Annotated in this window: 387 protein-coding genes, 27 tRNA genes, 1 other RNA gene, 2 pseudogenes and 1 riboswitch (1 of these 418 running past the window's edge); of the genes and pseudogenes, 243 read left to right on the top strand and 174 right to left on the bottom strand. The window is 44.3% G+C overall.

Annotated features, from left to right (window positions below):
• The 33 genes from V7R42_RS04015 to ppnP form a co-directional block, all read left to right on the top strand.
• Positions 1–803: the 3' portion of a sigma-54-dependent transcriptional regulator gene (locus V7R42_RS04015; RefSeq protein ID WP_334018912.1), read on the top strand. The gene continues 535 nt to the left of window position 1, outside the view; the window shows 803 of its 1,338 coding nt (coding positions 536–1,338); the start codon falls outside the window, past its left edge; the stop codon is at positions 801–803.
• A gap of 240 nt (positions 804–1,043) precedes the next feature.
• Positions 1,044–1,379 carry a flagellar hook-basal body complex protein FliE gene (gene fliE, locus V7R42_RS04010; protein ID WP_334018911.1) on the top strand — a complete coding sequence of 112 codons (336 nt, stop codon included), beginning with the start codon at positions 1,044–1,046 and terminating at the stop codon, positions 1,377–1,379.
• A gap of 12 nt (positions 1,380–1,391) precedes the next feature.
• Positions 1,392–3,086, top strand: coding sequence for a flagellar basal-body MS-ring/collar protein FliF (gene fliF, locus V7R42_RS04005; RefSeq protein WP_334018910.1), 1,695 nt, complete (start codon positions 1,392–1,394; stop codon positions 3,084–3,086).
• Between the two features lie 12 nt (positions 3,087–3,098).
• Positions 3,099–4,139, top strand: coding sequence for a flagellar motor switch protein FliG (gene fliG, locus V7R42_RS04000; protein ID WP_014975903.1), 1,041 nt, complete (start codon positions 3,099–3,101; stop codon positions 4,137–4,139).
• Positions 4,140–4,178: 39 nt separating this feature from the next.
• Entirely contained in the window at positions 4,179–4,961 is a 783-nt protein-coding gene (gene fliH, locus V7R42_RS03995; protein ID WP_334018909.1) for a flagellar assembly protein FliH, read from the top strand.
• Complete coding sequence (gene fliI, locus V7R42_RS03990) at positions 4,954–6,288, top strand: flagellar protein export ATPase FliI (RefSeq protein WP_334018908.1); 1,335 nt, start codon at positions 4,954–4,956, stop codon at positions 6,286–6,288. The genes fliH and fliI overlap by 8 nt, the downstream gene beginning before the upstream one ends.
• 72 nt (positions 6,289–6,360) lie before the next feature.
• Entirely contained in the window at positions 6,361–6,807 is a 447-nt protein-coding gene (gene fliJ / locus V7R42_RS03985) for a flagellar export protein FliJ (RefSeq protein ID WP_334018907.1), read from the top strand.
• Between the two features lie 350 nt (positions 6,808–7,157).
• Positions 7,158–9,296, top strand: coding sequence for a flagellar hook-length control protein FliK (locus V7R42_RS03980; protein ID WP_334018906.1), 2,139 nt, complete (start codon positions 7,158–7,160; stop codon positions 9,294–9,296).
• A 229-nt stretch (positions 9,297–9,525) separates the two neighbouring features.
• Complete coding sequence (gene fliL, locus V7R42_RS03975; RefSeq protein ID WP_334018905.1) at positions 9,526–10,065, top strand: flagellar basal body-associated protein FliL; 540 nt, start codon at positions 9,526–9,528, stop codon at positions 10,063–10,065.
• A 27-nt stretch (positions 10,066–10,092) separates the two neighbouring features.
• Positions 10,093–11,151, top strand: coding sequence for a flagellar motor switch protein FliM (gene fliM / locus V7R42_RS03970; RefSeq protein ID WP_334018904.1), 1,059 nt, complete (start codon positions 10,093–10,095; stop codon positions 11,149–11,151).
• A gap of 17 nt (positions 11,152–11,168) precedes the next feature.
• Positions 11,169–11,576, top strand: coding sequence for a flagellar motor switch protein FliN (gene fliN / locus V7R42_RS03965; protein ID WP_334018903.1), 408 nt, complete (start codon positions 11,169–11,171; stop codon positions 11,574–11,576).
• Positions 11,577–11,604: 28 nt separating this feature from the next.
• The gene (gene fliO, locus V7R42_RS03960) at positions 11,605–12,057 is read left to right on the top strand and encodes a flagellar biosynthetic protein FliO (protein WP_334018902.1); all 453 of its coding nucleotides are present in this window, start codon (positions 11,605–11,607) and stop codon (positions 12,055–12,057) included.
• Positions 12,050–12,805 carry a flagellar type III secretion system pore protein FliP gene (gene fliP / locus V7R42_RS03955; RefSeq protein WP_334018901.1) on the top strand — a complete coding sequence of 252 codons (756 nt, stop codon included), beginning with the start codon at positions 12,050–12,052 and terminating at the stop codon, positions 12,803–12,805. Before fliO ends, fliP begins: the two co-directional genes overlap by 8 nt.
• An 8-nt stretch (positions 12,806–12,813) precedes the next feature.
• Positions 12,814–13,083 carry a flagellar biosynthesis protein FliQ gene (gene fliQ, locus V7R42_RS03950; RefSeq protein WP_105930194.1) on the top strand — a complete coding sequence of 90 codons (270 nt, stop codon included), beginning with the start codon at positions 12,814–12,816 and terminating at the stop codon, positions 13,081–13,083.
• Positions 13,084–13,095: 12 nt separating this feature from the next.
• Positions 13,096–13,875, top strand: a complete 780-nt coding sequence (gene fliR, locus V7R42_RS03945) for a flagellar biosynthetic protein FliR (protein WP_334018900.1) — start codon at positions 13,096–13,098, stop codon at positions 13,873–13,875.
• A gap of 6 nt (positions 13,876–13,881) precedes the next feature.
• Positions 13,882–15,006, top strand: coding sequence for a flagellar biosynthesis protein FlhB (flhB, locus tag V7R42_RS03940; protein ID WP_334018899.1), 1,125 nt, complete (start codon positions 13,882–13,884; stop codon positions 15,004–15,006).
• A 163-nt stretch (positions 15,007–15,169) separates the two neighbouring features.
• Entirely contained in the window at positions 15,170–17,269 is a 2,100-nt protein-coding gene (gene flhA, locus V7R42_RS03935; RefSeq protein ID WP_334018898.1) for a flagellar biosynthesis protein FlhA, read from the top strand.
• 29 nt (positions 17,270–17,298) lie between these two features.
• Positions 17,299–18,708: a flagellar biosynthesis protein FlhF gene (gene flhF, locus V7R42_RS03930; RefSeq protein WP_334018897.1), complete on the top strand. Its 1,410-nt coding sequence runs from the start codon at positions 17,299–17,301 to the stop codon at positions 18,706–18,708.
• Positions 18,709–18,713: 5 nt separating this feature from the next.
• Positions 18,714–19,580, top strand: coding sequence for a MinD/ParA family protein (locus V7R42_RS03925; RefSeq protein WP_334018896.1), 867 nt, complete (start codon positions 18,714–18,716; stop codon positions 19,578–19,580).
• Positions 19,577–20,308: an RNA polymerase sigma factor FliA gene (locus V7R42_RS03920; RefSeq protein ID WP_334018895.1), complete on the top strand. Its 732-nt coding sequence runs from the start codon at positions 19,577–19,579 to the stop codon at positions 20,306–20,308. Before V7R42_RS03925 ends, V7R42_RS03920 begins: the two co-directional genes overlap by 4 nt.
• Before the next feature lie 36 nt (positions 20,309–20,344).
• Complete coding sequence (cheY, locus tag V7R42_RS03915; protein WP_012517682.1) at positions 20,345–20,728, top strand: chemotaxis response regulator CheY; 384 nt, start codon at positions 20,345–20,347, stop codon at positions 20,726–20,728.
• Positions 20,729–20,762: 34 nt separating this feature from the next.
• Complete coding sequence (locus tag V7R42_RS03910) at positions 20,763–21,518, top strand: protein phosphatase CheZ (protein WP_334018894.1); 756 nt, start codon at positions 20,763–20,765, stop codon at positions 21,516–21,518.
• Between the two features lie 12 nt (positions 21,519–21,530).
• Positions 21,531–23,765: a chemotaxis protein CheA gene (locus tag V7R42_RS03905; protein ID WP_334018893.1), complete on the top strand. Its 2,235-nt coding sequence runs from the start codon at positions 21,531–21,533 to the stop codon at positions 23,763–23,765.
• A gap of 28 nt (positions 23,766–23,793) precedes the next feature.
• A complete protein-coding gene (locus V7R42_RS03900; RefSeq protein ID WP_334018892.1) occupies positions 23,794–24,924 on the top strand; it encodes a protein-glutamate methylesterase/protein-glutamine glutaminase in 1,131 nt (376 codons plus the stop codon).
• Positions 24,925–24,952: 28 nt separating this feature from the next.
• Positions 24,953–25,714, top strand: coding sequence for a ParA family protein (locus V7R42_RS03895; protein ID WP_334018891.1), 762 nt, complete (start codon positions 24,953–24,955; stop codon positions 25,712–25,714).
• Positions 25,715–25,724: 10 nt separating this feature from the next.
• Complete coding sequence (locus V7R42_RS03890; protein WP_334018890.1) at positions 25,725–26,531, top strand: chemotaxis protein CheW; 807 nt, start codon at positions 25,725–25,727, stop codon at positions 26,529–26,531.
• Positions 26,532–26,548: 17 nt separating this feature from the next.
• Positions 26,549–27,040, top strand: a complete 492-nt coding sequence (locus V7R42_RS03885) for a chemotaxis protein CheW (RefSeq protein ID WP_334018889.1) — start codon at positions 26,549–26,551, stop codon at positions 27,038–27,040.
• Positions 27,041–27,099: 59 nt separating this feature from the next.
• A complete protein-coding gene (locus tag V7R42_RS03880) occupies positions 27,100–27,534 on the top strand; it encodes a DUF2802 domain-containing protein (RefSeq protein ID WP_334018888.1) in 435 nt (144 codons plus the stop codon).
• Positions 27,535–27,641: 107 nt separating this feature from the next.
• Positions 27,642–28,580, top strand: a complete 939-nt coding sequence (gene metA, locus V7R42_RS03875; protein ID WP_334018887.1) for a homoserine O-acetyltransferase MetA — start codon at positions 27,642–27,644, stop codon at positions 28,578–28,580.
• A gap of 3 nt (positions 28,581–28,583) precedes the next feature.
• Positions 28,584–29,651, top strand: coding sequence for a homocysteine S-methyltransferase family protein (locus V7R42_RS03870; protein WP_334018886.1), 1,068 nt, complete (start codon positions 28,584–28,586; stop codon positions 29,649–29,651).
• A gap of 9 nt (positions 29,652–29,660) precedes the next feature.
• The gene (gene metH / locus V7R42_RS03865; protein ID WP_334018885.1) at positions 29,661–32,285 is read left to right on the top strand and encodes a methionine synthase; all 2,625 of its coding nucleotides are present in this window, start codon (positions 29,661–29,663) and stop codon (positions 32,283–32,285) included.
• A gap of 23 nt (positions 32,286–32,308) precedes the next feature.
• Positions 32,309–32,899, top strand: coding sequence for a DUF938 domain-containing protein (locus tag V7R42_RS03860; RefSeq protein ID WP_334018884.1), 591 nt, complete (start codon positions 32,309–32,311; stop codon positions 32,897–32,899).
• A gap of 34 nt (positions 32,900–32,933) precedes the next feature.
• On the top strand, positions 32,934–33,218 hold the full coding sequence (ppnP, locus tag V7R42_RS03855) for a pyrimidine/purine nucleoside phosphorylase (RefSeq protein ID WP_025254395.1): 285 nt from the start codon (positions 32,934–32,936) through the stop codon (positions 33,216–33,218).
• Between the two features lie 107 nt (positions 33,219–33,325).
• Here the strand turns inward: ppnP and V7R42_RS03850 are convergent, their stop codons facing one another.
• Both V7R42_RS03850 and V7R42_RS03845 read right to left on the bottom strand, forming a co-directional pair.
• A complete protein-coding gene (locus tag V7R42_RS03850; RefSeq protein WP_334018883.1) occupies positions 33,326–34,222 on the bottom strand; it encodes a LysR family transcriptional regulator in 897 nt (298 codons plus the stop codon).
• A 17-nt stretch (positions 34,223–34,239) separates the two neighbouring features.
• On the bottom strand, positions 34,240–35,208 hold the full coding sequence (locus tag V7R42_RS03845; protein WP_334018882.1) for a hydrogen peroxide-inducible genes activator: 969 nt from the start codon (positions 35,206–35,208) through the stop codon (positions 34,240–34,242).
• A gap of 157 nt (positions 35,209–35,365) precedes the next feature.
• Between V7R42_RS03845 and V7R42_RS03840 the strand changes: the two genes are divergently transcribed.
• From V7R42_RS03840 to betI, 4 genes are all read left to right on the top strand, one after another.
• Positions 35,366–36,019 carry a carbonic anhydrase gene (locus tag V7R42_RS03840; protein WP_334018881.1) on the top strand — a complete coding sequence of 218 codons (654 nt, stop codon included), beginning with the start codon at positions 35,366–35,368 and terminating at the stop codon, positions 36,017–36,019.
• Between the two features lie 11 nt (positions 36,020–36,030).
• The gene (locus V7R42_RS03835) at positions 36,031–37,668 is read left to right on the top strand and encodes a SulP family inorganic anion transporter (protein ID WP_334018880.1); all 1,638 of its coding nucleotides are present in this window, start codon (positions 36,031–36,033) and stop codon (positions 37,666–37,668) included.
• Between the two features lie 249 nt (positions 37,669–37,917).
• Positions 37,918–40,341: a TonB-dependent receptor domain-containing protein gene (locus tag V7R42_RS03830; RefSeq protein WP_334018879.1), complete on the top strand. Its 2,424-nt coding sequence runs from the start codon at positions 37,918–37,920 to the stop codon at positions 40,339–40,341.
• Between the two features lie 73 nt (positions 40,342–40,414).
• Positions 40,415–40,990, top strand: a complete 576-nt coding sequence (gene betI, locus V7R42_RS03825; protein ID WP_334018878.1) for a transcriptional regulator BetI — start codon at positions 40,415–40,417, stop codon at positions 40,988–40,990.
• A 155-nt stretch (positions 40,991–41,145) separates the two neighbouring features.
• Here betI and V7R42_RS03820 read toward each other — a convergent pair whose 3' ends face one another.
• Positions 41,146–43,221 carry a M13 family metallopeptidase gene (locus tag V7R42_RS03820; RefSeq protein WP_334018877.1) on the bottom strand — a complete coding sequence of 692 codons (2,076 nt, stop codon included), beginning with the start codon at positions 43,219–43,221 and terminating at the stop codon, positions 41,146–41,148.
• Positions 43,211–44,536 carry a GNAT family N-acetyltransferase gene (locus V7R42_RS03815; RefSeq protein ID WP_334018876.1) on the bottom strand — a complete coding sequence of 442 codons (1,326 nt, stop codon included), beginning with the start codon at positions 44,534–44,536 and terminating at the stop codon, positions 43,211–43,213. The genes V7R42_RS03820 and V7R42_RS03815 overlap by 11 nt, the downstream gene beginning before the upstream one ends.
• A gap of 118 nt (positions 44,537–44,654) precedes the next feature.
• On the opposite strand from V7R42_RS03815, the gene V7R42_RS03810 reads away from it, so the two are divergent.
• The 10 genes from V7R42_RS03810 to V7R42_RS03765 all read left to right on the top strand — a co-directional run bounded on the left by V7R42_RS03810 (position 44,655) and on the right by V7R42_RS03765 (position 53,236).
• Positions 44,655–45,113, top strand: a complete 459-nt coding sequence (locus V7R42_RS03810) for a regulatory protein RecX (RefSeq protein WP_334018875.1) — start codon at positions 44,655–44,657, stop codon at positions 45,111–45,113.
• Positions 45,114–45,426: 313 nt separating this feature from the next.
• Positions 45,427–48,024, top strand: coding sequence for an alanine--tRNA ligase (gene alaS / locus V7R42_RS03805; RefSeq protein WP_334018874.1), 2,598 nt, complete (start codon positions 45,427–45,429; stop codon positions 48,022–48,024).
• A 134-nt stretch (positions 48,025–48,158) separates the two neighbouring features.
• On the top strand, positions 48,159–48,350 hold the full coding sequence (csrA, locus tag V7R42_RS03800) for a carbon storage regulator CsrA (protein ID WP_012517705.1): 192 nt from the start codon (positions 48,159–48,161) through the stop codon (positions 48,348–48,350).
• Between the two features lie 474 nt (positions 48,351–48,824).
• A tRNA-Ser gene (locus V7R42_RS03795) sits at positions 48,825–48,915 on the top strand.
• 41 nt (positions 48,916–48,956) lie between these two features.
• A tRNA-Arg gene (locus tag V7R42_RS03790) sits at positions 48,957–49,033 on the top strand.
• 53 nt (positions 49,034–49,086) lie between these two features.
• Positions 49,087–49,163, top strand: a tRNA-Arg gene (locus tag V7R42_RS03785).
• 141 nt (positions 49,164–49,304) lie between these two features.
• Entirely contained in the window at positions 49,305–49,781 is a 477-nt protein-coding gene (locus V7R42_RS03780; protein WP_334018873.1) for an acyl-CoA thioesterase, read from the top strand.
• Positions 49,782–49,996: 215 nt separating this feature from the next.
• A complete protein-coding gene (locus tag V7R42_RS03775; protein ID WP_105930268.1) occupies positions 49,997–50,263 on the top strand; it encodes an OadG family protein in 267 nt (88 codons plus the stop codon).
• An 18-nt stretch (positions 50,264–50,281) separates the two neighbouring features.
• Complete coding sequence (gene oadA, locus V7R42_RS03770) at positions 50,282–52,102, top strand: sodium-extruding oxaloacetate decarboxylase subunit alpha (RefSeq protein ID WP_334018872.1); 1,821 nt, start codon at positions 50,282–50,284, stop codon at positions 52,100–52,102.
• Between the two features lie 3 nt (positions 52,103–52,105).
• The gene (locus tag V7R42_RS03765) at positions 52,106–53,236 is read left to right on the top strand and encodes a sodium ion-translocating decarboxylase subunit beta (protein WP_334018871.1); all 1,131 of its coding nucleotides are present in this window, start codon (positions 52,106–52,108) and stop codon (positions 53,234–53,236) included.
• Between the two features lie 163 nt (positions 53,237–53,399).
• Here the strand turns inward: V7R42_RS03765 and V7R42_RS03760 are convergent, their stop codons facing one another.
• Genes V7R42_RS03760 through pspF form a run of 6 tightly spaced genes read right to left on the bottom strand, consistent with a single transcriptional unit; the run spans position 53,400 to position 59,981 of the window.
• Positions 53,400–54,206 carry an ATP-binding cassette domain-containing protein gene (locus V7R42_RS03760; protein WP_334018870.1) on the bottom strand — a complete coding sequence of 269 codons (807 nt, stop codon included), beginning with the start codon at positions 54,204–54,206 and terminating at the stop codon, positions 53,400–53,402.
• Positions 54,206–55,201, bottom strand: coding sequence for a peptide ABC transporter ATP-binding protein (locus V7R42_RS03755; RefSeq protein ID WP_334018869.1), 996 nt, complete (start codon positions 55,199–55,201; stop codon positions 54,206–54,208). Before V7R42_RS03755 ends, V7R42_RS03760 begins: the two co-directional genes overlap by 1 nt.
• 1 nt (position 55,202) lies before the next feature.
• Entirely contained in the window at positions 55,203–56,096 is an 894-nt protein-coding gene (locus V7R42_RS03750) for an ABC transporter permease subunit (protein ID WP_334018868.1), read from the bottom strand.
• Complete coding sequence (locus tag V7R42_RS03745; protein WP_334018867.1) at positions 56,083–57,051, bottom strand: ABC transporter permease; 969 nt, start codon at positions 57,049–57,051, stop codon at positions 56,083–56,085. The genes V7R42_RS03750 and V7R42_RS03745 overlap by 14 nt, the downstream gene beginning before the upstream one ends.
• 59 nt (positions 57,052–57,110) lie before the next feature.
• Positions 57,111–58,856: an ABC transporter substrate-binding protein gene (locus tag V7R42_RS03740; RefSeq protein ID WP_334018866.1), complete on the bottom strand. Its 1,746-nt coding sequence runs from the start codon at positions 58,854–58,856 to the stop codon at positions 57,111–57,113.
• A gap of 3 nt (positions 58,857–58,859) precedes the next feature.
• On the bottom strand, positions 58,860–59,981 hold the full coding sequence (gene pspF / locus V7R42_RS03735; protein WP_334018865.1) for a phage shock protein operon transcriptional activator: 1,122 nt from the start codon (positions 59,979–59,981) through the stop codon (positions 58,860–58,862).
• Between the two features lie 222 nt (positions 59,982–60,203).
• Between pspF and pspA the strand changes: the two genes are divergently transcribed.
• The 7 genes from pspA to maiA all read left to right on the top strand — a co-directional run bounded on the left by pspA (position 60,204) and on the right by maiA (position 66,678).
• Positions 60,204–60,887, top strand: a complete 684-nt coding sequence (gene pspA, locus V7R42_RS03730; RefSeq protein WP_334018864.1) for a phage shock protein PspA — start codon at positions 60,204–60,206, stop codon at positions 60,885–60,887.
• 75 nt (positions 60,888–60,962) lie between these two features.
• Positions 60,963–61,202 (top strand): envelope stress response membrane protein PspB, encoded by a 240-nt coding sequence (gene pspB, locus V7R42_RS03725; protein ID WP_039222985.1) that lies wholly within the window; start codon positions 60,963–60,965, stop codon positions 61,200–61,202.
• Positions 61,199–61,645, top strand: coding sequence for an envelope stress response membrane protein PspC (gene pspC, locus V7R42_RS03720; RefSeq protein ID WP_334018863.1), 447 nt, complete (start codon positions 61,199–61,201; stop codon positions 61,643–61,645). The genes pspB and pspC overlap by 4 nt, the downstream gene beginning before the upstream one ends.
• Before the next feature lie 202 nt (positions 61,646–61,847).
• Positions 61,848–62,648 carry a phenylalanine 4-monooxygenase gene (phhA, locus tag V7R42_RS03715; protein ID WP_334018862.1) on the top strand — a complete coding sequence of 267 codons (801 nt, stop codon included), beginning with the start codon at positions 61,848–61,850 and terminating at the stop codon, positions 62,646–62,648.
• A gap of 213 nt (positions 62,649–62,861) precedes the next feature.
• Entirely contained in the window at positions 62,862–64,418 is a 1,557-nt protein-coding gene (tyrR, locus tag V7R42_RS03710) for a transcriptional regulator TyrR (protein ID WP_334018861.1), read from the top strand.
• A gap of 421 nt (positions 64,419–64,839) precedes the next feature.
• Complete coding sequence (locus V7R42_RS03705) at positions 64,840–65,850, top strand: fumarylacetoacetate hydrolase family protein (RefSeq protein ID WP_334018860.1); 1,011 nt, start codon at positions 64,840–64,842, stop codon at positions 65,848–65,850.
• Between the two features lie 174 nt (positions 65,851–66,024).
• The gene (gene maiA, locus V7R42_RS03700) at positions 66,025–66,678 is read left to right on the top strand and encodes a maleylacetoacetate isomerase (RefSeq protein WP_334018859.1); all 654 of its coding nucleotides are present in this window, start codon (positions 66,025–66,027) and stop codon (positions 66,676–66,678) included.
• A gap of 45 nt (positions 66,679–66,723) precedes the next feature.
• Here the strand turns inward: maiA and V7R42_RS03695 are convergent, their stop codons facing one another.
• On the bottom strand, positions 66,724–67,191 hold the full coding sequence (locus V7R42_RS03695) for an Lrp/AsnC family transcriptional regulator (protein ID WP_014948689.1): 468 nt from the start codon (positions 67,189–67,191) through the stop codon (positions 66,724–66,726).
• A 308-nt stretch (positions 67,192–67,499) separates the two neighbouring features.
• Here V7R42_RS03695 and V7R42_RS03690 point away from each other — a divergent pair, with 308 nt between their 5' ends.
• Both V7R42_RS03690 and ffs read left to right on the top strand, forming a co-directional pair.
• Complete coding sequence (locus V7R42_RS03690; protein WP_334018858.1) at positions 67,500–68,558, top strand: Glu/Leu/Phe/Val dehydrogenase dimerization domain-containing protein; 1,059 nt, start codon at positions 67,500–67,502, stop codon at positions 68,556–68,558.
• 86 nt (positions 68,559–68,644) lie between these two features.
• Positions 68,645–68,741: signal recognition particle sRNA small type (ffs, locus tag V7R42_RS03685), an RNA gene on the top strand.
• A gap of 15 nt (positions 68,742–68,756) precedes the next feature.
• Here ffs and V7R42_RS03680 read toward each other — a convergent pair.
• Complete coding sequence (locus V7R42_RS03680) at positions 68,757–69,062, bottom strand: late competence development ComFB family protein (protein WP_334018857.1); 306 nt, start codon at positions 69,060–69,062, stop codon at positions 68,757–68,759.
• Between the two features lie 346 nt (positions 69,063–69,408).
• On the opposite strand from V7R42_RS03680, the gene V7R42_RS03675 reads away from it, so the two are divergent.
• The 11 genes from V7R42_RS03675 (at position 69,409) to V7R42_RS03625 (ending at position 85,707) form a co-directional block, all read left to right on the top strand.
• The gene (locus tag V7R42_RS03675; RefSeq protein WP_334018856.1) at positions 69,409–70,494 is read left to right on the top strand and encodes a tryptophan 2,3-dioxygenase family protein; all 1,086 of its coding nucleotides are present in this window, start codon (positions 69,409–69,411) and stop codon (positions 70,492–70,494) included.
• A 432-nt stretch (positions 70,495–70,926) separates the two neighbouring features.
• Positions 70,927–74,334 carry a TonB-dependent receptor plug domain-containing protein gene (locus V7R42_RS03670; protein ID WP_334018855.1) on the top strand — a complete coding sequence of 1,136 codons (3,408 nt, stop codon included), beginning with the start codon at positions 70,927–70,929 and terminating at the stop codon, positions 74,332–74,334.
• 371 nt (positions 74,335–74,705) lie between these two features.
• Positions 74,706–77,552: a TonB-dependent receptor plug domain-containing protein gene (locus tag V7R42_RS03665; protein ID WP_334018854.1), complete on the top strand. Its 2,847-nt coding sequence runs from the start codon at positions 74,706–74,708 to the stop codon at positions 77,550–77,552.
• 615 nt (positions 77,553–78,167) lie between these two features.
• Positions 78,168–79,211 (top strand): PKD domain-containing protein, encoded by a 1,044-nt coding sequence (locus V7R42_RS03660; RefSeq protein ID WP_334018853.1) that lies wholly within the window; start codon positions 78,168–78,170, stop codon positions 79,209–79,211.
• 74 nt (positions 79,212–79,285) lie between these two features.
• A complete protein-coding gene (locus V7R42_RS03655) occupies positions 79,286–80,146 on the top strand; it encodes a hypothetical protein (RefSeq protein WP_334018852.1) in 861 nt (286 codons plus the stop codon).
• A gap of 617 nt (positions 80,147–80,763) precedes the next feature.
• The gene (locus V7R42_RS03650) at positions 80,764–81,525 is read left to right on the top strand and encodes a DUF3450 domain-containing protein (RefSeq protein ID WP_334018851.1); all 762 of its coding nucleotides are present in this window, start codon (positions 80,764–80,766) and stop codon (positions 81,523–81,525) included.
• A 6-nt stretch (positions 81,526–81,531) separates the two neighbouring features.
• On the top strand, positions 81,532–82,890 hold the full coding sequence (locus V7R42_RS03645) for a MotA/TolQ/ExbB proton channel family protein (protein ID WP_334018850.1): 1,359 nt from the start codon (positions 81,532–81,534) through the stop codon (positions 82,888–82,890).
• A gap of 1 nt (position 82,891) precedes the next feature.
• Positions 82,892–83,416, top strand: coding sequence for a MotA/TolQ/ExbB proton channel family protein (locus V7R42_RS03640; protein ID WP_012517736.1), 525 nt, complete (start codon positions 82,892–82,894; stop codon positions 83,414–83,416).
• 11 nt (positions 83,417–83,427) lie between these two features.
• Entirely contained in the window at positions 83,428–83,826 is a 399-nt protein-coding gene (locus V7R42_RS03635; protein WP_012517737.1) for an ExbD/TolR family protein, read from the top strand.
• A gap of 1 nt (position 83,827) precedes the next feature.
• Complete coding sequence (locus V7R42_RS03630) at positions 83,828–84,439, top strand: energy transducer TonB (RefSeq protein WP_334018849.1); 612 nt, start codon at positions 83,828–83,830, stop codon at positions 84,437–84,439.
• A 2-nt stretch (positions 84,440–84,441) separates the two neighbouring features.
• Positions 84,442–85,707 (top strand): tetratricopeptide repeat protein, encoded by a 1,266-nt coding sequence (locus tag V7R42_RS03625; protein WP_334018848.1) that lies wholly within the window; start codon positions 84,442–84,444, stop codon positions 85,705–85,707.
• Positions 85,708–85,860: 153 nt separating this feature from the next.
• Here the strand turns inward: V7R42_RS03625 and V7R42_RS03620 are convergent, their stop codons facing one another.
• Positions 85,861–88,104 carry a GNAT family N-acetyltransferase gene (locus V7R42_RS03620; RefSeq protein WP_334018847.1) on the bottom strand — a complete coding sequence of 748 codons (2,244 nt, stop codon included), beginning with the start codon at positions 88,102–88,104 and terminating at the stop codon, positions 85,861–85,863.
• A gap of 59 nt (positions 88,105–88,163) precedes the next feature.
• On the opposite strand from V7R42_RS03620, the gene V7R42_RS03615 reads away from it, so the two are divergent.
• From V7R42_RS03615 to V7R42_RS03560, 12 genes are all read left to right on the top strand, one after another.
• Positions 88,164–88,589 carry an acyl-CoA thioesterase gene (locus tag V7R42_RS03615; RefSeq protein ID WP_334018846.1) on the top strand — a complete coding sequence of 142 codons (426 nt, stop codon included), beginning with the start codon at positions 88,164–88,166 and terminating at the stop codon, positions 88,587–88,589.
• Between the two features lie 131 nt (positions 88,590–88,720).
• A riboswitch (TPP riboswitch) is annotated at positions 88,721–88,824 on the top strand.
• A 55-nt stretch (positions 88,825–88,879) separates the two neighbouring features.
• Positions 88,880–90,973, top strand: coding sequence for a TonB-dependent receptor (locus V7R42_RS03610; protein WP_334018845.1), 2,094 nt, complete (start codon positions 88,880–88,882; stop codon positions 90,971–90,973).
• 15 nt (positions 90,974–90,988) lie between these two features.
• The gene (locus V7R42_RS03605) at positions 90,989–91,252 is read left to right on the top strand and encodes a YkoF family thiamine/hydroxymethylpyrimidine-binding protein (RefSeq protein WP_334018844.1); all 264 of its coding nucleotides are present in this window, start codon (positions 90,989–90,991) and stop codon (positions 91,250–91,252) included.
• Positions 91,252–91,896, top strand: coding sequence for a nicotinamide riboside transporter PnuC (pnuC, locus tag V7R42_RS03600; protein WP_334018843.1), 645 nt, complete (start codon positions 91,252–91,254; stop codon positions 91,894–91,896). The genes V7R42_RS03605 and pnuC overlap by 1 nt, the downstream gene beginning before the upstream one ends.
• Complete coding sequence (locus V7R42_RS03595) at positions 91,862–92,707, top strand: phosphotransferase (protein WP_334018842.1); 846 nt, start codon at positions 91,862–91,864, stop codon at positions 92,705–92,707. The genes pnuC and V7R42_RS03595 overlap by 35 nt, the downstream gene beginning before the upstream one ends.
• Positions 92,708–93,087: 380 nt before the next feature.
• Positions 93,088–93,777, top strand: a complete 690-nt coding sequence (locus tag V7R42_RS03590; protein WP_334018841.1) for a TorF family putative porin — start codon at positions 93,088–93,090, stop codon at positions 93,775–93,777.
• 44 nt (positions 93,778–93,821) lie between these two features.
• Positions 93,822–95,951 carry a methyl-accepting chemotaxis protein gene (locus V7R42_RS03585; protein WP_334018840.1) on the top strand — a complete coding sequence of 710 codons (2,130 nt, stop codon included), beginning with the start codon at positions 93,822–93,824 and terminating at the stop codon, positions 95,949–95,951.
• Positions 95,952–96,146: 195 nt separating this feature from the next.
• Positions 96,147–96,223, top strand: a tRNA-Trp gene (locus tag V7R42_RS03580).
• 279 nt (positions 96,224–96,502) lie between these two features.
• Complete coding sequence (locus V7R42_RS03575; protein WP_334018839.1) at positions 96,503–97,222, top strand: alanine acetyltransferase; 720 nt, start codon at positions 96,503–96,505, stop codon at positions 97,220–97,222.
• Positions 97,223–97,230: 8 nt separating this feature from the next.
• Complete coding sequence (gene rimI / locus V7R42_RS03570; protein WP_334018838.1) at positions 97,231–97,731, top strand: ribosomal protein S18-alanine N-acetyltransferase; 501 nt, start codon at positions 97,231–97,233, stop codon at positions 97,729–97,731.
• Positions 97,732–97,859: 128 nt separating this feature from the next.
• Positions 97,860–98,156 carry a 2OG-Fe(II) oxygenase gene (locus V7R42_RS03565; protein ID WP_334018837.1) on the top strand — a complete coding sequence of 99 codons (297 nt, stop codon included), beginning with the start codon at positions 97,860–97,862 and terminating at the stop codon, positions 98,154–98,156.
• A 228-nt stretch (positions 98,157–98,384) separates the two neighbouring features.
• A complete protein-coding gene (locus V7R42_RS03560; RefSeq protein WP_334018836.1) occupies positions 98,385–99,314 on the top strand; it encodes a DMT family transporter in 930 nt (309 codons plus the stop codon).
• 7 nt (positions 99,315–99,321) lie between these two features.
• Here the strand turns inward: V7R42_RS03560 and V7R42_RS03555 are convergent, their stop codons facing one another.
• Entirely contained in the window at positions 99,322–100,218 is an 897-nt protein-coding gene (locus V7R42_RS03555; RefSeq protein ID WP_334018835.1) for a LysR family transcriptional regulator, read from the bottom strand.
• A gap of 188 nt (positions 100,219–100,406) precedes the next feature.
• On the opposite strand from V7R42_RS03555, the gene V7R42_RS03550 reads away from it, so the two are divergent.
• The 4 genes from V7R42_RS03550 to V7R42_RS03535 are packed head-to-tail and all read left to right on the top strand — an operon-like array spanning position 100,407 to position 104,349.
• A complete protein-coding gene (locus tag V7R42_RS03550; protein WP_156078058.1) occupies positions 100,407–101,606 on the top strand; it encodes an MFS transporter in 1,200 nt (399 codons plus the stop codon).
• Positions 101,607–101,616: 10 nt separating this feature from the next.
• A complete protein-coding gene (locus V7R42_RS03545; RefSeq protein ID WP_334018834.1) occupies positions 101,617–102,525 on the top strand; it encodes a TIGR03571 family LLM class oxidoreductase in 909 nt (302 codons plus the stop codon).
• 21 nt (positions 102,526–102,546) lie between these two features.
• Positions 102,547–103,383 carry a 2,5-didehydrogluconate reductase DkgB gene (dkgB, locus tag V7R42_RS03540; protein WP_334018833.1) on the top strand — a complete coding sequence of 279 codons (837 nt, stop codon included), beginning with the start codon at positions 102,547–102,549 and terminating at the stop codon, positions 103,381–103,383.
• 30 nt (positions 103,384–103,413) lie between these two features.
• Positions 103,414–104,349 carry an alcohol dehydrogenase catalytic domain-containing protein gene (locus V7R42_RS03535; RefSeq protein WP_334018832.1) on the top strand — a complete coding sequence of 312 codons (936 nt, stop codon included), beginning with the start codon at positions 103,414–103,416 and terminating at the stop codon, positions 104,347–104,349.
• On the opposite strand, the gene V7R42_RS03530 is transcribed toward V7R42_RS03535, so the two are convergent.
• The 4 genes from V7R42_RS03530 to V7R42_RS03515 form a co-directional block, all read right to left on the bottom strand.
• On the bottom strand, positions 104,344–106,101 hold the full coding sequence (locus V7R42_RS03530) for a diguanylate cyclase (protein WP_334018831.1): 1,758 nt from the start codon (positions 106,099–106,101) through the stop codon (positions 104,344–104,346). The genes V7R42_RS03535 and V7R42_RS03530 overlap by 6 nt on opposite strands.
• A gap of 162 nt (positions 106,102–106,263) precedes the next feature.
• A complete protein-coding gene (locus V7R42_RS03525) occupies positions 106,264–107,295 on the bottom strand; it encodes a DUF2955 domain-containing protein (protein WP_334018830.1) in 1,032 nt (343 codons plus the stop codon).
• 9 nt (positions 107,296–107,304) lie between these two features.
• Positions 107,305–108,378 carry an HlyD family secretion protein gene (locus V7R42_RS03520; protein WP_334018829.1) on the bottom strand — a complete coding sequence of 358 codons (1,074 nt, stop codon included), beginning with the start codon at positions 108,376–108,378 and terminating at the stop codon, positions 107,305–107,307.
• Positions 108,375–108,830, bottom strand: coding sequence for a MarR family winged helix-turn-helix transcriptional regulator (locus V7R42_RS03515; protein ID WP_334018828.1), 456 nt, complete (start codon positions 108,828–108,830; stop codon positions 108,375–108,377). Before V7R42_RS03515 ends, V7R42_RS03520 begins: the two co-directional genes overlap by 4 nt.
• A gap of 327 nt (positions 108,831–109,157) precedes the next feature.
• Between V7R42_RS03515 and prfC the strand changes: the two genes are divergently transcribed.
• The 3 genes from prfC to V7R42_RS03500 all read left to right on the top strand — a co-directional run bounded on the left by prfC (position 109,158) and on the right by V7R42_RS03500 (position 113,284).
• Positions 109,158–110,747 (top strand): peptide chain release factor 3, encoded by a 1,590-nt coding sequence (gene prfC, locus V7R42_RS03510; protein WP_334018827.1) that lies wholly within the window; start codon positions 109,158–109,160, stop codon positions 110,745–110,747.
• A 33-nt stretch (positions 110,748–110,780) separates the two neighbouring features.
• A complete protein-coding gene (gene argS, locus V7R42_RS03505; protein ID WP_334018826.1) occupies positions 110,781–112,511 on the top strand; it encodes an arginine--tRNA ligase in 1,731 nt (576 codons plus the stop codon).
• Positions 112,512–112,714: 203 nt separating this feature from the next.
• On the top strand, positions 112,715–113,284 hold the full coding sequence (locus V7R42_RS03500; protein WP_334018825.1) for an NADPH-dependent FMN reductase: 570 nt from the start codon (positions 112,715–112,717) through the stop codon (positions 113,282–113,284).
• Positions 113,285–113,359: 75 nt separating this feature from the next.
• Here V7R42_RS03500 and V7R42_RS03495 read toward each other — a convergent pair whose 3' ends face one another.
• Entirely contained in the window at positions 113,360–114,532 is a 1,173-nt protein-coding gene (locus V7R42_RS03495) for a DUF2891 domain-containing protein (protein ID WP_334018824.1), read from the bottom strand.
• Positions 114,533–114,655: 123 nt separating this feature from the next.
• Positions 114,656–115,705: a PLP-dependent cysteine synthase family protein gene (locus V7R42_RS03490; protein WP_334018823.1), complete on the bottom strand. Its 1,050-nt coding sequence runs from the start codon at positions 115,703–115,705 to the stop codon at positions 114,656–114,658.
• Between the two features lie 328 nt (positions 115,706–116,033).
• On the opposite strand from V7R42_RS03490, the gene V7R42_RS03485 reads away from it, so the two are divergent.
• Positions 116,034–117,248: an endonuclease/exonuclease/phosphatase family protein gene (locus tag V7R42_RS03485; protein WP_334018822.1), complete on the top strand. Its 1,215-nt coding sequence runs from the start codon at positions 116,034–116,036 to the stop codon at positions 117,246–117,248.
• A gap of 117 nt (positions 117,249–117,365) precedes the next feature.
• Complete coding sequence (locus V7R42_RS03480) at positions 117,366–120,209, top strand: diguanylate cyclase (protein WP_334018951.1); 2,844 nt, start codon at positions 117,366–117,368, stop codon at positions 120,207–120,209.
• A gap of 61 nt (positions 120,210–120,270) precedes the next feature.
• On the opposite strand, the pseudogene V7R42_RS03475 reads toward V7R42_RS03480, so the two are convergent.
• Positions 120,271–120,828: pseudogene (locus V7R42_RS03475) on the bottom strand (DUF417 family protein); the annotation flags it as partial.
• Between the two features lie 293 nt (positions 120,829–121,121).
• On the opposite strand from V7R42_RS03475, the gene V7R42_RS03470 reads away from it, so the two are divergent.
• Positions 121,122–121,580: a hypothetical protein gene (locus tag V7R42_RS03470; protein ID WP_334018821.1), complete on the top strand. Its 459-nt coding sequence runs from the start codon at positions 121,122–121,124 to the stop codon at positions 121,578–121,580.
• Between the two features lie 68 nt (positions 121,581–121,648).
• Here the strand turns inward: V7R42_RS03470 and V7R42_RS03465 are convergent, their stop codons facing one another.
• Both V7R42_RS03465 and V7R42_RS03460 read right to left on the bottom strand, forming a co-directional pair.
• Positions 121,649–122,020, bottom strand: a complete 372-nt coding sequence (locus tag V7R42_RS03465; RefSeq protein WP_334018820.1) for a hypothetical protein — start codon at positions 122,018–122,020, stop codon at positions 121,649–121,651.
• A gap of 230 nt (positions 122,021–122,250) precedes the next feature.
• Positions 122,251–123,162, bottom strand: a complete 912-nt coding sequence (locus V7R42_RS03460; RefSeq protein ID WP_334018819.1) for a LysR family transcriptional regulator — start codon at positions 123,160–123,162, stop codon at positions 122,251–122,253.
• Positions 123,163–123,269: 107 nt separating this feature from the next.
• Here V7R42_RS03460 and V7R42_RS03455 point away from each other — a divergent pair, with 107 nt between their 5' ends.
• On the top strand, positions 123,270–124,127 hold the full coding sequence (locus tag V7R42_RS03455; protein ID WP_334018818.1) for an SDR family oxidoreductase: 858 nt from the start codon (positions 123,270–123,272) through the stop codon (positions 124,125–124,127).
• Positions 124,128–124,270: 143 nt separating this feature from the next.
• Positions 124,271–124,708, top strand: a complete 438-nt coding sequence (locus V7R42_RS03450; protein ID WP_334018817.1) for a DUF2177 family protein — start codon at positions 124,271–124,273, stop codon at positions 124,706–124,708.
• Here the strand turns inward: V7R42_RS03450 and V7R42_RS03445 are convergent.
• Positions 124,686–125,849: a fatty acid desaturase family protein gene (locus V7R42_RS03445; protein WP_334018816.1), complete on the bottom strand. Its 1,164-nt coding sequence runs from the start codon at positions 125,847–125,849 to the stop codon at positions 124,686–124,688. The two genes, V7R42_RS03450 and V7R42_RS03445, sit on opposite strands and share 23 nt — an antisense overlap.
• A complete protein-coding gene (locus tag V7R42_RS03440; RefSeq protein WP_334018815.1) occupies positions 125,846–126,904 on the bottom strand; it encodes a flavin reductase family protein in 1,059 nt (352 codons plus the stop codon). The genes V7R42_RS03445 and V7R42_RS03440 overlap by 4 nt, the downstream gene beginning before the upstream one ends.
• 289 nt (positions 126,905–127,193) lie before the next feature.
• Between V7R42_RS03440 and V7R42_RS03435 the strand changes: the two genes are divergently transcribed.
• Positions 127,194–128,279 (top strand): alkene reductase, encoded by a 1,086-nt coding sequence (locus tag V7R42_RS03435; protein ID WP_334018814.1) that lies wholly within the window; start codon positions 127,194–127,196, stop codon positions 128,277–128,279.
• Positions 128,280–128,410: 131 nt separating this feature from the next.
• Here the strand turns inward: V7R42_RS03435 and V7R42_RS03430 are convergent, their stop codons facing one another.
• Positions 128,411–128,629, bottom strand: coding sequence for a hypothetical protein (locus V7R42_RS03430; RefSeq protein WP_334018813.1), 219 nt, complete (start codon positions 128,627–128,629; stop codon positions 128,411–128,413).
• 335 nt (positions 128,630–128,964) lie between these two features.
• On the opposite strand from V7R42_RS03430, the gene prfB reads away from it, so the two are divergent.
• Together prfB and lysS are read left to right on the top strand one after the other, a co-directional pair.
• Positions 128,965–130,063, top strand: a protein-coding gene (prfB, locus tag V7R42_RS03425) for a peptide chain release factor 2 (RefSeq protein WP_334018812.1) whose coding sequence is annotated in 2 segments (ribosomal slippage) — positions 128,965–129,039 and positions 129,041–130,063 — 1,098 coding nt in all. Because the reading frame shifts where the segments join, the coding sequence is not laid out codon by codon here.
• Between the two features lie 23 nt (positions 130,064–130,086).
• Positions 130,087–131,655: a lysine--tRNA ligase gene (gene lysS, locus V7R42_RS03420; RefSeq protein ID WP_334018811.1), complete on the top strand. Its 1,569-nt coding sequence runs from the start codon at positions 130,087–130,089 to the stop codon at positions 131,653–131,655.
• A 40-nt stretch (positions 131,656–131,695) separates the two neighbouring features.
• Here the strand turns inward: lysS and V7R42_RS03415 are convergent, their stop codons facing one another.
• From V7R42_RS03415 to V7R42_RS03405, 3 genes are all read right to left on the bottom strand, one after another.
• Entirely contained in the window at positions 131,696–132,637 is a 942-nt protein-coding gene (locus tag V7R42_RS03415) for a ketopantoate reductase family protein (RefSeq protein ID WP_334018810.1), read from the bottom strand.
• A 75-nt stretch (positions 132,638–132,712) separates the two neighbouring features.
• Positions 132,713–133,498 (bottom strand): pseudouridine synthase, encoded by a 786-nt coding sequence (locus tag V7R42_RS03410; protein ID WP_334018809.1) that lies wholly within the window; start codon positions 133,496–133,498, stop codon positions 132,713–132,715.
• The gene (locus tag V7R42_RS03405) at positions 133,498–134,058 is read right to left on the bottom strand and encodes an Hpt domain-containing protein (RefSeq protein WP_334018808.1); all 561 of its coding nucleotides are present in this window, start codon (positions 134,056–134,058) and stop codon (positions 133,498–133,500) included. Before V7R42_RS03405 ends, V7R42_RS03410 begins: the two co-directional genes overlap by 1 nt.
• Positions 134,059–134,371: 313 nt before the next feature.
• Between V7R42_RS03405 and V7R42_RS03400 the strand changes: the two genes are divergently transcribed.
• From V7R42_RS03400 to V7R42_RS03375, 6 genes are all read left to right on the top strand, one after another.
• Complete coding sequence (locus V7R42_RS03400) at positions 134,372–137,257, top strand: M16 family metallopeptidase (RefSeq protein ID WP_334018807.1); 2,886 nt, start codon at positions 134,372–134,374, stop codon at positions 137,255–137,257.
• Positions 137,258–137,331: 74 nt separating this feature from the next.
• Positions 137,332–138,930, top strand: coding sequence for a glutamate--cysteine ligase (gene gshA / locus V7R42_RS03395; RefSeq protein WP_334018806.1), 1,599 nt, complete (start codon positions 137,332–137,334; stop codon positions 138,928–138,930).
• Between the two features lie 67 nt (positions 138,931–138,997).
• Entirely contained in the window at positions 138,998–139,636 is a 639-nt protein-coding gene (locus V7R42_RS03390) for a transglycosylase SLT domain-containing protein (protein ID WP_334018805.1), read from the top strand.
• Positions 139,637–139,933: 297 nt separating this feature from the next.
• The gene (locus tag V7R42_RS03385; protein ID WP_334018804.1) at positions 139,934–140,392 is read left to right on the top strand and encodes a hypothetical protein; all 459 of its coding nucleotides are present in this window, start codon (positions 139,934–139,936) and stop codon (positions 140,390–140,392) included.
• Positions 140,393–140,490: 98 nt separating this feature from the next.
• Positions 140,491–140,904 carry a hypothetical protein gene (locus tag V7R42_RS03380; protein WP_334018803.1) on the top strand — a complete coding sequence of 138 codons (414 nt, stop codon included), beginning with the start codon at positions 140,491–140,493 and terminating at the stop codon, positions 140,902–140,904.
• Between the two features lie 178 nt (positions 140,905–141,082).
• Positions 141,083–141,208, top strand: coding sequence for a hypothetical protein (locus V7R42_RS03375; RefSeq protein WP_012517787.1), 126 nt, complete (start codon positions 141,083–141,085; stop codon positions 141,206–141,208).
• A gap of 29 nt (positions 141,209–141,237) precedes the next feature.
• Here the strand turns inward: V7R42_RS03375 and smrB are convergent, their stop codons facing one another.
• Complete coding sequence (gene smrB, locus V7R42_RS03370; protein WP_334018802.1) at positions 141,238–141,888, bottom strand: endonuclease SmrB; 651 nt, start codon at positions 141,886–141,888, stop codon at positions 141,238–141,240.
• A 152-nt stretch (positions 141,889–142,040) separates the two neighbouring features.
• Here smrB and prmB point away from each other — a divergent pair, with 152 nt between their 5' ends.
• From prmB to V7R42_RS03355, 3 genes are all read left to right on the top strand, one after another.
• Positions 142,041–142,976, top strand: coding sequence for a 50S ribosomal protein L3 N(5)-glutamine methyltransferase (gene prmB, locus V7R42_RS03365; protein WP_334018950.1), 936 nt, complete (start codon positions 142,041–142,043; stop codon positions 142,974–142,976).
• A gap of 9 nt (positions 142,977–142,985) precedes the next feature.
• Complete coding sequence (gene aroC / locus V7R42_RS03360) at positions 142,986–144,083, top strand: chorismate synthase (RefSeq protein ID WP_334018801.1); 1,098 nt, start codon at positions 142,986–142,988, stop codon at positions 144,081–144,083.
• Between the two features lie 151 nt (positions 144,084–144,234).
• Entirely contained in the window at positions 144,235–145,452 is a 1,218-nt protein-coding gene (locus V7R42_RS03355; protein ID WP_334018800.1) for an MFS transporter, read from the top strand.
• 28 nt (positions 145,453–145,480) lie between these two features.
• On the opposite strand, the gene V7R42_RS03350 is transcribed toward V7R42_RS03355, so the two are convergent.
• The 4 genes from V7R42_RS03350 to sodB all read right to left on the bottom strand — a co-directional run bounded on the left by V7R42_RS03350 (position 145,481) and on the right by sodB (position 151,145).
• Positions 145,481–147,028, bottom strand: a complete 1,548-nt coding sequence (locus tag V7R42_RS03350; protein WP_334018799.1) for a SpoVR family protein — start codon at positions 147,026–147,028, stop codon at positions 145,481–145,483.
• Between the two features lies 1 nt (position 147,029).
• Entirely contained in the window at positions 147,030–148,316 is a 1,287-nt protein-coding gene (locus tag V7R42_RS03345) for a YeaH/YhbH family protein (protein ID WP_334018798.1), read from the bottom strand.
• An 83-nt stretch (positions 148,317–148,399) separates the two neighbouring features.
• Positions 148,400–150,322 carry a PrkA family serine protein kinase gene (locus V7R42_RS03340; protein WP_334018797.1) on the bottom strand — a complete coding sequence of 641 codons (1,923 nt, stop codon included), beginning with the start codon at positions 150,320–150,322 and terminating at the stop codon, positions 148,400–148,402.
• A 241-nt stretch (positions 150,323–150,563) separates the two neighbouring features.
• Positions 150,564–151,145: a superoxide dismutase [Fe] gene (gene sodB, locus V7R42_RS03335; protein ID WP_014948764.1), complete on the bottom strand. Its 582-nt coding sequence runs from the start codon at positions 151,143–151,145 to the stop codon at positions 150,564–150,566.
• A 349-nt stretch (positions 151,146–151,494) separates the two neighbouring features.
• Between sodB and V7R42_RS03330 the strand changes: the two genes are divergently transcribed.
• The 5 genes from V7R42_RS03330 to V7R42_RS03310 all read left to right on the top strand — a co-directional run bounded on the left by V7R42_RS03330 (position 151,495) and on the right by V7R42_RS03310 (position 159,760).
• Entirely contained in the window at positions 151,495–151,845 is a 351-nt protein-coding gene (locus V7R42_RS03330; RefSeq protein WP_014948765.1) for a Grx4 family monothiol glutaredoxin, read from the top strand.
• Between the two features lie 333 nt (positions 151,846–152,178).
• Positions 152,179–154,836, top strand: coding sequence for a TonB-dependent receptor plug domain-containing protein (locus V7R42_RS03325; RefSeq protein ID WP_334018796.1), 2,658 nt, complete (start codon positions 152,179–152,181; stop codon positions 154,834–154,836).
• Positions 154,837–154,918: 82 nt separating this feature from the next.
• Positions 154,919–155,551, top strand: coding sequence for an RNA polymerase sigma factor (locus V7R42_RS03320; protein WP_334018795.1), 633 nt, complete (start codon positions 154,919–154,921; stop codon positions 155,549–155,551).
• 1 nt (position 155,552) lies between these two features.
• Positions 155,553–156,608, top strand: a complete 1,056-nt coding sequence (locus V7R42_RS03315) for a FecR family protein (RefSeq protein ID WP_334018794.1) — start codon at positions 155,553–155,555, stop codon at positions 156,606–156,608.
• A gap of 119 nt (positions 156,609–156,727) precedes the next feature.
• The gene (locus V7R42_RS03310; protein WP_334018793.1) at positions 156,728–159,760 is read left to right on the top strand and encodes a TonB-dependent receptor; all 3,033 of its coding nucleotides are present in this window, start codon (positions 156,728–156,730) and stop codon (positions 159,758–159,760) included.
• A 125-nt stretch (positions 159,761–159,885) separates the two neighbouring features.
• Here V7R42_RS03310 and V7R42_RS03305 read toward each other — a convergent pair whose 3' ends face one another.
• Complete coding sequence (locus V7R42_RS03305) at positions 159,886–160,080, bottom strand: bacterioferritin-associated ferredoxin (protein WP_334018792.1); 195 nt, start codon at positions 160,078–160,080, stop codon at positions 159,886–159,888.
• A 273-nt stretch (positions 160,081–160,353) separates the two neighbouring features.
• Here V7R42_RS03305 and V7R42_RS03300 point away from each other — a divergent pair, with 273 nt between their 5' ends.
• On the top strand, positions 160,354–160,959 hold the full coding sequence (locus V7R42_RS03300; RefSeq protein ID WP_334018791.1) for a peroxiredoxin: 606 nt from the start codon (positions 160,354–160,356) through the stop codon (positions 160,957–160,959).
• A gap of 74 nt (positions 160,960–161,033) precedes the next feature.
• On the opposite strand, the gene rnt is transcribed toward V7R42_RS03300, so the two are convergent.
• Positions 161,034–161,669, bottom strand: a complete 636-nt coding sequence (rnt, locus tag V7R42_RS03295) for a ribonuclease T (protein ID WP_334018790.1) — start codon at positions 161,667–161,669, stop codon at positions 161,034–161,036.
• A 341-nt stretch (positions 161,670–162,010) separates the two neighbouring features.
• Here rnt and V7R42_RS03290 point away from each other — a divergent pair, with 341 nt between their 5' ends.
• On the top strand, positions 162,011–162,883 hold the full coding sequence (locus V7R42_RS03290) for a flagellar protein MotY (protein ID WP_334018789.1): 873 nt from the start codon (positions 162,011–162,013) through the stop codon (positions 162,881–162,883).
• 29 nt (positions 162,884–162,912) lie between these two features.
• On the opposite strand, the gene glpQ is transcribed toward V7R42_RS03290, so the two are convergent.
• The 3 genes and pseudogenes from glpQ to V7R42_RS03275 all read right to left on the bottom strand — a co-directional run bounded on the left by glpQ (position 162,913) and on the right by V7R42_RS03275 (position 165,163).
• Positions 162,913–164,124, bottom strand: a complete 1,212-nt coding sequence (gene glpQ, locus V7R42_RS03285) for a glycerophosphodiester phosphodiesterase (RefSeq protein WP_334018788.1) — start codon at positions 164,122–164,124, stop codon at positions 162,913–162,915.
• Positions 164,125–164,263: 139 nt separating this feature from the next.
• Positions 164,264–164,353, bottom strand: a pseudogene (locus V7R42_RS03280) (lactoylglutathione lyase); the annotation flags it as partial.
• Between the two features lie 99 nt (positions 164,354–164,452).
• Positions 164,453–165,163 (bottom strand): SDR family oxidoreductase, encoded by a 711-nt coding sequence (locus V7R42_RS03275; protein WP_334018787.1) that lies wholly within the window; start codon positions 165,161–165,163, stop codon positions 164,453–164,455.
• A gap of 332 nt (positions 165,164–165,495) precedes the next feature.
• Here V7R42_RS03275 and cspE point away from each other — a divergent pair, with 332 nt between their 5' ends.
• Positions 165,496–165,708 (top strand): transcription antiterminator/RNA stability regulator CspE, encoded by a 213-nt coding sequence (gene cspE / locus V7R42_RS03270; protein WP_014978693.1) that lies wholly within the window; start codon positions 165,496–165,498, stop codon positions 165,706–165,708.
• Positions 165,709–165,877: 169 nt separating this feature from the next.
• Positions 165,878–166,057, top strand: a complete 180-nt coding sequence (locus V7R42_RS03265; RefSeq protein WP_334018786.1) for a hypothetical protein — start codon at positions 165,878–165,880, stop codon at positions 166,055–166,057.
• Positions 166,058–166,153: 96 nt separating this feature from the next.
• Here V7R42_RS03265 and V7R42_RS03260 read toward each other — a convergent pair whose 3' ends face one another.
• From V7R42_RS03260 to V7R42_RS03215, 10 genes are all read right to left on the bottom strand, one after another.
• Entirely contained in the window at positions 166,154–167,572 is a 1,419-nt protein-coding gene (locus tag V7R42_RS03260) for a M20/M25/M40 family metallo-hydrolase (protein WP_334018785.1), read from the bottom strand.
• Between the two features lie 198 nt (positions 167,573–167,770).
• Positions 167,771–168,493, bottom strand: coding sequence for an endonuclease III domain-containing protein (locus tag V7R42_RS03255; RefSeq protein ID WP_334018784.1), 723 nt, complete (start codon positions 168,491–168,493; stop codon positions 167,771–167,773).
• A 36-nt stretch (positions 168,494–168,529) separates the two neighbouring features.
• Entirely contained in the window at positions 168,530–169,222 is a 693-nt protein-coding gene (locus tag V7R42_RS03250; protein ID WP_334018783.1) for an electron transport complex subunit E, read from the bottom strand.
• A 1-nt stretch (position 169,223) separates the two neighbouring features.
• Complete coding sequence (locus V7R42_RS03245; protein WP_334018782.1) at positions 169,224–170,108, bottom strand: RnfABCDGE type electron transport complex subunit G; 885 nt, start codon at positions 170,106–170,108, stop codon at positions 169,224–169,226.
• Positions 170,108–171,193, bottom strand: coding sequence for an electron transport complex subunit RsxD (rsxD, locus tag V7R42_RS03240; RefSeq protein ID WP_334018781.1), 1,086 nt, complete (start codon positions 171,191–171,193; stop codon positions 170,108–170,110). The genes V7R42_RS03245 and rsxD overlap by 1 nt, the downstream gene beginning before the upstream one ends.
• Positions 171,190–173,835 (bottom strand): electron transport complex subunit RsxC, encoded by a 2,646-nt coding sequence (rsxC, locus tag V7R42_RS03235; RefSeq protein ID WP_334018949.1) that lies wholly within the window; start codon positions 173,833–173,835, stop codon positions 171,190–171,192. Before rsxC ends, rsxD begins: the two co-directional genes overlap by 4 nt.
• Before the next feature lie 5 nt (positions 173,836–173,840).
• On the bottom strand, positions 173,841–174,422 hold the full coding sequence (gene rsxB / locus V7R42_RS03230) for an electron transport complex subunit RsxB (RefSeq protein WP_334018780.1): 582 nt from the start codon (positions 174,420–174,422) through the stop codon (positions 173,841–173,843).
• Positions 174,422–175,003: an electron transport complex subunit RsxA gene (gene rsxA / locus V7R42_RS03225; protein ID WP_014997766.1), complete on the bottom strand. Its 582-nt coding sequence runs from the start codon at positions 175,001–175,003 to the stop codon at positions 174,422–174,424. Before rsxA ends, rsxB begins: the two co-directional genes overlap by 1 nt.
• Before the next feature lie 194 nt (positions 175,004–175,197).
• Positions 175,198–175,274: transfer RNA gene (locus V7R42_RS03220), tRNA-Asn, on the bottom strand.
• A 26-nt stretch (positions 175,275–175,300) separates the two neighbouring features.
• Positions 175,301–175,377 (bottom strand) — tRNA-Asn (locus V7R42_RS03215).
• A gap of 1,000 nt (positions 175,378–176,377) precedes the next feature.
• On the opposite strand from V7R42_RS03215, the gene V7R42_RS03210 reads away from it, so the two are divergent.
• From V7R42_RS03210 to V7R42_RS03200, 3 genes are all read left to right on the top strand, one after another.
• Positions 176,378–177,760: an MATE family efflux transporter gene (locus tag V7R42_RS03210; RefSeq protein ID WP_438823628.1), complete on the top strand. Its 1,383-nt coding sequence runs from the start codon at positions 176,378–176,380 to the stop codon at positions 177,758–177,760.
• A 96-nt stretch (positions 177,761–177,856) separates the two neighbouring features.
• Positions 177,857–179,872 carry an excinuclease ABC subunit UvrB gene (uvrB, locus tag V7R42_RS03205; protein ID WP_334018779.1) on the top strand — a complete coding sequence of 672 codons (2,016 nt, stop codon included), beginning with the start codon at positions 177,857–177,859 and terminating at the stop codon, positions 179,870–179,872.
• 267 nt (positions 179,873–180,139) lie between these two features.
• The gene (locus V7R42_RS03200) at positions 180,140–181,066 is read left to right on the top strand and encodes a LysR family transcriptional regulator (RefSeq protein WP_334018778.1); all 927 of its coding nucleotides are present in this window, start codon (positions 180,140–180,142) and stop codon (positions 181,064–181,066) included.
• Positions 181,067–181,156: 90 nt separating this feature from the next.
• On the opposite strand, the gene queC is transcribed toward V7R42_RS03200, so the two are convergent.
• Positions 181,157–181,918: a 7-cyano-7-deazaguanine synthase QueC gene (queC, locus tag V7R42_RS03195; RefSeq protein ID WP_334018777.1), complete on the bottom strand. Its 762-nt coding sequence runs from the start codon at positions 181,916–181,918 to the stop codon at positions 181,157–181,159.
• Here queC and queE point away from each other — a divergent pair.
• On the top strand, positions 181,909–182,583 hold the full coding sequence (gene queE / locus V7R42_RS03190; RefSeq protein ID WP_334018776.1) for a 7-carboxy-7-deazaguanine synthase QueE: 675 nt from the start codon (positions 181,909–181,911) through the stop codon (positions 182,581–182,583). The two genes, queC and queE, sit on opposite strands and share 10 nt — an antisense overlap.
• Before the next feature lie 77 nt (positions 182,584–182,660).
• Entirely contained in the window at positions 182,661–183,557 is an 897-nt protein-coding gene (locus V7R42_RS03185) for an amino acid ABC transporter substrate-binding protein (protein ID WP_334018775.1), read from the top strand.
• 64 nt (positions 183,558–183,621) lie between these two features.
• Here V7R42_RS03185 and asnB read toward each other — a convergent pair whose 3' ends face one another.
• Both asnB and V7R42_RS03175 read right to left on the bottom strand, forming a co-directional pair.
• Positions 183,622–185,292, bottom strand: a complete 1,671-nt coding sequence (gene asnB / locus V7R42_RS03180; protein WP_334018774.1) for an asparagine synthase B — start codon at positions 185,290–185,292, stop codon at positions 183,622–183,624.
• Positions 185,293–185,673: 381 nt separating this feature from the next.
• On the bottom strand, positions 185,674–187,341 hold the full coding sequence (locus V7R42_RS03175) for a M28 family metallopeptidase (protein WP_334018773.1): 1,668 nt from the start codon (positions 187,339–187,341) through the stop codon (positions 185,674–185,676).
• A gap of 70 nt (positions 187,342–187,411) precedes the next feature.
• Here V7R42_RS03175 and V7R42_RS03170 point away from each other — a divergent pair, with 70 nt between their 5' ends.
• A complete protein-coding gene (locus V7R42_RS03170; RefSeq protein WP_334018772.1) occupies positions 187,412–188,347 on the top strand; it encodes a DUF3025 domain-containing protein in 936 nt (311 codons plus the stop codon).
• A gap of 191 nt (positions 188,348–188,538) precedes the next feature.
• On the opposite strand, the gene V7R42_RS03165 is transcribed toward V7R42_RS03170, so the two are convergent.
• From V7R42_RS03165 to V7R42_RS03090, 16 genes are all read right to left on the bottom strand, one after another.
• The gene (locus V7R42_RS03165; protein ID WP_334018771.1) at positions 188,539–189,243 is read right to left on the bottom strand and encodes a YIP1 family protein; all 705 of its coding nucleotides are present in this window, start codon (positions 189,241–189,243) and stop codon (positions 188,539–188,541) included.
• A 298-nt stretch (positions 189,244–189,541) separates the two neighbouring features.
• Positions 189,542–191,266 (bottom strand): SLC13 family permease, encoded by a 1,725-nt coding sequence (locus V7R42_RS03160; protein WP_334018770.1) that lies wholly within the window; start codon positions 191,264–191,266, stop codon positions 189,542–189,544.
• Positions 191,267–191,282: 16 nt separating this feature from the next.
• Positions 191,283–192,698, bottom strand: a complete 1,416-nt coding sequence (gene cysN, locus V7R42_RS03155; RefSeq protein WP_334018769.1) for a sulfate adenylyltransferase subunit CysN — start codon at positions 192,696–192,698, stop codon at positions 191,283–191,285.
• A 1-nt stretch (position 192,699) separates the two neighbouring features.
• Positions 192,700–193,491: a 3'(2'),5'-bisphosphate nucleotidase CysQ gene (cysQ, locus tag V7R42_RS03150; RefSeq protein WP_334018768.1), complete on the bottom strand. Its 792-nt coding sequence runs from the start codon at positions 193,489–193,491 to the stop codon at positions 192,700–192,702.
• Positions 193,491–194,087, bottom strand: coding sequence for an adenylyl-sulfate kinase (cysC, locus tag V7R42_RS03145; protein WP_334018767.1), 597 nt, complete (start codon positions 194,085–194,087; stop codon positions 193,491–193,493). The genes cysQ and cysC overlap by 1 nt, the downstream gene beginning before the upstream one ends.
• On the bottom strand, positions 194,087–195,001 hold the full coding sequence (cysD, locus tag V7R42_RS03140) for a sulfate adenylyltransferase subunit CysD (protein WP_014976001.1): 915 nt from the start codon (positions 194,999–195,001) through the stop codon (positions 194,087–194,089). Before cysD ends, cysC begins: the two co-directional genes overlap by 1 nt.
• A 265-nt stretch (positions 195,002–195,266) precedes the next feature.
• On the bottom strand, positions 195,267–196,772 hold the full coding sequence (putP, locus tag V7R42_RS03135) for a sodium/proline symporter PutP (RefSeq protein ID WP_334018766.1): 1,506 nt from the start codon (positions 196,770–196,772) through the stop codon (positions 195,267–195,269).
• A gap of 314 nt (positions 196,773–197,086) precedes the next feature.
• Positions 197,087–197,791 (bottom strand): DUF3379 family protein, encoded by a 705-nt coding sequence (locus V7R42_RS03130; RefSeq protein ID WP_334018765.1) that lies wholly within the window; start codon positions 197,789–197,791, stop codon positions 197,087–197,089.
• Positions 197,784–198,341, bottom strand: coding sequence for a sigma-70 family RNA polymerase sigma factor (locus V7R42_RS03125; protein WP_334018764.1), 558 nt, complete (start codon positions 198,339–198,341; stop codon positions 197,784–197,786). The genes V7R42_RS03130 and V7R42_RS03125 overlap by 8 nt, the downstream gene beginning before the upstream one ends.
• Positions 198,342–198,456: 115 nt before the next feature.
• On the bottom strand, positions 198,457–200,310 hold the full coding sequence (locus tag V7R42_RS03120; RefSeq protein ID WP_334018763.1) for a DUF885 domain-containing protein: 1,854 nt from the start codon (positions 200,308–200,310) through the stop codon (positions 198,457–198,459).
• A 194-nt stretch (positions 200,311–200,504) separates the two neighbouring features.
• Complete coding sequence (locus tag V7R42_RS03115; RefSeq protein WP_334018762.1) at positions 200,505–202,295, bottom strand: BatD family protein; 1,791 nt, start codon at positions 202,293–202,295, stop codon at positions 200,505–200,507.
• A complete protein-coding gene (locus V7R42_RS03110; protein ID WP_334018761.1) occupies positions 202,296–204,326 on the bottom strand; it encodes a VWA domain-containing protein in 2,031 nt (676 codons plus the stop codon).
• Positions 204,326–205,411 (bottom strand): vWA domain-containing protein, encoded by a 1,086-nt coding sequence (locus V7R42_RS03105; protein WP_334018760.1) that lies wholly within the window; start codon positions 205,409–205,411, stop codon positions 204,326–204,328. The genes V7R42_RS03110 and V7R42_RS03105 overlap by 1 nt, the downstream gene beginning before the upstream one ends.
• Positions 205,404–206,051, bottom strand: a complete 648-nt coding sequence (locus tag V7R42_RS03100) for a DUF4381 domain-containing protein (RefSeq protein ID WP_334018759.1) — start codon at positions 206,049–206,051, stop codon at positions 205,404–205,406. Before V7R42_RS03100 ends, V7R42_RS03105 begins: the two co-directional genes overlap by 8 nt.
• Positions 206,051–207,025, bottom strand: a complete 975-nt coding sequence (locus V7R42_RS03095) for a DUF58 domain-containing protein (protein ID WP_334018758.1) — start codon at positions 207,023–207,025, stop codon at positions 206,051–206,053. The genes V7R42_RS03100 and V7R42_RS03095 overlap by 1 nt, the downstream gene beginning before the upstream one ends.
• Before the next feature lie 3 nt (positions 207,026–207,028).
• Positions 207,029–207,985 (bottom strand): AAA family ATPase, encoded by a 957-nt coding sequence (locus V7R42_RS03090; RefSeq protein ID WP_334018757.1) that lies wholly within the window; start codon positions 207,983–207,985, stop codon positions 207,029–207,031.
• A gap of 449 nt (positions 207,986–208,434) precedes the next feature.
• Between V7R42_RS03090 and fadI the strand changes: the two genes are divergently transcribed.
• From fadI to V7R42_RS03075, 3 genes are all read left to right on the top strand, one after another.
• Positions 208,435–209,745 (top strand): acetyl-CoA C-acyltransferase FadI, encoded by a 1,311-nt coding sequence (gene fadI, locus V7R42_RS03085; protein ID WP_334018756.1) that lies wholly within the window; start codon positions 208,435–208,437, stop codon positions 209,743–209,745.
• 19 nt (positions 209,746–209,764) lie between these two features.
• Positions 209,765–211,906, top strand: a complete 2,142-nt coding sequence (gene fadJ / locus V7R42_RS03080) for a fatty acid oxidation complex subunit alpha FadJ (RefSeq protein WP_334018947.1) — start codon at positions 209,765–209,767, stop codon at positions 211,904–211,906.
• A gap of 178 nt (positions 211,907–212,084) precedes the next feature.
• Entirely contained in the window at positions 212,085–212,312 is a 228-nt protein-coding gene (locus V7R42_RS03075) for a hypothetical protein (protein ID WP_334018755.1), read from the top strand.
• 102 nt (positions 212,313–212,414) lie between these two features.
• Here V7R42_RS03075 and V7R42_RS03070 read toward each other — a convergent pair whose 3' ends face one another.
• The 3 genes from V7R42_RS03070 to V7R42_RS03060 all read right to left on the bottom strand — a co-directional run bounded on the left by V7R42_RS03070 (position 212,415) and on the right by V7R42_RS03060 (position 220,412).
• Positions 212,415–212,579, bottom strand: coding sequence for a hypothetical protein (locus tag V7R42_RS03070; protein ID WP_334018754.1), 165 nt, complete (start codon positions 212,577–212,579; stop codon positions 212,415–212,417).
• A gap of 308 nt (positions 212,580–212,887) precedes the next feature.
• Entirely contained in the window at positions 212,888–217,441 is a 4,554-nt protein-coding gene (locus V7R42_RS03065) for an EAL domain-containing protein (RefSeq protein ID WP_334018753.1), read from the bottom strand.
• 223 nt (positions 217,442–217,664) lie between these two features.
• Positions 217,665–220,412, bottom strand: coding sequence for an insulinase family protein (locus V7R42_RS03060; RefSeq protein WP_334018752.1), 2,748 nt, complete (start codon positions 220,410–220,412; stop codon positions 217,665–217,667).
• A gap of 171 nt (positions 220,413–220,583) precedes the next feature.
• Between V7R42_RS03060 and sixA the strand changes: the two genes are divergently transcribed.
• Entirely contained in the window at positions 220,584–221,099 is a 516-nt protein-coding gene (gene sixA, locus V7R42_RS03055; RefSeq protein ID WP_334018751.1) for a phosphohistidine phosphatase SixA, read from the top strand.
• 122 nt (positions 221,100–221,221) lie between these two features.
• Positions 221,222–221,416: a hypothetical protein gene (locus tag V7R42_RS03050; protein ID WP_334018750.1), complete on the top strand. Its 195-nt coding sequence runs from the start codon at positions 221,222–221,224 to the stop codon at positions 221,414–221,416.
• An 11-nt stretch (positions 221,417–221,427) separates the two neighbouring features.
• Here V7R42_RS03050 and V7R42_RS03045 read toward each other — a convergent pair whose 3' ends face one another.
• Positions 221,428–222,723, bottom strand: a complete 1,296-nt coding sequence (locus V7R42_RS03045) for an HlyC/CorC family transporter (RefSeq protein ID WP_334018749.1) — start codon at positions 222,721–222,723, stop codon at positions 221,428–221,430.
• 164 nt (positions 222,724–222,887) lie between these two features.
• Positions 222,888–223,679 carry a cytochrome C assembly family protein gene (locus tag V7R42_RS03040; RefSeq protein WP_334018748.1) on the bottom strand — a complete coding sequence of 264 codons (792 nt, stop codon included), beginning with the start codon at positions 223,677–223,679 and terminating at the stop codon, positions 222,888–222,890.
• A 298-nt stretch (positions 223,680–223,977) separates the two neighbouring features.
• On the opposite strand from V7R42_RS03040, the gene ffh reads away from it, so the two are divergent.
• From ffh to V7R42_RS03015, 5 genes are all read left to right on the top strand, one after another.
• Positions 223,978–225,408: a signal recognition particle protein gene (gene ffh, locus V7R42_RS03035; RefSeq protein WP_334018747.1), complete on the top strand. Its 1,431-nt coding sequence runs from the start codon at positions 223,978–223,980 to the stop codon at positions 225,406–225,408.
• A 183-nt stretch (positions 225,409–225,591) separates the two neighbouring features.
• Complete coding sequence (locus V7R42_RS03030; protein WP_334018746.1) at positions 225,592–227,658, top strand: YncE family protein; 2,067 nt, start codon at positions 225,592–225,594, stop codon at positions 227,656–227,658.
• A gap of 351 nt (positions 227,659–228,009) precedes the next feature.
• Positions 228,010–231,732, top strand: a complete 3,723-nt coding sequence (locus V7R42_RS03025) for an ATP-binding protein (protein ID WP_334018745.1) — start codon at positions 228,010–228,012, stop codon at positions 231,730–231,732.
• Positions 231,729–232,364 (top strand): condensin complex protein MksE, encoded by a 636-nt coding sequence (locus V7R42_RS03020; RefSeq protein WP_014978725.1) that lies wholly within the window; start codon positions 231,729–231,731, stop codon positions 232,362–232,364. Before V7R42_RS03025 ends, V7R42_RS03020 begins: the two co-directional genes overlap by 4 nt.
• Positions 232,361–233,578 (top strand): phosphoenolpyruvate carboxylase, encoded by a 1,218-nt coding sequence (locus tag V7R42_RS03015; protein WP_334018744.1) that lies wholly within the window; start codon positions 232,361–232,363, stop codon positions 233,576–233,578. Before V7R42_RS03020 ends, V7R42_RS03015 begins: the two co-directional genes overlap by 4 nt.
• Before the next feature lie 176 nt (positions 233,579–233,754).
• On the opposite strand, the gene V7R42_RS03010 is transcribed toward V7R42_RS03015, so the two are convergent.
• The gene (locus V7R42_RS03010; protein ID WP_334018743.1) at positions 233,755–235,137 is read right to left on the bottom strand and encodes a hypothetical protein; all 1,383 of its coding nucleotides are present in this window, start codon (positions 235,135–235,137) and stop codon (positions 233,755–233,757) included.
• 271 nt (positions 235,138–235,408) lie between these two features.
• Between V7R42_RS03010 and V7R42_RS03005 the strand changes: the two genes are divergently transcribed.
• Both V7R42_RS03005 and V7R42_RS03000 read left to right on the top strand, forming a co-directional pair.
• Positions 235,409–235,801: a TerB family tellurite resistance protein gene (locus tag V7R42_RS03005; RefSeq protein WP_334018742.1), complete on the top strand. Its 393-nt coding sequence runs from the start codon at positions 235,409–235,411 to the stop codon at positions 235,799–235,801.
• 34 nt (positions 235,802–235,835) lie between these two features.
• Complete coding sequence (locus tag V7R42_RS03000; RefSeq protein WP_334018741.1) at positions 235,836–237,086, top strand: alpha/beta hydrolase; 1,251 nt, start codon at positions 235,836–235,838, stop codon at positions 237,084–237,086.
• Positions 237,087–237,300: 214 nt separating this feature from the next.
• Here V7R42_RS03000 and V7R42_RS02995 read toward each other — a convergent pair whose 3' ends face one another.
• The 3 genes from V7R42_RS02995 to V7R42_RS02985 all read right to left on the bottom strand — a co-directional run bounded on the left by V7R42_RS02995 (position 237,301) and on the right by V7R42_RS02985 (position 243,407).
• Entirely contained in the window at positions 237,301–240,417 is a 3,117-nt protein-coding gene (locus tag V7R42_RS02995; protein ID WP_334018740.1) for an efflux RND transporter permease subunit, read from the bottom strand.
• A complete protein-coding gene (locus V7R42_RS02990; RefSeq protein WP_334018739.1) occupies positions 240,410–241,468 on the bottom strand; it encodes an efflux RND transporter periplasmic adaptor subunit in 1,059 nt (352 codons plus the stop codon). Before V7R42_RS02990 ends, V7R42_RS02995 begins: the two co-directional genes overlap by 8 nt.
• Before the next feature lie 130 nt (positions 241,469–241,598).
• Positions 241,599–243,407, bottom strand: a complete 1,809-nt coding sequence (locus tag V7R42_RS02985; protein ID WP_334018738.1) for an ABC transporter transmembrane domain-containing protein — start codon at positions 243,405–243,407, stop codon at positions 241,599–241,601.
• A 428-nt stretch (positions 243,408–243,835) separates the two neighbouring features.
• Here V7R42_RS02985 and rpsP point away from each other — a divergent pair, with 428 nt between their 5' ends.
• The 5 genes from rpsP (at position 243,836) to V7R42_RS02960 (ending at position 246,537) form a co-directional block, all read left to right on the top strand.
• Positions 243,836–244,087: a 30S ribosomal protein S16 gene (gene rpsP, locus V7R42_RS02980; protein WP_105931878.1), complete on the top strand. Its 252-nt coding sequence runs from the start codon at positions 243,836–243,838 to the stop codon at positions 244,085–244,087.
• 23 nt (positions 244,088–244,110) lie between these two features.
• Positions 244,111–244,632: a ribosome maturation factor RimM gene (gene rimM / locus V7R42_RS02975; protein WP_334018737.1), complete on the top strand. Its 522-nt coding sequence runs from the start codon at positions 244,111–244,113 to the stop codon at positions 244,630–244,632.
• Positions 244,633–245,394 (top strand): tRNA (guanosine(37)-N1)-methyltransferase TrmD, encoded by a 762-nt coding sequence (gene trmD, locus V7R42_RS02970; RefSeq protein WP_334018736.1) that lies wholly within the window; start codon positions 244,633–244,635, stop codon positions 245,392–245,394.
• A gap of 18 nt (positions 245,395–245,412) precedes the next feature.
• Positions 245,413–245,772: a 50S ribosomal protein L19 gene (gene rplS, locus V7R42_RS02965; protein ID WP_024015986.1), complete on the top strand. Its 360-nt coding sequence runs from the start codon at positions 245,413–245,415 to the stop codon at positions 245,770–245,772.
• Between the two features lie 129 nt (positions 245,773–245,901).
• Complete coding sequence (locus tag V7R42_RS02960) at positions 245,902–246,537, top strand: trimeric intracellular cation channel family protein (RefSeq protein ID WP_334018735.1); 636 nt, start codon at positions 245,902–245,904, stop codon at positions 246,535–246,537.
• 85 nt (positions 246,538–246,622) lie between these two features.
• On the opposite strand, the gene V7R42_RS02955 is transcribed toward V7R42_RS02960, so the two are convergent.
• Positions 246,623–247,339 carry an enoyl-CoA hydratase/isomerase family protein gene (locus tag V7R42_RS02955; protein ID WP_334018734.1) on the bottom strand — a complete coding sequence of 239 codons (717 nt, stop codon included), beginning with the start codon at positions 247,337–247,339 and terminating at the stop codon, positions 246,623–246,625.
• 431 nt (positions 247,340–247,770) lie between these two features.
• On the opposite strand from V7R42_RS02955, the gene V7R42_RS02950 reads away from it, so the two are divergent.
• Together V7R42_RS02950 and tyrA are read left to right on the top strand one after the other, a co-directional pair.
• Entirely contained in the window at positions 247,771–248,859 is a 1,089-nt protein-coding gene (locus V7R42_RS02950) for a 3-deoxy-7-phosphoheptulonate synthase (RefSeq protein ID WP_334018733.1), read from the top strand.
• Positions 248,860–248,935: 76 nt separating this feature from the next.
• Complete coding sequence (gene tyrA / locus V7R42_RS02945) at positions 248,936–250,090, top strand: bifunctional chorismate mutase/prephenate dehydrogenase (protein WP_334018732.1); 1,155 nt, start codon at positions 248,936–248,938, stop codon at positions 250,088–250,090.
• Positions 250,091–250,213: 123 nt separating this feature from the next.
• Here tyrA and V7R42_RS02940 read toward each other — a convergent pair whose 3' ends face one another.
• From V7R42_RS02940 to yciH, 4 genes are all read right to left on the bottom strand, one after another.
• On the bottom strand, positions 250,214–251,377 hold the full coding sequence (locus V7R42_RS02940; protein WP_334018731.1) for a methyl-accepting chemotaxis protein: 1,164 nt from the start codon (positions 251,375–251,377) through the stop codon (positions 250,214–250,216).
• Between the two features lie 297 nt (positions 251,378–251,674).
• Positions 251,675–252,871 (bottom strand): prephenate dehydratase, encoded by a 1,197-nt coding sequence (gene pheA, locus V7R42_RS02935; RefSeq protein WP_334018730.1) that lies wholly within the window; start codon positions 252,869–252,871, stop codon positions 251,675–251,677.
• A gap of 413 nt (positions 252,872–253,284) precedes the next feature.
• Entirely contained in the window at positions 253,285–254,085 is an 801-nt protein-coding gene (locus tag V7R42_RS02930; protein WP_334018729.1) for a response regulator, read from the bottom strand.
• A gap of 64 nt (positions 254,086–254,149) precedes the next feature.
• Positions 254,150–254,482 (bottom strand): stress response translation initiation inhibitor YciH, encoded by a 333-nt coding sequence (gene yciH / locus V7R42_RS02925; RefSeq protein ID WP_334018728.1) that lies wholly within the window; start codon positions 254,480–254,482, stop codon positions 254,150–254,152.
• 171 nt (positions 254,483–254,653) lie between these two features.
• Between yciH and V7R42_RS02920 the strand changes: the two genes are divergently transcribed.
• The 8 genes from V7R42_RS02920 to V7R42_RS02885 all read left to right on the top strand — a co-directional run bounded on the left by V7R42_RS02920 (position 254,654) and on the right by V7R42_RS02885 (position 263,577).
• Positions 254,654–254,959, top strand: coding sequence for an STAS domain-containing protein (locus V7R42_RS02920; RefSeq protein WP_334018727.1), 306 nt, complete (start codon positions 254,654–254,656; stop codon positions 254,957–254,959).
• 38 nt (positions 254,960–254,997) lie between these two features.
• On the top strand, positions 254,998–256,674 hold the full coding sequence (locus V7R42_RS02915) for a fused response regulator/phosphatase (RefSeq protein ID WP_334018726.1): 1,677 nt from the start codon (positions 254,998–255,000) through the stop codon (positions 256,672–256,674).
• Positions 256,675–256,921: 247 nt separating this feature from the next.
• Complete coding sequence (locus V7R42_RS02910) at positions 256,922–257,371, top strand: tellurite resistance TerB family protein (protein ID WP_334018725.1); 450 nt, start codon at positions 256,922–256,924, stop codon at positions 257,369–257,371.
• A gap of 172 nt (positions 257,372–257,543) precedes the next feature.
• Positions 257,544–259,616 carry a putative bifunctional diguanylate cyclase/phosphodiesterase gene (locus V7R42_RS02905; protein WP_334018724.1) on the top strand — a complete coding sequence of 691 codons (2,073 nt, stop codon included), beginning with the start codon at positions 257,544–257,546 and terminating at the stop codon, positions 259,614–259,616.
• A gap of 298 nt (positions 259,617–259,914) precedes the next feature.
• Entirely contained in the window at positions 259,915–260,196 is a 282-nt protein-coding gene (locus V7R42_RS02900; RefSeq protein ID WP_334018723.1) for a calcium-binding protein, read from the top strand.
• 60 nt (positions 260,197–260,256) lie between these two features.
• Positions 260,257–261,654 carry a sensor histidine kinase gene (locus tag V7R42_RS02895; RefSeq protein ID WP_334018722.1) on the top strand — a complete coding sequence of 466 codons (1,398 nt, stop codon included), beginning with the start codon at positions 260,257–260,259 and terminating at the stop codon, positions 261,652–261,654.
• 1 nt (position 261,655) lies between these two features.
• Positions 261,656–262,240 (top strand): hypothetical protein, encoded by a 585-nt coding sequence (locus V7R42_RS02890; RefSeq protein ID WP_334018721.1) that lies wholly within the window; start codon positions 261,656–261,658, stop codon positions 262,238–262,240.
• On the top strand, positions 262,237–263,577 hold the full coding sequence (locus V7R42_RS02885; RefSeq protein WP_334018720.1) for a sigma 54-interacting transcriptional regulator: 1,341 nt from the start codon (positions 262,237–262,239) through the stop codon (positions 263,575–263,577). Before V7R42_RS02890 ends, V7R42_RS02885 begins: the two co-directional genes overlap by 4 nt.
• A gap of 86 nt (positions 263,578–263,663) precedes the next feature.
• On the opposite strand, the gene V7R42_RS02880 is transcribed toward V7R42_RS02885, so the two are convergent.
• The gene (locus tag V7R42_RS02880) at positions 263,664–264,149 is read right to left on the bottom strand and encodes a GAF domain-containing protein (protein WP_334018719.1); all 486 of its coding nucleotides are present in this window, start codon (positions 264,147–264,149) and stop codon (positions 263,664–263,666) included.
• A gap of 127 nt (positions 264,150–264,276) precedes the next feature.
• Positions 264,277–265,176: a DUF72 domain-containing protein gene (locus tag V7R42_RS02875; RefSeq protein ID WP_438823627.1), complete on the bottom strand. Its 900-nt coding sequence runs from the start codon at positions 265,174–265,176 to the stop codon at positions 264,277–264,279.
• 199 nt (positions 265,177–265,375) lie between these two features.
• On the opposite strand from V7R42_RS02875, the gene aspS reads away from it, so the two are divergent.
• The 17 genes from aspS (at position 265,376) to V7R42_RS02790 (ending at position 277,701) form a co-directional block, all read left to right on the top strand.
• Complete coding sequence (aspS, locus tag V7R42_RS02870) at positions 265,376–267,136, top strand: aspartate--tRNA ligase (protein ID WP_334018718.1); 1,761 nt, start codon at positions 265,376–265,378, stop codon at positions 267,134–267,136.
• 3 nt (positions 267,137–267,139) lie between these two features.
• Entirely contained in the window at positions 267,140–267,580 is a 441-nt protein-coding gene (nudB, locus tag V7R42_RS02865; RefSeq protein ID WP_334018717.1) for a dihydroneopterin triphosphate diphosphatase, read from the top strand.
• Positions 267,580–268,098: a crossover junction endodeoxyribonuclease RuvC gene (gene ruvC / locus V7R42_RS02860; RefSeq protein WP_334018716.1), complete on the top strand. Its 519-nt coding sequence runs from the start codon at positions 267,580–267,582 to the stop codon at positions 268,096–268,098. The genes nudB and ruvC overlap by 1 nt, the downstream gene beginning before the upstream one ends.
• A 36-nt stretch (positions 268,099–268,134) precedes the next feature.
• Positions 268,135–268,755, top strand: a complete 621-nt coding sequence (gene ruvA, locus V7R42_RS02855) for a Holliday junction branch migration protein RuvA (protein WP_014948863.1) — start codon at positions 268,135–268,137, stop codon at positions 268,753–268,755.
• A gap of 68 nt (positions 268,756–268,823) precedes the next feature.
• Entirely contained in the window at positions 268,824–269,828 is a 1,005-nt protein-coding gene (gene ruvB, locus V7R42_RS02850; RefSeq protein WP_334018715.1) for a Holliday junction branch migration DNA helicase RuvB, read from the top strand.
• 592 nt (positions 269,829–270,420) lie between these two features.
• Complete coding sequence (ybgC, locus tag V7R42_RS02845) at positions 270,421–270,819, top strand: tol-pal system-associated acyl-CoA thioesterase (RefSeq protein WP_014948865.1); 399 nt, start codon at positions 270,421–270,423, stop codon at positions 270,817–270,819.
• Positions 270,809–271,498 (top strand): protein TolQ, encoded by a 690-nt coding sequence (gene tolQ / locus V7R42_RS02840; protein ID WP_014948866.1) that lies wholly within the window; start codon positions 270,809–270,811, stop codon positions 271,496–271,498. Before ybgC ends, tolQ begins: the two co-directional genes overlap by 11 nt.
• 29 nt (positions 271,499–271,527) lie before the next feature.
• Positions 271,528–271,947: a protein TolR gene (gene tolR, locus V7R42_RS02835; RefSeq protein WP_159494383.1), complete on the top strand. Its 420-nt coding sequence runs from the start codon at positions 271,528–271,530 to the stop codon at positions 271,945–271,947.
• Between the two features lie 7 nt (positions 271,948–271,954).
• Positions 271,955–272,848, top strand: a complete 894-nt coding sequence (tolA, locus tag V7R42_RS02830; RefSeq protein WP_334018714.1) for a cell envelope integrity protein TolA — start codon at positions 271,955–271,957, stop codon at positions 272,846–272,848.
• Positions 272,849–272,852: 4 nt separating this feature from the next.
• The gene (tolB, locus tag V7R42_RS02825) at positions 272,853–274,208 is read left to right on the top strand and encodes a Tol-Pal system beta propeller repeat protein TolB (RefSeq protein ID WP_334018713.1); all 1,356 of its coding nucleotides are present in this window, start codon (positions 272,853–272,855) and stop codon (positions 274,206–274,208) included.
• 39 nt (positions 274,209–274,247) lie between these two features.
• Positions 274,248–274,814 carry a peptidoglycan-associated lipoprotein Pal gene (gene pal / locus V7R42_RS02820; protein WP_334018712.1) on the top strand — a complete coding sequence of 189 codons (567 nt, stop codon included), beginning with the start codon at positions 274,248–274,250 and terminating at the stop codon, positions 274,812–274,814.
• On the top strand, positions 274,814–275,608 hold the full coding sequence (ybgF, locus tag V7R42_RS02815; RefSeq protein ID WP_334018711.1) for a tol-pal system protein YbgF: 795 nt from the start codon (positions 274,814–274,816) through the stop codon (positions 275,606–275,608). Before pal ends, ybgF begins: the two co-directional genes overlap by 1 nt.
• 292 nt (positions 275,609–275,900) lie before the next feature.
• A tRNA-Lys gene (locus V7R42_RS02810) sits at positions 275,901–275,976 on the top strand.
• Positions 275,977–276,000: 24 nt separating this feature from the next.
• A tRNA-Lys gene (locus V7R42_RS02805) sits at positions 276,001–276,076 on the top strand.
• A 38-nt stretch (positions 276,077–276,114) separates the two neighbouring features.
• Positions 276,115–276,190, top strand: a tRNA-Lys gene (locus V7R42_RS02800).
• Positions 276,191–276,432: 242 nt separating this feature from the next.
• A complete protein-coding gene (gene nadA, locus V7R42_RS02795) occupies positions 276,433–277,488 on the top strand; it encodes a quinolinate synthase NadA (RefSeq protein WP_334018710.1) in 1,056 nt (351 codons plus the stop codon).
• A 122-nt stretch (positions 277,489–277,610) separates the two neighbouring features.
• A tRNA-Ser gene (locus V7R42_RS02790) sits at positions 277,611–277,701 on the top strand.
• A gap of 187 nt (positions 277,702–277,888) precedes the next feature.
• On the opposite strand, the gene V7R42_RS02785 is transcribed toward V7R42_RS02790, so the two are convergent.
• Positions 277,889–278,323 carry a hypothetical protein gene (locus V7R42_RS02785; RefSeq protein ID WP_334018709.1) on the bottom strand — a complete coding sequence of 145 codons (435 nt, stop codon included), beginning with the start codon at positions 278,321–278,323 and terminating at the stop codon, positions 277,889–277,891.
• 236 nt (positions 278,324–278,559) lie between these two features.
• Positions 278,560–279,729 (bottom strand): patatin-like phospholipase family protein, encoded by a 1,170-nt coding sequence (locus V7R42_RS02780; protein WP_334018708.1) that lies wholly within the window; start codon positions 279,727–279,729, stop codon positions 278,560–278,562.
• 220 nt (positions 279,730–279,949) lie between these two features.
• Between V7R42_RS02780 and V7R42_RS02775 the strand changes: the two genes are divergently transcribed.
• Both V7R42_RS02775 and V7R42_RS02770 read left to right on the top strand, forming a co-directional pair.
• Complete coding sequence (locus V7R42_RS02775; protein WP_334018707.1) at positions 279,950–280,966, top strand: 2-dehydropantoate 2-reductase; 1,017 nt, start codon at positions 279,950–279,952, stop codon at positions 280,964–280,966.
• A gap of 127 nt (positions 280,967–281,093) precedes the next feature.
• Positions 281,094–282,320 (top strand): OprO/OprP family phosphate-selective porin, encoded by a 1,227-nt coding sequence (locus tag V7R42_RS02770; protein WP_334018706.1) that lies wholly within the window; start codon positions 281,094–281,096, stop codon positions 282,318–282,320.
• A 4-nt stretch (positions 282,321–282,324) separates the two neighbouring features.
• On the opposite strand, the gene V7R42_RS02765 is transcribed toward V7R42_RS02770, so the two are convergent.
• A complete protein-coding gene (locus V7R42_RS02765) occupies positions 282,325–284,850 on the bottom strand; it encodes an ATP-binding protein (protein WP_334018705.1) in 2,526 nt (841 codons plus the stop codon).
• A gap of 127 nt (positions 284,851–284,977) precedes the next feature.
• Here V7R42_RS02765 and V7R42_RS02760 point away from each other — a divergent pair, with 127 nt between their 5' ends.
• Positions 284,978–285,334, top strand: a complete 357-nt coding sequence (locus V7R42_RS02760) for a VOC family protein (RefSeq protein WP_334018704.1) — start codon at positions 284,978–284,980, stop codon at positions 285,332–285,334.
• Between the two features lie 139 nt (positions 285,335–285,473).
• Here the strand turns inward: V7R42_RS02760 and asd are convergent, their stop codons facing one another.
• Entirely contained in the window at positions 285,474–286,598 is a 1,125-nt protein-coding gene (gene asd / locus V7R42_RS02755; RefSeq protein WP_334018703.1) for an aspartate-semialdehyde dehydrogenase, read from the bottom strand.
• 486 nt (positions 286,599–287,084) lie between these two features.
• On the opposite strand from asd, the gene V7R42_RS02750 reads away from it, so the two are divergent.
• From V7R42_RS02750 to V7R42_RS02740, 3 genes are all read left to right on the top strand, one after another.
• Positions 287,085–287,651 carry a cytochrome b gene (locus tag V7R42_RS02750; protein ID WP_334018702.1) on the top strand — a complete coding sequence of 189 codons (567 nt, stop codon included), beginning with the start codon at positions 287,085–287,087 and terminating at the stop codon, positions 287,649–287,651.
• Between the two features lie 212 nt (positions 287,652–287,863).
• Positions 287,864–288,361 carry a M48 metallopeptidase family protein gene (locus V7R42_RS02745; protein ID WP_334018701.1) on the top strand — a complete coding sequence of 166 codons (498 nt, stop codon included), beginning with the start codon at positions 287,864–287,866 and terminating at the stop codon, positions 288,359–288,361.
• 164 nt (positions 288,362–288,525) lie between these two features.
• Positions 288,526–288,945: a CBS domain-containing protein gene (locus V7R42_RS02740; RefSeq protein ID WP_334018700.1), complete on the top strand. Its 420-nt coding sequence runs from the start codon at positions 288,526–288,528 to the stop codon at positions 288,943–288,945.
• Positions 288,946–289,051: 106 nt separating this feature from the next.
• Here V7R42_RS02740 and V7R42_RS02735 read toward each other — a convergent pair whose 3' ends face one another.
• Together V7R42_RS02735 and V7R42_RS02730 are read right to left on the bottom strand one after the other, a co-directional pair.
• On the bottom strand, positions 289,052–292,093 hold the full coding sequence (locus V7R42_RS02735; RefSeq protein WP_334018699.1) for an efflux RND transporter permease subunit: 3,042 nt from the start codon (positions 292,091–292,093) through the stop codon (positions 289,052–289,054).
• Between the two features lie 3 nt (positions 292,094–292,096).
• Positions 292,097–293,179, bottom strand: coding sequence for an efflux RND transporter periplasmic adaptor subunit (locus tag V7R42_RS02730; RefSeq protein ID WP_334018945.1), 1,083 nt, complete (start codon positions 293,177–293,179; stop codon positions 292,097–292,099).
• Positions 293,180–293,388: 209 nt separating this feature from the next.
• Here V7R42_RS02730 and V7R42_RS02725 point away from each other — a divergent pair, with 209 nt between their 5' ends.
• Both V7R42_RS02725 and V7R42_RS02720 read left to right on the top strand, forming a co-directional pair.
• Complete coding sequence (locus V7R42_RS02725) at positions 293,389–294,003, top strand: TetR/AcrR family transcriptional regulator (protein ID WP_334018698.1); 615 nt, start codon at positions 293,389–293,391, stop codon at positions 294,001–294,003.
• Positions 294,004–294,518: 515 nt separating this feature from the next.
• The gene (locus tag V7R42_RS02720) at positions 294,519–296,612 is read left to right on the top strand and encodes a TonB-dependent receptor (RefSeq protein ID WP_334018697.1); all 2,094 of its coding nucleotides are present in this window, start codon (positions 294,519–294,521) and stop codon (positions 296,610–296,612) included.
• Between the two features lie 158 nt (positions 296,613–296,770).
• Here the strand turns inward: V7R42_RS02720 and V7R42_RS02715 are convergent, their stop codons facing one another.
• From V7R42_RS02715 to V7R42_RS02690, 6 genes are all read right to left on the bottom strand, one after another.
• Positions 296,771–297,259 carry a GNAT family N-acetyltransferase gene (locus V7R42_RS02715; protein WP_334018696.1) on the bottom strand — a complete coding sequence of 163 codons (489 nt, stop codon included), beginning with the start codon at positions 297,257–297,259 and terminating at the stop codon, positions 296,771–296,773.
• A gap of 93 nt (positions 297,260–297,352) precedes the next feature.
• A complete protein-coding gene (locus V7R42_RS02710) occupies positions 297,353–300,532 on the bottom strand; it encodes an efflux RND transporter permease subunit (protein ID WP_334018695.1) in 3,180 nt (1,059 codons plus the stop codon).
• A gap of 9 nt (positions 300,533–300,541) precedes the next feature.
• Positions 300,542–301,690 carry an efflux RND transporter periplasmic adaptor subunit gene (locus V7R42_RS02705; protein ID WP_334018694.1) on the bottom strand — a complete coding sequence of 383 codons (1,149 nt, stop codon included), beginning with the start codon at positions 301,688–301,690 and terminating at the stop codon, positions 300,542–300,544.
• A 333-nt stretch (positions 301,691–302,023) separates the two neighbouring features.
• Positions 302,024–302,644 carry a PqiC family protein gene (locus V7R42_RS02700; RefSeq protein ID WP_334018693.1) on the bottom strand — a complete coding sequence of 207 codons (621 nt, stop codon included), beginning with the start codon at positions 302,642–302,644 and terminating at the stop codon, positions 302,024–302,026.
• 144 nt (positions 302,645–302,788) lie between these two features.
• On the bottom strand, positions 302,789–304,441 hold the full coding sequence (pqiB, locus tag V7R42_RS02695; RefSeq protein WP_334018692.1) for an intermembrane transport protein PqiB: 1,653 nt from the start codon (positions 304,439–304,441) through the stop codon (positions 302,789–302,791).
• The gene (locus tag V7R42_RS02690; RefSeq protein WP_334018691.1) at positions 304,438–305,580 is read right to left on the bottom strand and encodes a paraquat-inducible protein A; all 1,143 of its coding nucleotides are present in this window, start codon (positions 305,578–305,580) and stop codon (positions 304,438–304,440) included. Before V7R42_RS02690 ends, pqiB begins: the two co-directional genes overlap by 4 nt.
• Positions 305,581–305,745: 165 nt before the next feature.
• Here V7R42_RS02690 and V7R42_RS02685 point away from each other — a divergent pair, with 165 nt between their 5' ends.
• Entirely contained in the window at positions 305,746–306,765 is a 1,020-nt protein-coding gene (locus tag V7R42_RS02685) for a hypothetical protein (RefSeq protein ID WP_334018690.1), read from the top strand.
• A 91-nt stretch (positions 306,766–306,856) separates the two neighbouring features.
• Here the strand turns inward: V7R42_RS02685 and asnS are convergent, their stop codons facing one another.
• Complete coding sequence (gene asnS / locus V7R42_RS02680) at positions 306,857–308,254, bottom strand: asparagine--tRNA ligase (protein WP_334018689.1); 1,398 nt, start codon at positions 308,252–308,254, stop codon at positions 306,857–306,859.
• A 325-nt stretch (positions 308,255–308,579) separates the two neighbouring features.
• Here asnS and V7R42_RS02675 point away from each other — a divergent pair, with 325 nt between their 5' ends.
• Complete coding sequence (locus tag V7R42_RS02675) at positions 308,580–309,068, top strand: hypothetical protein (protein ID WP_334018688.1); 489 nt, start codon at positions 308,580–308,582, stop codon at positions 309,066–309,068.
• 104 nt (positions 309,069–309,172) lie between these two features.
• Here V7R42_RS02675 and V7R42_RS02670 read toward each other — a convergent pair whose 3' ends face one another.
• Complete coding sequence (locus V7R42_RS02670) at positions 309,173–310,141, bottom strand: calcium/sodium antiporter (RefSeq protein WP_334018687.1); 969 nt, start codon at positions 310,139–310,141, stop codon at positions 309,173–309,175.
• A gap of 252 nt (positions 310,142–310,393) precedes the next feature.
• On the opposite strand from V7R42_RS02670, the gene V7R42_RS02665 reads away from it, so the two are divergent.
• Positions 310,394–311,881 (top strand): RimK family protein, encoded by a 1,488-nt coding sequence (locus tag V7R42_RS02665; RefSeq protein ID WP_334018686.1) that lies wholly within the window; start codon positions 310,394–310,396, stop codon positions 311,879–311,881.
• On the top strand, positions 311,878–313,152 hold the full coding sequence (locus tag V7R42_RS02660) for a GNAT family N-acetyltransferase/peptidase C39 family protein (protein WP_334018685.1): 1,275 nt from the start codon (positions 311,878–311,880) through the stop codon (positions 313,150–313,152). The genes V7R42_RS02665 and V7R42_RS02660 overlap by 4 nt, the downstream gene beginning before the upstream one ends.
• Positions 313,153–313,198: 46 nt before the next feature.
• Here V7R42_RS02660 and V7R42_RS02655 read toward each other — a convergent pair whose 3' ends face one another.
• The 3 genes from V7R42_RS02655 to bioA all read right to left on the bottom strand — a co-directional run bounded on the left by V7R42_RS02655 (position 313,199) and on the right by bioA (position 315,910).
• Positions 313,199–313,480, bottom strand: coding sequence for a hypothetical protein (locus V7R42_RS02655; RefSeq protein WP_334018684.1), 282 nt, complete (start codon positions 313,478–313,480; stop codon positions 313,199–313,201).
• A gap of 470 nt (positions 313,481–313,950) precedes the next feature.
• The gene (locus V7R42_RS02650; RefSeq protein ID WP_014948903.1) at positions 313,951–314,472 is read right to left on the bottom strand and encodes a DUF2937 family protein; all 522 of its coding nucleotides are present in this window, start codon (positions 314,470–314,472) and stop codon (positions 313,951–313,953) included.
• Between the two features lie 172 nt (positions 314,473–314,644).
• The gene (bioA, locus tag V7R42_RS02645; RefSeq protein WP_334018682.1) at positions 314,645–315,910 is read right to left on the bottom strand and encodes an adenosylmethionine--8-amino-7-oxononanoate transaminase; all 1,266 of its coding nucleotides are present in this window, start codon (positions 315,908–315,910) and stop codon (positions 314,645–314,647) included.
• 98 nt (positions 315,911–316,008) lie between these two features.
• Here bioA and bioB point away from each other — a divergent pair, with 98 nt between their 5' ends.
• Genes bioB through bioD form a run of 4 tightly spaced genes read left to right on the top strand, consistent with a single transcriptional unit; the run spans position 316,009 to position 320,346 of the window.
• Positions 316,009–317,133, top strand: coding sequence for a biotin synthase BioB (gene bioB / locus V7R42_RS02640; protein ID WP_049585902.1), 1,125 nt, complete (start codon positions 316,009–316,011; stop codon positions 317,131–317,133).
• Positions 317,133–318,494 carry an aminotransferase class I/II-fold pyridoxal phosphate-dependent enzyme gene (locus V7R42_RS02635; RefSeq protein ID WP_334018680.1) on the top strand — a complete coding sequence of 454 codons (1,362 nt, stop codon included), beginning with the start codon at positions 317,133–317,135 and terminating at the stop codon, positions 318,492–318,494. The genes bioB and V7R42_RS02635 overlap by 1 nt, the downstream gene beginning before the upstream one ends.
• 2 nt (positions 318,495–318,496) lie before the next feature.
• Positions 318,497–319,579 carry a methyltransferase domain-containing protein gene (locus V7R42_RS02630; protein WP_334018679.1) on the top strand — a complete coding sequence of 361 codons (1,083 nt, stop codon included), beginning with the start codon at positions 318,497–318,499 and terminating at the stop codon, positions 319,577–319,579.
• The gene (gene bioD, locus V7R42_RS02625; protein WP_334018678.1) at positions 319,576–320,346 is read left to right on the top strand and encodes a dethiobiotin synthase; all 771 of its coding nucleotides are present in this window, start codon (positions 319,576–319,578) and stop codon (positions 320,344–320,346) included. Before V7R42_RS02630 ends, bioD begins: the two co-directional genes overlap by 4 nt.
• Here the strand turns inward: bioD and pepE are convergent.
• Positions 320,317–321,039, bottom strand: coding sequence for a dipeptidase PepE (gene pepE, locus V7R42_RS02620; RefSeq protein WP_334018677.1), 723 nt, complete (start codon positions 321,037–321,039; stop codon positions 320,317–320,319). The genes bioD and pepE overlap by 30 nt on opposite strands.
• Positions 321,040–321,132: 93 nt before the next feature.
• On the opposite strand from pepE, the gene V7R42_RS02615 reads away from it, so the two are divergent.
• From V7R42_RS02615 to V7R42_RS02600, 4 genes are all read left to right on the top strand, one after another.
• Positions 321,133–321,609 carry a low molecular weight protein-tyrosine-phosphatase gene (locus V7R42_RS02615; protein ID WP_334018676.1) on the top strand — a complete coding sequence of 159 codons (477 nt, stop codon included), beginning with the start codon at positions 321,133–321,135 and terminating at the stop codon, positions 321,607–321,609.
• Positions 321,610–321,695: 86 nt separating this feature from the next.
• Positions 321,696–322,643 (top strand): FecCD family ABC transporter permease, encoded by a 948-nt coding sequence (locus V7R42_RS02610; RefSeq protein WP_334018944.1) that lies wholly within the window; start codon positions 321,696–321,698, stop codon positions 322,641–322,643.
• A gap of 15 nt (positions 322,644–322,658) precedes the next feature.
• Complete coding sequence (locus V7R42_RS02605) at positions 322,659–323,594, top strand: ABC transporter ATP-binding protein (protein WP_334018675.1); 936 nt, start codon at positions 322,659–322,661, stop codon at positions 323,592–323,594.
• Positions 323,595–323,773: 179 nt separating this feature from the next.
• Positions 323,774–325,117: a class II 3-deoxy-7-phosphoheptulonate synthase gene (locus tag V7R42_RS02600; RefSeq protein ID WP_334018674.1), complete on the top strand. Its 1,344-nt coding sequence runs from the start codon at positions 323,774–323,776 to the stop codon at positions 325,115–325,117.
• Positions 325,118–325,277: 160 nt separating this feature from the next.
• On the opposite strand, the gene V7R42_RS02595 is transcribed toward V7R42_RS02600, so the two are convergent.
• From V7R42_RS02595 to V7R42_RS02575, 5 genes are all read right to left on the bottom strand, one after another.
• Entirely contained in the window at positions 325,278–325,658 is a 381-nt protein-coding gene (locus V7R42_RS02595) for a hypothetical protein (RefSeq protein WP_334018673.1), read from the bottom strand.
• A gap of 44 nt (positions 325,659–325,702) precedes the next feature.
• Positions 325,703–325,876 carry a hypothetical protein gene (locus V7R42_RS02590; protein ID WP_334018671.1) on the bottom strand — a complete coding sequence of 58 codons (174 nt, stop codon included), beginning with the start codon at positions 325,874–325,876 and terminating at the stop codon, positions 325,703–325,705.
• 180 nt (positions 325,877–326,056) lie between these two features.
• Positions 326,057–326,380 carry a hypothetical protein gene (locus V7R42_RS02585; protein ID WP_334018670.1) on the bottom strand — a complete coding sequence of 108 codons (324 nt, stop codon included), beginning with the start codon at positions 326,378–326,380 and terminating at the stop codon, positions 326,057–326,059.
• Between the two features lie 62 nt (positions 326,381–326,442).
• The gene (locus V7R42_RS02580; RefSeq protein WP_334018669.1) at positions 326,443–326,658 is read right to left on the bottom strand and encodes a DUF3820 family protein; all 216 of its coding nucleotides are present in this window, start codon (positions 326,656–326,658) and stop codon (positions 326,443–326,445) included.
• Positions 326,659–328,479 (bottom strand): ABCB family ABC transporter ATP-binding protein/permease, encoded by a 1,821-nt coding sequence (locus tag V7R42_RS02575; protein ID WP_334018668.1) that lies wholly within the window; start codon positions 328,477–328,479, stop codon positions 326,659–326,661.
• 322 nt (positions 328,480–328,801) lie between these two features.
• Between V7R42_RS02575 and moaA the strand changes: the two genes are divergently transcribed.
• On the top strand, positions 328,802–329,770 hold the full coding sequence (gene moaA / locus V7R42_RS02570; protein WP_334018667.1) for a GTP 3',8-cyclase MoaA: 969 nt from the start codon (positions 328,802–328,804) through the stop codon (positions 329,768–329,770).
• Positions 329,771–329,898: 128 nt separating this feature from the next.
• Complete coding sequence (locus V7R42_RS02565; RefSeq protein WP_334018665.1) at positions 329,899–330,426, top strand: GNAT family N-acetyltransferase; 528 nt, start codon at positions 329,899–329,901, stop codon at positions 330,424–330,426.
• A 40-nt stretch (positions 330,427–330,466) separates the two neighbouring features.
• Here V7R42_RS02565 and V7R42_RS02560 read toward each other — a convergent pair whose 3' ends face one another.
• The 5 genes from V7R42_RS02560 to V7R42_RS02540 form a co-directional block, all read right to left on the bottom strand.
• On the bottom strand, positions 330,467–332,089 hold the full coding sequence (locus tag V7R42_RS02560; protein ID WP_334018664.1) for a response regulator: 1,623 nt from the start codon (positions 332,087–332,089) through the stop codon (positions 330,467–330,469).
• A 237-nt stretch (positions 332,090–332,326) separates the two neighbouring features.
• Positions 332,327–332,402 (bottom strand) — tRNA-Val (locus V7R42_RS02555).
• A gap of 37 nt (positions 332,403–332,439) precedes the next feature.
• Positions 332,440–332,515: transfer RNA gene (locus V7R42_RS02550), tRNA-Val, on the bottom strand.
• A 37-nt stretch (positions 332,516–332,552) separates the two neighbouring features.
• Positions 332,553–332,628: transfer RNA gene (locus V7R42_RS02545), tRNA-Val, on the bottom strand.
• A gap of 37 nt (positions 332,629–332,665) precedes the next feature.
• Positions 332,666–332,741, bottom strand: a tRNA-Val gene (locus tag V7R42_RS02540).
• Between the two features lie 546 nt (positions 332,742–333,287).
• On the opposite strand from V7R42_RS02540, the gene gltX reads away from it, so the two are divergent.
• The 10 genes from gltX to dusC all read left to right on the top strand — a co-directional run bounded on the left by gltX (position 333,288) and on the right by dusC (position 338,768).
• Positions 333,288–334,697 carry a glutamate--tRNA ligase gene (gene gltX, locus V7R42_RS02535; RefSeq protein WP_014948924.1) on the top strand — a complete coding sequence of 470 codons (1,410 nt, stop codon included), beginning with the start codon at positions 333,288–333,290 and terminating at the stop codon, positions 334,695–334,697.
• A gap of 85 nt (positions 334,698–334,782) precedes the next feature.
• Positions 334,783–334,858: transfer RNA gene (locus tag V7R42_RS02530), tRNA-Ala, on the top strand.
• Between the two features lie 146 nt (positions 334,859–335,004).
• A tRNA-Glu gene (locus tag V7R42_RS02525) sits at positions 335,005–335,080 on the top strand.
• Positions 335,081–335,233: 153 nt separating this feature from the next.
• Positions 335,234–335,309, top strand: a tRNA-Glu gene (locus V7R42_RS02520).
• 157 nt (positions 335,310–335,466) lie between these two features.
• A tRNA-Glu gene (locus V7R42_RS02515) sits at positions 335,467–335,542 on the top strand.
• A gap of 157 nt (positions 335,543–335,699) precedes the next feature.
• Positions 335,700–335,775, top strand: a tRNA-Glu gene (locus V7R42_RS02510).
• Between the two features lie 399 nt (positions 335,776–336,174).
• Positions 336,175–337,080 (top strand): M14 family metallopeptidase, encoded by a 906-nt coding sequence (locus tag V7R42_RS02505; protein ID WP_334018662.1) that lies wholly within the window; start codon positions 336,175–336,177, stop codon positions 337,078–337,080.
• 58 nt (positions 337,081–337,138) lie between these two features.
• Entirely contained in the window at positions 337,139–337,360 is a 222-nt protein-coding gene (locus V7R42_RS02500; protein WP_334018661.1) for a hypothetical protein, read from the top strand.
• Positions 337,357–337,545 carry a DUF1289 domain-containing protein gene (locus V7R42_RS02495; RefSeq protein WP_334018660.1) on the top strand — a complete coding sequence of 63 codons (189 nt, stop codon included), beginning with the start codon at positions 337,357–337,359 and terminating at the stop codon, positions 337,543–337,545. Before V7R42_RS02500 ends, V7R42_RS02495 begins: the two co-directional genes overlap by 4 nt.
• A gap of 284 nt (positions 337,546–337,829) precedes the next feature.
• Positions 337,830–338,768, top strand: a complete 939-nt coding sequence (dusC, locus tag V7R42_RS02490) for a tRNA dihydrouridine(16) synthase DusC (protein ID WP_334018659.1) — start codon at positions 337,830–337,832, stop codon at positions 338,766–338,768.
• A 29-nt stretch (positions 338,769–338,797) separates the two neighbouring features.
• On the opposite strand, the gene V7R42_RS02485 is transcribed toward dusC, so the two are convergent.
• The 3 genes from V7R42_RS02485 to V7R42_RS02475 form a co-directional block, all read right to left on the bottom strand.
• Positions 338,798–339,772, bottom strand: coding sequence for a transposase (locus V7R42_RS02485; RefSeq protein WP_334018658.1), 975 nt, complete (start codon positions 339,770–339,772; stop codon positions 338,798–338,800).
• A gap of 330 nt (positions 339,773–340,102) precedes the next feature.
• A complete protein-coding gene (locus tag V7R42_RS02480) occupies positions 340,103–340,285 on the bottom strand; it encodes a hypothetical protein (RefSeq protein ID WP_334018657.1) in 183 nt (60 codons plus the stop codon).
• A gap of 47 nt (positions 340,286–340,332) precedes the next feature.
• Positions 340,333–340,989 carry an arylesterase gene (locus tag V7R42_RS02475; RefSeq protein ID WP_334018656.1) on the bottom strand — a complete coding sequence of 219 codons (657 nt, stop codon included), beginning with the start codon at positions 340,987–340,989 and terminating at the stop codon, positions 340,333–340,335.
• A gap of 16 nt (positions 340,990–341,005) precedes the next feature.
• On the opposite strand from V7R42_RS02475, the gene V7R42_RS02470 reads away from it, so the two are divergent.
• Both V7R42_RS02470 and V7R42_RS02465 read left to right on the top strand, forming a co-directional pair.
• A complete protein-coding gene (locus V7R42_RS02470; RefSeq protein WP_334018655.1) occupies positions 341,006–341,704 on the top strand; it encodes an ABC transporter ATP-binding protein in 699 nt (232 codons plus the stop codon).
• Complete coding sequence (locus V7R42_RS02465) at positions 341,705–344,227, top strand: ABC transporter permease (RefSeq protein ID WP_334018654.1); 2,523 nt, start codon at positions 341,705–341,707, stop codon at positions 344,225–344,227.
• Between the two features lie 104 nt (positions 344,228–344,331).
• On the opposite strand, the gene V7R42_RS02460 is transcribed toward V7R42_RS02465, so the two are convergent.
• A complete protein-coding gene (locus tag V7R42_RS02460) occupies positions 344,332–345,228 on the bottom strand; it encodes a TIGR01777 family oxidoreductase (protein ID WP_334018653.1) in 897 nt (298 codons plus the stop codon).
• A 23-nt stretch (positions 345,229–345,251) separates the two neighbouring features.
• Positions 345,252–345,620 carry a dihydroneopterin triphosphate 2'-epimerase gene (folX, locus tag V7R42_RS02455; protein ID WP_187446820.1) on the bottom strand — a complete coding sequence of 123 codons (369 nt, stop codon included), beginning with the start codon at positions 345,618–345,620 and terminating at the stop codon, positions 345,252–345,254.
• A gap of 73 nt (positions 345,621–345,693) precedes the next feature.
• On the opposite strand from folX, the gene V7R42_RS02450 reads away from it, so the two are divergent.
• Positions 345,694–346,734: an AI-2E family transporter gene (locus tag V7R42_RS02450; RefSeq protein ID WP_334018652.1), complete on the top strand. Its 1,041-nt coding sequence runs from the start codon at positions 345,694–345,696 to the stop codon at positions 346,732–346,734.
• 197 nt (positions 346,735–346,931) lie between these two features.
• On the opposite strand, the gene V7R42_RS02445 is transcribed toward V7R42_RS02450, so the two are convergent.
• Genes V7R42_RS02445 through V7R42_RS02435 form a run of 3 tightly spaced genes read right to left on the bottom strand, consistent with a single transcriptional unit; the run spans position 346,932 to position 349,205 of the window.
• Positions 346,932–348,263, bottom strand: coding sequence for an ATP-binding protein (locus V7R42_RS02445; RefSeq protein WP_334018651.1), 1,332 nt, complete (start codon positions 348,261–348,263; stop codon positions 346,932–346,934).
• The gene (locus tag V7R42_RS02440; RefSeq protein WP_014948936.1) at positions 348,260–348,934 is read right to left on the bottom strand and encodes a response regulator transcription factor; all 675 of its coding nucleotides are present in this window, start codon (positions 348,932–348,934) and stop codon (positions 348,260–348,262) included. Before V7R42_RS02440 ends, V7R42_RS02445 begins: the two co-directional genes overlap by 4 nt.
• 1 nt (position 348,935) lies before the next feature.
• On the bottom strand, positions 348,936–349,205 hold the full coding sequence (locus tag V7R42_RS02435; protein WP_334018650.1) for a PepSY domain-containing protein: 270 nt from the start codon (positions 349,203–349,205) through the stop codon (positions 348,936–348,938).
• 657 nt (positions 349,206–349,862) lie between these two features.
• Here V7R42_RS02435 and V7R42_RS02430 point away from each other — a divergent pair.
• Entirely contained in the window at positions 349,863–350,327 is a 465-nt protein-coding gene (locus tag V7R42_RS02430; RefSeq protein ID WP_334018649.1) for a pyridoxamine 5'-phosphate oxidase family protein, read from the top strand.
• Between the two features lie 257 nt (positions 350,328–350,584).
• Here V7R42_RS02430 and V7R42_RS02425 read toward each other — a convergent pair whose 3' ends face one another.
• Genes V7R42_RS02425 through V7R42_RS02395 form a run of 7 tightly spaced genes read right to left on the bottom strand, consistent with a single transcriptional unit; the run spans position 350,585 to position 357,691 of the window.
• Entirely contained in the window at positions 350,585–350,884 is a 300-nt protein-coding gene (locus V7R42_RS02425; RefSeq protein ID WP_039225734.1) for a YciI family protein, read from the bottom strand.
• A gap of 4 nt (positions 350,885–350,888) precedes the next feature.
• Complete coding sequence (trpA, locus tag V7R42_RS02420) at positions 350,889–351,698, bottom strand: tryptophan synthase subunit alpha (RefSeq protein WP_334018648.1); 810 nt, start codon at positions 351,696–351,698, stop codon at positions 350,889–350,891.
• A complete protein-coding gene (gene trpB / locus V7R42_RS02415; RefSeq protein WP_014976090.1) occupies positions 351,698–352,879 on the bottom strand; it encodes a tryptophan synthase subunit beta in 1,182 nt (393 codons plus the stop codon). The genes trpA and trpB overlap by 1 nt, the downstream gene beginning before the upstream one ends.
• Positions 352,880–352,899: 20 nt before the next feature.
• Positions 352,900–354,309, bottom strand: coding sequence for a bifunctional indole-3-glycerol-phosphate synthase TrpC/phosphoribosylanthranilate isomerase TrpF (trpCF, locus tag V7R42_RS02410; RefSeq protein ID WP_334018647.1), 1,410 nt, complete (start codon positions 354,307–354,309; stop codon positions 352,900–352,902).
• Complete coding sequence (gene trpD, locus V7R42_RS02405) at positions 354,302–355,333, bottom strand: anthranilate phosphoribosyltransferase (RefSeq protein WP_334018646.1); 1,032 nt, start codon at positions 355,331–355,333, stop codon at positions 354,302–354,304. The genes trpCF and trpD overlap by 8 nt, the downstream gene beginning before the upstream one ends.
• A complete protein-coding gene (locus V7R42_RS02400) occupies positions 355,326–355,958 on the bottom strand; it encodes an aminodeoxychorismate/anthranilate synthase component II (RefSeq protein ID WP_334018644.1) in 633 nt (210 codons plus the stop codon). The genes trpD and V7R42_RS02400 overlap by 8 nt, the downstream gene beginning before the upstream one ends.
• Positions 355,955–357,691: an anthranilate synthase component 1 gene (locus V7R42_RS02395; protein ID WP_334018643.1), complete on the bottom strand. Its 1,737-nt coding sequence runs from the start codon at positions 357,689–357,691 to the stop codon at positions 355,955–355,957. Before V7R42_RS02395 ends, V7R42_RS02400 begins: the two co-directional genes overlap by 4 nt.
• 278 nt (positions 357,692–357,969) lie before the next feature.
• On the opposite strand from V7R42_RS02395, the gene V7R42_RS02390 reads away from it, so the two are divergent.
• The 6 genes from V7R42_RS02390 (at position 357,970) to dkgB (V7R42_RS02365) (ending at position 363,329) form a co-directional block, all read left to right on the top strand.
• Entirely contained in the window at positions 357,970–358,827 is an 858-nt protein-coding gene (locus V7R42_RS02390; protein ID WP_334018642.1) for a PHP domain-containing protein, read from the top strand.
• Positions 358,828–359,086: 259 nt separating this feature from the next.
• A complete protein-coding gene (locus V7R42_RS02385) occupies positions 359,087–359,707 on the top strand; it encodes an L-threonylcarbamoyladenylate synthase (protein WP_014948946.1) in 621 nt (206 codons plus the stop codon).
• Positions 359,708–359,916: 209 nt separating this feature from the next.
• The gene (locus V7R42_RS02380; protein ID WP_334018641.1) at positions 359,917–360,780 is read left to right on the top strand and encodes a segregation and condensation protein A; all 864 of its coding nucleotides are present in this window, start codon (positions 359,917–359,919) and stop codon (positions 360,778–360,780) included.
• Positions 360,767–361,360 (top strand): SMC-Scp complex subunit ScpB, encoded by a 594-nt coding sequence (scpB, locus tag V7R42_RS02375; RefSeq protein ID WP_334018640.1) that lies wholly within the window; start codon positions 360,767–360,769, stop codon positions 361,358–361,360. Before V7R42_RS02380 ends, scpB begins: the two co-directional genes overlap by 14 nt.
• A 40-nt stretch (positions 361,361–361,400) precedes the next feature.
• A complete protein-coding gene (gene rluB / locus V7R42_RS02370; protein WP_334018639.1) occupies positions 361,401–362,297 on the top strand; it encodes a 23S rRNA pseudouridine(2605) synthase RluB in 897 nt (298 codons plus the stop codon).
• A gap of 228 nt (positions 362,298–362,525) precedes the next feature.
• A complete protein-coding gene (gene dkgB, locus V7R42_RS02365) occupies positions 362,526–363,329 on the top strand; it encodes a 2,5-didehydrogluconate reductase DkgB (RefSeq protein ID WP_334018638.1) in 804 nt (267 codons plus the stop codon).
• Positions 363,330–363,587: 258 nt separating this feature from the next.
• Here dkgB (V7R42_RS02365) and V7R42_RS02360 read toward each other — a convergent pair whose 3' ends face one another.
• Both V7R42_RS02360 and V7R42_RS02355 read right to left on the bottom strand, forming a co-directional pair.
• Complete coding sequence (locus V7R42_RS02360; protein WP_334018636.1) at positions 363,588–364,160, bottom strand: sugar O-acetyltransferase; 573 nt, start codon at positions 364,158–364,160, stop codon at positions 363,588–363,590.
• A 41-nt stretch (positions 364,161–364,201) separates the two neighbouring features.
• A complete protein-coding gene (locus V7R42_RS02355; RefSeq protein ID WP_334018635.1) occupies positions 364,202–364,873 on the bottom strand; it encodes a hypothetical protein in 672 nt (223 codons plus the stop codon).
• 652 nt (positions 364,874–365,525) lie between these two features.
• On the opposite strand from V7R42_RS02355, the gene V7R42_RS02350 reads away from it, so the two are divergent.
• Entirely contained in the window at positions 365,526–366,020 is a 495-nt protein-coding gene (locus tag V7R42_RS02350; RefSeq protein WP_334018633.1) for an arsenate reductase family protein, read from the top strand.
• Between the two features lie 12 nt (positions 366,021–366,032).
• Entirely contained in the window at positions 366,033–367,319 is a 1,287-nt protein-coding gene (locus V7R42_RS02345; protein ID WP_334018632.1) for a DUF445 domain-containing protein, read from the top strand.
• Positions 367,320–367,451: 132 nt separating this feature from the next.
• Here V7R42_RS02345 and tmpT read toward each other — a convergent pair whose 3' ends face one another.
• From tmpT to V7R42_RS02315, 6 genes are all read right to left on the bottom strand, one after another.
• A complete protein-coding gene (gene tmpT / locus V7R42_RS02340) occupies positions 367,452–368,105 on the bottom strand; it encodes a thiopurine S-methyltransferase (RefSeq protein ID WP_334018631.1) in 654 nt (217 codons plus the stop codon).
• A 105-nt stretch (positions 368,106–368,210) separates the two neighbouring features.
• A complete protein-coding gene (locus tag V7R42_RS02335) occupies positions 368,211–368,567 on the bottom strand; it encodes an outer membrane protein assembly factor BamE (RefSeq protein ID WP_012517879.1) in 357 nt (118 codons plus the stop codon).
• A gap of 124 nt (positions 368,568–368,691) precedes the next feature.
• Positions 368,692–370,377, bottom strand: a complete 1,686-nt coding sequence (recN, locus tag V7R42_RS02330; RefSeq protein WP_334018630.1) for a DNA repair protein RecN — start codon at positions 370,375–370,377, stop codon at positions 368,692–368,694.
• A gap of 422 nt (positions 370,378–370,799) precedes the next feature.
• Positions 370,800–371,309, bottom strand: coding sequence for a DNA starvation/stationary phase protection protein Dps (dps, locus tag V7R42_RS02325; protein WP_334018629.1), 510 nt, complete (start codon positions 371,307–371,309; stop codon positions 370,800–370,802).
• A 260-nt stretch (positions 371,310–371,569) separates the two neighbouring features.
• Complete coding sequence (nadK, locus tag V7R42_RS02320; protein ID WP_334018628.1) at positions 371,570–372,445, bottom strand: NAD(+) kinase; 876 nt, start codon at positions 372,443–372,445, stop codon at positions 371,570–371,572.
• A 90-nt stretch (positions 372,446–372,535) separates the two neighbouring features.
• Positions 372,536–374,878 (bottom strand): fatty acid cis/trans isomerase, encoded by a 2,343-nt coding sequence (locus V7R42_RS02315; RefSeq protein WP_334018943.1) that lies wholly within the window; start codon positions 374,876–374,878, stop codon positions 372,536–372,538.
• A gap of 257 nt (positions 374,879–375,135) precedes the next feature.
• Between V7R42_RS02315 and V7R42_RS02310 the strand changes: the two genes are divergently transcribed.
• Positions 375,136–376,323 carry an iron-containing alcohol dehydrogenase gene (locus V7R42_RS02310; protein ID WP_334018627.1) on the top strand — a complete coding sequence of 396 codons (1,188 nt, stop codon included), beginning with the start codon at positions 375,136–375,138 and terminating at the stop codon, positions 376,321–376,323.
• A gap of 102 nt (positions 376,324–376,425) precedes the next feature.
• Here the strand turns inward: V7R42_RS02310 and V7R42_RS02305 are convergent, their stop codons facing one another.
• The 4 genes from V7R42_RS02305 to V7R42_RS02290 form a co-directional block, all read right to left on the bottom strand.
• Complete coding sequence (locus V7R42_RS02305) at positions 376,426–377,193, bottom strand: 3-hydroxybutyrate dehydrogenase (RefSeq protein WP_334018626.1); 768 nt, start codon at positions 377,191–377,193, stop codon at positions 376,426–376,428.
• Positions 377,186–378,256: an extracellular catalytic domain type 2 short-chain-length polyhydroxyalkanoate depolymerase gene (locus V7R42_RS02300; RefSeq protein ID WP_334018625.1), complete on the bottom strand. Its 1,071-nt coding sequence runs from the start codon at positions 378,254–378,256 to the stop codon at positions 377,186–377,188. The genes V7R42_RS02305 and V7R42_RS02300 overlap by 8 nt, the downstream gene beginning before the upstream one ends.
• Positions 378,253–379,674: an E22 family MetX-like putative esterase gene (locus V7R42_RS02295; RefSeq protein ID WP_334018624.1), complete on the bottom strand. Its 1,422-nt coding sequence runs from the start codon at positions 379,672–379,674 to the stop codon at positions 378,253–378,255. Before V7R42_RS02295 ends, V7R42_RS02300 begins: the two co-directional genes overlap by 4 nt.
• A 104-nt stretch (positions 379,675–379,778) precedes the next feature.
• Positions 379,779–381,074 carry a GntP family permease gene (locus tag V7R42_RS02290; protein ID WP_334018623.1) on the bottom strand — a complete coding sequence of 432 codons (1,296 nt, stop codon included), beginning with the start codon at positions 381,072–381,074 and terminating at the stop codon, positions 379,779–379,781.
• 263 nt (positions 381,075–381,337) lie between these two features.
• On the opposite strand from V7R42_RS02290, the gene V7R42_RS02285 reads away from it, so the two are divergent.
• From V7R42_RS02285 to V7R42_RS02275, 3 genes are all read left to right on the top strand, one after another.
• Positions 381,338–383,716, top strand: coding sequence for a TonB-dependent receptor (locus V7R42_RS02285; protein ID WP_334018622.1), 2,379 nt, complete (start codon positions 381,338–381,340; stop codon positions 383,714–383,716).
• 229 nt (positions 383,717–383,945) lie between these two features.
• Positions 383,946–384,614 (top strand): response regulator transcription factor, encoded by a 669-nt coding sequence (locus V7R42_RS02280; protein WP_334018621.1) that lies wholly within the window; start codon positions 383,946–383,948, stop codon positions 384,612–384,614.
• A gap of 189 nt (positions 384,615–384,803) precedes the next feature.
• Complete coding sequence (locus V7R42_RS02275; RefSeq protein WP_334018620.1) at positions 384,804–385,697, top strand: aspartyl protease family protein; 894 nt, start codon at positions 384,804–384,806, stop codon at positions 385,695–385,697.
• Positions 385,698–385,778: 81 nt separating this feature from the next.
• Here V7R42_RS02275 and V7R42_RS02270 read toward each other — a convergent pair whose 3' ends face one another.
• Positions 385,779–389,294, bottom strand: a complete 3,516-nt coding sequence (locus V7R42_RS02270) for a hybrid sensor histidine kinase/response regulator (RefSeq protein ID WP_334018619.1) — start codon at positions 389,292–389,294, stop codon at positions 385,779–385,781.
• A gap of 258 nt (positions 389,295–389,552) precedes the next feature.
• On the opposite strand from V7R42_RS02270, the gene V7R42_RS02265 reads away from it, so the two are divergent.
• The 9 genes from V7R42_RS02265 (at position 389,553) to V7R42_RS02225 (ending at position 402,111) form a co-directional block, all read left to right on the top strand.
• Entirely contained in the window at positions 389,553–389,771 is a 219-nt protein-coding gene (locus V7R42_RS02265) for a hypothetical protein (RefSeq protein WP_334018618.1), read from the top strand.
• Between the two features lie 83 nt (positions 389,772–389,854).
• Positions 389,855–390,457, top strand: coding sequence for a tetratricopeptide repeat protein (locus V7R42_RS02260; protein ID WP_334018617.1), 603 nt, complete (start codon positions 389,855–389,857; stop codon positions 390,455–390,457).
• Between the two features lie 212 nt (positions 390,458–390,669).
• A complete protein-coding gene (grpE, locus tag V7R42_RS02255) occupies positions 390,670–391,293 on the top strand; it encodes a nucleotide exchange factor GrpE (RefSeq protein ID WP_118489695.1) in 624 nt (207 codons plus the stop codon).
• Between the two features lie 116 nt (positions 391,294–391,409).
• Positions 391,410–393,338 carry a molecular chaperone DnaK gene (gene dnaK / locus V7R42_RS02250; RefSeq protein ID WP_334018616.1) on the top strand — a complete coding sequence of 643 codons (1,929 nt, stop codon included), beginning with the start codon at positions 391,410–391,412 and terminating at the stop codon, positions 393,336–393,338.
• 204 nt (positions 393,339–393,542) lie between these two features.
• On the top strand, positions 393,543–394,676 hold the full coding sequence (gene dnaJ, locus V7R42_RS02245; protein ID WP_334018615.1) for a molecular chaperone DnaJ: 1,134 nt from the start codon (positions 393,543–393,545) through the stop codon (positions 394,674–394,676).
• Positions 394,677–395,008: 332 nt separating this feature from the next.
• Positions 395,009–395,494, top strand: coding sequence for a c-type cytochrome (locus V7R42_RS02240; protein WP_334018614.1), 486 nt, complete (start codon positions 395,009–395,011; stop codon positions 395,492–395,494).
• A gap of 372 nt (positions 395,495–395,866) precedes the next feature.
• The gene (locus V7R42_RS02235) at positions 395,867–397,129 is read left to right on the top strand and encodes a hypothetical protein (RefSeq protein ID WP_334018613.1); all 1,263 of its coding nucleotides are present in this window, start codon (positions 395,867–395,869) and stop codon (positions 397,127–397,129) included.
• A 304-nt stretch (positions 397,130–397,433) separates the two neighbouring features.
• On the top strand, positions 397,434–400,022 hold the full coding sequence (locus V7R42_RS02230) for an EAL domain-containing protein (protein ID WP_334018612.1): 2,589 nt from the start codon (positions 397,434–397,436) through the stop codon (positions 400,020–400,022).
• Between the two features lie 184 nt (positions 400,023–400,206).
• Positions 400,207–402,111, top strand: a complete 1,905-nt coding sequence (locus V7R42_RS02225) for a propionyl-CoA synthetase (RefSeq protein WP_334018611.1) — start codon at positions 400,207–400,209, stop codon at positions 402,109–402,111.
• A 123-nt stretch (positions 402,112–402,234) separates the two neighbouring features.
• On the opposite strand, the gene V7R42_RS02220 is transcribed toward V7R42_RS02225, so the two are convergent.
• Positions 402,235–402,918 carry a cytochrome b/b6 domain-containing protein gene (locus tag V7R42_RS02220; protein ID WP_334018610.1) on the bottom strand — a complete coding sequence of 228 codons (684 nt, stop codon included), beginning with the start codon at positions 402,916–402,918 and terminating at the stop codon, positions 402,235–402,237.
• A 342-nt stretch (positions 402,919–403,260) separates the two neighbouring features.
• On the opposite strand from V7R42_RS02220, the gene dapB reads away from it, so the two are divergent.
• From dapB to V7R42_RS02185, 7 genes are all read left to right on the top strand, one after another.
• Entirely contained in the window at positions 403,261–404,064 is an 804-nt protein-coding gene (dapB, locus tag V7R42_RS02215) for a 4-hydroxy-tetrahydrodipicolinate reductase (protein ID WP_334018609.1), read from the top strand.
• Between the two features lie 371 nt (positions 404,065–404,435).
• Positions 404,436–405,566: a glutamine-hydrolyzing carbamoyl-phosphate synthase small subunit gene (carA, locus tag V7R42_RS02210; protein ID WP_334018608.1), complete on the top strand. Its 1,131-nt coding sequence runs from the start codon at positions 404,436–404,438 to the stop codon at positions 405,564–405,566.
• 13 nt (positions 405,567–405,579) lie between these two features.
• Positions 405,580–408,801, top strand: a complete 3,222-nt coding sequence (gene carB / locus V7R42_RS02205; protein WP_334018607.1) for a carbamoyl-phosphate synthase large subunit — start codon at positions 405,580–405,582, stop codon at positions 408,799–408,801.
• 117 nt (positions 408,802–408,918) lie between these two features.
• Positions 408,919–409,395 (top strand): transcription elongation factor GreA, encoded by a 477-nt coding sequence (gene greA / locus V7R42_RS02200; RefSeq protein WP_071814334.1) that lies wholly within the window; start codon positions 408,919–408,921, stop codon positions 409,393–409,395.
• Between the two features lie 210 nt (positions 409,396–409,605).
• Positions 409,606–411,456: a hypothetical protein gene (locus V7R42_RS02195; protein WP_334018605.1), complete on the top strand. Its 1,851-nt coding sequence runs from the start codon at positions 409,606–409,608 to the stop codon at positions 411,454–411,456.
• Between the two features lie 10 nt (positions 411,457–411,466).
• A complete protein-coding gene (locus V7R42_RS02190; RefSeq protein WP_334018604.1) occupies positions 411,467–412,006 on the top strand; it encodes an NUDIX hydrolase in 540 nt (179 codons plus the stop codon).
• A gap of 92 nt (positions 412,007–412,098) precedes the next feature.
• Entirely contained in the window at positions 412,099–412,491 is a 393-nt protein-coding gene (locus V7R42_RS02185) for a DUF3224 domain-containing protein (RefSeq protein ID WP_334018603.1), read from the top strand.
• Between the two features lie 107 nt (positions 412,492–412,598).
• Here the strand turns inward: V7R42_RS02185 and V7R42_RS02180 are convergent, their stop codons facing one another.
• Positions 412,599–413,048, bottom strand: a complete 450-nt coding sequence (locus V7R42_RS02180) for an Hsp20 family protein (protein WP_334018602.1) — start codon at positions 413,046–413,048, stop codon at positions 412,599–412,601.
• A 391-nt stretch (positions 413,049–413,439) separates the two neighbouring features.
• On the opposite strand from V7R42_RS02180, the gene V7R42_RS02175 reads away from it, so the two are divergent.
• Both V7R42_RS02175 and pta read left to right on the top strand, forming a co-directional pair.
• Positions 413,440–414,621, top strand: coding sequence for an acetate kinase (locus tag V7R42_RS02175; protein ID WP_334018601.1), 1,182 nt, complete (start codon positions 413,440–413,442; stop codon positions 414,619–414,621).
• A 44-nt stretch (positions 414,622–414,665) separates the two neighbouring features.
• Positions 414,666–416,807: a phosphate acetyltransferase gene (gene pta, locus V7R42_RS02170; protein ID WP_334018600.1), complete on the top strand. Its 2,142-nt coding sequence runs from the start codon at positions 414,666–414,668 to the stop codon at positions 416,805–416,807.
• A 217-nt stretch (positions 416,808–417,024) separates the two neighbouring features.
• Here the strand turns inward: pta and V7R42_RS02165 are convergent, their stop codons facing one another.
• The 4 genes from V7R42_RS02165 to V7R42_RS02150 form a co-directional block, all read right to left on the bottom strand.
• Positions 417,025–418,323: a Xaa-Pro dipeptidase gene (locus V7R42_RS02165; protein WP_334018599.1), complete on the bottom strand. Its 1,299-nt coding sequence runs from the start codon at positions 418,321–418,323 to the stop codon at positions 417,025–417,027.
• Positions 418,324–418,435: 112 nt separating this feature from the next.
• Positions 418,436–419,947, bottom strand: coding sequence for an apolipoprotein N-acyltransferase (lnt, locus tag V7R42_RS02160; RefSeq protein ID WP_334018598.1), 1,512 nt, complete (start codon positions 419,945–419,947; stop codon positions 418,436–418,438).
• Positions 419,948–420,054: 107 nt separating this feature from the next.
• On the bottom strand, positions 420,055–420,912 hold the full coding sequence (gene corC, locus V7R42_RS02155) for a CNNM family magnesium/cobalt transport protein CorC (protein WP_014948991.1): 858 nt from the start codon (positions 420,910–420,912) through the stop codon (positions 420,055–420,057).
• Positions 420,913–421,060: 148 nt separating this feature from the next.
• Positions 421,061–422,473, bottom strand: coding sequence for an undecaprenyl-phosphate glucose phosphotransferase (locus tag V7R42_RS02150; RefSeq protein WP_334018597.1), 1,413 nt, complete (start codon positions 422,471–422,473; stop codon positions 421,061–421,063).
• 248 nt (positions 422,474–422,721) lie between these two features.
• Between V7R42_RS02150 and V7R42_RS02145 the strand changes: the two genes are divergently transcribed.
• The 5 genes from V7R42_RS02145 to V7R42_RS02125 are packed head-to-tail and all read left to right on the top strand — an operon-like array spanning position 422,722 to position 428,142.
• On the top strand, positions 422,722–423,909 hold the full coding sequence (locus V7R42_RS02145) for an outer membrane beta-barrel protein (protein ID WP_334018596.1): 1,188 nt from the start codon (positions 422,722–422,724) through the stop codon (positions 423,907–423,909).
• A gap of 13 nt (positions 423,910–423,922) precedes the next feature.
• Positions 423,923–424,453: a polysaccharide biosynthesis/export family protein gene (locus tag V7R42_RS02140; RefSeq protein ID WP_438823629.1), complete on the top strand. Its 531-nt coding sequence runs from the start codon at positions 423,923–423,925 to the stop codon at positions 424,451–424,453.
• Between the two features lie 16 nt (positions 424,454–424,469).
• Complete coding sequence (locus V7R42_RS02135) at positions 424,470–426,698, top strand: GumC family protein (protein WP_334018593.1); 2,229 nt, start codon at positions 424,470–424,472, stop codon at positions 426,696–426,698.
• 27 nt (positions 426,699–426,725) lie between these two features.
• Entirely contained in the window at positions 426,726–427,451 is a 726-nt protein-coding gene (locus V7R42_RS02130; RefSeq protein ID WP_334018592.1) for a tyrosine-protein phosphatase, read from the top strand.
• Positions 427,387–428,142: a VpsP family polysaccharide biosynthesis protein gene (locus V7R42_RS02125; RefSeq protein WP_334018591.1), complete on the top strand. Its 756-nt coding sequence runs from the start codon at positions 427,387–427,389 to the stop codon at positions 428,140–428,142. The genes V7R42_RS02130 and V7R42_RS02125 overlap by 65 nt, the downstream gene beginning before the upstream one ends.
• A 32-nt stretch (positions 428,143–428,174) precedes the next feature.
• On the opposite strand, the gene V7R42_RS02120 is transcribed toward V7R42_RS02125, so the two are convergent.
• From V7R42_RS02120 to V7R42_RS02105, 4 genes are all read right to left on the bottom strand, one after another.
• A complete protein-coding gene (locus V7R42_RS02120) occupies positions 428,175–429,557 on the bottom strand; it encodes an O-antigen ligase family protein (protein ID WP_334018590.1) in 1,383 nt (460 codons plus the stop codon).
• 127 nt (positions 429,558–429,684) lie between these two features.
• Positions 429,685–430,161 carry a hypothetical protein gene (locus V7R42_RS02115; protein ID WP_334018589.1) on the bottom strand — a complete coding sequence of 159 codons (477 nt, stop codon included), beginning with the start codon at positions 430,159–430,161 and terminating at the stop codon, positions 429,685–429,687.
• Between the two features lie 198 nt (positions 430,162–430,359).
• Positions 430,360–432,291 carry a bifunctional diguanylate cyclase/phosphodiesterase gene (locus tag V7R42_RS02110; RefSeq protein ID WP_334018588.1) on the bottom strand — a complete coding sequence of 644 codons (1,932 nt, stop codon included), beginning with the start codon at positions 432,289–432,291 and terminating at the stop codon, positions 430,360–430,362.
• Between the two features lie 17 nt (positions 432,292–432,308).
• The gene (locus V7R42_RS02105; RefSeq protein WP_334018587.1) at positions 432,309–432,959 is read right to left on the bottom strand and encodes a transglutaminase-like cysteine peptidase; all 651 of its coding nucleotides are present in this window, start codon (positions 432,957–432,959) and stop codon (positions 432,309–432,311) included.
• A 409-nt stretch (positions 432,960–433,368) separates the two neighbouring features.
• On the opposite strand from V7R42_RS02105, the gene V7R42_RS02100 reads away from it, so the two are divergent.
• The 3 genes from V7R42_RS02100 to V7R42_RS02090 are packed head-to-tail and all read left to right on the top strand — an operon-like array spanning position 433,369 to position 436,416.
• On the top strand, positions 433,369–434,499 hold the full coding sequence (locus V7R42_RS02100) for a glycosyltransferase family 4 protein (RefSeq protein ID WP_334018586.1): 1,131 nt from the start codon (positions 433,369–433,371) through the stop codon (positions 434,497–434,499).
• Positions 434,483–435,688, top strand: coding sequence for an O-antigen ligase family protein (locus tag V7R42_RS02095; RefSeq protein WP_334018585.1), 1,206 nt, complete (start codon positions 434,483–434,485; stop codon positions 435,686–435,688). Before V7R42_RS02100 ends, V7R42_RS02095 begins: the two co-directional genes overlap by 17 nt.
• Entirely contained in the window at positions 435,685–436,416 is a 732-nt protein-coding gene (locus tag V7R42_RS02090) for a WecB/TagA/CpsF family glycosyltransferase (protein WP_334018584.1), read from the top strand. Before V7R42_RS02095 ends, V7R42_RS02090 begins: the two co-directional genes overlap by 4 nt.
• Positions 436,417–436,470: 54 nt before the next feature.
• On the opposite strand, the gene V7R42_RS02085 is transcribed toward V7R42_RS02090, so the two are convergent.
• From V7R42_RS02085 to miaB, 7 genes are all read right to left on the bottom strand, one after another.
• A complete protein-coding gene (locus V7R42_RS02085; RefSeq protein WP_334018583.1) occupies positions 436,471–437,205 on the bottom strand; it encodes a putative capsular polysaccharide synthesis family protein in 735 nt (244 codons plus the stop codon).
• Positions 437,206–437,254: 49 nt separating this feature from the next.
• Positions 437,255–438,517, bottom strand: coding sequence for an oligosaccharide flippase family protein (locus V7R42_RS02080; protein WP_334018582.1), 1,263 nt, complete (start codon positions 438,515–438,517; stop codon positions 437,255–437,257).
• Positions 438,518–438,754: 237 nt separating this feature from the next.
• Complete coding sequence (locus V7R42_RS02075; protein WP_334018581.1) at positions 438,755–439,435, bottom strand: hypothetical protein; 681 nt, start codon at positions 439,433–439,435, stop codon at positions 438,755–438,757.
• 395 nt (positions 439,436–439,830) lie between these two features.
• A complete protein-coding gene (locus V7R42_RS02070) occupies positions 439,831–440,241 on the bottom strand; it encodes a 3-phosphoshikimate 1-carboxyvinyltransferase (RefSeq protein ID WP_334018580.1) in 411 nt (136 codons plus the stop codon).
• Positions 440,242–440,281: 40 nt separating this feature from the next.
• On the bottom strand, positions 440,282–440,749 hold the full coding sequence (gene ybeY / locus V7R42_RS02065; protein ID WP_334018579.1) for an rRNA maturation RNase YbeY: 468 nt from the start codon (positions 440,747–440,749) through the stop codon (positions 440,282–440,284).
• Positions 440,746–441,828 (bottom strand): PhoH family protein, encoded by a 1,083-nt coding sequence (locus tag V7R42_RS02060; RefSeq protein WP_334018578.1) that lies wholly within the window; start codon positions 441,826–441,828, stop codon positions 440,746–440,748. Before V7R42_RS02060 ends, ybeY begins: the two co-directional genes overlap by 4 nt.
• A gap of 29 nt (positions 441,829–441,857) precedes the next feature.
• Complete coding sequence (gene miaB / locus V7R42_RS02055; protein ID WP_334018577.1) at positions 441,858–443,291, bottom strand: tRNA (N6-isopentenyl adenosine(37)-C2)-methylthiotransferase MiaB; 1,434 nt, start codon at positions 443,289–443,291, stop codon at positions 441,858–441,860.
• A 304-nt stretch (positions 443,292–443,595) separates the two neighbouring features.
• Here miaB and V7R42_RS02050 point away from each other — a divergent pair, with 304 nt between their 5' ends.
• Positions 443,596–444,795, top strand: coding sequence for an FAD-dependent monooxygenase (locus V7R42_RS02050; protein WP_334018576.1), 1,200 nt, complete (start codon positions 443,596–443,598; stop codon positions 444,793–444,795).
• Entirely contained in the window at positions 444,795–444,971 is a 177-nt protein-coding gene (locus V7R42_RS02045) for a hypothetical protein (RefSeq protein ID WP_173358796.1), read from the top strand. The genes V7R42_RS02050 and V7R42_RS02045 overlap by 1 nt, the downstream gene beginning before the upstream one ends.
• A gap of 100 nt (positions 444,972–445,071) precedes the next feature.
• Here V7R42_RS02045 and V7R42_RS02040 read toward each other — a convergent pair whose 3' ends face one another.
• A complete protein-coding gene (locus V7R42_RS02040; RefSeq protein ID WP_334018575.1) occupies positions 445,072–447,126 on the bottom strand; it encodes a tetratricopeptide repeat-containing diguanylate cyclase in 2,055 nt (684 codons plus the stop codon).
• A 266-nt stretch (positions 447,127–447,392) separates the two neighbouring features.
• Entirely contained in the window at positions 447,393–447,983 is a 591-nt protein-coding gene (locus tag V7R42_RS02035) for a TetR/AcrR family transcriptional regulator (protein ID WP_334018574.1), read from the bottom strand.
• 150 nt (positions 447,984–448,133) lie between these two features.
• Here V7R42_RS02035 and V7R42_RS02030 point away from each other — a divergent pair, with 150 nt between their 5' ends.
• Complete coding sequence (locus V7R42_RS02030; RefSeq protein WP_334018572.1) at positions 448,134–448,685, top strand: carboxymuconolactone decarboxylase family protein; 552 nt, start codon at positions 448,134–448,136, stop codon at positions 448,683–448,685.
• A gap of 241 nt (positions 448,686–448,926) precedes the next feature.
• Here V7R42_RS02030 and V7R42_RS02025 read toward each other — a convergent pair whose 3' ends face one another.
• Together V7R42_RS02025 and V7R42_RS02020 are read right to left on the bottom strand one after the other, a co-directional pair.
• Positions 448,927–449,121: a hypothetical protein gene (locus tag V7R42_RS02025; RefSeq protein WP_334018571.1), complete on the bottom strand. Its 195-nt coding sequence runs from the start codon at positions 449,119–449,121 to the stop codon at positions 448,927–448,929.
• Positions 449,122–449,135: 14 nt separating this feature from the next.
• Complete coding sequence (locus tag V7R42_RS02020) at positions 449,136–449,318, bottom strand: hypothetical protein (RefSeq protein WP_334018569.1); 183 nt, start codon at positions 449,316–449,318, stop codon at positions 449,136–449,138.
• Positions 449,319–449,502: 184 nt separating this feature from the next.
• On the opposite strand from V7R42_RS02020, the gene V7R42_RS02015 reads away from it, so the two are divergent.
• Positions 449,503–449,673: a hypothetical protein gene (locus V7R42_RS02015; RefSeq protein ID WP_334018567.1), complete on the top strand. Its 171-nt coding sequence runs from the start codon at positions 449,503–449,505 to the stop codon at positions 449,671–449,673.
• Between the two features lie 498 nt (positions 449,674–450,171).
• Positions 450,172–452,736 carry a TonB-dependent receptor plug domain-containing protein gene (locus V7R42_RS02010; RefSeq protein WP_334018566.1) on the top strand — a complete coding sequence of 855 codons (2,565 nt, stop codon included), beginning with the start codon at positions 450,172–450,174 and terminating at the stop codon, positions 452,734–452,736.
• 69 nt (positions 452,737–452,805) lie between these two features.
• Here the strand turns inward: V7R42_RS02010 and V7R42_RS02005 are convergent, their stop codons facing one another.
• Positions 452,806–453,363, bottom strand: a complete 558-nt coding sequence (locus V7R42_RS02005) for an acyl-CoA thioesterase (RefSeq protein ID WP_334018565.1) — start codon at positions 453,361–453,363, stop codon at positions 452,806–452,808.
• 91 nt (positions 453,364–453,454) lie between these two features.
• On the opposite strand from V7R42_RS02005, the gene V7R42_RS02000 reads away from it, so the two are divergent.
• The gene (locus V7R42_RS02000; protein WP_334018564.1) at positions 453,455–454,075 is read left to right on the top strand and encodes a flavin reductase family protein; all 621 of its coding nucleotides are present in this window, start codon (positions 453,455–453,457) and stop codon (positions 454,073–454,075) included.
• Positions 454,076–454,124: 49 nt separating this feature from the next.
• Complete coding sequence (locus V7R42_RS01995; RefSeq protein WP_334018563.1) at positions 454,125–454,781, top strand: cupin domain-containing protein; 657 nt, start codon at positions 454,125–454,127, stop codon at positions 454,779–454,781.
• A 92-nt stretch (positions 454,782–454,873) separates the two neighbouring features.
• Here the strand turns inward: V7R42_RS01995 and V7R42_RS01990 are convergent, their stop codons facing one another.
• The 12 genes from V7R42_RS01990 to ychF all read right to left on the bottom strand — a co-directional run bounded on the left by V7R42_RS01990 (position 454,874) and on the right by ychF (position 461,352).
• Positions 454,874–456,067, bottom strand: a complete 1,194-nt coding sequence (locus V7R42_RS01990) for a trypsin-like serine protease (RefSeq protein WP_334018562.1) — start codon at positions 456,065–456,067, stop codon at positions 454,874–454,876.
• A gap of 346 nt (positions 456,068–456,413) precedes the next feature.
• The gene (locus tag V7R42_RS01985) at positions 456,414–457,820 is read right to left on the bottom strand and encodes an alanine/glycine:cation symporter family protein (RefSeq protein ID WP_334018561.1); all 1,407 of its coding nucleotides are present in this window, start codon (positions 457,818–457,820) and stop codon (positions 456,414–456,416) included.
• A gap of 341 nt (positions 457,821–458,161) precedes the next feature.
• A tRNA-Gln gene (locus tag V7R42_RS01980) sits at positions 458,162–458,237 on the bottom strand.
• Positions 458,238–458,241: 4 nt separating this feature from the next.
• Positions 458,242–458,326 (bottom strand) — tRNA-Leu (locus V7R42_RS01975).
• Positions 458,327–458,360: 34 nt separating this feature from the next.
• Positions 458,361–458,437, bottom strand: a tRNA-Met gene (locus V7R42_RS01970).
• Between the two features lie 52 nt (positions 458,438–458,489).
• Positions 458,490–458,565 (bottom strand) — tRNA-Gln (locus V7R42_RS01965).
• 2 nt (positions 458,566–458,567) lie between these two features.
• Positions 458,568–458,652: transfer RNA gene (locus tag V7R42_RS01960), tRNA-Leu, on the bottom strand.
• A gap of 34 nt (positions 458,653–458,686) precedes the next feature.
• A tRNA-Gln gene (locus V7R42_RS01955) sits at positions 458,687–458,762 on the bottom strand.
• A 4-nt stretch (positions 458,763–458,766) separates the two neighbouring features.
• Positions 458,767–458,851: transfer RNA gene (locus V7R42_RS01950), tRNA-Leu, on the bottom strand.
• A gap of 35 nt (positions 458,852–458,886) precedes the next feature.
• Positions 458,887–458,963 (bottom strand) — tRNA-Met (locus tag V7R42_RS01945).
• A 171-nt stretch (positions 458,964–459,134) separates the two neighbouring features.
• The gene (locus V7R42_RS01940) at positions 459,135–460,136 is read right to left on the bottom strand and encodes a peptidylprolyl isomerase (protein WP_334018560.1); all 1,002 of its coding nucleotides are present in this window, start codon (positions 460,134–460,136) and stop codon (positions 459,135–459,137) included.
• A 124-nt stretch (positions 460,137–460,260) separates the two neighbouring features.
• A complete protein-coding gene (gene ychF / locus V7R42_RS01935) occupies positions 460,261–461,352 on the bottom strand; it encodes a redox-regulated ATPase YchF (RefSeq protein WP_334018559.1) in 1,092 nt (363 codons plus the stop codon).
• Between the last annotated feature and the right edge of the window lie 21 nt (positions 461,353–461,373).

The following is a 461,373-nucleotide window of genomic DNA, read 5'->3' as shown; positions in this document are numbered from 1 at the left end:
CGCCTTTTGTCGCTATCAACTGCGCTGCTATTCCAGAGAATATGCTGGAGGCGACCTTGTTCGGCTATGAGAAAGGTGCTTTCACCGGCGCGATTCAAGCTTGCCCGGGTAAATTTGAACAAGCCCAAGACGGAACGCTGCTACTTGATGAAATAACTGAAATGGATTTGGCGCTTCAAGCAAAGCTGTTGCGTGTTTTGCAAGAGCGTGAAGTAGAGCGTCTTGGCGGGCGTAAGACCGTTAAGCTCAACGTTCGTGTTATCGCTACCAGTAACCGAGATTTGAGAAAAGCAGTAGATGCGGGTGAGTTTAGAGAAGATTTGTACTACCGCCTGAATGTATTCCCTATTGAGTGGCGGCCCTTATCTGAACGTCCCGGCGATATCGTACCTCTTGCCGAGCATCTTGTTCAGCGTCACGCAAGCTCTCAAGAGCTTGGCAGTATCAGATTTAGCGCTGCTGCACGCAATAAGCTGTCACAATACAGTTGGCCAGGCAATGTTCGTGAATTAGAAAATGTGGTTCAAAGAGCGCTTATTTTGTGTGAAAACAACGAAATCGATGCTAGCGATTTGATGATTGATGAAGATACCATTGCGCCAGTTGAAACGGTACAAGAGCATGTAGAAGAAAATAGGTTAGGGTCAGAGCTTCGTTACCAAGAGCACCAAATCATCCTCGATACACTCGTGTCGTGCAACGGTAAGCGCAAAGATGTGGCAGAGAAGCTGGGTATCAGCCCTAGAACCCTCCGTTATAAATTAGCGCGCATGCGTGAAGATGGTATCGAAGTCCCCGCATAAAACTGTTTTCTAAGCCCTCCATTTCCCGTCCTTATCCGTCGCCTTGTTAGTGAAAAAGGCGGCGGTTTTTTGTTGCTCCGGTCAACTTAAACGCCATAAAATTGGCTCACTCTCTTATTTTTACGCTATCTATCTGATAATTATGGTCTTTTAAAGTTGGCAAGGCCTTTGCTTTCTCACTCCTATAAATCAGTTATTCGCCGGTGTTCAGGCGGTCTCGAAAAAGCACTAGGAGTGGTTATGGACGTTAAAGCCAATAGTTTGTATCAAGAAATGCAGAACATGATTGGACAGACTCGTCTTCAAGTTAATGAGCTTCAACAGCAGCCGCTGAGTGAAGTTAATAGCTCGGCAAGTGATTTCTCGACCATGCTAAAGAACGCGGTAGATGGTGTAAACGGCATGCAGCTTGAATCGAAAGAAGCTCAGCAGCGCTTTGAAATGGGCGACCCTAGCTTAAGCTTAGCCCAAGTCATGTTAACAAAAGAAAAGGCGGGTATTGCTTTTGAAGCCACTGTGCAAGTGCGTAACAAGGTACTTGAAGCCTATAAAACAATAATGAATATGCCAGTGTAGGTGGGGTAGGTTATGGCTGAAGCAACAGGTACAAACCTTACGGTTCCTGATCAAAATCAAGCAATGGACGATGAGCCAGAGAATAAATCTGGTTTTATGGACTCCTTAGGTAGCACAGATATGATGCGTCAAATGGCCCTGGTGGTTGTTTTGGTAATCTGTGTGGCTATCGCTATCTTCATTGTTATATGGTCGCAAGAGCCTGACTATCGACCGCTTGCGAAGATGGAGACCCAAGAGCTTATTGAAACTCTCGATTATATGGATGCAAACCAGATCGACTATAAGCTTGAAGGCAATATTGTTTATGTAAGAAGTGATGAATTTCAAAACATCCGTTTAGGTATGACCCGCCAAGGCTTAACTAAAGCCTCAGACGCAGGTACCGATATTATCATGCAGGATATGGGGTTTGGTGTAAGTCAGCGTGTTGAAATGGAGCGTTTAAAACATGCTCGAGAGCAACAAATAGCAGCGACTATTGAAGATATAGCAAGTATTCAAAAAGCGCGAGTATTACTGGCAATGCCCAAAGAGAACGTGTTCGCGCGAAGAGAAAAGAAAGCATCGGCAACGGTTGTGCTAACCGCTAAACGTGGTGCAGTAATAGCAGGTGAAGAAGTGGATGCGGTAGTTGATATCGTAGCCTCTGCTGTTCAAAACATGGAGCCATCTAAAGTAACGGTAACAGATAGCAATGGTCGTCTGCTGAATTCGGGTTCACAAGATTCTATGAGTGCCCGTGCCAGAAAAGAATACGAAATCGAGCGCCAGCGCGAGCAAGAGTATTTAGAGAAAATTGATGCGATATTGATTCCAGTATTGGGCATAGGTAACTACACAGCACAAGCTGACGTTGCGATGGACTTTACTGCTATGGAGCAGACCCAGCGTAGCTACAACCCTGATTTACCTGCCGTTCGCAGTGAAATGATCATGGAAGAAAACAGTGTTGGTGGTGGTGTTGGTGGTATTCCTGGCGCATTGTCAAATCAGCCACCGTTAGATTCCGATATTCCAGAAAATGCGGTGGGCGGCGGTCAGCAAACTATGCCTGGACGTTCAGCAAAAGAATCGACCCGTAATTACGAACTTGATACCACTATCAGTCATACCAAGAAACAGACTGGGGTTATCCGCAGGCTAAGTGTCTCTGTCGCGGTAGACTACACCCAAGTTGCGGGTGAAGACGGGGCAATGACACCAACGCCTCGGAAACAGGAAGAAATACTGAACATTCGCAGACTATTACAGGGTGGCATTGGCTTTGACGTTACCCGAGGTGACTCGCTAGAAGTCGTCAGCGTACCTTTTACCCGTATGGATGCAGGTGAAATTGAAGATGTGCCGCTTTGGGAACAGCCTGGATTTCTACCAATTCTTAAGCTAGTTGTTGGTGGTTTGGTTATAATAGTGCTTATCATCTTTGTGATTCGACCTATGCTGCGTCGTCTTATCAACCCTGACGAGTCTAACGACGCCGATGAATTTGATGCGGACGAAGGTTTAGACTTAGGTGATGATACCATTAGCATGTTAACGTCCGACTTTGACGAAGGGCAGGTGGGATTTGCGCCAGATGGCTCACTCATGTTGCCTGACCTGCATAAAGATGAAGATGTACTTAAAGCCGTACGTGCCCTTGTGGCTAATGAACCTGAATTATCAGCCCAAGTAGTGAAGGGCTGGTTAATGCAAGACGAGTAGTGAGATAAGATTATGGCTGAAGAACTTGCCAATGTTGACGAGCCGTCATATGACGTCAGTAAATTAGAAGGCGTAGAAAAAGCGGCCATCTTGCTGCTGAGCTTGTCTGAAGAAGACGCCGCGCAGATATTAAAACACTTAGAGCCTAAACAAGTACAAAAACTTGGTACTGAAATGGCGAAAGTGGATGATATGACGCAAACCAAAATTACGGCGGTTCATAAGCATTTTATTGAAGAAATTCAGAACTACAGTACCATTGGTTTCCAAAGCCAAGACTTCGTAAAACGTGCGCTAACCGCCGCGTTGGGTGAAGATAAGGCCGCCAACCTCATTGATCAAATCCTTATGGGAAGTGGTGCAAAGGGACTAGACTCATTGAAGTGGATGGATTCTAAGCAAGTAGCGAGCATTATTCGCAACGAGCACCCGCAGATTCAAACGATCGTATTGTCTTATTTAGAGCCTGAACAAAGTGCTGAGATTTTGGCGCAGTTCCCGGAAAAAGTGCGACTCGATTTACTTATGCGAATTGCCAACCTAGAAGAAGTTCAGCCGGCTGCACTACAAGAGCTGAACGAAATCATGGAGAAACAGTTTGCAGGTCAAGCGGGTACACAAGCAGCCAAAATGGGCGGCTTGAAGTCTGCGGCGAACATCATGAACTACCTAGATACCGCGATAGAAGGTCAGTTAATGGACGCAATCCGCGAGCAAGACGAAGAAATGAGCCAACAAATACAAGACCTGATGTTTGTATTCGACAATTTAGTCGATGTAGACGACAAGGGCATCCAGGCCATACTGCGCGAAGTGCAGCAAGACGCGCTGCTTAAAGCCATTAAAGGTGCTGACGAAGAGCTTAAAGACAAAATTATGCGCAACATGTCCAAGCGTGCTGCTGAAATGCTTAACGATGACTTGGAAGCGCTGGGTCCTGTGCGTATTAGTGAAGTGGAAACGGCCCAAAAAGAGATCCTTTCTGTTGCCCGTCGACTTTCTGACTCTGGTGAAATCATGCTTGGTGGTGGGGGTGGTGAAGAGTTCTTATAAGAGCGCTAACTCCGTCACTTATTTAGCCTAGGTATATATATGACTGCCAAAAAAAGTTTCAGCGAAAACGAAGTAAATGAAGCTAAAAAATGGGATTTACCCTTCGTCGACGACCCTACTGCGCCAAGAGACAATGAACCGACAAACGCGTTAAATAAGCGTTCTGATTGGAAGTATGAGCCGCCTGAGGTCGAGGAGGAAATTAAACCGCCTACCGCTGAAGAAATAGAAGCCATACGTCAGGCTGCATATGACGAAGGCTATCAGGAAGGTAAAGAAAAAGGCTTTAATGATGGCAATGCTCAAGGCCTTGAAGCCGGTTTTACTGAAGGTAAGGAACAAGGTTATAACGAAGGGCTACAGCAAGGGTTAGAAGAGGGACGCCAGCAAATGGCTACTCAGGCTGAGGTGTGGCAGATGCTCGCCGAGAAGCTTCACGACCCCCTTTCACAAGCCAACGATGAAACCCGCGACCAACTAGTGAAACTTGCCGTTACCCTAGCTAAAGCGGTAATTAAGACAGAGGTGAGTGCTAATCAACAGGTAATACTTCAAGCATTAAGCGAAGGTATTAAGGCGTTGCCAGTTAATCAAGCTGACTATCAAATTCATATGAACCCTGAGGACATTGAATTGGTAAAAGCGCATTTTGGCGAAGAATACATTACCAAAAAAAGTTGGAATCTTGTTGAGGCTCCAGCAATGGAGCGTGGTGGTTGTGATATTACCACTTTGCAGAACGCCGTGGATGTGTCGATTGAGCGTCGATGCCGCAACGTTATCGATAAATTTTTATTAAACCAAGGGTTGTCAGATGACTAGTCCTTGGCATACGCATTTTGAGTCCCTCACTAAACAGATTGCGTCGCCCCCCGTTGTAGCCGCCGGAAAATTAGTGCGTGGCATAGGATTAACGCTTGAAGCAGTGGGCTGTCAACTGCCGGTGGGAAGCCAATGTTTAGTGCAAACCATCGAAGGCGAAATAGAAGCTGAAGTGGTCGGCTTTGGCGATGATATTACCTACTTAATGCCCACCGAAGCGGTGCGTGGTATTGTCCCGGGAAGTCGTGTAATGCCCCTAAACCGACAAAGCGGCTTGCCGGTTGGAATGGGGCTACTGGGACGCGTTGTAGACGGCAATGGTCAGCCACTTGACGGTCTGGGCGAAATCAATGCCGAGGCCCGTGCCCCAACAACTCGTCCTCCAATGAATCCGCTTATTCGTCGTCCGATTAATACCCCTATGGATGTTGGCGTACGTTCCATTAATGCATTAAACACAGTTGGCGTCGGCCAGCGAATGGGGCTTTTCGCTGGAAGTGGCGTGGGTAAAAGTGTATTGCTTGGGATGATGACAAGAGGCTGTGAAGCCGATGTGGTTGTTGTCGGTCTTGTGGGGGAACGTGGCCGAGAAGTGAAAGAGTTTATTCATGAAATATTGACGGAAGAAGAACGCAAACGCGCAGTTGTCGTAGCGGCCCCAGCAGACACTTCACCGCTTATGCGGTTAAAAGGGTGTGAGACCGCGGTTACCATCGCCGAATACTTTCGTGATAAAGGTATGAAGGTTCTATTGCTGATTGATTCGTTAACCCGTTATGCCATGGCACAGCGTGAGATTGCCTTGGCTGTCGGTGAACCACCGGCCACAAAGGGCTATCCGCCGTCAGTATTTGCTCGGTTACCCGCGCTGGTAGAGCGAGCAGGTAACGGCAGTGAGCGTCAAGGTTCTATCACAGCATTCTACACTGTATTAACTGAGGGTGACGATTTACAGGACCCGATTGCCGATGCAGCTCGTGCGATTCTGGATGGTCACGTGGTTTTATCGCGTGCCCTTGCCGACAGCGGCCACTACCCTGCTATTGATATCGAAGCGTCAATAAGCCGCGTAATGCCTATGGTGGTAAGTGAAGAACATCAGTTGATGGCGCGTCGTATTCGTCAGGTGTATTCAAACTACAAACAGAACCAAGATCTTATTTCTATCGGCGCTTATGCGAAGGGATCTGACCCCCGCATTGATCTAGCTATACGTGCTGAACCTGCAATTAATGCTTTCTTACAGCAAGGAATGAAGCAGGTCTTGCCTTATGATGAAAGCTTAGAGGGTATGGCTGCGCTGGCCACAGGCTTGGGGCAAGGCTAATGTGCGCAAACGCAGTAAGATTAAAGCGAGTGGTATTGATAAAGTCAGCAACGTTTGGCAAGGCAGCACACGATGTCTAAACAACTAGAACGTTTAGCGGAGTTCGAGCGCGAAAAAGAGCAGCGAGAAGCGCGATACTATCAGCAGGCTCAACAGAACGTTAATCAGCAAAAGCAAAAATTAACGAGTCTCGAACAGTACCGCATCGACTATATAAAAGGTATTCAGCAAACGGGGCAAGCAGGTGTTACTGCGACGTATTATCAGCAGCATTTATCCTTTGTTGGAAAATTGGATAAAGCTTGTGAGCAACAGATGCAAGTCATTGCTCGCGCGCAAATGGCAGCCGATCAGCGCAAGCAACTGTGGCTCAAACAACAGCAAAAAGTGAAGGCCGTTACCTTGTTGCTTGATAAGAAGAAGTTAGGAAAGCAGAAGAAAGAAGCCAAAGCAGAGCAGGCCATGATGGATGAGTTTGCCACCCAACGGTTTTTCAGAGCTAAGCGCTCTCCTTTTTGATAATTAGTCGAACCTTTAGTCACTTTGGCTCAACCCTTGCAAAACCAATACGAAATGTATTATCGCATCGGAATTACAGTGCAATGGATATTGTGATTTATCGGCGTTTCCTTGAGTGTTAATGCAACAATACTGCGTGGGAAACACAGGGAGATCGAGCGCATCGTATCGTGAAAGTTGATAGCAATTTACGCGAATAAAGTGAAGCTAAATCATTGTAATGTAAGTAAGTGTAGGTGGAGTTGCGAAAAACTGGCTTTGCGTGTTTTAAAAGACGCCCGGTAGATTATTCGCATCACATGATGTCTTCTTGTTAAAAGACGATTTTAAATGTAGGACGGTAGGACAATATGCAACAAGTTGCCGCACATAAAACAGACATTGCCGCATTACCTTTTTCTGCTTCTAGCACGGCTAAAGCAGTTGAAACAGGTATTGGAACCCAACAGGACGCAAGCGGTGAAAATAACCAGGCATTTAATCGGCTGTATCAGGAAGCGAAATCGAGAAAATCAGATTTTGTATTGAATGAAAAAGAGAGCTTACGCACTCAACCCCGCGAGACAAAAAGTTCAAGTAGCCCATCTTCCAACAATACTTCAGTCTCTGGGAAAACTGCGGAAAGCGCCAGAGATCGCGATGCGGAGCACACCACGCTTGCTACTGAAAAAGTTGAAACGGATATCCCTGCATCGGCCAGCGAGAAAGATAATGCTAATCTGCCAATTGATGAATCGGAAGATAACGCTGATAAAACAAGCGTAACCAATGCATTGCTCAATGAGGAGAGCGGTACAAAAGACGCTGAATCCGATATCAATGCTGAGCAAGGTGCATCAGACGCTAAGTCTGAGAACGATGAAAGCGAGCAAGACTGGGTGGCTTATGTAGAGACAGTGGCAAGCCGTTTTGGTAAGGGCGACCAAGTTTCAGATGACTCGGACACAAATATTGGCATGTCTTTGATCGCAGATGAGGCGGCTAGCGTCCTTTCTGTTAAAGAAAGGGGAAAGCTATGGAAACTTCCAGATGATATAGATGCCAGTAACGTCCAGTCGGTAATGGCACATTTACTGTCTCAGCTAAATGGCGACAGTAGTAATGATGAATTCTCTATCGAGTCTCTTTCAACTGAAGCACAACAAACGCTTAGTGCTTTAACGACGCTTTTACTTGGCGCTAACGCTGGAAGTAACAAGAATGCTGACGATAGTGAAGCTAACACCGAACTTTCAATGTTAATTACACAGCTTATGCAACAGGCAGAAAGCGCTGGTAATGGAGAGCGTGGTGTTGGCGAGGGCACTGAAGCAGCAAGTGAACTTGATGGAATACTGATAGACGTTAATAACCCGGCTGATGAATCCTTTGTGTTAAGTTTGATATCGGATGCGCTTAAAGAGAGGCAAGAATTGCCTAAAGATGAAGCAGCCTTACAAGCAGAAGCATTGCTCGCTGAGATGACCGCTGAGAACGCGAATAAAGGCAGTGGTAATGTTATTACTGAAGCCACAGGCACCGGTAAAACAACGTCATCTGACAAAGCGACAGTAACGAATACACAAGATACCATCCCTCAGGGTGTTGGATCTGGCACCTCCGGTGAAGCAACAGCTGAGCTACTAACCGCTATGAATGAACTTTCACCGCAAAGTGCGCAAAAAGCGACCGAAGCGTTTGCTGAGCGTGTTGTCGCGGGCATGCCAAGCGGTTCGCAACAACAGGCGGTAAAAACAAATATTATTGCCGGTATCAATGAATTTCAGGAACAAATACAGCAAGGCAGAGAGCCTGGCATTGATCTGTCATCTATTGTGGCAGATGCCGCAAAAGATGCGGCAGTAAGCACCGAAGCTATTGCTTCAATGACAGCTCGACTTGACAGTCAAGCCAGTCAATTTCTGAATTTAATGACCCAAGCGCAAGGCAGTGCGCAACAGACTTTCGCGAGTATGGTGGGGCAAACCGATACGGTAATTCAGGAAAATACCCAGCTTCGAGCTGAAGCGTCAAAATCTCAACAACAGTTTGAAGGCTTTGATAAAGCGGTCAACATTCATAAGCCGGAAGGGCAGCAGCAGCTAAACGAAAAAATTCGGTGGATGGTTAATGCGCGTAATACCATGGCGGAAATTCGTCTTGATCCGCCCGAATTAGGCAGCATGCAGGTGCGCGTAAACGTTGTCGGTGATGCGGCAAGCGTAAGCTTTGTTGTTCAATCTCAACAAGCAAAGGATGCGCTGGCAGATTCCATGCCTAAATTAAGAGAGATGCTTTCTGAACAAGGCATTGAATTGGGTGATGCGCAAGTAAGAAAGGATAATTCGTCGGGTAACGAAAGTGGCCAGCAACTTGCAGACAATAGCAATAGAAGCAGTGGTGGCGGAAACCGTGGAGAAAATGACGATTTAGACGAAATAGATGGTGCACGAATTATCGAGCAATCAATTTCGCGCGCAGCCAAAGGTGGAATTGATTTTTACGCTTAGGATTAAGCAAAACTATTATCAATAGGTAGCATGGAGAGATTATTTTAACACTGCTATGTTTTATGTATCTGTTTGAGGGTGCTAAGACAGGTCAATGAAATGTGCCACTTACCGTTGATGAGTCACTGTCGTTTTAGCATCGACCAAGCGTAGATGAGAAGAATGGCATTGCCATTTACGATGGAACATTGATAATACAGTTTTTCTTAATATTACTTATGAGTTACACATGGCTGACGATGAATTACAGGTAGAAGAAGGCGGTAAAAAGAAAGGCAAAATGATGTTGATCATCATTATCGCTGTTGTTCTTGTAGGTGGGGGAGCTGCCGCTTACTTCCTACTGTTTGCTGGCGGCGATGAGCCTGCGGCCGAGCAGCTGGCTGAAGCCGATGCCTCCGCCGCGGCAGCAAATACGCCGGCAGCGAGTACAGGGAATGCGGAGATGGGTACTGCACTGTACGTTGCGATGCCGAGGCCATTCGTTTTTAACGTGCCAGGCTCAGGGCGAGATAGACTTGTACAAATTAAAGTACAATTACTGGTGCGCGGCTCAGACAATGAAGAGCTGGCCAAGACACATATCCCGCTAATAGAAGGAACGTTACTACAGGCTTTTAGTATGTCAAATGCCGACGATCTGGTTACAGAAGCCGGTAAAATAGAGCTTCGCGAGCAAGCAGTGACGGAAGTACAGAAAGCATTGAAAGACATTACGGGTAGCGATGTGGTCGAACGCGTATTGTTTACTGGTTTTGTCATGCAGTAATGCATCGACTAAGTAAGGTAGAAGACGGTGAGTGATTTATTATCTCAAGATGAAATCGATGCCCTATTACACGGGGTAGATGATGTAGAAGAAGAAGAGGTTGGCGGTAGCGACTCTGATGCTTCTACACTCGAGTACGACTTCTCCTCGCAAGACAGAATAGTGCGTGGGCGTATGCCTACGCTTGAAATTGTAAATGAACGTTTCGCACGTCATATGCGTGTGAGTTTATTTAACATGATGCGACGCTCGGCTGAAGTATCGATTAACGGTATTCAGATGATCAAGTTTGGTGAATATATTCATACATTATTTGTTCCAACGAGTTTAAATATGGTGCGCTTCCGTCCACTTAAAGGTACGGGGCTCATTACTATGGAAGCCCGTTTGGTATTCATTTTGGTGGATAACTTTTTCGGCGGTGATGGTCGATATCATGCCAAGATTGAAGGCCGAGAATTTACGCCAACTGAGCGCCGAATTATCCAGATGCTGCTTAAAATAATCTTTGAAGATTATAAAGAAGCGTGGGCGCCAGTTATGGACGTGTCGTTTGAATATTTGGATTCGGAAGTAAACCCAGCGATGGCGAACATCGTGAGTCCGACTGAGGTGGTGGTCATCAGCTCATTTCATATTGAGCTAGATGGCGGTGGTGGAGACTTCCACGTATCGTTGCCATACTCAATGCTAGAGCCAATTCGCGAGCTTCTTGATGCGGGCGTTCAAAGCGACAAAGAAGATACGGACTTGCGCTGGAGTAAAGCGCTTCGCGATGAAATTATGGATGTCAAAGTGGCATTAACTACACATATGCTAGATGTTGATGTGCCACTTCGCGAGGTGATGGAGTTCAAGTCTGGCGATATTATCCCTGTGGAAATGCCAGAAACCATTACGGTATTAATTGAAGATTTACCCACGTTCAGAGCTAAGTTAGGTCGCAGTCGCGATAATTTGGCACTGAAAATTGTAGAAAAAATTGCAAGGCCGACTTCAGTGAAGTCTGAGCTGCAGTTATTAACCCGCGGTGGGCGTATTATTGATAATGACGCAGAACTGCAAGTACTCGAAGAAGACCTGTAAGGTAAAGGGGAGTTCCCATGAGTGAAGACGGTATGGACGATTGGGCAGCGGCAATGGCCGAACAAGCTGAATCTGAAGCGGAACAAGAGGGCGGCGATAGCGAAGACGTACAAGTTGCAGAACTTGACGAATTGACGGATGACGCACCTATTACACAAGAAGAAAAGAAAAAACTAGATACTATTCTAGATATTCCTGTGACTATTTCAATGGAAGTCGGACGTAGTCAAATAAGTATCCGAAATCTGCTACAGTTGAACCAGGGGTCTGTGGTGGAGCTGGATCGTGTTGCCGGTGAGCCACTAGATGTATTAGTTAATGGCACGTTGATTGCTCATGGAGAAGTAGTAGTGGTCAACGACAAATTCGGTATCAGATTAACGGATGTTATTAGTCAAATTGAGAGAATTAAGAAGCTCAGGTAAAATTTCTTATAAAGCAAGGGGTTGCGCCATGCTGCCCCTTTTGTTTAGCCAGATTGCTGTCGCGAAGCCGACACAATCAATTACCGACCCCACGTCGTTACTGTCAATTTTCCTTTCTTTGCTCGTTGTCATTGGTGTCATTTTCGCTCTTGCTTACGTGATGCGTCGATTTAATGTCACCGCCATGGGGGGAAATCAAATGAAAGTGGCGGCCAGTATGGTCGTTGGCACTAAAGAAAAAATAATGGTAATTCAGGTAGGTGAAGAACAGCATCTTATTGGTGTTACCAGTCACAATATCTCACATCTGAGTAAATTAGATAAAAATCTCGATATTCCTGTTAAAGGTGTAAATAAAATCATTGGCGAGCGCCAAAATGGCGCGGATGCGTTTAAACAGAAACTCGTTGCTGCAATGGCGGGAAAGCTCAACCCTAATATAGAAAAGAATACCGCAAAGGAAGAGTCACGAGATGCGTAAGTTTGCCTGGCTACTTTTATTACTCCCATTGTTACTTCTCGTTGAGCCAGCCTATGCTCAACAGGGCATTTCAGCAGTAACGGTTACCACTAATCAAGATGGTTCTCAAGACTACTCGATGACGCTTCAAGCGCTGTTCATCATGACAGCGTTAAGCCTTATTCCTGCATTTATCATGATGATGACCTCATTCACGCGTATCATTGTGGTGTTGTCTATTCTGCGCCAGGCTATTGGCTTACAGCAATCACCGTCGAATCAAATATTAATTGGTGTGAGTTTGTTTCTATCAATGTTTATTATGGCACCAGTGTTTGAAGAGGTGAATGAGCGTGCTTTACAGCCATACCTCAATGAGCAACTCACCAGTTTAGATGCGCTTGAGCAAGCTAAAGGACCCATGCGCGCGTTTATGCTCTCCCAAACAAGAGTAAGGGATTTAGAGACCTTTGTTCGGATAGCGGGACATGAAGGCAGATACGCTGATACGGATGAAGTGCCGTTAACCATTCTTATTCCCGCTTTTGTAACCAGTGAACTTAAAACCGCATTTCAGATTGGTTTCATGTTATTTATTCCCTTTCTCATCATTGATTTAGTGGTGGCCTCTATACTGATGGCTATGGGTATGATGATGCTCTCGCCTATGATTGTTTCTTTGCCGTTTAAACTCATGCTGTTTGTTTTAGTTGATGGTTGGAACCTTATTTTTGGTACTTTAGCGACCAGCTTCGGTATGGGCGTCTAGGAGGACTTATGTCACCAGAAGTCTTTGTAGAAATACTACGGGAAGCCATGTTTATGGTTATCGTATTGGTATGTGCGGTGATTGTTCCAAGCTTGATTGTGGGATTGGTGGTAGCCGTTTTTCAAGCTGCAACCAGTATCAACGAACAGACCATGAGCTTTTTACCTCGCCTGCTTGTTACGCTTTTGGCACTGAGCTGGGGAGGTAATTGGTTGGTGCAACAGCTCATGGATTTTACTTTCAGAATGGTTGATATGATCCCACAGGTTGTGGGGTAGAAGGCAAAAGCGGTGGAAGTCGAACTCGCGACAATCAATCAATTTCTTGCGGACATGCTATTGCCCTTTATGCGTATAAGCGGCTTGTTTGTGGCGATGATTGGCCTAAGTGCTAGGTCAATACCACCGCAAGTTAGAGCGTTGCTGGGCACAATGCTGACACTGATCATCATGCCGGTGGTGCCCCCGTCTCCCATTGAAAATTTGGTGGATGTAGGCACATTTTTAATCGTTATTCAGCAGCTGCTGATTGGCATTGCTATCGGTTTTATTTCAATGATGGTGCTCAATACCTTTGTACTAGCGGGGCAAATTATAGCGATGCAAACGGGGTTGGGTTTTGCATCAATTGTCGACCCTGTCAATGGCATTAACGTACCTGCGGTAGGTCAGTTTTATCTGATATTGGCGACGTTGTTGTTTTGGTCGTTGGATGGGCATTTATCCATGATTCAAATGATTGTGATGAGCTTTGAGGCGTTTCCCATAGGCGAAGCATGGTGGACTGGTGAACAGTTTCGCGATATCGCCCATTGGGCCGGTTGGATGTTTATATCGGCAGTCACGCTCTCTCTTGCGCCAATTGTCTCGCTGCTCATTGTGAACTTGGCCTTCGGCGTAATGACTAAAGCTGCGCCGCAGCTTAATATTTTTAGTATCGGTTTTTCCATTGCTCAGGTAATGGGACTGCTCATTATTTGGTTAACGCTAGATAACTTTACTGCACACTTTGAAACCCAATGGTTTAGAGCAGAACAGTTTATGTGTGAATTATTGAATATTTGTCCGTAGGAAAAAATGGCAGATTCAAGCGAAAAAACAGAAGACCCCACGGGGAAAAAACTCGAAGATGCCCGAAAAAAAGGGCAGCTAGCCCGTTCCCGTGAACTGTCTACGGCATTAGTGCTTATTGTCAGTGCTTTTATGTTTTTGTTTGTAGCAGGGTGGATTGCTGAATCTGTTTTCAAACTTACCCAAAGAATGTTTACCCTCTCTCGTGATGAGACCTATGACACTACACACATGTTTGGCGCTTGGGGCGAAGCCTTTTCTGCGGTAGGTCCTGCCGTGCTGCTTTACATGACCGTTGCTATGTTAGCGGGTATCTATGGCTCTATCGCGCTGGGCGGTTTTAACTTTACGTGGGAAGGTGCAAAACCGAAGGGCTCAAAAATGAGCCCTATCCAAGGCTTTAAGCGCATGTTCGGCATGAACGGCTTAGTCGAGTTACTCAAGTCTATTGCGAAAGTTGTGGTCATTATTTGTATGGCAATTGGGGCTTTATTGTTCTTTGAAGACGAAGCGCTACACCTGGACATGGAGCTTTATCCAGGAAATATATTTCACGCTCTCGACATGCTCAAATGGGCGTTTCTTATTTTGGTGTGTGGCATGATTCCCATTGCACTTATTGATGTGCCTTATCAAATGTATAAGCACAACAAAGAAATGAAAATGACCAAGCAAGAGGTTAAAGACGAGCGGAAAAATGCCGAAGGAGATCCTCTGGTAAAAGGCCGTATTCGCCGTATGCAATATCAAGCAGCTACAAAGCGTATGATGCAAGAAGTACCACAAGCAGACGTGGTAGTGACCAACCCCACTCACTTTTCTGTTGCCATTAAATACGATGAGAAGGGCCTGAGAGCGCCGGTTGTTGTTGCTAAAGGCGCTGATGAATTAGCGATGCACATTAGAAAAATTGCAACAGCAAATGACGTACCGCTGATCCCTTCTCCAATGTTAGCACGCGCCATTTTTTACTCTACAGAAGTGGACGATGAAATCCCTAACGCCCTGTTTATGGCAGTAGCGCAGGTGCTAGCGCATGTTTATCAGTTAAAAGCGCATAAAGCAGGAAAAGGTAAGCGTCCTAAGCCGCTGAAACGGGATTTGCCCATCCCGCCTGAATATCGTCGATAATCATAGTAGCCGGCTGGAAAAATTCCTACTCAATCATGATAGCGTTATTTTTAATCGATTAGCGGTCCATTTACTGGTTTAGTAACAAAGCTGGCACGTTAGTTGAAAACTCTCTTGAAGATTCTTATAAAGCGTCAATTTTCTGATAGAGAGACTCCAAGCCATGCAGTTATCTGGTTATCTACAGCGGTTCGATAAAAATCAACTGCAAAATTTTACGAGTGGTTTAGGCGCCCCTATTGTTCTTTTAGCAATTATGGGCATGGTGATATTACCCATGCCGCCGTTCTTATTGGACGTGCTATTTAGCTTTAATATTGCACTGTCGCTTGTGATTATTTTAGTGGCGGTACTTACTCAACGTCCAGTAGACTTCGGTATTTTTCCCCTGGTTTTGCTTATTGCAACGGTTTTGAGACTAGCGCTAAATGTGGCTTCAACCCGCGTTGTTTTACTTTATGGGCATGAGGGCGGTGATGCTGCGGGTAAAGTTATTGAAGCCTTTGGCGCCGTGGTAATTGGCGGCAACTACGCGGTAGGTATTGTCGTCTTCGCTATTCTTCTTATTATCAACTTCAAGGTTGTGACGGCAGGTGCGGGACGTATTTCGGAAGTAAGCGCTCGCTTTACGTTAGATGCTATGCCAGGTAAGCAAATGGCTATCGATGCCGACTTGAACGCAGGGTATATAGATCAAGACCAAGCACGTAAACGCCGCGAAGAGATTACTGCTGAAGCTGACTTTTATGGCTCGATGGACGGTGCGTCAAAGTTTGTAAAAGGAGACGCGGTAGCGGGTCTTTTCATCATGCTCATTAATATCGTTGGTGGTCTATTCATAGGTATGATTCAGCACGGGCTTACATTCGGTAATGCCATAGAAATCTACACAATTTTGACCATTGGTGATGGCTTGGTGGCACAAATACCATCGCTGTTACTGTCCGTCGCTACAGCTATTATTGTTACCCGTGAAAACGAAACACAGGAAATGGGCAAGGAGATTCGCGGTCAGCTCGGAAATAATCAAGCCCTGTATATTGCCTCGGGCGTTTTATTTGTTATGGGTATTATCCCTGGTATGCCGCATATCGCTTTCTTAGGTTTTTCGTTTCTTATAGCTGGCTTTGCTTATTGGCAGTCGGTTCAAGAAAAGAGAAAAGCGGCAGAGCCTAAAGTGCCAGACAATGTAGTCAAAGATAAGTCAGTTACGCCTGAAGTAAAAGAGCTTGGCTGGGACGACGTTCAGCAGGTAGACACTATCGGGTTGGAAGTGGGCTATCGCTTAATTCCGCTTGTTGATAAATCGCAAGGTGGCGAGTTATTAACGCGTATTAAAGGTGTTCGTAAAAAACTATCGCAAGAGCTGGGTTTCCTTATTCCGCCTGTTCACATTCGCGATAACTTGGATTTAGAACCCAACACTTACACCATTGCTATGTTAGGCGTAACGATTGGTGATTCCATCATTAGTCACGATGAAGAGCTTGCGATAAACCCAGGGCAGGTGTTTGGTAAATTAGAAGGGCGCGCCACTAAAGATCCAGCCTTTGGATTAGACGCAGTTTGGATTAAACCAAATAAGCGCGAACACGCACAAACCCTTGGATACACCGTAGTTGATGCAGCTACTGTTGTTGCCACGCATTTAAGTCAATTACTGTCCAATAATGCTTATCAATTGTTAGGGCATGAAGAGGCGCAACAACTTCTTGATATGCTAGCCAAGCAACACCCCAAACTAGTTGAAGGGTTAGTGCCTGATATTCTTCCGCTAAGTACAGTTGTGAAAGTACTGCAAACCTTATTGTTTGAGGGGGTGCCTATTCGCGACATGCGTACTATAGTCCAAACACTGAGTGAATACGGTACGCGCAGCCAAGACCCAGATGTACTCGTGTCTGCAGTGCGTATTGCCCTTAAACGCCTCATTGTTCAAGAGATTACCCAAGGGGCAAAAGAGATACCTGTCATAACCTTGGCGCCAGAGTTGGAACAGATGTTGCACCAGTCACTTCAAGCAGGTGGCGAAGATGGTGCTGGCATTGAGCCAGGCTTGGCTGATAAGCTGCAAAAATCGTTGCAGCAAGCCAGTCAGCAGCAAGAGTTAGATGGAGAGCCTGCGGTACTCCTTACCTCTGGCATGCTACGACCCGTACTATCTCGCTTCTTAAAATATTCGGTTGTTGGGCTTCATGTTCTTTCTTATCAAGAAGTGCCTGACGACAAACAAATAAAAATAGTCAGTTCGGTCGGTCAATAATCTGACACTGGGTGATTGGAGAGGTTGCAATGAAAATTAGACGTTTCTTCGGCAAAGATATGCGTGAGGCGTTAAGCCAAGTTAAAGCTGAATTGGGCAGTGATGCGGTCATCATGTCAAATCGCAAAGTTGCTGACGGTATTGAGCTTGTTGCAGCTTACGACAAAGAGCCTGAAGCCAAGTTGTTCAAGCCTAATGTTTCTCCACAAGGTGCTGCTAAAGTACCAGGCAAGAAAGCCGTGCCTACCTTAAGCGAAATAATCGGTGATGACGGCCCAGATAGTCTGAAAGCATTGTTAGAAAAGCAGCACGGTGGAAGTAGTAGTGTGCCAGGTTCCGTAACGCCAAACTCATCGATGACAGCGAACGCTAAGCACGCCAACGAAATTGCGTCACATTTGGATTTCTCTGACGCATTTATTGACGACATAGAAACGCATTCACCTGTTCAAGAAAACGTGAATCAACACGCTTTTCCTGAGCATCAGGCATCGAGCATAGGTGATACCCCAGCGACACAATCAGCCGAACTAGCTCAAATTAAAGAGGAGCTGGCGTCTTTGCGCGATGTGTTGCAATATCAGGTTGCAGATTTGATGGAAGCGAAGAACAAACGTCAAAAACCTGTTCATCAATATCTAATTACCCGTTTAACGGATATGGGATTAAGTAATGCACTGGCTAAACAGTTAATAAGCTATACTCCAGCACATTATAATGAGCGTGATGCTTGGGTTTATCTTCTTAACCTATTGGCTAATCGCATAAATGTTACAGGAAACGATATACTTAGTGCACAAGGTGCTGTTGCATTAGTAGGACCAACTGGTACAGGTAAAACAACGACTGTTGCGAAACTTGCTGCCCGCTATGCACAGAAATACGGTGCTGAGTCGGTTGCGATGATTACCATTGATACGTATAGAATTGCAGCCTATGAGCAGTTAGCGACATACGGAAAAATTATTGGCTGCACGGTGAGAAAAGCGCAGACTAGTGAAGAACTTGCGGATTTATTATTCCAACTTCGTCATAAGCGACTAGTATTGATTGATACGGCTGGATTTAGCCAAAGGGATAGTCGATTAATTAAACAGATTAAGCAGTTTGATAACGGCCAAATGCCAAATGTTAAAAAATATTTGGTAGCGCAAGCGAATACACAATATCCTGCGTTGCAGAGAATCATTAAAGCGTATGATGATATTGAACTAAGTGGCTGTATTTTCACGAAGTTAGATGAGTGCTACTCTTTAGGAGAGGTGCTCAGTGCAGCGGTTGAATACCAACTACCGGTTAGTTATGTCACCGATGGTCAGAAAGTACCTGAAGACATTAAGATTGCAGAAGCGAAATCTTTGGTTTCCGCTGCTGCAAAGCTTTATAAAAAGTACGGTTTGAATCATACTAGTGGCAACAACGCAATTAAAACAGCATAAGCAGTATGATTGACGACCAAGCGAGTAGCTTAAGAAAAATGAAGCAATCACGGTTAATCAAAGTAATCGCCGTCACCGGTGGTAAAGGTGGCGTAGGTAAAACAAACATTACACTAAACACCGCTATCGCAATGGCGAAGCAGGGTAAACGTGTGATGGTTCTTGATGCGGACCTCGGTCTTGCTAACGTAGATGTTATGTTAGGACTACGTGTTGAGAAAAACTTATCTCATGTGCTTTCTGGCGAATGCACCCTTGATGAAGTATTAGTGACCGGCCCGCACGGTATAAAGATTGCCCCTGCCACATCAGGTACGCAGTCGATGGCCGAATTGTCGCCTACGCAACACGCTGGCCTGATTCGCGCCTTTAGCGAGCTACGATCACAAATTGATGTGCTTATTGTCGATACGGCGGCAGGCATTTCAGACATGGTGTTAAGCTTTTCAAAAGCTTCACAAGACATTATGGTTGTTGTGTGTGACGAGCCTACTTCATTGACAGATGCGTATGCATTGATAAAAATTCTGAATAGAGAACACGGTGTTTTCCGCTTTAAAGTTGTAGCTAATATGGTTCGCGACGTGAGAGAAGGCCAAGAGTTATTTAGTAAGTTGAGCAAAGTGACAGGGCGTTTTTTAGATGTTGCACTAGAATTAGTGGCAACAGTACCGTTTGACGAGAACATTCGTAAAGCGGTACGTAAACAAACATCCATTGTTGATGCTTACCCGGGGTCACCGGCGGCCGTTGCAATTACACAGTTGGCAAGTAAAGCCTTAACATGGCCTATTCCAGCGCAGCCAGGTGGTCACTTAGAGTTTTTTATTGAACAATTAGTTGCAGAAAAAGCCGTAGGAAGTCAGCGTTGAACAGCAAGGCAGCCGCTTATCAACAACAAACCGATAAGGCGCAGTTAGTCGAACGACATGCACCTTTGGTTAAGCGTATAGCGCATCACTTAATAGCGCGATTGCCTGCTAGTGTTTTAGTAGACGATTTAATTCAGTCAGGAATGATTGGATTACTAGAAGCCGCACGTAACTTTGATGGCTCAAAGGGAGCCAGCTTTGAAACGTTTGCTGGTATTCGCATCCGCGGTGCTATGCTAGATGAAATTCGTAAAGGGGACTGGACGCCGCGTTCAGTTCACCGAAATGGTCGCGCCATTACAGAAGCAATTTCGCAAGTAGAAAGCGAAACAGGGCGAGACGCTAGAGATTCTGATATTGCTAACAAGCTTAATGTAAGCTTGCAGGAATATCACCAGATGCTTAATGAAGTAAATGCAGGAAAGCTGGTTGGTATTGAAGACTTAGGTGTGTCAGATGACGTTATATCGACAGAACAAAATCGAGGTAGCGACGCACCACTGGAAGATTTAATGCAAGGCGCTTTTCAAAAGGCGCTTGCCCATGCAATTACGACATTACCTGAAAGAGAGGCGATTGTACTTTCACTGTATTATGATGAAGAGCTGAATCTCAGAGAAATAGGTGAGGTTCTTGATGTAAGTGAGTCGCGAGTCAGTCAAATTCATAGTCAGGCCATGTTAAAACTCAAATCACGAATGAAGTCGTGGCAAGCTGACGAAGAATAGAAATTAATAACAATTAACCCCTCACTGGAGGCTATTTTGGACAAAAGCATGAAAATTCTCGTGGTCGATGATTTTTCAACCATGAGACGTATCATCAAAAACCTACTCAAAGATTTGGGTTTTTCCAACATCCAGGAAGCGGATGACGGAAGTACTGCATTGCCGATGTTGCAGCAAGGTGATTTCGATTTCGTAGTTACCGATTGGAATATGCCAGGTATGCAAGGTATTGACTTGCTTCGCGCAATTAGAGCCGATGACAAACTCAAGCACCTACCAGTACTTATGGTTACTGCTGAAGCGAAAAAAGAGCAAATTGTTGCCGCCGCGCAAGCAGGTGTTAATGGCTATGTTGTTAAGCCGTTCACTGCAGCAACACTTAAAGAAAAATTAGATAAAATATTCGAACGTTTAGGTTGATCCAGACGCTCACCAGAGAAATGAGGTTTACTGGATGTCAACGAATGTAAACGTTCCAATTTCGTTGGAAGAAGCAAAACAGCTTGTCACCTATCTCGAAGAAGGTGACAACGCTTCTGCCAATGCCCTCTTAGAAGCATCCTCAATGAAAGAAAACGTTGAGCTATTTGCTGAAGTTGGGAAACTGACGCGTCAACTTCATGACGCGCTGAATAATTTTCAAATAGACGACCGCATTAAAAATCTCGCGACCGACGATATTCCTGATGCACAAACCCGCCTAACCTACGTAATTGAAGAAACTGAAAAAGCTGCTAATACTACTATGGATGCCGTTGAAGCGAGTATGCCTATAGCTGAAATGTTGTCGGCGCGCATCGAAAAGGTTATGCCTGAGTGGAAAAAGTTAATGAATCGCCAAATAGAGTTGGGTGAATTTAAAGCTTTATGCGCAGATATAGACGAATTATTGGAGGAAGGTTCGGCGCAGTCAGCTAAACTTACACAGTTACTTACAGAAGTACTGATGGCTCAAGGTTATCAAGACTTGACAGGTCAGGTTATTCGCCGCGTTATCGACTTGGTTAAAGAGGTGGAAGACAGTTTAGTCAACATGCTTACCATGTTTGGTGAACGCGACGGTGCAGAACAAACTAAACCATCTAGCGTTAAGGCCGATAAGGTTGATGGTGTAGAGGCAGAAGGCCCTATCATTGATGCCAATAAGCGCGACGACGTCGTGTCAGGCCAAGATGATGTAGATGACCTTCTGTCTAGCTTAGGTTTTTAGGGGAGCGGGCGCATGTCGTTTGATGTTGACGAGGATATATTACAGGACTTTCTGGTCGAGGCTGGGGAGATACTAGAACAATTACAAGAACAGCTCGTTGATCTTGAGAACAATCCTGAAGATGCGGATTTGCTTAATGCAATTTTCCGTGGTTATCACACGGTTAAAGGTGGAGCAGGTTTTCTGTCTCTTACCGAGTTAGTAGAAATTTGTCACGGTGCAGAAAACGTGTTTGACGTAATGCGAAACGGACAACGAACACTAACACCCGAACTGATGGATATTATTCTGCAAGCCACAGATGTGGTGGTCGAAATGTTCGAACGAGTGAAAGCTCGGGATCCATTGGAGCCAGCAGATGCACACCTTGTCGACTTACTACACAAACTAAGTCGCCCAGAGTCTCCAGATGAGAATATTTTTGGTGGACAGAGTGCGCCGGCATCCGAGCCTGAGGCTGCTGTAGAAGAGCCAGAATTAGTTGTTGAAGAACCTACCGCGCAAGAGCCAGGTACCGGTGATAGCGGTGGAATCGACGAAATCACCGAAGACGAGTTTGAAGCGCTACTTGATGAGCTTCATGGCTCAGGTGCGCCTGGGCAGTCATCGGCGGCCAAAAGCGAGCCAGCTAAGACTGCTGCCCCCGCTGCTGCCAGTGATAACGACGATATCACTGATGAAGAATTTGAAGCTCTGCTTGATGATTTACACGGCAAAGGCAAATTTAGTGGTGAAGAAGCAGCACCAATTGCGAGTGCTCCTGCTCCAGCACCAGCAGCACCGAGTGCAGCAGGTGATGAAGAAATCACCGACGACGAATTTGAAGCATTGCTTGACCAATTGCATGGTTCAGGACAGGGCCCAACTAAGCAGGACACGGTTTCCAAGGCGCCAGAGCCTCCTGTAGATAAGGCAGCAACAGAAGCGATTCAAAAAGCTAAGCAAGCTGCGCCAGCAACTCCTAAAGCTACACCAACTCCTAGTGCCACAGCGCCAGCTAAAGCAAGTGCACCTGCTGCGCCAAAAGCAGCGCCTAAAAAGGACGAGAAGAAGGCGGCACCTGCGGCGCCTCCTGCCGAAACGACAGTGCGCGTTGATACCAAACGCCTTGATCAGATCATGAACATGGTGGGTGAGCTAGTTCTAGTAAGAAATAGGCTCATTAGTTTAGGTATAAACAGTAACGACGAAAGCATGTCGAAAGCTATCGCTAACTTAGATGTGGTGACGGGCGACTTGCAAGGTGCGGTAATGAAAACCCGCATGCAGCCTATCAAGAAGGTGTTTGGTCGTTTCCCTCGTGTTGTTCGAGACCTTGCGAGAAGCTTGAAGAAAGAAATTACCCTTGAGCTAGTGGGAGAGGAAACTGATTTAGATAAGAACCTGGTTGAAGCACTGGCAGATCCGCTTGTGCATTTGGTGAGAAACTCCGTCGACCATGGTATTGAGATGCCTGATGATCGCGCTGCAGCGGGTAAACCGCGGATGGGTACGGTTCAGCTATCTGCATCTCAAGAGGGCGACCATATTCTCCTTACCATCGAAGATGATGGTAAAGGAATGGACCCCGATAAGCTTAAAGAAATTGCCATTAGTCGTGGTGTGCTAGACGCGGATGCAGCAGCACGCATGTCGGATGTTGAAGCATTTAACCTGATCTTTGCGCCCGGGTTCTCTACCAAAACAGAAATTAGTGATATTTCTGGTCGTGGTGTAGGCATGGACGTGGTTAAGACCAAGATTAACCAACTTAACGGTACTGTAAACATTGATTCACAGTTAGGTAAAGGCACCCGACTGGATATCAAGGTTCCATTAACGCTGGCAATCCTTCCTACGCTAATGATTGTTGTAGGGAAACAAACCTTTGCGTTACCATTGGGTGCGGTGAACGAAATAATAAACATGGACATCAAGAAGACCAATACAGTCGATGGCCAGCTAACAATGATAGTTCGTTCAAAAGCAATTCCGCTGTTCTTCCTTGGTGAATGGTTAATTCGAGGTCCCAAAAACATCGATAGGGAAAAGGGACACGTTGTTGTCGTGCAAATTGGCACACAACAAGTAGGGTTCGTTGTAGACGCGCTAATAGGCCAAGAAGAAGTCGTTATTAAGCCCCTTGATGCCTTGTTACAAGGTACGCCAGGCATGGCTGGTGCCACGATAACTTCAGACGGTGGAATTGCATTAATTTTAGATGTTCCGAGCCTGCTTAAACGGTACGCGCGTAAACCCATCAAGTAAGGCGATGAATTAATAGGAATAATAATCCATGGTCTTTAAAGTCCTTGTCGTGGACGACTCGACTTTTTATCGTCGTCGAGTAAAAGAAATACTCGATGGCGATAAGGAACTTGAAGTTGTTGGGGAAGCGAGAAATGGGCGCGATGCACTTGAAAAAGCAGAAGCGCTAAAGCCAGATGTAATAACGATGGATGTTGAAATGCCCGTGATGGACGGTATTTCAGCTGTAAAGGCCATAATGGATAAACGGCCTACACCTATTCTTATGTTTTCGTCGCTAACGCATCACGGTGCGCAAGCGACGCTAGATGCTTTAGAAGCGGGCGCGCTCGATTTCTTGCCTAAGAAATTCGAAGATATTGCGCAGGACAGAAAAGACGCATCGCGTTTGTTGTGTACCAAAGTACGCTTGATAGCACGTCGTGGCATTGGTATGAAGCGCCCATCATTTCGCTCTGTAGAGGCGAGAAGGCTTCCTGATAATGCGCCTAAGCAAGCGTTCTTTAAAACATCGGGTTTGCTGTCAGGTCATAAAGACGCAGCCATACAACCGACCGTTTCGTCTGTAAGAGCGACGGGAAAGCACTATAAATGTCTAGCAATTGGGGCTTCTACTGGCGGACCTGTGGCGCTTCAAAAGGTGCTGTCTCCGATACCTGCAGCGTTTCCATACCCTATTTTGCTTGTACAACATATGCCTGGAACATTTACCTCGGCATTTGCACAGCGCCTAGATACAAATTGTAAGATAAAAGTTAAAGAAGCCGAGCATGGCGACATTTTAAAGCCAGGTCATGCCTATCTTGCTCCTGGTGGTAAGCAAATGCTGCTAGAAAGCATCGGTGTGAGTAAACGTATTGCCATTGTCGATGCGAGTATGAGCGATAATGTGAGCTATAAACCCAGTGTTGATCTTACATTCAGTTCTTTGGCAAAAGCTTACGGTGGGGATGTATTGGGAATTATATTAACCGGGATGGGAGCCGACGGCAGAGAAGGATGCCGAATGCTCAAGGAAAAAGGTGCAACAATTTGGGCGCAAGACCAAGACTCCTGTGTGGTTTATGGTATGCCACAGGCTGTTGCAGCCGCCAATATATCCAGTAAAAACATAAACATTGATGATATGAGCAGTTGCGTTCAAACCGAAATGCGTTAGAAGTTTGAACAGTAATGGAACAGCAAATATGAAAGTGTGGACAGTAGCGAATCAAAAAGGTGGTGTAGGGAAGACGACCACCACGGTGAGCCTTGGCGGCTTGCTTGCTCAGCAAGGCAAGCGAGTGCTCATGATCGATACTGATCCACATGCATCGTTGAGTTATTACTTTGGTATTGACGCTGAAGCATCAAGTCATTCAGTTTACGACATTTTTATTAAGTCAAATGACATTACGGCCGATAATGTTTTGGATTGTTTGTGTCCGACAAAGTTAGATAACTTGTATGTGCTTCCTGCAACAATGGCACTCGCGACCCTGGATAGAACGATGGGAAGCGAACAAGGTATGGGTTTAGTGCTAAAGAAAGCGCTGGCCAAAGTAGCAGATGAATTTGATGTGGCCATCATCGATTGCCCTCCGGTGTTGGGTGTGCTGATGGTCAATGCTCTAGCAGCGTGCAACAAGGTTATCGTGCCTACACAAACTGAATATCTAGCGCTGAAAGGGCTCGATAGGATGATTCGTACAATGGAAATTATGGGGCGTTCGTTGGATAAATCCTTTGATACTGTGATTATTCCAACTATGTTTGATAAGCGCACTAACGCGGCGCTTGCTTCGCGTAAGCGTTTAATGAATGACTACGGTGAGCGTGTGTGGGAAGGGGTTATCCCTGTTGATACGCACTTTAGGGACGCGAGTTTAGTACAGCTTCCCATTTCCTCAGCGTACCCAAAAACACGCGGTGTGTCTGCGTACAAGAAACTATTAGCGGCATTGGAGTAATAACGAGAACATGAGCAAGCAATCGCCTTTTGCCCGTGAAGAAGTGATGGAGGCCTATCTCGATAGCCTTCTTAAAGAGCCAGAAACACCGGAAGATGTGACTGCGCGCACGGCAAAATTGCTCGAGCAGGCTTCTCAGCAGATGGCTGAATCAGCACTTGCTTCTACCGCAAATGAAAGTGAGACGCTATCGGACGAACAAGAGGCGATAGCGGAAAAGGTTACATCGTTAATTGAAACGCAAAAAGCAGAGACGATCGAGGGTGAACAGCAAGAGCCTCAAGCCGAAATTTTAGTAGAAAATGAACAAAAGTCTGCGCTAAGCGGTGCTGAAAAAACAAAAATTCCACTAAAGGATACTCTCGGTTTTCGCTTTCAGGCGCTATTCTTTGAGGTTGCAGGGTTAACACTTGCGGTGCCTTTAACGTCGCTAGGTGGGATTCATCAAATTGAGAAGATTGGCCCTTTATTTGGAAAACCTGATTGGTTTATGGGTGTAATGTTATACAGAGAGTCTAAACTAAGTGTTGTTGACTCTGCAAAATGGGTAATGCCAGAAAAATATGACGAAAACCTCGCACAATCGCTTAACTACCGATATCTTATAATGTTAGGGGAGAGTGCGTGGGGATTGGCTAGCGAAAAGCTGGTCAATACAGTCAATTTGACTACCGATGATGTTAAATGGCGCGAGTCCACAGGTAAGCGTCCCTGGTTAGCAGGGATGGTTAAAGATAAAATGTGCGCGTTAATTGACGTTGAAGAATTAATATTTATGCTTAACAAAGGCTTAGGCAGTAACGACCAGACGCCATAGTATTGGGAGCCAGGTTCATGAGCGACGAAAGAACAAATAACAACGCCACCGACAGCAACGACGAAGTCCTTCAATGGGTAACGTACCGCTTAGGTGAAGAAACTTACGGTATCAACGTGATGCAAGTTCAAGAGGTCTTGCGTTATACCGAAATAGCCCCTGTACCCGGTGCACCTGACTATGTGCTTGGTATCATTAACCTGCGTGGTAATGTAGTAACGGTTATTGATACTCGCGCTCGTTTCGGTTTACCGCCAACAGAAATTACTGATAATACCCGTATCGTTATCATTGAGTCTGATGAGCAGGTGGTTGGTATTTTGGTTGATAGTGTTGCCGAAGTGGTTTACTTGAAATCTTCAGAGATAGATAGCGCGCCTAATGTAGGTACTGAAGAAAGTGCTAAATTTATCCAAGGTGTAAGCAACCGCGATGGCGAACTGCTTATTCTTGTTGATTTGAATAAATTGCTAAGCGACGAAGAGTGGGATGAGCTTAGCAACATCTAAATAAATGAATAGGCGGTATTACTTATTGTACCGCCTACATTTCCCCAAGGGTCGTGTCCATGGAATGGCAGCTTGCTGCACCTACCTTAAACGAACTTATCCTGTGCGTTTTTATTGTTATACTAGCCGTTGCTGTAAGTATTCTGCATTTGCACATCAAGCATTTGCGTGCTGCATTGAGCGAGAGTGAGCATAATAGTGCATCGGCTATTGCGCGAACTGAGGCGCTCGCTAAGAACGCAAATAACCAACAAACCGAGGCCCAGGCTCGCACTTTAGTTATCACTCGCCACCTTCAAGAGCTAGACGAAAAGCAGAACGATATTGAAATTCAGCTTCGCGAGATTAAACTTCAAGATCCTTCCCTACGCTTGTATCAACGTGCAGCTGAGCTGGTTAAACAAGGCGCCAGTATTGACGAAATTATCGATGCTTGCGATATTCCTCGTGCCGAAGCTGAGATGTTGATGATGGTGCACAAACAAAACAGATAAGTGTCAATCTATTCAAAAAAACGTTTAGACGTCTAGACGTAAAGATGTTGACATATCGCCAGTTATAGACACAATACAGATATTGTAATTTATCACTGGAGCCTTCTATGCCAATTCGTATTCCTGAGCAGTTACCCGCGCAGAATGTACTACTAGGTGAAAACATTTTTACCATGGACATGGACAGGGCTGCCAACCAGGATATTCGTCCTCTTGAAGTCGGCATTCTAAATTTAATGCCGAATAAGATAGAAACCGAAGTGCAGCTACTTCGCCTGCTATCGAATACGCCGCTGCAAATTAACGTGGACTTGATTCGAATTGATAATCAAGCACCAAAGAATACCCCGCAGTCACACATGGATGCTTTCTATCACGACTTTTCAGCCGTCGCGAACAAGAAATACGATGGGCTTATCGTAACCGGAGCGCCCCTTGCACTTATCGATTACGAAAAGGTGAAGTACTGGGAGACCATGACTACAATACTGGAGTGGGCACAGCGTCACGTAAACTCCACTCTTTATTTATGTTGGGCCGCGCACGCCGCAATGTATCATTTTTATGGCATAACACGAGAGCTGAGAGACGAAAAATTTTCAGGCGTTTTCAAACACAAAGTGAACGACCCTCACAATGAACTCTTGAGAGGTTTTGACCCCACGTTTCACGCCCCACACTCTCGATATGGGCATATCAACACCTCGCAGTACAACAGTGTAGACGGTCTCAAGGTAGTTGCAGAGTCAGATGATGTAGGTGCGTATATTGTCGCTTCTGATGACAAGCGAATGGTCTTTGTAACGGGTCATCCGGAATACGATCCAGATACGCTGAAAGACGAATACTTACGGGATATTGCCGCGGGACAAACCCCGGCAATACCAAAGAATTATTTTGAAGGGGATGATCCAGCCAAGTCTCCTATAGTACAGTGGCGCTCGCACGGCAGCCTATTGTTTACGAATTGGCTGAATTATTATGTCTATCAGACCACGCCTTATGATTTAAGTCAGCTTGCTGAAAAGTCACAGCCAAAGAGGTAGCACGTGAGCCAAAGACCAATTTCTAGCGCGCAGGCAACGCTAACAGAAGCCGCAAAAAAACGCATTCTTATTTTAGACGGTGCGATGGGTACAATGATCCAGCGCCATAAGTTAGATGAACAAGATTATCGCGGCACTCAGTTTGCCGACTGGCACTGCGATGTGAAGGGCAACAATGATTTGTTGGTCCTGACCCAGCCAGATATTATTTACCAAATTCACTGCGATTACTTTGAAGCTGGTGCGGATATTGTTGAAACGAATACGTTTAATGCTACGACTATCGCTATGGCCGATTATGATATGCAGGCCCAATCACGCGATATCAATTTAACGGCGGCTAAATTAGCGCGTAAAGCCGCAGACGAATTTACAGCAAAAACACCCGAGAAACCCCGTTTTGTCGCTGGTGTATTAGGTCCAACAAACCGCACTGCGTCTATTTCACCTGACGTGAATGACCCGGGCAAACGCAATGTTACCTTTGATGAATTAGTGGAAGCGTATAGCGAGTCTACCGAAGCACTCATTGAAGGTGGTGTCGACTTAATTATGCTCGAAACTATTTTCGATACGCTTAATGCTAAAGCAGCAGCATTTGCGGTGGAGTCAGTGTTTGAAAAACTGGGCAAGTCGCTGCCTGTTATGGTCTCGGGTACTATTACCGATGCGTCAGGACGCACGCTTTCAGGGCAAACCGCCGAAGCGTTTTACTATTCAATGCGTCACATTAGCCCCTTCTCTTTCGGTTTAAACTGCGCTTTAGGTCCGGACCTTTTGCGACAATATGTCGATGAAGTCGCCGCAATCAGCGAGTGCTTCATTTCTGCTCACCCTAATGCTGGCTTACCCAACGAGTTTGGTGAGTACGATATGGAAGGGCCAGAAATGGCTGAACATATTAAAGAGTGGGCCCAGTCGGGACTTGTCAATATTGTGGGCGGCTGTTGTGGTAGCACTCCCGAGCATATTCGCGATATTGCTAACGCGGTTGAAGGCATTTCGCCGCGAAAAGTACCACAGTTTGAACCTAAAATGCGTTTGTCAGGCCTAGAGCCGTTTGTACACTAGGAGGGCATTATGAGCGCAGAATTTTCCACATTTATCAATATTGGTGAGCGAACTAACGTAACGGGTTCGGCTCGCTTTAAACGTCTTATCCTCGATGGTGATTATGAAGCCGCGCTTGATGTTGCAAGACAGCAAGTTGAAAACGGCGCGCAAATTATCGATATCAACATGGATGAGGCTATGCTTGATTCCAAGCAAGCAATGATCACCTTCATGAATCTTATTGCCTCTGAGCCGGATATCAGCCGCGTGCCCATCATGATTGATTCGTCTAAATGGGAAGTTATAGAAGCGGGGCTTAAGTGCGTACAGGGCAAAGCAATTGTTAACTCAATTAGTTTAAAAGAAGGGGAAGCGCTCTTCTTAAACCAAGCCAAGCTAATAAAGCGTTATGGTGCTGCAACCGTGGTGATGGCGTTTGACGAGACCGGTCAGGCCGATACACAGGCTAGAAAAGTTGAGATTTGTCAGCGTAGCTACAAGCTGCTTACTGAAGAAATAGGCTTTCCACCAGAAGATATTATTTTTGACCCCAACATTTTTGCAGTAGCGACAGGTATTGAAGAGCACGACAACTACGCGGTTGATTTTATTGAAGCTACTCGTGAGATTCGTAAAACTTGCCCGTACTCCCATATTTCCGGTGGCCTTTCCAATATTTCGTTTTCGTTCAGGGGAAATAATCCGGTTCGCGAAGCTATGCACTCGGTATTCCTATATCACGCTATTCGCGCCGGTATGGATATGGCTATTGTGAATGCGGGGCAGCTAGAGGTATACGACGAAATACCCGTTGAATTGCGCGATGCAGTTGAAGACGTGATTTTAAATCGCAGAAGCGATGCCACTGAACGCTTGCTCGATATTGCACCTAACTATCAAGGCGACGGTAAGGCTGCTGCGAAGGAAGATTTATCCTGGCGCGAGCAGGAGGTGAATAAGCGCCTAGAGCACGCCCTTGTGAAAGGGATCACCGATTACATCATTGAAGACACCGAAGAAGCGCGTCAGCAGGCTGAGCGTCCGTTACACGTTATCGAAGGGCCGTTAATGGACGGCATGAACGTGGTGGGAGATTTGTTTGGCGAAGGTAAGATGTTCCTTCCTCAGGTGGTAAAGTCGGCACGTGTAATGAAAAAAGCGGTAGCCCATTTACAGCCTTTTATTGAAGAAGAAAAGTCAGACGATGCTAAAAGCAACGGCAAAATTCTTTTAGCCACGGTAAAGGGCGACGTTCATGATATTGGTAAAAATATTGTAGGCGTGGTACTTCAGTGTAATAACTTTGAAGTGATTGATCTTGGCGTGATGGTGCCGGCCGCGACAATCTTACAAACCGCCAAAGATGAAAACGTCGATATGATTGGCCTGTCAGGCCTTATTACACCATCACTTGATGAGATGGTTCACGTTGCCAAAGAAATGGAGCGTCAGGGCTTTGATATTCCGCTTCTTATTGGCGGGGCGACGACGTCTAAAGCGCACACTGCGGTAAAAATTGAACAAAATTATCATGCACCTGTGGCTTATGTTCCAAACGCAAGTAGAGCAGTAGGCGTGTGTCAGCGCCTTTTAAACAAAGCGTCTCGTGATATTTATGCGCAAGAACTGGCAAAAGAATACGATACGGTACGCGAACAGCACGCCCGTAAAAAGCCACGCAGCAAGCCGGTGACGTTAGCTCAGGCCAGAGAAAACGCTTTTAAGCCAGATTTTACGACGTTGCCAGTAAAACCTGCGAGCCTGGGTGTAACACCGGTAACCGCCGATTTAGCTACGTTGCGCAACTACATTGATTGGACGCCGTTTTTCTTAACCTGGTCTTTGGCAGGCAAGTACCCGCGTATACTTGAAGATGAAGTAGTGGGGGAGCAGGCGCAGTCGCTGTTCAACGATGCCAATGCTATGCTGGATAAAGTTATCGAAGAGAACAGTCTTCAGGCAAAAGGTGTTATCGGTTTATTTCCTGCAAACCGCGTTAATGACGATGTTGAAATTTACACCGATGAGTCGAGAAATCAGGTTCAAGGCGTTGCCCATCATCTGCGTCAGCAAACGCTAAAAGACAAATTCGCTAATTATTGTTTAGCAGACTTTGTGGCTGAAAAGTCGAGTGGCATAAATGATTATGTCGGCGCTTTTGCCGTTACCGGTGGTATAGGGGAAGACGAGCTTGCTGATAGCTATATTCAAGCAGGCGATGACTATAACGGTATTATGGTAAAAGCAGTGGCAGACAGACTTGCCGAAGCGTTTGCGGAATATCTGCACGAGCAGGTGCGTAAGCACTATTGGGGCTACGCCGCTAACGAATCACTAAGTAACGAAGAACTTATCCGCGAAAAATACCAAGGCATTCGACCGGCACCAGGCTACGCCGCGTGTCCCGAGCATACTGAAAAGCAGCTTATTTGGGACTTATTGTCGGCAGAGCAGCACACTGGTATGAAGCTTACGGAAAGTTACGCCATGTGGCCGGGCGCGTCGGTATCGGGTTGGTATTTTGCTCACCCTGACGCAAAGTACTTTGCGGTTGCCAAAATTCAAGCCGACCAAGTAGAAGATTACGCCACACGTAAAGGCTGGACCATAGACGAAGCTGAAAAGTGGTTAGGTCCTAACCTAAGTGATTAATGCTGGTAAGGCAGGTAACGTTTATGCAAGTCGAAAAGCCTTTTAGTCAGGCCTGTGAAAACAACAAGCGCGCTATTTTGAGCGTGCTTGAACGTACATTTTCCAACTGCCGACAAGTATTGGAAATAGGAAGCGGAACAGGTCAACACGCTGTATTTTTGGCTGAGCACTTACCCCATCTTATTTGGCACACAAGCGACCAACCACACTACCACGAGGGAATTGCCGCGTGGCTGAGTGATGCAAATGCGGGTAATGTGAAACCTCCTGTTGCATTCACCGTCGGGCAAGATGCCTTTCCTAATCTCGATGTAGACGGTGTTTTCACGGCAAACACCGCACACATCATGCAAAAAGAAGAGGTGAAGCTACTAATGGAGTCTGTGGCAACTCACTTACCCAAAGGGGGAGTTTTTTGCCAGTATGGCCCTTTTACACATAGCGGTAAATTTACATCTGAAAGTAACCAAGCTTTCCATACGTCGCTTTTAGCGCGCGGCTATGGTGGCTATCGCGATATAAACGAGCTTACTGCTTGGGCAGGCGAGTTAAGCTTGCAAGACATTATCGACATGCCCGCCAACAACCATATGCTTATTTGGCAAAAACGCTAAAGAAGTATCAATTGCATCAATGAAAGGAGCAGCTATGAGCTTTAAAGTAAACCATTATTTCGACAACAAAGTGAGCTCGATTGGGTTTGAATCTGCAAACGGCCCCTGTACCTCGGGCGTAATGTCGCCGGGCGAATACACATTTTCTACCTCGCAAAAAGAGCTAATGAAAGTGGTTGAAGGTGAGCTAGTGGTGAAACTACCAGGAAGTGACGAATGGCAATCTTTCGCAACGGGTACCAGTTTTAATGTGCCTGCCGATACTTCTTTTGACGTAAAAGTATCTACGCCTACCGCTTATCTTTGCTTTTACAGCTAAGCAGTAGTGATCAATTAGCTACGCAGTCTTGCCTTCTGTGTTGATATTGCGTAGTTTTATAAAAAATGACTCAAGGATGAAATTACCATGCATGACGTGCTAATGACCTATGAGTTGCCCCGTGAAAGGGTTTGCGACATGGCGATAAAATCGTCTACAAACCCCAGAACGTCAGAAGCTTTGCGATGGCCTAAATAAAGGGTTTTAGCCACGCCAGCTTCACCCATAGATTTCGTGCAAAGCCGTTCACTTTCCTTTGCTTCTTCAACTAGCCACTTTGGTAAAGCTGTAACTCCGCGCCCGGCCGCTACCATTTGTAAGATAATTTCAGTGGTTTCAATCGTTTTATGGTGCTTTACTGTGCAATTTGCTGGCGTAAGAAAATGCGTGAAGACGTCCAGGCGACTGAGTTCTACGGGGTAGGTTATTAGGGTCTCATTGCTTAAATCTCTTGGTGTAACGAATGGTTTCTCTACTAGAGGGTGGTGCTTATCCATGACCAACACTTGCTCGTACTCAAACACTGGCGTGTAAGTAATGGTGTCAAGTGAAAGGGGGTCTGGCGTGAGCAATATATCAATATCGTAGCCGTGAAGCGCTTGTAAACCGCCAAAAGAAAAGGCGCGACGAACATCAACATCAACACCGGGGAAGGCCTTTAAAAATGGCGCGACAACTTTTAACAGCCATTCGAAACAAGGGTAGCACTCCATTCCAATGCGCAATATACCCTGTTTACCATCGGCAAATCTGCGTAATTGGGCTTCAGTATGTTCAAACTGAGGTAAAACTCTGTGAGCTAAGCCCAGAACACTTTGGCCTGCCTGAGTCAGTGTAAGTCTTCTGCCGTCTTTTTTCCAAAGCGGTACGTCAAAATGCGCTTCCAATTTTTTCATTGCGTGGCTTAACGCTGACTGGGTTAGGAAAAGCGATTTTGCCGCTTCGGTCATAGTACCCTCAGCATCTATCGCTCTTACAATTCGTAAATGTTGTCTATCAATCATAATAAATTTCAACCAGTTTAACGTTTTTGAACAGAGCTGGCGGCTGTGTTGACAATACTCACTGCGGTCGATAGGTGAGTTTCAATTATCTCTTTTATAATAATTGATATTTCTCTGAAGGTCTTCCTTCCCGGCGCGGTGTTTCGCCACGCTAGAGAGTGCTGACGCTCAATTGGCATATCAGCAATCTCACATACGTGTAACGCTTCGGGCTTGTGCAACTCAGAATGAATATAAAGCCCAGGTAGAAAGGCAACGCCCATGCCCATTACCACCATTTGACGTAAGGTATCTAGACTTGTGCCTTCATAATCACGCTGTAAATCAGCACCAATTTCATCGCAAATACGCTGTACTTGATGGTGGAAATGGTGTCGGTCTTCTAGCGTAAGCACTTTTTCACCAGTAATTTCTTCTGGCTTAACGTACGCTTTTCCCGCCAGTTTGTGGTCGGAAGGCGTTACGAATTTTAGCGGCTCTTTGAAAAGCGGTTGTGTGATCAATTGAGAGTTTTCACCTGATAGCGGAGAAAGGATTAAGTCATACTCACCACGCAATAGCCCATGTTGCAGCGCGCTGGGGGCGCCCTCACGTACGTAAAAACGCAAGCCAGGCTTCCGTTTGTGCAAATCAGGCAATACGAAGGGAAGCAAGTAAGGCCCGAGCGTTGGTGGAATGCCTAGACGATAGGTTACAACTTCACCTTCCGATAAGTCGCGTGCAATTTCGCTGAACCGTTGAGAGGACTGTAATACCTCTTCTGCTGCGTCTAGCAAGGCTTTACCTTGAGGGGATAATAGTGTGCCGGTACGAGAGCGCTCAAATAGTGTTAAACCTAATAAATTTTCTAGAGCACTGATTTGACTGGTCAGAGTTGGTTGGCTAATTCCCAAAATTCCCGCAGCCTGTCTGAAACTTAGGTACTTCGCCACGGCTACAAAATAGCGGATTTGGTTAATTGACGGGGTCTTTCCGTTAAATTGCATGGTGAAAATGGCCCTCTCTACTAAACTTAAAGGTAGTGATTCCTAAGTGGTGATAGTATTTAGCTATCGCGAGTTAGTATATTAAACTATTAATCTATCAGGCGAAACTGACGTAATTACATAATCATTACAATTATTAAAAAAATGGGAGTTAGATATGGATCACGTTATCTCAGGTGTTGCCAAGTTCCAGAAAGAAGTTTATCCAAATAAAAAAGCTACGTTTCAAAAGCTAGCGACTGGGCAAAACCCTGAAGTGCTTTTCATTACGTGTTCTGATTCACGTATCGACCCGAACTTAGTGACGCAAACTGATCCGGGCGAACTTTTTATTTGCCGTAATGCAGGTAACATCGTGCCTCCTCACAGCAATCAAACTGGCGGTATGACAGCTTCTATTGAATTCGCAGTTGCTGCATTGGGGGTTTCTCACATTGTTATTTGCGGCCACACAGATTGTGGTGCGATGAAAGGCGCCATCAACCCTGAAGGCTTGAGTGCACTTCCGCATGTAAAAGAGTGGCTAGGTCATTGCCGAGTCGCCACTGAAGTTGTTAAAGAGCGCTGTGGTCATTCTGATCTCTCTATCGACGATTTAGAAGCGGTTACAAAAGAAAACGTTGTTCAGCAAATTCAGCACCTTCGCACTCACCCGTCTGTTGCTGCGAAAATCGCTACAGGTCAGGTTAAGCTACACGGTTGGGTTTATAACATTGGCTCGGGTGAAGTGCTTTATTACAACACTGAATCTGGCGATTTCGATGTAATGGACGAGTCTACCGCTGAAGCACAACTTGCACGCGGCGAATAAGGTCTACGACTATGTTAAAAATTAACCTTTCAAACCTACGAGGCGATTTTACCGGCGGTTTAACAGCTGGTATTGTAGCCTTACCACTGGCACTCGCACTTGGTGTGGCGTCAGGTTTAGGACCAATGGCGGGGCTTTACGGTGCTATCGCAGTGGGCTTCTTTGCCGCACTATTCGGTGGGACACCAGCACAAATATCAGGTCCAACGGGGCCGATGGTCGTTGTACTTGCAGGCTTGTTCGCGAGTCTTTCAGGCGACGCTAGTCTTATTTTCACCGCAGTTATTCTGGCTGGTATATTCCAGATTGTTTTCGGTGTTCTTGGCGTGGGGCAGTATATTCGTTTAGTGCCTTATCCCGTGATTTCAGGCTTTATGTCGGGTATTGGTGCCATTATTATTATCCTTCAAATTGGTCGTTTACTGGGCCATGAGCCTCCAGGCGGAACGATCGGCGCATTGACATACTTGCCAACCGCGCTCGCCGATATTGATTTTGCAACCTTGGCGTTAGGCCTTGGTACCTTGGTTGTTGCCTACAAGTGGCCTCCGCAGCTAGGCAAGTATGTGCCAGGCGCACTGGCTGCACTCATCATTGGCACGCTTGTAAGTTTAGCGCTATCGGTGCCGATTCTTGGTGATATCCCGACGGGTTTACCTAGTCTTCACCTTCCAGTATTTGATCAAAGTAAAGCACTGCTTATTCTTGAAGCCGCGTTTATTCTTGCGGTGTTAGGAGCTATTGATAGCCTGTTGACATCACTTGTTGCTGATAATATGACGCGTACCCGTCACGATAGTAACAAAGAGCTAATCGGCCAAGGTATTGGTAACACTTTCGCTGGGCTTATTGGTGGTATCGCAGGTGCAGGCGCAACGATGCGTACTGTTGTAAATATCCGTAGCGGTGGAAAGTACAACATTTCAGGCATGGTACACGCGCTAGTGCTTCTGGCTATTGTATTAGGTCTTAGCCCGCTAGCGGCGCAAATTCCTCACGCTGTACTGGCAGGTATTCTTGTTAAAGTTGGTTTGGATATCATCGATTGGAGCTACCTGAAGCGTGCACACAAGGGCCCACGCTGGGACTTTGGTCTTATGGTTATGGTGCTGGCACTTACTGTATTTGTAGACCTGATCACAGCGGTTGGAGTAGGTGTAGTATTTGCAGCGTTAGCGTACGTTAAGCAAATAGCACAGCTGCAAATTGAAGAGCTTAAGAAGATCCCTGAAACGCTCAACGATCCAAAAGAAAATGAGTTGCTGGAGTCACTGAAAGGTAAAGTATCAATCTTTAGTTTTGGCGGGCCACTAAGCTTTGGTGCGGCTGCCGATTTGGGCCACCACGTTCGTGAACGTGTGAAGCCAGGTTCTAAAGTAACCATTCTAGACTTCTCGCGTGTTCCACTCATGGATGTATCTGCAGCGATGGCCGTTGATACGGTTACCTCAGATGCATTAGCGGCGGGTCGTCAGTTGGTTATTTGTGGCGCTAATGCTGAGGTCAACAAGGTACTTGAAGGTGTTAACGAAGCGCACCCAGGTATACCTAACTTTGACACCCTACACGACGCTTTACTTTACGCAGAAAAGCAAGTAGCCGGGACTGAAAGCAAGAACACCCGTTTTCAAGCCGCAACGCAGTCGTAAAGTTCTATCAAGTTTCAATAAACCTTTCCCTTTTAGCCCTCCTTGTTGAGGGCTTTTTTGTATCTTCTGCTTGATGAATTAATAATGAATTAGTGTGGGAGGTTATATCTGGCGCGTGATGTTAAAAATGTTATTGGGCACCACAATATGAACTTTTTATTGATTGATTGTTCAATCAAATTTAACGCTACTGTAACAATTCTTCCCTAAAGTAGTGAGTAAACAATACACAACTACTATGGGAAACACATGAAAACACACAATAAACTCTCGTTAGCTGTACTTGCAGCACTTTCGTCTATGACTACACCTACAGTGGCGTGGGCAGAAGAAGCAGAGCGTGCTGACGAACAGCGCATAGAAGAAATTACCGTTGTTGGGCGAAGCGTGTCTTACGCTAATAACGCAACCAGTGACGATATGTTTAAACAACAGGCTAATCTTAGCAGCGTGTTAGCAGCGGTTGATAACTTGCCAGGTGTGCTTATTAACGAAGGAGATACTTTTGGGGCTGATGATTGGTCAACGTCTATTGTTATTCGTGGCTTTCAAGTAAACCTAAACGAACAGCAAATTGGTATGACGGTAGACGGTATTGCTAACGGTAATTCAAACTACGGTGGTGGCGCAAAAGCGAATCGCTATATCGATACTGAAAACGTGAAAGGCGTTGAAGTTTCTCAGGGTACGGCGGATATCGCTTCCCGTTCACACGAAGCCTTGGGCGGTACACTGAATTTCACCACCATTGACCCGTCTGCGGAACAAGGCTTGATAACCAGTGTGACCGCTGGTTCATTTGATGCGTCAAAATATTATGTGCGTTATGAAACGGGCGAAATCTTTAAAGACACCTACGCGTGGATAAGCCTTTCAAGCCAAGAAAGCTCCGACTTTATGCAGCAAGCGGCAGAGAACACCCGTGATCATTTAGCCATGAAGTTTATCTCTACCGTTAACGATGTGTCTCTTACTGGTTACCTGTCTTACGACGATACGCATGAAGACAACTACCAACGCATTTATGGACTGGCGCAATATGAACAAAACCCAGACTGGGACCAGTTAACCGACGAGTGGACAGGCGTGCCTTATCAAGATCAGGCGTATCGTCGAGGCTGGTCTACTTTGCGAGAAAACCTTTTTGCCTATTTACAGGCTGAATTCACTATTGGCCAAGTCGATTTTATGACCAACGTGTATTATCACGACAACGAAGGACGTGGGGAGTGGGTACCGCCTTATATCGTTGACGTTACTGATGATGGTACACAAGGCCACTCAGAACTCGTTGTTGGTAACACAGTCTTCGGCGGCCAACAGCTTGGGCAAATTTACTTTGTCGACAGACAAGGCAATCAGCTAAGCCCAATTGAAGGTTGTCAAAGCTCGCTGACCTTCCCTTATGGTGGCGCGGGTGCAGAATATGACCCAGGTTGCCACGAACAAGGGGCGATTCCAGTGGGCTCTTATCGTCACACTCATTATGATAAAGAGCGCATTGGTATCAACGCTGATGCAGTCTGGTATACCAAAATTGGCGATTTCGATAATACGGTACGATTCGGTATCTGGTGGGAAGACTACGAGCGTGGCGAGTCTCGCGACTGGCATAAAATTACTAACTCGTCTATCAGCGTGAATTATGACAACGTGCCTTACTGGGTGCAGTACGACAGAACCTTCCCAGTCGATACCTTAATGTACTATGTGGAAGATGAGCTTGATTTAGGCTTTGCCCGCATTCGCGCTGGTGCCAAGAAGTTTAATGTCGATATTGAAAAAACGGACAACTTTGACTCAGACAATAATTTAGCGGTGAATACTGACTCAGATACATTATTCTCAGCCGGTATCGTCGCACCTTTACCCATTGAAGGAGTAGAAGTTTTCGCAGGATACGGTGAGAACTTTGCGGCAATTAAAGATGCGCAACTAGAACGAAACGACACAGACCTTCGCTTTATAAAGCCTGAAACCGCTGACAACATTGACGTGGGCTTTCGCTATGCCTCGCCTGGGTTTAACGCGAGTGTGACGTATTATAATATTGAGTTTAACGATCGTATTCAATTTACCAGCAACGAAACATCACAAGGTATCGATTTCCTTGAAGAAACTGCTGGCGGTTATAAAAACGTAGGGGGAATAGAGTCTAGCGGTGTTGAAATCTCAGCTGATATCACACTTACTGAAGCGTTTTCACTGTTTACCTCAATTACGTTAAGTGAGTCTGAGTATGTAGCGACTGTAGGAAGTTCAGGCACTCAGTACGATACACTAGAGGAAGCGTTAGCGGCGATTGCAGATCCTAATAACCCCGAAGAGTCTCTTGTAGCTATTGAAGATAATACCGTTATTGGTACCCCTGACACCATGGCGGTAGTGAGCCTCGATTGGGCGCAGGATAATTATTTTGCCGGCCTTTCTACCAAATATGTAGATAGCCGCTACCTTGATATTGAAAACGCGATACAAGTTGATGATTATATTGTTAGCGACTTTTATGTAGGTGGTTTCATCGAAAATATTGGTCCAGGTATTGAAGAACTTGAAGTTCGTTTAACAGTGAACAATGTGTTTGATGAAGACTATGCGTCTACCATCGCACCGGGTGCATTTTGGATTGGTGCGCCTCGCGCTGTTGCAGTCAACGCACGCTTAACCTTTTAATCGTGATATCATGCCTGCGGCGGCATTGTGCTGTCGCAGGTTATTTTTTTGATTTAAGGTTTGGAGTTGTAGCATGCCCAAGGTGGGAATGGAGCCAGTTCGCAAAAAACAATTAATAGAAGCAACGCTAGAAGTAATGGCAGAAGTTGGCTATCACGGAACTACGATAAGCTTGATTAGCAAAAGGGCGGGGCTTTCTTCAGGGATAATCAGTCACTATTTTGGTGACAAGCAAGGATTAATTGAAGCAACGATGCGCCACCTTCTCGATGCGCTCAAAATTACACAGCGTATTGACGATCCGTTAGAGCGGATTGATTTCATTATCGAAAATAACTTTTCTCAAACGCAAGGCGCAAGCTCAGCAACCAATACCTGGTTTAATTTCTGGGCGCTGTCACTACACAATGAAGGCTTGCATCGTTTGCAGTGTATTAACCACAAACGGTTAGAACGTAATTTAGCGTTTAGCTACCGCAAGCTACTTCATCCTGACCAAGTCAAAAATGCTGCTGCGTCTACTGCAGCATTAATTGATGGCTATTGGTTACGTTACTCCATGGGAAGCGTAGGTAACGGTGACTTTTCAGAAGCTGTAGCCCGCTGTAAACAGTATGTTCGTGATTTAGTTGCTCAATACGGAAGATAGACAGGTATAAGGAAGATAAAAAGTAACCGCAAGATAAATAAGCACTTGCTGCTGCTTTAAAAAAACCACCGAGCGAATGCTGATTAGAAAAGTAAAAAGGGCGGTTCGAGATAAGTCGAACCGCCCTTTTTAATTATCTACACTTTCTAAACGAGTTACCAAATTCTTACGCGCTCTTCAGGCGCAAGATAAAGTGCATCACCTGGTTTCACGTCAAACGCTTCATACCATGCATCATGGTTTCTTGGCGCTTGAGCACGGTAACGACCTGGCGCGTGTGTGCCTGCGCGAAGTTGATTCAGCATACTTTCTTCGGTGCGTTTTTCTTTCCACACTTGTGCCCACGCAAGGAAGAAGCGTTGGTCGCCTGTAAGGCCGTCAATAACGGGGGCTTCTTTGCCGTTAAGGCTGAGCTTGTAGGCGTGGTAAGCCATGGCTAGACCACCCACGTCACCAATGTTTTCACCCAAGCTGTTGCGACCATTTACGAAGTTACCTTCGATAGGCTCGTACTGGCTGTATTGCTCGGCTAGCATATCTGCTTTTTCTTCAAACGCTGCGCGGTCAGCATCGGTCCACCAGTTGCGCTGAATGCCGTTTGCATCTGACTTCGAGCCTTGATCATCGAAACCGTGTCCCATCTCGTGACCAATTACGGCACCGATTGCACCGTAGTTCACTGCAGCGTCGGCATTTGGATCAAAGAATGGCGGTTGTAAAATAGCCGCTGGGAATACAATTTCATTGAACGAGCTATTGTAGTAGGCGTTAACGCGCTGCGGTGTCATACCCCAGCGGTTGCGGTCCGTTTTCTCTAGCTCGCGCTCTACGGACTGGTCTTGGAAGAATGTGCGTAGGTTACGAACATTGCCCACTAAGTCGTTATCGCTAATGGTTACGCCATCAAAAGACTGCCATTCGTCTGGGTAGCCAATTTTAGGGTTAAATGCCATTAGCTTTTCTTTGGCATTTACCTTGGTTTCTTCGCTCATCCAGTCTAGGTTTTCAATACGCTCACCCAGTGCTGTACGCAAGTTCTCAACCAGCTCTGCCATCTGCTCTTTTGAGCTTTCTGGGAAGTATTCGTTTACGTAAATCTTACCGATAGCAAAACCCAGTGACTCAGTGCCAGACATTTGGCTAACTGCGCGTTTCCAACGAGGTCGAGGCTCTTGCTGACCGCTTAGTGTACGACCAAAGAAGTCAAAATTGGCTAGGTAGATATCTTCAGAAAGGAGGTCCGCATTGTTTGAAATAGTGTGATACTTCAAGTACGACTTCCAATCGGCTAAGTCCGCTTCGTTAATAATTTTGATAACGTCTTTTACTGGCTCAGGCTGTGTAATATTTAGCTCAGGCACTTTATAGCCGGTTTGAGCAAAATACGTGTCCCAATCAAAGCCAGGGTATTCGTCAGACAGCTTGCTACGCTCAATTTGATTGAGAGTAAGGTCGCGGTCACGGCGTTTTTCACGAGGCCACTGAATTTCTGCGATTTGTGTTTCAAGGGCAAGAATATTCGCTGCTTTTTCAGCTGCGTTGTCTTCACCTGCAAAATTTAGCATCTGCTCGATGTGTGCTACATAAGCTTCGCGTATCTTAACAAAACGCTCACTATCACTTAAGTAGTAGTCGCGATCAGGAAGGCCTAAACCACCAACACCAACGCTTAATTGATATTCATTTGGGTCAAGGCGGTTGTACCACATACCGCCGCCAATTGGCGTGGTTGAGCCTACTAACCAGCTGTTACCAAATGCTTTGGTTAAGTCAGTTTTGTTTTCAATGCTATCAATAGAGGTTAGTACGTCTTGAATTGGCTCGATACCTTTTTCGTTGATGGTATCGGTATCCATATAAGCAACGAAAAAGTCGTGAACAAGCTGTTCTTCTTCATTCAGAGAAGTTTTCTCCATTAGCCCATCAATGATGTTCTTAACTTGTTCTTCACTGCGCTCGGCAAGGCCAGTAAATGCACCGTAGCGAGTTTTATCAGCAGGCAGTTCATAGTTGTCGTACCATGTACCACTTGCGTACATAAAGAAGTCGTCACCAGGTTTTACCGCTTCATTGCGAGCGCTTAAATCTACGCCGAAAGAACCTAGTTCTGCTTCGCCCTTCATCTCTGTCACTTCAACATTACTAGTTTGGTCTTTTGCTTGCTCAGGTTGACCACAACCTGCAAGGCCTAAAGATGCCGCAATCGCTACGGCAAGAAGTTTATATTTCATGGTTTTTCTCGTTGTGATTATAAGTGTCGTCGTTAGGTCCAGTGACACTCGTTGTTTTTAAAGTAGGCACGAATTCCTTGTTAAACGGTAAAGCATTCCGTGCCTGATTAAAATAGCTTGCGATATGTGGCGTTTCCCGCTGTAAAAAGTCTGCTACAGCTGTGTGAAACGGCACATGTCGTAATTTATGATGTGAACGGCAATAAATGGGCTCGAAACCTCGAAGTATTTTATGTTCACCCTGGGTGCCGGGGTTAAAAAGCGGTAGTTTTTTCGCAATGGCAAATTCAATGCCTTCAAAATAACAGCAGGCAAAATGCAGACCGTCTATTTCTTTCAGCGCTCCCCAGTATCTCCCATACAGCCCCGTTTCATCGTAAAAAAAGAGGGCGCTGGCTACCGCTACTTCATCTTCTACTGCAGTCACAATAAGCATATTATCGCTTATGGTCTCGACAAGTCGCTTAAAAAAGGCATCATTTAAATATCCCACGTGACCGCTTCGTTTTAAATAGGTGGCTTTGTAACACTTTGTGAAAAACTGCAGCGTCTCTGGACTAATCTTACTTCCGGTATGATAGGTGAAGCGGACACCTTGTTCGGTCAGTTTGCGTCGACTTTTCTTTATATCTTTTCTTTTGCGGGAGGTAAGCGCATTTAGAAAATCATCGAAACCATTATAGCCGTAGTTATGCCACTGAAACTGAACCGCAAATCGGGTCAGGTAGCGGTTTAGCGCGTCGGATTGATTTCGAAGTCGTTCAATGGATAAGTCATTGGGTAAATCATTTGCCTTGAGGTTACCGCTATTGGTGATTTGAGCCGATGTGCTTTCATTTGGGAATAACCAATGAAAAGAAGATAAGGTCTCACCAAATACGGATTCTACGTACGTTGCCACCGTATCTTCCAGTTCGTGTAAAAGCGCCGGAGTAAGCACAACGTGCCCATCACTAAGGAGCCTTGGACCCGTTACAGGCGTGAAGGGGATGGCCGATATCCACTTAGGATAATAGTCGAGTCCGTGCTGTGCATAAGCATTTGCCCAAGCGTGGTCGAAAACGTATTCACCGTAGCTGTGTGTCTTCAAGTAGCCAGGAATAACAAGATTTGCAGCCTCATGCTGACCTTTCGCTATAGCAATATGGCAAGGTAGCCACCCAGATTCATTGCTACACGAACCGCTGCGTTCTAACGCATGCAAAAATTCATAAGAAAGGAAAGGGCCCACTTCTTTTGCGAGGTATTGCCAGCGCTCTTTAGAGAACTGTTCAATCGAATCTATTATTGTTATGCGATAGTCAGATGTTGTCATGCAATTTACATCAGGTAGAGGTTAAGAGCTTAAAACATTAGATAGTCGCAATGCGCGAGTATTTAACGCTAAAATAACGCGGTTTCTACGTTTAATACAGAAGAGTAAGCTTACAAAAATGTCAGAGTTCGACCGAAAAATCATTACCGACGCGATTACTCGCATGCTGGCACGACGAGAGCATAGCTTTAACGAGATTATGCGAAAGTTGCAGCAGAAGGGAATAGCGAGTGATGCTTTCATACCTATTCTGGAGGAATTCAAGGATGCTGATATCCAAAGCGATGCTAGATTTGCAGAAAGCCGAGCTCGCGCACTGTACTTAAAAGGGAAGGGACCCCGCGCGATTAAGTTAGACTTACAACAATACGGTGTAGATGAAAGTACTGCAGAACATGCAATGAGAGAAATCGAGGCTGACTGGTTTGAAAGTGCCAAAAAAGTAAAAGAGAAAAAGTTTGGCGAGTTTTATGAAACCGAATTTGCGTTGAGACAAAAGCAGAAACAATTTCTTCAATATCGTGGCTTTTACCAAGATCACATTGAATATGCGGTAAGCGCAAACGAATCTAGCTAAAACGGCTTTGGCACGAAAGGCTGGGTTCTCGCCTATGTTGCCTTGTAAATATGGGCTGTCGGCGATTCGTTTTGTGAATACTGGCTATTTTCGTCTACTTAAAGTGAAATTTGAGCCTATCTTACCCCCGTTACACTTAACAAAATTGCGCTATCCATGGTATTGTTGCGCAAATTTGTGTGCATTTTAATTATCCAGAGAAATATAGTGGAGATTGGCGTGTTGTGTATTAGCAAAACGCCCCGATTATAAGGCTCATTAGAACAGGCAAATCGCACGTTTCAAAAATAGAATAAAGGAAGTTAGGTTTTCAATGACATTATCAACTGCTGACTTACGTAACAAGTTTATCGATTATTTTAAAAGCCATGGCCACCAAGCGGTGGCGAGCTCGTCACTGGTACCGGCAGATGATCCCACACTTCTTTTTACCAACGCGGGCATGAACCAGTTTAAAGACTGTTTTTTAGGTGCGGAAAAACGCAGCTATACCCGTGCGGTATCGTCACAGCGCTGCGTTCGCGCTGGTGGTAAGCATAACGACCTTGAAAACGTAGGTTACACTGCGCGTCACCATACCTTTTTTGAAATGCTGGGTAACTTCAGCTTTGGCGATTATTTCAAAAAAGAAGCGATAGAGTTTGCGTGGAATTTCCTTACCAAAGAAATTGGTTTGCCAAAAGAAAAGCTCCTAGTCACCGTTTATTCTGAAGATGACGAAGCTTTCGACATCTGGGAAAACCATATTGGTGTACCAAAAGAAAAGATTATTCGCATTAGCACGTCAGATAACTTCTGGTCTATGGGCGATACCGGTCCATGTGGTCCTTGTTCTGAAATCTTTTACGATCACGGTGCGCACATTTGGGGCGGTCCTCCGGGAACACCAGAAGAAGACGGCGACCGTTTTATCGAAATTTGGAACCTGGTATTCATGCAGTTAAACAAACAAGCTGACGGTACCATGGAGCCACTACCTAAGCCTTCAATCGATACCGGTATGGGCTTAGAGCGTATTTCCGCTATTTTGCAGAACGTGCACAGCAACTACGAGATCGACCTTTTCCAAAACTTGATCAAATCAGCAGCATCAATTGTTGGAAGCGAAGATTTAGAAAATAAATCGTTACGAGTTATCGCCGATCACATTCGTTCGTGCAGCTTCTTAATTTGCGATGGCGTTATGCCATCAAATGAAGGGCGCGGATACGTATTACGCCGCATTATTCGTCGAGCAGTTCGCCACGGCTATCAGCTTGGCGCAAACGATATCTTCTTCTACAAGCTTGTGGCATCACTTGCCAAAGAAATGGGTGAAGCGTATCCAGAACTTGTAGACCAGCTACCGGTAATTGAAAAAGTACTGCGTGTTGAAGAAGAGCAGTTTAGCAAAACGCTAGCCCGTGGTATGGCTATCTTAAATGATACGTTAGAAACCTTAGAAGGCGACACAGTGCCTGGTGACGTGGTGTTTAAACTTTACGACACTTATGGCTTCCCTACTGATTTAACTAATGATGTAGCGCGTGAGCACGACCTTAAAATTGACGAAGAAGGTTTTGAGGCAGCCATGCAGGCGCAGCGTGCCCGGGCACAGCAGGCAAGCAACTTTGGCGCAGACTACAACAGTAAACTCGCCATTGACCATACAACCTCATTTACCGGTTACACAGATGTAGAAGGTCAGGCGAATGTGGTTGAACTTATTGCCGACAATGCGTTTGTTGAGAAGCTTGAAGACGGTCAAGAAGGCGTTGTGGTATTAGACAGCACGCCGTTCTACGCTGAAAGCGGTGGTCAGGCAGGTGACAAAGGCGTGCTTCGGGTGGCAAACGGTGAATTCATTGTAACCGACACCCAAAAAATGGGTAATGCGTTTGCACACAAAGGTATTGCTAAAGGTTCGGTATCTAAAGGTGATACGGCAACCGCAGCGATTGACGCAGCAAATCGTGAAGCTATTAAAAAGAACCACAGTGCTACACACTTACTTCACGCAGCATTGCGTGAAATTCTAGGTGAGCACGTAACCCAGAAAGGTTCATTGGTTGAAGCGCCTCGCATGCGTTTTGACTTCTCGCATTTCGAGGCAGTAACGGCTGAGCAGCTTGCTGAGATTGAAAGACGAGTTAACCAAGAAATACGTGCAAACCACACGTTAGCCACTGAACTTATGGATTTAGATGAAGCCAAAGCATCAGGCGCAATGGCGCTATTTGGTGAAAAGTACGACGAAAAAGTTCGCGTGGTAACCATGGGGCCATTCTCTGTTGAGCTATGTGGTGGTACTCACGTTACACGTACTGGTGACATTGGTTTGTTCAAAATTACCAGTGAAGCGGGTATTGCATCGGGCGTTCGGCGCATTGAAGCGGTTACTGGCGAGCACGCACTTGAGGTCGTGCAAACCCAACAAGCTACTTTGGCGTCATTGTCTTCATTATTGAAAACAGACAGCCAAAATGTGCTCGATCGTGTAGTTACTCTGCAAAACCAGACTAAAGAACTAGAAAAAGCGCTCAATTCTGCAAAACAAAAACTGGCGAGTCAGCAAGGTGCTGATATGCTTAGTAATGCAGTAGAGATAAATGGCGTTAAAGTTCTTATTGCTAATTTGGAAGGTGTTGAAGCGAAGTCATTGCGTTCAATGATGGACGACATTAAAAACCGAATTGGTGAAGGGATCGTAGTATTAGGTGTGGCTAATGACGCGAAAGTGAATCTTATTGCTGGCGTTACTAAAAACCTCACAAGTAAAGTTAAAGCGGGTGAACTTGTTAACTTTGTCGCATCTCAAGTAGGAGGCAAAGGAGGCGGTCGTCCAGATATGGCACAGGCAGGTGGTGATCAGCCTGAAAACTTGGCTCAAGCGCTAGATTCGGTTAACGTTTGGTTACAAGATAAGCTATAATTATCGTTGTGTATAACAGTGAGTTTTTGAAGTGACACAGAAACATGGAATCACTGTCGCTTCCATCGGGTCGTGCTGATGGGTTGGCAAATCTTAATGGATGATGTTCAGTATTAAGGAACAGGAGCAAGCGAATGCTTATTTTGACTCGTCGAGTTGGGGAAACGCTTATGGTTGGTGACGATGTAACCGTTACCGTACTAGGTGTAAAAGGGAATCAGGTACGTATCGGTGTGAATGCACCAAAAGAAGTTTCTGTGCACCGTGAAGAGATATACATGCGCATTCAAGCAGAAAAAGGCGGTCAGCCAGGCTCTGCAGAATAATTGCATTATATGCTTCATTGGAAAAGGTCAGCTATTACGCTGGCCTTTTTTGTTTTTACTGTTATTCCGGCGATGGTTTTTTATAGGTAAATAGTCATTGTGTTTTTTGGTGCGGCAGCCGACGGTGTAGTGCGTTTGATTTGTTGGCGTTGAGTTATAAAGACTAAAAGCCCGTTGCTCGCTCACTGCTGACGTTCGTTGTTAGCGCACAGGGATAATATTGCGCAATAATAGATAAAAAGAGATATAAAGCGTTTATCATCAGCTATAATTTTAATAGTGATTGATGATTTTTAGCATCTGAATTTAGGAAGAGCTGAGAAAATGCAACGAGCATTTTATTTAATTGCTTGTATTATGAACAGATTACTGGTTTTTTGCTCGAATCGTTTAAAATGACAGCGAGCGAACACTTTCTTTATAAAAAAGGTTTGACTCACGCCAACGAATCCGTAAAATGCACCCCGCAGTCAAGGAGAGGTGGGTGAGTGGCTGAAACCAGTTCCCTGCTAAGGAACCATACGCATTACGCGTATCGAGGGTTCGAATCCCTCCCTCTCCGCCATTATCATTCGTTGGTAGTGACGGTCGACAACAAGTTTCTGCGCGTGTGTAGCTCAGCTGGATAGAGTACCTGGCTACGAACCAGGCGGTCGGAGGTTCGAATCCTTCCACACGCGCCACTTAATTAAAAGCGTCACCTTTCGGAATAAAACTCGAAAGTATACAAGTTAACGCGTGTGTAGCTCAGCTGGATAGAGTACCTGGCTACGAACCAGGCGGTCGGAGGTTCGAATCCTTCCACACGCGCCATATTGAGAAGCCCACCTTAAAGGTGGGCTTTTTCATTTCTGCTTTTTACCTTCTTTCTTTGTTAACACCTCTATAAGTGCATTGTTTGAAAAGTAAGCTAAGCTTTAACTGTTAATTGAGCAGTAATCAGCGAGGCAACTTATGTCACACCCATCCACTACTTTTCGATTTTTAGCAGAACCTACAGATGTTAACTTTGGTGGGAACGTTCACGGCGGTATCGTTATGAAATGGATAGACCAAGCTGCCTACGCGTGTGCAGCTCAATGGTCTAAATGCTATTGCGTTACGGTTTCAGCCAACGGAATTCGATTCATTAAGCCTATTAAAGTTGGTCAACTAATAGAGATTACAGCGTCTTTAGTTCATACAGGCGCATCAAGCATGCATATTTACGTTGTGGTGAAATCTGGCGATGCGACCGCAGACACAACGACGGTGGCAAATCGCTGTTTTATCACTTTTATGGCGGTAGATTGCGATGGTAAACCGGTCAACGTTCCTGCCTACATACCGGAAGACGAGCAGCACATGCAGCTCGAGTTAGTAGCCATGCACGCAAAAGATTTTGCAAAGCAGTTAGATAGTGACTTCTCAGACAACATAGGCTTTCATTAAATTATGCCTTACAAAATGAACGATTGATGGGCGAGACCTAAATTCAGTTACTGATAGCCTATTGAGTCTTTGTTGCAATTTTATTAGGCAAAAGTGCATTAAATTTCATATGGTGGCGTTCTATAGGGTTTTTATTGGTTTTTTATGCTGTTTTGTTGTTTTTTAAAAAACCTCGTGATACTTATTCAAATACAAATATACAAACAGGATTGAATATGAATTCGGGATCCGTCAGTAGCTTGCTTGTTGAAGCGGGTTCATTAATGCTCATTGGAATGGTGTTCGTTTTCTCATTTCTCGGGCTTCTTATCGTAGGTATACATTTAATTGCGCGGTTTTGCGAAGCGTTCCCTGGGGAAATAGAGGAGCCCTCAGTTAATGTAAAAAGAAACAATCAAGCGGTACAACCTGGAATAGACGGAAATGTTATCGCAGCTATTTCCGCAGCCATCCATACCCATCGTCACAATTCTAAAAAATAAGCCTAATCAGGAGTTACCATGTCAAAGCCTCTGGCCCTTACCGAGCTAGTCCTGCGTGATGCCCATCAATCGCTTCTTGCTACGCGTATGCGTATTGAGGATATGCTTCCCATTGCAGAAAAGTTAGATAAAGCAGGCTTCTGGTCTGTCGAATCTTGGGGAGGTGCTACCTTTGACGCATGCATTCGTTATTTAGGTGAAGATCCTTGGGAGCGCATTCGAAAGTTAAAGGCAGCCATGCCAAATACTAAGCAACAAATGTTGTTACGTGGTCAAAACCTTTTGGGCTACCGCCACTATGCTGACGATGTTGTTACTCGCTTTGTAGAGCGCGCTCACGAAAGTGGCGTAGATGTATTTAGAATTTTTGATGCCATGAATGACATTAGAAATTTGAAAACCGCAATAAAAGCGACCATAGACAGTGGCGCTCACGCACAAGGGACAATTTCTTATACGGTAAGCCCTGTGCACAATCTTAAACTTTGGCTTGAAATGGCGAAGCAGTTAGAAGATTTAGGCGTTCATTCTATTTGTGTAAAAGACATGGCTGGGCTTTTAAAACCGTACGAGTGCGAGGCATTGATTACGGGGTTAAAAGAAACGGTTGATGTCCCCATTGCCATGCAGTGCCACGCCACTACAGGCTTGAGCACGGCGACATATCAAAAAGCTATCGATGCCGGTATTGATATGCTGGACACGGCTATTTCTTCAATGAGCATGACTTATGGCCATAGCGCAACTGAGACTATGGTTTCTATTGTAGAAGGAACAGAGCGCGATACGGGCATTTCACTGCCTGAGCTTGAAGACATTGCCAGTTACTTCAGAGAGGTAAGAAAGAAATACAGCAAGTTCGAAGGTAGTCTTAAAGGTGTCGATGCACGTATTCTTTTAGCGCAAGTGCCAGGCGGTATGCTAACCAACATGGAAAGCCAGCTTAAAGAGCAGGGCGCTGAAGATAAATTCGAAGAAGTATTAAAGGAAATTCCACGAGTACGGGAAGATCTTGGATTTATCCCTCTCGTTACGCCAACCTCACAAATTGTAGGCACGCAGTCAGTACTCAATGTACTCACCGGCGAGCGTTATAAAAGTATTACCAAAGAAACCGCAGGCGTGCTCAAAGGTGAATATGGCGCTACTGCTGCACAAGTAAATAAAGAGTTGCAGGCGCGTGTGCTTGATGGAGCAGAGCCGGTAACGTGCCGACCCGCCGACAATATTGCGCCTGAGCTCGAAGCACTGAGTAAAGAGCTGGATGAATTGGCTGAGAAAAAGCAACTATCACTGTCAGACGATAAAATTGATGACGTGTTGACCTATGCCTTATTTCCGCAGATAGGCCTTAAGTTTATCGAAAACCGCGGCAACCCTGATGCATTTGAACCCGTACCTAGCGCGCAAGAGTCGCAAATCTCGAATGCGCCTAAGGCTGCTGAAGCCAGGTCAAACGCAAAAGCATCTAACTCGTCAGAAACTTATGATGTCAATGTAGATGGGAAGGTATATCGCGTCGAAGTTGCTCCTTCTGGTACCTTAACAAGCGTGACTCCTGCTAGCGGTGGGAATACGCAGCCCCAAACTCCAAAGAGCAGCGCAGCACCAGCTGCTGCAGACTCGTCAGAGTCTATTGATGCGCCATTAGCGGGTAACGTGTTTAAAATCTTGGTAAGAAACGGTGACAGCGTATCAGAAGGCGATGTGGTGATGATCCTCGAAGCCATGAAGATGGAGACTGAGATCCGTTCAGCATACACCGGGACAGTTACCGACATTGTCGTAGGTGAAGGTGATGCTGTAACAAGTGGCCAACCATTAATCTTATTGGGGTAATGCATGGATAAGTTAATGGTACTTTGGGATAGTACCGCGCTTGCGCATTTTGAGGCGGGCCAGCTGATAATGATGGCCGTAGGCTTTGGTTTACTGTACCTAGCCATTGTGAAAAAGTTCGAGCCATTGCTTTTATTGCCCATCGGTTTCGGTGCGTTGTTGACGAATATTCCGATTGCTGGGTTTTCTGAAGCGGGTGGTTTGCTTCATTACATCTATAAAATCGGCATTGATACCGGTGTATTTCCGCTACTCATTTTTATGGGCGTCGGCGCAATGACGGATTTCAGTGCGCTCATTGCTAACCCGAAAATGTTGTTACTTGGCGCAGCGGCGCAGTTTGGGATTTTTGCAACCTTGTTTGGCGCTATCGCTTTAAACCTGATCCCGGGTTTTGAGTTTACGTTAAAGGATGCAAGCGCCATTGCTATTATTGGTGGCGCAGATGGGCCAACGGCTATTTTCCTCGCGTCGCGGCTTGCACCTGATTTACTTGGTGCGATTGCAGTCGCTGCATACTCTTACATGGCATTGGTGCCTATTATCCAGCCGCCAATCATGAAAGCTTTGACTACAAAAGAAGAACGCGAGATAAAAATGGGGCAGCTTCGACCTGTGTCAAAGAGAGAGAAGATTATCTTTCCACTCGCAGTTTTGTTAATGACCATCTTGTTTTTACCAGCAGCGACGCCACTTGTAGGTATGTTCTGTTTTGGCAACCTAATGAAAGAGTGTGGTGTTGTAGATAGATTGAGCAAAACAGCCCAAAACGAACTCATCAATACGGTCACTATTTTCCTAGGTTTAGCCGTAGGCTCGAAGTTGTCAGCCGAAGCGTTTCTTACGGTTGAGACTCTAGGTATTTTGGGGCTTGGCGCTATCGCATTTGGTATAGGCACAGCTGCGGGTGTACTTATGGCAAAGCTAATGAGTAAGATGTCCGGTGGAAGTATAAATCCACTGATTGGCGCTGCTGGCGTTTCTGCTGTGCCAATGGCCGCCAGGGTAGTGAACAAAGTAGGACTGGAAGCAAACCCTCATAACTTCTTACTTATGCAAGCAATGGGGCCTAACGTGGCGGGCGTGCTAGGTAGTGCAGTTGCCGCAGGTATTCTTTTGGCTCTCGTTGGTTAGAAAGAGCAAATGAAGGTTTTATAGGGGCTTTTATTAGCCCCTTTTTTGTTTCTAATTAGCCCGTCGAGGCCTTTTAGCATTTTCCATTTCGTTGAACAAAACGAGCCTGTCCAATATACAAATATGACTTGCTAAAATTAAATGCGCCTTACCAAAGACCACGCTATCCTCGAATAGTATTTTGTGGTACTAGAGACTGGTAAGCAGTAATTAGCTTTTTTGTACGAGTGTGTTGCGGCCACCTGAATATAGTTTCGGTCTTTCCTTCTTCTACGATTTCGCCGCCTTCCATCACAATAACTCTATCTGCAATATGACGTACAATGCCTAGGTTGTGACTTATAAAGATAAACGCTAAGCCAAGCTCTTGCTGAAGCCTCAATATAAGATTCACCGTTTGCGAACGAATTGACGGGTCTAATGCTGCAAAGGGCTCGTCTGCCACTAACACTTTAGGTTTTAAGACAATGGCTCTGGCCAGTGCTACGCGCTGTTGTTGACCATCAGAAAGCATGTGACGATAAAAGTAATAGTGCTCGCGCAACAAGCCTACCTTAACCAACATATCTTCAATAATTGGTTTGCGTTCTGCTTCACTAAGTCCGGTATTTAAACGTAAGGGTTCATCTAAAATTTTTCCCACAGGTACCGAAGGGTTCATAGATTCCGAACTGTGTTGAAGAATCATTCGGATGTCATGGGTACGTTTGTGCTGGCTATCTTTAGACTGATATTTGGCTAAATACTTGTGCGTGTTAATTTCAATTTCACCAGCATCGGCGGGTAGTGCACCTACTAATAGCTTAGCTAACAGCGATTTACCTGAACGATTCTCACCAATTATAGCAATGGTTTCGCCACGTTTTACACTTAAGTTTACCGGGCCAAGTTGAAATACTTCAGGACGTTTCAGCCAACGTTTTTTTTCATTATGAACAAAAGTGAGATCGTTTACCTGCATGATATCCATTATAGCTTCTCCATATGTAGCGGAAAATGACAGCTATAATAGTGATCGTGAATTTTACGTACGGCCGGCGTTTGCACACAGGCGCGCTGAGCGCGAGGGCAACGCGGACCTAATCGGCAACCAATAGGTAAATGTTGTAGCGTGGGAATTGAGCCACCAAGCGTAGGTAGCAGCGATTTCGGCGGTAAGTCCTTTCTGAAGCTTGGCGCACTGTCTAGCAATGCTTTCGTGTAAGGATGTAGTGGACGCTTTTTAATATGCTTCATTCTACCCGATTCTACAGTTTGCCCTGCATACAGCACCGTCATAGAATGGGACATGCTCGCAATGGCTAGTAGGTCGTGGCTGACAAATAAAATCGAGAGCGAGCGAGTCTGATTCAGTCGCGTGAAGAGCTTCAGAATTTGTGTTTTTGTCGTAGGCTCCATTCCCCGGGTTGGATCATCAGCAATAAGTAATTTAGGCTGTGAAACTAACGCCATCGCGATCATGAACTTTTGACCTATATCGGCCGGTATTTGATGAGGAAAAGCGCTTAAGTAATGTTTGTGGTGCTTTATACCCACTTTGTGAACGGTGCTTATCGCAGTTTTTTTGCGATGCTGTGCCCGTTGCCAGAACCAGCTCCCTTCAACAAATTCATCAGGAATACTCTCTTCTAGCTGCTCGCCAAGGGTGGCCGACGGATCTAAGCTTGCCTGAGGGTTTTGGAATACCACCGCTATTTCTCGACGCATAACCTCACGGCGTTGCTGGACAGACATGCTCAGCAGGTTTTCACCATTCCAACTCATGCGGTCAGCCGTTAAGTTCCATTGGCTAGGAAGGGCTCCGCAAATGGCGGACACGATCAAGCTTTTACCCGAACCCGATTCTCCTACCAGTGCACGAATTTCTCCACTGCTAACAGACAAGTTAACTTTATCCAATGCTTTAATTGTGCCATCGCTGCTTTGTATCTCCAAAGTGAGGTTTTTAATATCAAGCATTGGCATATTAATAACTCACTCTTTTTTTCAGTGCTGAACGCAAACCATCACCCACTATGTTTATAGACAGCACCATAAAGAAAATTGCCATGCCGGGTACTGCAACGTTCCACGGTGCGAGATAAGCAACATCTAGCCCATCAGCTAAAATAACCCCAAGTTCTGGTAGTGGTGACTGTGCACCTAAATTTAGAAAACCCAGTGCAGATATGTCGATAACCGCAATAGAAAGCGCTAGCGTACCCTGTACAACCAGCATTTCCGTCATATTGGGTAATATAGAATGAACAAAAAGTTGCCACTTACTGGCACCGTCCAATTTAGACGCCACAATATAGTCTTTTTTCATTTCTGCACGCACAAAGCTTCTTGTGTGATGCACGAACTGGGGGATCAGGGCAAGGGTAATTGCCCACATACTGTTCACTAAACCGGTGCCCAATATAGCAACGATAATTATTGCAATAAGGAGTGTGGGAATGGCCATAAGAGCATCAAGTAAATGGTTGGCGATACTTGAGCGAACACCCCGTAACATACCCGCAAACGTGCCCAAACTTACTCCAACTAACATGGCCAGCACAACGGTAATAAACGCGGTGCCTAAAGTGATGCGACATCCATAAATAATACGGGTAAATAAGTCTCTCCCCAACGCATCGGTTCCAAATAGATGAGATATGGATCCATTGGCCAACCAACTAGGCGGTATTAACAGGCCGTCGATATTTTGTTCCACTGCATCATAGGGAGTGATAATTGGTGCAAACAGCGCGCAAACAACGAAAAATGCTAGCATGATTAAGCCGAGCATAGCGATGTGGCTCGCTTTAAATGATGCCCATGTTCGTTGCCACGGAGACGGATGGAACTCTTCGTCGTATAAACTATACTGTGGCACGTTCGTATTTCTCTCTACTGGGGTCAATCATTCGGTTAAACAGATCGACCAATATCGTTAGTGTAATTACCACCGTAGATACCGCCATCATACCAATCCTAAGGGCAGGGTAATCTCGTTGATAGATGGCTTGAATCAGCCAATTGCCAATTCCTGGCCAAGAAAACAAGGTTTCGACAATCATAGCGTTCGTTATCAATGTCGTAATTTGAATCGCCATTAACGGTAAGATCGGCAGCAACGCATTGCGCAGAATATGACGAAAAAATATTTGCCAACTCGACAAGCCTCGGGATATTGCTGCCGCGATGTAGGGACGGTGTTTTACATCTATAACAGAACGTCTTGTTATACGAATCATAGACGCGGTGGCGATAGCACCAATGGAAAACGTGGGTAATGCTAAGTGAGACAACGCATCTTTGAACGCTAACGTTTTGTTTTCTATGTCTGATAATAAAATGTCAATAAGAATAAAGCCAGAAATGGGCTCGATGTTATAAAGCAAACTGATACGACCTGATAGCGGCGCTGCGTCTAACTGCAAGCTGAAAATTAAAATCAGTAGGAGCGCAAACCAGAAAACCGGAAAAGAATAAGTGGTAATACTGGCAGTGTTTATTAGATGGTCAGACGTTGAATAACTGCGAATCCCTGCATAATATCCCAGCGGTATACCAACAAATAACGCCATTAACATGGCATAGGTGGCCAATTCAATCGTGGCTGGCATTGCAATTCCCACTTCTTCTCTCAACGGTAGGCCTGACGTAAAACTGTACCCCCAGTCGCCAATAAGCAAGTTGCCCGCATAATAGAAAAACTGAAAAATGTAGGGTTGATCAAGCTTAAATTGCTGTTCCAATGCCGCGCGTTGCATTTCATTTTGCGGCACGAGTCCTGTCAAGTTTTCAAGTGTATCACCTGGAAAAAGGTAGGCGAGTGAAAACGACATAATCGCTAACACCAAAAGCGTTAATACGAATAAAGTGCAGTATCTTACGAGGATCTGGATCACAGTGCTTTTTTAACTCCACCAAATCGTACACCGCCAAAGGGATTAATATTCATTCCCTCCAGTTCATTCCTGTATGCCTGATAGCGGTAGGCATGTGCGATGGGAACAAGTGGAAGGCGTTCGTATAGTAGTCGGTTAACTTGCCTGTAAATGGCTGTGCGCTCTTCAATATCATCGGTCTGAAGTGCATCGTTGAGTAACTTATCATAGTCTTCACTACACCACATGGCGCGATTCGTACCAGAGGGGATAGCGCCACAGCTCAAAAGCGGACGATAAAAATTATCCGGGTCTCCATTGTCGGCAGACCAACCAATTAATACTGAGTCGTGCAGACCTTCCTGAAGGTGGCGTCTGAAGGTAGCCCAATCGTAACTGACAATAGTTGCCTCTACGCCTACATCGCGCAGATAGCGCTGAATAAGCTCGGCCATCTTTGTTGCATTAGGATTGTAAGAACGTTCAACAGGCATGGCCCATATCGTCATAGAAAAGCCTTGTTCAACGCCCGCGTTAGCCAGTAATTTACGCGCCAAAACTGGATTATAGGCCGTATCATCTGCGTCATTTTGAAACGCCCAACTTGCCGCAGGCAGAAGGGTCTTAGCTCTGGTAGCACTGTCAAAATACACGGCTTCTAGTAATGTATTCTTGTCGATTGCTGCTGCTAGCGCTCGTCTTATATCTGGGTTATCAAAAGGAGGTCGTTGGGTGTTAAAAGCCCAAAATCCAATGTTTAGTCCCGGCTTTTCCGCTAGTGTCAGGTCTTCCTTTGTACGAATTACTTCAAGTTCAGTTTGTGCAGGAAAAGCGGTAGCGTCGCATTCACCTGTCATTAACTTAGCCAGCCTTAATGAGCTTCTTGGCGTAATATCAAATATAAGTTGCTCCACAACTGGGCTATCTTCGTCATGGTATTCAGCCGTACTTCCTCGACCTCGTTCTTTTTCAAAATCTTGATTAGCACTATCTAGAGCATTGTCAGGAATTAAGACTTCGCCATTTGTACGCGCTTCAATCATCTGGTCACGCCAATAGTTGTTGTGGCGCAGGTACTTAATAAAATGATCTTTGCGATAGCTATCGAATTTAAAAGGTCCAGTACCTACTGGAAGCTCATCGATTTTGCTCGGTGTCCCTAACTGTGCCAGCTGGTTAGCATATTCTTCTGACAAAACCACGGCAAAATCGGTTGCCAGATTTGCCAAAAACGAGCTGTCTCTGCGTTTAAGCGTGATTTCGACGCGATAACCGTTTATTCGCTCTACCGACGCGATATTTTGAGCAAGACCTATGCTCTCGAAGTAAGGATAGCGTCCGCCCGACACATAGTGATATGGATGCGAACGTAGGCGCCATCTGTCTATGCTAAAAATAACGTCGTCAGCGTTAAAATTTCTTGTTGGCGTAAAGTAGTGCGTAGTGTGAAACCAAACATCTTTCCTTAGCTGAAAAGCGTAGGTGAGCCCGTCATCGCTTACTAACCAGCTACTTGCTAAACTCGGCACGATACGACCAGACTCAGGATCAAAATCAAGCAGCCTGTCGTAAAGTTGATGTGAAGATGCATCTGAAGTGGTGCTTGATGTATCTAGCTGAGGATTAAAGGTAACCGGATTGCTTTCAGAGCAGTATATAATACCCGTATTGTAAAACGCTTGTTTGTTCTGCTTAGCACAGGATGCAACAAGAAGCGCTGTACATAAACACGATAACAAACGCTTTACCAAACCATGGGACATGTTTTACGCCTCGACGCTTTCCGCGGAAGAATCTAGTAAGTTATATTTTTTGAGATAACCTCGCAGCTGATGATACGTCAAGCTCAATTTTTCAGCAGTCTTCTTCTGATTAAACTGACTGTCAGCAAGTGCCTGTTTTATCATATCTATCTCATGTTGTTGAGAACGTTCTTTCAAATCTATTGGATATTCAACAATTTCTGGCTTTTTCACTGGTGCGAGTGGCGTAACGTCGGCACTCTCAATGCGCTCATTTGTGGCAAAAGTCTCTGAAGGGGAATTAATAACGGGTGAGTCCGGCGTATTAACTCTGTCATTGGTCTTTACTCTACCTTTAGGGCGGTAAGCTGACTCAAAGGGGTCAAGAACGATTTCATGCACAGGCAGATGAGGGTTGTTGGTTCGGTATACCGCGCGTTCGACCACGTTTTTGAGTTCACGAATATTACCAGGCCAATCGTAATCAAGTAGTGTACGTTTGGCTTTTTCAGTAAAGCCGCTGAATAATTCCATTTCCATTTCACGGGCCATATTAATGGCAAAATTCTCGGCCAACATCATGATATCTTCACGGCGCTCACGTAGCGGCGGAATGGTAATAACGTCGAAGGCAAGTCGGTCGAGTAAGTCTGCACGAAATTCACCTGCATCGGCAAGAGCGGGTAAGTCTTCGTTTGTAGCTGCAATAAGGCGTACGTCAGTTTTTACGGACTTACTGCCACCTACACGCTCAAACTCACCATATTCGACAACGCGCAGTAGCTTTTCCTGAATAAGGCCAGAAGTATTAGCCAGTTCGTCAAGAAATAAGGTGCCGTTGTGCGCCACTTCAAAGCGACCTTCACGACGTTTTGAAGCACCGGTGAATGCACCTGCTTCATAACCGAATAGCTCACTTTCTAATAGGCTCTCACTTAAGGCAGCACAGTTAAGCTTAATATAGTTTTGATCCCAGCGCTTAGATAAGAAGTGGAGGCGCGCGGCTATAAGTTCTTTACCAGTGCCTCGCTCACCTATTACGAGCACAGGTTTATCTAGCGGTGCAATTTGTGAAATTTGCTCTAAAACTTCTAGAAAACTATTCGCCTGGCCAAGCAAATTGTCTTGCTGTCGATACCTACTCATTAAATCCCTCAAAAGTTAGTCATTTCGACCAATTAATAGTGTAGAACAAAATATATTGAGAAACGAGCATTATTTAAACTAATAAAAAGTTCATGAAAAATAGCAGGTTAGCACAGTTATAAAGTTGGCAAGCATATTGAATACAATTAATACCAAGAGTAATCTATTTATCAAGTATGGTGTTTTTTAAGCACGTACCATTTTTAGCAAGAGGTAATTATTATGGGTATCTTCTCGCGTTTTACAGATATTGTGAATTCGAATATTAATGCGCTTTTAGATAAAGCGGAAGATCCTGAGAAAATGGTTAGATTAATCATTCAGGAAATGGAAGACACATTGGTTGAGGTGCGGTCAGCATCAGCAAAGACCTTAGCCAATAAAAAAGAAATAGTTAATCAAATTGCAAAGTATGAAAGCGATGCAAACGACTGGGAAGCTAAAGCTGAGCTTGCTTTGAGCAAAGACAGAGAAGACTTGGCGCGTGCTGCGCTGCAGGAAAAAAAGAAGTCTGCAGAAACTGCTGAAGCGTTAAGTAAAGAACTCGCCATTGTTGATGAGCAAATCAGCAAGCTACAGGATGAAATTGGTCAGCTTCAAGAAAAGCTGGCGGATGCTAAGAGTCGCCAAAAAGCGATTATTATGCGCCAGAAAACCGCGAGCTCTCGTCTTGAAGTGAAAAAGACGCTGGATAGCACTAAAGTAGATAATGCGATGGGACGCTTTGAGCAATATGAGCGCAAAATCGATGACCTTGAGTCACAGGTTGAAGCTTACGATTTAGGTAAGAAAACGTTACAAGACGAGTTTGCCGAGTTAGAAGCTAGCGATAAAGTGGAAGACGAACTAGCGGCACTAAAAGCGAAAGTTAAAGGTGCAAATAAAAGCACTGAAAAATCAGAATAATAAGAATAGGGTGTACCCTCCGGATGTGAAATCGGAAGGAGGGTAATTACATCAGAGTTTGTAGGAGAGATTGAGATGGATGAAGGTACAATTGCAGTGTTGGTGATGCCCCTTGTGGTGTTCTCAATATTCGTGGCTCCCATATGGCTAATATTACACTACCGAAGCAAAAAGCAAGTGAATCAGGGATTAAGTGCGGAAGAGCATGCATCTTTGCAAGACTTAGCCGAGAAAGCCGAGAAAATGAGCGAACGAATTGAAACTCTAGAGGCCATTTTAGACAGCGAGGCACCTGAGTGGAGGAATAGAGCATGAGAAACGGTAAGCAGCTCTATCGCAACCCAGAAAATGCAAGAATCGCAGGCGTGTGCTCGGGTATCGCTGAATATTTCGGCTTAGAAACCTGGTTAGTAAGGATTTTGGTTGTAACAGGTTTTTTCTTGTTAGCCGGACCTTTCATCTTTGTTGCATACATTGCAGCTTGGTTCATTCTCGATAAGAAACCTGTTGGGTTAAAAAATGCACCAACGCAACCTGTTTTCTCTAAGGGGAAGGGATGGACAAACCCCAACGGTGGTCAGGTAAAAAGCACAAAAGTGGAAGTGAAAACCAAAGTATGGCAGGCGGGCGAGCCACCAAAGCAAGCGTTTCACGATATTCGCAACCGTTTTGAAAAAGCAGAAGTTCGACTTCGCAAAATGGAAACTTATGTAACGTCTCGTGAATATCAACTCAATAAAGAAATTAGCCGTCTTTAATTGGCGATAGCGCAACAAGCAAACTTGGATAAAGCCGCTCGTAATAGCGGCTTTTTCTTATATAAAACAATGTATTTACTCAGTGTTGTAAAATTCCTGTTACAGCAAAACCGAGTCGCTAGTAAGGGCTTACACTTTTCGACGTCGCGAATTTCATTAGACTGATAGACAAGTTTTTTAAACCCTATTGGTTACAGAAGTTATGCCAAAATCAACGCAATACCAGTCGAGACAATCTGACGAGAATGGCATTATCCATTGGTCAGACGAAGAGAACCAAATTTGGTCGGAACTCTATGCGAGGCAAATACCGCTGGTGAAAGAAAGAGCGTGCCAAGAATACTTGGACGGTCTCGATTTGTTGAAGTTAAATGAAAAGGAAATCCCTCAGCTACCCGACATCAACAAAGTACTGATGGAGAAAACGGGGTGGCAAACAGCTGAAGTACCTGCATTAATAAATTTTGGCGAATTTTTCAGATTACTGGCGAATAAGCAATTTCCTGTTGCCACCTTTATTCGCACTAGAGAAGAATTTGATTATTTGCAGGAGCCGGATATTTTCCATGAAGTATTCGGTCATTGTCCGCTACTAACGAATCCTGCATTTGCTCATTTTACTCACACTTACGGAAAGTTGGGCCTTGCTGCGAGCAAGGAAGACCGAGTTTATCTTGCTCGTCTTTATTGGTTCACCGTAGAGTTTGGATTGGTGAGAGCCAAAGATGAACTGAAGATATACGGTGGAGGCATCTTGTCTTCTCCTGGCGAGACAATCTATGCGTTAGACAGCGACACGCCTCTGCGTAACCCGCTTACTGCTATTGATGCATTAAGAACGCCTTATCGTATCGATATTATGCAGCCTCTTTATTATATCTTACCGGCGTTCGACCATCTGTTTGAGTTAGCCGACATGGATATAATGGCACTCGTAGAAGAAGCTAAGTCATTAGGGCTGTTTTCCCCACTTTTCCCACCTAAAGAGAAAAAAGCCAGCTAACGCTATTGTTAATCAAATGTGTTTTATATAGGACGCCGCTCACTGAAGCGGCATTTTTTATCTGGTACGCTAGGCCTTCTAATCATGCTCTTTGCGCGTTATGAAATGTGTGATTCACCGCAAATTTAACCATCTGTAACATTTATCTTGTTATCTTTTTGTAAAAGTATGATATTCTGTACATATATGTTTACAAAATAGCTGTAACACCCTATGCGTCTAGAAATAAGCTGTCAGGACCGTCTTGGTATCACTCAAGATGTGTTAGATATTCTCGTCACTAAAGAAATAGATTTACGCGGTATTGAAATTGACCCTGCGGGGAAAATTTTCCTTAATTTTCCCAATATCGAGTTTGCAGATTTTCAACACCTCATGCCTCAGATTCGTCGTATTGATGGTATCGATGATGTAAAGACAACACTTTTTATGCCTGGAGAGCGTGAAAAAAATCAGCTTTCCGCTATTTTAAGAACGTTGCCGGACCCTGTATTTTCTATCGATGCCAAAGGCAATATTTTGTTGTGCAATGAGGCGGTATGCGCGGGGCTAGAAATTCCGAGTGCGGATATTGAAGGCATTGAAATTGGCGAAGTAGTGAAGGGCTTTAATTTTACCAAATGGATGGACGGTAAAACGGTTGGGCCACAGTCTTCAAAAGTGAAGTTTATTCAGCAGGATTACCTTGCCGATATGTTGCCTATTACCGTGCCAGACGGCGAGCAGAATATGATCATGGCAGGTGCTGTGGTGTTACTAAAATCAGAGATGCGACTAGGGCAACAATTTACAGCGTTCCACCAGTCCCCCACTGATAGCTTTGACCGCTTTATTACGCAGTCAGCTTTCATGAAGCGCGTCGTGCACGAAGCCAAGCAGATAGCTGATTTGGACGCCCCTATTTTAATTTTTGGTGAAACAGGCACAGGTAAAGAAATGATCGCGAGAGCCTGCCACCAGTCCAGCCGACGCAGTGAACGTGCATTCTTAGCACTTAACTGTGCTTCTTTACCTGACAGTGTGGCAGAAACCGAGTTGTTCGGTTACGCAGCGGGGGCATTCAATCAGCCTAATGCAAAAGTGGGGCTGTTGGAGCAGGCAAAAGGCGGTACTCTACTTCTCGACGAAATCGCTGATATGTCTTCTCAGCTTCAAGCTAAGTTGCTCCGCGTTCTAGAAGACGGCGAGTTCAGAAGAGTAGGGGATTCTGAGCCAGTTAAGGTAGACGTACGATTTATTTGCACCACCTGTCGTGACTTAGGTCAGCTTGTAGAAGAAGGACGATTTAGAAAAGAATTGTACTACCGCTTAAACGTACTAAGTTTGGTTATGCCTTCTTTAAAAGACAGAAGGCAGGATATCGTTCCTCTAGCCGAGTCTTTCATTGTTCAACACAGTACCAAGTTAGGTCGCCGTCCTGCGAAACTCAGTAAATCCTGTGTTGATTTTCTTCAGCAGTATCCGTGGCCGGGTAATGTAAGACAGCTACAGAATGCGTTGTATCGCGCATTATCACTCCTTGATGGTAAGGAGATTACCAAAGAAGATATTCAGCTTCCAAGTTGTGCACCAAGCGTCACTTATATTGACGAAAACTTTGACGGCACATTAGACGAAGAAGTGAAAAAGTTTGAAAAGGACTTGCTCAAGCGGTTATATCCTTCTTACCCAAGTACCCGTCAACTGGCCAAAAAACTGGGATTAAGTCATACGGCAATTGCAAATAAGTTACGTGAGTACGGCATCAACAAGGCAACGGTAAAGCTTTAAGGAATGATAGTGTATCGACCTATCCTGTTTGGCAAAGGTCGATGCGGTTTTCTTTTAAAGTGGGGCTAATCACATATAACAATGGTGAGAGCTAATGCGCACTGTTATCCTGCGGTGTCTTTTTGCTTGCCAATAGCCATGCCATTCCTCTGTTACGAAAAATTTACATCACCCACCGAGCGAGCGACACAGCACTATACCTGCTCAATAAACGTTTTGTGCCGTACATCCTTTCTTACAGCAAAATAAAACTTCGTTAGCAGAACACTTCTCAATGTATACCAACTAGTGGCATAACTATATTCATGTGATTGTGTGAGGAGCCGTCGCTTAAATTTACACTGACCCCATATTAAGGGCGTAATGTAATGAGGGAGGACAACGGTGCCAAGCGGATGAATTATTTTTCGAGGAAAGAACAATGAAATTAGCTACCTATAAGAATGAAACCCGAGATGGCTGCCTAATGGTAGTGTCGAAGGATCTTTCTCGAGCGTGCAGTGCACAGGACATTGCCAAAACCATGCAAGACGCACTGGATAATTGGAAAGAAGTTGCTCCCCAGCTGCAGATGAAATACGAAGCGTTAAATGAAAATTCCTGTGACAGCGTGCCGTTTGATGCATCTCGCTGTGAGTCTCCTTTGCCTAGAGCATATCAATGGGCTGATGGGAGCGCTTATGTGAATCATGTGGAATTGGTGAGAAAGGCACGTAATGCTGAAATGCCAGAAACCTTTTGGACCGACCCATTAATGTATCAAGGTGGTTCTGATGACTTTATTGGACCTGAAGATGACATCATACTTCCAAGTGACGATTGGGGCATTGATTTTGAAGGTGAAGTTGCCGTTGTTACCGATGATGTGCCTATGGCGTGTACGCCAGAACAAGCTTCTGAGCGTATTCGACTTATCATGTTAGTTAACGACGTGTCACTTAGAGGGTTAATCCCAGGCGAACTGGCGAAAGGGTTTGGCTTCTTCCAATCAAAACCAGCGTCTAGCTTTTCTCCGGTTGCTGTAACACCAGATGAATTAGGTGATGCATGGAAAGATAGCAAAGTGCACTTGCCTTTGCGTTCAACCTACAACGGTGAACTATTCGGTAAGCCTGAAGCGGGTCAGGACATGACGTTTGATTTTGGTCAGCTAGTCGCGCATGCCGCCAAGAGCAGAAATCTAGGTGCAGGAGCTATCATCGGCTCGGGTACAGTGTCTAATAAACAGGGTACAAATCATGGTTCTGCCATAACGGAGGGTGGTGTTGGCTATTCGTGTATTGCAGAAGTGCGTATGATTGAAACTATTCGAGACGGCAAACCTTCTACACCTTTTATGCAGTTTGGTGATCGCATTCGCATAGAAATGCTGGACAAAGAAGGCAACTCTGTTTTTGGCGCTATAGAACAGCAGGTTAAACCGCTTAGCTAAAACGCTAGACGTAGACATTTGAGTGAATAGTAGCGACATTGTGGTTAGGTAAATAAGCTTTACTAAGCGAGCAGGATGTCGTTTCACGCACTATTCTTATTAGGGCTATTGATCTTCAAACCATTGCAAAGCTTGATAGCCCTAATTGTAGCATTTGACAAGTATGGTAGTACCATGAGTATAAAACTTTACGGCTATTGGCGTTCAACCGCTTCGTATCGGGTGCGAATAGCGCTAAATTTAAAAGGTGTTGAGTACGAGTATATCCCCGTCCATCTTGTAAACAACGGGGGCGAGCAGCACAGCAGCGATTATGCGCAATTAAACCCCGCGCACCTTGTTCCCACACTGATCGATGAAGACGAAGATATAATTCTCAATCAGTCTTTGGCGATAATTGAATATCTTGATGAAAGATACGATGGTGAGCATCAGCTTGTTCCTGAACATCGGACAGAGCGAGCAAGAGTCAGAGCATTAGCGCAAGATATCGCGTGCGATATTCAGCCTGTAGGCAACCTGCGTGTACTAAATGCGCTAAAGGGAAACTTTGATGCCTCTCAAGACGACGTCGCTAAGTGGGCAGCCCATTGGATAACATTAGGGTTTGATGGAATTGAAAAGCGCCTTCAGACCCAAGCTGGTAAGTACTGCTTTGACTTTAACGTTACGCTTGCGGATGTTTGCTTAGTCCCTCAAGTGTACAATGCGCAACGTTTCAACGTTGATATGAGTCGCTACCCCTTGATTAGTAAGATTGCGAAGAACTGTAACGAGTTAGATACTTTTGAGCGGGCTAAGCCCGAAAATCAAATAGACGCCACTTAGACTGACGGGGGAGAGTAGAAATGTACTCTGACCCCATTTTTTGAGTTATTGGCGCTTGATAGGTAGCTCGGTGGTGTTTTTCACCTGTTTTAACGCGAAGGTTGAGCTTAGGTGGTCAACAAGAGGCAGGTGAGTCAATTTCGTTTTTAGCAGGAATTCGTACTCTTCAATACTTTCCACTATTACTTTTAGTAAATAGTCTTTTTCACCGCTGGTGGTATGACACTCCACGATTTCATCGATGTTTTGTACGGCATTTTCAAAATCGGTTAGCGAGTCACCGTCATGGTTTTTCAACGTGACATAGATAAAGACCGACACACCTAAATTCAGTTTTTTGCTGTTTAGCAATGTGACTTTACCAAGAATGATGCCGTCGGCTTCCATTCGTTTGACACGTCTCCAGCACGGAGTGTGCGACAACCCTACACGCTGGCTTAAATCCGCCATCGATACCGTAGCGTCTTGCTGAAGTACGCGCAAAATCTCACGGTCAAATTTATCCAATTTCATTAATACTGTTTCCGTCATTTTTATGATGTTTATTATATATCAAAAAAAATTCTAGGATAGCTGTCCTAGAAAAATTGTAATCAATTCCATTGTGTTTCAGTTTGTAAAATTCACTCTTCAACATTGCAAGGTCTGTCCTCAAAGCTATCGGATACACTTGGCAAAATATTGCTGATTTTTGCGAGGCTGGTAACTTTATCGCAAATTATCTTCAGACACTCACATCATCCCAAATGAGCGGCGTTTCGTTTTCGTGACAGCTTGATCTTGGGTGGGGTTTAATTCATCACGGTATTAATAGGGAAAATATGTCAGTTTTTGATCACCCGGAGTTCAATAATCATGAACACGTTGCGTTTTATCACGACGAGAAGGCGGGCTTGAGCGCCATTATTGCTGTACACAATACCAATCTAGGACCCGCACTCGGTGGTTGTCGTATGTGGCCCTACGTAAATAGTGGTGAGGCATTGACCGATGTGTTGAGACTGTCAAAGGGGATGACGTATAAAGCAGCTATGGCTAACTTGAAGCTTGGTGGCGGTAAATCAGTGATCATCGGCGACTCTCGTAAAGCTAAATCGCCAGAAATGATGAAAGCAATGGGGAAGTTTGTTGAATCATTGGGCGGCAAGTATTTCACTGCTGAAGACTCTGGTATTTCAGTTACTGACTTGCAAACCATGGCAACCGAGTCAGACTACATTGCTGGTGTTAATGCTAAATACCACTATGCGGGCGAAGTACCTGACGGAAACCCCGCCCCATCAACAGCGTATGGTGTATTCGTAGGACTGAAGGCAACGGTAGAGTATGGTTTAAAACGCAGCCTTGATGGTGTAAGTGTTGCTATTCAAGGTATGGGGCACGTTGGCTACCGTCTTGCAAAACACTTACATGAGCACGGTGCCAAGCTTTATGTTGCGGATATCTATCCTGAAGGTGTTGAAAAAGCCGTATCTGAATTTGCTGCGACAGCTGTGGCGCCAGAAGAAATATTGAGCTTAGATGTGGACGTGTTAGCGCCATGTGCGTTGGGTGCAGCTATTAACGATCTGTCATTGCCTGAAATTAAGGCAAAAGTAATTGCAGGCGCAGCAAATAACCAGTTAGCACGTGAAGATATCGGTGAATTGCTTCAACAGCGCGGCATTCTGTACGCGCCAGATTACGTTATTAACGCAGGTGGGGTTATCGACATCTTCCATCAGCGTATGGAATCGAGTTCTAATGAAGCGCTTCGCGCACATATTGAGCAAATCGGCGAAACGCTAAAAGAAATTTATATCCGTGCAGAGCAAGAAGGGGCGGCGACAAACCGCGTTGCAAACCTTATTGCTGAAGAGAGATTTTCTATAAAGGGTTGAAAACTCATAACCAAATCGTCATAATGCGCCCCGCACTCGAGCAGGGGCGAATGACTTTGCTTAGAATGCGATTTTCTATGGTGGGCTTTTGGTCCTCCCGCAATGATACTCTGTGAACCCGGTCAGGCCTGGAAGGGAGCAGCCGCAGCAGACGACTCATGTGCCGGGATGTGGCTGGAGGCCCGCCACCCAAATTTCTTATCCTACTTTATCTATACCTCCTTCCGTATTTTCTTTTTTACTTTTCTCTGTTTCATCTAAATATTTTAGTGCTTTGCTAATCGCATGCTCAACATTCATTTCCATTTGATTGCGCTCACTTTGTGGCAGATAAAATGCCATATCAACTTCATATCGAATGTAGCGTGGGGGCACCTGATTTAGCGCAAGACAGCACAAATCCGCCAAATAATCGGGGCTTTTAGTCGTATCAAGACCAAGTTTACTAATTCTTTCTAAAACCAAGTGCTCATAATAATTGTGGATATCGTCATCTAATTTCACGTTCATTCCTCTTATCGTTATTTTTAGCGCCGTGCATAGACGTTCTCTGCTGTGCCAAACTGTTGAACAGAAATTACTGTGCCCATCAACCTATGATGGACACATTGTTGTACAAGCTAGATGCTACAACATGAACTGCGGCTCTATGTCTCTATAATGTATAGCCTGTATTCTGTGGAAGTCGAGGTGACAGTGACAGAATTAGCGATAGCATATTAATAATCTATCATTACAGCGGTTAAGCCGTGCAGAGATTGAAACTAAACTACTCGCTCGAAACAGTGTAAATGAATCAATTGGTGCAGCGACTTCGGCATTTGAGTAAAACAAAAAAGGCAAGAATGGTATGAAAAAAAACATTGAACCCTGCTATTACGGCGATTACCTTCAGTTAGACAAAATTCTTGGGGCGCAAGATTTACAAAGCGAAAAATATGGCGATGCTGCGCATGAGGAGATGCTTTTTATTATTGTGCATCAAGTTTACGAATTGTGGTTTAAGCAGGTACTTCATGAATTGAATTCCGTAATTGATACTTTCAATCAAGAAACGGTAAAAGATCAACAGCTAACACTCGTTGTGCACAGGCTTCATCGTATTATTCAAATTCAAAAGCTCATGAACGATCAGATAGCAATTATGGAAACGATGACACCTCAACAGTTTCTTTCTTTCAGAGACTATCTGGTACCTGCATCAGGTTTTCAAAGTATTCAATTTAAGCGCCTTGAGATTTCGTTGGGCTTAAAGCGAGAGTTTAGAATAGATTTCGACAAGCAGAGCTTTTATAACCGGCTTTCCGACAAAGATAGGGCACTTTTAGAAAACCTTGAGAGTAAACCAAGCTTATTTGAGTTAGTAGATAAATGGTTGTCTAGAATGCCGCTATTAAAGACCGAAGGATTCGACTTTTGGCAGTACTACAAAAACGCAGCCGATGCGATGTTAAAAGATGACCGTCATACCATTACTACCTGCAATATGTTATCGGATACCGAAAGGCGTCAAGAGCTAAAAGACTTGGAAGCAACTGCAGAGAACTTTGACGCGTTATTCGATGAATCTAAATTTGAAACGCTTAAGCAAGAAGGGAAGTTCAGATTAAGTTATAAAGCCTTACTGTCTGCATTATTCATAAAACAGTATTCTGAGGAGCCTATTTTCAACCTTCCGTTTCAACTCATAACATCATTAACTGAAATAGACGAACAGCTTACGATTTGGCGTTATCGTCATGCCATGATGGTGCAACGGATGTTGGGAACGAAAATAGGAACGGGAGGCTCGTCAGGCCATCACTACTTAAAAAAAACCACTGAATCGAATCGCATCTATTTAGATTTTTTTAATATGGCGACTTTTCTACTGCCAAAAAGCGCGTTGCCCGCATTGCCAACAGTAGTCAAAAGGCAGCTAGGATTTTATTTGTGACATTGTCGAATGAACATTGAATCCGACAAATTTAAAAATGTAAGTCAACGCTCACACGCTATGTTGTTTCATCTAATGGCAGTACTTTTTCAAAAGAATGAAAGCGCGGAATTAATGGAATTTTAGCGTGTTGGCAACAGTGAAAAAAGCAGAAACAAGAATTGACATAAATGTAACAAAATGTTTCTGGTTGGCATTTGTTTTAGGTTTAATTATCAAATAAATCATTATTATTCAGTGCTTTATGTGTTCTTGAGAAGTGGTGATCAACACGTACTGTTCATCAATTGCCCCATTATGACACTTTGATTACTATTGACAGCGAATACCTAGATTCGTTCAAAAATATTAAAGTTCAACGTCGATTTAGGTTATTCGAACTAAAGATAAAATAAAAAACACACATTAAAGAAAGATCCAGGGAGACTTTCCATGTTTAAAAATAATAAGTTGGCCAGCTCGGTAAAATTAGCTTGCGCCTTCGGTATGGCATTATCCGCTGGGAATCTTGCTTATGCGCAAGAAGCGGAAAACGATAATGCTGCAGACGAAGCAGCGGTCGAAAAAATAACGGTTACAGGCTCTCGACTACGTCGAGACTCTAGTGACACCATTCAGGTGACGGAAATCGGTTCAGATAGAATTGAAATTCGTCAGTTTACAAATACGATTGAGGCGCTTCAAGAGCTTCCATTTGTAGGTCCAGGCTCAGATGCAACAGGTGACAATGATCAATATGGTTCAAACCAAGCCAATGTTGATTTGTTAAACCTAGGAAGTAACAGAACGCTGACACTAGTGAACGGACAGCGCTTCGTAAGTTCGAATCAGGCTACGGTCTTTGTTCCAGGCAATGCAAACGGCTCTCAGGTAGATTTGTCGTTAATTAACCCATCGTTGATTGAAAATGTAGAAACAATCATTGGTAGCGGCGGCAGTGCGACTTATGGTGCCGATGCTGTAGCGGGTGTTGTTAACATTATCTTGAAAGACGACTACGAAGGTGTAGAAGCCAAAACACAGTATGGAACCACAGACAGAGGTGACGGTGAAAACTTCCGTTTTAATCTCTTGGCGGGTGACAACTACATGGATGGCCGTCTTAACATTACTGGTTCATTCGAGTACTTCAAAAGTGACCTAGTTGTAGACAATGACCCCAGTAGATTATCTGGTCAACAAGCGGTTGCTTTTGCAAATCCAGCTAACAATGGAAACGACGATGGCCTGCCTTCCGTGCTTTGGCAGAACGGCACCCACAATCCACTAACATCGTTTGGTGGTGTATTGATGGGCGGACAAAGAATTGGTAACTCTTCAGCCGACTTCTTTTACCCTTTTAGAGCAAGCCAGAATGATTTACTAGCAAAGCGTTTTAAAGCTTTTACCGATGCAGGATTGGGTACACCGTGGGAATACGGGCAAACCGCCGCGGGTCGTGCTATAGATCCTAATTTGTTCATTGGTACATTCACTGATGGCACTTATCTTACCGTGCCTAACACAGATCCCGCGACGGCGGCGATATTACCTCGACGTGCAGTACCTTTGCAGTTTAACCAAGCTGGTCAGCTTGTTCCGTTCGACGTGGGTAATATCCAACCATCGCGACTGGGTGATATGAACTCAGCGAGAGGCGGAGATGGCGTTCCAATCGGCGTATTTGACAATCTGCGTTCAGAACAGGAGCGCATAACGGTTAACTTGCTAACAAGGTTTGATGTTACAGATAATATTGTTTATAAAGGCGACGTTATCTTTTCTGAGATGGATGATAATTCGACAGATGCACCGCTGTCTAACACCTCTGCAGGTGCTTCATCTGCGGGGAGTTTCTCGCTTCCTGTATTTATCGATCAAAACCCTTTCTTCGGACAAGAAAATCTGGCCATTATCGACGGATTAGTTGCTCAAGGCCTAGACGTTCCTAGTATCAATGGCGACCGTGCGTTATACCTTAACCGAACGTATCGTGATATTTTTGGCGGACCTGCCAACTCCGGTGGTGAAACTCAATTTTTCAGAACGTCTCATAGTTTGGCTGGTGATTTGTTCTTAGGTGACCGTTTCTTCTATTGGGAAGTAAATGGTTCATACGGAAGAGTTAAAAGAACTAACTACTCGGATCAACTTTTTGACATTGAATTTGCACTAGCGACAGATGTAGTTATGCAAAATGGTCAAGAGGTTTGTCGTCAACAAACATTAGCTGAACCTGAAGCTATTGATGTCAGAAATCCTGGCTTATCAGGTATTAACTCAGCGGTAGGCTTAACGCCTACAGCAGAGCAGGTAGCAGCGTGTCAACCGCTTAACTTGTTTGGTGAAGGCGCGCCATCACAAGCAGCGATAGATTACGTTACTACAAACAGTGGTTCTGAAAATGTTAGCGAACAGATGTATTTCGGAACTAACTTCGGTGGCGATATTTACGAATTGCCAGGTGGAACGGCTGTATTCAACGTTTCTGCAGAATTCAGAAGAGAAACCAACGAATTCACGCCTGACAACACCTTTGGCCTAGGCTTAGCACGAAATACAACAGGCCAAGGCTCAAACGGTGAGTCAGATTTTATAGAATATGGTGTTGAGGTGTCTGTTCCTGTTTTCGGTAATGACTTCACATTCATGGGCCTTGAAAGCTTAGTGATTGACGGCGCGTACCGCGTTGTTGATCGTTCTAGTGAAGGTGGTTTCCTAAACCTTAAGTCTGACGCGAAGGACGAAGTGTATAATATCGGCGCGCGCTGGTCGCCGTATGAGGGAGTCACTTTCCGTGGTAACACATCTAAAGCTGTTCGCTCACCGTCAATTGTTGAACTATTTGGTGCTGGTATCCAAGGGTTTGCTTCAATCGGTCGTGGTAACCTAAATCCATGTGATGCAGACAGAATAGATTCAGGTCCAGCCGTTCGCCGCACTAACTGTGAAGCGTTAGCCGAGGCTGTCGGACTTGATGCAAGCTACCTGGATGGTTTCCAATCAACGGGTGGCAGCGCGCCTGCATCTGGTTCTAGTAATGCAGGTTTAGAGAACGAAGTTTCAGATTCCTGGTCTGTTGGTGTAGTACTTCAGCCAAGTGCTATTGAAGGACTAACGGTTTCTTTCGATTATTATGAATTCGAACTGGAAGGCGAGTTAAGTCTTGCAGCACTTATTTATGACTGTTTCGACTCTGATACTTACCCTAACGCTGTTGTAGGTGGCTTTAACGCTTGTGAGGCGTTGGTTTATCCAACCCAAAACGAGCAGGGCCAATGGATTGTTCCGTTTAATAATCCAATCACCGGCACGCCGTTACCTGAAGTTGCTCGCCCAGGTTCTCTGGCGCAAACGCAAGAAGGTATGACGTCAACCTACGCATTCTATCCTACGTTGAATACAGGAAATTCAACGTTGAGATCGTGGAACCTGTCTACTAATTACGGGTTCGACGCTGGTGAGTATGGGTCTTTCAACATTAAAGCGCAGGTTTATCGCCTATTAGAGTATACAGAGCGTGGCTTCCCTAACGAAGGTGAGTTCGAGGATCCTAAATGGAGCGGCAATATTTCACTTCAACACACTTATGAAAACTTCAGCCATTTAGTGCAGTTCTTCCACTCGTCGTCAACAGTGCAGAACGTGCAAAATGAAGTTCCAGCTGTTGAGCTTGACCCTGCTGATGTTAGACCATCATTCAATCGCGTGAACTACAGCGCGTTTTATGACGTGAACGATAATGTTCGTCTTTCAGCTGTTGTGAATAATGTTTTCGACAGAACTGAAGACGAGGCAGGTTATGTGATGGGCGATGTATTAGGTCGACGATTCACCGTAGGTGTTACCACTCGATTCTAATCACATGTGGTACTAGTAAATCATTATTTCTTTAATACGCTTAAGTATTAATATTTGGTTTTATAGTACTGACTACAAAAGAAAGTATGATCTCCTTTCTGATGAAGGGGGATCATATATCAACGTATTGTTTAATAATCATTCACATACACCCTAATCTTCTCGATGCTGTAAAGGATTAAGTACAAAAAACTAAAAAATATGAAAAAAGATTGAACTTTTAACAGACACTTGTCTTATCCCAGTTGACCCTTCGCTTTGGTTGCGGTTATTATCAAGTTGAGGTTTTGGCCTTACTAATAATAATTCGTTATATAAACGATCGTAGAAACACACTAAAGTTTTTCTTAGTCGTCCAGGGAGACACAAGAATGTTTACAAATACTAAATTGACCAAATGCGTCAAGTTAGCGCTAACCGCTGGCTTGGTCTCGGGTTCATTTGCCACTAATGTACATGCACAAGACCAACAAGCAGCGGAAGAAGCTGTAGAGAAAATTCAGGTTACTGGTTCACGTATCGCACGTAGTGACCTTGTTGCTACTTCTCCTATCAATGTTTTTGACGAAGAAACGTTAGAAATATCAGGTGTTAACGATATTCAATCTTTCATCAACGAACTTCCTTCAATGGGTGTTCCAGGAAGTGCAGATACAAACTCTAACTTTTCAACCACGGCAACTGGTTTAAACACGGTTAACCTTAGAAACCTGGGTGCAAACAGAACGTTGATCCTTGTTAATGGTCGTCGTCACGTTGGTGGTCTTGCGGGAAGCCCGGTTGTTGACGTAAGCATGATTCCAATCGATATGGTTAAGCGTGTAGAAGTTGTAACTGGTGGTGCGTCAGCGGTTTACGGTTCAGAAGCAATTGCCGGTGTTATCAACTTCATCATGAAAGATGACTTTGAAGGCCTTAACTTCAATGCGCGTTATGGTGACTCAGTTGAAGGTGGCGGTACAGAGCGCGACTTCAGCTTCCTAGCTGGCGGAAACTTCGACGATGGTCGTGGTAACGCAGTAGTTTATGCCGGCTTCAGTGACAGTGGTACAATACGTGCGACCGATCGTGAAATTTCGGAATCAGACGCTGTAAATAGCTCTTTTGGTCCTAAAGGGAGTTTTAGAGTTCCTAGCTCTACAGTAGAAGCTACCACTGATCCGGCGATCAACTTTAATAGAACGTTAGACGAAGCTACAGGCCTTTTCGATAAGCCTTTTGTAGCTGCAGAAGATGGTTTTGACCGAAATGCACGCCGTTTAATACGTGTACCTACCGAGCGTATCCAGTTCAACGCTAACATAAGCTATGAAATCAACGAACACTTTAACTTCTTTAGTGAAAGTGCATACTCAGACGTTTCAGCTGAATCAAGCTTAGAGCCTACTATCATGGGTGAGTTCATCAGCGTTGGTGGTGTTCCTAACGTTCGTATGCCTCTAGACAATGCGTTTATGCCTGATGAGCTGCGTGCTGCTGCTCTAGAAATCGATCCTAACGCTACAGAACTGGTTATGCAGCGTCGCTTCACTGAACTTGGCAACCGTCGTTCAGATACGCAGCGTCGTTCATTCCGTACAGTGCTTGGATTTAACGGTATCATCAACGATTTTTGGGATTACGAAGTTTATTACCAGTTCGGTAAAATGGGGCAGGACCAGGTTAATACGGGTGTTGCTAACGCATTTAACGTGCTTCAAGCCCTTGATACTGAAACACTAGCTGACGGCACAGTACAATGTGCTGATGCGCTTGCGCGAAGCCTAGGTTGTGTGCCAATTAATTTCTTTGGACCTGATACAGTAAGCGGCGCAGCACTTGACTATGTATCTGTACAGCCGCAAACTACTTCTCGAATGGAGCAGCAAGTATTCGGCCTTTCATTTACAGGTGTGGTTGCAGAGTTGCCGGCTGGAGACCTTGGCGTAGCATTCGGTTACGAGCGCCGTACAGAGGACAGCAGCTTCAACTCTGACGCACTAGCACAAAGCGGTCTAACAACGGGGAACACCACGCCAAACGTAACTGGTAGCTATGACGTTCAAGAGTACTTCGTAGAAGCAGTGGTTCCAGTATTTTCAGACCTTCCGTTAATGGAGTACTTCGGTCTTGAATTAGCGTATCGCTATGCAGACTACTCTACAATTGGTGGTGTAGATGCGACTAAACTGGCAATCGATTGGCAAGTGTTTGAAGATCTAAAACTACGTGGTGGTATTTCAACTGCTGTGCGTGCACCATTTATTGACGAGTTATTTGACCCAGGTAGTGAAACGTTCCGTGACGTTGTTGACCCTTGCGCATTCGGTGGTAAAGGTGGTCAAAGTGCAACTGGCAACGCGAATGATGTTTATGATGTAGAGTCTGCTACTGTTCAAGCTAACTGTGCTACTATTCCAGGCACAGCAACACTTGATCCGTTTGCAGTTAACATTCGCAGTGCAGGTGGACTTTCAGCCGGTAATCCAGACTTGCAAGAAGAAGAGTCTGATACCATTACAGTTGGATTCGCTTACTCTCCTTCTCAAATTGAAAACCTTAACTTCACGGTTGACTACTTCAACATTGAGATTGAAAACGCAATCAACACTTTCACAGCTCAAACTACTGTTGACCAATGCGTTAGACAAAGCAGTTTTCCAGACAATGCGTTTTGTAGCCTAATTCAACGTGACCCTAATTCAGGCTTAATACTGCGTATTGATGCGCTTGCAATTAACGCTGCTACGTATGAAGCTGAAGGTGTGGATTTCACAGCTGACTACACAACGGAAGTTGGCCCAGGTCTACTTAAAGCGAACTTGATTGGTTCATACTCAACTAAGAACGAGTTCACGCCGTTTGAAGGTGGTGAAGTTGTTGACAGTCAAGGTGAAATTGGCGTTCCAGACCTACGTGTAAACATTGGCCTAACGTATACGTGGGAAGACCTATCTGTTAACTGGTCAACGCGTTTTATCGACAGAGTTAACATTGAAAATGATCGCCCAGCATTTGGAGAGATTGGTTCTTATGTTTACCACGATATTCAAGCTCGTTATACGCTTGACGAAGATGGTAAATACGAAGTTTATGCAGGTGTTGATAACTTGTTTGACAAAGAACCTCCATTCCTAGGTCAGGGCGTACCTGGTGACGTAACAGGTACTAACACTGCATCGGACGTTTACGATGCAATTAGAACATACTGGTATGTTGGTATTGAAGCTAGCTTCTAAACCTATACCTAAATAGTCCGAGCAATTCGTTAATTAAAGCCAGTCTGTAATTGGGACTGGCTTTTTTTATGTCTATTATAAGCTCACTCGAATAGTTTTAAGAATTTCAAATTTTTTAAGCTTGTAATTGACTAATGAATGCGTCTAAATAGTTACTCTCGTTAATTAGCGAACAACGAATTCATTAACGTGAATGTCATACTTCTTGTTGTTTGACACAAAATTTATCTTCCCAAATTTCGACTCAGTTCACTAAAATTTAGCTATTCGATACTTTTTTCTCTCGCCTGCGAAGCCTCTTTACTGAAACCTTGTCGATACATTTTTAGATTCACACGATTATTGACTTTAGGATGATATTAAATGATTCAGAGTCATTGTTTGTACTCGTGGGTTAGTTTTTAATCTACTAGACTGTTTTTATTTTAAACATTGTTTTAAGGAATTCTTAGTTGTAATCTCATATTTGCTTAATGGTGGCGGAATAATGTTGACTTTTAACAAAGAACGTCAGGAAAGTTATTCTGTTTTTTGACATGCCAGAGTTAATTTAGACCGTCACTTTTTTTCATTAGGTAAACATAAAACTAAAAAAATAGGATTAGGAATTCAGAGATGAAAAATAGAATAATTAAACGAGGCGTTTGCGCGCTTATGTTACTAATTGCAGCACCTTTTGTATCTGCCAACATTTATTGGAATGCTCTAACAGAAATATATGATATTTTTTTCGGTGAGACTGATTGGTTGGTAATAGGTGTAATCGATGAAACGCCAACAGTTCCTGAATGGTATAAAAACCATTATTACGAGACCAATCGTTTTGTAGAAGCAGGGAAGTTAGGTTGGGAGCCAACCGTCACAGATGCTTCAGGAATTAGGAAAAGTTGGTCAAACGCCCATTTCGATACTTGTACAGCCACAAATGCTTTTCAAAAAATGCCGATTACGGGTACGCCAGACGGTTATTCTGATGTCTATACTCCTACTGGTACAAAAACTATCAAAAGATTCACCGTACAAAAGGGGGTACCGCACAGATTTACCGCAAAAACCCATGGCGGTTTAACTGACCTGATGTCAGACTCTTTTTACTTCTTTAGTTTTGGAGATGGAATTAGACAGTACAATAAAAAGGGAGACGATGAAGGTGCAGAGCATGTCTACCATGGAATGGGCACCTACACGCTCTCTTCATTAGTATATACAGAGGAATGGAGCATATTTTTCGGAATAAGCGGCTCAACGTACGGAGATTTAAGTATTAATGATAGCAGCCTTGATTTTGATTTAGAAAAAAATGGGGATTTATACCTTGAAGGTTGTGACGTCGCAGAAGTTACTGTTGTCAAAAACAATGCGCCTACGGCTCGTATTCGTGAAACACGGAGGACACCTAATACTAGGACAACAAACGTAAGCTTGACCGGTAGCTCTTCATCAGATCCTGATGGAAACACGCTAAGCTACACTTGGCGTTATGGAAGTCAAACTAAAACTGGTAAAAATGTCACGTTCAACTTTTCAAATCCTGAAGTTGGTACATCGTCGTATACTGTTACTCTAACGGTTACAGATGGTGACAAAAGTGATACCACCACACGAAATGTATATATTTCCCCATACTGTTATTCTTGCAACGGTTATGAGATTCCATAGTAACTAGATTTTAAATATAGTTAGTAGTGAAGGTCAGTGCGTTGGGTTCTGGCCTTTCGTAATTAGGATTCGTAATGAAAATTACATTGACGTCATTTATATTGTTATTTTTGATTGCTTATTTTTTGTATTCGAATACAAAAGAATTAAAGTCAGAAACACTATTGAAAAGCACTATTAGTGATTCTCCAGTTAGTGTGAGCGAATCAAAATTGACTTTTCAAACATTGTCTAATCACCCTCTAGAAAAGGACTCAATCTCCACTTTCAATCAGGTTTTACCTAAAGACAAACTTGAAGGTGAAGAAGTGAGAGAATTGACAAAGTTCGCAGTATATAACGAATACTTAAATGAGATGGAAAGCGCAGATTATTCTAATATATCTAAGTTTCATGACTTGGTAGTTTATTGCAACTCGCTTCCTAAAGATGCGATAGAGCTAGTCGAATGGGAAAATAAACATGCAGACCAAGATGACATAAATATTGAAATTATGAGGGATGAAGTCTATTCATGTACAGGTATTAAAAAATACAATTATTCAGAATTACAGAGTATCTATTTTAAAGCTCAAGAGAATGGAAGCTCCGAAGCTCTATTCGCATTAGCAAAGCTTACTCCTTACGAATCACCAGAAAAGATCGACTTGTTGGGGCGCTCAGCTGCTCTCTTTCATGACGCACATACCATGCTAGTCACACGGGCTATCGATGGAAGTGAATTTCTTACAATGGAAGAGCGCTACTTTTGGATGAAGACTTATAGCGAGAAAGAACAGTTTGACCAGGAGTTTGATACTTTAGTATCGAATATAGAAATGCATTTGAGCAACCATAATTTAGAACTAGTCCAAAAGATGATTAGCGAATGGAAAAACGGAAGTCTCAGTGAAAAAGAAGACGTAGTTTTAAATTTAAAAGAAATTGAAAAGTAGAATACAGATGAGTAAGTTCTATTGCGATTAATTAAGTGGCTATAAAAACTACGATATTGTAGGTTAACTTAAAAACATCAAAATCCCGTTAAAGTTACAAAATGGCTTCCATTTAAAATAAGAGGAAAAATGATTTCTATCTATTATTCGATATCTTAGGTATGGCGACGGTAAGTTACTTATCAGGGAGGTTGTCTTACTCAATATGTAGCTTCCCACTGTAATCCCCTCTGTATTTTCTAAACTTGTAAACACAAATGATGTCTTGGTCCTAAAGATCGTAAAGGTTGTAGAATGAATGATAGTCTGAGTAAAAGTTAATCGATTAAGGTGTCATTTTTATTCGCTTTAAGTTGAGTGTTCATCATTCGACCGAGCAAGTATACAAGGAATGCACACAAAATAGGCATGTAGTATGAAAACTATTAGGTGTAAACAGTGTGTTACTTGACTAAACGTGACATTCCATGTGAGTATAATAAGTTCGTAGTACTGGCAATTAGTGTTGGCACTACATTCCTGAAACAAAATTGTGAAAGTTTTATACGCCCCTTGCCCGAATATTTTCCTATCGGCGAGGATTCAAATAAGAAATTTGGTTGGGAACTATGTCCAAAATGAGCAAGAGAACTCTTATTGCTTCTACTGTTATGGGTGCATTCGCACTAACAGGTAGCGCAGTCTCTGCAGATACGCTAGAAGATCTTCATAAAGAAGAAGCGAAAATCCACGCGGCTGCAGCGAAATCTCAAGAAAAAATCAATACGTTGTTTGAACAATCTCAAGAGCTACTTGTTGAGTATCGTCAAACAGTAGATGAGACAGAAAACCTTAAAATCTACAACGATTACATCGCAAGCCTAGTTGCAGATCAGCAGCGCGGTATCGACTCGTTGCAACGTCAAATCGACAGCATCGAACAAACTAAGCAGGGTATCGTTCCTCTTATGTTCCGCATGATTGACAGCCTAGAGCAGTTTATTAAGCTAGACCGTCCAATTCATCTTGACGAGCGTCTTCAGCGCGTTGAGCGTCTTCGTGACCTTATGGCTAATTCTAACGTAACTGTTTCAGAGCAGTTTCGTCAGGTGCTAGAAGCTTACCTAGTAGAAGTTGAGTACGGTACTAAGATTAACTCTTACCAAGGTACTATCGACGACGCAGGTACAGAGGTTACTGTAGACTTCTTTAACCTAGGTCGTGCAGCGCTTGTTGCCCTTTCTCTTGACCAAACTCACGCTTGGGTTTGGAACAACGAAAGCCGCGCATGGGAAAAACTGGGTGACGAGTATCTGTCTTCAGTTGTTGACGCAGTTAAAATGGCGAACAATGTCATTCCTGCGGATCTGATTAAACTACCAATTAGCGCAGCGGAGTAATTGTTAATGAAACCAGTATTCAAATCTCTTTTAGCCGCTGCGACAGTTGCAGTTGCAGCAACCGGAGCGCAGGCTCAGGAAGCAAAGAGCCTGAAAGATCTTCTAGACCAAGTTCAACAGAACCGTGTTTCTGAAGCTCGCCTAGACAAGCAACGCGAAGCTGAGTTCCAGTCTGCACGTGCTGACAAGCAAGCGCTTCTTCGCAAAGCACAATCAGACCTTAAAGCTGAACAAGCTCGTGGTGACCGTCTTCAGAAGCAATTCTCAGACAACGAAGTTACCCTAAACGAAAAAGCGGCTGAGCTAGACCAAGCTACAGGTACACTTGGTGAAATGTTCGGTGTTGTACGTCAAGCTTCTTCTGAAGCTTACGGCCGTATCTCTACATCAATTGTTAGTGCACAATTCCCTGGCCGTGGTCAGTTCCTAGCTGAAATGTCAGAAGATTCTAAAGGTCTTCCAAACATCAAAGAGCTAGAAGACCTATGGTTTGCGCTTCAGAAAGAAATGACTGAAGGCGGTGAAGTAGTTAAGTTCACTACAGAAGTCGTTAATCTTGATGGCGGCTCTTCACAACAAGAAGTTGTTCGTGTTGGTACATTCAACCTTGTTGGCGAAGCTGGCTATCTAGCTTACGATTCTGAAGCTGAAGTTGTTCAGCCTCTTGGTCGTCAACCAGATGGTCACTTCGTGGCGTCTGCTGACGAACTAATCGACGCAACTTCTGGCGTTGTTCCGTTCTATGCTGACCCTTCTCAAGGTGCAATCCTTGGTCTATTGAAGCAAAAGGCGACCATGTCTGAGCGTTATCATGCAGGTGGTCCGGTAGGTTACACAATTACGCTAATGCTAGCCATTGGTCTGTTAATTGGTATCTACAAAATGATTACACTAACAATTACTGGTGGAAAAATGCGTTCACAACTTAAGAACGTAAATAATCCTTCTGAAGGTAACCCACTAGGTCGCATCCTTAAAGTGTATCAAGAGAACAAGACTGCTGATGCGGAAAATCTTGAGCTTAAACTTGATGAAGCGATTCTTCGCGAGCTTCCAAAAATTGAAAGCGGCATCAACGTTATTAAGATCTTCGCAGCGATTGCTCCTCTACTAGGTCTTCTAGGTACAGTACTAGGTATGATCGAGACGTTCCAAACCATCACACTATTCGGTACTGGTGACCCACGTATGATGGCGGGAAGTATCTCTATGGCTCTTGTAACTACTGCTCAAGGTATTATCGCGGCACTGCCTCTAATCCTTACTCATAGCATCGTAGCTTCTCGTAGCAAGTCAATCATCCACATTCTTGATGAGCAAACTGCGGGTATCGTAGCTGCTCACTCAGAGTCGGAGAAAGCGTAATATGAATTACCTGATTGGATTATTCGAATCGGTCAGGGACTTTATCGCTACCGGCGGTGACGTACTTTATTTCGTTGCTGCCGCGCTCTTTCTCATGTGGGTTTTAATGATTGAGCGTTACTGGTATTTAACCTCGGTCTTCCCAAAGGTGAAGAAAAACATCATCGCGAATTGGGATGCCCGAGCAGATACCACATCATGGTATGCGCATAGAATCCGTGACGCGTGGATTTCTCAAGCGTCAGACGATCTTAACGCTAGAATGCTGATTATCAGAACCATTATTGCAATGTGTCCATTAATCGGTCTACTTGGAACAGTAACCGGTATGATCAGTGTTTTCGAGACAATGGCAACGCAGGGCACCAGCAACGCCCGTCTAATGGCAGCTGGTATCTCTATGGCAACAATCCCGACTATGGCGGGAATGGTAGCCGCGCTATCTGGGCTGTTCATCAGTTCACGTCTTGAAGCGAAAGTGAAGCTGGCAAGAGAAGGGCTAGTTGATAGCCTGCCACATCATTAGAGAGAGAGATTATGGCTCGAAAAGTCAGAACCGAGGAAGAAGATGCACAGATCGACATGACGCCCATGTTGGACATCGTGTTTATCATGCTGATCTTCTTTATCGTTACCACTGTTTTCGTTAAAGAAGCAGGGATCGAAGTCAACAAGCCAGATGCGAGCCAGGCGATTCTTCACAAAAATGCAAACATTTTCATCGCCGTAACGGAAGACGGAAATGTATGGCTAGACAAGCGTGAAGTTGCGCCCGACAGCGTAAGAGCGAATATAGAGAGACTGCTTACCGAGCAGCCAACTGACTACGTAATCATTCAAGCTGATGTTAAAGCGAAGCATGGTTTAGTAGTTGAAATTATGGATCAGGTTAAAGCCGCTGGCGTTAACCGAGTCTCGGTAGCGGCAAGGGGATAAGATGTTACGTATACTTGTATCTATTGTATTAGGTGCTGCGGTCGCATTTGCCCTGTTCGTTCTAATGGCGAAGTTGATTGAAAATTCATCTAGACCAGCAGACGAAGTACCGCCTGCACCGGTTATCGATATTGTAATGCAGGAACCAGACGACCAAACGCAGACGCGTACTCGTGTTCCACCACCACCACCGCCTCCGCCTCCACAGCCTCCTAAAATGGAGCAAGTTGAGCCGGAAACAGCGGAACCTGATACTGATGGCTTTAGCTTAGCTATTCCTGCTATCGACACAGGTGGTGTGGGTGTAAACATTGGTGGTGTTGGAGCAATGCAGCGTGATGGTGAAGCTACACCTATCGTTCGTATCGACCCGAAATACCCGCCTGATGCAGCCCGTGATGGCCGAGAAGGTTGGGTGAGACTGTCTTTCACTATCAACGAGGTTGGTGGTGTTGAAGACATCGAAGTTATTGAAGCTGAACCTAAGCGCGTATTCGACCGCGAAGCACGTCGTGCTCTGCGTAAGTGGAAATACAAGCCTAAGATCGTTGATGGCAAGCCGGTTAAACAACCTGGCATGTTTGTACAGCTAGACTTTAAACTGGAGCAATGATCATGATGAAACGTACATTCAAAATGTCAGCCGTTGCTTTAGTGCTAGGCGCAGGTGCGGTGCTTTCAGCACCCGCTGCACTAGCGCAGTCGGCACCTGTTGTTTGCCCTGGATATGAGAAGGGTAAGACAACGCTAGTAGGTGAGCGAACCGGTAAGAAAGTTCAGAAAGCTTTTGAGTTTTACAACGAAGACCAAGTTACTGAAGCATTAAATGTACTCTACGAGATCGACCCATCGGACGATTTTGATAAAGCCTACGTTAAACGTTTTATTGGTAACTTGCTTGCTGCGCAGGAAGGTCAAGGTGGTAAAGCGTATAATTACTTAGTTGAATCAGTTCAGCCAAAGGTACTTAACGACCTTGAACACTCTCAAACACTAAAGCTTTTAGGTGATTTGAGCATGCAGGAAGAGAAGTACACTGATGCCGTTAAATGGTATAACCAGTGGATGGACTTCACGTGTAAAGAGGATGCGGACGTATATACACGTTTGGCACAGGCCTATTACGAGTCTAAGCAATTAGATAAGATGGTAGAGCCAGCGGATAAAGCAATTGCTTTGTACGAAGAGCCTAATAAAAACCCGTATGTACTGAAGCTAACGTCTTACTATGAGCGTAAGATGTATCCTGAGACAGTTGCTGTTGCGGAAAATCTAGTGAGAACTTTCCCGCAGGAAAAAACTTGGTGGTCGCGTCTCGGCTTTTTCTATATCTTAGTTGAGGATTATAAAAAGGCACTTTCTACGCTAGAAATGGCTTACATCCAAGGCTATTTAGAGAAAGATTCTGAGATTAAAACACTTGCTCAGCTTTTTCAAAGCAACGGCATGCCATTCAAAGCTGCTAAGTTGCTTGAAAAGCACATGAAAGAAGGCTTGTTGAAAAACGATGCCGATATGTTAGCTAATATTGCTAATGCATATCATCAGGCTAAGAACTTTAAAACTGCTGCAAACCTGTACGCACAGGCGGCAGCTAAAAGTTCAGATCCTGAGCATTATCGTAAGCAAGGTACACTTCTACTTGTAGCTGAAGACTACAAAGGCGCAATTAAAGCATTAGAAAATGCTTTAGAGCGCGGCGCGGAAGATCCGGAGAAGATTCATTTCACACTTATGGAAGCGAACTTCTATGCAGGTAATTTCAAGTCTGCTTACAAGCATGTACAAGAAGCTAAGAAAGACCGCTCTCTACGCCGCAATGCTGCAGCGTGGGAACCTTATATCAAGGAAAAAGCGAAAAACCGCGGTATTAGTATTTAATGTGTGGTTTTAGCTAAAAAGCCTCCCTCTGGGGGGCTTTTTTTTGGCCAAAATTTTAGTGAGTAAGTTTTTCTCGCAAGGGATTATTTTTTTGGCTATTAATTGAAAGCTATTAGTCAACTGCACAAAATTAATCTGCTGTACGCTTAGATTTCAGACTATATATTGTTTGAAAGGAGGAGCTAATGCTTTTCTAATAAAAATAGTGACTTCTTTTAATCCACTTACCTTTAGATTTTCTTCTTTGAATGCAGTGACTAGTTGTCTCACATCTATATCGGAGTGTGTAAGTACTCTTCTAAGTAACTGTTTCGTGTTCATTATTTCAATAATATGCCATAGCGTATGCCACGTTGTATTACTTGGCGTATTAGCTTGATTATCCAAGTTAGCGGAAGGTAAAGTCTCTGCATAACGCGCTATTTTATGTAATACTGGCCAAACGTCATCTAGTGTGCGTGCACCCTGCGTAAAGTTTGCTAACTTTTTCACATAGATAGTCAGTATGCTACTGGGCACGTCGTGTAATTGGTAATCCAGTTTAAAGCTGTCTTTTAGCGTTAGCAATTCAGATACCAGTATTTTTGCTCTGTTGGTGTGAGGACATAACGCAAGTGCACTGGTTTCGCCACTGGCTTTGTTAGGCTTGCGCCCATAATCGACAATCTCAAATCCATTTCCTTTCCAAAAACTGTCCAATTTCTTGGTTGTTCCATAGGAAGTACAAATAGCATCTATATTTTGCCTTTTGGCTTCACTACTTAATCTCTGAAGCAAGTCGCTGCCAATTCCTTTATTTTGCGCCACCGTGTTGACAGCGATTCGGTTGACTCGCCAGTAGTTGAACGTTGCTGCTTTTGCATCAGCTGACAACAGAGCAAGTCGCTGTGCGCCTAAATGCCCTTTAGGGCGACGCTTTCCTGACGCGATATCTACTGCAGTATCGTTAAGGTAGTTGCCGCCTTCGTGGTTGATAATTGCTGCGGCTATCACGTCGTCATTGAATGTAAGCAAGGCCACAAATATATCTGGGCTATCCATTAAGCGCATAAAATCATCGGGTGTAGTTTGATAATGGGCTAATGAAAGTAGTGACATTATTTGCTGGAGCCTCTCCTCTGGAATGCTTTTGAATGAGCTTATGGAAAAATCGTATTCCTTCGGCGCTTTTATCTTCTTTGTGATAGTAATTCCATCAATGGTGTGCGCCACACTTCTGTCTTCAAATAGACACGTCATAGTTAAAAAGGCTTCAATGGGATCGTGCTCGAACCAGCGTAACGGTGTTGACAGTTGTAAATGTACAACTGATGGTGGCAAGCTAGGGATAAGTTTATGAACAAAGCCACTTCCTGAGCCTTCATAACCTAAGAGCGTAGTGCTGAGAACCCATTGCTTATGGGTGGCTATTATCCGGTATACACTCGGGACGGGAATTGAAGCGGCCTCATCAATAATTACAACGTCATATTTTTCATCTTCTATACAGTATAATAAGGTGCTGTCAGGCGGCACCCATTTGACAAAACCTGATGCCACAGAACGACTCTCACCAACCAAGTTAATTTGATTCTGGTTGCCGGATGACACTGAAGGCTTAGTTTTGACATCAGCTATTTTGTTTGTTTGAATGCGCGAAAGTACATTCTTAACATTGTCAAAGCGCTCACTGGTTAATAGTACTTTTTTGCCCTCTCTGATTAGGCAGTCTATGAATATGCCTAACAACGTTGACTTGCCCCTGCCTCTTGGCGCGGTGACAAGCGCGTTTAGCTTACCAAGTGAGTATGCTTGATATAAACGATTGTATGCTTTTTCTTGCTCTTCTGATTTAAATAGCGAACCTCTATAAGTGGTTAACGGTGAATGTTGGCTTATGCGGTAGGTGGCCAAATTGGGGAGTGTGGTTTTCACTTCAGTATGAAATGCAACGTGTGCGTTGTTACGCAGGTTCTTTACAAAGCGTTTTAGATACCGACTATAGGTAAGTGTAAAACCTTCTGATAAAAACGAGACAGATACATTATTGGCCCACGTACTCAATTCAGGGCAAAGCAGTACTAAGCAACCGCTTCGCCGAACAATACCAGACACTGCCATTACATCCCCGGGCTTGAAAGACTTTCGGCAGTCTAATGTGGCAATGTCGCATTCGCTGCCCAGTACTTGTTTTCGTTTTTTTCCTCTCAACGTGTCACTGGTAAAATTTGCAACACTTATAGATGAAATTTCTTCCACTAAGGATTGAATACCACGTAACGCCACTTCACAAAAATTGTCATTACCAGAAATAATCAGCAATCTACGGTGGAATAAGGGAGTTATGTGTGAGCTGTTTTCGCAGCTATTTTCGCGGTAAGGAGCGAGTATCCATTCGCGTAATTGAGTTAGCGCCATATATTAGTTTTTTCGGTATAATCTAACGCTATAGTAGCGATTTATTATGAGGAATTCGAATGCGCTTTCTTTCTCGGCGTCTAGTTATGCCAAACGACCTCAATTACGCCAATTCTTTGTTCGGTGGCCGTGCGTTAGAATGGATAGACGAAGAAGCCGCAATATGGGCAATTTGTCAGTTAGAAACCAATTGTTTGGTAACGAAGCACATCGGTGAAATTAGCTTCGAATCACCGGCTATGCAGGGTGATATCGTAGAGTTTGGTCTAGAAACTAAGGCGGTGGGCCGTACTTCTATAACGGTAAGTTGCCTAGTGCGCAATAAAGCAACGAAGAAAACCATCTGTTTTGCGGACGACATTGTGTTCGTAAAAGTTGACCCAGACACGCGCCAGCCTGCTGAGCACGGCAAAACGCTGGAAGGCCTTAAAGCGCAAACTGATGACGAAGTACGCCGTCTAAATATGAATATTGACGCTGAATAGTTCGAGCGCTATGAAGGCCGTATATCATTTATAAAACCTTGTATTAGCCTAACATCTTATCTGCTTGACGGCGTGTATCGAACTGGTAGACTCCGTCACTGATGTTGTGACTGTGAGTTTTTACAGCGCAATTCTATACCAAGGGGTGTCCGTTTTCGGTCTGAGATCCACATTCGTGGGAACCCTTAAACCTGATCCGGATAATACCGGCGTAGGGATGGTTCACAATATAGCCTTATCACCTGCCGTTAGACCCGGATCTTTTTTCTTAAATAAGAACAAGAGATCCCATGCATAAAACACTTTTCACACTATCATTGCTTGTTTCTTCTGTTGCGGCCTACGGGCAAGAAGCCCCGGTAAGCAGCACCTTGAACGGCGCGCCTTCTGACATTGAGCGAGTTGTTGTATCTGGTGATTTTCGTCAAACCACACTAGATCAATTAAGCGCCAGCGCAACAATATTAAATCAAGAGCGCCTTCGCAGTCGCCAACCAAGCCATATCGATAGCGTGCTTAACAGTATTCCCAACGTAAACTTTGCTACAGGCGCTTCTCGCGGGCGTTTTGTCCAAATTCGTGGCATCGGTGAACGCAGTCAATTTGCTGAACCTATTAACCCTTCCGTGAGCTTTATCGTTGATGAATTTGATTTCTCTGGTTTGGCAGCTGCAGGTATTATTTTTGATACCAAACAGCTAGAGGTCTATCGCGGCCCCCAGGCTACGTTATATGGCACGGGCGCACTGGCTGGGGCGGTTAAACTCTCTAGCAACAGTGTAGGTAGTGACGCGCCTGATTACGTTGAAGCACGTATTGGAAACAAAGACAGTTACCGTATTGAGGGGGCGACTGGCGACGACATTAATGCTGACTGGGGCTACCGCATTGCGCTGGTCCATAACCGTAGCGATGGCTTTGTAGAGAATACGTTTCTTGATAGAAATGATACCAACAATATTGATGAAACCGCATTACGCTTTGCCGTTAAAGGCGACGTAGGTGAGCGAACTACACTTGGGCTTACCTATCGCTGGTACGACATTGATAATGGTTACGATGCGTTTTCATTAGACAATAGTAATATCACGCTGTCTGATGAGCCGGGTTTTGACGAACATCAGACTCATGCCGTAAGCGCGCGCTCGACAACCAATACCGCAGCGGGAGATTTTATTCTTATTGCAACCCATGCTTCTCATAATATCGCGTATGGTTACGATGAGGATTGGACTTTCACTGGCTTTCACCCAGGGGGGTACACGTCTTTTGATGCCTACTACCGCGATGTTCAAACACAGACCGGTGAGTTACGCTTTGTGTCGTCTGATAGTGCCGCACTCTTTGACGGTATGACAGATTGGACAGTAGGTGTATTTTATAAAAACACGGAAGAAAAGTTGCTACGTCAGTACACGTATTTGGACAGTGACTTTGCCAGTGAATACAGCCCAACGACTACCGCTATCTACGCTCAGACAGAAAGCCGTTTGAAGGACAACTTAAAGCTTGTAGCAGGGTTGAGAGTAGAAAACTACGATTTTGATTACGCTGATAACAACCAGCTCACACGCGCGTTCGATACCACCATGGTTGGCGGGAAAGTAGCGCTTCAGTACACGCAGGGCGACCATTTTTACTATGGAAGTATTTCACGCGGTTATAAAGGCGCAGGCTTTAACCCCGACAGCCGCGTGAATGACAATCAGAGATTTTTCGACGAAGAATACAACTGGAACTACGAAGTAGGCGTAAAGGGCCCATTACTTACGCCTGGCCTAATTGCACGTGCTGCAATTTTCTACATGGATAGAAAAGATACCCAAGTAAGCGATTATGACGTTGTGACGCGTGATGACGGCACGACAGGTTTCGTGGATATTATCGATAACGCCGATTTAGGAACAAACAAAGGGGCTGAACTTGAGCTACGTTGGTTTGCAAGTGATGCATGGACATTAGATGCCAGCATAGGTTATTTAAGTGCAGCCTTTGAGGATTATACGCTTGCTAATGGAACCGAGGTATCAGAACAAAGGCAGGCTCAATCTCCTAAGTGGACAGCAAACCTTTACAGTGAGTACGCCCTTACCAATAACATGCTGTGGCGGGTAGATGTAGATTATAAAAGCGAATACCGTTTTTCTGACGGCCATGATGTCACCTCTCCAAGTACTACGCTTGTTAATTCAGAATTAGTGATACTCCATGGGAATTGGCAGACTGCACTTTGGATACAGAACGCGTTTGACCGTGAGTATTATACTCGGGGCTTTTTCTTCAACAATGACCCTCGCGACGGGTTTGAACAAGATAAATCTAAGCCTTATTACCAAATAGGTAACGGCCGTCAGTTCGGTGTTACCGTGAAATACGCATTTTAAAAAAAGGAAAAAGACATGCAAGTTATGGTTGAATTGTCGTTGTACCCTTTGGTTAACGAATATATTTCACCTATTCAAGATTTTATTGATAGGTTAAATAGCTACAGTGATTTAGCGGTTTCAACAAGTTCAACCAGCACACAGGTCTCGGGGGATTACAGTGTGGTTATGAAAGTGCTTGGTGAAGAAATGCAAAGAACGCACGAAGAAGTGGGGCAGGCTATTTTCGTGGCCAAGTTTCTAAACTTCGACGCAATGCAAGCGAGAAAATCGTCGTAGTGGCTAGCTTCTTTTCTGATTTCACCTATCAAATTGCCGCTACTTCGCTTTTGGAGTGGGTAGCGGTGGCCCTCGCCATTGCCTACGTATTATTAGCTGCAAAACAAAATAGCTGGTGCTGGCTATGTGCTTTTGTGAGCACGGCAATTTATACCTGGTTGTTCTGGCAGGTGACTTTGCCATTTCAATCGGCGCTTAATTTCTTTTACATGATAATGGCGGGATACGGTTATTATCAGTGGTCAAAAAGGGCGGAAGACGGTGATGTTAAGCCTGTTCTTTACTGGCCCTTATGGACACATTTACTCATTGTGCCGAGCATGTTACTGATGGCTTGGGCTCTTTCTGAAGTGGCAGGATCACAGTTCAATAGTAAGTACCTACTATTAGATGCAAGTATTAATTTATTGAGTGTGGTCACCACATTCATGGTGGCACATAAAATCCTGCAAAACTGGGTGTACTGGTTTTTCATAAATTTAGCTTCTGCGTACTTATACCTGCAAGTGGGCTATGCGTTGTCAGCTTGCCTGTTCTTGGGCTACGTAGGCTTTGCGGTGTTTGGCTATTGTCAGTGGTTAGTACAATATAAAAAACAAGGTGAACAGGTTGGATATCATCGCCACGCTGAAAAACGTGCTTAATCTAAGCGACAGTGTGAAAATTTCGGTATATCCAGCTGGTGCGGTAAATCGCGTTTACCGGGTGCAAGAGTCTAAAAATAGTCAACTCTCTTTGAGGGGAAGCAATCCTCAAAATGGTGGGCTACAAAAGCAGGAAGATACTTCTGTTGATTTAGCGGTCAAATGGCTGGCTGATGATGATTTTAGCGGAGTAAATCGCGCGCATCAGTTTGCTTTGCAGCAACAACTATATAGGGAGGGGATAGCACCAGAACCTGTGTGGTTAAGTGAAGATGAAACCATCTGGGTTGAACAGTGGTTAGACCATAGCAACTGTACTGCGCCTTCTACATTTGAGCTGGCTAAAACCCTTGCTCGCGTACATTCACTTCCAATTAACGCCAAGGGATTAGATTTAGCATTGAGATGGCAGCATTACAGGGATGTTGCACAGCTCGATAGAAGTAGTGAACTTTATTTGAAGGCACAAGCGCTCCTTAAAACGGTAAAAAAAACCGAGAGAGACAATGACGACTATGTGCTGTGTCACAACGACTTGCTTACTAGTCATCTATTTATAAATTCAGATAACACGTTTAAAATTATTGATTGGGAGTATGCAGCGATGGGAAACCGCTACTTCGACTTAGCAAGCTGTTGTCTGATTAATAAACTTGCAGGTGATGGACGTATAGAGTTGGTCAAACACTACGCCGAGCTAATGAATATCAATGAGGCGGAGGCGTTTGGGAAATTTGAGCTGTTCATCGAGATTGTCTCTCTCACCAACGATTTGTGGTTTGCTGCGCTCAATGCGAATAACGATAAATAAAAGCTAAGCTCGCAGTATTTTAAACTCGCCCTCCGGGAAGGTTTTACAAGGTTTCTAGTTTTATTCTGGGAACTTGAAAAGGCGCAACCATTCCCGCATTCCCATGCTTTGCTAGGAAACCACCAGCGCCTTCTGCGTGGGCGATTATCTATGCAACTGCTATAAACGCCAATCTAGAATTAAACGTTAAAGAAATAAGCCCATAGTTAATACCATTATCTCAACATGGTACTCCACTATCGAAAGGGACATACATTTCTGTCAGAGCGCCTGCAACAATTTAGTCGCTTATTTTTAATATTCGCTTGTAACAACTTGTCATAAAACAGTTTACTAAACTACGCTATATACTTAATCTAAATCTTATATCCGATACGCTTATGCTCAGACTTTCTGCTTTTACCAATGGGATGCTTTTCAGTTGTGTGTTTTCGCCGCTTTGTTATGCCGATGTGTCTGTTACTTCCACCTTAGTGTCGGATTATTTGTTCAACGGCTTATCACAAACTAACGATGAACCCACGTTACAAGGTTCTGTAGATTGGTGGAATGATTCAGGTTGGTATGCGGGGAGTTTTGCCTCGGGAGTAGATTATGGGCAAGGTACCGATTACGAAGTTGATTTTTATGCTGGACATACGGGAAACATAAGTGCAAGTATAGTTTACGATGTTGGTGTTGCGCGCTACCTTTATTTAGGAGGCGATGATAGCAGCGCGTTTAACTATACTGAGGCCTACGTTGCGCTCAACTATAACCAGACTCGCATTCAAGTTTGGTATACCGACGATTATTTTGGTGTAGGTGCTAGGCACTACATTGTTGCGCTTTCTCAAGGCTATCAACTGAACGATAGCGTATACCTATCGTTTCAAATTGATCGTTCCACTAGTTTAGATCCTAATATTTACAGTTGGGATACCAACGATGATGACTACATCCACTTGAAGGCCGAAGCGGCTTTTGAGTTACTAGGTTTAGCCTGTAGTTTAGGCATAGAAAAAACCGATTTAGACTATGATAACGATGTCAAACTACTCGCAACAGTAGGGTACACGTTTACGTTTTAAATCAAAATGGCACGCATGCATAGATGTTTGTACGGGGAAAGCCCATGTTTTTTGAAGGGAAAAGTTTATCGCTAAAGTTACTTCTTGTTGTTGGCGCACTCTTTGTCGTTATGTCCACCTGCTATATTGCAGTGAGTATTTATTCACTTAATAAAACTGAATCGGTTATTGTTAATGAAGTCAGCAATGAAGTCTCAGCACAAATTGAAGGCACGGTTCGCTCTCGCGCGAACACTATCGCCGCCCAAATAGGTAATCTGTTTGAAAAGTCGTTTTCTGTACCTAAAAGTATAGCTACACAGATAAAAAGTAACATCGAAGGAGATATTCAAGCTCCCCTTACGCGCGAGCAAGTAGAGTCTATGGTAGGGGGCGCGCTCAAAGCCGCCGACGTGTCATCGCTATATGCACAGTTCGAAGACAACCAGTTTGATGGGCGCGATAGTCAGTTCACCAGTGGTTATTCTCATTCCGTAGAAGGAAAAGGCACTTTTGAAGTTTACTTTGTAAAAGAAGACAGCGGTGCTATTTCACAAGAGCCGATAGAAGATTCAGAAGAAAAACACGACACCACGCTTGACCAATATGGTTTCAGAGCTGCCGAATGGTATCTCTGCTCAGCAGACACATTAAAACCCTGCGCTTCAAACCCTTATAACTACGAAATACGCCCAGGCTATAGTGAATTAATGACAAGTTTAGCTGTGCCGGTCGTAGCGCAAGGTAAGTTCAGAGGTGTAGTGGGGGCAGATCTAAACTTACCCATCCTTCAGCAACTCGCTAGTGATCTTAAGGCGTCTTTATATGGCGGTAACGCAAAAGTATACATCGTCAGCCACAAAGGTTTTTTGGCGGCAGCAACCGATCACGAAGATAGTTTAGCAAAGCCTTTTAGTGATGTGTTTGATAAGAGCAAAGCGTTGTTGGAAACTTCGGGCAAAGATGTAACGACGACCATTGGCAATTTTTTGTATGTGGTTCAGCCAATTGTCATTGAAAGTGCGGGCGTGGATTGGGAGCTAGTTGTGGGCATTAATGTTGATACGGCGATGCAGCCAGTGAACAGCGTGTCTGAGATGATAAAAGGCGAGATAACCAGCATTTTATCTAACACATTTATTATTGCTGTTGTGCTTACCGTTATTGCGCTCGTGCTAATACAAATTTTTACACGAAGTATTATTCGACCTGTTGAAATGGTGTCTGACCGAATGATTGAGCTAGCGGGACAAGGTGGTGATTTGACTCAATCTATCAACGTTCACTCCCATGCAGAACTTGTTAATCTAAGTAACGGGTTCAACCAATTTAGGGAAACAGTTAGAGAGCTATTAGAAGCCGCAAAGCAAGCAGGCATACAAGTTATTGACCAGAGTGAAAACAGTAAAGAGAACGCCCAAAAAGCACACCAACAAATTTCAATTCAACAAGCTGAAATTGAAACTATCGTTACCGCCATTACAGAAATGTCATCGACTGCACAAGAAGTGGCAAATACGGCATCTTCAGCCGCTGACAATACGAGTGCAGCAACAAAGTCAGTGAAAGATACTGAATTAGAAGTGTCTATCGCGTCTCAGCAAGCATCGGAATTATCTCATGAAATTAGCGGGGCTTCCGACGCCGTAAAAGCTGTGTCACAGCGCAGTGAAAATATCAGAAAGATTCTCGATGTCATTGGTTCAATTGCTGAACAAACTAACTTGCTGGCGCTCAATGCCGCCATCGAAGCCGCACGTGCTGGCGATCATGGAAGGGGGTTTAGTGTCGTCGCAGATGAAGTTCGAGCCCTTGCATCAAAAACAGCCGAGTCGGTTGGCGAAATTTCACAGGTGATCACAGCATTACAAAATGAAGTGACACATACTGTAGATATTATTGAAAAAGGCACGCAAAAAGCAGAGGATGCCGCTTCTCGTGCTAACGAAGCGTTTGCAAAAATGAAAGAAACCGTGAAAGAAATTGAAGAAATTAACCATCGGATAATTCAAATTGCTGCTGCAGCTGAACAACAAAGCCAAGTATCAGAAGAGTTAAATAAAAACATGGTAGTGATCGGCGACGCCACGAAGGAAATAGCGTTACTCTCGCAAAAGTCAGAGGTCAGTGCTGAAAACATTTACGGGTCATCGCATAGATTAATAGAGCAGCTAAATAAACTGAAGACGAGTTAACTCTAGTAACCACATTGATGATTCTAGAGGCTTTGTTTAGTTGTGAAGCCATCTATATTGGTAAATTCGACTTAGTATATTAGACGTTGTTCGTTTGAAAATACACCGTATTGCATGTTAAATGAGCATGCAGTTCGAGGTGGTGATAAAAAGGCTTTACCTTTTTAATGTCATCCGTATAATGCACAGCGCGCTAGGGGTGTAGTTCGAATTGGTAGAACAGCGGTCTCCAAAACCGATGGTTGGGGGTTCGAGTCCCTCCACCCCTGCCACTTTCTCTTATCGTGACTGTTCTTGTTCAAATCTTAACATCTTTTTTTCTACATTCTCTAAAGCGTAATTTTCAGTCTAGTTGTCTAATGCCTACATTCTGGATTTGTGCGATATCTGCTTACCATTTTACAAGTTCAAACACATAACGAGTTACTGGGCCAAGTATTTTCAAGGAAAAGTGTAAACCAAGTAAAAAACGCGATAGTTGTTCAACCACGCCTGCAACTTTAGTAAACTAAACAAATATAATGAACTATCCAGGTTAGGTTTTTTACGCAATGTCTCTTACTTCATATCAGCAGGCGGTTTTACAGGAAATGGGGATCCCAGTTTGGATAACTAAAGACGCCTACACTGAGCTAAAGAAAGAAGGCCAAGCGGATATCAATGCAGCACAGCGCACGGGCGGCAACGCTAGTAGTTCATCGACACAATTACCCTATAGCCAAAACGCTCAAACTAATAAGCCGTCTTCAACGCCAATTTCTCAAGAAGAAAAACAGTCACGGGTTGCGCAGTTGAGGGCAAATGTTGGCAGTAGCGCGAAAGATAAAGCTAAATCTAAAGACGGCGGGGCAGCAAAACCTTCAACACTTAGCACGTCGCACAATGAAGAGAAAGTAGATAGAGTCGAAATAGGGGCTTCTCAGTCACACAGTACGTCAACGGCTTACGACAATGCGCCTACCTCGAAAGCGTCTTTCACAAAGCCTACTGACACAAAAGGGCCAGTATCGCCTGAAGGTATCCCGTTAAGTGCCGAACAGAAAGCGAAGTCACAGCAGTGGCTAAAAGACTTACAGCTAGCCTGTGTTCAGTTGGGTATACCGTCACATTGGGCTAGCACCATAATGATTGGCCGTACGCTATCGGTAACCAAATCGGCCATTATATTGCCAGCCACACCGCTTAAACTCTCCACTGTGCAAAAACGGGAGCTGTGGGCGCAGCTTATCAGCGCAGCACGCGAATTAAACCACTCTGCTAACGGCCAGTAGTCGCGTCGATGAAGTTAACAATCGTACCGCCACAAGGCTTTAACGAGCACATTGAACTTGCTCATGCTATCCATCAAGAGGCACAAGTGTCGCCTTGGAAACTAAGTACCTTCGCAGACTGTTTCACCAAACCCTATTACGGGGTGTTTGCCTTTGATAATGATAAGGTTATTGGCTATGCCATTATGCTTGAAGTCGTTGATGAAGCCACGCTGATGGATATTGCGGTAGACAGTGGCGCTAGAGGCAAGGGTGTAGGTCGGGCTTTAGTTGATTTTGTCATTGAGGCATCGGTGAAAAATGCAATGCGTGAAATGTGGCTAGAAGTGCGTGAAAGTAATGATACTGCTATTGCGCTGTACGAGAGCTCCGGTTTTGAGCATATTGAAACCCGCAAAAACTATTACACCGTAAAAAGTAATGATGACGGGAATGACAAGAGTAATGGAAACAGCGCGCAAAAAGAAAACGCTAAAATCATGAAGTGGACAAACCCCACCTTAGCCTAGCTTTTGTATTCCTAGGCATATACGTTTCGCGTATATCAAAGCATTATCCGAACTCAGCATACGCTTCCAGACCATAGCCTCGCGTGTTTAAATTAGGATACGTTCCCATCAGTAAAGGCAGAAATAGCATGGCTAAAGTGCTCAACAAGGCTTTAATCTCTTCAAAACGATTTGCTATAAATGTGGTTACCTACAAAGAGGGTCATAGAGTGTTAGAACATAATGATCCTATGGGCAGCGGGCGTTACTTTAAATTTAATGTGGTACTAAAAAAGCCGAAGCGCGGCGGTCAATTTTGGGCAGAGAAAGTTATCTTTAACCTCTTTAATCGCATTTACTTTTTTCGGCCAGATAAGTACATGCACAGCGTTAGCAAAATAGAAAAAGGGGAGCGGAAGCTGCTGTCTGTTGCATTGTACCTGTAAGTCATAGTGTTTATCATTGATTAACCACCCGTATAGCAAAGTTTCCACAAGGTTTTAAAAAGTTGACCATTTGGTCGATAAATTGGCGTGTTTGCACGGTCAGGAAGGTTTTAATCCCTTGCTAATTCACTTATATTTGCGCCCTCAAAATTCTCCGCCTACATTCAGCTTACCGGGCGGCAGAAACTTCTCTTAACGTATTTCGTGTAATTGGATTTTTTAAAACGCATGTCTTCATCATCGGTGGCGGAAAAAGAGCAATCAAAAGGCATTAAAATGCTTTTGGTTGCGGTGTTGTGCTTAGGACTTAACTGGCCAGGTATGAAATTAGGACTTGAGATTGTAGGGCCTGTATGGATGGTGTGCTTGCGCTTCTTGTTAAGCCTTCCTGTACTTGCGCTTTTTGTACTGATCACCAAAAAGCGTTTACCGGAGCTCAATCGTAAAGATCGCTCAGTAGTGTTTGTCGTTGCCTTTTTCCAGTTTATCCTATCAATGGGGCTTATTACCGTATCACTGCAGTTTATTCCTGCGGGCACGGCCAGTATTCTTATTTACACCACGCCACTTTGGATGCTGCTAATCGATACCCTATGGTATCGACAACGCCCGCCCTCTAAACGTTTAATCCTTACTGGTATATCTACTATTGGCTGTGCAATGATTTTATTTGCTTCGGGGCAACCAGGCGCATGGCTACCACTTTTCGGTATGTTGCTGGCATCTGCATTGTGGGCGGTCGCTATTCGAAGAGTGTCTTTTCACAAGTGGAAGGGAAGCGTCATTGAAGCTGTGTTCTGGCAATTTACCATTGCAGGTTTCGCCATGCTTGCCATTGCACTGATAGTTGAGCCTACACCTAATTTTGGGGCTTACGATATAAGCGATTGGTTGTTACTGGCTTATATTGGCCCTGTGGCTACGGGTCTGGGTTTTGGCCTCATGGTAGCGGCGGGGCCTAAATTACCCCCAGATAAAATCGTGCTTATTAGTACACTTACGCCGATAGTGGGCTATGTAAGCTCTGTGATATTGCTTAAAGAAACGCTACTGCCTATGGTAATGGCTGGCGCAATATTGATGATAGCTGCGCTAATAGTAAATGGCCTTCCCCAAAGTACACTTAAAAAGATATTAGGCAAAGGCCACGCGAAATAAAGGTAGGCTAAAGGGTTAGTCGCGGCTGTATAAAATCTAAAAACGCAGTGATACGAGACGATACCGCGCTATTTTTGTAGTACACCGCTTGTACCGACTCTCTACGGTTAGGGCTAACAATGTCGTCGCTAAACAGATCGACAAGCGTGCCGGTACTGATATCCTTGTGTACCATAAAGTGAGAAAGTAACGCGATACCTTGACCTGCCAAGCACAGCTGGCGAATAGTTTCACCGCTTGACGCGCGAAGACTGTACTGCAAGTTTATTTCTTGCCTAAGCGGCCATTTATTTAAACTTGGTGCGTCGCTAAAGCCAATCAGTTTGTGTTTGTTTAGCGTGCTAATGCCATCACTTTCTTCAGAGATGGGATATTTTTCAAGATACTGTGGGCTTGCCACTATATGCAGCTTACTTTTTCCTAATCGTCTTGCGTGCAAGTTAGAGTCGCTTAAATCGCCAATACGTATTGCGATATCGGTTTTGTGTTCCAACAGGTCGATAATGCTGTCGTGACTGGTAATATCGAGGGTAATGTCAGGAAATGCTTCTCGAAATTCACCCACTAACGGCGCTAGCTGGTGGAATACAAACGGGCTCGCGGCATCAACCCGAAGTTTTCCTGAAGGGGCGCGCTTTAATAGCCGTAATGCTTCTTCACCTTTTTCTAATATATTTAGCCCGTCTCTGGCGTATTTCAGGAAAAGCTCACCTTCTTCAGTTAGCTCCAGCCGTCTGGTAGTGCGATTCAATAGGGTTACATCTAAGCCATCTTCAAGACGAGTAACCGCTCTACTGACTTTTGCAACCTGCTGATTGAGTAGATTGGCAGCACTGGAAAAACTACCTGTATCCACTACGGTTAGGAACGCTTCTAAATCTTCAGTTTTTGATGAGACTGGCATGACACACCTTATATTTTCAAATATCGCAAAAGTATTTTGTCATTAGTGCTGTTTTTTGCAAATAAATTTAACGTCAAACTGTACGCACTTTATTAATGGCTTTCAAAAACGGTGTTGTTCGTTCTAGAAGCCAGTGGTGGCGTTGTTAATCATGCCATCTCGTTAATTACTTTTTGAGGATAATTGAAATGCCTATTGCATTATTTGCGTTAACATTAAGTGCGTTTGCTATTGGCACAACAGAATTCGTAATAGTGGGGCTTGTACCTACTATTGCGACAGATCTTGGCGTTACATTACCAAGTGCAGGCTTACTGGTAAGCTTGTACGCCGTTGGTGTTGCCGTTGGCGCACCGGTTCTTACCGCCCTTACGGGTAAGTGGAATAGAAAGCATGTCCTGCTTAGCTTAATGGCGCTATTTGTGGCAGGTAACATTCTTGCTTGGCAAGCGCCTAGCTACGAGAGCTTAATTTTAGCTCGCATTTTGACAGGCTTGGCGCACGGTGTGTTCTTTTCCATAGGGTCAACTATTGCTACAGGGCTAGTGGCGAAAGAAAAAGAAGCCAGTGCTATTGCTATTATGTTTACGGGCTTAACCGTAGCCTTGGTTACTGGCGTACCTTTGGGAACCTGGATTGGTCAAAACTTCGGTTGGAGAGCAACCTTCCTTGTGGTGTCTGCGCTTGGCACGCTTGCGCTAATTGGCAGTGCGTTGCTGGTACCGAATAATCTTAAACAAAGTAAACCGGCCACCTTGAGTGAACAAATGAAGGTGTTGGTTCAGCCTCGTCTGGTATTAGTGTATCTAATGACGATATTGGGCTATGGCGGCACATTTACGGCATTCACCTATCTCGCTCCTATATTGCAGGAAGAGGCGGGGTTTGCGCCCTCAGCCATCAGCTTAATTATGCTGGTTTACGGCGTATCTGTCGCAGTAGGCAATATTTATGGCGGCAAGCTTGCTGACAAAAAAGGCCCAATCCGCGCGTTAACTATCATCTTTTCAGCCCTTGCAGTCATCTTGTTTGCCCTGACGTTTACCATGGGTAGTAAAGTTGCCGCAGTGATCACCGTTTTAGTGTGGGGCGCCTTTGCCTTTGGCAATGTGCCAGGACTTCAGGTGTACGTTGTTCAATTAGCAGAGAAGTTTACCCCTAATGCTGTTGATGTCGCTTCAGGTTTAAATATCGCGGCATTTAACATTGGCATAGCAGTGGGTTCAATTCTGGGCGGTGCAATTGTCGACGGCATGCAGTTATCTGATACCGCATGGATTGGCGCAATTATTTCTGTTGCAGCGTTACTTGTCACGCGTTATAGCGGCTATTTAGACAAGCGCGCACTTAGTACTGCGAATACGGCGAATAGTACAACGAGCGCGTAGGGAGGTCACAATGACGACAAATACCTTTGATAAGCTTGCACAACATACGTTCTCTGTAGGTGTAGAGCTTCCGCTAGATAACGACTGGGCGCATTTCGACGCCATAAAAGGTACGCCGTTTGGCGTGCCTGATATGACAGAGCATCACAGCCGTATACAGCTGGCCGACAAACTAGGGTTTAAAGCTGCGTGGGTACGAGATGTGCCGGTTTACGACCCAAGCTTTGGTGACGCAGCTCAGGTTTTCGAAACCTTTACCTACTTGGGCTATTTAGCGGGTATTACAGACAACATCCTATTAGGTACGGCCGCTGTTGTACTACCTCTTAGGCAGCCATGGCTTGTTAAAAAGGCGGCAGCAACGGTGCAGCAGCTCAGTAACGACCGCCTAATACTCGGTGTCGCTAGTGGAGATAGACCTGTTGAATATCCGTTGTTCGATGTCGATTTTGACAGTCGCGGCGAGCACTTCAGGCAGTCACTTGAAATAGTAAAGCACGGTGAGAATTCCCTTAAGCCTGGTATGTCGCTGTTACCGCGCTCAACCACGCCGCCTTTGTACGTTGCAGGACTCGCTCAGCAAAGCCCTCAGTGGGTTGGAGAAAATATGGACGGTTGGCTGGCGTATCCAGGTACACCGAACGAGCATGTAAAGCGCGTAGAACTATGGCGAAATGTCGCGGGCAATAAGCCATACGTTAGTTTTATTCATCTCAATTTGGTTGAAGACGACGAAGCGCCCATAAAACGCCACCGATTCGGGGTTGAAACTGGTGTAAATGGGCTTATCAAAGAACTCAATGCAATGAAAGATGCGGGGGTTGATCATATTGGCCTGCACTTCAGACGTAATACGCAACCAGTAGAAGGCGCGATGCAGCGCATTGCTGACCACGTATTACCTCACTTTCATAAATAACGGAACCAACAAGGAGGCATCATGCCGAATGTAAATCAGTCACAATCTAAAATTCCTTCGCTAGGTGTAGGCACGTTTCGCTTAAAAGACGATGAAGCCTATAACAGCGTGACAATGGCACTTGAAGTGGGTTTCCGTCATATTGATACGGCGCAAATTTACGGCAATGAAGAAGCGGTAGGTCGCGCTATTAAAGACGCTATTGCAAACAATCTTGTTGCACGTGAAGACCTTTTTGTCACCACCAAGGTATGGAACGACAAGCTGAATAAAGCAAGCTTTATGGATAGCGTAAAAGAGAGTTTGGAAAAGCTTCAACTGTCGTACGTTGACCTGCTTCTTATTCATTGGCCGTCACCGGAAAACGGCGAAAGCATGGAAGAGTACCTAGGTGAATTGCTGCGCGTTAAGGAACTGGGCCTGACAAAAGAAATTGGTATTTCCAATTTTACCGTAGCACAAATTGAAGAAGCGGTGAGTATCTTAGGCGAAGGCGTTATTTCCACGAATCAGGTAGAGGTACACCCTTATCTTACTAATGAAAAAGTGCGTGCAGCGTGTGAGAAACACGGCATCACAGTGACAGGATATATGCCGTTTGCTGTTGGTAAAGTGTTAAAAGACGAGACCATCGTTGCAATTGCAGATAAGCACGGCGTGAGCACTGCTGAGGTGGTTGTAGCCTGGGAGCTGGCCCATGGTTTAGTCACTATTCCATCGTCGACTAAGCGTAAAAATCTGGAAATCAATTTCAAAGCGCTTGAACTTACGTTAGACGCTGACGATATCGCAAAGATTGACGCGCTAGATTGTGGCGACCGTCAAGCCAACCCAGATTTCTCACCTGCGTGGGACTAATTGGAAACATCACCTTGTTAAGGAGCTTTTATGCAAGCTAACATTTGGCAATTTGAGCAAGCTGGCGCAGTACTGGTACAAAGCGTACGGGAATTTTCTGAGCCGAAGGCAGGTCGTATTGTCGTGCGAAACTATGCTATTGGTATTAACCCTGTTGACTGGAAGTTTATTGATGATAACCCCCGCGACTGGCAAAAAGGGCATATTCCCGGTGTAGATGGCGCAGGTGTTGTTGTCGCTGTAGGTGAGGGCGTTGATAACAACCTTCTGGGTAAGCGTGTGGCTTACCATCATAGCCTAGGTGAAAACGGAAGCTTTGCCGATCATAGTGAGGTGTATGCTAGCCGTGTAATGGTTGTGCCAGAAAGCGTTGATTTTGCACTCGCTGCTGCGTTGCCATGTCCAATGCTTACTGCCTGGCAAGCGTTCAGTAAAGTGCCAGTACGAGAGGGGGCTGACGTGTTAGTCAGCGGTATGGGCGCCGTTAACAAATTGCTGGCACAAATGCTTTCACAAGCAGGTTTTAATGTGCATGTTATCTCAGGTAGCTTTTCGCAAGAGCAAGCCGATGAGATGGGCGTAAAAGCCATCCATCGCAGTAAACCTGAAGGACTAACATTTTATGCGCTTTTCGACGCGAACGGGCCAGACTATGCGGCGTCACTTGTGCCGCTTCTTGAAGCCAATGGGCATGTGGTGAGTATTTTAGGCAGGATTGAAGAGCCTGTTGATGCGCCTTTCACGCGTACTATTTCTTATCATGAGATAGCTCTAGGTGCGCTGCATGATTATGGCGATTTGTCACAGTGGCAGCGTTTGGTGAAAGACGGTGAGGCGTTAATTGAGCAAGTTGCTGCGCAATCTTTGGTAGTTGAGATCCCCAACCTTTTTGAATTTGATAATTTAAACAAGGCGCTGCAATTTTCAAAAGAAGATAAGCGAAAAGCGGTGGTTACGGTGTCATAAAGCCGGAACGATTAGGTTTCTTCCTTTATCTTTAGCAACGTAGAGGGCTTTATCAGCTCGCCTAAAGGCTTCGACAATATCGTCGGAGCCTTTACATAATGTCCAACCTATACATGCTCCCAATTTCCTATCATTAATCGATGCGATGGCTAATTGGTTTATAGCACAGTGAACGGCTTCCAATTGTTTTGCAAATGCATTGGCTTCGATAGAATGAGTGGTGGGGGTCAGTCTAATACGCTTCGCGATGGCAAACTCTTCTCCACCATAGCGCGCTGCTACTTGCCCCTCATCATTAAGCGGCGCAAGAATGTTAGCAATGCCTTTTAGCACTTCGTCACCCACATCGTGCCCAAACGTATCGTTAATGCTTTTAAAGTGATCTAAGTCTATTAGTGCAATGGCGAGCGCGTTATATTGATGTAAGTGATTAACAAACGTATTATCTACGAACATATCCAGCGTGCGGCGATTGGGTAATTCCGTTAAGCTATCTTTAGACGCCAGTTCTGCTAAGGTGCTATTAGTCTGTTCCAGCGCAAGGGTACGCTCTTTCACCAACGCTTCTAGCTTAGACGTCTGTTCACTTTTTAATTGCGCGGCTTCTTTTTGAGCGTCTCTTTCTCTTTGAATCACTTTAACCATGTAGCTCGCGGTAAGTGCCACCATAAATAGGCATGTCATAACTAGACCCGTCATGAACGTTGCAACGGGCTCTAAATACAGTTCAACGTCAAAAAGTGCAATAACGGAAAGCATAAGCGCACTAAAGGTTACAGGAAGCATGGCGGCGGCAAGCCACTTGGCTCTGTCAGAGCCTCGCTTATACTCGACGAAGATAACGATGCCTGCAATGAGCGTGTAAGGAAAGAAAAGGATGACGGGAAGTTTTAACGCGATATCTAGTCCCATCGATTGCCATAGCAATAACCCGATAAGCGGCAACATTGCACAAAAAAGTTTAATTGCTTGTGCCCCATACACCCTATGGTTGTCTCTAGCGAGTGTTTGAAACAACACCCAAAATGCAGTAATCAATACAAAATAAATACTTATGGCATAGCTAATGTCGTTCAAACTCGGCGTATTAGGCCAAAGTAGTTCAAACGCGTAACCAAAAACACGGAAGAACCAAAATGTGGTAGCAAAAATGAACGAGGCAAAGCTCAGAAAAACTAAGTTGCGGCTAGCTATATAACCTAAAGCAGAAAGTACAGTGAGTAGCCCCATCGCGCCGAAAAATGCCATATCTCGCTGCAAGGTTCTCATGTAAAGGTTGCTGTAATACTGAGGGGTTGCTACCGAAAAACTGTATCTTAAAATCTCTCCTGACATCGTGCCAGTGAACTCGGTATAAGAGAGTGGTTTTAGTACAGAAGGAAAATGATAATTGGGTGTATTCACTGTTCGAGTACTGTAAGGCATACTATCGCCCGTTTCCCATTGATGGTTGCCGTCAGTAACGACCAACGTTTTTATTGCAGGGAAGCTTATTGAAAACCAGACGGGAACTTGCTCATCTAACTGATTGTAAATACGAACTTTAAAATGCAAATACTGTAAAGGCGATCTGTTTATAACATCCGTGCTATTAAGCCACTCTTCATTGCCCTTAATCGTAGCTGAGTCGCTTACCGCAAAAACGACATTGCTATCTAAAGACAACATAGTTTGTGGGTTATTGAAATTAGCTGCGTTGGCCGTTTGGCAACAGCATGCCATTACAAGCCATGCGAGCAATAATCGCAGCATTCATCGTCCTTGTTTCACTTGTTGTTTTCATGTGCGAACCAATATAGCACATAGTTTCAAAAATTTAGTGTGCGATAAATAAAACAAAAGTATAGGCAAACCACTTCTTTGGTATCGTGTTTCAGCGTGGCGAAACAAGTAACGTTGTTAGTAAAATTGCTATCAATAGAATGTGTGATGTCGGGTCGCTTGATAAATATTGAGAACGCGATGTACCACATAAATAATACACAGGCTAAGTGCAATAGCTACCACTACCGATGAAAAGCGATACAGCGCACTGTATATAATATCCTGCTGTGGTGAGAGCGACTGTCCGTACAAAATCCCAAAGGTGGTCAACACGCCGAAGCCAGTACCCGCCCCACCTCCGCTTAAGACATGTTGACGGCTAATGAAAAACATCAATATCCACAAGCTAAAGCTAGCGAAAAATAACGTATCACTATAATTGAGCAAAATGAGCTGGGCGAGCAGGGCTAAATTACAACCAATGAGTGTACCCAGGGCCCGTTGCCAGCCACTCATCGTAGCGCCTTTCCAGCAAAGTGGGAAAAGAATCAGTATGCTCGCCGCTTGTGCCGATATCGAATCTACTAAGTCGAAGGTTTGAAATACAGCAAAAGATAGTGTGGCGACTGTGGTGCATAAGATGACTTCATGGCGAACACTTGCTTTATTTTTGCTCGTTTTGGACATTGGCGTACGTGGCGCTTCATCGGGAAAAATAATGTGTGAGGCGAACGCAATTACCAAAGCAAGTAGTATTGCACCGATGTTCGATATTACTAATGCGTAAATATCTATTCCATCGCTGCTGTAGCTGGCAAAATGAAGTTGCAGCGAGAGTCCTACAAGGGAAAATGCACCGAATAAATACAGTGTACCTTTGCTCATCTGCCAAAACAGGAATGCGAAACTAATGGCAATGAGCGGCGTGATCAGCAATGGGTGGCTTCCAAACAAGCCGTAAATCACTAAAACAACACCGGCTGGAAAGATAGTTGCAGCAACAAATTGTCGAATAATGTGGCCATTTAAAACGGCCACTAGCCCAAGCAACAGAATGGGATATAACGTGAAAAATATTGGATTAGGCCAATTCAACGCTTTCGAGATGGCAAAACCCAACGTGGCACCAGAGGCTATTCGAAGCATCTGCCGAACATCATTTTTACTTAGATGTGAAGCCATAATTTAAGTCTAATAAATGAAGTGAAGTAGGCTTATAAAGTGGATTTGAATAATCGCTGCCACACTCTCAATTGGGTTGTTTGGCACAATTTGTACGGTAGCGCGAGCACCACTGGTGAGGTGATTTAACGATATGTCGTGGCCTTCAAGCTTAATGTGGACACGTTGACGTTGTGCATCACGTACCCATCGATTCGACTTTTCAACGCTTGCAAGCGTGCCGTTAGCAGCGAGTTGGCCGTCACTTACACCAGCTTCAAATTCTTCTATTTTAGCGGCAAAAACTTTGCCTGGAAGCGCATCGAAAACCACGTTGGCTCGAGTGCCTACCTTTACGTTAGTCAGTGACTTCTCTCGAAAATCTGCAACAACATCTAGTGTATTATCAACAAGCGAGGCAAGTGGTGTAGCTTGTTTCGCGTAAGTGCCTTGGGCTACCTGCATGTTTGCCATCACGCCGTCATGTGGTGCTTTTATTTTTGTATAGGCTAAGTTTAACTCGGCCAGTTTGACTGCATTTACTGCTTCTAGATACTTAAGGTTTTTCTCACCTTGCTTACCTCTGGCAACAACTTGCTGGTTTAGATCGGCTTTGAGCGCACTAATTTCAGCCTCAGCGCTTTTAAGTTGTGCGTACGCTTTATCCAAGTTTTGTTGGGATACTGCTTTGGCTTGAACTAAGGAATTTAAGCGTTGATACTCGTTGTTGCGTTCGAAGTAAACCGCAGATGCTGCCTCTATTTTGGCTCTAATTGCTTCCGCTTTTGCATCTATCTGAGCGTTTTCTAGTTTCACATTTGCCAAATCAATTTGCGCCTTTTCAAGCGCAATTAGGTAAGGCGTCTCATCAATGATGAACAACACCTGTCCTTCTTTGACGGCTTGATTATTTTTTACAAGTACCTCATCTATCGGCCCATTTAACTGGGGCGAGATTTGTGTGACCTGATGATAGACTCTCGCCTGTGGTGTCATTGGCATGCGTATATCTGCAATAATAAAATAGATAAAACAAACGGCGAAAGCGACTAAAGCCAGTTTTATATACCTGGCAAATTCCTGATCTGGGGTTCGTTGACTCACTTTAGTGACTCCAATAATCTTACGGCATTAACCTCAATTTTTTGAACGCATTTAGCCATAATGCGCAACTCTTCTTCCGATACGCCTGCATACACCTCATCCCTAAGTGCCAACAATGTACTTTCAATATCATTCATTCGGCCTTTACCCATATCGGTAAAGTAAAGTAAGCGACTTCGTTTGTCGTCAATATCCATAACGCGTTTAATTAAACCCGTAGTTTCAAGCTGTTTAATAGTGCGGGTTAAACTAGGCATTTCTATCTCCAAGCTTTCTGCCACCATCTGTTGCGTACAGCCCTCGCCAAGTAACGACATGTGAATCATTACGCGCCATCTGGACTCTGTTAGGTCGAGATGTGCGACAGATTCAGTAACTGTTCTTCTGCACTTTTGCGCTGTGCGGGCAAAAAGGGCAATAAGTTGAAGTGGCATAGGCTCTGAAAAAGACATGTAAAACCCGTTGATTTACTTAGCATGCTAACTATTTTATTTATTTAGCTTGCTAAGTAAATGAGGTTGAGATGAGAAAGCGATTTTGCACGCTGAGCGTGATTTTCATTAACAGCGACTTTTTAAATAAATAGCGTGCGGGAGGATGTAATTTCGCTCTACTGTTACGTGCAGTAAAATGCTAAAATCCGCGCAATTAATTACCAAGCCGTATCAAGCGTTTTACCGCAATACTGAATTTGCGCGGAAAAGCATTGCTTATCCGTTTTAAAACGCGCCTGTAAGTAATTGGTTTACAGGGATAATAGATAACGAAGATAAGTATTGATGTCAGACAAGAAGCTTCTAGAAGAGATTAAAAAGCGACGTACGTTCGCAATCATATCGCACCCGGATGCGGGTAAAACCACGATTACTGAAAAAGTATTGTTATTTGGACGCGCCCTGCAAACTGCTGGTACCGTAAAAGGTAAAAAGTCAGGTCAGCATGCTAAGTCTGATTGGATGGAAATGGAAAAAGAGCGTGGTATCTCGGTAACAACCTCGGTCATGCAGTTTCCGTATAGCGATCACTTAGTAAACTTGCTGGATACTCCGGGACACGAAGACTTTTCTGAAGATACCTATCGTACGCTAACGGCGGTTGATTCATGCCTTATGGTTATCGACGCAGCGAAAGGTGTAGAAGACCGAACCCGTAAGCTTATGGAAGTTACCCGTTTGCGCGATACGCCAATTGTGACTTTCATGAACAAGCTTGACCGGGATATTCGCGACCCTATGGAACTGCTCGATGAAGTCGAAACCGAGCTTGATATCCTTTGTGCACCAATCACTTGGCCAATTGGCTGCGGTAAGAGCTTTAAGGGTGTATATCACCTTCACCGCGACGAAACTATTTTGTATCAGAGCGGCCAGGGGCACACTATTCAAGACGTTCGCATCATCAAAGGGTTAGATAATCCTGAGTTAGATACGGCAGTAGGAAGTGACCTCGCTGAGACCTTACGTGACGAGCTTGAACTGGTACGCGGAGCATCAAACGAATTCGAACAAGAGCTTTTCTTGGAAGGCCAGTTAACGCCCGTATTTTTCGGTACAGCATTAGGTAACTTTGGTGTTGACCACATGCTTGACGGATTGGTTGAGTGGGCCCCTGCGCCACTTGGTCGTGAGACCGAAGAAGGGACTATCGAAAGTACCGATGGTAAGTTCAGTGGCTTCGTATTTAAAATTCAGGCCAATATGGACCCGAAACACCGTGACCGCATCGCGTTTTGTCGTATTGTGTCGGGCAAGTATGAAAAAGGCATGAAAATGCGCAACAGCCGTTTAGGTAAAGATGTGCGTATTTCTGATGCATTAACTTTCTTAGCGGGTGATCGTTCACTGCTAGAAGAAGCGTACGCCGGTGATATCATCGGTTTGCACAACCACGGTACCATTCGCATAGGGGACACCTTCACGTCAGGCGATAATTACCGCTTTACAGGTATTCCAAACTTTGCGCCTGAGCTATTTAAACGTATTCGCCTGAAAGATCCCCTTAAGCAAAAGCAGCTGCTTAAAGGTCTTATTCAGCTTTCTGAAGAAGGGGCGGTACAGGTATTTAGACCGCTTGCCAACAACGATTTGATTGTTGGCGCAGTAGGTGTGCTTCAGTTTGACGTGGTAGTGGCTCGTTTGAAAGCTGAATACAACGTAGATGCGTTATACGAGCACATTAATGTTGCAACCGCCCGTTGGGTTTACTCTGATGACGAGAGAAAGCTTGATGAATTTCGCCGCAAGGGTGAGCAGAACCTTGCATTAGATGGCGGCGATAACCTAACGTATATCGCACCAACTATGGTGAATTTGCAGCTAGCCCAAGAACGCTACCCAGATATTCAATTTACGAACACGCGCGAAAATTAAGCTAGTAAAGATTAAATAAAGACACAAAATATTATGAACATACATGCACTATTAGTTAACCGTTTCACTGAAGCTCTACAAGAGATGGGCGTAGAAAATGCGCCAGTGCCAGTTTCGCGCAGCGCTCGACCTGAATTCGGTGAGTATCAGTTTAACGGCGCGATGGCGCTAGCCAAGCAGCTAAAGCAAAAACCGCGCGATATTGCAGATAAAATTGTTGAGACAGTAAAGCTCGACGATATTGCCAGCAAGCTAGAAGTGGCAGGCCCTGGTTTTATCAACGTTCATTTAAATGACGAATGGCTGTCTAACCAGTGCGAACTGTCATTGACCGATCCTCGCTTAGGCATTGCAAAGTCGCCGGAGCAAAACATTGTAGTAGATTACTCATCGCCTAATTTAGCGAAAGAAATGCACGTAGGTCACCTGCGTACTACCATCATCGGCGATGCAGTAGTTAAAGTGCTCGAGTTCTTGGGTCACAATGTAATTCGCCAAAACCACATGGGCGACTGGGGCACGCAGTTCGGCATGCTGCTTGCGCACCTATCAGACAAGCTTCAAGACGAAGTGGCTGAAACAGCGCTTTCTGATCTTGAAGACTTCTACCGCGAAGCCAAAGTACGCTTTGACGAAGAAGAAGGCTTTGCTGACCGTGCCCGTGAATACGTAGTTAAGCTGCAGGGCGGCGACGCTCAGTGTTTAGCGCTGTGGGAAAAGTTCATTGACGTGTCTATCGCTCATTCTGAAGAAGTGTACGACAAGTTAAATGTAAGCCTTACCCGTAAAGATATTATGGGTGAGTCGGCTTACAACGACGATTTAGCCAACGTAATCAGCGACCTTAAAGCAAAAGGCATCGCGGTAGAAGATCAGGGCGCGCAGGTTGTGTTTATTCCTGAGCTTGCCGATAAAGAAGGGAACCCAGCGGTTTACATCGTACAAAAATCAGGTGGCGGCTATCTGTACGCAACCACCGACCTTGCGGCAATGCGCTATCGCAGCGGCAAGCTAAATGCTGACCGTACGCTTATTCTTACTGATGCTCGCCAGGCGCTGCACTTCAAGCAAACTGAAATTGTGGGCCGTAAAGCGGGCTTCATGAAAGAAGAGCAAACTTATGAGCACTGCCCATTTGGTATGATGCTAGGCAGTGACGGTAAGCCATTTAAAACCCGTACCGGTGGCACGGTTAAACTGGTTGAATTACTTGATGAAGCCGTTGAGCGGGCGGGTAAACTCATTGCCGAGCGCGACAACGAATTAAGTGAAGACGAGCTTAAAGAAGTTGCACGAAAGGTAGGTATTGGTGCGGTGAAATACGCTGACCTATCTAAGAACCGCACAACTGATTACATGTTTAACTGGGACTCAATGCTAAGCTTTGAAGGTAACACCGCGCCTTACCTTCAGTATGCCTATACCCGTGTGAAAAGCTTGTTCAGAAAAGCGGGTGTGGATATGGCCACCATGCCAGTTGATATCAACATTGTTGAGAAACAAGAGCATGCGCTAGCTGTGCTGCTTATGCAGTTTGAAGAAGTGATTGGTATGGTATCCCGCGAGGCGACCCCTCACGTGTTGTGTACCTACCTTTACGATGTGGCTTCAGCATTTATGTCATTCTACGAAGCCTGCCCAATGCTAAAAGACGGTATTGAGCCAGCGGTACGTGATAGTCGTTTAGCCTTGTCAGCTTTGGTTGCCAAGACGCTAGAGCAAGGATTAACTCTACTTGGTATCGAAACACTAGAAAAAATGTAGTGTTCGCGGTACAACATATATAGTGATAACAAAAAGGCTGACAATGATTGTCAGCCTTTTTTTTATGCAAAGTATAAAACGTCAAAAATACAATTTTCGTTTGCGCTAATCATGACTTTTACATCTCGATTAGAACCGATGACATGATAAATTCTTATAAATTAAACGATTAAAACGACTCAAATTAACGACAGGAAACTCAAATGACTAAGATCCTTGCATTTGCAGGTAGTACCCGTAAAGGTTCATTCAACCAAGCTATTATGAAAGTTGCCGCAGAGGGCGCACGTGAGGCTGGCGCAGAAGTTACCGTTATAGACCTAGCTGACTTTCAAATGCCGTTGTTTAATGAAGATGAGGAAGCCGAGTTTGGTATGCCTGAAAAAGCACAGGCGTTCAAAGAATTGCTAATGAGCCATGATGGTTTTCTTATTGCTTCACCAGAATACAACTCAAGCTATCCCGCACTGCTAAAGAATGCCATCGACTGGGCATCGCGCATGGGGGAAGGCGAAAAGCCATTACAAGCATATCGCGGTAAGGTGGCTGGAATTATGGCTGCGTCTGCTGGGGGGCTAGGCGGCATGCGCGTGCTGGTGGTACTGAGAATGTTGCTTGAGAACCTAGGTACTATGGTGTTGCCAAATCAAAAAGCTATCGCAAAGGTAAATACGCTTATAGAAGACGGCGCAATTACAGATGAAAAGACGATTAAGCAGCTTAAGAATTTGGGTAAAGAAACTGCTGAGTTGGCGGGTAAGCTAGCGAAATAATAGTTATTGGTAAAACATTTTGTAGATATAAGGTTTGTGATAAAGCTCGGCTGCAAATTATAGCCGAGCGTTAATTTAGTTTATACCGCGCTTTGTCTCCAAGTAGCTGGCAAAGCTGCCAAGCCAGTGACTTCCCATGTAGTGCATATCATCAAAAACAGCGTTTAGTCCTGCTTCACGATGTGCTTTTAGGGTTTTCTGCAGTACCGGTAAACGTACGTCACTGTCTGGTAAAGCGCTCATAATGCCTTCAATCATCCACGCTCGGCTGATATTCAACCCGTCTAGGTGAGCGAGTTTCCCGTCTGTTTTGTCTGTTACAGTGGCTGGTGTGAGCCAATTCGATGTGCTTACATTTAAGTTGGGAAAGAATGCTGAGAGCCATTGGCTATAGTCTTTTTTAGGCATTACCCTGCGCATTAGATCGGCTTCAGCCAGGCAAGGCGACAGAAAATCCTGACCTGAGGGCTCGTAGGCAAGAGGGCACTGCGTATCGTCCTGATAGTAGCCTCTTATTCTAGCTGTTAACTGTGCTTCAAACTCCTTATTGCCTGACGTTTTCGCCCAATCTAACATTAGGCCAAAAGCAAAGGCGGTTTGGCTGTGTTCACCGGTTCGGATTGGGTAAGCCAGTTTAGGTAGCCACGCGCTTACTCTCGACACAATTTCTTTCTCAAGCGGAAGTAGTGTGCTTAGCCATATCTTTGCTTCTGGAACAGATGATTGACGTAGTTCAGCGGTTAACTGTAAGAACCAAGCAAGACCATAGGGGCGCTCAAATGAGGCATTGTTTTCACGCTTAAGGCTCTTCATTTCACCTTGAATGTTCTCTGTCGCAAAGCTGATATTGAGCTTTTCAATGATCTCATCTTTATCAACAGCGGCTTGCGCTGTGTTTAGCATCCTTACTAGAAGCCAGTGGCCATGAACCGACGAATGCCAGTCTAAACAACCATAAAATGCAGGGTAGAGTTGACTTGGTGCTTTAACGTCGCCGCCATTATTCATCATGTGTTTTACTACATTGGGGAATTCTTGATGAATACAGTGAAGCGCGAGATTAGCAAAAACACTCTCGTAATTGTTGTTAGGAGCGCCAATGGGGGCACTTGCTACTATACCTAGATTATTAGCGCGCTCCCTGTTGTTGGTTTCAATAGTCGGTGTACTGCTAGCAAAGGCGTTGTGGGCAGCAAACACTGTGGCAAATGCAAGCGTACAGCGAACAAGTTTTTTTATTTTGAACATAGTTTTTCGCACTTAATCAATGAGAAGTATATCGCCAATGTATAGTGATAAACGCTTTGAATAAAGTGCTGCGAGATACATAGCGCCCCAGCACTAAACAGCAGCAACAGGCTTTTTTAAACGTTACGCACGAGCACCGATAGCTTCTAGTTTGGTGGTGTATTCATTGAATGAGCCAATGGTTTTTTCTACCCAGCCGGCATTATAGTAGGTCTCGCCATAACGCTCTCCGCTGTCGCACATAAGCGTGACAATCGATCCCGCTTCTCCTCGCTGCTTCATTTGTTCAGCAATACTTAATGCACCCCACAAGTTCGTGCCAGTAGAGGGACCGGCTTTAATTCCCATAGTGTTGTTTAACCAAAGCATGGTTGCAATACTGGCTGCATCGGGAACTGCAATCATATCGTCTATCACGTCATGCTGAAACGAGGCTTCCACTTTAGGGCGCCCAATTCCCTCAATACGACTGCCTCGGGGCGCGGTAAGAGTATGATCCTTTTGCTTAAAGCTATCAAAAAATACGCTAAATTCTGGGTCTACTACGACAAGTTGAGAGGAAAGGCCTTTGTAACGGATATAACGCCCAATGGTGGCTGATGTTCCACCTGTACCCGCGCTCATCACCACAGTATGCGGCACGGGATGGGGCTCGGCTTTCATTTGTTCAAAAATACTTTCGGCAATATTATTATTACCGCGCCAGTCAGTAGCGCGTTCAGCGAAAAGGAATTGATCCATAAAGTAGCCATTGAGCTCGTGAGCTATCTTGGTGGCTTCACTGTGCATCTGCGTGGGGCAGTCTACAAAGTGACACTGTCCTCCGTAGCGCTCAATTAGCGCAATTTTACTCTGGGCGGTAGATTTAGGCATGACAGCAACAAATGGAACGCCAATCATTTTAGCAAAGTAAGCTTCAGACACAGCAGTACTGCCTGATGAGGCTTCAACAACAGTGGTACCTTCTACAATTTTTCCATTGCAAAGGGCGTAGAGAAAAAGGGACCGTGCTAAGCGATGCTTCAAGCTACCCGTTGGATGCGTGCTTTCATCTTTAAGATAGATATCAATATTTTTAAAAGCGATTTGCTCTAGTTTGATTAAGTGCGTATCAGCCGAGCGTTGATAATCTGCATTGATAGTATTAATCGCTTTTGAAACCCAGCTTTTCATAACTCAACTCTCTTTAACGTAGAACATGACGGCTTGTGCACGACATCTAAAAATGAAACATCAAGCGTAGCTCGCTCAACGTTGATCGTGTAAACAAAATAGGATACCAGCAAAGCAGGCGTATGTGATTTTATTATTTTTTAAATCTGCGTATTGTCGTGAACAACATTGCATTATTTGGGGGTTGTAGGTTGACGTTTCTGCGAATTTTCAAGGGTACAAGCGCGCTATCGACGTTAACGACACTATATTTCTCATAAAACAAAAAAGTTCAGATAATCTGTGAATGTGCTATCTTTGCATATCGCTTTCACTAAAAGGTAACAACATGAAAAATGAGGCGTTTTTTTTCGCAGTACCGCTTCTGTGGACATTATTCGCATCTTCGCAGGCTTGCTCGCAAGAAGAGCAAAAACTCAAAGTCGCTACGTTTAATGTAAGTATGGAAGCCACTAACTACAAAGCGTTGGGTATGAAGCCAAGCGATCAAGTGCTTCAACATGTTCTTTCCACGGGTGAACACGACCAAGTTAAAAATATTGCTGAAATCATCCAGCGAGTTAACCCCGATATATTAATGTTAAACGAGTTTGATTACATTGCCGATAAGCGCAAAGGCGTAGAGGCATTCGTAAAAAACTACCTGAATGTTTCTCAACGTGGCCTTAAGCCAGTGGATTACCCCTACACCTATGTGGCAGCGGTAAATACAGGTGAACCAACAAATTTCGACCTTGACAACAACGGCAAAGCCGAGGGATATGGTGGTGATGCATATGGCTTTGGCTTTTATCCCGGGCAGTATGGCATGGCGTTGTTATCAAAATTTCCCATTGATGTAGATAGTATTCGCACCTTTCAGAAATTTAAGTGGCACCACATGCCCCACCCACAGGTACCTATGATCCCTGATGAAAACGGAAGTTTAGACAGAGGCACACCTTGGTACGACGCGCAAGAGTGGGGGTCCCTAAGATTAAGTTCGAAGTCTCATTGGGATGTGCCGGTGAAAGTTGGAAATAAAACCGTGCACATACTGGCTATGCATCCCACACCACCTAACTTCGATGGAAGTGAGGATCGCAACGGTAAGCGCAACTTTGACGAAATTAGACTCATGGCAGATTACCTATCACCGGACAAAGGAGCGTACATCTACGCAGATAATGGAGAGAAGGTCAGCCTATCAGAGAATGAGCGCTTTGTACTTGTTGGTGACTTTAATGCGGCAGACATTGGCGATAAACATCGCGAGGGTGTAATTGAGCAGTTAACCGAACACCCCTTAGTTAACAACGACACAATTCCAACAAGTGCGGGGGGGGCAGGTGCATCAGGTGCAGAATTCAGTAACCGCTTTACCGCTTATTGGGGGGCCAGGGCCGACTATGTGTTGCCATCTCGTTACGGGTTTGATGTGTACGATGCAGGCGTTTTCTGGCCCGCTAAAACAAGCGACTTGTATCGATTAGTAAAAGACCGTGAGGCTAGCTCAGATCACAGATTGGTTTGGGTTAGCTTGTCGCTATCACAAAACAATTAAGAACCACAATTTTTGTCTTAGCCAATAGACAGAGGTATTATTGAACTGTCTATTCAATAATGTATCGGAAAGCCATTGAAGTTTGCGTCTCTCACTTTTGCACTGTGTTTGCTGTGGATGATTCCCATAGATGGCGTTTCGGTAGAGTCTTCTCAGCTTATGCCGCTCAACCGATATTTCCCACAGTCGTGGGGAACCAAGGATGGGCTTCCTCACAATAGTATCCACGCTCTAGCACAAACTTCTAATGGATATCTTTGGGCGGGTACCTGGGAGGGGGTTGCCAGGTTCAACGGTCAGCAGTTCACTGTGTTTGCCCGCGGCGCGCAAACAGGGTTACCTGACTCTGGTATTCGAAGCCTTTTTTACGACAAGTCTCTTGATGAGCTACTCGTTGCAGGGAGCCGAGGGGGCGTAACTTCGCTTATTGCGGGACAATGGCATGCCCAAGCGCCAGTGTCTTCCATGGTTAATCATGCGATTAGAGACAGCAATAATGTGTTGTGGTTTGCACAAGAAGACACGGGTGTCACAATGAGAAAGCCGGACGGCACGCAGAAGGAATTTATTGTAAATGCGAGCGCGTACCGCATAATCGAAGATGGAAACGGGGTAATTTGGTTTGCAACAAACCAAGGATTGTTCAAATATATAAACGATATATTCCAGCCAGCAGTAACCAACCACAAAACATTATCAGGCCCTTCATTTACCCTGGCGCTCGATAGCCAAAAGCATGTTTTAGTCGGCACAGAACACGGCGTTTGGCAGCATAGAAACGGTACATTTGTACCGCTTCACACCGCTTTGGCTGACAAATCGATTAGTAGCATCTTGATTGATCATCAAAATAGCATTTGGTTAGGCACCATAAACCACGGCCTTTACCGTTTGAGTGAGTTAGGTCTGGAAAAGCTAGATGCGAAAGCAGGCCTTCCCAATAATCGGGTTTTTTCATTGCTTGAGGATGTAGAAAAAAATATTTGGATTGGCACCAATGGTGGCTTGTTTATGCTGCGTCGTGCGCTATTTACGACGTTTTCGCAGAACCAGGGAATGAGTGGAAACTTTTTGCGAACCGTGTTGCAAACCTCAGACGGCAAACTTGTCTCAGGTGGAAGTGCAGGCTTAGACGTTTTTGTCAATGGTGAGTTTTCAGCTGCATCGCTTACTACCGGCGAAGCTTTTTCAGTACTTAGCTTGGCAGAGATAAATGAAGATATAACGTTAGTTGGCACCTACACAAAAGGCGTGCTGCGATATGAGAAAGAGCAGTTAGTCCCCCACTTTGATAGACATCTAGGGCTGCCGAGTAATGAGGTCAGAGCTATTCTTTTAGCCAGAGATAACAGTATCTGGTATGCCACATCACAAGGGGTAGTTAAACAAACGCCAGATGGAAAACTCACCCATTATAATGGAAAAAATGGGTTGCCTGCTCATTTTTCAATGGGGCTGGCAGAAGACCGTGAGGGACGAATTTGGATTGCTACTGGAATGGGACTCGCCTATATACAAGAAGATGTAGTGCACACTGTTCCGTTTCCTGAACATTCAGATGCGTTGCACGCGTTCGGTTTTAGCGTTTTGGACAATGGTACTTGGATAGTTACCGACCGAGGGCTTGCATATTTCGACAATGCTACGCGGGCGATTAGTGTGATAGAAAAATCTCATGGGCTTCCCGTAGATAAACTCTTTTCAATCGGTATAGATCACAATAGCGGTGTATGGTTAGGTTCTAACCAAGGCATCATTCTTACTTCGCTATCAAGTTTAGAGAAGTGTCTGACAGATCCGAGTGCAGTATTGGAATATGAGCATTTCAAAGAAGAAAATGGCTTAGCCAGTATTCAAATCAATGGTGGGTCTCAACCCTCTCAGTTTGTGGATGAAGACGGAAATGTTTGGTTTCCCACAGCTAAAGGGCTGGCAACAGTGACGCCTGCAAATCTTACTATGTTGGGTGAATTTACTATACCGGTGAACATCGAAGCTGTACTACTGGACGGAAATAAACAGCGATTCGATACGCAAAAAAGAAATATAGATATAAAGCCTTCAACCACGCGAGTTACGTTTCAATACGCTGGGTTGGGTTTCGCTACGCCCTCACGTATAGAATATCAAGCTATGTTAGTGGGATATGACGAGAATTGGGTTAATCGTTATCAATTTAGAATGACTGAATACACAAATTTAGAGCCCGGTCGCTATCAGTTTAAAGTTCGTGCGCGTTACATAGGGGGGGCTTGGCAAGAGGTTAAATCGCCCTTTACTATTCGCGTCCTACCTAGCGTTTATCAGACATTTATTTTTAAACTTTCGGTACTTCTTTTCTTTTGTTTCGCTATATATGTGCTTTATAAAGTGCGTTTTCATCATTTGAAAAAGTCAGAAATGATTTTAAAACAAAGGGTCGATGAGCAAACTAAATCACTAGAGCTACAAACTAAGCGATTCGAGTTTCAAGCAACTCATGATGATCTAACAGGCATTCCTAATAGGCGAGCATTTGACCGCTGGCTTGTCCAGTATTTCGATGATGCCAAAGCGGGCAATGCTCCTCTAAGTCTGGCCGTTATCGATATCGACCATTTCAAGCAGGTAAACGATCGCTACTCTCATTTAATAGGTGACAAAGTCATTATTGAAGTGGCGCGCATATTAAAGCGCGAAGTTCCGCATTACGCTAAATGTGCACGGTGGGGCGGCGAAGAGTTTACCGTGTTGTTACCGGAATATGACGTGGTAAATGCAAGGGTTGCCATGGAGCATGTTCGCAAAATCGTAGAAGCGCATGATTTTAGTTTAGTCGCGTCAACGCTGAAGGTTACAATTAGTATTGGCATAGCGAGTTCGGATGGCGCAAGAGATCACGACAGAATGTTAACTCATGCCGATCAGGCACTTTACACCGCTAAAGAAAATGGCCGCAACCAAGTGACCATTTTCGAGTAAACGACATGCGATGTTGCCGATGATTATTTAACCAACGTTGACTGACTTCCATCGCGCAACGTTATCGTGACGAGTTATCCAGCAGCACATTTCCTCTTTTTTGTGGGTACGTCTCAAATAGAGCTAGATAGGCTACCACAGCGAGATTAGCGACAAACCAAAGATCTTTAATAACGAACTGACCCAATCGATTGACGATAGTCGTACTGTTAAACGTGTCTGGTACGGTAACCAAGAAGGTTTGTGTCATCAGAAAAACGGATAGACACGCGAGTCCGCTCCCGATAATCATTGGCTTGTTCTTAGTATAAATACCCGCACCCAATAGCAGTGCAAAGAAGACATCAAAACCGCCAATTACGTTAGATGCCCCTTGTACGCTGAATACATCATACAGCCACGACATGAACGGAGATGTTTCAACCAATCCAACAATCGCGTTGGCTTCAAACTCGAAAAACTTCATGCCGCCTATCCATAGCAAGACCATAGCTACAGGCGCAAAGTTGAGGTACGTCAGCTGTTTATGTGAAAATTTGTCGCGAAAAAACAAGAATAGAAAAAGCGGTAATACCGCGAAGTATTTTATAATGCCCTGGCCACTGCCAATAATTGGGAAGCTAAAAGTGAGCAATGCGGTGACCATGTTTTCGGTTTGGTTCAGTGTCATATAGCGTCCGTAAGTACTGCTAGTTTTGCAAAGTGTAGGTAGAGACCCGTTATGACATAGTTAAAATTTCAAAGAGTATGTAATTAGTTGCGCCAAGCACATCACACAACATGGTTTTTAGAAATTAGTTAAAGGCAAATTAAGAACTTATCTAGTAATAGCGGTCTTAAATAGCGAAGGGTTCAAACCGTGTAGCTTTTAAATAGTAGCGGTCTGTAAAGTAAAATAAATTGAGAGATTATATGAAACAAGCAAGCAGTAAAGCACAGAAGCGTTTTAGGATCTGGTTAATAGCTGGCGTGTGTACAACCTTGTCTGCTTGTGGCGCTCAGCCCCCAGAACCTATTGATGAGCCAATCGCGAGTGTTGAAGACGTCGAAAAATTAGAGCAAGTTGTTGATACCTCTTTGCCTTTGGTCCAGCAGGCCTATTCCATTGAGTCTGAGAAAGTGTGCGATAAACAAGGAGGTAATTGGAAAAAAGTGGGCCGACAGCAGGCGTATGCTTGTGTGCTTCCCGCGAACGATGCTGGAAATGCGTGTAATGACAGCAGCGAGTGCGAAGTAGCCTGTGTTACCGAAAGTAATCAGGTGGCAGCCGGGCAACAGGCCAGCGGCGTGTGTTTAGAAAGTACGGACTTATTCGGCTGTAGAGCTTATGTGTCTAACGGTGTTGTGGAGCATGCCCTGTGTGTTGACTAAGAGGTTGTTGAGCAAACGAACCTTGAATGAAGCGCACACCATCGGCAATGCGCTTCATAATACTCGGATTAATTAACGTTGGGGAAGTCGATTCTGTCCAGCTCGCTCGCCGCTTCATTGCATTCACCTAATAGGTGAAGCCTGTCTTCGGTTTGGTGCGTATCTATTTCTATAAAGCCGGTTCGGCAGTAACCAGTCTCATCCAGTTTTTTATCAAGCGACGCATAGAGTTGCTCAGCCATTCTATCGCTGCTATGTGACGAGCCTTCGCGACTTTCCTGTCCTTGGCGACCGCCACGACCACTTCGTTCGCCTCCCTGACCACGGCCGCCTTTACCGCCACCTTTGGCACTGTCACGATGCTGCATTAACGGAATGCTAAAGGCGAAGAGCTTGGTACCGTCTTGCTTGATCTTCGTTTCAAAAAATATTTCATCCATGTCTAAAAGTGGTGGCCTATGAGCGCACGCACTGACAATCAAAGAGGTCGTTATTACTAATAGTGTTTTATTCATTTTATTTAACGCTTATTTGAACCACGTCACTTTGAGATTCAAACGCCTCTTTAGTTGCAGCACCCAGTGTAAGTTTTAAGTAAAGCATTTCGGTATGCAAACTTCATAACGAGCGTATCGTTACAAGCAACACTCATTACGTTCTGCATTTTATATCAAAAAGAAGCGGCATTGCCGAAGCGACAAGTCTCAACCAGATAGTCAATAAGTGCTCGGGTACGGCTTGGCACATGCTTACGAGAAGGATAAACCAAGGTAAACAACAAGGTTTCACTTCCAAGTGACGGGAAAATTCGTACCAGTTCGTTAGATGCGACTTCTTTTTGCACAGTTGAAGGTAGCAGCGTAGATATTCCCAACCCTGCTTTGACCATTTCTTGAACAAGGTGAGGAGAGTTACACAGCTCGTAATGTTTGGGTGTAACGTCGATTGGTGTGTTGTCCAGCATTAGGTAATGCATGATTCGTGAATTTAACTGAGATAGCAAAATCCAGGTATGATTATTAAGTTCTGCAATAGTCTTAGGTTCACCATATTTCTTGAGATAATCAGGGCTAGCATATAAGGCGAATTGTTCTTGATATAAGACCCTACCGACGAGCGAGTCGTCTCGTGGCAAACCAATTCGAATGCCTACATCAATATTCTGAGCGATAAGGTCGAGCTTATCGTCACTGCTCACTATGTGTAAATCTATTTCAGGATAGCGGCGCTTGAACTCAGGCAGCAACGGTAATAAAAACTTGTGTGCAATGTCGTTGGTGACTGTTATTGATACTCTTCCTTTTGGCGCTGTTTGACGCAGCTCTTCATCAATACCATGCAAAATCTCGTGGCACTTTTTCGCATGGGAAAATACAGCATTTCCCTCGTCAGTAAGCATGAGCTGTCGAGTGGTTCTTTGCAGTAATCGCACGTCAAGAGATGCTTCTAAACCTGCCACTTGCTCGCTAACTCTAGATCGACTGGTGCCTAAACGGCGGGCAGCTTCCGCAAAGCTTCCACATTCTACTACGCTGGCAAATATGGCGAGTGCCTTAAGATGTGAATAGTTAATTGTACTCATATTCGTGACAGTTCGTTCTGTATATGTCTACTTATCATAACAGTGTTTCACGCACATAATCACCTCTGTGTTCAACCAGTACTCATTTAATTGATAGAGGATAGATTATGATTGCAGTAACCGGCGCTAACGGACAATTAGGTCAAAAAGTTATTCAAACACTGCTTAATACAGAGAAGGCAAACAAAATTGTTGCACTAGTGCGCAACCCTGATAACGCACACGCATTAAAGCAGTTGGGAGTAGTAGTACGGCAGGCCGACTACAATAAACCGGAAACGCTTAAGTCAGCTTTTGAGGGTGTTGAGAAGTTGTTGCTAATATCAGGTACAGAGTTTGGGAAACGCTTTGAGCAGCACAAAGCGGTAATAGATGCAGCTATGGCACAAAACGTTAGCCTCATTGCTTATACCAGTTTGTTGAAAGCAGATACGTCTCCTTTGCTGTTAGCGCAAGAACATAAACAAACCGAGGCTTACTTTAAAGATGTGTCAGCGCCTTTCGTGTTTCTTCGAAATGGGTGGTACACGGAAAATTACACCGATAATGTAGACAGCGTACTGCAGATGGGAGCGGTAGCAGGCGCTGCAAAGCAGGGAGTTTTGTCTACCGCTAGCCGACAAGATTATGCAGACGCCGCAGTGGCCGTTCTTCTATCATCGCAAAATCAAGCAGGCAAAATTTATGAGCTTGCTGGCGACACGGGCTTTACGCTAATGGAGTATGCTTCCACCCTATCTGAAATTACCGGCGAAGATATTGGTTTTTTAGACATGGATGAGAGCGCTTATAGAGAAGCACTCATTAAAGCTGGGCTGCCTGAAGGTATGGCAGCTGCGTTGGCAGATTCAGAGCATTACGCCGCCTCGGGATGGCTCCAAGATAATAGCGGCACCTTATCATCGCTACTTGGTCGTCCAACTGCAACTCTGCGTGCAACACTTGCTGCAAAAATGAAAAGCTGAGTATTTAAAAGTTAAGTAAATTACCATCCCATGCGCATTACCTTGAATTATCATTCAAGTGATGCGCTTATTGTGCAACACTTGCGTATTCATATTTTAAATCACTTGCATCCGCAATTTGCTTATTTACAGGGATAGGTTCCATGTTTTCCAACATCATTCGCTTAGCGAAAAACATCGTCGTATCGTTAATTGGAATCTTTGTGTGTTTCGGCGTGCTCGACTTCTTGTGGCTTGGCGTTATTGCAGATGGCTGGTATCAAAGCGAAATGGCTCCGCTGCTTAGAAGTCAATTTATCACGTGGCCTTGGGTGGTTTTTTACCTTATGTATGGATGTGTGGTGTTTGTACTTGCTGTGGTGGCGAACAGAGAGAAGTCGTTACTTTATGCGGGAATCGATGGCGCGCTTCTGGGGTTGGCCAGTTATGGTGCATACAATTTAACGGCGTACAGTATTATTGAGGGGTTTACTTTGTTTATCATGCTGATTGATTGGGCGTGGGGTACGTGCCTAACCAGCGCAAGCGCCATGGCCGGCTGGTTAGGGTTTCAACTGGTTAAGGGAAAGAGTAGCGAATAATGCGTTTTAACACGCTGGCGTATTGTTTTAAAAAGCCGCCAGTGTTGTAGTGCATGCCGTGTTCTTTGAATACGGCTTCTACCTTGGGCGCCATCTCTCGGTAGCGTCTGGCTGGGATATCTGGAAACAAGTGGTGCTCAATTTGAAAGCTTAAATGCCCGGTAAGCACGTGAAACAGGTTTCCGCCCTTTATGTTCGACGAGCCCAGCGCTTGTCGGTAGTACCATTGCCCTCGGGTTTCATTAACACAATCTTCTTCTTTGAATGTTTCTACATCGCCAGTGAAATGGCCACAAAAGATAATGGTAGATGTCCATAAATTGCGTAACAAATTGGCGATAAGGTTGCCGGTAAATACCCATAAAAATAATGGCCCAGCTAACAAAGGAAATAGCACGTAATCTTTTAATAACTGACGCGCCCCTTTGCTAAAAAAGCGTTTCTTAAGTTCGCTATGAGTAACTTGGTTCTTACGGTTGTCCTTCTTCTGTCCAAAAAATACCCGCTCAGCGGCCATCTCGTGATACGACACACCCCACTGAAATAAAACGCTAAGTACGATGTAAGTCGCAAACTGCCATAGGTTTTTTACACGCCACCTAAAATCGTTAGACAATCGAAGCAAGCCGTAGCCAAAGTCTCTGTCTTTCCCAATAATATTGGTATATGTGTGATGCTCATAATTGTGAACGCGATTCCAGCTCGCACCATCGCAGGCAATATCCCATTCATAGCCTTTCGAATTGATATGTTTGTCGTTCATCCAGTCGTACTGGCCGTGCATCACATTGTGGCCTATTTCCATATTATCGAGAATTTTAGCCGTGGCTAAACTCAATACGCCGACCACCCAGAGTAGCGGTTGAACGAACCCTAACATTAAGAGTACGCGTCCACTCCACTCGCAAATTCGCTGGATTAAAATAATACGTCGGATATAGGCCGCATCTTCAGCCCCCACTTTCTGTTTAATGTGGGCTTTAATTTCATCAAGCTGAGCAGCAAGTAATTCGTAGTTCGGTTTCTTTTTAGTGCTCGTTGCCTCAGTTACATGAGTTTCCTGAGTTTCACGCAAAGGTAAGTGTACGTGTTCAATGGTTTCTTCACGGTGATGTTTGTCTATTGCAACGCTGTTGTTCATAGTTGAATCTCCAAATCGGTAACGGCTTGTGATACACATAGCTGGATAAGTTGCTCTGCGCTATCTGACAGTTCGCCTGTACGGGTATCTCGCACCACGCCGCGCTTTTTAACGCATTGGCATTGATGACAAATCCCCATTCCACAGCCGTAGGTCACAGGTTGTTCAGCTTGTTGAAGTTGTGAAAGTAAAGTTTGTTGATTATCGATAGTTAAAGATTGGCCGTTGTGCATTAAAGAGAAGGTTTCACTTTGGCTAAGGCTAGTGTCGCTTAACACGGGAAGCGCTGCGAAATGCTCGCTCGAGAGAGGCGCATTGATTGTCTTTGCATAACTTTCAACTTGCTCGAACATGGTATGTGGGCCGCACACTAACCAGTGGGCATTGGCAAAGTAAGACAAATAGGCTTCTACGCCTCCATCTTTTTGCTTAGTTAAAATAGCATAACTGAAGTTTTCACAGCGCTTACTGAAAGCTGACAACTCATCCATCAATACGTGTTCATTGGGCTTGGCAAAATAAAGCAAATGTACGGCTTTTTGATTTACCGCTGTATTGTTAATAGCATCATCAAGCATGGCAACAAAAGGGGTAATACCCGAGCCGCCCGCAATCATAAGCAAAGGCTTTTCCGTTTTCGGCCATACGAATTCTCCCATAGGGGCTGAGATATTTACCCATTGATTAGGCATACAAGCATGGAGGTAAGGTGTTAGCGCGCCTTGGGCTTTAACCTTGGTTACTAGGCGAATCTGCTTTTCTTTTTGGCGGGTGTTGGCACCACTCGCTATGGTAAACACGCGGGTGGTGAGCCTGCCATTAATTTCTATGGTTAATGCGATATGCTGCCCTGCAACATGCGTAGGCCAAGAACTCTCTGGTCTAAGCAACACCTCGAGCATATCCGGGCTTAGTTTTTTTACGGTTACAACCTTGGCTCTGAAATATCCATCCCGCCACGCCGGTTTAATTTGCTGCATCAGCACTTCCCAATAGCCCCTCCAAGAGCCGTGGTGGAATATGCGATCAGTGAATTTATCTAGTAATAGTCTCAATGTAGAAATCACACCTATTTATCGTCGCAATATTTTCAACACAAAAACGAATGAAAATATTTAAGCGTACAAGTGTACGCCGGTTCAGCGAACAAGTGTAAGCTTAATTTTTTATGAGTCAAGAGGAGAGGTGGAAATTTTAGGTATCGTCGTCGAAATACATTGAAACTTTTGCGAAAAATGCAAAAGTGCTTTGTTAAAAGTATGGGTTCTAACTTAGCTCATCGGTCTTATATTTGACGTTATCTAAACGTGTAAATTGCAAAAATAAAGTTTAAAGGATCGTATTATGAAACTATTTGAAACCGTATTGCTGGCTGGAAAAACGCTTAACAACCGCATTGCTATGCCACCAATGACTCGCTCCCGTTCAACACAGCCTGGTGATGTGCCAAATGCATTAATGGCTGAATACTACGCTCAGCGCGCAAGTGCAGGGCTTATTGTTAGTGAAGGCACACAAATTTCGGCACTCGGTAAGGGCTATGCGTGGACGCCGGGTATTTATACCAAGGCGCAAATCGATGGCTGGAAGTTGGTAACAGAGAAAGTGCATGAAGCGGGTGGTGTGATGTTTGCGCAGCTTTGGCACGTGGGCCGCGTATCCCACCCTTCAAATACAGAGGGGCAGCAGCCGATTAGCGCATCGGCGATTCAAGCAAAAGGGGTAAAGGTGTTCGTTGATGAAGGTGGCAACCCTGGCTTTGTTGAGTCGGTTATGCCTCGCGAAATGAGTATTGAAGATATAAGCGCGGTGGTGGAGGAGTATCGCTTAGCGGCTCGAAATGCCTTGAAAGCAGGATTTGATGGTATTGAATTGCATTCGGCTAATGGTTATTTACTGAACCAATTTATTGATTCTCAGAGTAACGCAAGAACAGATGAATACGGCGGGAGTGTACAAAACCGTATTCGATTTTTGAAAGAAGTGGTGCAGGCTGTGTCTGAGGAAATTGGCGCTGAGAAAGTAGGTGTACGTTTAGCGCCCCTAACAACATTAAACGGGACGGTCGACGACAATCCCGAAGAGACCTATCTTGCTATTGCTTCCATGCTTAATAGTTTCAAGATTGGCTATATGCATATTGCTGAAGCCGACTGGGATGATGCGCCGCAGATGCCAATATCATTCAAGATGGCTATTCGTGAAGCCTATAGCGGTCTGCTCATTTATGCTGGAAAGTACGACATAGAGCGTGCCGAAAAAGCTTTAACTGAAGGATGGGCAGATATGATTGGTTTTGGTCGACCTTTTGTGGCGAACCCAGATTTACCCTACAGACTAGCGAATAATGTACCGCTGAATGAGCACAACCCCGATACCTTATTTGGTGGTGATGAAAGAGGCTATACGGATTATTCGTTTATCAAATAGCTATATATTTGAGTTGACGTGATGTGGCCACGTTGAGCAATAAAGGGGCTGGCCCCTTTATTGCGTTAAGGTTGTTGCAGACATGGTTTGCGTTAGCATTGAATGTTTAAGGCGTTTCTAAACTCGCTTACTTAGAAGTGGCGGTTTCTATATAGCCAAGCAGCGATACCACTCCCTGCAATAAGCATTGAGGTTGCCAGCCATAGTTTTGAGATAGGTGCTCCGTCGGGGCATTGTAGGGCCATGGTTGCGCCGGCTAAATTTTGACAGTCAAACAGTTGTCCCAAGGCAAGTACTAGCAAGCCCAGCAATACACCGATAACAGCATAAGACAAATTATTAAACGACATACTTTTCCCTTAGTTTTTCCATTTGACGTTTACAAGGTTTCTACAGTGCCCTAATGCACACTTATGGAAAGCGTGATTGCGTTAAAACTGTGCAGTAGTTATTGCACCGCACGCATGCAACCTCGTATAAGTTTATTCTTATGGCCTTTGACACCATAACCAATGCTTGGAGTAAGCAGTTGAACTGCAAAAATGTTTATTTCGTCTTTAACGGTTGAAAAGCACACGTTGTGCCAAGCAAATTGAGCTTCGCAATATTTGCGCCAACCCCTATCAAAATTCCTACAAATTCGGTACTATCCGCGGTCTTAATTTTTTAACGAAATAAGCGGACTATGTTTGAAATAAACCCCGTTATGAATGCGATAAAAGATATCCGCGAGCGCACCGAAGCGCTTAGGGGGTATCTTTGACTTTGATGCAAAGTCAGAGCGTTTAGAAGAAGTTAGCCGAGAATTAGAAAGTCCTGACGTTTGGAACGAGCCAGACAGAGCGCAGGCTCTTGGCAAAGAAAAAGTGGCCCTAGAGCAAATTGTGGAAACGATCCACAAGCTCGACCAGGGAACTGAAGACGTTGAAGGTCTAGTTGAGCTGGCCGTTGAAGCCGAAGATGAAGATACCTTTAACGAAGCGCAAAGTGAATTAGAAGGCTTAATTGAGCAGTTAGAAGTGCTTGAGTTTCGCCGTATGTTCTCTGGCCCAAATGATGAGAACGATTGCTATATTGATATTCAATCGGGCTCTGGTGGTACAGAAGCGCAGGATTGGGCTAACATGCTGTTGCGCATGTATTTGCGTTGGGGCGAAGCCCACGGTTTCAAAACGGAACTCATCGAAGTGTCAGATGGCGATGTAGCCGGTATTAAAAGTGCAACCCTGCGTATTCAAGGGGAATATGCATTTGGTTGGCTACGCACAGAAACAGGCGTACACCGCTTAGTTCGTAAGTCACCGTTTGACTCGGGTAACCGCCGTCATACGTCATTTTCATCAGCGTTTGTATACCCAGAAATTGACGACGATATTGATATTGAAATCAACCCGTCTGATTTACGTATAGACACCTATCGTGCGTCGGGCGCGGGTGGTCAGCACGTAAACAGAACGGACTCTGCGGTACGTATTACCCATGAACCTACGGGCATTGTGGTGCAGTGTCAGAACGACCGCTCGCAGCACAAAAACAAAGATCAGGCGATGAAGCAGTTAAAAGCCAAACTTTATGAGTTTGAACTGCAAAAACAAAACGCCGAAAAACAAGCGATGGAAGACAGCAAGTCTGATATCGGCTGGGGAAGTCAAATACGCTCTTACGTTTTGGACGACTCTCGCATTAAAGATTTGCGCACTGGCGTGGAAACACGCAACACTCAAGCCGTGCTAGATGGCGACTTGGACAAATTTATTGAAGCCAGCCTGAAATCTGGGCTGTAAACCGAACAATGAAGTGAAAGGTTATGACTGACCAACAAACAGACGATAACAAATTGATTGCAGAGCGCCGTGCTAAGCTAAGCGCTATTCGCGAGCAGTGCCGTGCGAACGGTTTCCCAAACAGCTTCCGTCGCGAAAACTATGCGGATGAGCTTCAAGCTAAGTTCGGTGAATTCGACAAAGAAACCTTGCAAGAGCAGGGTAACAAGGTAAGTATTGCTGGCCGTATTATGGCAAAACGTGGCCCTTTCATGCTGCTTCAAGACATGACAGGCCGTATTCAAGCTTACGCTGATAAAGACACGCAAAAAGCGCTTAAAGCAAAATATGGTGCGCTAGATATTGGTGACATTATTGGCGTGGCGGGTGATCTGCACAAATCAGGTAAAGGCGACCTTTATGTGAACATGGAGCAATACGAGTTGCTAACTAAAGCACTTCGTCCATTGCCAGAAAAATTCCATGGTTTGAGCGATCAAGAAACGAAATATCGCCAGCGTTATGTGGATTTGATCACAAGTGAACAAACGCGCAAAACCTTCATGATCCGTAGCAAGATTGTAAACGGTATTCGCAATTATCTTACCGAACGTGACTACCTTGAAGTAGAAACACCAATGCTACAGGTTATTCCTGGTGGCGCGACGGCGAAGCCGTTTGTAACTCACCATAATGCGCTAGATATCGATATGTACCTGCGTATTGCGCCAGAGCTTTACCTTAAGCGTTTGGTTGTTGGTGGTTTTGAACGTGTGTTTGAAATTAATCGTAACTTCCGTAACGAAGGTTTATCAACTCGTCACAACCCAGAGTTTACTATGCTTGAATTCTACCAAGCGTATGCAGACTATAACGACCTGATGAACCTTACAGAAGATATGCTGCGCACCTTGGCAGAAGATATTCTAGGTACAAGCATCATCAAGAACACAACCAAAGATGCCGATGGCAATCTGACGTCAGAAGTTGAATACGACTTTGGTAAGCCGTTTGACCGCTTAAGCATGGGTGAAGCTATTCTTAAGTACTGGCCAGAAGCTAACGAGGAAGCTATCCGCGATCCAGAGGCGAACCTTGACGCGCTTAAAGCGATGGCAAAACAGCTCCACATTAAAGAGCCTGAAGTTGACGGTATTTGGGGTGCAGGTAAGTACCTTTGCGAAATCTTCGAAGCGACAGCGGAAGAGAAACTTATCCAACCTACGTTTATTACAGAATATCCGTGGGAAGTATCGCCGCTTGCACGTCGTAACGACAACAATCCATTCATTACCGACCGCTTTGAATTCTTCGTAGGTGGACGTGAGTTAGCGAATGGCTTTAGCGAGCTTAACGACCCAGAAGATCAGGCGGAACGTTTTGCAAAGCAGGTAGAAGAGAAAGATGCTGGTGACGATGAAGCCATGCACTTTGACGATGATTACATTCGCGCGCTTGAATATGGCTTGCCGCCAACGGCGGGTGAAGGGATCGGGATTGACCGCCTAGCTATGCTATTTACTGATAGCTCAACAATTAAAGATGTTATCTTGTTCCCACACATGAAGCCTCAAGCGCCAAAAGACGCACACGAAGCGGGTGAACAAGAATAATCTTAATCCTTAAATAGCGTGATTTAGGTGTGCGGCGCTGTTAAAGCTTCAGCGCCTTAACACGCTCTACTAAAAGGGTATTCTCGGGAACGGGAATACCCTTTTTTGTTGCCATATCTACAATGTAACCGTTGATGGCGTCTATTTCTGTTTGCCTATTATGTGCGACATCCTGATGCATGCTTGAATAGTTTTCACCGGTTGCCTTGGCCACAGACAGCACATTTTCATGAACTGACCGTGCATCGAAATCTAGCCCGCATGCATTCGCTACCTGTGTGAACTCATTGCAAATGGCGATACGGCTTTGTTCAAATTCAGTGTTACCAATGTGCCTATTTTGAATGTTGTTAAGTGCCGTTAGTGGATTTATCACGGCATTAACGGAAAGCTTCGTCCACAATGCTTTTAGAATATTACTTTGGTATTGCACCGGAGGAAGGGCCTTATCTAACGTCGAAATTGCGCTGGTTAGCTGCGGCGCTATGTGTGAAAGGGCGGCCAATGTTTGAGGTGATGGTTTAGTTACATTAGGCGCGCCAATTTGCGTTGCGCCAACTCCAGTATATTTCACATGAAAATTGCTGCTCGATGTACTTACTTTTAACGCGCCATGACTGGTTGTAGCAAGAAGCAACGGATAATCGCCGCCTAGTAGATCTCTTGCAGCCTCAAACCCGCCCATACCGTTGTGAAGCAGCACAACAGTTGGCTGTTGCGTAAGATAGGGAAGCCACTGTAATAGGGCGCCTTTAAGTTGATATACCTTTAAAGGGAATATCAACACATCATTTTTAGGTAACACGATAGGTGAAGGCTTGGCAGGTTTCAGCGCAGTGGTTTGACCGTTTTGCCAATGTGCGCAAGACGGCATGGTTTTCATGTCTCTGGGGTAGCAGTCATACGGCACGCCGTTTTTCTGGGCGCTCGCAGCAATTAGGCTTCCTATGGCACCGCCGCCGACTATATGTAGTTTACCCATTAGCATCTATTAAACATTCAAATTTGTTTCTATTTTATTGTGATTTGGAACTTATTAGGTCGTTCGCGTTTTCCCCTAGCGCATCGGTAAAAAGCGTGCGGGCAGGGAGGGCCATGGATAAGTCTCCGGCGCATTGAGCCCGTTGTACCAAGCTTGCACGTCGTCTTCCTTAATTACGTCACCAGTATCGAATGGCGCAGTTATCGCTAGTTCGCCAGAAGATAGGGGAAGACGCAAATGCCATGCGTGAAGGTACAGCCTGTCTGATGCCTCACCCCCATAAAGTGTATCACCTAGAATAGGTGCGCCAATGCTTTTAAGCGCCACACGAATTTGATGGGTTTTCCCAGAGTGAGGCTTAACGATAAAGCCTCGGGTACCGGGCTTAGCCGCATTACTGAAAAACTGAGTGATAGCTGGGTTAACTAAAGTTTTAAGCAAAATCCGCTGGCCGCCTCGACGATTTTTCATGTCGCCCATTATCGAGCCTTGCTTTTTCTTTGGCTTTTGGCTGCTTAAAGCCAAGTAATATTTGCTGACGCGCCTTGATGAGAAAAGCTCGCCAATTTCTCCTGCTACAGCTGCATTTTTAGCAAGACATAAACAGCCCGACGTGCCGGTATCTAAACGGTGGCACAAATGCAGTTCAGTAAGCGCTAATTGCTTCTTGAGAAGGGAGACGATGCCTGCTGTTCTGCTGCTTGGCTGCACCTCGGCGGTTGCTTTACCAGCCGCCGACGAATTTTTAACGTTGACCGTATCAGTGTTCGCCCCATCAACGGCGTCATGCATAGCGACGTCAATAGGCTTATTAACAACAATGAGGTCAGCGTTCTCAAAAAGAATTGGGATCGGCTGCACTAGCTATTTTCTAACTCAGAGATGGCTTCTTCATAATCAAGTTCATCAACAGCATCGATAATAGCCGCGCGTTTTTCTTGAGGTAAGGCTAGAGCATCAAGCCATTCGTCCAGTTTATTTTGTGCGATAAACTCGCTGGCTTTGAGCGCAGTCATTAATTGTTTGCGAGCTTGCTCTGCAGCTGCACCCCTCGCCGGTGCTGGGGCATGGACCTCTGGTTCTTTAATTAATGTATCAACAGCAGCAATGGTTTCATCAAGCACTGCTATGAAAGCAGGATACTCATCGGCAACGCGTTTTTCGTTTCTAAAGCCGCTTTCTACAGGTTTGCTGGCATTATACAGAGCAAATAACCCTAAGTTGCCCGTCACGCCTTTTAAAGTGTGAACGAGAGAGTAAGCTTCATTAAAGTCACCTTTAGCAACTTGCGCTTGTAAGTCAGTATCAAGAGAGCGGTATTCGTCCGTAAATTTTCCAAGTAAGGTGAACAACAGTTTTTTGTTACCACTTAGCTGTGACATTCCAAAATCAATATCGAGTACTGTTGTTGACTGATCCATACGTATATCCTTTTATTTCGCAACTTCTACTGGACAATTTCTAGTCCAAACGGAAACCATTTGTCAGTTCATTCGTACCACTCAACGAATTCAACTGGCTAAAGCCTTTGTGACTAAAGACTATGAAGTGTAAGTGTATTTCAGAAATACACAAATTAATACAATCATAGCAAAGTCGAAGCAAGTAAAGCCTTAAAAAGTCTGGTAGTCTTCGAAAATTAATTTGCGTTTTTTAAATAGCAAAATTCTGTTTTCATTCGTTTAGCAAGGTAAAGCTAATTGGAAAATGCGTTGTAATGTAAAAGGAAACAACATGTTAGGAAAACTGGCCCTACGCACTCTATGCATCACCTTGGGTGTAATTGCCGTAACTGCATGCCAACAGGCATCAAAAGAACAAAGCGTAAATCAAGCGAATTTTCAAAAAGGTACGCTGAACTCAGTTTCTATTCCCTACGAAAAATACACCCTGAATAACGGACTGACAGTCATTCTGCACGAAGATCATTCTGATCCGCTGGTTCATGTTGATGTAACCTACCACGTTGGCTCTGCGCGAGAAGACGTAGGCAAATCGGGTTTTGCTCATTTTTTTGAACACATGATGTTTCAAGGCTCAAAACACGTTGCCGATGAGCAGCATTTTAAAGTTATTACAGAGTCGGGCGGCAATTTAAACGGCACAACCAATACCGATCGCACTAACTATTTTGAAACCGTACCGGCTAACCAATTGGAAAAAGTTCTTTGGCTAGAATCTGACAGAATGGGTTATCTGTTAGAAGCCGTAGACCAAACTAAGTTTGAAAACCAACGAGAAACAGTTAAAAACGAACGCGCACAACGGGTGGATAACCAGCCTTATGGATTGCGTTTCGAGCTGAACGGTGAAGCGCTATATCCAGAAGGGCATCCATACTCGTGGATGACCATCGGCTATGTAGAAGATTTAGATCGGGTTGACGTCAATGACCTAAAAGCCTTTTTTAAGCGCTGGTATGGCCCGAACAATGCGGTTCTTACTATTGGCGGCGACATTGATGTAGCCAAAACCAAAGCGTGGGTGAATAAGTACTTTGGAGAAATACCAACTGGGCCGAAAGTGGAAGAGCCTGAGCCTCAGCCTGTTAAGTTAGACGAAACCCGTTATGTTACGTTAGAAGATAAGGTTCACCTTCCCCTTCTGCAAATAACTTATCCTACTGTGTATGGTCGCCATGAAGACGAAGCGCCACTTGACGTACTGGCCGATATATTAGGCGGTGGAAAAACCTCACTGTTTTACAAAAACCTAGTGAAAGAAGGCATGGCTGTGCAAGCCGTGGTGTCTCATCCTTGCCGCGAACTTGCCTGTGAATTCCAGCTACTCGCTTTGGCTAATCCTGCAAAAGTCACCTCACTTTCTACACTCCAGAATGTACTTAATGAAACGCTAAAAGAGTTTGAAACACGTGGTGTGACACCAGATGATTTAGCGCGTACAAAAGGGCAAATTGAAGCGCGTACGGTATTTGGTTTACAAAGTGTGTCTGGCAAAGTGTCAGCCCTCGCCGCTAACGAAACTTTTTACCAAACGCCAGATTTGATTGCTGAAGATATTGCGCGCTATAACGCCGTAACTGCAGAAGATGTTATGCGTGTTTACAATAAGTATATTAAAGACGCCAACAGCGTTGTGTTAAGCGTGGTGCCAAAAGGTCAGGTTCAGCTGGCTGCGGCAGAGCAAACCTTTGAACGTCCGGTGAGAAATATTGAAATCGACACTGTAGAAGCGACTGATGATGAAGCCTTTACCAGTGCTCTATCTACGAATACAGCCCCTAGCTTTGATAGAAGCATGATGCCAAAAGCCGGTGAGGCACCGGTTGTAGAAGTTCCAGATTATTGGGAAGCTGAACTTGCTAACGGCATTGAAATACTTGGCGTAACCAGCACCGAAACGCCAACAGTAACGCTTACATTAGGCATGGATGGAGGCATGTTGCTAGACCCTGAAGGTAAAGCAGGTACGGCTTACTTAACCGCGTTACTTATGAATGAAACCACTAAGCATTATAGCAACGAACAATTAGCCAGTGAACTTGCAAAACTGGGTAGCGCTATCCGATTTAGTACGGCAGGTAGATACTCGCAAGTGTACGTCTCTACCTTAACCAAGCATCTCGATGAAACCTTAGCGCTGTTAAAAGAGAAACTGTTTAACCCTGCGTTCACTCAAGAAGACTTCGACCGCATGAAAGAGCGTGTTGTACAAGGCTTGCAGCAACAAGCTAAAACACCGTCTAGTTTAGCCCGCCGCGCGCGCGACCTTATTTTATTTGGTGAAGAGAACCGTGTGAGCCTGCCGGATGAAGGCACGCTGCAGACTGTGCAAAATATCAATTTAGAAGACGTTAAAACGTTTTATAAGAATTACTATTCGCCAGATAAAGCGAGTATTGTTGTTGTTGGTAACTTACCGAAAAAAGACATGGTGAATACATTAGACTTTATTGGTCAGTGGAAGGGTAACATATACGAATTTGCTGATTACAGCGACTTCCCCAAGTATGATGAAAACCAAATCTTCTTGGTGGATAGCCCAGAAGCGGTGCAGTCGGTAGTATTTATTGTTGATAGAAGCTTACCTTTTGATGCGACAGGCGACCACTTCAAGTCTCGTCTTATGAACTTCCCATTAGGGGGGGCATTTAATAGCCGCATAAATCTGAACCTTCGAGAAGATAAAGGTTTCACCTATGGAGCAAATAGTGGTTTCGTTGGTGGTAAAACACTCGGCTGGTTTGAAGCAAGTACCGACCTCACTGTTGCCAATACAGGTGAAGGTATCGCTGAAATTCTAAAAGAGATTAATCGCTACCGCACTGAGGGCGTAACCGAGGAAGAAATCGCATTTATGCGCAATGCCTTTACCTTAAGTGACGCACTTGAATTTGAAACGCCAACCAGTAAAGCGCGCTTTTTAAGGCAGCTGCTAAGCTATGGCTTAGATAAAGGCTATCGTAAAGAGCAAATTGATATTATCAACAATATCGATAAGGAAACGATAGATACCTTGGCAAAGCAATATTTGAATCTCGAGAAGATGCAAATTATTGTAGTAGGCGACAAAGCTAAAATTTTGCCTCAGTTAAACGCGCTATCAATGCCAATTATCGAGTTATCAGTAGAGAGTAATACCCGAGAAACGTTAAACTGATAGATTGATTTTTGTTGAATTTCCACTATTGCCCCCCATAACTGGGGGCAATATTGACATAACGGACCACCATTTTGACTGTAGACTCATCCCGTTTTGAAGCGCGCATTGCTGCGCTTAAGTCACCCGAGTTTCTCGCTGCGCTAAAAGATATCAAGCGTGGTGTCGAGCGCGAAGCCCTTCGTATAAACCCGAACGGTACATTAGCGCAAACCCCTCATCCTAAACCGTTGGGATCTGCGCTAACTCATGATTCAATCACCACCGATTTTTCTGAATCGTTGCTTGAGTTTATTACGCCTCCAGAGAACAGTGCTGCCAAAACGATTTCGCAGTTAAAAGATATCCATAAATTTGTTATTGATAATATTGGCGAGGAGCAAATATGGCCGCTTAGTATGCCATGCTTTATTGATGATGAAGCGCACATTCCCATCGCCTATTTTGGTGAGTCAAATGTGGGTAAGATGAAGCGCGTATATCGTATCGGCCTGAAAAACCGCTACGGCAGTATGATGCAGGCGATTGCCGGCGTGCATTTCAATTTCTCCCTTCCCGAAACGTTTTGGAAGCTATGGGCACAATTGAACGGAAAAGAACATTCTCAAGAGCAGACTTCAGCCGATTACTTTGGTTTAATCCGTAATTACCGCAGACTTTGTTGGCTTATTCCTTATTTGTACGGTGCATCCCCCGCATTGTGTGGGTCGTTTTTAAAAGGAAAACAGCATGCGTTACCTTTTAAAAAGGTAGGCAAGGGCACGGTGTATATGCCATATGCCACATCACTTCGTATGAGCGATCTAGGCTACACAAGTGCAGAGCAGTCGTCGCTTAAAATCTGTTATAACAAGTTAGACAATTATGTCACCTTGTTGCGCGAAGCAATGAATACGCCGTCATCCCGTTTTAGTCAGTTTGCTGCAGGCGAAGAGGGTAATTACCAGCAATTAAGTCGCAACATCATTCAAATTGAGAACGAACTTTACTCGCCTATACGCCCTAAGCAACCTACTCAATCAATGGAAAAGCCAACGGACGCACTAGTTAGGCGCGGTATCAGCTACATTGAAGTGCGCGCCCTTGATGTAAATCCGTTTTCGGCAATCGGTATTTCACAGACGCAATTCGATTTCTTAGATATTTTCTTAGTAACGTGTTTACTAATGCCTAGTGCAGAACTTGATGAAGCGCAGCTGAAAGAAGCTAAAGAGAATATGAATAGAGTGGTGTTGGAAGGGCGAAATCCTGATTTGCTGCTGCAAAATGGCGGTGAAGATATTTCACTACCTAACTGGTGTGCTTCGTTATTCAAGTCCTTTGAACAAGCGGCTGAGTTGCTTGATATAGCCAATGACACGTCGCGTTATACGCAGGCGGTGAAAGTCGAAGCTGAAAAAGTGGCGGATCCTTCATTAACGCCGTCGGGCAAATTACTTGCTACCCTGTTAGAGAGCAATAAAGATAATGGTTTGCTGGGCTTAGAATTGGCACAGGCTTATCAGGCTGAGATGAAGTCTTTTGAATATACAGATACCGATTCTGCTGGATTTGCTGCCCAAGCTGACGCGTCATTTGCTGCTCAAAAAGGCATAGAAGCTACTGATGTTAAAGACTTTGAAACATTTATTCGTGATTATTTCGCTGAAGCCCCAGCAAAAAAAAATGCCTGACATAGGTCAGGCATCGAAGGGTTCCAGGGAAACACACATTTTACTAGAACATTAGTTAAGACAAGCTATGAACCAAAAGTTCAAAAAATTGATTATTTTTTTATCAACGCTCATCGTTATTTTTCCTCTGCTTATCGCTGGGTGTGCAACAACGCCTCCTAAAGACATCAGTAATGTGTGTGAAATATTCTATGAAAAGGACGATTGGTATGATGCTGCTGCTGATGCTCGCGATAAGTGGGGGGTGCCTATCCACGTTCCGATGGCCATGATGTATCAGGAAAGTTCTTTCCGTCACGACGCGCTTCCACCCCGCGACTATGTTTTCTTCGGACTTATTCCATGGGGACGCGTTAGTTCAGCTTATGGGTACTCACAGGCGAAGACGATAACCTGGAGCGATTATGTACGTGAAACTGACAACAGTGGCGCTGATAGAGATGACTTTGATGATGCCATAGATTTTATGGGCTGGTTTATTTACAAGTCTCAGAAGATAAATGGTGTGTCGAAATGGGACGCCTACGCACAATACCTTAATTATCATGAGGGTTGGGGTGGATACAAACGCAGAAGTTATGATCGAAAGCCGTGGCTAAAAAAAGTAGCCTCGAAGGTAAAAGCGCGTTCACTGCGATATGCTACCCAACTCAAAACTTGTGAAGAAGATCTTCAAAAAGGTTGGTTTATGAAGCTGTTTAGCTAAGTTAAAGAAATAAGAAAACGCGACGTTATCGTCGCTTTTTTATACGTCGATAAATATTTATGAGAAGAAGCTGGGAAATAAGTTGAAGTAAAAAAATGAGGGATAGACGGGCGTCTATCCCTCAGCGACGCTAAGCCAAGACCGTTTTTACCCAACGTCGAACAGGCATTTATAAGATAGTGTAAATGAGAATTATTTGCAATATCTTTTTGGTAATTAATTTTCCTCCTAATTTATCTATTCAGTTAGCACCGCAAAAATTTCATCTTGTCTTATACTTTCTAGGTGGAGGAGTATATGGATAAAGACAGATTCAGTGCGCATGGAGAAGTTCACGCACACTATCAAAGCGCGCAAAGAATTCTACATATAGATCTGGTAGGCCCGTTCAATTTTGAGTTCATGCAAAAATACGAGCGTGTGGTTGGCGTGCAACGAAAGACTATTGACACACCGTGTTGGGGAAGTTTAGTGAATGTATATGGTCTTGCACTTGCGCCCATAGAAGCAATAAACGCTGGACAACAGATAGTTAGCAAAGCGGTGGCCTTGGGATTAGTTGCTACAGCAGTGGTGCTTCACGAGTCAGAAGGTGTGGCCATGCAAAAGAAGTTTTGGTCTCGTGTTTATGACTCTTCAACACTAGCATTTGAATATTTTGACGATACTGCTCAGGCAACACAGTGGTTGTGTGAAAGAGTACTTGCTTGGCAGCAGGCCCACAATGTTAACCAGTTCAACAATGCAAGACGATAGCTATAACAGTCCTAACTAGGCGAACTCGCTTTGTTAAAACTGATCTTTGCTCAGTGCCCCATTCTACCAATTTAATGAAGGCTTAACAGGAGGTAGCCATGGTAGGTAGTCAGCATCAATACCGTTTTTTCAACGTTAACAATGTCCTATTTGATATACCAAGCAATGTATACGACGACAGTGTTGTCGACGGATGGTTTAGGAATATCGCAAGAGAGGGTCAGAAATTTGATAAATGGGTAATTCTATCTATACCCGATAAAAGTTTGACGATTACACATACTGCCGCATCTCAACTTTGTTCACGGCTTCCCTTTCTGAGAACGTATGGGTGTTTGGGTTTTCTTTTGCTTGCGAACCATGTAAACGCCAAAATCTTTCAACATAGTCTTCGAGCAACACTCCCCAACTTTGATATTCAAGTCAGTGAATCGATGGAACAGCTTTGCCGTAATGCTGAGGCGTTGCTTGGCTATGAGGGGAATCTGAACATATTCAATCGTTACAATTAAGTATGGGATAGCCCCAGTTGTGATGGCGAGACGGATATGCGGATTTGTATTAACTGTATGTTGACCTGGATCAAATAACTAGGTTGTCAGCTAATGACTAGAAATTGAATTTGATCTGGATCACAACCTTTATCTAATGCCTCTTCTACTATGCATGTAGTTGAAGAGGAGATTACTTATGTTGTGGACTATGATGAAAGATCCTGTGGTATGGGGCTCGCTGCTTGGTATAGGCATTATTGTAGCGATGATGATGTACTACACCTACCTGTTTATGCACAACAGTGCAGATGAAGATAAATAAGCCACCATGTATGGCTGCGCAGGCGCAAATTAACGCTTGCTGTTTTGAAGCGGTATGTCGATGAGCACCAGTAGTGCTGCTTGTCCACCGTACTCTAGTGGCGCTTGATGAAATGCGCGTACGTGTGGATGCTGAACTAAGTAGTGGGGCAGGGCGGCTTTTAATACGCCCTGACCAAAGCCGTGCATTACACACACGCAGTCAATCAGTTCTTTTCTTGCCGCGTGAATAAGCGCGGCAAGCTCAGCTTTTGCCATTTCGCGAGTAAGGCCGTGTAAATCTAAGGTCATTTCTGGCGAGTAGTCGCCGCGGCGCAACTGTTTCAAAATATGCGTCGATTCACCTTCTTGGCAAAAGCGCATGGGCCCTTCTTGAGGTAGCGCGGCCTGATACATATCAGAAAAGTCGAAGCTTGCCGCTAATTGCTTGCTGTGTTTTAGGTGTTTACCTTTGATCTGCTGCGACTTTTTAAATAATTCAATTTTCTTATCTGGCTCAACTTTATCTTGTGATAAAGGCGTCACTCCCTGCATTGCATCGGCAAATGAAAAGGTCTTTTCCTCGGTATTCGTAGACGTATTTCCATCACGGGCGCCTTCCTGTCTCGCCTGACTTTTATGGCGATGAGGTTCAGAAAGTTGCTTCTTTAATGCTTTGAGTTCTTTTTTAAAGGTTTTCATCAACGATAGCTTGGGTAAATACACTCGAGTTTTACGATTCAAAACGCTTAAATTATAACGAATAGAAAGATTCGGTACGTAGTTAATTATGTGAATCGGTATGAAGTTTGGGTATGATACCAGCTTTGAAATTTTTGATGTACCCAAACGCCATGACCGATAAGTTTTACCTTGAAGAAGCCATTGAAGATCTGCATACCCTGTTAGATATGACACGATGGGCAACCAGCCGTTTTAACGATGCGGCCTTGTACTTTGGTCACGGTACTGACAATGCGTGGGACGAAGCGACAAGCCTAGTTATGCAAGCCTTACATTTGCCTCATCCTATACTAGAGCAGGTGGGCGATAGTGTTATGGCGTCTCGCTTAACGAAAAGCGAGCGAGAGAAGATTGCAGAGCTTGTTTTAAAACGTGTGCAGACGCGCATGCCACTGCCTTACATCACCAATGAAGCCTGGTTCTGTGGTATACCGTTCTACGTAGACGAGCGTGTGCTTATTCCACGTTCACCGTTTGCTGAACTCATTCAAAACGAATTTGCGCCTTTTGTAGAATCTACGCCAAACACTATTCTCGACATGTGCACAGGCGGTGCTTGTATCGCTATTGCACTTGCTCATGCGTATCCAGAAGCGCAGGTGGACGCGGTAGATATCAGCACAGATGCCTTGGAAGTGGCTGACATTAATATTCAGGAGCATGGTCTAAGCCACCGTGTGTACCCAATTCAGTCAGATCTGTTTTCAAGTTTAGAAGGGCAGAAGTACGATCTTATCGTGTCTAACCCACCTTACGTTGATGCAGAAGATATGGCTGACCTGCCAGAAGAGTATCACCACGAGCCTGAGCTAGCCCTTGCAGCAGGTGAGGATGGTTTGGAACTGGTTGATGTCATGCTCAAAGAAGCGCCAACTTACCTTAATGATGGCGGTTGGCTATTCGTAGAAGTAGGGAATAGCGAAGTGCATATGAGCGAGAGGTTTCCTGGCTTAGAAGTCATTTGGCTTGAGTTTGAAAATGGCGGCTCAGGTATTTTCGCCGTTCAAAAAGACACATTAGTACAGTATTTTAGTAGTAAGGATTAACAGTTAATTATGTCAGGTAACAGCTTCGGAAAACTTTTCACTGTAACCACGTTTGGTGAAAGCCACGGCGTTGCAATTGGCGGCGTGGTAGATGGTTGTCCTCCAGGACTTGAGATCACAGAAGACGATCTTCAGGTTGATTTAGACAGACGCAAACCAGGCACTTCACGCTATACCACGGCGCGAAGAGAGGACGATGAAGTACAAATTTTATCTGGCGTATTTGAAGGCAAAACAACTGGCACTAGCATTGGTCTATTGATTAAAAATAAAGACCAGCGAAGTCAAGATTACGGCAATATTAAAGACCGTTTTCGCCCTGGTCATGCCGACTATACTTACGATCAAAAATACGGTAGCCGCGACTACCGCGGTGGTGGGCGTTCGTCTGCACGTGAAACGGCTATTCGCGTAGCTGCAGGTGGTATTGCGAAAAAGTACCTTAAAGAAGTACACGGTATTGAAGTGTTAGGTTATTTGTCTCAGCTTGGCCCGGTAACGGTAGATAAAGTTGACCATACTGTGACTAACACTAACCCGTTCTTCTGCCCAGATGAGTCTAAGTTAGATGCGCTGGACGAATACATGCGTGACCTTAAAAAGTCTGGTGATAGCATTGGCGCAAAAGTATCGGTTGTAGCGAAGAATGTGCCTGTAGGCCTAGGCGAGCCGGTTTTCGATAGACTAGATGCTGAAATCGCCCACGCCATGATGGGAATTAACGCCGTGAAAGGCGTTGAAATTGGTGATGGCTTTGATGTTATAAATCAAAAAGGCAGTGAACACCGCGACACGCTTACTCCTGAAGGATTTACATCTAATCATGCAGGTGGCGTGCTAGGCGGCATCTCTACCGGTCAGGATATTGAAGTACACATGGCGCTAAAGCCGACCTCGAGTATTTCGGTCCCGGGTAAAACTATTAATAAAGATAATGAAGAAATCGATATTGTCACCAAAGGTCGCCACGACCCGTGTGTAGGTATTCGTGCTGTACCTATTGCCGAAGCCATGCTGGCGCTGGTATTGATGGATCACTTGCTGCGCCACCGCGCGCAAAATGCCGGTGTGCTATCGACCACGAAACCCATTGCGGGTCAGGTGTAGCGTTATTTAATCGTAACACTGCTACATTAACACTGCTACATTCACTCGGTTTACAAAAACGCGCAGCACTAAAGTATGTTGCACGAACGATTTTCACTCATCGCCACTGTCAGTTTTGCGCCAGTGGCGTTTTTGCATATGGAGATGTGAATTGTCACAAAATGGCCTAAACGATGCCAAAAACACTTCTGCTAGCACAGCAAGCAGCAAAACCGGTCTCTTTATTCTTGCTATCACCTACTGGCTTTACTTCGGCCAGCTTGGCGTACTCGTACCTTACTTGGGGATCTTCCTCGACGGGCGAGGCTTCACCTCGGCTGAAATCGGTGAACTCTTTGCCGTTATAACGTTAGCGCGTATTTTAGGGCCTGGCCTGTGGGCGGGCGTGGCCGACAAAACGGGTAATGCCATCGGCGTAATGCGTTTAGGCTGCTTGCTTACTGTAGTGACGTTCAGTTCAGTGTTTTACTTCACCAGCTTTTGGGGGCTTACGCTTGCTTTCGGATTAATGATGATGTTCTGGACAGCGGTGTTGCCTCAACTTGAAGTTATTACCATGAACACGGTGGCGAAAACCAATGCAACGTATGGGCAAATAAGGCTCTGGGGGAGCATTGGCTTTATTTGTTTGACGGTCGGTGTGGGAAAGGCCTTGGATATTTTTTCTACCGACACGCCCGTACATGCGAGTATTTTTGTGCTGGCGCTTTTATTCATCAGTACTTTATTTATACGCGCACCGAATGAGTCTGCGCCTGAGAGTTCTGCGGTGGGAAGTATTTGGAAATTCGCAAACCAAAAACCTTTTGCGGTATTTATCTTTGCTTCTGCATGTTTGCAAATCAGTTTTGGAGCCTATTACGGTTTTTTCGCACTTTACATGCGCGACCTTGATTACAGCGGCCAACAAACTGGCATCTTTATCGCGCTAGGTGTATTGGCTGAGGTAGGAATATTTCTTATCGCCCGCCGGCTTATCAGTCAGTTTGGCGTATGGAACCTACTATTTGTGAGTATTGCGCTAACAGGGCTACGTTGGTACGTCATGGCGGCGTTTGCTGATACCTTTATGGTGATTGTGTTGAGCCAACTTATTCATGCCCTAAGCTTTGGTTTAACCCATGCGGTATCGGTGCATTTTATCCACCAGTTCCTGCCGAAGTCGTATCAAAGCCGAGGGCAAGCGGTATACATCAGTATAGCGTTTGGATTAGGTGGCGCCTTTGGCAACTACATGGCAGGGCAGCAGTGGCAGCAAGGCACTAACGCCTATGAGACGTTCGTTACTGCAGCCGTTTTTGCAGCAATAGGCGCACTGTCATTGCTACTGTGTTCCAGAAAAGAAATGGAAAGTGCAAAGGCGGCGTAAAATTTTGTTCTGATGGCTGACCGCAGGCTTACGCCTGCGGTGCACGTTTACACTCTGATATCACGTCAATACCATCATCACCATTGTCTTGCTCTAAACGTACATCAAATTTCCACAGCCTGTGCAGGTGGCGCATAACTTCATCTTTTGAATCGCCTAGCGGAATCCCTCGCTGAGGAATATAGCGAAGAGTAAGCGAACGGTCGCCTCTCACATCAACGTTATGTACCTGAATGTTGGGTTCTAAATTACTCAAATTGTATTGAGCAGACAGCTTCTCTTTAATAATTTGATAACCCATTTCGTCATGAATAGCGCTCACCGCAATAAAGGGCTTGGTGGTGTCATCTTCAAGGGCGAATAACTTAAAGTCGCGAATAACTTTAGGCGATAAAAACTGACTGATAAAACTTTCGTCTTTAAAATTTTCCATGGCGAAATGCACGGTCTCAAGCCAGTCTTTTCCCGCAATACTTGGAAGATATTTATAGTCCTCTTCAGTGGGAGACTGACACACCCGTTTAATATCCATGAACATGGAAAAGCCTAACGCATACGGATTGATGCCAGAGTAATAAGGGCTGTTGTACTCTGGCTGCATAACGACGCTTGAATGACTGTGCAAAAACTCCATCATGAAGCGGTCGCTGACCAAACCCTCGTCATACATCTCATTTAGAATGTGATAGTGCCAAAAACAGGCCCATCCTTCATTCATTACTTGGGTTTGTTTTTGCGGATAAAAATACTGCGAAACTTTCCGTACAATACGCACAATTTCACGTTGCCAAGGTTCAAGTAAAGGTGCGTTTTTTTCAATAAAGTAAAGCAGGTTTTCTTGCGGTTCTTGGGGGAAACGAATTTTTTCTTTGTGTTTGCTATGCGGGCTATTTGGCAGGGTGCGCCAAAGTTCGTTCACTTGCGATTGCAGGTAGGCCTCGCGCTCTTCTTGTCTGTTTTTCTCCTCTTGTAACGAAATTTTCTGCGGGCGTTTGTATCGGTCAACGCCGTAATTCATTAGCGCGTGGCACGAGTCGAGCATATTTTCGACTTCATCAAATCCATATTTTTGTTCGCATTTAGCAATGTAGTTTTTAGCAAATACTAGGTAGTCGATGATAGAGCTGGCATCGGTCCAGGTTTTAAATAAGTAGTTGCCTTTGAAGAACGAGTTGTGACCGTAGCACGCATGAGCCATAACGAGCGCTTGCATGGTAATGGTGTTCTCTTCCATTAAATACGCAATGCAGGGGTCAGAGTTAATGACAATTTCGTAAGCCAACCCCATTTGCCCGCGACGGTATTGTTGCTCAGTCTGAATAAACTTTTTGCCAAAGCTCCAGTGCGTGTAGTTAAGCGGCATGCCTATGCTGGCGTATGCATCCATCATTTGCTCTGCGGTGATCACCTCAATTTGATTGGGGTAGGTATCTAACTTAAATTTTTTAGCGATGCGATCAATATGCAGCTCGTACTCTTCGATAAGCGGAAATGTCCAGTCGGGCCCATCGCTTAATAAATGGCACCTTGATGGTTCAGATTTGCTGTTTTCTTTTGCCATTGCGTCGGTTGTCATTTTAGGCTCCTTGCTGCGCATCTTGTTCAGAGCGTTTGAATAGCTCTCTGAACACAGGGTAGATGTCGGCCTGTGTTTGTATGTGCTTACATACAAAGTTGTCGTGAGTGGTGGCCACTTTCTCGTATTCACGCCACAAACTTTGGTGCTGCCTCTCGGTTATTTCGATATAGGCATAGTAACGGGTTGCGGGTAGCAGTTTAGCGGTAAGCAAGTCACGACACTGGGGCGAGTCATCAGCCCAGTTATCGCCATCTGACGCTTGTGCAGCATAGATATTCCAATTTCCATCGCTGTAGCGCTCGCGAACGACTTCATCCATTAGCTTCAATGCACTTGAAACAATAGTGCCGCCGGTTTCTTGAGAGTAAAAAAACTCATGCTCGTCCACTTCCTTTGCTTGCGTGTGATGACGAATGTACACCACGTCTACGTTTTCGTAGGTACGCGTTAAGAATAGATACAGCAAGATATAAAACCGTTTAGCCATGTCTTTGGTGGCTTGGTCCATAGAGCCAGACACATCCATTAAGCAAAACATTACGGCTTTGCTTGAGGGAAGCGGGCGCTGGTCATAGTTCTTAAAGCGCAAATCGAAGGTGTCGATAAAAGGCACTCGGGCGATTTTTGCTTTAAGTGCCTCAATGTCTTCTTTTAATGCATTTATAGCTAATGTATTGTCGTGCTTGTCTTCTACAAGCAGTGCAAGTTTTTCTTCAAGCTCTCTTAATTTTTGTCTATCACTGCCGCTTAGCGCTATACGTCGTGCAACAGAGCCTTTGAGCGAGCGAACAATGTCCAGATTACTCGGCACGCCATCGGTCTGGTAACCTGCGCGGTAGGTTTCGTATTGGGTGACTTTATCAAATTGATTTTTCTTTAAATTGGGAAGCGCTAAATCTTCAAAAAGTAGGTCTAGATATTCGTCTTTGGATATAGAAAATACGAATTCATCCTGGCCTTCGCCTTCATTACTTGCATCGCCTTCACCTGCGCCCTGACCAGCGCCGCCTGGCGGCCTGTCAATTTTATCACCCGCAGTGAATTGGTCGTTGCCAGGGTGGACAATATCTCTAATACCGCCGCGGCTGGTATGAAAAATAGGTTCAGAAATATCCCTGGCTGGAATGCTAATTTGTTCGCCAGAATCTAAGTCAGTAACAGAACGTTTGCCCACTGCATCGGATACAGCGCGCTTTATCTGCTGTTTGTAGCGCTTGATAAAGCGTTGGCGGTTTACCGTACTCTTACCTTTGCTGTTTAACCTTCGGTCAATAAAATGTGCCATACACACCTGCTTGTTTTTTGTGAACTACAAATACCCGTTTTAAAGCGAGTGAGCGCACGTGCTAAAACCACGTAGCTAAAGCGTTATGACGCTTTACGTACGCGCAGGTACCATTCACACAGCAACCGAACTTGTTTTTGCGTATATCCCTTCTCGGTCATACGGTTTACAAAGTCGTCGTGTTTTCTCTGCTCTTCTGCAGAGCCTTTGGTGTTGAAAGAAATAACTGGTAGTAAGTCTTCCGTGTTAGAGAACATTTTCTTCTCAATCACGGTGCGAAGTTTCTCGTAACTGGTCCAAGCTGGGTTTTTACCGCCGTTATTTGCACGTGCTCTCAAAACAAAGTTAACGATTTCGTTACGGAAGTCTTTAGGGTTACTTATGCCTGCAGGCTTCTCTGTTTTTTCTAACTCAGCATTCAATGACGCTCTGTCGAACAGCTGTCCGGTTTCTGGGTCGCGATACTCCTGGTCTTGGATCCAGAAATCAGCATAGGTTACATAGCGGTCAAACAGGTTTTGCCCATACTCAGAATAGGATTCTAAGTAAGCCGTTTGAATTTCTTTACCAATGAACTCCACGTAGCGAGGAATGAGGTAGCCTTTCAAAAACTCCAAATACTTATCAGCGGTTTCTTGAGGGAACTGCTCACGTTCAATTTGACGCTCCAATACATAAAACAAATGAACCGGATTTGCCGCCACTTCTTGATGATCGAAGTTGAAAACCCTAGAGAGAATTTTAAATGCAAAGCGGGTGGATAGCCCTTCCATGCCTTCATCGACACCAGCGTAGTCGCGGTATTCTTGATATGACTTAGCTTTAGGGTCGGTATCCTTCAGGCTCTCGCCATCATACACTCGCATTTTAGAAAATAGACTGGAGTTCTCTGGCTCTTTCAAGCGCGATAACACAGTAAACTGCGCTAAGCATTCTAGCGTGTCTGGCGCACAGGGCGCGCCGTTAAGCTCGCTGCTATCCAGTAGCTTTTTGTAGATCTTAATCTCTTCACTCACGCGCAAACAATACGGCACTTTGACAATGTACACTCTATCAAGGAAGGCTTCGTTATTCTTATTATTTCTAAACGACTGCCATTCAGATTCGTTCGAGTGTGCAAGTATAAGCCCGTCGAAGGGCAGGGCAGAAAAGCCCTCTGTTGGGTTGTAATTACCCTCTTGGGTAGCGGTTAAAAGTGGATGCAGCACCTTAATCGGTGCTTTGAACATCTCAACGAACTCCATCAGACCCTGATTGGCTTTACACAGTGATCCTGAATAACTGTAAGCGTCAGGGTCGTTTTGTGCATATTGCTCTAAGCGGCGAATATCGACTTTTCCGACCAGCGATGAAATATCTTGGTTGTTTTCATCACCGGGTTCAGTTTTAGCGATACCTACTTGGTCGAGCACTGAAGGATAAACGCGAACCACTTTAAATTGGGTAATATCGCCATTGAATTCATGTAAACGTTTGCGCGCCCACGGTGACATAATCGTTTTTAAGTAGCGCTTAGGAATACCGTATTCTTTTTGCAAAATATCGCCATCTTCTTTGACGTCAAACAGACAGAACGGATGGTCATTAACAGGCGAACCTTTCAGCATGTATATAGGTACGTGCTGCATTAGTTCTTTAAGTCTCTCCGCCAGTGACGATTTACCGCCACCCACTGGGCCGAGCAAATAGAGAATTTGTTTCTTCTCTTCAAGACCTTGTGCGGCGTGTTTAAGGTAAGAGACAATTTGTTCTATGGCTTCTTCCATGCCATAGAATTCTGAAAAAGCTGGATAACGAGAAATAACGCGGTTTGAGAAAATGCGGCTAAGTGCCGGGTCGTTGGCAGTATCGATTAATTCAGGCTCACCAATAGCTTGTAGCAAACGTTCTGCTGCATTTGCATAAGCGGTTTGATCCTCTTTACAAATTTCAAGGAACTCCCCAATGGTGAACTCTTCCTGTTTTCGCTCTTCATAGCGACTTTGATAGTGTTCAAAAATACCCATGAATACCCCTTAAATACGGAACCCCGTAATTTCAGCTTAGTCGGTATTTGGGAAAACGATAGTAATTAATGTGTATAGTTTTTAATCTTTTCGTCTAATGAAAAATGCAACTTTAATAAGAATTTAGTGTCACTTAATGAACAACAGTGCATACAAAAAGCCCCGCTTCCAAGCGGGGCTTTTTGTAACTGATACTTTACGCTGTTAAGAGCGCAAGGCGCTTAACGCTTCAGTCTTTGGCTTATGCAAAGTTGCTGCTTGCGAATTCCCAGTTAACCAGCGCCCAGAAATTTTCTAGGTACTTAGGACGCGCATTGCGGTAGTCGATGTAGTAAGCGTGTTCCCAAAGGTCAACAGTAAGCACTGGCGTAAGGTCGTCGCCAGAAATAGGCGTTTGCGCGTTGCTTGTGTTAACGATATCTAGGCTGCCGTCTGCAGTTTTAACTAACCACGTCCAGCTTGAACCGAAGTTGTTAACCGCTTTATCGTTAAATGCTGCTTGGAAGTCTGCGAATGAGCCCCACTTCGCGTTGATAGCTTCTGCTAACGCGCCTGTTGGCTCACCGCCGCCATTCGGGCTTAGACAGTGCCAGTAGAACGTGTGATTCCATACCTGCGCTGCGTTATTGAAAACACCGCCGTCAGAAGATTTGATGATTTCTTCTAGGCTTTTGTTTTCCATGTCAGTACCTTCAACTAGGCCGTTAAGCTTAGTTACATAAGTAGCGTGGTGCTTGCCATAGTGGTATTCAAGCGTTTCAGCAGAAATATGCGGTTCTAGTGCATTTTGTTCGTATGGTAATGCTGGTAATTCAAAAGCCATGACGGTCTCCATGTTGGTTTAGTATTGTAGTCTAAAGCCCACTTATCTTCGCCTGTTCAATAAGTGCATATTAATTCTATGTTCAATATACTGCTTTAGACGCTAAAGCATATCCCAAATGTGGGGATAAAGTCCTATAACTCAATGACAAAAATGTGAATTTTTTTTCAAAAGTTAAAATGTGCCACTAATTTGTATTGCAATGTATGGGTAGATAACGATCCAGAGGTTGAAAAGATCAATTCAGCTATGGGTAATTAAACATAAAATTATGATACCCTTTCCCTTGATAAATCATTCATGCATTCCCATCTAACTGGGAATACACTTTTGTGCTCAGAGGAATCAAATGGATAATACTGAAAATCAATCAACGCTAGATAGAATCAAGCAGCAAATCGAAGAAAACCCAATTTTGTTGTATATGAAGGGTTCTCCTAAACTACCTAGCTGTGGCTTTTCTTCACAAGCATCGCAAGCGTTGATGTCATGTGGCGAACCATTTGCTTATGTAGATATTCTTCAAAACCCAGACATCCGCGCAGAACTACCAAAATATGCAAACTGGCCGACATTCCCGCAACTATGGGTTGAAGGTGAGCTTGTAGGCGGTTGCGATATCATTATTGAAATGTTCCAACAAAACGAGCTTCAACCGCTCATTAAAGAAACGGCTGCAAAGTACAAAGAAGCAGAGTAAATCTTGTTTCCATGCACAAACCTTTAGGTTTGTAAAAAACGATTTAAAAGCCGGCTTATAGTCGGCTTTTTTTATTAAAACCCGCCAAAAATCCCGCACTTTTATTCCCGTAAAAGTTATATAGACAGGTCAGAAATTAAAATCCTCTACGGAGTGAAAAAATATTTTTATTTTGTCGAAAAAGGTTTGTTTTTTAATATCTTGCGTTCTATAAAAAACACCATCTGACCGCAAATGAGTCAGTGTTGAAGGTAAAAAATAACAACTACTCTGAGCACTTTTTGATGTATTTAAAACGCTGAAGGCGTCTCAGAGAAACTCCGGGAAACCACCATGAATACAACCTTGTCTTTATTGACTAAAAGCGTGCGTGGCGTATTAGCTGCATCAGCTGCGTTTTCAGTAATGGCCGCTGCACCTGTTTATGCGCAAGAAGCTGAAGAGAGTGCTAAGGCCGAAGATTTTGAACAAATTGCGGTAGTTGGTTCACGTGCAGCGCCTCGCTCGGTCGCTGACTCAGCGGTGCCAATTGATATTATTTCGGACGAAGAGTTTAAGCAGCAGGGTGCCACCGATATGGTATCTATGATGCAAACTGTCGTACCTTCTTTTAACGTAAACGACCAGCCGATCAACGATGCTTCAACGCTAGTTCGTCCTGCTAACCTTCGCGGTATGGCATCGGATCACACGTTAGTGCTTGTAAACGGTAAACGTCGTCACCGTTCTGCAGTTATCACTTTCCTAGGTGGCGGTCTTTCAGACGGTGCACAAGGCCCTGATATTTCTGTTATTCCTGCGGCGGCACTTAAGCAGGTGGAAGTCCTACGTGATGGTGCAGCAGCGCAATATGGTTCAGATGCAATTGCTGGTGTAATTAACTTCGTTCTTAATGATGCGTCGGAAGGCGGTTCATTTGAAGCGCGCTATGGCTCTTACTACGAAGGTGATGGCGACATGATTCAGTTGTCAGGTAACGTGGGTCTACCGCTATCTGACAAAGGTTTCATCAATCTTTCAGCTGAATATCGTACTGCTGATGACACGTCTCGCAGTGTACAGCGTGACGATGCTGCTGCACTGATAGCTGCGGGTAATACTTTTGTTGCAGATCCTGCGCAAATTTGGGGTTCGCCTGAAATTAAACACGACATCAAACTTTTCGCTAATGCGGGCATAGAGCTTTCTGCTACCTCGGAAGCTTACATGTTTGGTAACTATGCTGAGCGTGAAGTTGAAGGAGGGTTCTACTTCCGTAACCCGCATAACCGTGGTGGTGTGAACGATGGTGGTTTTGAGGAAGCCGATATCAATGGTGACGGCGTTCTTACTAGAAATGAAGACGGTGATGTCAATGAAGGTTACCAGTTGCTACTTGTCGGTGATTTAACGGGTAACATGTCAGGTAACTGTCCTACGGGAATACGCGCAGGGGAAATAATCAACGGCAATACGAGCTACCAAGGTTATAATGTATTAGAAAACTCTACCTATATAAACCAAGTAGCAAACAACCCAGACTGTTTCGCATTTAATGAAATGTTGCCTGGTGGTTTTACGCCTCGTTTCGGCGGTACGGTTACGGATATGTCACTTGTCTTTGGTACGAAAGGCGAGCTTGACCATGATATTACCTACGACGTGAGTTTGAACCTTGGCCAGAACGAGGTTGACTTTGCTATTAGCAACACCATCAACCCGTCGTTAGGCCCGGAAACACCAACAGAATTTAGCCCAGGTCGCTATACGCAGTCTGAGCAAACCCTTGATATTGATTTTACAAAACCTTTCGATGTTGGTTTGTATGAACCGCTATTCGTAGCGACAGGTTTTCAATATCGCAACGAAAGTTATGAGAGCTTTGCAGGTGATACTGCCTCTTATGAAATAGGTCCGCTGGCGACACAGGGCTTTGGCATTGGCTCAAATGGTTTCCCTGGCTTGGCGGCCAATAGCCAAGGCCGTGTTTCCCGCAACAACATCGCGCTGTATATTGATGCAGAAGCCTACATCACAGAAAACTTCATGCTAGCCGGTGCGCTACGATACGAAGACTTCTCTGATTTTGGCAATACAACCAAAGGTAAGATTGCTTTTCGTTGGCAAGCTCTTGAGAACATTGCTTTCCGTGGTGCCTTTTCTACAGGCTTTAAAGCGCCAACGCTTGGTCAAAGTAATGTACGTAATGTAACAACTGCATTCGGAACAGGTGGTGAGTTGATTGACCGTGCAACGCTACCTCCTACCGATCCTGTATCTCAGCTTAAAGGTGGTGAGCAGCTAACGCCTGAAGAGTCAGAAAGCATCACGTTTGGTATAGTAGCAGACTTCGATAATGGTCTATTCATTACTGCGGACTACTACAACATCGAGCTGACTGACCGTATTAGTACAGCGTCTGGTATCGAGCTAACCGAAGATGATATTGCAGCACTGCTTGCGCAAGGTATTAACGATGCGTCTAGCTTCCAAGAGATCAGTTTCTTTACGAATGACTTCGATACAACGACTGAAGGTGTAGACGTTGTAGCGAACTACGCAATGGAAATGATGGGCGGCGAAACCAAGTTTTCACTTGCTTATAACTGGACGTCGACAGAAGTAGACCGGGCATCAGATAATATTTCAGCTGAGCGTATTCGCATGCTGGAAGATAACCTACCTGCGGTTCGTTACAGTGCTACAGCGAATCACACGAATGGTGACTGGCGCTTCCTTGCTCGTATGAACTATTACGGCAGTATCTTTGAGGACCACTTAGACTCTGCTCTTCCAATTGATAATGTGGGTTCAGAGATTACCGTAGACCTTGAAGTAGCATACAACTTCACTGAGCAGTTAACGGTAACGGTAGGTGCGAAAAACGCATTTGATGAATACCCTGATGAGAATACGCAGTATGCCGGTATTGCAGGTTCGTTGTATCCAACAACCTCGCCAATTGGGATTAACGGTGGCTTCTATTATCTTAGAGGTGTTTACACGTTTTAGTAGGTAAGCAATTATCTATAAACCAAACTTTCACTTGATGTTTCAAAGTTAAGGGGGCATTAGCCCCCTTTTATTTTATTAGGTGAAAAAGAACGAAAAAGCGGGCATTATTGATGCCAATGTAAGCAAAACGAAACACACAACATTTATTATTATGACGAGAAAGTCGACAGTAGCTGAAACCTTTTTAAAATATCGCTCAAAGTTAATGCGTGCGGTAGGGTCTATTGTTGGCACCGATGACATTGAAGATATCGTTCAAGAAGCTTTTATAAAAAGTTACGAAGCAGAATTAAAGCAGGAAATACAATACGAGCGCACATACATGCTCAAAACAGCGCGAAATTTAGCGTTAAATCATGTTGCAAAAGCAGAGAATAAAAATAAGCAGCAGCTGGATGACATGGATATTTTGCCTTATGAGCTGGTAGGGCACAGTTTAGAAAAAAATGTAGAGAGTAAAGAGCGTTTCATTCATTTTTGCCGAGCAACAGACACGCTGTCTGCCGATGTAAAACGTGTATTTTTACTTAAAAAAGTATATGGATTGCGACAAAAAGAGATTGCTGAGCTTGTGGGGCTGAGCGAGAGCACCGTAGAGAAGCATGTCGCTAAAGGTTTAATGATGTGCTCTAGATATTTAGCTGAGCTATCAAAAGACAATGTATCTCCCCGTGCCACTGCAAATGCGACTCAGGACATAAACCAAAGTTAATATGAATAATATTCGCCAGTTTTCAAGCAAAGAAGACATCCAAGAGCAAGCATGCTTATGGATAAGCCGCCTCGATCGCGGACTAAAAAGTGACGAAAAGATGGAACTAGACACGTGGTTGTCGGAGAGTAATGCGCACCGCCAAGCGTTGCTAGATGCTGCTAGCTTGTGGGATGACATGTCAGTGTTGAATGAATTGAGCGGTTTATTTCCGCAGCAAACTTCTCGTCACTCGTTAAAAAAGCCTTTCATGTCAAAAACTGCAGTTTGGGGTATCGCTGCCACATTTTTAGTGATGGCAATCGCTGTTGGGGTAGTGGTTCAGCGCACGTGGCTAAATAGCACCCCTGAATTCGCAGCGGTAACACAAAAGGTACAAACCGGTGTTGGCGAACAGAAAAACGTAACGTTAGCTGATGGCTCTAAGCTTCATCTAAACACTGACTCTATCGTTACCGTAGACTTCTCTTCAGCGGCACGCAACATCGTATTATTGAAAGGTGAAGCGCACTTTGAAGTGGCTCACGACACATCTCGTCCGTTTTCTGTTACTGCGGGGAATAATACCGTTACCGCTGTTGGAACCGCATTTAATATGCAATACGTTGATGATAACGCATTCGAGTTAGTGGTTACCGAAGGGAAGGTCTTAGTTAAAGACCGATTCAAGGCTTCATCTTCCAACGAGTCGCTTTTCACAAAACGTCTTGTTGCTGAAGAGGGGCTTCTCATGTTCGCAGGTGAAAAGGCCACTGTACAGGGGAGAGTGGAAGCCCGTGAAAATATGTCTCAAAACGACATCGACGACGATTTAGCGTGGCAGCAAGGTATGATTGTATTTAAAGGTGAGCCGCTTGAGGCAGTACTAGCGGAAATTGGCCGCTACACCCCCGTTCGCTTCAACATTTCCGATGAAAGTCTGCGCAAGCGACGTGTAGCAGGTTATTTCAAAGTTGGCGATATAGAGGGATTATTGTCTGCACTTAAAAGCAGCTTCAACATCAACTACGAAAAAGTTACTGAAACAAGTATTGAGCTCAAACTAGCGAAAAGTTAAATTTCTCTGAAAGATAGTGCTTTCTATTATTCGTAGTTGGCATCAATTTCTCTAATATGACAATATAATTAAAATTATAAGCACACCGATTTCATATCTTGCAATACAGCAATTTTGCGATGAGTAAGCAACCCATAAAGGCAATAGAAAAGCTGCATGCCCTTGCGTGTTCGGCTCACTGTCTTTCGAAAAATAGAACGCGTAAACCTCTCCATTTTTCGTTAATTTCACCGTTGTACGTAGTTTCTGGCGTCTTATTTTTTCTTGCACCAACGCAAGATCTATATGCACAAAGCGAGAGTTTTGCCCTCCCCAAGGAGCAAGCGATACCAAAATCCGATGCATACCGTTTTTCGATACCTGCGCAAAATGCTAACGAAGCCCTTACTGAGCTGGCCAAACAAGCTAATACTACGCTATTGTTTCCTTTCGACTTAGCAAAGAAAGTGAAAACGAACGCGCTAAAAGGTACGTTCACATTAAATGAAGCGCTGTCACAACTCCTTGAAGGAACACCACTAGCGGTGGTTACTGACGAGAGTGGGGCGTTGAGTATTCGCTCTCGCGCGTCTTTAGTAGCCAAGGGTAAGCAGCAAGAAAACATACAAAAGAAGGTAGATGAGGGGAGCAATGGGCTTGAAAAAATAGCCGTTGTAGGTACTCGGAATTCACCTCGAAGCGCTGTTGACTCACCCGTTCCCTTAGACGTAATTGGTTCAGAAACCCTTAAATCACAGGGTAATTCAGACGTACTTTCCATGTTGAGTGTGATGGTTCCTTCGCTAAATGTGAACGATCAGCCCATTAATGATGCTAGCAGTTTGGTAAGGCCGGCGAATCTGCGAGGCATGTCTTCAGATCATACATTGCTGCTGCTTAATGGAAAACGACGTCACCGCTCGGCAGTAATAACCTTTTTAGGCGGAGGCTTATCTGACGGTGCTCAAGGGCCTGACATATCGGTTATTCCTGCTTATGCGTTGAAGCAAGTAGAAGTATTGCGAGATGGTGCAGCAGCCCAGTATGGCTCAGACGCTATTGCAGGCGTGATCAATTTCGTACTCAAAGATGCCAGAAAAGGTGGTCAGGTTGCGCTAAAAGTCGGCGGGTACAGTGAAGGCGATGGTGAATTGTTTCAGGTACAGCTGAATAAAGGTTTCGCGATTGGAGAAAATGGCTTTTTAAACGCAACGGCAGAATATCGTCATCAAAATGGTACGTCGCGCTCTGTACAGCGTTTCGACGCTCAAAGCCTTATTGACCAAGGCAATATATTTATTGCCTCACCGTCTCAAGTGTGGGGAGCTCTCGACGTGAACGAAGATATTAAACTAGCGCTAAATGCAGGCGCTGACATATCTTCTACATCGCAATTTTATAGTTTTGCCACCGCAGCTAGAAGAGAAATCAATGGTGGCTTTTATTATCGCAACCCACAAGCACGAGAGGGAGTGTTTAGTCGTACCGACCCTACTACAGGGGAAAGCCGTCTGATAGTTGCCGACTTAGATGGACTGGAGAGCGGTATTGCTTGTCCTTCCATTTTATTGTCCAACAGTAACGTGTTGCTGGACCCCGCTTACCAATTAATTGCAGATAACACAACAGCGCTGGGTGCAAACTGTTTTGCTTTTAACGAGTGGTTTCCTGGTGGCTTCACGCCCCGTTTTGGGGGAACAATAACGGATGCTTCCGTTGTGATGGGGATTAAGCACGAAATGTCCAATGGTTGGGCCTTGGATGCTAGTGCCACATTGGGGTACAGCGACATTGAGTACGCCATTTCTAATACGGTTAATCCATCGCTCGGACCTCAAACGCCAACGTCGTTTTCGCCCGGTGGCGTGTCGCAAGTAGAGCGGACGTTTAACTTAGATTTTAACAAACTCATTCAAGCTATTTTCGATGATCCTGTTAGTATTGCCATGGGTTTTGAATGGCGCAAAGAAACCTATTTTCAGAAAGCCGGAGATGAAGCGTCATATATTGCGGGGCCTTTCGCATTAGAGCCTCCAATTGGGTTGAACCAGGGGTTTTCTATCGGTTCCAATGGGTTTCCTGGGTATCAGCCTCAAAGCGCTGGGCATTGGAGCAGAAGTAATTGGGCTGTATACGCCGATTTGGAGTTCTATGTTACCGAAGCATGGCAGTTTGGTGTTGCCACACGCGCAGAGCATTTTAGTGATTTCGGTTCGACCTTCGACGGCAAGTTAAGCACTCGCTATAGATTAAATGATGTTTTTGCACTACGGGGCTCAGTAAATACAGGCTTTAAGGCACCCACAGTAGGACAAAGCAACGTTATAAACGTGACTACGGCCTATGGTCTTAATGGCTTGGAAGACCAAGCGACGTTACCACCCACTGACCTTATCTCTGTACAGTTGGGGGCGACAGCACTTACCCCTGAAGAATCGTTAAACTATAGCTTTGGTTTGGTTATGAACGCCAGCGAGGTTTTTTTTGCTACGCTCGATTATTTTAACATTCGTCTTTCCGATCGTATTAGTACAACTTCTAGCATTCCGTTGACCGATGAAGACATCAATACACTTATTGCTCAAGGTCGTCCCGATGCGTCGAGGTACAATTCAGCTAAATATTTTACGAATGACTTTGATACAAAGACCCAAGGTGTCGATTTAGTCATTAACTACAGTTTTGCTTTAGATGACTGGTCAAACGCCTTACTTCTTGCCTACAACTGGACGGATACACAAGTAGAGCGCGTCACGCTTTATCCGGTTTTAACAGGTAGCGAAGTACAGCTTCAGCCAAACCTAACCGAGGCACGAATACGCATGTTAGAAGACAACCTGCCTGCTCATCGAGGCAGTATTACGCTTGAGCAATCAAAAGGCCCGTGGGCATTCACTTGGCGATTTAACTACTACGGAAAGTTCTATGAAGATCATCTTGACGCATCTGCAGGTCTAGATATTTATGGCAGTGCGCTAACTACATTTGACGCTCAATTGGCTTGGAAGATATTACCTGACACCCAGCTTACATTGGGAGCGCAGAATTTGTTTGACGCGTTACCAGACGAGAATCCTTTTATGGGGGAAGTTGGAGCACTCTACCCACCAACGTCACCAGGGGGGATTAATGGGGCATTTTATTATGCAGGCATTGAGTATACGTTTAAATAATGAACAGTAATTGCACTACTTGAAAAGGAAATTACTTTAGAGGCGAGCCAACGTCGCACTGCGAGTTGCTAGTAGGTCACATGAACGTATGTGCCCGCTAAGTAAAAAAGTCTATAAAGCGTTAACTAGCCTACATTTTTGAATAACGATTCGTCGATGATGGTTTGGTCAATGATTTGCTGGGCCATGTTGATGCACTTACCGCATTGTGAGCCAAGCTCTAAATGTTGACGTAACTCTCGCATATTTCCCACACCATTCTCTTCAACGGCAGCGCGAATGCTTTTATCAGTTACTCCATAGCACATGCAAACAAACATTAAACGTACTCCAAATGAATCTGTAAATGATAATAATTGTTATTCTTTACTTTGGCAAGTGGATAATGACAAATTTAATACAAGGTAATTGAAGAAACATTGAACAGTGTGGCGAGGTGTTAAACAGTTATTGGTATGAACAGTAAAAAACTCGTTGTCTAATATTGTTATTTTCATATTAGTACCTATTTTCTGGGAAGGAAATTACTTCTCAAAGCGGTTGCGCAACGTAATCGCTTCTATTATTACAATCCAATATAAATGGAGAGACTCATGAGTGTATTAGTTGGCCGTCCAGCGCCTGACTTTACCGCAGCTGCGGTACTTGGTAGTGGTGAAATTGTTGATTCTTTCACGCTAAGCGAAGCGATTAAGGGCAAAAAAGCTGTTGTATTCTTCTACCCGCTAGATTTTACGTTCGTATGCCCGTCAGAGCTTATTGCGTTTGACAAGCGTTTTGACGAGTTCAAAAAGCGTGGTGTTGAAGTCATTGGTGTTTCGATCGACTCTCAGTTCTCACACAATGCGTGGAGAAATACGCCAGTAAATCAAGGTGGTATTGGTCCAGTTAAGTACACCCTTGTCGCCGACGTTAAACATGCCATCTGTCAGGCATACGATGTTGAGCATCCAGAAGATGGCGTAGCGTTCCGTGGTTCATTCCTAATCGACGAAGAAGGCATGGTACGTCACCAAGTAATTAATGATCTTCCACTTGGCCGTAACGTTGATGAAATGCTTCGAATGGTTGATGCGTTAGCATTCCACCAAGAGCATGGCGAAGTGTGTCCAGCGGGTTGGACTGAAGGTAAAGCGGGTATGGATGCGTCACCTGAAGGTGTGGCTAAGTACCTATCTGAAGAAGCAGATAAGCTATAAGCTACCAAGTTTAAAACATATAATAAAAACAGCGCTTTTCGGCGCTGTTTTTGTATATACCAGTCCGCATAATATTACTCCTTATTCTCCACAGGCCAGCCGCCTAACGCTTTGTAACGATTTACCATATAACAAAATAGCTCAGTCGTTTTCTGTGCGTCATACAGGGCACTGTGCGCTTCACTTTGGTCAAATTCAATGCCCGCTGCACGACAGGCTTTTACTAAAACGGTTTGACCTAAAGCAAGGCCCGCAAGGCTAGTGGTATCGAAGGAAACAAACGGGTGAAATGGCGTACGTTTTATATTGCAGCGTTCTATCGCTGCGTTAACAAAACTTTGATCGAATGTCGCATTGTGCGCAACAATAACTGAACGTTGACAGTCTGCATTTTTCTGTGCCTTGCGAATGCCTTTACATAAGTCCTTCATGGCTTCGTTCTCTTCAATGGCGCCGCGCAACGCGCAACTTGGATCTATGCCGTTAAATTCCAGTGCAGCGGGTTCTAGGTTAGCGCCCTCAAACGGGTCAATGTGGTAATGAAAGGTTTGATCTGGGTGGATGATACCATTTTCATCCATTTTTACTGTTACTGCGGCTAATTCTAACAGGGCGTCAGTGCCTGCATTAAATCCGGCTGTTTCAACGTCGATGACAACGGGAAAGTAACCTCGAAAGCGCTGGGAAAGAAGGGGCGGATTGGCAGACATAAACACTCTTGTAAGACTCGATTGCGTAAATTGGCTGGTAAAAAAAATTGTGTACCAACCTGCGAAGCATATTGCGTAAAATAATTATCGCAAGGATACCTTCCAGTTGCCAGTTTCAATTTATGAACTGTTAAATCAGGGAAAGTAATAAAAGTGAGGATATCGAATGGTATTAAGCGCTAAACTTTTCTACAATTTGGACGATAATTATATTAAGCGTAAAATATCGTTGGATACACTTTGTTTATTGTGTGACCTAACTTGATCCATTACGTTTAGTAATCTGTGGGCGTATCGTTAGCCTTTAGCTGTGTTAGTCTGATTTTTATTATGGTGTCGAAATGGTGTCGAAACTAAGATATATCGCTCTATTGGGGATAGTGGGGTCATTGTCTTCCCACGCTGCAATGCGGCAATATTCTGCGACCATAGAAAGCTCTAACTGGCGTATAGATAGCGACACCCGTCTTCAGTGTACTCTCAATCACGAATTGCCGGGTTATGGGGAAGCTATGTTTACGAGCACGGCATCGAAGCAGCTTAATATGGAATTTGAACTGGACATGCACTTGTTGCCTAACAAGTTCGACATGGCCGCAGTTTATTCTGTACCACCTAAATGGATGCCTGGCGTTGCGCCTAAAACCATTGCCGATATGTCTCTTCGCAAACAGTACAATGGTGACTTACCGCAAGATGCTGCATGGACTATGCTGTCTGAATTAGAGAAAGGTTTTTGGCCCACTATTTACTACCAAGATTGGTACAACAAATACGACCAAGTAAGCGTGGCGTTAAACGCCAGTAATTTTTCAGGCGTGTATCGTGAATTTGTAAAATGCGTGTCGAACCTGCTTCCCTTTGGTTTTGATGACATTGCCTACACGGTATTGTCTTATCAAAACAACAGCACAGAGTTGACCAAATATTCGCAAAAGCGTTTAACTATGATAGGTGAATACCTAAAAGAAGACAGTGAACTTGAGCTTGTACTTCTTGATGGTTATACCGATAGCTACGGCGGTCGCTACAATAACGAACAGTTGTCTATTCGACGAGCCAACGAAGTAAAAAGCTATTTGACTACGCTAGGTGTGCCTGAAGATAGAATTCAGTTAATAGGCCATGGTGAGAAACGTCATATTGCGCCAAATGATACACGAGAGAACCGCGCCCAGAACAGGCGCGTGGTGGTACGACTTTCAAAATCTTAGGCGCTCATCAAAGCGCCTCAACCCCTTTCTTACTTACGTTGGTTTTGTTTGTCTCGCCACGTTAATACAGGCACTAAATGGTCGGTGAAAACGCCGTCAGCATCTACAACCTTGTTTAATACGTCCAAGACTTGTTCTGAACTCATACCCGCCGGTAGCGCATCGTGACGATAGGTGTAGGGGTGGATTGTCAGCTTGTTTTCGTGGGCGTATTTAACCCAACTAGCGGCTTTTATTTTTCCTTGAACCATGGCGTCATTATCAAGCAGGTGGCCTAACCAAGGGCCTATGCCGTCTGCATAATTTGCTACTTGTTTCATTCCTTCCTGCGTTCGCAACCAGTTGTAATCCGTGTCACTTTCACCCCAGTCGTTTTCGCCAATCAGCATAACAACTTTACCCTTATACCCCAAGGTTTCACGAATGCGCTTAATCTCGTTAAAGTCGAAGCATTGCAAGTAGCTATTGCCATTCTCTCCACCAAACCCGTAAGTATTGAGAGCATCAACAACCATCTTACTGGCATCAACACCTTCATCTATGTGAAAAGCTGGGGATTTCACTTCAGGATAAACTCCGACTGATGTGCCAAATTGGCGATTTAACTCACTGATTAATTCAAAGTGCTCGGCAAGTGTAGCCACGTTGAAATTAGCGTGATTACCGCGATATCTATTCTCGAATACCTGGCTTCCATTACTGCCAGTGCGTTCGTGTACGCGCAGTTGTCGCAGCTCTTCAAGAGTAAAGTCGCGGACGTAAAAACGCCCGTCATCTCGGTGACGCGTTGGAAAAATATTTTCTACATCGGTAACTGTCTCTAAGTGGATGTCGTGTAGTACAACGGGGATGTCGTCTTTGGTGATAACTACGTCTTGTTCGATGAAATCGGGACGCAGCGAAAAGGCGAGGGTAGCCGCTTCGAGAGTATGCTCTGGTAAATAGCCTGACGCTCCGCGATGGGCAATAACGGTAAAATGCGCTTCAACATTTTCTTTTGAATCAGCACTTATCAGCGTACTCTCGCTATTCGCAGCAGAGGCCGAAAACGCACTGTCAGCGGTAAATGCTCCGGTAAATATTACGAACAACGCAGGCAGAATAGCTGCCAGTTTTACTTTCGGCTTACTGGACAAGAATATATTGTGCGCTGCTTGAGGCTTACGACTTATCGCTGTCCTAGCATGGTTTTTGTTTTTATCATTATCATTTTGTAAAAATAATAAACGATTACGTAGCATGTCGTGTCACTCCATGTGGTTTTTATCGGTTTTTTTAGTGCCGCAGATTTTTAAGCTTATAGTTTGGCGACGTAAACGTTTAACGCGCTTTAACTATCTTGGCTGCATCTTCAGTACTTGTTCTCATTTTTGAGCCAATTTATAGCGAGATGGATTTGTTTTGTATAAGCTCTAACACATACCCATCAGGGTCGCGAACAAAAGCAATAACTGTGGCGCCGCGTTTTACTTGAGTAAACGCTAACAACATGCACTTATGATAATTAGGAAATGTTAACGCTTTAAGACAGTTTTACAATTCTAGTTAAACGTACTATGCGGACTGGTATTAAAAGCCCCACAGGCCGATATTATCAATTTTAAGTCGGCGTGGTTGGCTTAACAGGTACACCACCATGTTGCCTAAGTCTTCATTTTGAATCAGGCCATCGTCCACTTGCTCTGTTTTTGTCTTCTGCGACTGTATCAGCGCAGGGTTTAGGGAATGTACATGAATACCGTAGGGGCGAACCTCTTCTTGCAACGCTTTTCCAAGCCCTACCATCGCGAATTTTGATGCGCAGTAAACACCTGCATTGGCATAGCCGTTCAATGCAGCCTGAGAGGCGATATTGATGATGTAGCCTTCGTTGTTGTTAATCATGTGAGGCACGACCTCTTTACACATGAGAAAGGAGCCTTTTACGTTAGTATCCATTACTTCGTCCCAATCGTCTTCACTGGTTTCCCAGACAAGGGTTTCCTTACCAAAGCCACTGTTATTAATTAGGACGTGTAGTTCGCCAAACGCATCTTTCACCTTTCTAACAAAACTGGCGACATCGGCGCTTTTCGATACATCACAAACTTGGCCAACGACATTGCCTGGAAATAGCTCGTCGAACTGTTCTACAGTCTGCTTGATAGTAATTTCAGTGCGCCCACAAATGGCGATCTTCATTCCTGCCTCTAGCAGGAAGTGAGCGATAGTTTTACCAAGCCCTTTTCCGCCTCCAGTAACAATTGCTGTCTTACCTGCTAGCGTATACATGTTTGTCATAACTCATCTCTATAGTAAAAAAACAAGGTTAACCTAGCTTTCAATTACCTTGAACAAACATACGTATTCAGCTTTGCCAAAAAGATTTTGTAAAAAAATGCATTTTGATTAAAAATTAAACTAAAAACTAGTGGACATTGCTCGCAATTACCTGTACCTTTCGCTTCGCTCTAGATATGTTATTTGCTTTACCTAATACTGCGCTGTACCTCTTTTTTAAATCTTTCAAATTGAAGTTTTATATAGATATACAACTGCTTTACTAGCTTGGAGATGTCTATAGCTATTCGGTGGTTTCCACCATTACATCAATTTTTTAAAAGGTTTTTATTATGTCTAATTCTGTAAACGGTACAGTTAAGTGGTTCAACGAAGAAAAAGGTTTTGGTTTCATCACTCCTGAAGCTGGTGGCAAAGACGTATTCGTACACTTCCGTTCAATCACTTCTGACGGCTTCAAGACCCTTGCTGAAGGTCAAGCGGTTAGCTTCGAAGTTGAACAAGGCCAAAAAGGTCCTCAAGCTGCTAACGTAGTAGTACGATAAGATTTTCACGCTTATCTAGGGTCATTTCTCTTATCTGAAGTGACCATTTAAAAGATGGGCTCTTTCTGAAACCGTATGTTTACGCAAGAGCCTAATTTTCGTTTTTCGATTTCTTTACCCAACCTGCGAGGAATTCAAAACAAACAATATCAATAAAGAAGTATTTACTATGCAATCTCAAAATTATATCTCTACTTTTAATAGCGCCATGTCAGGTGCGTTAATCTCAAATATCTCCATAAATAAAGCAACCGTAGCCTTTAAACATGCGAATACGTATCGACATGTAGAATTGCCTTCAAGGCAAGAAGCGAAGCGATTTGTTGCCCAGCTAATTCAAGCGCAATAAAACGTACGCATTTGGGGCATTAGCAGAGGAGAGGGCAAGCAGAGTATTGGTAAGCATTGGCCAGCACAAGATGCACTGACCAATGTTGATGATTCGCTACTGTTTCGCTTTTAAATCAACGTCCGAATCGGCTAACAAGTATATACTTGCTGCGTAGGCTGCAATGTTTTGTGCAAGCTCATCCGGGTTGATTTTATCTAAGGTATCATCTGGCGTGTGGTGAAGATCAAAGTAATCTCTACCGTTTTGGTTTAGTCTAATCGTCGGCACGCCTGCCGCTGCTAGCGGTATAATGTCAGGACCGCCGCCAACAATATCTGAACCCCCACGTATTATACGTAGCGGCGATAAAATCTTTGCGATTTCATCAACTAATACCGTCGCTTCGGGATTCACGTTTGACACAAGTTGCCAGATAGTTTGCGCGCCAAAGTCAGATTCTGTGGCGAGAACGTGGTTCTCAAGGTTCTTTTCGTGCTGCTTAGCGTAAGCAAAAGCACCTAATAAACCCACTTCTTCAGCACCAAACATAACCACACGTATGGTGCGCTTGGGGCGCTCTGGCAGTGATGCAATTAATGCGGCGGCTGCGGTGGTAATAGCAACGCCCGCGCCGTCATCGACAGCACCAGTACCTAAATCCCAGCTATCTAGGTGGCCACCAATAAGTACAATTTCTTCGGGCTTTTCACTGCCTACTAAATCCAGTATTACGTTGCCGCTGTTTACTTCGCCTTTCCACTTTGACTCAGAATGGAGCGATAGCGATAGTGGCTTGCCTAAATTGTGGAGGCGTCGTAGATGATCAGCATCCGGGTTTGAAATAGCAACAACAGGGATATCTGCCCATTTGTCGCCGTCTGCGCTCATCATGCCTGAGTGAGGGAAACGATGAGAATCTGAGCCTACTGAGCGCACGACTAGCGCTTCTGCACCACCGCGTTGAGCATGTTGCCACCCAATACGGCGACGTTGATTCGCTTGACCATACCCTGCACCGGTTTGGCTTTTTACCATGGCGTCGCCATCTACAAATGCAATTTTGCCTTTAAGTGCGCCATCTTTAACTGTGGTTAACGCGTGAATGTCTCTGAAATAAACGATGTCAGCATTGATCTCGCTTTCAGAGGGCGCTGCGCCGCCAAGGGCTGTGCCGTAAAGCGGTTGAGCATAAGGCGCAGTCAGTGAAATGTGCAGGTGGCCTCTATCCCAAAACGGCATAGTGAATTCTTCTATGCTGACTTTATCAAAGCCTAGACGCTCTCCTACCACCACGCCCCAATCTCTGGCTCGCTTTTCTGCTTCAGAGCCGCCCAGGCGAGGGCCAATCTCTGTGGTTAGTGATTCAACGATCTTATAACCTAAATCACTTTTCAGGGCTTTTTGAATTAACGCTTCCGCATTTTTCTTTTGCTCTTCAGTAATGGGGGAAGTTTCAGCAAAAACGCCAAAACTGCATGCACTTACCAATGCACCAAACGCTAGCTTTCTAGCGATAGTATTTAATCGAGACATGTGTTCTCCATGGATTATTTTTATATTTTTGTTTATTTGCGTGAGCAAAAATACGACATAACCATCATAGCCAATTTGAAATGTGCTTTCGAGGCAAACTACAAGCCGAAGTTGTATGTTAATCGCAAAATCGTTTGTGTGAGTAAGTGAATGGAGTTAAAAAAAAGAGGAGCTTAATGGCTCCTCTCTAAAAATGTGTTATTTACGCTTCTTCTTAAGCGCCAACTTTTGTTTTTTCTCTTGTTCCTTTAGTACTTCATTGATGAAGCTCTTTCTACCGAACTCGCGTGTGATAACACACTTATTTAAGTCAAAACCGCGGGCAGGGCAGTATTCTCTACCGTACAGAATGATTTGCAGATGTAGATCGTTCCACCGTTCTTTAGGAAACAAGCGTTTTGCGTCACGCTCAGTCTGCTCTACGCTTTTTCCGTTCGATAAACCCCAGCGGTACATTAAACGGTGAATGTGAGTATCTACCGGGAACGCAGGAATACCAAAGCCTTGAGACATAACCACTGCAGCCGTTTTGTGGCCTACAGCAGGCATGGCCTCCAGCGCTTCAAAGTTTGCGGGCACTTCACCGTTGTGTTGTTTAATGATCATGTCAGATAAATGCCAAATGCCTTTCGACTTCATAGGCGATAATCCACAAGGACGAATAATGTCTTGTATTTCTTCAATACTCATCAACACCATGTCGTAGGGGTTATCCGCGCGAGCGAACAACTTTGGCGTAATTTGATTAACGCGCTCGTCTGTACATTGTGCCGATAGTAGAACCGCAATGAGTAACGTATATGGGTCTTTGTGATCTAAAAAGATTGGAATTTCTGGATAAAGGTCATCCAAAATCCGCATGATTTCTTTTACTTTTTCCTGCTTAGAAAGCGGCTTGGCCGACTTAGTTACATCATTCATTTCTAACTACTTTATTGTTTTTGCATGTTTTAACGTCTAGCTTTCAGCTGTAACGCGTACCCGTTCAGCCTTCACTGCAGGCGATGTTTGCTTAGCCGCTAACTTCGCATCGATACTGTTTTTGATAGCAATGAGCAGGCCCATGCCTAAGAATGCTCCTGGTGGTAATATTGCAAGCAAAAACGGGTTTTCAGTGTTAAATAGCGTGATGGTCCAGTTTGCGGCAATGGGCCCGAACAACCTATCAGCCCCCGCTAATAACGTACCTGCACCCAATACTTCACGCATACCACCTAAAATAACCAACACTGCGGTAAAGCCCAGTCCCATCATAAGCCCATCGTAAGCAGAAGCGAGCGGTCCATTTTTCGACGCAAACGCCTCTGCGCGACCTATAATGGCGCAGTTAGTTACAATCAGCGGAATAAAAATACCTAATGCTAAGTAAAGGTCGTAGGTGTAAGCATTCATTAATAGCTGAACAATGGTAACGAATGCAGCGATGATCATAACAAAAACGGGGATGCGGATTTCGTTTCTTACCACATTTCGAACGAGTGAAACGGTAACGTTACTGCCGATGAGTACCAGCATGGTAGCGAGGCCTAACCCAAGACCATTGATAAAGGTTGCGGTAACGGCTAACAGCGGGCACAAACCTAACAGCTGTACCAGTGCGGGATTGTTCTTCCAAAGCCCTTGCAAAGACAGGTCGCGAAAGTCAGTCACGTTATAGCTCCTCTATACTATGAGGTTGAGCCTCATTCACGTTAATGGTATCAATCGTTTCAACGGAATTTGTATTTGCGCAGGTGTTAGGTGCGTTGAAAAGCATAGTCTGGTTGGCCTGAGCATAGAGTAAAGCTTCACGTACTGCGCCTACTACCGCTCTTGGCGTGATGGTAGCACCAGTAAACTGATCAAATTCTCCACCGTCTTTTTTGACTTGCCACGGCGCTAAATTATCGGGTGAAAAAGACTTGTCACTAAATGTTGTTATCCAATCGCTTACAGCAAGCTCTATTTTGTCGCCAAGCCCAGGGGTTTCTTTGTGTTCGATAACGCGCACGCCAAGCACTCTCATACTGGTTTTTTTAGCGTCGGACGAAGAGAGGTTGGATGCATACCTGTCCTGCTCTGATATTCTCTGTTGTGTTGAGTCAAGCTCGGCTAAATCCGAAAGCGCTAATGCAGTGGTATTGAGTCTTTCACTCTCACCGTCGAGCGAGTCATTACTCGAGTTGCCCTGTCTGTTTCCAGCAACTTGCGTATCCACTTTTACACCAACAACGATATCGATATCTCCGCTGTATCCGTCTGGAGCAGTGGCTTCTAACACTAATGCGTTAGGTTGACCATTTAACGTGGCGCGATATATTTTGTGGTTTTTTTTGATGCCAAGTTCAGGTGCATTGACTTCTGTGCAGTTGGCGTAAAGCGCATTGTCGTGGAATTCGCTTGGCACAACTTCATTAAGTACGCTTAGCAGTTTTTGCTGCTTTTGTTGCTCAATTTTATCTTGGGTGCCAAAAAAAGTGAGTGCTATTAATGCAGTGGTAACAACGGCAAACGCACCTAACATGAGGCCGTTTTTTGCAAGGCTTTCTTTCATCATTAGTGTTTACCTCGGACTTTGCCCACGTTTTTCCCGTACACACGGGGACGGGTATAATAGTCAATCAAAGGTACCGCCATGTTCATAATAATAACTGCAAACGCAACAGCATCTGGGTAGCCGCCAAAGGTACGAATTATTATCACCCAAAAGCCAATCGCTGCACCGAATATCACTCGGCCTTTTGGCGTTGTTGACGCTGAAACCGGGTCGGTGGCGATAAAAAAGGCGCCCACAATAACAGCGCCATTAAACAGGTGAAATAGCGGTGAAGCATAGTAATCGGCGTTAATTAAATGAAGCAGTGATGCACAAACAAACACGCTTAGCAGCATGCCTCCTGGGATGTGCCAGCTGATAACGCGGGTTTTCCACAGGTAGATGCCGCCGAGAAAATACGCAATACTCACTATGCCCCATCCTGCCCCGGCGGCGTCGAATATACCGCCATCGAAGATTGGCTTCGCTAATGATTCTGAGTATGTTACGCCTTGCGTTAGGTCGGTTTTTAATGTGTCTAACGGTGTAGCCATGGTTACACCATCGGCAATGGTTTTGAGTTGAGTGACATCATATCCGCTGGTAGTAAAGCCAGTAAATATGAGTGATACCGAGTCAAAGAAGCTCGGCATGATGCCTGCTTGAGCCGAGGGAGGCAGCCATTGGCTCATCGCCGCAGGGAATGAAATAAGCAGCACCACGTACGCTATCATGGCTGGGTTGAAAATATTAAAGCCAAGCCCACCGTACACCTGTTTAGCTACCGCAATTGCGAAGAAAACGCCCGTAACCGTCATCCACCATGGCAAGGTAGGTGGAATACTAATAGCGATTAATAAGCCTGTTAAAACCGCGCTGTAATCAGTAAGGGTGCGCTCGATAGGGCGCTTTCTTAAGTGTAAAATTACCCCTTCAATAACCAGTGCGCATACTACTGCGATGACTGCCTGAATAAGGGTTCCCCAACCGAACAAGAAAGATTGCGCAATAATGCCTGGGATCATAGCGTAGACGACCATGCGCATAACTTGGCCGGTGTCGCGTTTAACCCGTTGGTGTGGTGAACTCGATAAACTTAACTTCATTCTGATTCTTTCTCTTGTTCAGCTGCCGCTTTCTTTGCTTTAGCTTTCGCTACTGCAGCCGCTATGCGTGCTTTCTTTTCATCTTGCTCGGTAGGTTGAGAAGAGGTTTGCGTGCTTGTAGCTTGAGCTGCATTGGTAGACGATTCATTCTGTTCAGATGCTTTACTTCTCTCCTGTTTAGCAGTATCTGGTGAGGAGGCTAAGTCACCATTACCTTCTTGAGCGAGTTTCTTTGCTTTTGCCTTTGCCACAGCAGCAGCAATACGTGCTTTTTTCTCATCCGCTGCGCTCGAATTACGATCTGAATCTTCCGCGTTAACATTTGAAGCACTATTGTTTTGATGGCTGGTGCTTGGAACACCGGCTTCTTTTGGCGAATTAACGTTTTGCTCTTCTGCGTCAGCTTCAGTGGAATGGCTAGACCCGTACTCTTTTTGCGAAGCGGCTTTTTTAGCTTTTGCTTTCGCTACCGCAGCTGCGATCCTGGCTTTTTTCTCATCTAGCTGTGCTTCAGGTTGACTAACTGATTGCTCGTTTGATTGAGCTGACGTACCTTGCAAAGAAACTGATTCATCGGGTTGCCCGTTCTCCCTTTTGTTAGCTGCTTTTTGCGCTTTTGCTTTAGCGACTGCTGCTGCAATACGCGCTTTTTTCTGCGCTTCAGCTGAAAGCGCGGCATTGGTTTCAGTATCGGAAAAGTCAGCCGTTTTTTCGTCATTAGAGCCCGCTGGTTTCTCTGTCGACGACGCTATAGACTGGCTGGCTTGTGCGGCTTTCTTTGCTTTCGCCCGTGCGATAGCGGCGGCAACCTTGGCTTTTTTCTCATCTTCAGGTGATGATGCCTGACTAATTGGCGCTTCTGTGGTTGATGCTTCGTCAGCGCTTTCTTCTTGAATGTCGTTTTGAGCCTGCGCCGCCTTTTTCGCCTTTGCTCTTGCAATTGCGGCAGCGACCTGGGCCTTTTTATCATCGGTCGTATTGTTATGCTCGTCGTTATTAGCTGTCATGCTTTCACCATTCGCGGGAGCCTGCATGGCGGCTTTCTTTGCTTTCGCCCGTGCAAGCGCTGCTGCTACTTTATCCTTCGCTTCAGTTGCGCCAGCATCAACAGCGCTATTCGCTTTATCGGCTGCTACAGCATTTTGTTCTTTGGCCTTGTTTGCGGCTAAACGCGCTTCTTTTGCTTTTCTATGTTTCGCTTCACGCTCAAGCTTTTCGCGCTCTAAACGTTCTTTACGAGCTTCAAAACGCTGCTTGGCCTTTTCAGCCTTGTTCTTTTCATCGCGCTGAATGCGTATTTCAGATTTAGCTTGGCGGTAGTAATGCACCAGTGGGATCTCACTGGGGCAAACGTAAGCACATGCGCCGCACTCAATACAGTCGAAAAGGTCGTATTCTTCGGCTTTATCGTACTCTTTTGCTTTGGCGTGCCAAAACATTTGTTGGGGGAGCAATGAGGCAGGGCATGCGTCGGCGCATGCGCTACAGCGAATACAGGGGCGCTCTGCGTTATCGTCTACAAGCTCTTTCTTGGCAGGGACAAGTAAGCAGTTTGTGGTTTTTACCACGGGGATCGTAGCGTCTGATAAAGTGAAGCCCATCATAGGACCACCCATAATTACTTTGGGTGCTTTTTGTTTTTTCGGGTTGTAGTTTGCTTCATCCAATAGATGAGAAACGGGCGTACCCAACAACGCTCTAAAATTGCTTGGTGATTCAACGGCTTCACCAGTTACGGTAACAACGCGCTCAATCAGTGGCTTACCGTGTAAAATGGCATCAGCAATGGCATAGCAGGTCCCTACGTTGAACATCATCACACCTACATCGGCAGGCAACCCATTTCTTGGTACTTCTCGGCCAGTCAGTACCTGAATCAACTGTTTTTCGCCGCCGGCAGGGTATTTAGTTTCAACGCTGACTACGCGGTAGTCTTTCTTATCCTGACAAGCAATGTTAAGTGCCTCAAAGGCTTCGGGTTTGTTGTCTTCAACCGCCACTACAATGGCTTTTGGCCCGATAAGGTGAGTAAGAATGTCTAGACCCTGGCGTATTTGCCACGCGTGCTCACGCATTAATCTATCATCAGACGTGATATACGGTTCGCACTCAATCCCGTTTAAAATAAGAAACTCAACAGGCTTAGACGTTGAGGTTTTAATATGGGTGGGGAAGCCTGCGCCACCCATTCCTGAAATACCAGCTTGGCAAATGGCTTCAATTAACTTGTTCTTATCTAACTCGCTGTAATTAGCAATAGGAAATAGGTTGCACCATGAGTCTTTGCCATCAGGGCGTATTGAAATACACATTTCTGTTAGGCCGCTGGGGTGTGCCACAACATGTGGAGCAATCGCAACAACCTCACCCGAGGTTGGCGCATGAACCGGCACAGAAAAAGGCGATGAGCTTTGCGAAAGAATTTGGCCTTTCAATACAGTATCGCCAACTTCTACGCAGCAGATACCGTCTGAGCCAATGTGCTGCCTTAAAGGAACAATCAATAATTCGGGTAACGACGGTTTCTTTATTACTGATGTGTTAGAAAGCGATTTTTTATCGTCGGGATGTACGCCACCTGGAAATGAGTACATCTTTCCCGCTTCAAGGGTTTCTATAATTGAATCAAAACTTGGATACATCACAATTACGACACCATTTTGATGGGAATATCACCTTTAGGTGATGATTCAAAATCCCACTTCCATGTAGAAGTTGTTTGAGCAATTGGCACCATGTCGATACAGTCGACAGGGCAGGGATCTACACATAAGTCACATCCTGTACATTCATCGGTAATAACCGTGTGCATGTGCTTGGCGGCACCTAAAATAGCGTCAACAGGGCAGGCCTGAATGCACTTGGTACAGCCGATACATTCGTCTTCGCGTATAAAGGCGACTTTTTTAACGTCTTCTTCGCCGTGTGCTGCATCAAGAGGTTTTGGTTCAACCCCCATTAAGTCTGCAAGTTTTTTTATTGTTGCCTCGCCGCCTGGTGGGCACTTATTAATATCATCACCGTCTGCAATTGCCTCAGCATAAGGCTTGCAGCCCGGATATCCGCATTGACCACATTGAGTTTGTGGTAGTACGGCATCTATTTGCTCAACAAGCGGGTCGCCCTCAACTTTAAAGCGGATGCTCGCATAGCCCAGAACCAATCCGAAAACAAGCGCAAGGGCGCCAATGGCAATAACGGCAAATATAATAGCAGTAGATATCGTCATTACACGTTCACCAATCCACTAAAGCCCATAAATGCAAGGGACATAAGGCCTGCGGTAATCATCGCGATTGAGGCGCCTTTAAAAGATACGGGTACATCAGCTGCAGCTAAACGCTCACGCATAGCGGCAAACAACACCAGCACTAGTGAGAATCCTACAGCAGCGCCGAAGCCATAGATAAGACTCTGCATAAAATTATGCTGTTCAGTTAGATTTAGTAATGCGACGCCAAGTACTGCACAATTGGTTGTAATAAGAGGAAGGAATATACCTAACAACCTATACAAAGTGGGACTCGTTTTGTGCACGACCATTTCTGTGAATTGAACAACGACTGCGATAACAAGAATGAAAGCGAGCGTTCTTAGATAACCAATGCCGAGCGGAGCAAGTAAGTAGGTTTCTACCAAATAGCTTGATGCTGAGGCGAGAGTGAGTACAAATGTGGTGGCCATGGACATACCCATGGCGGTTTCTAGTTTTCCAGATACACCCATGAACGGACATAAGCCGAGAAACTTAACCAACACAAAGTTGTTAACCAATACTGTACCAATCAATAGCAGTAAAAATTCAGTCATGAATAACGCAATTCCTTCGAGGAATCTTGACGGACAACGCCCGCGAATTAAAAAGAAAAACAGATTGCGTCTATTATCCCTTTTTAGAACGGGTTTAACAACTTGATTGAATTAGGGTTATTTAATGTCTAAACGCGCTGTTTTAGGAATTAAAATAGAGTGATGTGAGTGAGGCGATTCGAGAGCCAACTAAGTGGCTCCCCCTCCCCGACTCGAACGGGGGACCTGCGGATTAACAGTCCGTCGCTCTAACCAACTGAGCTAAGGGGGAATCGACACCTAAGTTGTTGCTGAAGTTGGCTCCCCCTCCCCGACTCGAACGGGGGACCTGCGGATTAACAGTCCGTCGCTCTAACCAACTGAGCTAAGGGGGACCTGTGCTTCAACGGAGGCGAATATTAAAGACGTACTTAGGAACTGTCAACAACATAAATGAAATATTTGTGCTGACTGCGCAAAAAATAGCTTTTTACGGCTTTTATGCTCATTTTGTCGTCAATGCGGTGAAAGTGGTGGTCAATAACTGCACATTATTGCCTCCTAGCTTATAAACAAGAGGTTGTTTTAGCCCTTAAAAAAGTCGCTGTGTTTTTTTACTTATATATCTCACAAAAATTAAAGGCTATAACTAAATAGAATAAAAAAGCACTTCCATACTGGTATTATGTACAGCATTTAATAAATCTGTAACCTGTACCTGAGGATTAAAAGGTTAGTCACCACTTACGTGCTGAGAAATTAATCGAGCACGAAATCGCGCCGAATATGGTCTGGCGTTAGTTATCCACTAAATCTGTGGATAACTATGTTGATAGCTTGGTTTCGCTACGCCTATGTACAAGATCGCATGTGTATTGATCTAATCAGTTTGTGACCTTTTTGACTCTATAGTTGTTAAAATACAATGGGTTGTATTGATTTTTATGATCTCGTTCTTCGATCGAAACAGATCGATTGAACAAAAAGTAGCTTGTGTGTTAATTCAACGAATGACTAAATGCTATTCAATGAAATCACGCTTAATTCTCAGCACTTTACAAATTTTTAACGCTTTGGTGACGCTTTTGAACACTCTGTTAGTGAATCCAAATGCATTAGCGACGTTTGGCCGTTATAGTAAAAGTGAAATAGAACAGAAATTAAACTGTCATGAATTTACACACATTCATTTTGTTGTGCCTTCACAAAAAAACTGTGGGTTTTATCGCGTTGCCTGTGAATTAATTAATCGTACGTATTTTTGCCAAGAACATAACTTTTCTAACACGCCTTCTTACGCTTTGTTTTGTTTGTCGAATACGCATAGCTAAATAGTGTTCACTCTTTTACACTAACGCGCAATTGATGAGGGGATTTTAGTTTGCTGGAGCTCAAGTGATAAAAAGTAACGCTAAACAACGTACTTCCGACTTATTGGAAGGAGATATAGGTGCTACGTTAAAGCGTATGACTATTCCCATGATACTGGGAATGGTAATGATGATGAGCTTTGGACTTATCGATACCTTTTTTGTGAGCTTGTTGGGCACCGACCCGTTAGCCGCTATTAGTTTTACCTTTCCCGTTACCTTTACCGTAATAAGTCTGAACATAGGTTTAGGTATTGGTACCTCTGCAATTATAGGTCAGTTGCAGGGCAGCAAAGAAATAACCAAGTCCCGACATTATGCGACGGGTTCGTTAATGCTGTCCGTTTTGCTTGTGGGTGCATTAGCAGTAATTGGCTTTTTCACCATAGAGCCTGTGTTTAAATTGCTTAATGCAACAGACAATCTAATGTCGTACATATCTGACTATATGGGGCTGTGGTACTTGTCGAGCATCTTTCTTGCCATGCCGATGGTGGGTAATAGTGTGCTGCGTGCCTGTGGCGATACCCGCACACCCAGTATTGTTATGGCAGCGGGCGGCGGATTAAACGCGTTGCTTGACCCTATTTTCATCTTTGGTCTTGGGCCCATTCCGGCAATGGGTATAAAAGGTGCGGCACTCGCTACCCTTATAGCGTGGACAGTTGGCGCATTATGGATTCTTTATATTTTAGCCGTTCGTCGAAAGTTGATGTTGCCTCGACTACTTACACTGACCGAGCTGCGTGATAGCAGCCGTGAAATTCTCAAAATAGGACTACCTGCAGCGGGGGCGAATATGCTTACCCCTGTTGCCGGTGGCGTGATGACAGCTGTAGTTGCTGGTTACGGCGCCGAAGCGGTTGCAGCGTGGGGAGTGGGAAATAGAATGGAGTCTATTGCAAGTATTGTTGTTCTGGCACTATCCATGACACTGCCTCCATTTATCAGCCAAAACGTTGGAGCAGGCCAAGTAGAACGGGTAAAAACGGCATATTCGCTTACATTGAAATTTGTTCTGGTTTGGCAGTTCGCCATTTTTCTTGTCATGTGGGGACTGTCTAGCTGGATAGCCGTTGCCTTTGCTAATGAAGCAGAGGTAAGCGCACTAATACAGTTGTTTCTTATGATTGTGCCGCTGGGTTATGGCATGCAAGGCATTATCATTCTGACTAACTCATCGTTGAATGCCATGCACAGACCGATGACGGCGTTAACACTAAGTGTCATCCGCTTATTTGTTTTCTTCGTACCTATCAGCGTTGCGGGTAGTGTTCTCTTTGAACTGAAAGGTTTATTTGCAGGAACCGTCATTGCCAATTTTGCAATGGCGTGTGTTTCATTTGTTGTTTTCAAACGTGCGATTACTCAGTTTGAATCAGATAAAGAAACGTCTGAGCAGAGCTAATACCAGAGCGGCCACTTGAGGTTGTGTGTTTTTAATGTTGAGTAGTTTGACCGCAAGCAAAATGTTAAGCAGTAAGCTAAAGAAAAGGTTAAGTAAATGAGTAGAGGGTTTGAGCTTCATTCTAAATACAAGCCAGCAGGCGACCAGCCAAAAGCAATAGAAGCTTTGGTGGATGGCCTAGAAAGTGGCTTGGCCGGCCAAACACTGCTTGGTGTTACGGGGTCGGGTAAAACCTTTACCATGGCTAATGTCATTAAAGAAGTGCAGAGACCAACGCTTATTCTTGCACACAACAAGACATTAGCGGCTCAGCTTTACGGTGAGATGAAAGAGTTTTTTCCCAATAACGCTGTGGAGTACTTCGTTTCCTATTACGATTATTACCAGCCTGAAGCTTATGTTCCAAGTACCGATACTTTTATTGAGAAAGACGCGTCAATCAATGATCACATTGAACAAATGCGATTATCAGCCACCAAAGCACTGATGGAGCGCCGCGACGTTGTTATTGTAGCCAGTGTGTCTGCTATTTATGGTTTGGGCGATCCTGAATCCTACATGAAAATGCTGTTACACCTTCGTCAGGGCGACACCATGGACCAGCGTGACATTCTTCGCCGCCTTGCTGAACTGCAGTATAAGCGCAATGATTTAGCGTTCGAGCGGGGGACTTTTCGCGTTCGTGGCGATGTTATAGATATCTTTCCAGCGGACTCTGAAAAGCAAGCCGTAAGGGTTGAGTTGTTCGATGACGAGATAGATAAAATTAGTCTGTTTGATCCGTTAACGGGGGCTGTCGATAAGTCCGTTATTCGGGCCACGGTTTTTCCTAAAACGCACTATGTAACGCCTCGCGAGAAAATCCTGAATGCTATTGAGCATATCAAAGAAGAACTAGGCGAGCGCAAAAAGCAGCTTCAAGACGCGAATAAGTTGATTGAAGAACAGCGTATTTCACAGCGTACCCAGTTCGATATCGAAATGATGATGGAGCTTGGATACTGTTCAGGAATTGAAAATTACTCTCGCTACCTTTCGGGACGCGCGCCGGGCGAACCACCTCCAACCTTGTTGGATTATTTTCCTGCAGACGGCTTAATGTTTATCGATGAGTCTCACGTTACCGTTTCCCAAGTAGGGGCAATGTATCGCGGGGATCGCTCTAGAAAAGAGACCTTAGTGGAATTTGGTTTCAGGCTGCCATCGGCGTTAGACAATCGTCCGCTTAAGTTTGAAGAGTTTGAGCAAATTTGCCCGCAAACCATTTATGTGTCTGCGACGCCAGGCGATTATGAGTTAAAGAAAACTGACGGTGAGATAGTTGAGCAGGTTGTGCGTCCAACAGGCCTGTTAGACCCGGTTATAGAGGTACGCCCAGTAGCAACTCAGGTTGATGATGTTCTATCTGAAATTCAAAAGCGAGTAGAGCTTGACGAACGTGTGCTTATTACTACGTTAACCAAGCGTATGGCAGAAGATTTAAGCGAGTATTTAAATGAGCACGGCGTTAAAGTGCGTTATCTACACTCGGATATTGATACCGTCGAACGAATTGAAATAATCCGAGACTTGCGGTTGGGTAAATTCGACGTGTTGGTTGGTATTAACCTGTTACGTGAAGGTCTAGATATGCCCGAAGTATCGCTAGTGGCTATTTTAGATGCCGACAAAGAAGGCTTCTTGCGCGCTGAACGTTCGTTAATCCAGACTATTGGTAGAGCCGCGCGTCACGTGAATGGTAAAGCTATCTTGTACGCCGACAGTATTACCAAATCGATGAAAAAAGCGATGGACGAGACCGAACGCCGTCGTGAGAAGCAAATGGCGCATAACGAGGCAAACGGTATTACGCCAATGCGGCTTAATAAACCTATTACCGATATTATGGATTTAGGCGACAACGCGCACCCTGCGTCTGGAAAAGTCAGACTGCGCAAGGTTGAAGAGAAGAAGAAGCAACAGAAAACGGCAAGCGCCACTGAATTGATGGACCAAATTACGGAGCTTGAAAAGCAGATGTTCGAATATGCGCGTGAGCTTGAGTTCGAAAAAGCAGCCTCTTTACGTGACGATATTGAAGCGCTGCGCAAGCAAGTTGTCGCACTCTCATAGCAATAGCGATATACCTTATCAGTTATGCGGTGTGTAGGTTCATCCGTATAAAATCGAATAACTCAATACAGCGCTTTCCTTGCGAAGAGAAAAGCCCCTGTTTTTACAATGGACTTTGCTACTTGAGGTCGAAGAGAAGAAACACAAAACTCGATTTTTTAATAAAAAATGAGACGAGAAGCCATAAAATGTCGTTGTAATAGCGTAGTTTATTGCATATAGTTCAGACTTGAGTATCGATAACTATACCTATAAACAGGTGCTAATATGCTTAATCGTCTTCAGGAGTCAGATATTAAGCTACTGCGTGTGTTTTACGCTGTAGCAAGCTGCAATGGATTTACTGCGGCCGAACCCGTGTTGCGCATGCAACGCCCAAATATCAGCGCAGCCATCAAGAAGCTAGAAGAACGTTTAGATTTGGTTTTGTGTCATCGCGGTCGAGGTGGATTTCAAATGACAAAAGAAGGTGAGGTGGTTTTTCAAGAAACCAAACGCATCTTCAATGCCTTCGATAACTTTGTCTTCAATTTGAAATCGCTACATGATGACTATTCTGGCCATATCACACTAGTGTTAATGGCTGGTCTTCCACTTTCAATGCACTTGGCTGTAAGTAAAGCGGTTAAAAGCACAATGAAAAAGTTTGACGATATTCATGTGAATATCCAAACACGTCTATACAATGAAGTAGAGCATGTTGCGTTATCTGGCGAATGCCACCTTGTCGTTTCAACTTATGATATGGTAAAGCCCGAGTCCGTAACCTTTCACCCTATCGGTATTAAAACGGAAGGTCGTTTATATTGTGCGCCAACCCACCCTCTGGCGAAATATCGCGATACTACGTTGCCAGACGGCATTAAAATTGGCGACTATCCTGCCATCGGTATATCTGGTTTGTCTTCTGCTAACTACATCGAAGATGAAACTAGGTTGTCTATCCAGACTTTTTCTGATTCGTTCGATGCAGCGATGTCAGCGATAATGACGGGTGAATATATAGGCTTATTGCCAGATTACATGGCGAAAGAGCAAGGGGCTGCTTTAGGACTTGTGCCAATCGCGCAGGGGAGTTTATTTAAATTCAGTCATGAATTGTTTGTCATGAATGGCAAAAATACGCGGTTGAACCCGGTATTACGCCACTGTATCAAAGAGTTGAGTTATTTTATTTCTGAAAGTCAGAAGTAGTTTTGCCCCTATCAAAAAATAAAAACACCTCTTATCGAATTACGTCCATCAAAGAACAGAAGATAAGAGGTGTTACTCAAAGTTTAGCGTTTATTCGTAGTCTAGCGGGTCTACGGCGTTATTTTCTTTAAACGCCTCTAAGCGTTCTTCGCAGGCTCCGCATTTTCCACACGCTTTTTCTCTGCCGTTATAACAGGTCCATGTCTGACCATAATCCAGCCCCATAGATAAACCATCGGTTAGAATAGCCGTTTTACTGTCGTCTATATAAGGCGTCATGATAGTAACGGGGGTGTAATTCGCGATGCCGCATACATCATTCATTTTATGAACGAATTCTGGACGGCAGTCTGGATAAATGGCGTGGTCCCCAGAGTGAGCACCATAATAAACTTCGTTTGCGTCTAAACTGACTGCGTAGCCGACCGCGAGCGATAACAAAATCATGTTGCGATTAGGTACTACGGTTTGTTTCATACTTGGTTCTTCATAATGGCCTTCAGGAACCTCGATATCTGATGTTAACGCTGACCCCCCTATAAGCGTATTTATGGCGCTAATGTCTACAATCTTGTGGGGGACATTAAGCGAATTGCACACGTTGGCAGCGTAATCGAGTTCTTTCTTATGGCGTTGTCCGTAGTTAAAGCTCAGAGCATGAACTTTTTTGCCTGCATTTAATGCTTTGTGCAGCACTGTGAAGGAGTCCATGCCTCCTGAATAGATAACAACAACGTTTTCTGACATAGTTTTTCGAAGTTTTAAGAAATTATGCCCGAATTTTATGTGATCCTTGGTAAAATCCCAACATACAATCGTTAAAGGGTGACAAATTGTCTGTAATGTCCACATTAAACATCAATGAGATGTTTGAAACTATCCAAGGTGAAGGTGCTCACACTGGTATTCCATCTATCTTTGTTCGTCTACAAGGCTGTCCTGTAGGCTGCCCATGGTGTGATACAAAACACACATGGGAAATTAAGCCTGACTTGAACGTGTCACCGCAAGCTGTAATCACAAAAAGCCAAGAGTCTGAAACCTACTTTATATCCGATGAGGCGGCTTTGCTGGCCGAGTTTGGGCAACAAGGCTATGTGGCGAAACACGTGGTTATTACTGGCGGTGAGCCATGTATGTATGATTTACGCCCGCTGACTTCTTTGCTTCATGACAATGGGTATACAACACAGATTGAAACCAGCGGTACTTTTAAAGTGCTTTGCGATGAGCGCACCTACGTGACCGTATCTCCTAAAATAAACATGAAAGGCGGGTACGACGTTTTAATATGTGCGCTTGAAAGAGCGAATGAAATCAAGCATCCCATCGCTATGCAAAAACACATTGATGAGCTTGATGCGCTGCTCGCTGGTGTATCGTCGCTAGAGGGAAAACAGGTTTGTTTACAACCAATTAGCCAACAAAAGAGGGCGACTGAATTGGCCGTGCGTACTTGTATTGAACGCAACTGGCGGCTATCTTTACAAACACACAAATACATTGGTATTGAATAAAGGTAAAGGGCTTGTTGCTTTTATGGTCAATTGTATGGTGTGCCTAAGTACTCAAATTTATATAGGACATAAAGTAAATGAAACGTTTCAATCAGCTTAAAAAAGCCGTTTTGACGGCTTTCGCTTTATGTCTTTTCATCTTGGGGCCAACAGTAGATGCTGCGACTTGGACTATCACGTATCCACGTCCCATTGACGATTCAGACGCACGTACCCAGTACCCTATAGCTTTGCTAAAGCTTGCTCTCGATAAAACAGGCGTAAACTATGAACTTCGCCCCTCGGACCGTATATTATTAACCGGCAAAGCTATGCGTCAGCTTCGTGAAAATAGAGAAGTTAACGTAGTGTGGAGTATGACGGACAGCCAACGCGAGAAAGAACTAACGCCCATCCGCATACCAATTGCAAAAGGGCTTATAGGGCTTCGTGTTTTCGTTATAAACCAAAGTAAGAAAGCGAAGTTCGATGGAGTATTATCCCTAAACGACATGCGTAAACTCGTGCCTGTTCAAGGCGAAGAGTGGCCTGACACCAAAATTCTTCAAGCGAACGGGTTCAATGTATTTACAGTGCCCGAATTTCGCGAAGCCTATGACATGATAAAACAGGGTAAAGGAGACTTCTTTCCTCGTTCTGTAATGGAAGTGAACGCAGAGCTTGAGGCACAGGGGCGCCGTAACAATCTTTACCTTGAGCCCGCGATGGCGCTGTATTATCCCACCGCTATGTATTACTTTGTAAGCTCAAGCAACAAGACGTTAGCTAATCTTATTGAAACAGGCCTTAACAGAGCCATAGAAGATGGTTCTTTTGATGCACTTTTTGAATCCACTTATGCCCCCATCTTAGCTTCCTTAAGGGTTAATGAGCGAAAAATATATACTCTGGAAAACCCATTGCTGCCCATTGAAACCCCCCTCACCAATTCCGCTCTTTGGTATAAGCGAACAATGGACGCTTCTAAAAAATGAATAGAAAATAAAAAAACGCGGCTTGTGCCGCGTTTTCAGATATTGCTGCTAGGGTTTAACTATGTTACGACTCACCAGCGTGAACGCCTTTCATTGAACGGCCAGAAGGGTCTGCATTGTTTTTAAAGCTTTCATCCCATTCAAGTGCTTCCGCCGTACTACAGGCAATAGATTTACCACCCGGTACACAGCGCGCGGCGCTCTCTTGAGGGAAGTAGCTCTCAAAGATAGTACGGTAATAGTAGCCTTCTTTGGTGTCTGGCGTATTCACCGGGAAGCGGAACTCTGCGGTAGCGAGTTGCTGATCAGTCACCTCGTTTTCAACAAAATCACGAATAGAGTCAATCCACGAATAACCTACGCCATCTCCGAACTGTTCTTTTTGACGCCACAAAACTTCTGCTGGCAGGGTTTCACCGTTATCAAATGCTTTACGAAGGATCCATTTCTCCATTTTTCCGTCTAGACACATTTTATCCTGCGGGTTTAAGCGCATAGCTACGTCAATGAAGTTCTTATCTAAGAAAGGCACGCGAGCTTCTACACCCCATGCTGACGTGGCTTTGTTAGCACGCGCACAGTCAAACATGTGCAGACGATCTAGCTTACGCACGGTTTCTTCGTGAAATTCTTTGGCATTTGGTGCCTTGTGGAAATACAGATAACCACCAAAAATTTCATCAGAACCTTCACCCGACAGCACCATTTTAATGCCCATCGCTTTAATCTTTCGGGTCATTAAATACATGGGTGTAGCGGCGCGAATTGTGGTGGTGTCATAGGTTTCTAAGTGGTAGATAACATCGCGGATGGCATCTAAACCTTCTTGAATGGTAAAGTGGATTTCATGGTGAACGGTACCAATCATATCCGCCACTTTCTTCGCAGCTTTAAGGTCAGGAGCACCTTCAAGACCCACAGCAAAACTGTGTAGGCGTGGCCACCACGCGTCAGTCTTGTCTTCATCTTCAACACGTTTGGCTACGTACTGTGCAGCCACAGCAGAAACAAGAGAGGAGTCCAGGCCGCCTGATAGAAGTACGGCGTATGGAACGTCAGACATCATATGAGACTTCACCGCTTTTTCAAAAGCAACGCGAAGCTCGTCTAGATCGCTAGTGTTGTCTTTGACGTTATCGTATTCCATCCAGTCGCGTTTGTAGTACTTGGTGATTTTACCTTCTTTGCTCCACAGGTAGTGGCCAGGAGGGAATTCACTGATTGTTTTACATACGCCTGCTAACGCTTTCATTTCAGATGAAACATAGAAGTTTCCGTGTTCATCATAACCCGTGTAAAGCGGAATAATGCCAATATGATCACGGGCAATTAGGTAAGCGTCCTGTTCTTCATCGTAAAGAATAAACGCAAACATGCCCTCTAGTTCATCAATAAAGTCGATGCCTTTTTGCTGAAAAAGCGGAAGGATAACTTCACAATCTGAACGAGTTTTGAATGGATACGGTTCATTTAAGTCAGCAGCTAGCTGCTTATGGTTATAAATCTCACCGTTAACGGCAAGAATGTGCTTATCGTTTTGACTGATAAGAGGCTGCGCCCCTGTATCTACGTCGACAATTGCCAGTCTTTCGTGACAAAGAATGGTATTGTCATTATTCCAGATACCCGACCAGTCAGGGCCACGGTGGCGCAAAAGTTTTGATAAATCGAGGGCTTGGGTTCTGAGTTCAGACACATCGGTTTTGATATCAAGGATACCGAAAATACCACACATATAACGGATTCTCTCTGTTCACTTGTTGAAAAAAATAGAAGTTTTTTCTGTCGGTACTCGCGTACGAGTGGGCGAAGGTTTGTTGTTTTTCTTATTCGCGTGCCCCTGAATGTGCCAGTCTGACAGGAAATTGCAAGTATATTATGATGAGAAAATGGAAATTCTTATTACATTTATCTCAAAATGGCTATTTATTAACATTTTTATCCTAATTTAAACGCAAAATTTTATGTCGATGTGGCTAAAAATAAATCCATAAAGAGCGGTAGAAAAATCCTTAGGGACAGGGTTAGCAAAAGAAAAAAAGGACCTCATAAAGAAGTCCTTATTTTACTTTTCGCATAAAAACACGGTTTTGATCGCGTTTATGTTAGCGTTTAATTAATTTTGACGCTGAAACTCGCTCGTTTCATTCCATTTAGGCCAAGCGTCAGCGTTTGCTACGCCTACACCTACATCAAACAGCATTTGCGTATCTTGTACGATACCACTTAAATCCCAATCATCGCGATACTGATCGCACACTTGGTGATAGCAGCCTGTAACAATAACATTCATACGTTTTCTGTACTTAGCAGTCTCTTCATCTGCCGGTTCATTACCACCTTCAGCGTAAAGTGCTGGAACGCCTTGCTTAGCAAAGCTAAAGTGATCTGAGCGATAATAATAACCGGCTTCTGGTCTGTCTTCTTGAGTCAGCGTACGACCTTGTTTTGTCGCAGCGGCTTCAAGGTAATCTTCCATTTCCGATTTACCCATGCCCACAACAGCCACGTTCTTTGTTCTACCCAAAACATTCATCGCATCCATATTGATGTTCGCAACAGTGTTTTCAATGGGAATAACAGGGTTGCTTGCATAGAATTTACTGCCTAATAACCCTTGCTCTTCAGCGGTTACCACTAAAAATGATACCGAGCGTTTTGGTGCGGGCCTAAGCTCAGAATAGGCTTGCGCCATGGCTAAAATCGCTGCTGTACCCGTCGCGTTGTCATGGGCGCCATTATAGATTTGGTCGCCTTCTTTGGTTTCATCCTTGCCCAAGTGATCCCAGTGTGCTGTATAGATAACATGCTCATCAGGGAACGCTGAACCGGGTAGCGTAGCTATCACATTGTTGCTTTCAGACTTTTTGAATGTGTTATTAACAGTGACCGATGCTTTAATGTCCATTGCTTTGTTGTAAGGACCTTGCATAGCGTTGGCTTTTTCTGTTTCAAAATCAAGCCCAGCATCAGCAAACACTTTTTTTGCTGCATCTAACGTTAGCCAACCTTCAACCGCGACACGGCTTGCGCCTTTGTCGGCACTTACCAAGCCGTATTGCGGACCGCTCCAGCTGTTGGCAACGACAGACCAGCCGTAAGAAGCCGGTGCTGTTTCGTGAACAATAATGGCGCCTGCAGCGCCTTGCCGGCTGGCTTCTTCATATTTGTAGCTCCAACGACCGTAGTAGGTCATCGTTGTGCCTTGAAACTTACCACTTTCTGGATTTTCAAAACCCGGGTCATTAATTAGCATGACGACTGTTTTGCCTTTAACGTCTAACCCTTGGTAGTCGTTCCAGTCGTACTCTGGTGCATTTACACCATAGCCAACGAAGACTAACTCTGAATCTTCGAGCGACACCGAGCTTTGCTCGCGCTTAGAAGAGGCTACCATTTGATCTTTATACGCGAAGTTATTGTCGCCAATGGTCATGGTCATATCAGGGTCAGCAGTAATTTCCATAAGCGCTACTTTTTGAAGGAAACTATCACCATTACCTGGCTTAAGCCCTGTTTTTGTAAATTCGCTAACCAAATAATCAATGGTTTTCTTTTCACCTTCAGTTGTTGGTAAACGACCTTCAAATTCATCTGAAGACAGAACTTTCAAGGGCTCGCGAATATCTGCATCGGAAATACTGTTGTAAACACGGTCGAAGTTTGATGCCACAGGCATTGCTTTCTGGGCCGTCTCGTTGGTTGAGGTGCTGTCATTATTAGGAGTGCAAGCACTTACGCCTAGAAGGGTAGGTACAAGCAATGGCAAAAACATTTTTTTCATTGTTAGTCTCTGTTTGCTCTACAATACGCGACCAGTATAGAGAAAACCCCAAAGCGAACCAATAGTTGATATGCATTCAAACTCAATCCCTTTCTGTAACCACTACTTACTAAAACACGCCAGTAAACCCGTTACGGACTTGTTAGATGAGGTTGGCTTACTGAGTAAAAATGAATTTCCTACGCCAGACTTGTTAAACTCACTAACGGCGCACTACCATAAGTCTTGGCAAGGACCTTTATTTAAAGGGCAAAGTCAGTTTTCAGAATCGGATCAGCGTTATTACGAAACCATCATTAGCGAAGATGGGGTTGTCCCTACCCGTGAGCAAAGCTGGCATGATTTATTTAATGCTCTAATTTGGCTTCAATTTCCAAAGACAAAGTCTTTATTGAATGAGCTACATATTAGTGACATTAACGCGTTCGGTGTAAACCCTAGGACGGCGCGTCGCAATCGTATTACTCACTTCGATGAATGCGGTGTCGTGCTGGCGATAGAAGAGCCCAGTCAGTTAACGCAACACGCAACTTTGCACAAACACGCCGTTCTTGAAGAGAATGATAAGAGCAGGCCAACTGGCGTTGAATCGCTAGAAGCTTTCCTGCAGCAACTTGCTGCTCATGAATGGGAACAGGTGTTTCTGGCAAATAGGAAACGTTGGTATGCCGAAGTAACGCCTTTTGTATTTGGGCACGCGAATTTAGAAATGATGCTGAATCCGTTTATTGGATTGACGGGGAAATGGCTCGCGGTTTCAGTTCCTCAAGGGTTTAGCGATCTCAATAAATGGCAACAACGCGCAGTACTAGACGATGCTATTTCTGCCCGTATATCAGCGCTCGATGCTTTTCAGGTTGCGCCGCTCTTGAAGCCTCTTCCTTTGTTAGGTGTGCCTTTGTGGCATTCACAGCAGAATGCGAAGTTTTATCAAAATAAAGATTATTTCAGACCACTACGCGAAGGGGCCAAGCCCACGAAACAGCTGCCACTGTGGGTATACTGAGAATTCATGTAACGACAAAGCGACCATGAAGCTGTTTGAATGTTGCTGGGGTAATGAAGGAAGCGTTTTTTAAGATGATGCTGCACGGCAAAGCTATAGAAGCGCTGTACTAAAATACCAGGTTCGTAAATACTGGCTACATGGTACAGCGCAATCTTTCTATATTCAGAGCGTCACACCGGCATGCTCAATTAGAAAAAGGCGAGAGCAACTAGCCAGATGCCATAGATAACAACATAAGGTGCACTGGCAATTAATGCCGCTTTTTTGAGAGTAAAGGCTGTCCATTGAGTGATGCCTACAGTGGCCAAGTAAATGCCCCAAAACAGTTCTAATCTTAGCGCCTGACCGAAAGCGTACCAAGGTGAGTCCATAGGGATACTGGCAATATACCCAAGAGACGTTGGAGACAAAATTGATGGTGCCACTTGATGGTCGCCCGTGAACAATAGAAAAGCAACACCCAATAATCCAGTAAGTACATAAGGCATTGAAAGCCACCAAGCAAAACCATACCAGTCAGTAAAACCATAAACATGGCTATCATCCGAGCGTGTCATCAGATTTATGTACACTGCGTACACCGCATTCACAATAATTGGAATAAAAAAGGCGCCGATAATAGAGGACCAAAGTAGTGCGTCTCTGGTGAAAAAGGCTTTCATTTGCTCTTCTTCTGCAGGGCTCATATCACCCTGCGCGGCAATGTTCATCTGCGCGAACCATTCAATGTCCACGAAGTTGATATAGAGGTATTGTGAAACAAGCGAAATAGCCATGATCAAAATGAATGGCATCCAGCTCCAATTGTTGTTTTCACCCACCGCTTTAAACACACCATTGGGCTTAAAGAAAATATCGTTACACGCTTGAAAGGGGTTCGTTACGTCGTGCATCCCTTGCTCCTATTTTATTTTTATTTATTACCTTGGACTCTATGTAAAGCCATGAATGATGAATAGCTTGCCAACAGGCAGGCCATAATTGAGCTATAGATTAACGGTGGCAGCAGGTGTTGTACAGCACAACATATTGATATTTGTAAGAGAAAATGAATATATAGAAAGCTTAGGATTATTGCAAAACGTGTTCGAAATTAAAAAGGGAAGCGTTTGCTTCCCTTAACGTAATGCTGAAGACTACTGCTTTATTTTTTACAATTTTCTTTGTGTTATCAAAATACGCCTTAAGATTTTACAAGTAAGTAAAGTTAAGCAATGTCAAAACTATGGTGCTATACATCAGTGAGATAGGTAGCCCAATTTTTATAAAATGAGAAAACTTATAGTTCGCTGCATTATAAACAAGCAAGTTAGTTTGATAGCCAAACGGTGAAACAAAGCTCGCACTTGCAGCAAATGCTACCGCTAATGCAAATGGCATAAGCGGTGCGCCAATTATTTGTACTAACCCGTAGGCAAACGGGAACATTAACGCAGCAGCTGCGTTGTTAGTTACGAACTCTGTCAAAACAAGCGTCAGCAAGTAAATGACTAACAATGCAATAAACCAGTCGGTACCTGATAGCATCGGCATAAGGGCTTTGGTAGTAATGCTTATAACGCCTGAGTTTTCTAGTGCAGTGGCCAAACTTAATGCACCGACAATCACAACAATCAAGTTCAACGGCAAGTTTCGCTTCATTTCCCCGTTTGATGTTACTTTTACGCCTATGAGCACAGCGGCCAAAAATAACAGACCAATAGCCAATGATATGATGTTAGTTGCAGCTAATAATACCGTGGTAAGGAAGCCGCCAAGGGTAATCCACTCTTGCATATTGGTTAGAGGGCGGGCAATTTTTTGCTCTGACAAAATAAAAAAGTTCTTATTCAAATTTTGACGAGTCGCGAAATCTGGGCCTGTAGCTAACAGCAAAAAGTCACCTGCTTGAAGTTTTATTTCTCCTAGCTTGCCTGATAGCTGCTCACCGTCGCGACGAATTGCTACAACGGCGGCATCAAATAGTGCTCGAAAGCCTAGCTTTTTAATCGTTTGCCCAATAACTTGTGCGCGATTGGAAACTACCACCTCGGTTAAGCTTTCGCGCAACACGCCGTCGGTCTCGGCAAACATGCTTAGGCCTTTTATGTGACTAAGGTTATCAAGTTTTTGAACATTGCCAGAGAAAATCAGTTTATCGTTTTCTAGAATGACTAAGTCAGGTCCAACAGGCGATATAAGGTTGCCATTGCGCACCACTTCTACCAAAAAAAGTTCAGGTAAATTACGCAGATGGTTTTGTTCTACGGTTTTCCCTATGAGCTCTGAACCAGATTCCACTTCGGCTTCAACCATATACTCACGATAGTTATTACTCTTATTGCCAATATTAGGTAACAAAGGAAGCAATAAAAACATGAGTAAACCACAGCTTAGTCCAGCTACAGTGCCATAAAGTGTGAAGTCGAAAAAGTTAAAGCCTGGGTGCCCGTGCTCTTGCAAAAAGCTGTCTACAATCAAGTTGGTAGACGTACCGATTAAGGTTACCGTACCGCCTAAAATAGCGGCGTATGAAAGCGGAATTAATAATCGAGAGGCGGGGTGATATTGGTTTTGTTTAATAGGACCAATAAGGCTTGCCACTATAGCAGTATTGTTTAACAGTGCAGACGATAAAAAAGTCAACGAAAACAAGCGCCAGTAGGACTGAGTAAAGTTAGCACTCACTAGTTTCCTTCCTAGGCGTTTTATTAGCGCTGTTTTATCTATTGCGCTACTCACCAAAAGCAACAAAACGAGGGTAATAAGCCCCTTGTTGGTTAAGTTTAGCAAGATGTCATCGAGAGATAACTGCTGGGTAACCAGTAGTGCTAACACTGCACCAGAAAAGACAGTGGAAGGGCGCTGATTGGTAAAGATCAGCGCGCATATCGTACCGGCAAATACTGCCAGTACGATAAACTGGGTCACATCCATATTGTTCCAGTCCTGCTTAAAGTTTACTGATATCCACAGCGTTCCAATGCGGGAAGTGCTTACGCACTAGTGCATTGAATTCAAGCTCGAACTCAGAGAAGTTAGGCGTTGTATGCTGTGCGTCACCTGCAATTTCATCAATGATCATACCCGCTCCAACCGTACCGTTAGTAAGGCGGTCGATGACTATGAATGAACCCGTAGGGCGATTGCGCTTATACGGGTCGCAGGCAACAGGTTGTGTAAACTTAACGTCGACTACACCAATTTCGTTAAGATTCAGATGCATAGCGTCGGTTTCTTCTAATGTATTCACGTCAATTTGATTATCGATATGGGCAACAACGCCAGGTGTTGATTTAGTCGCAAATTTAAACAAATATTGCTTGTTTGGCATTAGCGGCTCTTCCGACATCCACACTAAGTGTGTTTTGAATTGCGTGTTAAGCAGAGGCAAGTTGTCTGATTTAACAATCATGTCGCCACGAGAGATGTCAATTTCATCTTCTAGCGTTAGGGTAACCGCTTGAGGTACATAAGCGCGTTCTTGGTCGCCTTCGAAAGTAACCACTTGCTTCACTTTTGATTTCTTCCCAGAAGGAAGGGCGGTTATTTCATCACCAGGCGCTACTTGACCGGAGACTACTGTACCTGCAAAGCCTCGGAAGTCTAGGTTAGGGCGGTTAACGTACTGCACTGGAAAGCGAAAATCTTCCAAGTTGTCGTCTTCACCAATCTCAATGTTTTCCAACATTTCCATAAGTGGCGTGCCGTCAAACCAAGGGGTCTTTTCGCTCTTGCCTACTACGTTGTCGCCTTCAAGTGCTGAAATAGGCACGAACTGAATATCAGGAATATCAAGCTGCTCAGCAAACTTCAGGTAGTCTTCCTGAATTTGTTTGTACACTTCTTCTGAATAATCCATCAAGTCCATTTTGTTGATAGCAACAATAACGTGTTTGATACCTAAAAGAGAAACCAGGAACGAGTGACGTTTCGTTTGTACTTTAACGCCGCCACGAGCATCAACAAGAATAATAGCAAGGTCGCACGTTGACGCGCCGGTTACCATGTTACGGGTGTACTGCTCGTGCCCTGGCGTGTCGGCGATGATAAACTTACGCTTGTCAGTAGAGAAGTAGCGATAGGCTACGTCGATAGTGATACCTTGCTCACGCTCTGACTGAAGGCCGTCTACAAGAAGGGCAAGGTCAACTTTCTCGCCTGTAGTGCCCACTTTTTTGCTGTCCTTTGTGATAGCGGCAAGCTGGTCTTCATAAATCATTTTAGAATCGTGAAGTAAGCGACCAATTAGGGTACTTTTACCATCGTCTACGCTACCGCAGGTTAGGAAACGTAGCATATCTTTCTTTTCGTGTTGCTCTAGGTAAGACAGAATATCCTGTCTTAATAATTCGTTTTCATTGTTCATGTTATGCGCTCACAAGGAAAAAGGGGTTTAACACAGACTCTTTTTGGTTGTACGTAAGAGCGTCAGCGTTGTCATCTAATGGGTTTTCAGGATCGAGTACGGTTACGTTTGCACCTGCCGCTAGTGCGACGGCGTGCGCTGCACCCGTATCCCATTCAGATGTTGGGCCTAATCGAGGGTAAAGATGTGCTTCACCTTCGGCCACCAAGCAAAGCTTCAGGGAGCTACCCATCGCAACAAGCTCAGTTTCACCTTCAAGCTTTGCCAATAAATGTTGAATCTCAGGGCTTTGGTGAGACCGACTACCTACTACTTTCCACACTTCAGCACCATTGTGCTTGCGCGCTGAAATAGCGGTGAATTGGCCATTCACTTCGGTCCACGCACCTACACCAACAATACCTACGTAGCTTTTGTTTAGTGCTGGCGCGTAAACCACACCCAAGGTTGGTTTGCCGTTCTCGATAAGTGCAATGTTGACCGTAAACTCACCGTTTTTCTTAATAAATTCTTTAGTGCCGTCTAGCGGGTCGACCAGCCAGTAAGACGACCACGATTTGCGCTCATCCCACGAAATATTTGCTGACTCTTCAGAAAGAATGGGCAAATCAGATTCTGCTTCAAGGGCGTTAACAATAACGTTATGTGCGGCTAGGTCAGCTTCTGTTAGCGGGCTGGTATCCTGCTTTTCATAAATGGTAAAATCTTTCTCGTAAATTGCCATTATCTTATCGCCAGCTTCTTTGGCGATATTAAGCACTTGTTGTGTAAGTGCATCCAAAGGCTGTGTCATTACACTAATCCCTTTTCTTGAAGTAAAGCATACAGACGCTCGACAGTTTGCTCTGCCGGTTCATCCTGATAGGTTAAGTGAATCTCAGGCGACTCTGGTGCTTCATACGCAGAGTCAATACCCGTGAAGTCTTTTATCTCACCGCTGCGCGCTTTTTTGTATAGCCCTTTCGGGTCGCGTTTTTCACACACTTCAAGTGGGGTATCAATAAACACTTCTACGAATTCTCCGTCTTCCATTAGGCCGCGGCAGTAGTCGCGGTCCACTTTGAAAGGCGAGATAAAGGCGGTAAGCACTATGGTACCGGAATCGACAAATAGCTTGGCAACTTCGCTAATGCGACGAATGTTTTCAACGCGATCTTTATCACTAAAACCTAAGTCGCCGCACAGACCATGACGCACGTTGTCGCCGTCAAGCAGATAGGTGTGCTTGTTCTGCTCGTGAAGCTTTTTCTCAAGCAAGTTTGCTAATGTCGATTTTCCAGAGCCACTTAATCCTGTAAGCCAGAATACACGCGGTATTTGAGCAAGCTTCTTAGAGCGGGTGGTCTTGTTTACTTCGTGTTTATGCCAAACAACGTTGTCGGTGACCATTAGAAGTACCCTTCCATTTTTTTCTTCTCCATAGAGCCTGCGCTGTCATGGTCGATAACTCGGCCCTGACGTTCAGACGTCTTGGTAAGCAGCATTTCTTGAATAACTTCAGGTAGGGTTGCTGCTTCTGACTCAACTGCACCAGTAAGTGGATAACAGCCAAGAGTACGAAAACGCACTGACCGCATCTCCGGTACTTCACCTTCTTCAAGTGGCATTCGGTCGTCGTCAACCATAATAAGAATGCCGTCACGCTCAACCACTGGACGAGGCTTAGAAAGGTAAAGTTGTGGAATATCGATGTTTTCTAGGTAGATGTATTGCCAGATATCTAGCTCAGTCCAGTTCGACATTGGGAAGACACGAATGCTTTCGCCTTTGTTCACTTGAGAGTTATAAATATTCCAAAGCTCGGGACGCTGGTTTTTGGGGTCCCAGCGGTGGTTGCTGTCGCGGAATGAATAAACACGCTCTTTGGCGCGTGATTTTTCTTCGTCGCGCCGAGCACCGCCAAAGGCCGCATCAAACTTATATTTGTTCAATGCTTGCTTGAGTGCTTGGGTTTTCATGATGTCAGTATGTTTTGCTGAACCATGGCTAAATGGGCCAACGCCAGCTTCAACCCCTTCTTCATTGATGTGCACAAGCAAATCAAAACCGTGTTTCTTAGCTTGTTCATCACGGAACTTTATCATTTCGCCAAACTTCCACGTGGTATCAACGTGTAATAGCGGGAAAGGAATCTTACCGGGCGCGAACGCCTTACGTGCAAGGTGAAGCAGTACAGAAGAGTCTTTTCCTACGGAGTAAAGCATCACTGGGTTTTCAAACTCAGCAGCAACTTCACGGAAAATCTGAATACTCTCGGCTTCGAGTTGTTTCAAATGCGTTACAGACGGGATACTAGCAGTCATTTTGAAGTCCGAATCTTATGTCATATACAAAAAAGTTATATGTGGGTTATATTTATGCATAGAACGATAACATATTTAATTTCAAAAGTAGTATGCGATTTTGCTATTTAAAATAGCTATCTTATTCTATTAAATAAAACTGTCATGCAATTGAAGCATAAGCCACTTTTTTCACGGGCTATAAAAAGAAAAAAGCCCTATTTAAAAATATAAACAGGGCTTTTTATTCACTATTGTTGCGAATGACTTTTTACGTATCGTTCGCTTACCTTTGGCTCAATTTGGTCTGGAAAGCGTCGAACGTATCGACCACACCGTCTCTCGGTGTACCAGACTTGCTTAGAACCATGATGGTTAAGCTAGATAAAATAAACCCGGGGACAATTTCATACATCCAGTCACCAAGCTTTTGGCCGCCGATTTCAATAGGAAGATAAATCCACAGTAACACCGTCACTGCACCAACGATCATACCGCCTAGTGCCGCACGGCGAGTCATTTCACGCTTAAATAGACTAAATAGTACAAGTGGTCCGAAGGCGGCACCAAAGCCAGCCCAAGCATTACTTACAAGCGTCAAAATGGTGCTGTCTCTATCATAAGCTAGGTAAATTGCTACAAGTGCAACAACTACTACGCTGACACGACCAGCAATAACCAGCTCGCCATCTGATGCATCACGTCTTAAAAACGCTTGATAAAAATCACTGGTTAGTGAGCTTGAAGTTACCAACAGCTGAGACGAAATAGTACTCATGATTGCAGCTAAAATGGCAGCCAATAAAAAGCCCCCAATAAGTGGGTGAAATAGAATCTGAGATAAATAGATAAAGACAGTTTCAGGGTCAATTTCGTTGCCGTTACCGGTCACAAAAGCAAGGCCGAATAGGCCTGTCATTAGCGCTCCAATAATCGATACAATCATCCAGCTCATACCGATATTACGCGCTGTTGGAATATCGTTGACTGAACGTATTGCCATAAAACGCACGATAATGTGAGGCTGGCCAAAATAACCTAGGCCCCATGACATCAGTGAAACAATACCGATTACGCTAAGTGCTTCATTGGTAGACGCATCCATAAATGCATCGAAAAGCGCCGGGTTTATGTTATCTAATGCGTCTATTGAGGCACCGATTCCACCTAGCTCACTGATTACAACTGCAGGTACCATAATAAGTGATACAAACATGATGCACCCTTGCACGAAGTCGGTCATGCTCACTGCCATGAAGCCGCCTACAAGAGTATATGCAACGACAACACCGGCGGTAACATATAAACCCGTTTCATAAGTTAAGCCGAATGATGTTTCAAAGAGTTTTCCTCCAGCTACGACGCCAGAAGATGTGTAAAGCGTAAAGAAAACAACGATAACCACAGAGGCTATAACGCGCAATAAACGCGTGTTGTCGGCAAAGCGGTTTTCAAAATAGTCGGGTAGGGTAATGGAGTTGTTGGCCACTTCAGTGTAAACGCGAAGCCGCGGAGCGACCAACATATAATTTGCAAGGGCACCTAAAACCAAACCAACGGCGATCCAGCCCGCTGATAATCCTGATACATACATTGCACCTGGTAAGCCCATGAGCATCCAGCCGCTCATATCAGACGCGCCTGCGGAAAGTGCGGTTACCGCTGGCCCTAGTTGACGTCCGCCAAGCATATAGCCTTCTACATTGGTATCTGTTTGCCGATAAGCGAAAAGGCCAATTCCCAACATTACAACAAAATACAAACCCAACGAGATTATCGTGCCAGTAGCCATATAAATTCCCTATGTTTTTTCTTTCATGCTAACACCTATGGCATAGAGTCTCTATGTCAGTCGGCGACCTTGCTTGTTTTCTATACGGTAATGCGTAAATAAAGTTTGGCGAAAGGTTAAATTGGAAAGGATGCAACACACGCCCGGCCTCCTCGTTTTGCTCCGTGGAGACGTTCATCGCACATCCAGATTATGGTATCTATGCGGACTGGTATTATCTTTATTGTGAAAAAAAAAAGCGGCCCAAAAGGGCCGCAGAAGGGAAGGGCTAAGACACACACTTTTTTTGGAGTGCTATATATGGTTAATTTGTGTCAAGCAGAGAATTGAATCCTTTCTGAAACCGCCTTTTTCATGTCACTTAAATCAGCATCTTTATCGCCAACAATCATTACATTGGCATGTTTCATCTTAATGCTCTCTCCGTGGTACTGCTCATCAGCAAATTCGCTGGGTACCGAAATGTCGCCACGTTCAGGCACTACAAAGACTGACATTTTACCTTGTGGTGTATTTACAATTAGGTGAAGACTTCTGACCGTGCTCAAGTGGCAATAATTCACGACTTCAACACCATCTAGCATTTCACTAAAGCTACCGCCAAAACTTGCCAGCTTTGCATTTACCATATTCAAGTCAGCAGGAAGTAGCGAATGCGCACTTTCCATTTCAGCGTATTGCATATGGGCAAGTGCCTGCCCGCCAATACTAAGCGGTTGGTGGTACCACATAGTAAGGCCAATACCTACCGCAAAAGCAACGGACGCGGCCATGGCTAAATACCAGCGACTTCTGCGCTTGTAGCGGTTAAATTCGTCTGTTGATTGCTGCCAAATAAGCTTGCTCGCCAAGTCCTCTGGTACGTCAACTTTGAGGGCTTGCTTCAATTGCTTATCTAACTGCTTTTGTTCATTCCAGAAACTGCGTTTATTTCCATCCGCTTTTGCTGCTTCTACAACATCACTGTCAGTCGTTTCTGGATCGGCGTAGATACGACGCCTAAATTCTAACTCATCCATTTACACGACCTCTCTGTTCATCTTGCTTCTCTAATGCCTCTTTTAGCTGATTCCTCGCTCTGAAAAGACGAGTCATTACTGTGTTTTTGTTAAGTCCCAACTGGTTGCCGATTTCTTCACCACTAAATCCGAAAATCAATTGAAGTATCAAGGGTTCGCGATACTCCACACTCAATCCACCTAGCAGTCGCTGAAGTTCTCTGTCTTTCAATTCTCCGTCAGCGTGCTGGGTGTCATCTTGAATATGGCAATCATCAATATCAACAGTGTCGAACTGTTTGCGTTCAAATCGACGGGCATTTTCGCGGCGAAGAATGGTAATAAGCCATGACTTTGCTGCTTTCTCATCATTTAGGGCGTCTAAAGATCGCCAAGCACGTAAAAAGGTTTCCTGGACAACATCTTCAGCAATGCTCTGATCTTTGATAAGCCAAAATGCATAGCGGTAAATGTCGGCGTGAAATGCTTTTACCAGCGCTTCATATCTTTGGTGTTTTGCTTTCATATCCGATAAGACCTGATCACTATCGGATTTATTTCGCCCAAACATAAAAAATCCAAAAACTAAATTTTTTTTACTATGGCACAAAAAACGCGTCATTTCGTTAGCCGAAAGACGCGTTTTTTATCTTATTTTCAATGTTCAGAGCACCTACTCTTAAATCTTAGGCGCTTTTTTGTTCAGCAATCCAAGTGTTGATGTTCTCTTCTAATATGGAAAGTGGTACCGGGCCGTATTTCAGTACTTCGTCATGAAAGCCTTTCCAATCAAATTTATCGCCAAGTTCAGTCTGGGCATGTTTTCTAAGCTCCATGATTTTTAGTTTACCAATCATATAGGCTGTTGCCTGACCTGGCATAGCTATGTATCGCTCAATGGCTTTTTGGGCATCATATTCAGGGTTTGGTGTGTTCTCAATAAGATAGTTCACCGCTTCTTCACGAGTCCATTTTTTCGCATGAATTCCTGTATCAACCACAAGCCTACATGCACGCCATAGCTCCATGGCCAGACGTCCGAAATCAGAGTAAGGGTCTTCATAAAAGCCCATATCTTTCGCCAGTTCTTCGGTATATAGGCCCCAACCTTCCGTGTATGCGGTAAAGCTCAAGAACTTCTGAAATTGAGGCACACCTTCTAACTCTTGTGCAATCGCGCGCTGCATGTGGTGACCTGGGATGCCTTCGTGATACGCCAGCGCTTCTAACTGATAGGTCGGCATCGCTTTCATATCATAAAGGTTAGCGTAATAAATACCTGGGCGGCTGCCATCTTGCGCAGGGCTTTGGTAAAACGCCTTGCCCGCAGATTGTTCGCGGAACGCTTCAACACGTTTAACGATCATTGGCGCTTCTGGAAGAATACCGAAGTATTCAGGAATGGCTTCTCGCATATCGTCTATGGCGGTTTTCGCCATATCAAGGTATTGCTGTCTACCTTCATCAGTTGAAGGTAGATAGAATTGCTCATCTTCACGCATGAAAACGAAAAATTCTTGAAGCGAGCCTTCAAATTTTACTTGTTTCATAATCTCGCGCATCGCGTTGTGTATACGCTCAACATTGTCCAAGCCAATCTGATGGACTTCTTCAGCAGTAAGGTCAGTAGTGGTAAACCAGTTCAGGCGATTTTGATACCACTTATCTCCATTGGGTAAGCGCCACACGCCGTCGCCTTTCGGAGTTACTTCTCTTTGATGAGCTAACTCTTCGATAAACTTCTCGTATGACGGCATGACTGAAGTGACTAACGCGGCTTTCGCCTCACCTAATAGTGTGGTTTTTTCCGCCTCTGTGATATCAAGGTTGTTTGTCTTGTTTTGAAAATCTTCCCAGATAGTAGACGGTGTTTCGCTTGAATCAAATGGTGCGCCGGTAATCACATTTTTTGACGCATCAATCATTTGATCATAAGCCCATGCGGGTGGGAATACGCCGGCTTTTTCACGTAGCTTCATTTGCTCAATTACTTGGTCGAAGTAAGCTCGTACGTTGTCTAATCGACCAATGTATGCCTGAGCGTCTTCTTTACTCTTTACACTGTGAATGTTGATAAGGAAGCTAGGCACTTGTGTATGTGCGGCACGGAACTGATGTACAATATAACGGTGATGTCTAAATTCATCGTTAGCCAAATCGCGCTCAATACCTAGTTTATAAAGGCGTAAACTCAACTTTTCTTGTTCACTCAGCTTACTGATGTCGAAACTATTAAGTTTTTCCAGGCGGTTTTTGGCAATGGCAACACGTGCATCAGCTTCTTCGTCACTGATATCATCCCACTTGTCGTAGTCCCACTTTTTGCCCAAATAACTTTGAAATAGTGGAGAGCGTTTAAGATCTTCTTCAAATGTGCGCTCGAAAAATGCATTAAGGCGCTCAGACTCAGACTGTCCAGCAGGTTGCTCCGTTTTAATCGGTTCTGGCGCTGTTTTAGTGGTTTCGCTCGCAGGAGAGCAAGCAGTTAAAGTAGTAAGGGCCAACGCGATCGGCGTTAGCGTTAACAGTGTTTTCTTCATTTTATTCCCTGTCGCGTTTAATTGGTTATTTTTATAAGTTAAAGCTTCTAAGATTATTAGGACAATGAGGTCCGTAGCCTCAGCTGTTTATTAGGCACAAGCGTTGGCGAAACGAAACCCTTGCCACCGTGATTTAGCTAGTTGCAAGGGCTTTCATTACGCAGATTCTAGTGTATTAGCAAATGAAATGCGTTTTATGAAACAGGATATAAGCTAGATAGCGTGTGATTGCTTTTTGCGCTTTTTTGTTTCCATTCGCTGCGAGCGAGCTTTATTTCTTGCGAAAGCTTTTCCAGCGCCTTTGTAACTTGTTGCGATTGAGTGCTGGAGCCTACTTTATTAGGCGAGAATCGAACGGCGTAGAGGTCATTAACACCTTTGTTGATCCCTTCAAACTGTGAGAGCCTCGCGGTATCTGAAGTTAACGCACTTATCCATTGCTTAAGAGCAGGTGTGAGTAAACGTGTATCTTTTGCCTTAATTACTGACATAAGGTTTTGAAACTGGGCTTTTTCATCCATTTGAGCTGAAAAGTGGGAGCCTTTTGCAGCGCTGCCGCTTTGTCCACTTATCTGAGATTGTTTAAGCTTTCTGTAAGTGAATAGCCACCCTGTAAGTGCGATAGCAAACATTACAAATAGTGCACCGATCACAATCCAATTAAGTCGCGCGTTTTCGCTAGACTTCGCATCGCCTGAAGCATTATCTAAGAACGTGTCCTTTTCTCCATCACTCATTGTTGATTGCGCCGCAGTTGACGATTTAGCGTTTTGAGTATTTTCTGGGGCTGCACTGTTCGCTATTGAAGTATTCGAGTTATTCGCGCCGGTCGCTGGGGCTACCGTAATTGAGCGAGCCGGAATCGTGGCATATTCAGTTTGCTGAGTGAGCGTATTAAACCAAGGAACAGTAATTTCAGGTAGAACAAAATTACCCGGCTGCGTTGGAATAATCGCCAGCGACGTTTGGCGCTGTGAAATTAAGCTTTGATCTTTTTCAACTGTCGTTGTGTTTGATTGATCTGGATACAGCTTAAAGTTTGGCGGATAAAACTCTGGAATGTCAGGAAGCTGTTCTTCTACTACGCCGAGCGCAGTTAGCGTAATAATACGCGTAACTGGCTCACCTGCTACAAAGCTATCACCTTGTGGCCATTCTTCATCCACTCGCACCATTTCAGAAGGCAACCAAGGGTAGTCTATCCCCTGAGGAATTGGCTTAATATTCACCGTAATGTCGGGTCCGACACGATTAATTTGCTGGGTACGGTTAAAGAAGCCAAAACGTTGGTTAGTATTGGCAGCCATAACTTCGCCAGTGAAGATAGGGCCTCTTAGCGTGAACTCACCAGACGCTTGAGGCACAACGGCAAATTGACGCTCAATGATCTGATACCGTCTTCCGTTTACGATATCTGTATACTGTTTATCTTCCCCCAACTGGGTAATTTCCGCATTTTGCATTTCTGGCGCTTGTAGACTGCCGCGCTCAATGTTACTGGAAAGAAAAAGCTTAACCGTATAAAGCAGTTGCTGATTTAAATAAGCCTCTTTCAAGTCGATATCCGTCGTAACAAAATAGTCTCGTGCCACGTTACTTTGTTCTTGAACCGGAATAACTTTGACCTGGATAGGCTGGGTAGATTTTCCCTCAATGGTTAATGAGGGAATGGTAAACGTGCCTTCCTTTCGAGGAAATAACGTAGTGGTCCAAACGGTGGTACGCTTGGTGTCGAAATTGACGATAGAGGTTTGGCTGCTTACCGATGTTCTGCCAACAACAAAATCTTTAAGTAGGGGAGAGCTGTCGAATGCATCTCTGTCTGCACTGCCGTCTGCGGTAACCGTTAAACGAATGGCTTCATCCAACATGACAGGATTTCTATCAATGGTGGCTTCCAGCGAATTTACATCGGCATAAGCCGCCGTACTTACGAGTAGGGTTAATAAAAAAACTATACATGTAGACTGTAATAAGGCTCTCATCTACCAATCACTCCGATTTGAAGGCATACGTTGACGCTGACGTTTTTGTGCTTCTAATTGCATTTTTCGTTTTAGTAAGAATGCAGGGTCGTCTGGCACGCGGCGCATTAAACTCTCCATTCGCTGCAGTTCTTCTTTTTCTGCGTCGGTAAGCTCGGTTTCTTGTCCTTGCATAGCCTGCGCTTCCTGCTCAGCTTGTTTTTCGTTTTCCTGTGCTTGCGCGCTGTCTTGCTGTGCACTATCACCTTGGTCAGACTGTTCTTGTTCTGCATTTTGCTGCTGAGAGTCTGATGACTCGTTTGGGCTATTCATCTCGGAATCATCAGGCTGTGGCGAGTTATCCCCGCTATTTTGTTGATCATCGTTAGAACGCTGCTCTTGGTTTTGGTCAGATTGTTGGCCTTCATTATCGTCTTGCTGGCCATTCTGATCATTTGAACCTTCCTGATTGTTTTGGTCTCCTGATTGCTGGTTGTTATCAGCGCTATCTTGGCCATTATCTTGCGAGTTACTCTGTTCGCTCTCATCACGATTTTCGCTTTGGTTCTGATTTTGCTGTTGCTGTTTTAGTAAATCCTCGACAATCTTTTTATTGGTTCTTGCATCGTCAAAATCGGGCGCTTCGTTTAACGCCTGATCATATTTCTTAATAGCATCTTCAAGCTTACCGAGTTTTGCCAGTGCATTTCCTTGATTGTAAAGGCTCTCGGGGCCAGGAATGCTTTTGAAGGCATTTAATGCACTTTCGTAGTCACCCGACTTGTAAAGTGATGACGCTTTCCACGCTTCATCATTAAACTGGTTAACAGCGTCTTTATATTTACCCCTTTGGTAGCTGTTTAATGCTTCCTGATTGTCGTTCATAAATGGCGTTTGCCACCATGAAAGTGAATCAGGTTTGTTTGCCGTCTCCTTTGCGCCTATGGCTTTTGACGTTCCAGCAATTTCTGAGGGTTGGACGCTTTGTAAAGCATGGGCGTTTTTAATCATAAAGGGGCTAAGCAAGCCCGCTAACACGATGAATACTACCCCGCGTTTGAATGCAAAGGCGGCAAACGGAAGAAGTAAAAGCAGCAAGTAAGGGCCAACTTCTTTCCACTGGTCTCCTTGTAAATTACTCTCTTCTTCGTTCTCTTCGCTGTCGCTTTTATCTAGCAGAGATACCGAGGCGAGGGCATCAATGTCGGCGTCGTTTGATGTAAAGGACTCAAAGCGTCCGCCGCTCGTTTTAACCACACCTTTCACTGCGCCTTCGTTTAACTTGGGTATAACGATGCTGCCGGTGAAGTCTTTTAAGAGTTCTCCGCTTTGCTGGCGAATAGGCGCGCCTTCAGACGTTCCAACGGTAAGTGCATTTACTGTAAAAGGAATAGAGGCCACATACTCTTGAAGCTCCTGTTGTTGTTCTAACTCTATGCCGTCAGTAATCCAGTAGATCATGCCTGAGTTATATCCGGCATTCGTGAGAAGCTCAGACGCACTCTCTATTCCTAGGAGTGGGTCGCTGCCTGGCACGGGCATAATTTCCGGTGACAGACTTGGAATTAGGGTTGTGATATTTCCTGCGTCTTCGGTTAAGGGGCTAATGACAAACGCATCGCCAGCGTAAGCAACCAAGCCCATTTCACCTTCACCAATAGCGTTGACTAGATCTATCGCTTTATATTTGGCGCGAGTTAGCCTGTTTGGCGTCATATCGGTAGCGCGCATTGAAAGCGACATATCTATGACTATAACGTGTCCCATTTTCAACTGGTAAACCGGCTGCGGCAGGCGTTCCCAGGTGGGACCAGCGAGTGCTATCACACTTATAATCCACACAAAAGCAAGCATCCACATTGGCGGCTTTGCGCCCATTTCGTTTTTCCCAATCACCATGTATTGATATAGGTGAGAAGGGATCACTGATTGCCAGCCAGATTGCTTAGCCGTAGTTTTTTTAATTAAAAGCACAAGCAGCATCAGGGGAACGAGCGCAATAAACCATTCGGGGCGTAAAAAATGAAATTGGTTTAAGAAGTCGAATTCCATTACTTCGTCTCCCTATTTGTTTGCGCTGCTTGAGTTGCTTGTATTGCATCAGCGGAGTTAGGGTGTTGCTGGGACGAGTTAATTCGTCTTTGTGCGAACCAGCGAAATGTTGATACAAGAACCGTCACAAATACCCATAGAGCTGACAGTAAAATCGCCGCCCCCAGGGGATAGTAAAACAGTGCGCTTAATGGACGCATCTTGCGCGTTTCACCTTCAATAGGCTCAAGTGCGTCAAGTTGTTGGTAAATAGCTTGAAGCTCTTGGGCATTTCGAGCCCTAAAATATTGACCGCCAGTGCTAGTCGCAATGTCAGTTAACATGCCTTCATCAAGTTCTTGCGACGGGTTTATTTGTCGGCTGCCGAAAAAGCTTTGGATCAGCATTTTATCTGCGCCCACACCAATAGTGTAAACCTTCACACCCTTACTAATCGCCAACTCTTTCGCTTGCTCGGGTGTAATATTTCCTGCAGTATTTTGCCCATCGGTAAGGAGAATTAACACGTTATTAGACTCTTCCCGTTCGTCAAAGCGCTTCACCGCTAAACCTATTGCATCGCCAATGGCCGTCTGTTCGCCAACCAACCCAATGACCGCTTCACTCAGAAGTGTAGAAACGGTATCTCTGTCGTAGGTGAGCGGCGCTTGAACGTAAGCGGTATCGGCAAATAAGATAAGGCCAATTCTGTCGCCTACGCGACGCTGAATAAAGTCATAAACCACCGACTTAGTCATGGTTAAACGGTTAACTTGTCGGCCATTTAGCTGCATATCATCTATCTTCATACTGCCCGATAAGTCTACCGCTAACATCATTTCTCGACCTTCGTTCGGTATGCTGACAGGCTCCCCTAACCATTGAGGGCGCGCGGCAGCAGTTACTAGCAGCAGCCATATCAAGCTACTTGCCACTAGCGGTATTTTGGTTTGTTTCAATTGGGCTTGCTCTGACACATCGCCAGGTCGCAAACTTGGAACCCGCAGCGCAGCCATGGGCATGTCTTGTGCTTTTTTAGAAAGCAGGCGTACGATAATAGGCAAGGGGAGTACGAAAAAGACCCACCACCAAGCAAAATTAAGCATGATGCGGCTCCTTGGCTTGGTTACCATGAGGGCCCCCATCGTGGAGACTGCCATCATTCACATCGTCGTAAGCCCCCTTGTTTTTTGGCAGTTTCGCTTTTGAAAGCCAGTTTTTTACTGCCCCTTTACAGGTTTCAAAATCATTTGAGTTGGGAGTGGCTTGGTAAACATTGCTTACTAATAAACTTAAATCACTTTCAAGTTTGCTGTCACTACTTTTCAATGCAGAGGTTAAGAACGCTTGCCACTGTTTGCCGTATAACCCTGCTACTTGCTGGGTCGGGTAATAGCTCATAGCAGTGCGTTTTAAAATAGAGTTTAGCGCCACGGGCCAATTGCTTTGTTGTGCCGAAATCGATTCAAGTAATGCTAAAGCCTGCTTACGCGCCTTGTTGTGACGTATATGAGCAATGACAATTTTATATAGACAGAATAGGGCAAGTAAAACCACTGCAATAAGCGCCCACCAACCCCAATCTAATGGCCAAACGTTGACCTCTGTAGGTACGTGTATATCGCGCAGCTGAGCAAGTGGGTCTTGCTGCTGGGGGGGCGCTGGCATTTGATTTGCCGGTGTCGTTTGAGCTGAACTGGATAAAAGGCTCGATAAAAGATTGATTGAAAGATTGTTGCTCGGCATTAATTAAGCTCCAACCGTTGTTCTTGCTGCATACTCTGAAGCTGTTCGTCTAAAGGAAGGCCCGCTGAAACACTGAATCGAGCGATATTGTTTTTGCGCAAGGTGTTATAAATCGCGCTGTTGTGTTCACTGCGCCATTTTTGATATTGCTGCTGTTCGGTATTGTCGCCTAACACCCAGCGTTGTTGGCTTTGACCATCAGATACACTGACGGTTTGCAGCGAACTGGTTTGTGGCAAGGCGTGTTCGATGGGATCATGAATAACTATAGCCCTCACTTCACAGTGTCGGGTTAAGTGACTTAGGTGCTGAATAGCTTGGTTACTTAAATGCTGAAAGTCTGACACTAGATAGACCAAGCTCCCAGGTCTAGCCAAACGTCTTGCCCGCGCACAGGCATCGGCAAACGCTTGTTCGTCTTTGATTTTATCTGGTTTAGATTGCGTGCTTTGTTCGTGTAAAGCCATAAGTTCGTGACACACGTGCAACACGGCTTTTTTTCGAGTAAGCGGTTTAATTTCTTTGTGCTGTTGCTGATTAAATACCAGTGCGCCAACCTTATCGCCGCGCGCAGCCGCAGACCAGCTAATTAGCGAAGAAACATGCGCGGCCTGCACCGCTTTAGTGAGCAGTTGCGTTCCAAAAGCCATTGAAGGTAAATAGTCACAGAATAGAAAAACCGGGCGCTCTCGCTCTTCCCGATACACTTTGGTGTGAGTTTTACCCGTGCGCGCAGTAACGCGCCAATCAATAGCGCGAATATCGTCACCAGGCTGATAATGACGGGCCTCATCAAACTCCATGCCTCGGCCTTTGTGCTTGGTGAGATAACTCCCAGCAAGTTTAGCTTGTGGCATACGTTTAGGCGCTAAGCTAAAAAGCTTAGCTAACCGCTGGTAGCGAAGTAGCTCCGCAGTAGACAGTGACACCCCGTTACTTTGCAGCTTGTCTAGCTGCCCTTGTACATTCACCATAGCTTAAGGTACTGCGACAGTTGCAACAATCTTATCAAGTACGTCGTTTATCGTTACGCCTTCAGCCTCTGCTTGGTAAGACAGGATAATGCGGTGGCGAAGCACGTTGTGAACCACAGCTTGAATATCATCAGGACCAACAAAATCTCTGCCGTTAAGCCATGCGTGAGCGCGTGCACAGCGATCTAAGCTGATGGTTGCTCGGGGGCTTGTTCCCATCGCTATCCACTGACCTAACTCTGCGCCAAAACTTGCAGGCTGACGAGTGGCCATGATCAATTGAACCAGGTATTTCTCTAATTCTGGTGCCATATACAAAGACAACGCTTCTTTGCGCGATGTAAAAATATCGTCTTGGGTTAGCGTAGGTGGCGTAACAGGCGGTTCAGAAAGCGCCTCACCTCGGGTTAAACGCAATATTTCTAGCTCTGTCTCGGCGCCCGGATAATCAATGTCCACATGCATTAAGAATCGGTCTAGCTGTGCTTCAGGAAGTGGATAAGTTCCTTCCTGCTCTAGCGGGTTTTGCGTTGCCATTACCAAAAATAGCGGGGGAAGAGGATAGGTTTTACTGCCCACCGTAATTTGACGCTCTGCCATGGCTTCAAGCAGGGCTGATTGTACTTTTGCTGGTGCACGGTTGATTTCATCGGCTAGCACTAAGTTGTGAAAAAGCGGCCCTTTTTGAAAAACAAATTCGCCAGTCTCGGGGCGATATATGTCTGTCCCGGTTAAATCCGCAGGCAAAAGGTCTGGGGTAAATTGTACGCGATGGAAGTCACCGTCAATACCATTAGCAAGTGCATTGATTGCGCGTGTTTTTGCAAGTCCTGGAGGACCTTCTACCAGAAGGTGACCGTCGGCCAAAAGAGCGATAAGAAGGCTTTTGGTTAACGCGTGCTGACCAATGATCTGCTGGTCTAAATAAGCGTGTAACTGTTGAAATTGCGCTGCTGCCATAATGCAAAATTTCCGTTTGAGTTCTCGTTATCAGGAAGTGCCATTTGAACGATAGAATTATTAAATCTCTTATAAAGTGATCGCTTAGCTAAAAAGTAAATTACATATTAAATTAAATAGCTCTAGCCCGTCACAATGACACAAAACAGACTTTCATTTCCATATATGGTTCATTCTATCTTTCTTCAAGTCGTTAAATAGTAATAAAATTGCGATATGTGGTAGGGCGTCAAAAAGTTACTTGAGGCATCAAGGTATATTTAGTGAATAACTTGAAGTTTTGCCGCTGGTTTAAATTGCCCAAGTGAACTTTAGTTTCATTTATATTGCCCTTACCCCTGCATTATTTGCTATTTTGTTCATTGTTTGTAAAAATCGGGTTTATTACAGGTCAGACCACTTCGCAACAACGAGCTAATCATGAAGTCGGTCCTCAATTTAGGTGCATTATGGCAACAAAACAATCAGTTACTACCCGAGAGGGTGATCGCATCGCCATTGTCGCGGGGTTGCGTACTCCGTTTGCGAAAATGGCAACATATTTCCACGGTGTTCCGGCTGTTGATCTAGGTAAAATGGTCGTAAACGAACTTCTCGTTCGCCATGGTGTTCAAAAAGAGTGGGTTGACCAGGTTGTCTACGGTCAGGTAGTGCAAATGCCTGAAGCGCCAAACATTGCGCGCGAAATTGTGCTTGGCACTGGCATGAATGTTCATACCGATGCTTACAGTGTATCTCGTGCATGTGCGACGAGCTTCCAGTCAACGGTAAACATCGCTGAAAGCATGATGGCAGGCACTGTGCGGGTAGGTATTGCTGGTGGTGCAGACTCAACATCGGTATCACCAATCGGTGTATCAAAGAACCTTGCACGTGCGCTGGTAGATTTACAGAAAACCAAAACCTTGGGGCAAAAGCTAAACATCTTTAAGCGTTTAAGCTTAAAAGACTTAGCGCCAGTTCCTCCTGCTGTAGCTGAGTATTCTACAGGTTTGTCAATGGGACAAACTGCAGAGCAAATGGCCAAAACGCACCAAATTTCTCGTGAAGATCAAGACAAGCTCGCACATCGCTCGCACAGCCTAGCAGCTGAAAGCTGGGAAGCCGGTAAATTGTCTAGCGAAGTGATCACCGCTTATGCAGAACCGTACAAAGGTGCTCTAGAGCGCGACAACAACGTGCGTTTCGATTCAAAGCTTGAGGGCTACGCAAAACTTCGCCCAGTATTCGACAAAAAGTACGGCTCTGTAACTGCGGCAAACGCCACACCGCTTACCGATGGTGCTTCTGCAGTGCTTATGATGACAGAGAGCCGAGCCAAAGAGCTAGGCTACACACCATTGGGCTACATTAAGAGCTACGCGTTTGCTGCAATCGACGTGTGGGAAGACATGCTAATGGGACCGTCTTACGCGACACCTATCGCGTTAGATCGCGCAGGAATGACGCTAAACGACTTAACGTTAATTGAAATGCACGAAGCGTTCGCAGCGCAAACCTTGGCAAACGTTAAGATGTTCGCAAGTGACAAGTTCGCCAAAGAGAAACTAGGGCGCGACAAAGCGACTGGCGAAATTGATATGGACAAATTCAACGTAATGGGTAGTTCAATTGCCTATGGTCACCCGTTTGCTGCAACTGGTACACGTATGATTACGCAAATGCTTAACGAACTAAATCGCCGTGGCGGTGGTACAGGTCTACTGACTGCATGTGCTGCGGGTGGACTTGGTGCCGCAATGATTGTGGAGACAGAATAATATGAGTCAGGAACAAGAAATGACAAATGACGTTCAGCCAACATCGGGCGCATTTACGTTAACCAAGCAAGATAATGGTGTTGCTATTCTTAGCATGGACGTACCTGGCGAGAGCATGAATACGCTAAAAGCTGAGTTTGGCGATGAGATATCTGCCATGCTTGACGATATTGAGCGCGACAGCGGTATAAAAGGTGTTGTACTAACGAGCGGCAAGCCAAGCTCATTCGTAGCAGGTGCCGATATCACCATGTTAGCAGCGTGTAAAACTGCGGAAGACGCTACAACTATTGCTGCGGGCGGCCAAGCTATTTTCGATAGAATTGAAAATATGAAGGCTACCTTCGTTGCGGCTATCCATGGCCCAGCTTTAGGTGGTGGTTTAGAACTTGCCTTGGCGTGTCACTACCGTGTATGTACCGATTCACCTAGCACTCAAGTAGGTCTACCGGAAGTCCAGCTTGGTTTGTTACCGGGCAGTGGCGGAACTCAGCGTCTTCCTCGCTTAATTGGTATTCAGCAAGCGATGAAAATGATGCTTACTGGCTCTCCTGCAAGGGCTAAACAAGCTAAAAAATACGGCATCGTAGATGATGTAGTACCGCACAGCGTCTTACTTAAAGTTGCAGAGCAATTTGCGCTTAAACGCAAACCAGAACGTGAAGCGCCGCAGAAGAGCGTAATGGACAAAGTGCTTGAGAAAACTGGCCCAGGCCGCAGCATGATGTTTAAAAAGGCTCGCGAAGCGACGTTTGCCAAAACCAAAGGTAATTATCCTGCGCCAGGTTACATTATTGATGTTATCGAAACAGGCATGAACGAAGGGATGAAGGCCGGGCTTAAAGCCGAAGCTGAAGCCTTTGGTAAGCTTGTTATGACACCGGAATCTTTCCAATTACGTCAAATTTTCTTCGCTACCACAGAGATGAAGAAAGAAAACGGCGTTGAAGGTGTTAAACCCGAAAAGATGAAAAAAGTTGGCGTGCTTGGTGGTGGCCTAATGGGCGGTGGTATCGCCTATGTTACGTCGACCAAAGCTGGTGTGCCAGTGCGTATTAAAGATGTGCGTGCCGAAGGTATTGCTAACGCAATGAAATACAGCTACGACATCTTAAATAAAAAGGTAAAGAAGCGTTTCATGCGTAACAGCGAAATGCAGAAACAGTTAGCACTTCTTACTGGTACATTGGATTACAGTGGTTATCAAGATGCGGATATCGTTGTTGAAGCGGTGTTTGAAGACCTCGATCTTAAACAGAAGATGGTGGCGGATATTGAAGAGAACTGCAAAGTAAGCACAATCTTCGCGTCTAATACGTCGTCTATTCCAATTACACAAATTGCAGCTAAAGCAGCACGCCCTGAAAACGTGATTGGTCTACACTACTTCTCGCCAGTAGACAAAATGCCGTTGGCCGAAGTTATTGCTCACGACAAAACGTCTGACCAAGTTATTTCATCGACAGTAGAATTTGCTAAGAAGCAAGGTAAAACGCCAGTTGTCGTAAAAGACGGTGCGGGTTTCTACGTAAACCGTATTTTAGCACCTTACATGAATGAAGCGGCAAACCTTATTCTTGACGGTGAGCCTATTGAGCACATTGACAAGTCATTAGTTAAATTTGGCTTCCCTGTAGGGCCTGTAAAACTACTTGATGAAGTGGGCATTGATGTGGGTACCAAGATCATCCCATTCCTTGTAGAGGCGTTCGGAGAGCGCTTCACTGCGCCAAGTGCTTTTGATAAAGTGCTTGCAGACGGCAGAAAGGGTAAGAAAAACCAAAAAGGGTTTTATTCTTATGAAGGTAAAAAGCCTGGTAAAGAAGTGGATGAATCAATCTACGAATTACTTGGGCTTTCACCTTCTGCCAAACTAAGCGAGAAAGAAGTCGCTGAACGCTGTGTGTTAATGATGCTTAACGAAGCAGCGCGCTGTTTAGATGAAGGCGTTATCCGCAATGCCCGCGACGGTGATATTGGTGCTATCTTTGGTATAGGCTTCCCTCCATTCTTAGGTGGCCCATTCCGCTATATGGATACGTTAGGTATTAAACACGTTGTTGCGCGTTTAAACCATTACGCTACCGCTGTAGGCGATAAATTTACGCCTGCTGATGTGCTAGTGAAAATGGCTGAAAATGATCAGAAGTTTTACAGCTAAGTTTACAAAATGTTAAAAAGCCGGGCTTTGCCCGGTTTTTTTATGTCTAACGCACATTTTTGCTGGTTTTTTGGTCTTTTTTGAGTAGAATTCGTGCGGCTAAAAAATGAACGTGTCAAATTGTTGGCGTCAATTATCAGTGCCTTAGAGCGAGTAATTGACGGAGACAAGTAATTCTATGCATTTAAACAAAAAATGGGGGAGCAGTGTGCTTTCACTCGTAGTATTAAGCGTTATCTTTTCTCTGTATTTTTATGTAGAAGCATTTAAATGGGGAATGAACGCGAAGAAGTGGGCGGTAGCTGGCTTCGTGCTAGGTCCAATTTTACTACCTATGTTCTCAATTTCTCGTCATATACATTGGCGCAATGCAGTAGGGTTTAATAACTTATATATAGCCGCGTAGGCTTTTGATAAGCTCAGCCAAAAAGAAAAATAAGGCGCGATAAATACAGGTATAAAAAAAGAGAGCATAGCTCTCTCTTTTTTTGGCATACAGTTCTTCAGTTTAGAAGCCAACGCCGTGGCCACCACCTGTTTGTGGTCTAATATACTCTGGTTGAGTGATAGTTTCTTTTTGCGACTCAGGAGCTGGTTTGGCGCCTTCTTGCTTGTCGGCAGCAACTGGGGTAGCGGTAGAAAGCACAAGTGCAACTGCGTACTCTTTCAACATATTTATTTCCTCTGATTATTATGAACGAACAAACAAAACCGATTTTTTTATATTTTTCATCGGTTGCTAGTTATATAGCCAAATGTATGCCAAAAAAATAAAATCAAATAAATACAGTTGTTTATGTTGTTTTCTCAATGGGGTAGGGGGTTGAAATTGACAAGTGCCATTTTTATGACACTAAAGTCTAATAGATTAAAATTAGGCGGTAACGACATTACCTATAATTGCAATATGTGACTTCAGAAAGAAGACGGTAAATGCCCTGTACGTAATTGAATAGTCAGGTTGTTAAATAGTCAGGGTGGTTAATAACTAGAATGGCCAAGTAATGTGTGAAGCTTTTGATTCTCGGTAAGAAGCTTCTCGAATCGCTCTGCATTTAGTGGCCGGCTGTATAAGAAACCTTGCAACATCTCACAATCGTAGCGACGTAAAATATCCAACTGCGCTTCTTCTTCTACGCCTTCAGCTACAACTTTTAAACCTAAATTGTGGGCAATATTTATAATGGCAGCGGCCATGTGTCGGTCCACATTGCTCTTCGCTATATCGTCGATAAATGCTTTATCAATTTTCAGCGTGTTTAGTGGGAAACGCTTTAAGTAGGCTAAAGATGAATAACCCGTGCCGAAATCATCAAGCGCTAAATGAATCCCCCTTTCGCGAAGGCGGGTCATCATTTGAAGGCCGTTTTCGGGACTCTCCATTAGCGTACCTTCGGTTATTTCGCACTCTAAATGCAATGGCGACAAACCGATGTCGTTTAATATTTTATTGATTCTATCATCCAAGTCAGGCAACGCGAATTGCTTGGCAGAGATATTTACGGCCACACGACCACTGAACAAGCCTTGGTTTACCCAGCGCTTGGTATCTGCACATGCCTTTCTAAGCACTTGTTCGCCAATTTCTATTATTTGCCCTGTCTGTTCAGCCAGGGGGATAAATTGCCCAGGGCTTACGATACCCTTTTGAGGGTGTTCAAATCGCACCAAAGCTTCCATACTCACGAGTTTGCCTGATGCTATATCGACTTTTGGCTGGTAGTAAACTGTAAACAGGTCATCTTTAATACCTTGTCTTATAAGGTTTTCAATTTGCAGTTGCCTAACGGCATTTTGGTTCATTTCCCCACTAAAGAACTGGTAGCTGTTACCACCATTGTTTTTAGCGAAGTACATGGCTGTGTCGGCATTTTTCAGCAATTCCTGCGGGGACGTTCCGTCGTCAGGGAAGAAGGCAATGCCAATACTCGCACCCAATACAAACTCCTGCTTATTAATGATAAATGGACGAGATAACGTGTCTAATAAATTCTGCGCGTAATGCGTCACCGTGTGGATATCGGCATTATCTTCCATTAAAACACTAAATTCATCACCACCTAACCGGTAACAGGTCGCACTTTTGCCAGTAATTCTTTGTAGGCGCTTTGCTATTTGTTTAATTAATATGTCGCCTGTCTGGTGGCCTAAGGAGTCGTTGATCTTCTTAAAGTTATCCATATCTAAGCAGAGCAGGGTATGTTGTGCTCCTTTTCGCACCAAATTCTGGTGGCTAGCTTGGAAGAACGAACGATTCGGAAGTTCCGTCAGCGGGTCGGTGTTAGCCAGTTTTAAAAGCTCTTTTTCAGTACTTTTTCTAGACGTAATATCACTAAATACGCCTACAAAATGGCTTATTTTTCCGTCGTCGTCGTGGACGGCATCAATATTCAACTCCATTTCATAGCGCTCGCCATTCACGCGCACACTTTCCACTTCGCCTGACCAGTTGCTTTTCGATTTAAGCGTTTTCTTAATTTCTTCCGTAAATGCGTCTGGATATAAGTGGAAGTGCATGTAACTTGCTAGCGCTTGGTCACGGGTTTCCCCCGTGTATTTACAATAAGCATTGTTAACACTTATGAACTTAAATTGGGTATTTGTTATGAATACACCTTCAGAAATATTCTCTATCGAACGCTTAAACAGATTAAGCTGCTCTTCGGCTTCTTTTAAGTGATGAATATTCTTTAGGGTACCTGTCATTCGTACTGGTTGATCGTTATGGTCTCTTTCAACAACTTTCCCGCGATCGAGTATCCAAATCCACTGATTCTTAAATGTCTTTGTACGGTATGCAAGTTCATAGAAGTCGCTATTGCCTTCAAGATGTTCTCTTAGAGTAGCCTTTACTCGGCTTATGTCATTGGGATGGATATTCGCATCGTAAGCACCCGTGGTGCGTATGTCATCCTGAGGGAAATCAAGGGTGCCCCACGTATTGGCGCGATAGACTTGGCCTCTGTACACGTCCCAGTCCCACAGTTCGTCACCCGAACTCCATAGTGTAAGTTTTAGGCGTTCCTCCGACTCTTTAATGGCAAGCTGGTTTGCTTTTCTAATCTGATATTGGCGAACGACGAAAGCAAACAAAGCGAACGCTATCAAACAGTAAAATACTAAAGCGACGGTATGGAGCCAGGGAGGACGTTCGACAGTAATCTGTAAGTTTTTACTTTCAGACCACGACTTACCAGGCTCTTTTGCTTGAACTGAAAAAATGTAGCTGCCAAAGGATATGTTATTGAACTGTGCAGATCTTTCGTCGTCGATATATATCCAGTCATTCTCAAAATTAGAGAGCTTATAGCGGTAAGCAACTTGCTTCGGATACAAAGGATTTACTAGGCCGAATGAAATGCTGAACCTGGTTTCATCGTGCCCGACTGTTAAGTTTTTTTCGTAAGTTATTGTTTTTTTGGCGGAGAACGAGTAAGTCGGTTCATCCCCATTTAGCGCGTTGCGCGTGGATTTAGCAACCGAACCAAAAATATTCATTTGGTATAGCTGAGGAGAGCGGGTTTGTAAGATACCTTCGGCATTAGGGTTTGCGTTTTTAGATATCCTTATAAAGCCTTTATTGCCACCAAAGTAAATAGTATTGTTGCGAGTTGCAATTACAGCGCCTTCACCCAGTGAGTTAAAGTCTAATTGCTCATTCGGAATGCTCTCAGTTTCAGTTAGAGAAGGAAGAATTACTTTGTGGACACCCTTAGCGTCAGAGTACCAAATATTGTTTTTTATAGATGTTGTAGACGTGATAAATCCACTTTGGCTGTCTCGGTTTTGCTTTTTAACCATAACTAGGCTTTCTTCGTCCAGCTGGATAACACCGTCAGAACGAGTAGTCAGCCAAAGCCCATCACTTGTCTTGTGAATTCCATATACAAGAGAATTAATTCCGTTGGTTGAATCCAGTACCTTTATTATTTTCTGTTTTTCAACCGAATAAACAATTAGTTTTTCTTCAGCTCTAAACCAAACCCTGCTTTTGTCATCAGCATAGACAGCAGACATTCTCCCGTATTTTTGAGTGAGGTTTTGGTGAGGAGTCGCGGGCTCACTCTTAACACCTACATCGTCAAAATCTATAGAATGAATGTCGCCATTAGGAAGTTGGAACCATACAGCTGATTCACTCTTAAAGATGTAGTCAATGAACGAACCTTTGAAATATCTTTTCAACGTTACTAGCTCATTGTCCTTTTCCGCAAAAACAACCAATCCTAACGAGGAAGCAAGCCAAATATTGTTGTTACTATCTACTTCAATGTCCCAGAATGAACCATTGACAGCTATATCTTGGGGCAATTCAAAGAAAGACACATTACCGGTTGCTCTCGAAATCTTACCCACGCCTTTTTGCTGAGAAACAAAAAACAGCTCGTTCGAACTATTCTCTGCAAAGCCCCATATAGTTGTATAATTGTCTTCGGTATGTCGCTCAGAATTAAACACTGGTTGGAAGTGAACACTGGCATAGTCGGGGTGATATTTAAAAGCACCACGATGAAAGGTTGCGGCCCAAACCACACCAGTTTTGTCCTTTATAACCTTCATGATGATTTCTGGCGGAATACCTGTTGTGCTGTATGTGTCGGCGTTTAGGTGCAAAATTTCAGGCTCATAAGCTTCCGTTACTTGGGCTTTTGCGCCGTCAGAAAGCAAAAACAACCCTATAAAAGTGCCAATCCAAATGTCGTCATCAACAACTGATATTGAAAAGGTATTTAGCTCTTCTTCAACACCTAAATCTTTACCTTCAATTTTCTTTAAAATTTTGCCATTTGATGCGATTACTATAAGGCCGTTGTTAGTCGCCAACCAATAGTTACCGTTTATTACTGATATATCGTGAAGTGCTCGAATATCGAGTGACACACCCCAGGGGTTTACTTTTCTTACGTCGTGGACGTCAAAGGTTTCTGTATCAATGAGTTTTGCGCCAAACTTGTTTGAGCCCACCCAGATGCGATTGGCCTCTTCAAAGATAACTTTAATAAAGCTATCTTCATTGAAGACCTGAGTCAAAACGCTTATTTGCGAGCGCTTTTTGGAGTATTTATACAAGAATTTGCGATCAGCGAAGAGGATATCGCCATTTTTAGACTCTGTAATCGCTGTTATTAAATCAGTTTTTATTACCGAGTTTTTCTTATTGAAAACTTTGAAATTGTCAGTATCTGGTTGGTAGAGCGCTAACCCCGAGTGTGTACCAACCCATAATTGACCGTCTGAATCGACAAATAAGGATTGAATGTACCCTGAAGGTAACGAATTCGGGTCTACATCTGAGGGATGATATTGCTTAACCTCATAACCGGAATAGCGATTCAAGCCGTTGGAAGTTGCAAGCCAAATGAAACCCATGTCATCTTCGACAATATCTAAAACCGCAGTGTCTGAGAGACCGTGCTTTTTATTTAGCTCTGTAAAATGAAGATCAGAAACCTCTATCGCCTTTGCTGAAGAAAAAAGAATTTCTGACAAAGCCAACAAAAGTAGAGAAATTGAATAAACTAGGGTTGAGCGCACCTACACACCTTTGGCATACGCCATTTATTATTTTTTTATTTAACTGGCGGCATCCCTAACAGCCAGAATAATAAATATGCCGAATTAACTAAGCCTCTACAAGGACTTTTTAGTAATAACAAGAATGATGGTTTACTTATTGACCAACCTCGCCTGTGAACAAAGTTGGGCGACGGCTGATTGATTAAAACTCTTAGCTTCGGCACAAAGTGCTTAGTGAGTGTTAGTAATAAGGAATTTCTTTCTTGAACTCAGAAATACCGTTAATCGTTCGTTTTTCTTGGGTAGGAATGCGCTCAAATTTTCCTCGAGAGAATAGGACCAATTCACCACAGCGCTCTCGCTTAGCGAGTTGATGCGCGAAATCTTGAATTTCTTCGAAACTTAAGCCTTTTATCCTTTCAGCAAGCTTTGTATTTCTATTAAACGCTAAGTCTTGTGTACCCAAACTTACCCATAAACGCTGTGACTTCATCGAAAGCGTCAGGTCTCTCTCTTCTAACTGCTTAATAAGATTCTGTTGAATGGTTGGCCAATAAAAACGATAGAACTCTATTTCATTCAGTTGTTGAAACAAAAAGGCGGTCATTGCATCTAGCAATTGCTTCGGGCTGCACTGCGGACTTTGAATATAGAACGCCATTCCAGGGTGTTGATTATGTGGCACATAGCCTGTACCCACTATGTAACCCAACTGCTGTTCTGTTCTTAACGAATTAAAGAACGGAGCAGCTAGCATTTGTTCAAGGACCATACATAACGCGGTATCGGTTAGACTGGGAGAGGGCGCTTGTAAATAGAGAACCACCGCTGAGTCATCGTGATTACACAATACCTCGTGATAAAGCGTTCCGCCCACAGGCAGCTTAGAAACGGCCCGAGAAAGGGGAGCTCCCTTTGCGTTTTTGCAATGACGGTGAAGCGTTGTAGAAAACGCCTTCGCTTCTTCGCTTGCCCAATTGCCATGCATAAATGCCTCTACAAAATAACGCTTAAAGGCTGCACTGCGACAATTCAACATTTCTTCGTAAGATATATTTTCTATCACGTCTAACAATTCAACTGGCGCTTGCGTGTTACGTTGAATAAGAACACTCAAACGAGAGAATAAACGGTTAGTGGGTTTGTTTAACAGTGAATTATGAAGGCTTTGAATTTGAAGTGCTTTGTGATGTTCAAACGCTTTTTCGTCGGGAGTGAAGTCCAGAAGGGCGTCAAGAAGTTGACCTGCTAACAATGTCTGTTGATTTGTAAAACCACGGGTGTGTAAAGTGAATCCAGCTTGATGCCCATAAATCCGATAGTGGAGGCCTGCTATTTCGGCTCGGTAGTATTTTGCTTGGAGATGGTCATTCAGTGCACCAAGCCAAATACGTTTTGCCGCAACAGAAGTTAAAGAGTTAGAAAAGTGAGCGGCGTCGAAGGAGATGTAAATATCGCCTTTCGGGCTATGGAATTGCTGATCCTGAGCGAACCAAAAACGATAGCCTCCATTATCTATCAATCTGTTGGGCACATTAAAACCCGTTTCTGGGAGGATAAGCGTGTATTCATTCGCCAAATAGGGGTTCGGTGGTGGAAGGCGCAATGCTGATATTTTCTTTACGCATGCAAACGAACGTATTAGCGCATCATCGATTTTTTCAACGCTATATTCAGCGCCATAAAATGCGCATGCCTTAGTGGTTTTTACCTCTTTTGAGATAACTTTTAAACGAAGGTTTTTGGGAGTAAAGAAAGACAGAGCCCGCTCAATAATGCCTTTGTCATAGCTGCCAATAGTAGAGCGAAGCCTGTTTAACTCTTCGGGTTCAAATATAAACTGATGTTGTGCGTACTCAGTTATGACCCCAAGTGGTTTCATATTTTCTTCATACTCTAAGGCCAGCGCATTAAGCTGCGACTTCTCGTGGAAGCGCCATTTTTCAGCCGATGCTTCTTTAATCAATTCAATATAGCTAAACAGTGCCTCTAGCACTTGTTCTTTATGTTTAAGGCCTTCCTCAGTAAGCTGAAAACTCACGTTAAAATCTTTAAATTTATCGCCTTCAATACCAGAGCCCGCAATGAGGTTCAACGCCCAGTCTTTTTCTTTTAAATAGGCGAGCAGGCTCCCTTCGCCTTCATCACCAATCAAATGGCTTATGTAGTTTAATGGTTTAGTTTTATAGTCGTTCTGCAAAGCGGGTAGGGCAAACGTTACTATCAAGCGTCTAGCAGACTGTAATGGATGAATGTTTATCTGAATACCCAATTCATTTTGAGTATAAAGGGGTGGCCAGTCGTCAAAGGCTAGCTGTCCGTCAGGCAATGTTCCAAAACACTGATTCACTAACGCTTCGAGTTGACGTATTGGCATGGGGCTAGCTATGCAGAGCCGCATGTTAAGGGCACAGTAATAGGACTGATGCAGTGCCTTCAAGCGCCGTTTAAGCTCTGTGCATTCATGTTGAGAAAAGGTATCGCAATTGCCCACCGAAAATTTTGCAAAAGGATGCGCTGGATTACACGTTTCTTTGTGAATTTGATAGAGGCGGCGAAGGTCGTCTTTTTTCTTAAATTCAAACTCAGCATGAATGTTCTTTATTTCGTTGGCGAGTGCATCTTCATCAAATAAGGGTTGCCGAAGCATATCTGCAAATGCTGGCAATGTTTGCGCGATGGCATCACCGCTGCAATCAAAATGATAATTTGTGTATTCGGTACCCGTCCAAGCATTTATTGTTCCCCCATGCTGCTCAATAAAGCCATTAATAGCATTGGGCTTGGGTAAATGGCGACTTCCCATAAAAAGCATGTGTTCAAGAAGATGGGCTAAGCCCTGACAATCACTAGGGTCATAGAAGTGTCCGGCTCTTACCGCCATTGATACAAACGACTCACTCGCTTCAGGCGTATGACATAACATGGCACGCAACCCATTAGGCAAAGTAATGTGATGTGCGTTTTCTAAATTTATGGTGTTGTTCACATTGTCTCGTTATTGGTAAAGAGCACCTTAATGCTAGAGCGTCTATAAGGAGAAACTTCACAAAACGTTAAATAATGGTCGAAAATTCTCACTATTCGCTGTTTAGCGCTAGGCGTAGTATCAGCTCTCTGATATCGTTAGCATACTTTCATTAATACTATGCGCAATGTTATGTCAGGTCAAAGTAGCAACGACGACATTTATCTTTTCATTATGCGTCACGGTGAAGCCGAAGCGCCCAGACTCGATGATAAAAGCAGGCAGCTTACGCCGTTAGGTAGAGAGCAAGCAAAAACTGCCGCTTTATGGTTAAAAGACCAGTACTGCCATAAAGGCATTGTAGATCTAGCTCTCGTTAGCCCCTATCGCAGAGCCAAACAAACCCACGATATGGTATCGCTTGATATTGTCGCAAATAAAGTTGAAAGTAACGAAGATATTGTCCCAGAGGGCTCGCCTAAACTGGTGAGTGACTACATCGATGGGCTTCTGCACGCTGCGGTCAATTCTAAAAAACCCGTTAGGAAGCTCCTTTTAGTCAGCCACATGCCATTAGTCAGCTATTTGGTTGATGAGCTTTGCCAGTCTTACACGACCAGCTTATTTTCTACAGCATCCATTGCTGTTATCAAGTACTCTTTGAAAGAGCATAAAGGGACACTGATAACGCATTATCAAGGCCTCTAATGGCCTTTATCTTGCTCAACGATTAATTCTGAATTTTTTAATAATTAATCGTTAAGTATATTCTTGTTTGGCCGATATTACCTTTGAGAGTGTCAAAGTTTATTTTTTTTAAAGGTTGGGAAATGGACAGCAAATCTATTCCTGAGCTCCTTAAACGTTCATTGCAATCGCATATGGCGGAAGCGGATTTACGTGAAGATGAGGAGACGCAGGATATTATTGCCAAATTATCTGAATTGTCAGATAAGGTCGCTGCTGCGAAAGCTAGAGCGCTGGCAAATCGAGCGCAACGTCTAGCTAACGAAGCAAAAGGCTAACTTTTAAACGTTTAATGGTCGTTGTTTGAATCTTTAGGCGCAACGTAATATTCTGGCATTATTCTGACAGTTTTTATCATGCTTTCTGATATATCCACTATCTCTAGTGGATAACCCGCCAAACGCACGCTAATTTTATTCTCAGGTATTTCTTCGAGATACTCAAGTAACAAACCATTAAGAGTTTTTGGGCCTTCCGTAGGTAAGTTCCAATCCATTTCTCTGTTCAATTCGCGCACGTTGGCACTGCCATCAACCAACACCGAACCATCTTGCTGAACGTGTGCTTCTTTACTGTGATCAGGAACCATACTAGTCGTAAAATCACCGATAATTTCTTCCAGTATATCTTCCAGGGTAACTAGACCCATAATGTCGCCATACTCATCTACCACAAGCGCTATGCGTTCTTTTTCCGCTTGAAACTTGTACATCAAGGTATGCAGCGGTGTAGACTCAGGCGTATAGTAAATTTCACGAACAGCGCGAAGCAAACTCGATTTAGTAAATTGATCTTTCGATAGAAGGCGCAGAGCATCTCGCACATGCACGAAGCCCACTGCATCATCCACACTGTCACGGTACAGCAAAACTCGCGTGTGCTGGGCGTGGGTCAACGCTTTCTGAATTTTTTTCCAGTCGTCGTTTATGTCGATGGCAAAAACTTCAGCACGTGGCACCATAATATCTTCAGCGGTTACGCTTTCTAAGTCTAGAATGCTAACTAGCATATCTTGGTGTCGTTTAGGGATCATAGCGCCAGCTTCGAACACTACAGTCCTTAACTCTTCGCGACTTAACGAGTCGTCGCTTCCACTAGCTGGGCTAATTCTTAGCAGAGCCAGAATACCATTCGTGATACCGTTAATTGCTGCTACAAAAGGATACAACAGAGTAAGTAGTGGAAGCAGTATGATGGAGCTCGGAAACGCTACTTTTTCTGGATAGAGTGCCGCCAGTGTTTTAGGCGTTACTTCTGCAAAAATAAGTAAGACCAGCGTTAAGCCAAAAGTAGCAGCAAACAGCCCCCAATAGTCACCGAATAAACGAATGCAGAGTATGGTCGCAAGCGAGGATGCTGCAATATTGACCAAGTTGTTGCCGATGAGAATAAGGCCGATAAGGCGATCTGGTCGTTCCAGAAGTTTAGCAACGCGTATCGCCGAGCGATTGCCTTCTCCTTGCAAGTGCTTGAGTCGATAACGGTTAATCGACATCATGCCGGTTTCTGAACTAGAGAAATACGCAGATAGTAATATGAGTACGCCGAGCGCGATAAACAGCGTACTCGTTGATATGTCGTCCAATTAATGGGTTCCTGTCTTAACTTAGCCTTCAAATGTATTGATTTGGGGTTCGAGTTTCAAGGGGAAATTACTGATGTCCCCTTAAATAACTAGAAAAGGCTAAAGTGTGAAAAGCGCCGCCGAGTATTGTCTAGTGGCAAACTCGGCGATAAATAGAGGGTAATTTAAAGCAGAAATTCACGAACTAACTTGCTGCCAAAATACGCAAGAGACAAAAGCGTGACACCCAGTACGGTCATAACAATAACCTGTCGTCCACGCCAGCCTCGAAGCTTTTGGCCAATCAGAAGAGTAAGAAAAACAACGAGTGCGGCTGCGGAAAGCACCGTTTTGTGCGCATAGGTTTTATTAAACATATCCTCTAAAAAAACAAACCCGCTAATAAGCGAAACTGTCAATAAACAAGTGCCCGCAAGCAATAGCTTAAATAAGATATTTTCTACCAGCATTAGAGGGGGCAGCGATGAGTGTAGTAACGCCGCACCTTTTTGTTTCAGCCGGTAGGTGATATACGACATCTGAAGCGCGTAAAGGAATGCTATAACCAAGGTGCAGTAAGCGAACAAAGACAAGCTAATATGAATAACCAAGCCAGGCTGCAACTCTATGTGCATGATGTACGACACGGGAATAAATTGTGAGGCGAGTACCGTAAGGCTTGCAAAGCCGAACACAACAGGAAGTAAAATAAGATTAGGAATGGCGCGGGCAAATATAAGCATGGAAACGGTGATTATCCACGACACTAATGAAAGTACGTTGGTTACACTCATGTCTTGCCCAGGAGCGACAATAATAACGTTGGTAAGAAAAGCGATGTGTGCAATTGCACCAACACTAGCGATGGATAGCCCTAATCGCTTATTCGGGCCATCGTGGTGTACGAATTTGCCAATAAGTACTGCCGCAGCTAATGCGTAGAGTAAAGCAGCAGAAATGGCGAAAAGGGTGTTCATGATGCGTCCTGTAATAGGTAGGTGACGTCTTCACCGACTGAGTCGGTATTGATACTGCAACTTGCAAGTAAATTCAACCATCTCCTTGATTTTGTTTATTTCACACCCACTTTTAGTGTGGGTTTAGGTTCATGGATAGTCAATTATTACTCAATGTTGAATTCAAAATTTAAACATCTAAGTTCGACAACCCTCAGCGCAAAAGTTTAAAAATTTAACCGCAATTGTGGGTACGTTACCGTTCGCTTTTACGTTACAATGCGGGCATTACGTCTGAAATAAAAAGAAGTTTCATACTATGTTTGAGAATTTATCAGAACGCTTAGGCCAGACATTACGAAATGTCAGCGGTAAAGGGCGTCTTACTGAAGATAATATTAAAGAAACGCTACGCGAAGTGCGTATGGCTCTGCTTGAAGCCGACGTAGCGCTGCCTGTCGTAAAAGCGTTTGTTGCACAGGTAAAAGAGCGTGCTGTTGGTACCGAAGTAACCAAGAGTCTTAAGCCTGGCCAAGTATTTATAAAGATCGTTCAATCTGAGCTTGAGTCTGTAATGGGGGAGGCGAACGAAAAGCTGAACCTAGCGACTCAGCCTCCTGCGGTTGTGCTTATGGCGGGCTTACAAGGTGCGGGTAAAACTACCTCTGTAGGTAAACTTGCCAAATACCTAACTGAGCGCGAGAAAAAGAAAGTGATGGTAGTGAGTGCCGATGTCTATCGTCCGGCCGCTATCAAGCAGCTCGAAACCCTTGCAGGTGAAGTGAACGTAGCTTTTCACCCGTCAACGATTTTACAAAAGCCCATTGATATCGTTAACGATGCCATTGTTGAAGCAAAGAAGAATTTCTTCGATGTATTACTTGTAGATACTGCGGGTCGTTTGCACGTCGACAACGACATGATGGACGAAATTAAAGAACTTCACGCTTCCGTTAAGCCTATTGAAACATTGTTTGTGGTTGACGCCATGACGGGGCAAGATGCTGCGAATACGGCAAAAGCCTTTAACGATGCACTGCCGCTGACCGGTGTAATACTGACCAAAGCAGATGGTGATGCACGAGGCGGTGCTGCACTGTCGGTTCGTCATATCACAGGTAAACCTATCAAGTTTATCGGTATGGGCGAAAAGGTTGATGCACTTGAGCCTTTCCACCCTGAGCGTATTGCGTCTCGTATCTTGGGTATGGGTGATGTACTTAGCCTTATCGAAGAAGTTGAGCGTAAAGTCGATAAGTCGAAAGCCGAGAAACTGGCTAAAAAGGTTCAGAAAGGCAAAGGCTTCGACCTACAAGACTTTAAAGATCAGCTTGAGCAAATGAAGAACATGGGCGGCATGATGGGGATGCTTGATAAGCTGCCTGGCATGGGCGGTATGTCTGATAAAATTAAAGATCAGGCAAACGACAAGCAGTTCAATCAAATGGAAGCCATTATCAATTCAATGACGCCCGCCGAACGCGCGCGCCCAGATATGATTAAAGGGTCGCGTAAGCGCCGTATCGCAGCCGGCTCAGGTACGCAAATTCAAGACGTAAACCGTTTGCTTAAGCAGTTTACGCAAATGCAAAAAATGATGAAGAAGATGTCTGGCGGCGGGATGAAGAAAATGATGCGCCAGATGAAAGGCATGATGCCACCGGGTGGTGGCGGCTTTGGAGGCCCGGGTGGTCCAGGTGGATTTGGCGGGGGCGGCTTCGGCGGAGGCGGCGGCTTTCCCCCACGCTAATTCGCTATAGTTCAAAAACTACCAAAAACCTCAATAGCAGCAATGCGTTGAGGTTTTTTTAATTTTTTTGCATCCAGTATCATTCATCAATCGTTTGGCTTGTTGAACAGGACGTTGGTAGTACTGATCGCATCGCGCGGTTAAGCGGCGTCACTTCACTAAACAACAAGTTCGGAGATGAAGATGGAATTCAATAAAACATCACAACAAAAATTAAAACTGTCACTATTAGCTACAGCCATGGTGTTCGCACTTAGTGCCTGTGATGGTGATGACGGCGCAGATGGTTTAAATGGAGCTGACGGTACAGACGGTGTTGACGGCGCGCCAGGACAAGATGGAGCTCCAGGCTTCGCTGCGGGTACTTTTTTGGTTGCGAATAACGGCGATGCTAACCGCAACACGGTAACTGTGGTGGATCAAAATGCCAATGCACTTAACACGGTAACCACAGGTGCTAATGAAGGCATTGTTTTCACTGAAAACGGAGCCTTGGTGCAAGCTGGTGACAGTGATTTACCTTTAGTTAGGACATTGTGTAATTTCAATACCCAAACCAACTACATGATGAATACGGGTAACGAAATAACCGGTACAGCAACAGGTCTGGTTAACCCCAAAGGTATCGCGTTTGCTGAAGATGCTGGCCTAGTAATGGTAGCTGATTTTAACGGTCAAAAGGTAAGCGTTTTTGGAGGGCAAGCGTCGGGAGACGTTGCGCCTGTAGCTGAGATTATGGTTTCCGCAAAACCATGGGACCTGGCATACGACGAACAAAACGATAGATTATTTGTGGCTCTAACCGATGGTACGTTAGCGGTATACGACAACGTAGCTGGTTCGGGCTTTGCGCCCACAGTAATGCGCTCGGTGGTGCCTTCTGATGCAGATGGCAATCAAATATCAGTTAACCTGCATGGTATTGTATACGAGCCTATGTCTAACCGCATGGTAGTATCTGATGTGGGTGATGCAGCGGTTGCAGATGATGGCCAAATTTTTGTATTAGAGAATATCTCGTCAGTGGACGGGGCTGTCGTACCAACAAGAGTAATCGGTGGAGCGTCGACTCAGCTTGGTAACCCTGTCGACATTATTCTAACGGGCTCTGACCTTCGCGTGGCGGAAAAATCAAATGACGCTATTTTGGTCTTCTCAAGCATTTTTAATGGGGAGAGTGGTGACATTGCACCGACGTTATCTACACCTTCGGTTAAACCGGAGTCTTTGGCTGAGTTTAAAGAATTAAATGAAATGAAAGACGCTTCGGACGACGGGATAACTACCATGCCTATTATGGGCCTTTCGGTATCAAGTAACCCTGCAAGCGAAGGTGCAACCACGGGGCAAGTAGCGCAATACAGCGCTGTACTTTCCAGTGAGCTAAGCACTTTTGACGCTGGTATGAGCATTGAGAGTGCCGCTTTCACGGCTAGTGGTGATGGCGTCATTACTTTCGATGATGTTGAAACCTCAACGGGTGGTTTACTCGTGATTAATCGCCTCAAAACCATGCGAGACGGTATGATGTATAGCGATAGTTTCGACCATATGATTGCGGGTAGCAAAACAGGTTTGATTGCACCTAAAGGGCTAGACATTGCCTCAGAAGCAGGTGTGGTATTTGTGGCAGATGTTAACGAAGCTACTCCTGCCGTTCGCGTATTTTCGCCCTGTGCATCAGGTAATGTTGCGCCTCTATTAACACTTGAAGCTGCCAACGGGGCGCGCCCTTGGGATGTGGATTACGACCCATCGACTGATAGCGCGTATCTGGCGTTAACTAACGGTTCGGTTGCCGTGTTTGAAGAAGTGATGCGCAAAATGGAAAGCGGTGAAACCGTAATTACGGGTGAAGACAGGCTGATTGTCCCAGCAAGTGGTGGGACAGCATTTGCCGCGCCAACTAACATCCATGGCATAGACTATGATAGCCAAAGCGATAGCTTGGTCATTTCTGATGTAGGCAGCGCAGCGGATGCTACTGACGGTAAATTGTACGTGATTCCTGGCGCAGGCAGTGCCGATGGCATAACGGATGTATCCGTCAATATTGCAGGATCGAACTCAATGTTGGGTAATCCGGTAGACTTGATGCTCAGCAATGGTCATGTATATGTTGCTGAAAAATCAAATGGCATGATCCTGCGCTTTGACAATATTCTAAATGCAGCCTCGGGTGATATTACGCCCAGCTTTAGCATGATGTATCCCGCACCAGAGTCGGTAAATGTATTGTCAGTGAAGTAAAACAACTGATGAACAGCCTTGTAGAAACCGTTCATTTCATCGCTGTTCTATGAAAGCTCAATGCTTTCGCTAAAGTGGCACGCACCTTATCAGTACGTGCCGCTTTATATTTATATGGCGTTATTGGGATATTCAAAAGCTTTGCCAACTAACTTTTAAACAATAGCATGCTTTATAACCAACAAATCACCGCGCATCTGTGCAAATTCGTGAATTCATAATACACTGACGGGCTACATCGTGCGCATGTGCTCGCTTTTTTTCAGGTATGCAACTTTTACCCTATCAAAGCAGGTACAGTTTTGTGCTGTGTGAGCGTTCACGCGGCAGAGTTATTGATACAGGAACACTATGGCAGGCTTAAAACGTATTATTCTTATCGACACGCATTTACCAGGCGTGGTCGAGCTAAAGCTTGATGGACACACCAATATTTGTGGTACCAATGCGTCGGGTAAAACCACGCTTCAACGACTTATTCCCGTGTTTTACGGCGAGTACCCAAGTCGTGTGGTTCCGGCAACCCGCGACAGCTTTGAACGCTGGTACTTACCTCGTTTATCCAGCTTTATTATCTATGAATATACACGCGCTGAAGGTGACCTGTGCCAAGCAGTGTTAAGCTCAAATGGAACCGGCGTTAATTATCGTTTAATCGGCAAGCCATTTGAAATCAGTGATTACTTAATAGAGCAAAAGAACGGCAAACACGCCAGTGTAAGCAGCGCCGAGCTTGCACGCGCCATGAAGCGCAACAATATATTGGTAACGAGCTTACTTAATACGAAAGACTTCCGCGCCATCATTCAAAACGATCACGGTGTGCTTAACCAGAGTAACAATGCCCGTGAGCTACTAGGCTACGCCAAAATCTTTAGCCTTTGCGAACCGTCGAAACACATGCGCCACATTGAGAAGCTGGCTAAAGCGGTTCACTCTAAAGAAGGCAAGATGGAAACTATCAAGGCCATGATTGCCGCCATTTTAGAAGAAGATGGCGTTACGCCACCTACTTCAGGGCTAAGCCGCCACCGCGTCGATGACTGGATTAAAGAATGTCACTTAATTAAACAATTCGACAAAATTCGCCCTGAGTTTTCTAAGCTTGAACAAGCTGACATGGCGCTAACCACAACAGAGCAAGTGCTTGCTAACCTTAAGCATAGTTTCGAGCTTGATAAGACTTACTTGGCTGCACGCGTTGAAACCACAAAGAATGAACTGGATGAGAATAGCTTCCAACGCAAACAAACGGACAGCGAGTGGGGGGATACCCGCGATCACCTAAACCAGGTTATTTCATCAGCCCGCGCCGATGTTGAGAAGTTTACCAGTGAACTTGATACCGTAGAGCGTGAATTCGATAAGTGGCAAGACGAAAATATTGAGCAGCTTAAAGAAGACGTCGCAAATCTAGCGCAGTGGCAAAATGAAAAGGCTATGGCCGATAGTCGCTATGTATTGCTTACTGAAAAACACCAGGATATTGAGTCGGCCTATAACAAGCGCTTGGCTGAGCTAGGTGAAAAGCTGTCAATTACCCTAGAAGAAATGTCAGCCGCGCGCCAAGAAGCTGCAGAGAACAAAGCGGAGCAGCAGCAAAACGAGCGTGAAGCGCTAAGCCGCATTCAGAGTGACTACAATAGTCAGCTAAGCGCGCTTCAAAACGATTACCAAAATAGTTTAAATGAGCTAAAAGTAGCAGAAGCTGAACTTAAAGCTTCACTTAGCAATGCGGGCTACAACGAGTTCGAACAATCTCAGCTAGATATTCTTGATGCCGCGATTAAAGAAGCATCTATCAATGAAGATGCAGCGCGCGGTGAACTGCGACAAGCGCAGCAGGCGCACGGCAAGTCAGTGGAGTTTCGCAAAGAGTGCTCAAATGCGTTAGATAAAGCGCGCAATGCCTTTCAACAAGAAGAAAAAGCAGTTAACAAAATTAATGCGCTTCTTTACCCTGGCGAAGGCTCGCTACTTGAGTTCTTGCGCGCCAATGTCGATGACTGGGAGTTATCCTTAGGTAAAGTTGTTCGCCCTGAGCTTTTAGAGCGCACTGATTTAACGCCGGTTATGGCAAAGGATGCACAAGGTGCAAGCGATACCTTTATGGGCGTTAAGTTAGCACTTACTGAACTTGATACCCCAGACTATGCCTTTACTGAGCAAGCGCTTAAGCAGCAAATGCAAGAAGCTGAAATTCGTCAAGCCGCTGCCCTTGCTGCGCAGAACGAATGCGAACAGCGTTTGGCGAAAGCCAACGAAGATGTGCGTAACGCCGAGCTAGTGGTTACCCAAAAAGACAACGCCGTTAAAAGTGCTGAAGCCAGTCGTAAACGTGCACAGCAAGACCGCGATACGGTACTTAGCGAATATCAGCAGGCACTTTCTACTCGTAAGCAAAAAGCCAAAACTAAGCTTGAAGCGAATCAGCAGTCGCAAAAACAAGCGAAGGCGCAGTTTGAGCTTAGCCGAGATGAAATCAAAGATCAGCAACGCGAAGCGGAAACTGAACACAAATTCCACTGGCAGCAGCTTATCGCTGACAGTGAAGCACGTATATCTCAGCTTGATAGCGACATGCGAAAAGCGAAGGAGAGTGCTGCACAAGACCGTAAAGATATGCAGGATTGGCTAGAGAGCGAATTAAGCAATCGCGGTGTGGATGTTGATGAAATAGGTCAGCTTAAAAAGCAAATCAATAAGCTTAAAGAAGACATTACACGCACTGAAACCCATCGTCATAAAGTGGCTGATTACGAACGTTGGTACACTAACGTGTTTACCAAACAAAAAGTGGTATGGCAAGAAGGCTTGTCTAAGTCCCGTAAGTTGTTGGGTGAATCCGAGCGTAATTTAGCCAGCAAACAAGCTACTTATAAAGCTAACCGCGAACAGCTTCAAGAGCAACACGGGCAGCTTGAAACTACGCTTAAAACTGCCAGTGAGTATTTAGAACAGGTTAAAACCTTAAGTAAATCTCTTGCCAAGCTAACTCTTCAAGCAGGTGATGAAACGGCTGAAATTAAGCATGACGATGTAAGTATTGGGCAGCGTATTTCTGAAGTGCAAAGCCAGCTTCAAGAGCGTGAAAACTTGTTAAGCGATATTCGCGCCTATGTAGAACGATTCGACCAGCTAATTGCGGCGCAAGCGGGCACGGGGTTATCGGATACGTGGGAGCGCGCCCGTGAAGAGTGTGCAACGCTGAACGCCCACGGCGTGAAGAGTTTTGATCACCGCCGTATGGTGTCGCACCTGGCACAGCTCCTGAACGTGATTGTTCCGCAGAAGCTACAGGGGTTGCGTGAGCAAGGCCGTATCTTTGGTGCCGATCTATCCCAATACTACTTTGTACTTGCAGATATCGACAAACGCATTGTGTCGCAAAGCCGCCGTATTACCCAAGAGGTCGACGGCGACCTTTCCCTTGATGGTGTGTCTGACTCGGCTGTTAAAATTCGCTCACGTATTAGTGAACTTGAATTCTGGCCGGAACTAGAGCAATTCAGAAAGCTCTACGAACACTGGATGGAAGAGGGGGCTAACGAACTACCGGAAGAAGAATACGGTCAAAGTATGCGCCGTGTTCTTGATATTCTTGGTCGTGCGGCGCTTACGGGCGGCATTAGCAAGCTACTTGATATCGAACTCCACCTACGTGAAGGTAAAAGTGACCTTGTTATTCGTACCGACCGCCAGCTTAATGAATCATCAAGCCACGGTATGGCATACCTTATCTTGTGTAAGTTTTTACTCGCTTTCACCCGTCTTCTGCGCGGCGATGCTGACGCCACAGTGCACTGGCCTATCGATGAACTCGGTACACTTCACCAAAACAACGTGAAGAAAATCTTTGAAGCGTGTCAAAACAATAACATCAGCGTAGTTGGCGCATTCCCTAACCCAGAATCGGAAGTACTGACGCTGTTTGAAAACCGCTACTTAATAGATAAGGTAACCCGCCAACTGCAGGTGGTTCAGCCAAAAGCAAGCTCTATAGGGGCGCGTATTAAACTGAAAAAAGAAGCAGAAAAGAACGGTGAAGTAGCAGGTGAGGAGACATCAGCATGATGACAGAACAAGGCCGTGTACTAAGTGCACTTCTACAAGGCGCGTTTATTTGTCAGGTGACCGATGAAGAGGCGTGGCGTTTTCTTAAATCAAGAGACAACGCTGCTCAGCTAGAACCTCATTTAGCGCTATTAAACCGCACATTATCGACCACCGCTGAAGGTGACGTATTCTTTGCAAGCTTTCTCACCATCGGTGAAAACGAGCGCAAAGTGCTTACACAGCAGTTTCAAGATACAGCATCTAACCTAGTGCCTCTGGTAGAGTGGTTGCTGCTGGTTCAGCAAGCTAATGAATCTGATATGCCAATTACCATGGGGAGCGCTATTAGACTAAATGAGCTGCAAACGACCATTGAAGACACACCCGCCTATGCAGAGCAACTAGAGAAAATTTCGCGCTATCGTATGTTCGGTTCTACCAGTGTGAATTTAGATGGACAGTTAAAGCAGGTTTTTAAACGCTTGACTGAAATGGGCTATTTGATTAAACCAAACCCAGATAAACAGATTTATTTGGGCACTGGCAAAATTGAACACCTTTACGAAATGCTACGCTTTATTGATGAAACGGAAGCGCTGAGTTTATCTGAGCAGGCGGAGGCCGCTATTTCGCAAGGTAGCTTGATATGAGCCAGGTGTTAATTCAGGCAGGGACTAAACTCTTAAACGCATTGGGTCGTCACAGCGACCTTATCATGCAGGCGTACATTAATGGCTCGGTAAAAGAGCGTGACCACAGTCCTAAGGTATTAGAACAGCTCGTTCAATTAGGCGTGTTGTGGCGCCCGGAAGCGCAAAGTGAACTGCGTTTAAAAAGCGCGGTAAGAACCCTTTTAGAAGGGAGTTTACAAGATGAGCGCAACCGAACTATCAACGCCAATATTGGTGCCTCGCTGGCAAGCCTTAAAACCCTAACAGAGCACTATAAAGAAGCCCTTCACTACAACAAATACAACGAAGCGGCAGCCCACATGGGCGATTTAACCGAGCATGTCTATCAACTTTCAGAATCATTGAGCAATAGCGTGCGTGTCATGTTTGGCCGTATTAACAATGAGTTCGGCTATGTGTCTTCGGTTGACGCTAAAATTCGCGAAAATGAACTGGCGCAAGGTCAGGTAACCGACTTACTTGCTCAGCTTGAGTGTTTCCGCTTCGATGAGTTAAGTGAACTGGCAGGTTCTAACCGTGAACTTCGTCATTTGCTGGTAGTGTCGCTGCAGCAGCGCTTTGCCAAGGCTGCACAGGAGTTATCAGTAGTACAGGCACGCTTATTAGACTTGTTGGGCCGATTTAGAGAGTTCCAAGGTCGCACACGGTTGCTTAAGGGCTTCTTGCTACACATGGAGCAGCAGCCTGATTTTGCGCCGGGCAACTACGCTAATTTGACTAACGTACCTGTATTGTTTAACCAATCGGACGCGATTATTGCTAATGCCGCCCCAGACGTTAACAATGTTGAGCATGAAGCCGATTATCAGCAAATTGTCGCGTCGCTGACACATGTGCATAAACGTCAGTCAAGACACGAAGATACCAAACCGGTCGATATTGATGTGACTGAGCAATCGACCTTGTCGCTTGAGAAAGATCCTTTGCAGCAAGCAGTAGAAGCGTATTTCTGTGAAGTCATCGATTCTGGTCAGCCTAAAACGGCGCTGGATTACTTTGAAGAACACGCGTTAGACTTCGACCCTGAAGTGTGGATTTATCAGGTGATTGGCGGATATCAAGCCTTAGACGAGCAAGATAAGCAGTTTTTTGCATTAGAACCGCACGGTAATAACGATAAAGTCTATACAGGGAATTTCTATATTAACGATATCATGCTAGGGCTGCGTTAGCCGGATGTGTGTGGTTTTTGAATAGCGCGTCAATCTAACACACCGAAGTTGCAACAAAAAAAGCCTCATTTATATCTAGGACGCTGTTAATTAAACGATATCGATGAGGCTTTTTAGGTTGAGTTGTTGGCGGGACAACGATGCAACCTTAACATCATAGTCTGATGTAAATTAGGCTATTGAGGGCTATTTATTCTATCCTCGATGGCATCTAGCACCTGATCTTGGCCGTTTATAAAGCTTGCCCAATCGTTTTCAATATAGATGTCGATGTCAAATGTACCGACTTCTTCAAGCAAAAATTTGTTAGGTAACCAGCAATCGTCTAGCCACCCACAACCATCAATTAAGTCGGTCCAACCTTTTGTCAAATATAGCGTAATACCAGAGTGGGGAAGCGTGGGGTAAAAGCCTTCAGCTTTAAAACGCAGGGTATCTCCCATTTCACTGCCGACTACCACTAATTTTTCAGGTATGTAGCGTTTAAATTGAGACGCGGCAATAATACCTGCGGAAAATGTGTTAGGCCCGACTATCAAATATAGCTTTCCCTTAGCGGAAACCATAGAAGACAGTGCTTTCACGAAGGGGAGAGCCTTGGTGTAGTCGCCACCTCTATTAAACCGAAAATCGACAATGATATTGTTATTATTGGTGTTTTTTGTGTGCGCTTGGGCGCTTGATATTAAATCCTCAATGCTGATCTCTTTGCCATCAAAGCTTCCGTTCATTCTTATGTAAAGTGTCTCTTTTGGTGGAAGATTTGAGATACAATGAAGTTGTTCTGTGTTCTGTAGATACAGCGGAAGTGGCGAGTCATTAGTAAATAAGGTCGCCCATCCTTTTGTATTGAAGCTATCGTCATCGGGGAAAAAATCCAAAAAGTCCCAGAACGGGTCACCTGGCATTGCTTCTTGAGACGCCGTCATGTTGTAAGTTGTGTGTTCACCAGAGGCTGATTCTAAAGTGATATCAACGCTGTAGTTATTTACATTTGCGCCAAACAAAGCCAATGCGCTGGGAGCGGAATAGAAATATTCACTACGATATCTCTTCCATGCGTTTGTGCCGCCACCCACTACTTTTGGAATGTCGCTTAACATTACTTCGGGTGACTTCCCGCCAATATCGATAACACGTTGTCCCAATATATGAGAGTAGTTAGCCGTTGTTTTTACAACAACAAGAGCATTTGATGTCCAATGAAAGCGTATCGGCAGCCTTCTCATTTTAGGTTTTAGCAAGGTTGTATGGGCATTATCGAAAACAGACAGAGCCTGAAAACCGACTAAACTTAAATCGTCTACCGATCTTACTGAAGCGTTCTGTGAAATGATGTCGTTAAATTGTTGACGTTGGGCTGGCGATGTATGTGATTCGTTTTCAATCACAACCTGTTGCAAAAATTCGAGATCTGTTGTGAGTGAAGGTGCTTGGCTTTTCTCTGGTAATGTAGACAGGGGCAACATTTGCGCTCCACCCAGAGCAAAAAATAGTGCAGCTAATAGCACATTGATAGAGAGATAGATTATTAAAAGCCGTAGAAGTATTTTTTTCATAATTATGTTCTCACGACCAAGTATTTTAATCAAAAGAAGGTTAATGAATATAAAAATCATGCCTGCTTTAATACTTGGTTTTTAGTCTCTTTCTTCTATAATTGATTAACGTTTTTATTACATTTTAAGCATGATGAACTAAATCTTTAACGATGGCGTAATACTGCTGTCAACAAGCAATAGCACGCTATAATGACATTATAAATTCATGCCTAGCAAGGAGCGGGCAAAGTGGTGGTACCAGTGTATAAGGTACGAATAGGAATGACTTATGCAATTATCAGATCAACAAAATTTCAACCAAGCCCTTATCAAGCTTTCAGTTTTACTTTATCAAGTCGACGGTATGGTTACGCTGTCTGAACAAGACTACCTAAATACGATGGTCGAGTCTTTGGACTGGCAAAGCCCGATTTGCCGCGAAGCATTTCTTAACGACACTATCTATCAGACCCGAAAGGCCATAGATACAGGCGATGCGCTTACGTTTCTACGTAGCTTAAAACAGGACCTGTCGTTCGATGCTGAGAAAACGCTAGAGGTGGCGATGGCAATCACGGGCGTTGATGGCGAACGAAGCGAAGAGGAAACCGAGCTTCTATCACTACTTACCCATAAATTACTCGCTAAGGCATTAGTTTCGGGCAAAGATATACTGCAATAATCGCTTTTCATTGTCATAGACCTACACGTTAACAATGCCCAAATTTACTATTAAAGCAGCATATGCATGTGCTGCTTCTCTCGCGCTGTTCTTTATGAGCGGATGCCATTCGTCGCAAAGTTCTCAGTTCAGCGCCAGTGCACAGGCCTTTCCGGTTGGTGTGCAGCCTTTCGATAATTACCTTAATGAAGTTGAACGTTACTTGCGTGAGCACAGGACGTTTATTACTGACAATAAAGCACGAGAAATGTCCATGAACATGCCATTTGAATGCGGCACGCAATATCGCAATATTGGCGTCTTGTTAGTTCATGGGTTGGGAGATTCACCTTACTTTTTTCGTGATGTTGCCAACGCCATGTGTAGTGAGGGTATTCACGTTAGAACCATCCTGTTGCCAGGACACGGCTCAAAACCCGGAGACATGCTAAAGGTTAGCTACCAGCAGTGGCAGAAAGAAACTAATCATCACATACGGCTATTTTCTGAAGAAGTAGACAATTTATACATTGGCGGTTTTTCCACGGGGGCGAATTTAACCACTATTGCAAGTTTTTCAATGGTTGAAGAGCTTGATATTAAGGGGCTTATGCATTTTTCACCGGCCTTTAAGTCACGCTTTTTTGTGTCCCGTTTGGCCCCTTACATCGATTCATTGTTTCCGTGGCCTAACGTAGAAGAGGAGGACAATCCAAGTCGCTATAATTCTACCGCTATGCCGGGGTTCGCTGCCTATCAGGAAAGCGTAAATGTGATTCAAGACTTGTTTTCTCAATCAGACGAAAGGAAGCGAACTTTAAATCTTCCTGTGCTGATGGTGGTGGCCGAAAAAGACAGCGTTGTGGATACTACAAAGATTGCTGAACAATTCAGAGATAATTTCGCTCATCCGCGTAAGTGTTTGATTTGGCAGGGTGAGAAAAAACCTGAAGTGCCTGATAATACTCTCATCATGCAAACCATGAACGTTCCTGAGCAACGGATTAGCGCTGCATCGCACATGAGTACACTTTTTTCCAAACACAACCCATTGTATGGAACGGAAAGTACGTTTCGCATTTGTGACAACGGCCAAGGAAGTGACGCTGAAGCACGCTGCAAAGCAGGGGAGAAAGTATGGTATGGACCTTGGGGATTTAAGCCAGAGAGAGAAAACGGCGAGCTTATCAGCGAAAAGAAAGAAAGCGTGTACGCAAGGCTCACGTACAACCCTTACTTTGATGAGATGATAGATGAGCTGCTTGCCTTTACTGGCAAGGCTGAAGCGTTCTGTAAAACCAATTAAATAGCTTAGTTCTTATGAATCGATTCACATGCGTATTCATATTTCCGCAGCACTTCAACAAAAAACGCCTAAACCACGGGTGTAATAACAATTATGTTTATTACTAAATCCGTTGGCTTGGGCGTCTGTTTTATTTTTTAAAGCACAGTGAGTAGCTCAGTACACGATTAAATGTTGCCTGAATAGACATAGCGCCTACCTATACTGAGAACTCTCAAGAGTGCTGTGCGTCGGCTTCTTCCATTTCTCTTTCAAGCTTGGCGCTTTCATCCGCACGAGGTTTGGTAAAGCGAGCAAGCGCAAGATAAAGCACAGGCGTAAGGTAAAGGGTAAACACCACGGCAATGCCAAGTCCGCCAAATACAACCCAGCCAATAGCGTTGCGCGCTTCAGCACCTGCTCCCGTTGAAAGTATTAGCGGCAGTCCACCTAGAATTGTAGATACCAACGTCATCATAATAGGGCGTAAACGCACTTTCCCTGCCTCAACAATGGCGTCATAAATATCATAACCTTTATCGCGAAGCTGGTCGGCAAACTCAATCAGGAGAATGGCATTTTTGGCGAGTAAACCAATTAACATTACCAACCCAATTTGCGAGTAAATATTAATACTAGTACCGGTTAAAAACAGCGCGTAGACCGCGGCAGCAATACCAAAGGGCACAGTTAGCATAACCACCACCGCACTATTCACACTTTCAAATTGGGCAGCTAGTACAAGCAGAACGATGACAAACGCTAAAATATAGGTGAGCGCAACCTGCTTAGTCGTTTCTTCAAAGGTTTGTGCTTCACCTAAAAAGACCAATCCAATGCCATCGGGCAGGGTATCTAGTGCTAGCGTGCGAATTTTGTCTACTACCTCGCTAAGTGCCACATCTTCCGGTAGCTCCATTTCCACTTTTATTGCGCGTCGCTGCGCTTGACGTTCTAATTCAGCAGCAACGCCCTCTTCGCTAATAAAAGCAACGCTAGAAAGCGGGACTAAGTTGCCTTCAGTACTTTTTACATAAAGGCTGGTAAGTTCAGAGGGGTCAAGTGTGCTGCGGTTATTGGTTTGCAGCATAATAGGAATAGCCTGGTCGCCCACGTTTAAATCGGCAATATCATCGCCGTTAACCGCAGCACGTAATGTGCTTGCAATATCGGTAAGTGGAACGCCCAGCTCCTCAGCACGACGGCGGTCTATATTTACGCGCATCTGTGGCTGCGTTGGGTCGTAGCTTATACGCGGCCTGCCAAGTTCAGGCAAATTCTCTTCAAGCAAGCGCGAAAAGTTCTGCGCAGCTAGGAAGATGTTTTCATAAGTATCACCGGTGAGTGCTATTTCTAACCCGCCACCTTGACCGCGCAAGTTTAAACTGTTGCCACCAAAGGCATTACCAGGAGCACCAGGTATTTGCTGTAATTTAGGGCGTATTTCATTTACCACATCTTGCAGTGATTTATCTCTGTCGTCCCAGTGCTTTAAGGGGGCTGTAATAAATACAATGTTAGGGTCCCAAGAGCCGACCACGGTGTAAATAGAATCTATAGTGCCGTTTTCCACATAGGGCATTAGCAACTCTTCCATTTTTTCAGCTTGTCTGTCCATAAAGTTAAGGCCTGCGCCGTCGGGTCCTCGGGCGAAAATTCTGATGGTGCCTCTATCTTCGCTTGGCAAAAGCTCATTATCGATATTTTGTGACAGAATATATGCACCACCACCTGCGGCTAGGCTAAGTATGCCTACCACCCAGCCGTATTTAAGGGCTTTTAGCAGTGAAGCTTGATACATGCCAAGGCATGCATTTCCAAAGCGTCCGAAGGTTTTGCTAAACAAGCCGTTGCTTTTTGATTCTTTCACCTTAAGGCGTGCGGTAAGCGCTGGCACCAAAGAAAGTGCAACAAAAGAAGAGATAACGACAGCGCCAGCTAATACACCGCCGAACTCTCTAAACAAACGGCCTGCGGTTGAAGGAAGAAACGCAATAGGAATAAATACTGAAGCGAGCACCGCTGTTGTGGCGACTACCGCAAAAAACACCTCACGTGTGCCAATTACGGCAGCTGCACGCGCACCTAACCCCATACTTCTGCGGCGCTGTATATTTTCAGATACCACAATAGCGTCGTCTACTATCATACCCGTGGCTAGAACGAGAGCGAGTAGGGTTAGGATGTTGATCGAAAAGCCCATGCCCCAAATAATTGCCAGTGCACCCGCCAGCGATACAGGTATAGAGAGCGCCGGAACAATCGTCGCGCGCCAAGAACCTATGAATACCAGTAGTGTAACTACCACTAAGGCCACAGTAAGGCTAAGCGATATTACAACTTCTTTGACAGAATCCCTTATAAATTCCGCATCGTCTGAGGTTACCGTAATATGCATATCACTGAAGCGCTTGTCTAGGTCTTCGACCATTGCTAACACTTCATCAGAAATTTCTATGGTATTAGAGCTAGCTTGGCGAATCACACCCACTCCGATGACTGGCGTGCCGTCCAAGCGAACCACGCTGGTGGTATCGGCTGGACCAAAATAAACACTTGCGACATCATTAATGCGAATATCGCCGCTTACAACGATGTTGCCAACATCTTCTGCTGAGACTGACGTTGCATCAGCGCGCACAATAAGCGCCTGATCGGCCGACTGCATGCTGCCTGCGGGAACATCAAAAGGGGCGAGTGATAATGCGTCGGCTATATCACTCATTGAAAGGCTAAAGCTGGTGAGGCGAAGAGGATCTACTGATACACGTAATACTCGTTCTCTATCGCCGTTTAGCGTAACGTCAGCTACACCTGGGATACTAAGAAACAAAGGCGCGACATCTGTATCGACGCGTTCGGTAAGGGTTTCCATGTCCAGCGTGTCGCTGGAGATAGCAAGGCTCACTACTGCTTGAGCGTCACTGTCTGCGCGAATGATTGCTACTTGCTCCACGTCCTCAGGAAGTTGACGCTGTACGCGACTTACCGATTCGCGCACTTCATTGGCCGCGTCTTCGAGATTAACGCCAGGGCGAAACTCGACACGAACGCGGGCAGAATTTTCTTCGCTTTGCGCATATATATTTTTCACACCGCTAACGCGGGCAACTGCACCCTCCAAGCGCCCCGTAACTTCTGCATCAACGGTTTCTGGTGATGCGCCCGGAAATTGCGCTGTAACTGTAACGCGGGGAGTGTCTACATCGGGTAGTTCACGCACTTCAAGCCCGCTTAGCGCGGCAAGGCCTGCGATAGCGATGAGTAAATTTAAAACGATGATTAAAACAGGGCGTCGTATCGAAAGTGAAGGGAGATCACTCACTGAAGAAGATAAATTAGGATCACTCACCTTGAGGCCCTCCGGCCAGCTCGGTGGTAATTTCTTGACCGTTGCGTAAACGTTGTACGCCTTCAGATATCAGTATATTACCTTCTTCAATATTGCCTGAAACAAGGATGGTTCCTCTAAGACGTTGATGAACATTTACGTCTACGCGTTTAGCCTTTCCGTCTTCGGCAAGCCAAATATAAGCGCCAGTGGCTCCCCACAACAGTGCGGCTTCGGGGATCGCAGCAAAGCGGTCGCCGTCGATACTTAAGTTAACTCGAAAGCTCATACCCGGGCGAAATTGGTCTGAGGAGTTGTCGAGTAAGGCTCTGGCACGAAGGGTTCTATCTGCTTCATTAATGCGGGAATCAACTTGGGCTATTTCGGCTTTTACTCGTTTATCTCTGTCGCTCCAGGGTTCAAGCGTGACGTTCGGCGTATTAAGTAACACTGGCAGTGCTGCTTCAGGCGCTTTAAAATTGATAAAGAGCTTGCTTCTATTGTCTAAGGTGGTGATGATGGTTTGTTCGTTTATTCGGTCACCTACTTCAACGTCGGTTATACCTACCACTCCGTCAAACGGTGCAACGATGTGTCTGTCTTCAAGGTCTACTTGCGCTTCTTCTAAGGCAACCTCTGCAAGGTCGCGCTGAGTGCGAGCTAAATCTAATTCGCTAACCGGAACTGCACCTTGCTTATAGCTTGATGTTAATCGCTCCACGGTACGCTGTGCATCTTCTAAAGTAAGCTTGGCGCGTTTCAGCGCAGTTTGTTGGCGTCTGTCATCAAGACGAACCAACACTTTTCCTTTTTCTACCGATTGACCCGGCACAAAGTTGATTTCTGTGACTTCGTCAGAAACGGCAGGGTATAAGACAATTGAACGAACCGCTTCAGCACTGCCTACCGCCTCTACGTTTCGCGTTTCGTTCATGAATTCGATAGGTTTAGTTACGACAAGCTTAGCTTGCCTGTCACCCATAAACTGTGCATTTACAGTTGGCGCCGTTATTAGTAAAAGAGCACAGAGACCTGTCCATGTCTTCATTGCACCATAGAATGAATTTTTCATTTTGAACCCGTAGCGTTATTGGAACCTGTGCAGAAAAGCTGCTGGTTCTTTATTTTTGTATTACCAAAACGGATGATTTATAGCCGATTGGTTAACCTTACTATTTTTACCGTATAGCACCACAGGCGGTTCAGCTAAGCAATTGCAGTTCGGCGTATTCCCTGTACAGGGTATCGCTTTTCAGTAAAGAAGCATGATTTCCGCTTCCAACCACCCGCCCTTTATCCATGACCAGGATTCGGTCGGCGTGCTGTACCGTTGAGAGTCGGTGAGCAATGACAATGCTGGTTTTGCCCACCATTAATCTGTCTATAGCTTGCTGAACCATCCGCTCACTCATTGCATCAAGCGCACTGGTTGCTTCATCTAAAAGTAAGATTGGACGGTCGGCCAAGATAGCGCGAGCAATGGCAATACGTTGTTTCTGGCCGCCAGATAGCTTTACGCCTCTTTCACCTAACTGCGTGTTGTAACGCTCATCAAGGTTATCAATAAACTCGTGTGCAAATGCTTGTTTCGCCGCATTTACCACGGCGTCATCACTTGCGTGTGGGCTGCCGTAGCGAATATTTTCTAGCACGGTATCAGCAAAAACCACGGGCTCTTGGGTTACGATGGCAATATGTTGGCGCAGAACATTTACAGGCATTTTGTTGATTGGCTCACCGTTAAACAGTATTTGTCCTGCACTTGGGTCGTAGAAGCGCATTAATAATTGAAACAGCGTTGTTTTTCCTGCGCCACTAGCACCTACTAAAGCTAGACGTTCTCCTGCTCGAATACTGATGTTCAAACTAGTGGACAAAGGCTTACTATTAGGGTAAGCAAAGCTGACATTCTCCAATTCTATTTGTGGAGCCGCTTTGGAAATTAATGGTTTGGCGCTTGCTCCTTCTAATACTGGATGTTTCAAAGAAGCAGAGCTCTCAGCAGCTTCTGCATTCATAGGTCGAATAGCAGGCTCAGTGGTAAATAGTTCATATAAACGCTCACTTGCACCAACACCTCGCTGCACCTCACCTATGACTTCGCTAATAGTGGCCACACTGCCGCCTGCCATTACGGCATAAAATAGAAAAGCGGAAAGTTCACCCACTGTCATCGCGCCGTCTAATACCTGTCTTGCACCTACCCAAGCGATAAAAATGATGGCTGTCATACTAATGCACATGATGCAGCCAATAAGTAATGACCGATAGTGAATACGCTTTTTGGCTATGTCCATGGCAAGCTCTACCTTTTTAGAGAAATGCAGTCGTTCGGCATTTTCAGCCGTGTAGGCTTGTACTGTCATAATTTCGTGAAGGCTTTCATCAATTCGTGCCCCCAGGTCTGCTACTTTGTCTTGGCTTTCTTTAGCGTAACGGCGCACTTGAGGCGCAAGTACCTTGATAGGAACCAGTACCGCGGGCACGGCAACAATCACGCAAAATGTAAGAAGGGGACTTGAAAAGGTCATAAGTGCCAATGCACCGACAAAAGTCACCACCGAGCGGAGAGTCATCGATAAACTCATTCCCACCACAGTCTGGATAATTGTAGTGTCGCTGGTAAATCGAGAAATGACTTCGCCAGTTCTAAGTTCCGCAAAAAATGAAGGCGGAAGTGAAAGCAGGTGTGCATATACTTGGTTTCGAATATCGGCACTAACGCGCTCACCAAGCCAGGTCATCAAGTAAAAACGCGCGTAAGTCGCCAAACAGGCCAAGATAGTAATAGCTAACACCATTACAGTCGCTTTGTTTAAGGTGTCTGCAGCATTTTCGATAAAACCGCTGTCAATCGCGTACTTAATGCCTTGCCCAAGTAAAAGCCACGCAATCGCAGCAGTAAGAAGTGCTGTAACCGCACCTACAACGCGCATTTTATAGCGAAGCAAATGTGAGCCAATCCACTGTAAGACTTGTTTGGTTGATACACTGGCGAGTGGTGTTGTCAAAATGACCTCTTCGTACGCATAACTTATTCATAGCGTTGATTTCGCTACGCTTATTAAAACTCAATGTTTAGATTATACGGTAAAATAGGTACATTAGACGCAAGCAATGCGATTACAGCGGCAGTATTTACGCTGGGATGAAGGTTCTAGTCGCTGAAGCAAAGCAAAATAGTTAATACAGGAAAATAACGATGGGTGAAACACGTACTTTGTACTATGTTCACAACCCCATGTGCAGCTAGTGCTGCTGTCGACAATGATTAAAGCAATGCCACCGAGCACGCGCTAATCATAAGTTAAGCAAGACTTTTACTTGCATTGAGTGGCGATATCCGTATAATTCGGCGGCCTTCTAACTGGTGTCTAATTTTTAGGCGTAGTTTGAAGGCTTAAGTTAACGGTAACGCTACAACGAGTTTGAGGCATTTATGGTTACTATTCGTTTACAGCGTGGTGGCGCGAAAAAGCGTCCATTTTATCAACTAGTGGTGGCTGATAGCCGTCGTGCAAGAAACGGTCGTTTCATTGAAAACATCGGTTTCTTCAACCCAACTGCACAAGGTCAAGCGGAACGTCTTCGCGTAGATCTAGAACGTGTAGATTACTGGGTTGGTGTAGGCGCGAGCTTATCAGATCGCGTTTCTAGCTTGGTAAAAGAAGCGAAAAAATCTGCAGCGTAAGCTGTTATTAACTGGTGGTATAGATGAGTCTAGCGTCTGACAAAGTGATTGTTGGCAAAATTGGCGCACCGTACGGTGTTAAAGGTTGGGTCAAAATCAACAGCTATACAGAAACGCCAGAAGGTATTTTTGAGTATGCGCCATGGTTTATTGGCGATGAAAAAGAATACCAAATTGACCAGTGGCGACCGCACGGTAAAAGCCTCGTTGCAAAAATTGTGGGCGTTGATAGTCGAGATGATGCCGAGCGCATCAAAAACTTGGATATCAACATAAATGCTTCACAGCTGCCTGATTTAGGTGACGAAGGGGTATATTGGCGTGAGCTCACCGGCATGAAAGTAGTAACAACGCAAGGTTACGACTTGGGTGTGGTGAAAGAAGTGTTTAATACAGGGGCTAACGACGTGATTCACGTTAAAGCAAATGTAGGCGACGCTTTTGGTCAGAAAGAAAGACTATTGCCTTTTGTGTTCGACGACGTCGTACAAGAGGTGGATAAGGAAGCGAAGGTCATTAAAGTTGACTGGGACCCGGGGTTTTAAGTGACACCGGAAAAGTGGTTCGGCGTTGTTAGCCTGTTTCCAGATATGTTTGCGCCTTTTACCCAACAGGGTGTTATAGGTCGAGCTGTTAAGTCTGGAACGTTATCGGTTGACACCTTCAACCCCCGTGACTTTACACATGATCGCCATCGTACAGTAGACGATCGCCCCTACGGAGGCGGACCCGGTATGCTGATGATGGTAAAACCGCTAACCGACGCAATACAAGCCGCCAAGCAATTGGGTGGCGAAAAAAGTAAGGTGATCTACTTATCACCACAAGGGAAACCCCTTGACCAAGCAGGCGTACAGCGCCTTGCTAACATTGACCGCACAATTTTAATTTGCGGCCGATATGAAGGCATCGACGAGCGAGTAATCGAAAGCCATGTAGATGAAGAAGTTTCTATTGGTGATTACGTGCTAAGCGGCGGTGAACTACCAGCAATGGTCCTTATGGATGCGGTTGCCCGATTAGTTCCTGGCGTGTTGGGGCATAAAGCTTCAGCAGTTGAAGATTCTTTCACTGACGGTCTTTTGGATTGTCCGCACTATACGCGGCCCGAAATACTTGATGGTCAAAAGGTACCTGATGTGTTGTTAAGTGGGGACCATGAAAAAATTAGGCAGTGGCGATTGATGCAATCATTAGGTAGAACCTGGCAGCGTCGCCCTGAATTGTTAAATCACCTAGCTCTGACTGAGGAGCAGCAGCGTTTGCTTGAATTATTCCAAGCGCAACTGCAGCAAGATGACAGTTAACTAGGACGAGAGGATATGATGAGCAAAGTCAGTCAAGATATCATCAAAAAAATCGAAGAAGCACAGCTAAAGACTGATGTTCCTGCGTTTGGTCCAGGTGACACAGTAGTTGTTAAAGTTCGCGTTACCGAAGGTGACAAAGAGCGTCTTCAGGCTTATGAAGGTGTTGTTATCGCTAAACGTAACCGTGGTCTGCACTCGTCTTTTACCGTGCGTAAAATTTCTAGCGGCGAAGGCGTTGAGCGTGTGTTCCAAACACACAGCCCGGCAGTTTCTTCAATTGAAGTGAAACGTCGCGGTGCGGTTCGTCGTGCTAAGCTTTACTATCTACGTGAGCGTTCAGGTAAATCTGCACGTATCAAAGAGAAGCTTAACTAAGATTACTAATCCTTGCGTTATTGTTAACTTCGAAAAAGCCCGCTTAAAGCGGGCTTTTTTGTGCCTGAAATTCGATCTTTTTTCTGCTTCATTCAATACAAACATTAACGTTTCTTAATAGAGTAAAGAATGAGCTCAGATTATTTTATTGTGCTAGGTATCGTAGGTGTTGCCTTTTTCGCTGTATCTGGCGCGCTGCTGGGGCATGATAAAAACATCAATGGTTTCGGCATCGTCGTTGTAGGCGTAATGACGGCGCTCGGAGGTGGCACGTTACGAGATCTACTATTAGGAAAACCTATTTTTTGGGTGGCAACATCAGAGTATTTACTTGCTACTTATTCGGCCATTTTTGCAACTGTGTTATTTGTTCGCTATATGCCGTCGCCTTCCAATTTTTACTTTATCCTTATTGATACGATAGGACTAGCTATTTTTAATGTAATGGGGATTGAAAAGGCCCTGATTAGCGGTACTGGAATGATAGTGGCCTTGACTATGGGCATGACAACGGGGATTTTTGGCGGCTTAATGCGGGATGTGGTGTGCAGAGAAGTGCCTTACGTCATGCGGGGTGATGTTTATGCCAGTGCATGCTTTGCAGGAGGGCTTACCTACGCCGCTTTGTTTGCTTTAGATGTTTCATATCTTTGGTGCATATTAGGGTCTATTTTCATCACGGTTTTACTCAGGATGGCATCACTTCATTGGGGCGTGAAAATAGACCTGTTCAGGAAAAGGACGCCTAGGACAAGTAGTAATTAAAGAAAAAGCACTAAGAAGAGGCATGCTCTGTTTATAAAGTGCAGAGAAGCACCGAACAGGTGCTTCAACCAATTAAGTTAAACAGCTATGCCATAAGTGAAAGTGCTTCTATTAAAGGCTTATTTTCTTTATCGATAGTGTCGATAATATGTTTGTGTAAACGTTTTTTGTGCTCGCCAAAAATGCCTCGCTTCTTATCAAAGGTTTTCGCGTAATTCAGCGAACCTTCTAGCAATGTCTCTAGTGTGTCGTACGCCTTTTCCACGACATGATCTTGCTCTAGCTCTTTACCAGACACTCGCCTTCCCGAGAGCTTCATTTCATTAAATCTATAATACGGTATCGCTTTTTTAACAAATTCAATCATGCCTGGTAGAAAGGGGATTGAAAGGTCGACTTCAGGAAAACAGAAGAAACCTTTGTCTGCGCGCATAAATCTGAAGTCACAAGCACATGCCAAAATTGCGCCGTTGCCAAACGCGTGACCATTAATAGCAGCAATTACTGGAAGAGGGTAAAGAAGCAGTGTTTTAAACACCTCATCCATGTCATGCATGAACTGCTTTATTTCTTCAGTACGGCCCGTTTTCATTGCCGGCATAAGCCAGTCTGTATCTATGCCTAAACTAAAGCACTTCTCATCGTTCGATGTGATAACCAGCGCTTTGCAGTTTTCATCACTTTTGATGGTATTCAAGGCCAATAGCATCTCGGTAGCGAAAAGAGGGTTGTGGCGGTTTTCACCATTTTGCATGGTTAAAACGGCAACATCGCCAGTGTAGGTGACGGATAGATATTGCATTGTTTTCTCGTTTTTTTGTTTGGTTGCTACAATGATACAAAACCCTGATACCGAGAGAGAAATTTAGCTTATTTATGTTGATTAATTATCTTTCTTTTTTAGCTGACCTAGGAAATTCATACGAGCGAATATTATATACGAGAGCGTGTGCGCTATAGGCTTTGACGTATAAGCATCACAGCTGGTTAAAAATTGTTCTTTTGCTGCGAGCTGTTGCCATTCAGTCATGCTCATTCGCTTCGAATCTACCCTAGATTAAAGTATTATGCGTTATTACTTGCGCGTTTATGCGGGAGTTGTTAAAAAGTCAATGACGTTAAAGAAATATAGATAAAGCTGGTTGTACAATAAAGTTTACATGCAGATTGCACACTCTTTTGGCGTTTAATTTTCCGTTTTTTATTTGTAGTTAAGAGAGTAAGAGAGCTCCCATGATCAAGGACACCGTAAATAATATTCACGTAAGTACCGAAGATGTACTTATCACCCCAGAAGCGCTTAGTGCTGAATTGCCTGTGTCAGATAAAGCGCTAGCGGCTATCTCTGAGTCTAGAAAGATTGTTTCAGATATCATTCATCGCCGAGACCACAGATTACTTGTAGTGTGTGGACCTTGCTCTATACACGATGTTGAAGCTGCGAAAGAGTACGCACTTAAGCTTAAAGAGCTTCACGAGTCATGCAAAGACACGCTATTTATCGTCATGCGTGTGTACTTCGAAAAGCCGCGTACTACGACAGGTTGGAAAGGTTTAATTAACGACCCGCATATCGACGGAACGTTTGACATTGAAACAGGCCTTCGTAAAGCAAGAGAGCTGTTAATTTGGCTTGCTGAACTGGAGCTGCCTGTCGCTACAGAAGCGCTGGACCCAATTAGCCCGCAATACCTTGCTGAGCTATTCAGCTGGGCGGCTATCGGTGCACGTACCTCTGAATCGCAAACTCACCGTGAAATGGCCAGTGGTCTGTCTATGCCTGTAGGTTTTAAAAATGGTACCGATGGAAGCTTGGATATTGCCATTAATGCGCTTAAATCTGCCGCATCGGGCCACCGTTTTATGGGCATTAACAAGCAAGGTCAGGTAAGTATCATCGGCACCAGCGGTAACCCTGACGGCCACATTATTCTGCGCGGCGGAAAGCAGCCGAACTACGACTCAGTATGCGTGTCAGAATGTGAGGTTGAATTGCAAGGTGCGGGATTGACAGCCGGCTTAGTGGTTGATTGCAGCCATGCAAATTCTTCAAAAGATTATCGTCGTCAACCACTAGTTGCACAAAACGTGGTAAATCAGATTCTAGAGGGCAATCAGTCTATCATCGGTGTTATGCTGGAGAGCCACTTAAAACCCGGTAATCAAAAGGCTGAAGGTAAGAAGCCTGAAGAGCTTGAGTACGGTGTCTCAATTACAGATGGATGTATCGATTGGGAAACAACAGAAAACTTAATATCTCAGACCAGAGATAAGTTAATAACTGTGTTACCCTTACGCCAAAATAAGCGCACGGTGGCATAAATCCAAGTAAAGTCTAGTGTGGCCAAGTAAATGTTGGCCACATGCCCCGTGCCATTTGATTCAAGGACAAGACAGAATGGCCGATTTATCGCAGCACTTAAAAAAGTTAGAGAAGCTGCGTGAAGGTATCGACGAGCTGGATACTCAGCTTGTCGAATTACTCGCAAAACGCAATCAAATTACTACCCAAGTCGGGCAAATTAAGGCCGAAGCTGGCATGCCGGTTTACGTGCCCGAGCGTGAAAAGGCGTTGATCACCTCTCGCCGCGCTCAGGCCGAAGCGCTTGGGGTGTCTCCTGAACTTACTGAAGACTTATTACGCCGTGTAATGCGCGAGTCTTATCATACTCAAAATAACACATACCGCTGTGTGAAGCCTGATGTCGATAACATTGTTGTTATTGGTGGCGCTGGGGCTCTTGGCCGCGTGTTTGTCAGCTTGTTCGAACGAAGCAGTTATAACGTTTCAATTGTGGAAAAAGACGATTGGGAGAACGGTAGAGCAACGTCGTTATTAAGCTGTGCTTCGCTGGTTGTTGTTGCAGTGCCTATTAATCTAACCGAAGCCGTGATTAGCAAGCTTACTATGCTACCAGAGGATTGCGTGCTTGCAGATATAACTAGTATCAAAGCTAAGCCGCTTGAGGCAATGCTTGCTGTACACAGCGGCCCAGTTGTTGGATTGCACCCCATGTTTGGTCCTGATGCGCCAGGTATGATTAAGCAAGTTGTGGTGGTGTGCGATGGGCGTGATAGCGATAAGTACAGCTGGCTCATTGAACAAATGCGAATTTGGGGGGCCACCATTCACGACTCCAGCGCGCAAGAACACGATCAGGCCATGGCTTACATTCAGGTTATGCGCCACTTTAACACGTTTGTGTATGGGCAGCACTTAAAAGGAGAGGACCCAAACCTTGAATCACTCACCATGTTTAGCTCGCCTATTTACCGTTTAGAACTCGCAATGGTAGGAAGGCTGTTTGCTCAGTCACCACAGCTTTACGCCGACATTATCTTCAACAACCCCGATAACTTTGCGCTTCTGCGGCGCTTTTACGAACGGTTCGGCATTGCCTTGTCATTACTTGAACGTGGCGATAAACAAGGATTTGTAGAGCAGTTTATGAAGGTTGGTGCATGGTTTGGAGACTATGCGAAAAAGTGCCTAGTAGACAGTAAGCAGATGTTGTTAAAGGCTGATGACGGGCAACTTCTAAGAGACAAGTAGTTTTTCCCGACTATCTTAAGCGATAGCTATATTAAGGTAATCAACGTGACTCACTCTTTTCGTTTGCCAATTACTCATACCTTTTCTGATGGTGGCTATTGTGTGTGGCACTTTGTGCCACATTTAGTTAGTAAATTGCCTCAAGCCTTCTTGAGTTGCTAGCGCAAGCGACTGAGCTTGTTTAGCTTCTTTATTTGTTATGGCCATCTGAGATTGAATATCATCGCTTAGACACGTGATTTGTTCCACTTTATCTGTAGTTTGTTGGTGCTGTTCTTTCAATGCATTCACTGAAGATAAAATAACGGTGAACGCCTCAATATTATGTTGGAAGTCATTCATCATTTGCTTAAATAAGCTCGTTGTTGCATCTATATTTACTTTCATTGTGTCTGATGCGTTCATTAGCTTCGTTGATTCTTGCTGCGTTTCACCAACAAGCACTTCCATATCACTTAAAAAGTGGCTGATATTTTGCGTAGCATCTGCGACTTTTGCCGATAGTGTTCTTACTTCGTCTGCAACAACAGCAAAGCCTCTTCCTGCGTCACCTGCGCGTGCAGCTTCAATCGCAGCATTGAGTGCCAATAAATTCGTTTGGTCTGCAAACTCTTCCACCATCTTTAGAATATTGCGCACGTTATCTGCGTTGTCTTGAAGCCCGGTTACAGTTGCTGAGAACTGTTGCAACAACGCAGTGATTTTTTCAATTTGTTGATGAGACAGCAGTAGATTGTCATTAGCCTCTTTTGCACTCGATAAATTTTGCTGGTTTGTCGTGCTGACGCTATGGGCTGCGTCAACAATATCCTCAATGCGGTGACTCACGGAGTGTGTAGATGTATTGATGTTATGAGTGAGCGTTTTTTGTTCATCAACTTTTTGATTGACGTCTACAATAACGGAGGCCATTACATCGTTAGCCGTTGAAGCTCGCTCTGCATCTTTATTTATAGTGTGGATGAGTTGCCCCAAGTTCTCAGCAAACAAGTTATAAGCGTTAGAAACGTCTCGAAATTCATCTTGAGTGAAAGCGGGTAGACGGGTGGCTAAGTTTCCCTGCGTATGGTTGATATCGTTCAGTGTGTTAAGGAGTGCATGCACTGGTCTTACAATGAGGTAGTGAAGGTAAAAAATGGTAAAAGCAAAGCTGAACGCCCCAAGAATTGATAGGGTTATCATGGCTGAAAAAAGTGAAGAGCGCTCATCGGTTGGCGCTGACGCAACCTGATAAAATAGATAAAAGTTGGCGACTTGAAACAGAAATAAGAAAGTGATGTTTCCCACGATCTTTCGTGTGAGAGTATAAAAAAACGTTCGTTCAACGACATCATACATTTGCCAAAATGCTCGCATAACACTCTTAACCTACTGCTTAGTAAACTATTTTAGAATGTAATGTAATACAAACTTAAATGCTATGGCTTTGTGCTAAATCATAAAACAGAAGGTTAATAACTCAATTGCTTGATTTTTTTATGGGGGTATGAAGTCGTAAATCAGACAGGGAGCGAGCAAAGATAGACTGTCTCATGGTAAAAAGAGACAGCCTGTTGTAATAATCAGCGCGGGGATGTAGCTGTTTTAATTTGCCAACGCGCTTGCAGCTGCCACTTTGGTCGGGCTAATTTCTTCACTCGGATAGCACCCCAGCACTTTTATATAGCGCGTGATGCTACGTAAAGCATCAAGGGCATTTTGCACTGGGCCGTCTTCCACATTTCCTTCTACATCAATGTAAAACATCTCTTCCCATGGATTACCTGGAATAGGGCGCGATTCAAGTTTTGTCATATTGATGCTGTTTTCTCGAAGCACTAGTAAGGCTTCTACAAGTGCACCTGGCTTTTGAATAGTTGACATGACAAGGGTTGTTTTAGCTGGTACTTGAAGAGGAACGACTACGGGGTTACGCGCAACGACGATAAAGCGGCTATGGTTTTCTTTTTGGTTTGCCAAGTTACTTTTTATTGCCATAAGGCCGTATAAGTTGCCACCCGCTTCGCTTCCTATCGCTGCTACGTCATCGCGTTTTAGTTCACTAACCGTCAACATGGCAGACGAGGTACTATCCATGGTTTTAACTTCTACATTACCTAGTTCTGCTAAGAAATGGCTGCATTGAGTAAACACTTGAGGATGTGCGTAAAGGGTTTTGATTTTATCTATACTGGTATTGGTGCCCACTAACAGAGTGTGACGGATAGGGTGGGTGAGTTCGCCGATAATGCTTAGCTGGGTGTGTTGAAGCTGGTCATACACTTCATTGATACTTCCAGACGTCGTATTCTCAATTGGCAACACCGCGTAATCGGCTTCGGTATTTTCAACCTTGTGTATAATTTCAGCAAAGCTCTGACAGCCAATCTCTAGCAACTCTCCTGGGCGGCGAGAGAAGTACTTTTGGGTTGCAAGATAAGAATAAGAGCCTTTGTCGCCTAAGAATGCCACTCGGTTTAATGGCAACGTACTACCAGGATTCGCGCGTTCTGCAAGCATAGCTTGCTGGTTTAGAACTGAGTCTTCAATAATGACGTGGAAAATTTGTGTTACGTAATGAGGATCTAAGCCAATATTTTGGCCTTCTTTTATCAGGCGCACTAAAAGCTGCTCTTCACGTTTTTGATCTCTCACAGGAATGTGATGCTTTATTTTAGTTTCCGCGACTTCATTGGTTAACTTTCTGCGTTCAGAAAGTAGAGTGAGTAATTCACTGTCCAAAGCGGTAATGCGCTCTCTAACAGTATCTAGTGCGTTGTTTGACATATCATTCCCGTGCATATTGTATAGAAAAATTCTGCTAAAAAAAAACCTCCCAGTTGGGAGGTTTTCATGCATGTAGCCGCGCCTCCCTAGTTAAAGGATATAAACGCAAAAAAGAAAAGTGCTACGTGCTTTGTATTCTGTTTCATAAAATTGAATGTAAGTTGAACGCCTATGTGTGTCAATCAATTTTTACGAATTGGATAGTCGTTTTTATTATTATGGACTTGAAAAAGTGATTGAAATGCGCATGTTCGAAGTGGTGAAAGACAAATTATCAACAAAAGCACATTGGTAGGCGTAGAAAGAAAAAACGGCAAGTATGGTATGGGAAACAGTTCTTAATTACTTAACACAAGAACCGTCTAGCATTACTTATTTTGTCGCGGGAAGAGCACTATTCACAGGTAAATAGTGCTCGTTATTACCGCTTAGTTGCCTAGTAATGCTGAAAGCATTTGTCTTACTTCATTGGGCTCAAAAGGCTTATCGCACAGCGCGTTCACGCCTGTTTGCTGAATGTTAGCCATGTGTGCACTATCTGCAGACTCTGACGTCACCATGATAATGGGTATGTGTGTTGTTTCCGGGTTGAAACGGATAAATTCCGATAGTTCCCGTCCGTCCATCTCAGGCATGTTGTAATCGGTAACCACCAAGTCAAAAGGTTCGTCTTTTATAAAGGTCAGCGCCATTGCACCGTTTTCAGCTTCTTTTATGCGCTGGAGACCCATGCCTTCCAAAACGCGTCGAATATGATTGCGTGCTAACTTACTGTCGTCTACGAGCAGCACGCGAACGTCGTGTACGTCAAAGAGCTCTAATTCCAGCTCATCGTGATTGATTAAATCTAAGCTTGCATTTAGCGCACGAGACAAATGAAGGGGCTCAAATGGTTTGGGAAGAATTGCCGCTACACCCGCTTGTTTAAACTCTTCTAATTTGCTCAAACGATTTTCACTTGAAACCAACATGAAAGGGATGGTTTTATATGCATCGTCTTCTTTAATGAATTTAAGCAGCTCTAATGCGGTCCCATCTTCGTAATACATTGCGCTTACAATAAGGTCAGCACCGTGCGCTTTTACCGCTGAACGAGCTTCAGAAAGGGTACTGACAGCGTCAATTTCCTTTACGCTTTCTTTTAACAGCAACGTGGTGATGATCTTCCTTTGCGTGTCGGAAGGCTCAACTAAAATAATGTGTAGATCAGAAATTGACAGCTTTTCCATTTCAGACTCTTTTTTGTTATATGTTTATGAAAAAGTGAGAGCGTGCTAGTCGACTAGCGTAAAATTAGCCCCCAGCAAGTTTTACTTTGTATCCTTTATCGGTAAGTAGTGCGCAGAGCTTTTCTCTGTCATCAGTTTGTACCTCAATAACCCCTTCTTTCACTGCGCCGCCGCAACCACATTTTTTCTTTAACTCAGAGCCTAGTTTTTTCAGCTCATCAGAGGCAAGGTCTAACCCTTTTATTAGCGATACCCCTTTTCCTTTGCGACCTTTGGTTTCTCTGTGAATACGAACAATGCCGTCAGTGGATACCGAGCGCGTTTGTTCTTTTGCTTCAGGCTTTATTTTACCGCTCTCGGTGCTATAGACCAAAAGAGCCTCTTGCCAGTCTTGCATACATACCTCAATAAGTTGCGTCTTTCCATCTAAATGTCGATAAAGAAAGCATAACCATACGAAAGTTTAAGATGACTTCCATGGCGATGTGTAAAAGTTCAACTAGTATAAGAATAGCAAAGTTAAAAGCATGTGATGAAGCATTTATGCTTACATTTTTAAGGAACGAATATGGAAATAACGTCAAGCTATCAAAATCAAGGGAAAGTTTTAGTGGTAGATGTAGGGCCTAAATTTGACTTTAGTAAGGTAGAAGAGTTCAGAAGCGTTTACAGCGAGCTGGGTGCCGATGTCTCTCACATTACCGTAGATTTGTCGCGCACTGAGTACATGGATAGCTCTGCCTTGGGTATGTTGTTAAACATGCAAAAAACACTCGCCAAAAGGGAGTTAACTTACAGCATAGAAAATGCTCGTCCTCAGGTTGCTAAAATCTTAAAAATATCTCGATTCGATAAAAAGTTTGAAATTAAGTGAGTAAAATCTTTAATTAATAGTCTTTCGAAGATACATACGTGAAAATCCTCATTGTTGACGACGAGGCAATCAACCGTACATTGCTAGCTAACATGCTTTATAACGCCGGTTATGAACAGTGTGTTGAAGCGATGGATGGCGTTGAAGCTGTCAAAAAATTTAAAAATGAAAAGCCCGACTTAGTTTTATTGGATGTTGTTATGCCAGGGCTCAGTGGATTTGACGTTGCGCCTATAATACGAAAGCTAGCGAAGGGGTCTTATCTTCCTATTCTCTTTATTACCGCATTAGAAGACAAAGAAAGCTTAGTAAGGTGTCTCGAAGTTGGCGGTAATGATTTCGTCATTAAGCCCTTCGACCGCCACATCCTTATTGCCAAAATTCGGGCTCATTTAAAAATACGTGCCTTAAGTGAACGGATAGAACAGCAAAATAAAGCGCTTCGTTTGTTTAATCAACGAGTGGCGAGAGAGCACGCCATTGTAGAGCATATATTTAGTCATGCTATTGTGAATCGACCTGAGGTGGTGGCGCATTTCGACTGCTTTCTAAAGCCAGCTGAAACCTTCAACGGTGATCTTTTTCTGTGCGAATCGAGCCCCAGAGGAGGGATCTACTTCGTGGTGGGAGATTTTACCGGTCATGGTTTAGCGTCGGCAATTGGGGCCCTTCCTGTTACCCGTGCCTTTCAGGAATTAAGTCAGCAAGGGGTATCTATTTCTGAGATTATTACAGAACTAAATCGAGTTTTAATAAAATTCCTACCGAGCGATATGTTTATGGCCGCAGTGGTGGGTGAGATTAATGCGGGGGGCAGTAGAGTCAACTTGTGGCAAGGTGGAATGCCCGCTGTGATTGTTTCAGCAAAAACTGATTCAGGACTTCGCAGCATTCCCTCACGTCACATGGCATTAGGTATCCTTGATGAACACGAACTTAATACTGATTGCGATACTATTCAATTGGGATTTAATGAACAGCTAGTTATTTGCAGTGACGGGCTAATTGAGAGTACAAATCAAAAGGGAGAAATGCTGTTAGAGGAAGGTTTGGTAGATATTGTAAAAAAACAAATACGGACGCATGGAAAGATAGAATCAAACGCGCTGTTTCTGAGTGCGAAAAAGCACTGCGCCGCATCTTCATTTCACGACGATGTAACCTTAGTCGTTTTTACTTCTCAACCCATTAAAATTTCTATGTCTCAAACGCCGGATATTGGATTGCCGTCGGTGCACGAAATTGCTCTTGATGTTGAACATTTGAAACAGCCAGACATTCTGCAGCGCGTACTGCAATTAGCTGGGCAATGTGAAGGCATTCAAGCTGTGCGTTCGATAATCTATACCGTGTTGTCGGAACTGTTCAACAATGCCTTAGAGCATGGAGTTTTAAAACTCGATTCAAAAATCAAAGTGGATAGCTCTGGATTTCATCAATATTACGAAAGCCGAGAGGCTTCATTGAAGGCGCTGAGTTACGGTCAAATTAATATTCGGATAGAATCGTTACCCCTTAAAGCCAAGGTATTGATAACCGTTGAAGATAGTGGTGAAGGCTTTGAGTGGAGTAAAGCGAGTACGTTAGGCCGACATCATTCTATTCACGATGAAAACTTTGGACGTGGGCTTCCTCTGCTTCATGCCCTATGTGAACGTGTGTGGTTTGAAAATGGCGGGAGTAAAGTGGTTTGCTTGCTTGATACCAAAACTTAGATGCCGTTAAACAGTATTTCTATGAGTAGGATGCTGATATGTCACGTTGTGCTGAGATTGTTTCTTGACGTCATAGCACTGGTAGCTGTGTCCAGTAATACTTCGTTACTTATTCAGTTATCGCTGTAACTCTGTCCAGTAAATTAAGCAATTAATCGATTTTAGCTTTTACCAAGTAAACGTTTTATCGATACTCAATTTTCATTAGCCGTAGGTATTTCTGCGGCGACACTAGTAGTAGGGCCCCATGTTGAAATCATTTCTTAAACTTTTCAAAGATACACATAAGCACTCAGAGCCAACGTATACAGTTGAACTGGCTACCGCAGCGCTACTTAGTGAAATTGTTAACGCTGATAACGAGGTAACGTATAGCGAGAGATGTGAATACGAGAAGCAGCTTAGAAAGCATGTCAACATAGATGAGGAAGCCATGTCGTTGCTGCTTGAACGAGGGCAAGAGACGGCTGACGATTCAATTGACTTGGTGCGTTTTACTCAAGTACTAAATAAACACTGCAGCGCTGATGAGAAAACAGATGTGATTAAGAGCCTCTGGGCCATTGCGTACGCGGATGAATCTCTAGCGCCTCTTGAAGAGAGTACAATTCGTCAAATAGCTGATTTGTTGTACGTTCCCCACAGCCAATTCATCAAAACTAAACTTGAAGTAGCTGAAAGAAGGCAGCGTTTGTAAGCACTTCGCCGACCTTTTTTGTGTTAGCTACAAAAATGGATTCAAATTTAACGACCTGTACCTTACTATTGTGACCAAACAATTATAAAAGCTTAGCGGTGACGGAGCTGTTTCATAGCCTGTAGTATCACTTGCTTACAACAGCTTGCAGCACTGACGTAAGGGTAGTTGAGTGTTTAGAACGTTGAAAATTCCAATTGGGCTTGTCATTGCACTGTCGATGTCGGTGCTAGCGCTTTCTGTGGTCATTGTTACTAAATTAGAACATCACGCTCTTTTAGTGGATAGAGTAAAATATAATACCGCTACGTTTAGTAATGCGCTGTCGCTACAGCTATCAATTGTAATGGAGCGCAGTCCCGGAGATAACGCACTGCTATCGTCTCTTTTTCAAACGATAAAACGACACGATAATCTACTTTCCGCCACACTGTACGACAAAGATTACCAGGTCATTTCGACTATTCAACCTGAACCCATACACAGGCTTCTAGATAAAACGGTGCCTTCGGAGCCAGCAGAAATTCCGTTTGGTGTTACGCAGTATGAAAATGTAATTACCGCTCATCAAACACTAGGCAGTAGCCTCTATCCATTAGGGCATGTTGTTCTTTATGTAGATATCAAAGATACCGTGTCGGTGAGTTCAGCCCGCCAGCTTATCAGGCAAGTGCCAATAGTTATTGCAATGTGGGCGTTGTGCACTGGTACTTGTGTATTCATTCTGTATCGTTTGATTTCTCCCATCGGATCGCTAAAGCAGTTTACCCAAGAGGTGTTTGAGTCAAAAGACTATGCACTGCGCAGTTCGCTTAATGCATCTAATGAAATTGGGCAGTTATCGAATAACATTGATAACTTATTAGATACCATTGAGGTTGAGCTACTTATCAACTTTGAGCAAAAACAGACATTGGTGGATCAACAAGAGACCATGTCTCGTTTGGCAAACTTCGACAGTTTAACCGGTCTACCTAATCGGCAGTTTGTTCTTGATAATTTAAGGCTTGAGTTAGCCAGAGCCAAACGAAATGATGAAGATCTGTTGCTGCTGTTTTTTGATTTAGATGGATTTAAAGGCATAAATGATTCTTTAGGGCATGAAACCGGAGACCTCATTCTTATAGAGGTTGCCGACCGCGTTCAATGTTTGTTGCGCGACGGAGATTTATTCGCACGGTTGGGAGGAGATGAATTCCTAGTCTTGCCCGATAGAGATGTGTCAACTGATCAAGCGCAAAGCTTAGCAATGCGACTTATTACTGCATTTGATGAGCCTTTTGAACTTCGCGGTTTATCGCTGACGGTGGGATTGAGCGTAGGAATTGCTACTGCATCCAATGCGGGTTACGACCTAAGCGAGTTAATGAGCAACGCAGACCTTGCTATGTATCGTTCGAAAGCGCGAGGTAGGGGCAGCTATACACTGTTTACACCTGATATGGTTGAATCGCACAAGCGTAAACTTCACTTAGCTAATGGCATTGAGCAAGGCCTAAATAACGATGAGTTTGTTGTTTATTACCAGGTTAAAGTTAACAACGAAGGTTCTGTAATTGGGGTAGAAGCACTTATTCGCTGGCAACATCCCGAGTTTGGTTTGGTCATGCCGAACGAGTTCATCCCTATCGCTGAACAAGGCGGTAAAATTTCTGCAATTACACGTTGGGTAATAAAGCGTGTTTGTATCGATATGCCAGATTTAAAACAATGGGGCTCGTCTCCGTTTAGGGCCTCTATCAATTTATCTGGACACGATCTGCGCAGCTCTCAGTTATTTGATTACATTTACAGTACATTTAAGCTGTACGATATCAACCCCGAAAACATTGAATTTGAAGTAACTGAAAGTGCTTACCTCGAAAATTTTAGCCTTTCCAATAAGTTCTTTAGACGTATCGGAAATATGGGGTGCGCCATAGCACTCGACGATTTTGGAACGGGCTACTCCTCGTTGAGTTATCTAACGCAAATCAATATCGATACCCTAAAAATCGATCGACAATTTGTTACGGAAATTCAAACCTCAGAGCGAAGTCGTCTTGTTACTGGGGCAATCATTGATTTAGCGAAACGATTGTCACTCTCTGTATGTGCTGAAGGGATAGAAAACCTCGAACAGTGGAGTTACCTTAAAGCGCACGGTTGTGACAACGTGCAAGGGTTTATGTTTAGCAAGCCCATCCCTTTATCGGAGCTCATTCTTTCTCCTTCTCGCTACAGCGTTAGTGATTTCATTGTATAGTACGGCTTCAGTTAAACCACCTTGGTGCGCAGTGTTTCAAAGTGGTGTTTCTTTTTTGCAACATTTCACCCATATACTGAGTACTTCATGATAAGTGAAGTTTATTACCGCTATGTTTTTTATGGCTTTTTCCTTTTTGGTCTGAAAATCGCATAACTAGCTTGAATGCAATTATGATAGTGGTTAATTGAAGACTAGTTGTAGTTACCATGAGCTTTAATAGCGGCATAACCCGATATCACAGGGCTGTTAATAAAGCGGATTGAGAAGGATTTTAAAAGCGTATAGCGGAGGATTCATGATGAAACGTCTCGAAAAAGTTTTCTTAGCACTTTGTGCTATTGCTGCAGTACAAGCAATTTCGGTTGCGGACGCCTATGCAAGTTCAGCGCGCTCGCTGTTGCAGGAATTAGACATCGACAAGGATGGTTTGATTTCACTTAAGGAAGCAGTGCGACATACAGATCTCCTGCGTAATTTTGGACTGATTGACGACAACGAAGATGGCAAACTTTCCGAAGCCGAATTGGCAAAAAGTAAGTTAACGCCAGGCAATAAAAAGCTCACAGCAAGTGAGTAGATAAAATAATACATTTAAGAGGGTAAGGTTCTGATAAACAAGGTTTCGTTTGGTGAACGCTTGGTTCAACTTGGTTCACTAAGGCAGTTAACGTTAGGTAGTTTTGTACTGGCTCTTATCCCTCTTATTGCGTTGCTTTGGCAAAGTCAAAGCGATTTAGCCAAAGTCGGCCAAATGACTACGCTCGAGACAAGGTTTGTGGTCGACATCGTGGGTGATATGCAACGGCTCGACAACGCCGTTGTAGACGTAGAGCGCAGTATTCGGCAATTCGCAGTACTAAGAACTGACAGGGTGGCATCCTTGTCGGACAATGCCATAGAGCAGTTTTCGGTAGCAGCAGATAATTTATGCCAGGCCCTGTCTGTTCCATCTTCCTGCATGCGACTGTCAGAACAATTAAATCAATTGGCCGAATATCGTGCGATTGAAGACCAACTGTTACTCAACGCTTACCTTGCATCAGTCGGCGACAGCGTAGATCAGCTTCGCGACGATGTCGAGGCCGCCATCAGCGAACGTGTTAAAGTTCAGCAAGATGACTTGAACGCTATGCAGGCAAAACAAGCTTGGTCTACGGCTATGCTAGTGAGCGTCTCGCTATTACTAATTTTAATGGGGAGTCAGCTTATCGTGAACCCCGTTAATAACTTAAAAAAAATTATAAGGATCATGGCCCACAGCGATGGTCAACTTCCACCGCTTTCGAAACAAGCCCCAAAAGAACTGATTGATGTAGAGAAGGATCTGCACTGGCTCTATGATCGTTTGCAGCAACTGGAGCATATCAGAACAGCATTGTTGCGACATGCAGCCCATGAGCTTAAAACGCCACTTGCCAGTATAAAAGAAGGCTGCAGCTTGTTGTCCGAAAATGTAGTGGGTGAGCTTAACAGCAGTCAGCGAGAAGTCCTTTCTCTACTTACCGCCAGCACGCAAAGACTCAATACGCTGGTGGAAAAGTTGCTCGACTACAATTTATTGTTGCAGCAAGCACAGCCGAAAATGGTGCAGAGTGACGTGAGTAAGCTAGTTTCTGCCTGCTTGGAGGACTATGCGCTCGCTATTCAAGATAGAGAGGTGGAGGTAAATATAACCACATCCGATGTACGTATAGATGAGGAACTCTTTAGAAGAATACTCGATAACTTGGTGTCCAACGCGGTAGCGCATGGTGCAGTTGGAAGGCCGATAAACATAAGTGTTTATAACGAAAATCATAATCTAGTATTAGATGTTGCCAACCGCGGTAAACGCATCGCACCAGAGTCAGTACATACTTTATTTGAACCTTTCATCCGAGGAACCGAGCCAAGAAATGATAATGTAATTGGTACGGGGTTAGGGTTATCAATTGTTGCTGATTGTGCTCGACTAATGCATGGTGATGTGCGCGTAGTAGATGTAGACTATGCCGATGTTTGCTTTAGAGTGACCATTGGGCAACAGGAAAAATAAGATGAGAAAAAGTGGTTTAATTGTCGCTTTACTGGTGTTGGCAGGATGTCAAAGTTTAACCAGAAACAACGACAACGCAGGTGAGTCAGAAAAGGTGACCCCTGTAGCCAAAATCGAGAGTGGCCTTTGTTTATTTGACGAACCTCCCCGAGGTCTGGAACATAATTGCGATACAATCTATTGGCTTAACAAATGGGTCGATGCGGCTAATCAACCCTGGATGGAGCGTAAGCAAGCATTACAAGCACTAAGTGATACAGCGTCCGATATACTGCATGCCTATATTTTAACACTACCAACAGATACGCCTTATCAAGACAGGTTGCGTGCTCAGCTTGCTTTAAATGATATTGCCGGTGCATTTACACCCATCGCCCAAGAAGTGGTTAATGTTATTGCTGCATCGCATAACAATCAGATTATGCAGCTTGAATCTGCCATGGTGGTGTTGGAACAAGAAAATACTTCTCGTGGTGAGAAATTAAAAGCACTTGAAATTGAAGCAGTAAACTTGCGCAAAAAACTAGAAGAATTGTTGCAAATAGAAGCAACACTGATGGATAAAAACAGGAGTACGCAACAGTGACCGAAAAGGCGAGTAGTAACCCTCACTTATTGTTGGTTGATGACGATAAAAGCCTATTGCGCTTATTAACTATTCGTTTAGAAGGCGAGGGCTACCAGGTGACCGCGGTGGAAGACGGTCAATCAGCGTTGAGAAAACTTCAAAACGACAATTACGATGTTGTATTGAGTGACTTGCGTATGCCGGGTTTAGATGGCCTGAGTTTGTTTGAAGAAATTATGGGCATTAGAAAAGATATTCCTGTAATTCTAATGACGGCTCACGGCACCATTGCTGATGCGGTGGCTGCCACTCAGCGTGGTGTATTTGGTTTTTTGCCAAAACCGGTCGATCACGATGAATTACGCGGGCTGCTGCAAAAAGCACTTAGCCAGTCTCAAGCTGCACAGCCGGGAGATTGGGCAAAGGACATCATTACCCGTTCACCTGAAATGCTAAATGTACTAGATCAAGCGTTCCGCATAGCCCAGCGCGAAGTGTCTGTACTTATTAGTGGCGCGAGCGGTACAGGTAAAGAACTACTTGCAAACGCAATTCATAAAGCCAGTAACCGAAGCGACAAGCCATTTGTAGCCATTAACTGCGGAGCATTGCCAGAAAACTTACTTGAGTCGGAGCTATTTGGGCATGCTAAAGGCGCGTTTACTGGCGCTGTAGCAGCACACCCCGGTCTATTTAGAGAAGCCGACGGCGGTACGCTCTTTTTAGATGAAATTGGTGACATGCCGATGACACTTCAAGTTAAGCTACTGCGAGCGTTACAAGAACGTCAAATTCGTCCGGTGGGGAGCAGCAAGCACGTAGACATCGATGTGCGTATTATTTCTGCGACGCACAAAGATTTGCACAAGGAAATGGAAGAGGGCACTTTCCGTGAAGATTTGTACTACCGCTTAAACGTGGTAAATCTTAAGCTTCCGTCGTTGAAATCGAGAAGTGAAGATATTCCGCTTCTGGCACGTTCACTGCTACAACAAAGTGCACAGCGTCACGGTGTAAATGTAAGTCAATTCTCTGATGACGCGATGCAACAGCTCGTGACGTCATCGTGGCCAGGCAATGTGCGTCAGCTTGTAAATGTGGTTGAGCAATGCGTAGCACTAACCCAAACCCCTGTTATTCCGCTTCACTTAGTAGAGCAGGCCCTTTCTGCAACCAAGCAAAGCTGGCCTACGCTTACGGAAGCGCGTGATGCCTTTGAGCAACAATACCTTCACAAGCTACTTAAGATGACGGACGGTAATGTAACGCGCGCGGCAGAGCTTGCAGGCAGAAACCGTACAGACATGCATAAACTTATGAAAAAGCATGAGTTAGATGCAGCTGATTTCAGGTAGACATAGTCGAGCTGAGAGAGTTATTAAACGCATCACTTTTTAGTGGTGCGTTTTTTTTCTGCGATACAAAAAGCGTAGGGCTGGGATTATGCTGGAAGGTGTTCTGAAAAAATAATGGCTTCAACTGTGCGGGCGTGTTTTTTTAAACTTTCTATTTCAGGCACTGTAAAGCTACGTGGTTCATCAAACAGAAGGCATAACGTACCCAACTCGTATCCGTCTTTATTGCGCAAAATGACACCTGCATACGCTCTAATGAAAGGGTTGCCAGTAACTAGCGGGTTATTAGCAAATAGCTTATCGGCTTTAGCGTCGGGAACAATTAAGTATTCTTCTTCGGCTATCGCGTAGGTGCAAAACGAGATATTACGCGGTGTTTCGGTAGCATCCATACATTGGCGAGACTTAAACCATTGGCGATCTTCTGCAACAAGGCTTACTAAGCAGGTTTTAGCATTAAACTCTTCTTGTACGGTTTTGGTAAGTTCGTCAAGTTGTTCGCTTGGAGAAGTATCTAAAATATCTAACGATTCAAGCGCAGCAATACGCGCTTTTTCATATTCGTGGTTCATTGAGGTTATTTCACGTTAATAATGGTGTAGTACTAAAATAGATAAGGAGGATAGTTTACCGTTGAATTAGAAAAAGGCTATCTATTAAAAACAAAATATTAATCTGCGCAATGCCAGTTGCTTGTCATCAAAACAGCGTATTCTGTTCGGGCTGACTCTTAATAGACAGGTTTTCTAGCACGAGTGAAGGATTATCGTTGTTATACAAATCGATAAACTGCTGCGCTAACCAGGGGGCGTCTTTGTTGTCTGGGCGGTGACAAAAAAAGTACACGTCTTTTCCTTCACTTTGCCACTGTTTCACTTTTTTCACCCAAGGCAATAAACAGCGTCTGTTGTCATCATCTACATCATTGCCTACAAAGCGCACGATGGGAGTATTACCTGTAGCGATAACGTTTACTGGTACTCGGGGTTTTTTATGCCTGACTTCTTCTAGTATTGCTCGTCTATTTGTTCCCCCTGCCTCTAGAGACCCGCTAAATAAAGCTCGGGTGTCCATAATGACCCTATTCGCACTGTGGCGGCTCAAAAGTTGGTTAAGCGCCTTTTCCTCGTCACCCTTAGCGAAAAACGCCAGATGGCGCACTTCAACCGCTATGTTTAATTCTTGAGGTAACGCCGCTAAAAATGTATCCAAAATGGATAGCTTTTCTGGCCCGAAAGAAGCGGGCAGTTGCAGCATCATTACTCCTAGCTTTTCTTTTAACGGGCTTAATAAAGCAAGCTGTTGGGCAACCTCTTCATCACAATGCTGTAATTGGTGAATATGAGTAATATTCTGGTGAAACTTGAAAGTAAATTTGAAGTGATCGGGTACTGAATCGCACCATCTCGCTACAGCGTCTTGGTGGGGAAGAGAGTAAAATGTGGTATTTCCCTCGACCGTATTACACTCCTTGGCATACAGCGACAATCCATTATCAGATTTGGGATAATTGGCAAACCATGTGCTTGGCCAATGGCTGTGTTGCCACATTGGCAGTCCAATATGAAGATTTCCATGTGATATGGCTGATTTGTGCATATTTGTCATTGGGCTTTATCAAGCATTTGTTTATACTATGCGGCCTTTAAATCATTACATTATGCATGTAGTGGGCGGGCCAGTTAATTGGCCAGCAAGTTTACGCGATTTTTGGCAAAGTCTTAAGCCTAAAAGTAAGCGGTTTTAAACGCCAATTCACTGCATACGAAGCAAGAAAAAACATCAGGGGTCAAGGACCATGCGCACAGATTACTGTGGGAATATCGATTCATCATACATTGGACAAGAAGTTACCCTTTGCGGGTGGGTTAATAAGCGTCGCGATTTAGGCGGTGTAATTTTCATCGACTTACGCGACCGCGAAGGTATCGTACAAGTGGTGTTCGACCCAGATTTACCAGACGTGCTATCGGTCGCAAACACGTTACGTAGTGAATTCTGCGTAAAGCTAACCGGTAAAGTACGTGCGCGCCCTGAAGGTCAAATTAATAAAGACATGCGCACAGGTGAGATTGAGATCCTAGGCACAGGCCTTGAAGTGATCAACAAGTCTGACGTACTTCCACTAGACTGGAATCAAGAGAACTCAGAAGAACAACGCCTTCGCTATCGTTATCTAGACCTTCGTCGTCCCGTAATGAGCCAGCGCTTACAATTCCGTGCAAAAGTAACCGGTGCTGTACGTCGTTTCCTAGAAGAAGAAGGTTTCCTTGATATTGAAACGCCTATTCTTACTAAGGCAACGCCAGAAGGTGCACGTGACTATCTAGTGCCAAGCCGCACGCACAAAGGTGAGTTCTTTGCACTTCCGCAATCGCCACAGCTTTTCAAACAGCTTCTGATGATGTCGGGCATGGACCGTTACTATCAAATCGTTAAGTGCTTCCGCGACGAAGACTTACGTGCTGATCGCCAGCCAGAATTTACCCAAATCGATATTGAGACCACGTTCTTGGATGCCGATGGCGTAATGTCTATTACCGAACGCATGATCCGCGACTTGTTCAACAAAATGCTAAACGTCGACCTTGGTGACTTCCCGCGTATGACATACGCCGAGGCCATGACACGCTTTGGTAGCGACAAGCCAGACCTACGTAACCCGCTAGAGTTAACAGACGTTGCAGACTTGCTTGCTAACGTAGACTTTAAAGTTTTCAGCGGACCGGCAAACGATCCTAAAGGTCGCGTTGCGGCTATTCGCGTACCTGGTGGGGCGTCACTTTCGCGTAAGCAAATTGACGAATACACTAAATTTGTAGGTATTTACGGCGCGAAAGGCCTAGCATGGATTAAAGTTAACGACGCTGGTGCTGGACTTGAAGGCCTGCAGTCGCCAATCCTTAAATTCCTAACAGAAGACATCACTAACGCCATGCTAGAGCGTACTGGTGCACAAAGTGGCGATATTCTATTGTTCGGTGCAGACAGCTACACTGTGGTTACCGAAGCGATGGGCGCACTTCGTCTTAAGCTTGGTGAAGACTTTGAGCTTCTTGAAGGCGAGTGGAAGCCACTTTGGGTTGTTGACTTCCCAATGTTTGAAGAATTTGACGGTCAGCTTCACGCTATCCACCATCCGTTTACTGCTCCACGTGGTTTAACGCCAGAAGAGCTTAAAGCTAACCCAGCTGAAGCCTTATCTGACGCTTACGATATGGTATTGAACGGTGTTGAATTAGGCGGTGGTTCTGTACGTATTCACAATGAAGACATGCAGTCTACAGTATTCAACATTCTTGGCATTGACGATGAAGAAGCGAAGAACAAGTTTGGCTTCTTGCTAGATGCACTGCGCTTTGGTGCGCCGCCGCATGCAGGCCTTGCGTTTGGTCTAGATCGCCTAGTAATGCTGATGACTGGCGCAACATCTATTCGTGACGTGATGGCATTCCCTAAAACGACCACAGCGGCATGTCCATTAACATCGGCGCCTAGCCCTGCAAACCCACAGCAGCTTGAAGAGCTAGCTATTGCAACGGTGAAAAAGCAATCGTAATTTATGGCGTATAAGAAGCCTGAATCTGCACTGGTAGTGTTGTATGACCAACACTACCGAGTGCTGCTTTTGCAACGACAAGACGACCCCACCTTTTGGCAGTCGGTAACCGGCGCGTTAGAAGAGGGAGAGTTACCCTTAGAAACGGCATATCGTGAAGTGTGTGAAGAAACTGGCATAGATGCCAAAGCGCACGGCTTTGTGGTAAACGATCACGATAAGCAAAACCAATATGAAATTCGTAGCCGCTGGCTACATCGTTATCCTCCAGGTACCGTGCATAATACAGAGCACGTATTTTCTCTTCAGATAAACAGCGATTTACCCATTGTCTTAACAGAGCACTTGCAGTACGAATGGGTGTCGAAAGACGAAGCTCTCGCGCGTTTATGGTCTCCTTCGAATAAAGAAGCGGTATCTTTGTTTGTACCGAGTGTGCCTTAATGGTTATACTGGGTATAGATCCAGGTTCTCGGATCACAGGCTACGGTTTAATTGCACGCAAGCAAGGTAAATTGGTGTATGTAGCAAGCGGATGCATTCGCGTTGGAACGGGAGATTTGCCTTCTCGTCTTGCTAATATCTTTTCCGGGGTGGGCGATATTATTCGTCAATATAAACCCGACCAGTTTGCTATTGAGCAAGTATTTATGGCGAAAAACCCTGATTCAGCGCTGAAGCTTGGTCAGGCCAGAGGTGCCGCCATTGTGGCAGCCACGCAAGCGCAACTTCCTGTTGCTGAATACAGCGCAAGGCAAATAAAGCAGTCGGTAGTAGGAAAAGGTGGCGCAGATAAAACGCAAGTTCAGCATATGGTAAAACACCTGCTTAGCTTAAGCGGCACCCCCCAAGCCGATGCTGCCGATGCATTAGCCGTTGCCTTGTGTCATGCACACACCGAACAGAGCCTGATAAACATGGCAGGGCAGGCCCGAAAAACCGTTCGTGGTCGTTTGCGCTAATACTGCTCGAAGCTCACGCTTTTACAGAGATAATTCATGATTGGACGAATTCGCGGTACGTTGGCTGAAAAACAGCCTCCAGAAATTCTTGTAGATGTAGCCGGCGTTGGCTACGAAATTCACATGCCTATGACCAGTTTCTACCAGCTTCCCGCGGTGGGTGAAGAAGTGGTGGTGTACACTCACTTTGTGGTTCGTGAAGACGCCCAGTTGCTGTTTGGTTTTGCAGATAAAATGGAAAGAGGGCTATTCCGAGAATTGATCAAAGCCAATGGAGTAGGCCCGAAATTAGGCCTTGCTATTTTATCTGGTATGTCGGCAAGCCAATTCTTGGCAAGCGTACAAAATGAAGATGTCTCTGCACTCGTCAGCTTGCCAGGTATAGGTAAGAAAACCGCTGAGCGTTTAGTGGTAGAGCTTAAAGACCGCTTAGCAAAATTTGGCAAGGCGCAGAGTATTGCTGTACCGCCCCCAAGTGGCGACTTGTTATCCACCAACACTATTGTTGCTGTGAACGACGCACGGGAAGAAGCGCAAAGTGCGCTTATTGCATTAGGTTATAAACCTGCTCAAGCGAGCAAGTTAGTCGACAGCGTATATAAAGAGGGCATGGAAAGTGAAGCCCTTATTCGCGAATCATTAAAAGCGGCCATATAATGGCGCTCAATGAAGACAGCGGTTCTAAGTCTGCCTGTCTTCTCGTCACCGTTTAAAGTAGAACTATCATGATTGAAGCCGACAGACTGATTACGCCTGAAGCCAACACCGAAGACGAGGTCATCGACCGCGCCATTCGCCCTAAAATGCTTGAAGACTATACGGGGCAGCCTCACGTATGTGAGCAAATGGAAATTTTTATTCAAGCTGCGCGTAATCGCGACGATGCGCTAGATCATCTACTTATTTTCGGTCCGCCAGGACTGGGTAAAACCACGCTTGCAAATATTGTGGCGAACGAAATGGGCGTGAACATTAAAACAACGTCTGGGCCCGTGCTTGAGAAAGCTGGGGATTTGGCCGCACTGCTTACCAATCTTGAGCGCAACGATGTATTGTTTATAGACGAAATACATCGCTTAAGTCCTGTGGTAGAGGAAATTCTTTATCCTGCCATGGAAGACTACCAGCTTGATATTATGATAGGCGAGGGGCCTGCCGCCCGTTCAATTAAGCTAGACCTTCCTCCTTTTACGCTGGTAGGCGCTACCACCCGCGCAGGCTCGCTAACGTCGCCATTACGTGACCGTTTCGGTATTGTTCAACGCCTTGAGTTTTACAACGTAAAAGACCTCACCAGTATTGTAGCAAGAAGTGCCAGCTACCTTAATTTAGATATGAACGAGGAAGGTGCGCAAGAAGTGGCACGTCGCTCGCGGGGCACGCCGCGTATTGCCAATCGTTTGTTACGCCGTGTTCGAGATTATGCCGAAATCAAATCTGACGGTACTGTGGGCGCCGACGTTGCGGCCAAAGCATTAGATATGCTTGATGTAGACAAAGAGGGCTTTGATTACATGGACCGCAAATTGCTTACTGCCATTATCGAAAAGTTCGATGGTGGGCCAGTAGGCTTAGACAATTTGGCCGCAGCCATTGGTGAAGAGAAAGAAACCATAGAAGATGTGATTGAGCCCTTTCTTATTCAGCAGGGCTTTTTACAGCGCACGCCTCGAGGCCGTATTGTGTCTCAGCGTGCCTATCTTCATTTTGGCTTCGCTCCCTCTGAATAATTTGCCGCCTCTTTGTAAGAAGGTTTAGATTTTTTTTAAGGCCTAGCAGGATTGCTGGGCTTTTTTTGGTAATACAGAAAGCGTCTCAAATGCTACAAGCAAATGTTCTAATGGGGGAGGCGGCTAGTTCAGGGTAGCCATTGAAGCGTGTTTGAAAATTAATGGCGTATTATTGTAATGCGCCAGATGAGCATGATCTGCCAATAATTGAGTTTAGTATAGGTGCTAGATTACAGGCAAAAAAAAGCCCGCTCATTGAACGGGCTAAAACAACAAGTGTTGAAGGAAATAAATCCAGGGAACTCATGTCTAACAGGAGGATAACTCTTGCATGACCGTGCTTAGCACCATCACGCTCTGTACGACTGATGCTGTGCATTATAGGGAGTGCCGAAAAAACTACAATTGAGTAAAATTGTTGTTTGGGATTAGAATAACTAATGTGTTAACTAGGTGTTTCATATTGGTTTACTTTTGATTAAATGTTAGCTTTGGTGGGGGTTGTAGAGATGTTTTGCTCTGCACTTTATCGCGCTAATTAGTTAGTTTATCTTCACTTTGGATTATTAATTTTTTTGGTAAAGGAATAGTTATGCATTTACATCAGGTAAGAGTGTATTACGAAGATACCGACGCAGGCGGTATCGTCTATTATGCGAATTACCTAAAGTTTATGGAGCGAGCCCGTACAGAGTGGCTTCGCGAGCTAGGCTTTGAACAAGATACACTGATGGAACAATCCATCGCTTTCGTCGTCAAACACGTTGAAATGCATAACTATGCGCCTGCGCGGTTCAATCAACTGTTGAGTATTGAGACTCGCGTTGTAGAATTGAAAGGCGCTAGTATGACGTTTCAACAAATTATTAAAAATGAACAAGGCGTTACATTGGTATCGGGAGATATCAAGGTTGCCTGCGTCGATTTGGCAGTTATGAAGCCAAAAAGATTACCACGTACTTTGTTAGGGGAAATTTCGCGTGTCATCTGATCTCACTTTTATTGGCTTGTTTTTACAAGCGAGTTTTATTGTTCAACTAGTTATGCTTTTGTTGCTAAGCGTGTCGATAGCGTCGTGGACGTTTATCTTCCAACGCAGTAAAGCGTTGTCGGCGGCACGCAACGAAATGCGTCAGTTTGAAGATAAGTTCTGGTCAGGCGCTGACCTGAATCGTCTTTATCAAGAGCTTTCCGCCAGAACTAACCTAACAGGCATGGGCAGCATCTTTTGCTCAGGCTTTAAAGAGTTTGTTCGCCTGCGCAAGTCTAACACCGCCACCAACGGCATAGTTGACGGTACATACCGTGCCATGCGCGTTTCTATGTCTCGCCAAGTCGAAGAATTAGAAAGTCGTCTACCCTTTTTAGCCACGGCGGGCTCAATTAGTCCTTACATCGGTCTATTTGGAACTGTGTGGGGGATCATGAATGCCTTCATCGCATTAGGTGAAGTGCAGCAAGCTACCCTTGCTATGGTAGCGCCGGGTATTGCAGAAGCACTTATTGCAACTGCTATCGGCCTGTTTGCCGCTATTCCTGCGGTTATTGCCTACAACCGTTTCAGCCATCAGGTTGAGAAGCTAGAAAATAGCTACGGTAACTTCATGGAAGAGTTCTCTGCAATCCTTCACCGCCAAGCCGTTGCTGCGCAAGCACAACAACAAGCCTAAGCGTTTACATTCCAAACGGAGGACTTGTTATGTATGTAAGAAAACGCCGCAGGCCGGTATCTGAGATAAACGTAGTGCCCTACATTGATGTGATGTTGGTGCTGCTGATTATCTTTATGGTAACGGCGCCGCTTATTTCGCAAGGGGTAAAGGTAGACTTGCCTAAAGCAAGTGCGAACCCCATAGAGCAAGAAGATACACCGCCAATTATTGCTTCAGTGGATGTTAAAGGTCGCTACTTCCTTAATGTAGGCGAAGACCAGGAATCGCCAATTAGCAAAGACGAGCTTGGCGCAATAGTGAAAGCACAATTGACCAAAGAGCCCAATACGCCCGTAGTGGTTAAAGGTGATGGGCAAGTAGCGTATAACGAAGTGATACAACTAATGGTGTTATTACAGCAGGCGGGTGTGCCTTCAGTAGGGTTAATGACGGATCCGGTTGAGTAATATAGATATGTCGAAACCTGAAGTGTCGAAAAGCACGTCAACCGCTAGCCACTCAAACAACGCGAGTAATGGTGTAAGTGGTGATAAAAAGAACGGCAATTGCGCCAAGCAAGCCAGCAGCATAAGCCCAGAACAAGTAGGCTTGTACAAATCTATAGGTTTGCATCTTTTTATTGCTGCGCTGTTGCTAATTAGCGTCAGCTTTTCTCCAGAACCTTTGCCAAGTTTACCGTCGAATGCGCCAGTGATAGAAGCGACGTTTATTGATGCACAAGCCATTGCAGATCAAAAAAGGGAGCAGGCACAAGCTGAAGCACAAGCAAGAGCCGAAGAGCAAGAAAGGCAAAGAAAAGCAGAAGCGGCAGCAGAGAAAAAACGTCAGCAACAGTTAGCAGCCAAGCGTGCAAAAGAGAAGCGGAAAGCCGAAGCCGCCGAAGCGAAACGTCAGAAAGACTTGGAGCGCTTAGCGGCGCAGAAGGAACAAGAGCGTAAGGAGCGCGAAGCAAAAACGAAAGCTGAGGCTGAGCGAAAGAAAAAAGAAGCAGCTGAACGCGCTGAAATGGAAAGGATCATGCAAGAGCAGCTTGCAAAAGAACAAGCTGCTCAGCAAGAACGTAGGCGAAAACAGGTACTTACTGAAGTAGAGCGCTATACCGCGCTTATTCAGCAAACCATTAAGCGCAATTTGTATTCAGACGACAGCTATCAAGGCAAAACCTGTCGATTGAATATTCGGTTAGCAACGACAGGGTTTGTTACGAGTATTCGTGTACTCGGCGGCAACGATGCGCTGTGTAGAGCGGCTGAAAGCGCGGTTCGCAGGGCCGAAAAGTTACCGGTATCTGATGCGCCAGACGTTTACGAGCAGTTAAAAGACATTACTTTAAAAGTGGAATTATAGTGGTATGAAAAAACTAGGTTTATGGATAGCGCTTATTACGATGACATTCAGTGTCAACGTGTTTGCATCCTTAGAAATTGTGATAACCGAGGGCGTAGATAGTGCACGTCCAATCGGGGTTGTGCCATTTAAATGGAAAGGTCAGGGCAGTATGCCGGGCGATATTTCTAAAGTGGTGATGGCCGACCTAATGCGTAGTGGTAAGTTTAATCCGGTATCTGTCGACAAAATGCCACAGTACCCAGAGACAGCTAAACAAGTGTCTTTTACTGCATGGGCGACCTTAGATGTAGATACAGTTTTAGTTGGCAGTATCGAGCCACAGGGAGGCGACCGTTACCTTGTATCCTATGAGTTAATTGACGTGCTTAAAGGGCAAGTTGCCAACGGGCAGGCCAAAGTACTCAAAGACGGGAGTTTAGTGTCGAGTAACGAGCATATACTCGCAGCTCGTCAGGCCGTAATTAACGGTCGAGATTTTCGCCAGTATGCGCATCGAATTAGCGACATTGTGTATGAGAAATTAACCGGTGTTCGCGGTGCATTTTTAACTAAAATTGCTTACGTCATTGTCCGCGATCGCGATACGGTTGAAAAACCCTATCAATTAGTGATAGCTGACTACGACGGTGAGAACGAAACGCGTCTGTTGTCTTCGCCAGAGCCCCTTATGTCCCCTGTATGGTCGCCGGATGGCGAGAAGCTAGCGTATGTGAGTTTTGAAAATCGCAGGCCGCAAATATTTATCCAGAACATCTACACTAGCGAGCGTACGCGCATAACTGACTTCCCCGGAATTAATAGCAGCCCAGTGTTTTCACCAGATGGCAAGCAACTTGCTATGGTGTTGTCGAAAGATGGGAATCCTGAACTCTATGTTATGGACTTAGCGACGAAAAACCTTCGCCGAGTAACACGTAATAGAGCGATTGATACGGAGCCTGCTTGGCTACCTGACGGTAGTGGTTTAATATTTAGCTCGGAACGGGGTGGTAAACCCCAGATATATAGCGTAAATTTAAGTTCTGGGAAAGTAAGGCGAGTTACCTTTGTAGGGGAACAGAACCTTGGCGGTACAATTTCCCCTGACGGTAAGCAAATGATTATGGTTAACCAAACTAATGGGAACTATCATATTGCGAAGCAGTCATTGGATGGTGGATCACCTCAAGTACTGACACGGACGTACTTAGATGAATCACCAAGTGTGGCGCCGAATGGAAGCATGATTATTTACAGCACCCTTCATGAGGGAACCCAAGTGTTGTCACTGGTTTCTTTAGATGGGCGTTTTAAAGCTAGGTTACCAGCAGCCAATGGGCAAGTTAAATCGCCAAGTTGGTCACCATTTTTGTTCTAACAATTTAACGACAAACAATAAAATTTAAGGATTAGTAGGATGCAAATGAATAAAGTGATGAAGAGCTTCATTATCGCGTTGCCAGTAGTGACAATGATGGCGTGTTCTTCAGGCCCTAGCGAAGAAGAATTGGCAGCAGAGCGTAACCGTCTTGCACAAGAACAAGCTGCAGCAGAAGCTGAAGCGCGTGAAGCAGAAGCTCAGCGTGTTAAAGCTGAAGCAGCTCAGCGTATGAAGCGTCAAGAAGAAATGGTTCAGCAAGAAATGGAAGCGCTGAAAAACGAACAAACCGTTTATTTTGACTTTGACCGCTCAAGCATCAAGCCAGAGTTTCAGCGTATTTTAGACAAACATGCAGCGTTCTTGGTGAAAAATCCAGGCACTAAAGTGACGATTGAAGGTCACACTGATAGCCGTGGTACGCCAGAGTACAACATCGCGCTTGGTGAGCGTCGTGCGCAGTCTGTTGAAACTTACTTACTTAATGCTGGTGTAAGCAGCAGCCAAGTGACGGTAGTTTCATACGGTGAAGAAAAGCCAGCAGTGATGGGTTCTACTGAGTATGCATTTGCTCAAAACCGTCGCGGAGTGGTTGTTTACCGCTAATGACTATTCTAACGAATAAGACATTAAAAATAGGCGTCACGTTATGTGCCGCCTTTACTGTTTCTAACGCCTTCGCGCAAGCGCCTGTTATCGATGCCAACGGCGGCAGTGAATTAGAGCAGCGCATCGTTGTACTTGAGCGTATTGTTAAAAGCCGAACCGAAATGCAGCACAGGCTTCAAACGCAGTTAGACAATATGCAAATGGAAGTCGATCAGTTACGCGGTGCGGTTGAAGTCAATACCAACGAACTTCAAAAAGTACTTGAGCGTCAGCGTGAGCTTTACCTTGAAATAGATAAGCGCGTAGAAGCACTTAAGCAAAGCGGCGCGCTACAAGGTAGTGCCATGCCTAGTGCTGGTGTTGATTCGGGCTCTGTGAGCTCTCCAGCAGCATCTACGACAACGCAAGCACCGCAAGCAGGCGAGGATGAAGCCTACGAAAATGCGGTGAACTTAATCCTGAAGTCTCGAGAGTACGATAAAGCCATTCCTGCCTTTCAATCGTTTATTTCGCGCTTTCCCAACAGTGGTTACGCACCAAATGCGCATTACTGGTTAGGACAACTGTTGTTTAATAAGCAGCAGTGGAGCGAAGCAAGTGAGCAATTTAATATTGTAGCTAATCGCTTTACCGACTCTGCTAAGCGACCAGACGCCTTATTAAAACTAGGTGTTATTGCTGAGCGAACGGGAGACAGTGCAACGGCACGACAGCTGTTTCAACAAGTTGTAAAAGATTATCCTGATTCTTCGGCAAAACGCCTCGCTGAATCTCGGTTAAATAACTTGTAATGAACAAAGCCTCTTTCAAAGAGGCTTTTTTATGAGTTAAAGGAAAGTTTTTTTCAAAAAACTCTATTCAAACTGCATAAAACTTCTGGACCAAATTTCACTGTATTTCGTAGAAACCTGACTAAACTCAATTGGTACGGGTATAAATACTCAGCGATTTGTTTTCATTTTGACCGTTTAGTCGTAATTTGACAGAAAAATGAAAATAAAAGGACGTTATGGGTTGCGTCGAATAAAAATCTGAGTATTATATGCCGCCGTTGCCAAGACACAGGCAACAACAGGAAAGAAAGGGTCGTTAGCTCAGTTGGTAGAGCAGTTGACTTTTAATCAATTGGTCGCTGGTTCGAATCCAGCACGACCCACCACTTTCTCTCCTAGCATAAAATGATGGGTCGTTAGCTCAGTTGGTAGAGCAGTTGACTTTTAATCAATTGGTCGCTGGTTCGAATCCAGCACGACCCACCATCATTTGAATTGCTAAACTTATCTGTGTGTCACTTGATGGGTCGTTAGCTCAGTTGGTAGAGCAGTTGACTTTTAATCAATTGGTCGCTGGTTCGAATCCAGCACGACCCACCATCAAGCCTCAAATTCAAATATTTTTATTAAATAATCTTCCCAGTATAAAACGCTAATGCTCATTGCGGTTTAAAGCGCTACTCATCTCATTTGTACTTTGATCTGGTTTACCTAACCCCATGTAGTAGAACAGGTAAGCACAAATTCGACTATTTAATTACGCTTATGTTGATTAGGTAGTGTGTAATTTTTATGACAGTTGGGTATAATCCGCACCCTTGTCGCAACAGAGATGTAGGTTAATGTCAGTAGCATTTCGAGTGGATCAGGTAGAGTACCCGTTCCCAGCAAAACCACAGCCATTATCAGAAGCACGTAAAGCCGAGTTAAAGGCAGAGATTAAAGCCTTGCTTAAGGCTCGCAACGCTGTGCTTGTCGCACACTATTACACCGACCATGAAATTCAGGCGCTCGCTGAAGAAACAGGCGGCTGCGTGGCAGACTCATTGGAAATGGCGCGATTTGGTAGAGATGTAGAAGAGCAGACGTTAATTGTTGCTGGCGTTCGCTTCATGGGCGAAACGGCAAAAATTCTTAGCCCTGAAAAAAACGTCCTAATGCCAACACTGGAAGCAACGTGTTCGCTTGATATAGGTTGCCCGGTAAAAGAGTTTAGCGAGTTCTGTGATCAGTACCCTGACCACACGGTAGTAGTTTATGCCAATACATCAGCGGCGGTAAAAGCCCGCGCTGACTGGGTAGTAACGTCAAGTATCGCGCTTGAAATCGTTGAACACTTAGATAGCCAGGGCAAGAAAATCATTTGGGGCCCTGATAGACACTTAGGCTCGTACATTGCCAAGCAAACGGGCGCCGACATGCTAATGTGGCAAGGCGAGTGTATCGTTCACGACGAGTTTTCTGCACAGAAACTTGCTGATATGAAAGCACTGTATCCAAATGCCGCCGTACTGGTTCACCCTGAATCACCCGCAAGCGTGGTAGAGATGGCCGATGCTGTTGGCTCAACCAGTCAACTAATAAAAGCCTCGCAAACCATGGATAACGACACCTTTATCGTTGCTACCGATAAAGGCATCTTTTACAAGATGCAACAACTTACTCCAGAGAAGACGTTTATAGAGGCTCCAACGGGCGGTAACGGCGCTACGTGTAAAAGCTGTGCTCATTGCCCTTGGATGGCAATGAACGGCTTAGAAGCGATTAAGGCGTCTTTAACGGGCGAAACTGATGGGCACGAAATTTATGTTGATGATGAGTTGCGTAAAGGTGCACTTATTCCACTTGACCGCATGCTTAACTTCTCAGCCGAGCTAAAAGCGAAAGGCGGGCTATAAGCGCACGTTTTATAAGCACTTGTTTAATAATTTCCAGCAAGTTCTTGATTAAGCGCGCAGCTTTACCTACTATACGCGCGCTCGAGGGTTTTCGTCGTTGAAATCTTCTTGATACAAAATTTGGAGAGATGGCTGAGTGGCTGAAGGCGCACGCCTGGAAAGTGTGTATACGTTTATAGCGTATCGAGGGTTCGAATCCCTCTCTCTCCGCCAAATACAAAGAACCGGCTTTAGGCCGGTTTTTTTGTGCCTATCGATTAGTGCTGATTAACGCACCAATACTCTTCGCTGGAGTAAAAAGAAACCCGCTGTGCAGCGGGTTTCTTTTTAAACGCGTTTGTTGCGACGCTGGTATGCTAAAGCTAATGGCTTTTCATCTGTAATATCGCGCCGCTGCGAATTACTTCGCAATTTGCTGGTGAAGCTTAATTAGGTCAGGAAGCTTTTTCGCGTAAATCGCTTTCTTTGTACCTGGGTGAAGTAGTTGGCTCACGAATGTGCGTAAGAAGCCAAGAACAAAGGTTTGAACGCGATCAGCGTCTGCTTCACTTGGGTTAGCGATAAGCTTTTCTGTCTCCGCTTGTACTTTATGTACAATCGGGTCCATGGTGTCTTTTCCAGAAACTAAGTCATTACCAGTTACAACGCCTTTGCCAAGCAAGTCTCTAACTGCCGAGTATAAATCAGCAGAAACAGCGTTAGACTGTCCCCAGTTCGCAATGTTGAATTCTTCAGCAATCTTATCTAGATCAGCAGTTGGGTCGCTCGACTTCAATAGGCTGTCGATAAGTTTATGGGCTTCAGTTTGTTTTACGGGTGTTGATAATTCTGACATGGTTACATTTAATGATTATGTGGGTGAGCGCGTTATAAATATTCTGCCAGACAATGTCAACCCGTTTGCCGCTAATAGAGGCAAGAACGGGAGAGGAGCTTGCTAAGTCATTATGTAAACATGGCGAACTAAGCACCGAAATAGCACAGAAATAGCACAGAAATATTACTGAAAGCGTAGCAAAATAGAGAAAAGGCACTTGCTGCGAAGCACCTTTTTTAAAATGAGTAAACAGGCTACGCGGAGATTCTATTCTCTTTGTCTGCTTTATCTATCTTGCCCGTTCGACGTGCTGGGAAAGGCAACTTAATTGGACGTTTACCAATTGATGCAGCATGTTCTGATTTCATACTATCATTAGCGCCGTCTTTACTATGCATGCCCTTGGGTCTATCAGTTAAATCAAAAAACGCAGCAACAGGCTGTCTGTTTGCCTCTTGCAGATAAGCAATGGCTTCGTGTTCGGTGTCTAAAAAGGCACTTCCAGCTTGCTTACCAAGCTTATAATCGTGACGAAGTTGTGCGTCTGTACTGCCTAACAGTTTACTTTGAAGCTTATCCGACGCAAAAATTTGAATAACCTCTACGCCTTCTGGCGGGTTTTCAATAAACGCCAGTTCTTTTTGATACGCTTGTTCGTGCTGCAGTAGATAGTCGATTGTTTTTGGGCACGTGCCCGTTGCGCACATTACCGCGCTTAATTTTTGTAGCCAAGGCGACTGTACTTGAAAGCCTCTATCTACGGTGCGAATAACTACGATTTTCGTCGCGCCGCGCTTGTACGCTTCGGTAACAGGCAACGGTGCAGCCAAACCACCGTCTAGAAAGAAATCGGTATTGGCTGCTTGTTTCGTCTCGACGTCAATGTGCAGCGGTACGCCCTGTTTGTAAAGTAAGGGGAGGGCGCTCGAAGCCTTGATAAGATCGACCCAGTTGTGAGTACTTTTCATTGGATCGAGAAAATACGCCTGTCTGTCTCTGGAATTTGTGGCGGTAAATAAAATTTCTCTGTTTGCAACATTAGCCTTCGCAGTATCAAGATCAAGTAAACGGTTCGCTTCTTGGGTTTTGTCAAAATACCAATCTAAATCGACAATATGCTTTCCCATTAAACCTCTTCCCATTTGGAAAAAGCGTTTGTGTCGAGTTAAGCCGCGAATAAGACGCTTTGCATAGCCTTTTTGACGCGCCACAAAGCTCGTTAAGTTCTGTGAACCTGCGGATGTGCCAATAAGAATATCGAAAGGGTCGTGTCCGGCGTCTAACCATGTATCGAGTACGCCCGCCGTGAAAATTCCTCGCTGTCCACCACCTTCCGCAACCAAGGCAACTTTGCCATTGTTCGACGTTTCAGCATTGCGTGCTTTTGAATAAGCAAGAGAAGGAGCAGATTGTTGACCCGACATGATAACCCTCTATTTGACCATGACTATAAATTGACTACTTGGTCTAATTGTAGGGAGATCACGATGCCAGAGAAAATTGAAAGAATAAATCGGATTGATAGGAAATAACTGATACTGAAACAATTTTTGTTATTCCAATGTGATTTTTGTGTTTACATTTTGATCGTTTAATCGCAGTCTAACAAGGTGTTGAAAGCTAAACTTTCATTGGGAGTCAATAATGAAAATTACCGTGTTAGGTGCGGGAAGTATTGGATGTTATGTTGCGGGCTGCCTGTTAGCCTCAGACCCCACATTAAGCGCTTCTAATGCGCTTACGCTCATTGGCCGTCAGCGTTTATATGAGGATATTACAGCTAATGGCATCAAAGTAACGGATTGGCAAGGGCGTGAGCAGCTAACAAAACCTGAGCATATCGCTTTTTCAATTGAGAACGATAGTTTAATTCATGCTGACGTTATTTTGCTTTGCGTTAAAAGCCAAGATACCGAGCAGGCTGCTGCGATAATCAATCAGCATGCAAAGCAATCAGCGGTCGTAGTCAGTCTGCAAAATGGTGTGGGTAATGCACACCTGCTTCGCCAGCACATAAAACAATGCGTAATTGCAGGTATGGTGCCTTTCAATGTTTTTTATAAAGGTAACGGCCATTTTCACTGCGGTACTGAAGGCAATATTGCCCTTGAAGACCCCAATAACCAATGTAGTGACATCATAAAAGCGCTCAAGAACGCGTCGTTGCCCGTTACGGTTTATAACGATATGAAAGCTGTACAGTATGGCAAACTTATTATGAACTTGAATAACGCGGTCAATGCACTGTCGGGTATACCGCTGAAATCACAGCTAGGGGATAGGCAATATAGGTTAGTTATGGCAAAGGTGTTGTCCGAGGCGTTAGCAGTATTAAAAGCGGAAGGAATTGCACCAGCAAGAACCGGTAAGGTCATTCCCAAACTAATGCCAAAAATTATGAAGCTACCTAATTTTTTATTCAATGTGGTGGCTTCATCTACGCTTAAAATAGATCCCGAAGCTCGTTCATCAATGTATGAAGATTTGGCGCTGGGGCGACGAACGGAGATTGATTATTTGAACGGCGAGATAGTCAGGCTTGGTGAAAAAAATCACATAGCTACGCCAATGAATAAGCATATTGTTAACTTGATCAAACAACACGAAGTTGCTCAGAAAGGAAGTCCTCACTTACCAGCAAATGCCCTGTTGTTAAAGTGACAGGTCTATCTAACGGTGCATTTCAACGTTAAATATTACAGTTTTGTGTCATTTTTATGTCAGGACACTTGATTCGTATACTAAAGTATATATCCTGCGCGCAAACTTCCGTTATATTTAGTGTGCTTTGCTTTTTCAAAATCGTTTTTCTTCTTACCTTCTGTTGAGTGCTTTATGGGCGTCGCTTTTCCATACGGCGGTTGTAGCGTCTGAGGTTGATGTCGAGCGCGAATCTAGCGCAACGTTCTCTCAATACAATGGCAACGGTCTTTCATTTCAAAGCGACAACAATACCTTCTCACTACGCGTGCGCGGTAGATTTCAGTTTCGCTATGCCAATCCCGGTGTAAGCCAGCCTACCGAGCGTGCTGACTTTGAGCATAACGCCGGTAATCAATTTGGCGTTAACAGAGCGCGGGTCAAATTAAACGGTCACATTGGTTTGCCTTGGATTAAATATGGTGTGGAATACGATGCTGTCGATCAGCGCACGCTGACCGCTACACTATCTTTTGAAAAGTATGACGCGCTTCGGTTTAAGGTTGGTCAGTGGAAAGTCGAGTATTCCAGAGAGCGCAGTGTAAGCAGCGGCGGCCAGCAAATGATGGATCGTTCAATCATCAACAGAATATTTACGCTAGATAGGCAAATGGGGGCATCCCTGTACGGAAATCTTGATGGCCCAGGCGCGGCCAATTTCAATTACTGGGTAGGAGTATTCAATGGCTCAGGCCGTGGTGATTATAGCAATCACGATGGCGAGAATATGTATACAGGGCGATTACAGTGGAATTTCTTAGGTGTGTCTGTCGGGTTTAAAAACAGTGACATTAAACGAACAGGTACCCCCAAAGCAGCTCTAGCAATAGCGGGGGCGAAGTTCAAAAGCCAGTTTACGCGTTTTTCATCGTCTGGCGCTGGTAATTTAGCCTACTTTAGTGCGGGCGAGATTGAAGGTCAGTACGACATTCAGCAGTTTGTGATTGATGGTGCCTATTTTTATAAAGGGTTTAATGCTCAAGCGGAATATCATGAAAAAGATATTGTGGATTTAGCGGACAACGATAGAAAAACAACGCTGCGGGGCTATTATGTGCAGGCGGGTTATTTTTTGAGTGAATCAATCAGCTGGTGGCCAGAGCCCCTTGAAATGGCTGCACGCTTCGGGACCTATTCGCCCCGAGACAGTGAACAAGACGATCGCTTTTTTGAAAAGACAGTGGCATTCAACTATTTTTTTAACGGCCACGAAAACAAACTAACCGCAGAGGTAAGCAGGGTTTCACTGGATCAGTTCGATACTGAAGTGGTAGACGAAAGCATCTATTCTCTGCAGTGGGACGTCAGTTTTTAACTACTCACGCCGGGCGAGCAAGAAACTCACCTAGTGTGTTAACAAGGCGAGCCTTATCTACTGGCTTGCCCACATGAGCATCCATTCCTGCCGCGTGACAGTTGTCGACATCTTGCTGCATGGCGTTAGCCGTCAGGGCAATGATGGGGGTTTTTAACTTAAGTACATTTCTTATATGCCGTGTGGCGCTAAGCCCATCAACTTCAGGCATTTGAATATCCATAAGTACTAAATCATAAGTGCACGCTTTCAATGCATCAATGGCCTTTTGTCCGTTTGATACGTGTGTTAAATCTAAATGGAATTCATCAAGAAGCGCTTTTATTACTTCAACATTAATGTCGTTGTCTTCTGCAAGGAGGACACGAGCGCCTTCTAGCGTAACGTGTTGCTGGGTTGTCTCAGACAGCGGAACATCAATATCTGCTGCAACAGCAAACGTGACATCAAAAGAAAAAGTAGAGCCTCGTTCTAATTCGCTTTCAAGCGTTAGTGAAGAGCCCATTAGTTTAAGCAGATTATTACTTATGTTAAGCCCTAGGCCTGTGCCGCCATACTTTCTCGCTATGGAGCTTTCAGCTTGCGTAAAAGGCGTAAACAGCTTTACTTGGTTTTCTTTTGAAATACCAATCCCGTTGTCTTTTACCCAGCAGTGCAGGGCACAATGACTATCGTTGGCTTCTACTACGGATAATCCAATTTCTATAATCCCTTTATCAGAAAACTTGATGGCATTGCTTATTAGGTTTGCCAATATTTGCTTAAATCTAAGTTCGTCAAACATCAAATCGTTATTAAGGTTTTTGTCGATATGAAGCTGGAGCACTAATCCTTTGCGTTCCGCTTGGTCTGAAAATATGTCGACTAATGTGCACAGGCTTTCATTGATGTCGTGGGGTCTGATAGCCAACGTTAGTTTGCCTGCTTCAATCTTCGAAAAGTCGAGTAGGTCGTTAATAAGTTGAAGCAGCATCTCAGAAGCATTAACGATTTTCTTGGTGAGATCCTTTGCCTGCACATCTACCGCATGGTTCGATAATGTTTGTCCAAAACCAATAATGGCATTTAAAGGCGTGCGGATCTCGTGACTAATATTAGAAATAAACTCAGACTTTAACCGATTGTTTAATTCTGCTTTTTCTTTCGCCGTTAAGTAAAGCGCATTAGCCTGTCTTGATTTACTCAATAAAATCAGAATGATAACAATTGTTACTAGTGTGAGTGTGATAAGTATGACGAGCAGAGTCGAAAAAAGCGATTGGGTGCGCTGAGCCTCTGTTTTCAACAAAAGCGCTTCCTCGAATGCTTTATTCTCATTCTCAAGTTGATTTGCTCTGTCTTTCTCTTGGGTTATCTGATCAATTAAGTTGGCGCTCTTTATTAGCTCTAAGTCTTCATATTTCTTTGCATTTAAATAGGCTTCATGGAAAACCTCAAACTGTTTAAATGCTAAGGCGTGATCACCTGTCGCGGCAGTAATGTAAGCTTCTGTTTTATCAAGTTGAGCACGCCAAGTCGTTTGCTCGGCTTCGCGGTTTTCATCGTAGAGTTCTCGTGCTTTTTTAAGCGCGTTTGTCGCCTCATTAAGTTCTCCTAAACTAAGGTGGGCTTCCGCTTTCAAGCGGTAAATTTCGCTATTGTAAAAAGAAGATGAGAGAGGGTGCGCAAGAACAACATCAGAGAGTGTCAGCGCCTTTTGCAGGTTACCTAAACGGTAATAGGTTGTGGCGATACCGTAAGTGGCAAGGAACTCAGAATAGTTGATATCAATTTGTGAATCGAATTCAATGGCGCGTTCAAAATAGTCGATGGCCTTTTCATAGTCTCGTAAATTCCTATATAAAATACCAATAGCGTAAAGGTTGTCACTGACCAAAATCCGTTGGTTTTGATCTTTGGCGCCATCAAGCGACTTGTCATAGTAAGAAAGCGCAAGGTCATAAGCGCTGACTGATTGATAGTAGTCTGCCACAATAGCGTAATACAACGGTTTAAGCTCAGTAAGCATATGCTCGGTAAGTATATCGTTTACCGTGTTGATAAGCTCAGCGTTTGGCGAGAAAACCTGACCTTCGCTATAGGTTAATACTTGGTAAATGAGCGCGTAGGCTTTTACCCTTGGCGGAATAGTAGGCGTTGCAACAACGCGATTAAAGTATTCGTAGGCTTTTTCGTAGTCTGCCGAAATACCATACATTCTTGCTATACCAGTAGCGATGGTGAGACCTTCACTCGAGTTGTCTTGCAGTGCAATTAGCGTATTTAAGATTTGTTCGGAAGGGCGCTGATGTATTGAAAGTTGGTACTGAACATAAAGCGCCGCCACTTTTCTTTTTTCGTCTCGCGTTAATGTGTCAGATAACAACCAAGTTTCAAGCTGTTCTATTGCTGCGCCTATGGGCATAGGCACTGAGGTTTCAACGTCCACTTTAATTTCGCTGACCTTGTCTGGAATAGATGCATGAGCACTAAGCGCTACCATGCTCCAAATTAAGGCAAGTAATAAAGCCAAACTAATGAAATGCTGCAAACTAAGTGACCTGAATAAATGCTATCCATCTTATAGTAAACGATTAGGCGCGTTTATAATTTAATCAATAAGTCTAAAGTTGGTGATAGTATGAGTTCATTATTCTTAAAAAAGAGAGAAGAGTTATATGCAACAAAACACCAAACTCAACTACGTCGAATTTGCATCTCTAGATATACGCCGTTCAAAAGCGTTTTTTGAAAGTGCGTTTGGATGGTGTTTTACCGACTATGGCAATGAATACAGTGCGTTTAGCAATGCTGGCATGGATGGAGGGATTTTTTCTGCACAACGTGTGATGAAGGCAGAAAGTGGGGCGCCTTTATTGGTGCTGTATTCCAATAATATTTCTGAAGCGCAAGAATGTGTAGAAAAAGCTGGTGGAGCAATTACTAAGCCGCTATTTGATTTCGCAGGGGGCTGTCGCTTTCATTTTGTCGAGCCTGGTGGGAATGAACTGGCTGTTTGGTCAGAGTCAGCCTAGTAGATAAAAGTGCGCTGAAAATAAATAGTTCAGCGCTAAACGCTACCGTATTCAGCAGTGTCTTAAACAAAAAAACGCCTTGCTGGTAGTAATACAGAAAGGCGTTTTAACTTCTATTTAGTTAGTTAAAAGCTAGCAGTTAGTTTTGCTCAAGCACAATGCGTAGCATTCTGCGAAGCGGTTCTGCGGCACCCCACAATAGTTGATCGCCTACAGTAAATGCCGAAATATACTCTGGGCCCATAGTCAATTTGCGAATACGGCCAACTGGAATAGATAGCGTGCCGGTAACTTTCGCTGGCGTGAGCTCTTGCATGGTCGCGTCGCGATCGTTTGGTACAACTTTTACCCATTCATTGTGAGCCGCAAGAATCTCTTCAATTTCGCTTACAGGCAAGTCTTTCTTAAGCTTAAGCGTAATGGCTTGGCTGTGGCAGCGCATAGCGCCCACGCGTACACAAATACCGTCGATAGGTACTTCACTATCTTTTATGCCTAGAATTTTGTTTGCTTCGGCTTGGGCTTTCCACTCTTCACGGCTTTGACCTGAAGGTAGTTGCGAATCGATATAAGGAATTAAGCTACCCGCAAGCGGTACGCCAAATTGTTCACTAGGGTAATCTGCGCTTCGGATAAACTCAGACACTTGCTGGTCAATGTCTAAAATTGCGGTAGCAGGGTCTTCAACCTTCTCTTTAACATTGCTGTGGATAGCGCCCATTTGGCTAATAAGTTCACGCATATGCTTTGCGCCTGAGCCTGAAGCCGCTTGGTACGTCATTGGTGATGCCCACTCAACAAGGTCTTTTTCAAATAGACCTCCAAGCGCAAGCAGCATAAGGGAAACAGTACAGTTTCCACCTACGTAAGTGCGAATGCCTTTTTCAATGCCACTATCAATTTCTTTACGGTTAACTGGGTCTAGTACAATAACAGCATCATCTTTCATACGAAGCGCTGACGCTGCGTCAATCCAGTAGCCATTCCAGCCTGATGCACGAAGGTCATCATAAACTGCTTTTGTGTAATCACCGCCTTGGCAAGTAATAATGATATCTTGTTTAGATAGCGCTTCGATGTCGTGCGCATCTTCTAGAACACCAGCATCTTTACCAGCAAAATCTGGTGCTGCACTACCTTTTTGCGAGGTAGTGAAAAAGGTGGGCTCAATGTGCGCGAAATCTTGCTCTTCTTGCATGCGCTGCATTAATACTGAGCCAACCATACCGCGCCAGCCCACTAAACCTACTTTTTGTTGTGACATTAAATTGAGAACCCTTGTTACTAAAATGAAAAGTACTTCATCACTTATGCCAATTTCTCAACGCCAAAACATATATTTATGAGTTAACGTGTGTATCAATCGGACGTAAAATGATGTCGAACGCCGCTACTTAGTTGTGTTGGCGTAATACCTGTCGTTTTTATTTTTGTCTTTGCAGTCTAAGTGTTATTTATCCCGCTGGCTAGATGGTTTTTATAAATAATCTCTCGCTGATATAAGTATTTTAGAAACGGCTATTTATGGCAAAGCATTTGAACAAAACACTTGAAGAAATAATCAAAGCACAGGGTAAAAAGTGAACCTGTATTGACCACTCTTTGCGTTTATATACTGCTTACGGTCTAAAAATTGCTTTAGCTATTAAAAATAGAATTAATTCCTCACAATGTGTGAGGACATATACAATATTGAGAAACGCTTTAAGGAAAACGTAGTTCTTAATATGATAATAAAAGTGAGGAACGCATGCAGTACGATAGTCATAACAAATTTGCTACCACTACGGTATTTTTGCATTGGTTGGTTGGATTAACCATTATTGGCTTGCTCGCCACGGGGATCTACATGTCGGAAAACGGTGTGTATGCATTATACCCCTGGCACAAAGCGATTGGTTTTCTTGTACTTTTTGTCGCACTAGCACGCGTGATATGGCGCACGAAAAATGGCTGGCCTAGCGCTGCTGCTAACTACAGGCCAATAGAGCACAAATTAGCGTCGATTGTGCACTGGGTGTTGATTATCGCCACGCTCTTAATGCCAATTTCAGGCTTGATGGCGTCGGTACTGGGTGGGCACGGGCTGTCAGTTTTTGGTCTAGAGGTTTTCGCACCAAATTATAGCGTTGAAGATCCTGAGAAAACGCTACCGATAAATTACGATCTTTCCAAAGCAGGTGGCGCAATCCACTATTATCTTGGTTACACCGTAATTGTTGCTTTAATGCTACATATTGCTGGCGCGCTTAAGCATCATTTCGTTGACAACGATGGCACATTGAAGCGCATGCTAGGCAAGAGCATTAAAGCGTAGTGACTAATAAATAGGTTTTGTTGTATTCCAGCGTTACTGTCTGAGTTATTTGACGCTGCTGCGCGCTCAATGAAATTAGGTAGACAAGATTTTAATAGAAGCCGCGCTAATTTTAGATCGGCTTCTAACCCAAACGCTTTGTCAGGACATAACTTTCGCTGCCCTCTGTTTCGATTTACTTTATAATTCTCCGTGTAAAGGAGAGAAAAAACGTGAATGAATATGCTCGGTATTTTAACGGCTACCCCTCAACTATTGTAGAACAAGCCCTCCAGCTCATTTCTGACAATCGGCTCAAAAACTACTTATTAAGAAAATACCCCGAATCCCATGATATAACGACAGATAAGCTGCTTTACCAATACGCGACGGATTTAAAAAAGCAATATTTGAAAAATGCCCCACCATTTGGGCGTGCTGCGTTTAAAAAGCAAGGGGACATGATAACTAACGCGTTAGGTACACATACTTACCGTATGCAGGGCAAAACGCGTAAACACGATTTGGCCATTAATAATGATTTGCTCTATGCGCCAGAGCCTTTGTTAAAAGCACTGGTAGTGCATGAGTTAGCGCACTTTAAAGAAAAAGATCATAACAAGTCGTTCTACAAACTTTGCTGCTACATGGAGCCGGATTATCATCAGCTTGAACTCGATTTACGGTTGTTCTGTGTAGCCGTTGCAAAGGGGGATAACCCGTACGCTTGATGACAACGCACCCGCAGTAATTGGTTAAAGGTGTACTGAGATAATTTGCCTATCTAGTATACTGCGCTAGTGTTTTAAGTTTGTGCTGCCGCCTAGAGTTTTGGTGACACCTGTGCTGCGACATTGTGTCGAAAGTGAAAGATGTTAAGTGAATAAGGAGTATTATGAGCGTTACTAAAATTATGTCGACACGCGTAGTCAGCGTGCAAATGGATGACAGCTTACAGTCACTGCGCGAACTCTTTGCTGCCACGGGGTTTCATCACTTAGTCGTGGTTCACGATAATAAACTGCAGGGTATTATATCCGACAGAGACTTGATGAAGTCGGTTAGCCCTTTTGTTGATACCCTAAGTGAACGAAAGCTAGATCGCACTACATTAGATAAAAAAGCGCACCAAATAATGACCCGTGAAGTGGTAACGCTGAATCCCACTGACTCAGTATTCGCGGCTATTGAGCTTTTTAATACCCACAAAATTTCCTGCATTCCTATTATCGATACGAATAGACATCCAGTAGGAATGGTGTCGTGGCGCGATGTGATGAAGTTCATGCAAAGTAGGGTAGAGGCGAAGCGCTAGCGCGGTGCGTTTGCGTTAGTCGCAGTAAACACTTCTATTAGGGGGAGTGGCCTCTCTGCCAGCATATTGCAAATACTGCGATAGAGAGGCCATAAGTAATAAAGCGTTAGCTGTTGCGGTAGCTGACTTTAAACAGCAAACTGTAAAGCACAGGCACGGCTATTAGAGTAAGCACAGTAGCAAACGCCAAGCCGCCCATAATCGTCACTGCCATATCAGCAAAGAACGCATCGAACAACAGCGGCGCCATACCCAAGATAGTCGTTACCGCCGCCAGTGACACAGGACGAACACGACTAATGGTGGCCTCTACGATTGCTTGTCGAATAGCCAGTCCTTCTTCAATCTGAAGGTCTATTTCTTCAATCAGCACAATGGCGTTCTTAATAAGCATACCGAACAAGCTCAAAAAGCCCAGTAGCGACATAAAACCAAACGGCATATCAGTACCTAATAAACCCGTGACTACCCCAACAATAGCCATAGGCACTACAAGCCAAATAATCAGTGGCTGACGCGCGTGACCGAATAGCAATACCGAGATTATAAACATCACTAAAAAGCCTGCGGGTAAGCCTGCGCCCAGCGCTTTTTGTGCATCGCTAGAGCTTTCAAATTCGCCGCCCCATTCCAGTGAATATCCAGCGGGAAGTTCTATGTCTTCAATAAGTGGGCGAATTCTCGCTAGTGCTTTTGCTGCGGTCTCATTGTCACCAGGCTCAGCCTCTACTGTAATGGTGCGCACACGGTCGCGACGGTGAATACGCATTTCTTCGGTCATTAACTCTAAGCCTTGCGATACCTGCGTGAAAGGTACGTATTGGCGCTGTTGTGTAGACCACACTTGCGATTCGCGTATTGATTGAAGCTCGGTATCTTCTGCTTTGCCCATCTTTGCAATAATGTTGTAGGCATAGTCGCCGTCTTGCACCGTACCTAGCCGAACCCCACTACTTGCATACTGTATAGTTTGGCTAAAATCATTGTGTGACACACCGGCAATACCCGCATTGTAGTTGTCAAATTGGGTGTTAATAGCAAAGCCTTTTTCGCGCCAATTGTGGCGTACGTCTTTTACTTGTTCGTCAGCAAAAAGTAGAGCTTTTGCTTTATCCGCCAGTTCGCGAAGAACTTCGGTATCTGGGCCTGAAAATCTTGCTTCCAGTTTTGCACCAGAGCCAGGGCCAAACTGCATGCGCTCCATGTAGAAGTTGGCGTCGAAATCTAAGTCGGTAAGCTTATTTCTAAGCTTCTCTTGAATAGCCGGAATATTATCTAGTTCATTGGCGCGAACCATGAAAAAGGCATAATTTTCGTTAGCACTTTTAGGCGCATAAGTGAGGGTGAAACGGTCGGCACCTTGTCCAATAAAAGTGGTGACAGCCGTTACATTATCCATTCCCAAAATACGTGCTTCGGCTTCTTTTGCAATTACTTCTGTTGCACGTATATCTCTGTCTTGTGGGCCCCAGTAATGCACAAAGAATAGCGGCGCGTTTGACGGAGGGAAAAAGCCTTGTTTAACCATACCAAAGCTTCCGTAAGCCACAATAGTAATAACAAACAATGCACCAATAGTTACCCAACGAAGTTTAAGTGCGCCTAGCAGTGCACGCTTAAACCAGCGTTGTGACGCAGAGAGTTCGTTACCTGAGGTTTGGCCAATACCTTTGCGGTAGAAATACGCACCAAGCACTGGCACTAAGGTTACTGCTAGTACCCAGCTTATCATTAAGGAAACCAACACTACGGCAAACAAAGAATAAAGAAACTCGCCTGTGGCATCATTTGAAAGACCTATGCCTGAAAACGCCGCAATACCAATAACGGTTGCGCCAAGCAAGGGCCACTGTGTACGCTTTACAATAAAGCTGGCAGATTCTTTAGCCGTAGAGCCGGTGGCCATGCGCAGCATCATACCTTCGGCTACCACAATGGCGTTATCTACTAGCATACCCATAGCGATTACCATGGCGCCAAGTGATATGCGCTGTAGCTGAATATCCATAAGCCACATGATTAGAATTGTTCCAAGCACGGTGACAAGCAGTACAGAGCCAACCACCACACCAGAGCGCCAACCCATGAACAAACACAAGGTTAAAGTAACAACGGCTACTGACATGACTAGGTTATTAATAAAGCCAGTTACTGACTCATCAACCACCGAAGCTTGGTCGTATATTGGCGTAAGCGTAATGCCAACCGGCAACTCTTGTAACAGTTTTTCCACCTTTGCGTTAACCCGTTCGCCCACGTCAACAATGTTAACGTCGGTCAAGGCTGATACAGATAACGTTAATGCATCTTCGCCGTTGTAGCGTACACGAACGGACTGTATGTCGGCTGGCTCTAACTTTAGTGTGGCAATATCAGCAACCCGAAGGGAACGGTTTGTGCCAGGCACTACCACCGACAGGTTAGATATTTCTTCAAGCCTGTCTGGCGCGCGCTCTACAATTAGGCGTACATTTTTCTCGTCAACTTTAATACGGCCGCCGTTGAACGGGCGTAAATTATCCTCGAAAAGAGAGGCAAGATCGGGAAATGAAATACCCAAGCCAGCCAGTTGGTAAGGGTTGATATAGGCCACTATCTGTTCTTTTTGAACGCCAGTCACATTTACCTTGGCAACACCTTCTGTGGTAAGCAGGTCACGTCGAATAATTCGCGCAAACTCTCGAAGCTCGCGGGTATCAAAATCCGGTGCACTTAACGCATAATAAAGCCCGTAAACATCACCAAAATCATCAAATACCACCGGGTCTTGTGCACCTGTTGGCAAGGAGCTTGCTGTGTCCCGAAGTCGCTTTCTCAACTCATCCCAAATCTGTGGTAAAAGGTTACTATCGTAAGTACTCTTAACTTCAACCGTAATCTCTGAGAGGCCCGGCGAGGAAACTGACGTCACTTCTTTTAATTGTGGCATTTGCTGAATAGCAATTTCCAAGCGCTCGGTGACTTCACGCTCCACCTTCTCGGCGCTGGCGCCAGGGTAATTGGTGTACACCTTTACTTGTTTAATGGTAAAAGCAGGGTCTTCTAAGCGGCCAATTTTGCTCATAGCCAAAACGCCGCCTAAAAGTAGAATGACTACCATTAGCCAAATGTTGACGGGCTTATCAATTGAATAGCGTGCGATATCCATAAATTACTTCTCTCCTTGGTAAGGAAGCACTTTCATGTCTGCACGCATTTGTGTTGCTCCAGCAGCCACAACCTGCTGGCCTAGTGTGATTTCGTCTTTGCTCTTTCCTTCAATAATCGCTAGCTCATTTTCAATATGCTTAACGTTTACATCTTGTTTGGCCACAGTGCTTGTTTCATCGTTATATACCCATACTGCAAAGCCTGAGTCTTTATTACCCACAAGTGCTCTTACAGGTACAACAAAACCCTCAGGGTACAGGCTACCTTGCAGGCTTACTTTTACCACTGCACGCGCGCCTGGAGTTAGCGGTAGCTCCTCGCGAGGCTCCATGGCAAATACCACTTCATAAGTTTGCGACACAGGATCCGGTTGGGTAGAGTGCTCTACATAATCCACCGGATACCATTGACTGCGATTAGTGGCTAATGTGGCGCTGGCTTGTTTTATCCCACGGCCAATATTGGCAGTAAGTAAACGCTCAGGCACATTGATATTGAAGTATATTTTAGATACATCTTGCAGACGAGCAATCGGCGTACCTGCGGCTACAAAGCTATTATTTTCAACAAGCCGTTGAGATACTTTTGCGTCGAAAGGGGCATATAATTGCGTATAGCTTAAATCTTGCTCTGCATTCTTTAAGTCGATAACCGCCAGTTCATAAGATGTTCTTGCAGTATCAAGTGAGCTCTGCGCAACTAACTTTTGAGCGAACATTTTCTCAATTCTGTCGAGCTCACGTTTGGCTTGATCAAGTCGTGTGGTTGACTCCTCTACGCGTCTTTCGAACGGCTTGCGATCAATAGTGGCCAGTAATTTGCCCTTATTGATATCACTACCTGTCACCAAGTCGGTTTGAATAAGGCGGCCTGAAACTTCGAAACTTAAGTCTACGGTTTTCACCGCCGACACGACGGCAGGGAAGGTAAATTCGTCAAAATCGGGAATATTGCTTACGCTAGCTAATTTGACATACCGAGGGGGAACCTGTGTTTGTTGCTCGGCAGGCTCTTCAGAAGAGCATGCACTTAAGGTTGAAACCGATAAAACGCTTAAAAACAAAATGTGAGAAAATCGCATCATGGACATAGGTGTATGTAATCCATAGTCAGGGTAAATAAAGTATAGATGTGTAAACCCAGGTAGTGATGGCATGCACAGCTGCAATAAAGATAATCATTACCTAAAGTAAACTGGTGAGTGCATTTTAATGCGGCTGCATTGAAAAGTAAACTGTTCGGTGTAAAATGGCCAATGTAATATAACGGATAACTAATTTTGAGAACTTCGATATGGTAGGCAACACACGAACGCGTAGCGATATTAAACGCGAAGCCATTATTCAAGCGGCAACACAGGCGTTCCAAGAGTTTGGCGTTAACGGCACTAGTATGGATAAGCTAGCTGAACTGGCGAATGTGTCAAAGCGTACCGTGTATAACCACTTTTCTACCAAAGAAGAGTTGGTGATGCATTTAGTTACGCAGCAATGGCAAACAGCAATTCTCAATATTAACAAAGCATACGATACAACGCTTCCGTTAGACGAGCAGCTAGAAGACCTTATTTTACAAGACATCGAGTTTATGGTGAGTGAATCACACCTCGATTTAGCCCGTGTTGCGATTGGTCACTTCTTTTACGAGCCGGAAAAGCTAAAAGATGAAGTAGCGCAATTAAAAGCTCAAGAGACGGCTATGCACCGCTGGTTAAAGGATGCCAAAGCTGATAATAAACTCGAGTTTGATGACTTGGGTCGGGTTGTCGATGAAATTGATAGCCTAGTAAAAGGGCAGTGCTTTTGGCCACAGCTTTTCAAAATTGAAGATACGCTCAGCGACACAGACAAAAAAAATGTAGCTAAAAGTACGGTTGCTTTAATTTTAAGCCGTTATGCTGTCGTATAGCTGCTAGGTCATCTTAAAGCATTTTTTTAGGCTCTTTCAAAAGCAAAGGGCCATTGAATATTTACATAAAACCATTCAACTTTGATTTTCGCGCCTGCGCACTCTCGTTGCGAAACCCTCCTCAATAACACGTACGATGTCTTATACAGTGTAGCCAGTTAATACCTTTTCACTTGTTCGTTGGTTCTACCTGACGTTCGGTTTCCGGCCCCAGCGGTTGCAAGAAAAGTCACCATAGCCGTACAAAATACGGTCTACTGTTTGTTCTTTCGTCTATTTTGAAGGAGTTTTAGCTTTATTTATCAAAAGAGTTAAGAAAATTTATAAAGAGTTTTTAAATTTTAATACTTTAACTCTCGTCATTTGTTCAAATTTTTTATAATATCCCGACCAAAAATAACAACTATTATTATTTGCAATTGCAAAGTTCGCTAACAAACCGCTTAGTGATAATAGGGGTTTACAGATTTTTGAAAGAAATCACACAACACTTACTGAACACTTGGAGAGTAATTTTGAAATTCAAACTTACGAGTATTGCTGCTGCGATAATTCTAAGCCCAGCGACTTTTGCTGCTGATATGGAAGATATTGAGAGGCTAACAGTGAAAGGAAAGTACCTTTCAGTTAACCAGTCTAACTCAATTAAAAGCCCTACACCTATTATCGACGTGCCACAAAGTTTGTCGATCATTACGGCTGAAGAAATAACAGCGCGCGGTATAACTAGCGTTGGTCAAATTATCGATTACACGCCAGGTGTTAATACATCGCAAGGTGAAGGCCACCGCGACTCAGTTGTATTTCGAGGTGTGCGCTCAACAGCAGATTTCTACTTAGACGGCAACCGTGATGACGTTCAATACTACCGCGCACTTTACAATGTTGAGCAGGTCGAAATTCTTCGTGGTCCAAATGCGTTGCTATTCGGTCGCGGTGGTACGGGCGGTATCTTAAACCGTGTATCTAAGAAAGCGAAAACGAGCGAAAAGTTTGTAAACTACAACCTATCTGCTAATACATTTGGTGCTTACAACTTACAGCTAGATACGAATGTTGATACGGGCGATAAGTCTGCGTTGCGCATTAACGCCATGTATGAAAGCTTAGACAACCATCGCGACTTCTTTTATGGAGACCGTTACGGCTTTAATCCCACTGCACGCTTTGAGTTAAGCGATGACACAATTGTCGATGTGTCATATGAATACATCGACCATGAGCGCTTTATTGACCGCGGTGTGCCTACTGCCAACGGCGAACCAGTAGAAGCGTTTGAAGAAATCGTTTTCGGCGACCCAGACAATAACTATCAAACATTGGGCGCTGACGTCTTCCGTGCAAACGTTGAGCACACGTTCTCTGACAACTTAAAGGGTAATTTCAATGCCTTCTACGGTGACTACGACAAAGTTTATTCAAATTTTTACGCAGCAGATTATAACGCTGAAACAGAGCAGGTAACGCTAGACGGATACGTTGATACTACACAGCGTGAAAACATGATCTTGTCTTCTAATCTTGTTGGTGAATTTGAAACGGGAAGCATTAAGCACACGGTTATCTTCGGTGGAGAGGTGATTAATACCAAGTCGAATCAAGATCGTTACAATCCAGTATTTGATACGCGCGTAGATGATCCAGACAAAAGTAACGACCGTGAGGTTTTTGATATCTCTCGCCCGCTGGCTTTTCGCGGTCTTACTGGCACAACCAGTGCAGGATTAACAACAACTGCTGTGTTTAGTGATGTGAATGATGATACTCACGTAGACCTTGATGTGTACTCTTTCTACGTTCAAGACGAGATCGCACTGTCAGATAACTTCGACGTAGTGTTAGGCGCACGCTTTGATAGCTTCGACATTGAAGTATTTAATGTTAAAGCGGATGAAACGCGCAGCAGAAAGGACGAAGAAGTGTCACCGAGAGCTGGCCTAGTCTATAAGCCACAAGAGAATATCTCTATTTACGCCAGCTACAGTGAGTCATTCTTACCACGCAGCGGTGAGCAATATGCGAACATCAACGGTGACGCAAACGCACTTGACCCAGATACCTTCACTAACCAAGAGATTGGTATTAAGTGGGATTTCAATGAGAGCATGAGCTTTACAGCAGCCATCTTCGAGAACGAGCAGACGTCTTTGGACAACGACCCGAATGACCCTGAAAGCTTTGTTGAAGTAGACTCAGATGTATCTGGTTTTGAACTTCAGCTTCAAGGCTACATTACTGATAAGTGGTATATTACTGCAAACTACAGCAACCTTGATGGCGAAAACGCAAGTGGCGTAGAGCTTCGTGAGCTGCCTGAAAATACGATGTCTGTGTGGACAACCTACGAAGTGAATGAAGTATTTGGCTTCGGCATTGGTGCTACATATCAGGACGAAAGTAAGGTATCGACAAGTGCGTCATCGCCTGTACTACCTAGCTATACGCGCGTTGATGCGTCAGCTTACTACACGCTTAGCGACAAAATGCGCCTTCAGTTAAACGTTGAAAACTTGACTGATACGCTTTACTTCCCGAATGCGCACTCTACGCATCAGGTAACAGTAGGTGCGCCAATTAATGCGCGTCTATCACTGATTGGTTCTTTCTAAACTAACCGTCAGTTTTAAAATATTGTTTAAAAGCCATTCGCGAAAGCGAATGGCTTTTTTTATTGTGACAGCTATTACGACAATTAAAGTCGGTGATTTAGGCATACCAGCCGTTATTGCGATGTAAACTTAATACTGAGTAAATCAGTAAGGCAGCATTACCTCTGTTTTGCGAAGTCGATAAGTGTCTGTCCATCCATGCGATAGCCTAACCATTCACTCTTTGGTTTAGCGCCAAGAGACTCATAAAAATCGATAGCAGGTTTGTTCCAATCTAAAACGCTCCATTCAAAACGACCACAGTTGTTTTCTACCGCTGTTTTGGCTAAGTATTGCAATAACATTTTCCCCGCACCCAATCCACGGGATTTAGGTGAAACGTACAAATCTTCAAGGTACAAACCGTTGCGTCCTTGCCACGTTGAATAATTAAAGAAATACACTGCGAAGCCAATAGGGGCGTCACCACTTTCACATATAACACAGTGCGCAGTTGCCCCTTCACCGAATAATGTTTTTAGTAGCGCTTCTTCATCTGCTTCTACTTCATGTTCCGCTTTCTCATATATGGCGAGTTCTAGAATAAACTGGCGAATTTGTAAAATGTCGTCAGGCGTGGCTGGTCTAATTGAAATGGCGTTGCTCATGGTGACTCCCATCATAAATAATCAAAAAAAATGAGCCATTAAAGACTCATTTTAAAACAATTACCTGGTTGTAGCTTTTATTAGTGTGAAAAGCTAGTCCATTGATGCACTTGGCTGAGGTACATGTGTATGAGAAGCACCATTGCCGTCGCCGCCTTTGGAAGGCTTTTTGCGCATAATTTTGCGCTTTATAAACGCAAATGGTCCACGTAAATCAAGCAGTATCAAATATAAGCAAGGTACCAAAATAAGCGTGACCAAAGTGGCATATAGAACTGCAAAGCCAAGTGCTGCAGCCATGGGTACCACAAATGCTGCCTGCAGGCTGGTCTCAAACATAATAGGCAGAACACCCACAAATGTAGTAATTGAAGTTAATGTAATTGCCCTAAAGCGAGCGGTACCCGCCTCTGTCACAGCTTCCTTAATACTGTAGCCTTGTGCACGGCGTTGGTTTACAAAGTCCGTCATCACCAGCGAGTCATTGATAACAACCCCTGCCGCAGCGATAAGGCCAAAATTAGACATCATAGATAAATCTAAGCCTAATAAAAAGTGACCGAACACCGCGCCGGTAAAGCTAAATGGGATTACCGACATAATGATGAGGGGTTGCCCATAACTTTTAAGCGGTACAGCAAGAAGAATGTATACCATAATCATGGCAGCTAAGAAAAACAGTATCTGCTCGTTCTGTTGTGCTTGCTGCTCTTCAATATCTCCGCCAAGTTCGGTCATCACTGATGGGAAGGATTCCTTTAACTGTGGAAGGAGTTTTTCCTGGATTTCAGAAACCACTTCATTAGGCTCAATTTTTTCTTCATCTATATTGCCCCAAATATAAACGCTGCGGTATCCGCCCTCGCGGCGAATGTAGCTAATACCGGGTTTCTCTTCTAACGCCACAACGTCTCCCAGCATAACTTCCTGACCATTGGGTGTGGTGATAAGTGAGTACTTCAAGTCAGCAAAGCGCTCACGTGTAAGTTCTGGGTAACGCACCATGACTTTCACTTCTTCACCGTTTCGAATTACGCGTTGCGCTTCGCCACCGTAGAAACCAGCACCAACTTGAGAGGCAATATTGGAAAGGGTAAGCCCCAAATCATAAGCAACGGGAAGCAATGTCATTTGCACTTCTTTGCTTGGAGGATCAATGGTAGAGCTTACGTCAAACAAGCCCTCTTGCTGTTGCAACATTTCAATGAACTTAAGGCCAGCTGCGTTAAGCGTGTCGATATCAGGGCCAAAGAGTAAATACCCAAACTCGCCGTCATCACCGTCACCATTTACATCATCAACCACCGTAAAAGATTTCATACCGGTAATTTCAGGAATAGCCTCGCGCCAGCGACGTGCAAGTTCAAATGTATCAATAGGACGGTCTTCTTCGTTGACCAGCGGCGTTAAGATTCGACCTTCAGTTCTATCTTCATTGAAGGCAAGCCGATCTCGAATCATGCCTTGACCAAACTCATCAATGATTTGCTCTTCGACATCTAATATCGTTTGCTCAACAATTTTAAGGGCATTGATGGTAGCAAGATCAGAGACGTTTTCGTTCATCTCTATTTTTACGCTAGGAAAGTCGTGAGGCACTTTAGGGTTTGGCACCATACGCACGTAATTAGCAGCAATTAGCCCCATGCTAAGCATTAGCATAGCGACGAATATCATAAGTACCGCCCAGCGCCATTCAATCGCTTTAATGACAGTGCGCTTGTATGGGCCGTTAACAAAAGCAAAGAAACCTTTGTTAAAGCGTGCCCGCCAGCTATCTTGTCTCACTGGTGAGAATTTAGTGTGAGCTAAATGCGCAGGTAAAATAAGTTTGGACTCAATCAAACTAAACGCCAAACACAAAATAACCACAACAGCGATGTTATAGAAGAATGCACCCTCAGGCCCGCTACTTAGAGTAAATGGTGCAAACACAGCTATAGTGGTTAAGACACCGAATGTGGCCGGAGTCGCAACACGCTTAGCGCCGCGAACCACGTTATCCACGCCGCCACCTTTGCTTTCAATTTCAGTGTAGGCACTTTCCCCAATGACAATGGCATCATCGACCACAATGCCCAGTACCATAATGAACGCAAATAGCGAGAGAATATTAATACTTACACCGAATATCGGCATTAGCATCATCGCGCCTAAGAAACATACTGGTAGACCGACCATAACCCACAGAGCAAGTCTGAACCGTAAAAATAACGTAAGCATAAACGCAACGAGTACTGACCCTTGAACAAGGTTGGATAACATCATGTCTAAACGCGCGTTAAGATAGTAGGTCATATCGACCAATACTTCTAAGCTGACGCCCTGAGGTAGGCTTTTGTTTTTCTGGTCGATATAGGCTTTTACGGTTTCCGCTACGGGAATGGTGTTCTGGGTTTTCGTTGCTTTCACAGCGATGTAAATGGAGTTCATACCATTGTATTTGAAGTAACGTTCGCCTTCTACAAACCCGTCGTTAATATAGGCAACGTCGCCTAGCGTCACTCTAGCGCCGCCTGCTCCAATTTTTATAGGTATTTGTTTGAACTCATCGCCGCTGTAATACTGGTTTTCCACACGTACAGATACAATGCCAGAGTTAGTTCTTAGCTGACCTGCGGAAATGTTGGCGGAATAGCTATTAATGGCCTGCGTTACATCGGCAATGGTTAAACCATACTTTCTAAGCGTATCTGGCTTTATCTCAATGGCAATTTCATCGTCAGGCGTATTGGCTTCAACTAAAGAGATTGAGCCCAGTTGCAAAAGCTCATCTTCCACTTCTTTAGCGAGCACTTTAAGTTCTGACAGGGGTAAGTCGCCAACAATTGGCATTTCGATAACCTGTTGCTGGAACTCAACTTGAGAAACATTCACTGGCTCCATGCCTGCAGGAAAGGTGGCTATACTATCAACCCGAAGTTTTACCTTATCAAGTACATCGGTTAATTCAGCTTTAGTATCAATTTCTAACGTAACTGCACCACCACCGCGAAATGCACGCGATACCGTACGTTTAATCTCTGTGATGTCTTTTACCGCTTCCTCAACTTTAATGAAGATACTCTCTTCAATCTCTTGAGGTGAAGCGCCAGGGTAGTTTGCTTCAACTGTGATGTAGTTTATTTCGATGTTTGGAAACATCTGACGCTGAATAGTAAAGTAGCTGGCAATACCCATAACAATAATGAAAAACATCAGCAGGTTAGCCGCTACAGAGTTTCTTGCAAACCAAGAAATTATGCCGCTTTGTGTGTTGTTGTGGTTTTCCATGACAGCTCCTTAGTTTGTTTGTGCTGTCACAATTTCGGTTGTAGTTTCAATGACCTTAACGGGCATACCATTTTGAGGGTATTCAGGCAAACTCATCACGACTTTTTTGGCATCGAAATCGCCTTGAATGAGGAAATCGCCGTTCTCTTCACGTACAACCTTAACCTTTTGAGATTTTAATTTGTCTTCATCATCAAGCGTCCATAATAATCTGTTGGTCACTAATTCCTGAGGTATGCGGTATACGTCGCTAAGGGTTTTCCCTTCAAATGAAATTGTGCTGTACGAACCAAACTTCACAACAGGCTTTGATGAATTAATCGCGTACGGGTCTTCAATTCGGGCAACGAAATAACTCATACGTGTGGTATTATCTACCACTCCTGTATCTCGGTGAATAGTGCCTTTTACTGTAGCGCCTTGCACATCGTCTACTTCTATCGCAATTTCGCTACCAATGGTGTTATCTGCGAGGAAAACACGGTCAAAGCCTGCTACAGGGAAGGTAACTTCAGCGTACTCGATGTTGTTAATAACGGCTACGGGCGTGCCTTGGGTTACGTAATCGCCTGTGCTGATATCTCTTGATACAATAAGTGCGTCGTATGGCGCTTTTACTTTACAGTTGTCTAAATCACGCTTGGCGATTTTAAGTTGCGCCTCTGCTGATTTTACGCCAGCTTGCGCACTCATCACTTGAGGTTTGCGAAGGTAAAGGTCGGTAACCCTTGCATTCGGCATGGTTTTCGCTTCTTTGGCTGCAACATCGGCTTGTGCTTGCTCTTGAATAAGCTGTGCTTGCGCGCTTGCCAAGTTTGCTTCTGCTAATAAAAGTGCTGCCTCATAGGCATCGGACTCTATTTCAAAAAGAGTTTCGCCACGTCTTACTAAACCACCACTTACAAATTTGGGGTTCCACCTTTCAACTTCCCCCGATACTTGCGCAGCCAGGTTCGTGGTTTCAAGTGGCATGACTTCGCCATAAGAAGTGAGCTGAACGCGAACATCTTCCGGTGTTAGTGCTTCGATAGTGACAGTTGGCCGAGTGTCAACTTCATCTGTGATAGTATTGTCAGAGGCGGAAGCTTCAATTCCTTTCATACCTAGGTAGCCTATTAATAAAACACCAATAGGCAGTGCAACTTTCATCCATTTCATGGCTAAATCTACTTTTATAACGAATACTTTGCATAGTGTAGCGCTAAAGTGTTTCAGTAATACAGCGCAATTGTAACTAAACATGAGTCAATTTTGTGTAAAGCCAGTTACACCTGATCATTTATTCTGGGCAATGGGGTCAATTCTCTGAAAAGGGCAGAGAGTCCAGTGAAGCATGTCCACCAAGAAAAAAAGCCCGGTCACCAAGCAAGAATGTGATAGATATATCTTTCACTGCTAACTGACTCACAATCACAATGTGTCTTTTGGTTTTTCGTCTTGGTAGAGATAGCTTACGACGTAAAATTTCTATTACTTAGGACGGCAGTAAGGTCATAAAGGTTTATTCACCGTTTTTCTAATATCTTCAGCAAGTTGGTTAATAGTAACCCTCATCGACTTGACGCTTGACGAAAACCCGTCATCGTCAAGTGGAGTCTTGAATACGAATGGAAATGTCTGGCTTTTACCGCCGACGCGTGTAATTACGTATCGACCAGACAAAATCACGTCTCCTTCATAGGTACTAACAAAATCACTAATGTGTAAAGCCATATGAATGGCTTCTTCGCTTGCGTAATGGTCTGGGCGAAGCAGTGACACTTGTTTTGATGCTAACGCACTCGTTAGTGACTTAGTGACCCCTTCGTCGACAGGCTCTGCCCACAAGTGACTGGTTGAAATATGTAAATTTGTGTCACTGGTTTGGTACACAAGTCCACGATGTTTTAGATATTCAGGTAGGGTAATTTGGTCTATTACAACGGCTGATGACGCGTCGTTTACAGTATATGAAGTGTTGCTTGTGGCGTGAAGTAAGTAGTATGTCAGTGAGTGAGGTGCGCTGCTGCAAGCTGACAATAACCAAGTAAAAAACACAGAAACGCTGATAAACAAAACTTTGAATATAGGTTGGGAAGGAAAAACCTTAAACCGTTGTATCATTTTACTCATTCCTTTCATCCATTTTATTGGATGCTTCGCTATGGCGTTACTGCCTTTAATATTAAACGTAGCGCATTACTTTTGAATATCGGTTAACCATCAAGGAAAAAAGCGAATTCATTGCCTACCACATCATTACTTGAAAATTAATCGCTAATTCTTAGCTTTGGGTTGAATGTCCGCCTCGTCATCGTTCGAGAATATTAAACTATTAGGAGACTGATTTAGCTTCAATAATAACGGCTGAATGTTTCGCATAGTTTCTTGCAAGGCATCAACGGTTTCTTTTATCTCAGACTGATTAAAGCCACCCTTGCTATAATTTTTCAACAGGCCATCGAGGCTAACAAGCACCTGATTAAGGTTACTATTAAGCGCTTTGGCATCAATATCAGCAATAAGTAGGTCAAAATCACTGCTTGCCGTCTCCACAGACTCAGCAGCCAAGCGCATGTCTTCAACAGCTAGTTGTACATTTTCAACCATTTCTTTAAGCGGAAGCTGGTTGATCTTGTCCAATATGGCGTCGGCTTTTTGTGTTAACTGGGTAAATTCGTTACTAACGGTAGGAATTACTTCGTAGCCGTTTATCACTGCAATTTCATTGCTTCTGTCAGCGTCTGGTACGTGTTGCAGGTCAACATACAGCCCTCCAGTTAATACGTTACCCATGCGTAGCGACGCACGAAGATCTCTCTCTAACCAATTTCTAATGGTCTGCTTTATGTCATTTAAACCTTCTTTAGTGTCTGGCTGCCTAGCCTTCCCGGGGTATATATTAATAAGCACTGGGATCGGGTAATCCCTTTCTAAAATATTGCCTTCAACGGCAGGGAAAGAGTTAATTGCAGTGACGTTACCAATTTCAATACCTCGGTACTCAACTGGAGCGCCAACAGTTAGCCCTCGTACACTTTCATCAATGAGCAACAAATATTCTGCAGCAACTTTATATCGTGCGTCTGAGGCGGCCGTGCTGTCACCATAAATAGTGAAAAAGGCATTGTCGAGGACCTGTTCACCCTTTGGTACGCCTTCGGGAATGCCAAAGGTAATGCCATTAGCCAAAAGTGTTTCTAAACTTCCCGTTTCAACACTAACACCGTTCGATTCGAGCAATAGTTTAACGCCGCTGACGTCCCAGAAGCGCGTAGTATTGGTTATGAGTTTATGGTAAGGCGCCTCAATAAATGCATCGTAGTACACTACACGCTCTTCAATATCGAAAGTAGCGTCTTCAAATTCGCCAACTTTAAACCCTTTATAAATAATAGGATCGCCGGGTTTATAGGCAAATTCGTCGTCACTTTTCAGCATAACATGGAGACCTGGCGTACCAGGAGGAGTGACGGGAGGGCGTTCAAGTGCTGTGAAGTGAAGCTGCTCTTTGCCTTTATCGTGAGCTGACATAGCGATATAGCTACCAGACAAGAGGGTATTGAGCCCTGAAACTTCCGAAAAGCTTATACGGGGCGCGACCACCCAAAACTTTGCATTTTCATTGAGCAGATGAGCCGCGCTAGCATCAATTCTCGCCGTGACGAGCACGCCGTTTAAGTCAGGTTTTAGCGTTATCTTTTTTACCTGACCAATATCTAAGTCACGCACTTTTATTGGGGTTTTATTTACTTCAATACCCGTGGCTGAATGTAGCTCTATCGTAATAAGAGGGCCCTGATTTTTCCACTGGTAATAAACCATCCAGCCACCGATGACAATAACAAGGATGGGAATAATCCAAATACGAGAAATGGATGAGGTCGGCTTGACCTTTGCTTCATTAATGTTCGGATCGTCTGTGGTCATGGTAATTGCTTCCACTGCTGCCAAATTAGCCTCGAGTCAAACGTCATCGCGGCTATCATCGTTACAAATACAACGGCACAAAAGGCAAGTGCCGCTTGGCCCGGATAAATAGACATGGTGTTCCCCATCTGAATAAGGGACACCAGCACTGCTACAACAAAAACGTCTATCATCGACCAGCGCCCAATCGCTTCGGTGATACGGTAGTAACGTATACGTAATTGTTTTGAAGTGGTTTTCTCTCGCTGTACGGAAAAATTCAGCCAAGCAAGAATGACAATTTTCGCCACAGGCACCACCACGCTGGCAATAAGAATAATGATCGCGACAGGGTACGAGCCAGACTCCCATAGCGAAATAACACCACCAATGATGGTATTTGGTGTTTCTTGCCCGAAAAATTCAGTATACATAATTGGTAATACATTCGCAGGAATATATAAGATACAGGCGGTTACCAACAGTGCCCACGTGCGTTGAATACTTTCTTGCGCCTGCGCTTCGCTAAGCGGCTTAGGTTGTGGAGGCTGCCCTTGAGATAACCACATAGCGTAGCGTGTAGGGTCGAATTGGGATATACATAGTGCAGTGAACGCTGAAAAACCAATAAAAGCGTAGAAGGATAACCCGATGGACACATCGGCCAGTTCGGTAATTTTAATCAAGCTCACTAAGGTACCGACAAGAAAGATTTCAGCCATGCTCCATGGTAAGAGCGCTTTTACTAACTTGAACAACCTGGGCAAGTAAAAGGGGCGGCGGTTTTGCAACTGAGCTAATGACAACAGTAACATCCCAGCTAATACCATTCCGGGCAGTAATAGCGTCGCTAAAGTGGTTATTATGGCTAATGATAAATAGTCGTTTTCGATGAGTACTGTAATGCCGGTGGGCAAATCTATACTGTGTTTTTGGCCGCTCGCTTTAAATGTTAGAAAATTAAAGGGCAAAGAGAGCAGTAAAAAAATAATAGCACTGAAGGTATAAGCGAGTAAGTTTTCGCTTGCGCCATTTCGATGGGATATTAGCGTATGGTTACATACTGGGCACACGGCCCGTTGCCTGTGCGCTAGGGCGGGAATGCGTACCTTAGTATGGCATTGCTCACAAACTATAGATAACGTATTAGATTCAGCCATAAGGTTTTTGCACGCTACTTTTTGTATGTTAAGTGTATGATAGTTAGCAGCCTAGATATATAACCCGTTGATTTTTAGAACCAACAGCATAGCTTATTGCGGTCACGTCGGGAAGTAAAGCCAGTCGTATTTAGAAGTATAACAACAATAATTGACGATTAAATAATGGAAACAACAAACTACATTCGCAACGTTTATGAAAAAGTAAAGAAGCAAGGAAGCCGTTTATTTTTGAAAAGGCGAATTGGCTTTTTACGGTTTTGGGTGAGTATCACCTTCGCCCAGCGGTGTTATTTTCTGGCAACCAGCATGCTTCTTATACAGCTGCTCTTGAATATAGAAAGTGGTTTGTTCGAAGCTATTATGTTTGGTTTTGCGCTTGTTGGTATTGTTAGTGAAACCTGGCCTAAGTTCATGGTGCTTTGGAATAGCTTGCCCGGGAAAGCGGTTATCTTGTTCGTTTACGCCATTATCGCTAACTTCGCGCTAGCTTCTGCCAGTGGCATGGTGAATAGCATAACCGGTGTGTCTGCGAGCGCGTTACCTTATAGCCATAATTTCGCACTAATTCTAATGGTGCCTAGCTGGTTTTTCGTTACCACGTTAATGGCGCTAGTCGGCGGCATGCTGGTAATTTTTGTTTATTTGTTTTTCTTATTACTGCTTAAACCTTTTGGTGTTCAAAGGTTGTGGCACCAACCCGGATATCGTTTTGTGTTATCCACTGCCGTAGCGAGGTTTGTTTGGACGCTGGGGGTTGCCCTGCAGCTTGGCATTTTAGCTGGGCAGGTTGGATTACTTTCTGAATTCAGTAGTGATAGTGCTAACCCGTTAATAACCATAGAAGAAACTGAAAATAAGCGTGAGAACAGTGAATCGCAACTTACTGAGGAACAAGCTGAAGATGTTTCTGAATTAGAAAGAGACTTAACTACGCTGTTAACTAACGCCAAACAAAAGAGCGTTGATTATAAAAAAGCGCAGCGACAGGCACTGGCAAATTTTATCTATGAATTTGAAGCAGACTCGCGATCTCGTTGTGCTCATCCGGAAGGAACCCGCGTTATAGAGCTTAACGATTACGAAATTTTGCAGATTGAAAAGACAGCTGACGCTGCAGAAGGCTTTGTATACACGGTTGAGCCCTGTCATTCAGCTGCCATTGGGCTTTCAATAAACCCGTAAGGTTTTGTCGAGTTAGATTAAGCGTAAAAGACAAAAGAAAAAGCCCGCCTACAGATGTCTGCAGGCGGGCTTTTCAATGAAGTTGGCAAGCTTAGAAGCTAGCGTTGCCCGGTGTACGTGGGAATGGGATCACGTCACGTACGTTTTGCATGCCGGTTACGTATGCTACAAGACGCTCGAAACCAAGACCGAAACCTGAGTGAGGTACGGTGCCGTAGCGGCGAAGGTCGCGGTACCACGCGTAGTCTTCTTTCGATAGACCCATTTCGTCAAGGCGTGCATCGAATACGTCTAGGCGTTCTTCACGCTGTGAACCACCGATGATTTCACCGATGCCCGGCGCAAGTACGTCCATAGCTGCAACTGTCTTACCGTCATCGTTAATGCGCATGTAGAACGCTTTAATGTCTTTCGGGTAGTTCTGCATAATAATGGGCGCACCAACGTGCTCTTCAGCAAGGTAGCGCTCATGCTCAGAAGATAAATCGATACCCCATTCAACAGGGAACTCGAATTCTTTGCCGCAGTTTTGCAGAATTTCGATAGCGTCACTGTAGTCCATGCGAACAAAGTCAGAGCTTACCAACTTTTCCAAACGCTCAATGGCGTCTTTCTTAATACGCTGAGCAAAGAACGCCATGTCATCAGGCAGCTCTTCAAGCACGGCCTTACACACATATTTCAGCATGTCTTCCGCTAGTTGCGCTACATCTTTCAATTCAGCAAACGCCACTTCAGGCTCAATCATCCAAAACTCTGCAAGGTGGCGAGATGTGTTTGAGTTCTCTGCACGGAACGTAGGTCCAAAGGTGTATACCTTAGACATAGCTGTACAATATGTTTCAACGTTAAGCTGACCTGATACCGTTAGGTAGGTTTCCTTGCCGAAGAAATCTTCTGAGTAGTCAACATTGCCTTTGTCGTCGCGTGGAAGGTTCATCATATCAAGGGTTGATACGCGGAACATTTCACCTGCACCTTCTGTGTCGCTAGCCGTTAGAATTGGCGTAGAGATCCAGAAGTATCCTTTCTCATGGAAAAAGCGGTGAATAGCCTGAGACAAACAGTTGCGAACGCGTGTTACCGCGCCGATAACGTTAGTGCGTGGGCGAAGGTGTGCATACTCGCGAAGGTACTCAATGCTGTGGCGTTTAGCGGCCATTGGGTAGGTATCAGGGTTTTCTACCCAACCTGAAACTTCAACGTTAGTCGCGTCAATTTCAACGGCTTGGCCTTGGCCCTGAGATTCTTTCACTGTACCGGTAACCGATAATGAGCAGCCTGCTGTTAAGCGCTGGATATCGGCATAATTTGACAGAGAATTTAGCGCAATAACTTGTACAGGATCGAAGCAACTACCGTCGTGTAGTGCAATAAATGATAACCCAGCTTTAGAGTCGCGGCGTGTTCTTACCCAACCCTTTACGGTTACCGATTCGCCAACGGCGTACTTACCTTTAAGTACGTCAACTACGGGCGCATGCGTCATGTTAATTTCTCCGTCTTACTAATTTTATGTTGTTGCTTACTATTGAGTCATTTTCAACAACACAGTGCATTAAACTGTGAATGAAAAAATGCACTAAAATTTGCTTTATGGTCAATGTTTTTGGATTGCCATGCCGATAACTTACTAAAATCTGTAATAGCTTTTTGCTTTTCAAAAAGGCATTTCGCAATTCGCTTGGTGCCAAATATAAGCAAAACACAGATCGAAACATGACTTGGTGATGTAAAAATAACCAATGAAATACAATCCAATAGCACGCTAGTATACCCAACATAAAGCGGGATGCCAGAGAACAGAGTGACAAATGGGAAATAAAAATGATTCGAACACGCCAGTGTCTCAGCAAGCACAAGAACAGAGTGCTACGCAAAGTGACGCTGACCGTTCTAGCGATGCCGAAAATGAGAGAAGTTCTATGACTTACGAGCAACTTGCAGAGCGACGTTCAACGCCACGTTCTAAAACGCCATTTTATAAGGTGATGCTTGGGTTAAACATAGTTGGCTGGGTTGGCATGGTTGTCGTACTCATACTGTTTCACTATGCGCGCCCTGACTTTATCAGTGGCGTGCAGCAGTATTGGGGAATAAAAGGGGATACCAGTTGGTCTGAAAGTCACCTGTCAGCCATGACAATCATGTTGCAGGTATGTTTAGTGGTAACTTTGATCAGCATCATTATGCGGGCAAGGCGAAATCGACGCCGGTCTGATAGTTTTGGTGTTAATCTGATTATTTTATTCGCCATCGCGGTTATTAGCTTGGTTACGTTAGCCACAACGCTAGGGCTATAGGCGAGGGAATGACCGTCCCTCACTTGATAATTTAGCAAAAGGCTTACTATCAAGTGAAAGACAATGAGTTAACTGAATGAACGGTTACAGGTTATCCGGCCAATTCAAATAAACGCCGCTTTGATAAGCCAGTAAGTATAGGCTGCATAAGCAAGCACAAACGCTCCACCTTCCAGACGGTTTAAGCGACCCTGGCGCTTAATGCCAATACAGAAAATGAACAGCGCAATGGTCGATGCGAACATCACCATAACGTCACGGTATAAGAACTCCGAACCCACAGTCATTGGCTGAATGGTACCTGCAATGCCCACTACCGCCAAGGTGTTGAACATGTTAGACCCTATTACGTTACCGATAGCTAAATCGTGTTCGCCTTTTTTCACCGCCATTAGCGATGATGCAAGTTCTGGTAACGATGTACCAATTGCGATAACCGTCAACCCGATAATAGTATCGCTAACACCAAAGAAGGTGGCGACTTCTACCGCGCCCCATACCAGCATACGCGAGCTTGCAACTAGCAATAAAAGCCCCGCAATCAACCACATTACGTGGGTTTTTACAGTACCTTCGTTGCTATTAATCTCTTCATCGTATTCGTCGGCGAGGGCGTCTTTGTCTCCTTTCATGCCGTGATAAATACTCCAAGAAAGCAGAAGCACAAACAGTCCTAACAAAGAGAATGCGTCGTCTTTAGAAACGCTTAAGTCCCATACCTGCCATGCGGCAAAGAAGGTAATACCCAGTAAAACAGGCAGTTCTTTTTTAATGATTTCTGATTTAACTGCAATAGGGCTAATTATTGCGGTAAGGCCCAAAATTAATAGGATGTTGGCAATGTTAGAGCCATAGGCATTTCCCAGCGCTATGCCAGAGTTGCCTTGGATTGCGGCAAATATGGACACAATAATTTCGGGGGCCGATGTACCAAATCCAATAATGAGCATACCGATGAGCAGTGGGGACACGCCAAAATGATTAGCTACCGATGCGGCACCGCCGACAAACTTCCCTGCGCTCCAAAGTAAAACCGGCAACCCGATTAAAATAGCCAAGCTGGCCAATAGCATACGTACTCCTTAAACCCTTCGTGTCTTGCGTGGCTGCCCCAATGTATAGGCAAAACCAATAATTAAAAGTAGCTTCAGCTCATTCAAATGCACATAAGTTTTTGTTGTCTTAACGATGAAAAAAAGCCGTGCTGATAATGCTATGCAAATGGCGAGTAAAGCGTAAACTCAGCGCTACTTTAATCGTGTTTGTAAATTGAACAAACACAACCTTAATTGTACCTGACAACACACTATTTAGAAGCGAATTACATGCACAATACACTGATTGTTACTGATGATGTTACTCCTTTTTGTAACACAGCTTTAACCGTGCTGACTTTTCAAGATTACCTTGCTGAGTTTCCAAAGTTGAACGAGCCCAAAACACGCGTTATCAATATTTGTGATACCACGCGTTATTTAAGTGAAGGGTACTATTGTTCACTTTTGGCGCAAGCACGTAATCACTCTGTATTACCTTCAGTAAATACCATTAATGATTTACGCATGGCGGAAGAGAAAAGTATCGATCGCATCGTCTTCTCTTTGTCGGTATCCCAAGACAATACAGAAATTACTGATGAACCTTTATTAGTACTTTTCGGTGAAGTGAAAGATCAGCGCTTTAAACGTTTAGCGCGCCAAGCGTTTGAAAAATATCCGTATCCAGTTTTGGTGTTAAGCCCAACGGTTACCGATACAAAAGTGTCGTCTAAAACCTCAGGAAAGGTGCAAATTGAAGGCTTTGCAAACGTGCAGGCAAAAGCGTTTAAGGACCTAAACGTCAAACAACAAGCGCGTTTCATAGAGCAATTAGAAGCGCATACCAAAATACAATGGAAAGCCGGTAAAACGAGCAAACGTACACGTTGGGATATGGCCATTTTGGTTAATCCAGAAGAGAGCACGCCGCCCAGTGATGAACGCGCTATTAAAAACTTCGTTAAAGCGGCTGAAAAAGTGGGCTTTCGCGCGGATGTGGTAAGTCGCCTGTCGCAAGAAGAATTGGGTCATTACGATGCATTGTTCATTCGTGAGACAACAGCAATTGATCATCATACTTATCGTTTAGCGCGTGCTGCAGAACGAGAAGGTATCGTGGTCATGGACGACACACAATCAATTCTGCGCTGTTGTAACAAGGTGTACTTGCAGGACGCGTTTGCCTATCAGAAAGTGCCAGCGCCAAAAGCGACCTTTGTATCGAGCGCTACCGATGAAGTGTGCGAAAAACTCATTGCTGACTTTGGTTTGCCGCTAGTTTTAAAACAGCCTGAAAGCTCGTTTTCCCGCGGCGTGCATAAAGCTGAAAATAAAGAAGCGTTAAAAACGCGCTTAGAACAAATGCTGGCTGAATCGGCACTTGTTTTGGTTCAGGAATATATATTCACTGAATTCGACTGGCGAATTGGTGTGTTAGGTGGCAAACCGATATACGCATGCCAATATTTTATGGTGCGCAATCATTGGCAGATATACAACCATCAGGGAGATCGATTCTCTTCGGGTGGATTTGCAACTATGCCAACGTTTGAAGTACCTAAACCGGTATTACAAGCCGCTATCAAGGCAGCTAAAGCGGTAGGTGATGGCTTGTACGGTGTAGATATCAAGCAAACCGGTAACGCGGTTTATGTTATTGAAGTGAACGACAACCCAAGTATCGACTCGGGTGTCGAAGATAAATATTTAGGCAAAGAACTGTACGAATTAATTATGCAGGAATTTGCTGACAGGTTGGAGCAAAGAGGGCGATGATTACATCGGCTGAGCGAGTAATTGAAGTGAATAATGCAAGTCCACAGGAAAGCGCAAACAGTGAATATGGCCTAGTCGAAGGCGCGTCGAATACGATATTGACAAAAAGTGCCCGTGCGCCTTCAACACAGTCGAGTGTAGAGCTGCGTGTGGCGACATTACACGATCTTGCTTCGCTTCAGCATATTGAACAAACCTGTTTCACAACCGACAGGCTAAGTAAAAGCCGTTTCAAATTTTACATTGATGCACAGCACGCAGAGCTTATTGTGGCTGAGCGTGCGCTATTGAGCTCAGGTTCGAACCTCGACAACAATAAACCGGGTGTAACTAGTATTATAGGTTACGGGTTACTACTGCTGCGTCGTGGGACACAGCTTACTAGACTGTATTCTATTGCGGTTCTGCCCGAAGCGCGAGGGCTTGGCGTTGCTGAAAAGCTCATAAATAGCTTGGGGGAGCGGGCGCTTTTGCGGGGAAAGCGATTTATGCGCCTGGAAGTGGCAGTAGGTAATGCTGGCGCCATTGCTCTGTACAAAAAATTAGGGTTTAGTCAGTTTGGTATGTATACCGATTACTATGACGATCACACTGACGCATTACGTATGCAAAAAGTGTTGGTGCCGAGTAAATCAGTTAAGCCAGAGGTTTATCCGTGGTACCAACAGACGACTGATTTTACCTGCGGTCCATCAGCATTAATGATGGCAATGTGTGCATTGAACAATCGCTATGAAATGACCCAAGAAAAAGAACTATCGTTGTGGCGTACTGCTACCACGATATTTATGATGTCAGGTCATGGCGGTTGCCACCCGGTTGGATTAGCGCTCGCCGCGGTAAACGAAGGTTATGCCGCGAAAGTGGTCATCAATCAGGATGTCCCGCTTTTTGTTGATGGCGTTAGAGATACTAACAAGAAAGCGATAGTCGAAAATGTTGAGTCGCAGTTTATGGCAGAGGCACGTAGAAAAGGCATTTCTGTTGAAATCTCTGACTGGCGAGTTGATGTTATCGACCAAACCCTTAAAGCTGGCGGGGCAGTATTGTGCTTAATCAGCACATACGCGTTCGATAAGAAAAAGGTTCCGCATTGGGTTGCAGTTACAAGCTGTGACTCTCACTGTTACTATCTACACGATCCTGATGCGAGTGAGGGGCAGCCTGTTGAGTATCAACACATTCCCGTTGCTCGCGAGGACTTTTTAAGGCTTGCCAGTTATGGCACGCGTAAAATAAGAACATTGGTGCTCCTTAAGAGGAAAAAGTAACTTAAATTTTTTGCTAAGGCCCGAGGCACGGCAAGTGCGTAAGGCCTTAGTGATGAATTTGTATAACGTTAACTTTTTTATTCAATGTTTTAAGCTGTTTTACTAATTGAGACAGCTCTTTCACTGAACCTGAATAATCAATATGCTTATTCATTTCCTGGCCTTTTACAGCACTTCTATAAAGCGCTTCACTTTCAAAACAGGCGGTTTGCTCATTAAGTGTGTTCCATTCGGCTTTTAGGTCGCTTGGAATGCAATGACGTTTAGCGGAAATTTTGTCTTTTATTTGCAACACTTTCCCGATTAATAATTGTGCATCTGTTGGCATTGTAATATCTCCTGTATAGCTTTTTGTGCTTAAGTTGCTGTTTATCAAAGGCATTAAGTGTTTACTTTGATAGACGTAGTGTAAATTCAGCAACATCTCAACACACACTCATAATAAGTGTTGCAGCAAAGATGCCAACTCTTACTAGTAGATGACTTAGAACACGCCAAATGTGCCTAAATGCGGATTGCAACTGTTGAGGCTCACTAAAGCGAGAAAGAGAGCGAGGAAAAGAGAGCGAGGAAAAGAGAGCGAGGAAAAGCTAAAAGGAAAAATAGCGAAGCCGGCTAACGGATAGAGAAAAGCCCGAGCGATTTTAGTGCATGGCTTGCATGACGCCTTGAAATCTCAGGCCATGAAATATCAAAGCCATGCAGCTCATTAAGATCTAATGTGTTGGTTTAGTTGGACTGGTAGAAGTGGCTTTTTAAAAAACAATAAACCACGTATCAACAAGATAAACCCAAGTGCTATTTATAAGCGTAGCGTTTGGGTTTATTTTTAATTTTCTTAACCTGACAATAGCAGAAGTGTGGCGTCCAAATTAACAGATTAAGTAAGATAGCGGTAACAAGGCTGAACACAATTGACGAAGGCGTTAGTGGGACAGAGGGGCTGAAATTATCTAACACGCGCTTGAGCGTACCATATTGAGAAGGCGAGGCCATAAACACAAGCTTTTCGAAGTAATGACCGTGCTCTAGCTTCCTCATGCCTTGCTCTAAAGTGGTGATCTGGGCGAAGCGTGTGGCTTTCATCGAGGCATTCTCTCGCACAACTGGCTCACTGTTTTTCTGTAAGCTTTCAAGCATGGCTTCAACCGAAGAAAAACCATGCTGCTTGGCGAGCGCTGACGAACTAGAAACTTCATCTCTCAGTGCATCATAATAACCATTGAGGTATTGACGATAATGATCCGCCAAGATGGGGACTTGAAGTGTAATGATAAACAAGACTGCAAATACAACTTTATCTAAAACACGTACTATCATTCAAATCTCGCTATAAACACTCTGCATTAATGATCTAATTAGTGACCCGCTTTAAAGTTGAATGTTCACTCTATAACAAAACTAACATCAACCCTCGGGCCAATTGACGTCGACTGGTGGTTCAAAACTCATATTTCACCCAAGAAGATAGTTAGCGTAACAATCTCACACACTATTTCAAGGCGGTGTAAATCGCATGGGTCAGCTTACTTAACTGCTCGGAAGATATAATGTAAGGAGGCATAATGTATACCAATTTCCCGAATGGCCGTATCCACACGCCTTGTTCTACAAAATGGCGTTGAATGTCGGCAACATTGACGGGATTTACCGTCTCGACTACCCCTATAGCACCTAACACCCGTACGTCAGCGACTCGCGGCAAGTCTGCACATTTTGCCAATTCGGTTTGTAATTGTTTCTCAATGACAGGGACTTGTTGCTGCCAATGATTTTCGTTAATGAGCGACAGACTGGCATTGGCCACCGCGCAGGCTAACGGGTTGCCCATGTAGGTTGGACCGTGCATAAATACGCCCGGCTCCCCTTGGCAAACCCCTAAAGCCACGTCTTCGGTACACAAGGTCGCGGCCAGTGTCATATAACCACCCGTAATCGCTTTACCCAAACACATGATGTCAGGCGAAATACCTGCATGCTCGCAAGCGAAGAGCTTACCTGTACGGCCGAAGCCAGTAGCAATTTCATCGCAAATTAAAAGTACGTCGTAGGTATCGCAAAGCTGTCGGCAGCGCTTTAAGTATTCGGGGTGGTAAATACGCATGCCTCCCGCGCCTTGAACAACAGGTTCTAGGATAAGGGCTGCCATCGTGTGGTGATGCTTTTCAAAAATCTCTTCAAGTGGAAGAATGTCATCTTCGCTAAACGTTTGGCCAAAGCGAGTTTGAGGAGCGGGCGCAAAAATCTGCTTGCTTAGTACACCATCAAATAAACTATGCATGCCGTTAACGGGATCGCACACGCTCATTGCAGCGAACGTGTCGCCATGGTAGCCATTGCGCGGCGCGACAATGCGTGACTTCTCTGAGCGCCCTTGACACGCCCAATACTGAATCGCCATCTTTATCGCAACTTCAACAGACACTGAGCCAGAGTCTGCTAAAAATACACGCTCTAAACCTGCCGGCACCATGTTCAGTAACGATTTACACAAATCTACCGCCGGCTGGTGGGTAATACCGCCAAACATAACGTGAGAAAATGCGTCAATTTGCTTGTGCGCAGCATCGTTGAGTACAGGATGGTTGTAACCGTGAATAGCTGCCCACCAGCTAGACATGCCATCTACTAGCACTTCACTTGTGGCCAAGGTAAGTTCAGCGCCTTTTGCACCAACTACTTCATAGCAGGGAAGGGGATTAACCGCCGAGGTATAAGGGTGCCAAATGTGTTGTTTATCAAATTCTATATTGTTCACAAATTAACCGTCAGTAAAGATTTTAAATTGGTCAGAGTTGACAACTCGATATTGGGGCATAGACTAAGCCAGCAATAATAATTAGTAAAGGACAGTCAATGACGCTGGCTAGTGCGCCTTCTGCGCAAACGACAACTATTCGAAACGATTGGACCAAAGCCGAAGTCGAAGCTTTGTTTGCCATGCCATTTAACGATTTACTGTTTAATGCCCAAGTGGTGCATAGGCAGCATTTTAATCCGAATGAAGTGCAGGTTAGCACGCTTTTGTCGATTAAAACCGGTGCTTGTCCTGAAGACTGTAAGTACTGCCCGCAAAGTGCTCGGTATGATACGGGCCTAGAGAAAGAGCGCCTGCTAGAAATTGAAAAGGTTATCCAGCGTGCGAAAGAAGCAAAGCAAGTGGGCTCAACCCGTTTTTGTATGGGGGCCGCTTGGCGAAACCCACGCGACAGAGACATGCCTTACATTTTAAAAATGGTTGAAGAGGTGAAAAGCCTAGGGCTGGAAACCTGTATGACGCTGGGTATGCTAACCCGTGATCAAGCAGTGGCCTTAAAGCAAGCGGGCCTTGATTATTATAATCACAACCTGGATACCTCACCGGAATACTACGGTGATATAATCACGACCCGTACTTATCAGGACCGACTGAATACATTAGAGAACGTGCGTGCGGCAGGTATGAACGTTTGCTCTGGGGGAATTGTGGGCATGGGAGAAACGGTGAGCGATCGCGCTAGTATGTTGGTGCAATTAGCTAACCTTCCTGAGCAGCCTCAAAGTGTGCCTATTAACATGTTGGTTAAAGTAAAAGGTACGCCACTCGATAGCGTAGAAGACTTGGACTATTTTGAGTTTATCCGCACTATTGCCGTTGCTCGTATCATGATGCCTAAGTCACATGTGCGCTTGTCGGCAGGCCGCGAAGCCATGAACGAACAAATGCAGGCCCTTTGTTTTATGGCAGGCGCGAATTCTATTTTCTATGGCTGCAAGCTGTTAACCACGTCAAATCCAGATACCCACGAAGACGTAATGTTGTTCAAAAAGCTTGGTATTAACACTGAACGTACTAGGGATTACTCAGACGAAGCACATCAACAAGTGTTAGAGGAAGAGATTGCCCAGCAACAAGAACAAGGCGACGACAGTAACGACTTGTTTATTGATGCAACCAAGCCTAAGGTAGCGCCAAAGAAACAGCATTTAACGGAGGCGTAATGGCCTTTCACTGGTTAGACGATTCGCTGAGCGCGCGTGCCGAGCAGGGCTTGCTGCGCCAGCGCCACTGCCAACAATACGAAAAAGACAGCATTATTTGTATTAACGGTGAGCACTATCTTAACTTTTCAAGCAATGACTACCTAGGCATGCGCCAGCATGAGGGAGTATTGCAAAGTTGGGTTGAGGGGCTAGCGCAGTTTGGTGGTGGCAGCGGTGCGTCGCCTTTGGTAACTGGACACACACAGGCTCATTTGGCGCTAGAAGCCTACATTGCCGATGGGTTAAACCGAGAAGCTGCGCTGTTGTTTAACTCTGGCTTTGCCGCCAATCAGGCACTGTGCATGGCACTTTTTCCTCACATGTCTCATTCCAATAAAAGCGCGAGTGCAGGGCACATCATTGCTGATAAGCTCATGCATGCTTCGTTTTTAGAGGGTGCGCAATGTGTATCTGATAGCGCCAAGCTTCGCCGTTTCAAGCATAACGATCTAAGTCATTTAGAGAGCATGCTATCAAACGTTTGTCACAGCCAGTTATCCGATGCGGTTGGTAATTCTGATGCAAACCAGCAAGACATTCTGATTGCCAGTGAAGGTGTGTTTAGTATGGACGGTGACGTAGCGCCTTGCGAAGGCATCGCTGAACTGGCCGCTAAATATAATGCATGGTTCATGTTAGACGATGCACACGGTATGGGTGTATTGGGTGAAAACGGCTTCGGCACAGCAGAAGCACTAAACTTAAGCCAGCAACAAGTGTCTATTGTTATGGGAACATTTGGCAAAGCAGTGGGCACCGCCGGCGCCTTTATTGCAGGAAGCCAAACCCTAATTGATTATCTGGTGAATTTTTCTAAACATTATGTGTATTCCACTGCCATGCCACCAGCACAAGCGGTCGCGACGTTGTACTCTCTTACACATATCGCCAGTGATACTGCCCGCCGCGAAACGCTGCATAACAATATCGCCTATTTCAGAGACTCGTTTCAAAAGCGCTTTGGACAGACACTTAATACAAGCGAGAAAGGCGATGCATCAATTGAAATCACTTTGGGGCAGTCGCAAAGCGCGATCCAGCCCATTATTGTTGGTAGCCCAGAACGTGCAGTTGCACTAAGTGAGGGGCTAAAGCAGCGCGGTATCTGGGCAACGGCTATCAGGCAGCCTACTGTACCGAAAAACCAAGACAGGCTGCGTATAACGCTTACGTCAAATCATACATCACAAGATATTGACGTATTGCTTGATGCCCTAGAGCTTTCACTTAATAACTTTCTGTTAAGTGAGACTTCAGTAGAAAAAGAATCAGACAGCGCTGTGAATACTCCTGACTCTGTAAGTAAAAAAGAGATGTAACGATGTCACTAAGTCCCGCTATAAAAGCTGCTATGTCGGCAGAATCGAGAAGTCTCTTCGACGGTAAGCTGTCGCGTGACGCGGCGCAGGCGGCTTTTAAGGCAAACGGGGCTTTTTCGTCCGAGGCACCTCTCGATTTTAAAAGTGCGACCAACGCTGAAGGGACTCTCACAGTTAAAACTGCTTACCCTTCTGATTGCTCTTCCAAAGCTGCGGCACATTTGAATGCTGAGAAAAACGCTAAGACTGAGGGCTATATTACAGCTGAAGGCTCTATAACAACTAAAGGCGCTGCAAAAGCTGAACGCAATGATACTGCTTCAGCAATTAACGAGCAGGACGTGGCACATCGCTTTTCAAAAGCGGCTGCGCAGTACAACAGTATTGCGAGTGTTCAGCGCATTATTGCCAAGCAGGCAATAAAGAACTTACCTATAGCCTTACAGGGTAAGGCTCTTGATATCGGCTGTGGTACTGGCATTCATACCCAAACCCTTGCAAATAAAGGTGCAGCTGCAACTGGCGTAGACATTGCCGAGGGCATGTTGGTTCAGGCCAGCAAAATGTACTCTGACCCCATTTTCGTAGAAGGTAGTGCTGTAGATTTGCCTTTCTCTGATAGCCAATTTTCAACCGTATTTTCATCTATGGCGCTTCAGTGGGTTAGCGATACTAATCTTGTTGCTAATGAGATAGCGCGAGTGCTTAAAAAAGGTGGTATTGCCGAGCTGGCTATCATGGTAGCAGGTTCATTTAGTGAACTTAAAACGGCGCGAAAAGTAGCGCAGCTTCCACAGGCCGAAACTTATATGCCAACAACTGCACAATGGGTAAATGGCTTTAAGCAGTCGAGCCTCTCTTTGCAACGGGTGATTACTAAAGATTATGTCGATACTCACCACGATATTATGTCGCTATTGCGCTCTGTGAAGGGAGTTGGGGCAGGAGAGACCGGCAGACAACAACCGCCGCTCACCCGTCGAGATATTAAAAAATTAGCCATGGCTTACAGCAATATGAGCGGTGTAGAAAGTAAGTTACCGCTTACCTACCGCGTAAGTCATTTTAGATTGGAAAAACGATGAAGCAGTATTTCATTACCGGTACCGACACCGAAGTAGGTAAAACCTATGTTACCTGCCAACTACTACAAGCTGCTCAAAAAGCCTCGTTAAGCGCCATCGGCTACAAGCCTATTGCAGCCGGATGCGAACAGATAAACGGCGAGTGGGTTAACGAAGATGCGCTAAATATTCAGAAAGCGTGCTCCAAAATACGCGCAAACAAAGCCATTAAAATTACAGACAATAACGAGCTAAAAAGCGCAAATGAAAACAACGAAGAAAGTGGACAGATACTTCCTTTGCATCAAGTTAACCCAATTGCACTAAAGCCGGCTATTGCACCACATATTGCTGCCCTTGAAGAAGGTGTTGCGTTAACGTTTGACGAGATTGCAAAAGGGCTTGACGAACTGCACGCCTATCAACCAGATCTTCTGTTAATGGAAGGTGCAGGTGGATGGCGTTTACCGCTAACGGTAGGTGATGAGTATACGCCCACTTACTATCTTTCTGATGTCGTGAAAACACTCAAAATGGATGTGATTTTAGTTGTAGGCATGCGACTAGGTTGCTTGAATCATGCGTTATTAACCGCAGAAGCAATTCGTGCTGATGGATTGACCATCAAAGGGTGGGTTGCGAACGACATCACGGGTAACATGACGCGATACCAAGAAAATCTGCACTCTCTTAAGGCCATGTTACCCGAGCCGCTGCTGGCAGCAATTCCCTACCAGGTAGCGCCTAACGATGAGGCGCTATTCGCCGCTATCAAGCAAATAAGTTAAATCATCACCTGAATGAATTGGCGTTTTTTCTTCATCTAGAAAGATAAAGCCGTCTTTTTCACCAACTAAACTTAGTTGCTTTTTAGTAAGGCGCAGCGCTGTGCCTTCGCGAATAGCAACTACTGGCGTGGTTGGGTTTAGCGTGGTGAACTCTGCCAAACGTTGGTCGCGGGTTTCGCCATTATGGCCCGGAGGCTGATAATCGGTGTAATGCGGGTTTAACTGAAACGGTACGATATCTAGCGCATCAAAACTTGGCGGCTCGATAATGGGCATGTCGTTGGTGGTTCTAATTGTTTGACCACATATATTCGAACCCGCACTCCAGCCAATATAAGGAGTACAATCGGCGATGGCGTGTTTAATTGGCACAATAAGCGCGTTTGCGTAAAGGGCGGAAAGCAGGTGAAAGGTGTTTCCACCGCCAACAACAATAGCTTGGCCGTTTTTCTTTGCGTTATTTATAGCGGCAACCGGATCTTCAACGGTATGTAGCCCAGTAATATTGCACTCTGGCAGGGCGGTAGCAACGGCGTCTACATAGCTATCGTACGTTTGAGTTACGGCGGCATAGGGAACAAATAGAAGGTCGCGAATTTCGCCTAAGTGTGCAAAAATAAGTGCTCTAGCGTGCTCCAAGTAAGCCTCGTCGCCTTGGCGTGAGCTACTTAGCATAAGTACATGTGCGGTCATACTAACTCCACAATTTTTCTGACGGCGTATCATACGTGAAACTAGGCATAAAGTTTAGTCACGCTCCGTCACTGCGTTGAAATAGGATTTTGAATGAAACAATCTACATCGGTGTTGTTCGTGTGTTTGGGTAATATTTGTCGTTCTCCAACCGCAGAAGCCGTGTTCAAACACAAGGCTGCACAAGCCGGATTAAATATAGAAATCGACTCGGCGGGAACCCACGGCTATCACATTGGCAACCCGCCTGATAAACGTTCGCAAGCCTCTGGCGTAGAGCGAGGTTACAGTTTCAAAGGACTGAAATGCCGACGTGTGGATGAAAGCGATTTTGAACGATTTGATTTCATTCTTGCCATGGATAACAGCAATCTAGCTAATTTGCACGGTATGTCGCCAAGCCAGTACCACGATAAAATTAAGCTGTTTCTTGATTTTGCAAACGCAGAAGATAAGGAAGTACCTGACCCATATTATGGCGGCAAGCGCGGCTTTGAGCTGGTGTTAGATCTTATCGAAGACGCGTCGGACGGTTTGATTGCGCACATTAAGCAAACCCAACAATTGTAAGCGCAAGCCATATTGATAAACCGTATCGAGAGCCACGTTGAGAACCCATATTGAGAAAAACAGGAACTAAACGCACCGCCGTCACTCTGGTTGTAGTAACAATACTCTTGTCACTCGTCATAGGTGTGGTAGGTATTGTTGGCGTGACAGGGCTTTCCCATACGGCCGCTGAACTAAAACAGCATATTATCGTTCAGCTTCAAATACCGCTTATTCTTACTGCATGTTTAGTGGGGGCGGCACTGTCTGCAAGTGGCGCTACCTTGCAAGTCGTGCTGCGAAATCCTTTGGCAGATCCGGGAATTATTGGCATTACGAGTGGCGCAAGCTTGGTTGCTGCGCTTTTGCTACTGCTAACCCCACATTGGGCAACAGCGTACCTGCACTATTTGCTGCCTTTGGGATGTTTTATCGGTGCGTTGTTATCTACATTTATCATCTACCGCTTAGCAAGAAAACTGCTGGGCTCCTCTACCGCTGTTATTCTGGCAGGTATTGCCATATCTACCCTTAGCGGCGCTGTCATCGCTTGGCTTTACATGTTCAGCGACGCTAATGCTCTTCGTAACCTTACTTTCTGGTTAATGGGCAGCTTGTATCAAACTGACTGGTTAATTTTATCGGTGGGCGGCCCACTAATCGCCTCTGCTGTCGCATTCCAGCTTTATTTCGCTGGCGACCTAAACAAGCTTTACGCTGGTGAACTTGCTGCAAAAAGTAGTGGTGTGGATGTAGAAAAACTTACCGAGCGCTCACTCATTGTTTGCGCTATTGCTGTAGGTACTGCGGTGTCTATGGCAGGCTCTATTGCTTTTGTTGGCTTATTGGTTCCACATATCTTACGTTTGATCATTGGGCATAATAATCGCTATTTGTTGCCGTTAAGTGCGTTAAGTGGTGCAAGTCTGTTGACGCTGGTTGCGTTAAGCTCTGAAATGACCCGTGCCATTACGCTTCCGGTGTCTATGGTAACGGCTACGTTAGGCGGTCCATTATTAATTTGGGCATTAGCTAAAGGTCAAATAAAAGAGTAGTGGAGGGGGAATGAAATGACGACAAATAATTTTAGAACCCAGCAACGCCCTGATTCTGGCTGCAATGACCAAATTAATGCTAGTGAGCAAGACTGCATAAGTACTAACCTAAAGCAAAACGTTAGCGTTAAAGATGACGTTGCTGATAGCAATAGCTCGGCAAATAGCCATAAACTAGCAGATAGTCATACCGTTTTAAGCTTACAGAATGTAAAAGTGGCATCGCGACTTTGGGTGGAAGGTTTGCGTGCAAAAAAAGGCGAGTGCATTCACATTATAGGGCCAAATGGGGCAGGGAAATCAACGCTATTGCTTGCCTTTGCGGGCCTTATTGAAGCTGACGAGGGCACCGTCATGCTGCGAGGTAAACCAATGAACGATTGGTCGCTGGCAACACTTGCGAGTGTGCGCACCTTACTAGCGCAACAAAGCGAAAGTGGTTTTCAGTTGTCGGTAAAAGAGTACCTAAGCTTTTATGCACCAGCGCAGCAAGATGAACTAATTCCTCCTGTTTTAGAAAAAGCCCTCGAAGTGTCGGGTTTCTTAAACAAAATTCTCACTCAGCTTTCTGGCGGTGAGCGTCAGCGCGTAGAAATTTGTCGTTCGCTTTTGCAAATTTGGCCACAACTAGAGCGTGGGGAGGGCATAGCGTTTTTAGATGAGCCTCTGCAAGGGCTTGATATAAGGCATCAATATGCACTGGCTAATTTAGTAAAATTCCTTTGTTACAAAGGCAACACTCTGCTAATGACGTCTCATGATATCGCGCTTAGTGCTAACTATTGCGATAGTTTATGGCTTATGCAAAAAGGCCACATGGTGGCGTACGGCAAGCCAAAAGAGGTAGCCACGCAAACAAACCTTGAGAAGGTGTTTGAATGCCATTTTGCTATAAGCAAGCACGATAACTTTCTAGAAATTCAAGTTTGCGCACCTATTTCCCTAGAATAATTGTGGTAAAGTGCTCCATGCATTTTTTTAGATTCATATTTTCACATTAGACTGATTAGAAAAAAGCGCTACATACATACTGTTAAGCGCGTTACAGTCTTTTAATTCGAAGCGTCTAGCTTCAACAAATATTTTCAGTAAAACGTTTGCCCTACGTTTTTTTATTCAGGAGAACACCGTTGAGTAATTGGCAAGTAGACAGTTGGAGAAATAAACCTATTCTTCAGCAACCAGAGTACGACGACAAAGTACGTTTAAAAGAAGTAGAGCAAACATTGAGTTCTTACCCGCCGCTTGTATTTGCTGCTGAAGCCCGTGAGCTTAGACGCCAGTTAGGTGAAGTCAGCTTGGGTAAAGGTTTTCTTTTACAAGGCGGTGACTGCGCTGAATCATTTGACGAATTTAATGCCCCTAAAATTCGCGATACCTTTAAAGTTATTCTTCAAATGGCAATCGTGCTTACCTTTGCTGGTCGCTGCCCGGTAACCAAGGTTGCCCGTATGGCGGGCCAGTATGCCAAGCCACGTTCATCAGATTTCGAAACTCGCGATGGCGTGACGTTGCCAAGCTATCGCGGCGATATCATCAATAACTTTGAATTCACCGAAGCGGCGCGCCAACCAGACCCTGATCGTTTGCTAGAAGCGTATCATCGTAGTGCGTCAACGTTGAACCTTCTTCGTGCGTTTGCGCAAGGCGGTTTGGCCGACCTTCATGAAGTTAACCGCTGGAACATGGCGTTCGTTGAAAACAACCCGCTTAAAGATCGTTATTCGGATATGGCTAACCGTATTCAAGACACCCTTGAGTTTATGGATGTTATTGGCATTAACGCGCAAACCAGTTCTACGCTTCACGAGACCTCGCTGTTTACATCGCATGAAGCATTGCTGTTGAACTACGAGCAGGCGCTAACACGTATCGATACCCTTACCGGTAAGCCTTACGACTGTTCGGCTCACATGGTGTGGATTGGCGAACGTACCCGCCAACTTGACCATGCGCACGTTGAGTTTTTCCGAGGCATTCATAACCCAATTGGTGTGAAAGTAGGGCCAAGCATGCAGGAAGACGAGCTAATTCGTTTAATCGATGCACTTAACCCGCTAAACGACCCTGGTCGCTTAACTCTTATAACGCGCATGGGCGCCGATAATCTAGCTGATAACTTGCCACGCTTGTTGCGAAAAGTGAAAGCTGAAGGCAGACACGTTGTATGGAGCTCTGATCCGATGCATGGCAACACGTTCTCGGCGTCTAGCGGCTATAAAACCCGTAACTTCGATGCGATTTTGAAAGAAATCAAGCAGTTCTTCCAAGCTCACGAAGCAGAAGGTACTCACGCTGGTGGTATTCACCTTGAAATGACTGGCCAGCATGTGACGGAGTGTACTGGCGGTGCTTATGAAATTAGCGACGAAGACTTAGCGCAGGCCTACAAAACGCAATGCGATCCGCGCTTAAATGCAGACCAAGTGCTTGAAATGGCATTCTTGGTGGCTGATCATTTGCGTAATGCGTAATGCGTAATGCGTAATGCGTAATGCGTAATGCGTAATGCGTAATGCTTATAGCAGCCATGTTCACAGTAGCAGTTTGAAAAAACGACATCATTGAGATGTCGTTTTTTCGTTTTATACAAAAGCCATTTGTTAGCGCTATACCCTTCAAAATTTTTACTCTTTAAACTCTTGATGTGATTTTTCTCTCAACAGTAATAGATAACAGCATAAACTGATAGCCGAACACCGAAAACAAAACATCCAAGCTATCAAATGTTCGCTCTTCCATTCCAAGCTGCATAAACTCATATCCTATAACGCCTAACGCGCAAAAGAGCGCGGTGAGTTTTTTATTATCATTCGTTACAGCGAAAGCAAAAGAACAGGTTATGGGAACCGCCAAAAAGTTGGGTGCAGCGTTGAGTATCAAACTACCATTGTCAGTTCTTAGCCCTATCATATGTAGATAGGTAAAGTAGCAACATAGTGCGAGACCGCCATAGTAAACGACAGTAAAATGCCATTTACCAATCGCTTTGGACTTCACATACTGGCTAAGCATGGAAACGAGCACGTTTATCAAAACTTACTAAGGAAACGTCTGCTTCAATATTTTATGCTCGACCTGGCTGAGGCAACACTATTTTCAACATAGTTGTCGACCCCTTGCTTCCCACCAATGCTGTCATACACGTACGAACCTAATATTCCAAACTCCACACCAATTAGGTAGTTCCCACCGCTTACGTGCTTTACTTCATGATTAGTGAGTTCTTTCATTATTACATTCCTTATATATCGCTCTATTCGGTTAAATTTCCAAGCAACGTTATATATCGTCGCAAGTGAAACTTATCAGTGGGGAAGGGATAAACCTACTGTATCCAAGGCTAGTTTTTATTTTATTGCCAGCCCTCGAATAAGCCGCGCCAAATACCAAGAAGCTAAGCTAGCAACTGGTTAACCTGCAAAAATGGCGGCTCGTTCATCTTCACTTAAAATACCGACGAAGATGGTTTCTCTTCTTAAATTAGCTGTGCGCTCGTCGTCAGCCAAAAGAAGCGCCTTAAATAGGTCTGGTTGATGACGAGCCTCAATAATTCCTTTCCAAAGCAGGTAGCTTCCGTAGCGCATCATCTTGTTGTGATAACGCGTTTCTAGTGTTTTTTCGACTTCTTCGAATAGTTCTGGGTGCAGCATCAGTTTATCGGCAATGGCGTTGTGTATTTTTTTGATGTGTTCGTTTACGTCACTTCGACGTTGCTTTCTGGGTCTTGCAAACATAAATCTTCGTGTAGTTAGCGTTTACTCTTTTAATAATGGGGCGCAGTGCCCGATCATAATGGCTAGTCGTCGTTCAATAGAGGCTCTACAACAGACTCTAAGCCGTTCAGCTTAATTTCGTACATTAAAGCGAGCTGTTCACCAAGCTTGTTTTTTGGAAAGCCTTGCTTGTGAAACCAGACTAAATAGGGCTCGGGCAAATGAAATAGGCGTTTTCCAGCGTATTTGCCAAAGGGCATCACTTGGTTAATAGCGGCTTTGATAAGCGTTGGGTCCATTTACTGATTACCTTTTGTCTTGGAATTTTCGTTGAGGTCTTCATCTTCACGCTGTTGTGCTTGCCACAGTGCTGCGTATTCACCACCTTGCTCAAGCAAATAAGTGTGTGTCCCTTCCTCTACAATGGTACCGTTTTTAAGTACAAGAATCTTGTCGGCATCAACAATAGTGGACAGTCTATGGGCGATGACTAAACTGGTATGTCCCTTAGCAGCGTCGCGAAGGGCCGCTAATATTGCACGTTCTGATGTGCTGTCTAACGAGCTGGTGGCTTCATCAAAAATCATGATTGGCGCGCCTTTAAGTAAGGCCCTTGCGATAGATACGCGCTGCTTTTCGCCACCTGAAAGTTTAAGTCCACGTTCGCCGACAGTAGTTTCTAGCTTATCAGGCAGGCTTTCTACAAATGCGTCTAAATGGGCGAGCTTAATAACATGCTCTATCTCTTCCTTACTTGCATTAGGATTGCCGTAGCGAATGTTCTCCAATAAGGTAGTGTTAAACAGCACTGTATCTTGAGGCACGATGCCTATGTGTGAGCGCAGACTCTGTTGGGTGACCGACGTAATATCCTTTCCATCTACAGTGATGTCGCCCTGTTGGGGCTCATAAAAACGAAATAGCAGTTTCATTAGCGTTGATTTGCCCGCGCCACTTTCACCCACTACCGCAACCTTAGCGCCAGGCGGCACCTCAAAGCTCAAGCCATTAAGTATTTGTCTATTTTCAGTGTATGCAAAATGAACATTGTTAAATCGCAGTGCGGGGTTAGCACAGATTAATTCTGTGGCGTCGTTGGCATCTCTTATGGCCGGAGTTTGGGCGAGAAGGTCAAACAGTTTATCGATATTCGCAAGGCTTCCTCGAATTTCACGGTACACAAACCCCAAGAAATTTAAGGGCATAAAAATTTGCATGGTGAACGCGTTTATCAATACAAAGTCACCAATGGTCATCTCGCCATTCATAACGCCAAAGGCGGCGTTTGCCATCATAGATGTCATGGCGATAGCGATAATGGCAGCTTGGCCGCCATTCAATGCAAATAGCGACAAGCGGTTTTTTCTTCGCGCTTTTTCCCATGCCGCTAAATCCGTATCGTAGCGATTGGCTTCAAACGATTCGTTGTTAAAGTATTTAACGGTTTCAAAATTTAGCAGGCTGTCTACTGCCCGGGAATTGGTGGTCGAGTCAGCTTCATTCATCTGAGTAACAAAGCGCGTGCGCCAGTCCGTCGCTTTCATTGAAAAGCCAATGTAAGCCACCACGCTAAGTAAAATAATTAACGCGAAAGATACGCCAAACTGAATCAAGAGTAAGCCTACAACAAGAGCGATCTCTAATAGGGTCGGGACAATATTAAACACCATAAAACGCATGAGGAAACTCACGCCGTTGGTACCGCGCTCTATATCTCGTGATAACCCGCCTGTGCGTCGATTTAAATGAAATCCCAAGTCTAAGTTGTGCAAATGTTTGAAGACTTTTAGTCCAAGGCGGCGCATGGCACGCTCTGTAACCCGACCAAATAACGTATCGCGTACTTCGCCGAGTAAAACATTCAGTAAACGCAGTGTTCCGTAGGCAACGATCAGGCTGATAGGGACCGCTATTGCCAGCCTGGTTACATCGCCGTTTAGGCTATCAACAGTGTACTTCAACACATAGGGAAGACCGATACTGGCAAGCTTCGCTGCTACCAGGCATAGTAGAGCAAGAAATACACGGTGTTTGAACTCTAGGAGATAAGGCCAAAGCTGCGAGAGAACCTGCCACTTAACAGGTTCATCGACATTGGTAGGAAAACGGTTTTTTCTCATTTTACAGTGTGCTTAATTGTTTGATTTATAGTACTAAGAGCGTGAAGGTTTGAAAAAATTTGGCGAAACCCTTTAGAAGGAATTAAGCAAACTTACTTAGCGATGATTATTGTCACCTTTTGAAATACGTTTTGAAATAGGAACGAGATTAAAATGGTCTTATTTATAGCGATGAATGTGTTTAATTTTAGTGTCACCACGCGTACACTAAAGGTAGTTTAATTTAGTTACCTTGTCATTTACATCAATGATGTTCTGGTTTTTGTTTGGTTAAGAAAGCCGCGCATTGAATTACAAAGCAGCAGAGGATTAAGGAGTTAGTTTGTTAGAAGATAGTTTCGGTAGACAGTTTCATTATTTGCGTTTGTCAGTGACCGAAGCGTGCAACTTTCGTTGTCAGTACTGTTTGCCTGACGGGTATGAAGGCCCAACAAGCGATCAGTTTATGACGCTAAACGAAATTGATACCTTGCTGAAAGCGTTCGCTAAACTAGGTACGTCGAAAGTGCGCCTAACAGGTGGTGAACCAACGCTGCGAAGAGACTTTCTTGATATTTTACAGCTAACAAGCAATACGCCTGGTATCAAACGTGTAGCGATGACAACACATGGAGCGCGAATGGAAAAGTTTGCGCACCAATGGAAAGAAGCAGGATTAGACCAAGTAAACGTAAGTATTGACAGTTTAGATCCTCGCCAGTTTGCCGCTATAACAGGGCAAGACAAGCTTAAAGCTGTACTTCGAGGATTAGATGCCGCGATTGATGCGGGCTTAGACGTAAAAGTGAACTCTGTCTTACTCAACGATTTTTCTGATAGCCGTTTACATAGATTCCTTGCTTGGCTAAAAGACATGCCAGTAACGCTCCGATTTATAGAATTAATGGAGACTGGCAACTTAAATCAGTTTTTCAATAAACAACATCAAAGCGGTACACCGCTTAAAAGTACGTTGTTAGAAATGGGCTGGCAGCCCTTATTGCGTAGGAAAGATGCTGGGCCAGCGCAAGAGTTTTACCATCCAGATTATGCAGGCAAGATTGGTTTGATCATGCCTTACAGTAAAGATTTTTGTAAAACCTGTAATCGACTACGTGTTTCTGCCCCAGGCAAGCTGCACCTATGTTTGTTTAGCGAAAATGGGATAGATATGAGACATCTTCTTGCTGATGGAAATGTGAATGAAGTGGTTACTTTTTTACAAGAAGTGCTGGGTCAAAAACACGAAACGCACTATTTACATGAAGGTAAGACAGGGGCAACCAAGCACCTAGCCATGCTGGGAGGTTAGTAGATTGGCTCTACGTTAAAGGAAAATGTAGCGCAAAATAAAAACACCGAAGAAGTTTGGTTTGTTGTAAAAATGAGCTATATTCTGCGGTGTAAGTACATTAAAAATAATAACGACAAAGGAAGTATATGCATATCAAGGACAGTGCGCGTCTTTCCTACCATTATATCACCGAACAAGACGCAGACTTTTTGTGGGAGCTCGACCAAGACGAGCTTGTCATGAAATATATCAACGGTGGCAAGAAGTCTTCTAAAGAAGATATTCGGGAAATCTTTGTTCCTCGTTTTCAAGCCTATTCTAATCCGGCTCTAGGGTGGGGATTGTGGCGTGTGGAAACATTAGCTGAAAAAGAAAGCATTGGTTGGATTTTAGTTCGCCCTTTTGGCTTTTTTACTCAACACCCCGAAAGTGACAACATGGAACTAGGGTGGCGTTTTAAGCGCCATACGTGGGGCAAGGGCTACGCAACAGAGGCTGCAGAGGCTGTTAAAGAAGCGCTTTATGATATTGGTGTTGAAAAATTCTCTGCTATTGCTAATCCGCAAAATAGTGCGTCTATCAATATTATGAAAAAGCTGGGAATGACGTTCAGCCACGAGCTTGAATATAAAGACAAACTCTATCACGAGACCGTGGTGGTCTATTCTAACTAAGAGTCTATGGTAAACGAAAATGAGTGACTGATTATATCAGTCACTCGCTCCTCAAGATGTTCTTTATGTTCTCGTAGCGTGAATACTGATCTTCAGACAAGGTCACAGATTCAAGCGTTTCTCTGCATTGTTTGATGGCCGAAAGGGTGTCGGGAAGCATAGGTGCGTTAATTTTTCTGGCTCTCACTATCGCTTGAAGGTAGTTAAGCGCAATAGATGGGTTCTTTGGCATAACGCGGTACGCTTGCGCAAATGTTGTGTAAGACTGCTCTAAATTACCTTGTCTATACTGTGCAACGGCGGCGTTGTTAAGCACTTTAGGACTGAGCGTAATCGCTTCTCTTTCTTCTTTCTCTTGTTTTAGGTAGGTGGCCATGAGATTTAATTCATCGTGCTCTTCATCCGGCCTTGATGAAATGGTGTCCAAAATTGCAATGGACTCCTTTGTCATTCCCACTTCATGAAGCGCTTTGGCTCTATCAAGCAGTGCTTCTGTGGAATGGTGTTGGGCATGATCTGCGTGAAAATCTGACAACAGCATCTGTGCTTTTGCGGTGTCGTCTTTTAAATAGTGAAGACGCGCGTCAATAACTGTCAGTTCATCGTTTAACGCCGATTTGGGGTGAGTTTTTTTCAATTGCCGCAAATACTCGTTAGTTTGTTTAACTATGCTGTTTACGTACTCAGGCTCAGATGTCATGGCAAAATCAACACCTGCTCTTGCCGCAGTTAAATAGATATCTGGCTTGTCGTGGATGGAGTCCTTCGCGTAGCGCACCACTTTTCTAGCGCTGTTGAACTGACTTTCGTAGTCGTGAGTGAGCCGCGCCAAATTTATTGCTATCTTGTGTCTAGCAATATTTTGAGGTGAGATATTGCATGCCAGCGATATACACTCCAGCGCCTCGTCAAAAGCTGACTGCTTTATTTGCAGTTTGGTGAGTAAATCGTAGGCTTCAAGCGCAGAGTCAGGTCGCATAGCTAACTGAATTATTTCCCGCTCGGCATCGTCTAACTCATTCAGTGCCAGCAGACTTTTTGCGATTCCCATTTTAGCCCAGCTAAAATCTTGAACGTTAATTATCGATTTAAAGAATGCAATAGCTTCTTGATATCTTGCGGTGATAATCAATAAATCGCCTTTAATCTTCATTGCAAGCGGAAAATGTTCCGCATGCTCAGGCTGTAACAAAAAAAACTCAACCTCGGCCAGGGCTTTTTCGTAGTCCCCTTTATCCATAAATGAATAAATATTCTTTAGTGCCTTTTTCCTAGATAAAACTCTGGAAAGTCGCCTGTCTAATTCGTTAACTGAAAAGGGCTTAGCGATAAATTCATCCGGCTGTAACTCTACGATTGCATGAACGACTTCCGATGAGGTATCCGCACTGGTGAAGATGAATGCACTGGTAAGAGGTAGCAAGTGAGTTTCGTTTAGTTGCTCAAGTAAAAAATAACCGCCTTGTTCAGAGCGCAAATTGTAAGAGCAAATAATGGCGTCATAATCATGTTCTTGCAGTGCTGAAAGGGCTTGAGAGGGTCTATCAACATAGTTCATGTTCTTGAAACCTAACTGCTGAAGTGCGTAGTGCATATGGCTCTTTGCCAGCACCTGATCTTCAGCAATTAACAGCTTAGTATCGCTAGCTAAGTGTAGTTTCATTAATTAGTAGCCTCTGAAACATGAAAGTTCTCATTTACATTACCATGGAAAGTACGCCTTAAGTATAGTACTTTATGGAGATTGTCGCACAATGACTGCTTTCCGTACCTGAATTTAAGTACTAGTTTTTGAGAATAATTAGTGGCTTTGGCGGAGGAATTGCCAAATGCTTCAACAAGACAACGATTTGAATAAAGTTAGATTGTTGTGTTTCTGGAGATTGATATAGTGAGGAAGTGGTGGACGCTACTGGGCTTGAACCAGTGACCCTCGCCTTGTAAGGGCGATGCTCTCCCAACTGAGCTAAGCGTCCGTATTTTTGATTTCACTGTTTACCCACTGTGAGGAAGTGGTGGACGCTACTGGGCTTGAACCAGTGACCCTCGCCTTGTAAGGGCGATGCTCTCCCAACTGAGCTAAGCGTCCGTATTTTTGATTTCACTATTTACCCACTGTGAGGAAGTGGTGGACGCTACTGGGCTTGAACCAGTGACCCTCGCCTTGTAAGGGCGATGCTCTCCCAACTGAGCTAAGCGTCCGTATTTTTGATTTCACTGTTTACCCACTGTGAAGAAGTGGTGGACGCTACTGGGCTTGAACCAGTGACCCTCGCCTTGTAAGGGCGATGCTCTCCCAACTGAGCTAAGCGTCCGTATTTCTTTAAAGCTTGCCTAAGCAAGTGGGGCGGTATTATAGAGTCGGTTCAGTTAGTGTCAACAATAAAATTAAAGAAAAATGACTGTGTGCCCGAATTTTAGACACTCTGGCTGCATCTTAACTAAATTGATGAAAAGAACAGCGTTTTTTAATGTCGTTTTGAATTCTTGTACAACCAAAAACTGCTCGGTGAGTTTCTTCGAGTCGGTTGGAAGTGGACAGTCACTTATGTAGCGACTGAATTAGAGAGAGTGGAGTCGGTTGGAAGTGGACAGTCACTCATGCAGCGACAGAATTAGAGAGAGTGCAAGAAGAGAAAGTGTTGACCCCTACAGTTACTCGAAAAGTTGATTATAGATTTATCTAAGTGTGTGTCCATCGCAGTGAGAATGGATATTGAAGGAATAAGCTTTAACGATAAGTGACTGTCCACTTTCTTCGACTCTTTTACATTGTTCTATTCTTAACTTACTTTTGAAGTGGCGCTTACACTGGTAGAATGCGCCCAACTTTAGAAATACATTAACAATAGAGAGTGACCATGTCGGTTGTTACACGATTTGCACCCAGCCCAACAGGCTATCTTCACGTTGGCGGCGCACGAACTGCGCTTTATTCTTGGCTTCTTGCTAAAAGCAAAGGCGGCGAGTTTGTTCTTCGAATAGAAGATACAGATATCGAACGTTCAACTGAAGAAGCCAAGCAGGCCATTTTAGACGGAATGCAATGGTTAGGTTTAACGTGGGACACGGGGCCAATTTATCAGACTGAGCGTTTCGATAGATATAAAGAACTTATTCAGCAGCTTTTGGATGAAGGTAAAGCGTATAAATGCTTTATGAGCTCTGAAGAGTTAGATGCGATTCGTGAAGCGCAAAAAGAACGTGGTGAGAAGCCTCGCTACCCCGGTACGTGGAGAGACAGAACGGATCACCCAGAAGGTCAGCCTTTTGTTATCCGCTTCAAAAACCCTCTAGAAGGCAAAGTGGTAATTAATGATCACGTGCGTGGAAAAATCGAGATTAGCAATACTGAGTTAGACGATCTTATTATTCAGCGCTCTGACGGTACCCCTACATATAACTTCTGTGTAGTTGTTGATGATTGGGATATGGGTATTACTCACGTAGTTCGTGGTGAAGACCATATTAATAACACGCCACGTCAAATCAATATTCTTGAAGCGCTTGGTGCACCTGTTCCAGAATATGCTCACGTTTCTATGATTTTGGGTGATGACGGCAAGAAGTTATCTAAGCGTCATGGCGCAGTAAGCGTGATGCAATATCGCGATGATGGTTTCCTACCGCAAGCTGTGCTTAATTACCTTGTTAGGTTGGGGTGGTCTCACGGCGACCAAGAAATTTTCTCAGTTGATGAAATGATTGAGAAATTCAGCTTAGATGCCATTGGGCAATCTGCATCGGCATTTAACACAGAAAAGCTAATCTGGTTGAATCAACACTACATTAAGACATTACCAGCAAGTGAAGTTGCATCACACGCTAAATGGCACTTTGAAGAGTTGAATGTTGATTTAACGACAGGCCCAGCGCTTGAATCTATAATTGCTATTCAGGCCGATAGAGTAAAAACGCTAAAAGAGTTAGCTGAAATTTCTACATACTTTTATCAAGACTATGAAGATTTTGATGCGAACGCAGCAAAAAAACACCTTCGTCCAGTCGCTCGCGGCCCATTAGAGCTTGCTAAAGATAAATTAATGGCAATTGAAGAGTGGAACCCAGAAAATATTCAGGCTGCTATAAATAGTACAGCCGAAGAATTGGAAGTGGGCATGGGGAAAGTAGGTATGCCGCTGCGTGTAGCTGTGACAGGTGGTGGTAATTCACCGTCGTTAGATATCACGTTGAATCTTATCTCAAAAGAGAAAATTGGCGAGAGAATCGACAAAGCGCTTACTTTTATAGCAAACAGAGAAAATTCATAAAAAAAGCGTTGACATGACAGGGGGGGATGCCTAGAATGCGCCCCGCTGTCACGGAACAGTCACACAAAATGACTGGTACCATGATGGGGCCATAGCTCAGCTGGGAGAGCGCCTGCATGGCATGCAGGAGGTCGGCGGTTCGATCCCGCCTGGCTCCACCAAGTCACATTGAGATGTGGTTTGATATAGGCTGAAGTTTAGTAAACTTCGGATAGAAATTTCAGTAAGAATAAGGTCGCTCGGTTCGCAGAGCTAACCTCACCTTACAGAAATCTAGTGAAGCTTAGCTTCACTGAACAAAGTTTCTGTCCCCTTCGTCTAGAGGCCTAGGACACCGCCCTTTCACGGCGGTAACAGGGGTTCGAATCCCCTAGGGGACGCCATATTATCGCGTCACAGTCGATTAAAACTGTGAAATAGGCTGGAGTTTTTAACTCCGGATGGAAATTTCAGTAAGGATAAGGTCGCTCAATTCGCAGAGCACATCTTGCCTTACAGGAATTTAGTGAAGCTTAGCTTCACTGAACAAAGTTTCTGTCCCCTTCGTCTAGAGGCCTAGGACACCGCCCTTTCACGGCGGTAACAGGGGTTCGAATCCCCTAGGGGACGCCATTTTATCGCGTCGCAGTCGATTAAAACTGTGAAATAGGCTGGAGTTGATCTTTCAACTTCTGACTGAAAATTTTGGTAGGGAAGAGGCGCTCAGTTCGCTGGCTAACTTCGCCTTACTGAAAATATCGAAAGCGAAGCTTTCGAAAATAGATTTTCAGTCCCCTTCGTCTAGAGGCCTAGGACACCGCCCTTTCACGGCGGTAACAGGGGTTCGAATCCCCTAGGGGACGCCATATTATCGCGTCACAGTCGATTAAAACTGTGAAATAGGCTGGAGTTGATCTTTCAACTTCTGACTGAAAATTTCGGTAGGGAAGGGTCGCTCAGTTCGCTGGCTAACTTCGCCTTACTGAAAATATCGAAAGCGAAGCTTTCGAAAATAGATTTTCAGTCCCCTTCGTCTAGAGGCCTAGGACACCGCCCTTTCACGGCGGTAACAGGGGTTCGAATCCCCTAGGGGACGCCATATCGAAAAAACCAGCCATCCGGCTGGTTTTTTTGTATCTGCCCTTAAAACTTAGTGGACAGACACTCCGTTCATTTACGCCCCAAGCAATCCGTTGTGGACAGACACTTCCCTTACTTGAACCTTTAAGCAAATAAAGTTAAAGCTGCACGAAGAAAGCTACGGTGGACAAACATTCTTCTCTCCTTAGCCAACCACTAACGCACCGAGTATTACTCCAATCCTTTTGGTCGGAATTAGCCATTATTTTCAAAGGGAAGTCAACACAAACGAGAAAACACTATTTCAAAGATTTAATGCGTAAAGAACTTATGTCACAACCATTAAGGAATCTTTAGTGGGGTAGATACGTAAGCTTGTTGAACTGTTATGATCTCCAAAATACAAAAGAGGTGTTATATGCAGAATTATCCAATTGGAACTTCAGGTAAGCCATGGGGCGAAGGAGAAAAAGCCCAATGGAAAGCACGGCAGAATGTGGAAAGAAGTTATCAAGAAGAAGTACTCAAAAAACTTTTCAAAATTATTCCTGAAGGTTTTGATTTAAAGGAGTACGGTGCACTTCCTTATGACACAGCTCGCTACCCACTATACGCTGTAATTCCCAAGAGTTTTGATGCTAATAAGCCGTCTGCACTCGTTACAGGTGGAGTTCACGGCTATGAAACCAGTGGCGTGCAGGGAGCTCTCCAGTTTATCGAAACAAAATTGTCTCAGTACGCTGAGCAACTAAACATAGTAGTTGTTCCATGTGTAAGTCCTTGGGGGTATGAAACGATAAATCGATGGAACCCGTTGGCGTTAGATCCAAATCGCTCATTTTACAAAGGCTCGCCAGCCCCTGAGTCTGCTCAGCTTATGAAATTGGTGTCGGATTTAGCGTTACCTCTAACACTCCATATTGATTTACATGAAACGACAGACACGGACAATAGTGAGTTTAGGCCAGCACTGGCTGCGCGGGATGGGGTGACCCATGATAACTGGAACATTCCAGATGGTTTCTATACGGTTGCTAACACTCCAAGCCCTCAAATAGAGTTTCAAAAAGCCGTTATTGATGCTGTGAAAAAAGTAACGCATATCGCACCGGCCGATGAAAACGGAAAGATTATAGGTGCAGACGTGGTGAGTGAAGGTGTAATTTGCTATGACAAAAAGGCGTTATATCTTTGTGGAGGGATGACAGATGCTAAATACGTCACAACCACAGAAGTCTATCCAGATAGCGATAATGCGACACCTGAAAACTGTAATGCCGCTCAAGTGGCCGCAATTTGCGCAGCACTCGATTATTTGAAATAGACGCTTGAACGTTTAGACGTCTAGATGTATATTTAAGCCTCTTTTTTAGGAGGCTTTTGTGTTTACTTATTCTGCGGTTATCTATGACGGCAAAAAACAAAACTTAGTGAGATATGAATGTGGGACAGACACTGAGTTTTCTTCATATCTTAAATCACGCTATGGTTGTCACGTTTGTTTGTGGTCCAACAAAGAGCTATCTGAAACTACAATGGCCGCCATTGCTGCGTCACGAGCACAAAGTAAAAAAGACGATTTAGATAACACAGAAGCATTATGAATTTAATATCTCCATGTGTAGCCTTATGCAAATTGACCGAAGAAGACATTTGCATGGGGTGTAAACGTACGATTGAAGAAATTATAAATTGGCGGACATACACAGATAATCAAAAAAAGGCAGTATTGGTTCGCCTTGAAAATTTAGAAAAGGAAGCCGCTACCCAGTCACAGCTTCGTAAATAGGCTAAATGCGGATTTCTATCAAGATTTCTCTATAAACGGACAGACACACAAGCTTTCTCCATTCGTACAAAATTAGAAGCCAGCATCATTCCCACATGAATTAAAGTGTTCAGCGGACAGACACTAACTAAATTGAAACAGCTGCAACTTAAAATCACCTCAAATACACCTTAAATAGACAGCCACAGAAGTTGAAAAACTAAGCATCAAAGCCTGGCTGATATAAATGCTTTTTGCTAAACTCCCGCGCCGATTTTATGTTCTATTAAACTGAGATGTTTGCAATGAAAGTAATGCTTGCCCCTATGGAGGGCGTTGTTGATCACTTAATGAGAGATATGCTTACTCGCGTAGGTGGTTTCGATCAGTGTGTTACTGAATTTGTGAGAGTGGTCGATCAAAAATTACCAAAGAAAACATTTTATAGACTATGTCCTGAGCTTCACAATGGCGGCAAAACTCCGTCAGGCGTTCCTGTCCGAGTTCAATTACTAGGGCAACATCCACAGTGGCTTGCAGAGAATGCACAAACAGCGATAGAGCTGGGCTCTCCAGGTGTTGACCTAAACTTTGGTTGCCCTGCCAAAACAGTTAATAAGAGTAAGGGGGGGGCGGTGTTGTTGAAAGAGACCCAAACCCTTTACGATATTGTAAAAGCTGTAAGGGATGCGGTTCCAGCAGAAATCCCAGTGTCAGCCAAAATAAGATTGGGTTTCGAGGATAAATCTTTAGCTATAGACAATGCTATAGCTATCACTGAAGCGGGCGCGTCTGAGCTCGTTGTTCATGCACGAACTAAAACCGAAGGGTATAAACCACCGGCTTATTGGGACTGGATAGCTAAGATTAAACAACATACCAGTATTCCCCTTGTCGCAAATGGTGAAATTTGGAACGCTGAAGACGCTAATCGTTGTCAAAGCCAATCAGAGTGTACCAACCTGATGATTGGACGAGGTGCATTGGCAATGCCTAATTTGGCGCTGAGTATTAAAGAGGGCGTAGCACCTATGCCATGGTCTGAACTGGCTGCTTTGCTGAGTCAGTACTCTGGCTACGAAATTTTTGGTGACAAGGGCAAATATTACCCCAACCGAATTAAGCAATGGTGCGGGTATCTGAAAAGACAATACCCTGAAGCTGAAGTTCTGTTCAACGACATAAGGCGCCTTACAAAATCTCAGGACATTGTTGATGTACTTGCACGCCAAGCCGATATTTAGCAAAGTACTTTTGCAATGGAGTTAGAGGTTTACGACAAATACCTTTGAGCATTTGCAACGTTTGGACGACATGTTCTTTCGCAGCATCTGGCGAAATTCTCCATCATCTCTGGGCAACCGACTGGCCCAGTAAAAAGTGTTTCAAAATTACTGGTTACTAGCTGCCAGTTCTCTTTTGTCATTCCAAGCTTACTTAGCAAGCGGTTAGGAAGCTTTGGGGTTATACAGGTATCGTTATTGCGCTCCGCGTTTAGTGTATCAGTGATAAGCTGCAAATAATCACTGAATGCGAAGGGCAACGGCACGGTGTTCTTGTAGTGACTATCGCTAAAGGGCATCAAAAACTTAGGGGTTTTATTCGAGCGTTTGGCATTCAAGCGATATTGGATACTAGTATGGTGAGAGTTGCCTAGCGTCGTTGCTATTTTTGCTCGAATGGGATTTAAATCGACGTAAGCCATTACACTGGCCAGTGCTTTCTCATCGAGTATAGCTTGTGACTTGAACCTTCTTTCCCAGAAATAGCCTTTACATTCATCCTCTTTATTTGCTCTTCGAGCAATGTATTCATTGAGCATACGCATAAACCAGCTAATGCTTTGAAGTCGCTCTCGATATATAACAGATAGTGATTTTAATTCTGCTAGCTCATCTAACGTTACAGAATCAAAATTTTCTAAATATCGCTGCACTACAGGTGGGCATTTATAAAACATTCTCCACCGAAGCAAGACCTCATCCATTGTCCAGCCTTCAGCTCTGCCTTTTGCTATATGCAATACCACATGAATGTGATTGTACATAACAGCGTATGCGCACAAGTCGATAGCAAAAGCCTGCGATAGCTTATGGAGCCTGTCTTGAATCCACTTCCTTCTATGCTCGTAGTTAATACCAGTGTGAGCGTCGCGACCACAAAGGTAAGATTGCCTTACGCAGCGAGAAATACAGTGGTAATAAGGCGTGACATCGGTGTTTATCTGTTTGTAACGAGGTAAAGGCATATCCGTATCCCATAGTTATTTATTAGCATTATGAGATTTACGGCGTCAATTTTAAGTGGTCTTTGGGACAGTTTTAGGGACGGTTATTTTTCATGAGTGCTCTTCGATCAAATCTCAGAACTGGCAATCGTGGACAGACACTCGAATTTCATAACGGATAGACGTCAATCGTTAGGTCAATTTGACCCAAAAGAAAAAGGACAGACAACCTTATTCACCGGGTGTCTGTCCTTTCTAATTTCCTTATTGCAAAAACGCCTCTACTAGCTAGAGGACTAAGCAAAAGTACCAACGAGTGTCTGTCCCTAACAATTTAATTTAAAGGGCAAGTTATACGAACACATCAACCCTAGAGCCCACACGCCCATCGTTAGAATTTGAAGTCTGTTGTGTGCCTTGGGGCTGAGTCTCACGACTTTCTTGCACATTACGCGGCTCAACCTGTTGAGTAGGTCGCTGTGGCGACTCTAAAACAGTGGAAACGGGTGACGAATTGACAGAAGAAACGTCCATAAACAAACCTCGTGTTAATGCATTATTACACAATAAGGTTAGCACAATTATTGAGCATCAAGAATTAAACTTCTTAAGTGTCTGTCCATAAAACTAGCGATCAAAGGCTGTGCCTCAGCATTTGGATGAATACCATCGTTTTGCATTAAGTCCTTATTTAGCGCTATTTCTTCAAGGAAAAAGGGAATTTTTTGCACGTCCTGAGCTTCCGCTACTTTATTGAAGTTTTGCGTAAACATCTGCGTGTAGCGCTTGCCGTAATTAGAAGGAATTTGCATTTCTTGCAGAAACACTACGGCATTACTTTCCTTTGCAACATTTACCAGCGAATCTAAATTACCCCTAATCTTACCGATATTGTGGCCCTGAAGGCCGTCGTTACCACCCAGTTCAATCAATACATGGGTAGGGTTGTGTTGCTCTAATAAACGGGGAAATCGCGCTAGACCACCGTCAGTAGTCTCTCCGCTTACCGCAGCATTTACGATATCAATCGGAATGTTGTCGTCTTGCCACATCTTTTGTAACAAACTGACCCAACCCTCATGTTGCTGTAATCCATAAGCCGCAGATAAACTGTCACCTAAGATAAGTAAAACCGCATTTTCGCTTGTGTCGCTCTGCTCGGCTTGATCTGATAGCGCTTGAAAGGGTATTAAAAGAATAAGTAAAAAAGCGAACAAATAACGAAATTTAACAAACACGAATTGATGACCTCTTATGATAAAAGCTAATGCTGTAACTAAAGTAGTAGATACGAGTGAAGGTTCACTGCAGATCCTTCGTCCTATTTCTTTTGAAGTCAAGTCTGGTGAGTCCATTGCCATTATTGGCGCGTCAGGCTCGGGTAAGTCAACCCTTTTGGGCTTGTTAGCAGGGCTCGACCAAGTTACAGAAGGGGAAATCTTCTTAGATGGTGAAGCACTTCACAGCATGAATGAAGAAGAGCGCGCAATTTTAAGAGGAAATAAAGTGGGCTTCATTTTCCAAAGTTTTATGTTAGTTCAAAGCTTAACAGCCTTAGAAAACGTGATGCTACCGGCGGAAATTGCAGGGCTTGATAACCCAAAGGCTCTAGCTCTGGATATTCTAGAGCAAGTCGGTTTGAAGCATCGCGCGCATCACTTCCCTAATCAGTTATCGGGGGGCGAGCAGCAGCGCGTTGCCATAGCGCGAGCGTTTATTACCTCTCCCAAGATACTTTTCGCCGACGAGCCTACGGGCAACCTAGATGCCAAAAACAGTGAAAAAATTGAAGCATTGTTGTTCGAGATGAATAGAGAAAAAGGCACGACTCTCGTTCTCGTAACCCATGATAATGAACTCGCTGAACATTGTGACAGGCAACTTACTATGAATGCGGGAGAACTCATTGAAACAACGGGCGCGAACATAATGAATAAAAAAGAGACGGTTTAGATGTCGACGTCTTTTAATTTAGCTTGGCGGCTTTTCAAGCATGAGGCTAGACGTGGTGAACTGACCATCATATTGCTGGCCATTGTGCTATCTGTGGCCGCGGTGTTATCGCTGTCACTTTTCAGTGAGCGTTTACAGGGAGCACTAAAGTCTCGCTCTGCGGCTTTCATTGCAGCAGATGCTCAACTTCGTTCAGATGATCCTATAAACGAGGAGTGGTTAGCTAGAGCCCAAGAAGAGGGCCTTGCGACGGCAAAGCAGGTGGCAACACGTTCAATGGTATTTAAAGGCGACGAGATGTCGCTTGTTGATTTACGAGCCGTGAATGACGCTTATCCACTGAAAGGGACAGTCAATATTACCGACCAGCCTTTTGGAGAAAAACGCAATACTGCAGAATTACCACAATCTGGGGAAGCATGGGTACAGTCTCGGCTTTTTCAGAGCTTGGGGCTTTCTATTGGCGACAGTATCGAAATTGGCGACGGCACTTTTACCGTTACGCATGTGTTGGTAGATATTCCAGATGCCGGCTTCAGCGTGTTTAATACTGATCCTATTGCTCTGATTAACTTAAACGACTTGGAAAAAACTGCAATTACTGGGCCAGGGAGTCGCGCTCGTTATGTGGGCTTTTTTGCCGGAGAGGCAGGTGATTTAGAAAGTTTCAATACCTGGTTATTACCCCAATTAAACGATGACCTACATTCGTGGCGGACAGTCGAAGATGACGAGTCAGCGATAGGGCGCTCTGTCGCAAGTGCTGAGCGCTATTTTCTGTTAGCGAGTTTGTTAGCAATAGTATTAGCGGCCGTTTCCATTGCCGTTGCTGCTCAGCGTTATGCTCAACGTCACTTTGATCCCGTAGCAATAATGAAGACCTTGGGGGCAACAAGCAGCACCATTCGAAAAGTCTATTTGTTCCAAATTTTATTTATCACTGGGCTTGGTATTTTTATTGGCCTCGTTATAGGTTTTATCGGTCAGCAAGTAGTGGTTTCACTTGTAGCGGACAGAGTGGATGTATCTCTTGACGTGTGGCATTGGCGACCGCTTTTAATCGCCGTTGCTACAGGCGCTACGTGTGCATTGCTCTTTTCCTTATATCCGCTTTTGCAGCTATTTTCAGTTCCCCCACTTCGCGTATTAAGAAAGGACATATCAGCGAATTTACGTTCCAGAAGCATTCAGTTCGTGGCTTCCAGTGGTGCAATATTCTTACTGATGTGGATGTATAGCCGAGATTTAAAAATTAGCGCTATTCTTTTTGTGTCTGGCGCTGCGCTGGTGCTTGGATTGCTTGGCGCGACATACATTTTAATTGCTGTGGGACGCAAGTTGGGCAGTGGAAGAATGGGGGCGTGGCAGCTGGCATGGGCACGTATTAAGCGCCGAGCGATGGATAATAGTGTGCAGCTTATTAGCTTCTCCGTCACCATAATGTTGCTTTTAGTGGTGTTGGTAATGCGCAACGATATGGTTTCGCAATGGCGTTCTCAATTACCCGAAGGTACACCTAATTACTTCCTAATTAACATTACGCCAGACATTCAACCTGAATTGGACAGACACTTCGTTGACAATGGCGTAAATATTGAAGAGTTTTATCCTGTCATCAGAGGTCGATTTGTTTCGGTAAATGGAGAAGGGGTAAACACCGAGGTTTCTAAAGAAGATGAGCCGAATCGAGAAGGCCGAAGAGGCCTAGGTAGAGAAGCAAACCTAACTTGGAGCAACACGCTTCAAAAAGAAAACAAGGTTATTGACGGGAACTGGCATGGCGATGAGGATAAACAGTACAGCGAAGGATGGTTCCCAGTTTCCGTTGAAGAAGGCGTTGCGGAAAGGTTGAACATTAAAATGGGCGATCGGCTTACTTTTAATGTGGGCAGCGAGATTGTTGAAACGAAAGTAACGAGCATTCGCACGGTGAACTGGCAGACCATGCAACCTAACTTTTTCTTCGTTATTCACCCCGAGGCAATGGCCGCATTTAGTCCAACTTATATTACTAGTTTCTACCTTCCTACCGAGAGAAAGGTAGAGTTATCTAACTTACTTAAGCCGTTTGCATCAATAACTATGTTCGACGTTGATGCTCGAATTAATCAGTTGCGAGAGATTGTTGATCAGGTGTCTGTTGCCGTTGAATTTATTTTGATGCTGGTATTGTTAGCGGGCAGTCTGGTACTTATTGCACAAGTACAGGCGAGCATGGATGAACGCAGACAGGAAATAGCAATACTTCGTACGCTCGGTGCCAAGGGGGCGTTGATAAGAAAGAGTGTTATTTTCGAGTTTGTTATCATTGGAGTGGTTGCTGGCTTTATGGCAGCGATGGGTAACGAGTTGAGCCTTTATTTACTTCAAACCTCGGTGTTCCAAATGGAAGCAAGCTTGCATCCAGAGTACTGGGCCATAGCACCAAGCGTTGGCGCTATCGTAGTTGGCATATTGGGAGCGTTAGGGTGTTGGCGTTTGCTTACGCTCAATACCAGTCAGATGCTGCGGAATATGGTTTAGGTATTTTTACGTTAGTTTATAAGCCGCGTTAATGCAAAATGGACAGACACTCATTGGAATTAAGTGTCTGTCCACAAAGCACATGACGAATTTCAGTGATTCAACTAAGCGCGATATATTTCTCTTAGCGCCTCGCCGATAGAAGGGAATTCAAAACTGAAGCCAGCAGTAGTGAGTTTTTGAGGAATGACTCGCTGTCCCCTAAGTATCATCGTTGATGATTCGCCCATGGCTAATTTCATAACAAAGCCCGGAACATTGAACAGGCAGGGCCGGCTAAGTGATTTTGCGAGCGCTTTAGAAAACACTTTGTTCGTGACAGGCTCCGGTGCCGTTAAGTTAAATGCCCCAGAGCATGCGCTATTTTCAAGCAAAAACGAGATAGCTCGCACTATATCTTGTAAATGGATCCAGGCTAAATACTGACTTCCACCCCCAAGTGTACCTCCTGCCCCCAATTTAAACGGTAGCGCCATTTTTCCTAGCGCCCCTCCTTTTTCTGTAAGCACTACGCCAGTACGAAGCGTTGCTACACGTGTTTTAGCTTGATCTACGCTTTGGGCGATGGTCTCCCATTTAGCGCATAATTCATGGGTGAACTCATTATGAGGAGCTGTGTCTTCTGTAACCAGCTTGTCACCTTGACTACCGTAGTAACCAATCGCAGAGCCCGATAAGAAAATGGATGGAGGCGCATCACAACTATTTATCTTTGAGACTAGCTCAGAAGTGATGTCCCAGCGACTATTGCAAATTTTTTTCTTTTGAGTGTCTGTCCAGCGCTTATCGGCGATAGGCTCACCTGCTAAATTAATCACTGCGTCGAAATTCTCGAAATTTTCTATCGAAGAAACGTTCTCGACGATCTTGACGTTATACCCCAATTTGCTTTTTGCCTTAGCAGTGTCACGAGAAATCACAGTGAATTCATGTTCTCGAGAATATTGACGAATAAATTCGCTTCCTATCAGCCCTGTTCCACCGGTCAAAAGAATGTTCACAATTAACTCCTTGAGGTATGGCCTTATCCCGTCTTATTGCAAGATAGCGTTAGAGAAACTGAATCAGAGAATCTAAGGGCGTGTGGCTTATCGACCTCAACCTCAGCGTAGCGTACCGAAGAATGTTCTGAGGCTATGCTTAGCACATCGGCGGTAAGTTTTTCCAGAAGAGAAAAGCGGTTGTCTTCTACAAGCTTGATGATTGCCTTTGTAATTGTTTTGTAGTTAAGCGCATCACTCATATCGTCAGTGTTCGTCGCTTTTTCAGCGTCGTAATCAATTTTCACGTTAACAACAACGTCCTGCTTGTTTTTAATTTCATCTTCATTGATGCCAATGTATGTGCGTAGTCTTAGGTTTTTAATTTTAATTGTGGCAAGATTAAAGTTCATTGAAGTCTCTTGTTTGTAGTTGTTTATAAGTCGTTGTAAAGTGTTGTCGTTTCAGTCAGGAATGTAGCACAAAATGTCAATGGAACTACGCTCGCCAACAGCAAAAATTCTAATCGTTCTAGCATGTTTAGTAGTGGTTATGGCTGGTATTAAAGCCGCCAGTACGATCATGGTACCGTTTTTTCTCTCTATTTTTATAGCGATCGCGTGTAGCCCAATAATACGTTGGACCTCGAAATTTGGCGTGCCTAAATGGCTCTCTATTACTTTTGTTATACTGCTTATCGTTGTTTTTGGTTTTCTTTTAGCTGGCTTAGTCGGCCAGTCTATGACCGAGTTTCGAGAAAATTTGCCAGAATATAGAAGTAAGCTTGATACCGAGTTTGCCTGGGTTGTGTCCAAATTGGCCGAATTTAATATTCACATCAATAGAGAGCTAATCGCTTCTCACCTTGACCCTGCAACGGCCATGTCTGTGGCAACAAATTTCATCAGCGGAATGGGCGGCGTACTCTCAAACCTCTTCCTTATTCTTCTTACCGTTATTTTCATGCTTTTTGAAGCGGACAGTATTCCTCGCCGGTTGCATATTGCCCTTGCTGATCCTGGAATGAAACTAAAGCATATCGACAGATTTATACGTTCTGTAAACAGCTACTTAGCAATAAAAACTGTGGTCAGCTTAGGGACAGGTCTGATTATTGGCATTTGGTTGTACGTGATGGGAGTAGATCATTTCATGCTATGGGCTGTGTTGGCGTTCATGCTCAACTTCATTCCTAACATTGGCTCTATAATAGCTGCAGTGCCCGCAGTGTTGATAGCCTTTGTTCAACTTGGCCCTGCCTCAGCAGGTTTCGCAGCACTTGGCTTTTTGCTTGTTAATACCATCATGGGTAATATGGTTGAACCACGATTAATGGGTAAAGGCATGGGGCTGTCTACGCTTGTTGTGTTTCTTTCGCTAATATTTTGGGGGTGGCTGTTAGGCACCGTTGGAATGTTGCTATCAGTACCGTTGACCATGGTAGTAAAAATTGCACTAGAGTCTCGTGAGGAGAGCAAGTGGCTTGCAGTGCTTCTATCGAGTGAAGGTGAGAAGTCTGTCTCGTAACTTAGTGTAACTAGAAAGTGGACAGACACTTGTTTGAAAGTCGATAGTGGAGAGACACTCAATCGATTTAAGAAAAGAAATCCCTCATTAGTATCTAGCTAAACACTCAATTGAGAATGTGTCTGTCCACTTTCATATTTCAGCAATTGAAAGCTCAAGGTTTCAACAATCGTTCACACACTTTTGCTTTTTAACCATTATTCGTGTTTAGGAAATTGAATAACGATACGAGCGCCGCCAAGTTCGCTGTCCTCGATAAGCATTCTGCCTTGGTAGATTGATACCAAATCAGCAGCCAACGCCATGCCAATTCCGTGACCTTCTGTATAGGTATCGAGGCGGGTACCTCGTTCTAATAAAAGCAGCTTTTTGTCGTCAGGGATACCTGGGCCGTCGTCTTCTACTTTAATTGTTAGCCAACCAGCGCTCTTCATCGCTGATACGATAATTCTATTGTTCGCCGCTTTGCATGCATTGTCTAACAGGTTGCCACAAAGCTCCATGAAATCGGTCTCGTCCCCTTTAAACTGAATCTCCTCATCCAGTTCAAACTCAATAGTAAGGGCTTTATCTTGGTAGACCTTGTCCATTGCATCTGCAAGTTTGTGCAAAATGGGTAAAATATCGATAGCTTGTTGCCAGCCAGATTTTCCTGCACTCGCTCTTTTCAATTGACGTTTAATGATTTGGTCAATTTGCTGTAATGCTTCGTTTACCTCCAAAGGTAAATCTCTATTGCCGGATGCCACCGCCAAGGGCGTTTTCAAACTATGTGCCAAGTCTCCCAAGCTGTTTTTATATCTCGCCCTTTGGGCAGCCTCAGTTAGAAGCAAATCATTAATGGATTGTTTTAAGGAATCGAATTCAACCGGATATCGTGATTCTAACTGGCGTTTGTGTCCGCTTGAGGCTTGTGAAATTTCGTCAATTAACTTTCTAACGGGAAGAAGCACCAGGCTAATCCCGATAATTATAAAGACTAGGAGTGCTATACAGAGCGTGAAAATCCACTGCCACGTTGTGTCTAAGAACGTATTACGCTCGACTTCAAAAAGTGCTTTATTGTTAAATATATAAAACCGAACAGGCTCAAAGTCTCTACTTGAAGCAAATTCTGCAGTAAAGGCGTACACAAAAAACTGGGAATCTTCTTCAAACCTAGGTGTATGGGACTCCAAAAATAACTCGTTACCGACTGCAACGTCTATCTCAGGTGGTGTAAAGGTATATTCGAGAGCTGAGGCTGACTGCCAAATGACTTCATCTCGAAACACAATCACTCCAAGATAGCCTGAGCCCGGAAGGTTTAACTGCTCTTCGTATAAAATTTCAGGCATATAGGGCAGGTCGCCATCTAACTCGAATGCAGATAACAAACCTAAATTCATCAACCGAAGTTCGCTCATCTTGGCTTGTGTAAGGCTATCAGTATAAGCTTCATCTAAGATAACAACAGTAAATGGCGCAAAGAACGCCAGAAGAACAATTGCTAAAAAGATACTTCGAAGGCGAAGCGACAACTGCCTCATAAACTTCTATTTATCCTATAGCCTCTACCTCGAAGGGTTTCAATTGGCTTTAATTCACCTGTCGGATCTAGCTTTTTCCGCAGTCTTCCCACGAACACTTCAATGACATTACTATCTAAATCGAAATCCTGATCGTAAATGTGCTCGGTTAGCTCTGTTTTTGAGATGACCTTTTGCGGGTTCAGCATCAGGTACTCCATGACTTTGTATTCGTAAGCTGTTAAATCCAGAGCTTGGCCATTTAACGATAATTCTTCACTAACGGTATCCAGCGAGATAGGGCCGAACTGAATGGTCGGGTTCGCTTGTCCTGAAGCTCGTCGAATCAATGCTTTTGTTCGAGCAAGTAACTCTTCGTTATGAAAGGGTTTGGTGAGGTAGTCGTCGGCCCCGGCATCGAGACCTTCCACTTTCTCTTGCCATCTATCTCTAGCAGTTAAAATGAGTATTGGGCAGGAAATATCAGCTTGACGGGCTTTTCGTATAACCTCAAATCCATCTAGCTTTGGCATGCCGATGTCGACGATAGCCAGGTCATAGCTATATTCTTTAATGAGAAAAAGCGCATGTTCGCCATTGTCTGCCAAGTCTACGCTATAGCCATTTTGCTGAAGGAGGGCGTCAAGTTGAGTTAATAATCTGCTATCGTCTTCGGCTACGAGGATACGCATGTTAGTCCTTATCTTTACTTGTTTTTACCTTGCCTGAGCGTTTATCTACGTCTACCGATACTACTCTCCCTGATTTCTTGAGAACCTTTACTCGGTAGTTTTTTGAGGTTTGTTCAACTTTTAAAACGCGGCCATTGACAGCAGTACGTGCACGCTCTGCAGCTTCGCTTTTTGATATATCGCCGCCAGTGTCTTGAAACGCCAAAGCTGGCGCTGTGTTAGACAACGCTAACACTAAACAAACTACTGCAACACGTAGCGATAATTTCATACAACCTCACAATTATTATCCCACTCAGGCCAAACTACAGATAAGTATAACTTGGTTAACTGAACCCATTCTGAACTAGGTTTAGTCTACCTTGCGGAGCAAAAGCTGTATATAAGCTTTAAGTAAATGGCATTTACGAAAAAGCAACTATTGTGCAACTATTGTGGACAGACACTTAATTATAAAGAGGCCGCAAATCAAAATGAGAGTGTCTGTCCACAACTCTATTTCTAAGTTTCAAAGTGACGTATATATTTAAGCGCTCTCGTTACTTAGTCATATTGAGTAATCTTTACTCTTACTTTGAAAAAGTGTCTGTCCACTTTGTTGATTTGTTAATGAGGGAGATTAATGTTTATCGTACAAATAAGTGACTGTCCTCGGTTTCTGCTCGGTCTCTATAAGATAGCTCACAACGCTCACATGGACATATGAGTGTGTGCTCAAACCTATACCCAACTGACGTTTAGTGAAGAAGCTTACGTTTCTCAATAATTTTTTTGGCAAATGCACGCGGTGATATTGATAATTTTTGGCATGCCTCGTGCGAGGCATACGCTTTAGATGAATCAATAAAATGAAAAACAAGGTGTTTAGTTCAACTGCTCAATTCAATAGTAGCGTCGGACAGACACTTATGTTCAACAAGGAGAAGCTATGTCTAGTGATATTAAGAAAACTATGTGGAAAGCGATGTCAGATAGTCCAAAAGTAATGGTAAGTCTGGTAGGCGAGGATATGCATGCCGAGCCTATGTACGCCCAACTTGATAAAGACGCTGACAGTGAATTTTGGTTTTATACTAGTCGAGACAACCGCATTGCTAAAGGTGGAAAAGCCATGGTTCACTTCGCATCTAAAGGTCATGATGTATTTGCTTGTATCCGAGGCAATCTCACCGTCGAATCTCGTAAAGAGGTGATTGATAAATACTGGTCTAACCCAGTAGAAGCATGGTTTGAGAAAGGTAAGGATGATCCTTCTTTGTTAATGCTTCGCTTTGAACTTATAGATGCAGAAGTGTGGGATGCAGACCCTTCACTAAAAGGCATGTTTAAAATGCTTACTGGTAAAACGGTAAAGCCAGAAGAGATGGGTGAACATGAAAAGGTCGAACTTTAAACGCAGCATTATGGGCCTATTGTATGACGAAGCTTTGAGGCGTTCGGACACTTACTCAGAGGAGCGAGTGTCTGTCCATATCAACATTATGAAGCTTGGTGAACAATTACGAGTGTGTGTCCACCTTAACGAGTGTGTGTCCAAAGTTAGCTTCATTGCTGTTGATGCAACAAAATAGCCCCCTCAAACCAGAGTAATTAGGTCTAAAGGGGCTTTCGTTATTTTTCGCTGTTTACAATATAGCGTTTAGCTAAAAACTAAGGCAAAACCTTTTTGTAAGGTTTAACTACAACACTCTCGTAAACACCAGCTTCAATGTACGGGTCAGCGTCAGCCCATGCTTGAGCAGCTTCTAATGAATCAAACTCTGCTACCACTAGCGAGCCAGTAAAACCGGCCGGGCCCGGATCCGGACTATCTACGGCAGGGAAGGGGCCAGCCATGACTAAACGGCCCGCATCTTTTAATGCATTCAAACGTTCAAGGTGAGCGGGGCGTGCAGCAAGGCGCTTTTCTAGACTGTCCGCCACATCGGTTGCACAAATCATGTATAGCATACGTTCATCCTTTCGCCGTAGCTGCTTTCATGCTTTCAACAAAGCTGCCTAGCTCGCTTAGCATTTTGTGACTGTCCGATAAATTAGCGGCGATGATATTCACCGTCGCTGAGCCGGAAATCGCGCCAGCGGCACCTGCGTCAATGGCAGATTTAACCTGTTCAGGCGTAGAGATACCAAAACCTAGTAATGCTGGAGCAGCTTTGTGTTTGTTCAATCGCTCAATGAGCTCTGAAGCTGGGACGTTTGCAGCGGTTTCTGCACCGGTAACGCCCGCACGGCCTAACAGGTAAGTATAACCTTTTGAGTATTCGCCGATCTTTTCCATGGTTTCGTCAGTAGCATTAGGCGGTGCAATCAAAATTTGAGAAATACCTGTTGCTTCTGCAGCTTTTTGGAAAGGTGCCGCTTCTCGAATTGGCACGTCGGCAACCAAAATTGAGTCAACGCCTGCCTCTTGCGCTTTGTTGTAAAAGTTCTCAATACCTTGGGCCATAACCAAGTTACTGTAAAGCAACAAACCAATTGGAACATTAGGGTATTTTGCGCGAACCCGTGAAATTACGCCTAAACAGTCTACTACCGTCACTTTATTACTTAATGCGCGAATGGCAGATGCTTGGATAGTGGGGCCATCAGCAATAGGATCAGAGTAAGGGATACCTAACTCTAGTGCGTCAGCACCGCTTTCTACCAGCTGGCAAATAATGGCTTCAGATTGCGCTAAATCGGGGTCACCTACCATTACGAAAGGTACGAATGCGCCTTGGTTCTTTTCATCAAGGCCTGCAAACATTTGTGCATATCTATCCATTATAAATCGTCCCCTAAAATGTTGATAACGTGCGCTAAGTCTTTATCGCCACGACCTGATAAGTTAACCACGATGATGGTCTCTTCTTCCGCTTCATCTGCCATATTAAGTGCGTGCGCTAAGGCATGCGACGATTCAAGGGCAGGAATAATTCCTTCTTTTCTAGCAAGCAATTGGAATGCATTCAGCGCTTCTTCATCGGTGGCGGCAACGTATTCCGCTCGGCCAATGTCGTGAAGGTAAGCATGCTGAGGGCCAACAGCGGGGTAGTCAAGACCAGCAGATACTGAGTAACTCTCTTCAATTTGGCCTTCTTTGTCTTGCATAATGAAGGTGTAAGCGCCGTGAAGAATACCTTTTGTGCCCGTTACGATAGTTGCGCCGTGCTCTTTGGTGTGTACCCCTTTGCCCGCAGGCTCAACGCCCACTAAGCGTACAGATGGCTCATCAATGAAGTCTGCAAACATTCCGATAGCATTTGAGCCTCCGCCCACACATGCCACTACTGCGTCAGGCAGGCGGCCTTCTTTTTCCATAATTTGTGCGCGAGTCTCTTCGCCAATCATACGGTGATATTCACGAACAATAGTCGGGAACGGATGAGGACCCGCGGCTGTGCCTAGTAAATAGTGCGCTTTATCATAGTTCGCTGACCAGTCGCGCATGGCTTCGTTTACGGCATCTTTAAGCGTACCTGAACCTGCGTTCACAGGAATAACCTCTGCGCCCATAAGCTTCATACGGAACACGTTTGGCGCTTGACGCTCAACGTCTTTCGCACCCATATAAATACGCGCTTTAAGCCCCAACAATGCACACGCTAAAGCGGTTGCAACACCGTGCTGGCCTGCGCCAGTTTCGGCGATAACTTCTTTTTTACCCATGCGCTTGGTAAGTAGTGCTTGGCCTAACACCTGGTTAGTTTTGTGTGCGCCACCGTGAAGTAAGTCTTCACGCTTTAGGTATAATTTTACCTTTGGGTTACTCACTAGGTTGCGAGTTAACGTCATTGAGGTTGGGCGACCGGCGTAGTCTTTTAACAGAGATAAAAACTCTTCGTTAAATGTTGGGTCATCCTTGGCATCCAAAAATGCTTTTTCCAGTTGGTCTAGCGCTGGAATAAGTAGTTCGGGCACGTACATGCCACCAAATTCACCAAATTTTGTATCTAACTGGTTCATTACGTTGTCCTGTATTTAAATTAGTAACGGCGGCAAATGGCAAAAAGCGCGTCGAGTTTTTCTTCGCTTTTCGCGCCGGGTGCGGTTTCTACACCTGAATTTACATCAATAGCACCACAGCCGGTTGCAATAGCATCTGCAACGTTCTGGGCGTTAATACCGCCAGCAAGCACTAACTTTTGCTTAGCGTCGATAGCATTTAACAGCTGCCAGTTGAACGCTTCGCCTGTACCACCTTTTGCATCGCCTACTTGGCAATCCAGAAGAACGCGGCTCACAAGGCTATTATTTAAATGACTGTCCACTGCGCCTAGTAGTGCGTCAGAAGAGCTTGCTTTAACACCTTCGACTTTCCAAATTTCACAACCTTCTGGAAGCTTGGCAGCAAGCGCTGAAATGTAAGCTTCATCTTCGCTGCCGTGAAGCTGTACGGCAAAAAGGTTAAGCGAGGCGGCGAGTGAAGCCACTTCATCAATGTCGTGATTAACGAACACACCAACAAAAGCACCGTCAACGCTCTGCGTTATGGTCAAAGCCTGTGCTTCGCTCACACAGCGTGGCGATTTTTCGGCGAAGATAAGCCCGCCAAAGCTTGCGCCTTTATCAAACGCCATTTGTGCTTGTTCGGGGCTGGTAAGCCCGCACACTTTAACTGCGCCATTCACTAACGTTTTCACAGCGCGCGGTAGGTCAGACTCTGCCATTAACGCACTGCCCACCAAAAAGCCTTGGGACACAGGCGCTAAACGAAGCACGTCTTGGTGTGTGTATATGCCCGACTCTGAAATAACCACGTAGTCATGCGTGGCTTTTTCAAGCATAGGCACAAGGTGTTCGGTGGTCGCTAAATCGGTAGAAAGGTCGCGTAAATTGCGGTTGTTGATACCAATAATATTGGCTTCAAGGGCAATGGCACGTTCCATCTCCTCTTCATTGCTCACTTCGGTAAGAATATCCAATGACAGAGCATTGGCAACGCTTGCCAATTCGCGATACTCATCATCATTTAGCACACTTAGCATTAATAGTACTGCATCGGCATTGTAGTGACGGGCTAAATACACTTGATAGTTATCAACGAAGAAATCTTTATTAAGCACAGGCTGAGCAACGCGCCCAGTGACATAAGCTAAGTACTCAAATTTACCTTGGAAATACTTCTCGTCTGTCAGCACAGAAATACCGGCAGCATAGGGCGTGTAAGCAGCTAAGATCTCGTCTAAATCGAAGTGCTCTCGAATAAGACCTTTTGAAGGCGATGCTTTTTTACATTCGAAGATAAAGCCTGCGTTTGGCTCACTAAGCGCCGCAAATAAACTCTTTTCCGAAGGAACTAGGTTCGCCTTGAAGCTTTCTAGCGGCAGTGCTTCTTTGCGTGCGGCCACTTCTTCTCGTTTGTCTGCAACAATTTTCTCAAGCACATTAGCCATTCGTGCTTACCTCCTGAGTAATTTTGGCAACCTTCGTTAACAGCTGCATGGGCAACCCCTCGGCCATTGCGTTCATCGCCATTTCGGCTCCTTCTTTGAACGTTGAGGCTTTGCCCGTTACTGTCAACAGTGCCCCGCAGTTCATAGCAATAGCGGCACGGTGCGCCTCTTTGCCTTCGCCGTTTAGCGCTGCTTCAACAAATTGTCGGTTTTCTTCAGGTTCACCGCCCTCAATCGCCGAAAGAGGATAATGAGGTAAACCGAAGTCTTCAGCTGTAACGGTAAGCTTGCGAATATCGCCATGCTCAAGGTCGTAAATCATTGATTCGCCGTGAAGCGCCAGTTCATCCAAGCCATCGCCATGCACTATCATTGCGCGGTGTTGGCCAAGCAGCATAAGGGTTTTTGCGTAAGGTTCAAGCAGTTCAGGAGAGTATACGCCGAAAACGCCATGAGTTGGACCCGCCGGGTTTGCCAGCGGCCCCAGTATATTAAATAAGGTTCTGGTCTTCATCGCAGCGCGCACGGGGGCTGCGTGGCGCATGCCCGCGTGATAAACCGGCGCAAAAAGAAATGTGAAATTTGCTTCATCTAAGCACTTGCGGGATGTTTCTGGGCTTATTTCTAAATTAAGACCAAACTGGCGAAATAAATCAGCAGAGCCAGACTTACTCGATACACTGCGATTACCGTGTTTCGCCACCTTCACGCCACAAGATGCGGCAACTACACCGGCTGCACTGGAAATATTAATGGTGTTGTGGCCATCTCCGCCTGTACCAACGATATCTGCAAACTCATAAGACGGTGTGGGAAAGGGCAGTGCATTGGCAACCATGGCACTCGCCGCACCCGCAATTTCGCTGGGAGATTCTTTTTTCATTTTCAGCGCAGTCAGCACTGAAGCAATCATCACCTCGCTTTGCTCACCGTGCATGATGCTGTTAAACAAGCTGTATGCCTCGGTTTGCGACAGTGATTCTCGCAACATAATTTGTTCTAGTAGAGGGCCTGCGTTAAGCATGGTTCGCTCCCTGTAACGTTAAATAGTCAATACTTTGCTTTAACAGCAAACTGCCGTGGGCTGTTAAAATAGATTCTGGGTGAAATTGGAAACCCAACATGCGATCTTCGCTATTGTAAACTGCCATTACGGCCTCACTGCCGTCATCGTTTATTGTAGATGCGCAAACAGTAAGGTTTTCAGGCAATGAATGTGCCACTAAAGAGTGGTAGCGTGCTACATGTAAGGGCTGCTGTAAGCCTTTGAACATAGCGTCTTCAGAATGAGTAATAGCAGAAGACTTGCCGTGCATAACTTGGCTGGCGCGACCTACGGTGCCGCCGTAATGCTCAACAATAGCTTGATGGCCTAAACAAATACCAATTACGGGGAACACACCGTGTACTTTTTCAAGTAGCTCAGGCATACAGCCAGCTTCACTTGGTGCGCCTGGGCCTGGCGACAGCATAAGAAGTACTGGGCCTTTCGTTGCTTGTTCCTGCATTCTTTCAAACAGAGCATTTGCTGAAACCGTGTTGCGATAGACCTTAATGTCTAGGTTTAAGGTACGCAGTTCGTCCACAAGGTTGTAGGTAAATGAGTCTACATTGTCGAGCAAAAATAGGGTGGTCACTTGCTGATTCATGCGTTGCCTCCTACATTTAATGCAACGTTGATACTTTCAGCTTCTTCTTGTAGCGCTGCTTTTACTGCACCAATTACCGCTTGTGCCTTAGCGCGGGTTTCATCAGCTTCAGCTTGTGGAACCGAGTCATATACTACACCTGCACCCGCTTGAATATAAGCCGTGCCGTTTTTCACAAACGCTGAGCGAATGACTATACAAGTGTCCATATCGCCTTGACCATTCAAGTAGCCAACCGCGCCGCCATAACTGCCGCGGCGTTTTTTCTCTACTTCGCGAATTAACGTCGCTGCGCTTACTTTTGGTGCGCCAACTAGGGTGCCCATATTCATGCAGGCCTGATAAGCGTGCAGTGGATCTAAGTCGTCACGTAGCTGGCCAACCACGCGCGACACCAAGTGCATCACGTGAGAGTAACGGTCGACTTTAAGCAAATCTTTCACATAGCGCGTACCTGGGCGACTCACCTTTGCCACATCGTTTCGAGCAAGGTCAACCAGCATAATGTGCTCAGACTTTTCTTTGGTGTCTTCGCGAAGGTTAAGCTCAATACGGCTGTCTAAATCTCTGTCGATACTGCCATCAGGGCGCTTGCCACGTGGACGGGTACCGGCAATAGGGTAGATTTCTACCTGATTGCTTTCTCTTTCGTATTTAAGCGCTGATTCAGGAGAGGCGCCAAATATGCTGAAAGCGGCATCTTGCATGTAAAACATGTAAGGGCTTGGGTTTGATTCTTTAAGTTTAGCGTAAGCAAGTAGTGGCGACGGACAGGGGAGAGAGAATGTGCGCGAGGGCACAACCTGAAAAATGTCGCCAGCTAAAATGTGCTGTTTTAAGTCCAGCACATGGTTGCAAAACTGTTCATCACTTAAATTAACACTCACTTCAACGCTTGGGTCAAAAGAAGAAAGTGACTGTCCGTTTCCGGTTTCGTTTGAGTTTTCTGAGTCGGAAACGAGTGACTGTCCGCTTTGTGCTTCACTTTCTACATCAGCAATCTTTGCTGTATTTGCACCTACTAGCACTGGCTCAGCGGGCATATCGTGTAGCTGCTGATGAATTGCTTCTAAGCGCTGAGCAATGGCAAAGTATTGCTGGGCAACGTCTTGTCCACTAAAAACACTGCCAATTAAATGTGTCTCGCGGGTTTGGTGGTCAACGGTAATTAAGGTCTCTGCCAAGTAAAACACAAAGTCTGGGCAGTCATTTTCACCTTCAGCAACATCGGGTAATTTTTCAAAGCCTGCTAGCATGTCGTAGGCAAATACACCGCCTAAGAAAACCGCATGGGGATGTTGGCGAATTGGCGTTATCTTATTGATAACAATGCGAAGCGCGTCCATTACGCTTGCGGCCTTTAAGCGGCTGTCTTCGTCAAGTTCACCGTCGGCTTCATCACACACCAACGTAATTGAAGTGTCTGTCCTTTCTTTGATGTGTAGGCCGTCAGGGGCGTGGTCAACAAATAAAGGTAACACTGAAGCGCCGTTGCCTGTCAGTGCTTTCACTTCAACGCGGTTGCCGCGGCATTCCATGCGCAGGGCTGCGTCAACCATTAGCAAGCTTTGTAAATCGTCTTTTGAATCAATTTCTGCCGATTCTAAAAGCAGCGCGTTGCTTTTACTTCCACATAGGTGGGCAAACGCAGCAAGTGGGTCGTCTACGTAGTGCCCCACTTGCTCAATTGTCTCTACCTTACCTGGGGACATCCCCAGTTCCGCTAAACTCATTTTTGCTACTCTCCAACTGCAAAAAGATAAAAAAAAGGCCCGTATAAACGGGCCTTTATGTGTATTCATTCACGCACTACAGTGCACACCGCCCGTTAAGTTAGGGAGTGCCACCACCAAGCTGCAACTGTCATTACTGTCGAAATATTGTATGAATGCATGAATTACTCGTTGTTTTTCCAAACTTCAATAGGATTTGAAGCCGTTAGTACGTATACTTTGTGTGTATAGAAGAAAACAAATTGCCCTTTGTGTCAACCTAAAATTTGCATAAGACATTGAAAATAGATCTACACAGCCACACAAAATTCTCTGACGGCCACTTAACACCAGAAGAATTAATCCTTCGCGCGCACACTATGCAGGTGGATGCGCTTGCCGTCACCGACCACGATACCGTTGCCGGTTTGGAAGAAGCTCACGCTACCCAATCGAAGCAAAAACGTGCATTAACCATTATTGATGGTGTTGAAATTTCCACCACTTGGCACAGTTTCGATATTCATATAGTTGGATTAAATGTGGACAGACACTGCCCAACGTTTCTTGAACGGTTAAAAGGCCAGTCTCAAACCCGTGAAGCCCGGGCTGAAAAAATTGCAGATAAGCTGGAAAAGTGTGGGTTTGAAGGTGTTTTAGCGCGTGCAAAAGCGCTAGCGGGCGTTGGTCAAGTAACGCGGGCTCACTTTGCGCGAGTATTGGTAAATAATTACGGTGTGCCCAGTATGGACGCCGCGTTTAAAAAGTATTTAGGAAAAGGCAAACGCGCGGCAGTTAAAGCTGAGTGGCCAAGCATTGAAACGGCTATTAAGTGGATCCACGATGCTGGTGGACAAGCCGTACTGGCTCATCCTGCTCATTATGACATGACAGCGAAGTGGCTGCGGCGTTTGGTGGCCGTGTTTGAACAAGCCGGTGGCGATGCCATTGAAACCGCATTTCCAGGTATCAATAAAACCAAACAGGAGCTTATAAACGAGCTCGCGCAAACCCATCAGTTGTTGGCATCTGCGGGTTCTGATTTTCACTTTCCGTCTCGTTGGACGGAGTTGGGTAAGAATCTCGGCATTAGCAGTAAGCTCACACCCGTATGGCATAATTGGAAACAGTTTGAAGGGCAGATGGCTGAGGGCTAAGAAAATCTAATTTTCTTCGCTCTCGGTATAAATGTGTGACGTAAGGCAAATGGTCCGCGTGCGGTTGATGAGTGCTCTCGCTAATTAATATGCCGAAATTTGGTTAGTAAAAACGAAATAGCGAGATTAACCAGCGAGCTTAACAAGTGGACAGTCACTTATCCCGTTTGGCAAAGTAGATGCCTAACAAGTGGACAGAAATTTACCCTGTTGGCAAAGTAGTATCATCGAACTGTGCTAGCAAGAAAAGGAAGTATTTATGAGTCAATTTTTCTATGTGCACCCCGACAACCCGCAAAAGCGCCTAATTAGTCAGGCTTGTGAGTTAATTCGAGAGGGGGCTGTAGTGGTGTATCCGACAGACTCAGGCTACGCCATAGGCTGCCAAATGGAAGACAAAAAGGCGCTTGAGCAGCTATGTCGTATTCGTCAAATCGATAAAGACCACAACTTTACCTTAATGTGTCGAGACATGTCTGAGCTATCGATTTACGCAAAGGTAGACAACACGGCGTTCAGACAAATTAAAAACAACACTCCAGGGCGTTACACCTTCGTGCTGAAAGCGACCCGCGAAGTTCCAAAGCGTTTACAAAACCCTAAACGTAAAACCATAGGTATTCGGGTGCCCGATAACGCCATTGCATTAGCGTTATTGGAAGAGCTGGGCGAGCCGTTGATGTCTACGTCTTTGATTTTGCCAGGTAACACCATGGCCGAATCAGACCCGGATGTCATTCGCGACAACTTAGAAAAGCAAGTAGGGCTTATCATTCACGGTGGTTACATTGGTGAGCAGCCCACAACCGTGGTTGATTTGTCGGAAGACACGCCAGTCATTGTGCGTCATGGCACGGGCGATCCGTCTCCCTTTGAGTAACTTTTGTTAGGCTGGATTTTCAATAGATTCTTTTAAATAGCTTCTTTTGCTAGTTGCAGGTGAAAGTTATTTAAGGTTTCCGTAAGCTAAGTATCTGAGGTTTGTTGCTCTTTGATGTAAAGCAAAGCTTAACAAGCCGTCGCGTGAACGCGTAAATAATAATATTAATAATTGCCGCTTTGTTAGCGCGTAAAAACGGTTGTGGAACTGTGTCAGAACTTGTTGAAGAAAATAAAAACGACAATGAGGCCCCTGTTGAGAAGGGGCTTTCGACACCTGTTCAACAGCCGTTGCCACTTGCGTTTATTAATGGCGAAGCGTTAATTGAAAAACCTGAAGATCTTTTCATTCCCCCCGATGCGCTAGAAGTCATATTAGAAACCTTCGAAGGGCCTCTCGACTTACTGCTTTATCTGATTAGAAAACAAAAGTTTGATATCACTACATTGCCTATCGCTGATGTGACCAAGCAGTATATGGAGTATGTGGATGCCATGATGTCGCTAAAATTAGAGTTGGCGGCAGAGTACTTGCTGATGGCAGCCATATTGGCAGAAATTAAGTCTAGGCTTCTACTACCTAAACGCAGTGACGATTCCGACGAAGAAGAAGACCCTCGCGCAGAGCTTATTCGCCGATTAAAAGAATACGAGCTAGTAAAGCAAGCGGCAGAAGATTTAGATATTCAGCCTAGGCTTGAACGGGATATTTTCACCACTCACGTTGAACTAAGTGAGAATGTGGCGCCAATTCGCATTGAGCCCGATGTGTCTTTAGCCGAAATTGTATTGGCGTTCAGTGCAGCCATGAAGCGCGCTGAAGCGTTTGAACACCATACTATTGAACGGGAAGCGCTGAGTACGCGAGAGCGCATGTCGCTCATATTGTCATTGCTCACAACATCAGAATATACGCCGCTTGAACGCCTATTTACAGTTGAAGAAGGTAAAGCTGGCGTAGTGGTTAGCTTCTTGGCAATTTTGGAATTAGTAAAAGAACAGCTAATTTTATGCATTCAGGCAGGTCCTTATGCAAAAATTCATGTAAAATTAGGTGCCCATGAAGAAAATTAACACGGCGCAGCTTAAACAATTGGTTGAGGCAGCAATATTTGTCGCTGACAAACCTATTTCAAAGCAGCGTTTAAAAGAAACGGTACTCAATGAGTTCACCGTTGCTGATAGAACCTTGAGTAAGGTGATTAACGAGCTAAAGTTAGACTATCAGCCAAGAGGCATTCAACTGGTGGAAGTAGCAAGTGGCTATCGCTTTCAGTCGTTAGATGCGTTAAGCCCGTGGTTAAGCAAATTGTGGCAGGAAAATGCGCCAAAGTATTCTAGAGCAATGCTCGAAACCTTGGCACTCATTGCCTATCGACAACCTATAACCCGCGGTGAAATAGAGCAGGTAAGGGGCGTGGCGGTAAGCAGTAATATTATAAAGACACTCACAGAACGAGACTGGGTAAAGGTAGTGGGCCACAAAGAAGTGCCTGGGCGACCAGCACTTTATGCAACTACCAAAGGCTTCTTAGACTATTTTTCGATGACGTCGCTGAGCGATTTGCCCAATGCTGATGCTTTCGAAAACATGGCTGAAAGCGTCGCGTCAGACTCGCCGCTTAAGGTGTTAAATGAGGCACCGTCAGAATAGACCGTGCGACCGTAAACAAGCAATTAAAGAGTGAAAACCCATGACTGAAAAGTTGCAAAAAGTACTGGCTAACCAAGGGCTAGGCTCGCGACGAGAAATGGAACGTTGGATTGAAGAAGGCCGAGTATCGGTCGATGGCACCAAAGCGACATTAGGAGATAGAGTTGATCACACTGCACAAATTCGTGTTGATGGTCATTTGCTATCTCGTCAAACAGAACAGCCAATCTGCCGCGTGTTAATGTACAACAAACCCGAAGGTGAATTATGTAGCCGCCACGACCCTGAAGGTCGCGATACGGTATTTGACCGTCTTCCCGCCATTCGATTAGGGCGTTGGATCACCGTTGGTCGTCTAGACATGAACACCAGTGGCCTACTGTTATTCACTAACGATGGTGAATTGGCAAACCGCCTAATGCACCCAAAATGTGAAGTAGAACGCGAGTACGCAGTGCGTGTATTCGGTGAAGTGACGGGCAAAACCCTTAATACCCTTCAAAAAGGTGTAGAGCTGGAAGACGGTGAAGCAAAGTTCCTGACAATTTCAGGTGCGCCTACGCCGCAGCATGCTGAAGATGAAAGCATGAACCGTTGGTACAACGTGACGTTGAAAGAAGGGCGTAACCGCGAAGTGCGTCGTCTTTGGGAGTCGCAAGGCGTGCAGGTTAGCCGCTTGATCCGTGTTAAGTATGGCCCAATTGAACTGCAAAAGCGTCTACCGCAAGGTGCGTGGGTAGAATTAGGGTTAGAAGACGTGAATGCGCTTCGTAGCCATGTTCAATTACCGGATGAAACGCAAACTATGGTTAATGTACGCCAGGGTAAACTTGACCACGCGCGATTAAGTCGCATGCGTCGCTCGGTTAAAAAACATAAAGTGCGTAAGCAACAAGGCTTGAACAAGCGAGCTGGGCGTCCCGCCAAACGCAAGTAATACCAATTTATCCATCACGTGTAAGTGAAGACTCAAAGCCGCAAGCGCACGCTAGCGGCTTTTTTTATTTCAGTGGCGAGTGTCTTTCAAAGTAATCGCATGGTTCATCCCCAGTCCAATTTTGATTTCAGTCACGCTGATTGCGATCTTCTTTCTAAGCGATGGCGTAGCAAAGTGTGAACCTGCTACGTCAAGTAGTGTAAGACCAACGCGGAAAAGGAGAGAGTAATGAAAGATATGCCTCAGTTAGGAATGGGAACGTTTCGATTGAAAGGGGACGAGGCCCGTGAGTCAGTCAGTAAGGCGCTAGAGGTTGGTTTCAGACACATTGATACCGCACAATTTTATGACAACGAAGCACAAGTTGGCGACGCCATAAAAACCAGCGGACTGGATAGAAGCGAGCTGTTTGTCACCACCAAGGTGTGGCACGAGTCATTGGGCGATGCCCATTTTATTCCAAGTGTTCACGAAAGCCTAGAAAAGCTGAAGCAAGAAAATGTTGATTTGCTTCTTATCCATTGGCCATATCCAGGCAATGATGTTTCACTAGAAAGTTACTTAGGCAATCTTGCGAAGGCTAAAGAGCAAGGGCTTACTCGTCATATTGGGGTATCTAATTTCACTATTGATTTGTTAGAGAAGGCCGAAAAGGTTCTCGGTAAAGGCGAGATTTATACCAACCAGATTGAAATTCATCCTTTCATGCAAAACAAGAAGGTTGTTGAGGCGTGTAAGGAAAAAGGCATAAAAGCTACTGCATATATGCCATTTGCTGTAGGGAAAGTAATGAAGGACGAAACTTTATTACGAATAGCGCAAAACCACGATGCGACGCCAGCGCAAGTTGTTCTGGCGTGGATGGAGAAGCGCCGCATTTATGCAATCCCTTCATCAACCAGTAAAGTACATTTGGCGGAGAATTTAGCTTATGGTGGTGTACATTTAACTGATTCAGAGCTCGCGCTTATTGATGATCTTGATAACGGCGACCGAATTGTAAACCCAGATTTTGCGCCCAATTGGGATTAGGGTTTAGCAGGGCTGATATTCTGTTAGGGTATATCGAGGCTAGCGTTAAGTTTACTAGCCTTGTTTTTTTCCTGTAGTACTCAATATAGGTTAAACGGCCGCCTTGATGGTTCTATCTGCGGCTTTGAAATACTCTGATTTCAGGAAATAAATTTGATTCAGCAAATGAGGTTAATGGAGAAATTGTTGAAAGAGACCTTGTTCAGAAAAAAACGTCATTTACAAAAGCCCTCATTTATAAAAGCACCGGCTAGATCGTTAAACGCTTTGCTCACCTGGCTCTATCTCTTTAATCACTTTGGCGGGGTTACCACCTATAACCAAGTTATTACCGAAAGACTTGGTCACTACCGCGCCAGAGGCCACAACCACATTGTCTCCCAGCGTCACACCCGGGTTTATGACCGCCATACCACCAATCCAGCAGTTGTCGCCAATAGTAATGGGCTTGGCGAACTCTATGCCAGTTGCCCTTTGTACAGGATCTAATGGGTGCGTAGCTGTGTACAAACCAACTTGAGGTGCAATCATGCAGTTGTCACCTATCGCGACCTTCGCTGCGTCTAAAATGACACAATTGAAGTTAGCGAAAAAATTCTCGCCTACGTGGATATTTTCGCCGTAATCGCATTTGAATGAAGACTCGATGTAAAGCCTTTTTCCAGTGCTACCAAACAGCTCTTTTAGTAATCTTGTACGCTTTTTATGGTCGCTTTGAGAAGTTGCGTTGAGGTCGTCTAATTGCATGCGGCATTGCTTTCGCAACGCCGTTAACGCTTTGTCTGTCGGGAAGTATAAATCGCCAGCAAGCATTTTTTCTTGTTCAGTCATGTCATTCCGAAACGTTAGGCTTAGATATTCGAGCCGATACGTTACTGCGCACCACCGTAGCTTACAACGACTTTTTGCTTTAGCTCGTCACTTTCAATGTCTAAGTTCACAGGGCGGTGCAAAACAATGTTGCCGCCCACAGTCACCGAGGCACTAATCGACAGGGTAGGTTTGTTATCTGATTTATTACCCCAAGAGTTCTCACTTTCCTTATATACGATATCGCCTAAAATGTGAGACGAGCCAGTTAAAGTAATATCGCCGTTGAGCGTTTTGATATGTTTCTCAATGCTTGTATCAATGACTGTTATATCTCCATTCACTGTTTCAACGCTACCGCCAATTGTACTTTGTGTAGGAAGCGTAACATTTCCATTCACGGTCTCTACGCCCTTAAGCACACTGAGGTGTGAAGCTGCGATGACATCGCCATTTACAATTTCGATATTTCGGACAGACACATGGCTACCCATTTCAATATTGCCGTTAACGATGCTGACTTCATCCGCACCGCCGTGGTCGCTAATTTCCACATTGCCATTAATAGAAGAAATATCACCCGCGTGCTTCCCTTCAGCTATGTCAATATTGCCTAGAATAGAACTGAAATCACTGCCTTCTAATGCACTAGCGTTGCCAACATGAATAACGCAGCCGGTAAGTAATGAGGCTGATAGCAGCATAGCTGCACTGGCAATAATAGACTTTTTCATATTCTTATATCCTTGATTGTTTTTATAAATACTTAATAACACGCTTTAACGGTATTGATACCAAACACAAATTTTTTTGTGTATTTATAAAGTACGCATCACATATCATGCCACTCTTGAAAAGTATTTTAAATCAGAAGGTTAGTGTGATATGCCAAAGGGGGGGAGACTAACTCAATGGCGTAATGATAAATTTTATAGTTTCATCTGCCACTAGATGGCGAATTTGACCACTCTGGACCACATGGCCCGAAGCTCAGAAAGGCAGAAGGGGACAGACACTCGCTTAAAGAAATTAAATAAATGGACAGACACCCAATGTGAATAGATATTTTTTTGGTTACAAGCTGCTTTTTGAGTGTGTGTCCAACGAGTACAGGTAAGATTTTAGCCTATGTGAGTGTCTGTCCTTGAATTGTATTTGGCCACAAGCTGCTTTTTTGAGTGTGTGTCCAAGAAGTACAGGTAGCAATTTGAGTGTGTGTCCAACGAGTACAGGTAAGATTTTAGCCTATGTGAGTGTCTGTCCAACGAGTACAGGCAAGGTTTTAACCTATGCGAGTGTCTGTCCTCGAATTTCGAGTGTCTGTCCTCGAATTTTAATAGTATGTTGGTATACGTGGTTTTTACTTTTTAGTGAGGTTAGGTGGCGATGATAAAGATTTATCACAACCCAGAGTGTGGCACGTCTAGGAATGTACTGGCGGTGATCAAGGCCGCTGGGTATGAGGTGCAGGTTATTGAGTATTTACGTGTTGGGTGGGAACGTGAACAACTAACTTATTTATTGAATGCAGCTAACCTTAACCCTCGACAAGCGCTTCGCACAACAAAGTCGCCTGCTGCTGAATTAGGGTTACTTGATGAAACAGTGAGTAACGAAATCATCTTTGAATTGATGCTGGAACATCCCGTTTTAGTGAATAGGCCTATTGTTTGCATTCCCGAAGGTGAACACGAAAAAGCAGTTTCTTTACCTCTTGGGAGAGTTGAAGGTAATTCCTATTCGAATAACGCGAAAGAAACAGTGAAATTATGCCGGCCAAGTGAAGCTGTACTGGATATTTTGCCTGTATGGCCACAAGGCCCTTTTGCTAAAGAAGACGGCTCACCACTTATAGACCAAGATGGTAAACGAGTAATTTAAACGGAGTAGTTTATGCAGGACAAGTACACGCAATTGAATAAGGCTAAAAGGCTTGCATTGGCCTGTTTGATTTTTGCCGCAAGTGTATTTGTTTTAACGGTTTTACTTCCCAAGTTTTATCCAAACTTGCAAGGAGTATGGTGGTTGGGGCTTATTAAGATGGCTAGTGAGGCGGCGCTCATCGGTGGTCTAGCTGATTGGTTTGCAGTGACGGCATTATTTAAGCCAATTCCAGCGAAGTACCCCATTCCGCACACCAATATCGTGGCTAGTAACAAGTCTGTTATTGCTAATAACCTGTCATTGTTCGTTAAGGAAAAGTTCTTTCATCCTGAAGCAATAGAGAAGCTAATTCGGGACAGCGACCCTGCAAAGGGCGCGGGAAGGTGGTTGTCACAAGATAGAAACGCTACCCGTTTAAGTCGCTTTCTATGCGATGCTTTTGCAGGCGTTCTTCGCGTGCTCGATGACAAACCTGTGAAAACGTTTATCGCTAAAACCGCACAGAAGGGCATTAACCAACTTGATCTTAGGCAATTGATGGCAACCTCGTTAAGCGCCGTTACGAAAGAGCGCCAGCATCAGGTAGTGCTTGATAGGGTGTTAGGGAAATTGGCCTCACTGCTTGCAGAGCCAGAAACCCAAATCTACATAGCAGATACGTTAGTAGTCTGGCTAAAAAACGAATACAGTCGTATTGAAAAGCTATTGCCGTCTAGTTGGCTAAGCGAGCAGGGGGCACTCATTGCTGTTAAAGCGGTTTCAAGTATTTTGGAAGATGTATACGAAGATGAGCATCACCCCATTCGCCATGCATTTGATGAGCAAGTACACGAATTCCTCTACGAACTACAGCACAGCCCGTTAATGGAGAAAAAGGTAAACAGCTATCGGGAAAAAATTATTAATGACCCAGCGTTAAACGCGTATGTTCAGCAATCATGGGCCAAGTTTCATCAATGGCTTTTAACGTCTCTTGAACAGCAAAATGGTAAAGCGGAAACAAAGGTGTCGAGCCTTTTAAACGATTTGGGTACCACGTTAACGCAAGACAGTGAGCTAGCAAAAGCGTTCAATAAACACATTGGAGAAGCGGCTAAATATATGGCGCCTGAGTTGGCTGAATTTCTAACCCGTCACATACGCGACACCATCAATAGCTGGGATGAGCGTGAGATGGCGGAGCAGGTGGAACTCAATATTGGTCGCGACCTTCAAAAAGTTCGCATAAACGGCACGATTGTAGGCGCGTTGATAGGTGCGATATTGTTTGGCATAGAGGCACTGCTTGGCCTCTAGTCATTTATTTAAGCAAGTCGCATTAGCTGGTGTGGGTATTAATAGCTTAAGTGTCGCTGTTAATCAGCGCTAAAACGCAAACTATAAAGCAACCATTTCAACGCTTTGTATTGGCAACAAATCTTAAAAAGTCTACTTCGCCGTTAGTGCAAATACCAAATTATCAGCGTCTACCTTGCCTTTCAAACCGCCTTCAAGCACCGAGCGCTCTAATCTTTGAATGTTGTAGTCCACTGAATAAAGAGCGTCAACGGTTTTTTCGTTTACGCTAAATGGAGGGCCGGCCATTTCATTCTGGTCATACTCGAATGAAATGATTAGCAGAGGGGCGCATTGAGTAATAGCAATTAGGTGTGCAGCGTATTGCTCGCGAAGGGGACTGGGCAATGCAACTAAAGCTGCTCTATCGTAGACCCCCGAAACATTGCCTAAGTCGCTTGATGTAAGTTTAAAGATATCACCTACGTAAATGGTTAAACCGTCTTTAGCGTAAATTTTACCGTTGGAAGTAGTGGTAACGGTAGGCTCTACACCTAGCTCTTCAAACAGCTGTATAATAGCCACTTCGCTTAGCTCAGCACCAACCACTTCACAACCTTGAGCCAGTAACCAACCAATATCACGGGTCTTTCCACATAGTGGTACAAAAATGCGCTTTAAAGATGTGCTAGGACTATCGTCGCCAAACAGAAAAGACGCATACTTTACTAAAAGTGCATTCCCTTCAGGTTCGTGAAATCCAATCTCGTTCTTTTGCCATTTACTGTGCCAAAAACTATGTTCCATATAAACCTCAAGTAGGTAAGCGATATATCTCTAAAAAAACAGACGTTTTTATGAAGGGTATTAGAAACAAAAAAGGTAGCGAGAAACGCTACCTTTTAGACAAAATTAGTTATCAAGCGGTGTATTGAAGTCTTCAGATAACTCGAAGTCACCTTCAACCGTTGTCACTTTGTTGTCTACAAAGTTAATCACCATTTGCTTTTGAAAATCTTCACCACGCTTTTTCATACCGCGTTTCATATCGTAAACGTAGTACCAAGTGTCATCGTCGAATGAGTCTTGAACAACAGGGTTACCTAGTACATAAATAACTTGTTCTTTTGTCATTCCAACGCGCAGCTTTTCCACATCTCTTTGATCAAGGAAGTTTCCTTGAGGAACGTCGATTCGATAAATCCAGTTCGAGCAAGCGGTTGATGTTAGTGTGATACCAAGAATTACTAATAGGTGTTGCAACTTCATGCGTTAATTTGTCCAGTATTGCCTTTGTTAGTGTCAATGAACTTCGCTAAAGCGAATTTCGAGACTGTTTTATTGCAAGCGCGAAAGCATGCTACATTGACAACTATGACCAATCAACTGCATTTTAGTTCGATGCTGCGCTTTTAAGCAGTTCTTTTGCATTCGCTAGCGCCGATTTGGTTACTTTATCACCGGCTAATAGTCTTGCAAGCTCATCGATCCTGTCTTGCTTAGTCAGCGCCAACATCTGGGTTTCAGTACTTTCCCCGTCGGTAAGCTTGGTAACAAACAATTGATTATGTGCCTGTGCCGCTACTTGAGGTAGATGGGTAACACACATTACTTGCGATTGTTTACCTAATTTACGTAAAAGCCCGCCAACGATTGATGCTGTTGGGCCGCTAATGCCCGTATCGACTTCATCGAAAATCATAGTAGGGGTAGCGTGATGGCCGCTCGCGATAACCTGAATAGCCAGTCCTATACGAGAAAGTTCACCACCTGATACGACTTTTTCTAATTTGTCTGCATCTTGACCAGGGTTGGTAGACACTTTAAATTCTACGGTATCTAGACCTGTGCTCACCAGCTTCTTAAGTTCGTCGTATTGAATCTGAATATCCACTTTTGCGTGGGGCATATTCATTTGGCGAATTTGCACTTCAATATCTTCGCTTAGCTTACCAGCAGCACGTTGCCTGCTCTCAGAAAGCGCTTTGGTCGCGGTTAAATACGTTGCTCGTGCTTCTTCTACTTCGCCTTCAAGCGTACCTAACAGTGTTTCCTGTTCCGATAAAGCATTGAATTCGGCGGCTAGCTCTTGGTGATGCTGATAAAGTCCTTCTGGCATCACAGTATGTTTACGGGCAAGTTCCATCGCCTTCGCATAGCGCGCCTCAACTTGCTGTAAGCGAAGTGGATCGATCTCTAAGTGGTCGCAGTAGCTACGTAGCTCTCCTGCCGCTTCTTCTACTTGAATTGCTGCATCATTAAGCATTGCAATGATTGGCGTTAAACTAGCGTCGTGCGCCTCTAATTCGCCTAAACGTTCAATACTGCTTTGTATAACTGACAGTGCGTTGCCTTCATCGCTTTCATATAAATTGTATACGCTGGTCTGTGCTTGCTCTAAAAGGCTTTGCCCGTTACTCAGGCGTTTGTGCTCTATTTCTAACTCTTCAAATTCACCCTCTTCAATGGCGAATTCATCAAGTTCTTGAACCTGATAAGTTAACAGCTGAATTCTGTCTTCACGCTGCTGGGCTTGTTCTTGAAGCGCCTTTAACGTGCGCTGTTTATCGCGCCAAAGAGAGTAGGTTTCTCTCACTTGCGCTAACAGTTCTTCGTGCTTTGCGTAACCATCAACTAATTCCCTTTGATGGTCTTCTTTCAGCAACTGTAGGTGGGTATTTTGACCGTGAATAGCCAACAAAAACTGGCCTAAGCCTTTAAGCTGCTGAAGTGAAGCGGGAATACCGTTGATAAAAGCTTTTGAACGGCCTTCTTTTGAAATAACTCTGCGAATAAAGCAGCTATTTTCATCTTCGTCTGAGGTGAGCTCGTGTTCGTCGAGAAAGGCTTTAGCTAATGTATTTCCGTTTAAAGAAAAGTGAGCAATGATCTCTGCTTTTGAACTACCTTTTCGCACCGCATTGGCATCAGCGCGCTCGCCTAAGCACAAGCTTAAAGCATCAATAGCAATGGATTTACCTGCACCGGTTTCACCGGTTATAGCAGTTAAGCCGTTTTCCAGTTGAACTGATAATTGTTTTACAACAGCAAAATTAGAAATAGAAAGATGCGCTAACATAACCACACTCGAAAAAGTTGAACATGATGATATATACAGTAACTGATAATATATACAGTATTTTTGTTGTGTAAAGTTAAGTCGCAAAATATTTATCTAAAAATAACTGGTGTCGATAATAAATTACATGAAATCAATTGCATAGATTTTTTATTGTAAAGGTGAGTTATGAGTAACCTATATTTGCATTCGACTTGGAGGGGTAATTTAAAGAGGCTGTGTAGGTTGAAAGTACAGTAGTGAAGTGCTCCTATGATAGTAAATCGAATTCTTGAATATATGCTGAGTAGTTTGCCGTTCTAATTACCTTTGGTTTTAGTTAGACAAACAGTAAAGAGGAGAGCCGAAGCTCTCCCTAACATTACAACTCTAATCTATTGCAGATAGTTCGGATTGCAATCTGCAAACACATTAGTCATATTCTATTGCTGCAGCTCGCCGCTACCAGATTCAATGTGCGCACGCACGAACCATTGGAACTGTTCTAAATCGGCTAGTTGACCGGTAACCATATCTTCCGATACTGGGTCAATCTCACCTAAGAGCTCAAGCGCTTTTCTATGGTCACCGTTTACACCATCATACACTGCATCCAGCGCTTTAAGGTGGTCAAGTACTAAGCCTTTACCCAGCTCATAATCGCTCCAGCTGCGACCTTCAACAATGGCTTTAGGCGTGCCTTTTGGTACGCCACCTAATGTTGCGATACGTTCGGCAATGGTGTCGGTCATTTCGCGTACCGCATCTACCTGCGGATCCAACATCTCATGCACACCGATAAAATTCGGGCCTACTACATTCCAATGAATGTGTTTCAGCGTTAACTGTAAATCTAATAGTGCAACCAATCGCTGATCCAATACCTTAATTGTTTTGGCAGCTGCATCGTTATCCATTCCAGGGGCTGTAAATTTGATATTGGTGTTACTCATGATATCTCCTATTGAATGCAAACAAGTCAGCGAGATGCGAAACATCATTTAGGCCAAATAACAAAGGCCTTGTGCTGACGACTTGTTGTAATAGGTGCAACAGGTATGCCGAAATCTTATATTTCTATAAGTCTTGGTTTTCGTTGAGGAAATTAGAGAAGATTAAAAAATCTTTATTTTTCAATCCTGTAGCGAATAAGAAAATGCTACAGGCTTATGTAATAAATGCACGTGTAACTAACTAAATGGAGCAGGTTGGGTTAATAAAGTTTACTACCCCAACCTAACTTTTTACGAAGTACATTGAAGTAACTGTAGCCTTTGGGGTGAACAAGATAGAGCTTGTCTACGCTCTTGCTTATGCGAATTTCATCGCCAGGTAGTACGGGCAGAACAATATGGCTATCGCAACTCACTTGTAACGAGTCACTGTTTACCTTTGATACTTTCATCGATACCTGACTGTCAGCATCAACAACAATTGGCCGGCTGCTCAGAGTGTGAGGAAACATGGGGACTAACGTAAGCGCATCTAGCTTAGGCATTATAATAGGGCCGCCTGCTGATAGAGAGTAAGCCGTTGAACCTGTGGGTGTGGCCACTATTAACCCGTCACTGCGCTGGCTGAATACAAATTGCTCATCGATATAAATTTCAAATTCCATCATATGGGCAACTTTACCGTGGTGAAGCACCACTTCGTTTACAGCAGAGTTGTTACTTTTAAGCTTTTCGTGTCGATAAACTTCTACTTCAAGTAAGAAGCGCTCTTCTACCACGCATTCACCGTTAAAGATAAGGTCAAGTTGTTGAACAATATCATCGGGGTGGATATCTGTTAAAAAGCCGAGGTTCCCTCGGTTTACGCCGACAACATGAATGTCAAAACGAGCAAGCACACGCGCAGCACCAAGCATACTGCCGTCACCGCCTACCACAACGGCAAGGTCAGCCTCTTTGCCAATAGTGACAAGGTTACAGCTTTTAAAGTTCTCGGTTTCAAGCTCTTCAGCAATACTTTCTTCAACCAATAATTTACAGCCTTTTGCCAATAAATATTCGGCAAGAATGTTCAGGCTGTCGTGAGTTGCAGCGTGCTGAGGTTTTCCAATTAAAGCAACGGTTTGATAGGGCATGGAATGCTAATGTCCTTTCATTTCCAATGGTTGGACATTAGCACAGGTTTTTTGCAAAAGAAAAGCGTAAAACGCTACACAACAAAAGGTTTAGCGATCTTCCAGGCGATTATAGTCGAGAAGACCGCCTTCAATAGGATAGCGCTCGCTAGACCATTGCATTAATTTATCACTAAACGCCCAAAAATCAGGGTTGGTTCGGCGCATGCCAACATCGTCGAGCAGGGCTTTGTAATCGGCTTCGCTTTTAATGGATTTAAGCTTCTCAATCGAAGACGTTATCTCTGAGGTATTGATATACCAGAATGCGTCAGGGTAACTGCCCAACAAACCATGAACTAGCGTGATTGAATCTTTAGAAGGCTCCCTGTTTTCCTCTTCTTCAAATAGGCTATTTACATTGTAATGCGCGCTATTTCTAAGGGCAGTGAATACATCAATGTTGTCTGGGTTTTTGTCGTCTTGAATCACAATCATGGTAGTTTCGGGCATCAACGTCGCTTGTTGAGCAGGAAGTGAATCTAAGCGCTCTAATGCTTCGAGCTGTTCAGCTGATAGCAAACGTTTATTGTAAGTTGAGGCATTCGGTTGAACCTTAGCCAAGTATTGCGATAACAATTGATAAAGTTCTTGTTGAGGATTATCTGTTTCGAACGCTATGCCAGAAGGTTGTTCGAAACTGTTGATATCACCTTCCAAATAATCGGTAAGTTCAGGGCTTGCGTTTTGATACCAATCGTCAAGAAGGTCATGGCGGGTAGTTGGAGGAAGTAGATTAAGGAAGTTCGATTCACCTTCCATGCGTAAGAAATCCATATATAAACGGGTCAATAACTGATGGCCATAATTGCCGTAAACATCAAAGCCAGCAACAAGCAAATAGTGAATACGCTCTAACAAGGCATAGTCAATCACCCATGCCGTTTTGGTCGGCTTGCCAATCATTCCTTTCGCTACAGTGGCGTTATCGAAATGACGAAATACAGTCAAGCTGGCATTGGTATTACCGCCGTCGCCATCCCAAATGCTCGACAAATTCAGGTGCGCTCCGTCTTCAAATTCACTGTTTAAAAAGGCCGATCTTGCACGCATATAGTCGCCTTGGCGCTTTGCGTATTTAACCCAGTTTACCGCAAGGGCTGAGCTATCTTTTTCAGCCGGAAGGTGAAGGTTTTCCCTTTGAACAGTGTAAAAAGCATTCACTTTTTCAGATGCAGCAATGTCTGGGTCGACAAAGAACACCCAGAATCGATCGTTAATCACGTTTAGCGCGACTTGGCCTCTGCACACGGGACCTTTGATATAACCCATAATGGTGTTTTGCGCGCGCTCAAGCATAAATCGATAACGACTTTCTACTGGCAATAAGGTAAAGGCCGTTAATGGGTTGGCCGCCACCTGGGGTTTGTATGATGGCAATGTTTCTACAGAAAAGTCGGCGTCAACAAACCAAGTTTGCCATTTATCTAAAAGATCCTTGTTAATGGCGTAAGCCTGATGTGTTTTGCTCACAATCGTGGAATGCACAGGCTGCAATCGATAATAAACGCGCTCGACCTCGGGATCGTCGAAGGGTCTGCGAGTAGCAATAATATCTAACGTTTGTCCTGGCGGAGTGCGCGAGCGTACTAGATTAAAAAACTGAGGCGTTTTACCTTTTTCTGAAGTATCTTCGAAATAAAGGTGAGACGTAAACAAGTGTTCATAAATATAACGTGCGGAAAGTTGCATCTTGTTGCTTTCACCATTAAGCCACGTCTCCAATTCAGAAACTTTTTCCTGATGCTTTTTTGCAAGCGATTTAGGTGAAGGTAACTGCGCACCATGGTTTAACCACTGAATGAGTGTAGTGTGCTCTGCGTCCGACAGGGCTGGCAGTGCGTAGGGCATGCCTCCCAAGGGCTGGCCTGCTATATACTTGCCCATTTCATCTATTGTGGGGCATTGGTTTTGTCGGTTTAAGCTTATATCGAAACCGTCACCTAAATGAGCGGTATTGGGTAAAGGGTGCTGTTTTTTTAGCAAAAGCATTTGCGCTAACACCGAAGATTGTGTTGGCGAACTGTTATTATCTTCTTTTATTGGCAGTACATCGAAAAAGCCACGCTCGCGCCATCCATCCACGCCGTGAGCGTCGAGAAACATTCTGTTTGGCTGGGCAGCGGTAAGGCGCGTACCTTCATATACTTTTTCTTTGCTTGCCCCACGTGCAATACCTTCTGGAGATGTCATTTTGAGCTGGCATGGCGCATCATAACAGGCGTGGCATACCACACAGCGTTGCGTTAAAACTGGGTTTACTTGTGTATCAAAGAAATTGTCGGGCAAACTTTCCATGGCAGGCATGGCATCACTTGAGGAAAGTAAAGGTGCATCAGGTTTCGGCCATTGCCAGATAGCTAAAGCGATAATTGCTATAAGCAATGAAGTTATACCGAATTTTTTCATAGTATCAGTCCAGAAGATAGTCTCGCCTAGTCTATCATTCATTTCAGGTAGGGGGATGTTATAAATACTGAAAAACATGACTTCGCTGTAGCATTAGCACATCTACTACTAAGCATTTACTCATCAATAAATGCGCAGGAAGCACTGTGCTTTCATTTTACACCTTAGAATAAAACACAGAATCAGAGGAATAACATTATTTTTACATTGTCATTGCTTTGGGCGTTGTACTAGGTATGCTGATGAAAAGAATTCGCAGCGAGGGAAACATGTCTCATCAAATTATTCTGCCAAGAGTGATGCACATAGGGAAAGGGGCGAGTCAGCGGGTTGCTGAAACGCTAAAAGGACTCAACTGCCGTAAACCTTTACTGGTTACCGATAAAGTTATGGTCGAGTTGGGATATAGTGCTGCCATAGTGCAAATGCTGGAAGAGGCAGGAATAAGCGCCGATGTATTTTCAGATACAGTGCCAGAGCCCACGGTGAGGTCTATTTATCGCGGTGTGGATGCGTTCAAAACCCACGCTTATGACAGCATCATTGCTTTAGGTGGTGGAAGCCCCATCGATAGCGCAAAAGCCATCGCTATTTTGGGTAAGTACGGCGGCGAAATGCGAGACTACAAATTCCCTCGGGTTGTAGATGAAGCGGGGCTACCAATTATCGCCATTCCCACAACAGCGGGAACGGGTTCGGAAGCAACCCGGTTTACCATTATCACTGACGAAGATACCACCGAAAAAATGTTGTGCGTTGGTTTAGGGTTCATGCCAACGGCAGCCTTGGTCGATTACTCGTTAACGCAAAGCTTACCTGCCCGCGTAACAGCTGATACAGGCATTGATGCGCTCACTCACGCTATTGAAGCATTTGTAAGCCGCAAAGCTAATCTTTACAGTGATGCACAGGCGTTATCAGCCATGGCATTAATTGCGCCTAATCTGCGTATGGTATTTGCAGACCCAACAAATGAAACGGCGAGAGAGTCAATGATGCTGGGCTCAACGCTCGCGGGCATTGCTTTTTCAAACGCCTCAGTGGCCCTTGTTCATGGAATGAGCCGACCCATAGGCGCTGCTTTTCATGTGCCCCACGGCTTGTCGAATGCCATGTTGTTGCCCGCGGTTACTGCCTTTTCTATTCCAAGTGCATCAGTGCGTTATGCACAATGTAGTCGCGCCATGGGTGTTGCTACGCAAAGTGACTCTGATGAGGTGGCGAATCAAAAGCTTATCAACGAACTAAAAGCGCTTAATGCAGATTTGCAGGTGCCTACGCCTGCCGACTTCGGTATTGATAAAGAGGCATTTTTTGCATCGACTTCAACAATGGCAGAACAAGCTTTGGCATCAGGTTCTCCCGGTAATAATCCTCGCGTACCTAACATTGACGAAATGGTGGCTATTTATGTTTCGCTTTGGGAGTAACGCTTTTGCGAAAACACTAAATGAAAAAAGACTGCTTATTGCAGTCTTTTTTATGTGAATAGAAATATTGTGTAGAAAGCTAAGCGTTAAATAGCTTGCGGGTTATCGAGCCGTCCAGCCCCCATCAAGTACCATAGCTTGCCCTGTTATATTGCGAGCACTGGGCGACATTAAGAAGTTTGCGGTATCTGCAAGTTCTTCAACGCTAACAAATTGCTTTTTAGGCATGGGTTCTAACATTATTTTTGTTATTACCTCTTCCTCGGTAAGGTTATTTTCTTTTGCCTGTGCTGCAATTTGTTTCTCCACCAACGGTGTTTTCACATAGGCGGGGCAAAGGGTATTGATAGTTACATCGCAGTCCCCCGTTTCAAGCGCGATAGTTTTTGCAAACCCCAAGAGCCCGTGCTTCGCCGCTATATAAGCAGACTTATAGGGCGAGGCTACCAACGAGTGAATAGAGCCTACATTTATAATGCGCCCGTAGTTTTGCTTACGCATGGTAGGTAAAAACGCTTGGGTTAACAGAGCTGGGCCAACAAGCATGATATTTATAAGCTGCTGCCACTTATCTGCAGGGAAGTCCTCGATGCGTGAAACGTGCTGAATACCGGCATTATTTATAAGCACATCAACGGTATGTTTCCCTAGTACCTCAGGTAGCGCTGCAACTTTCTCTGCATCGCACACGTCTACGGCTACTGCGCTGGCCGAACCGTCTAAATGCGCAAGCCTGGTCACAGCCTCTTTCGCTGCCTGTTCGTTTATGTCGGCGATGATCACATGGTGCCCTTGTTTCATCATTGACTCAGCAATGCCAAAGCCAATGCCGCTTGCTCCACCCGTGATAAATATTGTGCGCTTAGTCATTGTTACTTCCGTTGGATTTATTTAGTGAAGGTGCACTATTTAATGAAAACAGCAGCTGTTTTACTGCGTTTATTTGTGCGCCGTTCCTGTTGGCGTAATCGCCAGAGGCATAGCCCCACCAATCCCAACAGCCTTGTGGATTTAACGGCATGAATAACGACTTTTTAGTTTGCGGATAAAGCACAACAATATTGTTGTCGTCAGCCCATTCATTCAGCCCCGTTTGGGTAGTGTAGGCATCGCCAACGGCGTCGGCATACTGGTTGCAGCCGTGAAAACTAATATGGGCTCTGCACGGCTCGCCTTGTGCACAGCTTTTAGGCACATACACAAAGCCTTCACTTGCCAATGTTTTGGCATCGCCACCCGCTATTTTTTGCTGATCAATTGAATGAATTTGCCCTGACAGTGACTCGTCGGGTGTCGAAACATCTTCAACGAGATGAGAGAGCATGGCACCTGCTGCATCGTAATCACAGTTTCCAATGAAGGGGCTCTCTGATTTCATGCAGTTAACCCCATTGTTTTTGGTGGGAAAGAGGTGTGCCATGGGTTTGTCATTGATATAGGCAATATTTTGTGTGTCTGTCCACAATTTGTATTGCTCAAACAATAAGTCGCTGACTTGTGCAATCACTCTGGTGTCTTGCGTACCGTGAAAAAGCCAGACTTTTGCGTCTTTCATATTGGAAAGCGACGCAATTTTTCCTTCAGTTTCATACTGTTTGGCTTTTTCATTCAGCGCTTCAAGGTTAATTTCTCCCTCTACCTTGTTCACGCACTGTGCCAGGGCAGTGGTTATATCACCTTGTGCACAGAAATACGGGCCACCAGCAATAACGCCAACGCCTTTTACCCAGTCGCTGTGTGCTAATTGAAATTGTGTTGCCATGTAACCGCCTGACGATAAGCCAGATACGGTAACGTTCTTTAAATCAATGGTGAGTGAAGGGAGCGCGTCTTGCGCAGATGACTCGTTACCGAATACCGGTACGCTAACGGCAAGTGCGCTTAATACAGACAGACAAAGCGCGTGGCGTAAAAAGGGGGTAGATTTTGTCATTGCATTGCAGCCTTATCATTTTCTAAAAATTGGCGAATAGCCTGAGCTTGAGCGGATACATTGGTCACGCCTTCTAAGTGACCTAATTTGCCATTTAGCGTAACCAATGTGCTGTCGTTATTCATTGCAGTTAAACCTTGGTGTGCACTTTGCGATAAGTAGGGCATAAGTAGCAAATCAGTTTGGGCTGGAATAAACAGCGTTTTCGCCTTTATCGACGCCAGTCCTTGCTCAAGATTACCTTGATGCCCAGCAACAAAAAGCTGGCAAGCTCTAACCAAATACAAAAGGTGGTTTGCGTCCATAGATTTTGCCCGGGTCTTCGCTCGCTCGCGCAGCCATTTCACAATACTGTGAGATTGGCGTATGTCATTAAGCGGCGCCGACTCAACATTTTTATACCCTAACGTGTTGCCGGTTTGGTTGAAAAAAGAAGGGGTAAGGGCATTTTGCGTAATTAACATGAGCGAGGCTGCTAAGCCATCAAGGGGCGCTTGCTCTTTGGAATAAGCGCCGTTGTTCCAGTTTTTATCTAGAGTGATTGGCGTTGCCCAGTGTTCCAATGCCGCGGTAGTCCATGCATCGCTTTGACCTGCGCCGATAACTGAAATCATACGTTCAACCCAGTCTGGGTAAGCGCTCGCCCAATCGATAGCCTGCATAGAGCCCATAGAAGGCCCAATAACCGCATACAGTTTGCTAATACCTAAACTTTCGAGAAGTGCTTTTTGAACATTGACAAAGTCACGTATTGTCACGACGGGAAAGTCTAAGCCATAGGGTTTACCTGTATCTGGATTTATTGACGTAGGACCGGTTGTAATAACGTGCGGGTCGTAAGCATTTAGATTGGCCAGCGTATCAACGCTTATTACATAAAAGCGGTCTGTATCAATCGCCTTGCCGGGGCCGATAATACTATCCCAGTAGCCTGGCGCTGGATCGTTTTCATCGTACTTTCCAGCTGCGTGGGAAGATCCAGAAAAATAGTGGGTAATCAGTATAACGTTACTCTTAGCATCATTTAGTGTTCCGTACGCCTCCCAGCCAACTTTTACGTTTTTAATTTGTTTACCACCAAAGGTTGTGAAATGAGGTATTTCAAAAACGCGTTTTTCTACCATCAGCGAAGCGCTTGGCAAGGAAGAAACGGGCTCAGAAATAGGTGCTTTTGAAGAACTGAGCAATGGCGATGTATCGTTGGATTCGCCAGCAATGCCCTGGCTATGTACAGTCAATATTAGTGTGGCAAATAATCCCACCAAGGGGCGCTGCTTTTTAACTGAATACACCTCAACCAAATTTGCTAATGCTAACTGTTTCTGCACTCGTTGTGAGCTGAGCTGTTTCAATAGCTTATTGATGCCTTTACTCTTACTCCACACTAACGTGAAAGCAAGCGTCTTTTTCCAATTCATACTTTCTTATCCCTTTCTCTGGCCGCATTTTTAGATGGCAATGTTTTGCTAGAGTGACTTATATATCGTGCTGCCTTAGGCCATATCGTTGGCTTTGACTAATGCTACATAATGCTAAACAGGCCAATGGCCATGGCAAGGCCAATAACTGGCACCACAACAGTTAGCGCACCAACCGCCCAGTAGGCAGCCTGATGGCTTTCGTTACAAATGGCGCGTATGGTAGTAACCACATAGCCATTGTGAGGTAACGAATCTAATGCGCCTGATGATATAGACACAATTCTATGTAGCTGTTCTGACTCTACGCCTTGGTCAAGGTAATGCGGAGCTACCAAGGGTAAGGCAATGGCTTGTCCGCCAGATGCACTTCCTGTTAACCCTGCAATCACGCTTACGGCAATGGCGGCACCAATAAGCTCGTTACCAGGAATTTGGGTCATAAGCGCTACTGTTGTTTGAAACGCTTCGGTGTTTTTTGCTATAGAGCCAAAACCTACAACAGCGGCGGTGTTACCTATGGCGATCAATGCGCCGGTGGTACCCGCATTTATGGCAACCGGTAAACTGTGAAAATGTTTGTAGTTAATAGCCAGCAAACACAGTACGCCGCCGCCTAACGCCAGAATAAGCGCAAGCTGAGCGAGTTCTTCATGGAATAGAAACGAAATGACTAACACCACGACTAACGGCACAATTCCGGTAAGCGGGTGGGGTAGCGCTCTGTCTCGCACTTCAGGGTCGCTTGCTCTGGCTTCAAACACCTCGCCGTTATTAACGGCTTTTCTGATCATCTTAGCAAGCCACCAGTAACCGAAGCATGCCATGAATATGGCGACGACAAGGCTAACTTCCCACGCAGCAAAAGGGGAGGTGCCTAAATACTTTATAGGAATCCAGTTTTGGATTTCTGGCGAGCCCGCGGAGGTCATCGTAAATGTTACCGACCCGAATGCCATGGCAGCAGGTATGAAGCGACGGGGTAAATTGGCATCTTTAAACAAACTCACCGCCATAGGGTAAACAGAAAACGCTACCACAAACACGCTTACACCACCGTAGGTCAAAATAGCGCAAGCTAGCACAACAGCTAATACGGCACGCTTGTAACCAATTTTGGTAATAATCCAGCGAGAAAAAGCATCTGCTGCCCCTGTGTCTTCCATGAATTTACCGAATAACGCACCAAGTAAAAACATGAAAAACCAAGAGGCGATAAAGCCAGAGAAACCACTCATATAGGTTTGAACGAAGTTTAAATCGCCGGTGAAGACGCCGATATTATTGGTAATGGCAACTACAAGCGCACACAAAGGTGCAGCAATAAAGAGGTTCATTCCGCGTATTGTCAAAACAATAAGCAACAACAGACCGCCTACTAAGCCAATCATACTTAACATAGTTATTATTCCTTAAAAAATCTGTGACCGCAGATGATCCGAAACAGTTAAGTCGATTAAAGATTTGCTTACACTCAAAACCACAAAGTGTATACAAATCAGATAAAAAGCGTTCGTAACAGACATAAAGTTTGACGTTACTTTTATCAAAATCCCATAGTACGATGGTACTACATACTATTAACAATTAATTAACTAGAGTGATTTTGACCGTAGGCAATACATCCGGCAGTGACCAGAACTTAGAACAACAAGGACTCACTATGTCTCAATCAACACACACAAATGGCTTGGTTTTACCCTACCAATCACATTCAGCCTCTGTTAGCACAGTAGAACGCAAAAGCGATTCAGTTAAGCTCCCCATTCGCAGCCTTTGTGCCCTAGCGGTGGCTAGCGTTTTAAGCACGGCACCAGTATTTGCTCAGGATAGTCAAGCTGATGCCGATGCCAAAGCGCAAAAAGGAAAATTAGAACGCATTGAGGTGACAGCGCGAAAAACTGTAGAGTCGTTACAGGAAACGCCGGTAGCTATCACGTCTATTGGTGCGGTTGAACTTGGCGAAAAAGGGATTAGCGTGCTGACTGAAGTGCAGCAGTTTTCGCCCAACACTACGCTACAAACCAGTCGCGGTACCAACTCCACCTTGACGGCATTTATTCGCGGATTGGGTCAGCAAGACCCGCTTTGGGGCTATGAACCAGGCGTGGGTATTTATGTTGATGATGTTTATATTGCTCGCCCACAAGGAGCCGTACTTGATTTGTTAGACGTACAGCGTATTGAGGTGTTACGTGGCCCGCAGGGGACGCTTTACGGAAAGAATACGATTGGTGGCGCGGTTAAATACGTTACGAAAGAAATGACCGGCGATAGGCAGATGAACGTTGAAGCTACGGTAGGTAGTTACAGTCAGCGTGATATCAAAGTGACAGGTCAAATACCATTGATTGAAAACACTGTGTATCTAGGCGTGGGTTATGCCAACTTAAACCGCGACGGCTTCGGCGAATATCTGGTAAGCGCGTTGCCCAATCAAGATAAAGAGAATTATAACAAAGATCTTTGGGCAGCCCGTGTAACGCTAGAGGTTCATCCGAGTGAAGATTTGTTTTTCCGTATTGGATGGGATAAGACCGAAGACACGTCAAATGCGAAAGGCGGCTACCGCTTAATCCCAAGTATGTTAACTGATGCGCCCGTGCCTGATTCGGTTTTTGATTCTTACACCAGCTTACCTACATGGAATAAAGTCGAGTTAGAAGGCTATAACTGGCTGGCACGATACCAAGTGAATGATGATTTAGAGCTTAAATATATTGGTTCGCATAGAGAGAGCTATTCACCTACCAACATTGATTTTGACAATACGCCCTTGCCTATTTTTGATGTACCGGCAGAGTATGACGACAGTAATGATACTCACGAGATTCAAGCGAATTATACCGGGAACGCGTTTAGCTTAGTGTCAGGGCTTTTTTTTTACGATGGTGAGAGTTGCGGTAATTTTGACGCAATTTTAGGTGTGTTAGGTCAATCGCTTGGTGCCTCAGGGTTGACGCGGGAAGTGACGGGTTGTAATAACTCAGAAAGCTGGGCTGCCTATGCGCAAATGAACTATGACGTAACCGATAAGCTATCGCTTTCGCTTGGTGCCCGATACACCGATGAAGAAAAGTCCGCGTTTGTAAACAATGGTCTGGTATTCGCCAATGTTTATCCTTATACCGACTGGATTGATGGTTACGTGCGTCCCGACGGACAATTAGTGCCTCAAGTACTTGGGACAGACACCGATGGCGATGAAGTGTTAGATGCGCCAGCGGTAGAGAGTTGGTCGCGCTTTACTCCGCGAGTGGGCGTGGAATATCAAATGGACCGCGATACCATGTTCTTCGCGAGCTATTCACAAGGCTTCAAATCGGGCACGTTTAACCCTCGCGCTCAGTCTAACGAGCCTGGTGTTGAACCAGAAGTCGTTGACAGCTTCGAAGTGGGTGTGAAGAGTGACTTAACCGACGCACTTCGTATGAATATCACATTGTTCTCTTACGACCACAAAGATCGTCAGTATATTGGTGTAGAAGGGGATTTGTCTGATCCAACAGCCCTCGACCAGCGACTGCGCAATGCTGCAGAGACGGCCGCAAAAGGCGCCGAGTTGGAGATGACGTGGGTAGCCACGGATAACCTTCAGTTTGACGTTGCTTACGGTTATATTGACTTTGAAATTAAGAAAAACAACGCAATCCCTCCGTTGATTGGTCTAGCAAGTACGCCAGAGAATACCTTTAATCTTAATGCCAACTACCTACTAGAAACGAGTTTTGGGGATATTACTTTCAACGCCAACTACTACTATCGCGATGATTATCTTATCTTTGAAACCAGCGATCTTATTCAACAAGATGCCTATGGTATGGTGAACTTAAGCGCGCGCTGGGAAAGCGTTGAAGGCGACTGGTATGCTGGACTACACGTTAAAAACTTGACCGATGAAGAGTATCTGGTTGGTGGTTATGACTTTGTTACGCAAGACGATGAAGGTAACTTTGGTCCGGGCCTTGGTGGCGATACTACACTTATTGGTTATTACGGTGACCCACGTACAGTTCACCTTACGGTAGGTTATCGATTCTAAACGGTATGTTCTGAAGAAGACCGGCAACACGTTTCACGCCTAGGCCATTGCGCTTAGGCGTGCTCACTTTTGCTCGACCTTTTTCGATTGTGTTGGCCGACAGATGTGTCTAGCGTTGAAGGGCGTGGTGCGGACGCTTACGCAATAACAGATACGCCAATAAGATTAACCTTTTTTTACCGGCGTGGTAGTATTTTGATTAACAAGGTAGTTACAAGTTGATAGCGTTATGTCTGTGAAAATCTTGATTGCTGACGATCATCCTCTGTTCAGGGCTGCGATGTGCCATGCGTTAGCTAGTGTGGAACATATCGAACTTGTAGAAACCTCCACGTTCCCCGATACGCTCACTAGTCTTGAAGAAAATGACGACATCGATCTGCTTTTCTTAGATCTCACTATGCCCGGCAATGAAGGGTTAAATGGCCTTGCTGAGGTACATGCGCTCTATCCTGATGTACTTGTTGTTGTTATTACCGCACAAGAAGAGCCTGATGTTATGGCAAAATCGTTTGCGTTAGGCGCAAGCGGTTTTATACCCAAATCAGCTTCGGTCGATTGCATTATTGACGCGGTAAATACGGTGTTAGACGGTGAAACTTGGGTCCCGCCTACTGTTCACATAGCTTCGGCCACGATATCAAATGCCTCTGCATCCAACGTGAATAATCGCTCTGACCAAGATGATTTCACGAACCGACTAAAGCAACTTACCCCTCACCAACTTAAAGTGTTGCGAATGGTATCAGACGGCTTGCTCAACAAGCAGATTGCTTACGAACTGGCCATTTCTGAGTCCACCGTTAAACAACATGTATCAGCAGTATTGAGAAAACTTGGCGTTATCAACAGGACTAAGGCTGGCATTGCGTTCAAAAATGCTATGCATTTAAGCTAAACGGAAAGCGATAGACGTCTTCAAGACTATGATCATATTGATATAGTTTAAGCACTAACATGTATTAGATGCTTTCCACTAGATTAGGGGGGGGGGCGCGTTCGGTTCATCGTGCTAATTCGATCTCAATCAACTCATGTGCTAGCGTAAGGTTTCAAAGGATTAGTTTACTGGCGTAAAAGGATATTTATGACGCGATTTATTTTACTTTCCCTTCTTTTTAGTTCTTTCAATGCGTTTAGTGCCGTTACAGCGTGGACAGATTTCACCCTGGACAACGGTCACGTTTTTTTGCCTGTTACCATAGAAGACATCGAATCTCGGGTCATGCTGGATTCAGGAGCACAAATAAACAGTATCAATCGCGCGTTTATCGGGAAGCATGATTTAGACCTTGATAAAGGGCGCCCCGTGACCGTTAAAGGGGTGTACGACGTTGAAAGGCGAAACGCTTACAACAATGTAAACGTTAAAATATTTGGTAGTGATTTCGAGCTGGATTCACTTGTCGAATCCAGCTTAGGTCATCACTCTAATGGTATGTTACTGGGGGCAGGTTTTTTCAATAACTTCATCGTTCAATTGGACTACCCCCACAGAAAAATTCGTTTGGTGACGCGTGATTCGATAGATATGGGAGAGGTGGCAAATGTTCGAGCCAACTCTCAACAGGCTAGTGGAATGCCTATCGCGCAAGTAGAAATTAACGGTGTTGCGTTGTGGCTATTAGTCGATACTGGTAACGCCGGTACAATTTTGATTAACCGTCGAGCGGCGTCCAAGGTTGGGTTGCTTGAAAAAGTGGAAGGCGCAAGCACGTCGTTTGGTGCCAATAGTTCTGGGGTTAATGAGTTCGCTACGTCTGATGTAGTGAAGTTTGGCCCTTATGAAATTGGCGATGTGAAAGTTAGCTTTCCTGCTAAAGGACAAAAAACAAACTTAGAAAGTCAGTATGAACGGACAGGCAGCCGGATTGCAGGAAAGCGGGTAGTAGGCTTAATAGGCTATGATTTGTTGAAAGACTTCGTTGTAACACTTGATTATCGTTACGGGAAACTTCACATCGCGTTACCGCAAAAGTAAAAAGCATCTTGATGCAAACCAGCTACCAAAAGAAGACGAAATACCTACTGCCGTACTACAAATGCGATCACTAGTTCTTTATTAAACAAGCGATTGCTTTAGCAGTCGCTTAAGTGCCGCAGGCTTTAAGGGTTTTGGCAGGTAGCTAAATTGTTGCTCCGCCGCTTCTTCTCTTATGTCGTTACTTCTGTTGGCAGTGACTAAAATCTTTAAGGCAAAACTCACGTTATTTTCAGAAAGAATCGCTGCAACGTCAAAACCGGTTTCGCCATAATTTAGGTGATAATCGGCGACGAGCACATCAAAGTGTTCTTGTGAAATACTCGACACTTCTGCTCCGCCCGCTATCAATGTTGTGCGCCCTCCCCAATCTCTCAGTAAGGTACACATTGCATTTGCCACTTGCTCGTCATTTTCTACAAGTAGAAAACGGGTGTCTTTCAAAAATGCATTGTTGTTTTTATTCGCTGAGTCTAAAGAGGGCATTTGATGGGAGTGCGAAGAGACAGGGCGAGAACGGCTGTCTAATGCGCTTTTTTGAACGCTTACTGAATTATTTGGCGCACTTGCTGAGTTCTTCGTTAATACTGATTTATTAAAAGGGGAGTCAACATGATTAGTGTTACTTGCGTGCGCGGTGGGTATCGAGGCTTCGCTTTGAAATGCTCTAGATACAGCCACACTGAAGCAGCTTCCTTTATTTGGCGATGAAGTCAGTCCGACTTCATGACCGAGTAGTCGACATATCTTATCTACAATAGTCAGGCCTAATCCAATTCCTTCGCCTTTGTTGTTGCTCTCTAGCTGGTGGAATTCACTAAATATTTCATGCTGTTGGTGGTCGGCGATACCTAGTCCGGTATCGTAAACACAAAGCTTTATAACCTGCTCGGTATTTGTGACTCTTGTGCGTCTCACGCCCACCAAAATACGGCCTTTTGCGGTATAGCGGACTGCGTTGGACAGCAAGTTTTGAAGCACCCGTCGCAGTAGCACTTTGTCCGAGTACACCATAACTCTGGTCGGTACATACCTGAGCTCAATACCTTTTTGCTTTGCAATGACACTAAATTCCTGCACCAATGAAGACAACATATCACTGACTGGAAATTCAGTCTTTTGAGGGGTAAGTACGCCAGCGTCTAATTTCGTCATATCAAGTAGCATTGAAAGTAAGCTCTGAGCATTGTCCAAAGAATTCACCACGCCTTCAGATAGTGTGGCCAGTTCACTACCTTGCGTCTTTTTGCTGAGCATGCTGGCAAATAATGTTGCGGCGTTGAATGGTTGCATGAGATCGTGCCCAGCCGCGGCCAGAAATTTGGTTTTGCTCTCGTTAGCTTTGTCAGCGTGTTGTTTGGCTTCTTCTAATTCTGCTGTACGCTGCGCAACCCTTGCCTCCAAGTCTTCTTTTGCACTTTCTAATTCTTTTTGAATTGCTATGTATTCAGTGATATCGCTATAGGTAGTCACGTAGCCGCCACCAGGTAGCGGCGCGCCGTTAAGTTCAATCACTTTTCCGTCAGGCTGTTTGCGAATATGTTTATGACGGGTGCCTTCCAGCATGTAGCTAACGCGCTTTTCGATAGATGAGGGGCTAAACAACCCTCGGTTTGCGTTGTAGCTAAGTATATCGGTAATGGGCATGCCCGCTTTTAGAAATCCTTTAGGGTAGGCAAATAACTCCACGTAACGTTCGTTCCACGCCAGTAGCTGCAGTTTGTCATCAAGCACACTTATGCCTTGCTCAATGTTTTGCACTGACGATTGAAGTACCTCGTGGTTAAACTGAAATGACTGAGAAGCTTCTTCTACCCAGTCAACCAGTTCTGGAAAGCTTTCGCTGCCTGTATCTGCGATGGCGCCCAGTAATATACGAGCACTAGGTGCTCCTACTTGTGCGGCAAGCAACTTATTTACCCTGTCGATAAGCGCCTGACTGGCATAACCACTGCTAGCGGCGCGATTGACGTCAACTGATAGCTGCTTAACCAGTTGAGAGTGCGTGGCACTTTCGAGCACACGTTCGGTGAGTGCAATTAAGTCCCTCACTTTTACCAGTAAACGAGGTGTGTCGTGATCTGTTAGGAGCGTATTATTTGGCTTCGTGCCACGTCTTGATGTAATCAATGCAACCGTGACGAATGTTAGGCAATTAGCCAATAAGGAAAAGGCAAAGCCCAAACCAAGCGCTTGGTCAGTGGGTGCTGGGTTGAAATAATAACTCGACAGTAAGCTTGGGTAGAGGAGAAATGCTGCCCAACATGTAAACCCTACCAATAAGGCGCAAATAGCTGCAGCTTTGTTGCTTTTCGGCCAGTAAAGACCAAACATGAGTGAAGGCATGCACTGTGCTAATAATGCAATAGCAATCACCCCGCTTTTAACCAGAGGTGCAGCCTGACTTATATTCAAGTGATACCAGAGCGCAATGCTAAGTACGACCACAACGGTAATACGACGTATAGACAGTATTTTGTTTGGCTGCATTGAACGATTGGGCGAAGTCTTTAGTCTCGCTTTTAGCCAAAGTGGCGTGACAACATTGTTCGAGATCATTATTCCCAGCGCCAAGGTTGCAACAATCACCATGCTGGTGGTTGCAGAAAGACCTCCTATGAAAGCAAATGACGACAGCGCGATATTTTCAGCATGTAAAGGTAGGGCAAGCACATACGCATCAGAGCTCGTATCCACTGGCAGCAGCTTTTTTCCTGCAAGTGCAATAGGAATAATAAAAAGGGTCATGCCAAATAGATAGAGGGGAAATAGCCACCTTGCTGTTCTAAGCTCCCCCTCACCGTTCTGCTCAACGAAGTTCATATGAAACTGTCGTGGCAAAACGAACATAGAGCAAACGCCCAAAACAACATGTGATACATAAACCCAGGGAGCGCTATCAGCATAAATGACTTCTCGAGCACTGGCATTTGAAGCGGCGTTAGACACCAAATCCAACACACCATCAAACAGATAGAAGCAAACGAAAACACCTACAGCGCACAGGGCAACAAGCTTTATAACCGATTCAAACGCTATAGTAAGTAGCAGACCGGGGTGTTTGTCGGTCAAGTTGAGTGTACGGGTACCGAAGATAATGGCAAATAATGCGAGCAAGATAGCTACGTAGATACTTAACCATGGCGTGCTTGTATGCGCGTCGTCAGTCAACAAATTTATTGATTTCGTAATGGCGTCTAACTGCAGGGCGATGTAGGGCACTACACCGAAAAAACACAGTAAAGTGATAAGCGCGGCAATCAAGTGGGAGTGCTGGTATTTAAGTGAGATGAGGTCTGCTAAAGAGCTGATGTTGTGTTGTTGACACAGTCTGCTTATATGAAGCACCACAGGAAACGCAAATGCCATAGTCAGCATAATCCCTAAATAAGTAGGGATAACTGCCCAGCCATATTGTGCTGCTTGAGAGGTAGTGCCGAAAAATGCCCAAGATGTACAATGCACGCCCAATCCAAGGCTGTACAATATTGGGTGTTGCCGGTTGTCACGTAAACGCTTATCGCCCCAAAATGCTAAAGCGAAAAGCGCGAGGAGATAACAACCAACAATAGTGCCAACCGTCCAGATACTTAGCATAGATATTCCGTGTAGTTGAACGCATTTATTAGCGCAATTGAAAGCGCGTTTTATGTTGATTCACATTAACATAGTTTTCACATGCGAGGTATCTTCTGTCAGTACATAACCAATATTTCGGAGTTAATCGTTTGTTAGTTATTTGTAATTTGAACTGTAAGTGATAGGTTTTTATACAAGGGCGATGTCTTTTTGAGCAGTAGGATTTACACATAAGTGGGTCTTAGCCAATGACTGAAATAATAAAAAGGGAATTTAATGAAACAAGATTCAGCAAGCACACGTACTCTGCGAATCTCACTACTAATTTCAACTATATTCTCTGCATCTGTTTGGGCTATTCCGAATCAACCTGAATGCGCAGACGAAGATTGTTCACTTGCTAAGCTGAATACACTTCGAGCTTTGGCGTCCAGAGGTCATGAGCAAACCAGCTTCTCCCTTGGCCACATCTTTATGAATCCCGAATCTGGGTAAAGACAGATTTAGAAAATGCCTATTATTACTTTGATAAGTCTGCGAAACAGGGCTTCCTGCCAGCTTACCGACAAGCAGCGGGGATGGCTGCACAGGGAATTGGTACACAAAAGAATATGGCTGAAGCCAAGCGATTGATGAAATTTGCTGCAGATGAAGGCGTTAATAGAACGGCAGAGGAATATGCTGTTCTCGTCTTTTCTGATAATGAATCTACCGACGAAGAAAAAGCGACTGCGGTTGAATTTTTGGAAGCCGAAGTTGAAGAAGGAATGAGCTACCTCGCTAACTATGTATTAGCCGTTCTTTATATCAATGGAGACTTTGTGGAAAAGGATATGGTGAAAGCGAAGTCTCTATTAGCATTTCCAGCGTCAGGTAAATACGCCAATTCTGTAGAGCTACTTCAACAATTAAGTGGAGAGAAAGTTATAGCGCAGGATAATGAGAACCCTAAGTCTACTGCTGGTCTCGATAGCAGCATTGAAACTATTACGGTGACTGGAATTAGTATCAATATGGGCGATGTTCACGGGTTGATGCTAAGTGAACTCAGAAAGCACCATGGGCAAACGGGAAGCAGGATAAAAGGGAATGGTTGCAAAAGAGGTGACCCTCAGTGTGTTATCCTAGATAGTGGTTCAATACGAACGCCAACATTTTGGCAAGTTGGTACCACTAGGTAACTAAATTAAAAACACTCATTAAAGCGTTAGGAAGCCATACTTAGTATTGAAGTTTGGCTTTTTTTATATTTTTTAAAAATCACCCACAAAAATATTGTGGATACCCTTGATCACCCTAAATCTAGCCCCATAACTAAGCGCAACAGACTCATTCCCAATAATTTTAACGTTATTGGGCAATGCCTAATTAAGAAAAACGTTTGGAGGTAGGCATGAGCGATAATCGCGACGTGCAGGCAGAACAAGAAAATTCAGTTGATGAAACTGTACAAGGCGCAGAAGAAGCGCAGGTAGAAACGTCAGAAGCAGAAGGCGTAGAACTAGATGAAAATGCACAGCGCATTTATGAACTAGAAACCGCACTCTCTGAAGCCCAAGCTACGATTAAAGAGCAGCAAGATGGTGTGCTTCGCGCACGTGCAGACGCTGACAACGCACGTCGTCGTGCTGAAGGTGAGGTTGAAAAGGCACGTAAATTTGCCCTTGAGCGCTTTGCTGGCGAATTGCTTCCGGTTATCGACAACCTAGAACGCGCAATCGAAATGACCGATGGCGACAATGAAGCGGTTAAGCCGCTTTTAGAAGGTGTGGAAATGACCCACAAAACTTTCTTAAGCACTATTGAGAAATTTGGATTAAGCCTTATTGATCCGCAGGGCGAAACCTTCAACCCTGACTTGCACCAGGCAATGTCTATGCAAGAAAGTGCAGACCACGAGCCAAATACAGTAATGGCGGTTATGCAGAAAGGTTATCAAATTAATGGTCGTTTGCTACGTCCTGCCATGGTTATGGTATCGCGTGCGCCAAGCGGCGGTGTAGATACGCAGGCCTAAGACGCTTTTTGCGACGAACACACAAAAATGCCAGTTTTTTTACTGGCATCTATTGAAAAGACGGGGAATAACCCCACTAAAAGTACAGTATTAAGAAAATCATTCGGAGACACGAAATGGGTAGAATCATTGGTATCGATTTAGGTACAACGAATTCATGTGTCGCAGTTCTAGACGGCGACAAACCTCGCGTAATTGAAAACGCGGAAGGCGATCGTACAACACCATCAATCATCGCTTATACAAACGATGGTGAAACACTTGTAGGTCAATCAGCGAAGCGTCAGGCGGTTACTAACCCTGAAAACACCTTATTCGCTATCAAGCGTCTAATTGGTCGTCGCTTCCAAGATAAAGAAGTACAGCGCGACATCGACATCATGCCTTTCAAAATCGTAGGTGCTGATAACGGTGATGCATGGGTAGAAGCGAAAGGCGAGAAAATGGCGCCTCCGCAGATTTCTGCTGAAGTACTTAAGAAAATGAAAAAGACCGCTGAAGATTATCTTGGCGAAGAAGTAACAGGCGCAGTTATCACTGTACCGGCTTACTTCAATGACTCTCAGCGTCAAGCAACTAAAGATGCGGGTCGTATCGCAGGTCTTGAAGTTAAGCGTATTATCAACGAGCCAACTGCTGCTGCTCTTGCCTATGGCATGGACAAAAAGCAAGGCGACAACGTTGTTGCAGTATACGACCTAGGTGGTGGTACTTTCGATATTTCTATCATCGAAATCGATGAAGTAGACGGCGAGCACACTTTTGAAGTACTAGCAACTAACGGTGATACTCACCTTGGTGGTGAAGACTTCGATAACCGCGTTATCAACTACCTAGTTGAAGAATTCAAGAAAGACCAAGGCATCGATCTTCGTAAAGACCCACTTGCTATGCAGCGTCTTAAAGAAGCCGGTGAAAAAGCGAAGATTGAGCTTTCTTCTTCACAACAGACTGAAGTTAACCTGCCATACATCACTGCTGATGCAACAGGTCCTAAGCACTTAGCTATTAAGCTTACTCGTGCAAAACTTGAGTCTTTGGTTGAAGACCTCGTTAAGAATTCACTTGAGCCGCTTAAGCAGGCACTAGCTGATTCAGATCTTTCTGTAGGCGACATCAATGACATCATCCTTGTTGGTGGTCAAACGCGTATGCCGCTAGTACAGAAGTATGTAACTGAATTCTTCGGCAAAGAGCCACGTAAAGACGTTAACCCTGATGAAGCAGTAGCAGTAGGTGCGGCAATTCAAGGTGGTGTACTTTCTGGTGACGTTAAAGACGTTCTACTACTAGACGTAACACCTCTGTCTCTAGGTATCGAGACAATGGGTGGCGTAATGACTGCGCTAATCGAGAAGAACACGACGATTCCAACGAAGAAGTCACAAACATTCTCGACAGCGGAAGACAACCAGTCTGCGGTTACTGTACACGTACTACAAGGTGAGCGTAAGCAATCAAGTGGCAACAAGTCTCTTGGTCAGTTTAATCTTGAAGGTATCCGCCCAGCAGCGCGCGGTGTACCGCAAATCGAAGTAACCTTCGACCTAGATGCTGATGGTATCCTACACGTGTCTGCGAAAGATAAAGACACAGGTAAAGAGCAGAAGATCACTATCAAAGCTTCTTCAGGCCTAAGCGATGAAGAAGTAGAAAAAATGGTAGCTGACGCGGAAGCGAACAAAGAAGCTGATAAGAAGTTTGAAGAGCTGATTCAAGCGCGTAACCAAGCTGATGGTATGGTTCACGCCACACGTAAACAGCTTGAAGAAGTCGGCGATGCACTAAGTGCAGAAGACAAAGCGCCAATCGAAGAAGCACTTTCAGCACTTGAAACTGCAGTTAAAGGCGAAGACAAAGCAGAAATCGAAGCGAAAACGCAAGAACTTATTCAAGCGTCTAGCAAGTTGATGGAAGCGGCGCAAGCTCAACAAGCTGCAGCCGGTGGCGCGGAAGGCGCTGAGCAGCAAGCTTCTTCTGGTCAAGCTAACGATGATGTTGTTGACGCAGAATTTGAAGAAGTGAAAGACGACGATAAAAAATAAACTGTTGTGATTAGCCCGGTGCGCCGGGCTGTGTAAGCAGTTCAGGCGCAACAGGAGATTCTTGTTGCGCCTTTGTTGTGTAAATAACTTGGTGTAAATGAGTTGGCGTTGTTAAACAGCCAGTCAGGTTATTTTCACAACAGTCAGATGTAGATTCGATAAGCATCTTATGCTTGTCGACAAAAAGTAGGATATGTAAACGATATGTCGAAACGAGACTACTACGAAGTACTCGGGGTAGATAAAGGCGCAGGCGAACGCGAAATTAAAAAGGCGTACAAAAAGCTTGCGATGAAGTATCACCCTGACCGTACGCAAGGCGATAAAGGCCTGGAAGATAAATTTAAAGAAATCCAGGAAGCCTACGAAATTCTGTCAGATTCGCAGAAACGTGCAGCATACGACCAATACGGCCATGCAGGTGTTGATCCAAACCGCGGTGGTGGCGGCTTCGGTGGTGGTGCCGACTTCGGCGATATCTTTGGTGACGTTTTTGGTGATATCTTTGGCGGCGGTGGTCGCGGTGGACGTCAGTCGCGTGCTCGTCAAGGTTCAGACCTACGTTACAACCTAGAGCTTAGTTTAGAAGAAGCGGTTCGTGGTAAGAGCGTTGATATTCGCGTACCTACGCTGGTTGAATGTGACGTGTGCGATGGGTCAGGAGCGAAAAAAGGTTCTTCACCTAAAACCTGTCCAACCTGTCACGGGAACGGTCAGGTTCAGATGCGTCAAGGTTTCTTCGCTGTACAGCAAACCTGTCCAACGTGTTCAGGCAAGGGCAAAATTATCGAAGATCCTTGCAACAGCTGTCATGGTCATGGTCGTAAAGAAAAGACTAAGACTCTTAACGTTAAGATTCCTGCAGGTGTTGATACCGGTGATCGCATTCGTCTTTCTGGCGAAGGTGAAGCGGGCGAGAATGGTGCACCAGCCGGTGACTTGTACGTTCAAGTGCACGTTCGTGAGCATGATATCTTTAAGCGCGATGGCAACAACTTGTACTGTGAAGTACCGCTAAGCTTCACTACGGCAGCCCTCGGTGGCGAGCTAGAAGTGCCAACGTTAGATGGTAAAGTTAAGCTGAAAATCAGCCCTGAAACCCAGACTGGCCGTATGTTCCGCCTACGCGGTAAAGGAGTTAAGTCAGTTAGAAGTGGTGCCATGGGCGACTTGATGTGTAAGGTTGTGGTGGAAACGCCAGTAAACTTGTCGTCACGCCAAAAAGAACTTTTGCAAGAGCTAGAAGAGTCCATGGGTAGAGCGTCAAGCAAGCACAGTCCGAAGGCGCAGGGCTTTTTTGATGGCGTTAAAAAGTTCTTTGATGATCTCACCAACTAATTAAATCGTTCAAGCGCCAAATTTCGTAAAAGCCCTCACCATGAGGGCTTTTTATACCAATCCGCATAGATCATTCAAATCTAGATTCTAACAAACACTGATATCATTTCCATCTGACAGTGAAGCCGCTTCTCGCTTACGTTTTGGCCGGTTTTGTGGGCGTTTATCTTTGCTTTACTCTGTTTTACCGTTATTAATGTTGCGCTTCGCGCTACTATTCGTCACGATGAGTAAAAACTATAGCGTGTTAACTTTCTCTGTGAATATGTACTGAAAAGTAAACATGCTAATACAGACCATTCAACAATAACTATTCGAGTAAGGGAACAGGCATGATTTTTTCTCGTAAAGCAATCGTTGCTACAATGATATCAGGTGCATTAGCGTCTAGCCCATTGTTTGCGGCAGAGGTAGTAGAAGCTTCATCGGCTAAGCACGCTAAAGCCGCGACTCAGTATCGTCAGGCTATTTTTCAATTAGTACGCAGTAATATGGGGCCGTTAGGTGGAATGGCAAAAGGTGCATTACCTTTTGACGAAAGCGTTATGGAAACAAATGCGGTACGTCTAGAACAACTTGCTGAAATGATGGGCGATTACTTATCAGTCGATACGCGTAAGTTTGATGTTGAAACTGGCGCGAAAGATGAAATCTGGATAAATTTTTCAGATGTCGAAAAGAAAGTAATGGCGCTTAAAACGGCAGCGCAAGGACTTCAGGCAGCTGTTGCATCCGGCGATGAAAGCGCATATCGAGGTGCTATCGGTAAAATTGGCGCAAGTTGTAAATCATGTCATGACGACTATAAGAAAGACTAGACTGAATTTGTTTTTCAAAATATGAAAGCGCTCTGATATTGGGTCAGTAAATATGAGTTTATTTCATAGTACTGACCCAAAGCCTCATTTAATATTACGGCGTGTTACTTGGTATTTTATATTGCGCTCATACAGATAAGTTGAGAGGTTCGCTGAATCTTCAGACTCATAACCTCTCTTAAAAAGTGACTTACTTTTTTCGTTTAGGACTTTAAAAGTAAGAAACATCAAGCATCGCAACACATTTATTGTCGTGAAAATTTGACCTTTCTAAAGTCTTGTAGAACTTGCCTGATAGAGTACGTCGTTAAGTCCAATATGCTGTGGTATATTCGTCGCTGCTTAACATCAGATTTTTGATATGGAGATAAGATGCGACCCTCGCTGACGTATGTAGGCACATTGGACGATGTTGTGGAGCGTTTCCCTTGGCAATTCGACGCGGATATAAACTACTTTAATCAATTGCTCGTGAGAAAGGCTATATTAGGGGAAAAGGTAATCATTAATGACGGGTATCTGCTCAATAATAGTGCGGCAAGGCAAGCTATTTTAAACCCCAGTTGTTCTCCGCTTACTTCGTTGATTGAGCAAGGATTTGTAAGAATATTGTCGCGGAATGCCGATTTAGCTTCCTTACCTGAGAAAATGGCCGACCAAGGTGTTACCAGCTTCAGCGTTTTGAAAAACTCTGCAGAATGGCCAAATCTAAAGCGTGAATTACGCAAATGGCAGCCATTGTTAGAAGAAACAGAGAACTTTATTCCTTGGCCAGATAAACACATCAGTCACGGCTTTGATCAAATGATCATGCGTTTGGCTCAACGTACACCAGAAGAATTATCAATAGGCAATGTCAGCCTCGACCAATGGCGCCGAGTTTTCGATTTATATGAAAATTTAAATCGATATGATAAAGAGGCTACCCGAACACGTTGGGAAACTGCGGTCACAGAGTGCCTAGCTGATAACCAACAAGGTCGTCTATCTATGATGCACCTCGCTTGTGAAGCTTATCATTATAACTTCGGTGTTTGCTTAGGTAGCCAGCCATCTTTGTCTAAGCAGCAAATTTTAGTTGAAACACGGTTTAGCTCAGCATTTTCTGATTTATCTAAAGTTGACCAAGCTTTGCAAATGCAGCACGTCTCAATCCCCGGGTTGCGAGTACCCCAAAACATATCAATGAATAGCGGGCCGAAATGGGCGGAACTGGTATCTCCGTTTAGCGATGTCGGCAAACAGTTGAGAGCATACCGTCAAGCTCAAGATGACTATTTTTCCGGGCAAGGTACAGAAGAGCACTTAACTGCTGAGGCTCGAGCCTATTCAAAGCAGCTATCAACATTGTTTGGTGAAAAGCAGTCGGATTCGGCAGTTGCTAGGGTGGCAATTGGTGTAGGCTTTTTCGCTGCAGGTCTTATGGCTGCAGGCCCAGAAGTGGCGGCAGTCCTTTGGCTGACAGAAAATTATTTATATCCGACAATCACTCGTAAATTTAAACTGCGCGACCGCGAATTTTTTAATAAAAATACAACCCTTCCAACGCAAACTGTCTCTAGCGCGCTAAGCTCAGTAGTGTTAGATCCTGTTCAGGTAAATGAACTTGCAAGTACTATCCCTGATTTTAAATAGGTAATGCTTATCTAAGAAAAACACGCTTTTCGTTTGAGACGCTTTAATGTTCCTGCTGGAAAGTTGAATAAATTTTGTGCTATGTTATAGGCTCAGGTTTGGTGATGATTTATTGCGACAAGGTGCTAATGTAGGAACTAAAACGTCGTAAATCCAGCCCTTTAAACGTATAAGGCAGTTCGTAAAAAACTGAAGCAGCAAAACTTGTAAACCGCTTAAAACCACGACACAACTCAGCATCCTTTTAATGTCGTGCTGCTATCGTTTGTGATGAATTCGATAAGATATAAAAAGGTTTGCTTAGATGGATTTACGCAGTGAACGCATGTTGTCAACCATGCGCACAACACAACAAAACATTTCTGTATTGCTTGATGAAAGTCGAAAGAAAACAGAAGCGCTATGCGTTTTATTAGCCTCGGTAAACCCAAGCAACGGAAGAGCAACAATATTATCTTGCGATGTAAATCATCCGTCACTGGAAGCGGAGAGTATTGTTTTTCCCTCCCATGTGCTGCTGATGCTCCCGCTCACACCTTTAAGTGCTCCCATTCCTAGCAAAGATTTTATTTTCCCACTATCGCTTGATCTTTATGCCGATAGCCATGTTGTCGTTGCTACTGTAAGGGATATGCTAGATGAAGTGATGGGCGTGATTCTAACTTTTGTACACCATTGCGTACTGAGTCCTCTACAACAAACGTTGATAGATATTACGCGCCAAAAAGTAGAGCTAAATTATCAATATGAGCTCGCGCGTCACCCATACTCAGACAAGTTATCCGAGCAGCTTGCCTTGTTAGAGGAGGTAAGTTCAATCTCTAAAGTGGGCGCGTGGGAAATTGACAGGTTCACTGGAGGACTTTCTTTAACTGAGGCGATGAGAGCGTTATTAGGTGTACCCCGCGTAAAAAGTGTGAGTCTTAACGAAGTACTCGAAATGCTATGTTCAAGTGATAGAAAAGGCCTGATACATCGAGTTTTTAAAGCACTCAGAGGAAGCAGAGAGTTCGTAAAACACTTTGAATTTCAAGATAAATTGGGTCGTAGGAAAAGTATAAAACTAACTGTGTTTCTACAAGTCCAACGAGGGAGCGTTGGCGGCATTAAACTCACCCGCCTTTATGGCGCTGTGCAGGACGAAACTGAAATACAACGTTTGTCTGACTCACAGCATAGTTACACAGATTATCTTGTCAGTTTGCTGAATAATGTGGATTGTGTGGTGCTAAGTATTGATGAACATGGCACTATTTTGACTGCAAATGAACGCGTTTACTCTTTGTTGGGCTTTGAGTCTGAGGAGCTTATTGGCCAAGATATAAAAATAATATCAAGCAAGGCACAAAATAAAAACAGTCCCTCTCGTTTTTTTGATTTATCAGCAGGTTTAGTATTGTGTAGTGAAACTGGCTCGGTGAATGAATGCCTTCGGCATAAAAATGGCAAACGCATCGCTTGTGAAGTTAGTTTGTCAAGATGCTCTGTGCATAATCAGCAGCTAATAGTCGCATCAGTGCGCGATATCACTAATCGGAACTACGAAATTGAGCATTACAAACAACTTGCCTTAACCGATATGGTGACACGCCTACCAAATGTAAATCAATTTGAACGTTACCTTGCTGAAAAAGCCAATAATGATAAATCATCTAAGCTATTTGCTACTTTTGTGCGTGTAGCTGTCTGTAATATAAGAGAATACGAAAATCCGCTTGGGGAACCAACGATGGATTACATTCTGCGAATTCTGGCTAGTCGCTTTATTCGTGTATTTGAAACTAATAAGCACGCTTCAGCCAGTATATTCAAATGTGAGAGAGACGCCTTTTACATTCACCTTCATCAATATTATAGCCATGAAGCGTTACCGCTAAACGCAGCTCATGATTGCGCCAACCTCATTCGCGATCATGTGCTAGCGCCAATAACGCTCCACAACAGCCTCTTAGACATTGAAACACAAACAACTAGTTGCACTGTTCCGGCAAAGCATTTTTCGTATAAGAAGATAAAAGCTCTGTTATCGAGAAAGCCATTAAGAGAAACGAAAGGTGTCCCTATTTTTCAATCTGGCCACGCGTATTTCCACGTTAATCCAAGTGATATCGAGCGGTACAATTACATAAAAAACTCTCTAAGCAGAGCAATTTCCAACAACGAGTTTTATGTTGAACTTCAACCTCAATATGACGTAAATCACAACGTTACTAGTTCAGAGGTCTTGTTAAGGTGGGAGCATCCTCATATGGGCGCTGTAAGCCCTTCTGAATTCATACCCATTGCTGAAGAGAATGACTTTATTGCTGAACTCGGTTTGTGGGTGTGCAACGAAGCCTGCAGGTTACTTAATGAATGTCAGTCGATAAAAGTTAAAACTAAGTTGTCTATTAATATCAGCACAATACATTTAGCGCGAGCCGATTTTGTGAGTAAGTTTGCTGAGACAGTTAATAAGTGGCGAGTATCGTACAGAGATTTGACTCTAGAGCTTAACGAAGGTGCATTAGTAAGAGGTGTGAGTATTATTCAACGTCGCGTGAGAGAACTGGCGGAGAAAGGATGCAGTCTATCTATTGACGATTTTGGCCTTGGTGGCTCAAGTCTAAATTACCTTCAAAATTTGCCAATTACTGAGCTGAAAGTAGACAGAACATTTGTAAAAGCAATGGAAGGTTCGCAGCAAAAAGCGCTGTTAGTTACAAGTATTTGCAATATGGCAAAAGCACTACATTTGAACATAGTCGCCGAGGGGATAGAGACAACGGGCCAACTAAATAAAGCTATGGCGTGTGGTTGCAGTGCCTTTCAGGGATATTACTTAGATAAACCCATGAGTGTAGATAATTGGAAAGACAAAATTTTTGAGGCGCAACATAAAGAAGATACTTAACTTTTGGCAGTACAGCGCTTACGAAAGGATGTAGTTAAATAGCTGCTACTCTGCGTCTACTTTCTGTTTGTTAATATTTAAATTTATGTAAATCAATTTGTTAGTCTATCTACGCCTGAAGTCTTATTAGTAGACATAACGTAACTATCGTAGGGTGTTGATAAAACCTACTCAGGACATGGTTATGACTTATAAAAATGAATACATTGCCTCGACCCAGCACCCCGATGAGTTTTGGTTAGAACAAGCACGAAAAATAGCGTGGTTTCAACCTCCTCATAAAGGATGTCAGCCTACAGATAACGGTTACTACGACTGGTTTAGGGGAGGACAGCTTAACACCAGTTATTTAGCGCTTGATCATCATATAGAAAATGGTCGCGGCGATAAAACTGCGCTTATTTATGATTCACCTGTTACACAAACTACTGAGTATTTTACTTATAAAGAGTTACTAAACCGCGTTGCCGAGTTTGCAGGCGGCTTATCTCGCCTGGGTGTGACGAAAGGCGACCGTGTGATCATCTACATGCCCATGATCCCGCAAGCGGCTATCGCGATGCTTGCTTGTGCTCGTTTGGGGGCAGTACATTCTGTGGTATTTGGTGGCTTTGCCGCTAACGAGCTCGCCGTTCGAATAGACGACGCAAAACCGGTCGTTATCGTTACCGCGTCGTGTGGTATTGAGGGCAGCAAAGTTTTACCTTACAAACCGCTTGTTGACGAAGCGGTATCCCTAGCAGAGCACAAGCCGCAGGCATGTGTCATGTTCCAACGAGCTCAGTTTAGAGCCGAATTAAATAAAACAAATGACTATGATTGGCGCTCTCTGGTTGAAGATAGCGAGCCAGCTCCTCCTGTAGCCGTTGATGCAACTGATCCGCTTTATGTTCTTTACACTTCGGGGACGACTGGAAAGCCCAAAGGCGTTGTTCGGGATAATGGCGGGCACGCGGTAGCTCTTCACTATTCGATGGGGGCTATTTATGGCATTAGCGAGGACAATACGTTTTGGGCTGCCTCTGACGTTGGTTGGGTGGTGGGTCACTCATACATTGTTTATGGTCCGCTTATAAAAGGGGCAACGACGGTATTGTATGAGGGAAAGCCTATTGGCACTCCTGATGCTGGTGCATTTTGGCGTGTGATCGCGTCTCACAAAGTGAATGTGCTTTTTGCGGCACCAACAGCATTTCGAGCCATACGAAAAGCGGATCCTGATGCTAAGTTTTTATCCAAATATGACATCTCGAGCTTACGTACCCTATTTATGGCGGGAGAGCGTTTAGATCCGCCTACTTATTACTGGGCTAGCGAGAAGGTTGGTGTACCTGTCATTGACCATTGGTGGCAAACCGAAACAGGTTGGCCAATCTGTTCAAATCCCATGGGACTCGAACCCATTGCCACGAAACCTGGTTCATCAAGCGTGCCTACCCCTGGCTTTAATGTGAAAGTGCTACAAAGTGCCGAAAAACCGCAAAAAAACGGCGAGAAAGGTGCTATTGCTATTAAGTTACCATTACCTCCGGGCTGTTTGACAACTATTTGGCAAGACCATAAAAGGTTTACTGATGGCTATTTACGAGAGTTTGAAGGGTATTACAGTACCGGAGATAACGGTTATGTAGATGAAGACGGTTACGTATTCATTATGGGCCGTACCGACGATGTTATAAACGTTGCCGGGCACCGCTTATCTACTGGCGAAATGGAAGAAGTACTTGCTGCGCACCCAGCAGTTGCTGAATGCAGCGTGATAGGTATTCATGATGCGCTAAAAGGACAGTTACCCGTGGGGTTAGTATTGTTAAAAGACGGTATTACCGTTGATGAACAAGAGCTAGAACAAGATTTAGTTCAACGAGTTCGTGAGCAAATAGGGCCAGTAGCTTGCTTTAAGCGAGCCATCGTTGTCAATCGTTTGCCCAAAACCCGGTCAGGGAAAATACTTCGAAAACTACTACGCCAAATTGCAGCCAATGAACCCGTTGCCGTGCCCTCAACCATTGATGATCCGTCGAGTGTAAGGGAGATAGAATCGTTAATGCGAGATAAGGGGTTGGTTAGCGAACCAGGCGCTGTTTAACATAAGGTGCTTAGTTGCAATACATTTTCCTAAGATATAAAGGGGCGTTCGCCCCTTTATATCTTTTTACTCTGTGTCTAGGCGTGTTGGTTAATAAACCTTGAACGCGGCACCGGAGAATACCTAGTAGTAATATTCATCTACCTGTGGCGTTGGCGGATACACTTCAATAGCTACATATACCGCTACCGCTGCAATGAGCGCCACAATAAGGGCACGTAGAATTCGCGAGTTAGTAATACCTGCTGTCTCTGACTCCTTATTGCCATGCACCATGGCGGGAACCAATTTTTGCTTCTTATACACGCTGTAAAATATTACCGCACCTATATGAAGTGCGATAATGTAAAGTAACACATCAAAGGCAAGGTGATGCAGAGTGTTCATTAGCGCTAGTGTTTCTTCTCCGGCTAACTGGCGATAGGGGCCGTCTAAGAAAATATCATCTGTCATGAACAATCCCGATACCGCTTGTATGGCTAGCAACACTAGCATAATCACGACAAACCATCCGCCTAAAGGGTTGTGGCCAATAGCGGGTTCTGACTGCCTATTAAATAAGGTTTTTATATAATTGAAAACCTTTCTGGGACCAGTAATAAAGCTACTGAACTTTGCGTGTTGCGTACCAACAAATCCCCAGATTATGCGGAAGACGATAAGGAATAAGGTGAAGTACCCAATATAAAAGTGCCACTGCACTTTGTTTTCAAGCCATTCTACTGTTGCATATTGCGCTAAAAGGCTCGCTACAATAAGCCAGTGAAAAAGCCGGGTGGGAATATCCCAAACAAGAGTTTTTTGCATAGTAAATTTAGTCGCGTTGTATTTGACCTATCCACACTTGCCGTGCGGCGGTGACGAATAAGTACTCAGTCATCTGTTAGTTGCCATAGCGTCGCTTAACTTACTCTATAAAACAAGTAGGCCCAACGGCAGAAAACCTCTATTTGTCCTAAGCATCGTGTACTGAAATTTTTTCTTTTCATCCGAGCCTGAAGTTTTGCCAATGATCTATGCGGTTTGGTATTAGTTGAATCTCACAGATTCCTTATTATGCTTATTTAATTTGAAACTCACATTGCAATAGTGACGGCATTTGGCAAAATGCCTCACAGTTGAAGGTTTATAAAAGTGTAAAACGAAAAAATGAAAGTAGGATTATTTGGCGCCAACGGGCGTATGGGACGCGTTTTAGTTGAAGCGCTAGATTTGAATGAAGATGCAGAACTTAGCGTGGCAACGGTACGCGATGATTCACCTTGGGTAGGACTAAATGTAGGTGAACTGGCTGGAATTGGTAAAAAAGATGTCGATTGCACTGCGCTATCAGATTTAAGTGGTAATGATGCGGATGTGATGATCGACTTCACCCTACCTTCGGTTATTGAAAGTAATCTTACGTGGTGCGTGAAAAATAAAATGCCTGTCGTAATCGGTACAACCGGTTTGAACGATGCCCAGTTATCAGCCTTAGACGAAGCAGCAAAGCATATACCTATCGTGTTTGCTGCTAATTACAGCGTAGGCGTTAACTTAATGCTTTCGCTAGTTCGTCAGGCGGCGAGTGTATTAGGTGAAACCGCTGATATCGAAATAACAGAGGCGCACCACAGATTTAAACAAGACGCGCCCTCAGGTACAGCCATGGCCATTGGTGAAGCCATTGCAGACGAATTAGGTCGTGATTTAAAAACCTGCGCAGTATACGGCAGGGAAGGAAAAGAGCCTGAACGCGACCAAGGTACCATTGGCTTTGCCACTATTCGTGCCGGAGACATTGTCGGTGAACACACCGCCTTGTTTGCAGATATTGGTGAGCGTCTAGAGATCACGCACAAGGCGTCTAGCCGACTTACTTTTGCGAAAGGTGCAGTACACGCGGCAAAGTGGTTGAATGGTAAAGAGCCTGGTCTATACTCGATGGTTGATGTACTAGATTTAAAGCTATAGGCGCTTTTGAAGCTAGCAGGCTGTAGCCAAAAAGCAGGCTAGCTAGAGTGCGTTGCCAAAGTGTTAAACTAAAGTTGCACTTTAAATGAACAATAAGCTGCACTTTCGGTAGTTCTGCGCAAAAAAGGTGATAAAAGCGGTATTTTAGTAAATTATTACAAATAAATTTGCCATTTTCGGTCAGTGATGTATACTCGCCGGAATTTGCCAGAATTTCGTATTCTGAAGCCGCCAAAATGGCTGAAGAGTGCGGTTTTATTAGCTGCAAAGATCGTAAAACGGGATGTATTGTTATCAATAACTCCCGTTTTTTGTGGGGTTTGTGCAGAAAACTGCACAAACACATAGTTATCCTTAATCTGGAGGTTGACTTGGCTAATTCTGCCCTTTTGGTGTTAGAGGATGGTTCTGTTTTTAAAGGTACGGCGATAGGCGCTACAGGCTCCGCCGTTGGGGAAGTCGTTTTTAATACTTCCATGACCGGCTATCAAGAAATTCTCACCGACCCATCCTACGCTGAACAACTCATCACCCTTACTTATCCACACATTGGCAACACCGGCACTAACGAAGAAGACGTCGAAGCAGATAAAATCTGGTCGAAAGGTCTAATCATCCGTGACCTACCTCTTGTTGCTAGTAACTTTCGTCAACAGCAAACTTTGTCTGAATACCTTAAAGCGAAAGGCGTTGTGGGTATTGCCGACATTGATACACGTCGCTTAACGCGTATCTTGCGAGACAAAGGTGCACAAAATGGCTGCATTATTTGCTCTGATGAATTAGACGAGTCTAGCGCGCTAGCGCAAGCAAAAGCTTTCCCTGGCCTTAAAGGTATGGATTTGGCAAAAGTAGTGAGCATCACTGAGCTAAAAACATGGACCGAAGGCAGCTGGGTACTTGGCAAAGGCTACGTAACACCAAGCGAGTTCAAATATCACGTTGTTGCTTACGACTACGGTGTGAAAAATAACATTCTTCGTATGCTAGCTGACCGCGGTTGTAAAGTTACGTTAGTACCCGCGCAAACGCCTGCAGAAGATGTGCTAGCCATGAATCCTGACGGTGTATTTTTGTCAAATGGCCCGGGCGACCCAGAGCCATGTGACTACGCGGTAACAGCAATCAAAACTATCGTCGAAACCGGTACGCCAGTATTTGGTATTTGTCTTGGTCACCAGCTGCTTGCTATCGCAAGTGGTGCGAAGACAGTGAAGATGAAGTTTGGTCACCACGGTGCAAACCACCCAGTTAAAGACCTTAAGCGCAATGTAGTTATGATCACCAGCCAAAACCACGGTTTTGCTGTCGATGAGTCTAGCTTGCCAGATAACCTAGAAGTAACTCACATTTCGTTGTTCGACAAGTCGTTGCAAGGTATTCACCGCACCGACAAGCCTGCGTTCAGCTTCCAGGGGCACCCTGAAGCCAGTCCAGGTCCTCATGAAGCGGCGCCGTTATTCGACCACTTCATCGAACTTATTGAACAACACAAGCAGTAGGAATTAGCCAACTATGCCAAAACGTACCGACATACAAAGTATTCTTATCATTGGTGCTGGCCCTATTGTTATTGGCCAGGCTTGTGAATTCGATTATTCAGGCGCGCAAGCGTGCAAAGCTCTTCGTGAAGAAGGCTACCGTGTTATTTTGGTTAACTCTAACCCAGCTACCATTATGACCGACCCAGAAATGGCAGATGCGACTTACATCGAGCCTATTCACTGGGAAGTGGTTCGCAAAATCATCGAAAAAGAACGCCCAGATGCCATCTTACCTACAATGGGTGGTCAAACTGCACTTAACTGTGCGCTAGAGCTAGACAAGCAGGGCGTACTTGAAGAGTTTGGTTGTGAACTTATCGGTGCAACGGCAGACGCCATCGATAAAGCAGAAAACCGTGAACGCTTTGATAAAGCGATGAAAAACATCGGCCTTGAGTGTCCGCGTGCGGAAATCGCGCACAGCATGGATGAAGCGCACGATGTGTTAAGCCGTATCGGCTTCCCTTGTATTATCCGTCCATCTTTCACCATGGGTGGAACCGGCGGCGGTATCGCGTACAACATTGATGAATTCAATGAAATTTGTCACCGCGGCTTAGATCTTTCTCCCACCAACGAGCTTCTAATTGACGAGTCGCTTTTGGGATGGAAAGAGTACGAAATGGAAGTGGTGCGCGATAAAGCCGATAACTGCATTATTGTATGTACTATCGAAAACTTCGACCCAATGGGCGTGCATACTGGTGACTCTATCACAGTTGCTCCTGCACAAACCCTGACTGACAAAGAATTCCAGCTAATGCGTAATGCCGCAATGGCTGTACTGCGTGAGATTGGTGTTGAAACCGGTGGTTCAAACGTACAGTTCGGTGTAGATCCGAAAACTGGCCGTGTAGTTATCATCGAAATGAACCCTCGTGTATCCCGTTCATCTGCGCTTGCTTCAAAGGCAACAGGCTTTCCAATTGCCAAAGTAGCTGCAAAACTTGCGGTAGGTTATACATTAGATGAACTGGCAAATGACATTACCGGTGGTCTAACACCAGCGTCGTTCGAGCCGTCTATCGACTACGTGGTCACTAAGATCCCTCGCTTTAACTTTGAAAAGTTTGCCGGTGCTAACGACCGCCTAACTACCCAAATGAAGTCGGTAGGTGAGGTGATGGCCATTGGACGTAACCAGCAAGAGTCACTTCAAAAAGCCCTTCGTGGTCTTGAGGTAGGTGCAACAGGTTTGAACCCAATGGTTGACCTTGAAGACCCTGAATCACGCAATAAAGTGGTTTATGAACTTCGTCAACCTGGTGCAGAGCGCATTTGGTACATCGGTGATGCATTCCGTATGGGCATGACGGTTGAAGAGGTATTTAACCTTACTAATATCGACCGCTGGTACCTTGTACAGCTTGAAGATCTTATTCTTCTTGAAGCAAAAGTAGCAGAGTTGGGTTTACCGAGTATTGATGCTGACTTTATGCGTGCACTTAAGCGTAAAGGCTTCTCTGATGCGCGTCTAGCTGAGCTAACCAAAGTGGCAGAAAGCGATATTCGTGAAACTCGTCGCGGGTTTGGTATTTCTCCTGTTTACAAGCGTGTAGATACTTGTGCTGCAGAATTTTCTACCAGCACCGCTTACATGTACTCTACGTATGACGAAGAGTGTGAAGCAGCGCCCACTGACAAAGAAAAAATCATGGTATTGGGCGGTGGTCCAAACCGCATTGGTCAAGGTATTGAATTCGACTATTGCTGTGTTCACGCGGCGCTTTCAATGCGTGAAGACGGTTACGAAACCATTATGGTTAACTGTAACCCTGAAACAGTTTCTACCGATTACGACACATCAGACCGCCTGTACTTTGAGCCAGTAACGCTTGAAGACGTTCTTGAAATTGTTGCTAAAGAGCAGCCAAAAGGCGTTATCGTGCAGTATGGAGGTCAAACGCCACTTAAACTCGCTCGTGCGCTAGAAGCGGCAGGTGTGCCGGTTATTGGTACATCACCAGAAGCGATTGACCGTGCTGAAGACCGTGAGCGTTTCCAGCAAATGGTAAACAAGCTTAATCTTAAGCAACCTGCAAATGCCACGGTTACTAACGTTGAGCAAGCGCTAACTATGGCTGAAGAGATTGGCTTCCCGCTAGTGGTTCGCCCAAGCTACGTGCTAGGTGGTCGTGCGATGGAAATCGTGTATGACATCAAAGACCTTAAGCGTTATCTAAACGAAGCGGTTAAAGTGTCTAACGACGCACCAGTATTGCTAGACCGGTTCTTAGATGATGCTATTGAAGTTGATATCGACGCTATCTGTGACGGTAAAGACGTAGTGATTGGCGGCATCATGGAGCATATCGAACAAGCGGGCGTTCACTCTGGTGACTCTGCGTGTTCATTACCTCCGCACTCGCTATCAAAAGAGATTCAAGACGTGATGCGTGAGCAAGTTAAAGCCATGGCCCTTGAACTTGGCGTAGTCGGTCTGATGAATACACAGTTTGCGATTAAAGACGGTGAAGTATACCTCATCGAGGTTAACCCTCGTGCAGCGCGTACCGTTCCATTTGTGTCTAAGGCAACGGGTGTGCCTCTTGCTAAAGTTGCTGCCCGTGCCATGGCTGGTGTAAGCCTAGCCGAGCAGGGCGTAACAGAAGAAGTGATCCCACCTTTCTACTCTGTGAAAGAAGTGGTGCTTCCTTTTGCCAAGTTCCAAGGTGTTGACCCTCTGTTAGGCCCAGAAATGCGCTCTACGGGTGAAGTAATGGGCGTTGGCGATACTTTTGAAGAAGCCTATGCGAAGGCTAACTTAGGTGCTGGTGCGCCCCTACCTAAGCAAGGTAAAGCGCTTATTTCAGTACGTGATACCGACAAGCCTCGTATGATTGCACTAGCAAAAGCGTTAGTTGAAGCAGGCTTTAGCATTGAAGCTACCCGCGGTACGGCTACCGAGCTTTACGATGCAGGCATTATGAGCACGGTGGTGAACAAAATGTCTGAAGGCCGCCCTAATATTGTTGATGCAATCAAAAATGGCGAATACGCGTATTTGATTAATACAACAGAAGGTCGCCAAGCCATCACAGACTCAGTGTACATTCGTCGTGAAGCCTTGGTAAACAAGGTGACTTACACGACCACGATGAACGCTGCGTTCGCAACTATTCGTGCAAAGTCTGCTGATGACCGCAATAAAGTGGCGTCAGTTCAAGAACTACACGCTAGACTCAAACACTAATGACATACGCTAGGATACGAGGTATCCTAGCAATATTACATTTGTGTGAACGAATAAAAAGTGCGCCTTCGCGGCGCACTTTTCTGTTTAAATTACTAGCTAAGTGAGACGGTATTCATGAGTCAGTATCCAATGACAGCGCGCGGCGCTCAAATGCTGCGTGACGAATTAAATGAGTTAAAAACCAAAACACGCCCACGTATTATCGAGTCTATTGCCGAAGCACGTGAACATGGTGACTTAAAAGAAAACGCTGAATATCACGCGGCCCGTGAGCAGCAAAGCTTCTGTGAAGGCCGCATTCAAGATATTGAAGGCAAGCTTTCAAATGCACAGATAATTGACGTCACCAAAATGGAAAATACCGGTAAAGTGATTTTCGGCACTACCGTAACTATTTTGAATGTTGATACCGAAGAAGAGACAACTTATCGCATTGTTGGTGACGATGAAGCGGATATTAAGAACAACTTGATTTCGGTTAATTCACCTATTGCTCGTGGTCTAATAGGCAAAGAGCTTGATGATATGGTAACTATTCAAACGCCAGCTGGTGCAGTTGAAGTAGAGATCATTGAAGTAGAGTATATTTAATTACGCCAGCCAGCAGATCCCTTCTGCTGGCTATATTCAATCCCATACTTTTTAATTATTCTCTGCTTTTCCTATACCTTGCTAATTTATTGATATTTTTTATCAGTAACTAAGCCTTTTCGTTACGGTGTGGAGAGATTCACGTAAGTAATCATTGCTCAATCATCTTACTCTAAGTATGATTTTTCCTTTTTTTCGAAAGGATGCATCATGGCTTATGATTTTGGTTCTCAGACATTAGGGATAAAGAACCCATTTAAGACTGAAGGCGCGCTTAGAACACTGGGTGGTGTCTTAACATTATTGTTGGCGGTCTATGTTGTTTTCACGGTTCCGGCAATATTTGAAGCGAACAAGGTAAAAGGTTATACCCTTCTAGCGGTAGGTTTTGTTTTAGTGGTATCAGGAATACGCCATACGGCGGTAGGTATCTTACAGCTTATGCGCTTTTTTGTAGGAAGAACTGTCCCAACCTCACTGGCCTATAATTTCTCAAAATCTGAACAAGATGCCGCTCAAGCAGAGCAAAAATCCCTGCTTTACTCGAAAGAATCACTTCACTCTATGCTTATGGGTAGACGAAATAATACCTTCGAGGAGCCTAAAGGCTGGCTCGCTCGGTTAGTTCACAGTATTTTTCCAAAGCTTGTTTTCCTACCTTATCCGTTGCGCCATCTTGCTCAAGAAATTTTAGCCATGGGCGCAACACTAATTGTGGGCTTAGTCACCTACGCTATCGTATATTTTCTCGTAACCAATGGGTTTGCAGGTGAAGTAGCAAAGATTGTCGTTATGCCGATTCTTTCACTGGTACTGCTTATTTATTTTGTCGCTAACTGGACATCCACCGCAAAAGGTATTCATAACGAAGGAAACTCTCAACTTTCTAAAGCGGGTGGGTTGTCCATTGGGGTAATCATAGGCTTAGCATTAGTCGTTCCCCTTGGCGCAGGTGTGTTTCTCGATGGTTTGGTGGGGAGTAACATCAACCAACTTAAAATCTGGTCTGAAGAACACGTCTTTTTTAGCGCATGGCTAAATTTTATCTATTTGTTTACCAGTATAGGGGTAGTAATCGGTCTTTTATTTCCACTGTTCAAAAAGCGCATGGACTTGGTGACGCCTCAAACCGAAGTCAGTGAATTTAGAGCAAACATGCAAGAGTCGGTGCATCCCAACGAGATCTTTATCAATATTGAAAATATCGTGCTTGCCAATCGCCGTTACAAGGAAGTCCCAAACAGAATATATGCTGACTTTGTGCCTAAGCTTAAAGAGCAAGCTGAAGGAAAGGGAAGCTTTGAAGGGGAGTTATTGATTGAAACTCAGCCAACCCTGAGTGAGGGAGTAACATTGCCCAAAGGCGCTAAAGTTGCGTTAAGTTCCATAGCACAAGTGGCCGTAGTTGTTTCAGCAGTCTTATTTTACTCATCTGGTGTGCAGCTTGCTGAATTGCTTCATCTTGTTATCAATATTGGTGTAGATAACAGCGCATTGCTCAATAATGCCTTTTCGATGGTAAACAATTTATTCATGTTGATATTTGCGTGGCTTACTTTCAGAGCGGCGGGTAGTATCTTAAACAATGCATCTCATATGTTTTGGGGAGAGTTGAACTTTAATTCTTTGCTCATGTACATGAAAACCGAAGGCACGTATACCGAGTCGAGAGTTTCAACAGGTATGGCTATCCATGATTCTACTCGATCTGAAAATGTCGTAGTGAGAAGCAGTATCACACCGTGGATAATTACTAGCCGAATTAATACGTCAATATTTGCGACTAGCGGTATGAACAACTTAGAAGCACCGCGTTTTGTTATGGGAATGAACAAAAACGATGGAGAATTGAAGGAAATTGTTGACGAGATTAAAGCGTTCCTGCGTGGACGAGAGACGATCGCGTCTATCACTAATGAATCAGACTTAGCCAACGCAAGTACTATTCATCAAGTAAACCAGCAGACTCGAGCGTTTAATAAACACACTGACGAGCGTTTATCACTTAAAGAAACCGAAGAAAGTGCAGGCTTTATTCGAAACGAAAAAGACACTGATTGACGGTAGGCGTATGGCTGACATAGAAACGATAGATTCAAAAGTGGTGTACGAAAATAAATGGCTTCGCGTGAGAGAAGATAAGATCCGTCGTAGCAGCGGAAACGAAGGCATTTATGGCGTAGTGGAAAAGCCGGACTTCGCCATTATTCTACCTATAGAAGACAATACGGTGTACATGGTTGAGCAATATCGCTATACGATAAAAGAGCGACAGCTTGAACTCCCTCAAGGTGCCTGGGAGAGTAGTCCCGACGCCGACTCTTTAGAGCTTGCAAAAGGTGAACTCAAAGAAGAGACTGGGCTGACCGCAGAGTCAATGGAACATGTGGGCTTTCAATATTTGGCATATGGTTTTTGTAATCAGGGGTATCACATCTACGTGGCTAAAGGATTAACACAGGGCATGCAAAAACTTGATGTTGAAGAAGAGGATTTACGCGTCGTTCCGCTTCAATTGAATGAATTAAAAGAAAAAATTACAAATGGAGAGATAAAAGACGCAAGCACGTGTAACGCCGTGGGCTTAGCCATGTTAAAGGGGATTATTTAAACACCCTGTTACAATTTGCTGACTGTTTTTTTTCTTGCTGGCAAGATAGGGTTTACAGTCCTTATTTTTATTTATTTTTTAAAGAGATACTTATGGCGTTCAAAGGAAGTTTTACTATTACTCAATGGGACGAAGATACTCTTAGTGAAAGATCAGAGGGAATTAAGGTTTCTCACGCCAGCATAAAACAGACATACAGTGGTGATATGAGTGGTGAGTCGAGCGTCGAGTTTTTAATGTCCTATCAATCTCAGATGTCCGCTAAGTTTACAGGTTTTGAAACTTTTGTTGGCGTGATAAATGGCATGCGAGGTACTGTTACTTTTCAGCATAGCGGAACGTTTGAGAGCGGGGTGGCAAGCAGTGAGTTTGTCTCAGTTGAAGAAGCTGCGACAGGAGAGCTCATGGGTAAAACGCTTCGAGGTAGGTTCATATCAGGTGAGTCGGGTAAAGCTGAGTATACTATTGACGTTGATAATTCTTAAATAGTCGAAAAATATTAATTTACCTTGGTTTTTAGATAAGCCCACTCAAAAAAAACGGCGCCGTAAGGCGCCGCTAAAAGTTGGGAAACAAACCAAGAAACTAACTATTAATTTTCAATTAAACGAGAACCAATCTCTATTTGACGAGGCTTCTTGGCTTCAGGAATGACTCGCTCCATATCGATGTGTAACAGGCCATTTTCCAAATCTGCGGCTAACACTTTTACATGGTCGCCAAGTTGAAATTTACGCTCAAAGTTACGCTCTGAAATGCCTTTGTGTAAGAACTTACGTTCTTTACTTTCTTTGTCGTCCGCTTCCGTCTTCTTCGTGCCAGTAATTGTTAACGTATTCTCTTCAACTTGGATAGAAACGTCATCTTTACTAAAGCCTGCAATGGCCATGGTTACACGATACTTATCATCGTCAAGTAGCTCTATATTATAAGGCGGATAGGTGCTCTGCTTCTCAGCACGAGATGCAGCGTCAATAAGAGACGCTAAGTGATCAGAACCAATGAATGAACGGTAAAGTGGAGATAGATCGATAGTACGCATAGTCATATCCTCAAAATTAAGCAATATGTAAAAATTTGAATGCCCCGACTTCGCGGCGGCTGTTTTGTCGACCTGACCTTTCAGCGCCGACAAAACATATATAGGAATGGGCTCACTGCTTTTCAAGAAAAAAAATATACTTTTTTTAAAATAATTGCCTATTTTATAATAACATTATGATTTATATGTGTTTTTGTTTTCGTATTTTTTCATGAGGACCTAAGTGAACGGCGTTCGCTTCTATACGTTTTGCTAGAAATTTTGGAGACACTAAGTGTATGCGATGTTTTTTATAAAACATTTAGCAATTGTTTAACCAATTCAATTGTTTATTAATGCTACAATTTGGTCAAATACCATGTCTTATCACTTTTATTTGTAAAATTAAAAAATGAAGAAAGAAGTTATAGTTTTAAATTGCGGTAGTTCGTCCGTAAAGTTCGCGATAATTGATGCTGATACGGGAGAAGCAGCGCTGTCTGGAATTGCAGAGGCACTAGGTAATAGTGATGCAAGTTTGTCTTACAAGCTAAACGGAAAAAAAGAAAAGCACGCATTAACCGAAGGCGCGGGGCATACCGAGGCGCTTAACGCGATTTCAGAAGTTATTGCTAGTACCGGTGTTCAACCCATTGCTATAGGACATCGTGTTGTTCATGGCGGTGAAAAGTTTAAGCAGGCTGCCCTTGTCGATGACAGTGTATTGAAGGCAATTGAAGAATACGCAAGCATGGCGCCGCTTCACAACATGGCGAACTTAAAGGGGATTGTAACGGCGCAAGCAGCTTACCCAGACCTGCCTCACGTAGTCGTGTTTGACACTTCTTTCTTTCAAACCTTACCCAAAAAAGCCTTTATTTATGCTTTACCCATGTCGCTTTATCGCGACCACGGTATAAGACGCTATGGTTTTCACGGTACGAGTCATAAGTTTATTCTTGATAGCATGGCAAAAATTCTTGAAAAACCAGTTTCAGATACCAGCATTATTAGCGCCCATTTAGGTAATGGTTGCAGTGTGTCTGCTATTGAAAAAGGTAAGGCGGTAGACACAAGCCTTGGCTTTATCCCTCTAGAGGGCTTAGTCATGGGCACGCGCTGTGGTGATTTAGATCCGAGTTTGCCTGGAACCTTACAGAAAAAACTTGGCAAAACCGCAGACGAGATTAGCGATCTGTTGAATAAACAGTCGGGACTTCTTGGTATTTCAGAGTTGAGCAACGACTGTCGAACCCTTGAAGATGCGGCGCTTGAAGGTCACGAAGGTGCATTATTGGCCATTGAAATCTTTTGCTATCGCTTAGCTAAATACATCGCGGGTTATATGGTAGCCGTGCCCACGTTAGACGCTATTGTATTTACAGGCGGAATAGGCGAAAACTCATCGCTTATTCGTGAGACAACGATGGGGTATTTCGCCCATTTTGGAATTAGCTTAGATGAGCAAAGGAATACCGATGCGCGATTTGGTCAAGGTGGAAAAATTACCGCTGATACTGCATCAACGGCAGTTTATGTTGTGCCTACAAATGAAGAATGGGTGATCGCCGCAGAGGCTGCAACCTTCGCATAAATTAGACCAGCGACGTCAAAGCGTTAGCAAAAACAGGAGTGACTATGTCTCGCAGAATTATGTTGATTCCCGTGGGCACCAGTGTGGGCCTCACTACGGTCAGCATGGGCCTTGTTCGTGCCATCGAGGAACAAGGTATAAAGCTCAATTTTTTCAAGCCTGTGGCTCAGCCGCGAAAAGGCGACAATGGCGAAGAGCGTTCTACAGCAATTATCGCACACCACGCCAGTGTATCACCTATTACGCCTTTCGAGCTTGAATACGTAGAGAGAATGATTAGCAATGATAGCACTGACGAACTTCTAGAAGAGATTATTGAACGATTTGAAGAGAGCAGTGTTCAAGAGGCCGTTACTGTTATTGAAGGGCTAGTGACCACTCGCCACCATCCTTATGCAGAGCGACTGAATTTAGAAATTAGCCGGGCACTAGATGCCGACATTGTTTTCGTGGCTGTGCCGGGTAACGAGTCGATCACTGATATCAATCACCGTCTTGAAATCGTGGTAGACACCTATGGCGGTCATAAAAGTAAGAAAGTAGTGGGCTGTATCTTTAATAAGGTTAATGCGCCGCTTGATGAACATGGCCGCCTTCGCGCTGATATTGGCGCAATAGAAGCCCCTGAGCATGATGAAGAGCGAACCCAAGCGTTACGTGATCTACCTATTTTTAATAAGGGGTTGAGTCTGCTTGGTACTATCGATTGGAGCGCAGATTTAGTATCTCCTCGTGCTACAGACGTCGCAAAGCATCTTAATGCTAGCTTGTTAAACGAAGGCGAATTGGCTGAGCGACGTTTAAGCAGCGTTACGTTTTGTGCACGAGAAATTCACAACATGACGCACACCTTAAAACCCGGAGCGCTACTTGTGATGTCTGGTGATCGCGGGGATGTGTTTGTATCGTGCTGTTTGGCAGCGTTAAACGGTACGAAGCTTGGCGCGCTTTTGCTTACCGGTGGGTACCAGCCAGATGAGAACATTATGGCGTTGTGTAGCCAAGCCATGGAAACGGGCTTACCGGTTATGCTGGTAAATTCTAATACGTGGCAAACAGCACAAGCACTTCACGCTTTTAATCAGGAAGTACCAGTAGATGACAGTAAGCGCATTGAAAAGGTGATGGTTCACACGGCGGAAAGTTTAGATGCAAGCTGGGTAAATTCACTTACCCAAAAAGTGTCGCGTCAGAAAAAACTTTCTCCATCAGCGTTTCGTTTTTACCTAACTAACCGTGCAAGGCAAGTAAATAAGCGCATTGTGCTTCCAGAAGGAAACGAACCAAGAACCGTGGTAGCGGCCTCTATTTGTGCCAAACGGGGTCTTGCGCGTCCTGTATTGCTAGGCGATGAAACTGAGATTAGACGGGTAGCAGAACAGCAAGGTGTCATACTGAGCGAAGGCGTTGAGATTCTCTCGCCATCAGCCATTAAAAAAGACTATGTTGAGAGCTTAGTGGCGCTGCGCGGCCATAAAGGTGTGACTGAAGTAGTTGCCCAAGAGTTGTTAGAAGATAATGTGACTCTGGGCACGATGATGCTTCAGCAAGATGACGTGGATGGATTAGTATCAGGCGCGGTAAATACGACCGCGAATACAATTCGCCCAGCACTTCAATTAATTAAGACAGCTGAAAATGCGTCTTTAGTGTCGTCAGTATTTTTCATGCTACTGCCCGACCAAGTTTTGGTTTACGGGGACTGTGCGATTAATCCAGATCCAGATGCGAAGCAGCTTGCTGATATTGCTATTCAATCAGCTGAGTCGGCTCAAATGTTTGGTATTGAACCTCGCGTTGCGATGATCAGCTACAGTACCGGTTCATCGGGTGCAGGAAGCGATGTAGAAAAGGTGAGAGCAGCGACCAAAATAGCGCAAGGCCTCCGCCCTGATTTACTTATCGATGGTCCACTTCAATACGATGCTGCCGCGATTGAAAGTGTGGGTAAGAGCAAGGCGCCGAATAGCCCTGTTGCAGGTAAAGCAAACGTGTTTGTATTCCCTGACCTTAATACTGGAAATACCACTTATAAGGCAGTTCAGCGTAGCTTTGATTTAGTGTGTATTGGCCCAATGCTGCAAGGCATGAGAAAGCCAGTCAACGATTTAAGTCGCGGTGCATTGGTTGACGATATTGTATTTACGATTGCGCTTACGGCAATACAAGCGGCGGGTAACGTTTAACTTTATATCGTCAACTACCTGCAAGTTGTAAGGAAGTTACTGCTAATAAAAACGGCGCTACTTCACATGAAGTTAGCGCCGTTTTTGTTTCTTAGTCTGCTGTAGGGTGAAGTATTGTTAAGCTATTAACCTTGCTTAGTGATTATCCTCTGCGCTATACAAGCAAGCTACAATCTATGGGCTACAAGCTAAAGTTTTAATTGTTAGCCACCATTCATTACATGGCGTACTGCTTTACAATCTTTCCATCTTTCATGACAAAGCCCACTTTCTCCATCAGGCTCATATCATCTAGTGGGTTGCCGGGCACTGCGACGATATCAGCCAGTTTACCTTTATCCAAACTACCAAGCGTAGCTTCTTGTTTCAGTAAGCGGGCAGGGTTGATAGTAGCCGCTTGGATAGCCTGAATGGGAGTCATACCGAACTTCACCATTCGGGCAAACTGCTTAGGATTATCACCGTGTGGATAAACCCCTGCATCAGAACCAAACACCATATTGACTCCGGCTTTCACTGCCTTCTCAAAGTTTTCGCGCTGTGTTTTGCCAACAATTCGTTCTTTATTCAGGCTTTCCTCTAAAATACCGGCTTTCTCTCCTTCGCCCAGAATATATTCAGTCACGTAAATATCCATAGAGAAGTACGTGCCGTTCTTTTTCGCTAACTTTATCGCTTCGTCATCAAGCAAACTTACGTGCTCTACTGAATCTACACCGGCTTTAATTGCTGCTTTAATGCCATTAGTGCCATGAGCATGAGTCGCTACAGTCAAACCGCGCAAATGGGCTTCATCAATAAGTGCTTTCATTTCTTCGAATGTGTACTGCTGTGCACCTACTTTTGTGCCTTTAGACAACACGCCACCTGTAGCGCAGAATTTGATTACAGTAGCACCGTACTTGATATTGCGACGTACTTTTTTGCGTACTTCCCACGGGCCATCAGCAACGCCTTCACTATAATTATCATACTCATAGGGTAAAAGGTTGCTGTCACAATGGCCACCCGTAACGCCTAGGCTCGGCCCCGCTACAAACATGCGCGGTCCTTCAACATCGCCGGCGTTGATGGCGTCTCGTAACGCAACATCAGCAAAACCTGGCGCGCCCACGTTGCGCACGGTGGTAAAGCCCGCATCTAACGTTGCTTTAGCGTGTTTAACACCTGTAATAGCCGCGCGAGGCAGTGATACCTCTAAACGTTTGTACCCGTGACGTGTTGCATCACTGGTTAAGTGTACGTGCATATCCATAAGGCCTGGCATTAGCGTGGCATCGCCTAAGTCTATGCGTGTTGCTTCATTTGGTAGCGCGAGGTTTTTAAGTTGACCTGAAGCGGTAATAACATTGTTTGTCACAATAACAGCTGCCTGCTGTACAACTTTTCCGTTAGTAACATCTATCATACGGTCAGCAGTAATTACCGTTGTCTCTGCTATAACAGCAGTAGAGCAAACAATGGCGGTAAAAGAGAAGGTGAGTAGTTTTTTTGAAAAAAGAGAAACCCAGTTCACAAGCATTTCCTTAACTAGGGCGCATTGACCATTTGTCTAAGCAGTTAAGCCAATATGACCTACATTGAGTTAGTATTATTATTCAGTGTTATGCTAAGAGTACGCTGACCTTTTACTGGTATTTTTGCTTCCGCTTCAGGTACAACGCACACATAAATAGCATAATTACTATAAACCAAACGCCCAACTCTTGAAGATGGTAATACGGTGTAAACCCGCTGGTTGCGACAACTGGCGCTGAAATATTGCCTTCCATGAATTGAGGCAGGCGTGATGTGATTACACCTTTGTGGTCTATAAAGGCTGTAATCCCGTTGTTTGTTGCTCTAACGACAGGGCGTCCTAACTCAAGGGCGCGCATTTGTGCAATTTGCAAATGCTGAGCAGGCCCATGCGAGTGTCCAAACCACGCATCGTTACTCACGGTTATGATCATGTCAGTATCTTCATATACGTTTGCCATTACTTGATGGGGAAACGCAATTTCAAAACAGATAGCAGGGGCAAGGCGAATGCCATTAGCTTCGAGGTTAGCCTGTTGATAATCACCACGAGAAAAGGACGACATCGGGAGGTCAAACAAGGGAGCGAGTGGGCGAAGCCAGTTTTCAAAAGGCACAAATTCCCCTACAGGCAAAAGGTGGTGCTTAGAAAATCGATTGTTGTGGAAATATTGATAGTCGGGAAAAGCGGCATTTGACGTGCGCTTGCCAAGAACAATAAGGTTGTTCCACGCTTCGTCTGTTTCCCAGTTATAGTTAACAATACCGGTAATAAGTGCGGTGTTTTCTTGAAAGGCTCTTTCGTTGACTTTAGCAAGATAAGGTTGGGCTAGTGGTTCTAACTTGGGCACGGCGGCTTCAGGCCAAATGATAAGATCGTTATCCCATAAGCTTTCAGTTAATTTCCAGTAGGTGTCCATGGTAGGGCCATCTTGCTCTGGCACCCATCGCAAACTTTGTGCGATATTGCCCTGGGCCATCCCTATGGAGTACGTTGTTTTAGGCGTCACCCAAGTATGTTGTTTGAGAAGGTAACCGCTGGTAAATAAACACAGCACTACCAACATAGCGTTAGCAAAGGAGCGTTTGTTGTGTATTAGTGCAAACAGAGTGGCGCTCATAACAATAAGGGCACTTATTCCCGTTTCGCCGATGACTGGCGCAAAGCCAGACAGCGGACTTTCTAGCTGACTATAGCCCAAAGACAACCACGGAAAGCCGGTTAGCATCCAGCTTCTTAGCCATTCAGCAGCAACCCAGAAAAGAGGTAATGCCATTGGCCATAAATAAGGGGAAAAATACTTAGCGGTTAGCTTGGTGGCAAGCGCAGGATAAAGTGATAAATAGCCACATAGTAACGCCATAATACCAATAGATGCCGCAATGGGAAGCCCGCCAAAGTCGGCAATGCTCACATGAACCCAGCTTATACCAGCCCCAAACCATCCCGCACCAAATAGCCATCCGGCTAAAAATGGGCGATGTTTGAGCTTTATGACCTGCCGGATAGCCAGTGCTAACGCAGGAATAGTTAGAAGCCACATGTTAAAGGGAGCGAAAGCTAGCGTTAAACTTGCACCGCTTAACAATAGAAGTAGGTGGGGAATAAACCGTTTCAGCATAGGAGTCATCTGATTGTGGTTAATAGGATTGTTATGACAACAAAGGGTGAGCAGGTTCAAACCTGCGCTACCCCTATGCTGTAACAGAAGTCTTGTTGGCTAATTCACTATTCTAGTGAAGGCACTGACACTTTAAGTTGTATAAGTCGGCGTTTATCAGAGTTAGTCACTTTAAACTGAATGTCTCCAATGGTGATTTCATCATTGGTTTCAGGCATATGACCAAACGCTTTAAGCACGATACCGCCAATGGTGTCGGCTTCCTCTTCGCTAAACTTGGTTTCAAAGAATTCGTTAAAATCGTCAACCGGCGTGAGGGCTTTCACAGAGTATGTCGACTTATTTAAAGGACGAATGTCATCGGTGCCATCTTCTTCTGTGTCATATTCGTCTTCAATTTCACCTACGATAATTTCTAGGATATCTTCAATGGTGACCAGACCAGACACACCGCCGTATTCGTCCACTACAATGGCCATATGATAGCGTTGCTGGCGGAACTCTTTAAGCAGAACGTCCACCCGTTTACTTTCGGGAACAATAACTGCTGGGCGAAGAATATCGCGAAGGTTAAACTCTTTTTCTGCATTAAAAGCAAAAGCGAGAAGGTCTTTTGCTAACAAAATACCTTCAATATGATCTTTATCTTCGCTGATAACGGGAAAGCGGGAGTGGGCAGATTCAAGCATTACGGGTAAAAATTCTTCTACCTTCTGCTCTACATCTATAGTGGTCATTTGAGCGCGAGGGATCATGATATCCCTAACTCGCATTTCATTTACCCCAATTACACCTTCAATCATTTCGCGGGTTTGTGGGTCTATGATTTCGTTCTGTTCAGCATCAGTTATAACCGATACCAACTCTTCTTTACTTCTCGGCTCGCCAGAAATTGAATTTTTTAGTTTATCTAACCAACTCTTGCCTGATGAGCCGTTGGTAGAGTGAGGATTATCGTCGCTCATAATGTCCGTTTAATTGTTAGTTCAACCGTAAAGGTAATTCGCTAGGCGAGCAAGGTCAACACTTTGTTTAATCGAATTTTGGGTGTTGTTAATTGTGACACTTGAGTCAAGATAACAGCTGCCTCATGTTTAATATTGGTGAGTCTTGTCAATATGCATTTTGATCTTTGAACATTAACATTGCAGTCTTGGCAATGATTCTTAAATCGAGCCAGACAGACCATTTGTGCATGTAGTCAAGGTCATGTTCTACACGCCTCTTCATTTTATCTACTGTCTCGGTTTCGCCCCTAAAACCATTTACCTGCGCCCATCCAGTTATGCCAGGTTTAACCTTATGGCGTAGCATATACCCAGATATGATCTTTCTGTATTGCTCGTTGTGCGCAATTGCGTGAGGCCTAGGGCCAACAATAGACATTTTACCTTGGAGTACGTTGATAAACTGTGGAAGCTCATCAAGTGAAGTTTTCCTTAAAAAAGCCCCAACCTTAGTGATTCGCTGGTCATTCTTTTGCGCTTGCTTTACTTCCAGACCATCGTCAAGCGACGTCATTGTACGAAATTTGTAGACTGAGATGGGTTTTCCGTCCAAGCCATAGCGCTTTTGCTTAAAAATTACAGGCCCTTTTGAACTAAGTTTGACTAAAATTGCGATAATTAGCATAGGTACAATTGCGATGACCGTAAACACTAATCCAAGCAAAAAGTCCTCTAATCGCTTTGTAACCTCGCTGGCGCCGCTGAAAGGAGTATCGTAAACACTCAATGCTTGCAGCGAACCAATATTATGCCACTTGGAATTAATCAGATTGTAGACAAAGAAATTGGGAACGAGATACACGCTTGCCGTTGTGTCAGAACAAAGCTCGAGAATGTGCTTTATCCTATCTTCAGCGCACATAGGAAGAGCCAAATAGATGTAGTCAACGTCATCACTTTTGGCCATTTCAATTGCATCGGCTATCGAACCTTTCAAGTCTTTGTGTGTGCTGTCTGGTAGTCTTGAAAGCGCTCGGTCGTCGTATATACCTTTAAAGCGTATTCCTAACTCTTCGTGAGTTTTGATCTGAAACGCCAACTGCTCTCCAGTTTCAGTTGCGCCGATAACAATGGCCTGCCGAGAGTTAAAGCCCTTTTTTCTTATTTGAAATAAAAAGAGCCTTGTTAGAAATCGCCATAGAGACAGCGCAAGCATACAGAACGCAAACCACGCTAGTACGGTATCGCTTTTTTCTGAAATAGCTGAAATGAAAAGATAATCTAAAGTTATCGTTGTAGTACACGATATTGCCCAACATATTGCGACTTGTTTAACAATTCGTATAGTGGAAGAGCCACGCCATGAGCGATAGAGAGTAAACGCTTCTGACGTTAATTGATATACAGCGCAAAACGCCAAGAGAAGCAAAACTGTCTCGCTTGTGATTGGCAGGCCTGTAACAAAAAAGCTGGCATACCATGTTGTGGCAATAAAAAAGAGATCAGAGAGGCGATAGAGTGTCGAAAAGCTGCTCTGATTTCGTACTAAAAAACCACCGTTACTGCTGGAGGAAGTCACGTCAAATCTCTAATCAAACTTATTATAAATGGAATAACATTGAACGTTTAGCCATTTGTTAGATACAAACTAACTCGGCAGAACATTAAAAATCCTGTAAGACTAAAATATAGCATGTTTCACGTTTTCATCTAAATACTTTGATGGTCAATTGACAATTTTTTCTTTACTATTCTAAAAGGTATATTGAATCCTATAATAATAGTAAAAATTACAAGTCAGCTTTTTGACTGTAAAGGAAAATTGTGGTGCATAAAAAAAGTTCGATAATAGCCACTGGGCTTTTAGTTAGCCTTTCTAGTTTTGCGCAAACTCCTGCAAGTATAGATGTGGGAGGTTTTGATCTTTATCCGTCACTAAATTCTACTTTTGGACACGATGACAATTTATTGCGCTCAAAAAATAGCGAAGTAGAAAGCTGGATGTCAGTGCTTTCTCCAGAATTGATTTTGGTAAATTCTTACGGGTTGAATGAATTTCAAGTTGGCTATCGACTAGAGCGCGGTGATTATCACTCAAGCCAATCAGATGATTACACTGACCATTTGTTAAATGCCTCTGCGCGTTTAGAATTTGATGTGCGTAATCGATTAGAAGTTACCGCTATCTATATGGACGACCACGACGAACGAGGTACAAACTTTACTATTGGAAGAGGCGATTCAATAGAAACGCCAGATCAATACAAGCAATCTCGTATTGATGCGACATACAGCTATGGGGCACCAGCGGCAACGGGTCGATTAGACCTGAAAGTAGGTTATAGCACGGTGGACTACGATATCGATACCGATTTTTACCGTACGCGTGACAGAAAGACCAACACCTTAGCAGGCACATTCTTCTACAACATATTACCAGCTACTGACTTAACTCTGGATGTTATTTATAACGACATAGACTACGATTTCGCTATTGATCCAACAGCGCCTTTAGACAGTGAGGAAGTGAGAACGCTGGTAGGTGTAGAGTGGGACACAACAGCAAAGACATCTGGTTATGTAAAAATTGGTCACCGTCAAAAAGAGTTTGACAATGGTAATAGATCAGATTTTAGCGGCCTAGACTGGTTGATAGGCGTGACTTGGAATCCGCGTACCTATTCGACATTTGACTTTACAACCTTTACCACAACCAATGAAACAAATGGGGAAGGTGATTTCATTGACAGGCAAACTTATCAATTAACATGGGATCACAAGTGGCGAGATAGAATATCTACCTCATTTGAAGTCATTTATTCAGAAGACGAATACACGGGGGCTAATTCTACCCGTGTTGACGACAATACTACGATAAGTTTTCAAGTAAATTACATATCCCGTCGCTATCTTACGCTTAATGCAGGCTATACGTTTGACCAACGTGACAGCAACCAAAGCGTAATTGATTTTAGTAGAAATGTAGTTAGCGTTGGGCTAACGGTAACACTGTAGTATTTTAAGTATGTTGAAAGCGATATCTGCATTTTTCTTTTACCTCATAGCATCCTTTCCGCTGATTGCACAGTCGGTTCAGTTTAATCAGTACACATTAGGTTCTGGAGACACGGTTAAAATTACGGTGTATGGTCAAGATGACTTATCTCTTGAGACGCGCCTTAATGATGTGGGTGTAATCAACTATCCATACTTAGGTGAGATAAAAGTCGTTGGTATGACGGTAGGAGGGCTTGAAAGCTATATTTACGAGGGTCTGAAGGGCGATTACCTTATTAACCCTTCGGTTTCAGTAAGTATAGTCGAGTATCGGCCATTCTTTATTAATGGCGAGGTTAAGAACCCTGGAGGTTACGCTTTTCAGCCAGGGCTTACCATAGATAAAGCTGCTGCACTTGCAGGTGGATATACAGAGCGCGCGTCAAAGACTAAGATTTTTGTAGACAGAATAATTAATGGTGAGCAGCAAACGCTTAGCGCAGATAGGTACATGCAAGTGCTTCCGGGCGACATCATTAATATAGAACAAAGCTTCTTCTAATCAGTACTGGATTTATATGCTTTCCGAGAAAAATGACTTTCGCTCAGCATCGCATGAAAATGCCGATGAGGATATTATCGACCTGTCGCATTATTTTCGTGTTATTAATCAAAAAAAATGGCGTATTTTAAGCCTTGCTTTAGTTGTTACGTTTTTAGTAGCTCTCATCGTACTTTCACTGACGCCTGTTTACAAAGCTACTTCGTCTTTGCTAATTGAATCAGAAGAGACGAACATAGTGTCTATTGAGCAGGTGTACGGTCTAGATGCATCTAAAAAAGAATATTTTGAGACGCAGTACGAAATACTGAAATCGAGATATATCGCCGAAAAAGTCGTCAATAAGATGGATTTAGGTACACATCCGATATTTCTAGAAAAGCTGGATGAAATTAACGCGTCGCCATTTGATGACTTAAAAAGCAGTATAAAATCAGTACTTACATTTTTACCGCAAAAAGAGCCAGAGCCGTTAAACGAAGATGAGCAACGACAGCTTCAAAAAGAGCAAATTGTTTCTCTATTTTTAGAAGAGCTCACCATTTCGCCCATTCCTAACACGCAAGTAGTGAAAATATCTTTCACCAGTGAATCGCCTAGACTTGCTGCGGAAGTCGCTAACGCGGTTGCTGAGGTTTACATTGAGAGTTATTTAGAAGCAAAGTTCGATATGACGAGTAAGGCGACGTCATGGCTAAATGACAGTCTGGAAGGTTTACGCACGAAGCTAGAAGTGTCAGAAAAAAAGCTTGCTGAATTTTATCAGCGAGAACAATTGGTTGATTTAGATGGTGTTGTAGGGCTGGCGTCTGAAGAACTTCAGGGCTTAAGCGAACAGCTTTTACAAGCTGAAAACAGGCTAAAGCAAAGCGAAATTATATTTGAGCAAGTACAGAATTTTAACGGTGATCCCGCCGAGTTGGCATCGATGCCTGCGGTACAAAACCATCCATCAATACAGAATGTAAAAGAAGCTGAACTGATAGCACAAAGCAATGTGTCAGAGCTCAGTAAAGTGTATGGCCCTAAACATCTAAAGATGATCTCAGCGCAGGCCGAACTTACCTCAGTTAAACAATCACTAAACAACCAAGTGGCGTCACTCATATCTGGCATTACAAGCGAATACAGACAAGCCCAGTCGCAAGTTAACCGCCTACGCATTGCCGTGTCGGCAGCGAAAGAAGAGTTCCGAAAACTAACCACTCTTGAGTCGAAAAGAAAGGTACTGCAGCGAGAAGTTGACACTAACCAACAGCTTTATGACTCCTTTTTTACCCGGTTACAAGAAACCAGTGAAGTGGAGGGATTTGAGTCAGCTAATGCCAGAGTTCTTGATAGTGCTGTCCTTCCAATTGAGCCCTTCAAGCCTAAAAAAGGGTTAATTTTGATTGCCACATTAGTTTTAAGCACAGGTTTTGGTGTACTTATCGCTTTAGTGTTGGACTTTCTAAATGGTGGTATTCGTTCAGTTGATGACGTTGAGCGTAAGTTAGGGCAGAGAATGATGGGATTAATCCCTTGGCAGCCACACAAAAAGAAAAATGACCTGCCGCTACGTGAGTTTTTTGATAAATCTAATCACGTTTTTAGTGAAGCAGTTCGCACCTTGCGAACCAGTATTCAGTTGCTAGATTTAAGCGGAAGTAAAAACGTTATTATGGTGACGTCGAGTGTACCCAAAGAGGGCAAAACGACGGTTTCTATTAATTTAGCGTTTGCGATGGGGCAAATAGGGAATACATTAATTATTGATACCGACTTACGCAAGCCTGCTCTAGCTAAGCGCTTCGGACTGCCGGGTTTTCAGCCTGGGCTAGTCAACCTAATCGCGGGCACACATTCACTTGACGAGTGTTTATGCAATGATGTTTCTTCAAACATAGACGTAATAACTGCTGGAACGGCAACACCAAACCCACAAGAGTTACTAACCAGTGAAAGTTTCAAAAAGGTGATAAGCGAGCTCAAACAGCAGTATGATTATGTTATTGTTGATACTGCCCCTGTACAGGCCGTGAGCGACGCTATAATAGTGAGTGAAAACGTAGACATGCTATTTCACGTTGTTAAGGCTGATTCTACTAATGAAAAAATTGTATCCAGTGGTCTTGACCGCTTCTTGCGGGTGGGTAAGCGAATAGATGGTGTTATTCTGAACCAAGTTGATATAAAAAAGGCGGGTAATAGCTATGCTTATACCGGGTATTACGATCAGTATGGTTACGGCGATGCGCCTACCTAACATTTTCGAAAACATACGTTAATAACTGTGATAGATCTTCATTGCCACCTGCTGCCTAATGTAGATGATGGTGCTAAGAACATTGACGAGTCTATCGCCTTGGCTCGAGCTGCGTACAGCTCGGGGATCACCCATGTAGTCTGCACACCGCATATTCATGAAGGGTATTTTGACAACAATATCGATGGTATAAAGCAGGCTCATCAACTGTTTACTGAAGCCTTGCGCTCGGAGAATATTCCGTTGCAAAGCCATTTTGCGGCTGAAGTACGAATTAGCCCTAGTATTTTAAAGCTTGTGGTAAGCGAGCGCTTACCCTTTCTGGGTTATTTGAATTCTAAGCCAGTACTACTACTGGAATTACCACACAGCCATATTCCTCCAGGTACAGAGCAGGTTATTAACTGGCTTAAAAGCCAGGGAGTAGTGCCAATGATTGCCCATCCGGAACGCAACAGAGATATACTTGCCAATTATGGCAAAGCCTCGTGGCTAAGAGGAAAAGGTGTACTGTTTCAGCTTACAGCAGGCGCCATAACTGGCACGTTTGGCGAAAAAGTAAGGCACTGTGCAACGCGGCTACTTAGCGACGGTTTTGCAGATGTTATTGCAACTGATGCACATAACCTACACAAACGGCCTCCTGAACTGAAGCAAGCATTCGAGATTTTGCAGCAGCAATATAGCCTTGATAAAGCGAAGGAGCTATGTATTGAGCGACCAATGGAAATTGCAGGTTGCTGGTTTGAGTAACCACAAAAAGCCCTATAATTGGTTGCTTTGCACACTGTTTATTTTTCTTGTTTTTTGTTGCTTTCAATCAGGCAAGGCGTTATTGGCAAACCTGCATTTTTACGCTGCAAAAAATATCATAAAACTTCTACAGGACGGTGACGTTGACGCTTTTAATACAGACCTTTCCTCTGCCCAAAAGCACGCGGAAGAGGCTGTATCATTGCACGGTGATTTAGCGCTCTATACCGACATGGTAAGCACGATAAAACAATGGCAAGCATATACCTCTAATGACAGTGAAAAAGTGAAGTTGCTGCTTGATGAGGCTGAAACACTTAACTTGGTGTCTTTGCGAAATAGGCCTGGTTGGCCAGTTACGTGGGCAAACTTGGTATACATTAAATGGCATAAGAAAGAATTTGATGACGATTTTTTACGCTATATTCAGTTTGCGTCGAAATACGGCCCAAATACCCCTGAAGTGCATGATGTTATTGCCAGAATCGGATTGTACTTATTTGAAAGTGACGCACGTCTATTTTTAAGTCTCAAAGACATAGTTAAACAGCATATCATTCGTGGATTTAATCACCCAAAAACGAAACGAACTTTAGTGAACGTAGTAAACGATAGTGCGGCTCGAATAATGGTTTGCTCTTGGTTAAACGACTCTTTCGAAAATGAAAATCTAGCTTTGTCGTGCAAGTAACGAGGGCTACTTGTATTGGAAGCGTTAGACCTTTACTTCACGCTTCTATTTGAAACAATGAACGATACCGCCAAGATAACGACAAAATAAGCCGCGTTAGCCGGCGCCTGTAATGGGAAATCCACAGTAATGTGGATCGCCATCCCCAAAATACTCATCATACCGCCAAACGCCGCACCTCTTGCTAAACTACTTTTTCTATTCTTCAAAACGTTTATGCACTGCCTAAATGCCAGTAATGGCAGCATGAAAAGTACCAATGAAGCGGGTACACCGGCTTCTATAGCAAATTGAAGATAATCATTATGGGCGTGATCATAAAACCCATAAACGCCGTCTGAGGTGTAATGTGGGTAGGTCGTATAGTAGGTACCCAGACCCGAACCGGTATACGCAAAATCTTGAAGTAGAGGAATGGAGTCTCTTATTACTTCATCCCGGGTTTCTTGAGAAAAGCTAGTGCGCTCAATACGAGATTTAACTTTGTCTAGACCAAACCAAGCGCTCAATATAAACATATCGATAATAAACATACTTACAATAAGCAACATTAAGCCCTTTGTGCGCTGTTTAATTAAAAATAGGCTTAAAAGGCCAATCACCGTCATCGATAAGAAAAATGCCGCGTTACCCATTCTAGAGCGCGACATGACAAGCGCTATAACCATAATGGCTAGAGCAATGCGAACCAATGCTTTACCGTTTAGAAACATGCTCAAGAAGTAACGGAGTTTATGATGTGTCGCTTTACTTCGCGCATTAGACAAAAGCGTACTTACCAAATAACCAACACCAACGCTAAGGCACAGCATTAAAAAGTTAGCAAAGTGGTTTTTATAAACGAACGTACCGGTAGCGTTCGATTTTACGGGAAGTTGGAAAATGAGGCTGTGTTTAGTGCCAAGTAAAAGCTCAAGGGCACCATACATAGCTTGGAATAGACCTACAAATACAATGAACAGCATAAGTTGTTTTATTCTTGGTAGGCTATTACACAGCAGTAGGGTAGTGAGAAATAGGCAAAAGTACGCGATTGATTTTAAAAGCGATATGGTGGTTTGCCCCGCATCGACAGAAAGAGGCGCAAAGCTTACTTCTACGGCTTTATAAACATCAGCGGCTCCTTCACTTAACATTGTTAGAATAGGCAATGGCAAGGGAACAAGCTGCACGGCGGTATACGCTAAAAAAGCGAGAAAAATTACAATAGGCGCTTTATAAAACGATAATTGAGATAACAGGTGATGGCGGTACGAGAATGCAGTAAGCATAAAAAGCGAATAGCTTGCTATTTCAAAAAGGTTCCATGCCCAAGGACGGTTACTGCCCAATGGAATAGGAAGCCAAGCTAACAACGCTAACAAGCAATAGAAGAGAAAATTGCTTTTGTGTGTAAGGTAAATGTTGTGATTCATTTGCTTAATTATATTTATAGTAGCGTGTAGGGTAACGATTGTTGAAACAGTGCAAAAACGAAAAAGGCCTCGGTTGAGGCCTTTATGAAACTAATTACAATAAAGTTTATAATAACGCGCTGAAGCACTAGTTAGACGAGGCTACCACACCGCCGCCGCCGCTTCCGCCAGCACCGGCACCAATACCTATAGGCCCAACAGAGCCGGGGCCTGCAGCCGTCTCAGTATCATTGCCTTCCCTGTCTTCATCGTCAAAGTCGACCAACTGCGGTGAAAAGGCATCTATTAGGTTTTGCCCCATTTCTGCGGTTACGCCATCTTGGGTCGAAGCAATGAGTGCAGAATCGATGGTGTCAGTTCCGCTCACTATTGTAGAGACAAATAACACTCGTGCTACCTCTGGTAACGCCGCAATAGCATTTTTTTGCGCATCGCTCAATGTTGTGTCCTGGCTCGACAACAAGCGTTGCAAGGCAAGTTCAACTGTGCCAACATTTTGGGTAACGAAAGTGATTTTAGCTTCAATGCTATTTTTGTCTTCAGATACTTCCTGAGCGCTTGCAAATAATGACACGCCTACCATTAAAAGCACAATAAGTTTCATGTAACTACGCATAAAAAACCCAATCAAAACAACATGGCACGTTGAGCATCTACACATTATTTCAACCATTCAAATGACAAAAACAATTGCAGCGCTGTCTACGCGTCAAATAACAATAATCAAATAATACCACTATGTTATAAGTATATATAGCTTAATTTATATCCACTCGCTAATTTTTTATTTCTGTTAAATTGTTCAAGCTTGCCAAGGGCTCGGACGGCAAACGGCGTAACCTTGTTGATGATCAACAAATAGCTCCTGTAGTGTTTGCGCTTCTTTTTCTTCTTCTACCAGCTCAGCTATTACAGCAATGTTCAGGCCATGAGCAATGTTAACTAATGACCGAACAAAGAATTGATTGTCATCAGATTTCTGAATGTTTCTGGTGAAACTGCCATCTAATTTTATATAATGCGGGCGCAATTTCTGTAAATGACTAAATGCGGCGATACTCGAGCCAACACGCTCAATAGTAAGTTTTGCATCAAGCTTTCGTAAGTTTTCAGCCAAATAATGAACATTGTCGGCGGCGTTTTGAAGGCTTATTTCTTGTACTTCAATAACTACACTCTTAGACAATTGTGCAGACTTACGCAAAATGTCTAATATTCTGTCGATGTGTACTCGTTCTGCTAAAGTAAGTGGAGACAAGTTCACTGCAACAATTTCATGAGGTGTTGCACTTAAAAGTGAAAGAACCTTCTTTAAAATGATAGCGTCTAGAGCGCCGGCATAATGCAAATGTTCAGATTCAGCGATAAGTTCTGACATAGGTAGGTAATCATCACAACCCTCCTGCTTAAATCGCGCAAAGCACTCGTAATAAATGATACTACTGTCAAAATTCTTTACAGGTTGCCTAACGATGTCGACGGCGTTTTCCTTTACAATTCTATCAAAATGAGCGCGCCACTGGTTTTGTGTTATTGCTGTTTTAAGCTGGCTCGCTAACTGCCACCGTTTTGGGTTTTTCCTGGCTGTGGTTAAAGCGGCATCCGCATTTTCTAGTAGCTGCTTTTTGTTGGACAGTTCATTAAATTTAGCAGCACCAATATGCGCAAAGCCATGGGTATATATGGGCAGCGTATGGGCGATAAGCTCGTCAGAAAGTTCATTTAGAAACTTACAACATCTTTCTTCATTTACGTTTTCCAACAACACGACAAAGTCACCACCGCGCACACGGTAGGTTTCAGCACCAACTTCACTCCCTTTAGTCTTCAGTAAATGAGCAAGTGTATTAATATAAATATCTGCTGTTTGAGCACCTTCTGCATCATTTACGTGCCCCAAGCTAGACAGTCTAATAATTACCAAGTATCCCGATGGCATCATTTCTTTGTTGGCAAACAGTCTGGCTAACTTGTTGTCCAGCGCCAGTTTGTTACCTAGTTTAGTAAGCGTATCTTGGTAAGCACTCTGGTAGTAGCTTTGGGCTTGAGCAGTAAGTTCGCTGTGTTGTTTATTTAAAATAGCAGCCATCTTGTTGATAGCGCGAACCATCAAGTTTAACTCTTTTGTTGCTGGGATGTTTTCTATTTCAGAAAAGTCACGTGCGCTTATACGTTCTGATGCGGTTACCACCGACGTAACGGGCGTTAGGATAGCGCGCAGGACTGCGTACAAAAGCGTACTGCCCACAATAAATAAAAGTAGGGTCAACGTAAACGTGCGTTGGGCATTCTCCCAAAGCTGTTGATAGCTCTTACCAGGATGTGAAGTAACCTTTAGGGTGCCCGCAATATTCCATCCTGAATTTATTTCAGATTCACTTGTAGGAGGGCTTAACGGAAACATGTTTCTAAACCAGCTAGGTACACCTTCAGGTATAGGCGGGTTTTGTTTTGATAAAATTACTTCATTTTCGGTATTTAGTAGGGCAATGCTTTGATAGTAACCGCTGTCAAAAATAGCGTTAATCATGGTTTCTACGATCGGCAGTGATTCATCGTCTGCTAGGTAAGGAGAAATAGATAGTCCTAGCGATGTTGCCGTATCTTGAGAATGTGATGAAAGTTGGCTCTCGATGTAGTTTCTAGTGCTATTCACGTTAATGTAAATGGTACTTATAAACACGAGTAATAAAACAAATAAAAAACCTAAACTGAATTGCTTTGTGAGTGACATTGTTATACCTGTTATTTTTAGAATTCGCGTTCTATTCTGCTTGTTAAATCATCCCACATTTTGTGGCGTGAGTTACCTAGCTTCGTGCCTCGGCCTTCTGCTTTAGCTTTGTAAAGGCCTTCACCGTTAAAGCTATACACAGGCCTGAGATCAGGACGCTTATTTGCAGGGAGTATTCGTGGATTTATATTATCTAGTATTAGCGGAATAGCGTTCGGCTCGGGGTAGAATGCTAAAACCATATGGGCCTGATTTTGGCGAAGCGCAGTAACGAACATCATTCGCATTTTACTGTCAGGAATACCAAGTGCCCTTAAACTAAAGTACTTGGCAATAACGTAATCTTCGCAGTCTCCTCCGTTAGTGCCTAGCATTTCGATAGGTGTAGCCCAATAGTCTGACTTGCCCCAATGTTCTTTGTCTGTATAGTACGGAACTTCGTTAAAGAAGTTATTGACTTCGTAGAGTTGATCGTCGGTTGTTAGTTTTTTATTTTTATTAATTAACTCTGACCACGCTAACACTCGTTTTTTTGCAAGTATCCCATACTTCTTTTCACTGATGACTAATGCTTCTATTGGGATGTCATTAACGCTGATGCTAGTACCAGAAAACGATACTAAAAATAGCGCTAACGAAGCTTGTTTAAGAAGTGTGAATATTTTCAAGTTATATAACGATATACGCGATTAGAGATGACAAGTGTAATACCGGACGCGATATTAAATAAACAGTTTTTTGGTAATCAGCACGAATCCACTGGTTAAACTGTGGCTGTTGTGCTCAAACCCTACTAAAAGAGTAGTTCTTTATTTGATGAATGAGAACCGTCTCGTTGCCATGGCCAAACTTGGAGGATATTGCTCAACAAGCATTTAAAAGCTAATACGCCGGCCCTTTCTCGTTCTTAAAATCCCTCGCTTATTGAGGTAGCGATCTGTTACTTTTGCACTTGCAGACTAGAACGCGGTAAACCTGAGTGCGATACCTACTTATCGGTAGCACGGTTGAAGCAGGTTTTTATTCGTAAGTATTTGAACATTAAAAACTTTGATATTCTTCGCAGTATGGTAATACATGAAATTTAAAATTTTTATGAACCACTTATCTCGAAATGGTGGTGCTGAAATAATCGCAATTGATGGTGCAAAAATGCTTGCGAGAAAGGGGCATCGCGTTTCTATTTGTGTACCTAGAAATCAAGTTGAAGAAAGTCTACTCAATGATTTAGACAAATCTGGAGTTTCTGTTATTTACATAGATATGAAGAACTTTACACATCTAGGTGAACACAAAGACATATGTCAAAAAATATATGACCAAATTATCGACGTTGCTAATTTCAAATTGAGGGATTTTATTTGCAATAATATTGAGAAGAGCGACTACGTTATAGTACACAAAATGCGTTCATTATCTCCTCTTTTGTTTAAGTTTCTTCGTGAAAACGGTAATGACTTTATTTACTGCATGCATGATTATGAACTTTTTAATTTTAATGCAAAAAAGATTGGAGGTGTAGCCAGTTCAATCTATTTCTATCTTTTCAGACGTTACTTTTTAAAGTTTATAAATAAGATGTGTTGTCCTAGCACTTTCATGAAAAGTGAAGTAGAAAGCTTCTTCGATGAAGAAAAAATATACGTTTTGAATAATTTCATATCAGGTGACTTTGTTTCCGATGACAATAAAAAATATGATGTGGCGTTCTTTGGTAGGTTAGAGCAAATAAAAGGTATTGAATATTTTTGTAAAACAGTGTCAATGTCAGGAAGAAAAACACTTATTGTGGGAAGCGGAAGCTTAGAGAATAAATTAAAAAAACAATTTAAAAATTTTCACAACATAGAATTCTTAGGGAACCTTTCACATAACAACGCAATTAACCTTATGGGACAATGTAAAGTTGTTGTTGTTCCGTCGTTGTGGGCAGAACCCTTTGGGCTTGTTGCTGCTGAAGCTGCCATGTGTGGTACCTATTTACTAGTTAGCGATCAAGGGGCTCTCCCTGAAGTATTAAAAAACGTTGGTGGTTATGGGGAACTTATCGACAAACAATCGATAATACAGTGCTCACTCTTTCTTAATGTGATCGAGCGTATTTTTATTTCAGGAGTGTTAGATAAAAAACCTGATATTAAAAATACTTACAACATCGATTTTTATTATAAAAATTTGATTGGAATAATAAATGAAAGTCAGAGTTGATTTTAGCTCTTTTTTAATATCGTTTTATCCAGTTTCTTGGATACTTGGTATTAGCGCAATTTATCTTCATACTGTGATATTGATGGGCGCTTTTTTAAATCTTTCAAGGGAGTCATTATTAAACGTTCCTCGGCCAGTTGTATTTTTGGTTTTCTATACCATCACTTATTTTTTGTCTTTGGTTTTGAATTACGGTAATTACTCTTTAGATAGGGCAATTGCATCTTTATATAACCTTTCTTTTTGGTTGATTGGTATACTTGTGATATTACTTGTTTTTCACCACTTCAATTTGAATATTGAACGGTTAAAAAGACAATCGAAGTTCATATTAACAGCTATAGCGACTGTTGGTGTATTTGTTTTACTAAGCAAAAATGAACCTCTTATTATAAGGTCACTGTTGGGACATATGTTAAATGTTGACAGTTTTCCTCAATTAGTCAGAGATAGTATTCATTTGAAAATAATGTCTAAGGATTGGTTCGACGGTGCGCAATCAGTAAGAAACTCTTTATTTTCCCCTTATTCAACAGCTACTGCGGCACTGTCGCTAATGCTTTTCGGTATTATCTCGATTGGTGAAAGAGTGGCCAGCCTAAGGTTTTGGTTTTGGGTGTTGCTATGTTTTGTTGCGATTCTTTCTACTTACTCCAGACTTGTTAGCGTACTATTTATATTGTATGTACTCCTGTTGGTTATATTGAATACAAAGCAAAAAGTACTTTTAACAGTGTCGGCAGTGATGATGATTTTTCTGTTGACTCCATTTCTTTACGACTTTTTCGTCATAGTAAATCAGATGAGGCAAGGGAGTAGTAATATTAGATTTTCAATGTATCAGCAGACCATATTGCATACGTTTGAAAACAACATATTATTCGGCGTAGCCGTCAAAGATAGGGGGTTTTACTTTATTCCATTGGGTTCGCATAGTACATATTTAGGGGCGCTGCTGAAGACGGGTCTATTGGGCGTAACCTCGTTAATCTTGTATTCAGCGTACTTTTGGAAAAGATTTTTTAGTGAAATGTTTAAAGAAAATTCAAATCCAATATCTCGCTCACTCTCCCCTTTACTATTGCTCATGACGCTATTTTGGGCATTTGAAGATATAGATGCAGCTCAGTTCTTAAGTGTAATCTATTTTCTAATTGTTGGTATTTACTTAAAAGGAGGCAAAGGTTGAGCTTGGAAGCTATATTGAAAGATCTAAGGTCACAGCCGTTCTCAATAAAAGAAAGCTTTTTGAAATCCAGAAGAAGCCCATATTTTATAACGTTTGTTAACCCTTATTCTATTCAAGTAATCGAAGAAAATGACATAGATTTAGAGAATATAGACGAGCTTTATGCTGATGGTTTTTCTCTAGCATATCTTGGCTCTATATTTCGGAAGAAGAAAATAAAACGCTTCAGTTTTGACTATAGCTCTATAGCCAATGAGGTATTTAGGTTTTGTGAAAAAGAAGAATTAAAGGTTGCGTTGATTGGCTCAACGAAAGTACATATTAACAATTTTACAGCCAAATTAGGTAATAGGTACAAAAATTTAAACGTTACCTACTTAAGAGATGGATACTTTGCTAAAAGCGAATGGAGTGCAATTCATGAGCAGTTAAGGAAATTAGATGTTGATGTAGTAATTGTTGGCATGGGAAGTCCGTTGCAGGAGCAGTTTTCTTTATTTTTAAAAAGTAACAGTCGTAGTGGATTAATATTTACATGTGGTGGGTTTTATCATCAAGAAGCAACAAGCGAAAACCAAAACTACTATCCGAGCTTTATCGATAAATTTAATCTAAGGTTTGCTTATCGTATGTATAAGGAGCCAAGGCTCTTGAAAAGGTACTTGCTGTTGTACCCTAAATTTTTATTTAGGCTTATTGCGTTATATATATTAAGGCGTATGCGGTAGTGTAAGTCACATTAGCTAAGAACAAAGGTGTCGACGCTTTACTCCAGTAAAAATTTAACGATAAAAATGTTTGAAGTATTTAGTTTTTTTTAATTTTTCTCTGTAAGCGTTTTTATCAAAGCTCGATTTAAACTGATTATATAGACTTGCGTACCATTTTTTATGACCCGCGTTTGATTCTTGCAATACAACCTTTCTGCCGATGAAGTCACTGATAACCGGCTCGCAACTCCCAAGCTTACTGGCTTCAATTAATAAAACGCTATATTTACCTTGTTTGATAACAACCCATCCACGGTCTTTGGGGAAGGGGGTCTGAAAGACATCAATACCTGTCAACCTCTTGAGCTCAATGTCAAACCACTTATTTATATAATAGTGGTCGAATGATTTTTCAAACACCGTTTCTAAGTAATCAATTTCACTTGTCCTTGTATCTTGGCTTACTGTTCCGACGTACTCGTATATCCAGTAGGCTAAGTCCTGAAAAAACATAGAAATATTTCTATCAACAGGGTCTCGAACAAGCGTAATAATCTTAACCTCTTTTCTTTGGTGGAGTGCGATACGTTTAATTGTATCACCTAACCAACCATATAGTTTTTTTAGCCCTTGTCTTTGTTGTTGCATATAGACATAACAAGGCGGGTTTCCATATAGGCTATGCATATGAATGGAGTTTTTAATAGAGCTCTCGAGGGTACTTGAACCCACTTTCCCTAATTGATAGATAAGAACGTTATCCTCACAGGTATATGTTGCCCAGACATTAAGTAAATTATTTAGCATAACATTCAAATTCTATACGTTTTCTATTGAGGTGAAATTAATACCTGAATTAAAGCCTTTGGAGCATAGGGATAGTCCAAAATCCAAGCTTTTTATAAACATAATACGCAGCGACAAGGTTGTCGATGCATATAGTTATTGATATGGCGAGGGCTGCGCCGATTGCGCCGAAATAATATGTGCCTAAGGTTACTAGTATTATGGAAAGTAAACTACAAAAGCCAACGATATTTTTTTGAATGTTTTCATAACCAGTCATGGATAATAAGAGTCCGACTGAGCCCGTAAATACATTTACAGTTTGACCAAACATTAAAACTACCAACAAGTGAGTGATTAAAAAAAACTGTAAATCAAATAACGGGAGAACTTCTTCAACGAGTGTAATAATTAAAACTATTACGGGTAAAGTCGTTGCTACGAGAAGTTTCGTTGATTTCTGTGCCAATGCTTTCAAACTCTGATGGCGTCCAGTAGCATGCATTTCGGCAAAACGCGGCGCTAGAACACCGTTCAACGCAGCCAAGAAGAAAACAATGACTTGACTAATTCTTTGAGCGAAGTTCAACTCACCCGCCTCGTTAGTAGAAAGAAAAACGCCACAAACCAAAACTCCGCTCCATGTAGCCATATAGGTAGCAAGTTGAGTTAGTAAAAAGTGTTTAGATAACGTCTTAATATAAAGCTTACTGTGCACCAGGCCTTGGTAGTTTGCTTGAAGTAGGTGTTTAAACCAATTTATTGATGAAAGTAGAGCTATAATGAAGCTAGCAATACAGAACGTAATAGCGCAGTAAGCTAAATCGATATTTGTTGCTTCATAAATTTTACTGTAAAAACAGATGAGCAACACTAGACACGCCGTAGCCCCTTGCTCTATAAGTGATGATATGTGAGCTAGATCTCGGGCGCGATACCAACCAATGATGAAGAGCAAGAAGGCTTGCGCTGGAATAGATAGCAGAAAACTAGATAATACAATAACATCTGTCACGATCTCACTAGAATATAAATAAAGCGAAATACATAAATAGACTAACAACGCAACGATTGTGTACTTAGCCATTATATTCAGAACTATTTTAGTCAGTTCAGTAATACTTTGGTGCGGTTTTTGTGATGCTACTAACTTAGTGTAAACATTATTCATTCCTGCCTGCGCGAGGGTTGCGAGCCCAACACAGATTACTTGCAATAAGACAAAAGTACCGTAATCTGAAGACGACAACCATTTCGCTAACATAATTTGAAATAACAAAATTGCTGATACACTAAGCCCTCTAGTCATAAGGTTTAGTGTGATTTTTTTCATCAATGTAATAGAGGTCATTTGAGATGTCTAAGTTGTAGCTTACGTACGCACATTCTACGTTATCAATCACTTATAAATTATCTTACTCTCACGCTATTTCGAATGCCAACAATGTTTAGCTACGTATTATTAATGAAAGAAAAAGGTGTGTAATATGGGGAAGACGTGGATGGGCTATTAATAAAATGCTCCCCAAGAAACAACATTGGGGAGCCATAACTACAGATTAAAACAGTATTAATTTTTAGCGTTGCGACGAACTAATGTTAAAACTAACAAGGCAAGACCGAATGAAAATAAATGCGAGGGAGTGCTAACTAACTGATCGCGATTGCTATTAGTATCTACGATATATTTTATATCAAACGTTGTGTCTAAACTCTCTCTGGAAATAATATTTCCCTGCCCATCAAAATTTAAAAAACTTATGGCATTGATACCTCTAAGCTTGCTCAACTTGAGTGTTATATCAGTTCCAAGCGTACCGCCTATATTGTAAACAAAACCATCTGAATAACCTTTAGCCCATCCAGACTTAAAAACTGATAGAGTGCCGAGCGTGTTTTGCCAGAAATAATCGCCGTTGGGCCCCTGGTCGTCGATAAAATCAAAACCTCCCAGGTTGAATGATTTGTCTTCCATCAAAAGATCTACACCGCCCATATCTTGGGATTCGACCGGGCTATCGAATAGTCCGACTAGGTGATGGGAACCAGCAAATTCTGTAATGAAAAACAAAAGAGAATTCGACTCTTCAAATCCTGTGTTTGCAGATCCGTTTGTATAATCATAGAAAGAAACGGCATCTTGTTTAAGTGATAGTGTACTAACTTGATTTCCGCTAGCGATAAATCCAGCTTGAGCAAATGATCCACTTAACGACAAAACTACGAAAGCAATATACTTCAACAACCGCATGATAAACCTCTTTATTTCGCTGCTTACGAATATAAGCACAAATCATACCTTTTTTAAAAAGCTTTTTTATAACAATGTCTTGATAATTAATTTAATGAAACGTTTTATCAAGTGTAAAAAATATCGACGGTTCTTTATTCAAACTTTGTGATTAAAAGTAGAGTAAGATAGACGTTACGTCGAGGTATCTCAATAGCTAGACGACAAGCTACAAGCGGTCTAAAAACTGGCTAAATTCACTTTTAGATTTTATGAAAGCAGGTTTGTAAATTCCTTTGTCATTCTCTCTTAACAGTGACTTTTATCTGTCGTGATAACCGTACTAACTCAGACGCGCCTTCGTCACTCCAATAGCGTTACAAACATGGTCACGGTAAATTACCACTTGAAGTAGTTTATAAGAAAGTTGTGTCAAACCAAGTCCACAGCCCCAAGCTCCATCCGTCAATCAAATTAATCCCCAGCGCAGACTTAATTAAATAAAGAACGACTAAACCAACCAAAATAGCAATTACAGTAAACCCTGCTATTAAACTCGCTGTGAGCAAACGAGCAAGTTTCAATTGCTGGTCAGAGAGAGAACGTCTGTTTCGACCAGCTAAAATCACATAATAGTAGCGCCATTTAGCCAGCTTTACGGTGCCTCTTAAATCGATGCTATGTCGCCCCCACTCTCGAGCACCTATAGCATTTCTAAGATGGGCTAGTTGCTCGTCATCGAATGAATCAGCAACTCTTCTGGGCATTTTTTCTAACAGACGGGTTATAACTGGATCTTGGCGAATATCGTCGATTTTAGTCGTCATGCGTTACAACAATCGATATAACATAGAACGTAGCATACGGTCATTGATATGGGTCGTCTATGCCTAATGTCGCCAAAATGTCGATTTCTTTACCTTCCATTTCCTCTGCATCTGTTTCGTCAATGTGATCGTAACCCATTAAATGCAATAGGCCATGAACAGTCATGTGTGCATAATGATCGCTGACTTTTTTCTTCTGTTCATCAGCCTCGCGGCTAATTACAGGGGCACATATGACTAAATCGCCCAACAAGCTAATGTCGACACCAGGGGGCGCCTCGAAAGGAAATGATAGCACATTCGTCGGCTTATCTTTTCCTCGGTATTCATGGTTAAGACTTTGGCTTTCGGCTTCGTCAGTAAAGCGAATAGTTACTTCTTGGTCGCTTAAGCCTTCATACTTAAGCACCGCATTAGCCCAAAGCTCAAGCTCTGAAGGTGAGGGGATGGCTGATAAAATAATCTCGTCACCTTCAAACACTTGTTGTACATCAATTATGGCGGTCACGATGGGTTGTCGTCTTTCATTTGCGTTGCGTTATCGTTTTGAGAAGCCTGTTCACGCTGAAGTCGCAACGCTTCTTCTTTACGTGCTTTGCGAAGACGCTCTTGTTCAGCATCGTGCACTTCGTAGGCTCTTACAATACGAGCAACCACAGGGTGACGAACCACATCTTCAGCGTTAAAGAAGTTAAAAGAAATGTCATCCACTTCGCTCAACACTTCAATGGCATGGCGTAGACCTGATTTTGCACCGCGAGGTAAATCTACCTGCGTGATGTCGCCAGTGATCACCGCTTTCGAATTAAAGCCAATACGGGTTAAGAACATTTTCATTTGCTCTACCGTCGTGTTCTGGCTTTCATCCAAAATAATAAAGGCGTCGTTCAGCGTTCTACCGCGCATATAGGCAAGCGGCGCAACCTCAATCACGTTGCGCTCCATAAGCTTTTCTACTTTTTCAAAGCCCAACATTTCAAATAGGGCGTCGTAAAGTGGGCGCAAGTACGGATCAACTTTTTGTGAAAGGTCGCCTGGCAAGAAACCGAGCTTCTCACCGGCTTCAACCGCAGGGCGGGTAAGCAGAATACGGCGAATTTCTTGGCGTTCAAGCGCATCAACAGCAGCGGCTACGGCTAAGTAAGTTTTCCCTGTACCGGCAGGCCCAATCCCAAAGGTAATATCGTGGTTTACAATGTTCGCCACATATTGTGCTTGGTTGGGATTGCGTGGCTTAATAACTCCCCGCTTGGTTTTAATGTTTACTTCTTTGCCATAGCCGCCCGTTGCGTCTTTCTCAATGACGCGGGCTTCTTGGATGGCAAGGTGAACTTGTTCTGCTTCAAGCTCAGGAACGCGGCCTTTGATAGGCTGAGTTTCTATATAAAGAAGCTTAAGTAATTCGCTAGCGCTTTTTATTTGCTGCGGTTCGCCCAACACCTTGAACGCGTTATTTCGGTAGGTAATTTCTACCCCTAACCTGCGTTCAATTTGCTTAATGTTGTCGTCGAAAGGGCCACATAAACTCGACAAACGTTTGCTATCTGCCGGTTCTAAATCAAATTCGTTACTAACCAATGTACTCAAGCTGCTTTTTTCCTCGCTATAAAATGTATTTAGGCTGGGTTAAATTGACCTACGCCAAGTTCATCTGGCAAATCTGCCTGATGCTTTGCCATGATAGATTGGGGCGAAACGGCAACACGCAAGCCCATTTCACTTTCTCTACGCACAACTTCGCCACGTAGTGAGTTGGTAAATACGTCTGTGATGTTTACATCAACGAATTCGCCAATCATGTCTGGTGTGCCTTCAAAGTTTACTACACGGTTATTTTCAGTACGTCCCGAAAGCTCCATTGGGTTTTTCTTTGACGGACCTTCAACCAGTATGCGCTGCTCGGTGCCAACCATGTGACGAGCAATACGAAGTGCTTGCTGCGTAATACGCTGCTGTAGTAGATGAAGACGTTGCTTCTTAGTTTCTTCACTCACATCATCCACTGCGTCGGCAGCTGGCGTACCCGGGCGAGCACTGTAAATAAAGCTGAAGCTTAGGTCGTAATCGACGGCCTGAATTAAATCCATGGTGGCTTCAAAATCGGCATCTGTTTCACCTGGGAAACCAATGATGAAGTCGCTCGACAAGCTAATGTTCGGGCGAATTTTCTTTAGCTTACGCATTTTAGACTTATATTCGATTGCCGTATGGCCACGCTTCATCAAGTTCAATATACGGTCAGAGCCGCTTTGAACAGGCAAATGTAGGTGGTCTACTAACTCCGGAATAGATGCATATGCTTCTATGATGTCATCAGTAAATTCAACCGGGTGAGAGGTGGTGTAACGAATTCTGTCGATACCGTCGATGGCTGCCACCAATTCAAGCAGCTCAGAGAAACGACAAATTGTACCGTCGTAATTTTCACCGCGATATGCGTTAACGTTTTGACCTAGAAGATTAACTTCACGCACGCCTTGACCTGCAAGCTGAGCGATTTCAAGCAATACGTCGTCAACAGGGCGGCTTACTTCTTCACCACGAGTGTAAGGCACAACACAGAATGTACAGTACTTTGAACAGCCTTCCATAATGGAAACGAACGCCGTTGGGCCTTCGGCACGTGGCTCAGGCAAACGGTCGAATTTTTCGATTTCCGGAAAGCTTACGTCAATGACTGACTTTGCGCCGCCCTGAAGCTGATTAATCATTTCAGGCAAGCGGTGCAGCGTTTGAGGGCCAAATACCAAGTCTACGAACGGTGCACGCTGACGAATGGTATCGCCTTCTTGAGAAGCAACACAGCCGCCCACACCGATAATAAGTTCAGGTTTATCTTGCTTAAGTGTTTTCCAACGGCCCAGCTGGTGGAACACCTTCTCCTGTGCTTTTTCACGAATTGAGCATGTGTTAAGCAAGATGACATCGGCTTCTTCAGCGCTTTGGGCAGCACTGTAGCCATGCGTTGAGTCTAGTAAGTCTGCCATTTTTTCCGAGTCATACTCGTTCATTTGGCAGCCCCAGGTTTTGATATACAGCTTTTTAGTCATAACAACTATTCGATAACCTGTTAGTGTTCCTGTAAGTGAGAGCAGTATCACCGTTGTATGGCAAAGGTGGCTGCCTGAATGTTGTTTTGGGTGGGCGCTTAAATCACCACACAAAAAACACGGATAATGTCAGTTACAGGAAGATGTTCAAAATAGCCGCATATTTTACCTGTTATGCAAGCATATTCCCAGTATCTTAGAACGATTCGTTAAGAATTGATCTAGGGCAAACCAGTTCTACGTTTTACTTCACAGTACTTTGTGTTTTAAGACATAATGCAAGTGCGTGTTTTAAGGAGAGTAAATGGTCGATTTTTGTATAAATGGCGGCGGAATGGTAGGTGCTGCGCTGGCGTTGGGTCTTGCTCAGCAGCAGTTTAAAGTAGCAGTGATAGAGCCGTATCTACCGGCATCTTTCAACGCAGAGGATGGCCCTGACTTAAGAGTTTCAGCCATCAGTGAGTCATCGGTAACGCTATTAAAAGCCCTTGGCGCTTGGGAGCACGTTGCTGCTATGCGCGTTAAACCTTATACCGGCCTTAGCGTTTGGGACGACCCTGCCCACAGAACGGATTTCACTGCACAAAGTATCGACATGCCCCAATTAGGCTACTTTGTGGAAAACCGATTGTTGCAGCTGGGATGCCACGAAGCTTTAAAGCAGCTAGACAATGTTGAGCTTATCACCGGTCAAACGGTGCAAGATATTCAATTAGCGAATAAGGCGAAGGTCAGCCTCTCGAACGGCAGAACCATTGAAGCGAACTGGCTTGTTGGCGCAGATGGTGCAAATTCTCAGGTACGAAAAGCTGCTGGTATTGGCACTACAGGTTGGCAATATGCGCAGCAGGCAATGGGCATCACAATAAAAATGGAAAAGCCTGTTGAGCCGGTAACCTGGCAGCAATTTACATCGAGCGGCCCTAAAGCCTTTTTACCTATGTTCGATCATTACGCTTCGCTAGTTTGGTACGACTCGCCTGATGAACTCAAACGGATCACAAGTTTAAAGGCGGGCCAGCTTGAAAGTGAAGTTCTCAAAACGTTTCCAGATGAATTGACCAGAAATGACAATAGCTTTTCAATTATTGATAAAGCGATTTTTCCACTCACCCGTTCTCATGCCAATCACTACGTGAAAGGCTGTTGTGCGTTAATTGGTGATGCCGCACACACCATCAATCCCCTTGCTGGACAGGGTGTTAATTTAGGTTTTAAAGACGTAGAAACTTTTCTTTCTGTGTGTGCTGAATTCAAGCCTTTCGGTTGCGGCAACGCATTGTCGTTAACCGATAAAGCATTTTCTCAAAGGCTTATCACCAACTATGAAAGGCCACGAAAGCGAGATAATTTATTGATGATGACGGCAATGGATGGGTTTTATACCTTGTTTAGCAATGACGTTGCCCCCATTAAATGGATTAGAAATCAGCTTCTTTCTGTGGCGCAGCGTGTAAAGCCTGCTAAACAAGAAGTGCTTAAATATGCAATAGGGTTACGATAATGGAAGTGTTAATTTTACTAGCGGTACTGTTTGGTGCACTGGCACTTATAGTGCCGCTAATAGAGCGCTCAAAAATGCGTATCAGTAACGAAGATGCTGCAAAATGGGCGAAGTGGATTTGGCCGTTAATGGGGATTTTGCTTATTGCCCAATTGTTGAGACTGCTGTTTTCCTAATTTACACTGCTTGCCGAATATATATTTTGTTCTCTAACAAAAGTATTTTAACTCATGAAAGTTTTGTTTTCACAGGCAGAGTATTAGAGCCTGTGAAACTTCAGGATTTTAACGACAACGTGAGCACCTGTTTACCCTCCAATGCCTTTAACGCAGGAATTGATGAGGGAATCGGAAGTATGTTTGTATCGGCGATATCTAAAATACCTACCCATTTATTTCTGCCCGCACCTTTGGCCGCATAAAGGCAGTGATCGGCTACCGTAAAAATGTCTAACATCGTGTTGTAGCTTTGCGTTTTGCAGGAAAAGGGAAAACAGGAAAAGCCCACGCTGCATGTTATTGTCTCATTCACGCTATCACCAAGCGCAAACGGTGTGCGTTGAATATCGTCAACAATGCGTTCGGCCAGCGCTTCTGCATCGTTTCTATTAATAAATCGCGCGACTGCGACAAATTCCTCACCTCCCCAACGCACAACGAAATCTGAATCTCGGAAAATGCGTTTTAATCTCTTCGCCATTTGCTGCAAGACCTCGTCGCCAGCAATATGCCCAAAGGTGTCGTTTATGCGTTTAAACTTGTCTATATCTATGACAAACAAGCATAGGTCAGCATCCTTAGAAGAAAGGGGGCTACTGGTTTGTTGATGTTTACGCAATACGCTTGTAATGTCAGCGTCAATCTGGCTCTCAACAAAGCGGCGGTTATTCAAGCCTGTCAATTTATCGGTCAGACTGAGTGCTTCAAGTCCCTCGTTGGCGCTTTTTAATTCAGCGGTCCGTAATGCAACCTCATGTTCAAGTTTTTGCATGTACTTTTGTTGAGAGTGGCGGTAATACAACAAGAACGCCATCAACACCAAAACAAGCACACCCAAGAACAGGTTTCGCCTGTTGTCTCGCTCATTTTTTGCCTGAATTTTCTGTAGCACTTGCCGTTGTTCCAATAACGCTATCTGATTCGCTCGGCGGATAAACTCAGTCTGTGCCTGCGTTGAAGCAAGAGCATCCATGCGCCTTTTATTAAACAGCGCGTCATCCAATTGCTTTTGTCGTTTAAGCGTTTCATAGGCGTCTTGAAACAAAACTTGCATTTCTAGTGCGTTTGCCTTTTTCGCTAAAAGTTGAGAGATCTGGTGGGATTCTTCTGTGGATTCAGCCAATTCAATTGCCTTTTCGATCAGTGCAAGCGCTTCGTTGTATTGTTTTTGGGCAACATAAATTTCAATAAGGGTGTGGTAAACATCCAGCATCAAGCTCTTGTATTGATACTTTTCTGCACGTCCGATTATTTCAATAGCCAAAGACTTTGCTTCAGTCAATTTCCCTTTTTTTAATGCCAATTCGCTTAGCCCAGAAAGCGCCCAGTCAATGTCGCGAACAGCGTCAATTTCGGTGAAAAGCGCATGCGCCCGCTGCATGTATTGGGCTGCATCTTTGTACTGACCCAACTGCATACTCACGTAACCTACTTTGTAGGTACTGTAGGCAATGTTTTTCTTTTTACCGCTTGCTTCATCAAGCGCTAGAGCTTGGCGAAAATACTCCAGTGCTTGTTCGTAATCACCTAATACGCGACGAATATCACCAAGATTGTAAAGCCCCGAGGCAATACCCGTTTCGTCGTTCAACTCATAATCTATTTCCAGCGCCAATTGATGATGGGCTGCGGCTTCGTTGAACTGTCCCATTTTTTCAAGCACAACCCCCAAACTGTTGTTAATGGAAGATAAGTCTTGTTCAGAGCCGTTACGCTGGAAAATGGCCATCGCCATGTAAAGGTATTCAAGAGCTGTAGCGTAATCAGATTGGTAACGGTATGTTAGTCCAATTTGACGATACGTTTTTGCCGTAGACAGCTCATCGTTTAAATCCAGATAAATCCTATTGGCCTGATTCAGCCACTGATGGGCCTGCGTGTAATTATTGCGCTCCATGGCATTTCGACCAAGTTGATAAAGGGCGTCTGCTTGAAGCGAGGTGTTGTTGGTGTCGTTTGCGTATGCAAGTAAGGTTGTTGCGGTGCTATCTGCAAAGTCAAGTTTGCCTTTTTCACGAGCCTGCACGACATCGTCAGGCGATACCGACTGAGCCTGAGACAATCCTGACAGAAAAACAAAGAGAGTGAAAAGCGCGCTTAACAACAGCTTCATAACGTAGAATACACATTTACGGTAGGCAAAGTATAGTTCGAATAAGAGCGCCGTACCAGAGTGCCATGCTCTTCGGAAAAAAGGCTTTAAAAGTGTTATCGACGTGCTTGTATGAGCTAAGAAAAAAGAGAAACCTTATTTTTAAAGCACACTGTAACTGTATAAAAAAGCAATAAATAAAAAAGGGGGAATTGTAGTTAGGATGAAGTTGGGCAGCTGATACACTGCCAAAAAACTGACTATTTTATCAGTGCAAAGAGCTTTCGTTAGTGAGAAAGACTAGGCCACTGGGTTTTAAGGTCAATAATTACTTTGTCTATCATTTGTAAAACGGCGCTTGGCTCGTCTTGCAACAGGGCGAATGCGCGTAAGCCCACAAACTGATTCTGTAACCACTCTGCCGCAAGTTCTGTAGGCGTGTGCACGGGTAGTTCGTCGTTTTTAACGCATGCTTCTACTATATCTTTGAAGCCTTCTTTAAGTGTTTGCATGCTTTCAAGTATAGCTTTTTTTGCGATGTCACCGATGACATCGAGCTCAGCTATCGACTTAATAAGCAAGCATTGGCGCATATAGCGCTGTTCGTCTGGCCCAGTAAGCGCATTTTTGAAAAAAACACGCAGTGCTGAAAGAGGGGAGCTTGCCTCTGCGACTTGCTTTAAGCGAGAAGCACTATTTTGTGCGTAGTGTTCTACGACTAATTTAAATAAACCTTCTTTACTTTGAAATCGTGCGTATATGCTGCCCGGGCGCATGTCTAATGCTTGCTGAATATCGCGCATGCCCGCAGCTTGGAACCCTCTTTGCCAAAAAAGCGTAGTGGCTTTTTCTATAATGTCATCGTGGTCATATTTCATTGCCGCATACCTTATACGTGAATGTTTTGAACATGCGTTCAATTATTGCTTGAGCGATCGTTCAAGTAAACCTATTATTGTAGTTATAACGAGTTGTGAGGAGCGCAAAACGCTGCCCGCAGTTTTTGATCACATCAATAGGAGAGTGACATGAGCGATTTTACTTTACATACGAAAGAGAGTGCACCAGAAGCCGCAAGGCCTTTACTTGATAATTCGCAAGCAGCATTTGGCATGATTCCAAATTTACATGCAGTAATGGCAGAAGCGCCGACTTTGCTTGAAGGCTATCAGGTGCTGCACAAACTAGCACAAGAAACATCTTTCAATGCAGAGGAGTTAACGGTAGTTTGGCAGGCAGTGAATGTAGAACACGCATGTCACTATTGCGTTCCAGCGCACACGGGTATTGCTAAGAGTATGAAAGTACACGATGACTTAATTGAAGAGCTGCGCAACGATGAAACACTGTCTAACAGCAAATTAAATACGCTTAAAGAAACTGTGCTAGCAATAACTCGCGGGCGAGGTAATGTAGATAATGCGCAGCTTGACGCATTTTACAGTGCTGGATATAAGCATCAACAATTGTTAGAAATCATACTTATATTGGCCCAAAAAGTGATGAGTAACTATACTAACCATTTGGCCGATACGCCTGTAGACGAACCTTTCAAAAAATTTGATTGGTCGCCTAAATAAGACGTGTATGACAGAGAAACAAAAGCGCGCCTTTTGTTTCTCTTTGAACTTTTACAAACACTACTTTTTATATAAATATAGGCATTGTAGAGCGGCGAGTAACCCCGCACTAAAAAATACATAAATTAGTATCGCAGAAAGCATTGTTTTTTCCTCTACTGCATTTTTTCCACGTTTGACAGCGCTAGCTGAACGTTTTTCATTAGCCAACGTTTAGCTGCATTTATGTCGTTAAACACTTCTACGTTATCTCCAGCTCTTTGATAAATGATGCCATCACTCCCCAAGGAGAGCCGCTAAGTTCTTGTAGTTTAGATTGTGCCTTGTCGGTTGAATGTTGAAGTGCCTCAACATTCCAAGGCCCATGTCCTTCAAGAATGAGTATGCGACCTTCTCGGTGAACACGCACTTCACCATGGGGTATAAAACGGGTCATTTTAACCAGCTGATTTATGAAGCGATCGGCAGCTGTGGTTCTAACTCTTCAGCAGTATTAAGCGCTACTATTTCTTCATAACCTTTTTGTTGAAGCAGGACTTTTAAGTCATCGAGTGATGCACATTTAGTGTGCTTTGCAAGCGCAATTGCTTCAATGAAACAAGAAAGGTGAGTTGTTGATTGTGCTAGTGTCATATACTTCTCATAGTGTTGCGTTGACAGTACAACTTTGTCGAATGCTCAAGTCACTCATGTGACGTTTATGTGACTTTTTTATGAAAAAAATCAAAAAAAGTTCATTGTTTCCCTTGAAGTGTATATACATTAGATATACCTTTGTTGTTCGGATTGGTGTTTCTTACCTTTTAAAGCAGTCGAGATGTCTGAAAATAAGAATAAAAAGAAAAAAAAGAATAGTCAGATGATTATTCGAATTAATGACGAAGAAAGAGCGCAATTCATTGCGCTTTGCGATTCTTTGGATACGTCTGCGGCTCGTGAAGTAAGACGCTTTATTCGTGAATTCATTGAAGAACACAATGAAAAATAGATGCTGACAGACAGCGATACACTACAGATAATATTAAGGATATAAAAAATGGCTAAGAAAAAAGAAATCAAAAAAGAGATGAAAGTAGCGAAAGCAAAAATCGCTAAGCAAGAAAGCAAACTAAAAAAGCTTAAGAAAAAGCTCAAAAAAGCATAATGTTACGCAATGCTTTGAAAGGTGGCTACGGCCACCTTTTTGATTGCCTCAGTAGAAGAAACCTTAGTTTAATACTTTATCCCTTAAATCCCACCTGTTATCGATATTTCTAAATTATTACAACTTTTGTGTTGTGCGGTGGAATATTTTTGTGATTTACTCAGCACAGAAGCACTCGGTGCTTCTCATCTCTAATAATAATAAGTCTAATCAGACAATCTGGCGTTTAGCAGTACCCCAACAACAGAATGAAAACTTTGTATTTGAACGTGAATCGACGCTTCTAAGTACAATGTGATTCACCTCAACAAATAAAATTTACAAGAATTCAGGAACAACACAATGCAACAGGCAAAATTTAACGCTTCTGCTTTCAAGCTTTCCCTCATTGCTTCTGCAATTGCGGGAATGGCTCTTTCTTCTTCGTCAGTTCTTGCCCAGGAGCAAGCCTCTGTAGATGAGCAAAATGTTGAACAAATCCAAATCGTAGGTTCACGTCGTGTCGGTCGCACTATCAACGACTCACCTGTACCTATCGATATCATCGATGCTTCATCAATTGAAGCGACGGGACTGACTGAAACTAACATGATTTTAAATCAGTTACTGCCTAGCTTTAACTTCCCGCAGCCTTCAATTACTGACGGTACGGACCACGTCCGTCCGGCCCAACTTCGCGGCCTAGCGCCAGATCACACGTTAGTGCTTGTAAACGGCAAGCGTCGTCACACATCAGCTCTTTTAAACTTGAACGGCTCAGTGGGTCGCGGTTCTTCAGCGGTAGATTTGAATGCCATTCCTGCAAACGCTATAAAGAGAATCGAAGTGTTGCGTGACGGTGCAGCGGCTCAGTATGGCTCAGACGCCATTGCCGGTGTTATTAATATTGTTTTGAAGGATGCTGCCGAAGGTGGTGAAGTGTCGGCAACGTATGGTGCTAACGTTACAACGATGAACGGTGTGCCTAACCTTGAAGGTGTGAGCGTTGGTGCTGACGGTAATTTAGCATTTGCTGAAGGAAGCGACAGAGACGTAACCGATGGACAAACCTTTACCCTTCGCGGCAACGTAGGCTTTGAGTGGGGAGGCGACGGCTTTGTTAACATATCGGGTGAATACCGCGACCGCGGACAGGCGAACCGTTCGGATTACGACCAGCGAGAAAACTATGCGCGAGATGCCGACGGCAACCTAGACCCTCGTGAGCTTACGGTCAACCGCTACAATCATGTTTACGGAAATGGTGAGGTGGAAGACTACGCCTTATTTATCAATGCAGGTAAAGCACTTACCGATAGTGTTGAGTTCTATACCACCGCAGGCTACAGCACCCGAGATTCGGTAGGCGGAGGCTTTTACCGTCGTGCTCAAGATTCACGAAACGTAGTTGAAATTTATCCAGACGGTTTCCTACCGACTATTCAGACAGACATAACCGATATGTCGTTGCTCGCGGGTATTAAAGGCTATGGTGATGTGTGGAATTATGACTTGTCTGTAACACACGGCGGTAATGAACTTGAGTATGGGGTTATTAACACCCTAAACACGTCTTTAGGTCCAACGAGTCAAACTGAGTTTGACGCGGGTACACTAGAATACAGTACAACAATTGTGAATGCCGACGCGTCGCGTTTGGTAGATACCGGGTATTTCTACAGTGAAATGAACTTCGCGATGGGTGCAGAATATCGTCACGAAAGCTATGAGATAACCGCAGGTGAAGAAGGGTCTTACATTCAAGGTACGTTTGGACCTGGCGGCGTTGTGACTGATCCGGTAGACGGCCCGTTTGGTGCCGCCGGTTCGCAAGTATTCCCTGGCTTTACACCCGAGTCTGCAGGTGAAAACAGCCGTCATAACTATAGCTTCTACGTGGATGTAGAGGCTGATGTGGTTGAGAATTGGAATGTTGCAGTTGCAGGGCGCTTTGAGGATTATTCTGATTTTGGCAGCACGTTTAATTGGAAAATGTCTCACCGTGTAACACTTAGCGATGCATTTGCCCTTCGCGCATCGGTATCAACAGGCTTCAGAGCGCCGTCTCTTCAGCAGCAGTTCTTTACCTCTATCGCCACCGTATTTGTTGATGGCGAGCCAACTGAAACTGGTACGTTTGCACCATCAAGTGATGTTGCGCAAGCGCTGGGTAGCCCGGGTCTAGATGCAGAAGAGTCGAGCAACTACAGTGCAGGTTTTACCTACTCGCCCACAGCGGATTTCAATTTAACGGTAGATTTCTACCGTATTGATATCGACGATCGTATTGTGTTGTCTAACAACCTTTCAGGTGACGCGATTGAAGCGTTGCTAGAGGGGACTGGGGCAAACCGTGCCCGCTTCTTCTTAAACGCTATCAATTCGCGTACAGAGGGAGTAGACATCGTATCTACTTACACTTTGAATACGTCTGACTATGGTGCGTTTAACTTTAATGCTGGAATGAACTTCAACGATAACGAAGTGACCGATATTCTAGATGCCCCTGACGTGCTGCAAAACGCTGGCTTCGACCAAGACAACCTATTCAGTGATGTTGAACTGCGTCGTTTTGAAACAGCGTCACCAGACAGCAAACTGAACTTAGGTGTTACGTGGAATTATGACCGCTACACAACAACCTTACGCACTACTCGTTATGGTGAAGTGGAAGACCCATCGTCAGTTGAAGCACGAAATGAAATCATTCCATCAGAATGGATCACAGACTTAGACGTTCGCATTGCGTTGACGGAAGGGCTTACCGTTTCTGTTGGTGCCAACAATCTCTTTGATGTGTACCCAGAAACAACCCGAGAACTTGTGGATGATGTGACCACGTTCTCGCGTTTGTTCCCGTATTCAGGCTTTTCGCCTTACGGTTTCACAGGCCGTTTTGTTTACGGAAAAGTCTCCTATAGCTTCTAGGTAGCATCCACTACCAAATCACAAAAAGCCGGTTGATTAACACTCAACTGGCTTTTTTATGCATTCAACTTAGTCATTTTTATCGAAGGTGACACTACAGCGATGTTCGCTTAAAAGCGCAAAGTCTTCTTTGGGAATAAAGGCGTCGTAATCACGTTGCAGCTTAATTTTTGCTTCCTTACGAATTTTACTACGGCGTATAGCGGTTACAAAGTTGCGCATTTCATGATGAGTAGATAACTCCAGTTCAGGTACGGTAACAGGAGTGCCACGGTCATCTTTGGCAACCATAGTAAAAAAGCTGTTGTTGGTATGCTTGACCTCATTGGTTTTGATATTTTCCGTGGTGACTTTTATCCCGACAACCAAGGAAGTATTGCCGACATAATGCACGGTAGCGTCAAGGTGAAGTAAGTCTCCTACCTCAACTGGCTGCAAAAACTCAACGCCGTCGACAGTAATGGTTACACAATAAGCACCCGCGTGCTTACTTGCACAGGCATAGGCAACCTTATCCATTAACGATAGAATGACACCGCCATGCACCTTACCGCCGAAATTAGCGAAAGAAGGTACCATCAACTCAGTGAGTCTTGTTCTTGAAAAAGCGACACTACGTGCAGTCATAAACAACCTTTAACCTTTAGCACTTGAAAAGCACCATGTATGCGTTCATATCAGTAATAATTCACCCTAACACAAATAGTAAGGAATGGTTTTGTCACAAACGCATTTTTATCAACCAAAAGAAGGTCATGGCCTGTCTCACGATCCGTTTAATGCGATCATCGCACCACGCCCAATCGGATGGATTTCTACAAAATCAAAAGCGGGTGTGCTAAACCTTGCCCCTTATAGCTTTTTCAATGCCCTTAACTACACGCCACCTATCATTGGTTTTTCAGTTGTAGGCAGTAAGAAAGATTCATTGGTAAACGTGCAGGATACCGGTGAGTTTTGCTGGAATTTGGTATCGGAAGAGGTGGTTAATGCGATGAACACAACAAGCAAGCCTTTGGCACCTGAAGAGAGTGAGTTTGAGCATGCCGGTCTTCAAACCGTAGAGAGCAAAATAGTGAAAGTACCCCGCGTAAAAGCAAGTAAGGTTAGCATGGAATGTAAGCTTACTGATGTGGTGCAATTAAAATCAGCGTCAGGCGATTCGGTAAATAGCTGGTTTATCATGGGCGAAGTAGTGGGTGTGCATATTGATAAGTCGCTTATTGATAAGGGGGTTTACAGCACGCTAAAAAGCGCGCCAGTTAGCCGCGGTGGTGGGCGCGGTGATTATTACAAAATTTCTCAGGAAAACTTCTTTGAAATGTTAAGACCAGAGTAACGGTCTTTGTAAAATAGCAGTAAAGTTCGAATATCAATCGGTGACCTATATGTTAAATATGAACTTTGATGAACGCTTGGTGATTAATACGCAAATGCAAGAGTGGCAAGCTTCACCGTCTTCTACGGTATGGCGTAAGCCTTTAGAGCGTGAGGCAAAAGAGTCAGGTCATACAACCAGCGTTGTAAAGTACGAAGCAGGCGCGAGTTTTAAGCAGCACCACCACCCGTATGGTGAAGAAATTTTGGTGCTTGAAGGTGTGTTTTCCGATGAACACGGTGACTATCCTGCAGGTACTTACCTGCGGAATCCTCCAGGAAGTAAACACAGCCCGTTTAGCAAAGAAGGCTGTGTGATTCTGGTTAAGCTTAATCAGTTTAATGAACGCGATTTGGCTGAGGTTAGGGTAAACACTAATACTGCAGAATGGCTTCAAGGGCAGGGCGGTTTACAAGTGATGACGCTTCACGACTTTGAGCATGAACATGTAGCGCTGGTTAAGTGGCCTGTTGGTGAGGTATTTAAACCCCACAAACACTTCGGAGGTGAAGAGATTTTTGTACTATCAGGTACATTCGAAGACGAGCATGGTATATACCCAAATGGCACGTGGATACGAAATCCTCATATGAGCCAACATCATCCATTTGTGAATGAGGAAACGATAATCTGGGTAAAAACAGGACATTTGCCGGTAGCGTTGTAAAGTCGTCCCCAAGGAAATTACGCGTTTCTGCGACGTGTAATTTTATCTTAAGAACGACTCCACTAGCTAAATGTTAAAGGGCTAAATAATGCCTAAATTAAACGCTTACGCTTACGCAACAGAAGTAGACTGAAACTAAGTATGAAAACACCTAATGTTTGCGGCGCCGACACTTGCAGCATAGATTGCCTGATAAAGTCTGCATGAAGCCACGTAGGTACATAACCACTCAGTTCGCCAAAGGTGTTGTTTAACTCGTCATCGGTATCTCCAAAGTCAGCACCAAATGTTAGGCCATAGCTGTTAATACCAGATAGTAGGTTGTTAATAAAATTGGGACCGCCAGAGTCACCTCCAGCCACACCTACTTCATTTAATCCTAACCCTAATTCTTCAAAAAGCGTTGTACCGAAAAAGTTGCCCAAATTACCTGACATATCATTTTCAGCAAGGCCCGTATCTAAATCCGAGATATAGGAGAACTCGATGTCGGCAGTACCGAAAAAGTTAAAGCCGTCAGGATCTCTATCTGTCCAAAATCCGCCAAATGCGTCGTCGCCAAACGCAAAGTCGTATACATTATTGCCTTGGCGAAGGCGCCCTGAATTTGCGGTTACTCCGTCATCACCATTGCCTCGTACCCCATAGCCTGCAACGTTAAATGCTTGGCCTGTTAGGTCGTCACCTAGATAAAGATCGTGAGACGTCGCCCATTCAGGCGCTTCGTCTGCAAGCCGAAGAATAGCAATATCATTTTGGTCGATCACTTCTCCGGTATAATCAGGATTCACAAAATAATCACTGACTTCTATTTCTACAACGCCTTCGGGACTTGCATAAATACTTGTTGCAGGGTCGAGCATTCCGTTTTCAGGTTGAAAGAAAATTGTGGTCGACAAAGGAAGGGCAGTTCCCGCACCGCTCGAAACGCAGTGTGCCGCGGTTGCTATTGAACGGCGGTCATTCAAAAGTGTACCTGAACAAACGAAATTACCATTGTTGGTTTGCATCAACATCCCAACGACACCGTTATAAGACGAATTCGCATTGTATAGTGGGTCCCCGGCTTGATTGCTGGCTGAACCCGTACCTAAATCAGAAGCGCCAATAATACGACTTGTTGCTTGCCACGATAAATCACCGTAACTACCAACATTTACACGTTTACTTACGTGACCAATATTAGTGCCTACTGTGTATCCACTTTTAAGCAATGATGCGTTTGCGACACCTGACGCACCTAACATGACAGTTACCGCAATTACCATTGATTTAACTTTTAGCATTTCACGCAACTCCAAATTGAATTTTTCGCTTGGAAAAACAGCAGGGCTTACAAGCGAAGTCTAGCTATTTTCTATAGGCGTAAGGTATTAGGAATATTTATTGTCGGGCATTGAGAAGCAAGAATTGAACCTCGTTTTTTTTCTCTATAAAACAAATATATATGATGGTTATTGAAACTTTAGCGGTAGATTTGTAAAAAGATCAGACAGTAATGTATATACGAAGTACTACTAATGACTAATGCAGCTTAAGTTTTAAAAGTAGGCTTGAGGAAAAGGCCGTAGGGTAATTTCAACATGCTACAAAAAGTGAGACAGCGTCTACTGTGAAAAGAAGTGTGCGGGATTAATCCCACACACCATCTTCAGATTTACCTTGTATTTCACAATCGCCCACTTTGTATTCCATGTTCGCGCCACTGTCTCTTTTTTTAAAGTAGTCTTTGCTAATAGACACAATAGTAGGGGTCATCCACACGATAGCGATAATATTTATAACCGTCATTAGGCCTAACGCCATATCGGCCATTGCCCATACCTGAGGAAGGGCTGCCTGTGCGCCCCAGTAAATCATGCCTAAATAACCAATAGTGTAAACTGCACGGCCTATTTTATTATCTAGCTTGAACATATGCAGGTTACTCTCGCCATAGGCATAGTTTGCCACTACAGACGTGAATGCAAATAAGCTGATGGCGGCAGCCACAAAGTCAGTACCGCCTTCGCCTAGGTGACTGCTCATCGCGTCTTGGGTTAGGCGTATGCCTTCCATTTGATCAGAGCTTGAACCGCCAGCAAGTAAAATGATGAAGGCAGTAGACGTACATAGCACGAGTGTATCTAAGAAAACGCCTAGCATCTGAATGTAGCCTTGCGATACAGGGTGATTAGGGTTTGGCACGGCGCTCGCCGCGGCGTGCGGTACAGAGCCGCTACCCGCTTCGTTTGAGTAAAGGCCACGCTGAATACCATTTTTTATAGCGGCACCTAGTGCGCCAGCGCCTGCTTCCTGCAAACCAAACGCAGACTTCACGATATCAAGCAGCATGGCTGGCAGTTCTGAAATATTAATAAAGGTAATAGCGAGCGCTACAAGCACATAGCCTATTCCCATAAATGGCACCACAAACTCGGCAAAACGGGCAATGCTTTTAAGGCCTCCTACTACAATTAAGGCTGCCAGAGCAATAATGGCTAGGCCCACATATTCTGTGGGGAATGAGTACGCATTGTTTAATGCATCGGTAATAGTATTGGCTTGAACGGCGCTAAAGACAAAGCCGTAGCCAAAAAACAAACATAGAGAAAATGCGACTGCAAGCCAGGTTTTGTTCAAACCCTGCTTGATATAATAAGCGGGACCGCCACGAAACTCGCCGTTTTCGTCACGTACTTTGTATAGCTGGCCTAACACACTTTCAGCAAAACCGGTGGCCATACCTAGAAGGGCTATCATCCACATCCAGAAAATAGCGCCCGCACCACCTAGTGAAATAGCAACTGCTACACCAGCTAAGTTACCGGTACCCACGCGAGCCGATAAACTGGTACACAAAGCTTGGAATGAACTTATGCCGTCTTTACTAGAGGTGTTACTGCCCTTCAGCAGGCTGAACATATGACCGAAGTGCCTAAGCTGCACACCGCCTAGTTTTACGGTAAACCAGATACCACATGCAAGCAGCATAATGATAAGTACCTGACCGTCTCCCCAAAGAATATTGTTAACTAATGAAACGAATTCGTTTATCACGCACTTTCCTTCGTTATTGTTTTAATTATTGCTCGGCGTGTAGAAATGAACTGAACATGACCGGTGCGTTGTCAGAACAAACGCTTTGGCATAAGCAAACACATATTTGCTAAACCTTGGAATAAGCCGAGCTATATCGATAAAGAACCAATACTAGCACGACAGTTAAATGAATGGACAATGAAAACGTGCTGAAGCTATGACGTTTTATGCTCGTATATAGCAAATTTATTCATTTAGAAGGGAAGGGGGAGAGTTTTTAGACTAAAATCTACCAGTACCTTTTAATAGGGGAAATACAAACAAAAAAACCGCTCAAGAGAGCGGCTTTTTCGAGAATATGGCTGGGGTAACAGGACTCGAACCTATGAATGGCGGGATCAAAACCCGCTGCCTTACCAACTTGGCTATACCCCAATATTGGTGCGGAAGGAGAGACTTGAACTCTCACGCCGTGAAGCACTGGAACCTAAATCCAGCGTGTCTACCAATTCCACCACTTCCGCAATGTAGACTTCCAATTAAGGAATAAGTAAAAGTTGGTGGCTACGGCGAGATTCGAACTTGCGACCCCATCATTATGAGTGATGTGCTCTAACCAACTGAGCTACGTAGCCTAAACTTTTATCTTCAATAAAAAGCCGCTCGATGAGCGGCTTCTCAAGAATTTGGCTGGGGTAACAGGACTCGAACCTATGAATGGCGGGATCAAAACCCGCTGCCTTACCAACTTGGCTATACCCCAAATGGTGCGGAAGGAGAGACTTGAACTCTCACGCCGTGAAGCACTGGAACCTAAATCCAGCGTGTCTACCAATTCCACCACTTCCGCGTAGACGCTAGCTATAATAGTCATTCAAAAAGAATGGCTGGGGTAACAGGACTCGAACCTATGAATGGCGGGATCAAAACCCGCTGCCTTACCAACTTGGCTATACCCCAGTCGTGGTGCGGAAGGAGAGACTTGAACTCTCACGCCGTGAAGCACTGGAACCTAAATCCAGCGTGTCTACCAATTCCACCACTTCCGCGCAGCTAGACTTTCCTAAAAGAGATAAGTGAGAATTGGTGGCTACGGCGAGATTCGAACTTGCGACCCCATCATTATGAGTGATGTGCTCTAACCAACTGAGCTACGTAGCCTTGCTATTCTCTTCCCTCTCAGGAAGTGGCGCGTATTATGCGTATATGACTGGCAACCGTCAACCCCTTTTTTACTAACTTTTTTTAAATGCTCATTAAGTGTGCGCATTAGGGTGAAATACGTGCAAAAAGCCGTGAAATTGAACAACTTGCACGAAATAACTTAGCTATTTACCACGCTTTGTTACTGGTTTTTGTTTGGTAATAACATACGTCAATAGGGCGCGGACCATACGTATTGTCATGAAAAAAAGGGTTATCTAAGTTTCTTCCTGTGTTTGCCCGTTTTTTATATTCTTCATGATGCGGCGTTTGCAAAAAATAAGGTGTAACATTATTTGAGTGTACAAATGCCTGTTTAATTTTGCTTTCTTGGGTTATGTCATCTAAAACGCCACCTGTGTCCATATTTCCACGCGGCAATTTTTGAAGTATATCCATACCTTTCACAACGCGACCAACGACTGACATATTCCTGTCTAAGTGACGTGGCGCTTGCCCAATCACAATATAAAACTCCGTACTGGCAGTATTTTTTTCGCTATTGCGAGCAAAAGCCACAACGCCAGAACAGTGAAGCCCCCACATTTCTTTACGGCTTTTATCAATGCCTACTGGAAAGCCATCTAAAAAGCCGGTACTAGGAGCAAACATATCTTTGTTCTCTACTACGTTCACATTGTTATTGAGCGGTTGGGTAAATTCAGCGTTAATAGGCTTAAGCAGCGCCGGCGGAAACTGTGAGGCATCATGATTATCGTTGCTGCCTGCCTGTGCCACAAACCCGTCTACCACACGATAAAACGCTTGTTCGTTATAAAAGCCTGCGTCTATTAAACTTTTAAACCTGGCTACATGTTTTGGTGCAAGGGTAGGGTGAAGTGCAATGATCACATCGCCATATGCAGTTTTAAACGTCACAGTATTACTCTGAGGTACTTGATACCAGCTGGCGGTGTTACTCGCTATTGCTGGTGTCTTTTCAACAGCATCGCTATTGATATGTGAATTCACTGGGTCAGCTTGAGGTTGACTGGCAAAAGAAAAATTAGCAAAGCTTAAAAAGCACAACGCTTTAATTGAGGTTCTTAATACTGAAAATCGTTTGGCTTGCTGTGATTTGCCGCAAGTTAAAGTACAAGCGGGCGATGAGGTAAGCTGATTAAAAGTCATTGCAAAGGCCGTTAGTTTTTTACTAGTTATATCAGGCCTATGTGCGCTTCACAATTATTCGCAAGAAACAAAAAAGCCACCTTGCGGTGGCTTTAGTAAACAGTGCTAATTTCTACATTAAAAATTACACGTTGAAGCGGAAGTGAATAACGTCACCGTCTTTAACAATATAATCTTTACCCTCTAAGCGCCATTTACCTGCGTCTTTGGCACCTTGCTCGCCGTTAAATTCAACGAAGTGCTCGTAGCCTACGATTTCGGCGCGAATAAAGCCTTTTTCGAAGTCGGTGTGAATTTTACCTGCTGCTTGTGGTGCAGTTGAGCCTTCTGGGAAAGTCCACGCGCGCACTTCTTTTACGCCTGCAGTAAAATAGGTTTGTAGCGTAAGAAGGCTGTAACCCGCACGAATTACGCGGTTAAGACCTGGTTCTTCTAGACCCATGTCTTGCATAAATTCTTCGCGCTCGTCGTCTTCAAGCTCAGCAATATCAGACTCGATTGCCGCACACACTGCAACTACAGTGGCATTTTCGCCTGCTGCGATTTCTTTAACCTGATCAAGGTACGGGTTGTTTTCAAAACCGTCTTCATTTACATTCGCAATGTACATGGTTGGCTTAAGGGTAAGCATGTTCATGTAGCTGATTGCGGCAAGCTCTTCTTTAGTCAGCTCAAGTGAACGTAGTAACAAGCCTTCATCTAGGTGTGGCTTAATTTTCTCAAGTACTTTCATTTCATACTTGGCATCAGCATCGCCACCTTTTGCACGCTTAGCAATACGGTGAAGAGCTTTTTCTGTCGTTTCTAAGTCGGCAAGTGCAAGCTCGGTGTTAATAACATCGATATCGTCTTTAGGACTTACGCGACCTGCAACGTGAACAATATTCTCATCGTCAAAGCAGCGTACTACGTGACCAATAGCGTCAGTTTCACGGATGTTAGCCAGGAATTTATTTCCTAAACCTTCACCTTTCGAGGCACCTTCAACCAAGCCAGCAATATCTACAAATTCCATGGTAGTAGGAATAACGCGCTGAGGCTTTACGATTTCAGCCAACTTGTCCAAACGAAGATCTGGCACAGGAACAACACCTGTGTTTGGCTCGATAGTACAAAACGGAAAGTTTGCCGCTTCAATACCTGCTTTTGTTAATGCATTAAAAAGTGTTGATTTACCTACGTTTGGTAGGCCAACAATACCGCATTTAAAACCCATGGTATGGATCCTTAGTTTGGA

The sequence above is a fragment of the Alteromonas sp. S015 genome, from assembly GCF_036864485.1.
Lineage (GTDB): Bacteria > Pseudomonadota > Gammaproteobacteria > Enterobacterales > Alteromonadaceae > Alteromonas.
Note: the sequence above shows the minus strand (reverse complement) of the source record. Positions and strands in the feature narration are given on the sequence as shown.

What these genes read in the sequence shown, in the direction of transcription:
- fliE (WP_334018911.1), top strand. Translation starts at nt 1,044, where the DNA reads ATGGACGTTAAAGCCAATAGTTTGTATCAAGAAATGCAGAACATGATT.
- fliF (WP_334018910.1), top strand. Translation starts at nt 1,392, where the DNA reads ATGGCTGAAGCAACAGGTACAAACCTTACGGTTCCTGATCAAAATCAA.
- fliG (WP_014975903.1), top strand. Translation starts at nt 3,099, where the DNA reads ATGGCTGAAGAACTTGCCAATGTTGACGAGCCGTCATATGACGTCAGT.
- fliH (WP_334018909.1), top strand. Translation starts at nt 4,179, where the DNA reads ATGACTGCCAAAAAAAGTTTCAGCGAAAACGAAGTAAATGAAGCTAAA.
- fliI (WP_334018908.1), top strand. Translation starts at nt 4,954, where the DNA reads ATGACTAGTCCTTGGCATACGCATTTTGAGTCCCTCACTAAACAGATT.
- fliJ (WP_334018907.1), top strand. Translation starts at nt 6,361, where the DNA reads ATGTCTAAACAACTAGAACGTTTAGCGGAGTTCGAGCGCGAAAAAGAG.
- V7R42_RS03980 (WP_334018906.1), top strand. Translation starts at nt 7,158, where the DNA reads ATGCAACAAGTTGCCGCACATAAAACAGACATTGCCGCATTACCTTTT.
- fliL (WP_334018905.1), top strand. Translation starts at nt 9,526, where the DNA reads ATGGCTGACGATGAATTACAGGTAGAAGAAGGCGGTAAAAAGAAAGGC.
- fliN (WP_334018903.1), top strand. Translation starts at nt 11,169, where the DNA reads ATGAGTGAAGACGGTATGGACGATTGGGCAGCGGCAATGGCCGAACAA.
- fliO (WP_334018902.1), top strand. Translation starts at nt 11,605, where the DNA reads ATGCTGCCCCTTTTGTTTAGCCAGATTGCTGTCGCGAAGCCGACACAA.
- fliP (WP_334018901.1), top strand. Translation starts at nt 12,050, where the DNA reads ATGCGTAAGTTTGCCTGGCTACTTTTATTACTCCCATTGTTACTTCTC.
- fliQ (WP_105930194.1), top strand. Translation starts at nt 12,814, where the DNA reads ATGTCACCAGAAGTCTTTGTAGAAATACTACGGGAAGCCATGTTTATG.
- flhB (WP_334018899.1), top strand. Translation starts at nt 13,882, where the DNA reads ATGGCAGATTCAAGCGAAAAAACAGAAGACCCCACGGGGAAAAAACTC.
- flhA (WP_334018898.1), top strand. Translation starts at nt 15,170, where the DNA reads ATGCAGTTATCTGGTTATCTACAGCGGTTCGATAAAAATCAACTGCAA.
- flhF (WP_334018897.1), top strand. Translation starts at nt 17,299, where the DNA reads ATGAAAATTAGACGTTTCTTCGGCAAAGATATGCGTGAGGCGTTAAGC.
- V7R42_RS03925 (WP_334018896.1), top strand. Translation starts at nt 18,714, where the DNA reads ATGATTGACGACCAAGCGAGTAGCTTAAGAAAAATGAAGCAATCACGG.
- V7R42_RS03910 (WP_334018894.1), top strand. Translation starts at nt 20,763, where the DNA reads ATGTCAACGAATGTAAACGTTCCAATTTCGTTGGAAGAAGCAAAACAG.
- V7R42_RS03905 (WP_334018893.1), top strand. Translation starts at nt 21,531, where the DNA reads ATGTCGTTTGATGTTGACGAGGATATATTACAGGACTTTCTGGTCGAG.
- V7R42_RS03900 (WP_334018892.1), top strand. Translation starts at nt 23,794, where the DNA reads ATGGTCTTTAAAGTCCTTGTCGTGGACGACTCGACTTTTTATCGTCGT.
- V7R42_RS03895 (WP_334018891.1), top strand. Translation starts at nt 24,953, where the DNA reads ATGAAAGTGTGGACAGTAGCGAATCAAAAAGGTGGTGTAGGGAAGACG.
- V7R42_RS03890 (WP_334018890.1), top strand. Translation starts at nt 25,725, where the DNA reads ATGAGCAAGCAATCGCCTTTTGCCCGTGAAGAAGTGATGGAGGCCTAT.
- V7R42_RS03885 (WP_334018889.1), top strand. Translation starts at nt 26,549, where the DNA reads ATGAGCGACGAAAGAACAAATAACAACGCCACCGACAGCAACGACGAA.
- V7R42_RS03880 (WP_334018888.1), top strand. Translation starts at nt 27,100, where the DNA reads ATGGAATGGCAGCTTGCTGCACCTACCTTAAACGAACTTATCCTGTGC.
- metA (WP_334018887.1), top strand. Translation starts at nt 27,642, where the DNA reads ATGCCAATTCGTATTCCTGAGCAGTTACCCGCGCAGAATGTACTACTA.
- metH (WP_334018885.1), top strand. Translation starts at nt 29,661, where the DNA reads ATGAGCGCAGAATTTTCCACATTTATCAATATTGGTGAGCGAACTAAC.
- V7R42_RS03860 (WP_334018884.1), top strand. Translation starts at nt 32,309, where the DNA reads ATGCAAGTCGAAAAGCCTTTTAGTCAGGCCTGTGAAAACAACAAGCGC.
- ppnP (WP_025254395.1), top strand. Translation starts at nt 32,934, where the DNA reads ATGAGCTTTAAAGTAAACCATTATTTCGACAACAAAGTGAGCTCGATT.
- V7R42_RS03850 (WP_334018883.1), bottom strand. Translation starts at nt 34,222, where the DNA reads ATGATTGATAGACAACATTTACGAATTGTAAGAGCGATAGATGCTGAG.
- V7R42_RS03845 (WP_334018882.1), bottom strand. Translation starts at nt 35,208, where the DNA reads ATGCAATTTAACGGAAAGACCCCGTCAATTAACCAAATCCGCTATTTT.
- V7R42_RS03840 (WP_334018881.1), top strand. Translation starts at nt 35,366, where the DNA reads ATGGATCACGTTATCTCAGGTGTTGCCAAGTTCCAGAAAGAAGTTTAT.
- V7R42_RS03835 (WP_334018880.1), top strand. Translation starts at nt 36,031, where the DNA reads ATGTTAAAAATTAACCTTTCAAACCTACGAGGCGATTTTACCGGCGGT.
- V7R42_RS03830 (WP_334018879.1), top strand. Translation starts at nt 37,918, where the DNA reads ATGAAAACACACAATAAACTCTCGTTAGCTGTACTTGCAGCACTTTCG.
- betI (WP_334018878.1), top strand. Translation starts at nt 40,415, where the DNA reads ATGCCCAAGGTGGGAATGGAGCCAGTTCGCAAAAAACAATTAATAGAA.
- V7R42_RS03820 (WP_334018877.1), bottom strand. Translation starts at nt 43,221, where the DNA reads ATGAAATATAAACTTCTTGCCGTAGCGATTGCGGCATCTTTAGGCCTT.
- V7R42_RS03815 (WP_334018876.1), bottom strand. Translation starts at nt 44,536, where the DNA reads ATGACAACATCTGACTATCGCATAACAATAATAGATTCGATTGAACAG.
- V7R42_RS03810 (WP_334018875.1), top strand. Translation starts at nt 44,655, where the DNA reads ATGTCAGAGTTCGACCGAAAAATCATTACCGACGCGATTACTCGCATG.
- alaS (WP_334018874.1), top strand. Translation starts at nt 45,427, where the DNA reads ATGACATTATCAACTGCTGACTTACGTAACAAGTTTATCGATTATTTT.
- csrA (WP_012517705.1), top strand. Translation starts at nt 48,159, where the DNA reads ATGCTTATTTTGACTCGTCGAGTTGGGGAAACGCTTATGGTTGGTGAC.
- V7R42_RS03780 (WP_334018873.1), top strand. Translation starts at nt 49,305, where the DNA reads ATGTCACACCCATCCACTACTTTTCGATTTTTAGCAGAACCTACAGAT.
- V7R42_RS03775 (WP_105930268.1), top strand. Translation starts at nt 49,997, where the DNA reads ATGAATTCGGGATCCGTCAGTAGCTTGCTTGTTGAAGCGGGTTCATTA.
- oadA (WP_334018872.1), top strand. Translation starts at nt 50,282, where the DNA reads ATGTCAAAGCCTCTGGCCCTTACCGAGCTAGTCCTGCGTGATGCCCAT.
- V7R42_RS03765 (WP_334018871.1), top strand. Translation starts at nt 52,106, where the DNA reads ATGGATAAGTTAATGGTACTTTGGGATAGTACCGCGCTTGCGCATTTT.
- V7R42_RS03760 (WP_334018870.1), bottom strand. Translation starts at nt 54,206, where the DNA reads ATGGATATCATGCAGGTAAACGATCTCACTTTTGTTCATAATGAAAAA.
- V7R42_RS03755 (WP_334018869.1), bottom strand. Translation starts at nt 55,201, where the DNA reads ATGCCAATGCTTGATATTAAAAACCTCACTTTGGAGATACAAAGCAGC.
- V7R42_RS03745 (WP_334018867.1), bottom strand. Translation starts at nt 57,051, where the DNA reads ATGTCGTTTTCACTCGCCTACCTTTTTCCAGGTGATACACTTGAAAAC.
- V7R42_RS03740 (WP_334018866.1), bottom strand. Translation starts at nt 58,856, where the DNA reads ATGTCCCATGGTTTGGTAAAGCGTTTGTTATCGTGTTTATGTACAGCG.
- pspF (WP_334018865.1), bottom strand. Translation starts at nt 59,981, where the DNA reads ATGAGTAGGTATCGACAGCAAGACAATTTGCTTGGCCAGGCGAATAGT.
- pspA (WP_334018864.1), top strand. Translation starts at nt 60,204, where the DNA reads ATGGGTATCTTCTCGCGTTTTACAGATATTGTGAATTCGAATATTAAT.
- pspB (WP_039222985.1), top strand. Translation starts at nt 60,963, where the DNA reads ATGGATGAAGGTACAATTGCAGTGTTGGTGATGCCCCTTGTGGTGTTC.
- pspC (WP_334018863.1), top strand. Translation starts at nt 61,199, where the DNA reads ATGAGAAACGGTAAGCAGCTCTATCGCAACCCAGAAAATGCAAGAATC.
- phhA (WP_334018862.1), top strand. Translation starts at nt 61,848, where the DNA reads ATGCCAAAATCAACGCAATACCAGTCGAGACAATCTGACGAGAATGGC.
- tyrR (WP_334018861.1), top strand. Translation starts at nt 62,862, where the DNA reads ATGCGTCTAGAAATAAGCTGTCAGGACCGTCTTGGTATCACTCAAGAT.
- V7R42_RS03705 (WP_334018860.1), top strand. Translation starts at nt 64,840, where the DNA reads ATGAAATTAGCTACCTATAAGAATGAAACCCGAGATGGCTGCCTAATG.
- maiA (WP_334018859.1), top strand. Translation starts at nt 66,025, where the DNA reads ATGAGTATAAAACTTTACGGCTATTGGCGTTCAACCGCTTCGTATCGG.
- V7R42_RS03695 (WP_014948689.1), bottom strand. Translation starts at nt 67,191, where the DNA reads ATGAAATTGGATAAATTTGACCGTGAGATTTTGCGCGTACTTCAGCAA.
- V7R42_RS03690 (WP_334018858.1), top strand. Translation starts at nt 67,500, where the DNA reads ATGTCAGTTTTTGATCACCCGGAGTTCAATAATCATGAACACGTTGCG.
- V7R42_RS03675 (WP_334018856.1), top strand. Translation starts at nt 69,409, where the DNA reads ATGAAAAAAAACATTGAACCCTGCTATTACGGCGATTACCTTCAGTTA.
- V7R42_RS03670 (WP_334018855.1), top strand. Translation starts at nt 70,927, where the DNA reads ATGTTTAAAAATAATAAGTTGGCCAGCTCGGTAAAATTAGCTTGCGCC.
- V7R42_RS03665 (WP_334018854.1), top strand. Translation starts at nt 74,706, where the DNA reads ATGTTTACAAATACTAAATTGACCAAATGCGTCAAGTTAGCGCTAACC.
- V7R42_RS03660 (WP_334018853.1), top strand. Translation starts at nt 78,168, where the DNA reads ATGAAAAATAGAATAATTAAACGAGGCGTTTGCGCGCTTATGTTACTA.
- V7R42_RS03655 (WP_334018852.1), top strand. Translation starts at nt 79,286, where the DNA reads ATGAAAATTACATTGACGTCATTTATATTGTTATTTTTGATTGCTTAT.
- V7R42_RS03650 (WP_334018851.1), top strand. Translation starts at nt 80,764, where the DNA reads ATGAGCAAGAGAACTCTTATTGCTTCTACTGTTATGGGTGCATTCGCA.
- V7R42_RS03645 (WP_334018850.1), top strand. Translation starts at nt 81,532, where the DNA reads ATGAAACCAGTATTCAAATCTCTTTTAGCCGCTGCGACAGTTGCAGTT.
- V7R42_RS03640 (WP_012517736.1), top strand. Translation starts at nt 82,892, where the DNA reads ATGAATTACCTGATTGGATTATTCGAATCGGTCAGGGACTTTATCGCT.
- V7R42_RS03635 (WP_012517737.1), top strand. Translation starts at nt 83,428, where the DNA reads ATGGCTCGAAAAGTCAGAACCGAGGAAGAAGATGCACAGATCGACATG.
- V7R42_RS03630 (WP_334018849.1), top strand. Translation starts at nt 83,828, where the DNA reads ATGTTACGTATACTTGTATCTATTGTATTAGGTGCTGCGGTCGCATTT.
- V7R42_RS03625 (WP_334018848.1), top strand. Translation starts at nt 84,442, where the DNA reads ATGATGAAACGTACATTCAAAATGTCAGCCGTTGCTTTAGTGCTAGGC.
- V7R42_RS03620 (WP_334018847.1), bottom strand. Translation starts at nt 88,104, where the DNA reads ATGGCGCTAACTCAATTACGCGAATGGATACTCGCTCCTTACCGCGAA.
- V7R42_RS03615 (WP_334018846.1), top strand. Translation starts at nt 88,164, where the DNA reads ATGCGCTTTCTTTCTCGGCGTCTAGTTATGCCAAACGACCTCAATTAC.
- V7R42_RS03610 (WP_334018845.1), top strand. Translation starts at nt 88,880, where the DNA reads ATGCATAAAACACTTTTCACACTATCATTGCTTGTTTCTTCTGTTGCG.
- V7R42_RS03605 (WP_334018844.1), top strand. Translation starts at nt 90,989, where the DNA reads ATGCAAGTTATGGTTGAATTGTCGTTGTACCCTTTGGTTAACGAATAT.
- V7R42_RS03590 (WP_334018841.1), top strand. Translation starts at nt 93,088, where the DNA reads ATGCTCAGACTTTCTGCTTTTACCAATGGGATGCTTTTCAGTTGTGTG.
- V7R42_RS03585 (WP_334018840.1), top strand. Translation starts at nt 93,822, where the DNA reads ATGTTTTTTGAAGGGAAAAGTTTATCGCTAAAGTTACTTCTTGTTGTT.
- V7R42_RS03575 (WP_334018839.1), top strand. Translation starts at nt 96,503, where the DNA reads ATGTCTCTTACTTCATATCAGCAGGCGGTTTTACAGGAAATGGGGATC.
- rimI (WP_334018838.1), top strand. Translation starts at nt 97,231, where the DNA reads ATGAAGTTAACAATCGTACCGCCACAAGGCTTTAACGAGCACATTGAA.
- V7R42_RS03565 (WP_334018837.1), top strand. Translation starts at nt 97,860, where the DNA reads ATGGCTAAAGTGCTCAACAAGGCTTTAATCTCTTCAAAACGATTTGCT.
- V7R42_RS03560 (WP_334018836.1), top strand. Translation starts at nt 98,385, where the DNA reads ATGTCTTCATCATCGGTGGCGGAAAAAGAGCAATCAAAAGGCATTAAA.
- V7R42_RS03555 (WP_334018835.1), bottom strand. Translation starts at nt 100,218, where the DNA reads ATGCCAGTCTCATCAAAAACTGAAGATTTAGAAGCGTTCCTAACCGTA.
- V7R42_RS03550 (WP_156078058.1), top strand. Translation starts at nt 100,407, where the DNA reads ATGCCTATTGCATTATTTGCGTTAACATTAAGTGCGTTTGCTATTGGC.
- V7R42_RS03545 (WP_334018834.1), top strand. Translation starts at nt 101,617, where the DNA reads ATGACGACAAATACCTTTGATAAGCTTGCACAACATACGTTCTCTGTA.
- dkgB (WP_334018833.1), top strand. Translation starts at nt 102,547, where the DNA reads ATGCCGAATGTAAATCAGTCACAATCTAAAATTCCTTCGCTAGGTGTA.
- V7R42_RS03535 (WP_334018832.1), top strand. Translation starts at nt 103,414, where the DNA reads ATGCAAGCTAACATTTGGCAATTTGAGCAAGCTGGCGCAGTACTGGTA.
- V7R42_RS03530 (WP_334018831.1), bottom strand. Translation starts at nt 106,101, where the DNA reads ATGCTGCGATTATTGCTCGCATGGCTTGTAATGGCATGCTGTTGCCAA.
- V7R42_RS03525 (WP_334018830.1), bottom strand. Translation starts at nt 107,295, where the DNA reads ATGGCTTCACATCTAAGTAAAAATGATGTTCGGCAGATGCTTCGAATA.
- V7R42_RS03515 (WP_334018828.1), bottom strand. Translation starts at nt 108,830, where the DNA reads ATGTCTTTTTCAGAGCCTATGCCACTTCAACTTATTGCCCTTTTTGCC.
- prfC (WP_334018827.1), top strand. Translation starts at nt 109,158, where the DNA reads ATGTCAGACAAGAAGCTTCTAGAAGAGATTAAAAAGCGACGTACGTTC.
- argS (WP_334018826.1), top strand. Translation starts at nt 110,781, where the DNA reads ATGAACATACATGCACTATTAGTTAACCGTTTCACTGAAGCTCTACAA.
- V7R42_RS03500 (WP_334018825.1), top strand. Translation starts at nt 112,715, where the DNA reads ATGACTAAGATCCTTGCATTTGCAGGTAGTACCCGTAAAGGTTCATTC.
- V7R42_RS03495 (WP_334018824.1), bottom strand. Translation starts at nt 114,532, where the DNA reads ATGTTCAAAATAAAAAAACTTGTTCGCTGTACGCTTGCATTTGCCACA.
- V7R42_RS03490 (WP_334018823.1), bottom strand. Translation starts at nt 115,705, where the DNA reads ATGAAAAGCTGGGTTTCAAAAGCGATTAATACTATCAATGCAGATTAT.
- V7R42_RS03485 (WP_334018822.1), top strand. Translation starts at nt 116,034, where the DNA reads ATGAAAAATGAGGCGTTTTTTTTCGCAGTACCGCTTCTGTGGACATTA.
- V7R42_RS03480 (WP_334018951.1), top strand. Translation starts at nt 117,366, where the DNA reads ATGATTCCCATAGATGGCGTTTCGGTAGAGTCTTCTCAGCTTATGCCG.
- V7R42_RS03470 (WP_334018821.1), top strand. Translation starts at nt 121,122, where the DNA reads ATGAAACAAGCAAGCAGTAAAGCACAGAAGCGTTTTAGGATCTGGTTA.
- V7R42_RS03465 (WP_334018820.1), bottom strand. Translation starts at nt 122,020, where the DNA reads ATGGATGAAATATTTTTTGAAACGAAGATCAAGCAAGACGGTACCAAG.
- V7R42_RS03460 (WP_334018819.1), bottom strand. Translation starts at nt 123,162, where the DNA reads ATGAGTACAATTAACTATTCACATCTTAAGGCACTCGCCATATTTGCC.
- V7R42_RS03455 (WP_334018818.1), top strand. Translation starts at nt 123,270, where the DNA reads ATGATTGCAGTAACCGGCGCTAACGGACAATTAGGTCAAAAAGTTATT.
- V7R42_RS03450 (WP_334018817.1), top strand. Translation starts at nt 124,271, where the DNA reads ATGTTTTCCAACATCATTCGCTTAGCGAAAAACATCGTCGTATCGTTA.
- V7R42_RS03445 (WP_334018816.1), bottom strand. Translation starts at nt 125,849, where the DNA reads ATGAACAACAGCGTTGCAATAGACAAACATCACCGTGAAGAAACCATT.
- V7R42_RS03435 (WP_334018814.1), top strand. Translation starts at nt 127,194, where the DNA reads ATGAAACTATTTGAAACCGTATTGCTGGCTGGAAAAACGCTTAACAAC.
- V7R42_RS03430 (WP_334018813.1), bottom strand. Translation starts at nt 128,629, where the DNA reads ATGTCGTTTAATAATTTGTCTTATGCTGTTATCGGTGTATTGCTGGGC.
- lysS (WP_334018811.1), top strand. Translation starts at nt 130,087, where the DNA reads ATGACTGACCAACAAACAGACGATAACAAATTGATTGCAGAGCGCCGT.
- V7R42_RS03415 (WP_334018810.1), bottom strand. Translation starts at nt 132,637, where the DNA reads ATGGGTAAACTACATATAGTCGGCGGCGGTGCCATAGGAAGCCTAATT.
- V7R42_RS03405 (WP_334018808.1), bottom strand. Translation starts at nt 134,058, where the DNA reads ATGGATCAGTCAACAACAGTACTCGATATTGATTTTGGAATGTCACAG.
- V7R42_RS03400 (WP_334018807.1), top strand. Translation starts at nt 134,372, where the DNA reads ATGTTAGGAAAACTGGCCCTACGCACTCTATGCATCACCTTGGGTGTA.
- V7R42_RS03390 (WP_334018805.1), top strand. Translation starts at nt 138,998, where the DNA reads ATGAACCAAAAGTTCAAAAAATTGATTATTTTTTTATCAACGCTCATC.
- V7R42_RS03385 (WP_334018804.1), top strand. Translation starts at nt 139,934, where the DNA reads ATGGATAAAGACAGATTCAGTGCGCATGGAGAAGTTCACGCACACTAT.
- V7R42_RS03380 (WP_334018803.1), top strand. Translation starts at nt 140,491, where the DNA reads ATGGTAGGTAGTCAGCATCAATACCGTTTTTTCAACGTTAACAATGTC.
- V7R42_RS03375 (WP_012517787.1), top strand. Translation starts at nt 141,083, where the DNA reads ATGTTGTGGACTATGATGAAAGATCCTGTGGTATGGGGCTCGCTGCTT.
- smrB (WP_334018802.1), bottom strand. Translation starts at nt 141,888, where the DNA reads ATGAAAACCTTTAAAAAAGAACTCAAAGCATTAAAGAAGCAACTTTCT.
- prmB (WP_334018950.1), top strand. Translation starts at nt 142,041, where the DNA reads ATGACCGATAAGTTTTACCTTGAAGAAGCCATTGAAGATCTGCATACC.
- aroC (WP_334018801.1), top strand. Translation starts at nt 142,986, where the DNA reads ATGTCAGGTAACAGCTTCGGAAAACTTTTCACTGTAACCACGTTTGGT.
- V7R42_RS03350 (WP_334018799.1), bottom strand. Translation starts at nt 147,028, where the DNA reads ATGACAACCGACGCAATGGCAAAAGAAAACAGCAAATCTGAACCATCA.
- V7R42_RS03345 (WP_334018798.1), bottom strand. Translation starts at nt 148,316, where the DNA reads ATGGCACATTTTATTGACCGAAGGTTAAACAGCAAAGGTAAGAGTACG.
- V7R42_RS03340 (WP_334018797.1), bottom strand. Translation starts at nt 150,322, where the DNA reads ATGGGTATTTTTGAACACTATCAAAGTCGCTATGAAGAGCGAAAACAG.
- sodB (WP_014948764.1), bottom strand. Translation starts at nt 151,145, where the DNA reads ATGGCTTTTGAATTACCAGCATTACCATACGAACAAAATGCACTAGAA.
- V7R42_RS03330 (WP_014948765.1), top strand. Translation starts at nt 151,495, where the DNA reads ATGGATAATACTGAAAATCAATCAACGCTAGATAGAATCAAGCAGCAA.
- V7R42_RS03325 (WP_334018796.1), top strand. Translation starts at nt 152,179, where the DNA reads ATGAATACAACCTTGTCTTTATTGACTAAAAGCGTGCGTGGCGTATTA.
- V7R42_RS03315 (WP_334018794.1), top strand. Translation starts at nt 155,553, where the DNA reads ATGAATAATATTCGCCAGTTTTCAAGCAAAGAAGACATCCAAGAGCAA.
- V7R42_RS03310 (WP_334018793.1), top strand. Translation starts at nt 156,728, where the DNA reads ATGAGTAAGCAACCCATAAAGGCAATAGAAAAGCTGCATGCCCTTGCG.
- V7R42_RS03305 (WP_334018792.1), bottom strand. Translation starts at nt 160,080, where the DNA reads ATGTTTGTTTGCATGTGCTATGGAGTAACTGATAAAAGCATTCGCGCT.
- V7R42_RS03300 (WP_334018791.1), top strand. Translation starts at nt 160,354, where the DNA reads ATGAGTGTATTAGTTGGCCGTCCAGCGCCTGACTTTACCGCAGCTGCG.
- rnt (WP_334018790.1), bottom strand. Translation starts at nt 161,669, where the DNA reads ATGTCTGCCAATCCGCCCCTTCTTTCCCAGCGCTTTCGAGGTTACTTT.
- V7R42_RS03290 (WP_334018789.1), top strand. Translation starts at nt 162,011, where the DNA reads ATGGTGTCGAAACTAAGATATATCGCTCTATTGGGGATAGTGGGGTCA.
- glpQ (WP_334018788.1), bottom strand. Translation starts at nt 164,124, where the DNA reads ATGCTACGTAATCGTTTATTATTTTTACAAAATGATAATGATAAAAAC.
- V7R42_RS03275 (WP_334018787.1), bottom strand. Translation starts at nt 165,163, where the DNA reads ATGACAAACATGTATACGCTAGCAGGTAAGACAGCAATTGTTACTGGA.
- cspE (WP_014978693.1), top strand. Translation starts at nt 165,496, where the DNA reads ATGTCTAATTCTGTAAACGGTACAGTTAAGTGGTTCAACGAAGAAAAA.
- V7R42_RS03265 (WP_334018786.1), top strand. Translation starts at nt 165,878, where the DNA reads ATGCAATCTCAAAATTATATCTCTACTTTTAATAGCGCCATGTCAGGT.
- V7R42_RS03260 (WP_334018785.1), bottom strand. Translation starts at nt 167,572, where the DNA reads ATGTCTCGATTAAATACTATCGCTAGAAAGCTAGCGTTTGGTGCATTG.
- V7R42_RS03255 (WP_334018784.1), bottom strand. Translation starts at nt 168,493, where the DNA reads ATGAATGATGTAACTAAGTCGGCCAAGCCGCTTTCTAAGCAGGAAAAA.
- V7R42_RS03245 (WP_334018782.1), bottom strand. Translation starts at nt 170,108, where the DNA reads ATGATGAAAGAAAGCCTTGCAAAAAACGGCCTCATGTTAGGTGCGTTT.
- rsxD (WP_334018781.1), bottom strand. Translation starts at nt 171,193, where the DNA reads ATGAAGTTAAGTTTATCGAGTTCACCACACCAACGGGTTAAACGCGAC.
- rsxC (WP_334018949.1), bottom strand. Translation starts at nt 173,835, where the DNA reads ATGTATCCAAGTTTTGATTCAATTATAGAAACCCTTGAAGCGGGAAAG.
- rsxB (WP_334018780.1), bottom strand. Translation starts at nt 174,422, where the DNA reads ATGACGATATCTACTGCTATTATATTTGCCGTTATTGCCATTGGCGCC.
- rsxA (WP_014997766.1), bottom strand. Translation starts at nt 175,003, where the DNA reads ATGACTGAATTTTTACTGCTATTGATTGGTACAGTATTGGTTAACAAC.
- uvrB (WP_334018779.1), top strand. Translation starts at nt 177,857, where the DNA reads ATGAGTAGAGGGTTTGAGCTTCATTCTAAATACAAGCCAGCAGGCGAC.
- V7R42_RS03200 (WP_334018778.1), top strand. Translation starts at nt 180,140, where the DNA reads ATGCTTAATCGTCTTCAGGAGTCAGATATTAAGCTACTGCGTGTGTTT.
- queE (WP_334018776.1), top strand. Translation starts at nt 181,909, where the DNA reads ATGTCCACATTAAACATCAATGAGATGTTTGAAACTATCCAAGGTGAA.
- queC (WP_334018777.1), bottom strand. Translation starts at nt 181,918, where the DNA reads ATGTGGACATTACAGACAATTTGTCACCCTTTAACGATTGTATGTTGG.
- V7R42_RS03185 (WP_334018775.1), top strand. Translation starts at nt 182,661, where the DNA reads ATGAAACGTTTCAATCAGCTTAAAAAAGCCGTTTTGACGGCTTTCGCT.
- asnB (WP_334018774.1), bottom strand. Translation starts at nt 185,292, where the DNA reads ATGTGTGGTATTTTCGGTATCCTTGATATCAAAACCGATGTGTCTGAA.
- V7R42_RS03175 (WP_334018773.1), bottom strand. Translation starts at nt 187,341, where the DNA reads ATGAAAAAAATGTTTTTGCCATTGCTTGTACCTACCCTTCTAGGCGTA.
- V7R42_RS03170 (WP_334018772.1), top strand. Translation starts at nt 187,412, where the DNA reads ATGCATTCAAACTCAATCCCTTTCTGTAACCACTACTTACTAAAACAC.
- V7R42_RS03165 (WP_334018771.1), bottom strand. Translation starts at nt 189,243, where the DNA reads ATGCACGACGTAACGAACCCCTTTCAAGCGTGTAACGATATTTTCTTT.
- V7R42_RS03160 (WP_334018770.1), bottom strand. Translation starts at nt 191,266, where the DNA reads ATGGATGTGACCCAGTTTATCGTACTGGCAGTATTTGCCGGTACGATA.
- cysN (WP_334018769.1), bottom strand. Translation starts at nt 192,698, where the DNA reads ATGAACAATGAAAACGAATTATTAAGACAGGATATTCTGTCTTACCTA.
- cysQ (WP_334018768.1), bottom strand. Translation starts at nt 193,491, where the DNA reads ATGACACAGCCTTTGGATGCACTTACACAACAAGTGCTTAATATCGCC.
- cysC (WP_334018767.1), bottom strand. Translation starts at nt 194,087, where the DNA reads ATGGTCACCGACAACGTTGTTTGGCATAAACACGAAGTAAACAAGACC.
- cysD (WP_014976001.1), bottom strand. Translation starts at nt 195,001, where the DNA reads ATGACTGCTAGTATCCCGTCTGTAACGCATTTGAAACAACTCGAAGCC.
- putP (WP_334018766.1), bottom strand. Translation starts at nt 196,772, where the DNA reads ATGGCTACTGGCACGATAATCTCGTTGGGTTTGTATTTTGTTGTAATG.
- V7R42_RS03130 (WP_334018765.1), bottom strand. Translation starts at nt 197,791, where the DNA reads ATGGATGAGTTAGAATTTAGGCGTCGTATCTACGCCGATCCAGAAACG.
- V7R42_RS03125 (WP_334018764.1), bottom strand. Translation starts at nt 198,341, where the DNA reads ATGTTTGGGCGAAATAAATCCGATAGTGATCAGGTCTTATCGGATATG.
- V7R42_RS03120 (WP_334018763.1), bottom strand. Translation starts at nt 200,310, where the DNA reads ATGAAGAAAACACTGTTAACGCTAACGCCGATCGCGTTGGCCCTTACT.
- V7R42_RS03115 (WP_334018762.1), bottom strand. Translation starts at nt 202,295, where the DNA reads ATGAGAGCCTTATTACAGTCTACATGTATAGTTTTTTTATTAACCCTA.
- V7R42_RS03110 (WP_334018761.1), bottom strand. Translation starts at nt 204,326, where the DNA reads ATGGAATTCGACTTCTTAAACCAATTTCATTTTTTACGCCCCGAATGG.
- V7R42_RS03105 (WP_334018760.1), bottom strand. Translation starts at nt 205,411, where the DNA reads ATGCTTAATTTTGCTTGGTGGTGGGTCTTTTTCGTACTCCCCTTGCCT.
- V7R42_RS03100 (WP_334018759.1), bottom strand. Translation starts at nt 206,051, where the DNA reads ATGCCGAGCAACAATCTTTCAATCAATCTTTTATCGAGCCTTTTATCC.
- V7R42_RS03095 (WP_334018758.1), bottom strand. Translation starts at nt 207,025, where the DNA reads ATGGTGAATGTACAAGGGCAGCTAGACAAGCTGCAAAGTAACGGGGTG.
- V7R42_RS03090 (WP_334018757.1), bottom strand. Translation starts at nt 207,985, where the DNA reads ATGGCAGCAGCGCAATTTCAACAGTTACACGCTTATTTAGACCAGCAG.
- fadI (WP_334018756.1), top strand. Translation starts at nt 208,435, where the DNA reads ATGGCAACAAAACAATCAGTTACTACCCGAGAGGGTGATCGCATCGCC.
- fadJ (WP_334018947.1), top strand. Translation starts at nt 209,765, where the DNA reads ATGACAAATGACGTTCAGCCAACATCGGGCGCATTTACGTTAACCAAG.
- V7R42_RS03075 (WP_334018755.1), top strand. Translation starts at nt 212,085, where the DNA reads ATGCATTTAAACAAAAAATGGGGGAGCAGTGTGCTTTCACTCGTAGTA.
- V7R42_RS03070 (WP_334018754.1), bottom strand. Translation starts at nt 212,579, where the DNA reads ATGTTGAAAGAGTACGCAGTTGCACTTGTGCTTTCTACCGCTACCCCA.
- sixA (WP_334018751.1), top strand. Translation starts at nt 220,584, where the DNA reads ATGTCAGGTCAAAGTAGCAACGACGACATTTATCTTTTCATTATGCGT.
- V7R42_RS03050 (WP_334018750.1), top strand. Translation starts at nt 221,222, where the DNA reads ATGGACAGCAAATCTATTCCTGAGCTCCTTAAACGTTCATTGCAATCG.
- V7R42_RS03040 (WP_334018748.1), bottom strand. Translation starts at nt 223,679, where the DNA reads ATGAACACCCTTTTCGCCATTTCTGCTGCTTTACTCTACGCATTAGCT.
- ffh (WP_334018747.1), top strand. Translation starts at nt 223,978, where the DNA reads ATGTTTGAGAATTTATCAGAACGCTTAGGCCAGACATTACGAAATGTC.
- V7R42_RS03030 (WP_334018746.1), top strand. Translation starts at nt 225,592, where the DNA reads ATGGAATTCAATAAAACATCACAACAAAAATTAAAACTGTCACTATTA.
- V7R42_RS03025 (WP_334018745.1), top strand. Translation starts at nt 228,010, where the DNA reads ATGGCAGGCTTAAAACGTATTATTCTTATCGACACGCATTTACCAGGC.
- V7R42_RS03020 (WP_014978725.1), top strand. Translation starts at nt 231,729, where the DNA reads ATGATGACAGAACAAGGCCGTGTACTAAGTGCACTTCTACAAGGCGCG.
- V7R42_RS03015 (WP_334018744.1), top strand. Translation starts at nt 232,361, where the DNA reads ATGAGCCAGGTGTTAATTCAGGCAGGGACTAAACTCTTAAACGCATTG.
- V7R42_RS03010 (WP_334018743.1), bottom strand. Translation starts at nt 235,137, where the DNA reads ATGAAAAAAATACTTCTACGGCTTTTAATAATCTATCTCTCTATCAAT.
- V7R42_RS03005 (WP_334018742.1), top strand. Translation starts at nt 235,409, where the DNA reads ATGCAATTATCAGATCAACAAAATTTCAACCAAGCCCTTATCAAGCTT.
- V7R42_RS03000 (WP_334018741.1), top strand. Translation starts at nt 235,836, where the DNA reads ATGCCCAAATTTACTATTAAAGCAGCATATGCATGTGCTGCTTCTCTC.
- V7R42_RS02990 (WP_334018739.1), bottom strand. Translation starts at nt 241,468, where the DNA reads ATGAAAAATTCATTCTATGGTGCAATGAAGACATGGACAGGTCTCTGT.
- rpsP (WP_105931878.1), top strand. Translation starts at nt 243,836, where the DNA reads ATGGTTACTATTCGTTTACAGCGTGGTGGCGCGAAAAAGCGTCCATTT.
- rimM (WP_334018737.1), top strand. Translation starts at nt 244,111, where the DNA reads ATGAGTCTAGCGTCTGACAAAGTGATTGTTGGCAAAATTGGCGCACCG.
- rplS (WP_024015986.1), top strand. Translation starts at nt 245,413, where the DNA reads ATGAGCAAAGTCAGTCAAGATATCATCAAAAAAATCGAAGAAGCACAG.
- V7R42_RS02960 (WP_334018735.1), top strand. Translation starts at nt 245,902, where the DNA reads ATGAGCTCAGATTATTTTATTGTGCTAGGTATCGTAGGTGTTGCCTTT.
- V7R42_RS02955 (WP_334018734.1), bottom strand. Translation starts at nt 247,339, where the DNA reads ATGCAATATCTATCCGTCACCTACACTGGCGATGTTGCCGTTTTAACC.
- V7R42_RS02950 (WP_334018733.1), top strand. Translation starts at nt 247,771, where the DNA reads ATGATCAAGGACACCGTAAATAATATTCACGTAAGTACCGAAGATGTA.
- tyrA (WP_334018732.1), top strand. Translation starts at nt 248,936, where the DNA reads ATGGCCGATTTATCGCAGCACTTAAAAAAGTTAGAGAAGCTGCGTGAA.
- pheA (WP_334018730.1), bottom strand. Translation starts at nt 252,871, where the DNA reads ATGCACGGGAATGATATGTCAAACAACGCACTAGATACTGTTAGAGAG.
- V7R42_RS02930 (WP_334018729.1), bottom strand. Translation starts at nt 254,085, where the DNA reads ATGGAAAAGCTGTCAATTTCTGATCTACACATTATTTTAGTTGAGCCT.
- yciH (WP_334018728.1), bottom strand. Translation starts at nt 254,482, where the DNA reads ATGCAAGACTGGCAAGAGGCTCTTTTGGTCTATAGCACCGAGAGCGGT.
- V7R42_RS02920 (WP_334018727.1), top strand. Translation starts at nt 254,654, where the DNA reads ATGGAAATAACGTCAAGCTATCAAAATCAAGGGAAAGTTTTAGTGGTA.
- V7R42_RS02910 (WP_334018725.1), top strand. Translation starts at nt 256,922, where the DNA reads ATGTTGAAATCATTTCTTAAACTTTTCAAAGATACACATAAGCACTCA.
- V7R42_RS02900 (WP_334018723.1), top strand. Translation starts at nt 259,915, where the DNA reads ATGATGAAACGTCTCGAAAAAGTTTTCTTAGCACTTTGTGCTATTGCT.
- V7R42_RS02890 (WP_334018721.1), top strand. Translation starts at nt 261,656, where the DNA reads ATGAGAAAAAGTGGTTTAATTGTCGCTTTACTGGTGTTGGCAGGATGT.
- V7R42_RS02880 (WP_334018719.1), bottom strand. Translation starts at nt 264,149, where the DNA reads ATGAACCACGAATATGAAAAAGCGCGTATTGCTGCGCTTGAATCGTTA.
- V7R42_RS02875 (WP_438823627.1), bottom strand. Translation starts at nt 265,176, where the DNA reads ATGCACAAATCAGCCATATCACATGGAAATCTTCATATTGGACTGCCA.
- aspS (WP_334018718.1), top strand. Translation starts at nt 265,376, where the DNA reads ATGCGCACAGATTACTGTGGGAATATCGATTCATCATACATTGGACAA.
- nudB (WP_334018717.1), top strand. Translation starts at nt 267,140, where the DNA reads ATGGCGTATAAGAAGCCTGAATCTGCACTGGTAGTGTTGTATGACCAA.
- ruvC (WP_334018716.1), top strand. Translation starts at nt 267,580, where the DNA reads ATGGTTATACTGGGTATAGATCCAGGTTCTCGGATCACAGGCTACGGT.
- ruvA (WP_014948863.1), top strand. Translation starts at nt 268,135, where the DNA reads ATGATTGGACGAATTCGCGGTACGTTGGCTGAAAAACAGCCTCCAGAA.
- ruvB (WP_334018715.1), top strand. Translation starts at nt 268,824, where the DNA reads ATGATTGAAGCCGACAGACTGATTACGCCTGAAGCCAACACCGAAGAC.
- ybgC (WP_014948865.1), top strand. Translation starts at nt 270,421, where the DNA reads ATGCATTTACATCAGGTAAGAGTGTATTACGAAGATACCGACGCAGGC.
- tolR (WP_159494383.1), top strand. Translation starts at nt 271,528, where the DNA reads ATGTATGTAAGAAAACGCCGCAGGCCGGTATCTGAGATAAACGTAGTG.
- tolA (WP_334018714.1), top strand. Translation starts at nt 271,955, where the DNA reads ATGTCGAAACCTGAAGTGTCGAAAAGCACGTCAACCGCTAGCCACTCA.
- tolB (WP_334018713.1), top strand. Translation starts at nt 272,853, where the DNA reads ATGAAAAAACTAGGTTTATGGATAGCGCTTATTACGATGACATTCAGT.
- pal (WP_334018712.1), top strand. Translation starts at nt 274,248, where the DNA reads ATGCAAATGAATAAAGTGATGAAGAGCTTCATTATCGCGTTGCCAGTA.
- ybgF (WP_334018711.1), top strand. Translation starts at nt 274,814, where the DNA reads ATGACTATTCTAACGAATAAGACATTAAAAATAGGCGTCACGTTATGT.
- nadA (WP_334018710.1), top strand. Translation starts at nt 276,433, where the DNA reads ATGTCAGTAGCATTTCGAGTGGATCAGGTAGAGTACCCGTTCCCAGCA.
- V7R42_RS02785 (WP_334018709.1), bottom strand. Translation starts at nt 278,323, where the DNA reads ATGTCAGAATTATCAACACCCGTAAAACAAACTGAAGCCCATAAACTT.
- V7R42_RS02780 (WP_334018708.1), bottom strand. Translation starts at nt 279,729, where the DNA reads ATGTCGGGTCAACAATCTGCTCCTTCTCTTGCTTATTCAAAAGCACGC.
- V7R42_RS02775 (WP_334018707.1), top strand. Translation starts at nt 279,950, where the DNA reads ATGAAAATTACCGTGTTAGGTGCGGGAAGTATTGGATGTTATGTTGCG.
- V7R42_RS02760 (WP_334018704.1), top strand. Translation starts at nt 284,978, where the DNA reads ATGCAACAAAACACCAAACTCAACTACGTCGAATTTGCATCTCTAGAT.
- asd (WP_334018703.1), bottom strand. Translation starts at nt 286,598, where the DNA reads ATGTCACAACAAAAAGTAGGTTTAGTGGGCTGGCGCGGTATGGTTGGC.
- V7R42_RS02750 (WP_334018702.1), top strand. Translation starts at nt 287,085, where the DNA reads ATGCAGTACGATAGTCATAACAAATTTGCTACCACTACGGTATTTTTG.
- V7R42_RS02740 (WP_334018700.1), top strand. Translation starts at nt 288,526, where the DNA reads ATGAGCGTTACTAAAATTATGTCGACACGCGTAGTCAGCGTGCAAATG.
- V7R42_RS02735 (WP_334018699.1), bottom strand. Translation starts at nt 292,093, where the DNA reads ATGGATATCGCACGCTATTCAATTGATAAGCCCGTCAACATTTGGCTA.
- V7R42_RS02730 (WP_334018945.1), bottom strand. Translation starts at nt 293,179, where the DNA reads ATGATGCGATTTTCTCACATTTTGTTTTTAAGCGTTTTATCGGTTTCA.
- V7R42_RS02725 (WP_334018698.1), top strand. Translation starts at nt 293,389, where the DNA reads ATGGTAGGCAACACACGAACGCGTAGCGATATTAAACGCGAAGCCATT.
- V7R42_RS02715 (WP_334018696.1), bottom strand. Translation starts at nt 297,259, where the DNA reads ATGAGCAACGCCATTTCAATTAGACCAGCCACGCCTGACGACATTTTA.
- V7R42_RS02710 (WP_334018695.1), bottom strand. Translation starts at nt 300,532, where the DNA reads ATGGAAAACCACAACAACACACAAAGCGGCATAATTTCTTGGTTTGCA.
- V7R42_RS02705 (WP_334018694.1), bottom strand. Translation starts at nt 301,690, where the DNA reads ATGAAATGGATGAAAGTTGCACTGCCTATTGGTGTTTTATTAATAGGC.
- V7R42_RS02700 (WP_334018693.1), bottom strand. Translation starts at nt 302,644, where the DNA reads ATGAGTAAAATGATACAACGGTTTAAGGTTTTTCCTTCCCAACCTATA.
- pqiB (WP_334018692.1), bottom strand. Translation starts at nt 304,441, where the DNA reads ATGACCACAGACGATCCGAACATTAATGAAGCAAAGGTCAAGCCGACC.
- V7R42_RS02690 (WP_334018691.1), bottom strand. Translation starts at nt 305,580, where the DNA reads ATGGCTGAATCTAATACGTTATCTATAGTTTGTGAGCAATGCCATACT.
- V7R42_RS02685 (WP_334018690.1), top strand. Translation starts at nt 305,746, where the DNA reads ATGGAAACAACAAACTACATTCGCAACGTTTATGAAAAAGTAAAGAAG.
- asnS (WP_334018689.1), bottom strand. Translation starts at nt 308,254, where the DNA reads ATGACGCATGCGCCCGTAGTTGACGTACTTAAAGGTAAGTACGCCGTT.
- V7R42_RS02675 (WP_334018688.1), top strand. Translation starts at nt 308,580, where the DNA reads ATGGGAAATAAAAATGATTCGAACACGCCAGTGTCTCAGCAAGCACAA.
- V7R42_RS02670 (WP_334018687.1), bottom strand. Translation starts at nt 310,141, where the DNA reads ATGCTATTGGCCAGCTTGGCTATTTTAATCGGGTTGCCGGTTTTACTT.
- V7R42_RS02665 (WP_334018686.1), top strand. Translation starts at nt 310,394, where the DNA reads ATGCACAATACACTGATTGTTACTGATGATGTTACTCCTTTTTGTAAC.
- V7R42_RS02660 (WP_334018685.1), top strand. Translation starts at nt 311,878, where the DNA reads ATGATTACATCGGCTGAGCGAGTAATTGAAGTGAATAATGCAAGTCCA.
- V7R42_RS02655 (WP_334018684.1), bottom strand. Translation starts at nt 313,480, where the DNA reads ATGCCAACAGATGCACAATTATTAATCGGGAAAGTGTTGCAAATAAAA.
- V7R42_RS02650 (WP_014948903.1), bottom strand. Translation starts at nt 314,472, where the DNA reads ATGATAGTACGTGTTTTAGATAAAGTTGTATTTGCAGTCTTGTTTATC.
- bioB (WP_049585902.1), top strand. Translation starts at nt 316,009, where the DNA reads ATGACGCTGGCTAGTGCGCCTTCTGCGCAAACGACAACTATTCGAAAC.
- V7R42_RS02635 (WP_334018680.1), top strand. Translation starts at nt 317,133, where the DNA reads ATGGCCTTTCACTGGTTAGACGATTCGCTGAGCGCGCGTGCCGAGCAG.
- V7R42_RS02630 (WP_334018679.1), top strand. Translation starts at nt 318,497, where the DNA reads ATGTCACTAAGTCCCGCTATAAAAGCTGCTATGTCGGCAGAATCGAGA.
- bioD (WP_334018678.1), top strand. Translation starts at nt 319,576, where the DNA reads ATGAAGCAGTATTTCATTACCGGTACCGACACCGAAGTAGGTAAAACC.
- pepE (WP_334018677.1), bottom strand. Translation starts at nt 321,039, where the DNA reads ATGACCGCACATGTACTTATGCTAAGTAGCTCACGCCAAGGCGACGAG.
- V7R42_RS02615 (WP_334018676.1), top strand. Translation starts at nt 321,133, where the DNA reads ATGAAACAATCTACATCGGTGTTGTTCGTGTGTTTGGGTAATATTTGT.
- V7R42_RS02605 (WP_334018675.1), top strand. Translation starts at nt 322,659, where the DNA reads ATGACGACAAATAATTTTAGAACCCAGCAACGCCCTGATTCTGGCTGC.
- V7R42_RS02595 (WP_334018673.1), bottom strand. Translation starts at nt 325,658, where the DNA reads ATGCTTAGCCAGTATGTGAAGTCCAAAGCGATTGGTAAATGGCATTTT.
- V7R42_RS02590 (WP_334018671.1), bottom strand. Translation starts at nt 325,876, where the DNA reads ATGAAAGAACTCACTAATCATGAAGTAAAGCACGTAAGCGGTGGGAAC.
- V7R42_RS02585 (WP_334018670.1), bottom strand. Translation starts at nt 326,380, where the DNA reads ATGTTTGCAAGACCCAGAAAGCAACGTCGAAGTGACGTAAACGAACAC.
- V7R42_RS02580 (WP_334018669.1), bottom strand. Translation starts at nt 326,658, where the DNA reads ATGGACCCAACGCTTATCAAAGCCGCTATTAACCAAGTGATGCCCTTT.
- V7R42_RS02575 (WP_334018668.1), bottom strand. Translation starts at nt 328,479, where the DNA reads ATGAGAAAAAACCGTTTTCCTACCAATGTCGATGAACCTGTTAAGTGG.
- V7R42_RS02565 (WP_334018665.1), top strand. Translation starts at nt 329,899, where the DNA reads ATGCATATCAAGGACAGTGCGCGTCTTTCCTACCATTATATCACCGAA.
- V7R42_RS02560 (WP_334018664.1), bottom strand. Translation starts at nt 332,089, where the DNA reads ATGAAACTACACTTAGCTAGCGATACTAAGCTGTTAATTGCTGAAGAT.
- gltX (WP_014948924.1), top strand. Translation starts at nt 333,288, where the DNA reads ATGTCGGTTGTTACACGATTTGCACCCAGCCCAACAGGCTATCTTCAC.
- V7R42_RS02505 (WP_334018662.1), top strand. Translation starts at nt 336,175, where the DNA reads ATGCAGAATTATCCAATTGGAACTTCAGGTAAGCCATGGGGCGAAGGA.
- V7R42_RS02495 (WP_334018660.1), top strand. Translation starts at nt 337,357, where the DNA reads ATGAATTTAATATCTCCATGTGTAGCCTTATGCAAATTGACCGAAGAA.
- dusC (WP_334018659.1), top strand. Translation starts at nt 337,830, where the DNA reads ATGAAAGTAATGCTTGCCCCTATGGAGGGCGTTGTTGATCACTTAATG.
- V7R42_RS02485 (WP_334018658.1), bottom strand. Translation starts at nt 339,772, where the DNA reads ATGCCTTTACCTCGTTACAAACAGATAAACACCGATGTCACGCCTTAT.
- V7R42_RS02480 (WP_334018657.1), bottom strand. Translation starts at nt 340,285, where the DNA reads ATGGACGTTTCTTCTGTCAATTCGTCACCCGTTTCCACTGTTTTAGAG.
- V7R42_RS02470 (WP_334018655.1), top strand. Translation starts at nt 341,006, where the DNA reads ATGATAAAAGCTAATGCTGTAACTAAAGTAGTAGATACGAGTGAAGGT.
- V7R42_RS02465 (WP_334018654.1), top strand. Translation starts at nt 341,705, where the DNA reads ATGTCGACGTCTTTTAATTTAGCTTGGCGGCTTTTCAAGCATGAGGCT.
- folX (WP_187446820.1), bottom strand. Translation starts at nt 345,620, where the DNA reads ATGAACTTTAATCTTGCCACAATTAAAATTAAAAACCTAAGACTACGC.
- V7R42_RS02450 (WP_334018652.1), top strand. Translation starts at nt 345,694, where the DNA reads ATGTCAATGGAACTACGCTCGCCAACAGCAAAAATTCTAATCGTTCTA.
- V7R42_RS02445 (WP_334018651.1), bottom strand. Translation starts at nt 348,263, where the DNA reads ATGAGGCAGTTGTCGCTTCGCCTTCGAAGTATCTTTTTAGCAATTGTT.
- V7R42_RS02440 (WP_014948936.1), bottom strand. Translation starts at nt 348,934, where the DNA reads ATGCGTATCCTCGTAGCCGAAGACGATAGCAGATTATTAACTCAACTT.
- V7R42_RS02435 (WP_334018650.1), bottom strand. Translation starts at nt 349,205, where the DNA reads ATGAAATTATCGCTACGTGTTGCAGTAGTTTGTTTAGTGTTAGCGTTG.
- V7R42_RS02430 (WP_334018649.1), top strand. Translation starts at nt 349,863, where the DNA reads ATGTCTAGTGATATTAAGAAAACTATGTGGAAAGCGATGTCAGATAGT.
- V7R42_RS02425 (WP_039225734.1), bottom strand. Translation starts at nt 350,884, where the DNA reads ATGCTATACATGATTTGTGCAACCGATGTGGCGGACAGTCTAGAAAAG.
- trpA (WP_334018648.1), bottom strand. Translation starts at nt 351,698, where the DNA reads ATGGATAGATATGCACAAATGTTTGCAGGCCTTGATGAAAAGAACCAA.
- trpB (WP_014976090.1), bottom strand. Translation starts at nt 352,879, where the DNA reads ATGAACCAGTTAGATACAAAATTTGGTGAATTTGGTGGCATGTACGTG.
- trpCF (WP_334018647.1), bottom strand. Translation starts at nt 354,309, where the DNA reads ATGGCTAATGTGCTTGAGAAAATTGTTGCAGACAAACGAGAAGAAGTG.
- trpD (WP_334018646.1), bottom strand. Translation starts at nt 355,333, where the DNA reads ATGCTTAACGCAGGCCCTCTACTAGAACAAATTATGTTGCGAGAATCA.
- V7R42_RS02400 (WP_334018644.1), bottom strand. Translation starts at nt 355,958, where the DNA reads ATGAATCAGCAAGTGACCACCCTATTTTTGCTCGACAATGTAGACTCA.
- V7R42_RS02395 (WP_334018643.1), bottom strand. Translation starts at nt 357,691, where the DNA reads ATGAGTTTAGCGGAACTGGGGATGTCCCCAGGTAAGGTAGAGACAATT.
- V7R42_RS02385 (WP_014948946.1), top strand. Translation starts at nt 359,087, where the DNA reads ATGAGTCAATTTTTCTATGTGCACCCCGACAACCCGCAAAAGCGCCTA.
- scpB (WP_334018640.1), top strand. Translation starts at nt 360,767, where the DNA reads ATGAAGAAAATTAACACGGCGCAGCTTAAACAATTGGTTGAGGCAGCA.
- rluB (WP_334018639.1), top strand. Translation starts at nt 361,401, where the DNA reads ATGACTGAAAAGTTGCAAAAAGTACTGGCTAACCAAGGGCTAGGCTCG.
- dkgB (WP_334018638.1), top strand. Translation starts at nt 362,526, where the DNA reads ATGAAAGATATGCCTCAGTTAGGAATGGGAACGTTTCGATTGAAAGGG.
- V7R42_RS02360 (WP_334018636.1), bottom strand. Translation starts at nt 364,160, where the DNA reads ATGACTGAACAAGAAAAAATGCTTGCTGGCGATTTATACTTCCCGACA.
- V7R42_RS02355 (WP_334018635.1), bottom strand. Translation starts at nt 364,873, where the DNA reads ATGAAAAAGTCTATTATTGCCAGTGCAGCTATGCTGCTATCAGCCTCA.
- V7R42_RS02350 (WP_334018633.1), top strand. Translation starts at nt 365,526, where the DNA reads ATGATAAAGATTTATCACAACCCAGAGTGTGGCACGTCTAGGAATGTA.
- V7R42_RS02345 (WP_334018632.1), top strand. Translation starts at nt 366,033, where the DNA reads ATGCAGGACAAGTACACGCAATTGAATAAGGCTAAAAGGCTTGCATTG.
- tmpT (WP_334018631.1), bottom strand. Translation starts at nt 368,105, where the DNA reads ATGGAACATAGTTTTTGGCACAGTAAATGGCAAAAGAACGAGATTGGA.
- V7R42_RS02335 (WP_012517879.1), bottom strand. Translation starts at nt 368,567, where the DNA reads ATGAAGTTGCAACACCTATTAGTAATTCTTGGTATCACACTAACATCA.
- recN (WP_334018630.1), bottom strand. Translation starts at nt 370,377, where the DNA reads ATGTTAGCGCATCTTTCTATTTCTAATTTTGCTGTTGTAAAACAATTA.
- dps (WP_334018629.1), bottom strand. Translation starts at nt 371,309, where the DNA reads ATGAGTAACACCAATATCAAATTTACAGCCCCTGGAATGGATAACGAT.
- nadK (WP_334018628.1), bottom strand. Translation starts at nt 372,445, where the DNA reads ATGCCCTATCAAACCGTTGCTTTAATTGGAAAACCTCAGCACGCTGCA.
- V7R42_RS02310 (WP_334018627.1), top strand. Translation starts at nt 375,136, where the DNA reads ATGAAAAGAATTCGCAGCGAGGGAAACATGTCTCATCAAATTATTCTG.
- V7R42_RS02305 (WP_334018626.1), bottom strand. Translation starts at nt 377,193, where the DNA reads ATGACTAAGCGCACAATATTTATCACGGGTGGAGCAAGCGGCATTGGC.
- V7R42_RS02300 (WP_334018625.1), bottom strand. Translation starts at nt 378,256, where the DNA reads ATGACAAAATCTACCCCCTTTTTACGCCACGCGCTTTGTCTGTCTGTA.
- V7R42_RS02295 (WP_334018624.1), bottom strand. Translation starts at nt 379,674, where the DNA reads ATGAATTGGAAAAAGACGCTTGCTTTCACGTTAGTGTGGAGTAAGAGT.
- V7R42_RS02290 (WP_334018623.1), bottom strand. Translation starts at nt 381,074, where the DNA reads ATGTTAAGTATGATTGGCTTAGTAGGCGGTCTGTTGTTGCTTATTGTT.
- V7R42_RS02285 (WP_334018622.1), top strand. Translation starts at nt 381,338, where the DNA reads ATGTCTCAATCAACACACACAAATGGCTTGGTTTTACCCTACCAATCA.
- V7R42_RS02280 (WP_334018621.1), top strand. Translation starts at nt 383,946, where the DNA reads ATGTCTGTGAAAATCTTGATTGCTGACGATCATCCTCTGTTCAGGGCT.
- V7R42_RS02275 (WP_334018620.1), top strand. Translation starts at nt 384,804, where the DNA reads ATGACGCGATTTATTTTACTTTCCCTTCTTTTTAGTTCTTTCAATGCG.
- V7R42_RS02270 (WP_334018619.1), bottom strand. Translation starts at nt 389,294, where the DNA reads ATGCTAAGTATCTGGACGGTTGGCACTATTGTTGGTTGTTATCTCCTC.
- V7R42_RS02265 (WP_334018618.1), top strand. Translation starts at nt 389,553, where the DNA reads ATGAAACAAGATTCAGCAAGCACACGTACTCTGCGAATCTCACTACTA.
- V7R42_RS02260 (WP_334018617.1), top strand. Translation starts at nt 389,855, where the DNA reads ATGGCTGCACAGGGAATTGGTACACAAAAGAATATGGCTGAAGCCAAG.
- grpE (WP_118489695.1), top strand. Translation starts at nt 390,670, where the DNA reads ATGAGCGATAATCGCGACGTGCAGGCAGAACAAGAAAATTCAGTTGAT.
- dnaK (WP_334018616.1), top strand. Translation starts at nt 391,410, where the DNA reads ATGGGTAGAATCATTGGTATCGATTTAGGTACAACGAATTCATGTGTC.
- dnaJ (WP_334018615.1), top strand. Translation starts at nt 393,543, where the DNA reads ATGTCGAAACGAGACTACTACGAAGTACTCGGGGTAGATAAAGGCGCA.
- V7R42_RS02240 (WP_334018614.1), top strand. Translation starts at nt 395,009, where the DNA reads ATGATTTTTTCTCGTAAAGCAATCGTTGCTACAATGATATCAGGTGCA.
- V7R42_RS02235 (WP_334018613.1), top strand. Translation starts at nt 395,867, where the DNA reads ATGCGACCCTCGCTGACGTATGTAGGCACATTGGACGATGTTGTGGAG.
- V7R42_RS02230 (WP_334018612.1), top strand. Translation starts at nt 397,434, where the DNA reads ATGGATTTACGCAGTGAACGCATGTTGTCAACCATGCGCACAACACAA.
- V7R42_RS02225 (WP_334018611.1), top strand. Translation starts at nt 400,207, where the DNA reads ATGACTTATAAAAATGAATACATTGCCTCGACCCAGCACCCCGATGAG.
- V7R42_RS02220 (WP_334018610.1), bottom strand. Translation starts at nt 402,918, where the DNA reads ATGCAAAAAACTCTTGTTTGGGATATTCCCACCCGGCTTTTTCACTGG.
- dapB (WP_334018609.1), top strand. Translation starts at nt 403,261, where the DNA reads ATGAAAGTAGGATTATTTGGCGCCAACGGGCGTATGGGACGCGTTTTA.
- carB (WP_334018607.1), top strand. Translation starts at nt 405,580, where the DNA reads ATGCCAAAACGTACCGACATACAAAGTATTCTTATCATTGGTGCTGGC.
- greA (WP_071814334.1), top strand. Translation starts at nt 408,919, where the DNA reads ATGAGTCAGTATCCAATGACAGCGCGCGGCGCTCAAATGCTGCGTGAC.
- V7R42_RS02195 (WP_334018605.1), top strand. Translation starts at nt 409,606, where the DNA reads ATGGCTTATGATTTTGGTTCTCAGACATTAGGGATAAAGAACCCATTT.
- V7R42_RS02190 (WP_334018604.1), top strand. Translation starts at nt 411,467, where the DNA reads ATGGCTGACATAGAAACGATAGATTCAAAAGTGGTGTACGAAAATAAA.
- V7R42_RS02185 (WP_334018603.1), top strand. Translation starts at nt 412,099, where the DNA reads ATGGCGTTCAAAGGAAGTTTTACTATTACTCAATGGGACGAAGATACT.
- V7R42_RS02180 (WP_334018602.1), bottom strand. Translation starts at nt 413,048, where the DNA reads ATGCGTACTATCGATCTATCTCCACTTTACCGTTCATTCATTGGTTCT.
- V7R42_RS02175 (WP_334018601.1), top strand. Translation starts at nt 413,440, where the DNA reads ATGAAGAAAGAAGTTATAGTTTTAAATTGCGGTAGTTCGTCCGTAAAG.
- pta (WP_334018600.1), top strand. Translation starts at nt 414,666, where the DNA reads ATGTCTCGCAGAATTATGTTGATTCCCGTGGGCACCAGTGTGGGCCTC.
- lnt (WP_334018598.1), bottom strand. Translation starts at nt 419,947, where the DNA reads ATGCTGAAACGGTTTATTCCCCACCTACTTCTATTGTTAAGCGGTGCA.
- corC (WP_014948991.1), bottom strand. Translation starts at nt 420,912, where the DNA reads ATGAGCGACGATAATCCTCACTCTACCAACGGCTCATCAGGCAAGAGT.
- V7R42_RS02135 (WP_334018593.1), top strand. Translation starts at nt 424,470, where the DNA reads ATGCTTTCCGAGAAAAATGACTTTCGCTCAGCATCGCATGAAAATGCC.
- V7R42_RS02120 (WP_334018590.1), bottom strand. Translation starts at nt 429,557, where the DNA reads ATGAATCACAACATTTACCTTACACACAAAAGCAATTTTCTCTTCTAT.
- V7R42_RS02115 (WP_334018589.1), bottom strand. Translation starts at nt 430,161, where the DNA reads ATGAAACTTATTGTGCTTTTAATGGTAGGCGTGTCATTATTTGCAAGC.
- V7R42_RS02110 (WP_334018588.1), bottom strand. Translation starts at nt 432,291, where the DNA reads ATGTCACTCACAAAGCAATTCAGTTTAGGTTTTTTATTTGTTTTATTA.
- V7R42_RS02100 (WP_334018586.1), top strand. Translation starts at nt 433,369, where the DNA reads ATGAAATTTAAAATTTTTATGAACCACTTATCTCGAAATGGTGGTGCT.
- V7R42_RS02095 (WP_334018585.1), top strand. Translation starts at nt 434,483, where the DNA reads ATGAAAGTCAGAGTTGATTTTAGCTCTTTTTTAATATCGTTTTATCCA.
- V7R42_RS02085 (WP_334018583.1), bottom strand. Translation starts at nt 437,205, where the DNA reads ATGCTAAATAATTTACTTAATGTCTGGGCAACATATACCTGTGAGGAT.
- V7R42_RS02080 (WP_334018582.1), bottom strand. Translation starts at nt 438,517, where the DNA reads ATGAAAAAAATCACACTAAACCTTATGACTAGAGGGCTTAGTGTATCA.
- V7R42_RS02075 (WP_334018581.1), bottom strand. Translation starts at nt 439,435, where the DNA reads ATGCGGTTGTTGAAGTATATTGCTTTCGTAGTTTTGTCGTTAAGTGGA.
- V7R42_RS02070 (WP_334018580.1), bottom strand. Translation starts at nt 440,241, where the DNA reads ATGACGACTAAAATCGACGATATTCGCCAAGATCCAGTTATAACCCGT.
- miaB (WP_334018577.1), bottom strand. Translation starts at nt 443,291, where the DNA reads ATGACTAAAAAGCTGTATATCAAAACCTGGGGCTGCCAAATGAACGAG.
- V7R42_RS02050 (WP_334018576.1), top strand. Translation starts at nt 443,596, where the DNA reads ATGGTCGATTTTTGTATAAATGGCGGCGGAATGGTAGGTGCTGCGCTG.
- V7R42_RS02045 (WP_173358796.1), top strand. Translation starts at nt 444,795, where the DNA reads ATGGAAGTGTTAATTTTACTAGCGGTACTGTTTGGTGCACTGGCACTT.
- V7R42_RS02040 (WP_334018575.1), bottom strand. Translation starts at nt 447,126, where the DNA reads ATGAAGCTGTTGTTAAGCGCGCTTTTCACTCTCTTTGTTTTTCTGTCA.
- V7R42_RS02035 (WP_334018574.1), bottom strand. Translation starts at nt 447,983, where the DNA reads ATGAAATATGACCACGATGACATTATAGAAAAAGCCACTACGCTTTTT.
- V7R42_RS02030 (WP_334018572.1), top strand. Translation starts at nt 448,134, where the DNA reads ATGAGCGATTTTACTTTACATACGAAAGAGAGTGCACCAGAAGCCGCA.
- V7R42_RS02025 (WP_334018571.1), bottom strand. Translation starts at nt 449,121, where the DNA reads ATGACCCGTTTTATACCCCATGGTGAAGTGCGTGTTCACCGAGAAGGT.
- V7R42_RS02020 (WP_334018569.1), bottom strand. Translation starts at nt 449,318, where the DNA reads ATGACACTAGCACAATCAACAACTCACCTTTCTTGTTTCATTGAAGCA.
- V7R42_RS02015 (WP_334018567.1), top strand. Translation starts at nt 449,503, where the DNA reads ATGTCTGAAAATAAGAATAAAAAGAAAAAAAAGAATAGTCAGATGATT.
- V7R42_RS02010 (WP_334018566.1), top strand. Translation starts at nt 450,172, where the DNA reads ATGCAACAGGCAAAATTTAACGCTTCTGCTTTCAAGCTTTCCCTCATT.
- V7R42_RS02005 (WP_334018565.1), bottom strand. Translation starts at nt 453,363, where the DNA reads ATGACTGCACGTAGTGTCGCTTTTTCAAGAACAAGACTCACTGAGTTG.
- V7R42_RS01995 (WP_334018563.1), top strand. Translation starts at nt 454,125, where the DNA reads ATGTTAAATATGAACTTTGATGAACGCTTGGTGATTAATACGCAAATG.
- V7R42_RS01990 (WP_334018562.1), bottom strand. Translation starts at nt 456,067, where the DNA reads ATGCTAAAAGTTAAATCAATGGTAATTGCGGTAACTGTCATGTTAGGT.
- V7R42_RS01940 (WP_334018560.1), bottom strand. Translation starts at nt 460,136, where the DNA reads ATGACTTTTAATCAGCTTACCTCATCGCCCGCTTGTACTTTAACTTGC.
- ychF (WP_334018559.1), bottom strand. Translation starts at nt 461,352, where the DNA reads ATGGGTTTTAAATGCGGTATTGTTGGCCTACCAAACGTAGGTAAATCA.